At 70.9% G+C, this 448,891-nt stretch carries 413 protein-coding genes, 6 tRNA genes, 5 pseudogenes and 1 riboswitch (2 of these 425 only partly in view); of the genes and pseudogenes, 240 read left to right on the top strand and 184 right to left on the bottom strand.

Annotation, left to right across the window (positions count from 1 at the left end; all coding sequences use genetic code 11):
* The 3 genes in view from ACIBN2_RS27700 to ACIBN2_RS27690 are tightly spaced (at most 4 nt apart) and all read right to left on the bottom strand, a layout consistent with a single transcriptional unit that may run on beyond the window.
* Positions 1 to 126: the beginning of a beta-ketoacyl synthase N-terminal-like domain-containing protein gene (locus ACIBN2_RS27700; RefSeq protein ID WP_399138179.1), read on the bottom strand. It extends 1,044 nt beyond the left edge of the window; 126 of the gene's 1,170 nt are visible here — the first part of the coding sequence; its start codon is at positions 124 to 126; the stop codon falls past the left edge of the window.
* Entirely contained in the window at positions 123 to 1,328 is a 1,206-nt protein-coding gene (locus tag ACIBN2_RS27695; protein WP_399138177.1) for a beta-ketoacyl-[acyl-carrier-protein] synthase family protein, read from the bottom strand. The genes ACIBN2_RS27700 and ACIBN2_RS27695 overlap by 4 nt, the downstream gene beginning before the upstream one ends.
* A 4-nt stretch (positions 1,329 to 1,332) precedes the next feature.
* Positions 1,333 to 1,593 (bottom strand): acyl carrier protein, encoded by a 261-nt coding sequence (locus ACIBN2_RS27690; protein ID WP_399138176.1) that lies wholly within the window; start codon positions 1,591 to 1,593, stop codon positions 1,333 to 1,335.
* A gap of 236 nt (positions 1,594 to 1,829) precedes the next feature.
* On the opposite strand from ACIBN2_RS27690, the gene ACIBN2_RS27685 reads away from it, so the two are divergent.
* The gene (locus tag ACIBN2_RS27685) at positions 1,830 to 2,621 is read left to right on the top strand and encodes a 4'-phosphopantetheinyl transferase family protein (RefSeq protein ID WP_399138174.1); all 792 of its coding nucleotides are present in this window, start codon (positions 1,830 to 1,832) and stop codon (positions 2,619 to 2,621) included.
* On the opposite strand, the gene ACIBN2_RS27680 is transcribed toward ACIBN2_RS27685, so the two are convergent.
* Complete coding sequence (locus ACIBN2_RS27680) at positions 2,608 to 3,045, bottom strand: ATP-binding protein (protein WP_399138172.1); 438 nt, start codon at positions 3,043 to 3,045, stop codon at positions 2,608 to 2,610. The two genes, ACIBN2_RS27685 and ACIBN2_RS27680, sit on opposite strands and share 14 nt — an antisense overlap.
* Before the next feature lie 224 nt (positions 3,046 to 3,269).
* On the opposite strand from ACIBN2_RS27680, the gene ACIBN2_RS27675 reads away from it, so the two are divergent.
* The 9 genes from ACIBN2_RS27675 (at position 3,270) to ACIBN2_RS27635 (ending at position 13,210) form a co-directional block, all read left to right on the top strand.
* A complete protein-coding gene (locus ACIBN2_RS27675; protein ID WP_399138170.1) occupies positions 3,270 to 4,172 on the top strand; it encodes a hypothetical protein in 903 nt (300 codons plus the stop codon).
* A gap of 135 nt (positions 4,173 to 4,307) precedes the next feature.
* Positions 4,308 to 5,042 carry a YcnI family protein gene (locus ACIBN2_RS27670; protein ID WP_399138168.1) on the top strand — a complete coding sequence of 245 codons (735 nt, stop codon included), beginning with the start codon at positions 4,308 to 4,310 and terminating at the stop codon, positions 5,040 to 5,042.
* A gap of 86 nt (positions 5,043 to 5,128) precedes the next feature.
* Positions 5,129 to 5,782 (top strand): SCO family protein, encoded by a 654-nt coding sequence (locus tag ACIBN2_RS27665; RefSeq protein WP_399138166.1) that lies wholly within the window; start codon positions 5,129 to 5,131, stop codon positions 5,780 to 5,782.
* Complete coding sequence (locus tag ACIBN2_RS27660; RefSeq protein ID WP_399138164.1) at positions 5,779 to 6,252, top strand: copper chaperone PCu(A)C; 474 nt, start codon at positions 5,779 to 5,781, stop codon at positions 6,250 to 6,252. Before ACIBN2_RS27665 ends, ACIBN2_RS27660 begins: the two co-directional genes overlap by 4 nt.
* 13 nt (positions 6,253 to 6,265) lie before the next feature.
* Positions 6,266 to 8,254 (top strand): copper resistance CopC/CopD family protein, encoded by a 1,989-nt coding sequence (locus tag ACIBN2_RS27655; protein ID WP_399138163.1) that lies wholly within the window; start codon positions 6,266 to 6,268, stop codon positions 8,252 to 8,254.
* A gap of 8 nt (positions 8,255 to 8,262) precedes the next feature.
* Positions 8,263 to 9,552 (top strand): iron uptake transporter deferrochelatase/peroxidase subunit, encoded by a 1,290-nt coding sequence (efeB, locus tag ACIBN2_RS27650; RefSeq protein WP_399138161.1) that lies wholly within the window; start codon positions 8,263 to 8,265, stop codon positions 9,550 to 9,552.
* 81 nt (positions 9,553 to 9,633) lie between these two features.
* A complete protein-coding gene (pheA, locus tag ACIBN2_RS27645) occupies positions 9,634 to 10,566 on the top strand; it encodes a prephenate dehydratase (protein WP_399138159.1) in 933 nt (310 codons plus the stop codon).
* Positions 10,567 to 11,117: 551 nt separating this feature from the next.
* Positions 11,118 to 12,395, top strand: coding sequence for a serine--tRNA ligase (serS, locus tag ACIBN2_RS27640; protein WP_399138157.1), 1,278 nt, complete (start codon positions 11,118 to 11,120; stop codon positions 12,393 to 12,395).
* Positions 12,392 to 13,210 (top strand): HAD family hydrolase, encoded by an 819-nt coding sequence (locus ACIBN2_RS27635; protein WP_399138155.1) that lies wholly within the window; start codon positions 12,392 to 12,394, stop codon positions 13,208 to 13,210. The genes serS and ACIBN2_RS27635 overlap by 4 nt, the downstream gene beginning before the upstream one ends.
* A 362-nt stretch (positions 13,211 to 13,572) precedes the next feature.
* Here ACIBN2_RS27635 and ACIBN2_RS27630 read toward each other — a convergent pair whose 3' ends face one another.
* From ACIBN2_RS27630 to ACIBN2_RS27610, 5 genes are all read right to left on the bottom strand, one after another.
* The gene (locus ACIBN2_RS27630; protein WP_399138154.1) at positions 13,573 to 13,773 is read right to left on the bottom strand and encodes a hypothetical protein; all 201 of its coding nucleotides are present in this window, start codon (positions 13,771 to 13,773) and stop codon (positions 13,573 to 13,575) included.
* A gap of 111 nt (positions 13,774 to 13,884) precedes the next feature.
* Positions 13,885 to 14,604, bottom strand: a complete 720-nt coding sequence (locus tag ACIBN2_RS27625; RefSeq protein ID WP_399138152.1) for an ABC transporter permease subunit — start codon at positions 14,602 to 14,604, stop codon at positions 13,885 to 13,887.
* A 10-nt stretch (positions 14,605 to 14,614) separates the two neighbouring features.
* Positions 14,615 to 15,526, bottom strand: coding sequence for an ABC transporter ATP-binding protein (locus tag ACIBN2_RS27620; RefSeq protein ID WP_399138150.1), 912 nt, complete (start codon positions 15,524 to 15,526; stop codon positions 14,615 to 14,617).
* Positions 15,523 to 16,440, bottom strand: coding sequence for an ABC transporter permease (locus ACIBN2_RS27615; protein WP_399138148.1), 918 nt, complete (start codon positions 16,438 to 16,440; stop codon positions 15,523 to 15,525). Before ACIBN2_RS27615 ends, ACIBN2_RS27620 begins: the two co-directional genes overlap by 4 nt.
* Complete coding sequence (locus ACIBN2_RS27610; protein ID WP_399138246.1) at positions 16,430 to 17,404, bottom strand: ABC transporter ATP-binding protein; 975 nt, start codon at positions 17,402 to 17,404, stop codon at positions 16,430 to 16,432. The genes ACIBN2_RS27615 and ACIBN2_RS27610 overlap by 11 nt, the downstream gene beginning before the upstream one ends.
* Before the next feature lie 258 nt (positions 17,405 to 17,662).
* Here ACIBN2_RS27610 and ACIBN2_RS27605 point away from each other — a divergent pair, with 258 nt between their 5' ends.
* From ACIBN2_RS27605 to ACIBN2_RS27580, 6 genes are all read left to right on the top strand, one after another.
* Positions 17,663 to 18,505, top strand: coding sequence for a M24 family metallopeptidase (locus tag ACIBN2_RS27605; RefSeq protein WP_399138147.1), 843 nt, complete (start codon positions 17,663 to 17,665; stop codon positions 18,503 to 18,505).
* Positions 18,502 to 20,262: an SDR family oxidoreductase gene (locus ACIBN2_RS27600; RefSeq protein WP_399138146.1), complete on the top strand. Its 1,761-nt coding sequence runs from the start codon at positions 18,502 to 18,504 to the stop codon at positions 20,260 to 20,262. Before ACIBN2_RS27605 ends, ACIBN2_RS27600 begins: the two co-directional genes overlap by 4 nt.
* Before the next feature lie 108 nt (positions 20,263 to 20,370).
* On the top strand, positions 20,371 to 21,303 hold the full coding sequence (locus ACIBN2_RS27595) for a MerR family transcriptional regulator (RefSeq protein WP_399138144.1): 933 nt from the start codon (positions 20,371 to 20,373) through the stop codon (positions 21,301 to 21,303).
* A 123-nt stretch (positions 21,304 to 21,426) separates the two neighbouring features.
* Positions 21,427 to 21,975, top strand: a complete 549-nt coding sequence (locus ACIBN2_RS27590; protein WP_399138142.1) for an RNA 2'-phosphotransferase — start codon at positions 21,427 to 21,429, stop codon at positions 21,973 to 21,975.
* Positions 21,976 to 22,056: 81 nt separating this feature from the next.
* Positions 22,057 to 22,977, top strand: coding sequence for an LLM class flavin-dependent oxidoreductase (locus tag ACIBN2_RS27585; RefSeq protein WP_399138140.1), 921 nt, complete (start codon positions 22,057 to 22,059; stop codon positions 22,975 to 22,977).
* A 61-nt stretch (positions 22,978 to 23,038) separates the two neighbouring features.
* Positions 23,039 to 23,926, top strand: coding sequence for a Cof-type HAD-IIB family hydrolase (locus tag ACIBN2_RS27580; RefSeq protein ID WP_399138138.1), 888 nt, complete (start codon positions 23,039 to 23,041; stop codon positions 23,924 to 23,926).
* Between the two features lie 37 nt (positions 23,927 to 23,963).
* Here ACIBN2_RS27580 and ACIBN2_RS27575 read toward each other — a convergent pair whose 3' ends face one another.
* The 4 genes from ACIBN2_RS27575 to ACIBN2_RS27560 form a co-directional block, all read right to left on the bottom strand.
* On the bottom strand, positions 23,964 to 25,559 hold the full coding sequence (locus ACIBN2_RS27575; protein WP_399138245.1) for a GAF domain-containing sensor histidine kinase: 1,596 nt from the start codon (positions 25,557 to 25,559) through the stop codon (positions 23,964 to 23,966).
* A gap of 182 nt (positions 25,560 to 25,741) precedes the next feature.
* On the bottom strand, positions 25,742 to 29,233 hold the full coding sequence (cydD, locus tag ACIBN2_RS27570; RefSeq protein ID WP_399138137.1) for a thiol reductant ABC exporter subunit CydD: 3,492 nt from the start codon (positions 29,231 to 29,233) through the stop codon (positions 25,742 to 25,744).
* Between the two features lie 12 nt (positions 29,234 to 29,245).
* The gene (gene cydB, locus ACIBN2_RS27565) at positions 29,246 to 30,250 is read right to left on the bottom strand and encodes a cytochrome d ubiquinol oxidase subunit II (protein WP_399138135.1); all 1,005 of its coding nucleotides are present in this window, start codon (positions 30,248 to 30,250) and stop codon (positions 29,246 to 29,248) included.
* A gap of 18 nt (positions 30,251 to 30,268) precedes the next feature.
* A complete protein-coding gene (locus ACIBN2_RS27560; RefSeq protein ID WP_399138134.1) occupies positions 30,269 to 31,777 on the bottom strand; it encodes a cytochrome ubiquinol oxidase subunit I in 1,509 nt (502 codons plus the stop codon).
* Between the two features lie 150 nt (positions 31,778 to 31,927).
* Between ACIBN2_RS27560 and ACIBN2_RS27555 the strand changes: the two genes are divergently transcribed.
* Positions 31,928 to 32,302, top strand: a complete 375-nt coding sequence (locus tag ACIBN2_RS27555) for a cyclophilin-like fold protein (protein WP_399138132.1) — start codon at positions 31,928 to 31,930, stop codon at positions 32,300 to 32,302.
* A 16-nt stretch (positions 32,303 to 32,318) separates the two neighbouring features.
* Here the strand turns inward: ACIBN2_RS27555 and hisC are convergent, their stop codons facing one another.
* Complete coding sequence (gene hisC / locus ACIBN2_RS27550; RefSeq protein WP_399138131.1) at positions 32,319 to 33,398, bottom strand: histidinol-phosphate transaminase; 1,080 nt, start codon at positions 33,396 to 33,398, stop codon at positions 32,319 to 32,321.
* A gap of 399 nt (positions 33,399 to 33,797) precedes the next feature.
* Between hisC and ACIBN2_RS27545 the strand changes: the two genes are divergently transcribed.
* From ACIBN2_RS27545 to ACIBN2_RS27535, 3 genes are all read left to right on the top strand, one after another.
* Positions 33,798 to 34,910, top strand: a complete 1,113-nt coding sequence (locus ACIBN2_RS27545) for a LacI family DNA-binding transcriptional regulator (RefSeq protein WP_399138129.1) — start codon at positions 33,798 to 33,800, stop codon at positions 34,908 to 34,910.
* 201 nt (positions 34,911 to 35,111) lie between these two features.
* Positions 35,112 to 36,188 (top strand): metallophosphoesterase, encoded by a 1,077-nt coding sequence (locus ACIBN2_RS27540; protein ID WP_399138127.1) that lies wholly within the window; start codon positions 35,112 to 35,114, stop codon positions 36,186 to 36,188.
* A gap of 194 nt (positions 36,189 to 36,382) precedes the next feature.
* Positions 36,383 to 37,243 carry a hypothetical protein gene (locus ACIBN2_RS27535; protein ID WP_399138126.1) on the top strand — a complete coding sequence of 287 codons (861 nt, stop codon included), beginning with the start codon at positions 36,383 to 36,385 and terminating at the stop codon, positions 37,241 to 37,243.
* A gap of 182 nt (positions 37,244 to 37,425) precedes the next feature.
* Here the strand turns inward: ACIBN2_RS27535 and ACIBN2_RS27530 are convergent, their stop codons facing one another.
* The 3 genes from ACIBN2_RS27530 to thiC all read right to left on the bottom strand — a co-directional run bounded on the left by ACIBN2_RS27530 (position 37,426) and on the right by thiC (position 40,986).
* Entirely contained in the window at positions 37,426 to 38,124 is a 699-nt protein-coding gene (locus ACIBN2_RS27530) for a GAF and ANTAR domain-containing protein (protein WP_399138124.1), read from the bottom strand.
* Positions 38,125 to 38,194: 70 nt separating this feature from the next.
* Positions 38,195 to 38,953 carry a GAF and ANTAR domain-containing protein gene (locus ACIBN2_RS27525; protein WP_399138123.1) on the bottom strand — a complete coding sequence of 253 codons (759 nt, stop codon included), beginning with the start codon at positions 38,951 to 38,953 and terminating at the stop codon, positions 38,195 to 38,197.
* Between the two features lie 200 nt (positions 38,954 to 39,153).
* Positions 39,154 to 40,986 carry a phosphomethylpyrimidine synthase ThiC gene (gene thiC / locus ACIBN2_RS27520; RefSeq protein WP_399138121.1) on the bottom strand — a complete coding sequence of 611 codons (1,833 nt, stop codon included), beginning with the start codon at positions 40,984 to 40,986 and terminating at the stop codon, positions 39,154 to 39,156.
* Positions 40,979 to 41,168, bottom strand: a riboswitch (TPP riboswitch). Its footprint overlaps the gene before it by 8 nt.
* A gap of 70 nt (positions 41,169 to 41,238) precedes the next feature.
* On the opposite strand from thiC, the gene ACIBN2_RS27515 reads away from it, so the two are divergent.
* On the top strand, positions 41,239 to 42,759 hold the full coding sequence (locus ACIBN2_RS27515; protein ID WP_399138120.1) for a YibE/F family protein: 1,521 nt from the start codon (positions 41,239 to 41,241) through the stop codon (positions 42,757 to 42,759).
* A 103-nt stretch (positions 42,760 to 42,862) separates the two neighbouring features.
* On the opposite strand, the gene ACIBN2_RS27510 is transcribed toward ACIBN2_RS27515, so the two are convergent.
* The 4 genes from ACIBN2_RS27510 to ACIBN2_RS27495 form a co-directional block, all read right to left on the bottom strand.
* On the bottom strand, positions 42,863 to 43,300 hold the full coding sequence (locus ACIBN2_RS27510) for an SsgA family sporulation/cell division regulator (protein WP_399138118.1): 438 nt from the start codon (positions 43,298 to 43,300) through the stop codon (positions 42,863 to 42,865).
* Between the two features lie 98 nt (positions 43,301 to 43,398).
* Positions 43,399 to 44,223, bottom strand: coding sequence for an IclR family transcriptional regulator (locus ACIBN2_RS27505; RefSeq protein WP_399138117.1), 825 nt, complete (start codon positions 44,221 to 44,223; stop codon positions 43,399 to 43,401).
* A 404-nt stretch (positions 44,224 to 44,627) separates the two neighbouring features.
* Positions 44,628 to 44,840 (bottom strand): DUF5326 family protein, encoded by a 213-nt coding sequence (locus tag ACIBN2_RS27500; RefSeq protein ID WP_384259212.1) that lies wholly within the window; start codon positions 44,838 to 44,840, stop codon positions 44,628 to 44,630.
* 150 nt (positions 44,841 to 44,990) lie between these two features.
* Positions 44,991 to 45,308 carry a cupin domain-containing protein gene (locus ACIBN2_RS27495; RefSeq protein WP_399138115.1) on the bottom strand — a complete coding sequence of 106 codons (318 nt, stop codon included), beginning with the start codon at positions 45,306 to 45,308 and terminating at the stop codon, positions 44,991 to 44,993.
* Between the two features lie 59 nt (positions 45,309 to 45,367).
* On the opposite strand from ACIBN2_RS27495, the gene ACIBN2_RS27490 reads away from it, so the two are divergent.
* The 5 genes from ACIBN2_RS27490 (at position 45,368) to ACIBN2_RS27470 (ending at position 49,144) form a co-directional block, all read left to right on the top strand.
* On the top strand, positions 45,368 to 45,745 hold the full coding sequence (locus ACIBN2_RS27490) for a phage holin family protein (RefSeq protein ID WP_399138114.1): 378 nt from the start codon (positions 45,368 to 45,370) through the stop codon (positions 45,743 to 45,745).
* Positions 45,746 to 45,752: 7 nt separating this feature from the next.
* Positions 45,753 to 46,244: a low molecular weight protein-tyrosine-phosphatase gene (locus tag ACIBN2_RS27485; RefSeq protein WP_399138112.1), complete on the top strand. Its 492-nt coding sequence runs from the start codon at positions 45,753 to 45,755 to the stop codon at positions 46,242 to 46,244.
* Entirely contained in the window at positions 46,241 to 47,392 is a 1,152-nt protein-coding gene (locus tag ACIBN2_RS27480; RefSeq protein WP_399138110.1) for a cystathionine gamma-lyase, read from the top strand. Before ACIBN2_RS27485 ends, ACIBN2_RS27480 begins: the two co-directional genes overlap by 4 nt.
* Before the next feature lie 275 nt (positions 47,393 to 47,667).
* Positions 47,668 to 48,573, top strand: a complete 906-nt coding sequence (locus tag ACIBN2_RS27475) for a LysR family transcriptional regulator (RefSeq protein WP_399138109.1) — start codon at positions 47,668 to 47,670, stop codon at positions 48,571 to 48,573.
* A gap of 88 nt (positions 48,574 to 48,661) precedes the next feature.
* Positions 48,662 to 49,144 carry an NUDIX domain-containing protein gene (locus tag ACIBN2_RS27470; protein WP_393866387.1) on the top strand — a complete coding sequence of 161 codons (483 nt, stop codon included), beginning with the start codon at positions 48,662 to 48,664 and terminating at the stop codon, positions 49,142 to 49,144.
* 13 nt (positions 49,145 to 49,157) lie between these two features.
* Here the strand turns inward: ACIBN2_RS27470 and ACIBN2_RS27465 are convergent, their stop codons facing one another.
* Positions 49,158 to 50,408, bottom strand: a complete 1,251-nt coding sequence (locus ACIBN2_RS27465; protein WP_399138107.1) for a globin domain-containing protein — start codon at positions 50,406 to 50,408, stop codon at positions 49,158 to 49,160.
* 303 nt (positions 50,409 to 50,711) lie between these two features.
* Here ACIBN2_RS27465 and ACIBN2_RS27460 point away from each other — a divergent pair, with 303 nt between their 5' ends.
* Together ACIBN2_RS27460 and ACIBN2_RS27455 are read left to right on the top strand one after the other, a co-directional pair.
* A complete protein-coding gene (locus ACIBN2_RS27460) occupies positions 50,712 to 51,578 on the top strand; it encodes a GNAT family N-acetyltransferase (RefSeq protein ID WP_399138105.1) in 867 nt (288 codons plus the stop codon).
* Between the two features lie 38 nt (positions 51,579 to 51,616).
* On the top strand, positions 51,617 to 52,069 hold the full coding sequence (locus ACIBN2_RS27455) for a GNAT family N-acetyltransferase (RefSeq protein ID WP_399138104.1): 453 nt from the start codon (positions 51,617 to 51,619) through the stop codon (positions 52,067 to 52,069).
* A 140-nt stretch (positions 52,070 to 52,209) separates the two neighbouring features.
* On the opposite strand, the gene ACIBN2_RS27450 is transcribed toward ACIBN2_RS27455, so the two are convergent.
* Both ACIBN2_RS27450 and dnaB read right to left on the bottom strand, forming a co-directional pair.
* Positions 52,210 to 53,595, bottom strand: a complete 1,386-nt coding sequence (locus ACIBN2_RS27450) for a serine hydrolase domain-containing protein (RefSeq protein WP_399138103.1) — start codon at positions 53,593 to 53,595, stop codon at positions 52,210 to 52,212.
* Positions 53,596 to 53,686: 91 nt separating this feature from the next.
* Entirely contained in the window at positions 53,687 to 55,165 is a 1,479-nt protein-coding gene (gene dnaB / locus ACIBN2_RS27445; RefSeq protein WP_399138102.1) for a replicative DNA helicase, read from the bottom strand.
* A gap of 461 nt (positions 55,166 to 55,626) precedes the next feature.
* Here dnaB and ACIBN2_RS27440 point away from each other — a divergent pair, with 461 nt between their 5' ends.
* Positions 55,627 to 56,964, top strand: a complete 1,338-nt coding sequence (locus ACIBN2_RS27440) for an MATE family efflux transporter (protein ID WP_399138100.1) — start codon at positions 55,627 to 55,629, stop codon at positions 56,962 to 56,964.
* A 123-nt stretch (positions 56,965 to 57,087) separates the two neighbouring features.
* Here ACIBN2_RS27440 and rplI read toward each other — a convergent pair whose 3' ends face one another.
* The 4 genes from rplI to rpsF form a co-directional block, all read right to left on the bottom strand.
* Entirely contained in the window at positions 57,088 to 57,534 is a 447-nt protein-coding gene (rplI, locus tag ACIBN2_RS27435; RefSeq protein ID WP_399138099.1) for a 50S ribosomal protein L9, read from the bottom strand.
* 18 nt (positions 57,535 to 57,552) lie between these two features.
* Positions 57,553 to 57,789, bottom strand: a complete 237-nt coding sequence (gene rpsR, locus ACIBN2_RS27430; protein WP_003949403.1) for a 30S ribosomal protein S18 — start codon at positions 57,787 to 57,789, stop codon at positions 57,553 to 57,555.
* A 57-nt stretch (positions 57,790 to 57,846) separates the two neighbouring features.
* Positions 57,847 to 58,440, bottom strand: a complete 594-nt coding sequence (locus ACIBN2_RS27425; protein ID WP_399138098.1) for a single-stranded DNA-binding protein — start codon at positions 58,438 to 58,440, stop codon at positions 57,847 to 57,849.
* Positions 58,441 to 58,515: 75 nt separating this feature from the next.
* Positions 58,516 to 58,806: a 30S ribosomal protein S6 gene (gene rpsF / locus ACIBN2_RS27420; protein WP_006604399.1), complete on the bottom strand. Its 291-nt coding sequence runs from the start codon at positions 58,804 to 58,806 to the stop codon at positions 58,516 to 58,518.
* Positions 58,807 to 59,092: 286 nt separating this feature from the next.
* Here rpsF and ACIBN2_RS27415 point away from each other — a divergent pair, with 286 nt between their 5' ends.
* The 3 genes from ACIBN2_RS27415 (at position 59,093) to ACIBN2_RS27405 (ending at position 61,838) form a co-directional block, all read left to right on the top strand.
* The gene (locus ACIBN2_RS27415; RefSeq protein ID WP_399138096.1) at positions 59,093 to 59,404 is read left to right on the top strand and encodes a hypothetical protein; all 312 of its coding nucleotides are present in this window, start codon (positions 59,093 to 59,095) and stop codon (positions 59,402 to 59,404) included.
* A 179-nt stretch (positions 59,405 to 59,583) separates the two neighbouring features.
* Complete coding sequence (gene femX, locus ACIBN2_RS27410; protein ID WP_399138094.1) at positions 59,584 to 60,705, top strand: peptidoglycan bridge formation glycyltransferase FemX; 1,122 nt, start codon at positions 59,584 to 59,586, stop codon at positions 60,703 to 60,705.
* Positions 60,706 to 60,806: 101 nt separating this feature from the next.
* Entirely contained in the window at positions 60,807 to 61,838 is a 1,032-nt protein-coding gene (locus ACIBN2_RS27405; RefSeq protein ID WP_399138093.1) for an alanine racemase, read from the top strand.
* 113 nt (positions 61,839 to 61,951) lie between these two features.
* Here the strand turns inward: ACIBN2_RS27405 and ACIBN2_RS27400 are convergent, their stop codons facing one another.
* Positions 61,952 to 63,460: a glycosyltransferase family 87 protein gene (locus tag ACIBN2_RS27400; protein WP_399138092.1), complete on the bottom strand. Its 1,509-nt coding sequence runs from the start codon at positions 63,458 to 63,460 to the stop codon at positions 61,952 to 61,954.
* Between the two features lie 147 nt (positions 63,461 to 63,607).
* Entirely contained in the window at positions 63,608 to 66,265 is a 2,658-nt protein-coding gene (locus ACIBN2_RS27395) for a transglycosylase domain-containing protein (RefSeq protein WP_399138090.1), read from the bottom strand.
* A 353-nt stretch (positions 66,266 to 66,618) separates the two neighbouring features.
* Between ACIBN2_RS27395 and ACIBN2_RS27390 the strand changes: the two genes are divergently transcribed.
* The 4 genes from ACIBN2_RS27390 to ACIBN2_RS27375 all read left to right on the top strand — a co-directional run bounded on the left by ACIBN2_RS27390 (position 66,619) and on the right by ACIBN2_RS27375 (position 70,392).
* Positions 66,619 to 67,302, top strand: a complete 684-nt coding sequence (locus tag ACIBN2_RS27390; RefSeq protein WP_399138088.1) for a helix-turn-helix transcriptional regulator — start codon at positions 66,619 to 66,621, stop codon at positions 67,300 to 67,302.
* A gap of 44 nt (positions 67,303 to 67,346) precedes the next feature.
* Positions 67,347 to 68,429, top strand: coding sequence for an inositol-3-phosphate synthase (locus ACIBN2_RS27385; RefSeq protein ID WP_399138086.1), 1,083 nt, complete (start codon positions 67,347 to 67,349; stop codon positions 68,427 to 68,429).
* A gap of 95 nt (positions 68,430 to 68,524) precedes the next feature.
* A complete protein-coding gene (locus ACIBN2_RS27380; RefSeq protein WP_399138085.1) occupies positions 68,525 to 69,787 on the top strand; it encodes an MFS transporter in 1,263 nt (420 codons plus the stop codon).
* Positions 69,788 to 69,912: 125 nt separating this feature from the next.
* Positions 69,913 to 70,392, top strand: a complete 480-nt coding sequence (locus ACIBN2_RS27375) for a hypothetical protein (protein ID WP_399138083.1) — start codon at positions 69,913 to 69,915, stop codon at positions 70,390 to 70,392.
* Between the two features lie 138 nt (positions 70,393 to 70,530).
* On the opposite strand, the gene ACIBN2_RS27370 is transcribed toward ACIBN2_RS27375, so the two are convergent.
* On the bottom strand, positions 70,531 to 71,973 hold the full coding sequence (locus tag ACIBN2_RS27370) for a CCA tRNA nucleotidyltransferase (RefSeq protein ID WP_399138081.1): 1,443 nt from the start codon (positions 71,971 to 71,973) through the stop codon (positions 70,531 to 70,533).
* Positions 71,974 to 72,230: 257 nt separating this feature from the next.
* Here ACIBN2_RS27370 and ACIBN2_RS27365 point away from each other — a divergent pair, with 257 nt between their 5' ends.
* The 7 genes from ACIBN2_RS27365 (at position 72,231) to trxA (ending at position 81,989) form a co-directional block, all read left to right on the top strand.
* A complete protein-coding gene (locus ACIBN2_RS27365) occupies positions 72,231 to 74,621 on the top strand; it encodes a DUF6049 family protein (RefSeq protein WP_399138080.1) in 2,391 nt (796 codons plus the stop codon).
* Between the two features lie 43 nt (positions 74,622 to 74,664).
* The gene (gene murJ / locus ACIBN2_RS27360; protein ID WP_399138078.1) at positions 74,665 to 76,941 is read left to right on the top strand and encodes a murein biosynthesis integral membrane protein MurJ; all 2,277 of its coding nucleotides are present in this window, start codon (positions 74,665 to 74,667) and stop codon (positions 76,939 to 76,941) included.
* 138 nt (positions 76,942 to 77,079) lie between these two features.
* Entirely contained in the window at positions 77,080 to 78,795 is a 1,716-nt protein-coding gene (locus tag ACIBN2_RS27355; protein WP_399138077.1) for a serine/threonine protein kinase, read from the top strand.
* A gap of 31 nt (positions 78,796 to 78,826) precedes the next feature.
* Entirely contained in the window at positions 78,827 to 79,552 is a 726-nt protein-coding gene (gene sigM / locus ACIBN2_RS27350; protein ID WP_399138076.1) for an RNA polymerase sigma factor SigM, read from the top strand.
* Positions 79,549 to 80,469, top strand: coding sequence for an anti-sigma factor family protein (locus ACIBN2_RS27345; protein WP_399138074.1), 921 nt, complete (start codon positions 79,549 to 79,551; stop codon positions 80,467 to 80,469). The genes sigM and ACIBN2_RS27345 overlap by 4 nt, the downstream gene beginning before the upstream one ends.
* 168 nt (positions 80,470 to 80,637) lie before the next feature.
* The gene (trxB, locus tag ACIBN2_RS27340) at positions 80,638 to 81,606 is read left to right on the top strand and encodes a thioredoxin-disulfide reductase (RefSeq protein WP_399138073.1); all 969 of its coding nucleotides are present in this window, start codon (positions 80,638 to 80,640) and stop codon (positions 81,604 to 81,606) included.
* A 50-nt stretch (positions 81,607 to 81,656) separates the two neighbouring features.
* Positions 81,657 to 81,989 carry a thioredoxin gene (gene trxA / locus ACIBN2_RS27335; protein WP_399138071.1) on the top strand — a complete coding sequence of 111 codons (333 nt, stop codon included), beginning with the start codon at positions 81,657 to 81,659 and terminating at the stop codon, positions 81,987 to 81,989.
* Between the two features lie 93 nt (positions 81,990 to 82,082).
* Here trxA and ACIBN2_RS27330 read toward each other — a convergent pair whose 3' ends face one another.
* The 9 genes from ACIBN2_RS27330 to rpmH form a co-directional block, all read right to left on the bottom strand.
* Positions 82,083 to 82,700, bottom strand: a complete 618-nt coding sequence (locus ACIBN2_RS27330; RefSeq protein ID WP_399138070.1) for a GNAT family N-acetyltransferase — start codon at positions 82,698 to 82,700, stop codon at positions 82,083 to 82,085.
* A gap of 329 nt (positions 82,701 to 83,029) precedes the next feature.
* Positions 83,030 to 84,130: a ParB/RepB/Spo0J family partition protein gene (locus ACIBN2_RS27325; protein ID WP_399138068.1), complete on the bottom strand. Its 1,101-nt coding sequence runs from the start codon at positions 84,128 to 84,130 to the stop codon at positions 83,030 to 83,032.
* The gene (locus ACIBN2_RS27320; RefSeq protein WP_399138243.1) at positions 84,127 to 85,200 is read right to left on the bottom strand and encodes an AAA family ATPase; all 1,074 of its coding nucleotides are present in this window, start codon (positions 85,198 to 85,200) and stop codon (positions 84,127 to 84,129) included. Before ACIBN2_RS27320 ends, ACIBN2_RS27325 begins: the two co-directional genes overlap by 4 nt.
* Positions 85,201 to 85,498: 298 nt before the next feature.
* Positions 85,499 to 86,215 carry a 16S rRNA (guanine(527)-N(7))-methyltransferase RsmG gene (gene rsmG, locus ACIBN2_RS27315; RefSeq protein ID WP_399138066.1) on the bottom strand — a complete coding sequence of 239 codons (717 nt, stop codon included), beginning with the start codon at positions 86,213 to 86,215 and terminating at the stop codon, positions 85,499 to 85,501.
* A 116-nt stretch (positions 86,216 to 86,331) separates the two neighbouring features.
* The gene (locus ACIBN2_RS27310; RefSeq protein WP_399138064.1) at positions 86,332 to 86,844 is read right to left on the bottom strand and encodes a protein jag; all 513 of its coding nucleotides are present in this window, start codon (positions 86,842 to 86,844) and stop codon (positions 86,332 to 86,334) included.
* 15 nt (positions 86,845 to 86,859) lie between these two features.
* A complete protein-coding gene (gene yidC / locus ACIBN2_RS27305; protein WP_399138062.1) occupies positions 86,860 to 88,143 on the bottom strand; it encodes a membrane protein insertase YidC in 1,284 nt (427 codons plus the stop codon).
* A gap of 3 nt (positions 88,144 to 88,146) precedes the next feature.
* Positions 88,147 to 88,500, bottom strand: a complete 354-nt coding sequence (gene yidD, locus ACIBN2_RS27300; protein ID WP_399138060.1) for a membrane protein insertion efficiency factor YidD — start codon at positions 88,498 to 88,500, stop codon at positions 88,147 to 88,149.
* Entirely contained in the window at positions 88,497 to 88,868 is a 372-nt protein-coding gene (gene rnpA / locus ACIBN2_RS27295; RefSeq protein ID WP_393866357.1) for a ribonuclease P protein component, read from the bottom strand. Before rnpA ends, yidD begins: the two co-directional genes overlap by 4 nt.
* Before the next feature lie 21 nt (positions 88,869 to 88,889).
* Positions 88,890 to 89,027, bottom strand: a complete 138-nt coding sequence (rpmH, locus tag ACIBN2_RS27290) for a 50S ribosomal protein L34 (protein ID WP_015659252.1) — start codon at positions 89,025 to 89,027, stop codon at positions 88,890 to 88,892.
* Between the two features lie 384 nt (positions 89,028 to 89,411).
* Here rpmH and dnaA point away from each other — a divergent pair, with 384 nt between their 5' ends.
* The 9 genes from dnaA to ACIBN2_RS27245 all read left to right on the top strand — a co-directional run bounded on the left by dnaA (position 89,412) and on the right by ACIBN2_RS27245 (position 102,330).
* On the top strand, positions 89,412 to 91,358 hold the full coding sequence (gene dnaA, locus ACIBN2_RS27285; protein ID WP_399138058.1) for a chromosomal replication initiator protein DnaA: 1,947 nt from the start codon (positions 89,412 to 89,414) through the stop codon (positions 91,356 to 91,358).
* Positions 91,359 to 92,281: 923 nt separating this feature from the next.
* Positions 92,282 to 93,412, top strand: a complete 1,131-nt coding sequence (gene dnaN, locus ACIBN2_RS27280) for a DNA polymerase III subunit beta (RefSeq protein WP_399138056.1) — start codon at positions 92,282 to 92,284, stop codon at positions 93,410 to 93,412.
* 178 nt (positions 93,413 to 93,590) lie between these two features.
* Entirely contained in the window at positions 93,591 to 94,466 is an 876-nt protein-coding gene (gene gnd / locus ACIBN2_RS27275; protein ID WP_399138055.1) for a phosphogluconate dehydrogenase (NAD(+)-dependent, decarboxylating), read from the top strand.
* Between the two features lie 99 nt (positions 94,467 to 94,565).
* Complete coding sequence (recF, locus tag ACIBN2_RS27270; protein ID WP_399138054.1) at positions 94,566 to 95,687, top strand: DNA replication/repair protein RecF; 1,122 nt, start codon at positions 94,566 to 94,568, stop codon at positions 95,685 to 95,687.
* Positions 95,684 to 96,235, top strand: a complete 552-nt coding sequence (locus ACIBN2_RS27265; RefSeq protein WP_399138052.1) for a DUF721 domain-containing protein — start codon at positions 95,684 to 95,686, stop codon at positions 96,233 to 96,235. The genes recF and ACIBN2_RS27265 overlap by 4 nt, the downstream gene beginning before the upstream one ends.
* Before the next feature lie 374 nt (positions 96,236 to 96,609).
* Positions 96,610 to 98,694, top strand: a complete 2,085-nt coding sequence (gene gyrB, locus ACIBN2_RS27260; RefSeq protein WP_399138050.1) for a DNA topoisomerase (ATP-hydrolyzing) subunit B — start codon at positions 96,610 to 96,612, stop codon at positions 98,692 to 98,694.
* A gap of 42 nt (positions 98,695 to 98,736) precedes the next feature.
* Positions 98,737 to 101,328 (top strand): DNA gyrase subunit A, encoded by a 2,592-nt coding sequence (gyrA, locus tag ACIBN2_RS27255; protein ID WP_399138048.1) that lies wholly within the window; start codon positions 98,737 to 98,739, stop codon positions 101,326 to 101,328.
* An 18-nt stretch (positions 101,329 to 101,346) separates the two neighbouring features.
* Positions 101,347 to 102,129, top strand: coding sequence for a DUF3566 domain-containing protein (locus ACIBN2_RS27250; RefSeq protein WP_399138046.1), 783 nt, complete (start codon positions 101,347 to 101,349; stop codon positions 102,127 to 102,129).
* A 124-nt stretch (positions 102,130 to 102,253) separates the two neighbouring features.
* A tRNA-Ile gene (locus ACIBN2_RS27245) sits at positions 102,254 to 102,330 on the top strand.
* A 100-nt stretch (positions 102,331 to 102,430) separates the two neighbouring features.
* Here ACIBN2_RS27245 and ACIBN2_RS27240 read toward each other — a convergent pair.
* Both ACIBN2_RS27240 and ACIBN2_RS27235 read right to left on the bottom strand, forming a co-directional pair.
* Entirely contained in the window at positions 102,431 to 103,120 is a 690-nt protein-coding gene (locus ACIBN2_RS27240) for a GAF and ANTAR domain-containing protein (RefSeq protein ID WP_399138044.1), read from the bottom strand.
* A gap of 172 nt (positions 103,121 to 103,292) precedes the next feature.
* The gene (locus tag ACIBN2_RS27235) at positions 103,293 to 103,655 is read right to left on the bottom strand and encodes a DUF6344 domain-containing protein (RefSeq protein WP_399138042.1); all 363 of its coding nucleotides are present in this window, start codon (positions 103,653 to 103,655) and stop codon (positions 103,293 to 103,295) included.
* Between the two features lie 328 nt (positions 103,656 to 103,983).
* On the opposite strand from ACIBN2_RS27235, the gene ACIBN2_RS27230 reads away from it, so the two are divergent.
* Both ACIBN2_RS27230 and ACIBN2_RS27225 read left to right on the top strand, forming a co-directional pair.
* Complete coding sequence (locus ACIBN2_RS27230; RefSeq protein ID WP_003999697.1) at positions 103,984 to 104,112, top strand: DLW-39 family protein; 129 nt, start codon at positions 103,984 to 103,986, stop codon at positions 104,110 to 104,112.
* Positions 104,113 to 104,277: 165 nt separating this feature from the next.
* Entirely contained in the window at positions 104,278 to 105,627 is a 1,350-nt protein-coding gene (locus ACIBN2_RS27225; RefSeq protein ID WP_399138040.1) for a hypothetical protein, read from the top strand.
* A gap of 40 nt (positions 105,628 to 105,667) precedes the next feature.
* On the opposite strand, the gene ACIBN2_RS27220 is transcribed toward ACIBN2_RS27225, so the two are convergent.
* Together ACIBN2_RS27220 and ACIBN2_RS27215 are read right to left on the bottom strand one after the other, a co-directional pair.
* Complete coding sequence (locus tag ACIBN2_RS27220; protein WP_399138038.1) at positions 105,668 to 107,218, bottom strand: protein kinase; 1,551 nt, start codon at positions 107,216 to 107,218, stop codon at positions 105,668 to 105,670.
* Between the two features lie 182 nt (positions 107,219 to 107,400).
* On the bottom strand, positions 107,401 to 107,949 hold the full coding sequence (locus tag ACIBN2_RS27215; RefSeq protein ID WP_384269150.1) for a helix-turn-helix domain-containing protein: 549 nt from the start codon (positions 107,947 to 107,949) through the stop codon (positions 107,401 to 107,403).
* A gap of 181 nt (positions 107,950 to 108,130) precedes the next feature.
* On the opposite strand from ACIBN2_RS27215, the gene ACIBN2_RS27210 reads away from it, so the two are divergent.
* Positions 108,131 to 108,203, top strand: a tRNA-Ala gene (locus tag ACIBN2_RS27210).
* Positions 108,204 to 108,290: 87 nt separating this feature from the next.
* Here the strand turns inward: ACIBN2_RS27210 and ACIBN2_RS27205 are convergent.
* Together ACIBN2_RS27205 and ACIBN2_RS27200 are read right to left on the bottom strand one after the other, a co-directional pair.
* On the bottom strand, positions 108,291 to 109,004 hold the full coding sequence (locus ACIBN2_RS27205; protein ID WP_399138036.1) for a ScbR family autoregulator-binding transcription factor: 714 nt from the start codon (positions 109,002 to 109,004) through the stop codon (positions 108,291 to 108,293).
* 347 nt (positions 109,005 to 109,351) lie between these two features.
* Positions 109,352 to 110,053, bottom strand: coding sequence for a DUF5324 family protein (locus ACIBN2_RS27200; protein WP_399138034.1), 702 nt, complete (start codon positions 110,051 to 110,053; stop codon positions 109,352 to 109,354).
* Between the two features lie 375 nt (positions 110,054 to 110,428).
* Here ACIBN2_RS27200 and ACIBN2_RS27195 point away from each other — a divergent pair, with 375 nt between their 5' ends.
* Both ACIBN2_RS27195 and ACIBN2_RS27190 read left to right on the top strand, forming a co-directional pair.
* Entirely contained in the window at positions 110,429 to 110,962 is a 534-nt protein-coding gene (locus tag ACIBN2_RS27195; protein ID WP_399138032.1) for a peptidylprolyl isomerase, read from the top strand.
* 99 nt (positions 110,963 to 111,061) lie between these two features.
* Positions 111,062 to 111,973 carry a rhomboid family intramembrane serine protease gene (locus ACIBN2_RS27190; protein ID WP_399138031.1) on the top strand — a complete coding sequence of 304 codons (912 nt, stop codon included), beginning with the start codon at positions 111,062 to 111,064 and terminating at the stop codon, positions 111,971 to 111,973.
* Between the two features lie 281 nt (positions 111,974 to 112,254).
* Here ACIBN2_RS27190 and crgA read toward each other — a convergent pair whose 3' ends face one another.
* Positions 112,255 to 112,509 carry a cell division protein CrgA gene (gene crgA, locus ACIBN2_RS27185; protein WP_399138030.1) on the bottom strand — a complete coding sequence of 85 codons (255 nt, stop codon included), beginning with the start codon at positions 112,507 to 112,509 and terminating at the stop codon, positions 112,255 to 112,257.
* Between the two features lie 141 nt (positions 112,510 to 112,650).
* Between crgA and ACIBN2_RS27180 the strand changes: the two genes are divergently transcribed.
* From ACIBN2_RS27180 to ACIBN2_RS27155, 6 genes are read left to right on the top strand one after another with little or no spacing between them, the layout of a single operon-like run.
* The gene (locus ACIBN2_RS27180; RefSeq protein WP_399138028.1) at positions 112,651 to 113,430 is read left to right on the top strand and encodes a DUF881 domain-containing protein; all 780 of its coding nucleotides are present in this window, start codon (positions 112,651 to 112,653) and stop codon (positions 113,428 to 113,430) included.
* Positions 113,431 to 113,454: 24 nt separating this feature from the next.
* A complete protein-coding gene (locus ACIBN2_RS27175; protein WP_399138026.1) occupies positions 113,455 to 114,147 on the top strand; it encodes a class E sortase in 693 nt (230 codons plus the stop codon).
* Positions 114,148 to 114,200: 53 nt separating this feature from the next.
* Positions 114,201 to 114,362 carry a hypothetical protein gene (locus ACIBN2_RS27170; protein WP_399138024.1) on the top strand — a complete coding sequence of 54 codons (162 nt, stop codon included), beginning with the start codon at positions 114,201 to 114,203 and terminating at the stop codon, positions 114,360 to 114,362.
* Entirely contained in the window at positions 114,359 to 114,997 is a 639-nt protein-coding gene (locus ACIBN2_RS27165; protein ID WP_399138022.1) for an aminodeoxychorismate/anthranilate synthase component II, read from the top strand. The genes ACIBN2_RS27170 and ACIBN2_RS27165 overlap by 4 nt, the downstream gene beginning before the upstream one ends.
* Positions 114,994 to 116,082 carry a class E sortase gene (locus ACIBN2_RS27160; protein WP_399138020.1) on the top strand — a complete coding sequence of 363 codons (1,089 nt, stop codon included), beginning with the start codon at positions 114,994 to 114,996 and terminating at the stop codon, positions 116,080 to 116,082. The genes ACIBN2_RS27165 and ACIBN2_RS27160 overlap by 4 nt, the downstream gene beginning before the upstream one ends.
* A gap of 12 nt (positions 116,083 to 116,094) precedes the next feature.
* Entirely contained in the window at positions 116,095 to 116,844 is a 750-nt protein-coding gene (locus ACIBN2_RS27155) for a class E sortase (RefSeq protein ID WP_399138019.1), read from the top strand.
* 91 nt (positions 116,845 to 116,935) lie between these two features.
* On the opposite strand, the gene ACIBN2_RS27150 is transcribed toward ACIBN2_RS27155, so the two are convergent.
* The 7 genes from ACIBN2_RS27150 to ACIBN2_RS27120 all read right to left on the bottom strand — a co-directional run bounded on the left by ACIBN2_RS27150 (position 116,936) and on the right by ACIBN2_RS27120 (position 125,702).
* Complete coding sequence (locus ACIBN2_RS27150; RefSeq protein WP_399138017.1) at positions 116,936 to 117,163, bottom strand: hypothetical protein; 228 nt, start codon at positions 117,161 to 117,163, stop codon at positions 116,936 to 116,938.
* Between the two features lie 375 nt (positions 117,164 to 117,538).
* Positions 117,539 to 119,533, bottom strand: a complete 1,995-nt coding sequence (gene pknB, locus ACIBN2_RS27145; RefSeq protein ID WP_399138016.1) for a Stk1 family PASTA domain-containing Ser/Thr kinase — start codon at positions 119,531 to 119,533, stop codon at positions 117,539 to 117,541.
* 169 nt (positions 119,534 to 119,702) lie between these two features.
* On the bottom strand, positions 119,703 to 121,190 hold the full coding sequence (locus ACIBN2_RS27140; protein ID WP_399138015.1) for a peptidoglycan D,D-transpeptidase FtsI family protein: 1,488 nt from the start codon (positions 121,188 to 121,190) through the stop codon (positions 119,703 to 119,705).
* Positions 121,187 to 122,632, bottom strand: a complete 1,446-nt coding sequence (locus ACIBN2_RS27135) for an FtsW/RodA/SpoVE family cell cycle protein (protein WP_399138013.1) — start codon at positions 122,630 to 122,632, stop codon at positions 121,187 to 121,189. The genes ACIBN2_RS27140 and ACIBN2_RS27135 overlap by 4 nt, the downstream gene beginning before the upstream one ends.
* 27 nt (positions 122,633 to 122,659) lie before the next feature.
* A complete protein-coding gene (locus tag ACIBN2_RS27130; protein ID WP_399138241.1) occupies positions 122,660 to 124,216 on the bottom strand; it encodes a Stp1/IreP family PP2C-type Ser/Thr phosphatase in 1,557 nt (518 codons plus the stop codon).
* Between the two features lie 90 nt (positions 124,217 to 124,306).
* Positions 124,307 to 124,828, bottom strand: coding sequence for an FHA domain-containing protein (locus tag ACIBN2_RS27125; RefSeq protein WP_399138011.1), 522 nt, complete (start codon positions 124,826 to 124,828; stop codon positions 124,307 to 124,309).
* Between the two features lie 10 nt (positions 124,829 to 124,838).
* Entirely contained in the window at positions 124,839 to 125,702 is an 864-nt protein-coding gene (locus tag ACIBN2_RS27120) for an FhaA domain-containing protein (protein WP_399138009.1), read from the bottom strand.
* A 501-nt stretch (positions 125,703 to 126,203) separates the two neighbouring features.
* Here ACIBN2_RS27120 and ACIBN2_RS27115 point away from each other — a divergent pair.
* The 5 genes from ACIBN2_RS27115 (at position 126,204) to ACIBN2_RS27095 (ending at position 129,868) form a co-directional block, all read left to right on the top strand.
* Positions 126,204 to 126,290, top strand: a tRNA-Leu gene (locus ACIBN2_RS27115).
* A gap of 187 nt (positions 126,291 to 126,477) precedes the next feature.
* Positions 126,478 to 127,956 carry a DUF2252 domain-containing protein gene (locus tag ACIBN2_RS27110; RefSeq protein WP_399138240.1) on the top strand — a complete coding sequence of 493 codons (1,479 nt, stop codon included), beginning with the start codon at positions 126,478 to 126,480 and terminating at the stop codon, positions 127,954 to 127,956.
* 25 nt (positions 127,957 to 127,981) lie between these two features.
* A complete protein-coding gene (locus ACIBN2_RS27105) occupies positions 127,982 to 128,467 on the top strand; it encodes a hypothetical protein (protein WP_399138007.1) in 486 nt (161 codons plus the stop codon).
* Between the two features lie 184 nt (positions 128,468 to 128,651).
* On the top strand, positions 128,652 to 129,494 hold the full coding sequence (locus ACIBN2_RS27100) for a hypothetical protein (protein WP_399138006.1): 843 nt from the start codon (positions 128,652 to 128,654) through the stop codon (positions 129,492 to 129,494).
* Between the two features lie 44 nt (positions 129,495 to 129,538).
* Positions 129,539 to 129,868 carry a rhodanese-like domain-containing protein gene (locus ACIBN2_RS27095; RefSeq protein ID WP_399138238.1) on the top strand — a complete coding sequence of 110 codons (330 nt, stop codon included), beginning with the start codon at positions 129,539 to 129,541 and terminating at the stop codon, positions 129,866 to 129,868.
* A 76-nt stretch (positions 129,869 to 129,944) separates the two neighbouring features.
* Here the strand turns inward: ACIBN2_RS27095 and ACIBN2_RS27090 are convergent, their stop codons facing one another.
* On the bottom strand, positions 129,945 to 131,078 hold the full coding sequence (locus ACIBN2_RS27090; RefSeq protein ID WP_399138004.1) for an acyl-CoA dehydrogenase family protein: 1,134 nt from the start codon (positions 131,076 to 131,078) through the stop codon (positions 129,945 to 129,947).
* A 358-nt stretch (positions 131,079 to 131,436) separates the two neighbouring features.
* On the opposite strand from ACIBN2_RS27090, the gene ACIBN2_RS27085 reads away from it, so the two are divergent.
* From ACIBN2_RS27085 to ACIBN2_RS27075, 3 genes are all read left to right on the top strand, one after another.
* Complete coding sequence (locus ACIBN2_RS27085; RefSeq protein ID WP_399138002.1) at positions 131,437 to 132,357, top strand: DUF5819 family protein; 921 nt, start codon at positions 131,437 to 131,439, stop codon at positions 132,355 to 132,357.
* Entirely contained in the window at positions 132,354 to 133,568 is a 1,215-nt protein-coding gene (locus ACIBN2_RS27080; protein WP_399138000.1) for an HTTM domain-containing protein, read from the top strand. Before ACIBN2_RS27085 ends, ACIBN2_RS27080 begins: the two co-directional genes overlap by 4 nt.
* 99 nt (positions 133,569 to 133,667) lie before the next feature.
* On the top strand, positions 133,668 to 134,426 hold the full coding sequence (locus ACIBN2_RS27075; protein WP_399137999.1) for a TrmH family RNA methyltransferase: 759 nt from the start codon (positions 133,668 to 133,670) through the stop codon (positions 134,424 to 134,426).
* On the opposite strand, the gene paaN is transcribed toward ACIBN2_RS27075, so the two are convergent.
* A complete protein-coding gene (paaN, locus tag ACIBN2_RS27070) occupies positions 134,423 to 136,126 on the bottom strand; it encodes a phenylacetic acid degradation protein PaaN (RefSeq protein ID WP_399137997.1) in 1,704 nt (567 codons plus the stop codon). The genes ACIBN2_RS27075 and paaN overlap by 4 nt on opposite strands.
* A gap of 160 nt (positions 136,127 to 136,286) precedes the next feature.
* Here paaN and ACIBN2_RS27065 point away from each other — a divergent pair, with 160 nt between their 5' ends.
* Positions 136,287 to 137,804 (top strand): 3-hydroxyacyl-CoA dehydrogenase, encoded by a 1,518-nt coding sequence (locus ACIBN2_RS27065; RefSeq protein ID WP_399137996.1) that lies wholly within the window; start codon positions 136,287 to 136,289, stop codon positions 137,802 to 137,804.
* Positions 137,801 to 138,391, top strand: coding sequence for a TetR/AcrR family transcriptional regulator (locus ACIBN2_RS27060; protein WP_399137994.1), 591 nt, complete (start codon positions 137,801 to 137,803; stop codon positions 138,389 to 138,391). The genes ACIBN2_RS27065 and ACIBN2_RS27060 overlap by 4 nt, the downstream gene beginning before the upstream one ends.
* An 11-nt stretch (positions 138,392 to 138,402) precedes the next feature.
* On the opposite strand, the gene ACIBN2_RS27055 is transcribed toward ACIBN2_RS27060, so the two are convergent.
* A complete protein-coding gene (locus tag ACIBN2_RS27055; protein WP_399137992.1) occupies positions 138,403 to 138,903 on the bottom strand; it encodes an Lrp/AsnC family transcriptional regulator in 501 nt (166 codons plus the stop codon).
* Between the two features lie 176 nt (positions 138,904 to 139,079).
* On the opposite strand from ACIBN2_RS27055, the gene pdhA (ACIBN2_RS27050) reads away from it, so the two are divergent.
* The 7 genes from pdhA (ACIBN2_RS27050) to ACIBN2_RS27020 all read left to right on the top strand — a co-directional run bounded on the left by pdhA (ACIBN2_RS27050) (position 139,080) and on the right by ACIBN2_RS27020 (position 147,017).
* Positions 139,080 to 140,213 carry a pyruvate dehydrogenase (acetyl-transferring) E1 component subunit alpha gene (gene pdhA / locus ACIBN2_RS27050; RefSeq protein WP_399137990.1) on the top strand — a complete coding sequence of 378 codons (1,134 nt, stop codon included), beginning with the start codon at positions 139,080 to 139,082 and terminating at the stop codon, positions 140,211 to 140,213.
* Positions 140,213 to 141,217, top strand: a complete 1,005-nt coding sequence (locus tag ACIBN2_RS27045) for an alpha-ketoacid dehydrogenase subunit beta (protein WP_399137988.1) — start codon at positions 140,213 to 140,215, stop codon at positions 141,215 to 141,217. The genes pdhA (ACIBN2_RS27050) and ACIBN2_RS27045 overlap by 1 nt, the downstream gene beginning before the upstream one ends.
* Entirely contained in the window at positions 141,217 to 142,536 is a 1,320-nt protein-coding gene (locus ACIBN2_RS27040) for a dihydrolipoamide acetyltransferase family protein (RefSeq protein ID WP_399137986.1), read from the top strand. The genes ACIBN2_RS27045 and ACIBN2_RS27040 overlap by 1 nt, the downstream gene beginning before the upstream one ends.
* Before the next feature lie 54 nt (positions 142,537 to 142,590).
* Positions 142,591 to 143,514 (top strand): NTP transferase domain-containing protein, encoded by a 924-nt coding sequence (locus ACIBN2_RS27035; protein ID WP_399137984.1) that lies wholly within the window; start codon positions 142,591 to 142,593, stop codon positions 143,512 to 143,514.
* Complete coding sequence (locus ACIBN2_RS27030; protein WP_399137983.1) at positions 143,511 to 144,878, top strand: molybdopterin molybdotransferase MoeA; 1,368 nt, start codon at positions 143,511 to 143,513, stop codon at positions 144,876 to 144,878. Before ACIBN2_RS27035 ends, ACIBN2_RS27030 begins: the two co-directional genes overlap by 4 nt.
* Positions 144,875 to 145,972: a potassium channel family protein gene (locus ACIBN2_RS27025; protein ID WP_399137981.1), complete on the top strand. Its 1,098-nt coding sequence runs from the start codon at positions 144,875 to 144,877 to the stop codon at positions 145,970 to 145,972. The genes ACIBN2_RS27030 and ACIBN2_RS27025 overlap by 4 nt, the downstream gene beginning before the upstream one ends.
* Before the next feature lie 64 nt (positions 145,973 to 146,036).
* Positions 146,037 to 147,017 carry an NAD(P)H-quinone oxidoreductase gene (locus ACIBN2_RS27020; RefSeq protein WP_399137979.1) on the top strand — a complete coding sequence of 327 codons (981 nt, stop codon included), beginning with the start codon at positions 146,037 to 146,039 and terminating at the stop codon, positions 147,015 to 147,017.
* A gap of 22 nt (positions 147,018 to 147,039) precedes the next feature.
* On the opposite strand, the gene ACIBN2_RS27015 is transcribed toward ACIBN2_RS27020, so the two are convergent.
* Positions 147,040 to 147,912, bottom strand: coding sequence for a hypothetical protein (locus tag ACIBN2_RS27015; RefSeq protein ID WP_399137977.1), 873 nt, complete (start codon positions 147,910 to 147,912; stop codon positions 147,040 to 147,042).
* Between the two features lie 78 nt (positions 147,913 to 147,990).
* Here ACIBN2_RS27015 and ACIBN2_RS27010 point away from each other — a divergent pair, with 78 nt between their 5' ends.
* Both ACIBN2_RS27010 and ACIBN2_RS27005 read left to right on the top strand, forming a co-directional pair.
* Positions 147,991 to 148,539, top strand: coding sequence for a PadR family transcriptional regulator (locus ACIBN2_RS27010; RefSeq protein WP_399137975.1), 549 nt, complete (start codon positions 147,991 to 147,993; stop codon positions 148,537 to 148,539).
* 66 nt (positions 148,540 to 148,605) lie between these two features.
* Positions 148,606 to 149,145, top strand: coding sequence for a bacterial proteasome activator family protein (locus ACIBN2_RS27005; protein WP_399137974.1), 540 nt, complete (start codon positions 148,606 to 148,608; stop codon positions 149,143 to 149,145).
* 123 nt (positions 149,146 to 149,268) lie between these two features.
* Here ACIBN2_RS27005 and ACIBN2_RS27000 read toward each other — a convergent pair whose 3' ends face one another.
* The gene (locus ACIBN2_RS27000) at positions 149,269 to 150,885 is read right to left on the bottom strand and encodes a protein kinase (RefSeq protein WP_399137972.1); all 1,617 of its coding nucleotides are present in this window, start codon (positions 150,883 to 150,885) and stop codon (positions 149,269 to 149,271) included.
* Between the two features lie 334 nt (positions 150,886 to 151,219).
* On the opposite strand from ACIBN2_RS27000, the gene ACIBN2_RS26995 reads away from it, so the two are divergent.
* Positions 151,220 to 152,797 (top strand): protein kinase, encoded by a 1,578-nt coding sequence (locus tag ACIBN2_RS26995; protein WP_399137970.1) that lies wholly within the window; start codon positions 151,220 to 151,222, stop codon positions 152,795 to 152,797.
* Between the two features lie 4 nt (positions 152,798 to 152,801).
* On the opposite strand, the gene ACIBN2_RS26990 is transcribed toward ACIBN2_RS26995, so the two are convergent.
* From ACIBN2_RS26990 to ACIBN2_RS26980, 3 genes are all read right to left on the bottom strand, one after another.
* Positions 152,802 to 153,803: a phosphotransferase gene (locus ACIBN2_RS26990; RefSeq protein ID WP_399138236.1), complete on the bottom strand. Its 1,002-nt coding sequence runs from the start codon at positions 153,801 to 153,803 to the stop codon at positions 152,802 to 152,804.
* Positions 153,804 to 153,895: 92 nt separating this feature from the next.
* Entirely contained in the window at positions 153,896 to 154,318 is a 423-nt protein-coding gene (locus tag ACIBN2_RS26985; RefSeq protein ID WP_399137968.1) for a pyridoxamine 5'-phosphate oxidase family protein, read from the bottom strand.
* 73 nt (positions 154,319 to 154,391) lie between these two features.
* Positions 154,392 to 155,051, bottom strand: coding sequence for a response regulator (locus ACIBN2_RS26980; RefSeq protein WP_399137966.1), 660 nt, complete (start codon positions 155,049 to 155,051; stop codon positions 154,392 to 154,394).
* A 377-nt stretch (positions 155,052 to 155,428) separates the two neighbouring features.
* Here ACIBN2_RS26980 and pdhA (ACIBN2_RS26975) point away from each other — a divergent pair, with 377 nt between their 5' ends.
* The 3 genes from pdhA (ACIBN2_RS26975) to ACIBN2_RS26965 are packed head-to-tail and all read left to right on the top strand — an operon-like array spanning position 155,429 to position 159,058.
* A complete protein-coding gene (gene pdhA, locus ACIBN2_RS26975; protein WP_399137965.1) occupies positions 155,429 to 156,607 on the top strand; it encodes a pyruvate dehydrogenase (acetyl-transferring) E1 component subunit alpha in 1,179 nt (392 codons plus the stop codon).
* 2 nt (positions 156,608 to 156,609) lie between these two features.
* On the top strand, positions 156,610 to 157,605 hold the full coding sequence (locus tag ACIBN2_RS26970) for an alpha-ketoacid dehydrogenase subunit beta (protein WP_399137963.1): 996 nt from the start codon (positions 156,610 to 156,612) through the stop codon (positions 157,603 to 157,605).
* A gap of 10 nt (positions 157,606 to 157,615) precedes the next feature.
* On the top strand, positions 157,616 to 159,058 hold the full coding sequence (locus ACIBN2_RS26965; protein ID WP_399137961.1) for a dihydrolipoamide acetyltransferase family protein: 1,443 nt from the start codon (positions 157,616 to 157,618) through the stop codon (positions 159,056 to 159,058).
* 86 nt (positions 159,059 to 159,144) lie between these two features.
* On the opposite strand, the gene ACIBN2_RS26960 is transcribed toward ACIBN2_RS26965, so the two are convergent.
* Positions 159,145 to 160,032, bottom strand: a complete 888-nt coding sequence (locus ACIBN2_RS26960; RefSeq protein ID WP_399137959.1) for a D-alanyl-D-alanine carboxypeptidase family protein — start codon at positions 160,030 to 160,032, stop codon at positions 159,145 to 159,147.
* Between the two features lie 217 nt (positions 160,033 to 160,249).
* Here ACIBN2_RS26960 and ACIBN2_RS26955 point away from each other — a divergent pair, with 217 nt between their 5' ends.
* From ACIBN2_RS26955 to ACIBN2_RS26945, 3 genes are all read left to right on the top strand, one after another.
* Complete coding sequence (locus ACIBN2_RS26955) at positions 160,250 to 160,912, top strand: GntR family transcriptional regulator (RefSeq protein WP_399137957.1); 663 nt, start codon at positions 160,250 to 160,252, stop codon at positions 160,910 to 160,912.
* Positions 160,909 to 162,225 (top strand): nitrate/nitrite transporter, encoded by a 1,317-nt coding sequence (locus tag ACIBN2_RS26950; protein WP_399137955.1) that lies wholly within the window; start codon positions 160,909 to 160,911, stop codon positions 162,223 to 162,225. The genes ACIBN2_RS26955 and ACIBN2_RS26950 overlap by 4 nt, the downstream gene beginning before the upstream one ends.
* 159 nt (positions 162,226 to 162,384) lie before the next feature.
* The gene (locus ACIBN2_RS26945) at positions 162,385 to 163,185 is read left to right on the top strand and encodes a hypothetical protein (RefSeq protein WP_399137953.1); all 801 of its coding nucleotides are present in this window, start codon (positions 162,385 to 162,387) and stop codon (positions 163,183 to 163,185) included.
* Between the two features lie 13 nt (positions 163,186 to 163,198).
* On the opposite strand, the gene ACIBN2_RS26940 is transcribed toward ACIBN2_RS26945, so the two are convergent.
* The gene (locus ACIBN2_RS26940) at positions 163,199 to 164,023 is read right to left on the bottom strand and encodes a maleylpyruvate isomerase family mycothiol-dependent enzyme (protein WP_399137952.1); all 825 of its coding nucleotides are present in this window, start codon (positions 164,021 to 164,023) and stop codon (positions 163,199 to 163,201) included.
* Positions 164,024 to 164,242: 219 nt separating this feature from the next.
* On the opposite strand from ACIBN2_RS26940, the gene ACIBN2_RS26935 reads away from it, so the two are divergent.
* Positions 164,243 to 165,040, top strand: coding sequence for a carbon-nitrogen family hydrolase (locus ACIBN2_RS26935; RefSeq protein WP_399137950.1), 798 nt, complete (start codon positions 164,243 to 164,245; stop codon positions 165,038 to 165,040).
* A 72-nt stretch (positions 165,041 to 165,112) separates the two neighbouring features.
* Here ACIBN2_RS26935 and ACIBN2_RS26930 read toward each other — a convergent pair whose 3' ends face one another.
* Both ACIBN2_RS26930 and ACIBN2_RS26925 read right to left on the bottom strand, forming a co-directional pair.
* The gene (locus tag ACIBN2_RS26930; RefSeq protein WP_399137948.1) at positions 165,113 to 165,604 is read right to left on the bottom strand and encodes an LURP-one-related/scramblase family protein; all 492 of its coding nucleotides are present in this window, start codon (positions 165,602 to 165,604) and stop codon (positions 165,113 to 165,115) included.
* The gene (locus ACIBN2_RS26925; protein ID WP_399137947.1) at positions 165,601 to 166,638 is read right to left on the bottom strand and encodes a GlxA family transcriptional regulator; all 1,038 of its coding nucleotides are present in this window, start codon (positions 166,636 to 166,638) and stop codon (positions 165,601 to 165,603) included. The genes ACIBN2_RS26930 and ACIBN2_RS26925 overlap by 4 nt, the downstream gene beginning before the upstream one ends.
* A 53-nt stretch (positions 166,639 to 166,691) precedes the next feature.
* Here ACIBN2_RS26925 and ACIBN2_RS26920 point away from each other — a divergent pair, with 53 nt between their 5' ends.
* The 4 genes from ACIBN2_RS26920 (at position 166,692) to ACIBN2_RS26905 (ending at position 171,307) form a co-directional block, all read left to right on the top strand.
* Entirely contained in the window at positions 166,692 to 167,084 is a 393-nt protein-coding gene (locus ACIBN2_RS26920; protein ID WP_399137946.1) for a cupin domain-containing protein, read from the top strand.
* 146 nt (positions 167,085 to 167,230) lie between these two features.
* Positions 167,231 to 168,091 (top strand): calcium-binding protein, encoded by an 861-nt coding sequence (locus ACIBN2_RS26915; RefSeq protein WP_399137944.1) that lies wholly within the window; start codon positions 167,231 to 167,233, stop codon positions 168,089 to 168,091.
* Between the two features lie 115 nt (positions 168,092 to 168,206).
* A complete protein-coding gene (locus tag ACIBN2_RS26910; protein ID WP_399137942.1) occupies positions 168,207 to 169,463 on the top strand; it encodes a recombinase family protein in 1,257 nt (418 codons plus the stop codon).
* A gap of 29 nt (positions 169,464 to 169,492) precedes the next feature.
* Entirely contained in the window at positions 169,493 to 171,307 is a 1,815-nt protein-coding gene (locus ACIBN2_RS26905) for an NHL domain-containing thioredoxin family protein (protein WP_399137941.1), read from the top strand.
* Here the strand turns inward: ACIBN2_RS26905 and ACIBN2_RS26900 are convergent.
* The 3 genes from ACIBN2_RS26900 to ACIBN2_RS26890 form a co-directional block, all read right to left on the bottom strand.
* Positions 171,295 to 171,549, bottom strand: a complete 255-nt coding sequence (locus ACIBN2_RS26900; RefSeq protein WP_399137939.1) for a DUF6458 family protein — start codon at positions 171,547 to 171,549, stop codon at positions 171,295 to 171,297. The genes ACIBN2_RS26905 and ACIBN2_RS26900 overlap by 13 nt on opposite strands.
* Positions 171,550 to 171,666: 117 nt before the next feature.
* Positions 171,667 to 172,983 carry a M18 family aminopeptidase gene (locus ACIBN2_RS26895; RefSeq protein WP_399137937.1) on the bottom strand — a complete coding sequence of 439 codons (1,317 nt, stop codon included), beginning with the start codon at positions 172,981 to 172,983 and terminating at the stop codon, positions 171,667 to 171,669.
* Positions 172,984 to 173,102: 119 nt separating this feature from the next.
* Entirely contained in the window at positions 173,103 to 174,929 is a 1,827-nt protein-coding gene (locus tag ACIBN2_RS26890) for an acyl-CoA dehydrogenase (protein WP_399137936.1), read from the bottom strand.
* 156 nt (positions 174,930 to 175,085) lie between these two features.
* On the opposite strand from ACIBN2_RS26890, the gene ACIBN2_RS26885 reads away from it, so the two are divergent.
* The 3 genes from ACIBN2_RS26885 (at position 175,086) to ACIBN2_RS26875 (ending at position 177,825) form a co-directional block, all read left to right on the top strand.
* Positions 175,086 to 175,553, top strand: a complete 468-nt coding sequence (locus ACIBN2_RS26885) for an SseB family protein (protein ID WP_399137934.1) — start codon at positions 175,086 to 175,088, stop codon at positions 175,551 to 175,553.
* Positions 175,554 to 175,661: 108 nt separating this feature from the next.
* The gene (locus ACIBN2_RS26880; protein ID WP_399137933.1) at positions 175,662 to 176,633 is read left to right on the top strand and encodes a pirin family protein; all 972 of its coding nucleotides are present in this window, start codon (positions 175,662 to 175,664) and stop codon (positions 176,631 to 176,633) included.
* A 97-nt stretch (positions 176,634 to 176,730) separates the two neighbouring features.
* Complete coding sequence (locus tag ACIBN2_RS26875; protein ID WP_399137931.1) at positions 176,731 to 177,825, top strand: AI-2E family transporter; 1,095 nt, start codon at positions 176,731 to 176,733, stop codon at positions 177,823 to 177,825.
* Here the strand turns inward: ACIBN2_RS26875 and ACIBN2_RS26870 are convergent.
* Positions 177,780 to 179,942, bottom strand: a complete 2,163-nt coding sequence (locus ACIBN2_RS26870) for a SpoIIE family protein phosphatase (protein WP_399137930.1) — start codon at positions 179,940 to 179,942, stop codon at positions 177,780 to 177,782. The two genes, ACIBN2_RS26875 and ACIBN2_RS26870, sit on opposite strands and share 46 nt — an antisense overlap.
* A 143-nt stretch (positions 179,943 to 180,085) precedes the next feature.
* On the opposite strand from ACIBN2_RS26870, the gene aspS reads away from it, so the two are divergent.
* From aspS to ACIBN2_RS26855, 3 genes are all read left to right on the top strand, one after another.
* The gene (aspS, locus tag ACIBN2_RS26865; RefSeq protein ID WP_399137928.1) at positions 180,086 to 181,849 is read left to right on the top strand and encodes an aspartate--tRNA ligase; all 1,764 of its coding nucleotides are present in this window, start codon (positions 180,086 to 180,088) and stop codon (positions 181,847 to 181,849) included.
* 164 nt (positions 181,850 to 182,013) lie between these two features.
* Entirely contained in the window at positions 182,014 to 182,448 is a 435-nt protein-coding gene (locus tag ACIBN2_RS26860) for a hypothetical protein (protein WP_399137927.1), read from the top strand.
* 27 nt (positions 182,449 to 182,475) lie between these two features.
* Positions 182,476 to 183,405, top strand: a complete 930-nt coding sequence (locus ACIBN2_RS26855; RefSeq protein ID WP_399137925.1) for an intradiol ring-cleavage dioxygenase — start codon at positions 182,476 to 182,478, stop codon at positions 183,403 to 183,405.
* Positions 183,406 to 183,442: 37 nt separating this feature from the next.
* Here ACIBN2_RS26855 and ACIBN2_RS26850 read toward each other — a convergent pair whose 3' ends face one another.
* From ACIBN2_RS26850 to ACIBN2_RS26835, 4 genes are all read right to left on the bottom strand, one after another.
* Positions 183,443 to 183,919, bottom strand: a complete 477-nt coding sequence (locus tag ACIBN2_RS26850) for a hypothetical protein (protein WP_399137924.1) — start codon at positions 183,917 to 183,919, stop codon at positions 183,443 to 183,445.
* A gap of 65 nt (positions 183,920 to 183,984) precedes the next feature.
* The gene (metG, locus tag ACIBN2_RS26845; protein ID WP_399137923.1) at positions 183,985 to 185,700 is read right to left on the bottom strand and encodes a methionine--tRNA ligase; all 1,716 of its coding nucleotides are present in this window, start codon (positions 185,698 to 185,700) and stop codon (positions 183,985 to 183,987) included.
* Positions 185,701 to 185,835: 135 nt separating this feature from the next.
* A complete protein-coding gene (locus ACIBN2_RS26840; RefSeq protein ID WP_399137921.1) occupies positions 185,836 to 187,380 on the bottom strand; it encodes a VWA domain-containing protein in 1,545 nt (514 codons plus the stop codon).
* Between the two features lie 119 nt (positions 187,381 to 187,499).
* Positions 187,500 to 188,438: a LysR family transcriptional regulator gene (locus ACIBN2_RS26835; RefSeq protein WP_399137919.1), complete on the bottom strand. Its 939-nt coding sequence runs from the start codon at positions 188,436 to 188,438 to the stop codon at positions 187,500 to 187,502.
* Between the two features lie 187 nt (positions 188,439 to 188,625).
* Here ACIBN2_RS26835 and snpA point away from each other — a divergent pair, with 187 nt between their 5' ends.
* Positions 188,626 to 189,327, top strand: a complete 702-nt coding sequence (snpA, locus tag ACIBN2_RS26830) for a snapalysin (protein WP_399137917.1) — start codon at positions 188,626 to 188,628, stop codon at positions 189,325 to 189,327.
* A gap of 91 nt (positions 189,328 to 189,418) precedes the next feature.
* Here snpA and ACIBN2_RS26825 read toward each other — a convergent pair whose 3' ends face one another.
* Together ACIBN2_RS26825 and ACIBN2_RS26820 are read right to left on the bottom strand one after the other, a co-directional pair.
* A complete protein-coding gene (locus ACIBN2_RS26825; protein ID WP_399137915.1) occupies positions 189,419 to 190,417 on the bottom strand; it encodes an endonuclease/exonuclease/phosphatase family protein in 999 nt (332 codons plus the stop codon).
* A gap of 35 nt (positions 190,418 to 190,452) precedes the next feature.
* Positions 190,453 to 191,241: an alpha/beta fold hydrolase gene (locus ACIBN2_RS26820; RefSeq protein ID WP_399137913.1), complete on the bottom strand. Its 789-nt coding sequence runs from the start codon at positions 191,239 to 191,241 to the stop codon at positions 190,453 to 190,455.
* 77 nt (positions 191,242 to 191,318) lie between these two features.
* On the opposite strand from ACIBN2_RS26820, the gene ACIBN2_RS26815 reads away from it, so the two are divergent.
* Entirely contained in the window at positions 191,319 to 192,647 is a 1,329-nt protein-coding gene (locus ACIBN2_RS26815; RefSeq protein WP_399137911.1) for a PLP-dependent aminotransferase family protein, read from the top strand.
* Between the two features lie 31 nt (positions 192,648 to 192,678).
* Here ACIBN2_RS26815 and ACIBN2_RS26810 read toward each other — a convergent pair whose 3' ends face one another.
* The gene (locus ACIBN2_RS26810) at positions 192,679 to 193,593 is read right to left on the bottom strand and encodes a hypothetical protein (protein WP_399137909.1); all 915 of its coding nucleotides are present in this window, start codon (positions 193,591 to 193,593) and stop codon (positions 192,679 to 192,681) included.
* Between the two features lie 78 nt (positions 193,594 to 193,671).
* On the bottom strand, positions 193,672 to 194,139 hold the full coding sequence (locus tag ACIBN2_RS26805; RefSeq protein ID WP_399137908.1) for a hypothetical protein: 468 nt from the start codon (positions 194,137 to 194,139) through the stop codon (positions 193,672 to 193,674).
* Positions 194,140 to 194,256: 117 nt separating this feature from the next.
* On the opposite strand from ACIBN2_RS26805, the pseudogene ACIBN2_RS26800 reads away from it, so the two are divergent.
* Together ACIBN2_RS26800 and ACIBN2_RS26795 are read left to right on the top strand one after the other, a co-directional pair.
* Positions 194,257 to 194,969, top strand: a pseudogene (locus tag ACIBN2_RS26800) (PP2C family protein-serine/threonine phosphatase).
* A gap of 68 nt (positions 194,970 to 195,037) precedes the next feature.
* Positions 195,038 to 196,231, top strand: a complete 1,194-nt coding sequence (locus ACIBN2_RS26795) for a hypothetical protein (protein WP_399137907.1) — start codon at positions 195,038 to 195,040, stop codon at positions 196,229 to 196,231.
* Here ACIBN2_RS26795 and ACIBN2_RS26790 read toward each other — a convergent pair.
* Both ACIBN2_RS26790 and ACIBN2_RS26785 read right to left on the bottom strand, forming a co-directional pair.
* Positions 196,228 to 197,463 (bottom strand): amidohydrolase, encoded by a 1,236-nt coding sequence (locus ACIBN2_RS26790; protein WP_399137905.1) that lies wholly within the window; start codon positions 197,461 to 197,463, stop codon positions 196,228 to 196,230. The two genes, ACIBN2_RS26795 and ACIBN2_RS26790, sit on opposite strands and share 4 nt — an antisense overlap.
* Before the next feature lie 54 nt (positions 197,464 to 197,517).
* A complete protein-coding gene (locus ACIBN2_RS26785; protein WP_384256234.1) occupies positions 197,518 to 197,670 on the bottom strand; it encodes a hypothetical protein in 153 nt (50 codons plus the stop codon).
* A gap of 97 nt (positions 197,671 to 197,767) precedes the next feature.
* Here ACIBN2_RS26785 and ACIBN2_RS26780 point away from each other — a divergent pair, with 97 nt between their 5' ends.
* The 3 genes from ACIBN2_RS26780 to ACIBN2_RS26770 all read left to right on the top strand — a co-directional run bounded on the left by ACIBN2_RS26780 (position 197,768) and on the right by ACIBN2_RS26770 (position 200,388).
* The gene (locus ACIBN2_RS26780) at positions 197,768 to 199,111 is read left to right on the top strand and encodes a helix-turn-helix domain-containing protein (RefSeq protein ID WP_399137903.1); all 1,344 of its coding nucleotides are present in this window, start codon (positions 197,768 to 197,770) and stop codon (positions 199,109 to 199,111) included.
* Positions 199,112 to 199,277: 166 nt separating this feature from the next.
* On the top strand, positions 199,278 to 200,081 hold the full coding sequence (locus ACIBN2_RS26775) for a GAF and ANTAR domain-containing protein (RefSeq protein ID WP_399137901.1): 804 nt from the start codon (positions 199,278 to 199,280) through the stop codon (positions 200,079 to 200,081).
* Positions 200,082 to 200,100: 19 nt separating this feature from the next.
* Positions 200,101 to 200,388: a ribosomal protein L7/L12 gene (locus ACIBN2_RS26770; protein WP_399137899.1), complete on the top strand. Its 288-nt coding sequence runs from the start codon at positions 200,101 to 200,103 to the stop codon at positions 200,386 to 200,388.
* Between the two features lie 30 nt (positions 200,389 to 200,418).
* On the opposite strand, the gene ACIBN2_RS26765 is transcribed toward ACIBN2_RS26770, so the two are convergent.
* Positions 200,419 to 201,192, bottom strand: a complete 774-nt coding sequence (locus ACIBN2_RS26765; protein ID WP_399137897.1) for a hypothetical protein — start codon at positions 201,190 to 201,192, stop codon at positions 200,419 to 200,421.
* Positions 201,193 to 201,527: 335 nt separating this feature from the next.
* Between ACIBN2_RS26765 and thrS the strand changes: the two genes are divergently transcribed.
* Complete coding sequence (gene thrS / locus ACIBN2_RS26760) at positions 201,528 to 202,748, top strand: threonine--tRNA ligase (RefSeq protein ID WP_399137895.1); 1,221 nt, start codon at positions 201,528 to 201,530, stop codon at positions 202,746 to 202,748.
* A gap of 37 nt (positions 202,749 to 202,785) precedes the next feature.
* Positions 202,786 to 203,751 (top strand): nucleoside hydrolase, encoded by a 966-nt coding sequence (locus tag ACIBN2_RS26755; RefSeq protein ID WP_399137893.1) that lies wholly within the window; start codon positions 202,786 to 202,788, stop codon positions 203,749 to 203,751.
* 70 nt (positions 203,752 to 203,821) lie between these two features.
* Here ACIBN2_RS26755 and ACIBN2_RS26750 read toward each other — a convergent pair whose 3' ends face one another.
* Entirely contained in the window at positions 203,822 to 203,974 is a 153-nt protein-coding gene (locus tag ACIBN2_RS26750; protein ID WP_399137892.1) for a hypothetical protein, read from the bottom strand.
* A 250-nt stretch (positions 203,975 to 204,224) separates the two neighbouring features.
* Positions 204,225 to 204,971: a DUF4142 domain-containing protein gene (locus ACIBN2_RS26745; RefSeq protein ID WP_399137890.1), complete on the bottom strand. Its 747-nt coding sequence runs from the start codon at positions 204,969 to 204,971 to the stop codon at positions 204,225 to 204,227.
* A 264-nt stretch (positions 204,972 to 205,235) separates the two neighbouring features.
* Between ACIBN2_RS26745 and ACIBN2_RS26740 the strand changes: the two genes are divergently transcribed.
* A complete protein-coding gene (locus ACIBN2_RS26740) occupies positions 205,236 to 205,946 on the top strand; it encodes a DUF6445 family protein (RefSeq protein ID WP_399137888.1) in 711 nt (236 codons plus the stop codon).
* Between the two features lie 12 nt (positions 205,947 to 205,958).
* Here ACIBN2_RS26740 and ACIBN2_RS26735 read toward each other — a convergent pair whose 3' ends face one another.
* Positions 205,959 to 206,327: a DUF6479 family protein gene (locus tag ACIBN2_RS26735; RefSeq protein WP_399137886.1), complete on the bottom strand. Its 369-nt coding sequence runs from the start codon at positions 206,325 to 206,327 to the stop codon at positions 205,959 to 205,961.
* Positions 206,328 to 206,528: 201 nt separating this feature from the next.
* On the opposite strand from ACIBN2_RS26735, the gene ACIBN2_RS26730 reads away from it, so the two are divergent.
* Positions 206,529 to 206,933, top strand: a complete 405-nt coding sequence (locus ACIBN2_RS26730) for a luciferase family protein (protein WP_399137884.1) — start codon at positions 206,529 to 206,531, stop codon at positions 206,931 to 206,933.
* A 63-nt stretch (positions 206,934 to 206,996) separates the two neighbouring features.
* Here ACIBN2_RS26730 and ACIBN2_RS26725 read toward each other — a convergent pair whose 3' ends face one another.
* Both ACIBN2_RS26725 and ACIBN2_RS26720 read right to left on the bottom strand, forming a co-directional pair.
* A complete protein-coding gene (locus tag ACIBN2_RS26725) occupies positions 206,997 to 207,839 on the bottom strand; it encodes a hypothetical protein (protein ID WP_399137882.1) in 843 nt (280 codons plus the stop codon).
* Positions 207,840 to 208,040: 201 nt separating this feature from the next.
* On the bottom strand, positions 208,041 to 209,111 hold the full coding sequence (locus ACIBN2_RS26720; protein ID WP_399137880.1) for a chitinase: 1,071 nt from the start codon (positions 209,109 to 209,111) through the stop codon (positions 208,041 to 208,043).
* 262 nt (positions 209,112 to 209,373) lie between these two features.
* Here ACIBN2_RS26720 and ACIBN2_RS26715 point away from each other — a divergent pair, with 262 nt between their 5' ends.
* From ACIBN2_RS26715 to ACIBN2_RS26705, 3 genes are all read left to right on the top strand, one after another.
* Positions 209,374 to 210,531, top strand: coding sequence for a sugar ABC transporter substrate-binding protein (locus ACIBN2_RS26715; RefSeq protein WP_399137879.1), 1,158 nt, complete (start codon positions 209,374 to 209,376; stop codon positions 210,529 to 210,531).
* A gap of 65 nt (positions 210,532 to 210,596) precedes the next feature.
* Entirely contained in the window at positions 210,597 to 210,971 is a 375-nt protein-coding gene (locus ACIBN2_RS26710; protein ID WP_399137878.1) for a DUF952 domain-containing protein, read from the top strand.
* A 55-nt stretch (positions 210,972 to 211,026) separates the two neighbouring features.
* The gene (locus ACIBN2_RS26705; RefSeq protein WP_399137876.1) at positions 211,027 to 211,416 is read left to right on the top strand and encodes a VOC family protein; all 390 of its coding nucleotides are present in this window, start codon (positions 211,027 to 211,029) and stop codon (positions 211,414 to 211,416) included.
* A 139-nt stretch (positions 211,417 to 211,555) separates the two neighbouring features.
* Here the strand turns inward: ACIBN2_RS26705 and narJ are convergent, their stop codons facing one another.
* The 3 genes from narJ to ACIBN2_RS26690 all read right to left on the bottom strand — a co-directional run bounded on the left by narJ (position 211,556) and on the right by ACIBN2_RS26690 (position 213,604).
* Positions 211,556 to 212,071 (bottom strand): nitrate reductase molybdenum cofactor assembly chaperone, encoded by a 516-nt coding sequence (gene narJ, locus ACIBN2_RS26700; protein ID WP_399137874.1) that lies wholly within the window; start codon positions 212,069 to 212,071, stop codon positions 211,556 to 211,558.
* A gap of 602 nt (positions 212,072 to 212,673) precedes the next feature.
* Positions 212,674 to 213,084: a CBS domain-containing protein gene (locus ACIBN2_RS26695; RefSeq protein ID WP_399137872.1), complete on the bottom strand. Its 411-nt coding sequence runs from the start codon at positions 213,082 to 213,084 to the stop codon at positions 212,674 to 212,676.
* 271 nt (positions 213,085 to 213,355) lie between these two features.
* Positions 213,356 to 213,604 carry a hypothetical protein gene (locus ACIBN2_RS26690; RefSeq protein WP_399137870.1) on the bottom strand — a complete coding sequence of 83 codons (249 nt, stop codon included), beginning with the start codon at positions 213,602 to 213,604 and terminating at the stop codon, positions 213,356 to 213,358.
* 143 nt (positions 213,605 to 213,747) lie between these two features.
* On the opposite strand from ACIBN2_RS26690, the gene ACIBN2_RS26685 reads away from it, so the two are divergent.
* Together ACIBN2_RS26685 and ACIBN2_RS26680 are read left to right on the top strand one after the other, a co-directional pair.
* Complete coding sequence (locus tag ACIBN2_RS26685; protein ID WP_399137868.1) at positions 213,748 to 214,317, top strand: MarR family winged helix-turn-helix transcriptional regulator; 570 nt, start codon at positions 213,748 to 213,750, stop codon at positions 214,315 to 214,317.
* A gap of 100 nt (positions 214,318 to 214,417) precedes the next feature.
* Entirely contained in the window at positions 214,418 to 215,260 is an 843-nt protein-coding gene (locus ACIBN2_RS26680; protein ID WP_399137866.1) for an inositol monophosphatase family protein, read from the top strand.
* Positions 215,261 to 215,385: 125 nt separating this feature from the next.
* Here ACIBN2_RS26680 and ACIBN2_RS26675 read toward each other — a convergent pair whose 3' ends face one another.
* Positions 215,386 to 216,009 carry a TetR/AcrR family transcriptional regulator gene (locus ACIBN2_RS26675; RefSeq protein WP_399137864.1) on the bottom strand — a complete coding sequence of 208 codons (624 nt, stop codon included), beginning with the start codon at positions 216,007 to 216,009 and terminating at the stop codon, positions 215,386 to 215,388.
* A gap of 163 nt (positions 216,010 to 216,172) precedes the next feature.
* Between ACIBN2_RS26675 and ACIBN2_RS26670 the strand changes: the two genes are divergently transcribed.
* Positions 216,173 to 216,943 carry an SDR family NAD(P)-dependent oxidoreductase gene (locus ACIBN2_RS26670; protein ID WP_399137862.1) on the top strand — a complete coding sequence of 257 codons (771 nt, stop codon included), beginning with the start codon at positions 216,173 to 216,175 and terminating at the stop codon, positions 216,941 to 216,943.
* A gap of 48 nt (positions 216,944 to 216,991) precedes the next feature.
* On the opposite strand, the gene ACIBN2_RS26665 is transcribed toward ACIBN2_RS26670, so the two are convergent.
* Together ACIBN2_RS26665 and ACIBN2_RS26660 are read right to left on the bottom strand one after the other, a co-directional pair.
* On the bottom strand, positions 216,992 to 217,933 hold the full coding sequence (locus ACIBN2_RS26665; protein ID WP_399137860.1) for a M56 family metallopeptidase: 942 nt from the start codon (positions 217,931 to 217,933) through the stop codon (positions 216,992 to 216,994).
* A 21-nt stretch (positions 217,934 to 217,954) separates the two neighbouring features.
* Positions 217,955 to 218,362: a BlaI/MecI/CopY family transcriptional regulator gene (locus tag ACIBN2_RS26660; protein WP_399137858.1), complete on the bottom strand. Its 408-nt coding sequence runs from the start codon at positions 218,360 to 218,362 to the stop codon at positions 217,955 to 217,957.
* 98 nt (positions 218,363 to 218,460) lie between these two features.
* Here ACIBN2_RS26660 and ACIBN2_RS26655 point away from each other — a divergent pair, with 98 nt between their 5' ends.
* From ACIBN2_RS26655 to ACIBN2_RS26635, 5 genes are all read left to right on the top strand, one after another.
* On the top strand, positions 218,461 to 219,297 hold the full coding sequence (locus tag ACIBN2_RS26655; RefSeq protein WP_399137857.1) for an undecaprenyl-diphosphate phosphatase: 837 nt from the start codon (positions 218,461 to 218,463) through the stop codon (positions 219,295 to 219,297).
* Between the two features lie 50 nt (positions 219,298 to 219,347).
* The gene (locus tag ACIBN2_RS26650) at positions 219,348 to 219,938 is read left to right on the top strand and encodes a Chromate resistance protein ChrB (RefSeq protein ID WP_399137855.1); all 591 of its coding nucleotides are present in this window, start codon (positions 219,348 to 219,350) and stop codon (positions 219,936 to 219,938) included.
* 38 nt (positions 219,939 to 219,976) lie between these two features.
* The gene (locus ACIBN2_RS26645; RefSeq protein ID WP_399138234.1) at positions 219,977 to 221,134 is read left to right on the top strand and encodes an MFS transporter; all 1,158 of its coding nucleotides are present in this window, start codon (positions 219,977 to 219,979) and stop codon (positions 221,132 to 221,134) included.
* A gap of 166 nt (positions 221,135 to 221,300) precedes the next feature.
* Positions 221,301 to 222,230: an MBL fold metallo-hydrolase gene (locus ACIBN2_RS26640; RefSeq protein WP_399137854.1), complete on the top strand. Its 930-nt coding sequence runs from the start codon at positions 221,301 to 221,303 to the stop codon at positions 222,228 to 222,230.
* Positions 222,231 to 222,460: 230 nt separating this feature from the next.
* Positions 222,461 to 223,291, top strand: a complete 831-nt coding sequence (locus ACIBN2_RS26635; RefSeq protein ID WP_399137852.1) for an alpha/beta fold hydrolase — start codon at positions 222,461 to 222,463, stop codon at positions 223,289 to 223,291.
* 16 nt (positions 223,292 to 223,307) lie between these two features.
* Here ACIBN2_RS26635 and ACIBN2_RS26630 read toward each other — a convergent pair whose 3' ends face one another.
* The 8 genes from ACIBN2_RS26630 to ACIBN2_RS26595 all read right to left on the bottom strand — a co-directional run bounded on the left by ACIBN2_RS26630 (position 223,308) and on the right by ACIBN2_RS26595 (position 229,169).
* Positions 223,308 to 223,640 (bottom strand): putative quinol monooxygenase, encoded by a 333-nt coding sequence (locus ACIBN2_RS26630; protein ID WP_399137850.1) that lies wholly within the window; start codon positions 223,638 to 223,640, stop codon positions 223,308 to 223,310.
* Positions 223,641 to 223,727: 87 nt separating this feature from the next.
* Positions 223,728 to 224,081 carry a MerR family transcriptional regulator gene (locus tag ACIBN2_RS26625; protein ID WP_399137848.1) on the bottom strand — a complete coding sequence of 118 codons (354 nt, stop codon included), beginning with the start codon at positions 224,079 to 224,081 and terminating at the stop codon, positions 223,728 to 223,730.
* Positions 224,082 to 224,493: 412 nt separating this feature from the next.
* A complete protein-coding gene (locus ACIBN2_RS26620) occupies positions 224,494 to 224,805 on the bottom strand; it encodes an SCO5918 family protein (RefSeq protein WP_399137846.1) in 312 nt (103 codons plus the stop codon).
* The gene (locus ACIBN2_RS26615; protein WP_399138232.1) at positions 224,769 to 225,053 is read right to left on the bottom strand and encodes a hypothetical protein; all 285 of its coding nucleotides are present in this window, start codon (positions 225,051 to 225,053) and stop codon (positions 224,769 to 224,771) included. The genes ACIBN2_RS26620 and ACIBN2_RS26615 overlap by 37 nt, the downstream gene beginning before the upstream one ends.
* Before the next feature lie 115 nt (positions 225,054 to 225,168).
* The gene (locus ACIBN2_RS26610) at positions 225,169 to 226,662 is read right to left on the bottom strand and encodes a DEAD/DEAH box helicase (RefSeq protein ID WP_399137844.1); all 1,494 of its coding nucleotides are present in this window, start codon (positions 226,660 to 226,662) and stop codon (positions 225,169 to 225,171) included.
* A gap of 234 nt (positions 226,663 to 226,896) precedes the next feature.
* The gene (locus tag ACIBN2_RS26605) at positions 226,897 to 227,100 is read right to left on the bottom strand and encodes a cold-shock protein (protein WP_004986771.1); all 204 of its coding nucleotides are present in this window, start codon (positions 227,098 to 227,100) and stop codon (positions 226,897 to 226,899) included.
* Positions 227,101 to 227,484: 384 nt separating this feature from the next.
* Positions 227,485 to 227,952 carry a DUF5990 family protein gene (locus tag ACIBN2_RS26600; protein WP_399137842.1) on the bottom strand — a complete coding sequence of 156 codons (468 nt, stop codon included), beginning with the start codon at positions 227,950 to 227,952 and terminating at the stop codon, positions 227,485 to 227,487.
* A gap of 158 nt (positions 227,953 to 228,110) precedes the next feature.
* Positions 228,111 to 229,169, bottom strand: a complete 1,059-nt coding sequence (locus ACIBN2_RS26595) for a PucR family transcriptional regulator (protein WP_399137840.1) — start codon at positions 229,167 to 229,169, stop codon at positions 228,111 to 228,113.
* A 282-nt stretch (positions 229,170 to 229,451) separates the two neighbouring features.
* On the opposite strand from ACIBN2_RS26595, the gene ACIBN2_RS26590 reads away from it, so the two are divergent.
* The 3 genes from ACIBN2_RS26590 (at position 229,452) to ACIBN2_RS26580 (ending at position 236,715) form a co-directional block, all read left to right on the top strand.
* Entirely contained in the window at positions 229,452 to 229,583 is a 132-nt protein-coding gene (locus ACIBN2_RS26590; RefSeq protein WP_399137838.1) for a hypothetical protein, read from the top strand.
* An 82-nt stretch (positions 229,584 to 229,665) separates the two neighbouring features.
* Positions 229,666 to 231,699: a flotillin family protein gene (locus ACIBN2_RS26585; RefSeq protein ID WP_399137837.1), complete on the top strand. Its 2,034-nt coding sequence runs from the start codon at positions 229,666 to 229,668 to the stop codon at positions 231,697 to 231,699.
* Between the two features lie 117 nt (positions 231,700 to 231,816).
* A complete protein-coding gene (locus ACIBN2_RS26580; RefSeq protein WP_399137835.1) occupies positions 231,817 to 236,715 on the top strand; it encodes a DNA repair ATPase in 4,899 nt (1,632 codons plus the stop codon).
* 719 nt (positions 236,716 to 237,434) lie between these two features.
* Here ACIBN2_RS26580 and ACIBN2_RS26575 read toward each other — a convergent pair.
* The gene (locus ACIBN2_RS26575) at positions 237,435 to 237,701 is read right to left on the bottom strand and encodes a hypothetical protein (protein WP_399137834.1); all 267 of its coding nucleotides are present in this window, start codon (positions 237,699 to 237,701) and stop codon (positions 237,435 to 237,437) included.
* Positions 237,702 to 237,997: 296 nt separating this feature from the next.
* Between ACIBN2_RS26575 and putP the strand changes: the two genes are divergently transcribed.
* Entirely contained in the window at positions 237,998 to 241,597 is a 3,600-nt protein-coding gene (gene putP / locus ACIBN2_RS26570) for a sodium/proline symporter PutP (RefSeq protein ID WP_399137832.1), read from the top strand.
* 435 nt (positions 241,598 to 242,032) lie between these two features.
* On the opposite strand, the gene ACIBN2_RS26565 is transcribed toward putP, so the two are convergent.
* Positions 242,033 to 242,106: transfer RNA gene (locus ACIBN2_RS26565), tRNA-Gly, on the bottom strand.
* Positions 242,107 to 242,616: 510 nt separating this feature from the next.
* On the opposite strand from ACIBN2_RS26565, the gene dcd reads away from it, so the two are divergent.
* Positions 242,617 to 243,192, top strand: coding sequence for a dCTP deaminase (gene dcd / locus ACIBN2_RS26560; RefSeq protein WP_393871599.1), 576 nt, complete (start codon positions 242,617 to 242,619; stop codon positions 243,190 to 243,192).
* A gap of 10 nt (positions 243,193 to 243,202) precedes the next feature.
* The gene (locus tag ACIBN2_RS26555) at positions 243,203 to 243,700 is read left to right on the top strand and encodes a phosphoribosyltransferase (protein ID WP_399137829.1); all 498 of its coding nucleotides are present in this window, start codon (positions 243,203 to 243,205) and stop codon (positions 243,698 to 243,700) included.
* Between the two features lie 79 nt (positions 243,701 to 243,779).
* Here the strand turns inward: ACIBN2_RS26555 and ACIBN2_RS26550 are convergent, their stop codons facing one another.
* The 3 genes from ACIBN2_RS26550 to ACIBN2_RS26540 all read right to left on the bottom strand — a co-directional run bounded on the left by ACIBN2_RS26550 (position 243,780) and on the right by ACIBN2_RS26540 (position 247,795).
* Positions 243,780 to 244,742, bottom strand: a complete 963-nt coding sequence (locus ACIBN2_RS26550; RefSeq protein ID WP_399137828.1) for a Yip1 family protein — start codon at positions 244,740 to 244,742, stop codon at positions 243,780 to 243,782.
* Positions 244,743 to 244,861: 119 nt separating this feature from the next.
* A complete protein-coding gene (locus ACIBN2_RS26545) occupies positions 244,862 to 246,343 on the bottom strand; it encodes a VCBS repeat-containing protein (protein WP_399137826.1) in 1,482 nt (493 codons plus the stop codon).
* 189 nt (positions 246,344 to 246,532) lie between these two features.
* Positions 246,533 to 247,795 carry an FG-GAP repeat domain-containing protein gene (locus ACIBN2_RS26540; RefSeq protein WP_399137825.1) on the bottom strand — a complete coding sequence of 421 codons (1,263 nt, stop codon included), beginning with the start codon at positions 247,793 to 247,795 and terminating at the stop codon, positions 246,533 to 246,535.
* Positions 247,796 to 247,965: 170 nt separating this feature from the next.
* Between ACIBN2_RS26540 and ACIBN2_RS26535 the strand changes: the two genes are divergently transcribed.
* On the top strand, positions 247,966 to 248,292 hold the full coding sequence (locus tag ACIBN2_RS26535) for an antibiotic biosynthesis monooxygenase family protein (protein ID WP_399137823.1): 327 nt from the start codon (positions 247,966 to 247,968) through the stop codon (positions 248,290 to 248,292).
* Between the two features lie 31 nt (positions 248,293 to 248,323).
* Here ACIBN2_RS26535 and ACIBN2_RS26530 read toward each other — a convergent pair whose 3' ends face one another.
* Positions 248,324 to 248,584 carry a GntR family transcriptional regulator gene (locus tag ACIBN2_RS26530; RefSeq protein ID WP_399137821.1) on the bottom strand — a complete coding sequence of 87 codons (261 nt, stop codon included), beginning with the start codon at positions 248,582 to 248,584 and terminating at the stop codon, positions 248,324 to 248,326.
* A gap of 443 nt (positions 248,585 to 249,027) precedes the next feature.
* Here ACIBN2_RS26530 and ACIBN2_RS26525 point away from each other — a divergent pair, with 443 nt between their 5' ends.
* Positions 249,028 to 249,309 carry a hypothetical protein gene (locus ACIBN2_RS26525; protein WP_399137820.1) on the top strand — a complete coding sequence of 94 codons (282 nt, stop codon included), beginning with the start codon at positions 249,028 to 249,030 and terminating at the stop codon, positions 249,307 to 249,309.
* 77 nt (positions 249,310 to 249,386) lie between these two features.
* Here the strand turns inward: ACIBN2_RS26525 and ACIBN2_RS26520 are convergent, their stop codons facing one another.
* Entirely contained in the window at positions 249,387 to 251,669 is a 2,283-nt protein-coding gene (locus ACIBN2_RS26520; protein WP_399137818.1) for a (Fe-S)-binding protein, read from the bottom strand.
* Positions 251,670 to 251,885: 216 nt separating this feature from the next.
* Here ACIBN2_RS26520 and ACIBN2_RS26515 point away from each other — a divergent pair, with 216 nt between their 5' ends.
* The 7 genes from ACIBN2_RS26515 to ACIBN2_RS26485 all read left to right on the top strand — a co-directional run bounded on the left by ACIBN2_RS26515 (position 251,886) and on the right by ACIBN2_RS26485 (position 260,003).
* Complete coding sequence (locus ACIBN2_RS26515; RefSeq protein ID WP_399137816.1) at positions 251,886 to 253,046, top strand: undecaprenyl/decaprenyl-phosphate alpha-N-acetylglucosaminyl 1-phosphate transferase; 1,161 nt, start codon at positions 251,886 to 251,888, stop codon at positions 253,044 to 253,046.
* Between the two features lie 95 nt (positions 253,047 to 253,141).
* On the top strand, positions 253,142 to 254,989 hold the full coding sequence (gene dnaK, locus ACIBN2_RS26510) for a molecular chaperone DnaK (RefSeq protein ID WP_399137814.1): 1,848 nt from the start codon (positions 253,142 to 253,144) through the stop codon (positions 254,987 to 254,989).
* Positions 254,986 to 255,651: a nucleotide exchange factor GrpE gene (gene grpE, locus ACIBN2_RS26505; RefSeq protein WP_399137812.1), complete on the top strand. Its 666-nt coding sequence runs from the start codon at positions 254,986 to 254,988 to the stop codon at positions 255,649 to 255,651. Before dnaK ends, grpE begins: the two co-directional genes overlap by 4 nt.
* A 33-nt stretch (positions 255,652 to 255,684) precedes the next feature.
* Positions 255,685 to 256,863 (top strand): molecular chaperone DnaJ, encoded by a 1,179-nt coding sequence (dnaJ, locus tag ACIBN2_RS26500; protein WP_399137810.1) that lies wholly within the window; start codon positions 255,685 to 255,687, stop codon positions 256,861 to 256,863.
* A 5-nt stretch (positions 256,864 to 256,868) separates the two neighbouring features.
* Entirely contained in the window at positions 256,869 to 257,318 is a 450-nt protein-coding gene (locus ACIBN2_RS26495; RefSeq protein WP_399137808.1) for a heat shock protein transcriptional repressor HspR, read from the top strand.
* A gap of 207 nt (positions 257,319 to 257,525) precedes the next feature.
* The gene (locus ACIBN2_RS26490; protein WP_399137807.1) at positions 257,526 to 258,644 is read left to right on the top strand and encodes a substrate-binding domain-containing protein; all 1,119 of its coding nucleotides are present in this window, start codon (positions 257,526 to 257,528) and stop codon (positions 258,642 to 258,644) included.
* A gap of 309 nt (positions 258,645 to 258,953) precedes the next feature.
* The gene (locus tag ACIBN2_RS26485; protein ID WP_399137805.1) at positions 258,954 to 260,003 is read left to right on the top strand and encodes a LuxR C-terminal-related transcriptional regulator; all 1,050 of its coding nucleotides are present in this window, start codon (positions 258,954 to 258,956) and stop codon (positions 260,001 to 260,003) included.
* On the opposite strand, the pseudogene ACIBN2_RS26480 reads toward ACIBN2_RS26485, so the two are convergent.
* Both ACIBN2_RS26480 and ACIBN2_RS26475 read right to left on the bottom strand, forming a co-directional pair.
* Positions 259,966 to 260,989: pseudogene (locus tag ACIBN2_RS26480) on the bottom strand (helix-turn-helix transcriptional regulator). The gene ACIBN2_RS26485 and the pseudogene ACIBN2_RS26480 overlap by 38 nt on opposite strands.
* Positions 260,990 to 261,009: 20 nt before the next feature.
* Positions 261,010 to 261,954: a helix-turn-helix transcriptional regulator gene (locus ACIBN2_RS26475; RefSeq protein WP_399137803.1), complete on the bottom strand. Its 945-nt coding sequence runs from the start codon at positions 261,952 to 261,954 to the stop codon at positions 261,010 to 261,012.
* A gap of 403 nt (positions 261,955 to 262,357) precedes the next feature.
* Between ACIBN2_RS26475 and ACIBN2_RS26470 the strand changes: the two genes are divergently transcribed.
* Entirely contained in the window at positions 262,358 to 262,693 is a 336-nt protein-coding gene (locus ACIBN2_RS26470; protein ID WP_016437222.1) for a hypothetical protein, read from the top strand.
* A 148-nt stretch (positions 262,694 to 262,841) separates the two neighbouring features.
* Here ACIBN2_RS26470 and ACIBN2_RS26465 read toward each other — a convergent pair whose 3' ends face one another.
* On the bottom strand, positions 262,842 to 263,255 hold the full coding sequence (locus ACIBN2_RS26465) for a pyridoxamine 5'-phosphate oxidase family protein (protein WP_399137801.1): 414 nt from the start codon (positions 263,253 to 263,255) through the stop codon (positions 262,842 to 262,844).
* A 115-nt stretch (positions 263,256 to 263,370) separates the two neighbouring features.
* Between ACIBN2_RS26465 and clpB the strand changes: the two genes are divergently transcribed.
* Together clpB and ACIBN2_RS26455 are read left to right on the top strand one after the other, a co-directional pair.
* Positions 263,371 to 265,968, top strand: coding sequence for an ATP-dependent chaperone ClpB (gene clpB / locus ACIBN2_RS26460; RefSeq protein WP_399137800.1), 2,598 nt, complete (start codon positions 263,371 to 263,373; stop codon positions 265,966 to 265,968).
* A gap of 75 nt (positions 265,969 to 266,043) precedes the next feature.
* Complete coding sequence (locus ACIBN2_RS26455; protein WP_399137799.1) at positions 266,044 to 266,577, top strand: YbjN domain-containing protein; 534 nt, start codon at positions 266,044 to 266,046, stop codon at positions 266,575 to 266,577.
* Between the two features lie 16 nt (positions 266,578 to 266,593).
* On the opposite strand, the gene ACIBN2_RS26450 is transcribed toward ACIBN2_RS26455, so the two are convergent.
* Together ACIBN2_RS26450 and ACIBN2_RS26445 are read right to left on the bottom strand one after the other, a co-directional pair.
* Positions 266,594 to 267,799 carry a hypothetical protein gene (locus ACIBN2_RS26450; RefSeq protein ID WP_399137798.1) on the bottom strand — a complete coding sequence of 402 codons (1,206 nt, stop codon included), beginning with the start codon at positions 267,797 to 267,799 and terminating at the stop codon, positions 266,594 to 266,596.
* A gap of 153 nt (positions 267,800 to 267,952) precedes the next feature.
* Complete coding sequence (locus ACIBN2_RS26445; protein WP_399137796.1) at positions 267,953 to 269,134, bottom strand: pyridoxal phosphate-dependent aminotransferase; 1,182 nt, start codon at positions 269,132 to 269,134, stop codon at positions 267,953 to 267,955.
* A 117-nt stretch (positions 269,135 to 269,251) separates the two neighbouring features.
* Between ACIBN2_RS26445 and ACIBN2_RS26440 the strand changes: the two genes are divergently transcribed.
* The 16 genes from ACIBN2_RS26440 to ACIBN2_RS26365 all read left to right on the top strand — a co-directional run bounded on the left by ACIBN2_RS26440 (position 269,252) and on the right by ACIBN2_RS26365 (position 285,160).
* The gene (locus tag ACIBN2_RS26440; RefSeq protein WP_399137795.1) at positions 269,252 to 269,758 is read left to right on the top strand and encodes a hypothetical protein; all 507 of its coding nucleotides are present in this window, start codon (positions 269,252 to 269,254) and stop codon (positions 269,756 to 269,758) included.
* Positions 269,759 to 269,882: 124 nt separating this feature from the next.
* Positions 269,883 to 270,173, top strand: a complete 291-nt coding sequence (locus ACIBN2_RS26435; protein ID WP_393867374.1) for a hypothetical protein — start codon at positions 269,883 to 269,885, stop codon at positions 270,171 to 270,173.
* 388 nt (positions 270,174 to 270,561) lie between these two features.
* Complete coding sequence (locus ACIBN2_RS26430) at positions 270,562 to 271,098, top strand: DUF2617 family protein (RefSeq protein ID WP_399137793.1); 537 nt, start codon at positions 270,562 to 270,564, stop codon at positions 271,096 to 271,098.
* A 99-nt stretch (positions 271,099 to 271,197) separates the two neighbouring features.
* Positions 271,198 to 272,829, top strand: a complete 1,632-nt coding sequence (locus ACIBN2_RS26425) for a polyamine aminopropyltransferase (RefSeq protein ID WP_399137791.1) — start codon at positions 271,198 to 271,200, stop codon at positions 272,827 to 272,829.
* 102 nt (positions 272,830 to 272,931) lie between these two features.
* Positions 272,932 to 273,846 (top strand): SRPBCC domain-containing protein, encoded by a 915-nt coding sequence (locus ACIBN2_RS26420; RefSeq protein ID WP_399137789.1) that lies wholly within the window; start codon positions 272,932 to 272,934, stop codon positions 273,844 to 273,846.
* A gap of 61 nt (positions 273,847 to 273,907) precedes the next feature.
* Positions 273,908 to 274,714 carry an aldose 1-epimerase gene (locus ACIBN2_RS26415; RefSeq protein ID WP_399137787.1) on the top strand — a complete coding sequence of 269 codons (807 nt, stop codon included), beginning with the start codon at positions 273,908 to 273,910 and terminating at the stop codon, positions 274,712 to 274,714.
* 10 nt (positions 274,715 to 274,724) lie between these two features.
* Positions 274,725 to 275,297, top strand: a complete 573-nt coding sequence (gene pyrE, locus ACIBN2_RS26410) for an orotate phosphoribosyltransferase (RefSeq protein WP_399137785.1) — start codon at positions 274,725 to 274,727, stop codon at positions 275,295 to 275,297.
* 161 nt (positions 275,298 to 275,458) lie between these two features.
* A complete protein-coding gene (gene fbaA / locus ACIBN2_RS26405; RefSeq protein WP_399137783.1) occupies positions 275,459 to 276,481 on the top strand; it encodes a class II fructose-bisphosphate aldolase in 1,023 nt (340 codons plus the stop codon).
* Positions 276,482 to 276,554: 73 nt separating this feature from the next.
* Positions 276,555 to 278,048 carry an MFS transporter gene (locus ACIBN2_RS26400; RefSeq protein ID WP_399137781.1) on the top strand — a complete coding sequence of 498 codons (1,494 nt, stop codon included), beginning with the start codon at positions 276,555 to 276,557 and terminating at the stop codon, positions 278,046 to 278,048.
* 18 nt (positions 278,049 to 278,066) lie between these two features.
* The gene (locus tag ACIBN2_RS26395; RefSeq protein WP_399137780.1) at positions 278,067 to 278,480 is read left to right on the top strand and encodes a DUF3151 domain-containing protein; all 414 of its coding nucleotides are present in this window, start codon (positions 278,067 to 278,069) and stop codon (positions 278,478 to 278,480) included.
* A 150-nt stretch (positions 278,481 to 278,630) separates the two neighbouring features.
* On the top strand, positions 278,631 to 279,461 hold the full coding sequence (locus ACIBN2_RS26390; RefSeq protein WP_399137778.1) for a tryptophan 2,3-dioxygenase family protein: 831 nt from the start codon (positions 278,631 to 278,633) through the stop codon (positions 279,459 to 279,461).
* Entirely contained in the window at positions 279,454 to 280,659 is a 1,206-nt protein-coding gene (gene kynU / locus ACIBN2_RS26385; protein ID WP_399137777.1) for a kynureninase, read from the top strand. The genes ACIBN2_RS26390 and kynU overlap by 8 nt, the downstream gene beginning before the upstream one ends.
* A 189-nt stretch (positions 280,660 to 280,848) precedes the next feature.
* Positions 280,849 to 281,733 (top strand): alpha/beta hydrolase family protein, encoded by an 885-nt coding sequence (locus ACIBN2_RS26380; RefSeq protein WP_399137775.1) that lies wholly within the window; start codon positions 280,849 to 280,851, stop codon positions 281,731 to 281,733.
* Between the two features lie 117 nt (positions 281,734 to 281,850).
* Positions 281,851 to 283,218 carry a histidine kinase gene (locus ACIBN2_RS26375; RefSeq protein ID WP_399137773.1) on the top strand — a complete coding sequence of 456 codons (1,368 nt, stop codon included), beginning with the start codon at positions 281,851 to 281,853 and terminating at the stop codon, positions 283,216 to 283,218.
* Entirely contained in the window at positions 283,215 to 283,880 is a 666-nt protein-coding gene (locus tag ACIBN2_RS26370; RefSeq protein ID WP_399137771.1) for a response regulator, read from the top strand. Before ACIBN2_RS26375 ends, ACIBN2_RS26370 begins: the two co-directional genes overlap by 4 nt.
* Before the next feature lie 77 nt (positions 283,881 to 283,957).
* Positions 283,958 to 285,160, top strand: coding sequence for a cytochrome P450 (locus ACIBN2_RS26365; RefSeq protein WP_399137769.1), 1,203 nt, complete (start codon positions 283,958 to 283,960; stop codon positions 285,158 to 285,160).
* 46 nt (positions 285,161 to 285,206) lie between these two features.
* Here the strand turns inward: ACIBN2_RS26365 and ACIBN2_RS26360 are convergent, their stop codons facing one another.
* Positions 285,207 to 286,811, bottom strand: coding sequence for an ABC transporter permease (locus tag ACIBN2_RS26360; RefSeq protein ID WP_399137767.1), 1,605 nt, complete (start codon positions 286,809 to 286,811; stop codon positions 285,207 to 285,209).
* On the bottom strand, positions 286,808 to 287,731 hold the full coding sequence (locus ACIBN2_RS26355) for an ATP-binding cassette domain-containing protein (protein ID WP_399137765.1): 924 nt from the start codon (positions 287,729 to 287,731) through the stop codon (positions 286,808 to 286,810). The genes ACIBN2_RS26360 and ACIBN2_RS26355 overlap by 4 nt, the downstream gene beginning before the upstream one ends.
* A gap of 74 nt (positions 287,732 to 287,805) precedes the next feature.
* Here ACIBN2_RS26355 and ACIBN2_RS26350 point away from each other — a divergent pair, with 74 nt between their 5' ends.
* Positions 287,806 to 288,294, top strand: coding sequence for a GbsR/MarR family transcriptional regulator (locus ACIBN2_RS26350; RefSeq protein WP_399137764.1), 489 nt, complete (start codon positions 287,806 to 287,808; stop codon positions 288,292 to 288,294).
* 81 nt (positions 288,295 to 288,375) lie between these two features.
* Here ACIBN2_RS26350 and ACIBN2_RS26345 read toward each other — a convergent pair whose 3' ends face one another.
* A complete protein-coding gene (locus ACIBN2_RS26345) occupies positions 288,376 to 289,206 on the bottom strand; it encodes a diacylglycerol kinase family protein (RefSeq protein WP_399137762.1) in 831 nt (276 codons plus the stop codon).
* 195 nt (positions 289,207 to 289,401) lie between these two features.
* Here ACIBN2_RS26345 and ACIBN2_RS26340 point away from each other — a divergent pair, with 195 nt between their 5' ends.
* A complete protein-coding gene (locus ACIBN2_RS26340) occupies positions 289,402 to 290,685 on the top strand; it encodes an adenylosuccinate synthase (RefSeq protein ID WP_399137761.1) in 1,284 nt (427 codons plus the stop codon).
* A 120-nt stretch (positions 290,686 to 290,805) separates the two neighbouring features.
* Here the strand turns inward: ACIBN2_RS26340 and ACIBN2_RS26335 are convergent, their stop codons facing one another.
* Entirely contained in the window at positions 290,806 to 291,075 is a 270-nt protein-coding gene (locus ACIBN2_RS26335; RefSeq protein WP_399137759.1) for a winged helix-turn-helix domain-containing protein, read from the bottom strand.
* A gap of 182 nt (positions 291,076 to 291,257) precedes the next feature.
* Here ACIBN2_RS26335 and ACIBN2_RS26330 point away from each other — a divergent pair, with 182 nt between their 5' ends.
* The 5 genes from ACIBN2_RS26330 (at position 291,258) to ACIBN2_RS26310 (ending at position 294,999) form a co-directional block, all read left to right on the top strand.
* Positions 291,258 to 291,602, top strand: a complete 345-nt coding sequence (locus ACIBN2_RS26330) for a hypothetical protein (RefSeq protein ID WP_399137757.1) — start codon at positions 291,258 to 291,260, stop codon at positions 291,600 to 291,602.
* Positions 291,602 to 291,910, top strand: a complete 309-nt coding sequence (locus tag ACIBN2_RS26325) for a hypothetical protein (RefSeq protein WP_399137756.1) — start codon at positions 291,602 to 291,604, stop codon at positions 291,908 to 291,910. The genes ACIBN2_RS26330 and ACIBN2_RS26325 overlap by 1 nt, the downstream gene beginning before the upstream one ends.
* Positions 291,911 to 291,958: 48 nt before the next feature.
* Positions 291,959 to 292,174 carry a hypothetical protein gene (locus tag ACIBN2_RS26320; protein ID WP_399137755.1) on the top strand — a complete coding sequence of 72 codons (216 nt, stop codon included), beginning with the start codon at positions 291,959 to 291,961 and terminating at the stop codon, positions 292,172 to 292,174.
* Positions 292,175 to 292,299: 125 nt separating this feature from the next.
* Complete coding sequence (locus ACIBN2_RS26315; RefSeq protein ID WP_399137754.1) at positions 292,300 to 294,117, top strand: bifunctional metallophosphatase/5'-nucleotidase; 1,818 nt, start codon at positions 292,300 to 292,302, stop codon at positions 294,115 to 294,117.
* A gap of 24 nt (positions 294,118 to 294,141) precedes the next feature.
* Positions 294,142 to 294,999, top strand: a complete 858-nt coding sequence (locus tag ACIBN2_RS26310; protein ID WP_399138230.1) for a sigma-70 family RNA polymerase sigma factor — start codon at positions 294,142 to 294,144, stop codon at positions 294,997 to 294,999.
* On the opposite strand, the gene ACIBN2_RS26305 is transcribed toward ACIBN2_RS26310, so the two are convergent.
* Entirely contained in the window at positions 294,996 to 295,853 is an 858-nt protein-coding gene (locus ACIBN2_RS26305; protein WP_399137752.1) for an NAD(P)H-binding protein, read from the bottom strand. The two genes, ACIBN2_RS26310 and ACIBN2_RS26305, sit on opposite strands and share 4 nt — an antisense overlap.
* A gap of 183 nt (positions 295,854 to 296,036) precedes the next feature.
* Here ACIBN2_RS26305 and ACIBN2_RS26300 point away from each other — a divergent pair, with 183 nt between their 5' ends.
* The gene (locus ACIBN2_RS26300) at positions 296,037 to 296,330 is read left to right on the top strand and encodes a hypothetical protein (protein ID WP_393867347.1); all 294 of its coding nucleotides are present in this window, start codon (positions 296,037 to 296,039) and stop codon (positions 296,328 to 296,330) included.
* A gap of 3 nt (positions 296,331 to 296,333) precedes the next feature.
* On the opposite strand, the gene ACIBN2_RS26295 is transcribed toward ACIBN2_RS26300, so the two are convergent.
* The 4 genes from ACIBN2_RS26295 to ACIBN2_RS26280 form a co-directional block, all read right to left on the bottom strand.
* Positions 296,334 to 296,984 (bottom strand): hypothetical protein, encoded by a 651-nt coding sequence (locus tag ACIBN2_RS26295; protein WP_399137750.1) that lies wholly within the window; start codon positions 296,982 to 296,984, stop codon positions 296,334 to 296,336.
* Positions 296,985 to 297,072: 88 nt separating this feature from the next.
* Positions 297,073 to 299,499, bottom strand: coding sequence for a dolichyl-phosphate beta-glucosyltransferase (locus ACIBN2_RS26290; RefSeq protein WP_399137748.1), 2,427 nt, complete (start codon positions 299,497 to 299,499; stop codon positions 297,073 to 297,075).
* Positions 299,496 to 300,197 carry a GntR family transcriptional regulator gene (locus ACIBN2_RS26285; protein WP_399137746.1) on the bottom strand — a complete coding sequence of 234 codons (702 nt, stop codon included), beginning with the start codon at positions 300,195 to 300,197 and terminating at the stop codon, positions 299,496 to 299,498. Before ACIBN2_RS26285 ends, ACIBN2_RS26290 begins: the two co-directional genes overlap by 4 nt.
* Positions 300,198 to 300,335: 138 nt before the next feature.
* Complete coding sequence (locus ACIBN2_RS26280; RefSeq protein ID WP_399137745.1) at positions 300,336 to 301,691, bottom strand: aspartate aminotransferase family protein; 1,356 nt, start codon at positions 301,689 to 301,691, stop codon at positions 300,336 to 300,338.
* A 148-nt stretch (positions 301,692 to 301,839) separates the two neighbouring features.
* Here ACIBN2_RS26280 and ACIBN2_RS26275 point away from each other — a divergent pair, with 148 nt between their 5' ends.
* The 4 genes from ACIBN2_RS26275 (at position 301,840) to ACIBN2_RS26260 (ending at position 306,380) form a co-directional block, all read left to right on the top strand.
* The gene (locus tag ACIBN2_RS26275; protein WP_399137744.1) at positions 301,840 to 302,445 is read left to right on the top strand and encodes a type 1 glutamine amidotransferase family protein; all 606 of its coding nucleotides are present in this window, start codon (positions 301,840 to 301,842) and stop codon (positions 302,443 to 302,445) included.
* Positions 302,442 to 302,900, top strand: a complete 459-nt coding sequence (locus ACIBN2_RS26270) for a MarR family winged helix-turn-helix transcriptional regulator (RefSeq protein WP_399137742.1) — start codon at positions 302,442 to 302,444, stop codon at positions 302,898 to 302,900. The genes ACIBN2_RS26275 and ACIBN2_RS26270 overlap by 4 nt, the downstream gene beginning before the upstream one ends.
* Positions 302,901 to 302,986: 86 nt before the next feature.
* Positions 302,987 to 304,867, top strand: a complete 1,881-nt coding sequence (locus ACIBN2_RS26265) for a protein kinase (RefSeq protein ID WP_399137741.1) — start codon at positions 302,987 to 302,989, stop codon at positions 304,865 to 304,867.
* Positions 304,868 to 304,985: 118 nt separating this feature from the next.
* Positions 304,986 to 306,380 carry a M20/M25/M40 family metallo-hydrolase gene (locus tag ACIBN2_RS26260; RefSeq protein WP_399137739.1) on the top strand — a complete coding sequence of 465 codons (1,395 nt, stop codon included), beginning with the start codon at positions 304,986 to 304,988 and terminating at the stop codon, positions 306,378 to 306,380.
* Between the two features lie 19 nt (positions 306,381 to 306,399).
* Here the strand turns inward: ACIBN2_RS26260 and ACIBN2_RS26255 are convergent, their stop codons facing one another.
* A complete protein-coding gene (locus tag ACIBN2_RS26255) occupies positions 306,400 to 307,149 on the bottom strand; it encodes an SLATT domain-containing protein (protein ID WP_399137737.1) in 750 nt (249 codons plus the stop codon).
* Positions 307,150 to 307,404: 255 nt separating this feature from the next.
* On the opposite strand from ACIBN2_RS26255, the gene ACIBN2_RS26250 reads away from it, so the two are divergent.
* The 3 genes from ACIBN2_RS26250 to ACIBN2_RS26240 are packed head-to-tail and all read left to right on the top strand — an operon-like array spanning position 307,405 to position 309,060.
* Positions 307,405 to 307,749: a YbaB/EbfC family nucleoid-associated protein gene (locus ACIBN2_RS26250; protein ID WP_393867336.1), complete on the top strand. Its 345-nt coding sequence runs from the start codon at positions 307,405 to 307,407 to the stop codon at positions 307,747 to 307,749.
* Positions 307,750 to 307,808: 59 nt separating this feature from the next.
* Positions 307,809 to 308,408, top strand: a complete 600-nt coding sequence (gene recR, locus ACIBN2_RS26245; RefSeq protein WP_383831218.1) for a recombination mediator RecR — start codon at positions 307,809 to 307,811, stop codon at positions 308,406 to 308,408.
* Positions 308,401 to 309,060, top strand: coding sequence for a DUF5063 domain-containing protein (locus ACIBN2_RS26240; RefSeq protein WP_399137736.1), 660 nt, complete (start codon positions 308,401 to 308,403; stop codon positions 309,058 to 309,060). Before recR ends, ACIBN2_RS26240 begins: the two co-directional genes overlap by 8 nt.
* A 37-nt stretch (positions 309,061 to 309,097) precedes the next feature.
* Here the strand turns inward: ACIBN2_RS26240 and ACIBN2_RS26235 are convergent, their stop codons facing one another.
* Positions 309,098 to 309,814, bottom strand: coding sequence for a sulfite exporter TauE/SafE family protein (locus ACIBN2_RS26235; RefSeq protein ID WP_399137734.1), 717 nt, complete (start codon positions 309,812 to 309,814; stop codon positions 309,098 to 309,100).
* Positions 309,815 to 310,030: 216 nt separating this feature from the next.
* Here ACIBN2_RS26235 and ACIBN2_RS26230 point away from each other — a divergent pair, with 216 nt between their 5' ends.
* The 4 genes from ACIBN2_RS26230 (at position 310,031) to ACIBN2_RS26215 (ending at position 314,657) form a co-directional block, all read left to right on the top strand.
* Positions 310,031 to 311,323 carry an aspartate kinase gene (locus ACIBN2_RS26230; protein ID WP_399137732.1) on the top strand — a complete coding sequence of 431 codons (1,293 nt, stop codon included), beginning with the start codon at positions 310,031 to 310,033 and terminating at the stop codon, positions 311,321 to 311,323.
* Complete coding sequence (locus ACIBN2_RS26225) at positions 311,323 to 312,387, top strand: aspartate-semialdehyde dehydrogenase (RefSeq protein ID WP_399137730.1); 1,065 nt, start codon at positions 311,323 to 311,325, stop codon at positions 312,385 to 312,387. Before ACIBN2_RS26230 ends, ACIBN2_RS26225 begins: the two co-directional genes overlap by 1 nt.
* A gap of 537 nt (positions 312,388 to 312,924) precedes the next feature.
* A complete protein-coding gene (locus ACIBN2_RS26220; protein ID WP_384256550.1) occupies positions 312,925 to 313,500 on the top strand; it encodes a SigE family RNA polymerase sigma factor in 576 nt (191 codons plus the stop codon).
* 113 nt (positions 313,501 to 313,613) lie between these two features.
* Complete coding sequence (locus tag ACIBN2_RS26215; RefSeq protein ID WP_399137728.1) at positions 313,614 to 314,657, top strand: hypothetical protein; 1,044 nt, start codon at positions 313,614 to 313,616, stop codon at positions 314,655 to 314,657.
* A 59-nt stretch (positions 314,658 to 314,716) separates the two neighbouring features.
* Here the strand turns inward: ACIBN2_RS26215 and ACIBN2_RS26210 are convergent, their stop codons facing one another.
* Positions 314,717 to 315,499, bottom strand: coding sequence for an SURF1 family protein (locus ACIBN2_RS26210; protein ID WP_399137726.1), 783 nt, complete (start codon positions 315,497 to 315,499; stop codon positions 314,717 to 314,719).
* A gap of 44 nt (positions 315,500 to 315,543) precedes the next feature.
* A complete protein-coding gene (locus ACIBN2_RS26205; protein ID WP_399137724.1) occupies positions 315,544 to 315,912 on the bottom strand; it encodes a nuclear transport factor 2 family protein in 369 nt (122 codons plus the stop codon).
* A gap of 173 nt (positions 315,913 to 316,085) precedes the next feature.
* Here ACIBN2_RS26205 and ACIBN2_RS26200 point away from each other — a divergent pair, with 173 nt between their 5' ends.
* Positions 316,086 to 317,900, top strand: a complete 1,815-nt coding sequence (locus tag ACIBN2_RS26200) for a prolyl oligopeptidase family serine peptidase (protein ID WP_399137723.1) — start codon at positions 316,086 to 316,088, stop codon at positions 317,898 to 317,900.
* 50 nt (positions 317,901 to 317,950) lie between these two features.
* Here the strand turns inward: ACIBN2_RS26200 and ACIBN2_RS26195 are convergent, their stop codons facing one another.
* Positions 317,951 to 319,819 carry an NAD-binding protein gene (locus ACIBN2_RS26195; protein ID WP_399138227.1) on the bottom strand — a complete coding sequence of 623 codons (1,869 nt, stop codon included), beginning with the start codon at positions 319,817 to 319,819 and terminating at the stop codon, positions 317,951 to 317,953.
* Positions 319,820 to 319,993: 174 nt separating this feature from the next.
* Here ACIBN2_RS26195 and ACIBN2_RS26190 point away from each other — a divergent pair, with 174 nt between their 5' ends.
* Entirely contained in the window at positions 319,994 to 321,079 is a 1,086-nt protein-coding gene (locus tag ACIBN2_RS26190; RefSeq protein WP_399137721.1) for a permease, read from the top strand.
* Complete coding sequence (locus ACIBN2_RS26185) at positions 321,076 to 321,849, top strand: TIGR03943 family putative permease subunit (RefSeq protein ID WP_399137720.1); 774 nt, start codon at positions 321,076 to 321,078, stop codon at positions 321,847 to 321,849. The genes ACIBN2_RS26190 and ACIBN2_RS26185 overlap by 4 nt, the downstream gene beginning before the upstream one ends.
* Here the strand turns inward: ACIBN2_RS26185 and ACIBN2_RS26180 are convergent.
* Complete coding sequence (locus ACIBN2_RS26180; protein ID WP_399137718.1) at positions 321,788 to 322,303, bottom strand: hypothetical protein; 516 nt, start codon at positions 322,301 to 322,303, stop codon at positions 321,788 to 321,790. The genes ACIBN2_RS26185 and ACIBN2_RS26180 overlap by 62 nt on opposite strands.
* Before the next feature lie 98 nt (positions 322,304 to 322,401).
* Here ACIBN2_RS26180 and ACIBN2_RS26175 point away from each other — a divergent pair, with 98 nt between their 5' ends.
* Positions 322,402 to 322,890, top strand: coding sequence for a hypothetical protein (locus ACIBN2_RS26175; protein ID WP_399137717.1), 489 nt, complete (start codon positions 322,402 to 322,404; stop codon positions 322,888 to 322,890).
* On the opposite strand, the gene ACIBN2_RS26170 is transcribed toward ACIBN2_RS26175, so the two are convergent.
* The 3 genes from ACIBN2_RS26170 to ACIBN2_RS26160 all read right to left on the bottom strand — a co-directional run bounded on the left by ACIBN2_RS26170 (position 322,880) and on the right by ACIBN2_RS26160 (position 328,879).
* Positions 322,880 to 323,650: a glycosyltransferase family 2 protein gene (locus ACIBN2_RS26170; RefSeq protein ID WP_399137715.1), complete on the bottom strand. Its 771-nt coding sequence runs from the start codon at positions 323,648 to 323,650 to the stop codon at positions 322,880 to 322,882. The genes ACIBN2_RS26175 and ACIBN2_RS26170 overlap by 11 nt on opposite strands.
* A gap of 199 nt (positions 323,651 to 323,849) precedes the next feature.
* Complete coding sequence (locus ACIBN2_RS26165) at positions 323,850 to 327,860, bottom strand: AAA family ATPase (RefSeq protein WP_399137713.1); 4,011 nt, start codon at positions 327,858 to 327,860, stop codon at positions 323,850 to 323,852.
* Positions 327,861 to 328,225: 365 nt separating this feature from the next.
* On the bottom strand, positions 328,226 to 328,879 hold the full coding sequence (locus ACIBN2_RS26160; protein ID WP_399137712.1) for a DUF4232 domain-containing protein: 654 nt from the start codon (positions 328,877 to 328,879) through the stop codon (positions 328,226 to 328,228).
* Positions 328,880 to 329,544: 665 nt separating this feature from the next.
* On the opposite strand from ACIBN2_RS26160, the gene ACIBN2_RS26155 reads away from it, so the two are divergent.
* Positions 329,545 to 330,027, top strand: coding sequence for a DUF5994 family protein (locus tag ACIBN2_RS26155; RefSeq protein ID WP_399137710.1), 483 nt, complete (start codon positions 329,545 to 329,547; stop codon positions 330,025 to 330,027).
* Positions 330,028 to 330,224: 197 nt separating this feature from the next.
* Here the strand turns inward: ACIBN2_RS26155 and ACIBN2_RS26150 are convergent, their stop codons facing one another.
* From ACIBN2_RS26150 to ACIBN2_RS26115, 8 genes and pseudogenes are all read right to left on the bottom strand, one after another.
* Positions 330,225 to 330,359 (bottom strand): hypothetical protein, encoded by a 135-nt coding sequence (locus tag ACIBN2_RS26150; protein ID WP_399137709.1) that lies wholly within the window; start codon positions 330,357 to 330,359, stop codon positions 330,225 to 330,227.
* 4 nt (positions 330,360 to 330,363) lie between these two features.
* Positions 330,364 to 331,605, bottom strand: coding sequence for a PP2C family protein-serine/threonine phosphatase (locus ACIBN2_RS26145; RefSeq protein ID WP_399138225.1), 1,242 nt, complete (start codon positions 331,603 to 331,605; stop codon positions 330,364 to 330,366).
* 165 nt (positions 331,606 to 331,770) lie between these two features.
* Positions 331,771 to 332,634 (bottom strand): slipin family protein, encoded by an 864-nt coding sequence (locus tag ACIBN2_RS26140; protein ID WP_399137707.1) that lies wholly within the window; start codon positions 332,632 to 332,634, stop codon positions 331,771 to 331,773.
* Entirely contained in the window at positions 332,622 to 333,245 is a 624-nt protein-coding gene (locus ACIBN2_RS26135; protein ID WP_399137706.1) for a hypothetical protein, read from the bottom strand. Before ACIBN2_RS26135 ends, ACIBN2_RS26140 begins: the two co-directional genes overlap by 13 nt.
* Positions 333,246 to 333,322: 77 nt before the next feature.
* Positions 333,323 to 333,634: an STAS domain-containing protein gene (locus tag ACIBN2_RS26130; protein WP_399137705.1), complete on the bottom strand. Its 312-nt coding sequence runs from the start codon at positions 333,632 to 333,634 to the stop codon at positions 333,323 to 333,325.
* 67 nt (positions 333,635 to 333,701) lie between these two features.
* Positions 333,702 to 333,977, bottom strand: a complete 276-nt coding sequence (locus ACIBN2_RS26125) for a hypothetical protein (RefSeq protein ID WP_399137703.1) — start codon at positions 333,975 to 333,977, stop codon at positions 333,702 to 333,704.
* Positions 333,978 to 333,987: 10 nt separating this feature from the next.
* A pseudogene (locus tag ACIBN2_RS26120) lies at positions 333,988 to 334,720 on the bottom strand (DUF5994 family protein).
* Between the two features lie 16 nt (positions 334,721 to 334,736).
* Positions 334,737 to 335,084: a hypothetical protein gene (locus ACIBN2_RS26115; RefSeq protein ID WP_399137701.1), complete on the bottom strand. Its 348-nt coding sequence runs from the start codon at positions 335,082 to 335,084 to the stop codon at positions 334,737 to 334,739.
* Between the two features lie 502 nt (positions 335,085 to 335,586).
* Between ACIBN2_RS26115 and ACIBN2_RS26110 the strand changes: the two genes are divergently transcribed.
* The 3 genes and pseudogenes from ACIBN2_RS26110 to ACIBN2_RS26100 all read left to right on the top strand — a co-directional run bounded on the left by ACIBN2_RS26110 (position 335,587) and on the right by ACIBN2_RS26100 (position 337,487).
* Positions 335,587 to 336,588, top strand: a complete 1,002-nt coding sequence (locus ACIBN2_RS26110; RefSeq protein WP_399137700.1) for an acyl-CoA desaturase — start codon at positions 335,587 to 335,589, stop codon at positions 336,586 to 336,588.
* Between the two features lie 42 nt (positions 336,589 to 336,630).
* Entirely contained in the window at positions 336,631 to 337,029 is a 399-nt protein-coding gene (locus ACIBN2_RS26105; protein ID WP_399137698.1) for a DUF5994 family protein, read from the top strand.
* 80 nt (positions 337,030 to 337,109) lie between these two features.
* Positions 337,110 to 337,487 (top strand): annotated as a pseudogene (locus tag ACIBN2_RS26100) (DUF5994 family protein).
* A 6-nt stretch (positions 337,488 to 337,493) separates the two neighbouring features.
* On the opposite strand, the gene ACIBN2_RS26095 reads toward ACIBN2_RS26100, so the two are convergent.
* The 6 genes from ACIBN2_RS26095 to ACIBN2_RS26070 form a co-directional block, all read right to left on the bottom strand.
* Positions 337,494 to 338,255, bottom strand: a complete 762-nt coding sequence (locus tag ACIBN2_RS26095) for a GAF domain-containing protein (RefSeq protein WP_399137696.1) — start codon at positions 338,253 to 338,255, stop codon at positions 337,494 to 337,496.
* Positions 338,252 to 339,001, bottom strand: a complete 750-nt coding sequence (locus tag ACIBN2_RS26090; protein WP_399137695.1) for a GAF and ANTAR domain-containing protein — start codon at positions 338,999 to 339,001, stop codon at positions 338,252 to 338,254. The genes ACIBN2_RS26095 and ACIBN2_RS26090 overlap by 4 nt, the downstream gene beginning before the upstream one ends.
* A 64-nt stretch (positions 339,002 to 339,065) precedes the next feature.
* Entirely contained in the window at positions 339,066 to 339,434 is a 369-nt protein-coding gene (locus tag ACIBN2_RS26085; RefSeq protein WP_399137693.1) for an STAS domain-containing protein, read from the bottom strand.
* 359 nt (positions 339,435 to 339,793) lie between these two features.
* Positions 339,794 to 339,867 (bottom strand) — tRNA-Pro (locus ACIBN2_RS26080).
* Between the two features lie 34 nt (positions 339,868 to 339,901).
* Complete coding sequence (locus tag ACIBN2_RS26075) at positions 339,902 to 340,687, bottom strand: Pr6Pr family membrane protein (protein WP_399137691.1); 786 nt, start codon at positions 340,685 to 340,687, stop codon at positions 339,902 to 339,904.
* A gap of 157 nt (positions 340,688 to 340,844) precedes the next feature.
* Positions 340,845 to 341,771, bottom strand: a complete 927-nt coding sequence (locus tag ACIBN2_RS26070; RefSeq protein WP_399137689.1) for a metallophosphoesterase — start codon at positions 341,769 to 341,771, stop codon at positions 340,845 to 340,847.
* Positions 341,772 to 341,865: 94 nt separating this feature from the next.
* Here ACIBN2_RS26070 and ACIBN2_RS26065 point away from each other — a divergent pair, with 94 nt between their 5' ends.
* Positions 341,866 to 342,333, top strand: a complete 468-nt coding sequence (locus tag ACIBN2_RS26065; RefSeq protein WP_399137687.1) for a GatB/YqeY domain-containing protein — start codon at positions 341,866 to 341,868, stop codon at positions 342,331 to 342,333.
* Between the two features lie 156 nt (positions 342,334 to 342,489).
* On the opposite strand, the gene ACIBN2_RS26060 is transcribed toward ACIBN2_RS26065, so the two are convergent.
* Entirely contained in the window at positions 342,490 to 344,772 is a 2,283-nt protein-coding gene (locus ACIBN2_RS26060; RefSeq protein WP_399137685.1) for a transglycosylase domain-containing protein, read from the bottom strand.
* 408 nt (positions 344,773 to 345,180) lie between these two features.
* Between ACIBN2_RS26060 and wblA the strand changes: the two genes are divergently transcribed.
* Positions 345,181 to 345,519 (top strand): transcriptional regulator WblA, encoded by a 339-nt coding sequence (gene wblA, locus ACIBN2_RS26055; RefSeq protein WP_399138223.1) that lies wholly within the window; start codon positions 345,181 to 345,183, stop codon positions 345,517 to 345,519.
* Positions 345,520 to 345,533: 14 nt separating this feature from the next.
* Here the strand turns inward: wblA and ACIBN2_RS26050 are convergent, their stop codons facing one another.
* From ACIBN2_RS26050 to ACIBN2_RS26040, 3 genes are all read right to left on the bottom strand, one after another.
* A complete protein-coding gene (locus tag ACIBN2_RS26050; RefSeq protein ID WP_399137684.1) occupies positions 345,534 to 346,901 on the bottom strand; it encodes an ArsA family ATPase in 1,368 nt (455 codons plus the stop codon).
* Positions 346,898 to 347,953, bottom strand: coding sequence for an ArsA-related P-loop ATPase (locus ACIBN2_RS26045; protein WP_399138222.1), 1,056 nt, complete (start codon positions 347,951 to 347,953; stop codon positions 346,898 to 346,900). Before ACIBN2_RS26045 ends, ACIBN2_RS26050 begins: the two co-directional genes overlap by 4 nt.
* Before the next feature lie 325 nt (positions 347,954 to 348,278).
* Complete coding sequence (locus ACIBN2_RS26040; RefSeq protein ID WP_399137682.1) at positions 348,279 to 349,964, bottom strand: recombinase family protein; 1,686 nt, start codon at positions 349,962 to 349,964, stop codon at positions 348,279 to 348,281.
* On the opposite strand from ACIBN2_RS26040, the gene ACIBN2_RS26035 reads away from it, so the two are divergent.
* The 4 genes from ACIBN2_RS26035 (at position 349,963) to ACIBN2_RS26020 (ending at position 352,427) form a co-directional block, all read left to right on the top strand.
* Positions 349,963 to 350,136: a DUF4177 domain-containing protein gene (locus tag ACIBN2_RS26035; RefSeq protein ID WP_399137680.1), complete on the top strand. Its 174-nt coding sequence runs from the start codon at positions 349,963 to 349,965 to the stop codon at positions 350,134 to 350,136. The genes ACIBN2_RS26040 and ACIBN2_RS26035 overlap by 2 nt on opposite strands.
* Positions 350,133 to 350,600: a RidA family protein gene (locus ACIBN2_RS26030; protein ID WP_399137678.1), complete on the top strand. Its 468-nt coding sequence runs from the start codon at positions 350,133 to 350,135 to the stop codon at positions 350,598 to 350,600. Before ACIBN2_RS26035 ends, ACIBN2_RS26030 begins: the two co-directional genes overlap by 4 nt.
* A gap of 118 nt (positions 350,601 to 350,718) precedes the next feature.
* Positions 350,719 to 351,594, top strand: coding sequence for an NUDIX hydrolase (locus tag ACIBN2_RS26025; protein WP_399137677.1), 876 nt, complete (start codon positions 350,719 to 350,721; stop codon positions 351,592 to 351,594).
* A 2-nt stretch (positions 351,595 to 351,596) separates the two neighbouring features.
* On the top strand, positions 351,597 to 352,427 hold the full coding sequence (locus tag ACIBN2_RS26020; protein WP_399137676.1) for an MBL fold metallo-hydrolase: 831 nt from the start codon (positions 351,597 to 351,599) through the stop codon (positions 352,425 to 352,427).
* Here ACIBN2_RS26020 and ACIBN2_RS26015 read toward each other — a convergent pair.
* Together ACIBN2_RS26015 and ACIBN2_RS26010 are read right to left on the bottom strand one after the other, a co-directional pair.
* Positions 352,424 to 353,242, bottom strand: a complete 819-nt coding sequence (locus tag ACIBN2_RS26015; protein ID WP_399137674.1) for a nucleotidyltransferase domain-containing protein — start codon at positions 353,240 to 353,242, stop codon at positions 352,424 to 352,426. The genes ACIBN2_RS26020 and ACIBN2_RS26015 overlap by 4 nt on opposite strands.
* A 60-nt stretch (positions 353,243 to 353,302) precedes the next feature.
* Positions 353,303 to 353,977, bottom strand: a complete 675-nt coding sequence (locus ACIBN2_RS26010) for a Crp/Fnr family transcriptional regulator (RefSeq protein ID WP_030942386.1) — start codon at positions 353,975 to 353,977, stop codon at positions 353,303 to 353,305.
* Positions 353,978 to 354,253: 276 nt separating this feature from the next.
* Here ACIBN2_RS26010 and nth point away from each other — a divergent pair, with 276 nt between their 5' ends.
* The 3 genes from nth (at position 354,254) to ACIBN2_RS25995 (ending at position 357,280) form a co-directional block, all read left to right on the top strand.
* On the top strand, positions 354,254 to 355,174 hold the full coding sequence (gene nth / locus ACIBN2_RS26005) for an endonuclease III (protein ID WP_399137672.1): 921 nt from the start codon (positions 354,254 to 354,256) through the stop codon (positions 355,172 to 355,174).
* A gap of 91 nt (positions 355,175 to 355,265) precedes the next feature.
* Complete coding sequence (locus ACIBN2_RS26000; protein ID WP_399137670.1) at positions 355,266 to 355,961, top strand: NUDIX hydrolase; 696 nt, start codon at positions 355,266 to 355,268, stop codon at positions 355,959 to 355,961.
* Positions 355,962 to 356,080: 119 nt separating this feature from the next.
* Positions 356,081 to 357,280, top strand: a complete 1,200-nt coding sequence (locus tag ACIBN2_RS25995) for a MarP family serine protease (RefSeq protein ID WP_393867269.1) — start codon at positions 356,081 to 356,083, stop codon at positions 357,278 to 357,280.
* Between the two features lie 21 nt (positions 357,281 to 357,301).
* Here the strand turns inward: ACIBN2_RS25995 and ACIBN2_RS25990 are convergent, their stop codons facing one another.
* The 6 genes from ACIBN2_RS25990 to ACIBN2_RS25965 form a co-directional block, all read right to left on the bottom strand.
* Positions 357,302 to 357,484, bottom strand: a complete 183-nt coding sequence (locus ACIBN2_RS25990) for a hypothetical protein (RefSeq protein WP_399137668.1) — start codon at positions 357,482 to 357,484, stop codon at positions 357,302 to 357,304.
* Between the two features lie 127 nt (positions 357,485 to 357,611).
* A complete protein-coding gene (locus ACIBN2_RS25985) occupies positions 357,612 to 358,565 on the bottom strand; it encodes an alpha/beta fold hydrolase (protein ID WP_399137666.1) in 954 nt (317 codons plus the stop codon).
* Positions 358,562 to 359,077, bottom strand: coding sequence for a phage holin family protein (locus ACIBN2_RS25980; RefSeq protein ID WP_399137664.1), 516 nt, complete (start codon positions 359,075 to 359,077; stop codon positions 358,562 to 358,564). Before ACIBN2_RS25980 ends, ACIBN2_RS25985 begins: the two co-directional genes overlap by 4 nt.
* Positions 359,078 to 359,137: 60 nt before the next feature.
* Complete coding sequence (gene nhaA, locus ACIBN2_RS25975) at positions 359,138 to 360,574, bottom strand: Na+/H+ antiporter NhaA (RefSeq protein ID WP_399137663.1); 1,437 nt, start codon at positions 360,572 to 360,574, stop codon at positions 359,138 to 359,140.
* A 223-nt stretch (positions 360,575 to 360,797) separates the two neighbouring features.
* Positions 360,798 to 362,753, bottom strand: a complete 1,956-nt coding sequence (gene acs / locus ACIBN2_RS25970) for an acetate--CoA ligase (RefSeq protein ID WP_399137662.1) — start codon at positions 362,751 to 362,753, stop codon at positions 360,798 to 360,800.
* Between the two features lie 213 nt (positions 362,754 to 362,966).
* Positions 362,967 to 365,450, bottom strand: a complete 2,484-nt coding sequence (locus tag ACIBN2_RS25965) for a SulP family inorganic anion transporter (protein ID WP_399137660.1) — start codon at positions 365,448 to 365,450, stop codon at positions 362,967 to 362,969.
* A 339-nt stretch (positions 365,451 to 365,789) separates the two neighbouring features.
* Here ACIBN2_RS25965 and ACIBN2_RS25960 point away from each other — a divergent pair, with 339 nt between their 5' ends.
* Positions 365,790 to 367,061 carry a hypothetical protein gene (locus ACIBN2_RS25960; protein ID WP_399137659.1) on the top strand — a complete coding sequence of 424 codons (1,272 nt, stop codon included), beginning with the start codon at positions 365,790 to 365,792 and terminating at the stop codon, positions 367,059 to 367,061.
* A 7-nt stretch (positions 367,062 to 367,068) separates the two neighbouring features.
* Here ACIBN2_RS25960 and ACIBN2_RS25955 read toward each other — a convergent pair whose 3' ends face one another.
* Positions 367,069 to 368,049 carry an ATP-binding protein gene (locus ACIBN2_RS25955; RefSeq protein WP_399137658.1) on the bottom strand — a complete coding sequence of 327 codons (981 nt, stop codon included), beginning with the start codon at positions 368,047 to 368,049 and terminating at the stop codon, positions 367,069 to 367,071.
* A 101-nt stretch (positions 368,050 to 368,150) separates the two neighbouring features.
* Between ACIBN2_RS25955 and ACIBN2_RS25950 the strand changes: the two genes are divergently transcribed.
* Entirely contained in the window at positions 368,151 to 368,975 is an 825-nt protein-coding gene (locus ACIBN2_RS25950; RefSeq protein ID WP_399137656.1) for an oxidoreductase, read from the top strand.
* A gap of 389 nt (positions 368,976 to 369,364) precedes the next feature.
* On the opposite strand, the gene ACIBN2_RS25945 is transcribed toward ACIBN2_RS25950, so the two are convergent.
* Positions 369,365 to 370,210 (bottom strand): HAD family hydrolase, encoded by an 846-nt coding sequence (locus ACIBN2_RS25945; RefSeq protein WP_399137654.1) that lies wholly within the window; start codon positions 370,208 to 370,210, stop codon positions 369,365 to 369,367.
* 562 nt (positions 370,211 to 370,772) lie between these two features.
* Here ACIBN2_RS25945 and ssd point away from each other — a divergent pair.
* The 7 genes from ssd to ACIBN2_RS25910 all read left to right on the top strand — a co-directional run bounded on the left by ssd (position 370,773) and on the right by ACIBN2_RS25910 (position 375,775).
* Entirely contained in the window at positions 370,773 to 371,885 is a 1,113-nt protein-coding gene (gene ssd / locus ACIBN2_RS25940; RefSeq protein ID WP_399137652.1) for a septum site-determining protein Ssd, read from the top strand.
* A gap of 71 nt (positions 371,886 to 371,956) precedes the next feature.
* Positions 371,957 to 373,111 (top strand): TadA family conjugal transfer-associated ATPase, encoded by a 1,155-nt coding sequence (locus ACIBN2_RS25935; RefSeq protein WP_399137651.1) that lies wholly within the window; start codon positions 371,957 to 371,959, stop codon positions 373,109 to 373,111.
* The gene (locus ACIBN2_RS25930) at positions 373,108 to 373,977 is read left to right on the top strand and encodes a type II secretion system F family protein (RefSeq protein WP_399137649.1); all 870 of its coding nucleotides are present in this window, start codon (positions 373,108 to 373,110) and stop codon (positions 373,975 to 373,977) included. The genes ACIBN2_RS25935 and ACIBN2_RS25930 overlap by 4 nt, the downstream gene beginning before the upstream one ends.
* On the top strand, positions 373,974 to 374,762 hold the full coding sequence (locus ACIBN2_RS25925; RefSeq protein WP_399137647.1) for a type II secretion system F family protein: 789 nt from the start codon (positions 373,974 to 373,976) through the stop codon (positions 374,760 to 374,762). Before ACIBN2_RS25930 ends, ACIBN2_RS25925 begins: the two co-directional genes overlap by 4 nt.
* A gap of 65 nt (positions 374,763 to 374,827) precedes the next feature.
* A complete protein-coding gene (locus tag ACIBN2_RS25920) occupies positions 374,828 to 375,025 on the top strand; it encodes a DUF4244 domain-containing protein (protein WP_399137645.1) in 198 nt (65 codons plus the stop codon).
* Positions 375,012 to 375,389 (top strand): TadE family type IV pilus minor pilin, encoded by a 378-nt coding sequence (locus ACIBN2_RS25915; protein ID WP_399137643.1) that lies wholly within the window; start codon positions 375,012 to 375,014, stop codon positions 375,387 to 375,389. The genes ACIBN2_RS25920 and ACIBN2_RS25915 overlap by 14 nt, the downstream gene beginning before the upstream one ends.
* A complete protein-coding gene (locus ACIBN2_RS25910; RefSeq protein WP_399137642.1) occupies positions 375,386 to 375,775 on the top strand; it encodes an Rv3654c family TadE-like protein in 390 nt (129 codons plus the stop codon). Before ACIBN2_RS25915 ends, ACIBN2_RS25910 begins: the two co-directional genes overlap by 4 nt.
* Positions 375,776 to 375,807: 32 nt before the next feature.
* Here ACIBN2_RS25910 and ACIBN2_RS25905 read toward each other — a convergent pair whose 3' ends face one another.
* Complete coding sequence (locus ACIBN2_RS25905) at positions 375,808 to 378,411, bottom strand: DEAD/DEAH box helicase (RefSeq protein WP_399137641.1); 2,604 nt, start codon at positions 378,409 to 378,411, stop codon at positions 375,808 to 375,810.
* Positions 378,412 to 378,492: 81 nt separating this feature from the next.
* On the opposite strand from ACIBN2_RS25905, the gene bldG reads away from it, so the two are divergent.
* The 12 genes from bldG to ACIBN2_RS25845 all read left to right on the top strand — a co-directional run bounded on the left by bldG (position 378,493) and on the right by ACIBN2_RS25845 (position 396,893).
* On the top strand, positions 378,493 to 378,834 hold the full coding sequence (gene bldG, locus ACIBN2_RS25900; RefSeq protein WP_003975386.1) for an anti-sigma factor antagonist BldG: 342 nt from the start codon (positions 378,493 to 378,495) through the stop codon (positions 378,832 to 378,834).
* Between the two features lie 121 nt (positions 378,835 to 378,955).
* Positions 378,956 to 379,387: an ATP-binding protein gene (locus ACIBN2_RS25895; RefSeq protein WP_399137639.1), complete on the top strand. Its 432-nt coding sequence runs from the start codon at positions 378,956 to 378,958 to the stop codon at positions 379,385 to 379,387.
* A gap of 298 nt (positions 379,388 to 379,685) precedes the next feature.
* Positions 379,686 to 382,091: a sodium-translocating pyrophosphatase gene (locus ACIBN2_RS25890; protein WP_399137638.1), complete on the top strand. Its 2,406-nt coding sequence runs from the start codon at positions 379,686 to 379,688 to the stop codon at positions 382,089 to 382,091.
* A gap of 192 nt (positions 382,092 to 382,283) precedes the next feature.
* Positions 382,284 to 382,874, top strand: a complete 591-nt coding sequence (locus ACIBN2_RS25885) for a small secreted protein (protein WP_399137636.1) — start codon at positions 382,284 to 382,286, stop codon at positions 382,872 to 382,874.
* 49 nt (positions 382,875 to 382,923) lie between these two features.
* Positions 382,924 to 384,450 (top strand): methyltransferase, encoded by a 1,527-nt coding sequence (locus ACIBN2_RS25880; protein WP_399137635.1) that lies wholly within the window; start codon positions 382,924 to 382,926, stop codon positions 384,448 to 384,450.
* 175 nt (positions 384,451 to 384,625) lie between these two features.
* On the top strand, positions 384,626 to 386,917 hold the full coding sequence (locus ACIBN2_RS25875; RefSeq protein WP_399137633.1) for a serine/threonine-protein kinase: 2,292 nt from the start codon (positions 384,626 to 384,628) through the stop codon (positions 386,915 to 386,917).
* 179 nt (positions 386,918 to 387,096) lie between these two features.
* On the top strand, positions 387,097 to 387,294 hold the full coding sequence (locus tag ACIBN2_RS25870; RefSeq protein WP_399137631.1) for a hypothetical protein: 198 nt from the start codon (positions 387,097 to 387,099) through the stop codon (positions 387,292 to 387,294).
* Positions 387,295 to 387,541: 247 nt separating this feature from the next.
* Positions 387,542 to 390,370, top strand: a complete 2,829-nt coding sequence (topA, locus tag ACIBN2_RS25865; protein ID WP_399137629.1) for a type I DNA topoisomerase — start codon at positions 387,542 to 387,544, stop codon at positions 390,368 to 390,370.
* 124 nt (positions 390,371 to 390,494) lie between these two features.
* Positions 390,495 to 393,722, top strand: coding sequence for a dTMP kinase (tmk, locus tag ACIBN2_RS25860; protein WP_399137626.1), 3,228 nt, complete (start codon positions 390,495 to 390,497; stop codon positions 393,720 to 393,722).
* A gap of 94 nt (positions 393,723 to 393,816) precedes the next feature.
* On the top strand, positions 393,817 to 395,022 hold the full coding sequence (locus ACIBN2_RS25855; protein ID WP_399137625.1) for a DNA polymerase III subunit delta': 1,206 nt from the start codon (positions 393,817 to 393,819) through the stop codon (positions 395,020 to 395,022).
* Between the two features lie 97 nt (positions 395,023 to 395,119).
* Positions 395,120 to 396,709 (top strand): alpha/beta hydrolase, encoded by a 1,590-nt coding sequence (locus ACIBN2_RS25850; protein ID WP_399137624.1) that lies wholly within the window; start codon positions 395,120 to 395,122, stop codon positions 396,707 to 396,709.
* Between the two features lie 107 nt (positions 396,710 to 396,816).
* Positions 396,817 to 396,893: transfer RNA gene (locus tag ACIBN2_RS25845), tRNA-Thr, on the top strand.
* A gap of 125 nt (positions 396,894 to 397,018) precedes the next feature.
* On the opposite strand, the gene ACIBN2_RS25840 is transcribed toward ACIBN2_RS25845, so the two are convergent.
* The 3 genes from ACIBN2_RS25840 to ACIBN2_RS25830 are packed head-to-tail and all read right to left on the bottom strand — an operon-like array spanning position 397,019 to position 399,640.
* Complete coding sequence (locus ACIBN2_RS25840) at positions 397,019 to 398,263, bottom strand: ABC transporter permease (RefSeq protein WP_399137623.1); 1,245 nt, start codon at positions 398,261 to 398,263, stop codon at positions 397,019 to 397,021.
* The gene (locus ACIBN2_RS25835) at positions 398,260 to 399,189 is read right to left on the bottom strand and encodes an ABC transporter ATP-binding protein (RefSeq protein WP_399137621.1); all 930 of its coding nucleotides are present in this window, start codon (positions 399,187 to 399,189) and stop codon (positions 398,260 to 398,262) included. The genes ACIBN2_RS25840 and ACIBN2_RS25835 overlap by 4 nt, the downstream gene beginning before the upstream one ends.
* A 52-nt stretch (positions 399,190 to 399,241) precedes the next feature.
* A complete protein-coding gene (locus ACIBN2_RS25830) occupies positions 399,242 to 399,640 on the bottom strand; it encodes a transposase (protein ID WP_399137619.1) in 399 nt (132 codons plus the stop codon).
* 431 nt (positions 399,641 to 400,071) lie between these two features.
* Between ACIBN2_RS25830 and ACIBN2_RS25825 the strand changes: the two genes are divergently transcribed.
* Complete coding sequence (locus tag ACIBN2_RS25825) at positions 400,072 to 400,515, top strand: hypothetical protein (RefSeq protein WP_399137617.1); 444 nt, start codon at positions 400,072 to 400,074, stop codon at positions 400,513 to 400,515.
* A complete protein-coding gene (locus tag ACIBN2_RS25820) occupies positions 400,512 to 400,862 on the top strand; it encodes a winged helix-turn-helix domain-containing protein (RefSeq protein ID WP_399137616.1) in 351 nt (116 codons plus the stop codon). The genes ACIBN2_RS25825 and ACIBN2_RS25820 overlap by 4 nt, the downstream gene beginning before the upstream one ends.
* A 154-nt stretch (positions 400,863 to 401,016) precedes the next feature.
* Here the strand turns inward: ACIBN2_RS25820 and ACIBN2_RS25815 are convergent, their stop codons facing one another.
* The 5 genes from ACIBN2_RS25815 to lxmK form a co-directional block, all read right to left on the bottom strand.
* A complete protein-coding gene (locus ACIBN2_RS25815) occupies positions 401,017 to 401,217 on the bottom strand; it encodes an LxmA leader domain family RiPP (RefSeq protein WP_306186810.1) in 201 nt (66 codons plus the stop codon).
* Positions 401,218 to 401,350: 133 nt separating this feature from the next.
* The gene (locus ACIBN2_RS25810) at positions 401,351 to 401,551 is read right to left on the bottom strand and encodes an LxmA leader domain family RiPP (RefSeq protein WP_306186812.1); all 201 of its coding nucleotides are present in this window, start codon (positions 401,549 to 401,551) and stop codon (positions 401,351 to 401,353) included.
* Positions 401,552 to 401,727: 176 nt separating this feature from the next.
* Positions 401,728 to 402,054 (bottom strand): hypothetical protein, encoded by a 327-nt coding sequence (locus ACIBN2_RS25805; protein ID WP_399137614.1) that lies wholly within the window; start codon positions 402,052 to 402,054, stop codon positions 401,728 to 401,730.
* A gap of 5 nt (positions 402,055 to 402,059) precedes the next feature.
* Positions 402,060 to 403,043 (bottom strand): T3SS effector HopA1 family protein, encoded by a 984-nt coding sequence (locus ACIBN2_RS25800; protein ID WP_399137612.1) that lies wholly within the window; start codon positions 403,041 to 403,043, stop codon positions 402,060 to 402,062.
* The gene (gene lxmK / locus ACIBN2_RS25795) at positions 403,040 to 404,230 is read right to left on the bottom strand and encodes a class V lanthionine synthetase subunit LxmK (RefSeq protein ID WP_399137610.1); all 1,191 of its coding nucleotides are present in this window, start codon (positions 404,228 to 404,230) and stop codon (positions 403,040 to 403,042) included. Before lxmK ends, ACIBN2_RS25800 begins: the two co-directional genes overlap by 4 nt.
* A 166-nt stretch (positions 404,231 to 404,396) precedes the next feature.
* On the opposite strand from lxmK, the gene ACIBN2_RS25790 reads away from it, so the two are divergent.
* The 9 genes from ACIBN2_RS25790 to ACIBN2_RS25750 all read left to right on the top strand — a co-directional run bounded on the left by ACIBN2_RS25790 (position 404,397) and on the right by ACIBN2_RS25750 (position 416,211).
* Positions 404,397 to 405,689 (top strand): M16 family metallopeptidase, encoded by a 1,293-nt coding sequence (locus ACIBN2_RS25790; protein ID WP_399137608.1) that lies wholly within the window; start codon positions 404,397 to 404,399, stop codon positions 405,687 to 405,689.
* A complete protein-coding gene (locus ACIBN2_RS25785) occupies positions 405,686 to 407,020 on the top strand; it encodes a M16 family metallopeptidase (protein ID WP_399137606.1) in 1,335 nt (444 codons plus the stop codon). The genes ACIBN2_RS25790 and ACIBN2_RS25785 overlap by 4 nt, the downstream gene beginning before the upstream one ends.
* Positions 407,017 to 408,009, top strand: a complete 993-nt coding sequence (locus tag ACIBN2_RS25780) for an LLM class flavin-dependent oxidoreductase (RefSeq protein WP_399137604.1) — start codon at positions 407,017 to 407,019, stop codon at positions 408,007 to 408,009. The genes ACIBN2_RS25785 and ACIBN2_RS25780 overlap by 4 nt, the downstream gene beginning before the upstream one ends.
* Entirely contained in the window at positions 408,002 to 408,628 is a 627-nt protein-coding gene (locus ACIBN2_RS25775) for a flavoprotein (protein WP_399137602.1), read from the top strand. The genes ACIBN2_RS25780 and ACIBN2_RS25775 overlap by 8 nt, the downstream gene beginning before the upstream one ends.
* Positions 408,625 to 409,611 (top strand): hypothetical protein, encoded by a 987-nt coding sequence (locus ACIBN2_RS25770; protein WP_399137601.1) that lies wholly within the window; start codon positions 408,625 to 408,627, stop codon positions 409,609 to 409,611. The genes ACIBN2_RS25775 and ACIBN2_RS25770 overlap by 4 nt, the downstream gene beginning before the upstream one ends.
* 33 nt (positions 409,612 to 409,644) lie before the next feature.
* A complete protein-coding gene (locus ACIBN2_RS25765) occupies positions 409,645 to 409,956 on the top strand; it encodes a hypothetical protein (RefSeq protein WP_399137600.1) in 312 nt (103 codons plus the stop codon).
* A gap of 1 nt (position 409,957) precedes the next feature.
* Positions 409,958 to 411,760, top strand: a complete 1,803-nt coding sequence (locus ACIBN2_RS25760; RefSeq protein ID WP_399137598.1) for an ABC transporter ATP-binding protein — start codon at positions 409,958 to 409,960, stop codon at positions 411,758 to 411,760.
* 107 nt (positions 411,761 to 411,867) lie between these two features.
* Complete coding sequence (locus ACIBN2_RS25755) at positions 411,868 to 412,761, top strand: glycosyltransferase family 2 protein (RefSeq protein WP_399138221.1); 894 nt, start codon at positions 411,868 to 411,870, stop codon at positions 412,759 to 412,761.
* Between the two features lie 246 nt (positions 412,762 to 413,007).
* On the top strand, positions 413,008 to 416,211 hold the full coding sequence (locus ACIBN2_RS25750) for a BTAD domain-containing putative transcriptional regulator (RefSeq protein ID WP_399138219.1): 3,204 nt from the start codon (positions 413,008 to 413,010) through the stop codon (positions 416,209 to 416,211).
* A gap of 30 nt (positions 416,212 to 416,241) precedes the next feature.
* On the opposite strand, the gene ACIBN2_RS25745 is transcribed toward ACIBN2_RS25750, so the two are convergent.
* The 3 genes from ACIBN2_RS25745 to ACIBN2_RS25735 all read right to left on the bottom strand — a co-directional run bounded on the left by ACIBN2_RS25745 (position 416,242) and on the right by ACIBN2_RS25735 (position 419,398).
* Positions 416,242 to 417,930 (bottom strand): bifunctional 3'-5' exonuclease/DNA polymerase, encoded by a 1,689-nt coding sequence (locus ACIBN2_RS25745; RefSeq protein ID WP_399137596.1) that lies wholly within the window; start codon positions 417,928 to 417,930, stop codon positions 416,242 to 416,244.
* A 34-nt stretch (positions 417,931 to 417,964) separates the two neighbouring features.
* Positions 417,965 to 418,696, bottom strand: a complete 732-nt coding sequence (locus ACIBN2_RS25740) for a Clp protease N-terminal domain-containing protein (protein WP_399137594.1) — start codon at positions 418,694 to 418,696, stop codon at positions 417,965 to 417,967.
* 75 nt (positions 418,697 to 418,771) lie between these two features.
* Positions 418,772 to 419,398 carry a LysE family translocator gene (locus tag ACIBN2_RS25735; RefSeq protein WP_399137593.1) on the bottom strand — a complete coding sequence of 209 codons (627 nt, stop codon included), beginning with the start codon at positions 419,396 to 419,398 and terminating at the stop codon, positions 418,772 to 418,774.
* Positions 419,399 to 419,404: 6 nt separating this feature from the next.
* On the opposite strand from ACIBN2_RS25735, the gene ACIBN2_RS25730 reads away from it, so the two are divergent.
* Positions 419,405 to 420,700: a DUF2786 domain-containing protein gene (locus tag ACIBN2_RS25730; protein WP_399137590.1), complete on the top strand. Its 1,296-nt coding sequence runs from the start codon at positions 419,405 to 419,407 to the stop codon at positions 420,698 to 420,700.
* Positions 420,701 to 420,721: 21 nt separating this feature from the next.
* On the opposite strand, the gene ACIBN2_RS25725 is transcribed toward ACIBN2_RS25730, so the two are convergent.
* Together ACIBN2_RS25725 and ACIBN2_RS25720 are read right to left on the bottom strand one after the other, a co-directional pair.
* Positions 420,722 to 421,252 (bottom strand): DUF4232 domain-containing protein, encoded by a 531-nt coding sequence (locus tag ACIBN2_RS25725; protein WP_399137589.1) that lies wholly within the window; start codon positions 421,250 to 421,252, stop codon positions 420,722 to 420,724.
* 93 nt (positions 421,253 to 421,345) lie between these two features.
* On the bottom strand, positions 421,346 to 421,873 hold the full coding sequence (locus ACIBN2_RS25720) for a hypothetical protein (protein WP_399137587.1): 528 nt from the start codon (positions 421,871 to 421,873) through the stop codon (positions 421,346 to 421,348).
* Between the two features lie 481 nt (positions 421,874 to 422,354).
* Here ACIBN2_RS25720 and ACIBN2_RS25715 point away from each other — a divergent pair, with 481 nt between their 5' ends.
* Positions 422,355 to 422,573 (top strand): DUF397 domain-containing protein, encoded by a 219-nt coding sequence (locus ACIBN2_RS25715; protein WP_393867406.1) that lies wholly within the window; start codon positions 422,355 to 422,357, stop codon positions 422,571 to 422,573.
* A gap of 92 nt (positions 422,574 to 422,665) precedes the next feature.
* On the opposite strand, the gene ACIBN2_RS25710 is transcribed toward ACIBN2_RS25715, so the two are convergent.
* The gene (locus tag ACIBN2_RS25710) at positions 422,666 to 423,181 is read right to left on the bottom strand and encodes an ATP-binding protein (protein ID WP_399137586.1); all 516 of its coding nucleotides are present in this window, start codon (positions 423,179 to 423,181) and stop codon (positions 422,666 to 422,668) included.
* Between the two features lie 333 nt (positions 423,182 to 423,514).
* On the opposite strand from ACIBN2_RS25710, the gene ACIBN2_RS25705 reads away from it, so the two are divergent.
* From ACIBN2_RS25705 to ACIBN2_RS25690, 4 genes are all read left to right on the top strand, one after another.
* Positions 423,515 to 424,339, top strand: a complete 825-nt coding sequence (locus ACIBN2_RS25705; RefSeq protein ID WP_399138217.1) for a helix-turn-helix domain-containing protein — start codon at positions 423,515 to 423,517, stop codon at positions 424,337 to 424,339.
* Between the two features lie 112 nt (positions 424,340 to 424,451).
* Positions 424,452 to 425,912 carry an aldehyde dehydrogenase family protein gene (locus ACIBN2_RS25700; protein ID WP_399137584.1) on the top strand — a complete coding sequence of 487 codons (1,461 nt, stop codon included), beginning with the start codon at positions 424,452 to 424,454 and terminating at the stop codon, positions 425,910 to 425,912.
* Positions 425,913 to 426,026: 114 nt separating this feature from the next.
* Positions 426,027 to 426,575: a DinB family protein gene (locus ACIBN2_RS25695; RefSeq protein WP_399137583.1), complete on the top strand. Its 549-nt coding sequence runs from the start codon at positions 426,027 to 426,029 to the stop codon at positions 426,573 to 426,575.
* Positions 426,576 to 426,599: 24 nt separating this feature from the next.
* Complete coding sequence (locus tag ACIBN2_RS25690; RefSeq protein WP_399137581.1) at positions 426,600 to 427,241, top strand: PadR family transcriptional regulator; 642 nt, start codon at positions 426,600 to 426,602, stop codon at positions 427,239 to 427,241.
* A 64-nt stretch (positions 427,242 to 427,305) separates the two neighbouring features.
* On the opposite strand, the gene ACIBN2_RS25685 is transcribed toward ACIBN2_RS25690, so the two are convergent.
* Positions 427,306 to 428,706: a glutamate decarboxylase gene (locus ACIBN2_RS25685; protein WP_399137579.1), complete on the bottom strand. Its 1,401-nt coding sequence runs from the start codon at positions 428,704 to 428,706 to the stop codon at positions 427,306 to 427,308.
* Positions 428,707 to 428,724: 18 nt separating this feature from the next.
* Positions 428,725 to 428,967, bottom strand: a pseudogene (locus ACIBN2_RS25680) (ion channel protein); the annotation flags it as partial.
* 209 nt (positions 428,968 to 429,176) lie between these two features.
* Between ACIBN2_RS25680 and ACIBN2_RS25675 the strand changes: the two are divergent.
* Positions 429,177 to 429,938 carry a MerR family transcriptional regulator gene (locus tag ACIBN2_RS25675; protein WP_399137577.1) on the top strand — a complete coding sequence of 254 codons (762 nt, stop codon included), beginning with the start codon at positions 429,177 to 429,179 and terminating at the stop codon, positions 429,936 to 429,938.
* An 18-nt stretch (positions 429,939 to 429,956) separates the two neighbouring features.
* On the opposite strand, the gene ACIBN2_RS25670 is transcribed toward ACIBN2_RS25675, so the two are convergent.
* On the bottom strand, positions 429,957 to 430,322 hold the full coding sequence (locus tag ACIBN2_RS25670) for a YbjQ family protein (RefSeq protein WP_399137575.1): 366 nt from the start codon (positions 430,320 to 430,322) through the stop codon (positions 429,957 to 429,959).
* A 142-nt stretch (positions 430,323 to 430,464) separates the two neighbouring features.
* Between ACIBN2_RS25670 and ACIBN2_RS25665 the strand changes: the two genes are divergently transcribed.
* Positions 430,465 to 431,460 carry a VTT domain-containing protein gene (locus tag ACIBN2_RS25665; RefSeq protein WP_399137573.1) on the top strand — a complete coding sequence of 332 codons (996 nt, stop codon included), beginning with the start codon at positions 430,465 to 430,467 and terminating at the stop codon, positions 431,458 to 431,460.
* Here ACIBN2_RS25665 and ACIBN2_RS25660 read toward each other — a convergent pair.
* Both ACIBN2_RS25660 and ACIBN2_RS25655 read right to left on the bottom strand, forming a co-directional pair.
* On the bottom strand, positions 431,457 to 433,127 hold the full coding sequence (locus ACIBN2_RS25660) for a threonine/serine exporter ThrE family protein (protein ID WP_399137571.1): 1,671 nt from the start codon (positions 433,125 to 433,127) through the stop codon (positions 431,457 to 431,459). The genes ACIBN2_RS25665 and ACIBN2_RS25660 overlap by 4 nt on opposite strands.
* A 105-nt stretch (positions 433,128 to 433,232) precedes the next feature.
* Entirely contained in the window at positions 433,233 to 433,724 is a 492-nt protein-coding gene (locus tag ACIBN2_RS25655) for an inorganic diphosphatase (protein WP_010044289.1), read from the bottom strand.
* A gap of 79 nt (positions 433,725 to 433,803) precedes the next feature.
* Here ACIBN2_RS25655 and dacB point away from each other — a divergent pair, with 79 nt between their 5' ends.
* From dacB to folE, 6 genes are all read left to right on the top strand, one after another.
* Entirely contained in the window at positions 433,804 to 435,465 is a 1,662-nt protein-coding gene (dacB, locus tag ACIBN2_RS25650; protein WP_399137570.1) for a D-alanyl-D-alanine carboxypeptidase/D-alanyl-D-alanine-endopeptidase, read from the top strand.
* A 74-nt stretch (positions 435,466 to 435,539) separates the two neighbouring features.
* Complete coding sequence (locus ACIBN2_RS25645; protein WP_399137568.1) at positions 435,540 to 436,664, top strand: zinc-dependent metalloprotease; 1,125 nt, start codon at positions 435,540 to 435,542, stop codon at positions 436,662 to 436,664.
* A 191-nt stretch (positions 436,665 to 436,855) separates the two neighbouring features.
* A complete protein-coding gene (gene tilS, locus ACIBN2_RS25640) occupies positions 436,856 to 437,899 on the top strand; it encodes a tRNA lysidine(34) synthetase TilS (RefSeq protein ID WP_399137566.1) in 1,044 nt (347 codons plus the stop codon).
* A 53-nt stretch (positions 437,900 to 437,952) separates the two neighbouring features.
* Positions 437,953 to 438,513, top strand: coding sequence for a hypoxanthine phosphoribosyltransferase (gene hpt / locus ACIBN2_RS25635; protein ID WP_399138215.1), 561 nt, complete (start codon positions 437,953 to 437,955; stop codon positions 438,511 to 438,513).
* A gap of 183 nt (positions 438,514 to 438,696) precedes the next feature.
* Positions 438,697 to 440,736 (top strand): ATP-dependent zinc metalloprotease FtsH, encoded by a 2,040-nt coding sequence (gene ftsH, locus ACIBN2_RS25630; protein ID WP_399137564.1) that lies wholly within the window; start codon positions 438,697 to 438,699, stop codon positions 440,734 to 440,736.
* A gap of 145 nt (positions 440,737 to 440,881) precedes the next feature.
* Positions 440,882 to 441,487, top strand: a complete 606-nt coding sequence (gene folE, locus ACIBN2_RS25625) for a GTP cyclohydrolase I FolE (protein ID WP_399137563.1) — start codon at positions 440,882 to 440,884, stop codon at positions 441,485 to 441,487.
* 19 nt (positions 441,488 to 441,506) lie between these two features.
* Here folE and ACIBN2_RS25620 read toward each other — a convergent pair whose 3' ends face one another.
* From ACIBN2_RS25620 to ACIBN2_RS25595, 6 genes are all read right to left on the bottom strand, one after another.
* The gene (locus ACIBN2_RS25620; protein WP_399137562.1) at positions 441,507 to 441,995 is read right to left on the bottom strand and encodes a DUF3180 domain-containing protein; all 489 of its coding nucleotides are present in this window, start codon (positions 441,993 to 441,995) and stop codon (positions 441,507 to 441,509) included.
* Between the two features lie 69 nt (positions 441,996 to 442,064).
* Positions 442,065 to 442,676, bottom strand: coding sequence for a 2-amino-4-hydroxy-6-hydroxymethyldihydropteridine diphosphokinase (gene folK / locus ACIBN2_RS25615; protein ID WP_399137560.1), 612 nt, complete (start codon positions 442,674 to 442,676; stop codon positions 442,065 to 442,067).
* Positions 442,673 to 443,032: a dihydroneopterin aldolase gene (folB, locus tag ACIBN2_RS25610; protein ID WP_399137558.1), complete on the bottom strand. Its 360-nt coding sequence runs from the start codon at positions 443,030 to 443,032 to the stop codon at positions 442,673 to 442,675. The genes folK and folB overlap by 4 nt, the downstream gene beginning before the upstream one ends.
* A 247-nt stretch (positions 443,033 to 443,279) precedes the next feature.
* A complete protein-coding gene (locus ACIBN2_RS25605) occupies positions 443,280 to 443,783 on the bottom strand; it encodes a nuclear transport factor 2 family protein (RefSeq protein WP_399137556.1) in 504 nt (167 codons plus the stop codon).
* A complete protein-coding gene (gene folP, locus ACIBN2_RS25600) occupies positions 443,780 to 444,685 on the bottom strand; it encodes a dihydropteroate synthase (RefSeq protein ID WP_399137555.1) in 906 nt (301 codons plus the stop codon). Before folP ends, ACIBN2_RS25605 begins: the two co-directional genes overlap by 4 nt.
* Positions 444,686 to 444,808: 123 nt before the next feature.
* Positions 444,809 to 446,626: a phosphatidylglycerol lysyltransferase domain-containing protein gene (locus ACIBN2_RS25595; RefSeq protein WP_399137553.1), complete on the bottom strand. Its 1,818-nt coding sequence runs from the start codon at positions 446,624 to 446,626 to the stop codon at positions 444,809 to 444,811.
* Between the two features lie 234 nt (positions 446,627 to 446,860).
* Between ACIBN2_RS25595 and ACIBN2_RS25590 the strand changes: the two genes are divergently transcribed.
* Both ACIBN2_RS25590 and ACIBN2_RS25585 read left to right on the top strand, forming a co-directional pair.
* A complete protein-coding gene (locus ACIBN2_RS25590; protein ID WP_399137552.1) occupies positions 446,861 to 447,988 on the top strand; it encodes an alpha/beta hydrolase in 1,128 nt (375 codons plus the stop codon).
* Positions 447,989 to 448,123: 135 nt separating this feature from the next.
* Positions 448,124 to 448,891: the 5' end (the start) of a hypothetical protein gene (locus tag ACIBN2_RS25585; protein WP_399137551.1), read on the top strand. Its footprint extends 780 nt past the window's final position; 768 of the gene's 1,548 nt are visible here — the first part of the coding sequence; it begins with the start codon at positions 448,124 to 448,126; the stop codon falls past the right edge of the window.

The following is a 448,891-nucleotide window of genomic DNA, read 5'->3' as shown; positions in this document are numbered from 1 at the left end:
GAGCGCGCCCGCGAGTGCCTCGATGCCGGTCCCGGCGCCGGAGAGCACACCGAACCCGGTGACCGCGAGGGCGAGCGGGGCTGTGGACGGGGCGGGGGCGGACAGCTGTGCGGCTGTCGCCGTCATGAGTACCTCCCGAGCATGACGATGGCGTTGTTGCCGCCGAACGCGAACCCGTTGACCTGGGCGATCGCCACGTCGGCGTGGCGCGCCTCGTTCGGTACGGGGTCGATCAGGGGCATCTCGGGGTCGGGGGTGCTGTAGTTGATCGTGGGCGGCAGGAACGACCCGGTGATGCCGAGCACCGACGCGATCGCGCCGAGCCCGCTCGCGGCGCCCATGGTGTGGCCGAGCATCGACTTGGTGGAGCTGATCGGCGGCGGGTTCTCGCCGAAGACGTCGACCACCGCCCCGGCCTCCACCTGGTCGTTGGCCGGCGTGCCGGTGCCGTGCGCGCAGATGTAGTCCACGTCCTTCGCCTCGACGCCCGCGTTGCGGTGGGCGAGGCGCATACAGGCGGCGATGGACTCCCGCAGCGGCGCGACCATGTGGTTGGCGTCGCAGTTGACGCCGTAGCCGAGCACCTCGGCGTGGATGCGGGCGCCGCGGGCGAGGGCCGAGTCGAGGCTCTCCAGGAACAGGGCGGCGCCGCCCTCGCCGGTGATGATCCCGGCCCGGTTCTTGTCGAAGGGCGAGCACGCCTTCTCGGTGAGCGCGCCCAGCCGGTAGAAGCCGGCGTGCGACCAGCGGCCGACGGAGTCCGCGCCGCCCGCGATCATGTAGTCGGCCTCGCCCGTCCTGATCAGGTCGTAGGCGTAGCCGAGCGCGTAGTTGCTGGCGGAGCAGGCGGTGGAGAGCGTGACGGCCTCGCCGGTCAGGCCGAGCTCCCGGTTCACCGCCTGCGAGAGGCGGGCGCTGGAGACCTGGCGGACCAGGCCGGCGTCGAGCCGGTGGACGCCCTTGTCCAGCGCGTCGCCCGTCAGGCGCTCCAGCACCTGCGACTCGCCGCCGGTCGTGCCCATGCTCGACCCGGCGCGGGAGGCGGCCAGTTCCTCCTCGTCGATCCCGGCGTCCGCCACCGCGAGGCGGGCCGCGGAGGCCGCGAAAAGACTGGTGCGGCCCCATTCGTCGACGGACAGTCGCCGCACCAATTCCGTCGGCCGGAATTCGTGCACTTCACCGGCCATGAAGTAGGGAAAGCCAGTCGAGTCGAAACAGGCGATAGGAGAAACTCCGTTCACGCCCGAACGCAGCGCCTCGTCATAGGCGGACGCCCCAATACCGATGCTCGACACGGGTCCGAGTCCCGTGATGACTACCCGTCGCATACGGTCAGTCCTGCCAGCCGGCGTGCTGGCCGAGTATCCGGTGCACCTCGGTCAGGTTGACCATCTTCGGCAGTTCCGACTGCGGGATCTCGACCTTGTACTTCTTCTCGAGACGGGCCAGGATCTCGATCGCCCGCAGCGAGTCCGCCTCGTGGTCCTCGACGAACAGGCTGGTCTCGGTGATCTCCTCCGGCTCCAGCTCGAGCACCTCGGCGACAATCTCGCGAATTTCGTCGAGCTGCTGCTGCTTGCTTTCGTCAGACATGTGAAGCCCTTCTCATGGATATTTCGCCGACCGATTCGGTGAGTCCGACATTAGCCAGCGGCGAGACGGCGGAGCCAGCATCCATGGGCGTTCACAATTAACCGGGATATTCCCTTTAACCGGGGCCCCGGAAAGGAGGCAAACATTTCTGCAGGAAGTTGCCACGAGGGCGGCCGTATGACCGGTTGCTGACAGCGCGGCCGGGAACCGCGCGGGCACGCCTACGGTGGGTTCACATGTCCCAGGTGTTTCCCGCGTCCCCGGCACGGGTGTGGTGGTGGCGACTGCCGCTCACGTACACGCCCGCCGATCTGGCGCTGCTGAGCCCCGCCGAGCGGGACCGCGTCGACCGCACCCGCAGCACGCGCGCGAAGGCGTCCGTCGTCGTCACGCGCGCGCGTGCCCGCCGCATCCTGGGCGAACTGCTCGGCGTCCCGCCCCGCCGGATCCTCCTGGGCCGCGCCCCCTGTCCCTGCTGCGGCGCCCCGGACCAAGGCCCGCCCGTCGTCCTGCACCCCGGCGGCGCCCCGCGGATCAGCCTCTCCCACACCACGGGCTGCGCGGCGCTGGCGGTCTGCGAGGGCCCGGTGGGCGTGGACGTGGAGGAGCAACGCCCGCTCCCGACGGGAACGTTGACCGTGTCGACGCTGACCCCCTCCGAGGCGGAACACCTGGCCGGCGTGCCCGCCGGCCCCACCCGCGACGCCGCCTATCTCCGCTGCTGGACCCGCAAGGAAGCCGTACTCAAGGCGGTGGGCACGGGCATCACGTCAGACCTGTCGCTCCTGGAGACCTTCCCGGCCACCCCCGGCCCGGTCCGCGTCGAGGCGGGCGAACACCCCGCCGCGGCCCGCCCGTGGACGGTGACGGACCTCTCCCTGCCCCTCCCCTGGACCGCCTCCCTGGCGACACCGCACGGGACCCCGGGACCGCCGGTCGTCACGTACCACGGGGATTCGGCGTTCGGGCCCTACGACGCCGCCCACGACGGCACCTCCGGCACGACGGTGCGCCTCACACCGCCATGAGCGGTGCGTCGTCCCGCCACTTGAGGATCTTGTCGAAGCTGACGATCGTGCCGTCGCGGCCGGGCTTGACGGCGATCTGGACGTGGTCGGCGAGTTCGCGGATCAGACAGAGGCCCCGTCCGTGCTCGGAGTCGGCGCGGACGGGGCGGGGGGCCGGGGAGGGGGTGAAGCCCGGTCCCGAGTCGGTGACCTCGATGCGGCACTTCTCGCCGTCGAGGTAGGCGGTGACCCGGTACGCCTCCGAGGGCACCGTTCCCCCACCGTGCTCGACGGCGTTCGCGCAGGCCTCGCTGAGGGCCACGGAGAGGTCGTAGGAGATGTCGGGGTCGACGCCCGCCGACTCCATCGTGCCGAGCAGCAGCCGTCTGGCGAGCGGAACGCTCGCAGCTTCCCGCCGCAAGTGGAGTGACCACCAGATGCTCATGCTCCAGCCTCCAGGCAGCGGCTCGACATACTGTTTCTTATTGCCGTGAGTACACCGGTGTAAGCACAGAGTTGACGTGATGCAGCCCATATGGGCGATGCGTCCCGAACGGAATCGGTGTATGTGCGGGCGGCCCGTGCCAGAAAGTGACCTTCCGGCCTCTACGTGAACCTTGCGGACCTGCCGTACGGCGCCCTTGGCGCCAGTGCGATGATTGGCCCGCCATGACTGCCCCCCACCAGCGCGCGGCGCGCTCCGGAAAAGGTCTCCGGATGTTCAGGGCCTCGGTGTTCGCCGCGGTCTGCGTCGTGCTGGCCGCGGGAGGCCACACCCTCGCCTCCTGCGCCACGGTCCCGCTGTGGACGCTGGGCGCGGGATTCCTGGCGACCGTCCTGGCCGTGGTGCCGCTCGCCGGACGCGCCCGCTCGCTCCCCGGCATCGTGACGCTGCTCGCGGCCGGACAGACCGTGCTGCACACGCTGTTCGGCCTGGGGCAGCACACGGCAGCCGCGGCATCGGCATCCTCCATGGCCTCGATGCCGTCGATGCCGTCGATGCCGTCGATGTCCTCGATGCCGTCCATGGCGACGCACACGACGGCCGACGCCACCCTCGTCGAGCGCGCGGCGCGCCTCGTCTGCGGCACCACCGCCGCGGCGATCAGCCCCGCCCAGGCCCGCAGGATCCTCGCCGACGCCCGCCTGTCCCCGGACACCGCCACGGGCATGGGTACGGGCACGGGCTCCATGCACCACCCGGCGGACGCCCTGTCCACCTCCGGCTCCCTGGCCTCGCTGCTGCCGTCCCTGCCGATGCTGCTCGCCCACGTGCTCGCGGCGATCGCCGCCGGCTGGCTGCTGCGCCGCGGGGACCTGGCCCTGCTGCGGCTCACCGAACTGTCCGCGCTGTCGGCCCAAGCGGTCGCCGAGGGCGCGCTCGTACGCTCCCTGCGCGGGGCGCTCGCGCTGGTGCGCGCCCTGCGTGCCGGGCTCCCGGCCGTGCCCGGGACGGGCCCGCACCCGCCGCGCACCGCCCTGCTCGCGCCATCCAAGCCCCGTACCACCGCACTTCAGCACACGGTGATCAGGCGCGGCCCGCCGGCCGCCGCACTCGCCCTCGCCGCCTGACACGACGACACCGCCACTCCGCCGAGACCGGGAGAGGGGCCGCCGTCGTGCGGCACACGCGCGTGCCCGTGCATCCGCGCCGCGCGCCCTCGTCACCGAACCTCACTCGAATCTCGAAGTGGAGTGCATCCGTTCATGAAGGCTTCCCGCCTCGCCGCCACCGGCGCCCTCGCCGCCTCGGCCGTCGTCGTCCTGTCCTCGCCCGCCTTCGCGCACGTCAGCGTGCAGCCCGAGGGCACGGCCGCCAAGGGCGGTTACGCGGTCATCGACTTCAAGGTCCCCAACGAGCGCGACGACGCCTCGACCACCAGGCTCGAGGTCACCTTCCCCTCCGACCACCCGCTGGCCTCCGCCATGCCGCAGCCGATGGACGGCTGGGACATCAAGGTCACCAAGTCCAAGCTGGCCAAGCCGATCGAGATGCACGGCGAGAAGATCGACGAGGCCGTCTCCAAGATCACCTGGACGGCCAAGGACGGCGGCGTCGGGCCCGGCTTCTTCCAGAAGTTCCCGGTCTCCGTCGGCACCCTGCCCGAGGACACCGACCAGCTCGCCTTCAAGGCGCTGCAGACGTACTCCGACAAGGAGGTCGTCCGCTGGATCGAGGTGCAGCAGAAGGGCCAGGAGGAGCCGGAGAACCCGGCCCCGGTGCTCACCCTGTCCGCCGCCGAGGACGGCCACGCGCACGGTTCGACCGCCGAGGACGCGTCCGACAACTCCAAGAACGCCGAGAACACGGCCGCCGACACCTCCGCGGGCTCCGACGGCAGTGACACCACCGCGCGCGTGCTGGGCGTCGTGGGCATCGTCGTCGGCGCGCTGGGCGTGGCGTACGGCGTACTCGCCGGCCGTCGCCGCAGCGACGCCTGAGGCCCGTCCGTCGGTGTGTCCGGGGGCGCGTGCCCGAGCACGGCCCCCGGTGCACACCGGAGCTCTCACATCTGGGACATTTTTCTATGCGCAAGAAGACGTTCGCCGCGGCCGCGCTGCTCGCCGCCGCCTCCCTGACCCTCTCCGCCTGCGGCAGCGGTGACGACGGCAAGTCGCCCGTGTCGGTGGTCTCCGAGGACACCTCGCAGAAGGCCGCGTACATCCTCGACAAGCCCTTCGAGAAGCCGGACATGGTCCTGACCGACACCCAGGGCAAGAAGTACGACTTCCGCAAGGAGACGGCCGGCCGCCCGACGCTGATCTACTTCGGCTACACCCACTGCCCCGACATCTGCCCGCTGACGATGAACAACGTCGCGGTGGCGAAGAAGGCGCTGCCCAAGGCCGAACAGGACAAGCTCCGGGTCGTGTTCGTCACCACCGACCCGGGCCGCGACACCCCGTCCGAGCTCGGCAAGTGGCTCAAGGGCATCGACCCGCAGTTCGTGGGCCTGACCGGCGACTTCGCCACCATCCAGGCCGGCGCCCGCACCCTGGGCATCTCCATCGAGCCGACGCACAAGGACAAGAAGACCGGCAAGACCGTCTCGGTGCACGGCACCCAGGTCATGGCGTTCTCCCCGAAGACGAACGGGGGTTACCTCCTCTACGACGACAAGGCCACCGTCGACGACTACACCAAGGACCTCCCCAAGATCATCAAGGGGGAGAACCCGTGAGGCACCTCGCCGTGCCCGCCACGGTGATAGCCGGAGCCCTGGCCCTGGCGGCCTGCGGCGGCTCCGGCTCTGGCTCCGGCTCCGGCTCCGGCGACGCGAAGGCCGACCTGTCCGTCAGCTCCTCGTACATGCCGCAGCCGGTCTCCGACATGGCCGCGGGCTTCCTCACGATCGCCAACGAGGGCGGCGCGAAGGACGAACTGACCTCCGTCACCAGCGACGCCGCGGGCAGCGTCACCGTCCACCGGACGGTGGGGCAGTCCATGGAGGAGGTAACGTCGCTCGACGTCCCCGCCCACGGCCGGCTCGTCTTCAAGAGCGGCGGCAACCACCTGATGTTCGAGAACCTGAAGCGGAAGCCGAAGCAGGGCGAGAAGGTGACGGTCGAGCTCCACTTCGCCGACTCCGGTCCGATCAAGGTTGAGATGCCGGTGAAGTCCGCCACGTACAACCCCGCGAACGGACACTGAGGGAGGGACCACCGTGACGCAGACCATCACCCCGCGCCGAATGCGGACCCTGGTGCTGCTGTGCCTGACCGTCATCGGCGTCCTCCTCGCCGGTGCCGGGCCGGCCTCCGCGCACGCCGCGCTGACCGGCAGCGACCCCGCGCAGGGGGTGGTGGTCGACAAGGCGCCCAGCCAGGTCACGCTGACCTTCTCCGAGAAGGTCGCCACGTCCGACGACTCGCTGCGCGTGCTCGACCCCAAGGGCAAGCGCGTCGACGCCGCGAAGCCGTCCAACGTCAGCGGCACCTCGTACGCCGTGCAGCTCAAGAGCGGCCTGCCCGACGGCACCTACACGGTGTCCTGGCAGGTCGTGTCCGCGGACAGCCACCCCGTCGCGGGCGCCTTCACCTTCTCCATCGGCGCCCCGTCCACGACCTCGGTCAAGGTGGTCGGCCAGGAGGTCGGCGGCGGGGTGGTCGGCTGGCTGTACGGCTTCGGCCGCTACATGTCGTACGCCGGCTTCATCGTCATGGTCGGCGGCGCCGCCTTCGTCCTCGCCTGCTGGCAGCGCGGTTCGGGGGTACGGCCGCTGCAGCGGCTCGTCGTCTCCGGATGGCTGTCGCTCACCGCCGCGACCCTGCTGCTTCTGCTCCTGCGCGGCTCCTACACCAGTTCCGGGAAAGCCGGCGACATCTTCGACCTGGGGCTGCTCGGGCAGGTGCTGCAGACCAAGACGGGCGCGGCACTGGTGTCCCGGCTGCTGCTGCTCGCCGCGGCGGCACTCTTCATCGCCGTGCTCTTCGGTGCCTATGACAAGCGGGAGGACGAGGAGAAGCGGGATCTGACCTTCGGGCTCGCGATCGGCGGGTTCGTCGTGTCGGCCGGTCTCGCGGCGAGCTGGGCCATGGCCGAGCACGCCTCCACCGGGCTCCAGCCCGGCATCGCCATGCCGGTCGACGTCGTCCATCTGCTGGCTGTCGCGGCCTGGCTGGGCGGACTGTGCGCACTCCTGGTCGCGCTGTACCGCTCGCCGACCCCGATCGAGTCCGGCGCGGTACGGCGCTTCTCCCAGGTCGCCTTCGGCAGCGTCCTCGCGCTCGTCGCGACCGGCATCTACCAGTCGTGGCGCCAGCTCGGCTCCTGGTCGGCCTTCACCGACACGTCGTACGGCCAGCTGCTGCTCGTCAAGATCGGCCTGGTGTGCGTGCTGGTCGGCATCGCCTGGATGTCCCGGCGCTGGACGGCTCAGCTGGCGGACACGGCGCCCGCCGAGACACGTCAGCGGGAGAAGGCGCACGTCGGCACCGCCTCCACCACGGCCGAGGACACCACGGCCGAGGACACCACGGCCAACGGCTCCGCTGAGGGTGAGGAGACCGCCGCAGGCGGTTCCGAGGCGTCCGGCGACCCCGAGCGCGCCGCCCAGCTCGCCCGCCAGCAGGCCGCCGTGGCCACCGCGGAGAAGAAGCGGCTGCGCGACGCGGACCCGCACCGCTTCGGGCTGCGGCGCTCGGTGCTCGCCGAGGCGGGTGTCGCCGTCGCGCTGCTCGCCGTCACCACCGTGCTGACGCAGACGGAGCCGGGCCGCACTGAGCAGGACGCCAAGGCGGCCACCGCCTCGTCGTCCTCCTCGTCCTCCTCGTCGTCCTCCTCGTCGTCCTCCTCGTCCGACGCGTCGTCCGGCGCTCTGACGCTGACGATGCCGTTCGACACGGGCGGCACGGACGGCAAGGGCGTCGTGTCGGTGGACTTCGACCCCGCGCGCGTGGGCGGCAACGAGCTGCACGTCTACGTCACCCGGCCCAACGGCCGCGCCTTCGACGTCCCCGAGGTGAAGCTCGCCCTCACGCTCGAGGCCAAGAAGATCGGGCCGCTGCCCATCACCCCCGACCGCGTCACCACCGGACACTGGACGGCGACCAACGTGCAGATCCCCATGGCCGGCGACTGGAAGGTCGCCGTGACCGTGCGCAGCTCCGACATCGACCAGGTGACCGTCTCCAAGAACGCGCAGATCGGCTGAACCGCACCATGGCTGACCAGTCCACCCCGCAGGCCCCCGCCCCCGTGGACACGGGTGCCCCGCCCGGGGCCCCCGCCGCGCGGGGCGTCTCGCGGCGCACCCTGCTCGGCACCGCCGGCGCCACCGGGATCGTCCTCGGCGCGGCCGGCGGCGCCGTGGGATACGCGGCCGCGCCCTCCGCGGCCACCCCGCTGACCTCCGTCGGCTCCGGCCGGGCGATGTTTCACGGGAAACATCAGCCCGGCATCACCGAGGGCCTCCAGGCCAAGGGCCACCTCGTCGCCTTCGACCTGGCGGCGGGCGCGGGCCGCCGGGAGGCGGCCGCGCTGCTGCGCCGCTGGTCGGCCACGGCCGAGCGGCTGATGGCGGGCGAGCCCGCGGCGCAGGGCGACACGGGCGTGGCCCGGGACGCGGGGCCGTCGTCGCTGACGATCACCTTCGGTTTCGGGCACAGCTTCTTCTCCCGCACCGGCCTGGAGAAGCGGCGCCCGGCCTCCCTCGACCCGCTGCCCGACTTCTCCTCCGACCACCTCGACAAGGCCCGCAGCAACGGCGATCTGTGGGTCCAGATCGGCGCCGACGACGCCCTCGTGGCCTTCCACGCGCTGCGCGCGATCCAGAAGGACGCGGGGAGCGCCGCCCGGGTGCGCTGGCAGATGAACGGCTTCAACCGCACACCGGGCGCCACCGCCCACCCCATGACGGCACGCAACCTGATGGGCCAGATCGACGGCACACGCAATCCGAAGCCGGCCGACTCCGACTTCGACAAGCGGATCTTCGTGCCCGCGTCCGGCTCGGCCGACCCGTCCTGGATGGCGAACGGCTCCTACGCCGTCGTACGCCGCATCCGCATGCTCCTCGACGACTGGGAGGGGCTGACGCTCGAGGCCCAGGAGAACGTCATCGGGCGCCGCAAGGCCGACGGGGCGCCCCTGTCCGGCGGCTCCGAGACCACCGCGATGAACCTCGACAAGACCGACGCCAAGGGCGAGTACGCCGTCCCCATCAACGCCCACGCGCGCATCACCCGCCCCGACCAGAACGGCGGTTCGGCGATCCTGCGTCGCCCGTTCTCATACCACGACGGCATCGACGCGGACGGGGTGCCCGACGCGGGACTGCTCTTCGTCTGCTGGCAGGCCGACCCGCTGCGCGGCTTCGTCCCCCTCCAGCGCAAGCTCGACCGCGGCGACGCCCTGTCGAAGTACATCCGCCACGAGGCGAGCGGTCTGTTCGCGGTGCCGGGCGGGACGGCGCAGGGGGAGTACGTGGGGCAGCGGCTGCTGGAGGGATGAGGAACCCCCCGGATTCACCCGCCCGAGGGGCCTGGGTGAGACGTGTGAGCCGCGTCCCCGTGAGGCCATTAGGGTGAAGGCATGCCAGCGAGCTACGCGTATCTCGGTCCCGAGGGCACCTTCACCGAAGCCGCCCTGCGCACCCTTCCCGAGACGGCCACCCGGGAGCTGATCCCCTACGTGTCCGTCCAGTCCGCGCTGGACGCGGTCCGCGTCGGCGAGGCCGAGGCCGCCTTCGTGCCGATCGAGAACTCCGTCGAGGGCGGCATCACCACCACGCTCGACGAACTGGTCGCGGGCGCACCGCTGATGATCTACCGCGAGGTGCTGCTGTCGATCACCTTCGCGCTGCTGGTGAGGCCGGGCACCCAGCTCTCCGACATCAAGACGGTCTCCGCGCACCCGGCCGCCCAGCCGCAGGTGCGCAACTGGCTCAGGAACAACCTCCCGGATGCCCACTGGGAGTCGGCCGCCTCGAACGCGGACGCCGCCCGCCTGGTCCAGGAGGGCCAGTACGACGCCGCCTTCGCGGGCGAGTTCGCCGCCGCGCTGTACGGCCTTCAGGCGCTGGAGACCGGGATCCACGACGCCGAGAACGCGCAGACCCGCTTCGTGCTGGTCGGCAGGCCCGCCCGGCCCGCGGCGCCGACCGGCGCCGACAAGACCTCCGTCGTGCTGTGGCAGCGCGACGACCACCCCGGCGGTCTGCGCGACCTGCTCGGCGAGTTCGCCACCCGCGGCATCAACCTGATGCTGCTGCAGTCCCGGCCCACCGGCGCCGGCATCGGCAACTACTGCTTCTGCATCGACGCCGAGGGCCACATCTCCGACCGCCGGGTGGCCGAGGCCCTGATGGGGCTGAAGCGGATCTGCCTGGAGGTGCGGTTCCTCGGTTCGTACCCGCGTGCGGACCTCGGCGTCGAGGACGTGAGCGCCCCGCGGAAGGGGACCTCCGACCGGGAGTTCGTGGCGGCGGCGGACTGGGTGGCCCGCTGCCAGGACGGCCGTTTCTAGCCAGTCGCGCCCACGTGCTCGCCAGTCCTACCTGCAGATTTTCGTTGTCCACAGGAGTTATCCACAGGCGAGCTTCTCGACCTGGGGACAAGTCGACAGCGAGGCGTCAGTCAGTCGACAAATCGCCCTACGGGCCTCCGCGGCGTCCACTCGGGCGCATGTCACCGTTCGTCCACTCGTTTCCTATAGGCAATCCTTTGGGGCGACTGCTTTCCACCGAAAGTGGTGGTAAAAGCTGGTTTGCGCGGGGAATCCGCACGGTGACGCGACGGTTTCGGAGTGATCAATTCCGAAATCCACAGACCCCCCGCACACCCTGTGGATAACTTTTCGAGGGTTGTGGATCGCTGTGGACAAACGACCCCCCAAGTCCCGCTCCGCACAAGGAAATCGAGTCAACCCGGCGCTGACCACCCCTCCCCGTCCAGGGAGTGAGACACTTTTTGTTGACACTGTGCGCAATTCGCTCATGACAGAACGTAAGCCGCAATTCACGACTCCCGGCAATGACGTGTCGTGGGCCGTATCCCCGCACCGGTAGCCTTGACCGCGTGATTGACCTTCGCCTGCTCCGTGAGGACCCCGACCGTGTGCGCGCGTCCCAGCGCGCCCGTGGAGAGGACGTCGCGCTCGTCGACGCTCTCCTGTCTGCCGACGAGCGGCGCAGGTCGTCCGGCGTCCGCTTCGACGAGCTGCGCGCCGAGCAGAAGCAGCTCGGCAAGCTCATCCCCAAGGCATCCGGCGACGAGAAGGCCGAGCTGCTGAAGAAGGCCGGCCAGCTCGCCGCCGACGTCAAGGCCGCCGACGCCGAGCGCGACGCGGCCGACGCCGAGACCCAGGAGCTGCTGCTCCGGCTCGGCAACCTCGTCCACCCGGACGTGCCGGTCGGTGGCGAGGAGGACTTCGTCACCCTCGAGACGCACGGCACGATCCGCGACTTCGGTGCCGAGGGCTTCGAGCCCAAGGACCACCTGGAGCTCGGCACGCTCCTCGGCGCGATCGACGTCGAGCGCGGCGCGAAGGTCTCCGGCTCCCGTTTCTACTTCCTCACCGGTGTCGGCGCCCTGCTGGAGCTCGCCCTCGTCAACGCGGCGATCGCCCAGGCGACGGCGGCCGGCTTCACGCCGATGCTGACGCCCGCCCTGGTCCGCCCCCAGTCGATGGCGGGCACGGGCTTCCTCGGCCAGGCGGCCCAGGACGTCTACCACCTCGACAAGGACGACCTCTACCTCGTCGGCACCTCCGAGGTCCCCCTCGCCGCTTACCACATGGACGAGATCCTGGACGCCGACAAGCTGCCCCTGCGCTACGCCGGCTTCTCGCCCTGCTTCCGCCGCGAGGCCGGCTCGCACGGCAAGGACACCCGGGGCATCTTCCGCGTCCACCAGTTCGACAAGGTGGAGATGTTCTCCTACGTCGCCCCCGAGGACTCGGAGGCGGAGCACCAGCGCCTGCTGGGCTGGGAGAAGCAGTGGCTGACGTCGCTTGAGCTGCCGTTCCGCGTCATCGACGTGGCCACCGGCGACCTCGGCTCCTCGGCCGCCCGCAAGTTCGACTGCGAGGCGTGGATCCCGACCCAGCGCAAGTACCGCGAGCTGACCTCGACCTCGGACTGCACCGAGTTCCAGTCCCGGCGCCTGTCCATCCGCGTCCGTGACGGCAAGCAGGTCAAGCCGCTCGCGACGCTGAACGGCACGCTGTGCGCCGTACCGCGCACGATCGTGGCGATCCTCGAGAACCACCAGCAGGCCGACGGTTCGGTGTACGTGCCCAAGGTGCTGCGTCCGTTCCTCGGCGGCCGGGAGGTCCTGGAACCGGTCGCCAAGTGAGCGAGCCGTCACCCGCCGGGGGTTTCCCGTACCAGCTGATCGCGACCGACCTCGACGGAACGCTCCTGCGCTCCGACGAGTCGGTCTCCCCGCGCACCCGTGAAGCGCTCGCCGCGGCCACCGCGGCGGGCGCCGCGCACATCGTCGTCACCGGCCGCGCGGTCCCCTGGACCCGGCACATCCTCGACGACCTCGGCTACCAGGGCCTCGCGGTCTGCGGCCAGGGCGCCCAGGTCTACGACGCCGGGGCGCACCGCCTGCTGACGTCCGTGACCCTGGACCGGCAGCTGGCGGGCGTGGCACTGGCCAAGATCGAGGCGGAGGTCGGGCCGCTGCATCTCGCGGCGAGCCGTGACGGCCTGTCGGGCGAGGTGCTGGTCGGCCCTGGCTACGCGGTCACCGGCGCGCTCCCGTCCACACCCTTCACGGACGCGTCCGACCTCTGGGCGGCCCCGCTGAACAAGATCTACATACAGCACCCGGACCTGACCGACGACGAGCTCGCGGAGGCCGCCCACCGGGCCGCCGGCGGCTTCGTCACGGTCGCGATGGCGGGCGAGGGCATCGTCGAACTGCTGCCGCTGGGCCTGTCGAAGGCGACCGGCCTGTCACTGGCGGCGCGCCGGCTCGGCCTGAAGGCGGCCGGCACGATCGCCTTCGGCGACATGCCGAACGACATCCCCATGTTCGCCTGGGCGTCCCACGGCGTGGCCATGGCCAACGCCCACGAGCAACTCAAGGCGGTGGCACAGGAGATGACGTCCTCCAACGAGGAGGACGGGATCGCCCTGGTGCTGGAGCGGTTGCTGCCGTAGCAACCGGCAGTCGTGCCGCTGGGACGGCTCCCGGCCCGCGACCGGTCAGCCGTCCCAGCGGAGGATGCCCCCTGGCCAAGGGGGCGACGGGGGAAGGCGGCCCACGCAGGCGCAGCGCGCCGCGTGCTCGAAGCGGCCGCCCCGGGCAGCTCCGGATGCGGAGCGGGCTCCACGGTGGGGTAACTACACCGGAACCCGCCGCGGGCTGCCCTGAAGGGAGCGGGACGTACTGTCGTGCATGGACATCGTCCGGCTCCTCTCCCAGAAAGTGGCGCCGGGCTCACCGTCCGGCGTCGTGGACACAACCACTGTGCCTGTCCGGCGAGTTGGACGCCACCGAATAAATCGGACGTACGGCCGGGCTAGCGGCGCCGCCACTTGCGGCGCCGGCCCTTGCTGAAGAACCACCCCGCGGGCGGCTCGTCGGAGCGCCACGGCTGCGGCTCCGGTCCCTCGTCACGCCAGCGCGCGGCGAGCATGCGGGCGCGGGCAGACGGCTCGGAGGTGTCGGCGGACCGTATGAAGTCCTCGTCCAGGACCAGGTCGTCCCAGTCGTCTGCCATTCCCGCGCCTCCTGACCGTCCGTCCCGTTTTGCCCAGTGTGCCCGGACAGAGGTGAAGCCTCCGTCAAGACGATGCCCCGTCAAGGCAGGGCACCGTCGGGACAAGCGCCGTCACTCCTCCCCGGCGAGCGTCAGCGACCGCAGCTTCTGGCCCGCGTACCAGGTGGCCAGCACGGTCACCACGATCAGCAGCACCGTCGCCGTCGTCAGCCCGACGTCCGAGGTCACCAGGTCCCCGCCGGCCACCTTGTGGGCGACGGCCAGCGACCACTGCTGGACGCTCAGCGTGCGCGCACCGGGCACCAGGGAGCCGAACAGGGCCTCCCAGACCAGCGCGTAGACGAGCCCGAAGACCACGGCGTGCCGGGAGACCGTGCCGAGCAGCAGGAAGAGTGCCGCGTAGGTGATGGACGAGACGAGGGCGGCCACCGTGTAGGCCACGGCGATCTGCTGGCCGTTGCCGTTCAGGATGAAGCCCGCGACGAGCGTGGGCAGCGCCGAGAACACCATCGTGACCGCGATCGCCACGATCAGCTTGGTGAAGATGATCGTCGGCCGCTTCAGCGGCTTGGACAGGAGGTACACCACCGAGCCGTCGTCGATCTCCGGCCCGATCGCGCCCGTGCCGGCGATGACGCCGATGATCGGCACCATGGTGGCGAGTGCGAGCCCGCCCAGCAGGTCGGAGGCCGTCTGGTCGTCGGCGCCCGCCAGGGCGCGCACGACGACGGAGATCGCGATCAGCAGCAGGGGCAGCGCCCCCAGGATGAGGGCCCGGCGGCGGCCGAGCAGAGCCCGATACGTGAGCCGGGCGACTGTGGGGTCGTACATCTTCGGCCTCCTACGCCGCGACCAGATACGAGAACACGGACTCGAGGGACTCGTCGGACGGCGAGACCGTGAGCAGCCGGATGCCGTTGTCCCTGGCCACCCGCGGCAGCAGCGCCGTGAAGCGGCCGAAGTCGACGGCCTGGACGCGCAACGCGCCCTCGGCCAGGTCGACTTCGATGCCGGACGTCGACGGGTCGGCGATCAGCGCGGCCGCGAGGGCGCGGTCGTCGCTGGAACGCACCAGGTAGCGGTGCGGCCGGTCGGTCATCAGGCGGCGGATCTTGCGGAAGTCGCCGCTCGCCGCGTGCCGTCCGGCGACGACGACCTCGATGTGCCAGGCGAGTTGCTCGACCTCTTCGAGGATGTGCGACGAGAACAGCACCGTGCGGCCCTCGTCGCCCATGCGCCGCAGCAGGTCCATCAGCTGCATGCGCTGGCGCGGGTCCATGCCGTTGAAGGGCTCGTCCAGCAGCAGCAGCGAGGGGTCGTGCACCAGGGCGGACGCCATCTTCACGCGCTGGCGCATGCCCTTGGAGTACGTGGAGATCTTGCGGTCCTGCGCGTACTCCATCTCGACCGTGGCGAGGGCCCGCTGGGCGGCCTTGGCGCCGAGACCGTGCAACTCGGCGTTGGCCATGACGAATTCGCGCCCGGTGAGGAAGTCGTACATCGCCTCGCGCTCGGGGACGATGCCGATGTGCTTGTAGATCGCCTCGGTGCGCCACACCTGCTGGCCGTCGAGGGTGACGGTGCCGGTGGAGGGGGCCAGGAAGCCGCCCATCATGTTGATGAGGGTGGACTTTCCGGCGCCGTTGGGACCCAGCAGGCCGGTGACGCCGGGGCCGATGGTCATGGTGATGTCGTTGACGGCGACCACGTTGCCGAACCAGCGGGAGACGTGGTCGATGCTGAGCGTGGTCACAGTCCGACCTTTCGGTAGCGGCGCATCAGGAGGCCGTAACTGGCGGCGATGAGGCCGAGGACGACGAGGACGTAGACGACGCCCTGGCCGCTGCTGGGGCCGACCTCACCGGGGAAGGCCGACTTCGCGCCCAGGAACGCGGTCTGCACACCGTCGACCAGCGTGATCGGTGAGAACAGGCCGATCCAGGGGATGGCCCCCGAGCTGTTCTGCGCGTCCGCGATCGCCTGGAGCGTGGAGACCGCGCCGTAGGAGATGGTCATGACGGCGATGACGGCCGCGATGCCGAAGCCGCGGCGCGGGGTCACCGAGGCGATGACCAGGCCGATGCCGGCGAAGAGCAGTGAGAGCAGAGCCACGGAGACCAGTCCCTGTGCGAAACCCTTCGTCTGGTCGGCGAAGTCGAGCTTGGCCAGCAGGGCGCCCACGTAGAGCACGAGCAGGGGGGCCGCGGTGAGGACGAACATCGCGGAGGCCAGGGCCGCGTACTTCGCCCGCACGTAGTCGGCGGTCTCGATCGGCCGCGAGAAGTACAGCGGCACGGTCTTGAAGCGCAGGTCGCGCGAGACGGACTGCGGTGCCTGCGAGGCGAGGAACAGGCTGATGACGGCCTGCATGATGACCGCGTAGCGCGTGTACTCGACCGGCAGGTCCTTGAGCTTCGTGGCGACCGTGACGGCCACCATGATGGCGGCGGGCACGCACATCACCACGAACAGCAGCATCGGCAGCACCTTGGACTTGATGGAGCGTCCGAGGCCGTAGGCGCCGCGCAGGGACTGCGAGTAGAGCGAGCGGGTGGCGTAGGAGCGGCCGAGGCGGGGGCCGTCGTAGTTGCGGTAGCCGATGTTGTGGATGCGGGTCTGGTCGCCCGGCGCACCGGCCGCCGTCTGCATGGGCTGCTCAACTGCCATGGACAGCCGCCTCCTTCGTCACGTCCCGGTCCTCGGCGTCCGCGTGGAAGACCTCCGAGATGTGGTGCCTGCGCTGTTCCATGCGCACGAGGCCCAGGCCGAGGTCGGCGACGACGTCGCGCACGAGGTCGTAGGTCTCCTCGCCCTGCGCGGTGAGCAGCAGGATGTGTCCGGCGCCCGGCAGGCCGTTGCTGCCGTCGAGGACCTCCACCCCGCGCGCGTGCAGCACCTCGCGCACCGCGCGCGTGCCGTCCGGGTGGTCGTCGGTGTCGGTGACCTCGATCGCCAGCGTCGTGGTGGTCTGGGTGAAGTCCGTGGTGGAGCTGGACCGCAGCAGCTTGCCGCCGTCGATGATCACCACGTGGTCGCAGGTGCGCTCCAGCTCGCCCAGCAGGTGCGAGGTGACCAGGACCGAGATGCCGAAGTCGGTGTGGATACGGCGGATGAGGCCGAGCATCTCGTCGCGGCCGACCGGGTCGAGGCCGTTGGTCGGCTCGTCCAGGAAGACCAGCTGCGGGTCGTGCACCAGGGCCTGCGCGAGCTTGACGCGCTGCTTCATGCCGGTCGAGTAGCCGCCGATCGGGCGGTAGCGCTCCTCGTACAGACCGACGTGGCGCAGCGTGTCCGCGGTGCGCTCGCGCGCGGCCGTGGGCGGCAGGCCGGACATGCGTGCCATGTGGACGACGAACTCGGTCGCCGAGACGTCCGGCGGCAGGCAGTCGTGCTCGGGCATGTAGCCGACCCGCTCCCGGATGGCGGCGCCCTTGGTCGCGACGTCGAGGCCGAGCACTTCTGCGCGGCCCTCGGAGGCGGGGGACAGACCCAGCAGGATCTTGATCAACGTGGACTTGCCGGCTCCGTTTGCTCCGACGAGGCCGGTCACACCGGCCCCGACGTCGACGGAGAGCCGGTCAAGCGCGGTCACCCGGGGGAACCGCTTGCTCAGGCTTTCAGTCGCGATCACAGTCACGTCCACGACGATAGTGACGCGCACCACGCCGGTCGTCAGACCGCAGAGCTGTCTTGGCCTCAGACTCCAGATGTACGGGTCCGTAGGGGTGCCCCCTACCTGAGAGTTACGGAGCGTGGTCCGCCGCCCCGGCCACGCGGTTTTCCACAGCCCCGACCCTCCTATTGACGCGACCTCTAACAACTGTCACATTCATCAGTGTCAAGTTACGGACGCGTACCGCAGTCGGCACGGGCGAGGTTGGGCGGTGGCATGACGACGGCAGTGGCAGGTGAACTCTCCGCGCGGCTCGCGGGGTTCAGGCGGGTGCAGCGCCTCGCCTACGAGTGCGCGGAGGCGGTCGCCGCGCAGCTCCAGCCCGGAGTGACCGAGCGCAAGGCGGCCCGCATGCAGCGGGAGTGGCTGCGCGAGCGGGGCGTGCGGGACTGGTTCCATCTGCCCTTCGCCTGGTTCGGCGACCGCACGGCCTTCGTGAACTTCCGCATCCCGCTCCAGTTCTTCCCCACCGACCGGCGGCTGGAGCCGGGGATGCCGTTCATCCTCGACATGGCCCCGGTGTACGACGGCTTCACGGCCGACATCGGCTACTCGGGATCGCTCGGCATCAACCCCGTGCAGGACCGGCTCATGGCCGACCTGGAGGCGCACCGCGAGCTGATCCTTCGCGAGGTGCGCGAGCGGCGCCCGCTGCGCACGATCTACGAGGACGTCGACCGCCTCATGGTCCGCCAGGGCTACGCCAACCGGCACCGCGCGTATCCCTTCGGCGTGATCGCGCACAAGGTGGACCGGGTGAAGGAGCGCCGCTGGTCGCCGCACCTGTTCGGGTTCGGCACGCAGTCCCTGAAGGGGCTCGCCTCCGACGCGCTGCACGGCCACCGCGACGGCTGGTCCCCGCTGTGGTCGCCCTACCGCTTCTCCGACCACCCGCCGCAGCCGGGCCTGTGGGCGGTCGAACCCCACCTCGGATTCCGGGGCACGGGCGCGAAGTTCGAGGAGATCCTGGTCGTCACCGACTCCCAGGACCCCGAGGAGAGCGCCTTCTGGCTGGACGACGATCTGCCGCACGTGCGGCGCTGGGCGGAGGACAAGTGACGTTGCTGACGGGCGCACGGGAGCGCCGGATCCGGACCGGCGGCGTCGAGCTGCAGGTGGCCGAACTGGGAGACGCCGCACAGCCGACGGTCGTCCTCGTCCACGGCTACCCGGACAGCATGGAGGTGTGGTCGGAGGTCGCCACCCGGCTCGCGGAGCGCTTCCACGTCGTGCTGTACGACGTCCGGGGACACGGCCGGTCGACGGCGCCGAAGCCGCTGCGCGGCGGCTTCACCCTGGAGAAGCTGACCGACGACTTCCTGGCCGTGACCGACGCGGTCAGCCCCGGCCGGCCGGTGCACGTGGTCGGGCACGACTGGGGCTCGGTGCAGTCCTGGGAGTTCGTCACCGTCCGGCGCACCGAGGGGCGCATCGCCTCCTTCACCTCCATGTCCGGACCGTCCCTCGACCACTTCGGCCACTGGATCAACCAGCGGCTGAAGCGGCCCACCCCGGGCCGGATCGGCCAGCTCCTCGGCCAGGGCGCCAAGTCCTGGTACGTGTATCTGCTGCACACGCCCGTGCTGCCCGAACTGGCCTGGCGCGGCCCCCTGGGCAAGCGCTGGCCCGGCATCCTGCGCCGGGTGGAGAAGATCCCCGCCGGCGACTACCCGACCGCCTCGCTGCCCTCGGACGCGGCCCACGGCGCCTGGCTGTACCGCGACAACGTGCGCCCCCGGCTGCGCAGGCCCCGCACCGACGCTTACGCACACGCGCCCGTGCAGCTCATCACGCCCCTCGGGGACGCGTTCCTGTCGGAGCGCCTCTACGACGATCTGGAGCACTGGGTTCCGCAGCTGACCCGCCGCACGCTGCCGGCCAAGCACTGGGTCCCGCGCACGCGTCCCGACCAACTGTCCTCCTGGATCACCGAGTTCATCACCTCCGTCGAAGGCGGCAGGCCCGAGACGGCGCAGCCCACCGGCAAGTACGCCGAACGCTTCGGCGGGCAGCTCGTCCTGGTCACCGGCGCGGGCAGCGGCATCGGACGGGCCACGGCGTTCGCCTTCGCCGAGGCGGGCGCGCGCGTGGTGGCCGTCGACCGGGACGCCGAGGCCGCCGTCCGCACCGCCGAGCTGTCCCGCCTGGTCGGCGCCCCCGAGGCATGGGCGGAGACCGTCGACGTCTCCGACGAGCAGGCCATGGAGAAACTCGCCGACAAGGTCGCCGCCGAGTACGGCGTGGTGGACGTCCTGGTGAACAACGCCGGTATCGGACTGGGTGGTTCCTTCTTCGACACCACCCCCGAGGACTGGAAGAAGGTCCTCGACGTCAACCTGTGGGGCGTGATCCACGGCTGCCACCTGTTCGGGAAGCAGATGGCCGAGCGCGGACAGGGCGGCCACATCGTCAACACCGCCTCGGCGGCGGCGTATCAGCCCTCCAAGGCGCTGCCCGCCTACAGCACCTCCAAGGCGGCCGTGCTGATGCTCAGCGAGTGCCTGCGCGCGGAACTGGCAAGCCAGGGGATAGGCGTGAGCGCGATCTGCCCCGGCTTCGTCAACACCAACATCACCTCCACCGCACGCTTCGCGGGCGTGGACGCCGACGAGGAGAAACGGCGCCAGAAGAGGACGGCGCGCCTGTACGGCCTCAGGAACTACCCGCCGGAGAAGGTCGCCGACGCCATCCTGCGCGCGGTCGTGCGCAACGACGCCGTCGTGCCGGTCACCCCGGAGGCCCGGGGCGCCCACCTCATGTCCCGGTTCGCCCCGCGCGCGCTGCGGGCGATCGCCCGGATGGAACCACCGCTGTGAGCGCGCCGGCCGGGTCACGCGCGGCCGGGACGTGGCCAGACCTGCGGCCGGTGCGCAGTGAGACCTGAGAACGGGACATAGCCGGACCTGGGGAAGGAGGAAACGGGCATGCGGACGCCGTACCGCATCGAGGACCTGGCGCACGTCAGCGGCGCCTCGGTCCGCACCATCCGCGCCTACCAGGACCGCGGTCTGCTCCCCCGGCCCGAGCGCAGCGGCCGCGCCAACCTCTACTCAGACGCGCACCTGGCCCGGCTGCGCCAGATCGCCGAACTCCTGGACCGCGGCTACACGCTGGCCTCCATCAAGGAGCTCCTGGAGGCGTGGGACGCGGGCCGCGGCCTGGGCGGGGTGCTCGGTCTGGTCGCCGAGATCGACCGGCCGTGGACCGACGAGGAGGCGGTACGGATCTCCCGTGCCGACCTCGACGAGCGCTTCGGCGGCTCCCCCGACGACGCGGCCGTCGCCGAGGCCGTCGAACTCGGCGTGCTGGAACCCGTCCCGGGCGACGACGGCTCCTTCCTCGTGCCGAGCCCCCAAGAGCTCGCCGTGGCAGTGGAGTTGCACGCGGCGGGCGTACCGCTGTCCGCGATATCCGCCCATCTGCGGGAGTTGAGGGTCCAGGTCGAGCACATCGCCGCCCGTTTCCTGGAGTTCACCACCGAGCACGTCTTCGCCCGCTACCTCGACGGACCGCACCGCCCGACCGACGCGGACGCGACGGAAGCGGCCTCACTCGTACGCCGCCTGCGACCGCTCGCGCAGCAGACGGTGGACGCGGAACTGGCGCGGGCCATGCGGGCGCTGGCGGTGCGTCAGCTGCGTCAGCAGCTGGGGGAGGACGGTCCGGAGGAGGCCCGTCCGGTGTCACGCTCCGTGTCGTTGCCGGAGGAGACAATGCGGGCGGTGGAGAGCCTGGTTGGGGCGGGGAGTGCGGCGGAGTTCGTGACGCTGGCGGCTGAACGGGAGGTGCGGGCACGGGCGTTGGACGCGCTCACGTCAAGGGGAGGGCCCCCAGACGATCTTGACGAACAGGGCTGACATGTCGGGGAGTTGTCCACAGATCCGCCAACTAGCCTGTGGATAACTACAGTTGGTTGTGGATCAAACCTCTGCGGCGAAAATAATCTGCGTGATCCGCGTCTCTCCCGTCATGCTGAGCGGATGGACGAAAGACGCACCGTGAAGGTGTCGAAGTACCTCTCGAAACACCTGCGCCACCAGCCCGAGCGGATCGGGCTCACCCTTGACGAGGCCGGCTGGGTCGAGATCGACGAGCTGATGGCGGCGGCCGCCGCCCACGGCTTCCGCTTCACCCGCGACGAGCTGGACCACGTCGTCGCCGAGAACGACAAGAAGCGCTTCGCGGTCGACGGCACCAGGATCCGCGCCAGCCAGGGCCACAGCGTCGAGGTCGACCTCGGGCTGCCCCCGGCGACCCCGCCCGCGTACCTCTACCACGGCACCGTGGCCGGCAACCTGGACGCGATCCGCACCGAGGGGCTGCGCCCCATGAACCGCCACGACGTGCACCTCTCGCCCGACCGCGAGACGGCCACCCGCGTCGGCGCCCGCCGCGGCCGGCCGGTGGTCCTGCCGGTCGACGCCGGCGCGATGCACCGCGACGGGCACGTCTTCCACGTCAGCGCGAACGGCGTGTGGCTGACGCAGGCCGTACCCCCGCGCTACCTGCGCTTTCCCGAGGCGCACTGACGCGGCCTCGGTGCGTGGCCGAGCGCACGCGTACGGTGACCGTTTCGTCCGCCGTCGGTACGGGCCCGTAGGCTCGAACGCATGAGTCTGCGTCTGAGCACCGTGATCCTCCCGTACCGCCGCTGGCGCGAAGGCGGCCGTTCGGCATGGCTGCGGGCCGAGCAGCTCGGATTCCACACCGCCTACACCTACGACCACCTGTCCTGGCGCGTGCCGTTCCGCGACGGGCCCTGGTTCGGCGCCGTGCCGACCCTGACCGCCGCCGCGGCCGCCACCGAGCAACTGCGCCTGGGCACCCTGGTGACCTCGCCGAACTTCAGGCACCCGGTGACCCTCGCCAAGGAACTGATCTCCCTCGACGACATCTCCGGCGGCCGCGTCACCCTCGGCATCGGCGCGGGCGGCACCGGCTTCGACTCCACCGCGCTCGGCCAGGAGCCCTGGACCCCGCGGGAGCGGGCCGACCGGTTCGCGGAGTTCGTACCGCTGCTCGACCGGCTGCTCACCGAGGACACCGTCTCCTACGAAGGCGACTTCTACTCGGCGCACGGCGCGCAGAACATCCCGGGCTGCGTGCAGCGGCCCCGGCTGCCCTTCGCGGTGGCCGCCACCGGGCCGCGCGGACTGCGGCTCGCCGCACGCCACGGACAGGCGTGGGTGACCACCGGCGACCCGAAGCTGTACGAGAACGGCACTTCTGAACAGTCGATTCAAGCCATTCGCGGACAGGTCGCGAAACTGGCCGACGCCTGCGCAGCGATCGGCCGGAACGTGGCCGAAATGGACAAGATCCTGCTCACCGGGTTCACCCCCGACCGCGCCCGCCCGCTGGAGTCGCTCGACGCGTTCGTGGACTTCGCGGGCCGCCACCGCGAGCTGGGCTTCACCGAGATCGTGATCCACTGGCCCGTCCCCGGCACCCACTTCGCCGCCGACCAGAAGGTCTTCGAGCAGATCGCCATGGAGGCCCCGGCGCAGCTCGGCTGGGTCGACGGAGGGTGACGGTGCTGGAGAGGACGGTAACCACTCAGATGTGCGGAGTCCCGCACGGCCGTGCAGGCATATGCGGGAGAATGAACCGGTGACCTCAGCGACTCGACAGCCCGAGACCGCGGCCCCCGCCGTCCCGCCGCGACTCATAGCCACCGATCTCGACGGCACGCTCCTGCGGGACGACAAGTCGGTCTCCCCGCGCACGGTCGCCGCGCTCGCGGCCGCCGAACAGGCGGGCATCGAGGTCTTCTTCGTCACCGGCCGCCCGGCCCGCTGGATGGACGTCGTCAGCGACCACGTGCACGGCCACGGCCTGGCGATCTGCGGCAACGGCGCGGCCGTGGTCGACCTGCACGGCGGCCCCGGTGCCCACCGGTTCGTGAAGGTGCGCGAGCTGGCCCGGGACAACGCGCTGGACGCCGTACGGCTGCTGCGCGACGCGGCACCCGGCACGATGTACGCGGTGGAGCAGACCTACGGCTTCCACCAGGAGCCGGAGTATCCGAAGCTGCACATGGAGCTGCCGGACCACCTCGCGCCGGCCGAGGAACTGCTGGCGCCGGACGGCCCCGGCGGCGCCGAGCCGGTGCTGAAGATCCTCGCCTACCACCCGTCCCTCGACCCGGACGCCTTCCTCACCACCGCCCGGCTCGCCATCGGCGAGCGGGCCAGTGTCACCCGCTCCAGCCCCAGCGCCCTGCTGGAGATCAGCGGCCCCGGCGTCTCCAAGGCCAGCACGCTGGCGCTGTGCTGCGCCGAGCGCGGCATCTCGCACGAGGAGGTCGTCGCCTTCGGGGACATGCCGAACGACGTCGAGATGCTCACCTGGGCGGGCCGGTCGTTCGCGATGGGCAACGCGCACCCGGACGTCGTCGCCGCGGCCTCCGGCCGCACGGTCGCCAACAACGACGACGGTGTGGCGGTCGTGATCGAGCGGATGCTCGCCGGGCGGCCGTAGCGCCTCCCGGTCCAACGGGGCTCCTGCCGCGGGCGGTTCAGTGCGGCGCCTGCCACACCACCGTCGTACCGCCGCCGTTCTCGCCGAGCCCCGGACCGTGGCTGCTGTCGCCGCCCAGGGCCTCCGCACGCCGCTTCAGGTTGCTCAGGCCGCTGCGCCGGCCGCCCTCGGGGATGCCGACGCCGTCGTCCGCGACGCTCAGGCGTACGCCGGGGCGGCCGTCCGGGAGGGTCACGGTCGCGTCGACGACGACGTCGATCCGTGAGGCGCCCGCGTGCCGGAAGGCGTTGGAGAGCGCCTCGCGCAGGGCGGCGACGAGGTTCTTGCCGGTCAGGTCGCCGACCAGAGTGTCGACCGGGCCGACGAGGCGGTGCGAGGGCCGGAAGCCGAGCGGTACGGCGGCCATGCCGATCTCCCGGAGCACGCGCGTGCGCAGCCCGGAGGGCACCTCGGCGGGCCCCTGCTGGAGGGCGAAGATCGCGCTCCGGATCTCCTGGATGGTGACGTCGAGTTCGCCGACGGCCTTGCCGACCCCGTCCCGCACCTCGGGCACGACCGAACCGCGCTGCGCGTTCTCCAGCAGCATCCCGGTGGCGAACAGCCGCTGGATCACCAGGTCGTGCAGGTCACGGGCGATGCGGTCGCGGTCCTCGAACACCGCGAGCCGTTCCCGGTCGCGCTGCGTCTCGGCCATCTTCAGCGCGAGCGCGGCCTGCGCGGCGAACTGGACCGCGAGGGTGCGCTCCGCCTCGGTGAAGGCGTGCTCCCCCGGCGCGCGTGGCATGACGAGACTCCCGAGCACCCGGCCGTCGCTGTGCAGGGGCAGCATCATGGCGGGCCCGTAGCGACGGGTGAGCCCGGCGGCCATGCGCCGGTCGGTGGCCGCGTCGTCGGTGAACACGGCCTGTCCGGCGAGGAGTTCGGCGACGACCTCGCTCTCCGGCGGGACGACCGTGCCGAGCAGGCCCGACGGCCGGTCGGCGGCCACGGCGACGATCTCGAGACCGCCCTCGTCGGCGGGCAGCAGCACGATCCCGGCCGCGGCCCCGGACAGCCGGCGGGCCTGTTCGGCGACGACCTGGAGGGCGTCGTCGGCGTCGCCGCCGGACAGCAGGGCGGTGGTGACGGCGACCGACCCGTCGATCCAGCGCTCCCGCTGCTGGGCCGCCTCGTACAGCCGGGCGTTGCCGACGGCGATACCGGCCTCGGTGGCGAGCACCCGGACCATGTCGAGGTCCTCGTCGTCGAACGGCTCGCCGCCGTGCTTCTCCGCCAGATACAGGTTCCCGAAGACCTCGCCCTGCACCCGGATCGGCAGACCGAGGAAAGTGCGCATCGGCGGGTGGTGCGCGGGAAAGCCCCGGGAGCGCGGGTCCGCCGTCAGATCTGCGAGCCGGACCGGCTCAGGATCGCGGATGAGCGCGCCGAGCAGCCCCCCGTGCCCGTCGGGCAGCCGCCCGATCCTGCGGGCGGTCGCCTCGTCGACGCCCTGGTGGACGAAGTCGGCGAGGCCGTCCCCGCGTTCGTCGACGACGCCGATGGCCGCGTACCGGGCGCCGGTCAGGGCGGCCGCGGTCTCGCAGATCCGCTCCAGCGTGGAGTGCAGCTCCAGCCCGCGGCCGACGGTCCGCATGGCCTCCAGCAGCCGGGGCACGCGGGCGTCCGGGTCGGCCCGGAGTCCTGGGGCCGGCTGCTCGGGGCCGGGGAGCGGTACGTCGGGGCCGGGGGGCGGTGCGACGGGCATGTCCCGAGCGTAATAAGTCCCGTTTGCTGCAGAAAGTCGGGAGCGGTGGTGCGTGACGGTACGCGCCGCCGCTACGCCGCCGTGAGCAGCGACTCCGCCTCCGCCTCCCGCTCCGCCATCCGCCGCAACGGCCCTGGAACGGCGGCCAGTTCGGCATACGACCCGCGCTGCACCACACGCCCTTCGTCCAGGACGACGACCTCGTCGACCGCCGTCAGGCCGGCCAGCCGGTGCGTGATGAGCAGGGTCGTACGGCCCTCGGTCGCCGCCAGAAGGTCGGCGGTGAGGGCGTCGGCCGTCGGCAGGTCGAGGTGTTCGGCGGGCTCGTCGAGGACGAGGACCGGGAAGTCGGCGAGCAGCGCGCGGGCCAGCGCCAGCCGCTGCCGCTGCCCGCCCGACAGCTTGGCCCCGTGCTCGCCGACCAGCGTGTCGAGGCCGTCGGGCAGGCGGTCGGCCCACTCCAGCAGCCGGGCCCGCCCGAGCGCGTCACGCAGCTCGTCCTCGGTGGCGTCCTTCTTGGCCAGCAGCAGGTTCTCGCGCACCGAGCTGTCGAAGAGGTGCGCATCCTGCGCGCACAGCCCGACGAACCGTCGTACGACGTCGCCGTCGAGCGCGTACGCGTCCACGCCGGCCAGCGTGTAGGAACCCGTGCTCGCGTCCAGGAAGCGCAGCAGCACCTGCGCCAGCGTCGTCTTGCCGGCGCCGGACGCCCCGACCACGGCGATCCGGCGCCCCTGGCCGAGGGTCAGGTCAAGGCCGTCGAGCGCGTCGCGCTTCTGTCCCTCGTGCCGGGCGGTCAGGCCCTTGAGGGCCACCGGGAAGGGCGAGGCGGGCGCCTGCCGGGGCCGCTCGGGCTCCCGTACGGGCTCGGGCGCGTCCAGGACCTCGTACACGCGCTCCGCGCTCCTGCGCACCCGCTGCCGGTACTGCGCGGCGAGAGGGAGCCCCATGACGGCCTCGAAGGCGGCCAGCGGGGTGAGGACGACGACGGCCATCGTCACGCCGTCCAGCCGCCCCGCGGCGACCGCCTGGGCGCCCACGAGAGCGGCGGCGGTGACGGTCAGACCGGAGAGCAGCGAGGTGAGTCCGTCGCCGAGCGCGGTGGCGGTGGCGGCGCGCGAGGCGATCCGGGTGAGCGTGCCGTCCGCGCGCCGGGCCTCGGCGCTGCGGGCGGGCAGGGCGCCGGCGACCGTCAACTCCGCGGTGCCGGTGAGCAGATCGGTCACACGCGTCGCCAGTGCCCCACGGGCGGGGGCCAGCCTGCGGTCGGCGCGCCGGGCCACGGCGCCGGTGACCAGCGGGACGCCGACTCCGGCCGCCACCAGACCGGCGGCGAGCGCCAGACCGGCCTCGGGCAGCAGCCACGCCGTGAAGGCCACGGCCGCGGCGGACACGATCGCCGCGGAGCCGGCCGGCAGCAGCCAGCGCAGCCAGTAGTCCTGCAGGGCGTCCACGTCGGCGACCAGGCGCGAGAGCAGGTCGCCCCGCCGGGTGCGGCGCAGCCCGGCGGGGGCCAGCCGCTCCAGGCGCCGGTAGACGGCGACCCTGGTGTCGGCGAGCATGCGCAGCACCGCGTCGTGCGACACGAGCCGCTCGGCGTACCGGAAGACGGCCCGCCCGATGCCGAAGGCGCGCGTCGCCGTGACGGCCACCATCAGATACAGCACGGGCGGCTGCTGCGAGGCCCGCGAGATGAGCCACCCGGAGGTGGCCATGAGCCCGACGGCACTGCCCAGCGCGAGGCTGCCGAGCAGCAGGGCGAGAGCGAGCCGGCCGCGCCGGGGGCCGGACATGGCACGGACGCGGGCCAGCACACCGGCCCTGCTCACGGCGGACGCGGCGGCTCCCGGCTCGAGCGGTGCCGAGCTCTCGTACGTCTCCTGTGTGGCCGGGCGCGTCTCCGGCAGCCGGCGCTCCACGGGCGCGGGACCGGCCGGAGCGGTCAGGCGCACCACGCGGTCCGCCGGTCCGAGCAGGGCGGGCCGGTGCACCACCAGCAGGACCGTGCGCCCCGCCGACAGCCGCCGTACCGCCTCCACGACCTCCGCCTCGGTGGCGCCGTCCAGCGCGGCCGTCGGCTCGTCGAGCAGCAGCACGGGCCGGTCCGCGAGGAACGCCCGGGCCAGCGCGAGCCGCTGCCGCTGCCCGGCGGAGATCCCAACACCGTCCTCGCCGAGCAGGGTGTCCGCGCCGTCGGGCAGCGCCTGAACGAACTCCAGCGCTCCGGCGTCCGCCAGCGCCCGCCGTACGGCGGTGTCGTCGGCGTCGGGACGCGCGAGGCGTACGTTCTCGGCGACGGTCCCGGCGAACAGGTGGGGCCGCTGCGGCACCCAGGCGATCCGCGAGCGCCACCGCTCCAGGTCGGCCTCGCAGAGATCGACTCCCCCGATCCGCACCCGCCCCTCGGTCGGCCGCACAAAGCCCAGCAGGACGTTCAGCAGCGTCGACTTGCCGACGCCGCTCGGGCCGACGAGGGCGACCGTCTCCCCGGGCTCGACGGTGAAGGAGACCTCCGACACCGCGTCCTCGGACCGCCCGGGATACCGGACCCTCACACCCTCGAAGGCGATGGCGCCCGCCGGCACGTCCGTCGTGCCCGACGCCGGCACGGGCGTCTCCAGGACGGTGAAGATCTCCTCGGCCGCGGCGAGCCCCTCGGCCGCCGCGTGGTACTGCGCCCCGACCTGGCGCAGCGGCAGATACGCCTCCGGCGCGAGGACGAGGACGACCAGGCCGACGTACAGGTCCATCTCCCCGTGCACGAGCCGCATGCCGATCGTCACGGCCACCAGGGCCACGGACAGCGTGGACAGCAGCTCCAGCGCGAAGGACGAGATGAAGGCGATCCGCAGCGTGCGCATCGTCGCCTGCCGGTATTCGCCGGTGATACGGCGGATCGACTCGGCCTGCGCCTTGGCCCGCCCGAACACCTTCAGCGTCGGCAGTCCCGCGACGACGTCCAGGAAGTGCCCGGACAGCCGGGACAGCATCCGCCACTGACGGTCCATCCGGGACTGCGTGGCCCAGCCGATCAGCATCATGAAGACCGGGATGAGCGGCAGGGTGGCGACGATGATCGCCGCCGACACCCAGTCCTCGGTGACGACCCGGGCCAGCACCGCGACCGGCACGACCACCGCGAGCCCCAGCTGCGGCAGGTAGCGCGAGAAGTAGTCGTCGAGGGCGTCGACTCCCCGGGTGGCCAGGGCGACCAGGGAGCCCGTCCGCTGCCCGCCCAGCCACCCGGGACCGAGCGCGACCGCCCGCTCCAGCAGCCGGCCGCGCAGCTCCGACTTCACCGCCGCGCTCGCCCGGTGGGCGGCGAGCTCGGTCAGCCAGGAGACCAGCGCACGGCCGCAGGCGACGGCGGCCAGCAGCAGCAGGGGCGTGCCGAGTCCGGACACCGTCATCCGGTGCTGGAACGCGCCCACCACCACCTCGGCGATGAGCATCGCCTGCGCGATGACCAGGCCCGCTCCGACAGCACCCAGGCAGACGACCGCCACCATGAACAGGCGGGTGGCGCGGGCGTACCGGAGCAGTCGCGGATCGATCGGTTTCACGTGAAACACACCTCAGTGCATGGTCTCAGCGATGTGCTGCGTTCCGATGCGCTTGCGGAACACCCAGTAGGTCCACCCCTGGTAGAGCAGGACGATCGGGGTGGCGATACCGGCACACCAGGTCATGATCTTCAGGGTGTACGGGCTCGACGAGGCGTTGGTGACGGTGAGACTCCACTGCTCGTTGAGCGACGACGGCATGACGTTCGGGAACAGCGTCAGGAAGAGCATCGCGACCGCGGCCACGATGGTCACGCCGGACAGTGCGAACGACCAGCCCTCCCGGCCTCGCTGGTTGGCCACCAGCGCCGCCACGAGCGCGGCCACCGCCACCGTCATGGCCACCAGGCTCCTGCCGTTCCCCTTGTCGATCTGGGTCCACAGCAGGAAGACCAGCGCCGCCACGGCCGTCACGAGGCCGACGTACAGGGCCGTGCTGCGCGCCCGCTCCCGGATGTCCCCGACCGTCTTGAGCGCGGTGAAGACCGCCCCGTGGAAGGTGAACAGCGACAAGGTCACCACTCCACCGAGCAGGGCGTACGGGTTGAGCAGGTCCCAGAGGTTCCCGACGTACTCGAAGTTCCTGTCGATCTTCACGCCGCGCACGATGTTGCCGAAGGCGACGCCCCACAGGAACGCCGGGATCAGCGAGGTCCAGAAGATCGCGGTCTCCCAGTTGCGCTGCCAGTTCTCCTCGGGCCGCTTGGCGCGGTACTCGAAGGCGACGCCCCGCACGATCAGGCAGACCAGGATGACCAGCAGGGGCAGGTAGAAGCCGGAGAAGAGCGTGGCGTACCAGTCGGGGAAGGCGGCGAAGGTGGCGCCGCCCGCCGTGAGCAGCCACACCTCGTTGCCGTCCCAGACCGGGCCGATCGTGTTGATCAGCACCCGCCTCTCGGCCCGGTTCCGGGCCAGCAGCCTGGTGAGCACGCCGACCCCGAAGTCGAAGCCCTCCAGGAAGAAGTAGCCGGTCCACAGGACGGCGATCAGGACGAACCAGACGTCGTGCAGTTCCATGACTCGATCTCCCTCGGCCTAGTACGAGAAGGCCATCGGCTTGTCGGCGTCACGGGTGTCGCCGCCGATCTTCGTGGGCGGGTTGAGGTCGGCCTCGGTGAGCTCGGGCGGGCCCGCCTTGACGTACTTCACCAGCAGCTTGACCTCGACGACGGCGAGGACGGCGTACAGCGCGGTGAAGGTCAGCATCGAGGTGAGCACTTCGGCCTGGGAGACACCGGGGGAGACCGCGTGCCGGGTCTGCAGGACGCCGTAGACGACCCACGGCTGGCGGCCCATCTCGGTGAAGATCCAGCCCCACGAGTTGGCGATCAGCGGGAAGCCCAGGGTCCAGATGGTCACCAGCCAGTAGAGCCTGCTGAGCTTGGGGCTCAGGGCCTTGTTGCGGAACAGGACCAGATGCGGCACCTCGTCCTCGCCGACCCGCAGGTGCTGCGGCAGCATGAACTTCTTGCGGGTCAGCCAGAGGCCGGCCAGGCCGATGGCGAAGGACGTCATGCCGAAGCCGATCATCCAGCGGAACGCCCAGAAGGTCACCGGGATGATGGGCCGGTAGTCGCCCGGGCCGTACTTCTTCTGCTCGGCCTTGTTGGTGTCGTTGATGCCGGGGACGTACGAGTTGAAGTTGTCGTCGGCGAGGAAGGACAGCACGCCGGGGACGGACAGCTCGACGGTGTTGTGGCCCTTGCTCACGTCGCCGTATGCGAAGACCGAGAACGGCGCGGACTCCTGGCCGTCCCACAGGGCCTCGGCAGCCGCCATCTTCATCGGCTGCTGCTTGAACATGACCTTGCCGAGCGTGTCACCGCTGATCGCGGTGAGCAGGCCGGCGATGACGACGGTGATCAGGCCCAGCCGCAGCGAGGTCTTCATCACCGGGACGTGCTTCTTGCGGAACAGGTGGAAGGCCGCGATGCCGACCATGAACGCGCCGCCGGTCAGGAAGCACGCCGCGAGCGTGTGGAACGCCTGGGCGAGCGCGGTGTTCTGGGTCAGCACCTGCCAGAAGTCGGTGAGTTCGGCACGCCCTCTGGCCTTGTTGATCCTGTAGCCGACGGGATGCTGCATCCAGGAGTTGGCCGCGAGGATGAAGTACGCCGACAGGACCGTGCCGATCGAGACCATCCAGATGCAGGCCAGGTGGATCCGCTTCGGCAGCTTGTCCCAGCCGAAGATCCACAGGCCGATGAAGGTCGACTCGAAGAAGAACGCGATCAGCGCCTCGAAGGCGAGCGGGGCACCGAAGATGTCACCGACGAAGCGCGAGTAGTCGGACCAGTTCATGCCGAACTGGAACTCCTGCACGATGCCGGTGACCACACCCATCGCGATGTTGATCAGGAAGAGCTTGCCCCAGAACTTGGTCGCCCTGAGGTACTTCTCCTTCTCCGTGCGCACCCAGGCGGTCTGCAGCCCGGCCGTCAGAGCGGCCAGGGAGATCGTCAGGGGGACGAACAGAAAGTGGTAGACGGTGGTGATGCCGAACTGCCATCGCGCCAGGGTCTCCGGCGCCAGAGCCAGGTCCACGTCGCCGCTCCTTACATTACGCTTGTGAAAGCGTTCACATTCACAAGCAATTATGACGCACGGATTTTCGGCCGAACGCAGGGGGGTCCTGTCTTGTCCGTCACGTCAACCCCTTGGCAGTAACTTCAACATCTTGTTGAATCTCATGCCGTGCAGATACGGATATCGTGGCCCGCCGGCCACCTCACCGCGACTCTCGACGACACCCCGACCGCCCGGTCCCTGGGCACGGCACTCCCCATGGCCTCCACCGCCCGTACCTGGGGCGAGGAGGTCTACTTCGACACGGGCGTCCGTGTTCCACGTGAAACGACGGCCCAGGAGGTCGTGGAGGCGGGCACCGTCGCCTTCTGGACCGACGGCGACGCGCTCGCCCTCCCCTACGGGCCCACACCGATCTCGCGGGGCGACGAATGCCGCCTCGCGAGTGCCTGCAATGTCCTGGGCCGCCTCGACGGCGACCCCCGCCTCCTCGCCACGGTCCGCGACGGCGACCCCGTACGCGTGGAACTCGTGGCCGGCTGAGGCCGGTCGCCGAGTCTCAGAGCTCCCTGCGGAACGCTTCCGCCACCTTCAGGAAGATGTCGTTCGCCTCGGTCTCGCCGACCGTCACCCGCACACCCTCGCCGGTGAACGGCCGGACCACCACGCCGTGCTGCTCGCACGCCTGGGCGAACGCCACCGTGTGCTCCCCCAGCCGCAGCCACACGAAGTTGGCCTGGGTCTCGGGCACCGTCCAGCCCTGGGCGCGCAGCGCGTCGACCACGCGGTTGCGCTCGCACACCAGGGAGCCCACCCGGCCGAGCAGTTCGTCCTCGGCCCGCAGGGAGGCGATGGCCGCCTCCTGCGCGACCTGGCTCACCCCGAACGGCACCGCCGTCTTGCGCAGCGCCGCCGCCACCGGCTCATGGGCGATGGCGAAGCCGACCCGCAGTCCCGCGAGGCCGTACGCCTTGGAGAACGTCCGCAGCACGCAGACGTTCGGCCGCCGGCGGTAGAGCTCCACACCGTCGGGCACCTCGGGGTCGCGGATGAACTCGCGGTACGCCTCGTCCAGCACCACCAGCACGTCGCTCGGCACCCGGTCGAGGAACCGCTCCAGCTCCTCCCGCCGCACGACCGTGCCGGTCGGGTTGTTGGGGTTGCAGACGAAGATCAGGCGCGTCCGGTCGGTGATCGCGTCCGCCATCGCGTCCAGGTCGTGCACATCGCCCGGGGTCAGCGGCACCTGCACCGACCTCGCGCCGCTGATCTGCGTGATGATCGGGTACGCCTCGAAGGACCGCCAGGCGTAGATGACCTCGTCGCCGGGGCCGCTGGTGGCCTGGATCAGCTGCTGGGCGACGCCGACCGAGCCGGTGCCGGTGGCCAGGTGGGAGAGGGGTACCCCGAAACGATCGGAGAGCTCGCTCATCAGGCCCGAGCAGGCCATGTCCGGGTAGCGGTTGAAGGAGGAGACCGCGGCCGTCACCGTCTCCATCACACCGGGCAGCGGCGGATAGGGGTTCTCGTTGGAGGACAGCTTGTAGGCCACCGGCCCACCGGCCGCGGCAGGCTTGCCCGGCTTGTAGGTGGGGATACCCTCCAGCTCGGCGCGCAGCTTGGGGCTCGTCTCGCTCACCGCAGTCCTCCTCATGACCACCACCGGCTTTCAATACTGCTTACCTTATGAGGATTCGGCGCCCGCGCGTACAGCTGGGCCAGACCTCCTCCGTCACAGCCGCATCAGGGGCAACACCACCCTTAGGCAGACGAATCGAGGGGCGCTCTCACATATATCTACGCGCCGGTGGCTCACGCCGTGGTGCGCATCCCCCGTACAGGTGAGTTGAGACCTCTTCGAGACATCCGCGGCTTGGCAGGCCCATGCGTACAGACGAGTCACGTAGTGCCATTGGATCGTTCAACTGACTTGTTTTCAAAGGCAGTTGACGTGAGATGACCTTGCAGAAACGTGCCTGTCAACGCGTGCATATGCGTCCGCCCTACCCCACTGCATGAGCCCTACTATCGGCTCGCCATGACAGCAGCAGGGAAGCACCAGGTGAGCCGCGCGGAAACCTCACGCCGAGGCAGCCGGCCGGGCCGGGCGGGCATCAGGGACGTTGCCGCCGCCGCCGGAGTCTCCATCACGACCGTCTCCGACGCCCTCAACGGCAAGGGCCGGCTCCCAGATGCCACCCGACGCCATGTCCGCGAGGTCGCAGACCGGCTGGGCTACCGCCCGTCGGCAGCGGCCCGAACCCTCCGTACCGGCAAGTCGGGCCTCATCGGCCTGACCGTGACGACGTACGGGGATGAACCTTTCACCTTCACCGAGTTCGCGTACTTCGCCGAGATGGCGCGCGCCGCCACGTCGGCCGCCCTGGCCCGCGGATACGCGCTGGTCATCCTGCCCGCGACCTCGCGCCACGACGTGTGGTCGAACGTCGCGCTGGACGGCACGGTCGTCATCGACCCCTCCGACCAGGACCCGGTCGTCAGCGAGCTGGTCCGGCAGGGTTTACCGGTCGTCTCCGACGGCCGCCCGGCCGGCTCGCTCCCGGTCACCGCGTGGGTCGACAACGACCACGAGGCAGCCGTCCTCGGCATCCTCGACCACCTGGCCGCCGCCGGCGCCCGCCGCATCGGCCTGCTGACCGGGACGACGACGGACACGTACACGCGTCTGTCGACGACGGCCTACCTGCGCTGGTGCGAACGCGTCGGGCAGGACCCGGTGTACGAGGCCTACCCGGCGCACGACCCGTGTGCGGGCGCCGTCGCCGCAGACCGGCTGCTCGCCCGCCCGGACCGGCCCGACGCCGTCTACGGCCTGTTCGACCCGAACGGCACCGACCTGCTCGCCGCGGCCCGCCGCTACGGCCTGCGCGTACCGGAGGACCTGCTTCTGGTCTGCTGCAGCGAATCCACCGTGTACGCCAACACCGAGCCGCCGATCACCACGCTCTCGCTGAAGCCGCGGCGCATCGGCACGGCGGTGGTGCAGCTCCTCATCGACGCGATCGAGGGGGTCGATGAGGATCAACCGGTCGAGCAGGTGATACCGACGGAGCTGATCGTGCGCACCTCGTCACAGCGGCGCCCGCCGCGGACGACGGTCAGTGCGCCGCGGTCGCCCGAGGAGGAGTAGAGCAGAAGCCGTCAGCCTGCGGTCCAAGCCCTGCCCAATCGGGGCGAAAGCCGCGGTGAACTGGACTCTTACTCCGATTCACCACCCCTGGGTCATCACATGGCGCGATCGGCATTCCTATGATGGGCCCACGACACCGCGGGCCGCTGCGACCAGGCAGTCCGAAGCGGTGCAGATGCGGCGCGATGGTGGAGGGGTCTGATGACTCAGGGGGCCGGTCAGGGACCCGAAGCGGAACGGACGGCGACGTTGCGCGACTTCCGGGTACCGGCGTATGTCCACGAGACCGGTCCGTACGGCCACAACGCACATCCCGGTGATGTCGTCCCGCCCGAGGAGAGCGCGCTCCCGGAGGGGTACACGCCGACCGAGCGCGACCTGCCTGTCATCAACCGCGGCGACACGCTCCAGGTGCCCGTCGCCCCCGCCTCCCTGGCCGCCCCGGAGGAGACGGACGGCGCCGGCCCGCTCTACGTCGTCGGCGACGTGCACGGCTATCTGGACGAGCTGCTCGCAGCCCTGCGGGAGCAGGGCCTCGTCGACGCCGCGGGGCAGTGGTGCGCCGGCACCTCACGGCTGTGGTTCCTCGGCGACTTCACCGACCGCGGTCCCGACGGCATCGGCGTCATCGAGCTCGTGATGCGCCTGTCGGCGGAGGCGGCGGCGGCAGGAGGCTACTGCAAGGCGCTCATGGGCAACCACGAGCTGCTGCTGCTCGGCGCCAAGCGGTTCGGCGACACCCCCGTCAACTCCGGTGCGGGCACGGCCACTTTCCAGGCCGCCTGGCTGCTCAACGGCGGCCAGAAGACGGACATGGACCGCCTCCAGGACCACCATCTGCAGTGGATGGCCCGCCTGGACGCCATGGAGTCCGTCGACGGCTATCTCCTCGTCCACTCGGACACCACGGCCTATCTCGACTACGGCGACTCGATCGAGGCGGTCAACGACACCGTCCGCGAGACGCTCACGCGCAACGACGCCGACGAGTGCTGGGATCTGTTCCGCAAGCTCACCAAGCGGTTCTCCTTCCGCGACGAAGGTGGTGCAGACGCCGTCCGTTCCCTGCTGGATACGTACGGCGGCACACGGATCGTTCACGGCCACAGCCCCATTCCGTACCTGCTGGGCGAGGTCGGGTCCGAGGAGGGCGACGACAGCGCGGGGCCGGTGGTCGAGGGACCGCACGTCTACGCCGGCGGTCTGGCCATCGCGATGGACGGCGGAGTGACCATGGCCGGAAAGCTACTCGTGCAACAACTTCCTCTGGATATCTGAACGTTCACAGGGCAGGCGACCCCCGTCGGGAGGAATCACGACGAACGGTGCAGGCCAGAGCCCAATTTCTGGAAACCCCCTGTCACCACGTGCCGTGACCGCTCTACCATCGGCTTATCCGTAGCAGGCTCCCCTCCGTTTCTGCCCGACGGCTCGTTGGCATGCGAGCCCCAAGCCCTACGGAGCATCGGGGGATGCACATGAACAGCGTTCCGCAGCACCTGCTGAGCGAGGACCGCCAGGAGTACGAGCGGGTCCTCGACGAGGCGCTGCGCTCCGCCCCACACCGCCCGGAACTGGCCGCTGTCGGACAGCGGCTCAACGCCGAACAGCTGCGCACCATGGCGCTCAACGCCTCCGCACTCATCACGGCGGCCGCGGCGACCGAGTACCAGCACTACGTGAAGGTTCGCGAGGAACTGCGCCAGCCGGCGCCGTCCACCCCCTCGTCCACCGGCGAATCCGGCTCCGCGGAGCCGGGCCCGGCGACGATGGGGCTCGCCACCACCCTCGGCGAGGCCGCCGAGACGGCCGGCGCGGGCGCCGTCGCCGCCGTCCTCACGCCCGTCCTTGCCGGAACAGCAGCGGTGATCTTCCTGGTCGTCGGCTACGTCATCAAGTCGTTCGCCCCCAAACAGGGGTTCGGCAGGACCATGATCACCGCCGGCTGGGTGTTCGGCGCCCTGACCGCGGCCGCGATCCTGGTCGCCGCCGTCGGCCTGCTGCTCACCGCTCTGCGCAACCGGCCGTCGCTCGAGACCGGGCCGTACGGTGAACCGGGCGGGGACGTGGCCCTGGCCAGGGAAGCCTGGCGCGAGGCACTTCTGGAGCGCGGCGTCATGCCGTTCCTCAGGGAGGCACTCGCCGACCCGGGCGCCGCGGCGGCACTGCACAGCACCACACCGCGGACGCCGACCAGCCGTATGCCGAATCTGGGCTACGGCCGCCCCGGCTTCAGCAGCCCGGACGAGGGCTCCACCGGCCCGCGCCCGAGCTTCTCGAGCCCGGACTACACCAGCCCGGACTTCGGAGGCCCGGAACACCAGCCGGAGTGACCACCGGCTTGCGCCCTCCACAACGGAGCGACCCGTCGGGGCCGGCCGGGGGAGCGCAAGCCGAACGCCCCGTCCACCGAACCGAGTTCGTCGGTCCGCGATCGGCAGACACACCCTGTTCCCCGCGGCCGCGAACTCCTTCGGCCTCTCCGTCCTGTCCGCCTCGGTCGCCTCCCGGTTCGTCAGCCCGGTGGACCGTTCAGGTCGGCCCGGTGGTGAACGACGTCGTCTGCGACGTCCAGGAGAGGAAGGTTGTGGGTGAAGGCGTAGGCGCGCAGGCGCGCGAGGGCCTGGTCGAGGGGGATGTCGAGCATGACGGTCAGGGCGCCGGTTGCCTGGTGGATGAGGGCTCGGTGCAGGGGCAGCGGGTTGCTGCTGCTCATGTCGTGGATGCCGTGAGGTGTGGTGAGGATCGTGGTGGCGCCTTCGGCGAGCGCGAGGAGTTGGCTCATCTGAGGGCGGGTCAGCGAGCGGGTCGTGTCGCGGTGGCCGGTGAGAACGCCCAGCCGGGCCGCACCCAGATTCAGGGGAACGGCGTAAGCGGCGTGTGGGGATTTCCGGTGGGTGGCGGCCAGCAGGGCGGGCCATCGGCGTTCGGGCACGGTGTACAGGTCGGGGACGAGTACGGGTTCACCGGTGCGGGCGGCGTCCACGGTGGGGCCCTCGCCGAGGGTGTACTGCAAGTCTTCGAAGGCCACCCCCGCGGTGTCCGCCGGGTCGTACCAGACGAGTTCGAGGCCGGCGTGGTCGATCAGGCAGATGGTGAGGCTGTCGAGGCCGAGTGTGACCGCGCACGAACTGGGGTCGAGTGCGGTCAGACCGTGGCCGGCCTGGGTGGCGGCGGCCACGAGGCCGGGGATGTCGGGGGCATCTGCGGGCACCGCGGGTACTCCTTGGCTGAGTGCGGTGGGGCGCTGGTGGCGCGGGCAGCAGAACGGCATGAAATCAGCGTCACGGGCGGCGCGTCCGGTCCTGGGTTGCGGCGAACGTCCCGGCGGACACGCCGCCCTCGACGACGAGTTGGCACAGGTGGGTCAATGACGTCCGGTTGTTGCGGGCATGGGCGCGCAGGCGCTCGAAGGCGGTCTCGGGTGGGATGTTCAGGCGGGCCCCGAGGGCGCCTTTTGCCTGTTCGATGATGATCCGGCTGTTGAGCGCGATGTGCAGTTGCCCGACCCGTTCGGCCTGGTCCTGGGACAGGCGCTGGTGCAGGATGCCGATGGTCGCCGCGTCCGCGAGGGCCTGTCCCAGGCGCAGACTCGCCGGGTGAAGGCCGGCAGGACGGCCGTGGAAGATGTTCACCGCGCCGATCACCTCCTCGCGCAGGCGCAGCGGCATGGCGGCCACGACGGCGAATCCGGCCGTGCGGGCTGCTTTGGTGAAGCGTGGCCAGCGTTCGGCGGTGGCGGGGTCGTTCAGGTCCACCGGGCCGACCTGTACATGCTGGCTGCAGCAGTCCTTGGCGGGGCCCTCGTCGAACTCGACCTGGTTCTCATCCAGTTGGTGTGCGGTGTCGGTGGACGCGGTCACGTCCACCAACCGCCTCTGGGCGTCGACCATGATGACCCCGATCGCCGTCACGTCCAGCAACGCGAGCATGTGATCGGTCAGCACATGCAGGAAATCGACCAGGTGGAAGTCCTCCACCAGGGTGTCGGCCAGCTCCAGGAAGGCTTTCGCGAGTCGTTCGTCCCGCTCCCACTGCGCCATCGCGCATTCCTCCTCCGCCCCTTGCCTCAAACCGCCAAGGGACGATCCAGCCGGGGATGTGGGCCCGGTGCCATTGTCCCGCCCAACGCCCCCACCGGGAACGGAACTGCCGCATACGTGTCACAGGTCCGTCGAACTCGACTGCCCGCAGGCGCCGGAGCCTGCCTCGCAGAGCTCCGGCGCACTTCCCGGGTCCGTCGTCAATCGGCGATCGGCAGATACACCCGGTTCCCGCTCGCCGCGAACTCCTTCGACTTCTGCAGCATCCCGTCCGCGACCTCCTCCGGTGACGCCCCCTCTGCCGCCGCACCACCGAACCGCTCCGTGATGCTGTGGCTGATCTTCATCGAGCAGAACTTCGGCCCGCACATCGAGCAGAAGTGGGCGGTCTTGGCCGGCTCGGCCGGGAGGGTCTCGTCGTGGAACTCCCGTGCCGTGTCCGGGTCCAGAGCGAGGTTGAACTGGTCCTCCCACCGGAACTCGAAGCGGGCGTCGGACAGCGCGTCGTCCCAATCCTGGGCGCCGGGGTGCCCCTTGGCGAGGTCGGCCGCATGGGCGGCGATCTTGTAGGTGATGACGCCGGTCTTGACGTCGTCACGGTTGGGCAGGCCCAGGTGCTCCTTGGGCGTCACGTAGCAGAGCATGGCCGTGCCCCACCAGGCGATCATCGCGGCACCGATACCGGAGGTGATGTGGTCGTACGCCGGCGCGACGTCCGTGGTCAGCGGGCCGAGCGTATAGAACGGAGCTTCATCGCAGATCTCCTGCTGAAGGTCGATGTTCTCCTTGATCTTGTGCATCGGGACGTGTCCCGGGCCCTCGATCATGGTCTGTACGTTGAAACGCTTGGCGATCGTGTTGAGTTCCCCGAGCGTGCGCAACTCGGCGAACTGCGCCTCGTCGTTGGCGTCCGCGATCGAACCCGGCCGTAGGCCGTCGCCCAGCGAGTACGTGACGTCGTAGGCGGCGAGGATCTCGCAGAGCTCCTCGAAGTTCTCGTACAGGAACGACTCCTTGTGGTGCGCGAGGCACCACGCGGCCATGATCGAGCCGCCGCGCGAGACGATGCCGGTCTTGCGGTTCGCGGTGAGCGGGACGTACGGCAGACGGACGCCCGCGTGGACCGTCATGTAGTCCACGCCCTGCTCGGCCTGCTCGATGACGGTGTCCCTGTAGATCTCCCAAGTGAGCTCCTCGGCCCGGCCGTCGACCTTCTCCAGGGCCTGGTAGAGCGGCACCGTGCCGATGGGCACGGGGGAGTTGCGCAGCACCCATTCACGGGTCGTGTGGATGTTGCGGCCGGTGGAGAGGTCCATGACCGTGTCGGCGCCCCAGCGGGTCGCCCAGGTCATCTTCTCGACCTCCTCCTCGATGGAGGACGTCACCGCGGAGTTGCCGATGTTGGCGTTGACCTTCACCAGGAACCGCTTGCCTATGATCATCGGCTCGATCTCCGGGTGGTTGACGTTGGCCGGCAGCACCGCGCGGCCCGCCGCGATCTCTTCGCGGACCACCTCGGGCGCCACGTTCTCCCGCAGTGCCACGAACTCCATCTCGGGCGTGATCTCACCCTGGCGCGCGTACGCGAGCTGGGTCACCGCCGTACCCTCGCGTCCGCGCCGCGGCTGGCGTGGACGTCCGGGAAAGACCGCGTCGAGGTTGCGCAGCCCGCCGCGCGGCGAGGTGTGCTTGATGCCGTCGTCCTCCGGGCGGACGGGGCGGCCCGCGTACTCCTCGGTGTCGCCGCGGGCGACGATCCAGTTCTCCCGCAGCGGGGGGAGCCCCCTGCGGACGTCGGTTGGGGTGGACGGATCGGTGTACGGGCCGGATGTGTCGTACAGCGTGACCGACTGCCCGTTGGTGAGGTGCACCTGACGGACCGGCACCCGCAGATCGGGGCGCGAGCCCTCGACATACGCCTTGTGCCAGCCGATGGACTTCCCGGCCTCCGCGGACTGCTCACCGGACTGTTCGCCCTGAAGGGGCAGTTCGTCCTGGTTGGAGGCAGGCGTGCGTGCGTCCTTGTTGGTCATGAGACCTACTCCCTACGCCGGCATTACCCGGTAACAGGTTCGGCGGTCGACGCAGCGATATCCGTCTGTCGACGTCTCGTGGGGAACATCACCCGACTTCGGTGATGTTCCACGTGAAACATCGCAGGGACGGAGGTCAGCGCCCTCTCAGCCCGGTGCTCCGAGCTCCCGCGTGTGCAAAGGTGCCTCCACGCTAGCGTCAATTCCGGCGAGCTGAACAGGGGGCCCCGGCGTTCTTGCGATGATCGGGCGGTGACCACGACACGCCAGCACCCCTATCCATCCCCGGAGCCGCCTCATGGGCACGGCTCCCACGGCGGCCATGGAGACGGTCCTTCTGCCGGTGCTGGTCCTGGCGGCGGTCCCGGCGCTTATGCCGGTGCCGGCCCTGGTGGTGGGCACGAGCACCATGCTGAGCCCGGCCATGGCCCCGGCTCCGATGCCGGCCGCGGTCATGGTGGCGGCCACGGTCACTCGCACAGCCACGGTCCGGCGGCGCCCGTCTCCAAGCACCTGCGCAAGGTCATCGCGGCGGTCCTCATCCCGTTCACCGCGGCCGTGGTGGTCGGGCTCGTGGTGCTGTGGCCCGGCGGTGCCCCGGCCCACCAGCGCACCGGCGTGGGCTTCGACCGGCAGACGCAGCAGGCGACGGTCACCAAGGTCGTGGACGTGAGCTGCAAGTCGGCGAACGCCTCCGGCCAGGCCCCGGCCGGCGACGCCTCCGGCACCGCCGGCTCCTCCGGCCAGCAGCAGGAGAAGGGCACCTGCAAGAAGGCGACGATCCGCGTCGACACCGGCAAGGACAAGGGCCGTACGTTCACCGAGATCGTGCAGCCGGACCAGCCGCGGCAGTTGCACGGGGGCGAGAAGGTCGTGGCTGCCTACGAGCCTTCCGCCCCCAAGGCCCTGCAGTACTCGGTCACCGATGTGAACCGCCGGTTCCCCATGGCGCTGCTCGCCGGCATCTTCGCGCTCGCCGTCGTGGTGGTGGGCCGGATGCGCGGTCTCATGGCGCTGGTCGCGCTGGCCGTCAGCTTCATGGTGCTGACCTTCTTCATCCTGCCCGCGATCCTCCAGGGCTCGAACCCGCTGCTCGTGGCGGTGATCGGGTCGAGCGCCATCATGCTGCTCGCCCTCTACATGTGCCACGGCCTGTCCGCCCGTACATCCGTGGCGGTGCTCGGCACGCTGCTCTCGCTCGTGCTGATCGGTGTGCTCGGCTCCGGGTTCATCGGCTGGGCCGCGCTCACCGGCAACACGGACGACAGCACCGGCCTCATCCACGGCCTGTATCCGTCGATCGACATGAGCGGCCTGCTGCTCGCGGGCGTCATCATCGGCTCGCTCGGCGTCCTCGACGATGTGACGGTCACCCAGACCTCGGCGGTCTGGGAGCTGCACGAGGCCAACCCCTCGATGGGCTGGCGAGGGCTGTACCGGGCCGGCATCCGCATCGGCCGGGACCACATCGCGTCCGTCGTCAACACCCTCGTCCTCGCCTACGCGGGCGCCGCACTGCCGTTGCTGCTGCTCTTCTCCATCGCACAGAGCGGCGTGGGGACGGTCGCCAACAGCGAGCTGGTGGCGGAGGAGATCGTGCGCACGCTGGTGGGCTCGATCGGCCTCGTCGCCTCGGTCCCGGTCACAACGCTGCTCGCGGCGCTGGTGGTCGCGGCCGACCGTCCGGGGGCGGAGCCGGCCGTGGGGAGGGTGCCGGGCGCCGCAGCGCCCGCTGCGGCCCGATCGGGGAGAGGCCGGCGCCGCAAGCACTGAGCCGGCGGCGGCCGCGCCTGGCGTGGGCGCACCCACGAAGAAGCGTTCCTGCAACCCTCCGCCGCACGCAGAAGCGTTACGGCCCGTTCCCGCCGCCAGCCCGTCAGCCCGCGCTCTGCTCCTCCGCCAGAATCCGGTCCAGCGCCTCGTCGAGATGGGCGTCGAAGTCCGCGAGCGAGCCCTCCTGGCCGAGCGGCACGAGCTTGTCGGTGCGGTCGAGGAAGGCGATCAACGGCACCGTGGACGAGCGGAACAGCGCCTGGTCACACCCCACCTGAAGACGGATCAGGACCTCGGTCAGCGAGTCGGGTTCGACGGGTGAGACCCGCACATCCCCCTCCCCGCACGGCCGGCCCACCCCGTCGATGAGCAGCTCACGGCCGAACGCCCAGGTCACCGGAGCATCACCGGGCAAGTGGAAGGTCAGCCGTACGGCATACGGATCAGAGGTCTCGTACCGCAGTTCCACAGGAATGCGGAACGAGAGCTCCTCGGACACGAGAAAGCTCATCATGACCTCTGCCTGTACGGACTCGCGCATCGCCTACCCCGTCTTGTGAAGCCGAACGGCTGGGAATCGTCCCCAGACGCTGGTGGCATCTTGCTGAAAGTACACAGCAGATCACAAGGAGTGAGTTTTCAGATACTGATAGAGAGCGCCAGTGACCCCAGCAGCTGCCCGATCTCGCGCTGCAGTTGCTCGACCGCGGACACCAGCCGATCAGCCTGGTGAGCAGGCAAGGAGATGGCCATCGTCGCGGCCGCGGTGCCCACGGTGATCGGGATCGCCGCGCAGACCGTCCCCAGCGCGTACTCCTGCCGCTCAGTCACCGGTTCCAGCCGAGTCGCCCGTTCGAGTCGCCTCAGCAGCGCTTGGTTGTCACGCACCGTGTACGGGGTGATGGACTGCACGGGATAGCGGTCGAGGTGGTCGCGGCGGGCCGCCTCGTCCAGCTGCGAGAGCAGGCACTGCCCGATCGCATGCGCGTGCGCGGTCTCTCGGAAGTCGGCCCACTCCTCGACCGCCGGATTGCCCGGGGTGTCGGAGACGCACATGACCTCGATCTCGCCCTCCTGGTACACCGCGTAGTACACGGGCACACCGATCGCATCCCGCCAGCGGGCGAGCGCGTCGGCGATCGTGCTGCGACGTTTCTGCTGGGCGGCGTCGCTGCTCAGCCGTACGGCCGCGTCACCGAGGAAGAACAGGCCCTTGTCCCGGCACAGGTAGCCCTCGTGGACCAGGGTGCGCAGCAGGTGGTACGCCGTGGGCAGCGCCAGCCCCGTCTCGCGGGCCAGCTGTTTGGCGGGAGCGCCGTTCTCGTGCCCGGCGACGCACTCCAGCAGGCGCATCGCGCGCTGGACGGATCCGATGAGCGTCGCGGACTGCGACGGGGTGGAAGAGCCTTCGGCGCACTGCGAGGGGGCGGAAGGGCCGTCGGCGGACGGCTCGGCCGGGGGCACCGTCGGGCGCGACGGCGGAGGTGAGGCCGGACGCGAGGGCGTCGGTGGCGGCGGTGACGGTGGCGGCGTCGGACGCGACCGGGAAGGCGGCGCCGTGGCGCGGTCCTGCGTCGAGGGCCCCGGCTGTTCGGGAGGCCTGATGCGGTGTCGCGGGAGTGGAGCCGGAGGTGCGTGGGGGTCCGTGAGGGCGGTGTCTGCCGTGACCAAGGATTACTCCCGTAGCGCGAGGGGGCAGCCCGTGCCGGGGAACACGGGTGGGAAGGTACGCCGCTCGCGGGGTCTTCCCCGCGTCGATTTCCGGACTCTAATAGCCGGTCGCCGCCTTGAGACCGCCTGTCCGGAAAACTTCCCTCGCGCGAGGGAACCGGTGATTCCCGTTACCGGTCACCGGTGTCCCAGGGGTCTCACCAGTCGCTTCGTGACGACGAGCTCGACATGAACTTCCGCACGACGTAGATCAGTCCGCCGACCAGTGCCACGAAGACCAGCAGCTTGAAGAGCAGCCCGATGACGAAGCCGACCACGCTGGCTATCAGCCCGCCGAACACGACCAGGGCGATGACCGGCACCGCGACCCACTTCACCCACCACGGCAGTCCGCCGAAAATCTCTCCCATTGCCCTCAGTCCTTACCTCTCCGCCCGGCTGCTGTGCAGGGCACCGTTGATGTCCTGCACTCGATGCTAGGGCCGGCAGGGGTGCCGGCGGGGGCCTCGCATCCCTTGTCCTCCCCTGACTGAACCCCTAGGGAACCCCGAGAGGCCGCCTCAGCTTTCGGGCGGAGAGAACATCACGAGGACCCGCAGGTCCTCGCTGATGTGGTGGAACTTGTGGGAGACGCCGGCCGGCACGTACACCACGCTGCCGCGCGCCACCTCGGTGGTCTCCAGGCCGACGGAGATCGAGGCACGGCCGCTCACAACGAAGTAGACCTCGTCCTGGTTGTGCGGCTTCTGTGGATCATGTTCGCCGGCGTTGAGTGCGTACAGCCCGACGGACATGTTCCGCTCACGAAGAAACTGCAGGTAGGCGCCCTCGTTGGCGGCACGTTCCGCCTCAAGTTCGTCCAGCCGGAATGCCTTCATCGCTGTTGCCGCCCTCGCACCACTGCTCGTAACCGATCTCGTCTGCCACGATCAGACACATGAAGAATTTCGTAGTCAAGACGATCGCCAACGCGGGCGCCCTGGCGGTCGCCGTATGGCTGCTCGACAAGATCACCCTGACCGGTGACAGCACGGGCAAGAAGGCCGCCACCCTGATCATCGTCGCGTTGATCTTCGGCTTTGTGAATTTCCTGGTCAAGCATCTTGTGAAGCTCCTGAGCCTGCCGCTGATGATCCTGACCCTGGGGCTGTTCACCCTGGTCGTCAACGCCCTGATGCTGCTGCTCACGTCGTGGCTGGCCGGCAAGTTCGACCTGAGTTTCCACGTCGAGGGCTTCTGGACCGCGGTGCTGGGCGGCCTGATCATCTCCATCGTCGCGTGGGCGCTGCACGTCATATTGCCCGACGAGGACTGAGACCGCGATGAGCTACCGCGTCTGCTTCGTCTGCACGGGCAACATCTGCCGCTCCCCGATGGCCGAGTCCGTGTTCCGCGCCCGCGTCGCGGAGGCCGGGCTCGACGGCCGGGTCGAGGTCGACAGCGCCGGCACCGGCGGCTGGCACGAGGGCGACGGCGCCGACCCGCGCACCGTCTCCGTCCTTGAGGAGAGCGGCTACGAGACCGGCCACAGGGCGCGCCGGTTCGAGCCCTCGTGGTTCGCGCGCCTCGACCTCGTCGTCGCCCTCGACTCCGGCCACCTCAAGGCACTGCGCCGCCTCGCGCCCACCCAGGAGGACGCGGCCAAGGTGCGGCTGCTGCGCTCCTACGACCCGGCGGCCGGCGACGACCTCGACGTACCGGACCCGTACTACGGGGGCCTGGACGGGTTCGAGGAGTGCCTTGAGATGGTGGAAGCAGCGAGCGAGGGCCTCCTCGCCGCGGTACGCGAGCACGTGGAGGGACGGGCGGCATGAGTGACTCCGCTACGGGCAGGCCTTCGGGCGACGGTGACGGCACGCGCGCGGTGCGGGCGGGCCTGCCCGAAGCGGTCAAGAACGAACCGACCCTGCCCGGACCGGTGTTCGCCGCCCACTTCCACCTGCCGGGCGAGGTCGGCGGCCCATACACCTACGGCCGCGACGAGAACCCCACCTGGACGCTGCTGGAGCGGGCGATCGGCGAGCTGGAGGCGCCCGGGCAGGACGGCGTGCAGACGCTCGCCTTCGCGTCCGGCATGGCCGCCATCTCGTCCGTGCTGTTCTCCCAATTGCGCGCCGGGGACGCGGTCGTGCTGCCCAGCGACGGCTACCAGGCACTGCCTCTGGTGCGCGCGCAGCTGGAGGCGTACGGCATCGAGGTGCGCACGGCGCCGACCGGTCAGGACGCCCAGCTCGATGTCCTCGACGGCGCCAAGCTGCTGTGGCTCGAGACGCCCTCGAATCCCGGGCTCGACGTGTGCGACGTCCGCCGCCTCGCCGAGGCGGCACACGCGCGTGGCGCGCTCGTCGCCGTCGACAACACGCTCGCCACACCGCTGGGGCAGCGCCCGCTGGAGCTCGGCGCGGACTTCGCCGTGGCCAGTGGCACCAAGCAGCTCACCGGGCACGGGGACGTCCTGCTCGGCTACGTCGTCGGCCGCGACGCCGAGACCATGGCCGCCGTGCGCCGCTGGCGCAAGATCGTAGGCGCGATTCCGGGGCCCATGGAGGCCTGGCTCGCGCACCGTTCGATCGCCACCCTCCAGCTGCGGGTCGACCGGCAGTGCGCGACGGCGCTCACGCTTGCGGAGGCGCTGCGGGCGCGACCCGAGGTGACCGGGCTGCGGTATCCGGGGCTGCCCGACGACCCCTCGCACAAGATCGCCTCTCAGCAGATGCGCCGCCATGGGTGCGTGGTGTCCTTCACGCTGCCCACGCGCGCGCGTGCCGAGCGTTTTCTGGACGCGCTGCAGCTCGTGGACGACGCGACGAGCTTCGGCGGGGTGCGGTCCACGGCCGAACGGCGGGGCCGCTGGGGCGGGGACGCGGTGCCGGAGGGCTTCATCCGCTTCTCCGTTGGCGCCGAGGATCCCGAGGACCTGGTGGCCGATGTGTTCCGCGCGCTGGACGAGTCGGCGCGATGACCTCGTCGGAGCCTGTTTCAGCGATCGTCGGAGCCACGTCGGAGCCCGTTTCAGTGATCCCCGGGCGGTGCCCGGCTACGTACAACGGACGGTCCGAGCCTCCCCCCTCGTGGCTCGGACCGTCCTCGGTCCTGCGCGCGAAGAACCGCGCGACCAAGGCTAGTTGACTCTGTGTCAGTGTCCAATCACAGTAGCGACAGAGACCTATCGACTTATTTATAGTTGGGCCCTGCCTGGGGGCCGGGAGAAGGGCAGGGAACTGGGGAGGGCGAACGATGGATCTGGCCTTGCTGCGCACTTTCGTGACCGTGCACCGGGCCGGCTCCTTCACTCGCGCCGCCGCCCTGCTCGGCCTGTCGCAACCGGCCGTGACCTCACAGATCCGCACGCTGGAGCGGCAACTGGGCCGCCCTCTGTTCTTACGGCAGGCCCGTGGCGTCACTCCGACGAGCATCGGGGACGAGCTCGCGCACAAGGCGGCCCCGCATCTGGACGCCCTGGTGGAGATCGCCGAGACCGGCGTCGACGACGAGTCGTCCTTACGGACGCTGCATCTCGCCGGTCCCCCCGAGTTCACCGCCGAGCGGGCGCTGCCCGCCCTCACGGCGCTGACCGGTGAGGAAGGCCAGGGCTTCGCCCTGCGCGCCTCCTTCGGCAACGCCGACGAAACCCTGGAAGGGCTGGCCGCCGGGCATCACGATCTGGCCATCAGCACGGCCCGTCCGCGCGGCGCCCTGCTGACGGCGACTGCACTGTGCGACGAGGAGCACGTCCTCGTCGCCACCCCGCAGCGGGCCGAGCAGATCGGCTCCGACAAGCCGGATCTCAAGGGTGCCCCGGCCCTGGAGGACGTCCCGGTGATCGAGGTCCACGAATCACTGCCCTTCGTCTCCCGTTACTGGGCCTCAGTCTTCGACTCCCGCCCCGGCGCCTCGGGCACCGTCATCGTTCCCGATCTGCGCGCGGTCCTCGCCTGCGCCGTCGCGGGCGCGGGGCTCGCGGTCCTACCCCGCTATCTGTGCCGCTGCGCCTTGGAGCGCGGCGAGATCGTCGCCCTGCACGAACCCGCGGTGCCTCCGCTGCGGACCTACTTCCTGGTGGTGCGCACCGGCACACTCGCGATGCCGCATATCGCGCGGGCTCACGAATGGCTGCTGCGCGCCGCGACCGACTGGTGCTGACCTGCACTTTTCCAGCCGTCACAGGACGATCCCGGCCGGTCACGCCCCGCGATGTTTCACGTGGAACCAGCCGGGCCACATTTCACCCATGACCGTCCGACCCGTGGTCAAGCGCACCGCCCGTGCCGTTCTGCTGGACGGCGACAATCTGATCCTGATCAAGCGCACCAAGCCCGGTGTCGATCCCTACTGGGTCACCCCCGGTGGCGGCGTCGAACCCGAGGACTCGACCGTCGTCGACGCCCTGCACCGCGAGGTGTACGAGGAGCTCGGCGCCAAGATCACCGATGTGGTGCCCTGCTTCGTGGACACCGTGGAGCACATCGGCGAGGACGGCGGCGCGACCGGCGTGAAGGTGCAACACTTCTTCGTCTGCCATCTGGAGTCCATGGACACATCCCTGCGGCACGGCCCCGAAGTGGACGAGCCCGCCGGCGAGTACGAGATCGTTCGGATCCCGTTCACCCGCGTCGGGATCGCCTCGGTGCATCTCGTGCCGTTGTCCCTGCGGCACTACCTCGACGGAAACATCGAGGGCGTACGCGCCATGCACGCACCGGACCTCGGCTGACACCGGCGGCGGGTCAGTCCCACGCGGCTACGAGGTCCTCCACCGAGTCGTGCCGTATGCGCTCCGACGGGATGCCGGCGTACCTCAGGGCGTCCACGCTGCTGCGGATCATGCCGGGTGGGCCCGACAGGTAGGCGTCGTACCCGTTCCACGGCCCGTGCTCGCGTATGGCGTCCGGGAGCTGGAGCCGCGTCTGCCGGTCGACGATCGCACGGACCGAAAGCCAGGGATGGGACTGCTGGAGCCTGAGCATCGTCTCGATGTCGTACAGGTCGTGGCCGGTACGGGCGCCGTAGAACACCTCGACCGTCCGACGTTCGCCGTGCTCGGCCACGTCCTCGACCAGGGCCTTGATGGGCGCGATGCCGGTGCCGCCGCCCAGACAGAGCAGCCCGCTGTCGGTGGTGTGGTCGACGGTCATCGAACCGGCCGGCGGTCCCAGACGGATGACGTCACCGCGGCTGGCACGGTGCACCAGGGCGGTCGAGACCCAGCCCGTGGGGACGGCCTTCACATGGAACGTCAGCAGGCCGTCGGAACGCGGCGTCGAGGCGAAGGAGTAGTGCCGCCAGATCCTTGGCCACCACGGCGTCTCCAGGCTCGTGTACTGCCCGGCGAGGAACGGGTACGGCTGGTCGGGGCGGACGGTCACGACCGCCACGTCCGAGGTCCTGAGTTCGTGCGCCACGATCTCGGCGTGCCACCAGGCCGGCGCGCGCCGCTCGTCCGCCGCCGCGCTGTCGATCATGATCTGCGAGATCGTCGTGTACGCCCGGATCCAGGCCGCCTCGGTCTCCGCGTTCCAGCCGGAGGCGTACCTGCTCAGCGCACCGATGAGGCATTCACCGACGGCCGGGTAGTGCTCGGCCCTGGTGCCGTACTTACGGTGACCGCGGCCGAGGCTCTGCAGTTGGGCGACGAGGGCCTCGGTGTCGTCCATGTGCTCGGCCGCGCTGAGCAGGGCCCGGAACAGCCGATCCCGCTGCATGTCCATCGCCGCCGGGAACAGTGCCCGCAGATCAGGGTGACGGACGAAGAGCATCGCGTAGAAGTACGAGGTGACCTGGTCGGCGATCGGGGTCACCTCGGTCATGGTCCGGCGGATGAGCAGGGCGTCCGCTGACCCGCTTCCGGCCCGGGCCGGGACGAGGAATCGGCCGGTCTGCGCGGCGTCCTCCGCCGGCTGACCGGACGGCGTGAACCAGCCGCCGCCCCCGGCGCCCGTAATACCGCTGTCGCCCGACGGGGTGGTCGGAGCGTCCATGGTCTGCCTCGCCTCGAACATCTTTCAGTCGGTCTGCGCACTCCCGCAGCGTCCCATCGCGCCAGGGCACCCCCTTCGCATAACCGCGTATACGGGTCTTCGATCTCCCCATGCCCTTAAACTGCGGTCACCTTTATCCCGTTCACACGGGATTGAATTCGCTCGGTTTCAGCCCTCGTTTCACGTGAAACGTCCCACAACTTGCCCACCCGCTATGCGCTTGGCCACGACATGGCCAAAAGCTCCTGCTTCTCACGGGAAACAGGTGGACGGCGAGGGCGCCTTTCATACAGCCTGACCTGCGTGCCGACTGACTCCCTCTCTCCTCTCCCCATCCGGCGTCTGACGCTTCGGGATCTCGCCGCCTGCGCCGACTTGTCCGAGAACCGGGGGTGGCCGCGCGAGGAGCACAAGTGGGGCTTCCTCCTCACGGCCGGAAAGGGATACGGCATCGACGACCCTGACGGGGGCCTGGTCAGCGCCTGTGTCGTCACCGAGTACGGACCGCAGCACCGTCCTTCTCTCGGAGCCATCGGCATGGTCCTGGTCGCCGAACGGCACGCCCGTCGGGGCGTCGGACGCCACCTGATGCGGCACGTCGTCTCGGCGATGGGCACCACCCCGCTGACCCTCCACTCGACTCCGTACGGTCGCCCGCTCTATGAGGAGCTCGGCTTCAAGGTCACCGGGCGGGCCGAGATGCTCAGAGGTCACTTCACACCGGGCGGTCCGGCGCCCGAGGTCGTCACGCGTGCGGCCACCGCCGAGGACCTCCCCGCGATCCTCCGCCTCGACGAAGAGGTGTTCGGCGCCGACCGCACGCCCGTCATCACACGGTTGCCGGCCTTCGCCGACCGCATGCGGGTCGCAGAGGAGAGCGGCCGGCTGATCGGCTACGCGGCCGCCTGGCCCAACATGGACACGCATGTCGTGGGCCCGCTGATCGCCCGCGACACGGAGACGGCCAAGGCGCTCATCGGCACTCTCGCCGCCCACACCGACCGTCCCCTGCGCACAGACATCGACGTTCGGCACGAAGAGCTGCTGGTGTGGGCGAAGGAGCGTGGGCTGGCGACCGTCGCGTTCAACTCGGTGATGACGTACGGGATCTCGGAACTGCCCGGCGACTGGACCAGGCGGTTCGCTCCCCTGACGGTGGCAGCGGGCTGAGCCCTGCCCACAAGCTCGGCTGTGCGTAAGGTGCGGGCATGGGAGATCTTGAGATACGACCCGCCACGGCGGACGACGTGGCCGCGATCGTCGCGATGCTCGCCGACGACCCCCTGGGAGCGCAGCGCGAGTCACCGGACGATCTGACGCCCTACCTGACCGCGTTGCAGCGTCTTACGTCGGACCCGAACCAGCACCTGGTCGTCGCAGTGCGTGAGGGCCGCGTCGTCGGCACGCTGCAGCTCACAGTCGTTCCCGGCCTGTCGCGCCGCGGCGCCACCAGGTCGATCATCGAGGCTGTCCGCATCCACGCCGACGAGCGCGGCAGCGGCCTGGGTACGCGGCTCATCGAGTGGGCGATCGACGAATCCCGGCGCCAGGGCTGCCAGTTGGTCCAGCTGACCTCCGACAGCTCCCGGACCGACGCCCATCGCTTCTACGAGCGACTCGGCTTCACGGCCTCACACGTGGGCTTCAAGCTCCCGTTGTGAGGCCGTGCACTGAGGCCCCGCGGATGAGGCCCGGCAATGAGGCGCCGTGCTGTGAGGCGGTGCAATGAGGCATCAGGTGGTGGGCCATGAGGTGAGGCGTCATGTTTCACGTGAAACAGGCACCTTGCCGGTCATTGCCGTCAGCCGATCCCCCGCCACCCCTCCGGGTCCACCCCACCCGGCACAGGAGCCTCCTCGTCGTACGGCTGGCGCGTGAACACGAACGATCCGAGGTCCAGGTGGCTCACGGTCCCGTCCGGGCGCCGTACGGCCTTCAGGAGCTCTCCGGCGTAGTAACCCTCGAGGCCGGTCCAGGTCCCGTCGCCGTTCGCCTTGAAGCGCGAGCGGCGGCCACTGCCGGACAGCGGCTCCAGCGAGACACCCTCACCGGCAGACACCCGCAGGGCGAACGCATACGTTCCCCAGTACCACGGTCCGGCCAACTCCAGTGCGGACAGGTCGACTTCAGACAGTGGCCGCCATGGTTCAGGAATGCGCGGCTCGGCCTCGGCAACGATCCGTACGAGGTCGGCACCGACGTCGGACAGCAACGGGCCGGACGTGCAGTTCGCCAGCACCACCGCAGCGACGTCGTCCTCGACACTGATGCTGAGGTTGGCCAGAAAGCCCGGCAGCGACCCGGAGTGCCCCACGAGCAACCGGCCGTCCCGGCGCCGGATCTGCAGCCCCAGCCCGTACGCCGCACCGTCCAGCACATCGGTCGCTTCGGCAGGCGCCGCGGGTGTCCGCATCTCCCTCACGGTCTCGGCGCTGAGCACCCTGTCGTCGCCCCGGGCCAGGAAGACGGCGAAGCGCGCCAGGTCACCCGTCGTTGACCAGAGCTGGCCGGCGGGAGCCATCCGCCCCAGGTCCTCGGTGGGCTCGGGCAGCAGGACGTCGGCCCAGGGGTGCACGGCCCAGCCGCCCGCGTGAGGCGCCTGCGGGTGAGCGCTCGTGCGGTCGAGGCCCAGGGGTTCGAGCACTTCACGCCGAAGTACCTCCTCCCACGGCTCCCCGCGCAGCTTCTCCACGAGCGCGCCCAACACGGTGTAACCAGGGTTGGAGTAGTGGAAACGACGGCCCACAGGATGCAGAAGGGGTTGGTCGCCCAGGACATCGGCGACTTCAGGGCGCAAAGATCCCGGAGTGCGCTCCCACCACGGGGCCGGCGACTCCGCCGCCAGTCCGCTCGTGTGGGCGAGGAGATCGGCGATAGTCACCTCCCCCGCGCCGGTTCCCGGAAGATGCTTCTCCAGCGGATCACCGAGGTCGAGGGCGCCCTCGGCCCGCAGCCGCAGCACGAGGACCGCCGTGAACGTCTTGGTGATCGAGCCGATGCGGTACTGCACGCTCTCGTCCGGACCGTGCCCCTCCACCGAGGTCCGCGCACCGTGCCAGACCGCGCGGCCGTCCCTTACGACCGCCGCGACCAGTGACGGCGCACGCCCTTCGGCCTGGGCCACGGCGATCCGGTGCAGCAAGGCCCGACGCGTGCCGGGGAGCAACTCTTCCTGAGGTGTCGTCATGCGCACAGTCCATCCCGCGGGGCGCTCGAGCGTCGAGTGCATTTGTGCGGGTCAGGGATCGGCAGCATGGATTTTGCCCGCCCCGGACGGATCAGGTCTGTGCCATGTCCACGAACCGCGAGTAGTGGCCCTGGAAGGCCACCGTGATCGTCGCCGTCGGGCCGTTACGGTGCTTGGCCACGATCAGGTCGGCCTCGCCCGCACGCGGCGACTCCTTCTCATAGGCGTCCTCGCGGTGCAGCAGGATCACCATGTCGGCGTCCTGCTCGATGGAACCGGATTCACGCAGGTCGGAAACCATCGGCTTCTTGTCGGTGCGCTGCTCGGGACCACGGTTCAGCTGCGACAGCGCGATGACCGGGATCTCCAGCTCCTTGGCGAGGAGCTTGAGGTTACGGGACATGTCCGAGACCTCCTGCTGACGGTTCTCGGCACGCTTGGAGCCGCCGGACTGCATCAGCTGGAGATAGTCGATGACGACCAGCCTGATGTCGTTGCGCTGCTTGAGGCGGCGGCACTTGGCGCGGATCTCCATCATCGACAGGTTCGGTGAGTCGTCGATGAACAGCGGCGCGGCCGACACGTCCGGCATCCGGCGGGCCAGACGCGTCCAGTCCTCGTCGGTCATGGTGCCGGAGCGCATGTGGTGCAGCGCCACGCGGGCCTCGGCGGACAGCAGACGCATCGCGATCTCGTTGCGCCCCATCTCGAGGGAGAAGATGACGCTCGGGAGGTTGTGCTTGATCGACGCGGCCCGGGCGAAGTCCAGCGCGAGCGTGGACTTACCCATCGCGGGACGGGCGGCGATGACGACCATCTGGCCCGGGTGCAGACCGTTGGTGAGCGAGTCGAAGTCGGTGAAACCCGTCGGCACACCGGTCATCTCGCCGGAGCGGGAGCCGATCGCCTCGATCTCGTCGAGCGCGCCCTCCATGATGTCGCCGAGGGGCAGGTAGTCCTCGCTGGTGCGCTGCTCGGTGACCGCGTAGATCTCGGCCTGGGCGCGGTTGACGATCTCGTCGACGTCGTCGTCGGCCGCGTAACCCATCTGCGTGATGCGGGTGCCGGCCTCGACCAGGCGGCGCAGGACCGCGCGCTCGTGCACGATCTCCGCGTAGTACTCGGCGTTGGCCGCCGTCGGCACTGTCTGGACGAGAGTGTGCAGATACGACGCCCCGCCGACCTTGTTGATCTCGCCGCGCTTGGTGAGCTCGGCGGCGATGGTGATGGGGTCGGCCGGCTCTCCCTTGGCGTAGACGTCGAGGATCGCGACGAAGATCGTCTCGTGCGCGGGCTTGTAGAAGTCGTGGCCCTTGAGAATCTCCACGACGTCGGCGATGGCGTCCTTGGACAGGAGCATGCCACCAAGGACGGACTGCTCGGCGTCGAGGTCCTGGGGCGGCACACGCTCGAAGGAGGTGCCACCGCTCTCCCACTCGCCGCTGTCGCTGCCTCGGTCGTGCTGCTCGTCGCGACCGCGTCCCCCGTCGCCGCGGCGCCGGGAGGCGGGCAGACGATCACTGGGACCGCTGCCGGCCCACGGGTCGTCCAAGGGCTCGGAAATACTCACCGAGCCACCTCCTCCCGTCCGCCCCCGAGCGGACCTAGCCATGCCCCTATTTCTACGGCACGGCACTGACAAATGAGAGGCCCAACTCCGGTTGATGGACGTCGGTTTTGGGCTGGTCTCCCTGTCGACGAACGGAGCGGGCGCCGGACCACGGTAGGCCTGTTGGCGACGTCAGCCAATCTGGTTATCCACAGGCCATGTGGACGACGGCCCCGATGCTGTGGAGAACTCCGCAAAACCTGTGCACGACCCGGTGGACAGCCCTGTGAACAAGCACGGACGTCACCCATGAAACCTCCACTGACCTGCGACTTTCCCATCCACCGGCTGTGCAGAAGAAAAACTTCCCCAGTCGGACCAAGATCTCTTCGAACGATGCCCGAAAGAGCAACCGACATGTGATGAGGTAAGGGTCAGATAGGCGTTGCATCTCTTACCTGTGGACGATTACATTGGTGCACATGACACAGGCTCCCGCGACCCCCAAGGCCACCCGGCGACAGCACGATCGAGAGATCGTCGCGCTGGCCGTCCCGGCCTTCGGTGCACTCGTCGCCGAGCCCCTGTTCGTGATGGCCGACAGCGCGATCGTCGGCCACCTCGGCACCGCACAACTCGCCGGTCTCGGCGTCGCCTCCGCTCTCCTTACGACAGCGGTCAGCGTCTTCGTCTTCCTCGCGTACGCCACCACGGCGGCCGTCGCCCGACGGGTCGGCGCCGGCGACCTCCAGGCCGCCATCCGCCAGGGCATGGACGGCATCTGGCTGGCACTCCTGCTCGGCGCAGCCGTCATCGCCGTCGTCCTCCCCGCGGCACCTTTCCTGGTGGAACTCTTCGGGGCCTCGGACACCGCGGCACCCTACGCAACCACCTACCTCCGCATCTCGGCCCTCGGCATCCCGGCCATGCTCGTCGTCCTCGCCTCGACCGGCGTCCTCCGCGGCCTGCAGGACACGAAGACACCGCTCTACGTCGCCGTCGGGGGCTTCGTCGCCAACGCCGCCCTCAACGCAGGTCTGGTCTACGGCGCCGGCCTCGGCATCGCAGGTTCCGCCTGGGGCACCGTCATCGCCCAGTGCGGCATGGCCCTCGTCTACCTCACGGTGGTCGTCCGCGGAGCACGCCGGCACGGAGCCTCGCTGCGCCCCGATGCCGCCGGGATCCGGGCCTCGGCCCAGGCCGGTGCGCCGCTGCTGGTCCGCACGCTGTCGCTGCGGGCAATCCTGATGATCGCCACCGCCGTCGCCGCCCGCCTCGGGGATTCCGACATCGCGGCCCACCAAATCGTCCTGTCCCTGTGGAGCCTGCTCGCCTTCGCACTCGACGCCATCGCCATCGCCGGGCAGGCCATCATCGGACGCTATCTCGGCGCCGGAGACGCCCAGGGCGCCCGGGACGCCTGCCGCCGAATGGTCGAGTGGGGCATCGCGGTCGGTGTCGTACTCGGCGTCCTGGTGGTCGTGGCACGTCCTGTGTTCGTGTCCCTGTTCACCAGTGACTCCACGGTCAAGGACACGGCCCTGCCCGCTCTGGTGATCGTGGCGCTCTCCCAGCCGATCAGCGGCGTGGTCTTCGTCCTAGACGGCGTCCTGATGGGCGCGGGCGACGGCCCCTACCTTGCCTGGGCCATGGTCATCACCCTGGCCGTCTTCAGTCCGGTGGCTTTCCTGATCCCGGCCCTCGGCGGCGGACTCACAGCACTGTGGGGAGCGATGACGCTGATGATGACGGTCCGCCTGATCACTCTCTGGCTGCGAGCCCGCTCGGGGCGCTGGATCGTCACCGGCGCGACGCGCTGAGCCGTTTCACGTGAAACATCGCGGGCTGCCACGTTTCACGTGAAACGAGCGCCACAACACGCAAAAGGGGTCGCACCTCTGAGGTGCGACCCCTCTCACAACTGCTTAGGCAGACCGCAGCTGTCAGGCCGCGACGACCTCGATGTTGACCTTCGCGGCAACCTCGGGGTGCAGACGCACGGACGTCTCGTGAGCGCCCAGCGTCTTGATCGGCGAGCCCAGCTCGATGCGGCGCTTGTCGACCTCGGGACCACCGGAGGCCTTGATCGCGGAAGCGATGTCGGCCGGGGTGACGGAACCGAAGAGACGACCGGCGTCGCCGGAGCGGACGGCCAGGCGGACCTTGACGCCCTCGAGCTGGGCCTTCACCTGGTTGGCCTGCTCGATGGTCTGGATCTCGTGGATCTTGCGAGCACGACGGATCTGCTCGACGTCCTTCTCGCCACCCTTGGTCCAGCGGATAGCGAAGCTCCGCGGGATCAGGTAGTTGCGAGCGTAACCGTCCTTGACGTCCACGACGTCGCCGGCGGCACCGAGGCCAGAGACCTCATGGGTGAGGATGATCTTCATGAGTCGGTCACCCTTCCCTTAGCGCGCGGTGGACGTGTAGGGCAGCAGCGCCATCTCACGGCTGTTCTTCACGGCCGTGGCGACGTCACGCTGGTGCTGCGTGCAGTTGCCGGTCACGCGGCGGGCACGGATCTTGCCGCGGTCGGAAATGAACTTCCGCAGCATGTTCGTGTCCTTGTAGTCCACGTACGTGACCTTGTCCTTACAGAAAGCGCAGACCTTCTTCTTCGGCTTGCGCACAGGCGGCTTCGCCATGGTGTTTCTCCTGTGTGATCAAGAAGTTTGGGTACGACCCACCCTTCGGCCTGAGGCCTAGAAGGGGGGCTCGTCCGAGTAGCCGCCGCCACCGCCGCCGCCGGAGTTTCCACCCCAGCCGCCACCGCCGCCGCCCTGGTTGCCACCGGCGGGAGTGCCGGTCGCCCACGGGTCCTCGGCGGGAGCGCTACCGCCCTGCTGACCGCCACCGGAGCCACCGCCCCAGCCGCCGCCACCCTGGCCGCCGCCGCCACCGCCGCCGTTGTAACCGCCCTGACCACCGCGGCCGCTGGTCTTGGTGACCTTGGCCGTGGCGTTGCGAAGGCTGGCGCCGACCTCGTCGACGTCCAGCTCGTAGACCGTGCGCTTGACGCCCTCACGGTCCTCGTAGGACCGCTGCTTCAGCCGGCCCTGCACGATGACGCGCATGCCTCGCTGGAGCGACTCAGCGACGTTCTCCGCCGCTTGACGCCAGACCGAGCAGGTCAGGAACAGGCTCTCGCCGTCCTTCCACTCGTTCGTCTGACGGTCGAAGGTACGGGGAGTGGACGCGACACGGAACTTCGCGACCGCCGCACCGGAAGGGGTGAAGCGCAGCTCGGGATCGTCGACAAGATTGCCGACGACCGTGATGACGGTCTCGCCTGCCATGGGGGAACCTCTCGGCGGGTTTGCTGCTGGCTGCTTGTGCTGCTACTCGAATCCCGGGATCGACTGAGCGAGAGCTCAGTGGGTCTCGGGACGGAGGACCTTGGTCCGGAGGACCGACTCGTTCAGGTTCATCTGGCGGTCGAGCTCCTTGACGACCGCAGGCTCGGCCTGCAGGTCGATGACCGAGTAGATGCCCTCGGGCTTCTTCTTGATCTCGTACGAGAGACGACGACGGCCCCAGGTGTCGACCTTCTCGACCTTTCCGTTGCCCTCACGGACGACGGAGAGGAAGTTCTCGATCAGCGGGGAGACAGCGCGCTCCTCGAGATCGGGGTCGAGGATGACCATCACCTCGTAGTGACGCATGTGGAACCCACCTCCTTTGGACTCAGCGGCCACGGTCGTTCCGTGGCAGGAGGGTTGTGATGCGTACGCAACGGTATCGGCCGCCACTGACAATCGGGGGCCGTCGAGCGGCTTCCCGGTATGGACTGGGCGGTTTCCCTGGCTCTGCCTGGGCAGACACCGGTGCAGACCGTACAGAGTACCCGCACACCGGCTTCCGGTTGAAATCCGACCGCCAGGGCCGTCAGTCTGTACACATCGGGTGTGCATGGCGCTACGATGCGCCGTCTTCCGCAGGAGGTGCCCTATGGCACAAGCATTGCGACCCAATACCGTCGGAGGTCTCTTCGCCACGGACGGAAAGCCCCACCCACTCCAGGACACGCTGCTCGCGGTGACCCTGGTGCTCGGCCTGGTGGCGTTCGTGACAGGCTTCTTCCACAACCTGCACCTGCTGAGCTCCTGGGCCGGCCTGGTGGGGATCCTCACCGGCGCGTACGGCCAGTGGATCTCCGAGACGACCCGCGAGCGGTTCGGGCTGATCCTGGGTCTCGGCGCCTCGGGTGTCGGCTTCTTCCTCGGCATGGCGCACGGCGGCCTCTTCGGCGGGGTCATCTGACGCCAAGGACACCGGCTCCCCAACCCCCCACAAAAAGCCACGGAACGCCTCGGCAGCCCATGAGCCGGGGTGCGGGTTTCGTACGCCCACTCGGGGCGCTCACAAGGCGCAGTAGGCTTCGGCGCGAGAGCCGGAGCCCCTGAACCCATGGGGACACACCAGCCCGAGGAGCGCCCCGAATGAGCCTGACCCTGAGGACGATCAGCCGCGAGCAGCATCTGGCGTACATCCAGAGCCTGCCGTCGGCGAGCCACATGCAGGTTCCGGCCTGGGCGGACGTCAAGGCGGAGTGGCGCTCCGAGAACCTCGGCTGGTTCGACGACCGCACCGGCGAGATGGTCGGCGCGGGCCTCGTCCTCTACCGTCAGCTGCCCAAGATCAAGCGCTACCTCGCCTATCTCCCCGAGGGGCCGGTCATCAACTGGTTCGCGCCGAACCTGACCGAGTGGCTGGAACCGATGCTCGCCCACCTCAAGCAGCAGGGCGCCTTCTCCGTGAAGATGGGCCCGCCGGTGATCATCCGCCGCTGGGAGGCCGGCTCCATCAAGCAGGGCATCCAGAATCCGGACGTGAAGCGGCTGCGCGACATCGAGGCCGACTTCATCGAGCCGCGCGCCTTCGAGGTCGCCGACAAGCTGCGCCGGATGGGCTGGCAGCAGGGCGAGGACGGCGGGGCCGGCTTCGGCGACGTCCAGCCGCGCTATGTCTTCCAGGTGCCGCTGGCCAACCGCTCCCTGGAAGAGGTCCACAAGAACTTCAACCAGCTGTGGCGCCGCAACATCAAGAAGGCCGAGAAGGCCGGTGTGGAGGTCGTCCAGGGCGGCTACCAGGACCTCGAGGAATGGCAGCGGCTGTACGAGATCACGGCTGTGCGCGACCACTTCCGGCCCCGCCCGCTGTCGTACTTCCAGCGCATGTGGTCGGCCCTCAACTCCGAGGACCCCAACCGCATGCGGCTGTACTTCGCCCGGCACAACGGCGTGAACCTGTCGGCGGCGACCATGCTGATCGTCGGCGGGCACGTCTGGTACTCCTACGGCGCCTCCGACAACATCGGCCGTGAGGTCCGGCCCTCGAACGCGATGCAGTGGCGGATGCTGCGGGACGCCTACGCGCTCGGCGCGACCGTCTACGACCTGCGCGGCATCTCCGACTCGCTGGACGAGACCGACCACCTCTTCGGCCTCATCCAGTTCAAGGTGGGCACGGGCGGCCAGGCCGCCGAGTACCTCGGCGAGTGGGACTTCCCGCTCAACAAGCTGCTCCACAAGGCGCTCGACATCTACATGTCGCGCCGCTGAGCCCCATCGGTCCCGGACGTTTGCTTCGATAAGCCCGACAGCTTCGTTCGCTTCCATACCTCTGATACACCGCAGCCACCAGAAAGGTTCCAGGTCCGGCCATGGCGCTCACGCTCTACGTCGACACCGCGCGCTGGCGGGCGCATCACAAGCACGTGCAGGAGCAGTTCCCAGGGCTCGTCCCGGTCTGCAAGGGCAACGGCTACGGCTTCGGGCACGAGCGGCTGGCGGAGGAGGCCACGCGACTGGGCTCGGACGTCCTCGCCGTGGGCACGACGTACGAGGCCGCACGCATCAAGGACTTCTTCGGCGGGGACCTGCTGGTGCTGACGCCGTACCGGCGCGGCGAGGAGCCCGTTCCGCTGCCCGACCGCGTCATCCGTTCCGTGTCCTCGGTGGACGGCGTGTACGGCCTCGTGGGCGCCCGCGTGGTCATCGAGGTCATGTCCTCGATGAAGCGGCACGGCATCACCGCGCAGGAACTGCCGCAGCTGCACGCCGCCATAGAGAACGTCCGCCTCGAAGGCTTCGCCATCCACCTCCCGCTGGACCGCACCGACGGCTCGGACGCCGTCGAGGAGGTCATCGGCTGGATGGACCACCTGCGCGCGGCCCGTCTTCCGCTGCACACGATGTTCGTCAGCCACCTCAAGGCCGAGGAACTGCACCGGCTTCAGCAGCAGTTCCCGCAGACCCGTTTCCGCGCCCGCATCGGCACGCGGCTGTGGCTGGGGGACCACGACGCCACCGAGTACCGCGGGGCGGTCCTGGACGTCACGCGGGTCGCCAAGGGCGACCGCTTCGGCTACCGCCAGCAGAAGGCGGCCTCCGACGGCTTCCTCGTGGTCGTGGCGGGCGGGACGTCCCACGGGGTGGGCCTGGAGGCCCCGAAGGCGCTGCACGGCGTCATGCCGCGCGCCAAGGGCGTCGCACGGGCCGGGCTCGCCACGGTGAACCGGAACCTTTCTCCGTTCGTCTGGGGAGGCAAGCAGCGCTGGTTCGCAGAGCCGCCGCACATGCAGGTCTCCATCCTGTTCGTGCCCTCGGACGCTCCCGAGCCGCACGTCGGCGACGAGCTGGTGGCCCATCTGCGGCACACCACCACGCAGTTCGACCGCCTCATGGACCGCTGAGCGGGACGACAAACAGCCGAAAGGCCGTACACGGGCTTTCCCGCGTACGGCCTTTCCCTTTGCTCACCTTGGCTTGTGGCGGGGGCGTCGTCCGCCCGCCCGGGCCTGTTCGCTCAGAGCGAACCCTCCGCGGAGGGCGCCGTTCCGCGGCTTCCCCACTCCACCTGCGGCCCGTCGAAGTGGGCGGCGTGCCGCGGCGGATGGGCCGCAGATCCCAGGGCGAAGACATCCTCCGCGCCGTCCAGCACGCCCCCTGACGGGTCGTCGTCGCCGGCCCGACGCACCGGGTCCCGCTCGGGCATGACGATGTCGCGCACGATGACGGCGCACAGGTACAGCGTCCCCAGCAGGTGCACCCCGATGGCCCAGTAGTAGCCGTCCTCCGGCAGTCCCTTGTGAGCGTCACCGCTGGTCGTATACGCGAGGTACAGCCAGATGCCCAGGAAGTACGCGACCTCGGCCGCCTGCCAGATGAGGAAGTCCCGCCACTTCGGCCGGGCCAGCGCGGCCAGCGGGACCAGCCACAGCACGTACTGCGGCGAGTAGACCTTGTTGGTGAGGATGAACGCCGCGACGATCAGGAACGCGAGCTGGGCGAAGCGCGGGCGGCGCGGAGCCGTCATCGTGAGTACCGCGATGCCCACGCAGCACAGCACCATCAGCGCCGTGGCCAGGTTGTTGACGGTGTCGGTGGTCAGCGGGTTGGCCGACTTCCGGGCCAGGATCAGCCAGAAGGACCCGAAGTCCACGCCCCGGTCGTGGCTGAACCGGTAGAACTGCGACCAGCCATCCCAGGCGAAGAACATCACCGGCAGGTTCACCACGACCCAGGCGATGACCGCTCCCGCCAGAGCTTTGCCGAAGTCCCGCCACTTCCCCGCGCGCCAGCACAGCAGGAGCAGCGGACCGAGCAGCAGGACGGGATAGAGCTTGGCGGCCGTGGCGAGCCCCAGGAGGACACCGAAGGCGAGGGAGCGTCCCCGGGACCACATCAGCATCGCCGCGGCCGTCAGAGCGACGGCCAGCAGGTCCCAGTTGATGGTGGCGGTCAGCGCGAAGGCGGGCGCCAGAGCGACCAACAGGCCGTCCCAGGGGCGCCGGGCGTGCGTCCGTGCCACGCAGACCGCGATGACGGCCGCGCACACCATCAGCAGGCCGGCGTTGACCATCCAGTACCACTGCTCCTGGTCCTGGATGCTGCCGCTGCCGGGCGTGAGCCAGGCGGCCACCTCCATGAACACACCGGTCAGCACCGGGTACTCGAGGTACGGCATGTCTCCGGTGAGCTTGTCGAAGTACGGCACGAGCCCGTCCGCGAAACCGCGCCCCTGATAAAGGTGCGGGATGTCGGAGTAGCACGCCTTCGTGTACTGCGAGCTGGCACCGAAGAACCAGGCTCCGTGGTAACAGGGGAACTTCTGGACCAGTCCGAGGGCGAACATGCCGATCGCCACCAGCGCGACGACCCGGACGGGAGTCCACCAGGACGTCCCGAGCAGGGCACGCCGCCCGAGGGGGCCTCCGATCAGCTCGCTGCCGACCGCGGCGACCTCGTCCTCCTTGGTCGGCCGCACCGGGTCCGGTTCGTGCACGCTCGCTTGCGTCGATTCTGCGCTGGGCATGCCGCACATCCTGCCGTACGTGTCTAGGTATACGCCGAGGGTCTGGTTATACGCCGAGGGCCGCCGCACCGATCGGTGCGGCGGCCCTCGTTTCACGTGAAACATCGACCTGTTTCACGTGAAACACCCGTGCCGGGCTTTTCGGCGCTAACCGTTCCCTCCGAAGAGGCCTCCATTGCCGTTGCCTCTGCTGTTGCCGGTCCCGCTCGTATCCGTGACCGTCGGTGTCGGGCTGACACCGCCGTTCGTGCCACCTGTGGTCGTGCCGCCGGTATTCGTGCACTGCCAGTTGAACCGGCAGGAATCCGTCGGCGACGGCGTCGGACTCGTCAGCGTCTCGCTGGGGGACGGCGTCGGGGTCGGAGTGGCTTGCTGCGTGTCACTCACTGTCGGGCTGGGACTCGGGCTCGGTACGTCGTTGACAACCTCACCGAACGGCACCGGGACCGGGAAGTCCTTCGCCGGCTCGTTCTTGAGCGCCTCCGCCATGTAGTCGTGCCAGATCTCCGCCGGGAACGAGGCACCGTGGATCTTCTTCTGGCCGCCCGTCCCGTACATCTCGAGGAACTCGCGCTTCTTGTTCTTCTCGTTGTCGTCCAGGCGGAACATCGTGATGGCTGTGGACAGCTGCGGGGTGTAGCCCACGAACCAGGCGGATTTGTTGCCGTCGGTGGTACCGGTCTTGCCGGCCACGTCGCGGCCGGGCAGCTTGGCGCTGGTACCCGTGCCCTTGTCGACCACCGTCTTCAACACATCGGTGACGTTGTCGGCCACCTGCGAAGTGAAAGCCTGCTTGGCCTTGTCCTCATGGGTGAAGACCGTGCCGTCCTTGCTCGTGACCCTCTTGACGGAGAACGGGTCACGCTGCTCGCCACTGGACGCGAACGTGCCGTACGCACCCGCCATTCGGATCGCGCTCGGGTCGGAGATACCGATGGAGAACGACGGGTAGCTGGTGCCGGCGAGGCTGGTCTTCAGGATGCCGGCGTCGATCGCGGACTCCTGGACCTTGTCCAGGCCGACGTCCATACCCAGCTGGACGTAGGCGGAGTTCACCGAGAACTGCATCGCCTGACGAAGATCGATCTGGTAGTTCGGCGGATTGCCCACCGACTCGTTGCCGTCGTTCGTCTGCAGCCACTCCTTGCCCTTGTCGTCCGTCCAGACGTCCCCGTTGTACTCCTTGATCTTGAGCTTGTTCTTGCCGCTGTACAGGCTCTTGGGTGAGATCTGGGTGCGCTCGTCCTGTGCCTGCTCGGATCCGAGCTTGGGATCACGCACTCCCCACTTCATGGCCGCTGCAAGCACGAACGGCTTGAACGTCGAACCCACCTGGGCACCGGTCGCGTCGGCGTTGTCCGTGAAGTGCTTGGTCGCGTCCTCACCGCCGTAGATGGCCTTGATGGCGCCGCTCGTCGGGTCCACCGAAGCTCCGCCGAACTGGACGTGGGTGTCCGTCTTCGGGCGCTCCTTGGGGTTTATGTTCCTCTTCTGGACGTTCGACACCGACGCCTCGAGCTCCTTGACCTTCTTCTTGTCGAAGGTCGTGTAGATCGAGTAACCGCCCCGCTGCAGGTCGTTGGCGGAGATGTTGGTGTTGTTGATCAGGTAGCTCTTGGCCAGGTCGACGAGATAGCCGGTCTGGCCGCTGAGAGCGGTGTTCGAGCGCGGGTTCTTCACCGCCGGGAGCTGGGTGTACTTGGCCCGCTCCGTCTGGCTCAGGTGACCGTACTCGACCATCTTGTCGAGGGTGTTCTGCATCTGGCTCAGGGCACGCCTCTGGTTGGCCTGAGGATTGGCGGCCGGGTCGATGGAGGTCGCGCCGGCGGGATCGTAGTACGTGGCGCCCTTGAGCATCGCCGCAAGGAACGCGCACTGGCCCGGGTTCAGCTTCACGGCGTCCTTGTTGAAGTACGCCCGTGCCGCCGCCTGGATGCCGTAGGCGTTGCGTCCGTAGTAGGCGGAGTTGAGGTAGCCCTCCATGATCTGATCCTTGGGGATCGTGGCGCCCACCTTGATGGAGATGAAGATCTCCTTGAACTTGCGCGTGACCGTCTGCGACTGGTCGTCGAGGCGCGCGTTCTTGACGTACTGCTGGGTGATGGTGGAGCCACCCTGCGTCGCACCGCCGCTGGCCATGTTGAAGACCGCGCGGGCGATGCCCTTCGGGTCGATGCCGCTGTCGGTGTAGAAGGTCTTGTTCTCCTGGGAGACGACGGCGTACTGCATCGCCTTGGGGATCTGCGAGAGGTTGACGGCCTGGCGGTTCGTCTCGCCACCCGTGGCGACCATCTCGCTGCCGTCGTTCCAGTAGAAGACGTTGTTCTGCGCCTTCGCGGCCAGTGCCACGTTCGGGACGCTCACCATGGCGTAGCCGATGCCCGCGACTGCCACGAGGCTGCCGACGAAGCCGATGAACAGGCCTGTCACCAGCTTCCACGACGGCATCCATCGCGCCACGCCGTACTTGCCCGCGCGCGGATAATCAATGAAGCGCTTCTTGGCAGGGACCGCAGAGCGTCCCCTTCCGGGCCCCGCGGGACCGCCGGGTGCGCCGCGTCGACCTCCGCGGCCCGGCTCGGCCGCCCTTCGGCGGCCACCTCCGGTTCTCTGGGCCGCGCGGCGGGCCTCGGCGCGGCCACTGTAGGACCGCTCCTCGTCTCCCGACCCATATGCGTCGGAGGGAGATCCGGTGGCGCCTCGCGGTGCCGCACGGCGGCCGGAGGACGAGCCGGACGGGCCGCGTCGTGCCGCGGCGCGCCCTCCTCCCTGCGGCTGCGGCGGTTTGCGACGGTGCTCGCTCATCGAACGACTACTCCTCGGGCAGGCGCACCCTTGTGCGCCTGGAGACGGCAGCTGGTTTCCGGTCCCCCCGAAATACGGATGTGGTCGATCCCGCATTCATCCGTACGGCACCTAGGACGAGGACGCCCCCTTGCGTCACTCGGTTCCCGCTGATGTGCATGGCGCACAGACTACGCACCGTCAAAACCCGCCGAGCCCCGAAGTTCACCCCAAACCGGACAACTTGCCTCGGATGAATAAGTGGTGTGATCCCGTTCACCGTCTCCCCACTTGTCCCATCCGGAAGGCCGTTCTATCGTCTTGATGTATCGAGTCGATACATCGGAGCGAGATAAGGACGAGGAGGCGAGGGGATGAGCCGGAGGTCCGGGATCCTCGAGTTCGCCGTACTCGGCCTGCTCCGCGAGTCCCCGATGCACGGCTACGAGCTGCGGAAGCGGCTCAACACGTCACTGGGTGTGTTCCGTGCGTTCAGTTACGGGACGCTCTACCCCTGCCTCAAGACGCTGGTCGCCAACGGCTGGTTGATCGAGGAGTCGGGACACGCTCCTGAGGACGCCCTCGCCGCAACACTCGCAGGGCGTCGCGCCAAGATCGTCTACCGGTTGACGGCGGAAGGTAAGGAGCACTTCGAGGAACTGCTCTCGCAGACGGGTCCGGACGCGTACGAGGACGAGCACTTCGCCGCCCGTTTCGCGTTCTTCGGGCAGACGTCACGCGACGTACGCGTGCGCGTGCTCGAGGGCCGCCGGAGCAGGCTGGAGGAGCGTCTGGAGAAGATGCGCGCCTCCTTCACCCGCACCCGGGAGCGCCTCGACGACTACACGCTTGAGCTCCAGCGCCACGGAATGGAGTCCGTGGAGCGCGAAGTGCGCTGGCTGAACGAGCTCATCGAGAGCGAGCGGGCCGGACGGGACCTGAAGGGTCCTGCCTCCGGGGGGTCCGCTCAGCAGGACAACATCACTGGATCGACGGGCGGCCTGCCCCGTCCCGGGGACACCCCCAGGACGGATACGCCCGGCGACACCGCCACGTGAGAGCCCGGTCAGGGCCTCACTCGTACACACAGGGAGCAACCGGAATGGGTTCGGTTCGCGTAGCCGTCGTCGGCGTGGGCAACTGCGCCGCGTCGCTGGTGCAGGGAGTCGAGTACTACAAGGACGCCGACCCGGCGTCGAGGGTCCCCGGCCTGATGCATGTGCAGTTCGGTGACTACCACGTGCGTGACGTGGAGTTCGTCGCCGCGTTCGACGTCGACGCGAAGAAGGTCGGCCTCGACCTGGCGGACGCGATCGGCGCCTCCGAGAACAACACCATCAAGATCTGCGACGTGCCCTCCACCGGCGTCACGGTGCAGCGCGGCCACACCCTCGACGGTCTCGGCAAGTACTACCGCGAGACCATCGAGGAGTCCGAGGCCGAGCCGGTCGACGTCGTCAAGGTCCTCAAGGACAAGCAGGTCGACGTCCTGGTCTGCTACCTGCCGGTGGGTTCCGAGGACGCGGCGAAGTTCTACGCCCAGTGCGCCATCGACGCCAAGGTCGCCTTCGTCAACGCCCTTCCGGTCTTCATCGCCGGCACCAAGGAGTGGGCGGACAAGTTCACCGAGGCGGGCGTCCCGATCGTCGGTGACGACATCAAGTCGCAGGTCGGCGCCACCATCACGCACCGCGTCATGGCGAAGCTGTTCGAGGACCGGGGTGTCATCCTCGACCGCACGATGCAGCTGAACGTCGGCGGCAACATGGACTTCAAGAACATGCTCGAGCGCGAGCGCCTGGAGTCCAAGAAGATCTCCAAGACGCAGGCGGTCACCTCGCAGATCCGCGACCGCGAGCTCGGCGAGGGCAACGTCCACATCGGCCCGTCCGACTGGGTGGCCTGGCTCGACGACCGCAAGTGGGCGTACGTCCGCCTCGAGGGCCGCGCCTTCGGCGACGTCCCGCTGAACCTGGAGTACAAGCTCGAGGTCTGGGACTCCCCGAACTCCGCCGGTGTCATCATCGACGCCGTGCGCGCCGCGAAGATCGCCAAGGACCGCGGCATCGCCGGTCCGATCCTGTCGGCGTCCTCGTACTTCATGAAGTCCCCGCCGGTCCAGTACTTCGACGACGAGGCCCGCGAGAACGTCGAGAAGTTCATCAAGGGAGAGGTCGAGCGCTAAAACGCGCTCCCCCAGCTCAAAACGCTCCTGCCAGGGCTCTGAGGGTCCCCGGGTCACCCGACCCGGGGACCTCCCCATATGTGAAGCTGTGCCTCATGGCCGTCGTCCGTGACCTGCGCGTCCTCCTGCGCTTCGCGAACTTCCGGCGCCTGCTCGCCGTCCGCCTGCTCTCCCAGGGCGCCGACGGCGTGTACCAGGTCGCTCTCGCCGCCTACGTCGTCTTCTCGCCGGAGAAGCAGACCTCGGCCGCCGCGATCGCCTCCGCGATGGCCGTCCTGCTGCTCCCGTACTCGCTCGTGGGCCCCTTCGCCGGCGTCCTCCTGGACCGCTGGCGCCGCCGCCAGGTCTTCCTCTACGGCAACCTGCTGCGCGCCGTGATGGCCTCGGGGACGGCCCTTCTGATCCTCAGCCACGTCCCGGACTGGCTCTTCTACGCCTCGGCGCTGTGTGTCACCGCCGTCAACCGCTTCGTCCTCGCGGGGCTGTCCGCCGCGCTGCCACGCGTCGTGGACACCGAGCGCCTCGTGATGGCCAACTCCCTGTCTCCGACGGCCGGTACCCTCGCGGCGGCCGCGGGCGGCGGCCTCGCCTTCGTCGTACGACTGGTGGTCGCGGACTCCGACGCGGCGGTGGTACTGCTGGGCGCGATCCTCTACCTGTGCGCGGCCCTGGCGTCCCTGCGCCTCAAGCCGGAACAGCTGGGCCCGGACCAGGGGTTGGTTCAGCCGCACCTGGCGGCAGCCCTCACCGGCACGGCCCGCGACCTGGCGGCAGCGGTACGGCATCTCGCCGCGCCACCCCGACGGGAGGCCGCCTGGTCGCTTCTCGCGATGACCCTGATGAGGTTCTGCTACGGCGCCCTGCTGGTCATGCTGCTGATGCTCTGCCGGTACTCCTTCACCTCGAACACGGACGCGGGGCTGCGGCTGCTGGGGACCGCTCTGGGTACGTCGGCGGCCGGCTTCTTCGCGGCAGCCGTGGTGACGCCCTGGGCCGCGGGGCAGCTCGGCCCGGGCCGCTGGATCGCCGTGTGCGCCGCCGCGGCCGCGATCCTGGAGCCGTCCCTCGGTCTCCCGTTCGCCGTCGGCCCCATGCTCGTCGCGACGTTCGTCCTGGGGCTGACGACCCAGGGCGCGAAGATCGCGACGGACACGATCGTCCAGTCCTCCGTGGAGGACGGCTTCCGCGGCCGGATCTTCTCCGTCTACGACGTGCTGTTCAACGTCGCCTTCGTCGGCGCCGCCGCGGTGGCCGCGCTGATGCTGCCGCCGGACGGCCGTTCTGTACCGCTGGTGGTCACAGTCGCCGTTGTCTACGGGGCAGTTGCGGCGGCTATGGCCCGCTTTGAACGTCGGTAAGTGTCACATCAAAGCCACAGAGTCCCCCTCAACTTCAGAACTGTCAGTGGGGCCCGGTAACTTACGTGCGTCTTACGCGCCTCTTATGTGCGCACGCTCACCAACTCATCTAGGGGGACCCCTAAGTGTCGACTCCGCCGCCCCAGGGCCAAAACCCGTTCGCACAGGGCCAGCAGCAGCCTTACGGCCAGCCTCAGGCCCAGGCCCCGTACCCGCCCCAGGGCGGCAACCCCTTCGGCCAGGGCGGGGTGCCCACCGCTCCGGTGCCTCCGGCGCCGCCCACCCGGCGTTTCAACAAGAAGGTGCTTCGCATCGTCGGGATCATCGTGCTCGCGATAATCATCGGCGTGGTCAAGTGGCAGCTCGGCAAGACCGACGCCGAGACCACTTCCAAGGGCAGCTGCATGCACAACACGGGCACCCAGTCCGACCCGAAGCTCAAGACGGTCGACTGCTCCTCGAGCGACGCCCAGTACAAGGTCGTGGAGAAGTTCGACAACACCAGCGACGACAGCAAGTGCAAGACTGTCGCGGACGCGGAGATCGCCTACTACCAGACGGGCGACAGTCACGACGTCGTCCTCTGCCTGAAGACGGTCAAGTAGGACGAGAGCAGCAAGCGCTAGGCGATGTTTCACGTGAAACATCGCCACCAGAGCCCTGAGAACGCCGCATCGGACACACCCGGTGCGGCGTTCGTGTGCGGGCATGTTTCACGTGAAACATGCCCGCCCTCTGCCGCATCAGCTCTGCTCGGCCCACCACTGCTTGAGCGCCGCCACCGCCGCGTCGTGCTCCATCGGCCCGTTCTCCAGTCGCAGTTCCAGCATCTGCTGGTACGCGCGGCCGATCACCGGACCGGGGCCGACCCCCAGGATCTCCATGATCTGGTTGCCGTCGAGGTCCGGCCGGATCGCGTCCAGCTCTTCCTGCTCCTGGAGTTGAGCGATGCGCTCCTCCAGACCGTCGTACGCGCGCGACAGGGCCGCCGCCTTGCGCTTGTTGCGGGTCGTGCAGTCCGAGCGGGTCAGCTTGTGGAGGGGCTCGAGGAGCGGGCCGGCGTCACGGACGTAGCGACGGACCGCCGAGTCCGTCCACTCGCCGGTGCCGTAGCCGTGAAAGCGCAGGTGGAGCTCGACCAGGCGTGAGACGTCCTTCACGAGCTCGTTGGAGTACTTGAGCGCCGTCATGCGCTTCTTCGTCATCTTCGCGCCGACCACCTCGTGGTGGTGGAAGGAGACCCGGCCGTCCTTCTCGAACCGGCGCGTGCGCGGCTTTCCGATGTCGTGCAGCAGAGCCGCCAGCCGCAGCGTCAGGTCGGGACCGTTCTTCTCCAGCGCGATCGCCTGCTCCAGGACGATCAGCGTGTGCTCGTAGACGTCCTTGTGACGGTGGTGCTCGTCGCTCTCCAGACGCAGCGCCGGCAGCTCGGGCAGGACGTAGTCGGCGAGGCCGGTATCGACGAGCAACGTCAGCCCCTTGCGCGGGTGCGCGGAAAGGATCAGCTTGTTCAGCTCCTCCCGCACCCGCTCCGCCGAGACGATCTCGATCCGCCCGGCCATCTCCTTCATCGCCGCCACGACCTCGGGAGCCACCTCGAAGTCGAGCTGCGCGGCGAAGCGCGCCGCGCGCATCATCCGCAGCGGGTCGTCGGAGAAGGACGCCTCGGGAGTGCCAGGGGTGCGCAGCACACGCGCGGCCAGGTCGGCCTGTCCGTCGTGCGGATCGATGAACTTCCTCTCGGGGAGCGCGACCGCCATCGCGTTGACCGTGAAGTCGCGGCGGACGAGGTCTTCCTCGATGGAGTCGCCGTACGACACCTCGGGCTTGCGCGAGGTCCGGTCGTAGGCCTCCGAACGGAAGGTCGTCACCTCGATCTGGTAGCCGTCCTTCTGCGCACCGACCGTGCCGAAGGCGATGCCGACCTCCCACAGAGCGTCCGCCCACGGCCGGACGATCTTGAGGACGTCCTCAGGGCGGGCGTCGGTCGTGAAGTCGAGGTCGTTGCCGAGCCGGCCGAGCAGCGCGTCCCTGACCGAACCGCCGACGAGGGCGAGTGAAAATCCCGCCTCCTGGAAACGGCGGGCGAGGTCGTCGGCGACAGGGGCAACCCGCAGTGATTCGCTCGGCACGCGGTGCGACTCCTGGCTCGGGGCGCTGAGGTGGGCTTCGTTGGCGTTCGGCACAACAGAAGAGGGTACGTGGCCCGGGCGGGCGCAAGCGCCTCCATTAAGAGGGGACGAACATCTCCCTGGATACGGGTACAGGACCCGCCCCCCGCGCGTACGGTGACGCTCTGCTTATACAGGAAGATAAGGGGTGAACTGACTCGGTCCCCCGATCTTGTGGGACGGTCCGCGGCACTTCCCCTCAGCGCGCATCGTTACGATGCGTGGACGCACATTCCGACGACCACTGACGACGACGAGGGACGGGCGAGCGCGTGGCCGAGGCGGCAGACTTCCAGGGGACGACTCCCTCACCTGCCCGCCGCTGGCTGCGGCGCACCGGGGCGCTGCTCGCCGCGGCGCCTCTTCTGGCCGGTCTTCTCCAACTGCACTCCGCGACTTCCGCGGAAGCGGCTGGTCAGACGTCCGTGAAGGACGCCTCCGGCTCGGGCTCGGTGGCCGTCGCCGTCGACTCGCTCACCCCCAACCTGCCCACGGAAGGCGACACGCTGACCGTGTCGGGCACGGTGACCAACAACGGCAGGCAGACCGTCACCGGCGCGCATGTGGGCCTGCGCCTGGGCCCCAAGCTGGCCACGCGCTCGGCCGTCGACGACGCCGCCGGCGGCGGTGACAGCCTCCGGGGCGCGACCGGCACGGAGGTCGGCGGCAAGTACGTCGAGAAGTTCGCCAAGCTCACTCCAGGGGTCGCCCAGCAATTCAGCATCTCCGTGCCGGTCGACAAGCTGGACCTCGGAAGCGACGGGATCTACCAGTTCGCCGTGTCGCTGAACGGCCAGACGTCCGCGGAACCCTGGGACCAGGTCCTCGGCATCCAGCGGACCTTCCTGCCGTGGCAGCCCCAAGAGGCCGACACGAAGACGAAGACGACATTCCTGTGGCCGCTCATCTCCACGGTCCACATGACCGCGGAGACGGGCTCGAACGAGCAGCAGACGCCGGTCTTCCTCAACGACGACCTCGCCAAGGAGATCTCCCCGGGCGGACGCCTCGACGAGATGCTGTCCCTGGGCAAGGACCTCGACGTCACCTGGGTGATCGACCCGGACCTGCTCGCCTCCGTCGACGCGATGACCCGCAGCTACCGGGTGCGGACCGGCGACAACACCACCGCGGTGGGAACCCACCAGGCGGTCGCCAAGCAGTGGCTGGCCGATCTGCAGACGGCGGTGGCGGACAAGGAGGTCGTCGCGCTGCCCTTCGCCGACCCGGACGTGGCCTCCCTCGCGCACAACGGCACGAGCGTCACCGGATCGCTGAGCCACCTCAAGGACGCCACCGACGTCGTCGCCAACACGGTCGAGCCGATCCTCCACGTGAAGCCGGCCACCGACTTCGCTTGGCCGGTGGACGGCGCGGTCGACCCTTCCATCGTCAAGGTCGCCACCTCCGCGGGTGCCGATCAGGTGATCGCGCGCAGCGACAGCCTCCAGGAGACCGGCGGTCTGCCCTACACGCCGTCCGCCGCCCGCCCGATCGGCGGCGGAACGACGGCGGTGGTCGCGGACGCCCGCCTGTCGACGGCCTTCCAGGGCGACCTCACGAAGGCGTCCGCCGGCACGCTCGCCGTGCAGCGGTTCCTCGCCCAGAGCCTCGCGCTCGACCTCCAGTCGGACAAGCAGCGCAGCATCGTCGTCGCCCCGCAGCGCATGCCCACGACGGGCCAGGCCCAGGCGATGGCCGCCGCGATCACCGCCCTCGAGGGCGGCACCTGGTCCGACGCCCAGCAGCTCACGTCGGCCGCCAAGGCCAAGCCGGACCCGGGCGCCACGACGAAGGTGCCGTCGACCACCGCGTACCCCTCCTCGCTGCGCAGGCAGGAGCTGCCGCGCTCGGCCTTCGAAGCGATCGCCGCCACCCAGGACAAGCTCGACAACTTCACGGTGGTCCTCTCCGACGAGTCCCGGGTGGTGACCCCCTTCGGGCGGGCGACGAACCGCGGGATGTCCACGTCATGGCGCGGCCGCCCGGAAGCGGCGCAGAGCTTCCGCACCAACGTGGAAGACCACCTCAACGTTCTGGCGGACCAGGTCAAGCTGATCGACAAGTCCCCCACCAAGCTGTCAGGACGCAGCGCCACGATCCCCGTGACCGTCCAGAACAACCTGGTGCAGGGCGTCGGCCACCTGGTGCTGCGCCTCACCTCGACGAACCCCACCCGCCTCCAGGTCGGCGGCCACGCCTACGACGAGCAGCAGGTGACGGTCTCCGGAGGGCACGCCCAGACGGTGAAGTTCACCACGTCGGCCAAGGCCAACGGACAGGCGACGCTGGTCGCCCAGCTGTACACGGAGGACGGCCAGGAGTACGGCCAGCCCGTCACCTTCGACGTCAAGGTCACCGAGTTCACGGCCACGGTGATGCTGGTCATCGGCGGCGGCTTCCTCCTGCTGGTCCTCGCCGGCTTCCGCATGTACACGCAGCGCAAGCGGGCGGCCGCCCGTGAGGCCGAGGAAGACGGCCCCGACGAGGCGGGCGACGCCGCTGACGGGCCCGAGAACCCCGAGGGCCCGGACGACCGTCTCACCGAGGAGTCCGGCACCGACGCCCGGGCGGACGAGCCTGAGCAGCCGAGTGACCCGACACCGGACACCGCATCCGAAAGCGCCGACCCGTCCGCCACGGGTGAGAGAGTGGACCGTTGAGGACGCGTGGCCAGTGGGCCCGGGACGATGAGGTGGGGTAACCATGAACGCGCCGTACGACGGTGACCGCGGCCGGTCCGCGGGCGACTCGGGTCCACCCGAGGGTCCGCAGCCCGAGCACGGCCAGGCGCAGCAGCAGCCTCCCGCCGACATGTACCTCCAGGACGCCTACGACCAGGACCCCTACCGGGCACAGGACCTCGCCGCGCAGGACCCGGTCGCCGAGGCCCTCTACGACCGCGCCGCGCACCCTCCGCCGCCCCCGGGCACCTACCAGCCGCAGCAGCCGCTGTACTCCCAGCCGCAGCAGTCCCAGTACTCACCCGACCCGCGGGTGTGGGCCCAGCCGCCCGCGCCGGAGCCGGACGGCCCCACCCAGTACCTGCCCTACGGCGACGATCCCCGGAGAACCCAGTTCGTGGGCGTCGACGACCTGGTCACCCAGGCCGGCGAGGAGCACCACGAGCCGGACGCCTTCGCGCACCTCTTCCGGGACCAGCAGCAGGGCAACGGCTACCTGCCGTCGGACACCCCGTCGGTGCCGGGTCCCGCACCTGCCCCGGGCGTGCCGTCACCTGCGCCGCAGTACCCGGCGCCGGGCGCCCCCGCACCGGGGGCCGACCAGACCCTGAACCTCGGCGCCACGCCCGTCGCTCCTCCCGCTCCCGCGTCCGTCCCGGCGCAGAAGGGCGGGAAGGCCGGCGGCCTGCTCAAGTCGAGCGCGGTGATGGCGGCGGGCACGATGGTCTCCCGCCTCACTGGCTTCATCCGCTCCGCCCTGATCGTCTCGGCACTCGGCGTCGGCCTGCTCGGTGACACCTTCCAGGTCGCCTACCAGCTGCCGACCATGATCTACATCCTCACCGTCGGCGGCGGCCTCAACTCCGTCTTCGTACCCCAGCTGGTGCGCGCGATGAAGGAGGACGAGGACGGCGGCGAGGCCTACGCCAACCGGCTGCTGACCCTGGTCATGGTCGCCCTGGGCGCCCTCACGGTGCTGGCGGTCCTCGGCGCCCCGCTCCTGATCCGCCTGCTGTCCGACTCGGTCGCCGGCGATCCGGCGGCCAACGAGGTCGGCGTCACCTTCGTCCGCTACTTCCTGCCCTCGATCTTCTTCATGGGCGTCCACGTGGTGATGGGGCAGGTCCTCAACGCACGCGGGAAGTTCGGCGCGATGATGTGGACGCCGGTCCTCAACAACATCGTCATCATCGTGACGCTCGGCATGTTCATCTGGGTGTACGGCACCGCGGCCGACTCCGGCATGAAGGTCACGACCATCCCGCCGGAGGGCCAGCGGCTCCTCGGCATCGGTGTCCTGCTCGGCCTCGCCGTCCAGGCGCTGGCGATGATCCCGTACCTGAGCGAGACCGGGTTCCGGCTGCGACTGCGGTTCGACTGGAGGGGCCACGGCCTCGGCAAGGCCGTCACGCTCGCCAAGTGGACCGTCCTGTTCGTCCTCGCCAACCAGGCCGGCGCCATCGTCGTCTCGCAGCTGTCGACCGCGGCGGGCAAGAAGTCGCCCGTCGACGGCACCGGCTTCGCCGCCTACGCCAACGCCCAGCTGATCTGGGGCCTGCCGCAGGCGATCATCACGGTCTCCCTGATGGCGGCTCTGCTGCCGCGCATCTCGCGCTCCGCGGCCGAGAGCGACAGCGGCGCCGTACGTGACGACATCTCGCAGGGCCTGCGCACCACGGCTGTCGCCATCGTGCCGATCGCCTTCGGTTTCCTCGCCCTCGGCATCCCGATGTGCACGCTGATCTTCGGCTCCTCGGGTACCAGCGAGGCCACCAACATGGGGTTCATGCTGATGGCCTTCGCCCTCGGCCTGATCCCGTACTCCGTTCAGTACGTCGTCCTGCGCGCTTTCTACGCCTACGAGGACACCCGGACGCCCTTCTACAACACGGTCATCGTGGCCGCCGTCAACGCGGGCGCCTCGGTGCTCTGCTACGTGGCGCTGCCGCCGCGCTGGGCCGTGGCCGGCATGGCCGCCTCGTACGGCCTCGCCTACGCGATCGGCGTCGGTGTCGCCTGGAACCGGCTGCGCAAGCGGCTGGGCGGCGACCTGGACGGCGCCCGCGTCCTGCGGACGTACGCACGACTGGCCATCGCCTCGGTGCCGGCGGCGCTGCTCAGCGGCTTGGCCTGCTACGAAATCGGCCACACGCTCGGCCAGGGCGTCGTCGGATCCTTCGCCTCGCTGCTGGTCGGCGGGGCGGTTCTGCTCGGGATCTTCTTCGTCGCCGCACGAAAGATGCGCATCGAGGAACTTAACTCGCTGGTCGGCATGGTGCGCGGACGTCTGGGGCGCTGAGGCAGGGGTACGCGCACAACCATCGTCCGCCACCGTGTGTCGTGCATAGCGGCGGACTGTGGGCACAATTGGTTTCGGCGTCGGACGGCGCGCACGGAAGTCGGTCGGCGCGCAAGGAATGGGGAGGCAGGAACGACGGTGGCGGAACGGAGCACGGCTGCCGTCGACGTGGCAGACAACAGCGGTGACGAGCCGCTGACCGCAGAGGCGGACCAGTCCACGGCCGACGGGGTGGCCCAGAACCGGGAGCGGGACACGGAGATCGACGAGGCACAGGGGAGCGGCGGGACCGAGGGTCCTGAGAAGGCCTCACCACTCGAGCTGCACAGCGGCCACAAACTTGCCAGACGGTACCGGCTCGAGGAGTGCGTCACCCGTCTGGACGGATTCAGCAGCTGGCGTGCTGTGGACGAGAAACTTCGCCGTGCCGTCGGCGTCCATCTCCTGCCCGCGGACCATTCGCGGGCGCGTTCGGTACTGGCCGCGGCCCGTTCCGCGGCGCTGCTCGGCGACCCTCGCTTCGTCCAGGTGCTGGACGCCGTCGAGGAGAACGAACTCGTCTACGTCGTCCACGAGTGGCTGCCCGACGCCGTCGAGCTGACCACCCTGCTCGCCACCGGCCCCATGGAGCCGCACGACGCCTACCAGATGGTCAGCCAGATCGGCTCCGCGATGGCCGCCGCTCATCGCGAGGGTCTGGCCCATCTGCGGCTGAACCCCAACGCCGTGCTGCGCACCTCCAGCGGCCAGTGGCGCATCCGTGGCCTCGCCGTGAGCGCCGCGCTGCGCGGCATCAGTTCCGCCACACCCCAGCGCACCGACACGGAATCCGTCGGCGCCCTCCTGTACGCGGGTCTCACCCAGCGCTGGCCGTACGAGAGCGACGCCTACGGCCTGTCGGGGCTGCCCAAGGACGTCGGGCTGATCGCACCCGACCAGGTGCGGGCCAACGTCCACCGCGGTCTGTCCGAGCTCTCCATGCGCGCGCTCGCCAACGACGGGGCGACCGCCTCCCGGCACGAGTCGCCGTGCACGACGCCTGAGGAGCTGGTGAAGGCGATCGGCGAGATGCCCCGCATCCGCCCGCCGGAGCCCACCTTCACGGCGCCGCCGGAGTATCAGCGCACCACGTACCAGCAGGGCACGTACGGCCGTCCCGCAGCGCACCCCGGCGCCACCCGGCCGGTGCCGGCGCCTCCGGCCCCGCTGCAGAGCCGTACCGGCAAGGCCCTGAAGTGGGCCGTCTCGGCCCTGCTGATCGCCGCCCTGGGTCTGGGCAGCTGGCAGCTCGCGGATGCCCTCATGGACAACAGCGGCAAGTCCGACGACACCAACAAGACCCAGACGACCGGCGGCAACAAGGGCGGCGGCAAGAACGCCCCGGTCACGCTGCTCAAGATCGACAACGCGCAGGAGTACGCCGCCGAGGGGTCCCTCCAGGCGCCCGGGGACGCCAGGCTGACGTACGACGGCAGCAGCTCCACCTACTGGCGGACCAAGAGCTACAACTCCGGTCCCAAGCTCGCGCCGTACAAGCCAGGAGTGGGCATCGTCTACCAGCTCAGCGCTGCGCAGACGATCTCGACGGCGACGATAGGGCTGCGATACCCGGGTGACCACACGACGGTCCACCTGTACGCCACCGACTCTCTGTCCCCCTCGACGTCGGTCGACGGGATGAAGGAGATCGGAACCGCCACCACGAGTGGCACCTCTCTCACGGTGAAGGCTTCGAACAAGCTCAAGACCCAGTACGTGCTGCTGTGGATCACGGACGTGCCGAAGGCACCCCAGGACAGCTACAGCAGCGCCGGCTACAAGCAGGCCGTCACGGACGTGAAGTTCACCGGCTGATCAGGTACCGCATCCCAGGGGAGGGGGTCCGATGGCAGATGACACCGCATACGGCGACGCAAGCGATCAGGACCTCCTGGCCCGCCATGTGAAAGGCGACCCGGACGCCTTCGGTGAGCTTGTGCGGCGCCATCGCGACCGCCTGTGGGCCGTGGCCCTGCGGACGCTGGGGGACCGGGAGGAGGCCGCTGACGCCGTTCAGGACGCCCTCGTGTCCGCCTACCGGGCCGCCCACACCTTCCGGGGGCAATCGGCCGTCACGACATGGCTGCACCGGATCACGGTGAACGCCTGCCTCGACCGCGCGCGGAAGGCGGCCTCCCGCAAGACCTCCCCGGTCGACGACACCGAGCGGCTGGAACAGCTGCTGGAGCCTCACGAGGAGGCGTCGGCACCCGCCGAGCGCAACGATCTGCACCGTCAGCTGCTGGCGGCCCTCGGCACCCTCCCGCCCGACCAGCGTGCCGCCCTCGTCCTCGTGGACATGCAGGGGTATCCGGTCGCCGAGGCCGCCCGCCTGCTCGATGTGCCGACCGGCACGGTGAAGAGCCGCTGCGCCCGTGGCAGAGCCAGGCTGCTGCCGCTGCTCACCCATCTGCGACCGCAGAACGCCGGCGAGGGAAAGGAACGGGGTGAGGGGCGGAACCGGACCCAGGGGACATCCGTCCCACCGGCAGCGGGACCGCCGACCCACGGTCCACGCGATACCGGACCGAGCGATTCAGCCGCAGTGAAGGGCGGAGGTGGGCGAGCGTGACATCCACGACGGACATGGCCGGGCACCCGGACGTCACCGAGATCTCCGACCTCACCGAAGGACTGCTCGAGCCGTCCCGGACCGCCGACATAAGGCAGCACCTGGACGAGTGCGAGCTCTGCGCCGATGTCTACGCGTCGCTGGAGGAGATCCGGGGACTGCTTGGTGCTGTTCCGGGCCCGGCACGCATGCCCGCCGATGTCGCCGAGCGGATCGATGCCGCCCTCGCGGCCGAGGCATTCCTAAGTGCGACGGCGCCCGGTGACATGGACGTTCCGGCGCTCGTCGACGTGTCCCCTTCCATGGACGACGCAGGCGACGACGCGCATGTTTCACGTGAAACATCGACGGCGGACCGTCCGGCAGGGCACGCCCGCACCTCCACAACCGGTCCGGGCCGCAAGCGCAACGAGCGCAGGTGGAGCGGACGTCGCAGGATCGCCGTCCTGGGCACCGTCTTCACGGTCGCCGCGCTGGGACTCGGCTCCGTGCTGCTGTCGTCGCTGGACGACGGCAATCCCCCTTCGTCCCAGGCTCAGGGCCGGCAGTCCGCCACCGCGGACACCTTCTTGGAGGCCAAGCTGGGGAACCAGGTCGCCGGTCTCCTCAAGGACCAGGGCTCGGGGAGCGGTTCTCATGCCCCTCACAGCCTGGGCGTGGAGGGCGGCACCAACCAGCCCAAGGTCTTCAAGGAGCCCACGGTCCCGGCCTGTGTCCAGAAGGGCATCGGACGGACCGATCCGGCGCTCGCCACCCAGCAGGGCACCTACAAGGGGACGGACACTCTCCTGGTGGTCATGCCCGACCCCTCCGTCGGCACGCGGGTGACCGCATACCTCGTCGACGCGACGTGTGTGACCCATCCGTCCTCCGCCAAGGCGAAGGTACTCCTGAAGCACTCCTACACCCGTCCCTGAGCGGACACGCTTGGACTTCCCTCTGCGTGGTATCTCGTACGGTGTGGCGACCCCGTGTGCCCGGACACAGTGGGAATGCACGCCCCTTAGGATCCGTTGGGTGGGGTGAGAGCTCGAGAGGGGCTCCCTCCGGTCCGACGACGCAGTCCAGAGACGAGGAACCAAGCCGTGAGCGACGTCCGTAACGTGATCATCATCGGCTCCGGGCCCGCCGGCTACACGGCGGCGCTCTACACCGCGCGCGCGTCGCTGAAGCCGCTGGTGTTCGAGGGCGCCGTCACCGCCGGTGGCGCCCTGATGAACACCACCGACGTGGAGAACTTCCCGGGCTTCCGGGACGGCATCATGGGTCCCGAGCTCATGGACAACATGCGCGCCCAGGCCGAGCGCTTCGGCGCCGAGCTCATCCCGGACGACATCGTCGCGGTCGACCTGACCGGTGAGATCAAGACCGTCACCGACACCTCGGGCACCGTGCACAAGGCGAAGGCCGTCATCGTCACCACCGGCTCCCAGCACCGCAAGCTCGGCCTGCCGAACGAGGACGCGCTCTCCGGGCGCGGTGTCTCCTGGTGCGCCACCTGTGACGGCTTCTTCTTCAAGGACCAGGACATCGCCGTGATCGGCGGCGGTGACACCGCGATGGAGGAGGCCACCTTCCTCTCCCGCTTCGCCAAGTCCGTGACCATCGTCCACCGCCGGGACACCCTGCGCGCCTCCAAGGCGATGCAGGAGCGCGCCTTCGCCGACCCGAAGATCAAGTTCGTATGGGACAGCGAGGTCGCCGAGATCCAGGGCGAGCCGAAGCTCTCCGGTCTGAAGCTGCGCAACATCAAGACCGGCGAACTGTCGGACCTGGCGGTCACCGGGCTGTTCATCGCCATCGGCCACGACCCGCGCACCGAGCTCTTCAAGGGCCAGCTCGACCTCGACGCGGAGGGCTACCTCAAGGTCGCCGCTCCCTCGACCCGCACCAACCTGACGGGTGTCTTCGCCGCCGGTGACGTGGTCGACCACACCTACCGCCAGGCGATCACCGCGGCCGGCACCGGCTGTTCCTCCGCTCTCGACGCCGAGCGCTTCCTCGCCGCACTCGCGGACGAGGAGCAGGCCGAGCCCGAGAAGACCTCTGTCTGACCCTCACCATCCTCTTCCGCCTCAAGCAACAACCAGTTAAGGAGCCCGCCGTGGCCGGCACCCTGAAGAACGTGACCGACGACTCCTTCGATCAGGACGTCCTCAAGAGCGACAAGCCCGTCCTGGTGGACTTCTGGGCCGCCTGGTGCGGCCCGTGCCGCCAGATCGCGCCGTCCCTCGAGGCGATCGCCGCCGAGTACGGCGACAAGATCGAGGTCGTCAAGCTCAACATCGACGAGAACCCGGGTACGGCCGCCAAGTACGGCGTCATGTCCATCCCGACGCTGAACGTCTACCAGGGCGGCGAGGTCGCCAAGACCATCGTCGGTGCGAAGCCCAAGGCCGCGATCGTCCGCGACCTCGAGGCATTCATCGCCGAGTAGCCGGCGAAGCCGTCGAGCCGACGGCGTTGTTTCACGTGAAACACGAATGGGCCAACCCCGAGGGGTTGGCCCATTCGCTTGTCCGGGTGCTTTTCACAGCGGCCTCAGCACCGGCTCCTTCTGAACTGCCCCCAGCAGCCGGTCGAGAGCCATCTCCACGTCTTCCTTCCAGGAGAGGGTCGTCCGCAGTTCCAGCCTCAGGCGAGGGTGCTTCGGGTGCGGGCGGACCGTCTTGAAGCCCACGGCCAGAAGATGGTCGGCCGGCAACATACATGCGGGCTCTTTCCACCGGGCGTCCCCGAAGGCCTCGATGGCCTTGAACCCGCGTCGCAGCAGATCCTTGGCGACCGTCTGGACCATGACTCTCCCGAGCCCTTGCCCCTGGTAGCCCGGCATGATGAAGGCGGTCATGAGCTGTACCGCGTCCGGTGAGACGGGGCTCGTGGGGAACGCGGTCGAACGGGGCACATAGGCCGGAGGGGCGTAGAGCACGAAGCCGACCGGTACATCGTCGACGTAGACGACACGGCCGCAGGATCCCCAGTCCAGCAGGACCGCCGAGATCCACGCTTCCTTCTCCAGGGCGGGCCTGCCCGCTTTTACCGCGGCTTCACCGCTGACTGGGTCCAACTCCCAGAAGACACACGCCCGGCAGCGATTGGGGAGGTCCTGAAGGTTGTCCAGCGTGAGCGGTACGAGCCGACGCCCCATGAAGCCTGTTCCTCGCTTCCCTCGCCCGCAGCGTCGCGAGCGGCTGTCAGAGCGTTCCGTTCTCTGAGGAGGCTGCCGACGAAGCCGCCGACCGCGCCCAGCCCCAGGCCCGCGCTCACCAGTCCGGTGCGGCTCATCGTTCGCATGGCCCCTGCCTCCCTCTCACAGGTACTGCCAGGTGGGATGCGCCATACCCGAACGCATCGTATCCACCAGGGGATTGCATCGATAGCGCCTGAAAGCAAAGAGCAGGCCGTGTTCCGGTACACACCGGACACGGCCCGCTCTACCGGGCGGCCGAGTACCACACCCCGCCGACCACAGGCTTCCTACTCCTCGGTCTCCTCGGACTCGCCGTCCAGGAGGCTCTTCTGCAGAACCGGTCCCTCGCCGGGAGCGAGACTGCTGAGGATCCGCTCGAGGTCCTCCATGGAGGCGAACTCGACCGTGATCTTGCCCTTCTTCTGCCCCAGGTCGACCTTCACCCGCGTCTCGAAACGGTCCGAGAGACGGGTCGCGAGGTCCGTCAGCGCCGGGGAGACCCGGGCGCCGGCCCGGGGGCCCTTCGAGCGCTGCGTGGTCTGCGGCCGCGAACCCATCAGGGTCACGATCTCCTCAACGGCTCGCACCGACAGCCCCTCGGCGACGATCCGATGGGCCAGCCGGTCCTGCTCCTCCGAGTCGTCGACGGAGAGCAGCGCCCTCGCATGACCGGCGGAGAGAACACCGGCGGCCACGCGCCGCTGGACGGCGGGCGAGAGCTTCAGCAGACGCAGGGTGTTGGAGACCTGCGGACGGGAACGCCCGATGCGGTCGGCCAGCTGGTCGTGCGTGCAGTTGAAGTCCTTCAGAAGCTGGTCATAGGCGGCCGCCTCTTCCAGCGGGTTCAGCTGCGCCCGGTGCAGGTTCTCCAGGAGGGCGTCCAGGAGGAGCTTCTCGTCGTCCGTGGCCCGCACGATCGCCGGGATCGCCTCAAGACCGGCCTCACGGCAGGCCCGCCAGCGCCGCTCGCCCATGATGAGCTCGTAGCGGTCGGAGCTCAGCTGCCGGACGACGACGGGCTGGAGGAGACCGACCTCCTTGATGGAGGTGACCAGTTCCTGCAGCGCGTCCTCGTCGAAGACCTCACGCGGCTGGCGCGGGTTCGGCGTGATGGAGTCGAGGGGGATCTCCGCGAAGTGGGCGCCCATGGGAGGGGCGGGAGTCTCGGCGAAGCCGTTGACCGACAGTTCCTCGGTTTCATGTGAAACAGGCGGCAACGTGGCCACCTTCGCCGCGGCCACCCCTCGGTCGCTCGTCAGCACCGGCACCGATGACGGGGACGCGGAACCAACGCCGCCCGTCGCAGCCGGGGTCGGCGTCTTCTCCGTCGGTGCAGCAGGGATGAGTGCGCCGAGACCACGGCCCAAACCCCTCCGTCGCTCGCTCACTGAATGCCCTCCACCATGCTTGGATCGCCCTGGGCGCCGATGTGGGCGTGCGGCGCCTCATACGCCACGCCGACACCCTTCAACGCGATTTCTCGTGCTGCCTCAAGGTAGGACAGCGCACCGCTCGAACCCGGATCGTAGGTCAGCACGGTCTGTCCGTAACTCGGCGCCTCGGAGATACGAACCGAGCGGGGAATGCTCGTCCGCAGCACCTCTTCACCGAAGTGGCTGCGCACCTCGTCCGCGACCTGGGACGCGAGACGCGTCCGGCCGTCGTACATGGTGAGCAGGATCGTCGATACATGCAGGTTGGGGTTGAGGTGCCCCCGCACCAGGTCGACGTTCCGCAGCAGCTGTCCCAGGCCCTCCAGCGCGTAGTACTCGCACTGGATCGGGATGAGTACCTCCGCGCCTGCCACCAGCGCGTTGACCGTCAGCAGGCCGAGCGACGGAGGGCAGTCGATCAGGATGTAGTCCAGAGGCTGCTCATAGGCCTGGATGGCCCGCTCCAGCCGGCTCTCCCGTGCCACCAGGGACACCAGCTCGATCTCCGCACCGGCGAGATCGATCGTGGCGGGGGCGCAGAACAGACCCTCGACATCCGGGACCGGCTGGACGACCTCCGCGAGAGGCCGGCTCTCGACCAGGACGTCGTAGATGGACGGAACTTCGGCGTGGTGGTCGATCCCCAGCGCGGTGGATGCGTTGCCCTGTGGGTCGAGGTCGATCACCAGGACACGGCCGCCATGCAGGGCCAGGGAGGCGGCAAGGTTGACGGTCGTCGTCGTTTTGCCCACGCCACCCTTCTGGTTGGCGACGACCATGACGCGTGTCTGCTCAGGCCGTGGCAGGCCCTCGCCGGCACGGCCCAGAGCCTCCACTGCCAATTGGGCAGCACGACCGATCGGGGTGTCGTCCATCGGGGGCGGTGTTTCACGTGAAACATCCTCCCCGAGCGACTCGGTACGGGGACCAGGGACCGGATCGGTCATCGGTCCCGCGATGTTGGCGTCGGACCGCAAGGATTCACTCTCCTCGACTTCAGGCTCGCAATGAACAGAGCCTCCCATGCCTTCGGGGTCGCGAACCAGTGAGGCCTGTTCTTCTGTGGAGAAATCCACCTCTGTGGACAACTCCGTGCCCCTCGCGGGGGCCCGAGCGCCACCGGTGGGCGCTTCTTGTAGTGACCCGAGAGGCTTGCGGTCGCGGGGTTCGGCCGCGGCGCGGCCGCGACTGATGATGCCGTGCAGCAGTGAGCGACGTTTCACGTGAAACACGATGCACAGCAGCGGTGGCCGAACTGTCGCGACACTCCGGCGTGTGTAGGTTTGGCAGCTTGTGTGGAGTACGTCTCGTCGTCAGGCCGGATCAGCGGCGCCGACGAACTCGCCCGGCGCGAGCGGCCTTCGCCTTCTTCGCGGCGAAGCGCACACCGCCCGGGCTCTCCCCGACTTCGACCCGCACCACCGTGGACAGCGGATCCACCACGCCTTCGCCCACATGGAGGATCGACGTCTGCACGGCACCGAGCTTGCTGAGTGCCGTGGCCGCACTCTTCAGCTCTTCCTCGGCCGTGTCGCCCTTGAGCGCCAGCATCTCGCCGTACGGCCGCAGCAGCGGAACACCCCACGTGGCCAGACGGTCCAGCGGCGCCACGGCCCGTGCCGTCACGACATGGACCGGGGGAATCTTGCCCATGACCTCCTCGGCACGGCCACGCACCACCGTCACATGGTCCAGGCCCAGCAGCTCCACGACCTCGGTGAGGAAGTTCGTACGCCGCAGCAGGGGCTCCAGCAGCGTGATCTTCAGGTCCTCGCGAACGAGCGCCAAAGGGATTCCCGGCAGGCCGGCGCCCGAGCCGACGTCGCACACGGTCACGCCCTCGGGCACGACCTCGGACAGCACCGCGCAGTTCAGCAGGTGCCGCTCCCACAGGCGGGGCACCTCACGCGGGCCGATCAGGCCGCGCTTCACACCCGCCTCAGCGAGCAGCTCCGCATAGCGGACCGCGTCCGCGAAGCGATCGCCGAACACCTCACGCGCCTGCTCGGGCGCGGGGGGAAGCTCCGCTGCCTCCGTCACGGGGACCGTCCTTCCGTACCGCATCGGCGCGCTCGGCGCCGACCACCAGAACTATCAGGCTGACAAAGTTCGGCCCCGTCTGCGCTACAGACGGGGCCGGAGTACGTACGAACCGATCAGGCGGGCAGCACGACGACGAAGCGCTGCGGCTCCTCGCCCTCGGACTCGCTGCGCAGCCCCGCGGCCTTGACCGCGTCGTGCACGACCTTGCGTTCGAACGGCGTCATCGGCTTCAGCTTCACCGGCTCGCCGGTGTTCTTGACGTCGGCGGCCGCCTTGGAGCCCAGCTCGGAGAGCTCGGCGCGCTTCTTGGCGCGGTAACCCGCGATGTCCAGCATCAGCCGGCTACGGTCGCCGGTCTCCCGGTGCACGGCCAGGCGCGTGAGCTCCTGGAGTGCCTCCAGCACCTCGCCGTCACGGCCGACCAGCTTCTGCAGGTCTCGGCCGCCCGCGTCGCTGATGATCGAGACAGCGGCGCGGTCGGCCTCGACGTCCATGTCGATGTCGCCGTCGAGATCGGCGATGTCCAGCAGACCCTCGAGGTAGTCCGCCGCGATCTCGCCCTCCTGCTCCAGGCGGGACAGGGTGTCTGCACCCTCGGCAGCAGCGGAGGTGGTGCCTTCCGTCACGGGATGGGCTCCTTCTTACTTCTTGGACGGGGACTTGGGGCGCTGCGGGCCCTTGCGCTGCCCGGACTGGGCCTTGCTGCGGGAACCGCTGCCGGGCTGCGAAGTGGTCTTCTTGGCAGCGGATTCCGGCTTGGCGTCCTCGGGCTCGTCGGACTTGCTCAGCGAGGTCGGAGTTCCGGAGCCGGCCGGCTTCGCGGTGCCGGACTGACGCTGGGACTTCGACTGGCGCTTGGGCTGCTGGCGCTTGGGGGCGGCGGCGCCGGTCGTCGGCGTACCGTCCTCGGCCACGGTCTGGGCAGCGGCGGCGTTGTCGCTCTGCACCACGGTGCCGTCGGTCTGAGCCGCGAGGCCCGCCTTGTTCAGGGCGTTGATGAACTTGCGCTCGAACTCGTTGCGGTCACGGCCCTTGGTGACGATCGCCTTGATGATCGTGCGTTCGCTGCGCCGGCGGGTCTTGCCGTGGTGCGTGACGTGCTTGGTCAGGCGCTCCAGGTAGGCGGCCTGGGCCTTGGAACCCGGGGTCGGGTTGTTGTGGATGACGTACATCTGCTGGCCCATGGTCCACACGTTGGTGGTCAGCCAGTAGACGAGAACACCGACCGGGAAGTTGATGCCGAAGACGGCGAACATGACCGGGAAGACGTACATCAGCATCTTCTGCTGCTGCATGAACGGCGTCTTCACCGTGGTGTCGACGTTCTTCGTCATCAGCTGGCGCTGCGTGTAGAACTGCGACGCCGACATCATGACGATCATGATGGCCGTGACGACCCGGACATCCGTCAGCGTGGCGCCGAGCTGGGCGACCTTGTCCGCGCTGTCCGTGAACTTCGCGGCAAGCGGGGCGCCGAAGATGTGCGCCTTACGGGCACTGGCGAGCAGCTGATCGTCGATGACGCCGATCGTCTTGCCCGTCGCGATGCCGTTGAGCACGTGGTAGAGGGCGAAGAAGAACGGCGACTGCGCCAGGATGGGAAGGCACGAGGAGAGCGGGTTGGTACCCGTCTCCTTGTACAGCTTCATCATCTCTTCGGACTGGCGCTGCTTGTCGCTCTTGTAGCGCTCCTGGATCTTCTTCATCTCGGGCTGCAGCGTCTGCATGGCCCGGGTCGCCTTGATCTGCTTCACGAAGAGCGGGATCAGGCAGATACGAATCAGAATCACCAGGGACACGATGGACAGGCCCCAGGCCCAGCCCGTGTCGGGACCGAAGATCTTCCCGTACACCGAGTGGAACTGGACGATGACCCATGAAACGGGTGTCGTGATGAAGCTGAAGAGGCTGGCAATCGTGTCCACTAATCATGCTCCTTGGACATGGGACGAGGTCTCTGCGGCCGGGCTCGAAGGACCGTTGCCTTCGGTGGCCGATTCGGCGGCGGAGGACCCGCCCTTGCGTGCACGCCAGGTGTTGCGCAGCATTTCGTGCCACCGCGGGCGCTTACGCGGCGGGACATGGTCCACGCCACCCAGCGACCACGGATTGCACCGAAGGATGCGCCAGGCGGTCAGTGCCGTGCCCTTGATCGCACCATGCCGGTCGATGGCCGTGTAGCCGTAGTGGGAACACGACGGGTAGTACTTGCAGACGGGCCCCAGCAGCGGACTGATCGTCCACTGGTACAGCTTGATCAGAGCCAGCAGCGGGTACTTCATCGCGCGCCCCCTCCCAGCAGCCGCTCGATGGCGGCATCCAGGTCTCGGGCCAGTTGTGCATGGTCGGCGTCGCCCGCACCGGGCAGCGCTCGTACGACTACCAGGCTACCGGGGGGCAACTGGGCCACTCGGTCCCGCATCAGATGACGCAGTCTGCGCTTGACCTTGTTGCGTACGACCGCTCCGCCCACAGCTTTGCTCACGACGAAACCCGCACGCGTCGGGGGAGCGCTCTCCCCAGGCGCGTGCGGGTCCGTGGCACCGCTACGAAGGTGGACGACGAGGGACGGGCGGCCTGCCCGGCGCCCTCGTCGTACTGCGGTCGCGAAGTCCTCGCGCCGCCTCAGCCGGTTCTCGGTGGGCAGCACGACGGCATGACCTGACCGGGATCAGGCGGACAGGCTGGCGCGACCCTTGGCACGACGGTTCGCGAGAATCGCGCGGCCGGCACGGGTGCGCATCCGCAGGCGGAAGCCGTGGGTCTTCGCGCGACGACGGTTGTTCGGCTGGAAGGTGCGCTTGCTCACTCGGGGGCTCCAGAAATCAAATCGGTGGTTGCGGGTGCCGTCCTGGCTGTCACCGTGCGCCCACGAGTAGCTCGCAGTTACGCCCGATTGCACCGCTTCCCGATCACCTGACGCGATCTGTGCCCATCGGAGGCAGGCGGCAGCAGCCATCGACAACTCGACCTGGTTACGGTACGCGGGGCTACGCCATCCGGTCAAACCAACGGTCACCGAGAGACACTATCCACAGGCTGGGGACAACAACTTGAACCGCACCGGTCGCCCTGACTACCGTGGCTGAACTCCGATTCGTTCCTTTGACTCCTCTGTTTGGGCGCCAGCCCATTTCAATCCCGACCCGTCCCACAACCACACGTTCGTGGGACCCGTGAGAGAGCGTGCCCTGTGGCTGACGTACCTGCCGATCTTGCCGCAGTGTGGCCACGAGTACTCGAGCAACTTCTCGGTGAGGGCCGCGGGCAGGGGGTCGAGACCAAGGACGAGCACTGGATCCGCCGCTGCCAGCCGCTCGCGCTGGTCGCCGACACCGCGCTGCTCGCCGTGCCGAACGAATTCGCGAAGGGCGTGCTCGAGGGCCGCCTCGCCCCGATCGTCAGCGAGTCGCTGAGCCGCGAGTGCGGCCGGCCGATCCGCATCGCGATCACGGTCGACGACTCCGCGGGCGAGCCCCCGCCCCCGCCTGGGCCGGTCCGTCCCCAGCCGCGTTACGACGAGCCCGAGCTCCCCTCCGGGCAGTACGAGGGCTACGGCCGCCACCGTGCCGACGAGCACCGGCCCGGCCGCCCCGAGCAGCTCCCCGACGACCAGCTGCCCTCTCCCCGCGGTGACCAGCTCCCCACCGCGCGCCCGGCGTACCCCTCGGAGTACCAGCGCCCCGAGCCCGGCTCCTGGCCGCGCCCGTCGCAGGACGAGTACAGCTGGCAGCAGCAGCGTCTCGGCTTCCCCGAGCGGGACCCCTACGCGTCGCCGCGGCAGGACTCCTACGGGGCCTCCGCACAGGACTCGTACGGCTCCTCGGCCCAGGACTCCTACGGACCCCCGTCCCAGGACTACCGCCCGCAGTCGATGGAGCGCCCGCCCTACGACCACCAGCGCCCCGACTACGAGAAGCAGCGCCCGGACTACGACCAGCCGCGACCGGACTACGACCAGCGCGACGCGCGCCGGGAGCTGCCCGAGCAGCGGAGCGGCACCGGGCATGTGCACCGGGGCGGGCCGGTCGGACCCAACCTGCCCGCCAGCGGCGCGCCGGGCCCGCTGGCCGCTCAGCCCGCGCCGGCGCCCGGCCCGGGTGAGCCCACGGCACGGCTGAACCCGAAGTACCTCTTCGACACGTTCGTCATCGGCGCCTCCAACCGCTTCGCGCACGCCGCCGCGGTGGCCGTCGCCGAGGCGCCCGCCAAGGCGTACAACCCCCTGTTCATCTACGGTGAGTCGGGGCTCGGCAAGACGCACCTGCTGCACGCGATCGGGCACTACGCGCGCAGCCTCTACCCGGGCACGCGCGTGCGGTACGTGAGCTCGGAGGAGTTCACCAACGAGTTCATCAACTCCATCCGCGACGGCAAGGGCGACAGCTTCCGCAAGCGCTACCGCGAGATGGACATCCTGCTCGTCGACGACATCCAGTTCCTGGCGGACAAGGAGTCGACGCAGGAGGAGTTCTTCCACACCTTCAACACGCTCCACAACGCCAACAAGCAGATCGTGCTCTCCAGCGACCGGCCGCCCAAGCAGCTGGTGACGCTGGAGGACCGGCTGCGGAACCGTTTCGAGTGGGGTCTGATCACCGACGTCCAGCCGCCCGAGCTGGAGACGCGTATCGCGATCCTCCGCAAGAAGGCTGTGCAGGAACAGCTCAACGCCCCTCCGGAGGTACTGGAGTTCATCGCCTCCCGCATCTCGCGCAACATCCGAGAGCTGGAGGGCGCGCTGATCCGGGTGACGGCGTTCGCGTCGCTCAACCGGCAGCCGGTGGACCTGGGCCTGACCGAGATCGTCCTGAAGGACCTGATCCCCGGCGGCGAGGACTCGGCCCCCGAGATCACCTCGACCGCCATCATGAGCGCGACCGCCGACTACTTCGGCCTCACCGTCGAGGACCTGTGCGGAACCTCGCGCGGCCGCGCGCTCGTGACGGCACGCCAGATCGCCATGTACCTGTGCCGGGAACTGACGGACCTCTCCCTGCCGAAGATCGGCGCGCTCTTCGGCGGCCGCGACCACACCACGGTGATGCACGCGGACCGCAAGATCCGCAATCTGATGGCCGAGCGGCGCTCCATCTACAACCAGGTGACGGAGCTGACCAACCGCATCAAGAACGGCTGAGAGCCGCAGGGACACGTTCCACAGACGCCGCCAGGGCGCCTCCGGAGGACATCCGGAGGCGCCCTTCTTCGTGCCGGCGTCGTCCGCGGCGACGTCCACGGCGTCGGGTCCGAGTCGTGTCTGAGTCGTGTCGGCGTTGCCGTTGTTCGATTACCTGCCGGGTTACGGCCTCTCTCCACAGATCGCGGTACTTTTTCCCGTCCACATCCTGGGGACTGCGAAGTTGTCCAGATCTCAATCCACAGGACACCTGTTGAAGAACCATCAACCCAGGTCAGGTGGTTGTGGATTCGTGGACGAAAGATCTCCACAGACTGTGGACAGCCGTGTGATCCACAAGCTGTGCACGAAGTTGTCCACCGGCAACCCACAGGAAGAGGCCGGTTGTCCCCAGAGATCAGCACCTTCTCCACATCGCTGTCCACTGTTCGGCAACGTGACGCGCCTGATCACCGTGTCGAGTGAAAGGCGTCACATGAAGGTGCCGGGTCGGGCTGTGGGAAAGGTGGGGAAAGCTGGGGACGGCGCTGGGGAGAAGTCGCCTCAGGCTGTGCACGGGATGTGCAGAACTTCCTGTTCTCCACAGAAACCCGGAGTTGTCCACCGCCTCCGCCCACAGGGTCGGTGGACAAAATCTTGCCTCTGAGCTGGGAAAACGAGGTTATCCACGGTTTCCACAGCCCCTACTACTACTCCCAACTAGAGAGAGGGAGAAGTTCGCTTCGAAGAGGGGGCTGTGCACAACTCGCTGTTCGGTGCCCGGCTGCCCCTCGTCACGACTTGACCCCGAGAGGCACCTACTGTCAGTGCGGTGCGTCAGACTGGTCCCCGGTGTTCTTCCCCTCACAGGGACCGACGACACCGAGACAGACGACGGAGCCAGGCAGGGCGAGCAGCGCCGGCAACAGCAGGAGGCGGCAACAGTGAAGATCCGGGTGGAACGCGACGTACTCGCGGAGGCAGTGGCCTGGGTGGCACGCAGCCTCCCGGCCCGTCCGCCGGCGCCTGTCCTCGCCGGCCTCCTGCTGAAGGCCGAGGACGGCGCTCTCAGCCTCTCCAGCTTCGACTACGAGGTCTCGGCGCGCGTGTCCGTGGAGGCGGAGGTCGAGGAGGAGGGCACCGTCCTCGTCTCCGGCCGGCTGCTCGCGGACATCTGCCGTGCCCTCCCCAACCGCCCGGTGGAGATTTCCACAGACGGTGTACGGGCGACCGTGGTCTGCGGCTCCTCGCGGTTCACACTCCACACCCTGCCTGTGGAGGAGTACCCGGCACTGCCGCAGATGCCGACCGCGACCGGCACCGTCCCCGGTGAGGTCTTCGCCTCGGCCGCCGCACAGGTCGCCATCGCCGCCGGCCGCGACGACACGCTGCCGGTGCTGACCGGTGTGCGCATCGAGATCGAGGGCGACACCGTCACCCTGGCGTCCACCGACCGCTACCGCTTCGCGGTCCGCGAGTTCCTGTGGAAGCCGGAGAACCCCGAGACGTCCGCGGTCGCCCTGGTGCCCGCCAAGACGCTCCTGGACACCGCCAAGGCGCTCACGAGCGGCGACAGCGTCACCCTGGCGCTCTCCGGCTCGGGCGCGGGCGAGGGCCTGATCGGCTTCGAGGGCGCGGGTCGTCGTACGACCACCCGCCTTCTCGAGGGCGACCTCCCGAAGTACCGCTCGCTGTTCCCGACGGAGTTCAACTCCGTCGCCGTGATCGAGACCGCCCCCTTCGTGGAGGCCGTCAAGCGTGTGGCCCTGGTCGCCGAGCGCAACACCCCGGTGCGGCTGAGCTTCGAGCAGGGCGTGCTGATCCTGGAGGCCGGCTCCAGCGACGACGCACAGGCTGTGGAGAGGGTCGACGCCCAGTTGGAGGGCGACGACGTCTCGATCGCCTTCAACCCGACCTTCCTGCTGGACGGCCTGAGCGCCATCGACTCCCCGGTGGCCCAGCTGTCCTTCACGACGTCCACCAAGCCCGCGCTGCTGAGCGGCAGGCCGGCCCTGGACGCCGAGGCGGACGAGGCCTACAAGTACCTGATCATGCCGGTGCGACTGAGCGGCTGAGGCGCCGGGAAGCTGTCCACAGGCCGTGGAGGAAACTCCACGGCGCTGGGGAAACCCGCAGGTGGGGACCGTTCGTTTGAGCGTGTATGCCCACAGCTGTGCGCGAGGGTCCGGGTTTAGGCTCGGACACAGGTACGAACGTGCCCCACACGCCACACAGCAACCTAAGGAACAACTGATGGAGCTCGGTCTCGTCGGCCTCGGCAAGATGGGCGGCAACATGCGCGAGCGGATCCGCCGCGCGGGCCACACCGTCGTCGGATACGACCGCAACCCGGACCTTGCCGATGTCCACAGCCTCGCCGACCTTGTGGGCAAGCTCGGCGGCCCCCGTGTGGTCTGGGTGATGGTCCCGGCCGGTGCGCCCACCCAGTCCACGATCGACGAGCTGGCCGAGCTCCTGGAGCCGGGTGACGTCGTCGTGGACGGCGGCAACTCCCGCTGGACGGACGACGAGAAGCACGCGGAGGAGCTGGCCGCCAAGGGCATCGGCTTCGTCGACTGCGGCGTCTCGGGCGGCGTCTGGGGCCTGGAGAACGGCTATGCGCTGATGTACGGCGGCGACGCGGAGGACGTCGCCAAGGTGCAGCCGGTGTTCGACGCCCTCAAGCCCGAGGGGACGTTCGGCGCGGTACACGCCGGCAAGGTCGGCGCGGGCCACTTCGCGAAGATGGTCCACAACGGCATCGAGTACGCGATGATGCAGGCCTACGCCGAGGGCTGGGAGCTGCTGGAGAAGGTCGACTCCGTCACGGACGTGCGCGAGGTCTTCCGCTCCTGGCAGGAGGGCACCGTCATCCGCTCCTGGCTGCTGGACCTCGCGGTGAACGCTCTGGACGAGGACGAGCACCTCGACAGGCTGAAGGGTTTTGCACAGGACTCCGGTGAGGGACGCTGGACTGTGGAAGCCGCGATCGACAACGCCGTACCGCTGCCGGCGATCACGGCCTCGCTCTTCGCGCGGTTCTCCTCGCGGCAGGAGGACTCGCCCCAGATGAAGATGGTCGCGGCGCTGCGCAACCAGTTCGGCGGCCACGCGGTCACCACCAAGTGATCCGCAGTACGAAGTAATCCACAGGACGACAAGAAATCCACAGATCCGCCGGCCGCCCGGCCGCGGATCCGGAGCGCAGGGGGAGGTCGGCGAACGACCATGCACGTCACGCATCTGTCGCTGGCCGACTTCCGCTCGTACGCCCGGGTCGAAGTTCCGCTCGACCCGGGCGTCACCGCGTTCGTCGGCCCCAACGGCCAGGGCAAGACGAACCTCGTCGAGGCCGTCGGCTATCTCGCCACCCTCGGCAGCCACCGCGTGGCCTCCGACGCCCCCTTGGTGCGCATGGGGGCCGACCGTGCCGTCATCCGGGCGCAGGTCAGGCAGGGCGAGCGGCAGCAGCTCGTCGAGCTGGAGCTGAACCCCGGCAAGGCCAACCGGGCCCGTATCAACAGGTCCTCGCAGGTCAGACCCCGTGACGTGCTGGGCATCGTACGGACCGTCCTGTTCGCGCCCGAGGACCTGTCCCTGGTCAAGGGCGATCCCGGGGAGCGGCGCCGCTTCCTCGACGAGCTGGTCACCGCCCGTTCCCCGCGCATGGCCGGCGTGCGCTCCGACTACGAGCGTGTCCTCAAGCAGCGCAACACGCTGCTGAAGTCGGCCGCGCTGGCCCGCCGGCACGGCGGCCGCTCCATGGACCTGTCCACACTCGACGTCTGGGACCAGCACCTCGCGCGCGTGGGCTCCGAGTTGCTCGCCCAGCGCCTCGACCTGGTCGCCGCGATCCAGCCGCTGGCCGACAAGGCGTACGAGCAACTGGCCCCGGGCGGCGGCCCGGTGGCCCTGGAGTACAAGCCGTCCGCCCCCGGCGAGGCGCACACGCGCGAGGACCTCTACGAGCAGTTGACGGCCGCGCTCGCCGAGGCGCGCAAGCAGGAGATCGAGCGGGGCGTCACCCTCGTAGGACCCCACCGGGACGATCTGGTGCTCAAACTCGGCCAGTTGCCCGCCAAGGGGTACGCCTCCCACGGGGAGTCCTGGTCGTACGCGCTGGCGCTGCGCCTGGCCTCCTACGACCTGCTGCGGGCCGAGGGCAACGAACCGGTACTCGTCCTCGACGACGTCTTCGCCGAGCTCGACACCCGCCGCCGCGAGCGCCTCGCGGAGCTGGTCGCCCCGGGTGAGCAGGTGCTGGTGACGGCCGCGGTCGACGACGACGTACCGCACGTACTGACCGGGACGCGGTACTCCGTGGCGGACGGGACGGTGGAGCGCGTATGACGGACGAGGACCCGGCACCAAAGAAGGCCGCCGAACCGGCCAAGGCCGCCGAACCCTCCGGCGTCGACCTCGCGCGCGTGGCGCTCAGGGCGGCGAAGGAACAGGCACGCGCGCGCGGGGACGCGGCGCAGCAGAAGAAGCAGGCCCGGCGCGGCGGCCTGCGCTCCGGCGCGCGCGCCGACGGGCGCGACCCCATGGCGCTGGGCGCTGCGATCAACCGGCTCCTCACCGAGCGCGGCTGGGAGACCCCGGCGGCGGTGGGCGGAGTGATGGGCCGCTGGCCGCAGATCGTCGGCGAGGACGTGGCCAAGCACTGCGAGCCGGAGAAGTACGACGAGGAGGAGCGCGTGCTCGTCGTGCGCTGCGACTCCACGGCCTGGGCGACGAATCTGCGCCTGCTCGCCCCGACGCTCGTCGCCCGCCTCAACGAGGACCTCGGGCACGGCGCGGTCAAGATGATCAAGGTGAACGGCCCCGCCGGCCCCGCCCGTCGCTACGGTCCCCTGCGCGCCCCCGGCAGCACGGGACCCGGCGACACGTATGGGTGACAGACCTCACATCCACAGGCCGTCGGCGCTCTCCACAGGGCGCCGGCGGCCGCTTCGTTGCACCCCCGCGTGCGGGTGCGAATCACTACCTGACTCCCAAGTAGCCATGGGTTGACAGTCGGAAGCGCTGAGTGCCGCTGTGAGCCTCTTGGAGCCCTGCTCCGTATATGGGGACCCGGAAGACGCCGGTTCAGGGCGGCACATGAGGACTCAGGTACCGGCAAACCCCCATCACTGTCGGCGCTACCGGTAGACTGGAAGCCAATCCCGCCCCACTCGTGGGGACCGTCCGGGAAACGCTGAGCAACGCTGAACAAGGCTTACCAACGCAACATGCCGCAGCCGCTCCGGCAACCTGCCGACGAGCCTGGCTGGTGCTGTGCCAGAAAGGGCGCTTCGTGGCCGATTCCGGCAACCCCAACGAGAACATCCCGTCCACCGACGCCGGCGAGAACAGCGCGGTGACCTCGTCGAACGGCGAGGTCACCGCCTCGTACGACGCCAGCGCCATCACTGTCCTCGAAGGCCTGGACGCGGTCCGCAAGCGCCCTGGTATGTACATCGGCTCCACCGGTGAGCGCGGGCTGCACCACCTCGTGTACGAGGTGGTCGACAACTCCGTCGACGAGGCGCTGGCCGGCTACGCGGACACCATCGACGTGACGATCCTCGCCGACGGCGGCGTCCGCGTCATCGACAACGGCCGCGGCATCCCGGTGGGCATCGTCGCCTCGGAGGGCAAGCCGGCCCTCGAGGTCGTGCTGACCGTGCTGCACGCGGGCGGCAAGTTCGGCGGCGGCGGTTACGCGGTCTCCGGTGGTCTGCACGGCGTGGGCGTGTCCGTCGTCAACGCGCTGTCGGCGAAGGTCGCCGTCGAGGTCAAGACCGACGGTCACCGCTGGACGCAGGACTACAAGATGGGCGTCCCCACGGCGCCGCTCGTCAAGCACGAGGCCACCGAGGTGACCGGCACGTCGGTCACCTTCTGGGCCGACCCGGACATCTTCGAGACCACCGAGTACTCCTTCGAGACGCTCTCCCGGCGCTTCCAGGAGATGGCGTTCCTCAACAAGGGCCTGACGATCAAACTCACCGACGAGCGCGAGTCGGCGAAGGCGACCGCCGGCGCGGACGAGGCGGGTGCGGACGAGAAGGACGAGGTCAAGACCGTCACCTACCACTACGAAGGCGGCATCGTCGACTTCGTGAAGTACCTCAACTCCCGCAAGGGAGACGTGGTCCACAACACCGTCATCGATCTCGAGGCCGAGGACAAGGACAAGAGCCTGTCCCTCGAGGTCGCGATGCAGTGGAACAGCGGTTACAGCGAGGGCGTGTACTCCTTCGCCAACATCATCCACACGCACGAGGGCGGTACGCACGAGGAGGGCTTCCGCGCGGCCCTGACCTCGCTGATCAACAAGTACGCGCGCGACAAGAAGCTGCTGCGCGAGAAGGACGACAACCTCACCGGTGACGACATCCGTGAGGGTCTGACCGCGATCATCTCGGTCAAGCTGAGCGAGCCGCAGTTCGAGGGCCAGACGAAGACCAAGCTGGGCAACACGGAGGCCAAGACCTTCGTGCAGAGGGCGGTCTACGAGCACCTCAACGACTGGCTGGACCGCAACCCCGTCGAGGCCGCGGACATCATCCGCAAGGGCATCCAGGCGGCCACCGCGCGCGTGGCGGCCCGCAAGGCCCGCGACCTGACCCGCCGCAAGGGCCTGCTGGAGTCGGCGTCGCTGCCGGGCAAGCTGTCGGACTGCCAGTCCAACGACCCGACCAAGTGCGAGATCTTCATCGTCGAGGGTGACTCCGCCGGCGGCTCGGCCAAGTCCGGCCGCAACCCGCAGTACCAGGCGATCCTCCCGATCCGCGGCAAGATCCTGAACGTGGAGAAGGCCAGGATCGACAAGATCCTGCAGAACCAGGAGATCCAGGCGCTCATCTCCGCCTTCGGCACCGGTGTGCACGAGGACTTCGACATCGAGAAGCTCCGCTATCACAAGATTATCCTGATGGCGGACGCCGACGTCGACGGCCAGCACATCAACACCCTGCTGCTGACCTTCCTGTTCCGCTTCATGCGGCCGCTGGTCGAGGCCGGGCACGTCTTCCTGTCCCGTCCGCCGCTCTACAAGATCAAGTGGGGCCGGGACGAGGTCGAGTACGCCTACTCCGACCGCGAGCGCGACGCGCTGCTGGAGATGGGCCGCCAGCGCGGCAAGCGCGTCCGCGAGGACTCGATCCAGCGCTTCAAGGGCCTCGGCGAGATGAACGCCGAGGAGCTGCGCGTGACCACCATGGACCAGGAGCACCGCGTCCTCGGCCAGGTCACCCTCGATGACGCCGCCCAGGCCGACGACCTGTTCTCGGTCCTGATGGGCGAGGACGTCGAGGCCCGGCGCCAGTTCATCCAGCGCAACGCCAAGGACGTCCGGTTCCTCGACATCTGAGTCGGTCTCAGCTGACCGCACCAGAAAGGATCTTCACCAGCAATGGCCGACGAGAACACTCCCGTCACCCCTGAAGAGGGCGGCGACATCGTGATGCGCATCGAGCCCGTCGGGCTCGAGACGGAGATGCAGCGCTCGTACCTCGACTACGCGATGTCCGTCATCGTCTCGCGTGCGCTGCCCGACGTCCGGGACGGTCTCAAGCCCGTCCACCGCCGCGTCCTGTACGCCATGTACGACGGCGGCTACCGCCCCGAGCGCGGCTTCTACAAGTGCGCCCGTGTCGTCGGCGACGTCATGGGCAACTACCACCCGCACGGCGACAGTTCGATCTACGACGCGCTGGTCCGCCTCGCGCAGCCGTGGTCGATGCGGATGCCGCTGGTGGACTCCAACGGCAACTTCGGCTCTCCGGGCAACGACCCGGCGGCGGCCATGCGCTACACCGAGTGCAAGATGGCGCCGCTGTCGATGGAGATGGTCCGCGACATCGACGAGGACACCGTCGACTTCACGGACAACTACGACGGCCGCTCCCAGGAGCCGACCGTCCTGCCCGCTCGCTTCCCGAACCTGCTGATCAACGGCTCGGCCGGTATCGCGGTCGGCATGGCGACCAACATCCCGCCGCACAACCTGCGCGAGGTGGCGGCCGGCGCCCAGTGGTACCTGGAGAACCCGGAGGCCTCGCACGAGGAGCTCCTGGACGCGCTCATCGAGCGCATCAAGGGCCCGGACTTCCCGACCGGCGCCCTCGTGGTCGGCCGCAAGGGCATCGAGGAGGCGTACCGCACGGGCCGCGGCTCGATCACCATGCGCGCGGTCGTCGCGGTCGAGGAGATCCAGAACCGCCAGTGCCTGGTGGTCACGGAGCTGCCCTACCAGGTCAACCCCGACAACCTCGCGCAGAAGATCGCCGACCTGGTGAAGGACGGCAAGGTCGGCGGCATCGCGGACGTGCGCGACGAGACCTCCTCGCGCACCGGCCAGCGCCTGGTCATCGTGCTCAAGCGGGACGCGGTCGCCAAGGTCGTCCTGAACAACCTCTACAAGCACACGGACCTGCAGACGAACTTCGGCGCCAACATGCTGGCGCTCGTCGACGGCGTCCCGCGCACCCTCTCGCTCGACGCGTTCATCCGCCACTGGGTGACGCACCAGATCGAGGTCATCGTCCGCCGTACGCGCTTCCGGCTGCGCAAGGCCGAGGAGCGCGCGCACATCCTGCGCGGCCTGCTGAAGGCCCTGGACGCCATCGACGAGGTCATCGCGCTGATCCGGCGCAGTGACACCGTCGAGATCGCGCGCACGGGCCTGATGGACCTCCTGGAGATCGACGAGATCCAGGCGAACGCCATCCTCGAGATGCAGCTGCGCCGACTGGCCGCCCTGGAGCGCCAGAAGATCGTCCAGGAGCACGACGAACTCCAGGCGAAGATCACCGAGTACAACGCGATCCTGGCCTCCCCGGTCCGTCAGCGCGGCATCGTCAGCGCCGAGCTCGCCGCGATCGTCGAGAAGTACGGCGACGACCGCAAGACGATGCTGGTGCCCTTCGACGGCGACATGTCCATCGAGGACCTGATCGCCGAGGAGGACATCGTCGTCACCGTCTCGCGCGGTGGCTACGTCAAGCGCACCAAGACCGTCGACTACCGGGCGCAGAAGCGCGGCGGCAAGGGCGTGCGCGGCACGAAGCTGAAGGAAGACGACATCGTCGACCACTTCTTCGTCTCGACCACCCACCACTGGCTGCTGTTCTTCACCAACAAGGGCCGGGTGTACCGCGCGAAGGCGTACGAGCTGCCCGACGCCGGCCGGGACGCCCGCGGCCAGCACGTCGCCAACCTGCTGGCCTTCCAGCCCGACGAGGCGATCGCGGAGATCCTCGCCATCCGCGACTACGAGGCGGTGCCGTACCTGGTCCTGGCCACGAAGGGCGGCCTGGTCAAGAAGACGCCTCTGAAGGATTACGATTCGCCGCGTTCCGGCGGTGTCATCGCGATCAACCTCCGCGAGATGGAGGATGGTTCCGACGACGAACTGATCGGAGCCGAGCTCGTTTCGGCCGATGACGATCTGCTTCTGATCAGCAAGAAGGCTCAGTCGATCAGGTTCACCGCCACGGACGACAGCCTCCGGCCCATGGGCCGGGCCACCTCGGGTGTCAAGGGCATGAGTTTCCGTGAGGGCGACGAACTTTTGTCGATGAATGTTGTTCGACCCGGTACGTTCGTGTTCACTGCCACAGACGGCGGGTACGCGAAGCGGACCGCCGTCGACGAGTACCGCGTCCAGGGTCGCGGCGGCCTCGGCATCAAGGCTGCCAAGATCGTGGAGGACCGCGGGTCGCTCGTCGGCGCGCTGGTGGTCGAGGAGGCCGACGAGATCCTCGCCATCACGCTGTCGGGCGGTGTGATTCGTACGCGAGTCAACGAGGTCAGGGAGACGGGCCGTGACACCATGGGCGTCCAACTGATCAACCTGGGCAAGCGCGATGCCGTGGTCGGCATCGCTCGTAACGCCGAGGCGGGACGCGAGGCGGAGGAGGTCGACGGCGATGCCGTGGACGAGACCGCCGAGGGTGCCGCGGACACCGGCACGGACGAGGGTGAGGTGCCCTCGGCCGAGTAGCACGAGGAGTGAGTCATCGTGAGCGGAGCCACGGGCGCCGGATCTGCCGGTACCTCCACTGGTACGGACGCGGACGGCGGCGGCCGTGGCTCCGCCGCGCGTGCGGCGGATCCGCACACCACCCAGCTGCGCAAGATCGACGCCGACGCGGCCGACTCGCCCTCGCCCGACTCTCATGGAACCCAGGGGGGAACTGTGACGGACTCCCGCGGCCCGCAGACCCAGCAGCACGAGGCTGGAGCGGGCCCGGCCGCGCCGGGCGCCCAGCCCCGGCCCGCGGCGCAGCAGACGGCCTCTCCGCTCCCCGGGGAGCGGCAGCCGCAGCAGCCCGCCGGGCCCTACCACCCGCCGCAGGCCTACCAGAACCAGCAGGCTCCGGCCCCGGCCGGCGCCGTACGGCGGCCGCGTACCGGCGCGCGCACCACGCCCCGTATCCGCAAGGCACGTCTGCGCGTGGCGAAGGCCGACCCGTGGTCGGTCATGAAGGTCAGCTTCCTGCTCTCCATCGCGCTGGGCATCTGCACGATCGTCGCGTCCGCCGTGCTGTGGATGGTGATGGACGCCATGGGCGTCTTCTCGACGGTCGGCGGCACGATCTCCGAGGCGACCGGCTCCAACGAGTCGAACGGCTTCGACCTGCAGTCCTTCCTGTCGCTTCCGCATGTCCTGACGTTCACGTCGATCATCGCGGTCATCGACGTCGTCCTCGCGACGGCTCTCGCGACCCTCGGCGCGTTCATCTACAACCTGTCCGCGGGCTTCGTCGGCGGCGTCGAGCTGACGCTCGCGGAGGACGAGTGACCTTCACCCCGAAGGTCCCTTGAAACCTCCTCCGCCGGCCCTGGGACAACCGATTTTGGGACTGCGCACGTCGTGCGCTAATCTTCAGGGGTCAGCGCGCGGGACATACACCGCAGAGCGCGGCGGGGCTATAGCTCAGTTGGTTAGAGCGCATCCCTGATAAGGATGAGGCCACAGGTTCAAATCCTGTTAGCCCCACCAGCACGAAGACCCCCGGTCCGAATGGGCCGGGGGTCTTCGGCGTCTGCGGCCGACATCAGCCGATGAATCGATCCTGCGCTACGGATGAGAAGTGCCCTCTTCAGACGCTGCCCTGTTCGCAGATCCGGCGGGCGACTTCGCGGAGCTTCACGTTCTGCTCCTGTGAGTAGTGGCGCAGGACGTCGAAGGCCTGCTCTTCGGTGACGTGGCGGGCGCCCATGAGGATGCCCATGGCCTCCCCGATCGTGTGGCGGGTGGAGACGGCCTGTTCCATCTGGGCGTGAGTGCGGGCGGCGGAAAAGGCGACTGCGGCGTGGGAGGCCAGCAGCCAGCCGGACAGTTCGCTGACCTCGGTGAATGCGCCGGTCTTACGGGAGTACAGGTTCAGCGCGCCGAAGTCCTCGTCGTCGGTGAACAGCAGGAAACCCATCATGCTGCCGACGCCGAGCGCATGGGCCTGGGGCGCGTAGACGGGCCAGCGCTGCGCCTCACCCGTGAGGTCGGCGATGCGGAAGACCCGCTCCCCCCGCGAACTGCGGGCGGCGTCGAAGCACGGGCCTTGCCCCAGCTGTTCCTGGAGCCGGTCGCTGTCGACGACCATCTGGTCGGTGGGTGCGAGGGTCTCCACCCCCTTGCCGTGCAGCATGAGGATTCCTGCAGCGTCGCAACCGTCGACCAGCTCGGTGGCCGAAGCGGTGATCCGCTCCAGCGTGGCGTCCACCGAGTCCCGCGCCAGCAGATCACGCGCCAAGGACGCCATCTCCTGCGCGAACCGATCCCAGTCCACCATGCCCTCCATCCTGCGTCTCGCCTGGCATAACCCCTGATACCCCGTCTTTCGCTCAAGCTGCACCACGGCGCCTGTGAACAGCGGAAGACCCCCACCGGCCACCGGTGGGGGTCTTCCTGTCGCGGATTGAGTACGCAAACTCGCCGCTGGGTCGGAGATGCGGGGCGGGCCCTCAGAGTTGGAGTGGAGTGCCTTGCTTAGGGACGGTGACGAACGCGTCCGTCGGCAGGTCGATCTCCATGCTCACCGTTCCCGCGCACTCGTCCGTGTCCGCCTGTGGGCGGAGGCGGCAACTGGGGGCCTTTCCGTGGGCCTCGGCGTGGATGCGCTGTTTCATCGTGGGGGGCAGGGCGCCGGCGCTGGACCAGGACCACTGGGGGACCGGTGTCGTCACGGGAGGCGTGCTGTTGCCGGTCGGCTCGGTGTGCGCTACCGCCGCGGTGGCGGTCGTCGTGATGAGTCCGAGCGCCGTGCACAGCGCGAGGAAGGCGGTGACGATGGCGGTCCACAGCTTCATGACCTGGTTCTGGGCCATGGCCCCTCACTTTCGGGTCTGGGCGATTTGCGTACTTTCCTCATGATGTGTATGTGGGCCGCGAAGTGTTGGACCTACGCCCGCGCCGTGTCGAAGTTCGGATGAACACCACTCGGATGGGCGTAAACAGCAAGAAAGGATAAGAATCGGGTGCAAAGTCACCGCGCGTGAGGGTGTGATCACCCTCAGATCGGAACGCCGTCCTCCCGTTCTACGGCGTTGTGCCGGACGGGAGTTGGGGGCCCACGCAGGTCACCGATCGGTATCGGCCGGTGTGTATAGTCGGGCGCCAGAGGTCCCCTACGTCAAGGAAAGACGAGGTCGCGCGGTGAAGAAGCTTCTCCTGGTCGCACTGGCCGCCATCGGCGGGCTCCTCGTGTACCGCCAGATCCAGGCGGATCGCGCCGAGCAGGATCTGTGGACGGAGGCGACTGACTCCGTGCCCACGGGTTCGTGAGTATCGACAACGGATTCTGAGCAGACCCCGGCCGTCCTTGCGGTCGGGGTTTTGTGTTGCGCGGATGAGGTGCGGCCCGGCGGGGCAGGATGGGCCACGGTCCGGCTGACGCCCGGCCGCTGCGGTCCGGGTGGCCGCCGGGGGGACGACGAGGGGTGGCGCGTGATGGGGCGGCGTACGGCGTGGTGGCGCGCGGGGGTTCGGCGCGGGCGTCCGTCCGCACGCGTGCGCGTGGCGGCCGCGGCGGCGGTGCTGTATACGGTGGCGATACCGGCGTCCTGGTCCGCCGAGGCGGCCCCTGCCGCGGGCGCCCCGAGGGCCTCCGCCCCCTCCGCCGCCTCCTACGCCTTCGCGGCGAGCGCCCAGAACGTCGACGGGGCGACGGGGACGACGGACGCCCCCCGCCTCCAGGTCGGCAAGACGTACCGGAGCTCCCTCTCGAAGGGCGCCAAGGTCTACTACAGCTTCGACCTCGACGCCGACTCGAACACCTACGTCTCCGCCACGGCCGTCCCCGGCAAGGGCGCCAAGCTCTCCGTGACCGACGGCATCAGGGTGTCGGTGCAGAACACCGACAGCAACTCCTGCTCGTACCAGAGCGCGAGTTTCGGCGCCGCCAGGAGCCCGCACCCCGTCACGGCCTGGGGCGCCCGTACGACCTCCCCGGCCAACCCGGTGTGCAAGGGCGCCGGCGCGTACTACGTGGTCGTCGAGCGCGTCGGTATGGCGGACTCCTCACCCGGCCCCTGGGACCTGGAGCTCACGGCCGTGTCCGAACCGCCGGTGAACAAGGCCGGTTCGACCAGCGCTCCCAAGGTGTGGGACTCCGCCTCGCCCACGCCCGTCACGGGCGCGCCCAAAGCCAGCCAGGGCGGCGCGGGGTACTCCCGGGCGACCGCCGTGGGACAGGGCGTCTGGCGTGCCGACATCTCGCCCGGGCAGACGCTCTTCTACAAGGTCCCGGTCGACTGGGGCCGGCAGCTGTCCGCCACCGCCGAACTCGGCACCGCGAGCGGCGGCGGCCACGGGTATGCGGTCGACGCGCTGGACCTGACGCTCTACAACCCCGTGCGCGCCCATGTCGAGGACACGAGCGTCGGCTACGACGGACAGCAGCAGTCGGCCTCCCTCGCACCGGTGCCGCCCGTCGAGTACGCCAATCGCTACGCCGTCGGAGACCAGCTGAGCGGAATGCGCTTCGCCGGCTCGTACTACCTCGTGCTGCACCTCTCCAAGGGCGTGGCCGACGAGTTCGGCCACGGGCCGTTCGGGCTGACGCTGCGCGTACGGCTCGGGGGCACGGCGCAGGACGGTCCCGGGTACGCGGGGCCGTCGGTGCCGCGGAACGTCTTCGAGATCACGGACGAGGACCGGGAGAACGCGGCGGCAGGGGGAGCCGTCGGCGGGAACGCCGCGATGACGGCCGTCGCCGTCGGCGGGATCGGCGCGGGCACGGTGGTGCTGGCCGTGCTCGGGGTGTGGACGGTCACGGCACGGCGGCGAGCGGGAGCCTGAGCAGCGCGGGTCGGCGGCGGGCCGGCAGTCGGCGACCGGCTCAGATCCGGGTCAGCGCCCAGAACCCCACGGCGTAGCAGGCCAGCGCGAGCAGCAGGAGCGGGATCGCCACCTTGGCGGGTGGGCCGGGACGGCGTGCGGGGCGGGCGCGGCGGGCGCGGTGGTTGCGGCGCGTGGGCTCCTGCGAAATCTCCTGGCCTGGAGGCGGAACCTGGGGGACCTGGGCGGTGTACGAAGCAGTAGAGGCATCGGCGCGGTGGTGCGGCGCCGGATTCAGGGCCTGAGCGGAGTACGGCGGTGCGTGCGACTGGGGGGAGGGCAGCACATGCGTGGGATCGTGCGGGGAGACGTAGGCGGGCTGCTGGTGGCCGCCTTGATGGGGCTGTGTCTGGGACGCCGGTGCGTGGGGTGGTGTCGGCGTCTGTGGAGCCGGAGTCCGGCCGGAGGAGACGGTCGCCTGCGGGGGCGGCAGGTGGAAGCTGCCGGTGTCCGACATGGAGGGCGGCCCCGTGGGGACGGACGACTCGGACGCGGGCCCGGTGCCTTGACGGGGGTCACGCCGCGATGGACCACCCGTGGACGATACGGCGCCCTCGTCCGACGTGGACGGCGCGGCGGCCCCATCGGCCTCAACGGGCCACGAAGAAGCCTCACTTGTGCCGGTCCCGGAGGTGTCTGCCGCCCTCCTGGCCGCGACGCCGGGTGCCGGCTTGAGGGGCCCGGCCGGACCGAACCCGGGCGGCAGCGGCCCGAGTTGGTCGAAGATCTCGATCAACTCGTCGTCCGGGCCGGGGTCCGGAAGCAGTTCGGCGGCGGTGGCGAGCGCCTTGCGCGCCCCCGTGGCCGTACGGAACCGGGTCTGCGGATCGGGCTGGAGCAGCGTCGCCACGACCTCCCACAGAGGCTCGGGGATGCCCTTGGGGGCGTTCGGCGTCCCGTGCGCGGCGAAGTACTGCACGAGCGCCTTGGCGTCCGGCTTGGCACCCTCCAGCAGGTACAGCGCGACCAGCCCCACGGCGAACAGGTCGGCGGGGAAGTCCGGTTCCGCGCCCATCATCTGCTCGGGCGCGAGATAGCCCGGCGTGCCGACGACAAGGTTGGTCTCCGTCAGACGCGGCTCACCCAGGCGCATGGCGATGCCGAAGTCGGACAGCCGCAGCCGCGGCCGGCCCGTGCCCGTGGCCTCCAGCAGCACGTTGGCGGGCTTGATGTCGCGGTGCATGACGCCTTCCCCGTGCACCGCGGACAGCCCCGACAGGAGCTGGTCGATCAGGACGCAGACATAGCCAGGGGGCAGAGGGCCGTAGTCCCCGATCAGATGGACCAGGGAGCCACCGGCGACGAGGTCCATGGTGAACAGGACCTTGTCGTCGTCGGCGGCCCAGCTGGCGGGCGCGAGCACATGGGGGTGATCGATCCGCAGGGCCTGCTCGCGGACGAAGCGCAGCAGGGAGTGCGCGTCGCTCTGCTGGAGCACCTTGGCGGCCACATAGCGGCGGCGACGATGGTCCCAGGCGCGCCAGACGGCGCCGACCCCTCCGCGTCCGATCGGGTCGACCAGTTCGTACCGGCCGGCGAAGACCTCACCCATGGCTGTGCGTCGCTCCTCCCCCTGCGGCTACCCCCCTTGCTTGCCCCTCGACGAGCGATACGACTCCCCCTTGCGCCCCCTTGCGTCGTTTCTCGACGAGCGTGACGAGTGATACGGACCCCGGCTTCTCCTCGGCCGTCGGCCCGGCTGCCGAACCCCCTTCGGCGACCGGGCTCTCGGGCTCAGCTCTGGTGCGCCTGGTAGTGCGTGACCGCGTCCGAGGTGCGGCCGGCCCCGTACACCCGGAGGAACTCTGCCAGCTCCGGGTGGCTCGGGGCGAGGGTGTCCGCGGCGTCGATGATGTCGCCCGCGGCGGCCACCGAGCGCAGCAGCGACTGGATCTCGCGGACCACCCGCTTCACCGTGGGTGCGCCCGAACTGCTGGTCGTGGTCGTGGTGTTGCTGAGCACCGATCCCCCCTGCGACTTCTTGATCTCTTCCATGCGCTCGGTGGCCTCGGCCGCGCTCACGCTGCCGTCCGCGACCTGCCCCGCCAGGTCCTGCAGCAGCTGCACCCGCTGTACGACGGCCGGGTTGCCGATCTTCGCCCGCTGGCCGCTCATCAGCTGTGACAGCATCGGCGCCGACAGGCCCAGTACCCCCGCGAGCCGGGCCTGGTTGAGGCCGAGGTCTTCTATGAGCTTACGGAAGAGCGCCCCCAGCGGCTCCCCGTACCAGTTCCGCTGCAGTTCCCGCGCTCTTGCGGTCGCTTCCTGCTGTGCGGCGTCCATTGCGTCTCCCCATCGCTTCCCCAAGTACTGTGGTTCGCTGTAGCGAACCACGCCGAGCATCTTACGAAGCGTGGTGGTTCACGGGGACCCCCAATCTTTTTGCGAGATCCCGGGGATGACCCGGTACTCTGGTCTGCGGCGCCCACCGGTACGCGGTTTTTCCGGGGGATGCTCCCATTCCGGGGCCTTAGCTCAGTTGGTAGAGCGCTGTCTTTGCATGGCAGATGTCAGGGGTTCGACTCCCCTAGGCTCCACCGCGAAAAGCCCCTCCACCTGCGGAAACGCAGGGGGAGGGGCTTTTGCGCAGCTGGATGCGTCCCACGTGGTTCCGGCTGATCGCCTCAGCCGGTGCCGGCTCCGACCTCGGCCCCCGCTTCGGCCCCTGCTTCGGCGTCCGCCCCGTTCTCCGCCTCGCTCCGGGCGCCGTCCCGTGCGGTCGCGGTCATCGTCGCCGGATCGGTGACGCCCTCCGGGCGCAGCCGGGCGATGGTGGCGGGGTGCGCGACGGACGGCAGGATGTGACGCCACATCACGGCGACCCGTCCGCGCAGATCGGCCCTGCGGTTGATGGCCTCGGACACCAGCTGGACGCCGGTGAAGGTGGCGACGATGAACTCCGCGGTCTCCCTGGGGACGACCTGGGGCAGCACCTCGCCCTGGTCCCGCCCCTCGGTCAGCAGCCGGGTGGTGAGGTCGAACCAGTCGCCCCACGGGTGTGTGCCGTGGAAGAAGACGCCCTCGATGCACAGCCGCGTGCCGGCCCGGGCGATGGCATCGTGGCGCAGGCCATGGGCGAACTGGTGCGTGATGTCGATGATCGACTGCAGGGGGGAGAGCCCGGGCTCCGCGCTCACCAGGCCGGACTGCCCGTCCATGATCGCCTGGGCGAGCGACTCCTTGGAGGGGAAGTGGAAGTACATCGCGCCCTTGGTGACCTTCGCCCGGCGCAGGATCTCCGAGGTGACCGCACGTTCGTAGCCGTACTCGGCGAACACGCTCGCTGCGGCTTCCACGATCGAGCGCCGTGTCTGCAGCGCACGAGCCTGCTTGGCCATTTCTTTCCCTCCGGCCCCATGGTTTTGCGCCAACTCTACCCGACCAGACGGTCTGTTTCCGGTAGTCGTTCTTCGAGGTCAGGGAGGGGTTATATGCCGTCCCCTGACGGCCCGTCTGATCTGCTGAAGGGCTGATCCGCAGAGTCTGTGGCGTAGTTCTGCAGCGAGAAGAGACTGCCGGGTCTGTTTCGGGCTCGATGGAGTCGCGCCGTCAGTTATGACGGGGACAGGTGCTGGAGGTGTCCGAGGCCCGTATGGCCGGGCACCCATGTTTCACGTGAAACACAGCCGTGGGACGGGAGACCCTCAAGTCTCCCGTCCCACGGGGAAGTTCGGAACGCGGAAGATCAACGGCCGTCGTCGTGCTTCGCGGCCTCCTCCTCGGCTTCCTTGGCCTGCACCTCAGGGTCCAGCACCGACTTGCCGCTGCCGTCCACCGACGAGAGCCGGCTCGACTCCGGAACCTCGGTCGCCGCGGGCGGCTCGACCAGCCAGTCCGGGTTGGCCTGCTTGTCCCACCACTTCCAGGCGGCGAACGCACCGCCCGCGAGCGCGCCGACCACCAGCAGGAACTTCGCGGCACGGCCGGCCCTCGCGCGCCGTTCGTGCTTGCGGACGAGCTTCTGGATCTCCTTGGACGTCACCTGGCCGCGCAGTGCGGCCAGCGCGGCGGCACCGCGTGCGGCGGCCTCGTCCCTGGCGGGCCCGGCGGCGGCGACGGCCTGCTCGAGCCTGGGCCGGGAATAGTCGGCGGCCTGCCGCGCGGCCAGCCGGGTGCGGACGGCGGCCTCATGGGCGGCCTGGTCGACCTTCGGCGGCACATACGTCATGGCCTGCTCAAGGCGTGGCGCGACATGGGCGTCGTACTGGACGCGGGCCTGATCGGCGGCCTGCGACACCTTCGGCGCGAGCCGTACGCGTGCCTCGTGTGCGTAGTGCGCAGCCCTGTCCTTGGCCGTGTCGGCGTAGGGCGCCACCACTTCCGCGGCGTGCAGCACGCTGTCCTTCGCCGAACCGGTCGCGGCGCGCACGCTGTCGATGCGGGTCACGGGTTCCTCCTCCTCGGTGGCGTACGGTATTTCGACTTTCCACCCTTTTACGGATCATGCCTTCCAACAGACCCCGGGGCATGTGAGGGCGGGCATCCGGGTCATGCATACCGACTCCGGACCAACTCCGATCAAGAGCCGATCTAGAGCCGATCTAGAGCCGAGTGAGTCCAATAGAGGATGAATACGGGGCAACAGGCGCTTGTCGTCGACAATGCCACGGATCCCCGCCGAGCGCTCCCGGCCCGGACGGACTCGACTGTTTTTACTGCAACCGACTTCCCCATATCCGCATCTGTAGACGGCCGTCAGGCCACGAGTGCCATGGGCCGTGCGAGGATCAGGGCAGCACAGGAAGACAACGGAAGGCACATCGTGGCCGAGCAGCTCTACGCCACCCTGAAGACCAACAGTGGCGACATCGAAGTCCGGCTTCTGCCGAACCACGCGCCCAAGACGGTCCGCAACTTCGTCGAGCTCGCCACGGGTGAGCGGGAGTGGGTCAACCCGTCCACGGGTCAGAAGTCCTCGGACAAGCTGTACGACGGCACGGTCTTCCACCGGGTGATCAGCGGGTTCATGATCCAGGGCGGCGACCCGCTGGGCAACGGCACCGGCGGCCCCGGGTACCAGTTCGAGGACGAGTTCCACCCCGACCTCTCGTTCAACAAGCCCTACCTGCTGGCCATGGCCAACGCCGGCCCGGGCACCAACGGCTCGCAGTTCTTCATCACGGTCTCCCCCTCGACGTGGCTGAACCGCAAGCACACCATCTTCGGCGAGGTCACCGACCCCGCCAGCCAGAAGGTCGTCGACGCGATCGCCACCACGCAGACCAACCCGCGCACCGACCGCCCGCTCCACGACGTCGTCATCGAGTCTGTCGTGGTGGAGACCCGCCAGGGCTGACTCGCCGCAGGGCAGGAACCAAACGCCCCGCTCATCCGTAAAGATGGGCGGGGCGGTGCTTTTTGTGCACAGCGCACCAACGACGACGTAGGGGAACTCATGGACCAGGCGCCAGGCAGCCCGCAGGGCCCGGGGGATCAGGGGCCCCAGCACGCCCAGAGCCTGCCCTGCTGCTACCGACACCCCGACCGCGAGACCGGCGTCCGCTGCACCCGCTGCGAGCGCCCGATCTGCCCCGAGTGCATGGTCGACGCCTCCGTGGGCTTCCAGTGCCCCGAGTGCGCCCGCGGCGACTCCGGCACCGGTCACTCCCCGGCCGCGTCCCGTCCCCGCACGCTCGCCGGTGGCAGCGTGGCCACCGATCCGCGGCTGGTCACCAAGGTGCTGATCGGCATCAACCTGGCCGCGTTCCTGGTCCAGATGTCCGTCGGGGACCGCTTCACCAACCGGTTCGAGCTGATCGGCCAGGCCTACGTGCCCCTCCTCGGCGGCGTCGAGGGCATCGCGCACGGTCAGTACTACCGGATGCTGACCGCGATGTTCCTGCACGGCAGCTACATCCACATCCTGTTCAACATGCTCAGCCTGTGGTGGATCGGCGGTCCCCTGGAAGCGGCGCTCGGCCGGGCCCGCTACGTGACCCTCTACTTCGTCTCCGGACTGGCCGGCAGCGCGCTCACCTACCTGATCGCCGCCCCCAACCAGCCCTCCCTCGGGGCCTCCGGCGCGATCTTCGGTCTCTTCGGTGCGACCGCGATCCTGATGCGCCGGCTCAGGTACGACATGCGGCCGGTCATCGCGCTGCTGGTGATCAACCTGATCTTCACCTTCGGCTGGAGCAACATCGCCTGGCAGGCCCACATCGGCGGCCTGGTCGCCGGCGTGATCACCGGCTACGCGATGGTGCACGCCCCGCGTGAGCATCGCGCCCTCGTGCAGTACGGCACCTGTGCTGTTGTCCTGGTCGTCGTCGTGGTCATGACCCTGGTCAGGACCACTCAGCTCACCTGATGTGCCTGGTTGTCCACAGCGGGTGGCCAATCTTGTGCATAGCGCGCAGGAACAGCTGTGCCCCCTGTCACTGACCGTGTTTGCGCAGGTCAGGCAGGGGGCGAACAAGCTTGCGAAGAGCCTTGTGATGGTCGTACCGGCGTCAACGCCCGATGAGTTATCCACAGATGGTCGTTCTTTATCCCCAGGGGTTCTGTGGATTTTTCTGCAGGCTGTGGATAACTCAGCGGATAGCCCTGGGCAGAGCTATGTTCACCGGGTCGTGGCCGTGGCTTCGGCTGCTACTTCCACTGCGTGGAGACGCCGAATCCGGCGGCGATGAAGCCGAAGCCCACGACGATGTTCCAGTTGTCCAGCTGGTCGATGGGCAGTGAGCCGTCGCTGACGTAGAAGACGACGATCCAGGCGAGCCCGATGATGAACATGGCCAGCATCACGGGAGCGACCCAGGCACGGCTGTTCAGCTTGATGCTGGTCGTCTGCTTCGCCGGCGGCGGCGTGTAATCGGCCTTCTTGCGGATACGTGACTTCGGCACGAGGGTCTCTCCTGTCGATGCGCTGCGTGGCCGCGCAGGGAACTGTGGCTGGCTCCGGGGCAGCGTACAAGGGGACTCTTGGGCTCCCCCGGGCGTCCGTTAGCGTAGTGCTTCCGCGGCGCCGAAGGAGATAAGGGTACGTTGAGCAATTCTGCCGACTCCCCCCAGGCCGGATCCAGCCCTGAACCCAAGCGGGGTTTCCGGCCCGTGCGCGTGCTCACGGTGGCCGTCTTCGCCCTCGCCGGACTCATTTTCTTCACCAGCTTCAATACGGCCAAGGGCACCAATATCCGCACGGACACGTCCTTGCTGAAGCTTTCCGACCTCATCCAGGAGCGCAGCCGCAAGAACGGCGGACTGGACGACTCCAACGCCCGCCTGCGCCACGAGGTGGAGTCCTTCGCCGAGCGTGACGACGGCAGCAGCAAGGCGCAGGACGAGAAGCTCGCGAGTCTGGAGAAGGGCGCGGGGACACAGAAGGTGAAGGGCACGGCGATCACCGTCACCCTCAACGACGCCCCGCCGGACGCCACCGCCAAGCTCCCCGGCTACCCCGAGCCGCAGCCCGACTACCTGGTCATCCACCAGCAGGACCTGCAGGCCGTGGTGAACGCGCTGTGGCAGGGCGGGGCCAAGGGCATCAAGGTGATGGACCAGCGGCTGATCTCCACCAGCGCCGTGCGCTGCGTGGGCAACACCTTGATCCTTCAGGGCCGCGTCTACTCGCCGCCGTACAAGATCACGGCGATCGGCGACCCCGGCAAGCTGAACAAGGCGCTCTCGGCGTCCACGGCGATCCAGAACTACATGGTCTACGTGAATGTCTACGGCCTCGGCTGGAAAGTCACCCAGGACGGGACGGTGACTCTGCCCGGCTACTCGGGCACAGTGGATCTGCATTACGCCCAGCCCGTGGAGTGAACCGAACCGTCTCGGGAGCTGCCGGTGCGTCTCGTCATCAGGACCGTCAGCGAGCTGTGCATCACGGTGGGCGCGCTGATCGTCCTGTTCGTCGCCTACATCCTGTTCTGGACCGGTGTGAGCGCGAACGGCGCGATGAACCACCAGATCGACGTCCTGCACAACCAGTGGTCCAGACAGACCGCGCATCCCACGGCGACCGCGGCGGCCGGCAGCTCGGCGAGTCCCCCGGAGCCGGCGCCGTACGTGGCGGGAAAGCCCTTCGCGATCATGTACATCCCGCGGCTTGGTTTCACGTGGAACAAGCCCGTGCTGGAGAACACTGAAGTGAGCACCCTGAAGAAGGGCCTCGGGCACTACGCGAACACCTCCCAGCTCGGCCAGGAGGGCAACTTCGCGGTCGCCGGGCACCGGCGCACGTACGGCGATCCGTTCGTGGACTTCCCCAAGCTGCGTCCCGGTGACGCGGTCGTGCTGACCGACGGGACCACCTGGTTCACGTATCGGATCGACAAAGGCCCCTACAAAACCGTGCCCACGGACGTTGAGGTGATCGACCCTGTGCCACGTAAGTCGGGGTATACACGCGAGGGCCGCTATCTCACGCTGACCACATGCGATCCGGAGTGGGGACACAGTCATCGCCTGATCGTGTGGGCGCACCTGGATTCCACACAGCCTGTGGAGGCCGGGAAACCAGCGGCCCTGCGCCGTTAGTCTGGTGCGGGTACGGCGTGCATCTGGTGCCGTGACGGAACGGAAGGGACGGCATGTACGGCTGGATCTGGCGGCATCTGCCGGGGAACGCGTGGTTGAAGGCGCTGATCTCCCTCGCGCTGGTCCTGCTGATTGTCTACGTCCTCTTCCAGTACGTCTTCCCGTGGGCCGAGCCGCTGCTGCCCTTCAACGATGTGACGGTGAACAACCAGTGAGCGCTCGGATTCTCGTCGTCGACAACTACGACAGCTTCGTCTTCAACCTCGTCCAGTACCTGTACCAGCTGGGTGCCGAGTGCGAGGTCGTGCGCAACGACGAGGTGTCGACGGCGCACGCACAGGACGGCTTCGACGGGGTGCTGCTGTCGCCGGGTCCGGGCAAGCCGGAGGAGGCGGGCGTCTGCATCGAGATGGTGCGGCACTGCGCGAAGACCGGTGTGCCGGTCTTCGGCGTGTGCCTGGGCATGCAGTCGATGCAGGTGGCGTACGGCGGTGTGGTGGACCGTGCGCCGGAGCTGCTGCACGGCAAGACCTCGCTGGTCGAGCACGGGGGCAAGGGCGTCTTCGCCGGCCTGCCGACGCCCTTCACCGCGACCCGCTACCACTCCCTCGCCGCCGAGCCGCAGACGGTGCCGGCCGAGCTGGAGGTCACGGCCCGCACGCACGACGGGATCGTCATGGGCCTCAGGCACCGTGAACTCCCGGTCGAGGGCGTGCAGTTCCACCCGGAGTCGGTGCTGACCGAGCACGGCCACCGGATGCTGGCCAACTGGCTGGTGGAGTGCGGCCACCAGGACGCGGTGGCGAGGTCGGCGGGGCTCGCCCCGGTGGTGGGCAGGGCCACGGCGTGACCGCGCTGCGCCCCGAGCGCGAGTCCAGCGCCTCGTACGGGCAGGAGCCGTACGAGGCGTCCGGTGCGTTCGAGGACTGGTCCGTCGGGCAGCAGGCGTATCAGCCGCCGGTCGACGAGACCGCATATCTGCCGCCCGTCGACGACGAGACGGTGGCGCTGCGGATACCGGAACCGCCCCCCAGTGGGTTCATATCGGCGTCTGACGCCTCAACAACCCCATCCGGCACGGGAATCGCCACGGGTGGCCGTGCGGCCCGCAGAAAGGCCGCCAAGCGCCGTCATGGGCGTCACGGGGGCCACGCGGCAGGTGCATCGGCATCGACGTCGGCTTCGGCTTCGGACGCCGGCGAGGCGACCTCGCGGGCGCCGCTCTCGCGCGTCGAGGCGCGGCGGCAGGCCCGCGCCCGTAAGCCCGGCCCGGCCGTCGTCGCGAGCAGGGCGGTGGGCGAGCTGTTCATCACCACCGGCGTGCTGATGCTGCTCTTCGTCAGCTACCAGCTGTGGTGGACGAACATCCGGGCGCATGCGGCGGCGGACAAGGAGACCAGCAGCCTGCAGAACGACTGGGCGAGCGGCAAGCGCGCGCCGGGCACGTTCGAGCCAGGGCAGGGCTTCGCGATCCTCCACATTCCCGAGCTGGACGTGGTCGTACCGATCGCCGAGGGCGTCAGCAACAAGAAGGTGCTCGACAAGGGCATGGTCGGCCACTACAGCGAGGGCAAGCTGAAGACGGCGATGCCGTCCGCCAAGACCGGCAACTTCGCGCTCGCGGGCCACCGCAACACCCACGGCGAACCCTTCCGGTACATCAACCGGTTGAAGAAGGGCGACGAGGTCGTCGTCGAGACGCAGGACGAGTACTACGTCTACAAGATGACGTCGACGCTGCCGGTGACGTCGCCGAGCAACACGAGCGTGATCGCGCCCGTGCCGCCGCAGTCGGGCTTCACAGAGCCGGGGCGGTACATCACGCTGACGACCTGTACTCCGGAGTTCACCAGCAAGTACCGGTTGATCGTCTGGGGCAAGATGGTCGAGGAACGGCCGCGCAGCAAGGGCAAGCCGGATGCGCTCGTCGAGTAGGGACAGATGAACGTGGCAGCGACCACCGACGGCACTCAAGAGGACACCGACGCGCCCGCGGCGCCACCGGCACGGCGCCGGCGACCCGGCCCCATCGCGACAGCGGTGAGCGTCTTCGGTGAACTCCTCATCACGGCGGGCCTGATCCTGGGCCTCTTCGTCGTCTACTCCCTGTGGTGGACGAACGTCGTCGCCGACCGCGCGGCGAACAAGCAGGCCGACAAGGTGCGCGACACCTGGGCCCACGAGAAGGACAGCGGTCCCGGTGCCCTGAACACCAAGAACGGCATCGGCTTCCTGCACGTCCCCGCCATGAAGAACGGCGAGGTCCTGGTCGAGAAGGGCACGTCCACGAACGTCCTCAACGAAGGCGTCGCCGGCTACTACACCGACCCCGTCAAGGCCGCCCTCCCGATGACCGGCAAGAAGGGCAACTTCACGCTCGCCGCCCACCGCGACGGTCACGGCGCGAAGTTCCACAACATCGACAAGCTCCGCAAGGGCGACCCGATCGTCTTCGAGACGCGCGACAAGTGGTACGTCTACAAGGTCTACGACATCCTCGACGAGACCTCGAAGTACAACGTCAAGGTCCTCTCGCAGGTCCCGAAGGAGTCGGGGAGGAACAAGGCCGGCGACTACATCACGCTGACGACGTGCACGCCGGTGTACACCTCGCGCTACCGGTACGTGGTCTGGGGGGAGTTGGTGCGGGTGGAGAAGGTGGACAGTAAGAGGACTCCGCCGAAGGAACTGCACTGACGTGACCTGCTGTCGCCCGTCGGCCGTGAGCCCGATGACATCGACGCCCCGGTCTCCATGACCGCCCTGTACGACGACGTTGGTGCATCCGTCACGGATCAGCAGTTTGGCTACGTGGCGCTCGAAGGCGCTGCACTCCGGTCCGGAGCGCGATCAGCTCCTTGCGGTGTTCGCCCGAGGTTTCGATCAGGGCGTTGAACATTGGTACGACCGTCTTGCCGAGGATGTGGGTGATGCGTTGGTCGATGCGGTCGTCGAGGGAGACGGTGTCCCTGTGGATGGAGTTATCCACAGGCTGCGTGCGCGGCAGGTACTCCATGTCCAGGAGGTCGGCGGGAGAAGAGGGCGAGCGACCTCGTGCGTGACTGGGTCCCACTGAGGTTCTTGAAGGACCTCAGTTCTTCGCCGGTCAACAGGCTATAGCCGTTAGCTTCCAGCTCCGTTCGGTGGTCTTTGACGAGCGACTTGATGGCTTCGAGCCCTACCTCGAAGTACGCGGCCACCATCGCCGTCGTCACATGCATCCCGTCCGGCAGCAGCCCACTGGATCAACGAGTTGTCACATATGAAGACACGATCGGTGGACGTACTGGTGTGCGTCGTGCAGCCGACGTGCACGCCGGTCGCTACGACGCCGAGAGCCCCGGCCCCCTGCGAACAGGGAGCCGGGGCTCTGTCGTAGCTGCCGGAGGAACTATCCGGTGGTACCGCCGAAGAAGTTGGTACCGCCGTTGTTTCCGCCGTTGTTGCCCCCGCCCCCGGCGGTGACCAGGTTCACCGCTGTGCCCTGGTTGACCGTGCTGCCCGGAGCCGGGTCCGAGGTGAGGACGATGGCGTTGTCGTCCTGCGAGCCCTGGATGTTGCCCACCTGCAGGCCCGCCTGCTGGAGGGCGTTCTTGACGTCCTTGAGCTTCTGGCCCTGGAGGTTCGCGGGGACCTGGACCTGCTGGTTCTGCTGGGCCTTGCCGATCTGGATGTTCACCGAGGAGTTCTTCTTGACCTGGGTGCCCGCCTGCGGGTCGGTGCTGACGACCTTGCCGACCAGGTTGGGGTCCTGGGTGTCGACCTCGGTGCAGTTGCCCGTCAGGTTGTTGGCCGTCATCTGCGCCTTGGCATCGTCACAGCTCTTGCCGGAGACGTCGGGCACCGGGACCGTTTCCGCGGCCTTGGCGATGGTGAGGGTGATCGTTGAACCCTTCTCCCGCTCCTTGCCGCCGATCGGGTTCTGGTCGAGAACCTGGTTCGCAGGCTCCGAGGACTCACGGGTCTTCGTCTCGACATTGAACTGGTAGTCGTTGCCCTCGAGCTTCTGCTTGGCTGCGTCGAGTTGCAGGCCGATCACGCTCGGGACCTGGACCTTCGGAGCGCCCGTCGACACCACGATGTTGACGGTGGAGTTCTTCTTGACCTCGGTCCCCTTCGCGGGGTCCGAGGAGCAGACGTTGCCCTTGGTCTGGGACTCGCAGGGCTGTTTCTTGACCGTGCCCAACTTGAGGTCGCTGTTGGTGAGCTGACTCTCGGCGTCGGACTGGCTCAGGCTGACGAGGTTCGGCACCTTCACTGTGTCGTTGCCGACACCGCCGTTGCCGCTGAACGCCCACTTGCCGATCAGGATCGCGCCCACCAGCACCAGGATGCCCGCCAGTATCAGCAGGATCGTGGAGGTGTTGGACTTCTTCTGTCGGCGGCGGTCCGGGCGGTCGTCGTAGCCGTAGCCGCCGTCGTCCGGGTTCATCGGCGGCAGCATCGACGTGGCGCCGCCGTCCGTGGCGCGCAGGGCCGTGGTCGGCTGGTCGTCGCCGTAGCCGCCGTAGCCGACCGAACCCATGGCCGCCGTGGCCGCGACCGGCTGGCCGTCGAGGCAGGCCTCGATGTCCATGCGCATCTCGTCGGCGGACTGGTAGCGGTAGTTGGGGTCCTTGACCAGGGCCTTGAGGACGATCGCGTCCATCTCGGGCGTGATCTCGGGGTCGAAGACGGACGGCGCCTGCGGCTCCTCACGGACGTGCTGGTAGGCGACCGCGACCGGGGAGTCCCCGACGAACGGGGGCCGCACGGTGAGCAGTTCGTAGAGCAGGCAGCCCGTGGAGTACAGGTCGGAACGCGCGTCGACCTGCTCGCCCTTGGCCTGCTCGGGCGAGAGGTACTGCGCGGTGCCGATGACCGCCGCGGTCTGCGTCATGGTCATGCCGGAGTCGCCCATGGCGCGGGCGATGCCGAAGTCCATGACCTTGACCTGGCCGTTGCGGGTCAGCATGACGTTGGCCGGCTTGATGTCGCGGTGGACGATGCCGGCACGGTGCGAGTACTCCAGGGCCTGGAGGATGCCGATGGTCATCTCCAGGGTGCGCTCGGGCAGGAGCTTGCGGCCGGAGTGCAGGAGCTCGCGGAGCGTGGAGCCGTCCACGTACTCCATCACGATGTACGGGATCGAGACCCCGTCGATGTAGTCCTCGCCCGTGTCGTAGACCGCGACGATCGCGGGATGGTTGAGCGAGGCGGCCGACTGGGCCTCCCGGCGGAACCGGGCCTGGAATGACGGGTCGCGTGCGAGGTCCGCCCGCAGCGTCTTCACCGCCACCTGGCGCCCGAGGCGGGTGTCATGCGCGAGGTATACCTCCGCCATGCCACCACGACCGAGCACCTGGCCCAGTTCGTACCGGCCGCCGAGGCGACGCGGCTCTTCCATAGCTACCTACCAGCCCTCTCCGTCGGTCCCGACCGTCACTCGTGTGCGGCCGGAGGCTGCCGTCCGGGCCTACCGTACCCGGATCGCATTGTGTGACCTGGCCAAGCCCGTCACCCGATACAGGACCGGTATCGCAACGTGCACCGATGTGAAGGGGACGTGAGCGGGGTCACTTCTTGGAGTTGATGACCGCCTCCATCACGCTCTTGGCGATGGGCGCCGCGAGACCGCCGCCGGAGATGTCGTCACGGTTGGCGTGGTCGTCCTCGATGACCGTGGCCACGGCCACCGGCGAGCTGCCGTCGGGGAGCTTGGCGTAGGAGATGAACCAGGCGTACGGGTTCTTGCTGTTGGCGACGCCGTGCTGCGCGGTACCGGTCTTGCCGCCGACGGTGACGCCGGGGATCTGCGCGTTGGTACCCGTGCCCTCCTTGACGACCGTCTCCATCATCGACTGCAGGATCTGCGCGTTCTTCGACGACAGGGGCTGGCTCATCTCCTGCGGGTCGGTCTGCGCGATGGTGTCGAGGTTCGACGACTGGAGCTTGTCGACCATGTACGGCTTCATCAGCTTGCCGTCGTTGGCGACCGCGGAGGCGACCATGGCCATCTGCAGCGGCGTCGCGGCGGTGTTGTACTGGCCGATCGAGGAGAGCGCGGTCTGCGAGGAGTTCATGTTGTCGGAGAACACCGAGGCCGCGGAGCGCGTCGGCGTGAACTGCTCCTGGTCGAAGCCGAACTTCTTCGCCTCCGAGAGCATCTTGTCGTTGCCGAGGTCGGCACCGATCTTGCCGAACACGGTGTTGCAGGACACCTTGAGAGCGGTCCGCAGCGTCGCGTTCTTGCAGGGGATGTTGCCCTCGTTCTTCAGCTCGGTCGTGGTGCCCTTCATGATGTAGGGCAGCGGCGAGTTCGTGGCCGAGTCGGCCGAGTTGTACAGGCCGTTCTCCAGCGCGGCCGCGGCCGTGACCACCTTGAAGGTGGAGCCGGGCGGGTAGGTCTCGCGCAGCGCCCGGTTGAGCATCGGGTCCGCGGAGTTGTTCTTCTTCTGAAGCTTGGTCCAGTTCTTGGAGTCCGTGTCGGTCGAGTTGCCGGCGAAGGACGAGGGGTCGTACGACGGGTAGGAGGCCAGCGCCAGGATCTTGCCCGTGGACGGGTCGATCGCGGCGACGGCGCCCTTGCCGCCCTGGGACTTCAGACCGTCGTAGGCGGCCTTCTGCGCGGCCGCGTTGAGCGTGGTGACGACGTTGCCGCCCTGCTTCTGCTTGCCCGTGATCATGTCGAGGGTGTTGCGGAAGAAGAGCCGGTCGTCGGTGCCGGTGAGGATGCCGTCCTCGATGGACTCCAGCTGGTTGGCGCCGAAGGCCTGCGAGGCGTACCCCGTGACCGGCGCCCACATCGCGCCGTCCTTGTAGGTGCGCTTGTACTCGAGGTCGTTCAGGCCGCTCTTGCTGGTCTTGGTGGAGCCGGTGATCGGGTCGCCGTTGACGATGATGTCGCCGCGCGGCGTGGAGTAGCGCGCGATGGTGACGCGGCGGTTCTCGGGGGCGTCCTTGAGGCTGTCGGCCTTGACGTACTGGAGCCAGTTGTCGCGCAGCAGCAGCGTGAGGACCAGCAGGCCGCAGAAGATCGCGATCCGGCGCAGGGGCTTGTTCATGACGGGCGGACCACCTGGGTCATCTCGGCGTCGGGGTTGCCGACGGGCGCGGGCGCCGGGCGGCGGGCGGTGTCGCTGATACGGATCAGGATGCCGATCAGGGCCCAGTTGGCGATGACGGAGGAACCTCCGTACGCCAGGAACGGCATCGTCATACCGGTCAGCGGGATCAGGCCCATGACGCCGCCGGAGACCACGAAGACCTGGAGGGCGAAGGCGCCGGAGAGACCGACGGCCAGCAGCTTGCCGAAGGGGTCGCGGGCGGCGAGGGCGGTGCGCACGCCGCGCTCCACGATCAGCCCGTAGATCAGCAGGATCGCCATGATGCCGGCCAGGCCCAGTTCCTCGCCGAAGGTGGCGAGGATGAAGTCGGAGTTGGCGGCGAAGCGGATGAGGTCGGAATGCCCCTGGCCCCAGCCGGTGCCGAGGGTGCCGCCGGAGCCGAACGCCCACAGGGCCTGCATCGCCTGCTCGGAGTGGATGCCGGTGACGCCGGGGGTGCGGCTCAGCTTGTACTCGCGCATCGGGTTTAGCCAGGCCTCGACGCGGGTCTGGATGTGCGGCTCGAAGCTCGCGACGCCGACCGCGCCCACCGCTGACATCAGCAGACCGAAGACGATCCAGCTGGTCCGCTCGGTGGCGACGTACAGCATGATGACGAACATTCCGAAGAACAGCAGCGACGTGCCGAGGTCGGTCTCGAAGACGAGGATGAGGATCGAGATGAGCCAGACGACGATGATCGGGCCGAGGTCGCGGCCGCGCGGAAGGTATAGGCCCATGAAGCGACGGCTGGCGAGGGCCAGCGCGTCCCTCTTCACCATCAGGTAGCCGGCGAAGAACACCGCCAGCACGATCTTCGCGAACTCACCGGGCTGGATGGTGAATCCGCCGATCGAGATCCAGATCTTGGCGCCGTAGACGTTGAGGCCGAGGCCCGGGACCAGCGGGAGCAGCAGCAGCGCGAGAGCGACCACCATGGAGATGTAGGTGTAGCGCTGCAGGACGCGGTGGTCCTTGAGGAAGATCAGCACGACGACGAACAGGGCGATGCCCATCGCGGTGTACAGCAGCTGGTTGGTCGCCTTGCCGCCGGCCACGTGGATGGACTGCAGCAGCTTGGACTGGTCAAGCCGCCAGATCGCGACGAGCCCGAGGCCGTTCAGCAGCGTCGCCAGGGGCAGCAGCAGCGGGTCCGCGTACGGGGCGAACTTCCGCACCACGAGATGTCCGACGCCCGCGAGCAGACCGAGCCCGAGCCCGTAGCTCAGCAGGCCGGCCGGCACCTTGTCGTCGATGGCCAGGCCCACGTTGGCGTACGCGAACACGGGGATGGCCACCGCGAACACCAGGAGCGCGAGCTCGGTGTTGCGCCGGCTCGGTGCGCCGATCGCGCCGATCGTGGACGTGTGATGCGTCGATGTGTTGGTAGTACTGCTCATCGTGTGACAGGGCCTCTCACGGCTTGCCTACTGCTTACCGCACAGCGAGACGACCTTCTGCTCATCCTCCGAGAGGCTGGGGCCGGGGCTGGGGGTGGGAGCGGTCGCTGATTTGGACGGGGTCGGTGAGGTCGAGGGGCTCGGTGATGCCTTGGACGTGAGGGAGGTCTTTGTGGTTCCCGTGGTGCCGCCCGCCTGGCCCGTGCCGGTCTTCGAGTTGTTCTCGCTCTCGGCCGCCTGCCGCTCGGACTCCTTCTTGCACGCGGAGGCCTGCACGGCCAGCTCGTTGATCTTCGACCGGGCGTCGGTCAGACCGCCCTCGGCGATCGTGTTCTTGACCTGCTTCTGCTGGTACGGCGGCAGGTACTTGAGTTCGATCTCGGGGTGGTCCTTCTCCACCTTGGACAGCGAGACCCAGGCCAGGTCCTGGCTGATGCCCCGGTAGAGCGCGACGTGCTCGGCCTTGGTGCCGACGTAGTACTGCGTCTGCGTCCAGCGCCAGCCGCCGTACAGGCCGCCGCCGATGACGGCGAGCGCGAGCACGATGTAGAAGGATCTCTTCGCCCACCTGCGGCCCTTGCTGGGCTTGACGAAGTCGTCGTCGGTGTAGTCGCCGAAGCTGCCCGCCGGGACGTAGCCGGTGGTGTCGCCGGAGCCGGGCGGACCGAACTCGCCGCCCCCGCCCTGCCCCGGGACCTGGCGGCCGAGGCCGGAGGCGCGGCCCGCGGGCGTCTGCATGATGCCGTTGTCGTGCAGCTGGTGCTGGTTCTCGGCGACCGCGCCGACCACGACAGGGGTGTCGGAGAGCTGCCCGGCGAGGGTGTCCGAGGTGTCCAGGTCCAGTACGTCGGCGATGATGACCGTGATGTTGTCGGGGCCGCCGCCGCGCAGCGCGAGCTGGATCAGCTCCTGCACGGTCTCCTGCGGGCCCTGGTAGCTGGCGAGGGTGTCCTCGAGCGTCTGGTGCGAGACCACGCCCGACAGGCCGTCGGAGCAGATCAAGTAGCGGTCGCCGGCGCGTACTTCACGGATCGACAGATCGGGCTCGACGTGCTCGCCGCTGCCCAACGCCCGCATCAGCAGGGAGCGCTGGGGGTGGGTGGTGGCCTCTTCCTCGGTGATGCGGCCCTCGTCGACCAGCCGCTGCACCCAGGTGTGGTCCTGCGTGATCTGGGTGAGGACGCCGTCGCGCAGCAGGTACGCGCGCGAGTCGCCGACGTGCACGAGGCCGAGCCGCTGGCCGGTCCACAGCAGGGCGGTGAGCGTCGTGCCCATGCCCTCCAGCTGCGGGTCCTCCTCGACCATCGCGCGCAACTGGTCGTTGGCACGCTGCACGGCGGTGCCGAGGGAGGTGAGGATGTCGGAGCCCGGCACGTCGTCGTCGAGCGCGACGATGGTGGAGATGGCCTCGGAGGAGGCGACCTCGCCGGCCGCGGCGCCGCCCATGCCGTCGGCGATCGCGAGCAGGCGCGGACCGGCGTATCCGGAGTCCTCGTTGCCCTCCCGGATCATGCCTTTGTGCGATCCGGCGGCGAAGCGCAGTGACAGACTCATGCGCACCTCGCCCGTCGGCTCCGGGTACATCCGCACGGTGCCCACCCTCCGGTCGGGAGCGCGCCGAGGCCCCTGGTGGGGGCCGCCGCTGCGTGCTCGCTCCGCTCGCTCATTGTCGTACTACTTCCGCAGCTCGATGACTGTCTTGCCGATGCGGATCGGCGCGCCCAGCGGAATCGGCGTGGGGGTCGTCAGCCGGCTCCGGTCGAGGTACGTGCCGTTGGTGGATCCCAGGTCCTCGACGATCCAGTTGCCGTCGCGGTCCGGGTAGATCCTGGCATGGCGGCTGGAGGCGTAGTCGTCGTCCAGCACGATCGTGCTGTCGTGCGCCCGGCCGAGGGTGATGGTCTGGCCCTGCAGCGCGACGGTCGTGCCGGTGAGGGTGCCCTCGGACACCACCAGCTTGGTGGGGGCGTTGCGGCGCTGGCGGCCACCACCGCCGCCGCCCTGCTGACGCTGCTGCGGAGGCGCGGCCTGCTGCCGGGCGGCCTGCTGCGGCCGCCCGCTCTCGCGCCGGGACCCGCGCTGAGTGACGCGCGTTCCGAACAGGTCGCTGCGGATGACCTGCACGGCCACGATCACGAACAGCCACAGAACGGCCAGGAAACCCAGCCGCATGACCGTGAGGGTCAGCTCTGACATTGCCCCCGCTTCACCCTTCGGCTTGCCGGTAAATGATGGTGGTGCTGCCCACGACGATCCGCGAGCCGTCGCGGAGCGTAGCGCGGGTGGTGTGCTGCCCGTCCACCACGATGCCGTTGGTGGACCCGAGATCCTGGATCGTCGAGGGCGTTCCGGTCCGGATCTCACAGTGCCGGCGCGAGACGCCGGGATCGTCGATCCGCACGTCGGCCTCGGTGCTGCGGCCCAGCACCAGAGTCGCGCGGGAGATCTGGTGGCGGGTGCCGTTGATCTCGACCCAGTGGCGGGTGCGGCCGCCTGCCGCAGGGGCGGCAGGAGGCCGCTGGCCGCCGGCGGGCTGCGGGTAGCCGTAGCCGCCGGGGCGCGCGCCGGGAGGCGGCGCGGCCGGCATGGGCGGGGCGCCCGCGGGCGCGGCGGCCGGCGGATAGCCGTACCCTCCGCCGGGACGGCCCGCGGCCGGTGCCGGCGGCGCGGTGGGCCCGCCCGCCTGCTGGTTCGTGGTGGAGGCGAGCGTACGGCTGCGCACCCGGTACAGGCCGGTGTCGAGGTCGTCCGCCTTCTCGAGGTGGACCTTGATGGGGCCCATGAAGGTGTAGCGCTGCTGCTTGGCGTAGTCGCGCACCATGCCGGCGAGCTCGTCGCCGAGCTGGCCGGAGTAGGGGCTGAGCCGCTCGAAGTCCGGCGTGCTCAGCTCCACGATGAAGTCGTTGGGGACGACGGTCCGGTCGCGGTTCCAGATCGTCGCGTTGTTGTCGCACTCGCGCTGGAGCGCGCCGGCGATCTCCACGGGCTGGACCTCTGACTTGAACACCTTCGCGAAGGTGCCGTTGACCAGACCTTCGAGACGCTGCTCGAACTTCTTCAGGACTCCCACGGGGCACCTCCTCCGATGTCGCTGCCGTCCTGCGTCCCGCCTGTCGGGACCTGCCTTACCTGGTACTGCTTACTGATCGTATCCACGCGCGGGTGAATCGGCTGGTTCCCCCTGTCGGCCTGGTCGACGGGTGTCGACGCTGGACGAAGTCCGCTTCGGAAGTTCCCTCCGAAGCCGTCCTTCGAACTCCTCCCACGCACTCCTTCTGCCCAGGATCGTAGAGGTGGCCGCAGACAAGTGTCCCGCACCTGACTGTGGACTCTGCCCGGCTCCTGGGGAGACGGACAGGACCGGTACGAGGTTGATACGTGAACCGGCATCCGTCGATACGGAACGCGGACCCCGGACGATCGATCACTTCCCGGACCGGATCGGGAGACGTGCCTGGTGGGCGGCTGCCCCAGGGAAAGGGATGTGAACCCACCCCTGCCAGCGTGCTAATGTTCTGCGTGTCGGAAGGCGCCAGGCCCCAAGGGGCGGAGGCCGGAAGACACACCCAATGCGCGGGTGGCGGAATAGGCAGACGCGCTGGATTCAGGTTCCAGTGCCCGCAAGGGCGTGGGGGTTCAACTCCCCCCTCGCGCACCAGCTGGAAGCCCCCAGGTCCCAGACCTGGGGGCTTCCGCGTTCTCCGGAGCGGTGTGAGGCTCATTACCCCGTGAGGACAATCACAACCCCGCTCCACGCGATCGCGGAGCGGGGTTATCCACAGGCGTGTACTTCTCCACAGGGTCTGACGCACTCCGGTCACCGGCTGTACGGTCTCCACGAGTTGATGTTCGTGCGGGTGCGGGGGAGGCGGTTCGGCGTGACCGGAATCGGTGAGGCACAAACCGGAATCGGTGCGGCACAAACGGCGGAGTCGCCGGTACGTCGGCTTCCGCAGGTGCGCGGGTTCGCCACCTGGCCGCCCGAGGGGTCGCCCAGGGCCGAGGGCAAGGCGCTGCGCAGGAGCGTGCCGCGCCGTGCGCACTCCGCGCTCGACCTCGACGGCGCCCGGCCGCACGCGGTCGCCGCGCTGGAGGAGTCCCACCGCGGCCGGATCCCCGAGCTCACCCCGATAAGGGCGGGCCGGATGGCCGCCACGCCCTTCGCCTTCCTGCGCGGCTCGGCGGGCCTCATGGCGTACGACCTCGCGCGCACGCCCATGACCCGCATCCGCGCACAGATCTGCGGCGACGCCCACGCGGCGAACTTCGGTCTCTACGGCGACCCACGCGGCGGTCTGGTCATCGACCTGAACGACTTCGACGAGACGGTCCACGGCCCGTGGGAGTGGGACCTCAAGCGGCTGGCCGCCTCCCTCGTGCTCGCCGGCCGGGAGGCGGGCGCGGACGAAGACCACTGCCGCAAGGCGGCCTACGACGCGACCGGCGCCTACCGCCGCACCATGCGCCTGCTCGCCAAGCTCCCGGTGCTGGACGCGTGGAACGCCATCGCGGACGAGGAGCTCGTCTCGCACACCGACGCCCACGACCTGCTCGGCACGCTGGAGCGGGTCTCCGAGAAGGCGCGGGCCAACACCAGCGGGCGCTTCGCGGCGAAGTCGACGGAGCAGGCCGAGGGGGGCGGGCGCCGCTTCGTGGAGTCCCTTCCGGTGCTGCGGCGGGTGCCGGACGAGGAGGCCGTGGCGGTGGCGACGGCCCTCGAGGAGTACGTGACGACGCTCGCCGAGGACCGGCTCCCGCTGCTGGCCCGGCACGCGGTGCACGACGTCGCCTTCCGGGTCGTCGGCACGGGCAGCGTGGGCACGCGGTCGTACGTCGTGCTGCTCCTGGACCACCGGGGGGAGCCCCTCGTCCTCCAGGTGAAGGAGTCCCGTCCCTCGGTCCTGGTGCCGCACCTGATGACCGCGGGCTTCGAGGTGCCGGAGGTGGCGCACGAGGGCCGCCGCGTGGTGCTCGGGCAGAAGCGCATGCAGGTCGTCAGCGACATCCTGCTGGGCTGGACGTCGGTGGACGGACGGCCGTTCCAGGTACGGCAGTTCCGCAACCGCAAGGGCAGCGTCGACCCCGCGGCCCTGGCCGCCGACCAGATAGACGACTACGGCCGCATGACCGGCGCCCTGCTCGCCCGGGCCCACTCGCACAGCGCGGACCCGCGGCTGATCGCCGGGTACTGCGGCAAGAACGAGGAGCTGGACGAGGCGATCGCGGACTTCGCCGTCGCGTACGCCGACCGCACGGAGGCCGACCACGCCGATCTCACCGCCGCGGTGCGGTCGGGGAAGGTCGCGGCGGAACTCGGGGTGTGAGCAGCAGGGCCGGGAGGGGCGCCGGATGAAGTACGTCGACCTCGACGGACGGGACGGTGAGGTGACGGGGATCATCGACCCGCGCCCCTACCTCGCGCGGCTTCCGGTGCTGGCACGGCAACTGCCGCCGGGGGCGCGGGCGTTCGCCACGGAGCCGGGGCATTACGACTTCTCCGGCAAGCGGTGCGTGAAGGACCTCGTGCCGCAGGGGGTCCGCCGGACCGGGGACGACGAGATCGAGATCCGCTTCGGCCACAACTGCTTCAAGCACGACGAGGACCTCCTCGTCCGGTACACCGGGGTCTCCCGCTTCCAGGTGGACGTCCTGGACATCTGCGACGTGACCGCCCTGGGCGACGTGATCCTCGACGAGGTCCTCCCGCACGACGGCGGCTGCACGCACGAGATCGCGTGCCGGCCGGGGACGATGGTGGTGGCGTGCCGGGATCTGGCGGCGGAGTGGGTGGACGCGGACTGTCCCGAGGCGCGGGAGCGGGAGCGGGGGCGGTGAGCCGCAGCCGGACCGGTGCGGGCGTCGCCGTCAGGACGAGGTCGGGCGTCGTCAGGACGAGGTCGGGCGTCGTCGTCAGGACGGTGCGGGCTTGCCGTCCGGGCCCTGCGGGCGTCGTCGCTGGTCGGGGGCGTTGCCGTTGGTGCGGCGGAGGGCCCGGCGGACCGTGGCCTAGGCTGGTCGCGTGACGAGCCCGGATGCTGAGCAGGGTGGTGTCGCCGGTGAGACGCAGGCGACGCCCGAGGACGGTGCGCCGCGCCCCGAGGAGCGCCTGGAGCGGGCCGTGCGGGCCGCCGAGCAGGCGCTGATCGAGTACGAGATCGCGGTGGAGACCTTCCGGGTGGAGGTCGAGAACTTCTCCCGGCTGCACCACCAGAAGCTCGGCCCGATGTACGCCCGCCTCGACGAGCTGGACGCGCAGATCGCGGAGGCGCGTGCCGCGCGCACCGGCGATCCGGAGGACCGGCGCAAGGCGGAGGAGGCACGCGCCCGGGTGATGCCGATGCCCGGCGTGGAGGAGCTGTTCCACGGCTGGATGGACGGCGACGGGCTCTTCCCCGAGGCCGCGGCGATGCTCACGGAGCAGCCCGTGCGGCCTCCGCAGCGGGTGCGACCGAGCGACGAGGCCCGCAAGCTCTACCGCGAGCTGGCCCGCAAGGCCCACCCCGACCTGGCGCAGGAGGACGGCGAGCGGGCGCGGCGCGAGGAGTTCATCACCCGGGTCAACGCCGCCTACGCGCGCGGCGACGAGCCCCTGCTGCGGGAGCTGGCCGAGGAGTGGGCGAAGGGGCCGGTGCCGGCGGAGCGCCGCCCCAGCGAGAGCGAGGAGCTCTACGCCCGCCTCGAGTGGCTCGCCCAGCGCAAGGAGATGCTGACGCTGGTCGCAAAGGATCTGGAGGAGAGCGCGATCGGCTCGATGCTCCGGATGGCGCCGGACGATCCCGACCAGCTCCTGGACGAGATCGCCGAGAAGCTTCTGGCGGACGTCTCCCGGCGCGAGGAGGAGCTGGCCGAGCTGCTGGGCTAGGCGGGGCGTCGGGTAGCGTCTCAGGCATGCATTTCGGAGCTGGTGTGCCCACGGTGGAGGTCTCGGACCTCAAGGACGGCGACTTCCTGCTGGACGTCCGCGAGGACGACGAGTGGCAGGCGGGCCACGCCGAGGGGGCACTGCACATCCCCATCAGCGAGTTCGTGGCCCGCTACGGCGAGCTGACCGAGGCCGCCCCGCAGGACGGCCGCGTCAACGTCATCTGCCGCTCCGGCGGACGCTCGGCGCAGGTCGCGATGTACCTCGTCCAGCAGGGCGTCGACGCCGTGAACGTCGACGGCGGCATGCAGGTGTGGGCGGCGGCGGGCCGGCCCGTCGTGACGAACGACGGTCAGCCCGGATTCGTCCTGTAGATCTCCCCGACGTCCCGGACCTCCCGGATCTCCCGGACCTTCGGGACCTTCGGGATCTGCTGGTTCGCCCGGCCGGTCAGCCGAGTGGGTGGGCCGCCAGCAGGTCGCCCAGGGCCTCCTCGTGCGCCGCCGCCGGGCCGAGCTGGAGTTCCAGGTGCTTGGCCCAGGCGTGGTACCGGTGCAGGGGGTATTCGACGTCCGCGCCGAATCCGCCGTGCAGATGCTGTGCCGTCTGCACGACCCGTCGTACGCCCTCGGAGGCCCAGATCTTGGCGACCGCGAGGTCGCCGGAGGCGGGCAGCACGCCGGGCGCCCCCGAGGCGATGCGCCACGCGGCCTGCCACAGGGTGACCTCCATCGCGCGCAGGTCGATGAAGCGGTCGGCGGCCTGTACGGCGACGGCCTGGAAGGTGGCGACGGGGAAGCCGAACTGCTCCCGCTTGCCGGTGTATTCACTCGTCATGGCGAGGACCCGTTCGCCCAGGCCGAGGGCCAGCGCGCAGGTGCCGCAGGTCAGCAGGGAGCGCAGCCAGTCCCAGGCGCCGTCGGCGTCGATGACGTCGTGGGCCGCGATCCGTGCCGACTCCAGGCGCAGTTCGCCGAGCCGCTCGCCGGCGGTGGAGATCTGCTCGCCGAGGCCGGTGCCAGGGTGCGTCCGCGGGATCACGGCGAGGAGGGTGCGATCGGTGGCCGTGCGGGCCGGTACGACGAGGAAGTCGGCGGTGTGGGCCCACGGCACCGCCGTCTGCACGCCGTCCAGAATCCACGCGTCGCCGTCCTGCCGCGCGGTGACGGCGAGTTCGGCCGGGTCGTGGCCGCTGCGGCCGTTCGCGGCGACGGTCAGCACCACCTCGCCCCGCCCGGCCCGGGCGAGCAGCGCCGACTTCAACTCCTCGCCGCCGTAAGCCTGTACGGCCGCCACGGCCGCGACGGACTCCAGCAGCGGCACGCGCGCCAGCACCTTGGCCGACTCCCGCAGCACCAGGCAGAGGGCGATGGCGTCCAGGCCCGCGCCGCCGTGCTCCGGGTCGAGCAGCAGGCTGAGCAGGTCCGCCTCGGCGAGCTTCGCCCACAGCGTGCGGTCGAAGTCGTCGGCGACGGTGCCCGCGACGAGCGAGGGACTGGGCACCGTGTCCGGCGCGACCGGGGCGAACACCCCGCGCGCCGCCTCGGCCGCCGCCTGCTGCTCCTCGGTGAAGGTGAAGTCCACGGTCCTGTCCTTCCGGCGGTCCGTTGATCTGACGGGTCGTCAAGATAGAACAGGTTCTAGAAGAAGGGAACGGGGCGTCGGGGTTCGGGCTCGCTCCAGACCGACCGTTCGGTTATGTGGCCCGGCACTGGGCCGAACGCCGTAAGGTGTCAACCGCCGTGGATGACCCGCGCGCGTGGCCTGTGGACAACTGGGGGCGGCCTCGTGTGCGCCGCGGCGAGGTCGACCGACCGGGCTGCGCCGAGCGGGCGGGCCTGAGTACGGTGCCCTGCGAGTGCGGTGGTGCGGTGCGGACGGGCGGTACGGCGCTCCGCGGCCGGCGGCCGGAAGACAGACCGGGATCGAAAGACGGGCGGCAATGGACGCGTACGGCACAGACTCCGACGCCCGGCACGGGCCGGACGGTCCTGGCACCACGCCCGAGCCGGAGGGGCCGCCCGAACCGTCCGACCGGCCGGACCAGCCCTCTGACCAGGACGACGGGCCGGACCAGTCCTCTGACCAGGACGACGGGCTGGACCAGCTCTCTGACCAGGATCATCGGCCGGACCAGTCCTCTGACCCGGATCGTCACCCCGAGCTGATCGTCCCGCCCCGGCCGGACGCCCCGGACGCCCCGTACGCCGAGACCCGCACCGGTGTCGCCGCGCTCTCCCCCCGCTACCAGATAGGGGCCGCGCTGGCGCTGGCGGTCGTCGCCGTCGCCGTCTGCGTGCATCTCGGCATGGTCTTCCTGCACGTCGCGCCGTCGAACACGCTGACCAAGGCGCACGGCAAGGCGATCGACGAGTGGGTCTACCCGGAGTTCGAGCAGAACTGGAAGCTCTTCGCGCCCAACCCGCTCCAGCAGAACATCGCCGTCCAGGTCCGCGCCGAGGTGCAGGCGAAGGACGGCGGAGTGCGCACCACCGGCTGGTACGACCTGTCCGCCGAGGACGGCCGGGCCATCGACGGCAATCTGGTGCCCAGCCACACCCAGCAGAACGAGTTGCGCCGGGCCTGGGACTTCTTCGTCGCCACGCACGACAGCGACAACCGCCCCTCGGGTGTGCGCGGCGCCCTGTCCGAGAACTACCTGCGGCGCATCGTGGCGCTGCGCCTGGAGCGCGACGACGCAGCCGGGAAGGGCGGCGTGGTCGACCGGGTCCAGGTCCGTTCCAGCACCACCAACGTGGCCCCGCCCAGGTGGAGCGCGGAGAGGATCTCGGACAAGCCCATGTACCGTGTGCTGCCCTGGTGGCCGGTCACGACCGCCGACACCGACGGAGGCGCCGAGTGAACCGCTTCGCCCTGTCGGTCTCCTCCGCCATCGCCCGTGTCACCGAGTCGGCCCTCGGCCCGTACCAGACGGCCGTCATCCGCATCGGCTTCAGCGCGACCTGGCTGCTGTTCCTGCTGCGCGAGTTCCCCCACCGCGAGGAGCTCTACGGTCCCGGCGGCCCGTGGAGCTGGGACGACGCCCAGCAGTTGATCGCGGTCAACCATGCCTTCACGGCCCTGATGTGGTCGGACGGCCGCGCCTGGTTCGAGATCGTCTACGTGCTCGCCGTGCTGGCCGGCGCGCTGCTGCTGCTCGGCTGGCGCACCCGCACCATGTCGGTGCTGTTCATGATCGGCGTGCTCTCTCTGCAGAACCGCAGCGTCTTCGTCGGGGACGGCGGCGACAACGTCCTGCACCTGATGTCGGTCTACCTCGTGTTCACGCGCTGCGGGCAGGTCTGGTCGCTGGACGCGCGGCGGGCCCGGCGCGCGTCCGAGGCACGCGCGCGTGGGGAGCGTGTGCCGGACCGGCTCGGTCCGGCGCTGTGGGCCGTGCTCGGGTTCGCGCTGGTCGCGGTGACCGCTGGCGGCAGGTTCGACGGCGTCGACGCGACCGTGCCGGTGATCGTGTGGGCGGTGTGGGCCGCGCTCGCCGTGCGCTGGGTCGTCGGGCGCCGTGCGAAGACCGCGGAGCCCCGGATACTGCTGGACGTCGTCGGCAACATCGTGCACAACGGCGCCCTCCTCGTGATCATGGCCGAGGCCTGTCTGATCTACGCGACGGCCGGCTGGTACAAGATCCAGGGCACCCGCTGGCAGGACGGCACGGCGGTCTACTACCCCCTCCACCTCGACTACTTCTCGCCCTGGCCCGCGCTCGCCGACCTGCTGTCGTCCAGCGGCACGATGGTGATGCTCGTGACGTACGGGACCGTCATCGTGCAGGTCGCCTTCCCCTTCACGCTGTTCAACCGGCGGGTGAAGAACGTCCTGCTGGCGGTCATGATGACCGAGCACGCCGTGATCGCCGTGGTCCTCGGCCTGCCGTTCTTCTCGCTCGCGATGATCACGGCGGACTCCGTCTTCCTGCCGACGTCGTTCCTGCACCGGCTCGGCGGCTGGGTGGCACGCGCGCGTGGCCGCGTCTTCGCCCGCGGCGGCCGGGTGACACTGCCCGGGCCACGCGTGCCGGAGAACCCCGAGCCCACGCACGCGAGCTCCACGGCGTGAGCCCGCGGCGCACGCGCGCGTGAACCCGGATGCGCGTGTGTGAACCCTGGATGCGCTCGCAGGTGAGCCCCGAGCGCACGCGCACGTAGGCTGCCCACCATGACCGACCCCACCGCCGACACCGTGAGCGCCTGGCGCCGGCTGGCCGGCGCCTGCGTGCTGCTCGACGGTTTCCACGCCCTCAAGCACGCCCTGCGCTTCGCGGCCGAGGTCCCGGTGGCGGTCACCGCCGACCGGCGGGCGGCCCTGACGCTCGCCGACGAGCTGGCTCCCGATGTACGGGAGAGGCTGGCCGGGCTCCTCACCGAGGTGCCGGAGCGGACGTACCGGAGCCTGGTCCCGCGCCCGCATCCCACCGCCGTGGCGGCGCTGGCCGTACGGCCCTCCCGCGCGGCCGGCCTCGAGAAGCTGGCGCACGCCCCCCGCAGCGCGCCCGTGGTGGTCCTCGACAACCCGCGCAACCTCGGCAACGCGGGTGCCGTGATCCGGCTGGCCGCCGGGTTCGGCGCGACCGGCGTGGTCACCACCGGCACGCTCGACCCCTGGCACCCCACGGTCGTGCGCGGCGGGGCGGGGCTGCACTTCGCGACCGTGGTGGAGCGGCTGGCCGCCGACGAGCTGCCGGCGGGCCCGCTGTTCGCCCTCGACCCGGAGGGCGACGACATCCGGGGCGTGAAGCTCCCGGACGACGCCGTCCTCGCCTTCGGCTCCGAGCGCAGCGGCCTGTCCTCCGAACTGCGCGCGCGTACCGACCACTTGCTGTCGCTGCCGATGCGTCCCCAGGTCTCCAGCTACAACCTCGCGACGAGCGTGGCCATGACGCTGTACCACTGGAGCGCCACCGGGTACGGCTCCTAGGCCTGGCCCTCGGCCTCCCGGCGCACCTCGACCACCCGGAACCGGTTCGCCACGAACGCCCCGTCGCACAGCGCCGCGTTGGCCGCCGGGTTGCCGCCCGAGCCGTGGAAGTCGGAGAACGCGGCCGTCTGGTTGACGTACACCCCGCCCGTGAGGTTCAGCGACAACTGCGCCGCCTCCTCCAGGCAGACCTCCTGGATCGCGCCCTCGACCTCGCCGTCGCTCGTGTACGCGCCGACCGTCATCGCGCCCTTCTCGCGGATCGTGCGCCCCAGCAGCTCCACGCCGTCCGCCGTCGAGTCGACCGCGACGGCGAAGGAGACGGGGCCGAAGCACTCGCTCATGTACGCGGCCTCGTCGTCCGGCTTGGCGCCGTCCAGCTTCACGATCACCGGCGTGCGCACCACCGCGTCCGGGAACTCGGGGTTGCTGATCTCCCGTGAGGCCAGGGCGACTTCGCCGAGCCCGGCCGCGGCCTCCAGGCGGGCCTTCACGTCCGGGTTGACGATCGCGCCGAGCAGCGCGTTCGCGCGCGCGTCGTCGCCGAGCAGGCCGTCGACCGCGCGGGCGAGGTCGGCGACCACCTCGTCGAAGGTCTTCGGGCCCTCATCGGTGCGGATGCCGTCCCGGGGGATCAGCAGGTTCTGCGGGGTGGTGCACATCTGGCCGCTGTACAGGGACAGCGAGAAGGCCAGGTTGGAGAGCATGCCCTTGTAGTCGGCCGCCGAGTCCACCAGCACGGTGTTGACGCCGGCCTTCTCCGTGTAGACCTGCGCCTGCCGGGCGTTGGCCTCCAGCCAGTCGCCGAACTCCGTCGAGCCCGTGTAGTCGATGATCCGGATCTCCGGGCGCGTGGCGAGTGTCTTCGCGATGCCCTCGCCGGGGCGCTCGGCCGCCAGCGCCACCAGGTTCGGGTCGAAGCCCGCCTCGGCGAGCACCTCGCGCGCCACCTGCACGGTGAGCGCGAGCGGCAGCACCGCGCGCGGGTGGGGCTTGACCAGGACCGCGTTGCCGGTGGCCAGGGAGGCGAACAGGCCCGGGTAGCCGTTCCACGTCGGGAAGGTGTTGCAGCCGATCATCAGCGAGACGCCGCGGGGGACCGGGGTGAACTGCTTGGTGAGGGCGAGCGGGTCGCGCTTGCCCTGCGGCTTGGTCCACTCCGCGGTGTCGGGCGTGCGGACCTGCTCCACGTACGCGTACGCCACCGCTTCCAGCCCGCGGTCCTGCGCGTGCGGCCCACCGGCCTGGAACGCCATCATGAACGCCTGGCCGGAGGTGTGCATGACCGCGTGCGCGAACTCGTGCGTCCGGTCGCTGATCCGCTTGAGGGTCTCCAGGCACACCACCGCGCGCATCTCCGCGCCCGCGTCGCGCCACGCGCGCTGTCCGGCCTTCATGGCGGGCAGCAGCTCGTCGAGGTCCGCGTGCGGGTAGGTCACGCCCAGCTCGATGCCGTACGGCGACGTCTCACCGCCCACCCAGTCGTCCGTGCCGGGCTGGCCGAAGTCGAGGCGGGTGCCGAGCAGGGCGTCGAAGGCGGCCTTGCCGGCCGCCATGTCCAGGCTGCCGTTCTCGCCGTAGGCCTTGGGGTGTTCGGGGTGCGGGGACCAGTACGCGCGTGTGCGGATCGCTTCCAGCGCCTGATCGAGGGTGGGCCGGTGCTTGGCGATCAGCGCGTGCGTGGTCAGTTCGGCGGCCATGCGGGACCAACTCCTCGTCTTGTGAACTCTCCGTCGAGCTCATGACCTGGGCAGAAACATGGGCAGGAACAGCCGGTCAGAGTTAGAGTAACCGAACGATCGGTCGGGACAAGGGGGTCCGCCGCATCTGTGGAAAACCCCGTGCGGGAGGATCGCGCGCATGACAGCACTGGACCTCAGCAGCCCCGTGGCCGTCGTCGGCACCGGCACCATGGGCCAGGGCATCGCCCAGGTCGCGCTGGTCGCGGGCCATCGGGTACGGCTGTACGACGCCGTCCCGGGGCGCGCCCAGGAAGCGGCCGCGGCGACCCGTGCCCGCCTCGACCGGCTCGTGGAGAAGGACCGGCTCACCACGGCCGACCGGGACGCCGCGCACGACCGGCTGCTGCCCGCCGCGGACCTCGCCGAGCTCGCGGACTGCTCCCTGGTCGTCGAGGCCGTCCTGGAGCGGCTCGACGCCAAGCAGGAGCTGTTCCGGGCGCTGGAGGACGTCGTCGGCGAGGACTGTCTGCTCGCCACCAACACCTCCTCCCTGTCCGTCACGGCCATCGGCGGCGCGCTGCGCAGTCCCGGCCGCTTCGTCGGCCTGCACTTCTTCAACCCGGCGCCGCTGCTGCCCCTGGTCGAGGTCGTCTCCGGGTTCGCCACCGACGTCTCGTCGGCCACGCGCGCGTACGAGATGGCGCGCGCCTGGGGCAAGACTCCGGTCGCCTGCGCGGACACCCCCGGCTTCATCGTCAACCGCCTCGCCCGGCCCTTCTACGCCGAGGCCTTCGCGGTCTACGAGGCCCAGGGCGCCGACCCGGCCACCATCGACGCGGTGCTGCGCGAGTCGGGCGGCTTCCGGATGGGCGCGTTCGAACTGACCGACCTCATCGGGCAGGACGTCAACGAGTCGGTCACGCACTCCGTGTGGCAGAGCTTCTTCCAGGACGTGCGCTTCACGCCCTCGCTCGCCCAGCGCCGGCTGGTCGAGTCGGGCCGCCTCGGCCGCAAGAGCGGGCAGGGCTGGTACGAGTACGGCGACGACGCCGAACCGGCCGAACCGCACACCGCGGAGAAGGCGCGGCCGCCCGCCTACGTCGTCGCGGAGGGCGACCTGGGCCCCGCCTCAGACCTGCTCGCGCTGATCCGCGAGGCGGGCATCGTGGTGCGCGAGGAGGACGAGGACCACGGCACCCGCCTGGTGCTGCCGAGCGGCGGCCAGCTGGCGCTCGCCGACGGCCAGACCTCGGTGGAGTTCCGCGACGTCGTCTACTTCGACCTCGCCCTCGACTACCGCAGGGCCACCCGCATCGCCCTGTCCGCCTCCCAGGACACCGCGCAGCAGACGCTCGCCGAGGCCGTCGGCCTCTTCCAGGCGCTCGGCAAGGACGTCAGCCTGATCGGCGACGTCCCCGGCATGATCGTCGCCCGCACGGTCGCCCGCATCGTCGACCTCGCGCACGACGCCGTCGCCAAGGGCGTGGCCACCGAGGAGGACATCGACACCGCGATGCGCCAGGGCGTCAACTACCCGCTCGGCCCCTTCGAGTGGAGCCGCAGGCTCGGCCGCAACTGGGCGTACGCCCTCCTCGACGATTTGCACCTGCGCGATCCCTCCGGGCGCTATGCGCCCTCTCTCGCGCTGTACCGCCACGCGTACGCCTCCGACAAGCGGGAGGGCAGCACCTCATGACCACCGCCAAGCGCGACACGTACACCCCGGAGACGCTGCTGTCGGTGGCCGTCCAGGTCTTCAACGACCGCGGCTACGACGGCACGTCGATGGAGCACCTGTCCAGGGCGGCCGGCATCTCCAAGTCGTCGATATACCACCACGTGGCGGGCAAGGAGGAGCTGCTGCGCCGGGCCGTCAGCCGGGCGATCGACGGCCTCTTCGGCATCCTCGACGAGGAGCGCGCGCGCGTGGGGAGCGCCGCCGGGCGCCTGGAGTACGTGGTGCGGCGCATGGTCGAGGTGCTGATCGGCGAGCTGCCGTACGTGACGCTGCTGCTGCGGGTGCGCGGCAACACCGGCACCGAGCGCTGGGCCCTGGAGCGGCGCCGCGACTTCGACCACCGGGTGGCCGAGCTGCTGAAGGCGGCGGCCGCCGAGGGGGACGTGCGCGCGGACGTGGAGGTGCGGCTCGCGACGCGCCTGGTCTTCGGGATGATCAACTCGATCGTCGAGTGGTACCGGCCGGACGGCCGCGGCATGGACGAGCGCGAGGTGGCCGACGCGGTCGTGCGGCTGGTCTTCGGCGGGCTGCGGAAGGAAGGCTGAACGGCCGGGGTTCAGCCCTGCGGCTCCAGGTCCTCCTCCTCGAACACCAGCAGCGTGCGCGTGCTGAGCACCTCGGGCATCGCCTGGAGCCGGGTGAGCACCAGCTCGCGCAGCGCCCGGTTGTCCGAGGTGTGCACCAGCAGCAGTACGTCGAAGTCGCCGCCCACCAGGGCGATGTGGGACGCCCCGGGCAGCTGTCTGAGCTGCTCGCGCACCGTCCGCCAGGAGTTCTGGATGATCTTCAGGGTGATATACGCCGAAGTGCCCTGACCTGCGCGTTCGTGGTTGACGCGGGCGCCGAACCCGCGGATGACACCGTCGTCGATGAGGCGGTTGATGCGCGCGTAGGCGTTGGCACGTGAGACATGCACCCGTTCCGCGACCGACCGTATCGACGCGCGGCCGTCCGCCTGGAGCATCTGGAGGATGTCCAGATCGATGGCGTCGAGGGCACGGGCGGGCGGCACGGCACCGGTTCCCTCAGGCCCCTCGGCCATTTGTTCAGGTGCCATGTCCCCCCGCCTCCATGCCATGGACGTACTGCTTTCATTCCAGGTTGTGGAGAACCGTTTGTCCACAGCGTGAAGCCGCCTGTAGCCAAAATGTGTCGGCGACCGAACAATCGGTAGGTGAGGCGCGCCACACTGCCGTGGCGTGCCGCAAGCCGCTCCCACGAGGAGGTGCCGTCATGACGGTCATGGAGCAGCGGGGCGCTTATCGGCCATCCCCGCCGCCCGCCTGGCAGCCCCGCACGGACCCCGCGCCGCTGCTGCCCGACGCGGAGCCCGTCCGCGTCCTGGGCACGGAGGCGGCCGCGAAGGCCGACCCGGCCCTGCTGCGCCGCCTGTACGCGGAACTGGTCCGCGGCCGCAGGTACAACGCGCAGGCCACCGCGCTCACCAAGCAGGGCCGTCTTGCCGTCTACCCCTCCAGCACCGGCCAGGAGGCCTGCGAGGTCGCCGCCGCGCTGGCCCTGGAGGACCGGGACTGGCTCTTCCCCAGCTACCGCGACACGCTCGCCGCCGTCGCCCGGGGCCTCGACCCCGTCCAGGCGCTCACGCTGCTGCGCGGCGACTGGCACACCGGCTACGACCCGCACGAGCACCGCGTGGCCCCCCTGTCCACACCGCTCGCCACCCAGCTCCCGCACGCCGTCGGCCTCGCGCACGCCGCCCGCCTCAAGGGCGACGACGTGGTGGCGCTCGCCATGGTCGGCGACGGCGGCACCAGCGAGGGCGACTTCCACGAGGCGCTGAACTTCGCCGCCGTCTGGCAGGCGCCGGTCGTCTTCCTGGTCCAGAACAACGGCTTCGCCATCTCCGTCCCGCTCGCCAAGCAGACCGCGGCGCCGTCGCTGGCCCACAAGGCCGTCGGCTACGGCATGCCCGGCCGCCTGGTCGACGGCAACGACGCGGCCGCCGTGCACGAGGTGCTCGGCGCCGCCGTGCGCCGCGCGCGTGAGGGCGGCGGCCCCACCCTGGTCGAGGCGATCACGTACCGCATCGAGGCCCACACCAACGCCGACGACGCGACCCGCTACCGCGGCGACACCGAGGTGGACGCCTGGCGCGCGCACGACCCGATCGCCCTTCTGGAGCACGAGCTGACCGAGCGCGGCCTGATCGACGAGGACGGCATACGGGCCGCCCGCGACGCCGCCGAGACCATGGCCGCCGACCTGCGCGAGCGCATGAACCAGGACCCGGCCCTCGACCCCATGGACCTCTTCGCCCACGTCTACGCCGAGCCCACTCCGCAACTGCGCGAACAGCAGGCCCAGTTGCAGGCGGAGCTGCACGCGGAGCAGGAAGGCGGCCACTGATGACCACCGTCGCCGTCAAGCCGGCCACCATGGCGCAGGCCCTCACGCGCGCGCTGCGCGACGCCATGGCCGCGGACCCCGCCGTGCACGTCATGGGCGAGGACGTCGGCACCCTCGGCGGTGTCTTCCGGGTCACCGACGGACTCGCCAAGGAGTTCGGCGAGGACCGCTGCACGGACACCCCGCTGGCCGAGGCCGGCATCCTCGGCACGGCCGTGGGCATGGCGATGTACGGCCTCAGGCCGGTCGTGGAGATGCAGTTCGACGCCTTCGCCTACCCGGCGTTCGAGCAGTTGATCAGCCACGTGGCCCGCATGCGCAACCGCACCCGCGGCGCCATGCCCCTGCCGATCACCATCCGCGTGCCCTACGGCGGCGGCATCGGCGGTGTCGAGCACCACAGCGACTCCTCCGAGGCGTACTACATGGCGACTCCGGGGCTCCATGTCGTCACGCCCGCCACGGTCGCCGACGCCTACGGACTGCTGCGCGCCGCGATCGCCTCCGACGACCCGGTCGTCTTCCTCGAGCCCAAGCGCCTGTACTGGTCCAAGGACTCCTGGAACCCCGAGCATCCGACCGACGTTGAACCGATAGGCCGCGCGGTGGTGCGGCGCTCCGGCCGGAGCGCCTCGCTCATCACCTACGGGCCGTCGGTGCCCGTCTGCCTCGAAGCCGCCGAGGCCGCGGCCGCCGAGGGCTGGGACCTCGAAGTCGTCGACCTGCGCTCCCTGGTGCCGTTCGACGACGAGACGGTCTGCGCCTCGGTGCGGCGGACCGGGCGCGCGGTCGTCGTGCACGAGTCGGGCTCCTACGGCGGCCCGGGAGGCGAGATCGCGGCCCGCGTCATGGAGCGCTGCTTCCACCACCTGGAGGCGCCGGTGCTGCGCGTCGCCGGGTTCGACATCCCCTACCCGCCGCCGATGCTGGAGCGTCACCACCTGCCCGGCGTCGACCGGATCCTGGACGCCGTGGCGCGTCTGCAGTGGGAGGCCGAGAGCTGATGGCACAGGTGTTGGAGTTCAAGCTTCCCGATCTCGGGGAGGGCCTCACCGAGGCGGAGATCGTCCGCTGGCTGGTGGAGGTCGGCGACGTCGTCAAGATCGACCAGCCGGTCGTCGAGGTCGAGACGGCCAAGGCGATGGTCGAGGTGCCCTGCCCCTACGGCGGCGTGGTCACCGCCCGCTTCGGCGAGGAGGGCGCGGAACTGCCCGTCGGCGCACCGCTGATCACGGTCGCGGTGGGCGCGCCGGCCCCCGGCGCCGCCGAGACCGAGGGCTCGGGCAACGTCCTGGTGGGATACGGCACTTCGGAGGCCCCCGCGCGACGGCGCAGGGTGAAGCCCGGCCGGACGGCGGCCGCCGCGCCGCCCAGCGAGGCGAACGGGCATGCCGGCGCCCCCGGACCGGCCGACGGCCCCGTCCCCGTGATCTCGCCCCTGGTGCGCAGGCTCGCCCGGCAGAACGGCCTGGACCTGCGGGACATGACCGGCTCCGGCCCCGACGGGCTGATCCTGCGGGCGGACGTTGAGTACGCGCTGCGTGCCGCCGGGACGCAGACGGGCATGACCGAGCCCCCGGTCGAGGCCCCCGCGCGCGTGACGTCCGCACCGGCCCCCGTCCCGACCGCCGGGACCGAGCTGCGCGTCCCCCTCAAGGGCGTGCGGGGCGCCGTCGCCGACAAGCTCTCCCGCAGCCGTCGCGAGATCCCGGACGCGACCTGCTGGGTGGACGCCGACGCGACCGAACTCATGCGCGCGCGTGCCGCGATGAACGCGGCCGGCGGGCCGAAGATCTCCCTCCTCGCCGTGCTGGCCCGCATCTGCACCGCGGCCCTGGCCCGCTTCCCCGAGCTCAACTCCACGGTCGACATGGAGGCGAGGGAGGTCGTCCAGCTCGACCATGTGCACCTCGGCTTCGCCGCACAGACCGAGCGGGGCCTCGTCGTCCCAGTCGTACGGGACGCGCACGCCCGGGACGCGGAGGCGCTGAGCGCGGAGTTCGCCCGGCTGACCGAGTCGGCCCGGACGGGACGCCTCACGCCCGGCGACCTCACCGGCGGCACGTTCACGCTGAACAACTACGGCGTCTTCGGGGTCGACGGCTCCACGCCGATCATCAACCACCCCGAGGCCGCCATGCTCGGCGTCGGCCGTATCGTGCCCAAGCCGTGGGTGCACGAGGGCGAGCTGGCGGTGCGTCAGGTCGTCCAGCTCTCGCTCACCTTCGACCACCGGGTGTGCGACGGCGGCACCGCGGGCGGCTTCCTGCGATACGTGGCGGACTGCGTGGAACAACCGGCGGTCCTGCTGCGCACGCTGTGATTGCGCGGACCCCCGCACGTTCCCTGTGATCGCCACGGCACGCATACTCGGGGGGTGACCTCGCACGAGCCCTCCGGCGACCGCGCCGCCGTCCCGCCGTACGACGCCGTCGTGCTCGCGGGCGGCGCCGCCCGGCGGCTCGGCGGTGCGGACAAGCCCGGCGTCCGCGTGGGCGGCCGGGCGCTGCTCGACCGCGTCCTGACCGCCTGCGCCGACGCGCGCACGACCGTCGTCGTGGCCGACGCCCGGCCCACCGCCCGGCCCGTGCTGTGGGCCCGCGAGGACCCGCCCGGCGCGGGACCCCTCGCCGCGCTCGGCGCCGGGCTGTGCCAGACCACGGCCGACGAGCTCCTCGTCCTCTCCGCCGACCTGCCGTTCCTCGGGGCGGCCACGGTACGGCGGCTGCTGACCGCGCTGTGCGCGGGCGACGCCGACGGCGTCCTGCTCACCGACGCGGACGGCCGCGACCAGCCCCTCGTGGCCGCCTACCGCGCACCGGCGCTGCGCCGCGGGCTGGCCGCGCTGGCCACCGAGCACGGCGGCCTCACCGGCCTGCCGCTGCGCCGGCTGACCGGCGCCCTCGACCTCACCCGTGTCCCGGACCCCGTCGCGTCCTTCGACTGCGACACCTGGGACGACATCGCCGCCGCCAGGGCACGTATCAGGGAGCATGGGCACGTGTTGGATGAATGGATTTCCGCAGCCAAGGACGAGCTGGGCATCGACCTCGACGTCGACATGCGCCTTCTGCTCGACCTCGCCCGCGACGCCGCCCACGGTGTGGCCCGGCCCGCGGCACCCCTGACCACCTTCCTCGTCGGCTACGCGGCCGGCCGGGCGGGCGGCGGCCCCGAAGCCGTTGCCGAGGCCTCCCGCAAGGCCGCCGCCCTCGCCCGGCGCTGGGCGGACGAGGCCGCTGCCGCCAAGGCCGACGCGGCGCCGGACGCCACGCCCGACAGCCGTCCGGACGCCGGATGACCGCCCGCTCCGCCCGCACCGGCGAGGACGCCGAGGACCTGGACGTCGAGGAGGTGCTCGCCCTGGTGAACGACCACGACGGCCGCACCGCGGGCGGCAGCGTGCCCGCGCCCGCCGCGTCCGGCCACCACCACGGCGCGCCGCACAAGCCCGACGCCCGCCACCGGGCCACCTCCTGGCCCGAGGCCCGGGAGATCGCCGCACGCGCCGCCCGGTCCGGCGCCCGCCGCGCCCTCGTCTCGGTCCCCCTCGACGCCTCCCTCGGGCTCACCCTCGCCGCCCCGCTCACCGCCCTCACCGACCTGCCCTCCTTCGACACCTCCGCGATGGACGGCTGGGCGGTCGCGGGGCCCGGTCCCTGGGACGTACGCGACGAGGGCATCCTGGCCGGGCACGCCGAGCCCGAGGCCCTCACCGACGGCGAGGCCGTCCGTATCGCCACCGGCGCCCGTATCCCGCTCGACACCACCGCCGTGATCCGTACCGAGCACGGCCGCACCGACGACAAGGGCCGGCTGCACGCCACCCGCGACATGCACCACGGGCAGGACATCCGCCCGCGCGGCCAGGAGTGCCGCTCGGGCGACCAGCTCCTGCCTGTCGGCGCGCTCGTGACCCCGGCCGTGCTCGGTCTCGCCGCGGCCGCCGGCTACGACATCGTCACCGCGGTCCCCCGCCCCCGCGTCCAGGTCCTCGTGCTGGGCGACGAGTTGCTCACCGAAGGCACCCCGCACGACGGGCTGATCAGGGACGCCCTCGGCCCGATGCTGCCGCCCTGGCTGCGCGCGCTGGGCGCCGACGTCACCTCCGTACGACGGCTCGGCGACGACGAGAAGGCCCTGCGCAAGGCGGTCACCGGCTCGGACGCCGACCTGATCGTCACCACCGGGGGCACCGCCTCCGGCCCCGTCGACCATGTCCACCCCACCCTGCGCCGTATCGGCGCCGAACTCCTCGTGGACGGCGTGAAGGTGCGGCCCGGCCACCCCATGCTGCTGGCCCGCACCAAGGACGACCAGCATCTGGTGGGCCTGCCCGGCAACCCCCTCGCCGCCGTCTCCGGCCTGCTCACCCTCGCCGAGCCCCTGCTGCGCACGCTCGCCGCGCGCCCGGCCCCGGAGCCGTACACCCTGCCGATCCAGGAAGCGGCCCACGGGCATCCGCACGACACCCGGCTCATCCCCGTCGTGCTGCGGGGCGACCGTGCCGTGCCGCTGCACTACAACGGCCCGGCCATGCTGCGCGGCATCGCGGCGGCCGACGCCCTCGCCGTCGTGCCACCGGGCGGCGCAGGCTCCGGCCAGGAGCTGGAACTCCTCGATCTGCCCTGGGCCTCCGCCGGAATCGGAGTGTGTTTCACGTGAAACTGCCGGGCCATGACGCGATCGCCCGCCAGGCGGGCGAACATCTCGTGACCCACCGGGTGGAACTCCCGAGGAAAGTGGTGGAGCGCCCGATCCGGCAGGTGGGCAGACGCCTGCTGGTGGCGCTGCTGGTGCTGGTCGCGACCGCCCTGATCGTCTACGCCGACCGTGAGGGCTACAACGACACCTCCGACCAGTCGGTCGACCTGCTCGACGCCTTCTACTACGCGACCGTCACCCTCTCCACCACCGGATACGGCGACATCACCCCGGTCAGCGATGCGGCCCGGTTCACCAACATCTTCGTCATCACACCGCTGAGGGTGCTCTTCCTGATCATTCTGGTCGGCACCACGCTCGAGGTCCTCACCGAACGCACCCGTGACGAATGGCGACTCAACCGCTGGAGGTCCACCTTGCGCGAGCACACCGTCGTCGTCGGCTTCGGGACGAAGGGGCGCTCGGCGGTCCAGACCGTGTGTGCGACGGGCCTGAAGAAGGAGCAGGTCGTCGTGGTCGACCCGAGCTCCAAGGTGATCGACGCCGCGACGGCCGAGGGCTTCGCCGGGGTGATCGGCGACGCGACGCGCAGCGATGTGCTCAAGCGGGCCGAGGTGCACCGGGCGCGCCAGATCATCATCGCCACCCAGCGCGACGACACCGCCGTGCTGGTCACGCTGACGGCCCGGCAGCTCAACCGCGCGGCGAAGATCGTGGCCGCGGTGCGCGAGGAGGAGAACGCGCCGCTGCTGAAGCAGTCCGGCGCCGATGCCGTCATCACCAGCGCGAGCGCGGCCGGCCGCCTGCTCGGCCTGTCCGTGCTCAGCCCCGTGGCCGGCATGGTGCTGGAGGACCTCATCCAGCAGGGCACCGGTCTCGACATGGTCGAACGGCCGGTCGTGAAGGCCGAGGCGGGCCGGAGCCCGCGGGAGACGGAGGACCTGGTGGTGAGCGTCATACGCGGGCACAGGGTGCTCGGCTACGACGATCCGGCCATCGGGACCCTGCAGTTGACGGACCGTCTGATCACGATCGTCCGGGCGACGCCGGGCGCGCAGCTCACGCCCGAGGTCAGGCCCATGTCCCAGGAGTGATCACTTGCCGTGGCAGAGGCCCGCAGCCTGAGTCGGCCGGGCGGCTGGGGGTAGCGTCCCCCTCATGCATGCGATCACGATTCCCGAACCTGGTGGGCCCGAGGCGCTGGTGTGGGACGAGGTCCCGGATCCGGTGGCCGGTGAGGGCGAGGTGCTGGTCGAGGTGGTGGCCAGCGCCGTCAACCGCGCCGACATCCTGCAACGGCAGGGCTTCTACGATCCGCCGCCAGGATCGTCCCCCTACCCCGGCCTGGAATGCTCCGGCCGTATCGCCGAGGTCGGCCCCGGCGTCTCCGGCTGGGCCGTCGGCGACGAGGTGTGCGCGCTGCTCGCGGGCGGCGGTTACGCCGAGAAGGTCGCGATCCCGGCCGGCCAGCTGCTGCCCCTGCCCAAGGACATCGATCTCAAGCGGGCCGCGGCGCTGCCCGAGGTGGTCTGCACCGTCTGGTCGAACGTCTTCATGATCGCCCACCTGCGTCCCGGCGAGACGCTGTTGGTGCACGGCGGCTCCAGCGGGATCGGCACCATGGCGATCCAGCTGGCCAAGGCGGTCGGCGCCAAGGTCGCCGTCACGGCGGGCACCAGGGAGAAGCTGGAGCGGTGCGCCGAGCTGGGCGCGGACATCCTGATCAACTACAAGGAGCAGGACTTCGTCGCGGAGGTCAAGAAGGCCACCGACGGCGCGGGCGCCGACGTCATCCTCGACAACATGGGCGCCAAGTACCTGGACCGCAACCTCCAGGCCCTCGCCGTCAGCGGCCGCCTCGCCATCATCGGCATGCAGGGCGGCATCAAGGGCGAGCTGAACATCGCCATGCTGCTGAACAAGCGGGCCGCGATCAGTGCGACCTCGCTGCGCGCCCGCCCGCTCGGCGAGAAGGCGGCGATCGTCGCGGCCGTACGTGAGCACGTGTGGCCCCTGCTCGACGGCGGCCATGTCCGCCCGGTCGTCGACCGCGAAATCCCGATGAACGACGCAGCCACGGCCCACCGGGTCGTGGAGGAGAGCGGTCACGTGGGCAAGGTGCTGCTGGTCGTGCCCTGAGGTCCCGTAGCCGCCGGGCTTCCTAGGCCCGGCGCAGCCGCAGGCCGATGAAGGCGAGCCCCAGACCGAGCCCGATCAGGACCAGTCCGCTGCCCAGCGGCAGGATCCGCAGGACGGGCTCGGCCGGGGTCGCGGCCTGCTGAGCGGGGCGCTGCGCCGGCGAGGAGGGCACCAGTCCCGCCTCCGCGGGCGGCGTCGCGCTCGCGTCACCCGTCCCGTCCCCTTCGTCCTGCTCCGGCGGGTACGCCGTGTCCCCGCCCTCGTCCTCCTGGTCCGAGGAGTCGCCCGCTTCCTCGTCCGGCGGCGTCTCCCGCCGCCCGGGCCGTTCCCGCCCCTGACCCGCCACACTCCCGGCACGCGACGGCTCGGGCGTGGCCTTGGGGGAGCCGGACCGGCGGGGTGCGGCCTCCGGGGTGCCGGCGTCGTGCGTGTGCCTGCCGTGGGACCCCGTACCGGTCTCGTCGCCCGATCCGGCCTCGTCCCCGCTGCCGGCCTCGTCCCCAGAGTCGCCCTCGTCCCCCGGTCCGGCTTCGTCCGACAGGGCGGGTTCGTGCGTCGGACCGGGCTTGTGCGTCGATCCGGGCGCGTGTGTCGCGGCGGGCCCGTACGCGGAGAGAACCGCATCAGCCGGTACGGCCGCGTACGGCGAAACGGCGCGGTACGGCGAGACGCCGCGGTCCGACGAAACGCGACCGTACGACGAGACGCTCCCGTCCGACGAGACGCCACGGTCCGACGGAACGCTTCCGTACGACGAAACGCTTCCGTACGACGCGAAAGCCCCGTGGGTCTCGGCCCCGTACGCCACCCCGCCCCCGCAGGGGAACACGAGCACGCTCGCCCCCGCCCCCGCCACCAGTCCGGCCCCTTGCAAAGCACGCAGCCATGGAGTCACGCCTCAAGGCTCACACCGGCCCGCACTTCCGGCATTCTGTGTTCCGCCAAAAATCCGAAACAGCTGCACAATCCGGGTATGTCGATACGTCACGGACTGCTGGCGCTCCTCGAGCAGGGCCCCCGCTACGGCTCACGGCTGCGCACCGAGTTCGAGGCGCGCACCGGCGGTACCTGGCCGCTGAACATCGGGCAGGTCTACACCACTCTCGGCCGGCTTGAGCGGGACGGGATGGTCGTCCACGACGGCGAGGACGAGGGCGGGCGGGCGCTGTACGCGCTGACAGGGGCGGGCCGGACCGAGCTGGCGGCCTGGTTCGCGCGCCCCGTGGAGCGGGCCGGCCCGCCGCGCGACGAGCTGGCGATCAAGCTGGCGCTGGCGGTCGGCGCGCCCGGCGTCGACGTACGCGCGGTCGTCGAGGCGCAGCGCCGGCATGTGACGGAGGCGCTGCACGAGTACGTGCGGCAGCGGGCGCAGGCGCTCGCGCAATCGCCCGGGCATCCGGTCGAGGTGGCCCGGCTGCTGGTCCTGGAGCAGATCATTTGTCACGCGGAGGCCGAGATCCGCTGGCTGGAGCACTGCGAGGCCCGGCTGCTGCGGCTGCGGACCGAAACTTCCACACCGTAAACGGTGGATCACCGCGTACGGGGGGCACCACGGTGATGAGATGCACGGGTGCGAGAGAATGGCGGCATGGAGATGCCGAGGAACGACAGGTCACCGGAGAATCCCCAGATCCTGGTCGTGGGCCAGGACGGTATGGCGATCGGCGGCGGCACGGACGACGACTCCCGCGAGATCCCGGTGACGGAGCAGGTCGAGCAGCCGGCCAAGGTGATGCGGATCGGCAGCATGATCAAACAGCTCCTGGAGGAGGTGCGCGCGGCTCCCCTGGACGAGGCGAGCCGGGCGCGGCTCAAAGACATCCACCGCAGCTCGGTGAAGGAGCTGGAGGACGGGCTGGCGCCGGAGCTGGTGGAGGAGCTGGAGCGGCTCTCCCTGCCCTTCAGGGACGACGGCACGCCGAGCGACGCCGAACTGCGCATCGCGCAGGCCCAGTTGGTGGGCTGGCTGGAGGGCCTCTTCCACGGCATCCAGACCACGCTGTTCGCCCAGCAGATGGCCGCGCGGGCGCAGTTGGAGCAGATGCGGCGCGCGCTGCCACCGGGCGTCGGCCCCGACGGGACCGAGGACCGCCATGCCGGCGGCCACTCGGGCGGGCCGTACCTCTAGAAGAAGCAGGGACCTCTGGAAGAAGCCGAGACCTCTGGAAGAACCCGAGACCTCTGGAAGAACCCGAACCGCAGAAAGGGCCCGGCAGCCTCGGCTGCCGGGCCCTTCCACGTCTGGCGCGGGTCAGGACGGCGGGTTGCCCGACGAGACGTTGAGCTCGATCTGCGGCATGTTCTTCGGGTCGAGGTCCGTCTGGGCGGAGGGGAACTGGTCGATGACCGTGCCCTCGCCGTACGTGTTCTCGTCGACCTTCTTGATCTTCAGCTGCCAACCCGCGGCCTGCAGGCACTCCTTGACCGACCCGATGTACTTGAACCGGAAGTCGGGCAGCTGGATCTTCTTGGGGTCGTTGTACGACTCCTGCGGCTCCGAGCATTCGGTGGAGTCGATCTTCTTCGACGTGTCCGGCCCGCGGTAGCCCGCCGCCTTCGTCGTCGACGCGCTCGCGCTGCCGCCGCCGCCCTTGCCCTCGTTGCTGCCGCTGCCGCTGTTGAACATCAGCGCGGCGACCAGACCGCCCACCGCGACGATCGAGACGACGATCGAGCCGATGATCACCGGTTTGTTGTTCTTGCCTCCACCCGCGGGGGCCGTGGCGGGCTGGGGCGTGATGTTGTACGGCGGCGGGGTCGACGGCTGTCCGTACGGCGAGGGCGTCTGGTAGCCGCCCTGCTGCGGGTAGCCGTAGGCCGGGGACGGCGCGGACGGGGCGCCGTACGGGTGCGGGGTCGGCTGGTACGGCGTCTGCACGGGGCCCGTCGGCACCGGGGCCGACTGGTCGACCGGCGGGAAGACGGCGGAGCCGACGCCGGAGCCGGCCTGGGCGGGCGCGCCCGGCACGATGCTCGGCGGGGCGGCCTGGAAGGACGCGGCCACGCGCAGGCACTCGTCACGCATGGACTCGGAGCTCGGGAAACGCTCGTTGGGGTTCTTCTTCAGGGCGCGGGCGACCAGCGCGTCCACCGCGGGCGGCAGCGCCCGGTTGATCGACGAGGGAGCGACCGGCTCCTCCTGCACGTGCGCGTAGGCGATCGCGAGCGGTGAGTCGGCGTCGAACGGCAGCCGCCCGGTGACCAGTTGGAACAGCATGATGCCGACCGAGTAGAGGTCGGACCGGGCGTCCACGCCCCGCCCCAGCGCCTGCTCCGGCGAGAGGTACTGGGGGGTGCCCACGACCATGCCGGTCTGCGTCATCGACGTCACACCGGACTGCATGGCGCGCGCGATGCCGAAGTCCATGACCTTGACCACGCCGCGCTTGGTCATCATGACGTTGCCCGGCTTGATGTCCCGGTGGACCAGGCCCATCTCGTGGCTGATCTCCAGCGCAGCGAGGACGTCCGCGGTGATCTTCAGCGCCTTGTCGGCGGGCATCGCGCCGAACTGCCGTACGTCCTCGTCGAGCACCGAACCCAGCGGGCGGCCCTCGATGTACTCCATGACGATGTACGGCGTCGTCATGCCGTCGAGGTTGTCCTCGCCGGTGTCGAAGACCGAGACGATGTTGGTGTGCGTGAGCTTGGCCACGGCCTGGGCCTCGCGGCGGAAGCGCTCGCGGAAGGCCTGTTCCCGCCCCAGGTCGGTGTGGAGCGTCTTGATCGCGACCTGGCGGTCGAGCACGCTGTCGTACGCGAGGTGGACCGAGGCCATGCCGCCTTCGCCGAGCAGGTCGCGCAGCTGGTAGCGGCCACCGGCCAACGCCCGCCCCTGATACCGGTCCTGTGCGCCGTCCTGGCTCATGTTCCGCTTCCCCCGTGGGCCTTCAGGCGCCGTTGACTGTCGATGATCCAAGGTGCTATTCCCGGCCAAGTCTGCCCCAGGGCAGTGACACGTCAAGTTCGGTGCCCGATCCGTGACCGTACGCGAAACAAGCGTCGCGCGAGCGTTACAGACGCTGTACGGGCGGTACACACAATTTGCACGGGAGTGGCTGATGACGGTTTGATGGCCGGTCCGTCCCGATCCGGTTCCGGCCCTCTTCTCGGGCCGGCGGGTTGCGCTGAGGCTGTAGCGTGGCCGACGGAGACCGTAACAACACCGCGCGCACCGCGGGCAGAAACGACGGCGAGGACTGATGGCACAGCAGCAGCGCGCTCAGGGCCCGTCCGACCCCGAGGCGACTGGCGGCGGTATGTCAGATGCGCCGGAGATGTGGGGTAACGGCGGGCTGGTCGGGGACGGCCGGTACCGGCTGACCCGCAGACTCGGCCGCGGCGGCATGGCAGAGGTGTTCGCCGCCGAGGACGTGCGCCTCGGGCGCACCGTCGCGGTCAAGCTGCTGCGCGCCGACCTCGCCGAGGACCCGGTCTCCAAGGCCCGGTTCACGCGTGAGGCCCAGTCCGTGGCCGGCCTCAACCACCACGCGATCGTCGCCGTGTACGACTCCGGCGAGGACTACGTGGGCGGCCAGGCGGTCCCGTACATCGTGATGGAGATCGTCGAAGGCCGCACCATCCGCGACCTGCTGCTCAACGCCGAGGCGCCGGGCCCCGAGCAGGCCCTGATCATCGTCTCCGGGGTCCTGGAGGCGCTCGCCTACTCGCACCAGCACGGCATCGTGCACCGCGACATCAAGCCGGCGAACGTCATCATCACCGACACCGGCGCCGTCAAGGTGATGGACTTCGGCATCGCCCGCGCCCTGCACGGCGCGTCCACGACGATGACGCAGACCGGCATGGTCATGGGCACCCCCCAGTACCTCTCCCCGGAGCAGGCGCTCGGCAAGGCCGTCGACCACCGCTCCGACCTGTACGCGACGGGCTGCCTGCTCTACGAACTCCTCGCGCTGCGACCCCCGTTCGTCGGTGAGACGCCGCTGTCGGTGGTCTACCAGCACGTCCAGGACGTGCCCGTGCCGCCCTCGCAGACCTCGGACGGCGCGTGCCCGCCGGAGCTCGACGGCCTTGTCATGCGCTCGCTGGCGAAGGAACCGGACGACCGCTTCCAGACCGCCGAGGAGATGCGCGGGCTCGTCCAGTACGGGCTCCAGATGCTCTACGAGCAGGGCGGCCACACCGGCACCTGGAACACCGGCCCGGTCGCCGTGCACGAGGGCCGGCACACCCCGGCGGCGGGCTTCGCCGGCACCCAGGTGCTGCCGCACCCCGGTGACGCCCCCGGGACCACGCAGATCCCGCAGCAGGGCGTGCCCGGCGGCTACGGCGGCCGGGACGACGGCGGCTTCGAGGGCCACGGCAACAGGGGCGGCGGCCGCGGCAAGCTGTGGATCCTCGCCGTGCTCGCGGTGATCGCCATCGCGGCGGGCGTCGCGCTGGCGCTGAACAAGGGCGGCGGCGGGAGCGCCGACCCGGGCACCACCAAGTCGCCCAGCGCCACGCACTCCACCAAGGACGACTCGGCCAGCCGGACGCCCAGCTCCGAGCCGACCGACCGGTCGACGGACACCTCCACGGACAACAACTCCACGAGCGGCGGCTCGGGGAACTGGACCCCCTCGTCCACGCCGTCGTACACGCCGTCCCCGAGCGCCACGAACCAGCCCACCGACCAGCCGACGGACCAGCCGACGTCCTCGAAGCCGACGGCGCAGCCGACGCAGACCCAGACCGACCCGACGGACCAGCCGACGGACCCGGTGACGGACGGCGGTGCCAACAACGGCGGTGTGACCCAGGGCATCGGCGGCTGACGGATCAGTCCACGAACGCCCCGCACACCGCGTCGTACTCCCGCGTCCACCACACCGCCAGGGCGGAGGCGGCCGGGAACTGGGGGTCGGCGCGGGTGTCGCCGCGTTCGTAGTGCCAGCGCAGCATCCAGAAGTCGTTGAGGCGTTCCCACCACACGCGGTGCACGGCCGCCGCGAGCTCGGAGGGCGTGGCGCCGGCCGCCCGCCGGTACGCGCGCGCGTAGGCGCGCACCTTGGGCATGTCGAGGGCCCCGGCGGGCCGTACGAAGAAGATCGCGGCGGCGCGCACGGCCTCCTCCGCGCGCGGGCGGAGGCCCAGCCGGTCCCAGTCGACGATCGCGGCGGGCGCGTCCCCCCGGTAGAGCAGGTTGAACGGGTGGAAGTCGCCGTGCACCCAGCCCACCGAGCTCCCGCACGGGGGACGCCGGTCGGCGTGCTGTTCCAGCAGCGTGCGGCGCTCCAGCAGGCGGTGGCGGGCCAGTTCGTCGAAGGAGTCGGCCGGGCGGTGCCGGCGTACGCGGCCCAGCAGGTCGTCGATGAGGGTGAACGTGTCGCAGGGGTCGGCGGCCGCGGGCGCGGTGCGGGCACGCGCGTGTGCCGGCATCACGCGCTCCAGGCTCGCGTGCACCACCCCCAGCAGCGCACCGAGCCGGCCGCACTGCACGGTGGTGAGCTGCCCGCCGTGCCGGTGCCGTCCCTCGACCCAGGGGTGCAGCGCGTACGCGTGCCCGCCGACGACGGCGACCGTACGGCCGTCCCGGCCGGGCAGCGGGGGCGCGACCGGCACGCCCAGGTCGGCCAGGCGCTGGGTGGCCCGGTGCTGGCGGGCGATGGCGGCCGGATCGGCGGTCTCGGGGTCGAAGTGGTGCTTGAGGAAGTACCGGCCGCGCGTCGTGCACAGCCGGTAGCCCCGGTTGAGCAGGCCCTGGTCGACCGGCTCGCAGGCGACGGCGGAACCGGCGGTGTACTGGCGCAGCAGGGCGCCCAGCGGGGGCGCGTGAGGCACGGGGGGTGGTACGGAGGAGCGCGGCACGCGCCAGATGGTAGGGCACGAGCCAGGCCCGTGAGCTGGGCGTTGTCACAGGCAGTCGCAATCGGTCACAGCATGTGCGCGAAGTGGCGTTCCAGGCTGTCCCCGGCCGAGTGCACCGTCCCGAACTGCGGCTCGATGCGCAGGTGGACGGGCTCGTACGGCACTCCGTCGACCAGGCGGGGAGCCGTCCCGAACCGCTCGGCCTCGGCCGCCGTCGGCTCGTGGACCGTGCACTCGCCGACGATCTGGACGGACCACAGGTTCTCGCCCGGCCCCACCGAGTTCAGGTTGTCGGAGCCGTACGCGACGACGCTGCCGATGCATGCCCGGTGGTAGCCGCAGCTGCGGGGCAGGCGCAGCAGCACCCGGCCGTCCTCGACGATGTGCCGGGCGAAGGCCAGGAAGGGCAGCGCGCGCATGCTGGTCGCCACGCGGCCGTAGTCGGTGCGGGCGAGCAGGTCGACGGCGAGCCGTGCGTCGGAGTGCATGTACTCACTGTGCGTGCGGGAGAGGAGTGGCAACAGGGACGTAAGTCCTCAATTGCTCGTTTCCCGAACACTCTCAGTGCTTTTCCGTCTGCATGCGGGCCACATACGCGGCCGCCTGGGAGCGCCGCTGCATGCCGAGCTTGGACAGCAGGCTCGACACGTAGTTCTTGATCGTCTTCTCGGCCAGGTGCAGGTGCTCGCCGATCTGGCGGTTGGTGAGGCCCTCGCCGACGAGGTCGAGAATCCTGCGCTCCTGGTCGGTGAGGTGTGCGAGCCGGTCGTCCTGCTTGGGGGCGCCCCCGTCGCGCAGCCGCGCCAGCACGCGCGCGGTGGCCACCGGGTCGAGCAGGGACTTGCCCGCCGCCACGTCCCGCACGGCCGTCAGCAGCTCGGTGCCCCGGATGGCCTTGAGGACATAGCCGGAGGCGCCCGCCATGATCGCGTCGAACAGGGCCTCGTCGTCGGCGTACGAGGTGAGCATCAGGCACTGCACGGACTCGTCCCGGGAGCGGACGTCCCGGCACACCTCGACGCCGCTTCCGTCCGGGAGCCGTACGTCGAGCACCGCGACGTCGGGCCGGGTGGCCGGAATCCGTACCAGCGCCTCGGCGGCCGTGCCCGCCTCGCCGACCACCTCGATGTCGTCCTCGACCGACAGGAGTTCGTGCACGCCGCGCCGGACCACCTCGTGATCGTCGAGGAGGAATACCCGGATTTTTCCTTCTTCGCGCACGTACGCAGTTTCACACAGGGGCAGGAGTACCGCCCGAGGTGGACTCTTCCCGTGAGCTGGGTCACCGGGATAACGTGCCGTTGTTCCGGCCCCCTGCAAGGCTGTGACCAGGAGTTGTTCCGGGCTTTCGCGATTTACTTGGAAATCCAAGCAAAAACGCAGGTCAGGAGGGGTTTCACAGAATTGTGGAGCACTGGGTAACGTGCCTTCTGCAGGGCGCTCGCCGGGGCACCTGTCACGCCTGCTCCCGACCGGGCCGCACCCACCCTGTGCGCCCGCAGGGCTGCAGGTGAGCCTCTCCCAGGCTCCTGAACGGAGCTGGGGGGACCCCCAGGCTCCCGGCGAACCCGGGTAGCCGGACCGACGGAGGAGCACACGTGAGCGTGGAGAGCACTGCCGCGCGCAAGCCGCGACGCAGCGCCGGAACCAAGAGCACGGCCGGCAAGCGCACGACCGCAAAGAACGCGCCGGGCACCGACCCCGAGCTCGTCCAGCTGCTGACGCCCGAGGGCGAGCGGCTGAAGAACGCCGAGTACGACAAGTACGTCGCCGGCATCACCCCCGATGAGCTCCGCGGCCTGTACCGCGACATGGTGCTCACCCGCCGCTTCGACGCCGAGGCCACCGCGCTGCAGCGCCAGGGCGAGCTGGGCCTGTGGGCCTCGCTGCTGGGCCAGGAGGCCGCCCAGATCGGCTCCGGCCGGGCCACCCGCGAGGACGACTACGTCTTCCCGACCTACCGCGAGCACGGTGTCGCCTGGTGCCGCGGGGTCGACCCCACCAACCTGCTGGGCATGTTCCGCGGCGTGAACAACGGCGGCTGGGACCCCAACAGCAACAACTTCCACCTCTACACCATCGTCATCGGCTCCCAGACGCTGCACGCGACGGGCTATGCGATGGGCGTGGCCATGGACGGCGCGGACAGCGCGGTGATCGCCTACTTCGGCGACGGCGCCTCCAGCCAGGGCGACGTCGCGGAGTCCTTCACCTTCTCCGCGGTCTACAACGCCCCGGTGGTCTTCTTCTGCCAGAACAACCAGTGGGCGATCTCCGAGCCGACCGAGAAGCAGACCCGCGTCCCGCTCTACCAGCGCGCGCAGGGCTACGGCTTCCCGGGCGTGCGGGTGGACGGCAACGACGTGCTGGCCTGCCTCGCGGTCACCCGGTGGGCGCTGGAGCGGGCGCGCAGCGGCGAGGGCCCGACGCTCGTCGAGGCGTACACCTACCGCATGGGCGCGCACACCACCTCCGACGACCCGTCGAAGTACCGGGCCGACGAGGAGCGCGAGGCCTGGGAGGCGAAGGACCCGATCCTGCGCCTGCGCCGGTACCTGGAGGCCGCAAACCACGCGGAGGAGGGATTCTTCGCGGAACTCGAGGCCGAGAGCGAAGCGTTGGGCAAGCGAGTGCGTGAGGCGGTCCGCGCCATGCCGGACCCGGACCACTTCGCCATCTTCGAGAACGTGTACGCGGACGGGCACGCGCTCGTCGACGAGGAGCGAGCCCAGTTCGCCGCCTACCAGGCGTCGTTCACGGATGCAGAGGGGGTCTGACCATGGCAGCGGAGACCGTGACATCCAAAAACATGGCCCTGGCCAAGGCGATCAACGAGTCGCTGCGGCGCGCCCTGGAGGCCGACCCCAAGGTCCTCGTCATGGGCGAGGACGTCGGCAAGCTCGGCGGCGTCTTCCGGGTGACGGACGGCCTGCAGAAGGACTTCGGCGAGAGCCGGGTGATCGACACCCCGCTGGCCGAGTCCGGCATCGTCGGCACCGCGATCGGCCTGGCCCTGCGCGGCTACCGCCCGGTCGTGGAGATCCAGTTCGACGGCTTCGTCTTCCCGGCGTACGACCAGATCGTCACCCAGCTCGCGAAGATGCACGCGCGCTCGCTGGGCAAGGTGAAGCTCCCGGTCGTCGTCCGCATCCCCTACGGCGGCGGCATCGGCGCGGTCGAGCACCACTCCGAGTCCCCGGAGGCGCTGTTCGCGCACGTCTCGGGCCTGAAGGTCGTCTCGCCGTCCAACGCCTCGGACGCCTACTGGATGATGCAGCAGGCCATCCAGAGCGACGACCCGGTGATCTTCTTCGAGCCGAAGCGGCGTTACTGGGACAAGGCCGAGGTCAACACCGAGGCCATCCCGGGACCGCTGCACAAGGCGCAGGTCGTCCGCCCCGGCACCGACCTCACCCTCGCCGCGTACGGCCCGATGGTGAAGCTCTGCCAGGAGGTGGCCGACGCGGCCGCCGAGGAGGGCAAGTCCCTGGAGGTCCTGGACCTGCGCTCGGTGTCCCCGCTGGACTTCGACTCCATCCAGACCTCGGTGGAGAAGACGCGCCGCCTGGTCGTGGTCCACGAGGCGCCGGTGTTCTTCGGCTCGGGCGCGGAGATCGCCGCCCGCATCACGGAGCGCTGCTTCTACCACCTGGAGGCCCCGGTGCTCCGGGTCGGCGGCTACCACGCCCCGTACCCGCCGGCCCGCCTGGAGGATGAGTACCTGCCGGGCCTGGACCGGGTGCTCGACGCCGTCGACCGCGCCCTGGCGTACTGAGGAGAGGGTCGTGACGACGATGACGGAAGCGTCCGTACGCGAGTTCAAGATGCCGGACGTGGGCGAGGGCCTCACCGAGGCCGAGATCCTCAAGTGGTACGTCCAGCCCGGCGACACGGTCACCGACGGCCAGGTGGTGTGCGAGGTCGAGACCGCGAAGGCCGCGGTCGAGCTGCCCATCCCGTACGACGGGGTGGTCCGCGATCTGCACTTCCCCGAGGGCACCACGGTGGACGTGGGCACGGTGATCATCGCGGTGGACGTGTCCGGCGGCGCGGCCGCCCCCGCGCCGGAGCCCGGGGAGACGGCCCCGGAGGTCTCGGACACCCCGGACGCCCCGGAGGCTTCGGAGGAGAAGAAGCCCGAGGGCTCGGGCCGGCAGCCGGTCCTGGTGGGTTACGGCGTGGCGGCGTCCTCCACCAAGCGGCGCCCGCGCAAGGGTCCCGAGGTCGCGGTCCCCCAGGCCGCCACGGCCCTGCACACGGAGCTGAACGGCCACGGCCCGGCCGCCGCCGCCCCGGCGCCCTCCGCAGGGACGGCCGAGATGCCGCGCCCCCTCGCCAAGCCGCCGGTGCGCAAGCTGGCGAAGGACCTGGGCGTCGACCTGGCGACGGTCACCCCGTCCGGCCCGGACGGCATCATCACGCGCGAGGACGTGCACGCCGCGACGGTGCCGGCCCAGGCCCCGCAGCCGGCGGTGGAGGCCCCCGCGGCCCCCGCCCCTGTCGCCGCCGCGCCGGCGTACGACGCGGCCCGTGAGACCCGTATCCCGATCAAGGGGGTGCGCAAGGCCACGGCCCAGGCCATGATCGGCTCGGCGTTCACGGCGCCGCACGTCACGGAGTTCGTGACGGTGGACGTGACCCGCACGATGAAGCTGGTCGAGGAGCTCAAGCAGGACAAGGAGTTCGCGGGCCTGCGGGTGAACCCGCTCCTGCTGATCGCCAAGGCCCTGCTGGTCGCGATCCGGCGCAACCCGGACGTCAACGCCTCGTGGGACGAGGCGGCCCAGGAGATCGTGGTCAAGCACTACGTCAACCTGGGCATCGCGGCGGCCACCCCGCGCGGCCTGATCGTCCCCAACATCAAGGACGCGCACGCCAGGACCCTGCCGCAACTGGCCGAGTCGCTGGGCGAGTTGGTGTCCACCGCGCGCGAGGGCAAGACGTCCCCGGGCGCGATGCAGGGCGGCACGGTGACCATCACGAACGTCGGCGTCTTCGGCGTCGACACCGGTACGCCCATCCTCAACCCCGGCGAGTCCGCGATCCTCGCGGTCGGCGCGATCAAGCTCCAGCCGTGGGTCCACAAGGGCAAGGTGAAGCCCCGTCAGGTCACCACCCTGGCACTGAGCTTCGACCACCGCATGGTGGACGGCGAGCTCGGCTCCAAGGTCCTGGCGGACGTGGCCGCGATCCTGGAGCAGCCGAAGAGGCTGATGACCTGGTCGTGACGGCCCGGTACGGCACCGGCTGAGACGAAAGGGCCCCGTCACCGATGGCGACGGGGCCCTTCGTGGTCATACGCGCCGTGCGGGCGTCAGATCTTGGCGAAGCCGTAGGTCATGAGCTTCTTCGCGTCCGACTCGCGCTGGGCGATGGAGGTGGAGGCGAGGACGGTGCCGATGACCGTCTTGCCGCCGCGGGTGGCGGCGAAGACGAGGCAGTACTTGGCCTCGGGGCCGGAGCCCGTCTTCACGCCGATCGTGCCGCTGTAGCTGCTGAGCAGACCGTTGGTGTTCGTCCACGCGGCCATCGTGCGGGTGCTGCCCGTCTTGGTGACGGTCTTCGCCGTGTACGACTTCGTCTTGACGATCGTGCGGAACATGGAGTTCTTCATCGCACTGCTGGCGATCTTCGTCAGGTCGCGCGGCGTCGAGTAGTTGGACCCATTCCCTATGCCGTCGAACGAGTCGAAGTGGGTGTTCGTCAGGCCCAGGTTCTTGGCGGCGGTGTTCATCTTGCCGATGAACGACTTCACCCGGGTGGCCCGCGTCGAGCCCGAACCGAACTTGTCCGCGAGCGCGTAGGCGGCGTCGCAGCCGGACGGCAGCATCAGGCCGTACAGCAGCTGGCGGACCGTCACCTTGTCGCCGACGATCAGGTGCGCCTGGGAGGCGTTGTTGGCGACGACGTAGTCGCTGTACGCCTTCTGGATCGTCACCTTGGAGTCGAGGTTCAGGTTCGACGCCGCGAGCACGACCTTCGCGGTCATGATCTTGGTGGTGGAACCGGTGGAGCGCTTGGTGTCCGCGGCCTTGGTGTACAGCGTCTTGGCGTTGGAGTTGTTCATGACGTAGCCGCCCTTGGCCACGATGGAGGGCGTCGTGACCGCCTGCGCGGGCGCGGCGGCCAGGGCTCCGGTCGCGAGCATCGCGCCTGCGGTGACGCTGACCGCGGCGGCTCTGCGCAGCCGACGACCCTTCATGCCGATGTTGGCACTAATCAACTGATATACCCCGATTACGTTGAATGCCCCTGATGTGCGGCCGAGTTGGAGGGGAAAGAAGGTAGGGCCGCACGTGTGTGACACGTAAGTAGCACAGAAGGTTGTGTTCCTGCTGGGGCGGATTATCTCCGACGGAGGGCCGTCCGCATGATGGAACGGATCTTTCATGCGTACCTGTTGTATCTATGCTGTTCACATGAGCACCTCGGGGACCCTGACCACCAAGCAACCACCCGCCGCCGATCGCGTGTACACCCACGTCAAGCAGGGTGTCCTGGAACGGCGTTACGAGGGCGGCACCCTGCTGACCGAGGGCGAGCTCGCCGAGGCCGTGGGGGTGTCGCGCACGCCGGTGCGCGAGGCGCTGCTGCGGCTGGAGGTGGAAGGGCTGATCAGGCTCTACCCGAAGAAGGGAGCCCTGGTCCTGCCCGTGTCCGCGCAGGAGATCGCGGACGTGGTGGAGACCCGGCTGCTGGTCGAGGAGCACGCCGCACGCAAGGCCGTGCCCGCGCCCGCGGGACTGGTGGTGCGGCTCGAGGAACTGCTCGCGAAGCAGCGGGAGCAGGTCGCCGCGGGCGACCTCGCCGCGGCCGCCGTGACCGACCGCTGCTTCCACGCCGAGATCGTCCGCAGCGGCGGCAACGAGATCCTCTCCCGGCTCTACGACCAGTTGCGCGACCGCCAGTTGCGGATGGGCGTCGCCGTCATGCACTCCCACCCCGACCGGGTCGCCAAGACCCTCGCCGAGCACGCGGAGATCCTCCAGGCGCTGCGCTCGGGGGACGTGGAGGCGGCGGTCGACGTCGTCCACCGGCACGTCAGCTGGTTCTCGCACCTGGCGCGGGGTGAGGTCCGATGAGCTCGGCCTCCTCCTCGTCCTCCTCGGTCGTGCTGCCGGGTGATCCGCCGGGCGGCCGCCGCGCGATGGCCGTGTGGGGCATCGGCGTCTCCGTCTACTTCGTCGCCGTGATCTTCCGAACGTCCCTCGGGGTCGCCGGCCTGGACGCCGCCGACCGCTTCCACGTCAACGCCTCGGCGCTGTCCACCTTCTCGATCCTCCAGCTGCTGGTCTACGCCGGCATGCAGATACCCGTCGGCCTGCTGGTGGACCGGCTCGGCACCAAGAAGGTGCTGACCATCGGGGTGGTGCTGTTCACGGCGGGGCAGCTGGGCTTCGCCTTCTCCCCCTCCTACGGCACGGCCCTCGCCTCGCGCGCGCTGCTCGGCTGCGGTGACGCGCTGACGTTCATCAGCGTGCTGCGGCTCGGCACCCGCTGGTTCCCGGCCCGCCGCGGACCGATGATCGCGCAGCTCGCGGGCCTCGTCGGCATGGCGGGCAACCTGGTCTCGACGCTGGTGCTGTCCCGGCTGCTGCACGGCGTGGGATGGACGGCCGCCTTCGCGGGCAGCGCGCTCGCCGGCGTCGTCGTCCTCGTCCTGCTCCTGCTGTTCCTCAAGGACCACCCCGAGGGCCACGAGCCGGAGCCGCTGCCGCACCAGGGTGCCGCGTACGTACGGCGGCAGATCGCGGCCTCGTGGCGGGAGCCGGGGACCCGGCTCGGGCTGTGGGTGCACTTCACGACCCAGTTCCCGGCGATGGTGTTCCTGCTGCTGTGGGGCATGCCGTTCCTGGTCCAGGCGCAGGGACTGTCCCGCGCCACGGCCGGCGAACTGCTGACGCTGGTCGTCCTGTCGAACATGGTCGTGGGACTCGTCTACGGCCAGATCATCGCCCGGCACCACGCGGCGCGGCTGCCGCTCGCGCTCGGGACCGTGGCGGCGACGGCGACGGTGTGGGCGGTGACGGTCGCCTACCCGGCCGACACGGCGCCGATGTGGCTGCTGGTCGTGCTGTGCACGGTGCTCGGCGCGTGCGGTCCGGCGTCGATGATCGGCTTCGACTTCGCGCGGCCCGCCAACCCGGCCGAGCGTCAGGGGACGGCCTCCGGGATCACCAACATGGGTGGTTTCGTCGCGTCGATGACCACCCTGTTCGCGATCGGCGTGCTGCTCGACGCCACCGGCGACGACTACGCCATCGCCTTCTCCGCGGTGTTCGTGCTCCAGGCGCTCGGGATCAGCCAGATCCTGCGGCTGCGCGGGCGGGTCGCCCGGCGCGAGCGGGAGCGGCTGGTGGCGAGCCGGGTGGAGACGGTGCACGTGCCCGTGTGAGGCGGGGCGGTTCACCGCGACCGGCTTTCACAGCGCGGGTGTTGCTCTGTCCCAGGCGTGTGACAGCGATGTCGTGAAGCGAGGACGGACGTGACCCGAGGGACCGGTGGGCCCTCATAGTCGAGGAACGCAGTCCTCGCCTCCGAAGGGAACCCGTCGATGAACCGCCACGTCCGCAAGGCCGCCCTCGTCACCGCCGCGATCACGGCCGGCCTGCTGATGACGGCTTGTCAGAACGGCTCCGCGTCCAGCGGCTCGTCGGGCGACGGCGCCAAGAACGGCAGCGGCTCCCAGCACCGGTCCGCGTCGAAGACGTCCGGGCACGGGACGTCCGCGGGTTCCTCCGCCAAGCGGGGTTCCGCCGCGGCCGCGCGGAACGCGTCCAGCACCGGGCACGGCGTCACGGGCGCCTTCACCGGAGGCACGGTCAGCTACCTCGCCCCCGGCAAGTACCTCGTGCACGCGCCCGGAAAGACCGCCCAGGAGTTCTTCGTCGCCGACGACACCGCGGTCTACGGCGCCGGCAAGGTCTGCGGCAGCCCGCGCTCCGAGGCCCGCCCGCGCTGCACCCTCGACCAGCTGGAGACGGCCACCGAGAAGGCGGCCGTCACCGCCGACGTGACGCTGAAGAACGGCATCGCCACCGTCGTACGCGAGCGCCACGACGTCGAGAACGGCTCGGGTACCGGCGCGACGGGCGTGAACGGCACCTGGCTCGGAAATGTGAGCTACCTCGCGCCGGGCAAGTACACGGTCTCCGACATGAAGGGCGTGGAGCAGGCGTTCTACGTCGCCGAGGACACCGCCGTCCGGGGCGCCGGCACCATCTGCGGCAGCCCGATGTCCCAGTCGATGTACACGTGCACGCTCGACCAGCTCGAGGCCGCCGCCAAGAAGGGTGTGTCGGCCAAGGTCGTGATCGCCGACGGCGTCGCCACGTCGGTGACCGAGGACCGCTGAGCCGGCTCGCGCCCTACAGCGTCACCGTGAAGTTCCGCAGTATCGCCGACGTCAGCTCCGGGTCGCCCTCCGCCTTCACCCGGTCCGCCACGGCCTCCGGCGTCACCCGGCCGCAGGCCAGGCGGACGAAGGTCTCCCAGTCGAGGGTGAGGGTGGCGGCGGGGCCGAGCGCGGGAGCGGTCTCGAGGGTGCCGCGGCCCTGGATGTCGACGCGGATGGTGCGCAGGAACTCGATCGGGCCGTGCACGTCGAAGACGATCGCCGAACTGCGCGGCGCGGACGCCATGTCGGCGACGACCTCCGGCAGCTTGGCGAGGAGCACGTCCCGGGCGATGTGGGCGCCGGGGGAGTCGAGGTTGCCCGGGCGTCCGAGGGCGGCGCGCAGGTCCTGCTCGTGCACCCACACGTCGAAGGCGTGCTTGCGCATGGACTCTTCGAGCGTGGTCTCGGCGCCGAGCGGGCCGCGCACCTTGGTGCCGGGGTCCCGGTTCTCGTTCCGCAGCTGGCGGTTGCGGCGGATGATCACGTACTCCAGCTCGGAGGTCATCTCCGGTGCCGTGTGGTGGCGGCGGACGTCGACCTGGATCTCCGTGTAGCGCTGCTGGTCGTTGGTGACGTGGTACAGGTCGCGCGGCAGCGTGTGGATGGGGCGCGGGTCGCCGAGCATCTCGCAGTCGAGGCCGATGACATGGGAGACCACGTCACGGACGGACCAGCCCGGGCACGGAGTTCGCCTGTTCCACTCTCCCTCCACAAGCGGCCCCACCAGTTCGGATATCGCTTCGATGGAGTGGGTCCAGGCGTCGGCGTAGGGCTGGAGGGTGGGATGCAGACTCACGGAACGGGACCCCTCGGCGGTCGGTACACGGGCGGTTGGTGGCAGCGTTGCCAGCGGGAGGTGGCTGCACTCGGCGAGTGTCTTGGAACTCCCCCAGTCCTCGACTGGGCTCGAACCGGGGGGACCCCCAAGCTACGCTGCTGTGAGGCACCCCGGCAGTGCTTTCGTGTGACGATCGTAGGCCCGTGTGGACGGCTCGAATGCCAGGACGGTGGTACTGTGCGCGCCTCTGTGCTCCAGATCGACGTGAACGAGGGCGAATCGGTCGAATCCCGCCGACGGCGGGTGGCGTCGCTGGTCAGCGATCAGGCCGGAGCCGATCTGGTGGTCCTGCCGGAGCTGTGGACCACGGGCGCCTTCGCCTACCAGGCGTTCGCCGACGAGGCCGAACCGCTACAGGGCCCGACCTTCGAAGCCATGGCGAAGGCCGCGAGCGACGCGGGCGTGTGGCTGCACGCGGGCTCGATCCCCGAACGCGACCCTGAAGGTCCCCTCTACAACACCTCCCTCCTCTTCTCCCCCTCCGGCGACCTCGCCGCCGCCTACCGCAAGATCCACAGGTTCGGCTTCGACAAGGGCGAGGCCGTGCTGATGGGCGCGGGCCAGGACCTGGTGACGGTCCCTCTGCCGGAGACCACCCTCGGCCTCGCGACCTGCTACGACCTCCGCTTCCCCGAGCTCTTCCGCTCTCTCGTCGACGCCGGCGCCGAGACCCTTGTCGTCCCGGCGGGCTGGCCGGAGCGCCGCCGGTCGCACTGGACGCTGCTGGCCCAGGCGCGGGCGGTCGAGAACCAGGCGTTCGTGCTCGCCTGTGGAACGGCCGGGACACACGCGGGAGTTCCGCAGGCGGGTCACTCGATCGTGGTGGATCCGTGGGGCGAGGTGCTCGCGGAGGCGGGCGCCGGCGAAGAGGCCCTCTCGGTGGAGTTCGACCCTGGGAAGGTCGCGACGACCCGGGAGCAGTTCCCGGCCCTCAAGGACCGCATGCTCGGCCTGGAGCCGCCGCGCCGCCCCTAGCGGCGTCCCGGCCCCTGGCCCCGCTCTCCACGGTCGCGCGCCGCTCCCGGCGCGCGCTCCCGGCCCCGCTGCTCAGTCCTCCCGTTCCTTCTCCGCCAGGTGGATCACGCACACCGCCACGGCGATCAGCAGCGCCGGGTCCGCGTCGTCGCGCACCACGTCGACGCCGTAGGTCTCCCGCACGTGCAGCCAGCGCCGGGAGATCACGGCCAGCAGTTCGCCGTCGTACTCCACGGCGAACTCCCGGTCGAGGATCTTGCCGCTGACGTCGAGCTCGGTGCCGTCGACCAGGGCGACCCGGTAGTGGTTGCGCAGCAGGGACAGGCGCTTGCGCCTGATGGTGGCCAGGGCGTCGCCCTCGCGCTCGATCACCATCGTGTCGCGCAGGGCGAACATCTTCTGGTGGATGTCGATCAGGACGCGCCCGTGCGTGTCCTTGATCTCGAAGGTGTCCCTGAGGCGCATGGCCTTGCCGTCGACGAGGAACACCTTGTTGCCGTGCTCGTCCTCGATCCAGTAGTCGTCACCGAAGCCGAGGAGCCGGTCGCGTACGAGGAATCTCATACCGTCACCGCTTCCCCGGCGGCCGGTCCGAAACGCCGCCGGTAGGCCGACGGGCTGAGTCCGGTCCCGGCCCGCACGCGCGCGCGGAGGTTCGCCGCGGTCCCCAGACCGCTCCTCGCCGCCACCACGTCCAGCCGCTCCTCCCCGCGCTCGATCAGCCGGCAGGCGAGCGCCACCCGCTCCCCCGTCAGCCAGGCCAGCGGTGTCGTGCCGAGCTCGGCACGGAAGCGCCGGTGCAGGGTCGCGGGGGAGACGGCCGCGCGGGCCGCGAGGTCCGCCACCGTCAGCGGTTCGCCCAGCCGCTCCTGCGCCCACGCCAGCAGGGGGGCGAGCGAGTCCTCGGGCACCGCGGGCACCGGCCGCTCCACGAACTGCCGCTGCCCGCCGTCCCGGTGGGCGGCGAAGACCAGGCGCCGGGACACGGCGTTGGCGATCTCCGCGCCGTGGTCCTGCCGTACGACGTGCAGACCGAGGTCGAGCGCGGCCGCGCTGCCCGCGGCGGTCAGGATGCGGCCCTCGTCGACGAAGAGCACGTCCGGCTCCAGCAGGACCTTCGGATGCAGCTCGCGGAAGGCGCCGGCCCACATCCAGTGGGTGGTGGCCCGCCGTCCGTCGAGCAGCCCGGCCTCGGCGAGCGCGAAGCTGCCGGTGCACAGGCTCATGACGCGCGCCCCGCGCGCGTGGGTGCGCCGGATCGCCGCCAGGACGGCTTCGCCGCGCGGTACGACGTTGTCCGGCCGGCCGGGTACGACGAGGGTGTCCGCGTCGTCCACGGCGTCCAGCCCCGCCACCCCGGTGAGCGTGAAGAAGCCGTGGTTCATGCGCACCACGGGCGCGGGCGCGCACAGTGTCACCTCGTACAGCGGTGAGGGAAGGCGGAGTTCGGGGCGCGGCAGCCCGAAGAGCTCGGTGGCGACGCCCACCTCGAACGGGTTGGTGCCCTCGTCGACGATCACGGCGACCCGGTGCGGCCGTCCTGGGTCCGTACTGGTCCGCTGCGTGCGCGTCCGTGCGTGCGAGGATCCTTGCGGCATGTGCGATTTCTAGCACTCGTGCCCGGATCGGGCCACCGCCGACGATGAGATGCATGACCGACGAACCCGTCCTGCTGACCGATGCCCTCGCCTCCTTCACCGACCGGTGGAGCCCCCGCATCGTCACCACCGTCAACGACTACGACGTCCGTGTCGCCAAGGTCGAGGGCGAGCACCTCTGGCACGTGCACGACCACACCGACGAGTTCTTCCTGGTGCTCTCGGGCGAGCTGCACATCTCCCTGCGCGAGCCGGCCGGTGAGCGCACGGTCGTCCTTGCGCGCGGTGCGGTCTTCACCGTCCCCCGGGGCACCGAGCACAAGCCGTACGCGCGCGTGCCCACCGAGATCCTCATGCTCGAACCGACCGGCACTTTGACGGTCGGCGACCGGCACGACGAGGTTCCCGGGCACGTGGACGCGACCACCGGACACGCCCTGCGCTGACCGGGCCCCGGAATCCACCGGGCCACAAGGTGTCGCGGAGTTGAACTTCCCGTGCATGCACGGGAGTTGGCCAACCAATCGGGCAGGGCCCGAGTCGGACGTTACGCAAGCCGCACGGCTGCTCACGTTCCTCTCGGAGGTCTTTCATGCGCTTTCGTCCCGCCCGCCGCTGGCTGATACGCGCCGTCCCGGCGATGACGCTGGCCCTCGGCGCGGCTGTCGCCGTCCCGCTCGGCGTGGCCGGTCCCGCCGCCGCCGCGCCGGCGCCGGCCACCGCCGCGGTCAACGACTACGACTGGCAGCTCACCTACAAGGCGGCCCCCGGCCAGGCCAACACGGCCATGGTCACCGCGTCGTACACCGCGGACCGCACCGGCATCACCTACGTGATCGACGACGTCGTCCCGATCAGCCCGGGCCACGACTGCGCGTACCTCGACGGCTCGGACCGTACGAAGGTCTCGTGCACCGTCACGAACGTCGACAGCCAGGACCCGTACGCAGCCCTGGTCATGGATCTCGGTGACGGCAACGACAAGGCCGCGTACAACAACGCGACCGACCAGATCTACTCCTACGCCGAGATCTCGCTGGGCGCGGGCGACGACAAGGCGATCGACACCGGCCGCCTCGACGGCGCCTACGTCTCCGGCGACGCGGGCGACGACACCATCACCGTGGGCGCCGGGGGCCTGGCCTGGGGCGGCGTCGGCAAGGACACGATCTTCGCGAGCGGCGGCGACAACATCGTCCAGGGCGGCGCGGGCGACGACGTGCTGCACGGCGGCGACGGCGCCCAGTACCTGTCCGGCGACGACGGCAACGACGGCATCTACGGCGGCACCGGCGACGACACGCTCTACGGCGGCAAGGGCAACGATGTCCTGTACGGCAACAGCGGCAACGACAAGCTCTACGGCAACAGCGGCAACGACCGGCTCTACGGCGGCCCCGGCACCGACACGCTCTCGGGCGGCCCGGGCAGCAATGTGATCCACCAGGACTGAGGGGGCATCGGGAACGGGGGCTCCCGGGCGGGGCCCGGATCCCGGAAGGCCTGTGCGAGTTCATTACCTTCGACCCCGCTGTTCGTTCACAGAGTGAGCAACTCTGGGAGGGGAAATGCGGCAGGAGGATGCGCAAGCCGATCTCTACCTGCGGATCTCGCTGGAACGTGACGGCAAGACAGCCATCGAGCGCCAGGAGGCCGACTGCCGGACCTGGGCGGTTCGGCACGGTCTCGTGGTCCGCCGGGTGCATGTCGACCGCGGCAAGTCCGGCTACAAGGTTGTCGTCCGAAAGGGCTTCGACGCGGCCACGGAGTCCGTCGTGTCGGGCGCCGTGCGGACCCTGATCGTGTGGAAACTAGATCGGCTCAGCCGGAAGGGAACGGCTGAAGTCGGGCCGCTCCTGGAGCAGTTCGCCAGGGTTGGTGGACGACTCGTTTCCGTCATGGACGGACTGGATTCGAGTCTGCCCGGGGACGGACTCGCCATGGCTTCCCTGTCCGAGTGGGCCCGGGCCGAGGCGGAGGCGCAAGGTGAGCGCGTGCGCCATGCCAAGCGATTCCTGCGCGGTCGAGGACGATGGATCGGCGGGCAGCCGCCGTACGGCCTTCGCGTCGATGCCGAATCAGGCAGCCTGGAGCCGGACCCCGAGACGGCGGCGTATGCCCGCCTGATTGCGGACGAGGCGCTTGCGGGAAAGCCGCTGGTGAAAATCGCCAGGCTGCTCAACGAGTACGAGATCCCTGCGCCCAGAGGCGGCTTGTGGCAGGTCGGCTCACTGTCGCAATTGCTCAAGGCGCCGGCCTTCGCAGGACTTCTTCCGGAGACGGAGGTCGTCTGGGACGAGGAACGAGGCCGCCACAAGTACACCGGAGTCGTCCATCCCTACCTGGACCCGGATACGGGAAGCTCCGTGACGGTCGGAGTGGGAATCATCACCGTGGAGGAGCAGCAACTGATCATCGCAGCGCTCGCGTCCAGGACCAGGGTTCGAGGCGATGGCACGCGTCGGCCGGTCCGTGGGCCGGCCCACCTGCTGACCGGGCTGCTCCGCTGCGGTGCCGAGGGTTGCGGAGCGCGCATGAGCAGGAACGGCACGTCGTACGTGTGTCAGGGCGTGCGCCTCGGGCACACCTGCCCGGGCGCGCGAGCGATGGCAACCCGTGTGGAAGAGGCCGTGGTCTCCGCCTACCTGGGCCGGCATCCGACGCTGCTGGACCAGTGGGGAAGGAGCGGCCTGGAGGAAAGGCGGGCGCTCCTGTCCGCGGCCGTGGAGCGGGTCTGGGTGGCCAGGGCTGTCGGCCGAGGACATCGGTTCGATCCTGCCAAACGGCTTCGGATCGTCTGGGTGGGCGACGGCCATGAGGCATAGACCACGTGCGCCTGTGGTTGGCTTGAAGGATGGCAAAGCGCGTACGGGTCCGTGCTCCCGAGCTGATCGGCAAGGGCGGTTGGATCAACACAGATGACAAGGACCTCGGGCTCACTCGGCTTCGAGGACGCATCGTAATTGTTGATTTTTGGACATTTTGCTGCATCAACTGCCTGCACGTCCTGGACGAGCTGCGTGAGCTGGAGGAGAAGCACGCGGACACCGTCGTGGTGATCGGCGTGCACTCGCCGAAGTTCGTCCACGAGGCGGAGCACGCGGCGGTGGCCGACGCCGTGGAGCGGTACGGGGTGGCGCACCCGGTGCTCGACGACCCGGAGCTCGCGACCTGGAAGCAGTACGCGGTGCGCGCGTGGCCGACACTCGTGGTGATCGACCCCGAGGGGTACGTCGTCGCGCAGCACGCCGGTGAGGGCCATGTGCACGCCATCGAGCGCCTGGTGACGGAGCTGGAGGCCGAGCATGCGGCGAAGGGGACGCTGCGGCGCGGGGACGGGCCGTACGTCGCGCCGGAGCCGGAGCCGACCGCCCTGCGCTTCCCGGGCAAGGCGCTCGTGCTGCCGTCCGGGAACTTCCTGGTGAGCGACACCACCCGGCATCAGCTGGTGGAGCTGGCGGCGGACGGGGAGACGGTCGTGCGCCGGATCGGATCCGGCACGCGCGGGTTCTCCGACGGCCCGGCCGGGGCGGCCGCCTTCAGCGAGCCGCAGGGACTCGCCCTGCTCGACGAGGGCTCGGTCGTCGTCGCCGACACCGTCAACCACGCCCTGCGGCGGCTCGATCTCGCCTCCGGTGAGGTCACCACCCTGGCGGGCACGGGCCGGCAGTGGTGGCAGGGCTCACCCACCTCGGGCCCGGCCCGTGAGATCGACCTGTCCTCGCCGTGGGACGTGGCCCTCTTCGGCGGCAAGGTCTGGATCGCCATGGCGGGCGTGCACCAGCTGTGGGCCTACGACCCGGCGGCGCGGACGGTCGCCGTCACGGCGGGTACGACGAACGAGGGGCTCGTGGACGGACCCGGGCCCGAGGCCTGGTTCGCGCAGCCCTCCGGGCTCGCCGCGACCGCCGACCGCCTCTGGCTCGCCGACTCCGAGACGTCCGCCCTGCGCTGGGTGGACCTGGACGGCGGTGTGCACACGGCTGTCGGCACCGGGCTGTTCGACTTCGGGCATCGCGACGGCTCCGCGGAACAGGCCCTGTTCCAGCATCCGCTGGGCGTCACCGCGCTGCCGGACGGCTCCGTCGCGGTCAGCGACACCTACAACCACGCCCTGCGCCGCTTCGACCCCGCGACCGGCGAGGTCACCACCCTGGCCACGGACCTGCGGGAGCCGAGCGACGCGGTCCTCGCCGGCGACGACATCGTGGTGGTCGAGTCGGCCCGGCACCGGCTGACCCGGCTGCGCCTGCCGGAGGAGGCCGTGCAGGTCGCCTCGGTGGCCCACCGCACCCAGCGTGCAGCCACCGAAGTCGCCCCCGGCGGGCTGGAGTTGGACGTGATCTTCCAGGCCCCGGCGGGCCAGAAGCTCGACACGCGGTACGGCCCCTCGACCCGTCTGCTGGTCTCCGCCACCCCGCCCGAGCTGCTGCTCGTGGGGGAGGGCGCCGACACGGACCTGACCCGCGCCCTGGAGCTGAACCCGAAGATCGCGGAGGGCGTTCTGCACGTCTCCGCGATGGCCGCGTCGTGCGACGACGACCCGTCCAACGCGTACCCGGCCTGCCATGTGCACCAGCAGGACTGGGGCGTACCGGTCCGCCCCACCGAGGGTGGGGCGGACCGGCTGCCGCTGGTGCTGGCCGGCATGGACGATCAGACGCCGTAGCCGTCGCTGTAGCCGTCCCGGTGATGGTGGTGGTGGCCCTCGTCCTCCACGACCGGGGTCGTGGGCGGCACCACCACGCGCCGGCGGCGCGCGATGCTGCTGAAGGTGGTGACGCCGATCAGTCCGACGACCATGAGGATGATGCCGACCAGGTCGAGGTTGACCCCCTTCATGTGCCAGTCGGTCGCGAACGTGAGAATTGCTCCCGCGGCGATGAGGATGATGCATCCGCCGAGGCTCATGAGTGTCGCCTCCCTGTCCGGTCCGGTTGCTTCCGGACTTCCGGTCAACTCCGTGTACCCGGAGGTCCGCTGGTCATGCGGAGGCGACGGCTCGAGTGCTGGGCGTGGGCCGGGGGGCTAGCCCTCCAGGAATGCCACCAGCGCGTTCGCCAGCAGATGCGGGTCGTCCGCCCCGCACAGTTCGCGGGCGCTGTGCATCGAGAGGATCGCCACCCCGATGTCGACGGTCCTGATGCCGTGCCGGGCCGCGGTGATCGGGCCGATCGTGGTGCCGCACGGCATGGAGTTGTTGGAGACGAAGGACTGGAAGGGGACGTTCGCCCGCTCGCAGGCGGCGGCGAAGACCGCGCGGCCCGAACCGTCGGTGGCGTAGCGGTTGTTGACGTTGACCTTGAGGATCGGCCCGCCGTTGACCCGCGGGTGGTGCGTCGGGTCGTGCCGCTCCGCGTAGTTGGGGTGGACCGCGTGGCCGGTGTCCGACGACAGGCAGACCGTTCCCGCGAACGCTCTCGCCCGGTCTTCGAAGGTCCCTCCGCGCGCGAACACCGAACGCTCCAGCACGCTGCCGAGCAGCGGCCCGTCCGCGCCGGTGTCCGACTGCGAGCCGTTCTCCTCGTGGTCGAAGGCGGCGAGCACGGGGATGTACGGCAGGTCGTGCCCGGCGACCCCCGCCAGCGCGGCCACGCCCGCGTGGACCGACAGCAGGTTGTCCATGCGCGGCCCCGCGACCAGCTCCTTGTCCCGGCCCAGATAGGACGGCGGCTCCACGGAGTGCGTCATCAGGTCCCAGCCGGTGACCTGGCCCGCGCCGAGCCCCGCCTCCTCCTCCAGGAAGGCGATCAGATCGCCCTCGCGCACGTCGTCGGCCAGCCCCCAGATCGGCAGCATGTGGCGCTGCTTGTCGAGCTTGAGGCCCTCCGCCGACACCGAGCGGTCCAGGTGGATGGCGAGCTGAGGGACCCTCAGCAGCGGCCGGTCGACGTTGACCAGGCGCGTCGAGCCGTCCCGCAGGGTGAGCCGGCCCGCGAGGCCCAGGTCGCGGTCGAGCCAGGAGTTCAGCAGCGGCCCGCCGTAGATCTCCACCGCCATCTGGCGCCAGCCGTGCGCACCGGTGTCCGGCTGCGGCTTGACCCGCAGGTTCGGGGAGTCGGTGTGCGCGCCGACGATACGGAACGGCGTGTGGGGCGCCGCGCCCTCGGGGACGTACCAGGCCACGATCGCGCCGCCGCGCAGCACGTACCTGCCGCCGCTGCCCGAGGCGGAGACCGCCGATGCGTCCGAGTCCCAGGCGTCCGTCTCCGCGACCTGCCGGAACCCGGCCTTCTCCAGCCGCTCGGCGGCACTGGCCACCGCGTGGTACGGCGACGGGCTCGCCGCGAGGAAGGACATCAGGTCGTCGGTGTGGCCGCGGTCGAAGCGGTGGGGTTCGCTCATGGGGTTCACCTTAACGACGGACGAGGGCCCGCTCCTCGTCCTGGGAGCGGGCCCTCGTGAGGGCGATATGGATTTCTGGCTACCCAGAACCCGGGCTTCCGGAACCCGGGCCGGGTGGGCTAGAACGCGGCCTCGTCCAGCTCCATCAGGTCCAGCTCGACGCCCTCGGCGAGCTTGCGCGCGCCGGTGACGCCGGGCAGGACGTTCGCCGCGAAGAACTTCGCCGCCGCGATCTTGCCCTGGTAGAACGCCTGGTCCTTGCCGGCCGCCGTCGGAAGCTTCTCGGCGGCGATCGCGGCACCCTTCAGCAGCAGGTAGCCGACGACCACGTCACCGGAGGCCATGAGCAGGCGGGTGGTGTTCAGGCCCACCTTGTAGATGTTCTTGACGTCCTGCTCGGTGGCAGCGAGGTCGGTCAGCATCAGGCCGACGATGGCCTCCAGCTCGACGGCGGCCTTCGCCAGGTGCTCGCGGGCCCCCGCCAGCTCCTCGCCGCCCTCGCCGAGCGCCAGGAACTTCTTGATGTCCTCGGCGAGCGAGTTCAGCGCGGCGCCCTGGTTGCGGACGATCTTCCGGAAGAAGAAGTCCTGGCCCTGGATCGCGGTGGTGCCCTCGTAGAGGGTGTCGATCTTGGCGTCGCGGATGTACTGCTCGATCGGGTACTCCTGCAGGAAGCCGGAGCCGCCGAAGGTCTGCAGCGACTGGGCCAGCTGCTCGTAGCCCTTCTCGGAGCCGTAGCCCTTCACGATCGGCAGGAGCAGGTCGTTGAGCGCGTGCTCGGCCTTGGCGTCCTCGCCGTTCGCCTCCTTGACCTGGATGGCGTCCTGGATCGAGGCGGTGTACATGACCAGGGCGCGCATGCCCTCGGCGTACGCCTTCTGCGTCATCAGCGAGCGGCGCACGTCGGGGTGGTGCGTGACGGTGACCTTCGGCGCGGACTTGTCCATGAAGTTCGCCAGGTCGGGGCCCTGGACGCGCTCCTTGGCGTACTCGAGCGCGTTCAGGTAGCCGGTCGACAGCGTCGAGATCGCCTTCGTGCCGACCATCATGCGGGCGAACTCGATGATGCGGAACATCTGGCGGATGCCGTCGTGCTTGTCGCCGATCAGCCAGCCCTTGGCGGGGTGCTGGTCGCCGAACGTCATCTCGCAGGTGTTGGAGGCCTTCAGGCCCATCTTGTGCTCGACGTTCGTCGCGTACACGCCGTTGCGCTCGCCCAGCTCGCCGGTCTCGAAGTCGAAGAGGTACTTCGGGACGAGAAAGAGCGACAGGCCCTTGGTGCCGGGGCCGGCACCCTCGGGACGGGCGAGGACGTAGTGGAGGATGTTCTCCTCCATGTCGTGCTCACCTGAGGTGATGAAGCGCTTCACGCCTTCTATGTGCCAGGAGCCGTCCTCCTGCTGGACCGCCTTGGTGCGGCCGGCGCCGACGTCGGAGCCCGCGTCGGGCTCGGTCAGCACCATGGTGGAGCCCCAGGTCTTCTCCACGGCGATCTTCGCGATGTGCTTCTGGACGTCGTTGCCCTCGTCGAAGAGGATGCCGGCGAAGGCCGGGCCGGAGGCGTACATCCACACGGCCGGGTTCGAGCCGAGCACGAGTTCCGCGTACGCCCAGATCAGGGAGCGCGGGGAGGTGGTGCCGCCGATCTCCTCGGGCAGGCCCAGGCGCCAGTACTCCGAGTCCATGAAGGCCTTGTAGCTCTTCTTGAACGTGTCCGGGACGGGCGCGGTGTTCGTCTCCGGGTCGAAGACCGGCGGGTTGCGGTCGGCGTCCGCGAAGGATTCGGCCAGCTCGTTCTCCGCGAGACGGGTCAGCTCCCCGAGGATGCTCTTCGCGGTCTCGGCGTCCATCTCGGCGAACGGTCCGTTGCCGTACACCTTGTCCCGTCCGAGGACTTCGAACAGGTTGAACTCGATGTCGCGGAGATTCGACTTGTAGTGCCCCATGGCGACGGCTCCGTTGAGAGATATCGGCGAGGCACTGGTTGTGGACCCTCGCGCTGCTTCTAGTTCACGTACCAACAAGTAGCTACGATGATGCTACCCGTCGGTAATAAGAAGCAACCCCGCATGGGTCATCTGTGACTCAGTACTCTTGCGCTCATGTACGGCTACGACCAGAACGTGGGTGCGGGTACTCAGCAGCAGTACGCCCAGGCGACGCCGGGTTCGGGCGGTTACGGGCAGCAGCCACCGCTGTATCCCGAGCCGTCCCCGCCGTCGCTCGCCGACGCGGTGCGGGCCTTCACCACCGGACAGCTGTCCGCGGAGGACTTCCAGCAGGTCTTCGCCACGTCGAAGGTCTACTGCCCGCGCGGCGACAACCCCGGATTCCTTGCGCTGCACAACACCCAGCAGCCGGTGATCCCGATGTTCACCTCGCTCAAGGAGCTGCGCCGGTACGCCGGCAAGGAGTCCAAGTACTTCGTGATCACCGGGGCCGAGGTCATCGACCTGCTGCCCACCGGCTACGGCTTCGTCGTCGACATGGAGGGCGAGCACCGGATGGTCTTCGACGCGAAGGCCGTGGAGCAGATGGTCGAGTTCGCGATGCGCAGGATGTACGGCTGACATCCGCCCTGTGGGAGCCCGGAGGGAATGCCCTCCGGGCTCCTTCTGTTGTGGGTGGCAGAAAGTTCAATGCTCAACTAAAGTGGTCGCACACAAGGAGGTACCGACATGCCTGCAGTGACCGTCGAGAACCCGCTGACGTTGCCGCGCGTGACCGCGTCGGCCGATGCCGTGGCACGTCCCGTACTCGCCGTCACGACCGCGCCGAGCGGTTTCGAGGGTGAGGGATTCCCGGTGCGCCGGGCGTTCGCCGGGATCAACTACAAGTACCTCGACCCGTTCATCATGATGGATCAGATGGGCGAGGTGGAGTACGCGCCGGGCGAGCCCAAGGGCACCCCCTGGCACCCGCACCGCGGATTCGAGACCGTCACCTACATCATCGACGGGATCTTCGACCACCAGGACTCCAACGGTGGCGGTGGCACCATCACCAACGGTGACACGCAGTGGATGACCGCGGGCTCGGGCCTCCTGCACATCGAGGCCCCGCCGGAGGCGCTCGTCATGTCCGGCGGGCTCTTCCACGGTCTGCAGCTGTGGGTGAACCTCCCGGCCAAGGACAAGATGATGCCCCCGCGCTACCAGGACATCCGCGGCGGCAGCGTGCAGCTGCTGTCGACCCCGGACGGCGGAGCGCTGCTGCGGGTGATCGCCGGTGAGCTGGACGGCCACCAGGGCCCCGGCATCACGCACACGCCGATCACGATGCTCCACGCGACGGTGGCGCCGGGTGCGGAGGTCACCCTGCCGTGGCGCGAGGACTTCAACGGTCTCGCCTACGTCCTCGCCGGCCGGGGCTCCGTCGGCACCGACCGACGCCCGGTCCGCATGGGGCAGACGGCCGTCTTCGGCGACGGCGGCTCCCTGACCGTCCGCGCGGACGAGACGCAGGACTCGAACACCCCGGACCTGGAGGTCGTGCTCCTGGGCGGGCAGCCGATCCGTGAGCCGATGGCCCACTACGGCCCCTTCGTCATGAACACCCGTGACGAACTCCAGCAGGCCTTCGAGGACTTCCAGAAGGGCCGTCTGGGGACCGTCCCCGCGGTGCACGGGATGACCGAGGGCGGCCTGTAGACCCCGGCCGCACAAACCTTTCCGCGCCGGGACCGCCGGACCTCTCGTTCGGCGGTCCCGGCGCGACACCGCATCTGACGTATGGCCAGATGAGAGGGTGCCCGCTCCGCAACCGCTGCTCCCCGGTCCCGTCCGGCGGCTCGGTGCCTGGTGCGCCGTCATCCTGCTGGTGGCGGGCGTCGGCTGGGTCGGCATCCGGCTCTGCGCGGAGCTCAGGACCGCGGTCACGCCGGTGCTGCTCGCACTGCTCGGCACCGCTCTCCTCAGGCCGCTGCACCGGCGGCTCGTGAGGGCGAAGGTCAACCGGTCGATCGCGGCCGGGCTGACGTGCGTGGCCGTCGTGGCCGTCGTCGGCGGGGCCGTGTACGTCGTGGTCGCCGCGCTCATCGACACCGGGGACCAGATCATCGCCTCGCTGAAGGACGCCGGCCGGGGGGTCGCCGATCACTTCGGGGCGGCCGGGACCTCGCTGGACGATGTCGCCTCCAACGCGAAGGACCTGCTGGGCAGGTTCGGCGGTACGGCCGCCTCCAACGTCATCAGCGGGGTCAGCGTCGTCGGCGAGGGCATCGCCATGGCGGTGCTGGCCCTGTTGCTCGTCTTCTTCTTCCTGAGGGACTCGCACCGGGCCGCCGGCCTGATCCGGGGCCTGGCTCCGGGCCGGAGCGGCGACACCCTCGAGGCCATGGCCCGGCGGGCCTACGAGGCCGTCGAGGGGTTCATGCGCGGCACCACCCTGATCGCGCTCATCGACGCCGTCTGCATCACGGTGGCACTGCTGGTCCTGAGCGTGCCCGGTGCCGTCGGACTCGGCGCGCTCGTCTTCGTCGGCGCCTTCATCCCCTACCTCGGCGCCTTCCTCTCCGGCGCCGTGGCCGTCCTGGTCGCACTCGCCGACCGCGGCTTCGTGATCGCGCTGTGGACCCTCGGTGCCGTCGTCGCCGTGCAGGTGCTGGAGGGCCATGTCCTCCAGCCGATGATCCAGAGCCGCACGGTGCAGATGCACCCGGCGGTGGTGATGGTCGCGATCACGGCGGGGGCGTCGGTGGCCGGCATCCTCGGCATGCTGCTGGCCGTCCCGCTCACCGCGGCGGCCTTCGGGATCGTCGGTGAACTGCGGGCGCGCCACGCCGGGTCCGAGCCGGGCTACTCGGCGAACGAGCCCTCCGCGGCCGAGCCGTCGGACTCGTAGAGCTCGAACCAGATGCTCTTGCCCTCGCCCTGGGGATCCACGCCCCAGGCGTCGGCGAGGAGTTCCATGAGGACCAGGCCGCGGCCGGAGGAGGCCAGTTCGCCGGGGCGACGCTTGTGCGGGAGGGCGTCGCTGGTGTCGGTGACCTGGACGCGCATCCGGCGGCTGCCGGACTCGCCGCGCACCTCGGCCAGCAGCAGCGCGTCGGCGTCGGTGTGCACCAGGACGTTGGTGAGCATCTCCGAGACCAGCAGCACCGCCGAGTCGACCTGGTCGGGCGAGGGCCAGTCGTGCAGCAGCTCGCGCAGCTGCTGGCGGGCCACCGCCACCCGCTCCGGTTCGGCCTGCGCGACGGACAGCATGGTGCGGCGCACGGGCGGCGGCACGAACAGCGTCCCGCCGCTGCTCTCCTCCGGCCGGTGCAGCAGCAGTACGGCTATGTCGTCCTCGCGCCGGTCGGCGAACGGGCCCGTGGTGTGGTGCGAGGAGGGGCCGTGCACGCCCTGCACCAAGGCGTCCGCCAGCTCCTCCAGATCGCCCTTGTGCTCCTCGAGGATCGTGCGCAGCCGCTGCCAGCCGCTCTCCAGGTCGTGCCCGCCGGTCTCGATCAGGCCGTCGGTGCAGATCAGCATGGTCTCGCCGGGTTCGAGGGTGATCCGGGTGGTCGGGTAGTCGGCGTCCGGGTCGATGCCGAGCGGCAGGCCGCCCGCCGTCGGCCGGGCCAGCACCGTGCCGTCCACCATCCGGATCGCCGGGTCGGGGTGCCCGGCGCGGGCGATGTGGAGGGTGCCGGTCGCCGGGTCGGCCTCCACGTACAGGCAGGTCGCGAAGCGCATGTCGGTGAGCGCGTCGTCCTCGGTGCCGCCGTCGGTCATGCCGTGCAGGAAGCGGGAGGCGCGGGAGAGCACCGCGTCGGGCCGGTGGCCCTCGGAGGCGTAGGCCCGCAGGGCGATCCGCAGCTGGCCCATCAGGCCGGCCGCCCGGACGTCGTGGCCCTGGACGTCGCCGATGACCAGGGCGATCCGCCCCGCTCCGGTGGAGGGACCCCCCGGCAGCGGGATCATGTCGTACCAGTCGCCGCCGACCTGGAGGCCGCCGCCGGTGGGTACGTAGCGGGCGGCGACGCTCATCCCCGGTATCTGCGGGCCGAGCGTCGGCAGCATCGAGCGCTGGAGGCCGTCGGTCAGCGCGCGCTCGGTCTCGGCGGTGCCCGCCCGGGACAGCGCCTGGGCGAGCATGCGGGCAACCGTCGTCAGCACGGACCGCTCGTCCGGATTGAAGGTGACGGGGTAGGCGAAGGCCGCCATCCAGGCGCCCATCGTGCGCCCGGCCACGGTGAGCGGCAGAAATGCCCAGGAATGGCGGTTGAAGGACGAGGCAAGGGGCCAGGTGACCGGATAGCGGGCCTTGTACTGATCGGGGGTCGAGATGTAGACGGCACGGCCGGTGCGGACCACCTCGGCGGCCGGGTAGTCCGTGTCCAGGGACATGTGCGAGAAGGGGCTGTCGTCGCCGGGCTGGTGCCCGTGGTGGCCGATGATCGTCAGCCGGTCGCCCTCGACGCCGAAGACCGCGAGCCCGTCGGGGGTGAACCCCGGCATCGACAGGCCCGCCGCGACCCGCAGCACCTCCGCGGTCGACCGCGCCTCGGCCAGCGCACGGCCCGCGTCCAGCAGGAACGCCTCCCGGGAGCGCCGCCAGTCGCCGGTGACGGCGCTGCGCCCGGCCGGTGTGCCGGGCGTCGGTTCGGTGACCTCCTGCAGGGTGCCGATCAGCTGGAAGGCCCGCTTCACGGGGTCGAACGACGGTTTGGAGCGGGAGCGGACGACACGGATCACCCGGCCGTGCTCGTCCATGATCCGGATGCGTACCTCGGCCAGCGTGCCCTCGGCGACGGCCAGGCCGACCACGGCCGTGATCTCGTTCCAGTCGACCGGATGGAGACGGGCCCTGGCCTGGGCCTCCGTGAGAGTGGTCTCCTCGGCGGGCAGGCCGAGCAGCCGAGCGGCCTCGGCGTCGACCGTGACCTTTTCGGTGGCGGTGTCCCAGTGCCACAGGCCGGTCGCGAGGGCGGCGAGAACCTCCCCCACGGCGGGCAGAGGCTCACCAGTGCGCATTGCCCCACTTTATGGAGAGGAGATCCTGGAGTGCCACCGATCGACGCCCCTTAATGGTGGGGAGCCGATCTTGGGGTGGCCGGTACGCTGGGGGTGTTTCACGTGAAACGTGCCCCCGATCCGCGAAGACTGGATGAACGACGATGCATCGGTACAGGTCCCACACCTGCGGCCAGCTCCGCTCCTCTGACGTCGGCACCGACGTCCGGCTGAGTGGCTGGCTGCACAATCGGCGCGACCTGGGCGGCATCCTCTTCATCGATCTGCGCGACCACTACGGCATCACGCAGCTCGTCGCGCGTCCCGGCACCGCCGCCTACGAGGCCCTCGACAAGGTCACGAAGGAGTCCACGGTCCGCGTCGACGGCACGGTCGTCTCCCGCGGCGCCGAGAACGTCAACCCGGACCTGCCCACCGGTGAGATCGAGGTCGAGGTGGGCGAGGTCGAGCTGCTCGGCGCCGCCGCCCCGCTCCCCTTCACGATCAACACCGAGGACGGGGTCAACGAGGAGCGGCGCCTGGAGTACCGCTTCCTGGACCTGCGCCGCGAGCGCATGCACCGCAACATCCTGCTGCGTACGTCGGTCATCTCGGCGATCCGCCACAAGATGACCGCGCTGGGCTTCAACGAGATGGCGACGCCGATCCTGTCCGCCACCTCCCCCGAGGGCGCCCGCGACTTCGTCGTGCCCTCGCGCCTGAACCCCGGCAAGTTCTACGCGCTGCCGCAGGCCCCGCAGCAGTTCAAGCAGCTGCTGATGATCTCCGGCTTCGACCGCTACTTCCAGATCGCGCCCTGCTTCCGGGACGAGGACGCGCGTGCGGACCGCTCGCCGGGCGAGTTCTACCAGCTCGACATCGAGATGTCCTTCGTCGAGCAGGAGGACGTCTTCCAGCCGGTCGAGAAGCTGATGACCGAGCTCTTCGAGGAGTTCGGGAACGGCCGGCACGTCACCTCGCCCTTCCCGCGCATCCCGTTCCGCGAGGCGATGCTCAAGTACGGCTCCGACAAGCCGGACCTGCGGGCCAAGCTGGAGCTCGTCGACATCACCGACGTCTTCGAGGGTTCGGAGTTCAAGGCGTTCGCGGGCAAGCACGTGCGCGCGCTGCCCGTCCCGGCGGTCCAGGACCAGCCGCGGAAGTTCTTCGACCAGCTGGGTGACTTCGCGGTCTCCCAGGGTGCGAAGGGTCTGGCCTGGGTGCGGGTCGCCGAGGACGGTTCGCTGACCGGCCCGATCGCCAAGTTCCTCACCGAGGAGAACGTCGCCGAGCTGACCAAGCGGCTCCAGCTCGCCGCCGGTCATGCCGTCTTCTTCGGCGCGGGCGAGTTCGACGAGGTCTCCAAGATCATGGGTGCGGTGCGGGTCGAGGCCGCCAAGCGCGCCGGGCAGTTCGAGGACGGCGTCTTCCGCTTCTGCTGGATCGTCGACTTCCCGATGTACGAGAAGGACGAGGACACCGGCGCGATCGACTTCTCGCACAACCCCTTCTCGATGCCGCAGGGCGGCCTGGAGGCCCTGGAGACCCAGGACCCGCTGGACATCCTCGGCTGGCAGTACGACATCGTCTGCAACGGCGTGGAGCTGTCCTCCGGCGCGATCCGGAACCACGAGCCGGACATCATGCTGAAGGCCTTCGAGATCGCGGGCTACGACCGCGAGACCGTCGAGGAGAAGTTCGCGGGCATGCTGCGCGCCTTCCGCTTCGGCGCCCCGCCGCACGGCGGCATCGCGCCCGGTGTCGACCGCATCGTGATGCTGCTGGCCGACGAGCCGAACATCCGCGAGACCATCGCCTTCCCGCTCAACGGCAACGCCCAGGACCTGATGATGGGCGCGCCGACGGAGCTGGAGGAGGCGCGGCTGAAGGAGCTGCACCTGTCGGTGCGCAAGCCGCAGCCGAAGTAACCGCAGCGGACTGAAGGGCCCGGGACCGGCGACGGTTTCGGGCCCTTTCGCGTGCGGGGCCCCGCGGCCGGGACGGGCTCACCGGAGGCCCACAGCAGGCCCGGGGAGGGCGCACAGCGGCCTGTCGTGTCATGGGGGAGGGACACGGACACGGGAGGTGAGCCATGGGATACGCGATCGCGCTCGCGGCGCTGCTGATCGCAGGGGCGGTGTGCACGGCCGTGCGCCGGGCGCGGGGCGCACGGGGTGCGTCCCGGCTGGACACGGAGGCCGAGGCCCACCGCCTGCTGCTCCGGCTGGACGCCGGCCTGGCCCCGCCGGACGCGGCGAGCTGGGCCGGCGCCGACGCCTCGGCGGGGCGGGCGCTGACGGAGGCCGCGGAGTGCCGTCGCACGGCCCGGGTCCTGCTGGCGGACGCCCGTACGACGGCGGAGTACGAGCGGGCCACGCGCCTCGCGCAGGAGGGCCTCCGGCACGTCCGAGCGGCGCGTGAGGCGCTGGGACACGGTGCCCTGCCGGAGGATGGCGCGAATCCGACGGTGGCTGCGGGCGAGCCCCGGGGATTCGTGGGTCTCCACAGCGCTTTCCCACGCTCCTGACAGGCGCCACTCCTACCTTCGCCGTCCATGACGGGAAAGCAGACGGCCGAAGAGCCGAAACACAAGAAGGACCTGACACGCCGGAAGGTCGTCGCCGTGGGCGCGGGCGCCGCGGCGGCCGTGGGCCTCAGAGGAGGCTTCGCCCTGAACGCCTCCGCGGACGAGTCGGCCACCGGCGCCTCGGCGGGCGGCAGCAGTGCCGAGACCTGCTACAGGCTCACCTCCGAGACCACCGAGGGGCCGTACTACATCGACGCGGACAAGATCCGCCGGGACATCACCGAGGACAAGGAGGGCATCCCGCTCACGCTCAGCCTCAAGGTGATCGACTCCGAGACCTGCGCGCCGGTCCGGAACGCGGCCGTGGACATCTGGCACTGCGACGCGCTGGGCATCTACTCCGGCTACGAGAGCCTGTCGACCGGCGGCGGCAGCGCCCCGACCGGCACTCCGACGGGCGCGCCGCCGTCCGGCGGCACCGGCGGTGGCGGCCACGAGGAGCCGACGGACGACAAGCGCTACCTGCGCGGCACCTGGAAGACCGACCGGCACGGCCGGGTGACCTTCAGGACGATCTTCCCTGGCTGGTACCGGGGCCGCTGCGTCCACATCCACGCCAAGGTGCATGTGGACGGCACATGGACGGACGCCGACTACGAGGGCGGCCACACCTGCCACACCGGCCAGTTCTTCTTCGCCGAGGAGGCGGTCCTCGCCGCGGCGAAGGTCGAGCCCTACTCCACCAGCACCACCGAGCGCACCACGCTCACCGAGGACACGATCTACGACCAGAGCGGCACCACGGGCGGCCTGCTCAGGCTGGCGTACGACAGGAGGCACATCGCGAAGGGCGTGCACGCGTCGATCACGGTCGGCGTCGACCCCGACGAGACCCACGACGGCACGGACGACGGCGGGCAGCCGGGCCCCTCGGCGTCGGCCTCGGCATCGTCGTAGGCGACGAGTCCGCGCGCGGCCGGGGCCGGAGTCCCGGTCACGTGTCGTAGGTGCCGTCCCACGGTTCGCCGAAGCCGAGGTGGTCCGGGTACAGCTCGGCCCACGGCTCGCCGTCGTCCTCGCCGGTCAGCAGGCCGAACAGGACGCCGTCCACGGTGACGCGGAAGGGGCGGACGGCGATGTCCGTGTAGGAGCGGCGCGGGAGGCTGCGCAGCAGCTTGGCCAGGTGGACCCGGGCGCGGGCGAGCACGGAGTCGTCCCCGTCCGGGTCGCGCTGCTGCTCGGCCCAGGTGCCGGCGCACCAGATCTCGGAGTCGCGGTAGTGGCCCTCGGCGTCGAAGAGATGGAGCACGGTGTAGAGGCGTTTGTGCTCTTCCCAGCCGTCGTCGGGGCGGAACCCTTCGGGAAACGCATAGGTGACCGACGCCAGGAACTGACCGTCTGCGTACCGTCCGATGCTCTCGGTACGGTGCCTCGGCGCGTAGGCGATCGGAATGACCTCTGGGACTGCCATGGCGGAAACCATAAGGGTGAGCTGCAACACTCCGGAACCGGGGGCCCGTTGACTACGGCAACGAATTACGCGGGCTCGCCGCCGAAGCGCTCCTTGTAGGCCTGAAGGTCCTCGTCCGTCAGCTTTGCGAACAGCACCGGCGGGACGGTGAACGGGGTGCCGGCGGGCACCGCGGTGAGGGCCTTCGCCTCCTCCGGGGTCACCCAGGTCGCCGTGTCGTCCGCGAGGGCGAAGGACTGGCGCATGGCGGCCGACGTCGTCGGGATGAAGGGCTCCGAGACCACCGCGTAGAGGTGGATCAGGTTCATCGCCGTGCGCAGGGTGAGGGCCGCGCCGTCCTTGTCCGTCTTGATCTCCAGCCAGGGGGCCTTCTCCTCGAGGTAGGAGTTGCCGGCCGACCACAGGGCGCGCAGCGCGGCCGCCGCCTTGCGGAACTGGAGGGACTCCATCTGCGCCTCGTACTCGGCGAGGAGCTCGGCGATCTGCCCGCCCAGCTTCGCCTCAGCCTCGCCGGGTTCGCCGCCCGCCGGGACCTCCTCGCCGAAGCGCTTCCTGGAGAAGGACAGGACGCGGTTGACGAAGTTGCCGAGGGTGTCGGCGAGGTCCTTGTTGACCGTCGCCGTGAAGTGCTCCCAGGTGAAGGACGAGTCGTCCGACTCGGGGGCGTTGGCGATGAGGAAGTACCGCCAGTAGTCCGCCGGCAGGATCTCCAGCGCCTGGTCGGTGAAGACGCCCCGCTTCTGGCTGGTGGAGAACTTCCCGCCGTAGTACGTCAGCCAGTTGAAGGCCTTGACGTAGTCGACCTTCTTCCACGGCTCGCGCACGCCGAGCTCGGTGGCGGGGAACATCACCGTGTGGAACGGGACGTTGTCCTTCGCCATGAACTCGGTGTAGCGGACGGTGGTGTCGACGTCGTACCACCAGGACTTCCAGTCACGGTTCTCCGGGTCCTTGTCGGACCACTCCTTCGTCGCGGCGATGTACTCGATCGGTGCGTCGAACCAGACGTAGAAGACCTTGCCCTCGGCGGCCAGCTCCGGCCAGGTGTCGGCCGGGACCGGGACGCCCCAGTCCAGGTCGCGGGTGATCGCCCGGTCGTGCAGGCCCTCGTTCAGCCACTTGCGGGCGATCGAGGAGGCGAGCTGCGGCCAGTCGTGCTCGTGGCGGGAGACCCACTCCTCGACCTCGTGCTGGAGCTTCGACTGGAGGAGGAAGAGGTGCTTGGTCTCGCGGACCTCCAGGTCGGTGGAGCCGGAGATCGCCGAGCGGGGGTTGATCAGGTCGGTCGGGTCCAGGACGCGGGTGCAGTTCTCGCACTGGTCGCCGCGGGCCTTGTCGTAGCCGCAGTGCGGGCAGGTGCCCTCGACGTAGCGGTCCGGGAGGAAGCGGCCGTCGGCCGGGCTGTAGACCTGGCGGATCGCCCGCTCCTCGATGAAGCCGTTCTCGTTGAGGCGGCGGGCGAAGTGCTGGGTGATCTCGACGTTCTGCGGGCTCGAGCTGCGGCCGAAGTAGTCGAAGGCGAGCGCGAAGCCGTCGTAGACCGCCTTCTGGGCGTCGTGGGCCTGGGCGCAGAACTCGTCGACCGGCAGGCCCTGCTCCTTCGCGGCCAGCTCGGCCGGGGTGCCGTGCTCGTCCGTCGCGCAGATGTACAGGACGTCGTGGTCGCGCTGGCGCAGGTACCGGGAGTACACGTCCGCCGGGAGCATGGACCCCACCATGTTGCCCAGGTGCTTGATTCCGTTGATGTACGGAAGGGCGCTGGTGATGAGGTGTCGAGCCATCGGGGGCTGCTCCCAGGTCGGATGTGCTGCTGCTTTTGCGAACCTTGAAATCGTAGCCGACATGGGTGGGCCGCCCGCTTCCCGTTTTCGCACGGTGGGAAGGGGGCGGCCCGGGGTGATCGCGGGGGTGCGCCGCTACGGGCGCCAGTCGATCAGTACGCCGTCGTAGAGCTCCGCGTCCGTGAGCTCCTTGGGGGTCGGGCCCGCGTGGAAGAAGGCCGTGTTGCCGGTCTTCAGCTTGCGCAGGTAGTCGAAGGCCTTGTTGTCGTGGTCGCCGAACGCGACGAAGGAGAAGAACACCGAGGGGTGGGTCTTCGCGGCGTCGGTGAGGGACTTCGTGGCCGGGGTCTTGGCGTCCGGGGCGCCGTCGGTCTGGAAGACGACGAGGGCGGGGGTGCCGGGGGTGGCGTGCTGGTCGTAGTGCGCGAGGACCGCTTCGACGGCGGCGTGGTAGCTGGTACGGCCCATGCGGCCGAGGCCGGCGTGCGCGTCGTCGATCGCGGTCTCGGAGGAGGCCGGGGTGAGGTCGGCGGTGCCGTCGAGTTCGGTGGAGAAGAAGACGACGTGGACGGTGGTGTCCGGGGCGTCGGGGTCCAGGTGCTCGGCGAGGGCGAGGGTCTGGTCGGCGAGGGCCTGGGCGGAGCCGTCCTTGTAGTACGCGCGCATGCTCGCGGAGCGGTCGAGGACGAGGTAGGTCTTTGCGCGGGTGCCGGTGAGGTTGGCTTTGGTGAGGGCTGCGGCGGCGGGGTTTTCGGCGTCCGTCACGGCCTCGGCTTCGCCTTCGCCCGCCGTGTTCCCACCCGCACCACCCGTACCACTCTCGTGGTCGGGTGCCGGTGGCCCCTGTGGGGCCTCCTCGCCGTCGGCGGCCTCGGGTTCGTCCCCGGCCGCGGCGACCGGCTCCGGCGTCTGCTCCGGTTCCTCGGCCTCGACCTCGACCTCGACCTCGGCCTCGACGTCGGCGACGGGCTCGGCCTCGACCCCGGCGACGGCCTCGGGCTCGGTCTCAGCGACCGGCTCGGGCTGGGGCTCCGGGGTGGCCGCGGGCTCCGGCTCAGGCTCGGCTGCCGCGACCGGCTCCGGGGCGCTCGCGGCCTCGGGCTCGGTCTCAGCGATCGGCTCGGGCTTCGGCTCCTCGGCGGCAGGCGTCGGCTCCGCCTCCGGCTCGGGGGAGACCTCCGTGGCTGATTCCCGCCGCTCCTCGGCGGCAGGCTCCGGCTCCGCCTCGGCCACCGGCTCCTCGGCCACCGGCTCCTCGGCCACCGGCTCCTCGGCCACCGGCTCCTCGGCCTCCGGCTCCTCGGCTACCGGCTCCGGCTCCTCCGCCTCGGCGGCAGGCTCCGGCTCCGCCTCGGCCACCGGCGTCGGCTCCTCCGCCTCGGCCACCGGCGCCGGCTCCGCCGGACCCGGCGTCGGCTCGTTGTCCAGTGGTTCCGATGGTCTCGGGACCGTCACGTTGTCGAAGGCCGCCGAGACCAGATCGTGCTGGTCGTCGGTCTCCGTGGTCGACGAGCGGGGCTCGGGGACCTGGGCCGTGGTGGGGGGCTGAGGTTCGGGGGACGGGGAGGGGACCGTCGGCTCCGGGGAGCGCGAAGGAGTTAGGTCCGCACCCTCTGCCTCGGCGGCACGCCCTTTGCGTGACCTGCCGAACGCATTCCGCAGGAGAGTGAGAATGCCCATGTGCGCAACCCTTCGCGTGAGTTGATGCCCGTTTAATCCCTGGCCAGGACGGACACGTAAGGTTAGCGGCCCCGGATGGCGATCTTGGGGAGGGGCAAGGGACAGTGCGGCCACTTGTGTCAAGCACGCCTCAACAGCCGCTCGGCTGAACCGCGTTCCAGCCACTCCCGGTACGTCGGTGCCTGACGGGCAGATTCCCAGTACGCCTCCTCCAGCGCGGGCAGGGCGCCGTCCAGGTCCGTCTCGGTGCGGGCGGCCAGCAGCAGGCGGACGCCGAGCGGGTCGCCCCGCAGGCGGCGTACCACCATGTCGGAGTGGGAGACGGCGGTCGGCTGGCAGATGGTGACCACCTCGCCGGTCGCGACCAGGGCGGCGGCCGTGTGGTAGTCGCCGTGCAGGACGTGCGGATGGATCTCCGCCCGGCGGAACATGTGCTGCACGGCGTCCCACTCGCCGTCCACCGTCGGGTCGATCATCCAGCGGTCGGCGGCGAGGTCGCGGACGTCGACCGCCGGGTGCGCGGCCGCCGGGTGGTCGGCCGGCAGGTACACGAACTGCGGCTCGCGCTCGACCAGGACGCGCAGCCGCAGCCCCTCGGGGATGCGCAGCCGGCTGCCCTCGACCTCGTGCACGAAGGCGACGTCCAGCTGGCCGTCGGCGACCATGCGCAGCAGGGCGTTCGGGGAGACGTTCATGTGCAGGGTGGGGTCCTGGCCGCGGGCCCGCAGCCGGCGCAGCCAGCCCGCGAGGGCCTTGCTCGCGGTGGAGCCGACGCGCAGCTCGGGGCCGCCCGTCGCGGCGGCCCGCGCCTCGCTCACCAGGGAGCGCATTTCGGCCACCAGCGGGCGGGCGCGGCTCAGCACCAGGCTGCCCAGCGGGGTGGGCCGGCACCCGGTGCGCGCGCGGACGAACAGCGCGCCGCCCAGCTCCTGCTCGATACGGCGCAGCTGTGTGCTCAACGACGGCTGGGCGACGCCCAGTTGACGCGCGGCGCGGTGCAGGCTGCCGGTGTCCGCTATGGCGCACAGCGCGCGGAGGTGTCGCACCTCGAGGTCCATGCCCTCGGAGCGTAAAGCGGAATCAAAGCTTTCACCAGACGCACAAACACCGGCAGGAACACGCGAATCGGGTCGTCCGGCGAACCGCGATAGGGCCGCGCTATCGGCGGTTGGCATCATCACAGCGCTCGCACAGGCGCACACACTCACCGGTGACGACTGACTCACCCCCACCTAGGAGTCATCGATGCACCAGCGCACTCCCCTGCCCATGTCCCGGTCCAAGGCCGCGCGTACGGCGTTCGTGGCCGGTGTCGGCCTCGCGGTGATCGGCCTCGGCACGGCGGTTCCGGCCGCCGCGTCCCCGGCCCCGGCACCGTACTCCGGCTACACCGGCTCGGCCGCCGAGGCCAAGGCGAACCAGGCGTTCTTCCAGGCGGTCCTGAAGTCCGTCGCCGAGAAGCGCGCCGCGCACCCGAACAGCGCCGCCGCCGTCACGGTCACCTACGACCCCTCCGGGGCGCCGACGTTCAGCGCCCAGATAGCCCGCGCCGCCCAGATATGGAACGGCGCCGAGTCGAACGTGAAGCTCCAGGCCGGTTCGTCGGGCGCCGACTTCAGCTACCGCGAGGGCAACGACTCGCGCGGCTCGTACGCCTCGACCGACGGTCACGGCAGTGGCTACGTCTTCCTCGACTACGCGCAGAACCAGCAGTACGACTCCACGCGCGTGGCCGCCCACGAGACCGGCCACGTCCTCGGTCTGCCCGACCACTACGAGGGCCCGTGCAGCGAGCTGATGTCCGGGGGCGGGCCCGGCCCGTCCTGCACCAACCCCAATCCGGACGCCAACGAGCGGGCCCGCGTGGACCAGCTGTGGGCCAACGGCTTCGCCGCCGCCCTCGACAAGGCGATGAGCGAGAAGTCCCTGCACAAGTCCGGCCGCTAGGTCCCCGCGGCGCCACCCCCCACACCACGGTGCGGGCCGTCCTCCTGCACAGGGCGGCCCGCACCGGCCTGTCCGGGGGCCCGGCTCAGGGTCATCCGCGCCGGTGGAGCGTGATGTCCACGAGGAGGGCGCGGTGGTCGGTGCCGGCCGGCCGCAGGAAGCGCGCGCTGCTCGCGGAGAAGTCCCGGGAGAGCAGCACGTGGTCGATCTGCGCGCCGAACCCCGGGGTCAGCCGCGCGGGCCAGCTCGGCGTACGGGCGTGCCCGGTGAGCGCGGCCGCGTCGCTCAGGCCCGTGTCGAGGATGCGGCGGAAGGCGGCGTGGTCCTGCGAGGAGTTGAAGTCGCCGGCCAGGACGAGCGGGGTGCGCGTGGCGGCGGCCGTGTCCCGCAACCGCCCGAGCTCGCGGCGCCAGAGGCCGACCTGTCCCGGCAACGGCGGCATCGGATGCGCGAGTTGGAGCCGCACCTCGTGCCCGCGCACATCGGCGACGGCACCGGGCATCCCCATGGTGCCGCGCACCCCGCCCGTGCCCCTCAGCGGAAAGCGGCTGAGGATGAGCGACCCCTTGGACCCCTCGGCCGCGACGGCCTGCCGGTACGGATACGCGGTCCCGAACTCCCGCCGCAGCGTGTCCTGGCAGCCGTACTCGCACTCCTCGACGAACACGATGTCGGGCCGGTGCCGCCGGATCTCCGGCACGAGCGAACCGGTGCCGCGCCCGAACTCGACGTTCGAGGTCAGCACCTGGAACTCGGCGACCGGCGTACCACCGGCGTCGTCCGTCCTGCCGTACGGCTCGATGTACCAGGCCAGCAGCCCCAGCACGACGAGCGCCCACAGCATGCCGAGCCGCCACCGCGCGAGCAGCGTGAGCAGGAGCGCCAGCCCGGCGGGCACGAGGAGCCAGGGCAGGAAGGCGAGGAGCTGGGGCACCGGGGTGATGCCGTCCGTGTCGGCGACACGGCAGCCGACGACAGCGCTCACGGCGACGAGGAGCAGACCGGCGCACCAGGCTGCGAGGCGTCGGCCTGGGCGTCGTATGGGTCGGCCCTCGCTCGCGGCGGTCCACTCGGCGGTGGCAGTGTCCACGTCCCGGCCTTCCGCTCGCGAGTGAGATGCCCGAATCATCCCCCAGCCGGGTCGACTCGCGCCAGGAACTTCCCCAGCACGCCGTTGAACTCCTCGGGGCTCTCCAGGTTCGGCATGTGGGCCGTGTTCCCGATGACGTGGAGGGCCGAGTCGGGCAGGGCCGCATGCATGGCCGCCGCGTCGGAGACCGGGGTGTAGGTGTCGTCCGAGCCCACGACCACCAGGGCCGGGACGGTGACCCGGGTCAGCAGGGGGCGGTAGTCGGGGCGGGCGGCCCGGGCCCGGAGGGCCGCCGCGGCGGACGCGGGGCGGGTGGCCGTCATCATGGCGTGGACGTGGGCCTTGACCTGCGGGGCGGCGTACGGAGCGACCATCTTCCCCAGTACCTCGTCGGCGTATCCGCGCATGCCCTCGCGCAGCAGCCGGTCCGCCATGGCGTGCCGGGTGCGCACGCCCTCCGGGGTCTCGGGTGCGGGGAAGGTGTCGGCGAGGACGAGTCCGCGGACGCGGTGGGGAAACTGACGGACCAGGTCCATCGCGATCTGGCCGCCCATGGACAGGCCCGCGAGCACGCAGCCGTCCACCTCCAGGTCGTCCAGCAGGGCCGTGATGTCCTGGGCGAACTCCTCGAAGCGGGTGACCTCGGGGGTTGCGGGGGAGGCGCCGTACCCGCGCAGGTCCGGGGCGATGACGCGGCGGCCGGCCGAGAAGGTCTCCAGCTGGGGCGTCCACATGGTGCGGTCGAAGGGGTGGCCGTGGACGAGGACGAGGGGGAGCCGGGTGGGATCCTCCCCTTTGTCCTCGTATGCGAGGAAGGGTGCCATGTGGACGACCCTAGGACGCCTCAACTTCTCGGTGCAATAAGATCTTTGCCCTCGGTGCAATGTCAGCAGGGGGGCTCATGGACGCGTACCGGCGTATCGCCGACCGGATAGCGGACGACATCGCCGCCGGACGGCTCCGGCCGGGCGAACGGCTGCCCGCGCAACGGCGGTTCGCCCGGCGGCACGGGATCGCGGCCTCCACGGCGGAACGGGCCTACGGCGAACTGGTGCGGCGGGGGCTGGTCGTCGGCGAGGTCGGCCGCGGCACCTTCGTGCGGGCCGCGGCGGAGGGGCCGGCCGGGCGGGCGCTCATCGAGCCGGCGACCACGGCGCCGGTGAATCTGGAGCTCAACTACCCTTCCGCGCCGGGCCAGTCGGAGCTGCTGGCGCCCGCCCTGGCCCCGCTCCTGCGCCCGGACGTCCTGGCCGAGGCCCTGCGTCCGGGCCCCGCCACCGGCACCGCGGCGGCCCGCGCGGCGGTGGCCGGCCTGCTCGCCACGCCCGGCTGGCGCCCGGACCCCGAACGGCTGCTCTTCACCGGCAACGCCCGCCAGGCGATCGCCGCCGCCCTTGCCTCCCTGGTCCGGCCCGGTGGCCGTGTCGGGGTCGAGGAGCTGACGTATCCGCTGGTCAAGGAGATCGCGGTCCGGCTGGGCATTCGGCTGGTGCCGCTGGCCACGGACGCGGAGGGACTGCGTCCGGAGGCGGTCGCGGCCGCACACCGCACCGCTCCCCTGTCCGCGCTCTACGTCCAGCCGACGCTGCACAACCCCACGTCGGTGACGTCGGGCCCGGAGCGGCGACGCCAACTCGCCCATGCCGTGACCGAGTTGCACATCCCCGTCGTGGAGGACCGCATCTGGTCCTTCCTGGCTGACCCGGCCGAACCCCTCGCCGCCCACGCCCCCGACCTCACCCATGTCGTCGACGGCCTCTCCAAGCGGGTGGCGCCGGGGCTCACGGCCGGCTTCCTCGCCGTACCGGCGCACCGGGTGCAGGCCGTCGCGGACGCGGTGCGGTCCGGCGGGTGGAGCGCGGGGCGGTTCGCGCTGGAGGCGGGCGTGCGGTGGATCGAGGACGGGACCGTGGCACGGCTGGTGGCGGCGAAACGGGAGGAGGCGGCGCGCAGACAGCGGCTGGTCGCCGGACACCTCGCCGGCTTCCGCGTACGGTCCGACCCGCGGGCCTGCTTCGCGTGGTGGGAACTGCCCGCACCCTGGCGCGCGGACACCTTCACCGCGGCGGCCGCCGCCCACGGCATCGCCGTCACACCCGGCCCCGCCTTCTCCGTCGCCCCCGGCCGCACCCAGGACGCGGTCCGGCTCGGCCTCGCGTCGGCCGTCGGCGCGGACCTGGAGCGGGCGTTGGGGACGCTGGCCGTCCTGGCGCGGGACGGTGGGGGGTGAGCCCGCTTCGGCCGGCCTTACCGGGGGCGCGTCAGATGCGGACCCTGGCCGGTCGCTCCGCCGGGTCCGGCGCGGGGCTCGACGGGCCTCGCGGGCGGCGCAGGCGGGTGGTGAGCCAGGTGGCCAGGGCGACCGTCAGGCCCAGGGCGACCAGCAGCCAGGATGCCTGGCGGAGGGTGGCGGTGAGGGCGTCGTAGACCGCGCCCGCGGCCGGCTGGTGGGCCTCCTCGGGCAGGTCGGCCAGGGTGAGGCGGCGGCCGATCGTCACGGCGAGGGCGAGCAGCGCGCCGCCGAGCGCCGTGCCGAGCGCGGTCGCGGTGACGGCGCGGCGGCGGCAGGTGGCGACGGCGATCCCGGCGACGGCGAGGACGACGGCTGTGACGGGCAGCCAGAAACCGGCGACTTCCAGCACGTGGAATCCTTTCCGGAACCGGTCCAGTTCCTGGACCGGCAGAACCGACACCTCGGTGTGCTCGACCGGGATGCGGTTCGCGAACGGGACGTGGTCCACGGCAAGTTGACGCTTGACCTGGGCGGTGACGGGGGCGAGGTCCACCGTGACGTCGTGCTCGCTCTCGTCGTGCAGGGCGCGCAGCACGGCGTCGTGCACGGCACGGTTCGCGGCGTCCCAGGCCAGGCGGAAGGCCTCGGTGCGGGTGAAGGAGTGAACCGCGTCGTGCACATAGGGGCGCACGGCGCCCCGCAGCGGACGCACGTCCACCCGCGCGTCGACCTCGTCCATGATCCCGGCGCCCACGGTGTCCGCGATCGCGTTCCGCACGGCCGGATCCGCGGCCAGCGGCGCCATGGTCGTGACGTAGCGCCCCGTGTCGGCGAGGTCGTAGGCCGCCCAGGCCGCCAGCGCGCCGCACGGGGCGAGCAGACAGGCGAGGGCGATCAGTGCCGCCGACAGGGCGCTCCGCAGGCGCGCAGGACGTGGGACCACCCCTCAAGGCAACGGCCCGGGGGCGCCGCGCGCGAGCGCTGCGGCGCCGAACGGGTTACCGCGCGCCGCCCGGCACGGTCAGCGGAGGCGGTTGCCCACGGCGTCCTCACGCGTGTAGTAGCGGTAGAAGAACACCAGGAAGACGGCCGCCGTGACGATGACGCCGACCGCCACCGACCGGTAGATCGACTCGCCGGTCTGGCTGTAGAGGAAGCCGACCGCGGCACCGGCGAAGGCGGACTTCACCAGCGAGTGCAACTCGCGCTTCAGCAGCGGCGCGAACGTCGCGACGGCGACGCACAGCACGATGAACACGGCCGCGGTGACGAAGCCGAACAGGATGTTCCAGCCGGTGATCTCGCCGCCGCCGCGCCGGTTGGCGGCCGCCCAGTAGCCGTAGACGAGCCCGAGGGCCACGGGGATGCCGTACCGGCCCACGGTGTGGACCCGGTCGTCGAACAGATCGGGTGTCCGGGTGGGCCGTGCCGCCCGGTTCGCCCTGACCCGTCCCATCATGCCGCCGGACGTGGGTGCCGCTTGAGCCATGAGAGCACTCCTCTCTCGCCTCGCCCCCGACTACCAGAGCACACCTGCGAGCAGGCCCTGGCAAGTCGGTCGACGACCCGGATGCGTGCGGGACGGGGACATGTTTCGCTGAGGCCCATGACGAAGGTGCTCGACCGGGTTGCCACGGTCCGGGCACCTCGACGCTTCCCAGCGGCACCGGATGCTGCGGGTGCGGGACCGCAGCGTCGCCTGGGTGCCGCCCGCGCTGCTGCTCGTCACCTACGTCCTCGCGGACCACGCCTGGCCGCACCAGTACCAGACCGGACTGCCCGACTTCATCCTGGTCGCCCTCGGCGGCGTGCTGCGCCCCCTGCCGCCCGGCTGGAACGGCCTCGAGCACGCGGCCGTCTATCTCGCCGCCGACAGCGAGGCCCGCGTCGGCGGCGACTTCTACGACATCCAGCCCGGCCCGCACGGCACCCGCGTCCTCGTCGGCGACGTCCAGGGCAAGGGCCTCGGCGCGGTCGAGGCGGCGGCCGCGCTGCTCGGCACGTTCCGCGAGGCCGGCTACCACGAGGCCGGCCTCGCGACGGTCGCCGAGCGCCTGGAGGCGCGGATGGTCCGCCACCGCGGGCACACCGCCGCGCTCGGCCGGCGCGACGGCGACCACTTCGCCACCGCGGTGCTGCTCGACTTCCTCGCCGACGACCCCGGCGCGGTGGACGTGGTGCTGTTCGGCCACGACCCCCCGCCGCCTGGTCACCTACGTACGCGACGGCACGCTGCGGCACTGCGGCGACCGCCTGGCCGACGACACGACGGTCTTCGCCGTACGGCGATCGCAGTCCTGCGGCCCACCTCCGTCCTGAGGTCCACCTTTGCAGCCGCAGCGGTTACGGTTTGCCGTACGTGATCGACGGGGGATGGGGAGGGAACGATGCCCGGGACCGTGCTGTTGCTCGCCGCATCCCCGGCGGGCAAGGGATGCCTGGTGGACGCGGCGTCCGTGCTCCCCGTCCTCGCGGCCGTCGCGCCCGCCGTCCTGTCCGGCACGGACACCGCGAACGTCGTCGAACTCGCCGACCCGCTGGAGCCGCAGGCCGTCCTCACCCGGCTGCGCGCCGCCGCGGCGGCCCCCGGACCGCTCACCGTGTTCGTCACCGGGCAGCTGCAACTCGACCGGCGCCAGCGGCTGCCGCACCTTGCACTGGCCCGCACGACACCCTCGACGGTGCGGTACACCGGGCTGCCCTGGCACTGGGTCCGGGAGGAACTCCGGCTGCGTGCGGCCGGTTCCACCACGCTCGTCCTCGATCTGCACGCCGACGCGGAGACGTGGGAGTGGCTGCGCTCCCGTCCGCTCGACTGCGGGCGCAACGTCGCCGTCTACGGCCGTGTCGCGCCGCCTCCGCCGTCGCGGCGGGCGCTGGCGGTGCCGGCGTACATGAAGGCGGTGGCGACGATTCTGCGCAGCGGGTGGCGGCCGCCGGTTTCGCAGTTGCATGAGCAGGCGCTGGCTCGGGTGGGGGTCGGGGGTTATGCGGATCTCGTGCTGGCCTCGGGTGGTGGAGTGGCCGGTGTCCCTGGGGGCTACGTCCCCAGACCCCCGTATCGGCCCGAAGGGCCTCGTCCTCAATCTCCCCCAGAGGGGGCACCCCCAGACGGGCTGATGGAAGCGGACCGGCGTGAAGATCGTGAGGCCGGCGACGGCGACCCGCACAGTGCCATCTCCGCCGCCGTTCAGTCCGGCCGGCACCCCGACGCCGACGCCCTTGCCGCCCGTCACGAGCAGGCCGCCGTGGAGGCGCACGGGGCCGGGTCGCAGGAGGCGTTGCACTGGGCCGAAGTGCGGGCGGATCTGGCGATGTTCGCCGGGGATCCGGTGCGCAGCTGCCGGACGTGGCTGGGGGTGGCCGCCGCGCGGCTGGCGGCTGGGCAGGCGGCGGACGCGCCGGCCGTGGAGGCGGCCGTGGACCGGGCGCACCATCAGTGGGGGCAGGTGCGGGACGCGGTGGCGGCGCGCGAGCTCGGCGCCTCGCTCGCCGATCTGCGCTCGCGGGTACCGGGACGCCGGGAGGGCGCACTGGACCATGTCCGGCGCCAGTTGCGGCAGTTGCAGACCCAGGGTTAGGCGAGGTGGGCGAGCGCGGCCGAGACCAGTGTGCGTACGCCCGGGGTGATCGTCGAGAGGTCGGGGGCGAAGTGCGGGCTGTGGTTGCTGGGGACGGCGAGGAACTTCTCCATCAGGTCCGTGCCGGGTGCCGCGTCCCAGACGTCGGCCGAGGTGGTCGTGACGAACCAGTAGGAGTACGGGATGCCGCCCTCGGCCAGGTGGGGGAAGTCCTCGCTGCCCATCACGGGGCCGAAGTCCAGCACCGTCCCTGCGCCGAGCACCTCCTCGTGCACGGCGGCGGTCAGGCGGTCGGCGTCCGCGTCGTTGACGGTCGCCGGGAAGGCCGCGCCCAGCGTGACCTCCGGCTCGCGCGGGCAGCCGGCGGCGAGCGCCTCGCCCGCCGCGATGCGCCGGATCGCGGCGATCATCCGGTCGCGGACCTCGTCGGACTGGGTGCGCAGGTTGAGGGAGATGCGCGCCTCGGACGGGATGATGTTGTGCCGGGTGCCCGCCTCGATCCGGCCGACGGTCAGCACCGCGGAATCGCGGGCGGCGATCTCCCGGGAGACCACGGTCTGCAGCCGGGTCACGAGGTAGGCGGCCGCGACGACGGGGTCGACGGTCGTCTCCGGCCGGGAGCCGTGCCCGCCGCGCCCGTGGACGACGATGTCGAGGTCCGTCGAGGCCGACAGGATCAGGCCCGCCGAGTGGGCGTAGAAGCCGACCGGGCCGGGGCCCGCGTGCTGGCCGAGCAGCACGTCGGGGCGGGCGAAGCGCTCGTACAGGCCGTCCTCGATCATCGCCAGCGCGCCCTGTCCGGTCTCCTCGGCGGGCTGGCCGATCACGAGCAGGGTGCCCGACCAGGCGTCCCGGCCGGCGGCCAGCGCCTCGGCCGCGCCCGCCAGCCAGGTCACATGCAGGTCGTGCCCGCAGGCGTGCATCACCCCGGGCACCTCGGAGGCGTACGGCAGCCCGGTCTCCTCCGGCACCGGCAGCGCGTCCATGTCGGCGCGCAGCAGGACGGTCGGGCCGTCGCCGTTGCGCAGCAGCCCGGCGACGCCCGTGCCGCCGACGCCCTCGGCGGTCTCGAACCCGGCCCCGGCCAGGCGCCCGGCGAGCTTGGCGGCCGTGCGGTGCTCCTGGAGGGAGAGCTCGGGATGGCGGTGCAGATCCTGGTAGAAGTCCGTCAGGTCGCCGACCGGGAGCCGGGCGGTGAGGTCCAGCGCGGTGCGGGCAGCGGGAGTGGTCACGGGAGCAGGGTAACGGGGGCCGCCGTACGAAAGCCCTGGAAGCCGCCCGCTGCGCTAGCCGGCGTGATGGACTTGCTGCACCTGACCGACCTGTCCGGTGTCCGCCGCCCGCGCCGGGCCCGCGTTGGCGGCCAGGACCAGGGCGGCCACTGCGATCAGGGCGGCACCGAAACCTCGGGCATAACGCTCGGAGATGTGTCGGAGCACGGCAACCTCTCAACAGCGTTGTATTAAACGCGCTTAAGACGCCGTTTAACCTAGGGGCATTCGTGGTGCAACAGCAAGAGGCACAGGGGGAGTTGGCGTGTCCGAGCGTGACGATCCGGTGACCATAGGCCGCAGAGTCCAGCAGTTGCGGGCCGACCGTGGTCTGACCCAGAAACAGCTGGCCGAGCCCGCCTACACCCCCGCCTACGTCTCCACGCTGGAGGCCGGCCGGGTGCGGCCCTCCGACGGCGCGCTCAGGCACATCGCCGAGCGGCTCGGGGTCGCCTACGAGGAGCTGGTCACCGGACGTCCGGCGCACCTCGCCACCGACCTGCGGCTGAGGCTGACCGAGGCGCAGCGCACCCTGGCCTCCGGGGAGGCGGAGGAGGCCGCGGAGCAGTACACGGCGCTGCTCGCCGAGGCCGAGGAGCACGGGCTGGCCGACGTACAGGCCGTCGCGCTGCTGGGCCTGGGCGAGTGCGCTCTGGACACCGGTGAACTGTCCGTCGCCCGCGGGTACTTCGAGCGGTCCGAGCAGGTACTCGCCGACGCACCGCTGCCGGCCCGCGTGCCCGCCCTGCGCGGCCGCGCCGTCTCGCACTATCTGGCGGGCGAACTCCGGTACGCCGTCTATCTGCTGGAGTCCACCCTCGACGAGCTCAACCGCGGCGGACTGCACGACCCGGACGCCCTGCTGCTGCTCTACGCCAGCGCCATAGGCCCCTACATGGACATGGGCGCCCACGCCCGCGCCGCCCAGGCCGCCGAGTTCGCCCTCGCCCTCGCCCCGCAGTCCGGCGACCCCGCGCTCGTCGCCCGTATGCACCGCTCGGTCGCCCGCACCCTGCTCGCCGAGGGCCGTACGGCCGAGGCCGACGCCTCGCTGGCCAAGGCCGCCGAGCTCTACCGCACGCTCCAGATCCGCACCGAACTCGCCAACTGCCACTGGATGCGCGGCTACGTATACGCCCAGAACGGCGAACTGGGGCGCGCCGAGACCGAGTTGCGGCAGGCCCTCGACATGCTCTCCGCCAAGCGCGCCGCCCTCTACAGCAGCCAGGTCGCCGTGGAGCTCGCCGACGTGCTGCACCGCCGCGGCAAGTCCGGCGAGGCCGCGGCCCTGCTGCACGACGTGCTCAGCGACCTCAGTTCCGAACGCGGCGCGCTGCACTCCGCCGCCGCCCACCGCCTGCTCGGCATCATCGCCGACGACGCCCGCGACACGGAGGCGGCGGAGGAGCACTACGTCCGCGCCCTGAGCCTGCTGGAGCGGGCCGGCGCCGTCGGCGACCTGGCCGACCTGTGCCGGCTGCTCGGCGATCTGCTGCGCCGCACCGGCCGGGTGGAGGCGGCGCTGGACGCGTACCGGACGGGCCTCGGGCACCGTACGGCCCCCGGCACCACCACCCTGGGACCCGCACCCGCACAGCCTCCGCTCTGAGCTGCCCGCGCCCTGGGGCGAAAGGTGTTTCGCCCCAGGGGCCAGGGGTAGTCGGGCAGAAATCCGGAGCGGGCGTGCCGTCGGCTCGACCCCTCCCGATGGCAGGCCCGCCTCGGGTGCCGGCGGACGGCGCCGGCACCCGAGGCCGGTGAAGGAGGCGGTAGCCGTGCGTCCCCCGCACGACCGCTGCGGCTTCCCCGGCGGCGATCCCCGTCCAGGCGGCGACGGGTCCCGGCCGGGCGGTCCGCAGGGCCCGACCGGGCACGACCCGGACCGGGCCGGTGCCGCTGAGATGATCGCCGAAGGGGTGCGTGACGCCCGGCCGGGTGAGATCCCGGAGCGGCTGTGCAGAGTCGCGGTACGGCTGCTGGCGGTGGCCGGCGCGAGCGTGTCGCTGTGCGGCGAGGCGATGCCCGTGCGGCTCGGCGCGAGCGGCGAGGAGGCCGCGCAGCTCGCGGAGATCCAGGCGACCGTCGGCGACGGGCCCTGCTTCGACGCCGTCCGGGAGGGCATCCCCGTGCTCGCCCCCGATCTGACGGGCCGGGACGCGCGCCGCTGGCCGGTGTTCGCGTTCGCGGCGACGGCGGCCGGGGCGCGGGCGATGTACTCGCTGCCGCTGGGCGACAGCAGGGTGACCGTCGGAACGCTCGATCTGCACCGGGCCACCCCGGGCGGGCTGACCGGGCGGGACCTGCGCCGCGCCCAGCTCGTGGCCGGTGTCATGGCCCGGGCCGTCACGGCGCTGCCGCACGAGGAGTACGCCGACGGCAGGGACGAGTCCTGGCTGAGCGGGCTGACCGCCGAACACGACCTGGTCTACCAGGCCGTCGGGATGACCATGGCGCGGCTCGGGATCGACGCCGACGAGGCGCTGGCGCGGCTGCGCGGGCACGCCTTCGCACAGGGCCGCACCGCACTGGAGCTGGCGCGGGACGTGGTGGCGCACCGGGAGGAGCTGGAAGGCGGCTGACGGGGCCTACGATCCCGTCATGGACATACTCGGGCTCTCCCTGATCATCCTGCTCGTGCTGTTCGGCATCGGCAGCATCGAGAACCGGATCTCCCGTCAGGACAAGCGTGTTGCGCGCGTGGAGCACAAACTCGACCTGATCCTGGACCACTTGGGGCTGCGTGAGCCGGAACCGTGGTCGGACGAGGTGGGCGCCCTGCTGCGCGACGGCCGGAAGATCGAGGCGATCAAGGTGTACCGGGAGGCGACGGGGGCGGGCCTGAAGGAGGCCAAGGAGGCCGTGGAGAAGATCGACCCGGCGAGCTGAGCCGGCCGGACTCCCCCGGGCGAGACGCCGTCAGACCCGCAGCCGTGCCTGCTTCCTGACGTCGGCCAGCCGCGCCACACCCACCTGCACGAAGGCCTTCGTGGCGTCGGCCGACACGAAGCCGGGGCCGCCGTGGGTGAGGGCGATCGTGGCGTCGCCGACCCGGACCACGGCCACGTCCAGGGTGAGCACCGTCTGCTCGCCGTCGCCCGTCTCGCTGGTGAACGTCACCCGCAGGCCCTGCCGGGCGTCCCCGACGTCCGGCAGCTCGGCCGCGCTGACCAGGACCTCTTCGCGCGCGCCGTGGTCGGTCGTCGCCGTGAACCTGGCACAGGTCTGCGGCAGCGACCCCAGCCAGGCGAGGGTCCGGTCGACGCCCGCGGGGTCGAGGGTCAGCACCTGGTAGCGCAGCTGCGCCTGGTCCATGGCGTCGTCGAGCCCGGTCACGGCCCGTGTCCCGCCCTCCGTCCCGAACAGGTCGTCGGTGTAGAGCGCGTCGAGCAGCCGCCGGCAGTCCGGCGCCTCGGCGGTCGCCTTGAGCACCCCGTCCCGCCAGGTCGCGGCCCCCTGCGTCGCCGCCCAGGGCTCCCCCAGGTCGCCCTCGGTCACCAGCGCGGCCCGCGCCTGCGCCTCGGTGAGCGGGACGGGCGACGGCGGCGCGGCCGGGGACGGCCGGGCGCTGTGCGAAGGCGCGGTGGGCGCCTGGGCCCTGACCTGCGCGAGGGCACCGCACGCGCTCGCGCTCGCCAGTGCCCCCAGGGACAGCACGGAGGCGACGACGACACGGGACGGAATGCGGATCATCGGGGACCTCCAGCCCACTGAGGATCGGTGACGTCTCCAAGGGATCATCCAGCACCCCGCCCGACCAGCGCTCCGGGCCGTCCGGGTTACGGGACGCACGGCCGCGGCCACCCCCGTCGAGGCCGGCCGCCCGTCCGCGCCGCCCCGGAAAACCCGTCGCCTCCGGCTCTGCCACCGCGCTACCGTCCGCCCATGAAGCGCGCCCACTCGTTGTCCACGACGACGCCGGAGAGTGTCCCGGCGCGCTGAGTTCTGGACTGGATGTCCGAAGCCCCGGGCGAGTGGCCCGGGGCTTCGTCGTCGGCCGCTCGTCTGTCATCACGAGGAGAGTGACCATGTACGACCACCGCAGGCTCGGCCGTGAACTCGAGCTGTTCGGCACCGATCCGCTGATGGGCGCGGGGCTGCCGTACTGGCTGCCCGACGGGGCCGTCGTGCGCCACGCGCTCGAGGAGTACATCCGCGACCAGGAACGCGCGGCCGGCTATCGGCACGTGTACTCGCCGGTCCTCGGCAAGCGCGAGCTGTACGAGATCTCGGGGCACTGGGACCACTACAGCGACGACATGTTCCCGCCGATGGAACTGGGCGGCGAGGAAGTGGTGCTGCGGCCCAGCCTGTGCCCGCACCATGCCCTCATCTACCGGTCGCGCTCCCACAGCTACCGTGAACTGCCGTTGCGCATGGCCGAGTTGGGCGGCATGTACCGCTCCGAGCCGTCCGGCGTGCTCGGCGGGCTGACCCGCGTACGGGCCATCCAGCTCAACGACGCCCACATCTTCTGCACCCTGGACCAGGCGGTCGACGAGGCCCGCGCGGCCCTGGAGCTGATCGCCCGCGCCTATGCCGACCTCGGCATCCGCGCCGTCCGCCATCGGCTGTCGCTGCCGGGCGAGGGCGGCAAGTACGTCGCCGACCCGGAGCTGTGGCAGCGGGCCACCGGCCTGCTGAAGGAGGTGCTGGCGGGCGCCGGAGTCCCCTACGAGGCCGTGGAGGGCGAGGCCGCCTTCTACGGCCCCAAGATCGACGTCCAGATCGCCGACGCCGCGGGACGCGAGTCCACCCTGTCCACCGTCCAGATCGACTTCCACCAGCCCGAACGCTTCGACCTGCACTACATCGGCACCGACGGCTCCAGGCACCGCCCGGTCATGGTGCACCGCAGCGTCATCGGCAGCGTGGAGCGCGCCGTGGCCCAGCTGATCGAGGTCCACGGCGGCGCCTTCCCGGTGTGGCTCGCCCCCGTGCAGCTGGTCGTGCTGCCGGTGTCCGACGCCCAGGAGGAGCGGGCCCTGGACGTCGTCCGGCGGGCCGTGGCCCGCGGTCTGCGCGCGGAGTACGCGGGGTGCGGGCAGGGCAGCCTCGGTGCCCGCATCCGGGCGGCGCGCCTCGTGCCGTACCAGGCCGTGATCGGCGAGAAGGAGGCCGGCGGCGACCTGGCGGCCGTACGGCTGCGGGACGGGCGGCGTCCGGGGACCGTGGAGGTGGAGGATCTGCTGGAGCGGGCCGGCGCGTGTGCGCGGGCCCGGGACGGCGAGCTGTGGGCGGCTGCATAGGGTCGTTCGCACAGCTCTCAGAGAGAGGAGCGCGGCCGTGACCGGTCAGCCCATCCCGGTGATCATCGACTGCGACACCGGCGTCGACGACGCCCTCGCCCTGCTGTTCGCCGTACGCCATCCCGCGATCGACCTGCGCGCCGTCACCTGCGTCGCCGGGAACACGGACGTCGACGGCGTCGTCCGCAACACCCTCACCGTGCTGGAGCAGGCCGGCGCCCCCGACATCCCGGTGGGCCGGGGCGCCGAGCGCCCGCTGCTCGAACCGGCGCGCTCGGCGCGGCACGTGCACGGCTCCGACGGCATGGGCGACCTGGGACTGCCCGCGCCCGCCCGCACCGCCGCCGACGTGGACGCGGTCACCCTGCTGCGCCGCGAGATCCTCGCCGCCCCGCGCCCGGTCACGCTGGTGCCCACCGCGCCGCTGACGAACATCGCCCTGCTCCTGCGCACGCACCCGGACGTGGTGCGGGGCATCGAGCGGATCGTGTTCATGGGTGGCGCGGTGGCCACCGGGAACGCCACCGCCGTCGCCGAGTTCAACGTCTGGCACGACCCGGAGGCGGCCGCCGTCCTGCTCACGGCCGGAGTGCCGATCACGATGTACGGCCTGGACGTCTTCACCCAGGTCGTCGTCCCCGGCGCCGACGTGCACCGGCTCCGTGCCAGTGCGGAGCCCGGCACCCGGCTGGCCGGCGAACTCCTCGCCCACCGCCCGGCCCACCCGGGCGAGGCGCCGGAGGCCGAGGAGGCGGGCGGCCTCGGCGACGCGGGCGCGGTGTGCACGGTCGTCGACCCGGCGGGCATCACCACCCGGCTCCTCCCGGTCGAGGTCTCCCTCGCCCCCGGCCCGTCCCGCGGCCAGACCGTGGTCGACCGCCGCCCGCGCCCGGGGGAGTCCGAGATCCACGAGGGCGTACGCGAACAGCCGCTCGTGGACGTCGCGCTGGACGTGGACGTGGAGCGGTTCGTGAAGCTGTACCTGGAGACCGTCGAGCGGTAGCCGGGCAGGACGAACGCCCCGGAGCGGGGGTCTCCGGGGCGTTCGTATAGGGGAGTGGTCTGCTGGTGGTTCAGCGGGCCGTACGGCGGCGCCCGGTCACGACGACGATCGCCGCACCGGCCGCGAGGGCGCGGCCTGCGACGACGGTGGCGGCGCACAGGGCGAGCGGCGCGGCGCCCGTTTCGAGGACGCGGCGCGCGGTGACACGTCTCGCTGTCGACATGCGGGATCCCCCCTTCGGCATGTGCGACCCGGGCACGGCGGCGCAGGGCAGCATGCGGCAGCCGGCCGTACCGGGGTGAATGGTCGAGTAACACCGGGCTCATTGGTCACGTGAGCCCCAGTGCGATCACATGGTGGATCTCGCGGCCGAACGCTGTCAACCTGCGGTGACGCGTGGGTAGTTCAACGATGCATCACAATTTCGCGACATACGGAAAGGGCGGCTCCGCTCTCGCGGGGCCGCCCTGATCTCACCTCACCGTCGGGCTCGGAGTGGCCGCCTGGCCGGACGGCTCGCCCGGCAGTACGGGCGGCCGGGTGGTGCTGTCGACCGGCGGGGTGAGCACGACCTGTGGCTGACCGCCGACCGGGGGCGGCGGGGTCAGGTCCTTGGCGGGCAGCTTCGGCGGCGTCGTCTCCTGGAAGAGCACCTGGTCGAAGTTGACCAGCCCGGTCTGCTCCATGACCGTGATGTGGTCGAGGACGGTCGCGTTGGCCTGGTCGGCGAGCGCCCGCACCACCGTGTTCTTGGTCTGCGAGCGGATCTTGGCGATCGCGTTGAAGATCGAACCGTGCGTCACCCGGAGGATGTTGGCGAAGTCCGTGTCGAACTGCTTGCCCTGGTCCGCGGCGAGCGTGTTCACGAAGCCCTGCTGCTGCGGGCTCGCCTGGTTCGGGATCGTGATGTTGAGCATCGTGCTGATCTTGCGGCAGCTGGCGTCCAGCGCCGCGTGTCCGTCGATCAGGTGCTTGCTCGCGATGAGGACCGCCTTGCTCTGCCCCTTCTTCAGGCCCATCTGGCCGACCGGGTACTCCCACAGCCCGGCCGCGCGCACCTTGACCACGAAGTCCCGGTCCTGCTCCGTCAGCGGTCCCCACTGGGTCTGCGCGATGACCAGCGACCCCGAACTCGACGTGGTGTTGACTCCGAGCATCGCGGGATACGCGAGCGCGGCCAGTGTCACGCTGAGGGCACCGCCCACGAAGAGAGTTCCCATCGCATTCCGCGAAAAGCGCACCGTGCCTCCTGCCTTGTCGGGGACCCGCCGAAGATGGACGGGCTCGGACGGAGGTGAGTACGGATCGGTGGCACCGCGGAACCTTTTGATTTGGTAAAGAACCCCGGGTGTGAGGCATGTCTCCCGCCCGGCTCGCAACCGCCCGCGGCCTCACGGCCGTTGACGAAACGTTGACCGTTTCCCGGGAGAGACCAGACGGAGACGAGGGAGAGTCGAAACGAGGCCCGGACCTAGATTCGCCCCATGCCCCCACAGCTCCCACGGTCCCCCCGGCCCGGCCGGGGCCAGGCGGCCCCAGCCGCCCTGCCCGTACTGCCCTACCGCAAGCCCACCAAGGGCCGCGACTACTGGGTCTTCGACGACGTCCTGCCCGACGTGGACGCCGTACGGGAACGCTGTCTGGCCAAGGACGACTGGGTCAAGGGATACCCGTACACCTCGGAGTCCTGGCCGGGCCTGCGCACCATGCCGGGTCTGGAGCCCGCCGAACTCGCCCGCGTGGAACGGCTGGTGAAGAACGCGACCGGCGCCAGGGAACTCTGGGTGCAGCAGGCCCCCGGCGGCGGCACCCTCAACCACAACTGCGTCCAGGTCGTCGGCGAGGGCGAGAGCGAGCCGCGCCCGCACACCGACTCCCGCGCGCTGTGCCGGTATGCGGCGGTGCTGTACCTCAACCCCGGCGTCCCCAAGGACTGCGGGACCGCGTTCTACCGCCAGTCGCTGCCCGGCGGGCGGCTCGGCGGCAATGTCGTCCAGGCGCCGCACACCAACCTCGTCGAGGCGCTCGGCACGCGGTTCGTCGCGCCGGACGCCTTCGAGGAGGACGTGCGCGTCCCGCACCGGTACAACCGGCTGCTGCTGTACAACGCCAACCTCGTGCACAGCGCGACGGGTTACTCCGGCCGCACGCTGGAGGAGAAGCGCATGACGGCGGTCTTCTTCTGGATGGCGTGAGGGCCTGACGGGTCAGTAACGCCCTGCGCCGCCGCTGCCGAAGGAGCCGCTGGAGCCGGGCACCCAGCGCCGGCGGTGCTGATCCTTTCCTGTCCTCGTTCCGGAGGAGTGGAGTTCGTAGGGCATCAGCCGATCCCCGTTCTCCGCGTGCGGCACCTCGTCGGGTTCCCGCATCTCACGCGACTCCCGGACGGGTCCGGTGTCGGGAAGGTGGGGCTGCTCGTCCGCCTTGGGCCGCGGGGACTCATGGTCCATCTGGCCCATGCCCATCCGCACGGCCCAGACCAGCGCGCCGACGATGATCAGGCCACCGACAAAAGCGGCAACCACGTTGAGTACGTCGCTCGACGTGGCCGCTACAACAAACGTCGCGGTACTCATGTCCCCATTATCGCCCAACGGGGCCGTTTGCGGAGTTCTGGGTTTTGTTGCAGGTCAGAGCGGGCGCCGGGGACTGGTGAAGGGCATATCGGCGGGTACGACCGCTTCTGATGACTTTTGTGTGAAGTGGACAACGTCTCCTGCGGGTTACGGATGCCGCAATCCCTGGTGTCCGCGCGGTGAGCACCGCACCATGGGCCCATGACACCGGCCCAAAGAGCCATGAACCAGCTGGCGGAGTGGCCCGACCTCAGTCCGTGCGAGGCCGGCTGCGGTACGGGCCGGGCGCTGCGCTCCGCGCGGGACGAGATCGTGCACTTCCACTCCGGCCGCGACGTGGACCTGCACCTCACCGCCGGCGCGATCCAGCGTCTGCACTACGACTTCGCGGAGTCCACCGCCATCCGCCTGGTGCCGGGCTCGCGTTGGGTCACCGTCCACCTCGACTGCGACGCCGACGTCGACCTGCTGATCAGCCTGGTCAGCGTCGCCCTCAAGGCGCACCAGAACGGGCCGCTGCCCGCAGGGTCGCCCACGGCCGTCTGCAACTTCCACCGGGTGACGGTGCTCGAACGCGACGCGGACCGCGAGACGCACGAGAGCTGACGGCGGGCAGGCGTCTGCCGCGAATCTCCGCACACCCGAAATCCTCGCCTCGGGCCGGGCCCGTCAGCTCAGGCAGAGCAGCCCGAGCACGCACACCTGCGACGGCGACGTCGTCGCGGGGGCGGTGCCCGGCTGCGACGTGTTCGAGCCGGAGGAGGTCGAGCCGGAGGAGGTCGAGCCCGACGTACCCGACGGGGACGAGCCGGAGGAGGACGTGCCGCCGTCACTCGGTGTGGCGGAGGGCGACGGCGTCGTGCTGCCGGAGCCGCTCGACGTTCCCGAGGTGCCGGACGCCGTGCCGGTGACGGTGTGGGTCGTGGTCCGGGGCTGCGTCTGCGCGGTGTGCGGCGCGGTGTAGGGCTGCGTGCGCTCCGACGTGGTGTGGGGCGCGTCGGGCGTGGCGGTGGACCGCTGCTGGGTGCCCGCGGCCGCCGGGCCGCTCGTGGCCTCGGGCTTGCGGTGCTTTCCGGTGCCCGGCCGGGTGGCCGTCGGCTCGGCGTACTGCTGGGCCGGCAGGTCCTGGTTGCCCGTGGTGGCGAGGTCCGGGGCCGTGGCGGCCTCGGCCCGGTGGTCGGAGCCCTGGTCCAGCGTGGACAGGGCCAGCCCGCCGCCGACGAGCGCGACGGTGGTCGCGAGCACGGCCTTGCGCCGGCTCTTCTTCCACCGCGCCCGCTGCCGGCGCCGTGCCGCCCGACCGTCGCCCGAGGGGAGGACGGCCTCGGCGGCCGGGGTCTCCTCGAGGGGCTCGAACGGCTGCGGCTCCGGCCCGGACGGCCGCTTCGCGGCGAAGGCGTCGAAGCCGCCGCCTTGGTGGGTCACCGGTGCGATGTCCGGGGCGTAGGCACCGCAACCGGGGCACACCAGGGCGCCGTTGAGGTGCCGGCGGCACGAGGAGCAGTAGTCCATTCCGCTGTATTCCTGACAGTCGCACGGGCAAGGTCGAACGGCGAGAACGGTAACGGCGGTTTCGAAAGACTGTGTGACCCCTGTGTGGTGCTCCTGCGCGGGTTCTCTGCACACCGCGTGCCCGGCCCGCGAACCTCCAGGTCAGGGCCGGGCTTTCGGGTGACTCAGGGGACCGTGGCGTTGCTCACGGTCATCGGGACGTCAGCGGCGGGTGAACGGCGCGAAGGTGTGGCTGAAGTACCAGGTGTCCTGGGCGATCCCGGAGCAGGAGTTGGCCCCGGCGGTCCCCACGCAGCCGCCGTTGTCGCGCTGGAGCGCCCAGAACGACAGGGTGTTGATGCCCCTGTCCCGGGCCCACTTCTCGACCTTCACGGCGTCCTGGGCGGTGAAGGTCTCCTGGGGGCCGAAGTCGTCGATGCCGGGCATCTCGGTCACGCCGATCATGCGCCAGAGCCTCTCCGGCCGCTGCTTCGGGTACAGCGCGGCGAGTTGGGCCTGCAGCCCGGCCGCCGCCGTCTGCGTGTCGGCGGCCATGTCGTGCGTGGCGCCGTCCCAGTAGTCGAACGTCATGATGTTCACGACGTCCACACGCGCCCCGTTGGTGACGGCGTTCTGCAGCAGGGCCACGCCGTTGGGGGCGAGCCCGGTGGTGGTCGTGGGCAGGGTGTACGAGAACTGCACGTGCCGGCCGCTGCGTTCCGCCCAGCGCTGCACCTTGACGATGGCCTTGTTGCGCCGGTCGATCCCGGCGGCGTTGTTGATGGAGTCGGCCTCGATGTCGAGGTCGATCCGCGAGATCCCGTACGTCGTCACGAGGCTCTCGTAGACCTTGGCGATGGCGTCGACGCTGGTGCAGCTGTCGGCGAGCTCGGTGTTGGTGGTGTCGGCGCCGTAGCCGCCGAAGGACGGGATGACGTTGCCGCCGCGGGCCTGGATCTGCGAAATGTCCTTGCCGAAGGCCGACTTGGCGATGGGCAGCGTCTTGTCGCCGTTCCAGTAGGCGGTGCACGACCCCGGTGCGTCGGTCTGCAGGAACGCCATGGTCAGGTACTTGTTGCCGGAGGCGGCGGCGAGGGCGGCCGGGCTCTCGCCCGTCCATGCCTCGAAGTAGGGCGCCGCCACATGGCCGGGCATGGCGTGCGCCCGGTGGGAGGCCGGTGCCGCGTCCGCGGCGAGCGCCCCGCCCGTGCCCAGGGCGACGAGCGCGGCGGACAGGCCGGTGACGGTGACACAGGAGAGCAAGGCGCGAAGTACCGGACGAGGTCGTCTCATTGACGCTCCCAGAAGGGCCGGAGGAAGGGGGGTGGGGCGAGCGCCGACCATCTTTGGCCTAGACCAATTCACTGTCAAGGTTCTTTACAGTTCCCTGACCGTGCATCAGGAGCGTGAATGCGGACATAAGGCGGTCGCGGGGCACGCGACACTCGTCGGATGGGGAGATTCCGTAGGGAGTTCGGGGGAGGACAACCGGATGTCTTGACGTGCTCTCCACGGGCCCGTTGGCTCTTCGTTTCACCCGTGGCCCGCTCCCCCCATGCCCGGAAGGCACCAGCACGTGAACCTTCACACCCCCCGCAGAACCGGCGTGCCCCGTCACGCCATACCCCTGATCACCTCCGCCGCGGCGCTGCTGCTCGCCGGCTGCGGTGCCATCGACAGCGTCGGTGGGAGCGGGAGCTCCGCGAGCCCCGAGAAGGGGGACGACATCACGGTGGGGCTCCTGCTGCCGGACACGGACACGGCGCGTTTCGAGAAGTTCGACCGTCCCCTCATCGCGAAGCGGGTCGCCTCCCTCACCCACGGCAAGGGCAAGGTGCGGTACGCCAACGCCGGGTCCAGCGCGGCCACGCAGAGCCGGCAGTTCGCGCAGATGATCTCCGCCCGGGCGGACGTGATCCTGGTGGACGCGGTGGACTCCAAGGCCATCGCGCCCGAGGTGCAGAAGGCCAAGGACGCCGGGATCCCGGTCATCGCCTACGACCGGCTCGCCGAGGGCCCGATCGACGGCTACGTCTCGCACGACAACGAGCTCGTCGGCGAGGTGCAGGGCCGCGCGATCGTCGACGCGCTCGGCGAGAAGGCCGGCACCAGCAAGATCGTGATGGTGAACGGCTCGCCCGCCGACCCCAACACGGCCCGCTTCCACGAGGGCGCCATCAGCGAGCTGAAGGGCCGCGTGGTCGTCGCCAAGTCGTACTACACCAAGGAGTGGCTGCCCCAGGTCGCCAAGGCGAACATGCAGAAGGCCATCCAGGCCGTCGGGCTGAACAACATCGCCGCCGTCTACTCGGCCAACGACGGCATGGCGGGCGCCGTCATCGACGCGCTCAAGGAAGCCGGCGTCCACAAGATGCCGCCCGTGACCGGGCAGGACGCCGATCTCGCGGCGGTGCAGCGGATCGTGGCGGGCGAGCAGCGGATGTCCGTGTACAAGTCGTTCCTGCTGGAGGCGACCGGCGCCGCGGACATGGCGGTCGCCAAGGTGCAGGGCAAGGCGATCGAGTTCGACGCACTGGCCCAGGACTCCGTCGACAGCCCCACCCAGAAGGCGATCCCGGCGCAGCTGGTCCCGGTCGTGGCGCTCACGAAGGAGAACATCAAGGCCACGGTGATCAAGGACGGCGTCTACACCGTGAAGGACATCTGCACCGCGAAGTACGCCGCCGACTGCGCGGCGATCGGCCTGAAGTAGCGCCGCGGGCACGGCGGGTGGCGGTCCGGCCCGCCACCCGCCGTGCCTCGGCTATAACCGGGGGCATGATCTATCACGTCGTGCCGGCCGCCGAGTGGTCGGCGGCTCCCGGCCAGCCGTACGCCCCCGCCTCCCTCGCGGCGGAGGGTTTCGTCCACTGCTCCCCCGACGAGGCGACGACGCTGGCCGTCGTCGGCGCCTTCTACCGCGACGCTCCCCGGCCGCTGCTCGCCCTGCTGATCGACGAGGCCCGGCTCACCGCGCCCTGCGTGTGGGAGGCGGCGGCCCCCGCACCCCCGCCGGGAGTCCCCGAAGGCACCCTGTTCCCGCATGTGTTCGGCCCCCTCGACCGCGCGGCCGTGGAGCGCGTCCTGGTGGTGAGCTGGGACGAGGAGGGCCGGGCGACAGGGCTGGCGGAGGACGCGCGGGACGGCGGCTGACTACCCTGCTGGAAGGGGCACAGCCGGACATCCCGCCACTCCTGGGAGGCGCGCCATGGCCACGGTTCGCTACATCGTCGACGACGTCGATGCCGCCATCGCCTTCTACTGCGGGCAGCTCGGCTTCCGTGAGGTCATGCACCCCGCGCCCGCGTTCGCGATGATCGTCCGGGACGATCTCCGGCTCGCGCTGAGCAGCCCCGGGGGCGGGCCCGGCGGCGGTCAGGCCATGCCGGACGGCACGCTGCCCCGCCCCGGCGGCTGGAACCGGATCTCGCTCCAGGTAGCCGACCTCGACGCCGACGTCCGCCGTCTGAAGCAGGCGGGAGTGCCCTTCCGCAACGAGCCGATCACCGGCGTCGGCGGCAGGCAGGTGATCGTGGACGATCCGTCCGGCAATCCCGTCGAGCTGTTCGAGCCGATCCTGCCCGGGGCGCGGGAGTGAGCGGGGCTCACGCCCTCCCCCGCGACCACCGGCCGGCGGCTCCCGCCGCGGGAGCGGTGGCGGCTGAACGGCCACGGGGCAAACAGGGCCAGGGCGAGCTCGGGCAGGACGCCCCGCACTGCGAGCCGCAGGTGCGGCGTCACAGGCGTACGCCCTCGTCGAGGGTCGCCCGCACCGCGCGGATCACGTCGAGGTAGGGGCTGCCCTCGGCGGCGAGGCCCGCGGCGAGCAGGGCGAGGGCGCCGCGGTGCTCGTGCAGCACGGCGCGGCCCGCGGCCGGGCAGCGCGCCGCGAACTCCAGGACGGCCGGGAGGTGGTCGGGCGGTTCACCGCCGGACGGCTCCCAGCCGTACTGCCGGTAGCGGGCCCTGAGCGCGGCGAGCGAGGCGCCCCCGTTACGGGTGTCGCCGTCGGTGTAGTGCGTCAGGTGCAGGGTGCGCCGGCGGCTGCGGTCGAAGGTGGTGACGTACTGGGCCGCGAGGTCGAGCAGCGGGACGTCGGCCGTCCGGCGGCAGAACCGCCGCAGCGACTCGGTCGCCGGTCCGGACAGCCCGCCGATCGACTCCAGCACCAGGGCGCGGTGGGCGGGCCACCGCTGGTCTGGGTAGTTCAGGAGCAGGGACGCCGCCTGGTGGACGGCTCGGTGCTGGTTCATCGCGGCCCTTCGGCCTTCCGGTCGGGGAACGGCCCGCGGGGCCGGCCGAGCCCGTTCCGGTTGAACAGGTCGAGGCGCCCGCGCGGGGTGTGGCGCGCCCAGGCGTCGGAGACTGCGGGCGCGGGCGCCCCTGCCCCGCGCCGACCGGTGCGCCGTGGCCTCCCGGGGCCGCCGGTGACCTCGGCCCACGCCGCCACGGGATCGCCGGGCCGGGCGCGGGCCGCGCGGTACAACTCCACCGGGACGCTTCGCACCTGCGGATGGCGCACGCGCGTCGGCGAGTACGGGCACCAGGAGGCGCCCGTGCGGTTGACGCCGTGTGGAGCGGACGACCTGCGGGCCCAACTCTCCCGGTAGGGAGGGTCGTTGACGCCCCGATCGGTGTGCGGGACCGCCCTGGGACCGGACGTGGCCGGGGTCCGGCGCAGTCTTCCGCCCGCTCTCGGCGGACGCGCGGCGGCCAGACCCGCCACTCGTTCCGCTTCCCGCCGGGCTCCGCGCCGTCCCACCGAATCCACTCCCTGCGCCTGGCGATTCCACTGCCGCCAGCGTCGGGCATCGTGACGCCACGAAGTCGTACGACTACTCTTGGTTGGTTTTCTCTATACGGAGATTTTCTTGGCCTTTGCAATAGTTGTGCCCGGCATGCGTATCGCGCCCCGGGTGCGCAGGGTGAGGACGCGCTCGGCGTGATGCTCCTCGTGGTGGTCGATCCGCCGCGCGGTCAGCAGATCGCGGAGGCTGATGATGCCCTCCACCCGGTCCTCCTCGCGGCCCACCACGAGCAGGCGGGTCACCTCGTGGTGGGCCATGCGGTTGGCCAGGGTCCGCAGGGTCTCGTCGGGGTGGGCGGTGACCGGTACGGCCGCCGGCTCGCCGAGCGGGGTGCGGTCGGCGGGGTCGGGTTCCGCGGACGCCGCCGCGGGTCCCGCGGTCTGTGCGGGCGGGTGGTCGGTGGCGTGGTCGGAGGCGGACGTACGGGACCGGGATCCTGCGGACAGGGAGGAGGACATGACGCTCCGGAGGGTGCGGAGGCGGACAGGGGAAGCAGACGGGGGGAGCAGGCCGTCCCGGTTCCGGGCGGTCGCACGGGGGCCCGGAGCGGATGCGGACGGCGGGAACAGTGGGGACGGCGGGAACGGTGGGGGACGGCGGGCGTCGTTGCCCGTGCGGAACACGGGGTGAGAAGGCGGCGGGGGCCGAGGCCGGGACCGGTCATGACCCGCGCGCACGGGACGGACGCGCATCCTCGCGCGTCCGCCGCAGGTCAGCGGTGAAGAGGTGTCACATGGGTGCGGGGCGGACCGAGCGGACCCGCCCGGAGCGCAGGATGCGGATCGTGCGCCCCATGCACACCCGGCAGGTGTTGTCCGTGAGCGGGGACGGCACCTTGCGGCCGTCCCGCAGGTGGTACTCGACCCGGAGGCGTCCCGCGCCGTCGCGGATGTGCCGGATCTCGTAGGCGCCCTCCCAGGCGTGCCCGCAGCGCAGGCACACGAAGGAATAGGCTTCGTTCGTCGGTTCGGTTCTCATGGTCATCACCCTTGGCGCCGGAGCCCTCGCGCCCGCACGGCCCCGGTCTACTCGGCCAACCCACCATTGCAGTCTGCAATGGTCACCCCGGGTGGCGAGGGGAACCCGGGTCGTTCGGTGGAAAACGGCGGATCGAGGACTTCATGACGCAGCAGGGCAACGGCCGCGAGGACCCTTCCGCGGGCGGCGCCTCCGACGAGGTGCTGGACCGCGAGGCGGAGGAGGTCACCCTCGCCGTGATGGCCGCCTCCCGGCTGATCGTCTCGCTCTCCGCCCGTGCCCTGGCCTCGGCCGACGTACCGCTGACGCTGCCCCAGCTGCGCTCCCTGGTCGCGCTGCACGGCTGCGGCCCGATCAAGCTCGTCACCATGGCGGCCACCCTCGGCGTCAGCCCCTCCACGGCCCTGCGCATGGTCGAGCGGCTGGAGTCCTTCACCCTCATCGACCGCCGGGTCAACCCGGACAACCGGCGCGAGGTCGTGCTGCGGCTGACCCCCGCGGGCGAGGACCTGGTCGAGAGCGTGCTCGCGCACCGGCGGGCGGAGATCCGCAGCCTGGTCGAGCGCCTGCCCGCGCCTGCCCGCACCGGCCTCGTCCCCGCGCTCCGGGCCCTGACCGCGGCCGCCGACGACCTGGACCTCGGCCTCGACCCGGCCGACGAGGCGGGACGCCTGGCCGGCGTGGTCGACGATCCACTCAACCCGGCGCCGTAGCGTGCGCGTTCGCCCGCGACCGTTCACCTGCGCCTGACACGATCACGACGTGCGGCTACGACGCGGAAGGGCGTGGTGAGGAGCAGTGCCGGAGCATGACGTGAACACGAACGCGAACGTGAACGTGAACCGGAACGTGGGTGTGGACCTGGACCGGGCGCTGGAGGTGGCGACCGGGCTGGCGGCCTGGGCCGTGGAGGCGATCCGGCGTCCGCGCTCCCCCGCCACGGCGACCGACGTGCGGGAGAAGGACAGCCCCGCGGACATCGTGACCGACACGGACGAGGCCGTGGAGGCGCACGTCCGCGAGACGCTCGGCCGTGCCTTCCCCGGGCACGGGATCGTGGGCGAGGAGTACGGCAGGACGGACGGCACCCCGGGTGCCCCGCACTGGCTGATCGACCCGGTCGACGGCACCACCAACTACGCCCACGGCATCGGCTGGTGCTCCTTCTCCCTGGGTCTCGCGGCGCCCGACGGCACCCCGCTGCTCGGCCTGGTCGCGGACCCGTGGCGGGGCGAGACGTTCACGGCGGTCCGCGGCGGGGGAGCGTTCCTCAACGGCGCTCCCGTCCGCGCGGCGGACCACACCACCCTCACCGGCCACGTCTTCATGACCGAATGGGCGGCCCACGCCCACTGGCCCGGTATGGACGCGCTCATGGCCCGCCTCGCGGACCGCCACTGCACGGTCCGCGTGATGGGCTCCACGGCGCTGTCCCTGGCCCAGGTGGCGGCGGGCCGCGCCACCGCCGCCGCGATCGGCGGCTTCCACCACGTCGACGGCCTCCCGGCACTGCTGATCGCCCAGGAGGCGGGCGCCGTCGCCCTGCCCGAACTACCGGCCTACAACGAGCCGTTGCTGCTCACGGCCCCGGGCGCGGCGCAGGAGGCGTCCGCCCTGTGGACGCGGTCACGCGAGGCGGCCCGCCGGGACCGCTGATCGGCCGGAGGGCCGGCCCGGGCGTCGGGCGTGTGCAGGGGGCGGGCGGCGTGTGCAGGGGGTGGCGGCCGCCGTGTGCCCGTGCCGGGGCGGTCCCGCCCCATGAGGCGGCCACCCCGAACAGGTCAGGCCCGTACCGCCGTCTCCGGGGTCGTCCCCGTCGCCCGCAGGTGCTCGATACCCGTGTCGAGTGCCGCCTTCAGATGGGTCGAGTCGCCCGTGGACATCATGATGGTGACGCCTCCCTGGATGCCGGCCAGCAGTGCGGCGGCCGTGCGGTCCGCGTCCAGGGCGGGGGACACGAGGCCGTTCGCGCCGAGGGCGCGGATGCCGTCGGCGAGTTGCCGCTGCCACTGGCGCATCAGCTCCGTCACGATCGCCCGTGCGCCGGGGCGGGAGCGTCCGACCTGGAGGAACAGGGAGCCCAAGGGGCAGTGGTCGCCCTGGCGTTCGTAGCGCTCGACGACCACGTCCCGCCACCGCTGCCAGGACTCCCACGAGTCCAGCCGCCCGAGGTGCGGCTGCTGGTCCTCCAGGACGCGGTCCGCCTCGAACTGCGCCACCGCCAGCAGCAGTTCGTCCTTTCCGCCGGGGAAGTAGTGGAACAGCTGGCTCTTGCTCGTGCCGGTGCGGCCGCGGATGTCGTCGAGCGTCGCGAAGGCGACCCCCTGCTCGCGCAGCACCTCGGCCGCCCCGGCGACGATACGGGCCCGGGTGGCCCGGCCCTTCGCCGTCAGTGCCTCCGCCATGAAGCCTCCCGGCAGGTCGGTGGACCGGCGGGACCAGCCTAATCCCCTCCCGCCCTCTTCTGGACTTGCCGGTCCATTTTCCGCGGCGCACAGTGGCCCGCATCGTCCCGGCACCGCGGAACGGACAGGGAACGGACAGGGAACGGACAAGGGAGATCACGTCATGAGTGAACGACTGCGGAACAAGACGGCGCTGGTCACAGGGTCGACCAGCAACATCGGTCAGGCGATCGCCGAGGTGTTCGCCGCCGAGGGGGCCCACGTCGTCGTGTCCGGGCGCAACCGGGAACGGGGTGCGCGGGTCGTCGAGGGAATCCGGGCGGCCGGCGGGCGGGCCGACTTCCTCGTCGCCGACCTCGACGGCAGCGAGGAGGCGTCCCGGTACCTGGCCGAGCGGGCCCGCCAGACGCTGGGCGGGCGGATCGACATCCTGGTGAACAACGCCGGCATCTACCCGGCCCCCGGCACCACCGCCACCGACGGGAAGACCTTCGACCAGGTCTACGGCGTCAACGTCAAGGCACCCTTCTTCCTCACCGCGGCCGTCGTCCCGGCCATGGCGGAGGCGGGCGGCGGCGTGGTCGTCAACCTCGGCTCCTGGATCGCGCGCCTCGGCGTTCCGCTCGGCGCGCTCTACAGCTCCACGAAGGGTGCCATGGAGACGCTCACGCGTGCCTGGGCGGCGGAGTTCGGCCCGATGGGCGTGCGCGTGAACGCCGTCTCGCCGGGCGTGATCCTGCCCCCGGCCCCGGAGGGCTCCGAGCCCCACCCCGGCGAGGTCATGATGAAGGGCACCCCGGCCGGCGAGGTCGGCACCCCGGACGCCGTCGCCCACGCCGTGCTCTGGCTCGCCAGCGAGGAGGCGGCCTTCGTGCACGGCACCGTGGTGGACGTCGACGGCGGCAGGACGGGCGTCGCCGTCATCGCCGCGTAGCGCGCGGACCCCGGCGCGCCCGCCGGACCGCCCGGCCGCGCTGCGGTGTCACCAGGCCCCGACACCCGCCAGCAGGACGTGCAGGTCGTGCGCCGCCTCGGCGGTGGCCAGGGTCGCCGCGGCCAGGACGGCGGCGGTGGCGGCGGCGAGGACGGTGTGGTGCCGCAGCGGAGGAGCGAGCAGGGCGGCGACGCGGCGCGGTACCGGGCCCGCCGTCGCCAGGGGGTTGCGGCGCCCGAGGATGCCCAGGGCGGCGCTCGTGACGCGGGCCCGCACCGGGGTGCGCCGGGCCGCCAGGGCGGCCTTGCCGACGGTGCGGGCGACCTGTTTGCGGTCGCCGGAGGCGGTCGCCGCCCGCTCGTCGGCCCAGCGCTCGATCGTGTACGTGACGGCGCCGGCCACCGGCCGCATCAGCGGGTTCGCGGCGGCGCCGAGCTGTGCCAGGGCCACGAAGGCGTAGTGGTGACAGGCCAGATGGGCCCGCTCGTGCGCGAGCAGGATGCCGTGCTCGGTCTCGTCCAGGGTGTGCAGCATGCCGGTGGAGACGACGATCCGGCCGGGCAGGCCGGGGAGCGCGTAGGCGTCGGGGGCCTCGTCCTCCACCACGACCAGGCCGTTCCGCTCGGGCATGCAGGCGGCGTCCACGGCCGCGGCGGCCAGCGTGCGGGCGCGGCGCCAGAGCATACGGGCGGCCGCGAGCACCGCGCCGCCGAGCAGCAGCCCCGCGGCGAGGGCGATCGACAGCTCGGTCGGGTTGTCGCGCTGCGCGCTCTGGGCCGACCAGTGGCCGAGGCCGGCGATCAGCGGGAAGCGGATCAGGCCGGTGACGGCCAGCAGCCCCAGGGAGATCGTGCTCGCCGCGCCCAGGACCAGCGACGAGACGGTGAGCAGCCAGGTCGCCAGGCGGGGCTCGCAGCGCTCGGACAGCGGCCGTGCGCCGAGCGGGGCGAGCAGCGAGAGCAGCAGCGGCACGTAGACGGCGATGCGCATCCGGCGGGCCCTTCCTGATGTCTACTGTCCGGACTGCTTGTGGTGTCCGGGGTGCTGGCCGGAGTCGAGCAGCTGGCGCAGCAGGTCGGCGTCGCGGTCGGACAGCTCGTCCGCGAACCGGGCGAGGACGGCCTCCCGGTCGGGCCTCTCCTCGAGAACTGTACGCATACGCCGGGCGGCGAACCCGGCATCGTCGGTGACGGGGGCGTAGGCGTACGCCCGTCCGCGCGCGGCGCGCCTGAGCACGCCCTTGGTGTGCATGCGGGTGAGGATCGTCACCACGCTGCTGTACGTCAGCTCGCCGCCGAGGAGTTCGGTCACCTCGCCGGGGGTCAGCGCGGCATCCGCCTGCTGAAGCAGGCCGAGGATCTGGCTCTCGCGGACCCCGTTTGCCCTTTTCGGGCCCCGTCCGTGTGTGTCGGCCGACATGGGATTTTGTGGTTCTCCGGTCTGTCTTCTACAGTCGTGTAGAAGTTCTACGATCGTGTAAAAGCTCCCGCCTCCCCGAGTGTGCCATTGGATCGCCCATGAGTGCCATCAGCATCGGTCAAGCCGTCGTCCTCGGTGTCGTCGAGGGGGTGACCGAGTTCCTGCCCGTCTCCTCCACCGGACATCTGAAGATCACCGAGGGACTGATGGGCATCCAGGTCGACGACACCTCCGTGGTCGGCTTCACCGCCGTCATCCAGGTCGGCGCGATCGCCGCCGTGCTCGTGTACTTCTTCAAGGACATCGTGCGGATCTGCGCCGCCTGGGGGCGTGGCATCGCCAACAAGGAGGAGCGCTACCACCACGACTACAAGTTCGCCTGGTGGGTCATCTACGCCACGATCCCGATCGTGATCGTGGGCCTGGCGGCCAAGCCGCTCATCGAGGGCCCGCTGGCCTCGCTGTGGGTGGTCGCGGCCTCGCTGATCGTCGGGTCGGGTGTGATGTGGGCGGCGGACCAGATGGGCCGGCACAAGCGCGGTGAGGACGACACCACCTTCAAGGACGCCATGCTGGTGGGCTCCTCGCAGATCCTCGCCCTGCTCTTCCCGGGCTTCTCGCGCTCCGGCGCGACGATGTCCACCGCGCTGATCCTGGACCTGGACCGGGTGGCCGCCACCCGCCTGTCGTTCTTCCTGGGCATCCCGGCCCTGACCGGCGCCGGCCTGTACGAGCTCAAGGACGCCGTGGGCGCGGGAGTGGGCGCCGCGCCGCTCGCCGTGGGCACGGCGGTCTCGTTCGTGGTCGCCTACGCCTCGATCGCCTGGCTGCTGAAGTACGTCGCGCGGCACTCGTTCAACGCCTTCGTGGTCTACCGGGTCGTCGTGGGAGTGGCGCTGCTGGGGCTTCTGGCGACGGGTGCGCTCAACGCCTGACGCGCCGCTCGGGCCGGTCGGTGGATGTAACGCCTGCTACATTCGCTGATGTGCCGAACACTGAACCGGTGATCCGATGGGTCGTCCTCGTGGTCAAGGTCGCCGCGGAGCCCTCCCGGCACCGCGTCGCCGTCTGGCGGGAGCTGCGCAAGATCGGTGCGCTCTCGCTCGGACAGGGCGTGTGGGCCGTACCGGACGTGCCGGTCTTCGCGGACGGCGTCTCCAGGGCGATCGTCCTGACCGAGCAGGCCGGCGGTCAGGCCGTCGCCCTGAGCGCGACCGGACGCAGCGCCGAGGACGCGTCCCGCTTCCAGGCGCTGTTCACGGCCGCGCGGTCCGAGGACTGGACGGAGTTCCTCGCCGACTGCGGGAAGTTCGAGGAGGAGCTGGCGAAGGAGATACGCATCGCCAAGTTCACCCTCGCCGAACTCGAGGAAGAGGAGCAGTCGCTGGAGCGGCTGCGGCGCTGGCACCGCGACCTCACGGCGCGCGACGTCTTCGGCGCGCCGGAGGCCGCCGAGGCCGACCGGCGGCTCAGGGAGTGCGCCGCGGCATGTGAGGACTACGCGGAGCGGGTGTTCGCGGCGCTGCACGGGCCGTCGGGGGACGACCGGTCCGCGCTGCCGGGGGACGGCCGATGAGCCGGGACGCCACCGCGCAGTCGGCCCCGCCCCGGCAGATGTGGCCGCTCTACGCCGCCGGGTTCACCACCGCCTTCGGCGCGCACGGCATCGCCGCGAGCCTCGGCGCACACGCCGAGGGCGCCGTCACCTCGCTGCTCGTGCTCGGCGGACTGCTCGCCCTCTACGACGGCGCCGAAGTGCTCCTCAAGCCGGTCTTCGGCACCCTCGCCGACCGTGTCGGCGCCCGACCCGTCCTGCTCGGCGGGCTCGCCGCGTTCGCCGCGGCGTCCGCGCTCTACGTTCTCGCCGACAGCCCGGGCTGGCTGTGGGCCGCCCGCCTCGGCCAGGGCGCCGCGGCCTCCGCGTTCTCGCCCTCGGCCTCGGCGCTGGTGGCCCGGCTCAACCCGGCCGCCAAGCACGGCCGCGCGTTCGGCAGTTACGGCTTCTACAAGTCCATCGGCTACACGCTGGGCCCGCTGCTCGGCGGCGTCCTGGTGTGGGCCGGCGGCCTGCGCCTGCTGTTCGCCGTCCTCACGGTGCTCGGCGCCGCCGTCGCCGTCTGGGCCGCGCTCGCCGTGCCCGTCGTACCCCCACTGCCCAAGGCCCGGCAGACGGTGCTCGACCTCGCCCGGCGCCTTGCCGACCCGGTGTTCCTCGCCCCGACGGCCGCGCTCGCGGCGGCCACCGCCGCGCTGTCGGTCGGGGTGGGCTTCCTGCCGGTCTCCGGCCGCACCGCCGGGCTCGGCACGGTCGCGACCGGCGCGGCGGTGTCACTGCTCGCGGCCTGCGCGGCCGTGGTCCAGCCGCGGGCGGGCCGGGCGCTGGACGCCGGGCGTCTCGCCACGCGTTCCGGCCTGACCGCGGGCCTGCTGATCACGTCGGCGGGCCTGGCCTGCGCCATGCTGCCCGGCCTGACCGGCATCCTCGTCGGCGCCGTCCTCATCGGTGTCGGCACGGGCCTGATCACCCCCCTCGGCTTCGCCGCCCTGGCCTCCTCCACTCCGCAGGAACGCCTGGGCCAGACGATGGGCGCCGCCGAACTGGGCCGCGAACTCGGCGACGCGGGCGGCCCGCTGCTGGTCGCCGCCGTGGCGACCCTGACCACGCTCACCCACGGGTACGCGGCCCTGGCCGCCCTCATCGCCGTCGGCCCGCTGGCGGGCCTGCTTCACCGACGCCTCAACTCACGCGGGGCGTCGGCCGGTTCGGCGTAGCAAGGCCATCGGGGATGCGGGCGGCCCCGCCCGCTGCTCATCGCCGCCGACCGGTTGGCGGGGCCGAAGGGACAGTCCGCCGGCGGGGCCGAGGGGACGGCGTTTCAACCCGCCCGGGAACCGGCCCAGTTCGGCGTAGGGAGGGCAGCTGAGGAGAATCAGTTGCATGCCCAGCTCCCCCACCCCCACCTGGACCGTCGGCGGCAGCACCGTCCACCGCATCGACGAGACGCCCCTGCCGCCCGAGACCGGCCCCTGGCTGCTGCCCGGTGCCACCGCCGACGTGGTGACCCGGCACGCCTGGCTGCGCCCCGACTTCGCCGACCACGCCGGCACCCTGCGCCTCGACAGCCACAGCTTCGCCTTCGAGGCGGGCGGTCTGCGGGTCCTCGTCGACACCGGCATCGGCAACGGCAAGACCCGGGCCAACCCGGCCTGGCACGACCTGCGGACCGGCTACGTCGATCACCTCACCGCCGCCGGATTCCCCCCGGACGCCGTGGACCTGGTGATCCTGACCCACCTGCACACCGACCACGTCGGCTGGAACACCCGCGAGGTGGACGGCGCCTGGGTCCCCACCTTCCCCAACGCCCGCTACGTCACCTCCCGTACCGAGCGCGACTTCTGGGCGGGCCACGCCATGGACGCGCCACGGCGGCAGATGTTCGACGACTCGGTGGTCCCCATCGAGGAGGCGGGACTGCTGGACCTCGTGGACGTGGCGCCCAAGGGCACCGAACTGACCCCCGGCGTACGCCTGTTGCCGACCCCCGGCCACACCCCGGGCCACATCGCCGTGGAACTGACCGGCGGCGACGGCCGAACGGCGCTGATCACCGGCGACTGCATCCACCACCCCGTCCAGTTCGCGCACCCCGGCATCGGTTCCTGCGTGGACATCGACCCGGAACAGTCCGAACGATCGCGCCGCGCACTGCTCGGCTCGCTGGCCGGCACGGACACCCTCGTACTGGGCACCCACTTCCCGCCGCCCACGGCCGGCCACGTGATCACGGACGGAGACACCTACCGCCTGCTGCCGCACGGAGCCACGCACCGAGTCGATCAAGAAGACGGTAAGAACCAGGCGTAGTCGTCGTCCTCGACCATCACGCCCGCACCCTCCCGACGTGGGCCGAGCCCGGCCTGAAGGCCGGCTTCCCCTTCCGGCTCCACATCGACGTCTGCGGATGTGCCCCGCACGCCCCGCGCGTAATCTGGTCCGGGTACTTCAGGCCGCGCCTCAGGGCGTCAATTCGTCAGTCCCGTGTGCCCCCGCACTCCCGTCGCCGGGGCATGTCCGGGCGAAGCGGAGGATCAGCGATGGGTACAGTCACCACCGACGACGGCACCAGTATCTTCTACAAGGACTGGGGGCCGCGCGACGGCAGGCCCGTCGTCTTCCACCACGGATGGCCGCTGAGCGCCGACGACTGGGACAACCAGATGTTGTTCTTCCTGGCGCACGGCTACCGCGTCATCGCCCACGACCGCCGTGGGCACGGCCGCTCCAGCCAGTCCGCCACCGGCCACGACATGGACACGTACGCCGCCGACGTCATCGCGCTCACGGACGCGCTCGACCTCCGGGACGCGTGCCACATCGGCCACTCCACCGGCGGCGGCGAGGTCGCCCGCTACGTCGCCCGCGCCAAGCCGGGCCGCGTCGCGAAGGCGGTGCTGGTGGGCGCCGTACCGCCCGTCATGGTCAAGTCGGAGTCCAACCCGGGCGGTCTGCCCCTCGAGACCTTCGACGCCTTCCGCGAGGCCCTCGCCGCCAACCGGGCCCAGTTCTACGTCGACGTCCCCTCGGGACCGTTCTACGGCTTCAACCGCCCCGGCGCGAACGTCTCGCAGGGCCTGATCGACAACTGGTGGCGCCAGGGCATGATGGGCGCGGCCAACGCCCACTACGAATGCATCAAGGCGTTCTCCGAGACCGATTTCACCGAGGACCTCAAGCGGATCGACGTGCCGGTGCTCGTCTGCCACGGAACCGACGACCAGGTCGTCCCGTACGAGGACTCGGCACCCCTGACCGCCGAACTCCTCAAGAACGCCACCCTCAAGACCTACGAGGGCCTCCCCCACGGCATGCTCTCCACCCACCCGGACGTCCTCAACCCGGACATCCTGGCGTTCCTGCGGTCCTGAGAGGCGCCGTGCCGGGTCAGCCCTGCTCCGGCACGGCCATCTCCCCCAGCTCCGACCAGCCCTCCTGCTCGATCGTCGTGTTGACGATGCGCGGGGTCTCCGCGAGGTAGGGGGGCAGGGTCCGGCGGGCGGTTCCGAAGTGGTCGGACCGGACGTGGGCGGCGCCCGCCTCGTCGTCGCGGAACGCCTCCACGAGGACGTACTCGGACGGGTCGTCCAGGCTGCGGGACCAGTCGAACCAGAGACAGCCGGGTTCCGCGCGGGTGGCCTCGGTGAAGGCGGCGGAGATCTCCGGCCATTGGTCCGCGTGCTCGGGACGGACGCGGAACTTCGCGGTGATGAAGATCATCTGAGGGCTCCTCGGTGGGTCTCGTCCGGTCCGGTCAGGGGACCAGGATCGCGTGTCCGCGGACCCGGCCGGCGCGCGCCCACGTGATCAGCCGGAAGCGGGGGAGGAAGCGTCGGGCGCGCCCTGCTCGGCACGCCTGCGGTACTCGGCGTTGATGCGCTGAGCCTCCTCGAGCTGGTCCTCGAGGATGACGATGCGGCAAGCAGCCTCGATCGGGGTGCCCTTGTCGACGAGCTCACGGGCGCGCGCCGCGATCCGCAGTTGGTAGCGGGAGTACCGGCGGTGTCCGCCGTCCGAGCGCAGCGGAGTGATCAGACGGGCCTCGCCGATGGCGCGCAGGAAAGCCGGGGTGGTGCCGAGCATCTCGGCGGCCCGCCCCATGGTGTATGCGGGGTAGTCGTCGTCGTCCAGACGATCACTGAGGGGGATATCTGCTGTCATGTCACCTCGTTGTGCCAACGCGTCGAGGGGCCCTGGTGCCGTACGGCACCAGGGCCCCGAGGGAAATTCAACACCATCCGTCGGCCCTCATGCTGTGCCGACCTTCTGTTTCCGCCGTCCGCCCCGCGGAAGGGGGTACGGGGATCGCGGGGTGCGTGACCGGGGTCCACCCTCCAAGTTTCGCTCGAACTGTATCGACGAGAAAAAGGCTAACCGTGTCGGAACTCAATGTCTACTCTGGCGAGAGTAGATTTCACCTACCCGAGGAAATAGATACCGTGTGACCTGCGGCAATGGGCGCCGGGCAGCCGTCGGTGGGCGGCGAGAAGGACGGCGGGACGGCCGTGAGGGCCCCGCCGACGTGTGTCGGCGGGGCCCTCACGGGATCCTGATGGCGGTGTGCCGCCCGTCCTCATCCGTCCTGGGAGGCGGCGCCGAGCAGTGCCGACGCGGTCCGCAGCGCAGCGGAGACCGGTACGGGCGCGGCGTCGGGGCGTGCATGGCAGGTGAAGCCGAGGTGGGTCATGGCCCGGATGACTTCGCCGCCGGTGAAGTCACGGCGGTCCTGCCGGGTGATGACCTGGCCCACCTGCTTGACGGGGTAGCGACGGCGGCCGATGGTCACGGACTCACCCGTGACGATCTCGGGCCTGACGCCCTTCATCGAGGCCAGCACTCCGCTCTTGCTCAGGTCGAACGGGTACCGGGCGATGACGAAACGCATGATGCCCTCACAAGGAGTCGAGAGAAAACGGGCGAGGCGAACGGCTCGGCGAGGACGTCCCGCAGGCGGAGCCGGTCCGTGTACGTGGAACTGCCGCGGTGAACGGCGAGTTCGGCCCGGGTGATCGAGCGCGTGCACTGATCGTCCCCGTCGCACAGGAGGAGGTACTCGACACCGGCACCGGCCATGAGGGACAGGGCGACCTCGACGGTCATGTCGTCCCGGACCCGGGGCCCGGCCGCGTCCATGTCGCCGGCTGCGCTCACGGTGGAGAGAACCGACGGCTGGCGCTGCGTCTGAACCGGTGTCAAAGCTGCCTCCACGGAGAGCGGTGAGGGACGGGTGAGCTTCAGGTCGATGCCTCTAGGCAGCCCGGTCGAAGGCGGGCCGCTGCGCCCTGCGCCGCCCGGGTCGTCCGGTGGAGCTCCCCTGAGCGGGGCGGTCGCGGCGGCTCCGGGACGAGGAGGCCGCGGACGTCGCGGCGCGGCGGGGGCGTTCCGCGACGGGCGCGGCGATGACGACGGGAACGCCGGAGGGGGCCTGGGCGCCGGTGATACGGCTCAGTTCGGCCTCACCCGAACGTACCGGGGTGATCCGGGGGTTGATGCCGGCCGCGGCCATCAGCCGGCTCATGCTGCGGCGCTGGCTGAGGGTCACCAGGGTGACGACGCTGCCGGACTCTCCGGCGCGGGCGGTACGGCCGCCGCGGTGCAGGTAGTCCTTGTGGTCGGTGGGCGGATCGACGTTGACGACCAGGTCGAGGTTGTCGACGTGGATGCCGCGCGCCGCGACGTTGGTCGCCACCAGTACCGTCACATGCCCGGTCTTGAACTGGGCGAGGGTCCGCGTGCGCTGCGGCTGGGACTTGCCGCCGTGCAGGGACGCCGCGCGGACGCCGCTGTTCAGCAGGTGCTTGGTGAGCCGGTCCACGGCGTGCTTGGTGTCCAGGAACATGATCACCCGGCCGTCCCGTGCCGCGATCTCGGTGGTCGTCCGGTCCTTGTCCGCCTCGTGCACGTGGAACACGTGGTGCTCCATCGTGGTGACCGCTCCCGCGGAGGGGTCGACGGAGTGGACCACCGGGTCGCTCAGGTAGCGGCGGACGAGCAGGTCGACGTTGCGGTCCAGGGTGGCGGAGAAGAGCATCCGCTGCCCTTCGGGGCGCACCTGGTCGAGCAGGGCGGTGACCTGCGGCATGAAGCCCATGTCGGCCATCTGGTCGGCCTCGTCGAGGACGGTGATGGCGACGTCGTCCAGCCGGCAGTCGCCACGGCCGATGAGGTCCTTGAGCCGCCCCGGCGTCGCGACGACGACCTCCGCGCCGGCCCGCAGCGCACCGGCCTGCCTGCCGATGGACATCCCGCCGACCACGGTCGCCAGGCGCAGCCGCACGGCGCGGGCGTACGGGGTGAGCGCGTCGGTCACCTGCTGGGCGAGCTCGCGGGTGGGGACCAGGACCAGGGCGAGCGGCTGCCGCGGCTCCGCGCGTCGGCCCGCCGTACGGGCCAGCACCGCGAGGCCGAAGGCCAGGGTCTTGCCCGACCCGGTACGCCCGCGGCCGAGCACGTCACGTCCGGCGAGGGAGTTCGGCAGGGTCGCTCCCTGGATGGGGAACGGTACGGACACGCCCTCGTGACCGAGCGCGGCCAGCAACGGTGCCGGCAGAGCGAGGTCGGCGAACGACTCGACGGCGGGCAGCGCGGGCGTCACGGTCACCGGCAGCGCGAACTCGCCCTGGGGCGTGGCCGGTCGCCGTCCGTAGTCCTTGGTACGCCGCGGAGCCCTCGAGCGCTCGGCGGCGGAACCCCGGGAGCGGTCGTGGGTACGGGTCGTGCGGGCAGTGCGTGCGTGGGTCAAGCGGAACCTTCCTCGAGTGGGCACGTACCAAGGAATTTCCGCAACGCAATGGAAGGCGCACAGAATCGCTAGAACGAGCCGGAGACGATGGGCGTCGGGTCGGGCCGGCGGGGAATTCGTCACCCGCTCGGTGATGTGGTGGAGCCTTCCCGTCACACGCCCTGAAATGCAGCGAGCTGGGGCCCGCACCCCAAGGTGCGGGCCCCAGCTACGAAGTATGCGTTGCTGCCGGTGTCAGGCGGGAACGATGTTCTCGGCCGTCGGGCCCTTCTGGCCCTGCGCGATGTCGAAGGACACCTTCTGGCCTTCCAGCAGCTCACGGAAGCCCTGGGCGGCGATGTTCGAGTAGTGGGCGAAGACGTCGGCGCCGCCGCCGTCCTGCTCGATGAAGCCGAAGCCCTTTTCCGCGTTGAACCACTTCACGGTGCCAGTAGCCATGTCATTTCTCCTTCGGAGACGAAGCCCGGAATCCGCCCTGTGCGGATTCCGCGTCGCCGTGCTGATTGGACCGTCGGGAAATGAACCTTCTGGCAACCACACCTGCAACTGAGAACGACGTTAGCACGGCGCGAGCGGCCATGTTCGGTCAGTAATTCCGCTCGGCCCGGCGGTCGAGGAATACTCGCCGTGTACCGTGCCTATTTCTCACTTCACGGATACAGATATTGATTCGCGCGGATGAAGTCTTCCTGCCGGACGTTTCCGGCGACAGCGCCATGACCTCCCCCGATGCACCCTGTGCCGCTGCCGTCGTCATCGACGGACGGGGGAAGGCCGTCCCGCCGAGATGCCACTTCCGCGATGAACGTCACATCGCCACTCCTAGCCGGCGCGTGCCGCGGTCCAGGTGATGTGAGGGGGCTCGACGCGTGCGCACAGGGGACCGCCCTGCGCGTCGGTCAGGCCGAGGCGTCCGACCAGCAGCCCGTCGCGTGCGGCTGCGGCGAGTACGTCGTCGGGGATGACGTCGAGCATGAGCTTGGCGCGGCGGAACATCGTGAAGGTGCCCGACTCGTCGACCGTGCCCCACGACAGGTAGATGAACCGCCGGCCCAGACGGTCCTGCACATAGGGGCCTCGGACCTCGGTCCCGGTCGCCGAGGCGCTCGCGGTGCACTCCAGGGTCCAGGTCGCGGACGGTCCGTCGCCGGGCTGCGGCTCAAGGACTTCGGCCGGACGGTCGCGGCGCTGCACGCCGACGTGGAGCTTGCCGTGGGCGGGAACCTCCCCGTCGGCGAGGGCGGGGCGGGTGGGACCGGGCAGATCGACGGCGTCGATGCGGATGCGCATGGCGGCCATCATCCCGCCATCGCCCGTGCACGTAACCCGATCGAGGTGCGCGAACGCGACATGAGGGAGAACGACGGGGCCGTGTCGTCATGCCGGAGATCACGGAGGCCCACCTGGGCGCCGCCCATCTTCCCGACGACCTCCCGCTCTGGCGCAGGTCAGAGTTCCACGGCCGGCCAGTCCAGCAGCCGGGCCCCGATGACGGCGGTCTGGAGCATGTAGCGGTGGGCCGGGTCGGCCGGGTTGGCGCCGGTGAGCTGGTGGATGCGGTCCAGGCGGTACGTCATCGCCCGCACGCTCAGCGAGAGCCGGCGGGCGGCCTCGGCGGCGACGCAGCCGGAGTCGAAGTAGACGGTGAGGGTGTCCAGGAGGGGATGGGCGCCGCCGCGGGCGGTGGTGAGCGGGCCCAGCGTGTGCGCCACGAGGTCGGCCATGGCCTGCCGGTCCCGGGTGAGGACGGGGTAGACCAGCAGGTCGGTGGCGCGCAGCACCGGGTCGTCGAGACCGAGGCGTTCGGCCATCTCCAGCGCGCTCAGGGCTTCTTCGTACGACTGGACGACCCCGCCGGGGCCCGCCTGCGGGCGGCCGATGACGACCCGGCCGCCGTCGGTGGCGGCGTGCGCCTGCTTGGCGAAGTAGGGCAGGACCTCGTGCTCGTGGCCGGGGGCGATGCACAGCAGCCGGCCGTCCTTGGTGGTGAGCAGGACGTCGCGGTCGCCGAAGCGGGCGATCAGGGCCTGCTCCACCTGCCGGGGGACCGCGCTGGCTTCGTCGTAGGCTGCCGGGCCCTGCGCGACGGCGACGGCGTGGGCGTGGGAGAGGCGCAGACCGAAGCGCTCGGCGCGTTCGGCGAGGCGGCCCAGGTCGCTGCGGCCGTAGAGGAGATCGTCGATGAACTCCCGCCGCGCGGCCTCCTCCTGACGTACCGCCAGGCGTTGGGCGCCTTCGTAGCCCTCGGCGAAGGCGTCGACGACCTGCTGTACGGCGGCGAGCGTGCTGTCGGCCGATCCGGGGACGTCCGGCCATGCGGCGCGGGCCGCGGCGAGGTGCGCGCCGACCAGGTCGCGCAGGCCGTGGCCGGCGTCCGCGGCCCGTTCGCCCAGGGTGCGCCGGGACTCGATCTCCTCGCGGGTGAGACGGCGGCCCGTGGCCGAGACCTCGGCCAGGATGCGGGCATAGCCGTCGAGATACTGCTCGGGTATCGCCCGCTCCGTCACGCCGTCCCCCGGAATCCTGATGCCCCGGTGACGGTTTCTTAGCGGCTCACCGGCATGAAGACCCTAATGAACACTGCCGGAAACCGGCAATGCGCGGGCGCACGCCGGCCGTGCATCATGCCGTGCGGGGAGCACTGCGGATGGTTCCGGTGCCGGGCACCGGCAGGTGCCGGGCGCCGGAACCGAGCGCAGGCAGGTGGCGTCCATCGGCGCCGGAGGCGGGAAGGGGGGTCGGAAGATGCGGACGCTCGTCGAGGCCGCCACCGGCTTTCCCGTGATCCTGTGCACCCCGCCCTGATCGTGGTCGCGTTCTTCCGGCTGCCGGTCGCCGCCGGCTCGACCCTGGTGCGCACGCTGCTCGCACCGACGGGAGCCGTGGCCGCCCGCCGCACGGCACACGACGGAGCCCCCTGATTCCCGGATCGCCTCCGCCGGGGCACCGCCCTGTGCCCTCCCGCGACTTCCTCATTCCTGAAGGACCTGAAGGACCTATGCCATGAATGCCATGACCGTGGGCATCGGCGCGCTCGTCGCCGTCTGCCTGTTCGCCGTACTCGTCGTGTCCCTGCTCTTCCGCAAGGTGGAGCAGGGCAAGGCGCTCATCGTCTCCAAGCTGCGCAAGGTCGACGTGACCTTCACCGGACAGGTCGTGCTGCCGGTGCTGCACAAGGCCGAGGTCATGGACATCTCGGTGAAGGCCATCGAGATCACCCGGACCGGACGGGACGGGCTGATCTGCAAGGACAACATCCGCGCCGACATCCGGATCTCGTTCTTCGTCAAGGTCAACAAGACCGTGCAGGACGTCATCAAGGTCGCCCAGGCCGTCGGTACGGCTCGGGCCAGCGACCAGAAGACGCTTCAGGAGCTGTTCCACGCGAAGTTCTCCGAGGCGCTGAAGACCGTCGGCAAGCAACTCGACTTCACCGACCTCTACACCAAGCGCGAGGAGCTGCGGTACCGGATCATCGAGGTCATCGGCGTCGACCTCAGCGGCTACCACCTGGAGGACGCGGCGATCGACTACCTGGAGCAGACGCCGGTCACCCAGCTCGATCCGGCCAACGTCCTCGACGCCCAGGGCATCCGGAAGATCACCGAGCTGACGGCCGTGGAGCACGTGCGCACCAACGAGGCGCAGCGCACGGAGGAGAAGGAGATCACCCGGCAGAACGTCGACGCCCGCGAGGCCATCCTGGAGCTGGAGCGCCGCCAGACGGATGCCGAGATCAAGCAGCGGCGGGAGATCGAGACCGTACGGGCCCGCGAGGAGGCCGAGACCGCGCGGGTGGTGGAGGAGGAGCGGCTGCGGGCGCAGGGCGCGTTCCTCAGGACCGAGGAACAGCTCGGCGTGCAGCGCGAGAACCAGGCCCGCGAGATCGCCGTCGCCGCGAAGAACCGCGAGCGGGTCATCGCCGTCGAGAACGAGCGCATCGAGAAGGACCGGCAGCTCGAAGTCATCGCCCGGGAGCGGGAGACCCAGCTGACGCAGATCGCCGCGTCGAAGGAGGTCGAGGCGGAGAAGCGGGAGATCGCCGAGGTCATCCGGGAGCGGGTCGCGGTGGACCGTACGGTCGCCGAGCAGGAGGAGTCCATCAAGAAGCTGCGCGCGGTGGAGCAGGCGGAGCGCGAGCGGCAGGCCGTCGTCATCGCCGCCGAGGCCGAGGCGCAGGAGAAGCTGGTCAAGGACATCAAGGCCGCGGAGGCGGCCGAGCAGGCCGCCACCCACCGCGCGGCCGAGGAACTCACCCTGGCCGACGCCCGGTTGAAGTGCGCAGACCTGGACGCGCAGGCCAAGCTGCGGCTCGCCGAAGGTGTCCAGGCGGAGGCCGCCGCGGAGGGACTGGCCGCCGTCAAGGTCCGCGACAAGGAGGCCGAGGTCACCGAGAAGGCCGGCCGCGCGGAGGCCGAGGCGACTCAGGCGCGGATGCGGGCCGAGGCCGAGGGTGCCAGGGCGAAGGCGCTCGCCGAGGCCGAGGGCATCGGCGAGAAGCTGAAGGCCGAGGCGGCCGGACTGACCGAGAAGGCGGCCGCGATGGCCGCCCTGGACGACGCCTCGCGCGGTCACGAGGAGTACCGGCTGCGGCTGCAGGCGGAGAAGGAAGTACGGCTGGCGGGCCTGGACGTGCAGCGCCAGGTCGCCGAGGCACAGGCCACGGTGCTCGCCACCGGGCTGGAGAACGCCGACATCAACATCGTCGGAGGCGAGTCGGTCTTCCTCGACCGGCTGGTCGGGGCGGTCGCACTCGGCAAGGGCGTCGACGGGTTCGTACAGCACTCGCAGACCGCGCAGGCACTCGCGGCGCCCTGGCTGGACGGCAGCGCCAGTTTCACCGACGACCTCGGCCGGATCCTCGGCTCGGTCTCCACGGCCGACGTGCAGAACCTGACCGTGTCCGCGCTGCTGATGAAGCTGATGAAGACCGGCGGTGCGAACGCCGGACAGCTTCAGCAACTGCTGGACAGGGCCGGCGAACTGGGCCTCGCGGACACTCCGCTCGCCGCGGTCAACGGCACCGCCAGGCTCTGAAGGCCCACGACCGGGAGCTGCCGCACAGGGGACGGCAGCTCCCGGCCGTGCCATCCCACTTCCCGACTCCCGACTCCCGCTTGCTGCTACCCGCTTCCTGCTTCCTGAGAGGGACCCATGACCACCGGCCTGGACACCGGCACCTACGAGGTGCTGCGCGACCGCCTCACCGCGCAGGCCGCCGAGCTCGCCCGCCGCGCCGAGACCCTCAACACCCGCCGCACCGAGGAGTTCGGCTCCACCCGGCTGGAGCTGACCGGCACCGGGACACTGCGCACCGAGCACAACTGCGTGCCCCGCGACATCGTCTCCGTGGGTGGCACCCTGCTCTTCGGCCACAACGTCTTCCCCGGCCTGAAGCCCGGGACAGCCCCGGCAGTCGTGGGCGACGTCTTCGCGCTGTACGACCGCGACCTGCGCCGGCTGCCCGACGACGCCGTGCCCGGCCTGCTCGACGACCCCGCCTTCGTCCGCGAGTTCACCGCCCTCCACCGCTACTACCGCGAGGCGCACCTCCTCCAGCTCCGCCGTGTCGACGGCAAGGTGCTGGCCGTCTTCCAGACCGGAGACAAGGCCGGCGACATCCGCGTCCTGCGCTGGGCCGTCTCCGACCACGGCCGGGCGGCCTTTCTCGACGCGCGCGGCGACCGCGACCACGTCCTCCCGCCCTCCCACGACTTCGCGTGGACGCGCACGACCCGCGAGGACCACGTCCTGGGCCGTCATCCCCACGTCTCCATCGAGGGCGAGGTCTTCGTCGAGACCGTCGGCGGCACCCTCACCGTCAAGGTCGAGAACGACACCGAGACCGGCGAGGGCATCCACACCGAGCCCGTCGCCGAGCCGCTCCAGTCCCTCGCCGACGCGGACATCGCCTACGCGCGCGTGGGCGCCCTGATCCTGCTGCGGATCCGCCCCTACAAGGAGGACACCGACCGCTACCTGGTCTTCAACACCCTCACCCTGACCGTCGCCCGCCTCGACGGCATCGGACAGGCGTGCCGCCGCCTGCCCGAGGACCAGGGCATCGTCTTCCCCGGCGGCTACTGCCTGGCCGCCGGACCGCACAAGACGTACGAACTCGACACGGCAGACCTCGAGTTCGAGCGCGAGGTGCGCTCACCCAACGGCGAGGACGTGCTGTACGCCTTCCACGCGCGCGTGAAAGGCCGCAGCCTGCTGCTGCCGTACAACATGATCCGCAAGGAGGTCGTCACCCCGCTGTCCTGCCACGGCTGGGCCCTGTTCGACGACGGCACGCTCATCGTCCTGCGGGCGGGCAGCGACGAACCGCAGCGCGTGCACCCCGTGCAGCTGTGGAAGTCCCCGTACGTCTCCGACACCCACGCCGCCGCCCAGCCCGTCGGCACCGGCCCGCTGGCCCGCGTCGGCAACGCCGACCTCGTGCGCGGCATCTCGGACTGCCTGTCCCTCACGCGCGCGGTCGCCGAGACGACGCCGACGAGCGAGGTGTACGAGGCGCTCACCTCCGCCTGCGTCCGGGTCGCCGACTCCCACCACTGGCTGGGCCAGCCGGAACTCGGTGACCTGCGCGAGCCGCTCACGCGGCTGCGGGTCACCGCCGAGCAGGTGCTGTCCGAGTTCGAGACCGTCCAGGCCCTCACCCGCCGGGCCGCCGACGCGCTCGCCGAGGCCGCCGCGCGCGTCACCGCGGTGGTACGACGCCTGCGCGGCGAGGCGCCCCGCGGCGCCGCCGCCTGGGTCACCGGTCTGACCGAACTCCGGCACGCCCAGGGCCACTTGCTCACCCTCAAGGACATGCGGTATGCCGACACCGGCCGTATCGACGCACTCGCCGCCGACGTCGAGGCCGACCTGGCCACCTTCGGGCAGCGGGCCGTCGCCCACCTGGCCCGGGAGGACGCCTTCGCCGGCCACCAGGCCGACATCGAGCAGCTCGTCGCCGACGCCGGGGCGATCACCACCGTCGCCGGTGCCGCTCCCCTCACCGCCCGCCTGGACGAACTCGCCGACGGGCTGCGCACGATGACCGAGGTCGTCGCCGGGCTCGACATCGGCGACGCCACCGTCCGCACCGCCGTACTGGAACGGATCGCCGAGGTCCTCGGCGGCGTCAACCGCGCCCGCGCCACCCTCGACGGCCGCCGGAGCGCACTCCGCGACTCCGAGGGGCGGGCCGAGTTCGCCGCCGAGTTCGCCCTGCTCGGCCAAGCGGTCACCGGCGCGCTCGCCGCGGCCGACAGCCCGGACGCCTGCGACGAGCAACTCGCCCGCCTGCTCGTCCAGATGGAGAACCTGGAGGCGCGGTTCTCGGAGTCTGCCGGGTTCGACGGCTTCCTCGGCGCCCTCGCTGACAAACGCGACGAGATCCACGAGGCGTTCTCCGCCCGCAAGCAGACCCTCGCCGACGCCCGCGCCCGCCGCTGCGAACGCCTCGCCGACTCGGCGCTCCGCGTGCTGCGGACGGTAGCCCGCCGCGCCGTCACGCTCACCGACGCGGACGCCGTCGCCACCTACTTCACCTCCGACCCGATGCCCGCCAAGGTCCGCCGCATCGCGGGCGAACTGCGTGAAGTCGGCGACCAGGTCCGGGCGGAGGAGCTCGACGGCCGTCTGAAGTCCGCCCGCCAGGAGGCCCTGCGCGCCCTGCGCGACCGCACCGACCTGTACTCGGACGACGGACGCACCATCCGCCTGGGCAGCCACCGCTTCGCGGTCAACACCCAGCCACTGGACCTCACGCTGGTCCCGCACGGCGACGGTCTCGCTCTCGCCCTGACCGGTACCGACTACCGGTCGCCGGTCACCGACCCGGACTTCGCCGCCACCCGCCCCTACTGGGACCGTCCGCTGCCGTCGGAGTCGCCCGAGGTCTACCGGGCCGAACACCTCGCCGCCCGGCTCCTGGACGAACACGGCCCGGCGGCGCTCGCGGACGCCGACCTGCCCGCCCTGGTCCGGCAGGCCGCGGAGGCGGCGTACGACGAGGGCTACGAGCGCGGCGTCCACGACCACGACGCGGTGCTGATCCTCACCGCGCTTCTGCAGCTGCACGAGGGCGCGGGCCCGCTCCGCCACGAGCCCGCCGCCCGCGCCGCCGCCCAGCTCTTCTGGGCCCACGGCACGTCCGCCGACGCGCGACGGGACTGGCGGCGGCGCGCGGTCTCGCTGGCCCGCGCGCGCGACACGTTCGGCCTCGCCCCCGCGATCGAGGACCTGCGGCGGGAGCTGGCGGAGGCGATCGGAGGCGAGGTGGCGCAAGCCGCCGCCGCCTACCTCTTCGAGGAGCTGACCTGTGGCCCCGACGGCTTCGTCATCAGCGCGGGCGCTCGCACGCTGCTCGACAAGTTCCGCCGCACGGTGGGCACTTCGGCGTACGACGACGACCTCGCCGCGCTCGACGACCCGGCCGCGCGGCGCCAGCTCGTCGAGGCGTGGCTGACCTCGTACACCGCCTCGACCGGCACGGACATCCCGCCCGGCGACCTGGCCGAGGCGGTGGCCGCCGAGCTCTGCCCCGACCTGGCCCGCTACGACTCCGACGCGCCCCTGACCGGGACGGCCGAAGGGCTGCTGGGCGTCCACCCCCGCATCACCGACCGGTCGCTGTCCCTGCGGATCGACGAGTTCCTCGCCCGCACACGCACCTTCCGCGCGCACGACGTCCCCGGACACCGCGCCTACCAGCGCCGCCGTACGGAGCTGGTGGCCGCCGAACGCGCCCGGCTCCGCCTGGACGACTTCCGGCCCGGGACCATGTCGGCGTTCGTCCGCAGCAGGCTGATCGACGAGGTGTACCTCCCTCTCGTCGGCGACAGCCTCGCCAAGCAGCTCGGCACCACCGGCGAGGCGAAACGCACCGACACCGGCGGCCTGCTCCTGCTCGTCTCCCCGCCCGGCTACGGCAAGACGACGCTGATGGAGTACGTCGCCGACCGCCTCGGCCTGATCCTGGTGAAGGTGAGCGGCCCGGCGCTCGGCCACGCCGTCACCTCCCTCGATCCGGCCGAGGCCCCGAACGCCACGGCCCGCCGGGAGGTCGAGAAGATCAACTTCGCGCTGGAGGCGGGCACCAACACCCTCCTCCACCTCGACGACATCCAGCACACCTCGCCCGAGCTGCTGCAGAAGTTCATCCCGCTGTGCGACGCCACCCGTCGCATCGAGGGCGTACGGGACGGCCGGGCGCGCACCTACGACCTGCGGGGCAAGCGCTTCGCCGTCTGCATGGCCGGCAACCCCTACACCGAGTCCGGCAGCCGCTTCCGGGTGCCCGACATGCTCGCCAACCGCGCCGACGTGTGGAACCTGGGCGACGTCCTGACCGGCAAGGAGGACGCCTTCGCGGTCAGCTTCGTCGAGAACGCGCTCACCGCCAACCCGGTGCTCGCCCCGCTCGCCGGCCGCGACCGCACCGACCTCGACCTGCTCGTCCGCCTCGCCGCGGGCGACCCGGGTGCCCGGGCCGACCGCCTGACGCACCCGTACGCTCCCGCCGAGCTGGAACGGACCCTGGCCGTCCTGCGCCACCTGCTCGCGGCCCGCGAGACGGTCCTGGCGGTCAACGCCGCCTACATCGCCTCCGCCGCCCAGTCCGACGCCACCCGAACCGAGCCGCCCTTCCAGCTCCAGGGCTCCTACCGCAACATGAACAAGATCGCCCAGCGCATCCAGCCGGTCATGAACGACGCCGAACTGGCCGTGCTGATCGACGACCACTACACGGCCGAGGCCCAGACCCTCACCACCGGCGCCGAGGCCAACCTGCTGAAACTCGCCGACCTCCGAGGCGGCGCCACGGCCGAACAGGTCCGGCGCTGGGCCGAGTTGAAGGCCGCGTACGTCCGCACCCAGACCCTCGGCGGCCCGGACGGCGACCCCCTCACCCGCGCGGTCGCGGGTCTCGGCCTGCTCGCCGACCGGATCGCCGCCGTCGAGACGGCGATCACCCGCGCCACCGACCCACGCCACCTCGCGGAGACCCCGGCCCCCCGGCATGCGGCCCGACCTGACCCGGGGCCGGGAGACGAGTGAGATGAGCTGCGGGAACGGAAGCGGTGGCGAGGCGCAGAGGTGCCCGGTAACGGTCCTGGACCACCCGCTCGTTCTGAACACCGCGAGCACCACCGCCGGGGGCACGCGTTCCGCTGTGCCTCGCCATACGGGCCGGCGGACATCGCGTGACCGCCGTGGACAGTGGCCTCAGCGCACGAGGAGCACTCGCCCGCCGCCGGGTGAGCACCGGCCGTCCGGTCGCCGACCCGCTGCCGTGGCACCCCTCGAACAGGGCGCCCGGCATTCTCCGGAGCCAGGGCACGCTGCGGTGCGGCATGCCGGTGGTGGAGTCTCTGGGCCGACGGATCGACGGCGAGGCGTACCGGATCCGCGACCGGCGGGGGCTCGGCCTTGCTGGAGAGACAGTCGCCCACGCGGCGGCCCACCAGCGCCGCGCACAGCTGGTCGGCGTGTTTTTCGTCTACGACCGCGGCCAGCGTCGGGTCCTCGATCACATTGGCGGGCACCAGCACCCTGACCATCTGGGAGGCGGGCAGGATCGCCTTCGGCTCCCCCCGTTCGTCCTGTACGAGCAGGCCCGGCAGTCGGTGCTCGGCCACATAGCCTTGCGGCAGGGGCCGCCGCCGTCCACCGCGGCGAGGTTGTCGACGTGGACGTCGCCTGACGGGAGTTGTCGGGTCGTAGGGACTCGTGCCGCGCCTTCCGCGAGCTGACGTCGCCAGGTGGACGGACGGCGATCAGCTCTGGGCGTCGGGCGTGGAGTGCCACGCCTGCACGCCCGCTCGGGACGCCTCCTTGGCCTGCTGCCACTTCATGGCCGCCTGCTGGGCCGGGGGCACGTCCATCTCGCGGATCATGCGTCGGCCTGCCGCGAACACGGCGGAGGCCGCGATGGCCATACCGGTGCACGCCACCGCGGCACCGGCCGCGGTGAGCACGGCACCGGTCGTCACAAGCCGGGTGTTGATGTCGATCGTCCGTTGGGACCGGTGGTGATGGTTCATGACTCCACCATCCAACGGGGGGAACCGCATCGCATCCCGGCCAACGGCTCAGGGCACCGGTGCGGGGCCCGAAGGCACCGGGTGATAGGCGCAGCCGGTCGCCCAGGTCCGGTCAGGAATCTGTGGCCACGTGGTCGCCGTGCTCGAACTCGCCACCTGAACCCCGCATGGTGGGCGCACGGACGTGAGGTCGCTCCCTTACGACCGGGATCTGTACATTTATACGCCAGGGCATACAGACTGCCAGGCGTGCCGACGGCCGCACCTGTCTTGTGAACCTCGCAGGCGAGGACCCTATGTTTGATTTGAGTGCGCCGATCCTCACCACGTTCCTCATATACGTGGCTGCCATGATCGGAACAGGCGTCTGGGCGTACACCCGCACTCACACCTTCGCCGACTTCGCCCTGGGCGGCCGCAGGCTCAGCTCGTTCGTCGCCGCCCTGTCCGCCGGGGCCAGTGACATGTCCGGCTGGCTGTTCCTCGCGCTTCCCGGAGCGGTGTACGCGGCCGGCCTCGGCGCCAGCTGGATCGCTGTCGGCCTGGTGATCGGCACCTACCTCAACTGGCTGTTCGTCGCCCCCCGGCTGCGCACCTACACCGAGCGCGCCGAGAACGCCGTGAGCCTGTCGGCATACCTGGAGGAGCGGTTCGAGGACCGCACCCGGATGCTCCGGGTGGTGTCGGCTGCGGTCACCCTCGTGTTCTTCACCGTCTACGTGGCCAGTGGCCTGGTGGCCGGCGGGCTGCTGTTCAAGCAGGTCTTCGACATCCGTTTCGGGGTCGGGGTGACTCTGACCGCTTTGGTGATCCTCATCTACGCGTGCCTGGGCGGCTTCCTCGCCGTGAGCCTGACGCACGTCATGCAGGGCACCCTGATGTTCCTCGCCCTGCTCGTGGTCCCCCTGACCGGTGTCGCGGCTCTCGGCGGCTTCGGCGCACTGCGCCACGGCCTCGACGGCAAGGCGCCGCACCTGCTGGACATGGGGGCCAGGGTCGACTTCGCGGACGGCCGCTGGTCGGCAGGCGGGTCGCTCGGCGCCGTGGCGACGGTCTCGCTGCTCGCCTGGGGCCTCGGCTACTTCGGCCAGCCGCACATCCTGGCCCGCTTCATGGGCATCCGCAGCATCCGTGCCATCCCCGCGGCCCGCCGTATAGGAACGGGATGGGTCATCGTCGTGCTCGCCGGCGCCACGCTCGTCGGCCTGGCGGGCATCGGGCGGCTCGGCACGCCGCTCCGCGAGCCGGACACGGTGTACATCGCCCTGACCCAGACCCTGCTCACGCCCTGGATCGCCGGCGTGATGCTGATCGCCGTACTGGCCGCGATCATGTCGACCGCGGACAGCCAGCTTCTCGTGTCGTCCGTCGCCCTCACCGAGGACTTCTACCGCGCGCTTCTCCACCGGCATGCCGGGGACAAGGCGCTGGTGTGGGTCGGTCGCGGCGCAGTCGTCGTGGTGATCCTGGTGGCCTATGGGATCGCGCTCAGGGGCGGCGGGCTGCTGGACATCGTCGCGTACGCCTGGGCGGGCTTCGGAGCCGCCTTCGGACCGGTCGTCCTCCTCTCGCTGTACTGGCCGCGCATGACGTGGGCGGGGGCCATGGCCGGGATCGTGTCGGGCGCGGCCACGGTCCTGCTCTGGAAGAAGATCAATCCACTGCTCGGACCACTCGAGTCGGGCATCTACGAGATGGTCCCGGGCGTACTGGTCGCCACGGTCGCCGCACTGGTCTTCGGCAGGTTCGTCGGCCGACCACCGAAACGGGCCTTCTGGCGGATGCCGGGCGGAGGGACGAGCCAGCTGATGGGCACACCCTTTCTCACCCACGCACCGGTCGGCATGGCCGTCCTGGACACGGATCTGCGCTACGTCTGGGTGAACGAGCCACTGGACCGTCTCATCCCTCTCGAGCAACGACTGGGGCGGCACGTGAGGGAGGTACTGCCGAGGCCGGAGGCGGAGGTGTTCGAGGAGCAGATGCGCAAGGTCCTCGAGAACGGGACCCCGGTGCTGGACCACGAGTACCGCGGTCCCAGTTACACCGACCCCGACCGCATGCGCGCGTGCTCCGCCTCCTTCTTCGGCATGAAGGACCGCAAGGGCCGGTACGTCGGTATCTCGTACATGGTCGTCGACGTCACCGAGCGCTGGCGGGCCCAGGAACGCCTGGCCCTGCTGAACGACGCGGGCGCGCGTATCGGCAGCACGCTGGAAGTGACGCGGACCGCGCAGGAACTGGCGGACGAGGCGGTCCCGTTCGTCGCCGAGTTCGTCGCCGTCGACCTGCTGGACGCGGTCATGAGGGGCGAGGAGCCGGCCCCCGGACCGGTGGGCATGACGCCCGTCATACGCCGCGCGGGCCAGCAGTCGGTGCGGGAGGGCTGCCCGGAGGCGAGCCTGGCCGTGGGCGAATCGGTCCGGCGTGCTCCCTTGTCGCCGGTTACCCGGTGCCTGCTGGAGAGCAGAACCCTGGTGGAACGAATCCTGGACCTCTCCACCAGCACCTGGGTGACCGAGGACGAGCCACTGGGCGCATCCCTCCGCGATTTCGACTTCCGCTCGCTGCTGGTGGTTCCGGTACGGGCGCGCGGTGTCACTCTGGGAGTGGCGACGTTCGCCCGCTCCGGGCGTACGGGCCCCTTCGAGGACGACGACGTGCGTCTCGCCGAGGAACTCGTCTCCCGCGCGGCCGTGTGCGTCGACAACGCGCGCCGCTACACCCGCGAGCGCACCGCGGCCCGCTCCATGCAGCGTTACCTGCTCCCTCAGGAGCTGACCGGAGGCTCCGCCCTGGAAGTGGCGTCCTGGTACCTGCCCGCGGATGCCCCCAGCGGTGTGGGCGGCGACTGGTTCGACGTGATTCCGCTCTCCGGAGCCCGCGTCGCACTGGTCGTCGGGGACGTCGTCGGACACGGCATGAACGCGGCGGCGACCATGGGGCGCCTGCGCACCGCGGTACGGACGCTCGCCGACCTGGACCTCCCCCCGGACGAACTGCTGGCCCATCTGGACGACCTGGTCATCGGCCACATGGGGGAGCAGGGCGGCGAGGAGTCGGCGGCGGCCGACGACGAGACCGCCGGCGCCGCATTCCTGGGGGCCACCTGCCTGTACGCCGTGTACGACCCCGTCAGCAGACGGTGCGCGCTGGCCCGCGCCGGCCACCTCCCACCCGTGATCGTCGGCCCCGACGGCACCGCCGACGTCCTCGACATGCCCGCCGGACCACCCCTCGGGCTCGGGTACCTCCCCTTCGAGTCCATCGAGGTGGAGCTGGCCGAGGGCAGCCTCATCGCCCTCTACACGGACGGCCTCATCGAGACGTTCGACCGGGACATCGACGTAGGGCTCTCCCGGCTGGGCGACACCCTCGCGGTGTGCGGGAAGGCGCTGGAGGAGATCGGCATGGGCGCGGTCGACGCCCTGCTGACGGGTCCGCCGTCCGACGACGTGGCCCTGCTCCTCGCCCGGACCCACGTCCTGGCCCCGGACCAGGCGGTCTCATGGCACCTGCCCAGCGATCCGGCCGCCGTCGCGGACGCCCGCGGCCTCGCCGTCCGGCAGTTGTCGGAGTGGGGCATGCTCGATCTGGCCTTCACCACGGAGCTCATCGTCAGCGAGCTGGTCACCAACGCCATCCGCCATGCGACCGGACCGGTCTCCCTCCGCCTGATCCGGGACCGCGGCCTGATCTGCGAGGTCTCCGACGCCAGCAGCACGTCACCGCGCCTGCGCCACGCCCGAACCACCGACGAGGGAGGACGGGGCCTGCTGATCGTGGCCCAGCTCGCACAGCGATGGGGCACGCGGTACACGGCGACCGGCAAGATCATCTGGACGGAGCAGGTCATACCCGCCGATGCGGTTGCCCAGCCTGGTCCTACGGCGTGAGCTTGGCGTCAGCCCAGTTGGGCGGTCACATCAACGAGCTTTTCGACACCGACCAGTTCGCCGAAGCGGCGACCGGCGAGAACGCCAACGCCGGCGCGAAGTCGCAGCCGGACTCGACGACATGGTCCGGTGGCACCCGTTTCCCGGAGATCTCGCACTCCGCTCCCGGGACTGCCGGGCCCATGTGTGAGGATCCCCGGCCGACGAGGTCGGCTCAGACCAAAATACCGGGGGAACTGCTTTGCGTGGAGCGAGAGTTAGAAACCTGACTCTCGTTGGTGGGGCGGCGGCGTGGTCCGCGCCGAAGGCGAGAAGCACCACAAGGAGGAGCCCACGGGAACGTAGTCGCGCCCCCATGGTGCGGTTATGGTGCGCGCTGTGCTCACTGGTCTAGACAACAAACAACCCCCGGGCCAATGACCTGGGGGTTCGTATTGGAGCGGGTGACGAGAATCGAACTCGCGCTCTCAGCTTGGGAAGCTGATGTTCTACCATTAAACTACACCCGCGCAGGACGCCGGTCGAAGCCGGTGTCTGAATGCAACGTCACCTTACCCCATCCCCGGTCCCCGGCGCTGAAGCCGTGGGGCCGGTGTGCGTTGCGTGCGGCGATGCTGCTGCGGGGGGCGGGAGTTGGGGCGTACCGTGGAGGAGTGGGAGAGGGTCCGGGCGTGGCCGGAGTGCCGCCTGGAGGGTCGTTCCTTTAATCCCGTAATGTGGCATTTGGCGTCAGGCGAGCAGTAGCCGGACGCGCCTCTTGGGGAAGGGACTCTTGGACTTGATGGAGCGCACCCTCGTCCGCTGTGCCGATGGGCACGTGTTCAGCACCGCTTCGTTCCCGATGCAGCAGGCCGATCGACTCGGCCCCCACCGGCTCGTCCGGTGTCCACGCTGCGCCCGGCTCCGCAGTGTGGTGCCGGTGAGTCTCGAGAAGCATTAGAGGCGTCGGGAACACAGCATGAGCGGGCGCGCGGGCGGGCGATTGTGGCCGGTCCGCGCGCCTTGCGTATCCTCGGGGCGTGCTTCTCTCAGACAAGGACATCCGGGCCGAGATCGACGCCGGGCGAGTGGTGATCGATCCCTACGACGAATCCATGGTTCAGCCGTCGAGTGTCGACGTGCGCCTGGACCGGTACTTCCGGGTCTTCGAGAACCACAAGTACCCCCACATCGACCCGTCCGTGGAGCAGGCGGACCTCACGCGGTGCGTGGAGCCCGAGGGCGACGAGCCCTTCATCCTGCATCCCGGGGAGTTCGTCCTCGCCAGCACGTACGAGGTCATCACGCTTCCCGACGACCTCGCCTCCCGTCTCGAGGGCAAGAGCTCTCTCGGGCGGCTCGGACTCGTCACCCACTCCACCGCCGGGTTCATCGACCCGGGCTTCTCCGGGCACGTCACGCTGGAGCTCTCCAACCTCGCCACGCTGCCCATCAAGCTCTGGCCCGGCATGAAGATCGGGCAGCTGTGCATGTTCCGGCTCAGCTCGCCGGCCGAGTTCCCCTACGGCAGCGAGCGGTACGGCTCGCGGTACCAGGGGCAGCGCGGGCCCACCGCCTCCCGCTCCTACCTGAACTTCCACCGGACCCAGGTGTGAGGGCGGCGGAATGAGTGACGTACGGGAGAACCTGACCTACGAGGTGTTCGGCACCGCCGTGCGCGAGCTCGCGCAGACGATCGCCGACGACGGGTACGAGCCGGACATAGTGCTCACCATCGCCCGCGGCGGCGTCTTCGTCGCCGGCGGCCTCGCCTACGCCCTCGACTGCAAGAACATCCACCTGGTGAACGTCGAGTTCTACACCGGCGTGGGGACCACCCTCGAGATGCCCGTCATGCTCGCCCCCGTCCCCAACGTCATCGACTTCTCCGACAAGAAGGTGCTCGTCACCGACGACGTCGCCGACACGGGCAAGACCCTGAAACTGGTACGGGACTTCTGCCTCGACACCGTCGCCGAGGTGCGCTCCGCCGTCATCTACGAGAAGTCGCAGTCGCTGGTGAAGTGCGACTACGTGTGGAAGCGGACGGACGAGTGGATCAACTTCCCGTGGAGCGTTCTGCCTCCCGTGATCGACCGGGCCGGGCAGGTTCTCGACGCCTGACGGTCGGGGTGGCGGCATGAAAAGAGGGGCTTCCGGCGTATCGCCGGGAGCCCCTTCTCGTCGTGGGTGTCAGTGGGTGTCAGAACGTGCCCAGCTTCACGATCGACAGCAGTGCGATCAGCTGGATCGCCGAGGCGCCCAGGGCCTTCGGCCAGGGCAGGTCGTGGGAGCGGCTGACCATCAGGGTCAGCAGGGCGCCTGCGGCCACCCAGGTCGCCCAGCCCAGGCCCTGGACGAAGGTCGCGTCGCCGCCGAAGAACATGGCGAAGACCAGGCGCGGGGCGTCGGTGAGGGACGTGATCAGCATGGAGAGGCCGACCGTGGGCTGCCAGGCGCCGTCGCCGCCGAGCTGGCGGGCCAGGGTGTGGGTGACCACGCCCAGGACGAAGGCCGACAGCACCATCGCGACGGCCGTCGTCAGCACGATCGGGACCGCGTTCGAGAGGGTCGCGTCGATCGCGTCCTTGCGGGCGCCGTCGAAGCCGAAGACCGCGAGCAGGCCGTAGAGGAACGTCACGATGAGGGCCGGGCCCCACATCGTGTAGTCGCGCATCTGGAGGAAGGTCTGGGTGGGGGACAGGATGATGCCCCTCAGCAGGTCCTTCCAGTGCAGGCGCGGGCCCACGGGGCCGGCCGGGGCCGAGCCCGCGCGGTAGGTGCCGCCCTGGCTGTAGGGGTCCTCGCCGACCGAGAACGCCTGGGTGTGGCCGGGGTTGTTGGCGGCGTACGGATCGTGGCCGCCCTGCGGGCCGTACCCGCCCTGGCCGCCGAAGTACTCCGGCTCGTCGTACCCGCCGTTGCCCTGCTGCCACTGGCCGCCGCCGTTGCGGTACGGCTGCTGCGCAGACGGTTGGCCGTACGACGGGCTCCGCGGAGCCTGCTGTCCGTACGGGGGTTGTTGCGGTCGCCTCGGCGGAGCTCCGTTGTTGCGGGCGCCGCGTCCGATCCTGAATCCAGCCACGCCTTCGAACGTAACTGATCCCGCAGAGTGACGTGGCTGGCCCGGCGGTTCGGGCCCGGGTTTGCGGCCGAGCTGTGACATCCCCTAAGGGAACGTCAAGGTGCCCCCTAGGGAAGGGGACACGGAGGAAGAGGAGGAGCCGGGCCCGAGGGTGAGGGTCCGGCTCCTCGTACAGGGGCGGATGACCGGCTACGGGCCGGTCAGTCCGCGAAGTTGGCGCCGAAGTACGGCGAGCCCGTGGTGGAGACGCCCGAGGTGCTCGGGGCGATCGCGCGCGAGCCGGTCGTGACGATCTTCGTGCCGTCCGAGGGCAGGTAGGTCACGCCGCCGTTGCCGGCGTTCTCCCGCGAGCCGACGATCAGGTCGGCCTTGCCGTCGCCGGTGACGTCGTCGAGCTTGACGTCCGTGCCGAAGTAGTCGTTGTCCTCGTCGTTGCCGGGCACGCCCGCCGTGGACTGCGCGAAGGACTGGGCGCCGGAGGTGGTGTTCAGGCCGCTCGCGGTGCCGTAGAGGACGGTGACGGCGCCGGTGTTCGTGGCGCTGCCGATGTTCTCGCCCGCCACGCCGATCGCGAGGTCCAGGAAGCCGTCGCCGTTGACGTCGCCCAGGTCGAGCTCGTAGCCGAAGAAGTCGTTGCCCTCGGCGGTGCCGGGGACGTTGCCGGTGTCCTGGGTGATGCCGGTGGCGTTGGTGGTGATCGGGCCGCCGTCGGAGCCGTAGGTGACCCAGACCTTGCCGCCCTTTCCGGAGTCGGGGATGGTCGTGCCGTCGCTCGTGGTGGTGTTCCAGTAGGCGCCCGAGACGATGTCGCCGTAGCCGTCCTGGTCGATGTCGCCGATGGCGGTGATCACGCCGGGCTTGAGCACCTCCGAGGCGCCCATGTTCAGGCCGTTCGGGGTGCCGGGGATGTAGTAGTTCTTGTTCCAGCCGTAGTCGGTCTGGGTCTCGTAGCCGTCGACGACCAGGTCCGTCTCCTTGCCGCCGTTGATGTTGCCGGCGGTCAGGTTGAGCGGGCCGTCGGCGTCGGTGCCGACGATCGGGGGCTTGATCGTGTACGTGCCGCCGGGCTTGCCGGTGGCGCTGATGCCGCCCTTGAGCACGTAGATGGTGGCGTTGGAGCTGCCGACCGCGAGGTCTGCAGTGCCGTCGCCGTCGAAGTCGCCGGCGGCGAGGTTCTTGCCCCAGTAGTCGTGGCTCGTGGGGGCCGGGTCGGCGATCGAGACGCCCTTGCCGGTGATGCCGGAGGGCGAGCCCCACAGGATGGCGAGGCCGCCGCCGTCCTTGTCGGTGCCGACGTCCTCGCCCCAGGAGCCGACCGCGATGTCGTCGTAGCCGTCGCCGTTGAAGTCGGCGTAGGCGGTCTCGCTGCCGAAGTGGTCGCCGGCCTCGGCGGTGCCGGGGTTGCCGGCGGTGTCCTGGCTGATCGTGGAGCGCTTGGCGGACGAGACGCCGCCGGGCTTGGTCCCGTAGAGGACGACCAGCTGTCCCGCGCCGTTCCTGCCGTTCACGTAGGCGCCGTCGGCGGAGAAGGCCGTGTCGCCGATCCCGTCGCCGTTGAAGTCGGCCTGGGCGACGGTGGTGGAGTCCGCGGCCGTCGCGGTGACGGCCGAGAACGTGAGCAGACCGCCCGTCAGCGCGGCCGCGGTGGCCGTCGCGAGAGCGAGTCGCAAAGGTGTGTGCATGCGGGTTTTCTCCTGCGGCATGCGGGGGACGCCTGGCGGGCGTCCACAGTCGATGGGGTGCGCGCCGAACGGCGTTGGCCGGGAGTTGACCTGGCGTTAACCGTTCGGTCGGCGATCAGGAGACCCGCGATGGGAGGCAAGGGTTGTACGTGAGTTCGGTAATTTTTTGCGGCCGCTGTGAGGGGTGGTTCAGCCCGCCAGGAACTCCGAGCTGGAGAAGGTGACCGACGGCTCGGCCGCCACCAGACGCTTCTTCACCCCGGGGTAGACCGCGACGGTGTCCTTCGTCTCGCCCCGGTAGGTGCGCACCGCCAGGTCGGCCCGGCCGTCGCCGTCGAAGTCGCCCACCGCCAGCACCCTGGTCGTGCCCCGCGCGGGCGGCGCGACGGTGACCATGCCGGCTGTGGTCAGGCCTGTCGTACGGCCGCGGAAGATCCGCAGCCGTGAGCCGCTGGAGACGAGGTCGCTGAGGCCGTCGCCGTCGAAGTCGGCGGCGTCGAGCATGGAGCCGGGGGAGGCGAGGGTGGCGCGGGTCGGGGCCGGGAGGTCGTAGCGCAGGGACGTTTCACCCATCGCGCCGACCGCGGCGTCCAGGGCCGCGCCCCTGCCGAAGCGGCCGAGGGCGATGTCGATGCCCTCGGGCAGGGCGGTTCCGGTGCGGGTCGGGCCCGTGGGTCCGCCGAGGACGACGTACGCCTTGCTCGTGCCGTCCGCCGTGCGGACCACCAGGTCGTCGTAGCCGTCGCGGTTCACGTCGGCCGCCGGGCCCGTGGGGACCTCGCCGGGCGAGGGGACGGCGGCGCCGGCCGCGCGAGGAGCGCCCTTGCCGCTGAACGGGCCGCGCAGATACGTGAGTCGCTGTCCCGACGCGTGCAGGACGAGGTCCTCGGCGCCGTCGCCGTCGAAGTCGCCGCACACCGGCTGGTCGGGCCAGTCGTTGCCGAAGCGGGCGGCGGTGGGGACGGCGAGGGTGACCGCGCGGGTCAGGCCGCCGGGGGAGCCGAAGAGGACCTGGAGGGGGACCGGGGGCATGCCCTGGCCGTCGTAGGGCGGGTCGGTCGAGACGATCAGGTCGGTGAAGCCGTCCTTGTCCAGGTCGCAGCTCGCCTCCGCGTCGAAGACGGCGGGGAGCCGGCCCTTGGTGCGGGCGGCGTACTTCGCGGGGCTGAGCAACTGCCGTGCGCCCGGGGTGAGTCCGTGCGCGCCGCCGTAGACGATGCCGATGCCCGCGTCGTCCTCGTGGCTCCGGGCCTTCACGAGGGCGTCGAGGACGAGGTCGCGGTGTCCGTCGCCGTTGAAGTCGTCAGGAGCCCTGCTGCCCTTGCCGTGCGGGACGGGCAGCCTGGCGGGGGCGTCCGCGATCCGTACGGGGCTGGGGCGGGCGGCTCCGGCGTCCGCACCGGGGCCGCAGGCGGCGAGCAGAAGGGCGGTGCAGAGGACCGCCGTACACATCCCGCCTCTTCGCACGCGCACCGCTCACCTCGTCAGCCCCGTCGACAACGCCTGGGCAATGATGCACGGGCGAGAGACGCGGCGACAGCCCCGGGTTCGGCCGGCCCGTGACCCTCCGCCGGGTGCGGATGCGGACGCCGTTGTCCACCCGGGTGCGTCAGGATGGCTGCATGAGCGTAGTCAAGATCAACGTACTGACCGTGCCGGCCGAGCAGCGCGAGGTCCTGGAGAAGCGGTTCGCCGCGCGGGCCTCCGCCGTGGAGGGCTCCGACGGCTTCGAGTGGTTCGAGCTGCTGCGGCCGGTCGAGGGAACCGACCAGTACCTGGTGTACACGCGCTGGCGTGACGAGGAGTCCTTCCAGGCGTGGCTGCAGGGGCCGATGCGGGCGGCGCACCAGGGCGGCGGCGAGGGCGGCGAGCGACCGAAGCCGGCGGCCACCGGCTCGACGCTGTGGTCTTTCGAGGTGGTCCAGCAGGCTGAGCCCAAGGGGGCGTAGCGCTAGGGCGCGCCCCGCCGCGGGACTGTCCCTATGCGGGCGGCTCGGGTTCTTCGGCGGGGCGCTTGGCGACGAAGGAACCTAGACCGACCTCGGCTCGGATGAGTCCTTCGGACTTGAGGTGGGCCAACGCTTTCTGCGCGGTCGAGGCCGCGATGCCGAAGTCGTTGGACAGTTCGACGACGGACGGCACGCGCGCGCCCACCGGGTATTCGCCGCTGGCGATACGGGTTTCGATAGCGGCGGCGACCTGGCGCCAGACGGGGCGGGTGCGGTCGAGCTCGGGACTCATGCGGTTGACGCTAAAACTCTGCGGTAGACCGCGCGACCGCAGTAGACTTCGGTAGACCGCGAAGATGAGTGTGCGACATAGAGGACCCCCGCGACGGGTGGAGCCGTCCGGGGGCGTGGCCACCAGCCTGAGCTGACTGGAGCTGATGACGTGACCGACCTTATCCACCGTCTCCTCGTCCGGATGGGCCTCCTGCACATCCCGCGCCGAGTCGAACCCGCACCCCGGCCCCCTGCCCCACCCCTCGCCCCCCGCCCCCACTCCCTCCCGGCCCACCGCAGCCCGTACGGCCTCCACACTCCACTCGATGGCGCGGCAACCGTTGCGGTCCGCCCCTACCTCACCGCCCACGAACAGCGTCACCGGCGTCGCGAACTCGTCCTGGCTGCCCTGGGGTTGGACATGCCGGGCCCGTACTGGATCCATGGGACGGAGGTTGCCTGATGAAGCCGGAGTCACCGCGCCTGCTGCCCTGGGCCGGCCCCGAGGGCAAGCCCTGCTACCTCATCACCGACGACCTCGGCGGACCCGTCTCGCGTCTCGCCGACTCCACCGAATCCATCCAGCTCGGCATGGGCGCAGAACTCCTCGCCCACGCGCGGGCCCTGCTCCCCGACCTGCCCTCCGGTGAACTCCGTTTCCTCGCCGAGTGTTTGACCGAGGCCCTCCAGGACGCCCTGCGCGTCGCCGAGAGCCGCGGCCTGAGGCTGAGCCACCTGAACTGACCGTCCCTGAGCGGGAAAACGCCGACGCCCCCACGTCCACGCAGGACATGGGGGCGTCGAAACAGCCGTAGGGCGACCTACTTCACCGGCTCCGGCTCCGGCGCGCTCTCCGACTCCGGCTCGCCCGCCGGGTCCACCGGTGTCCTGACCGACTCCAGCAGGAGCTGGGCGACGTCGACGACCTGGATGGACTCCTTGGCCTTGCCGTCGTTCTTCTTGCCGTTCACGGAGTCCGTGAGCATGACCAGGCAGAACGGGCAGGCGGTGGAGACGATGTCCGGGTTGACGGAGAGGGCCTCGTCGACGCGCTCGTTGTTGATGCGCTTGCCGATCCGCTCCTCCATCCACATGCGCGCGCCGCCGGCGCCGCAGCAGAAGCCGCGCTCCTTGTGGCGGTGCATCTCCTCGTTCCGCAGGCCCGGAACGTTGGCGATGATCTCGCGCGGAGGCGTGTAGATCTTGTTGTGGCGGCCCAGGTAGCAGGGGTCGTGGTAGGTGATGATGCCCTCGACCGGGGTGACCGGGGTGAGCTTGCCCTCGTCCACCAGGTGCTGCAGCAGCTGGGTGTGGTGGATGACCTCGTAGTCGCCGCCGAGCTGCGGGTACTCGTTGCCGATCGTGTTCAAGCAGTGGGGGCACGTCGCGACGATCTTCTTCGCCGACTTCGGCTTGGCGGACTCCGGGACGACCTTGCCGTCGTCGTCCAGCTCCTCGCCGAACGCCATGTTCAGCGCCATGACGTTCTCCATGCCGAGCTCCTGGAACAGGGGCTCGTTGCCCAGGCGGCGGGCGGAGTCACCGGTGCACTTCTCGTCGCCGCCCATGATCGCGAACTTGACGCCCGCGATGTGGAGGAGCTCGGCGAAGGCCTTCGTCGTCTTCTTGGCGCGGTCCTCCAGGGAGCCCGCGCAGCCGACCCAGTACAGGTACTCGACCTCGGTGAGGTCCTCGATGTCCTGGCCGACGACCGGGACCTCGAACTCGACCTCCTTGAGCCACTCCAGGCGCTGCTTCTTGGCCAGGCCCCAGGGGTTGCCCTTCTTCTCCAGGTTCTTGAGCATCGTGCCCGCCTCGGACGGGAACGCGGACTCGATCATCACCTGGTAGCGGCGCATGTCGACGATGTGGTCGATGTGCTCGATGTCGACCGGGCACTGCTCGACGCAGGCGCCGCAGGTGGTGCAGGACCACAGCACGTCCGGGTCGATGACGCCGTTCTCTTCCGCGGTGCCGATCAGCGGCCGCTCGGCCTCCGCGAGCGCGGCGGCGGGCACGTCCTTGAGCTGCTCCTCGGAGGCCTTCTCCTCGCCCTCCATGGACTTGCCGCCACCCGCCAGCAGGTAGGGGGCCTTGGCGTGCGCGTGGTCGCGCAGCGACATGATCAGCAGCTTCGGGGAGAGCGGCTTGCCGGTGTTCCAGGCGGGGCACTGCGACTGGCAGCGGCCGCACTCGGTGCAGGTGGAGAAGTCCAGCAGGCCCTTCCAGGAGAACTGCTCGACCTGGGAGACGCCGAAGACGTCGTCCTCGCCCGGGTCGGTGAAGTCGATCGGCTGCCCGCCCGAGGTCATCGGCTGCAGCGCGCCCAGCGCGGTGGCACCTTCGGCGTTGCGCTTGAACCAGATGTTCGGGAAGGCCAGGAAGCGGTGCCAGGCCACACCCATGTTGGTGTTCAGCGACACCACGATCATCCAGATGAACGACGTCCCGATCTTGACCATGGCGGTCAGGTAGACCAGGTTCTGCAGCGCCGTCACGCTCAGGCCCTTGAACGCCAGCACCAGCGGGTACGAGGCGAAGTACCCGGCCTCGTAGCCCTCGACGTGGTGCAGCGCGCCCTCCAGGCCGCGCAGCACGTAGATCGCCAGGCCGATGGTGAGGATGACGTACTCGACGAAGTACGCCTGGCCCGCCTTGGAGCCCGCGAAGCGGGACTTGCGGCCCGGCCGCGAGGGCAGGCTCAGCAGCCGGATCGTCATCAGTACGACGATGCCGAGCACCGTCATCACGCCGATGAACTCGGTGTACATCTCGAACGGCAGCCAGTCGCCGATCACCGGCAGCATCCAGTCGGCCTTGAAGAGCTGGCCGAACGCCTGCGCCAGGGTCGGCGGCAGCGTCAAAAAGCCGATGGCCACGAACCAGTGGGCGAAGCCCACGATGCCCCAGCGGTTCATCCGGGTGTGACCGAGGAACTCACGCACCAGCGTCACGCTGCGCGCATACGGGTTGTCGGTCCGGCTGCCGGCGGGTACGGGCTGGCCCAGTTTGAAGTACCGGACGAACTGGCCGATGGCGCGTGCGAGCAGCGCCACACCGACCACGGTCAGGACCAGCGACACGATGATCGCGGCGAGTTGCATTTGGGGGCTCCTCGGGCCTGCGAGGTTTCGTACGAGGGAGAGCCTCGACATTACTAAGCGGTAACTTATGCAGTCCGTCCGAGACTACCTCCATCTTCTGTCGCACTGTAGCCAGCGGCTCGGTGATCTGCGTCGCTGAGGGTTGCCTTAAAGGTCTGTGACGATGCGATCGTGTTATTCATGCCAAATTGGTACATTCGCGCCTAACTTAGATCCGTGCTCTACGGGATCGCCGCCGCCACCACCGCCCTGCTCCTCGCAGCCGTGCTCACCGCACTGCTACGGGTGCCCGCGCTGCGCCTCGGAATCGTCGACCGGAGACGACGGCAGCGGCCCGTGCCGCTGGCCGGGGGCGTTGCCGTCGTGCTCGCCACCGGCGCGGTGGTGGTGGCCGGGGAACGGACAGGTGTGGCACCGCTCGGGGAAGGCGTGGGCCGGCTGCTGCTCGCCGGGGGCGCCGTCGCCCTGCTCGGGCTGATCGCGGACCTGCGGCGGGTCAAGGCGCGGGTCCTCGTCGCCGGTACGGCCGTGGCGGCGGCCTGTGTCGTGCCGTACGAGGAGACCGGGGTGCCCGCGGGGCTGCTCGCCGTGGGCTGGATCGTGTTCGTCGCCGTCGCCTTCAAGGCGCTCGACCACGCCGACGCGCTCGCCGGGACCGTGGGGGTCGTCACCGCCTTCGGGGTGGGTGCCTGCGCCGCGGCCGAGGTGATGGACGGGCTCGCGGTGCTGCTGAGCGTGCTGGCCGCCGCGCTGACCGGGTTCCTCATGCACAACTGGCCGCCCGCGCGCGTAGGCCTCGGTGCGTGCGGATCGCTGTTCACCGGGTTCGTGCTCGCCGCGGCGGCAGTGTGCACCAGGGCCGGCTACGGGCTCGCGGACAGCGCGGGCGTGCTGTTCCCGATCACCGCGGTGGCGACCGCCGACGTGCTCCTGGTGATCCTCTCGCGGCGGCTGGCCGGACGGCCGCTGCTGCGGGGCGGACCCGACCATCTCGCCCACCGGCTGCGGCGGTTGGGGCTCACCCCGCAGGGGGCGACCGTCCTGCCGGGCATCGGGGCGTTCTCCGGGGTGCTCGTCGGGATGCTCACGCACATCGGCTGGACCGCCCGGTCCGCGGTGTTCTGGGTGGCGGCCGGGGCACTCGTCGTCGTACTGCTGCTGCTTCGGGTGCCGGTGTACGTGCGCCGGCCCGTGCCCACGCAGGCCGGCCGGCCGTTGTCCACGCAGGCCGGTCGACCCGTGACGACCCAGGCCGGCCGACCCGTGTCCACCCAGGCCGGCAGGCCCGTCTCCACGCAGGTCCGGTCGGTGTCCACTCAGGCGGGCAGACCTGTATCCTCCCAGGTCAGCGGGCACTTGCGTGTAAGGAACGGATAAGAGTTGAGCCCCCCGGACTCAGGTCTGTTGACCCATAGCCGGGTGTCGTGCACACTTGAGTCCGTTCCACTCAAGTCAGCTGGAGGAAGATCACCATGGCACGTGCGGTCGGCATCGACCTGGGCACGACTAACTCCGTCGTCAGCGTTCTGGAGGGCGGCGAGCCCACCGTCATCACCAACGCCGAGGGTGCCAGGACCACGCCGTCCGTCGTCGCCTTCGCGAAGAACGGTGAGGTGCTCGTCGGCGAGGTCGCCAAGCGCCAGGCGGTCACCAACGTGGACCGGACCATCCGCTCCGTGAAGCGCCACATGGGCACGGACTGGAAGATCGAGCTCGACGGGAAGCCCTTCAACCCGCAGCAGATCTCCGCGTTCATCCTGCAGAAGCTGAAGCGCGACGCCGAGTCCTACCTGGGCGAGAAGGTGACCGACGCGGTCATCACCGTCCCGGCGTACTTCAACGACTCCGAGCGCCAGGCGACGAAGGAGGCCGGCGAGATCGCCGGTCTGAACGTCCTTCGCATCGTCAACGAGCCCACCGCGGCCGCGCTCGCCTACGGCCTCGACAAGGACGACCAGACGATCCTCGTCTTCGACCTCGGTGGCGGCACCTTCGACGTGTCCCTCCTGGAGATCGGTGACGGCGTCGTCGAGGTGAAGGCCACCAACGGTGACAACCACCTCGGTGGTGACGACTGGGACCAGCGCATCGTCGACTACCTGGTCAAGCAGTTCGCGTCCGGTCACGGCGTGGACCTCGGCAAGGACAAGATGGCGCTGCAGCGTCTGCGCGAGGCCGCCGAGAAGGCGAAGATCGAGCTGTCCTCGTCCACCGAGACCTCGATCAACCTGCCCTACATCACCGCGTCCGCCGAGGGCCCGCTGCACCTGGACGAGAAGCTCACCCGGGCTCAGTTCCAGCAGCTGACCGCGGACCTGCTGGAGCGCTGCAAGACGCCGTTCCACAACGTCATCAAGGACGCGGGCATCTCCATCAACGAGATCGACCACGTCGTCCTCGTCGGCGGTTCCACCCGTATGCCCGCCGTCGCCGAGCTCGTCCGCGAGCTGACCGGCGGCAAGGACGCCAACAAGGGCGTCAACCCGGACGAGGTCGTGGCCATCGGCGCCGCCCTCCAGGCCGGTGTCCTCAAGGGTGAGGTCAAGGACGTCCTGCTCCTCGACGTGACCCCGCTGTCCCTCGGCATCGAGACCAAGGGCGGCATCATGACCAAGCTGATCGAGCGGAACACGACGATCCCGACCAAGCGGTCCGAGATCTTCACCACCGCCGAGGACAACCAGCCCTCCGTGCAGATCCAGGTCTACCAGGGCGAGCGCGAGATCGCGGCGTACAACAAGAAGCTCGGGATGTTCGAGCTGACCGGTCTGCCGCCGGCCCCGCGCGGTGTCCCGCAGATCGAGGTCGCCTTCGACATCGACGCCAACGGCATCATGCACGTGACCGCGAAGGACCTGGGCACGGGCAAGGAGCAGAAGATGACCGTCACCGGCGGCTCCTCGCTGCCGAAGGACGAGGTCGACCGGATGCGCCAGGAGGCCGAGAAGTACGCGGAGGAGGACCACGCCCGCCGCGAGGCCGCCGAGAGCCGTAACCAGGGCGAGCAGCTCGTCTACCAGACGGAGAAGTTCCTCAAGGACAACGAGGACAAGGTCCCGGGCGAGATCAAGACCGAGGTCGAGGCGTCCGTCGAGGAGCTGAAGGCCGCGCTCAAGGGCGAGGACACCGCCGAGATCCGCACCGCCACCGAGAAGGTCGCGGCCGTCTCGCAGAAGCTGGGTCAGGCCATGTACGCCGACGCCCAGGCCTCGCAGGCCGCCGGTGGCGGCGAGTCCGCCGGCGCCGAGGCCCCGAAGGCCGACGACGACGTCGTGGACGCCGAGATCGTGGACGACGAGCGCAAGGACGGTGCCGCGTGACGGAGGAGACCCCGGGCTTCGACGAGAAGCCCGACGTCCCCTCCGGCGCCACATCTGACGACGCCGAACCGAAGGCCGCCTCTCCCTCCTCCGCGGAGGGGGCGGCCCCGGCCGGGGACGCAGCAGCACAGATCGCCGGTCTGACGGCCCAGCTGGACCAGGCACGCACGGCGCTCGGTGAGCGCACGGCGGACCTCCAGCGGCTCCAGGCCGAGTTCCAGAACTACCGCCGCCGCGTGGAGCGGGACCGGATCACGGTCAAGGAGATCGCCATCGCGAATCTTCTGACCGAGCTCCTGCCCGTGCTCGACGACATCGGCCGCGCGCGGGAACACGGCGAACTCGTCGGCGGATTCAAGTCCGTGGCGGAGTCGCTGGAGACCGTGGCGGCGAAGATGGGTCTGCAGCAGTTCGGCAAGGAGGGCGAGCCCTTCGACCCGACGATCCACGAGGCCCTGATGCACAGCTACGCACCGGACGTCACCGAGACGACGTGCGTGGCGATTCTGCAGCCCGGGTATCGCATCGGCGAGCGCACCATCCGCCCCGCGCGGGTGGCCGTGGCCGAGCCTCAGCCGGGGGCGCAGACCGTCAAGCCGGAGTCCCAGGACTCCGCCGAGGCGGCCGACGACAAGGAGAGCGGTGGCCCGGACGAGGGCTGAGCTTGAACCGATGAGAAAGGAGGGGCGTCGAGGATGAGCACCAAGGACTTCATCGAGAAGGACTACTACAAGGTCCTCGGCGTCCCCAAGGACGCCACCGAGGCCGAGATCAAGAAGGCGTACCGGAAGCTCGCCCGCGAGTTCCACCCGGACGCCAACAAGGGCAACGCCAAGGCCGAGGAGCGCTTCAAGGAGATCTCCGAGGCGAACGACGTTCTCGGCGACCCCAAGAAGCGCAAGGAGTACGACGAGGCGCGCGCCCTGTTCGGCAACGGCGGCTTCCGCCCGGGGCCGGGCGGCAGCGGCGGCTCGTTCAACTTCGACCTGGGCGACCTCTTCGGAGGCGGCACCCAGGGCGGGGGCGGCTCCGGAGGCTTCGGCGGCGGAATCGGTGACGTCTTCGGGGGCCTGTTCAACCGCGGCAGCTCCGGCACCACCCGGGTGCAGCCCCGGCGCGGTCAGGACATCGACACCGAGGTCAGCCTCAGCTTCACCGAGGCGATCGAGGGGGCGACGGTCCCGCTGCGGATGTCCTCGCAGGCGCCCTGCAAGGCCTGTTCCGGCACCGGCGACGCCAACGGCAACCCCCGGGTCTGCCCGACGTGCGTCGGCACCGGACAGGTGGCGCGGGGCTCCGGCGGAGGGTTCTCCCTCACCGACCCCTGCCCGGACTGCAAGGGCCGCGGTCTGATCGCGGAGAACCCCTGCGAGGTCTGCAAGGGCTCGGGCCGCGCCAAGTCGTCCCGGACCATGCAGGTCCGCATCCCGGCCGGGGTGCAGGACGGCCAGCGCATCCGGCTGCGCGGCAAGGGCACGCCGGGTGAACGGGGCGGGCCGGCGGGCGACTTGTACGTCACGGTCCATGTGTCCGCGCACCCGGTGTTCGGCCGCAAGGGCGACAACCTGACCGTGACCGTCCCGGTGACGTTCGCCGAGGCGGCCCTCGGCGGCGAGGTCAGAGTGCCCACCCTGGGCGGCCCTCCCGTCACCCTGAAGCTGCCGCCGGGTACGCCCAACGGCCGCACCATGCGCGCCCGGGGCAAGGGCGCGGTCCGCAAGGACGGCACCCGCGGCGACCTCCTGGTCACCGTCGAGGTGAGTGTCCCCACGGACGTGACGGGGAAGGCTCGTGACGCGCTCGAGGCGTATCGCGAGGCAACCGCGGGTGAGAACCCGCGGGCGGAGCTGTTCCAGGCCGCGAAGGGAGCTTGAGAGAGATGGACGGCCGTCGACGCAATCCGTACGAACTGACCGAGGAAACCCCGGTCTACGTCATTTCGGTGGCGGCCCAGCTCTCCGGCCTGCACCCGCAGACCCTGCGTCAGTACGACCGCCTCGGCCTGGTCTCGCCCGACCGCACCCCCGGCCGCGGCCGTCGTTACTCGGCCCGCGACATCGAACTGCTGCGCACCGTCCAGCAGTTGTCGCAGGACGAGGGCATCAACCTGGCCGGCATCAAGCGGATCATCGAGCTGGAGAACCAGGTCGCCGCGCTCCAGCAGCGCGTCGTCGAACTCCAGACGGCGGTCGAGGGCGCGGCGGCGGCCATGCAGCAGCGCGAGGCGGCGGTGCACGCGTCGTACCGCCGCGACCTGGTGCCGTACCAGGAGGTGCAGCAGACCAGCGCGCTGGTGGTCTGGCGGCCGAAGCGGCAGCAGTCCGACTGACGCGTCCCGTCACGTCACGGCAGGGGCCCGGAGACATTCCGGGCCCCTGCCGCGTATGCACGAACCGGTCGCCTTCCGTCAGGAGGGCGAGCGAACTCTAACGTTGACGTCTCATTACCTGGTTATTCCTTGACGATCGTGTGAAGAAAGCGTTGGCTTCCTTCACCTGGGACGCCTTAAGCACCCTTGTTCGGAAGGTCAACAGCAGTGAACACCCGCATCCGTCGTACCGCCCTGTGCGTGGCAGTAGCCGCGACAAGCCTGTCACTTGCCTCCTGCGGCGTGCTGAACGTCTCGGGTGACAGCAGTTCGGCGAGCCCCACCAAGGGCAACGACGTCACGATCGGTCTGCTGCTGCCGGAGACGGCCAACACCAGGTACGAGGACTTCGACTACCCCATCATCAAGCAGCAGGTCTCCTCCCTGACCAAGGACCGGGGCCACGTCGCCTACGCCAACGCGGGGCAGAACGCGGACAAGCAGGCGACCCAGATGCAGAAGATGATCGACGACAAGGTCGACATCATCCTGCTGGACGCGGTGGACTCGCACGCCATCGCCGGCGAGGTGAAGAAGGCGAAGGACGCCGGTATCCCGGTCATCGCCTACGACCGGCTGGCCGAGGGCCCGATCGACGCGTACATCTCCTTCGACAACGAGCTCGTCGGCGAGGTGCAGGGCCGCTCGCTGCTGGACGCGCTGGGCAGCGACGTCAGCACCTCCGACAAGATCGTGATGATGAACGGCTCGCCCACCGACCCGAACGCCAAGCAGTTCAAGGCGGGCGCGCTGTCCGAGCTCAAGGGCAAGGTGACGATCGCCCAGTCCTTCGACACCAAGGACTGGGACCCGAAGAACGCCGAGTCCAACATGTCCGACGCGATCAAGGCGATCGGCAAGGGCGACATCGCGGGCGTCTACTCCGCCAACGACGGCATGGCGGGCGGCATCGTCAAGGCCATGGAGGGCGCGGGCATGTCCCACCTGCCGCCGCTCACCGGGCAGGACGCGGAGCTGGCCGGCGTGCAGCGGATCGTCTCGGGCGAGCAGTACATGAGCGTCTACAAGTCCTACCCGCAGGAGGCCCAGGCGGCCGCGCAGATGGCCGTCGCCAAGGTGCAGGGCAAGGACATCGAGTTCGACGCGCTCACCCAGGACACGGTCGACAGCCCGACGGACAAGCAGATTCCGGCGCAGCTCGTCACCGTCACCGCGCTGACGCGCAAGAACATCAAGTCGACGGTCGTCGCCGACGGCATCTACAAGGTCTCGCAGATCTGCACCTCGAAGTACGCCTCGGAATGCGCGGCGATCGGTCTGAAGTAAGAGACCGCGCAAGACGTTCCGCCTTTGCGGGTGCGATCGTTGCAGGGGCCGCCGTGAAGGCTCACGGCGGCCCCTGACCGCACCCCGGGCCTGGACGTGATCCGGCCGCCACCGGCCCGGAACCCCTCCCGCGTACCGCCCTGCCTCCCAGACCGTCAGCTTGTTGCAATGCGGCAGGAGGAGGACCGTACATATCGGGAGTTACCCGCGTTTAGCGACCGTGACGTCGTGTCGAGCCGTGTTGCGGAGCCGGTCCCGTCCGCGCATAGTTGCGCTGCGAAGGCGGCGAAACCGGGGGTGGGATGGGCGATGGCCGGGCACGGGACGGAGGAGCATCCACACGGTGCTGACCGACTGTGCGAGGCCGGGGAGCGCGTCTACTCCCGGGCCGTACGGCGGGGCCGCGTGCCGCGCCGGGACGCCGGGCCGGTGCCGTGCCTGCTGGACCTCGCCCTGCTGCACCCGGACCCCGACGACATGGACTGGCTTGTCCCGACGTCCCCGCAGGAGGTCATGACACGGCTGCTGCGCGGCGTCTACGACGATGTCAGCGCCAGTCAGCTGCGGGTGGGCGCGGCGGTCGCCGCGGTCGAGCGGTACGCCGGTCTGGGCCCCGAGACGGAGGCGGCGCCGGGTTCCGGCTCCGCGGAGGGAGCCGCGATCCGCGTCCTGGACGGGCTGTCCCGCATCCAGGCCGCGATGGACGCGGCGACCGAGGCGTGCACGACGGAGGTCCTCACCGTCCAGCCCGGCGGCATCCGGCCCGAGGACGAGCTGACGGAGGGCCTGCACCGGGCGCTCACGCTGCGCGGGCGGGGCGTGCGGATGCGCGACCTGTACACGCATGTGGCCCGGCACGGCCAGGGCCTGCTCAACTACCTGGAGCTGATGGGCGGTTCGGTCGAGGCGCGCACCCTGGACGAGGTGATCGACCGGCTGATCCTGTTCGACCGCACGGTGGCGTTCATCCCGGCCAACGCGGACCGCACCCTGGCCCTGGAGCTGCGCCACCCGGCCCTGGTCGGATACCTGGTCACGGTCTTCGAGCGGCTCTGGCGCCTCGCGATCCCGCTGACGGCGCCGCTGCCCGACACCGGCATCGAGGGCATCTCCCACCGCGAGCAGTCCATCGCGGCGCTGTTGGCGGAGGGCCACCAGGACGCGGTGATCGCGGAGCGGCTCGGCATAAGCGTCCGTACGTGCCGCGCCCACATCGCCCGGCTCTCCGAGACCCTCGGCGCGGCCAGCCGCACCCAACTCGGCGTCCGCATCGCCCAGGTGGGCCTCGACGGCCACCGTCACCCCACCGACTCCGGCCCGATCACCCTTCCCGGTCAAGAATCCCCGACCGCCCGATGAGGTAGCCGAGTTGGGCCCGGCTCTCACTGCCCAGCGTGGCCGCGAGCTTGGCGGTGGGGGCACCTCCCGCGCGAGCGAATTCGAGCGTGGGGGAGGACGCGGGCGGTGCGGACGTTCATCCCGAGCCGCTCGGCGATGTCGGTGTCGGTGTGGCCCTCCACGAGGAGGGCGGCGATGGCGTGTTGGCGGGGGGTGAAGCCCGCTGGGGTGGGCGGTTGGGCGGCCTGGGGGTACATGGGCGTGGCCAGCCGCCAGAGGCGGTCGAAGGCGGTGGCGAGGAAGCCGGCGATGACCGGGTGCCGGATCTCCAGGGCGAGCGTGCGGTCCGGGTGGGCGGGGATGAAGGCGATCGTGCGGTCCACCACGAGGAGACGGTCGGTGATCTCGTCGAGCGTGCGGGCCTCCGCGTCCCCGCTCAGCTGCTCGTAGCGGGCGAGGACCGACGGCGCGTGCCGGAGCGTGTGCTGGTAGAGCGTGCGGATACGGCCGCCGCGGGTGAGGAACTCCTGGTCGCGGGCGAGGGCGTCGGCGCGCGCCTTCAGCGGTGTCCGGGTGTGGCTGATGTGCGGCTGGATGGCGAGCAGTTCGTCGCGGCCGGCGGCCATGGCGTCGGTGATGGCCCGCCCGATGCGGTCGGACCCGCTCAGCACCCCGACGGCCGAGGAGCCGCCGGTTCCCGTTCGCGCGCCGCCGAGCCGCATGAGGGGTTCGAACAGGTCGGCCAGCCGGGCCTCGCGGCGCCGCTCCCGCGCGATGCGGTCCTCCGACGTGCTCAGCAGGCGGTGCAGGGCGACGGCGGGCGCGACGGGCTCCAGGCGGGCCTCCTCCTCGATCGAGGGATGCAGCAGGCCGAAGTCGACCAGACAGGGCGCCCCGGCGGCCTCACGGGCCGGCAAGTGGCCTTCGCGCAGCGCGCGTTCGTACAGCCCGGTTCCCTCGCAACACAGCTCTTCCGGTCCGTGGTCCGGATGTGCCGCCGAGTCCATCGTGTCCCTCCCCCGCGGACTCAGGCGTCCTGCTCCAGGATCCCCGACTGCGCTATGAGAAAGCCGAGTTGTGCCCGGCTGCCGCTGCCCAGAGCCATCGCGAGCTTGGCGATGTGAGCGCGGCAGGTGCGCACGTTCATGCCCAGCCGCCGTGCGATCGCCTCGTCGACATGGCCCTCGACCAGGAGCTTGGCGATGGAGTGCTGGATCTCGGTGATCCCGTCGGGGGCGGTCTCGTAGGGGGCGCCTGCGCTCAGCGGGACCGCGCGCGTCCACATGAACTCGAAGACCTTGATCAGGTAGCGGACGAGTCCCGGATGCCGGAGTTCGAGCGCGATCTCGCCGTCGTCGCGGGTCGGGATGAAGGCCACGGTCTCGTCGCAGATGATGAGCCGCTCGACCAGCTCGTCGATGGTGCGGTACTCCACCTTGCCGTCGGCGAACTGGGCTACGTACGCGAGGGTTTCGGGGCTGTAGCGGGCCGGGTGCTGGTACAGCGTCCGGATGCGGCAGCCCCGCTCGATCAGCGGCCGGTCGCGTTCCAGGGCCTTGGTGAGGGTGTGTTCCAGGCGGCGTCGGCTCGGCTGGACGGTGAGCATCTCCGTGTGGCACTGGGACGTGGCAATATCGAGCGCCGCGTTGATCCGGTCGAGTCCCTCCAGCACGGTGATCGAGTGTGTGCTCGCCGTCGACTGGGCGCTGAGGGTCATGAACGGCTCGAAAGCGTCGGCGAGTTCGATGGACAGGCGCCGGCGCTGGGTGATCTCGTTCTCGATCGGTGTGAGCCTCTGGGCAAGCGCGACCGAAGGCGGTACGGGACGCAGCCAGTTGGGGTCGTCAGGATCAGGATGAAGCAGGGCGAATTCCATCAAGCACGGCGCAGGCTCGACATCCGAACGGGCTATGCGTCCCGTCCGGAGAGCGTTGCCGTAGAGGCGGCGTCCGTCCTCGCACAGGTCGGTCAACCCATGGGGATGTGTCCGCTTAGTCTCATTTATCACCAGATCTCCACCCCCCAGGGTCCTGAACGTGCAGGAACATGATGCATCGTTTGTGTGGCCATGACGTGCCGGAATGGGCCATCGTCGTATTCAGACGGGGGAGAGGTGACCTTCAAATGAGGACGAAGCCGACTATGCATAAGAGAATGCTTCGCTCGGCGCTTGTCGCCGCCTTCTCCGCCGTGGTGGCCCTCGGAGCGCTGAGTGGCATCGCGGGGACGAAGAGTGATGTCGCGGGGGACAGCAGCTGGAGCACCACCGCCGTCGCTGCCGCCCCTCCCGGTGACAGCAGTTGGGTCGTGGCGACAAGCGTCCCCGGGGACAGCTCATGGGTTGCCCCCGCCGACAGCAGCTGGGCCGTTTCGTCATGACCACTCCACCCGACGACCGCTCCTTCCGCCGCGAAATGGCCACGGCCTACCGATCGGGCTGGCACTTCATCGACCTTGTCACCGCGATCCCCCACTCCGGTGACTCGCTGATGGTGACCGTCTTCGGTGAGCCGGTCGTCGTCACGCGGGACGAGGACGAGGACGTACGGGCGTACCGGTGTCTGCGGCGGCCTCGGGGGGCGCCGCAGCCCGTGCGATGTGCCATCCGGTACGGAATGATCTTTGTGAATCTGGACCAGCGAGACCACCGGCTGGTGGAACCGGAAACCCCCGATGTTCGGACCATCTCAGCCACCCCCCGCAGTGCCTGACGCGAATCCCCCGTCGTAACAGTTCGCTCAGGTGCTTCCCCCCGCAGCGGCGTCACCGTGACCTGAACACGGTGACGCCGCTGCAGCTTTGGCGGACATGTCCCGCTATCGACCGGATGGTGCCGCGCGCGTCCATGGCCGAAAATCATCAGGCGTTGCCCATGGCCCTGGTGAGCTCGATCTCGATCACCACGCGTGACGGGTTCGGCGACGGCGTCCGGTCGTAGCGCTCGGCGTAGCGCCGCTCGGCCTCCGCGACCCGCTCCGGCTCGCTCCGCACGACGGCCCGGCCCTCCAGGGTCGCCCACCGCCGCCCTGCCACCTGGCACACCGCGACCCGGGCGCCCTCGGACCCGGTGGCCAGCACATTGGCCACTTTCCGGCTCGACTTGTTCGCGATCACCCGAGCGAGCCGGGCCTCCGGATCGTATGTGACCCCGACGGGTACGACATGCGGGCTGCCGTCCGGGCGCGGGGTGGTCAGTGTGCACAGATGCCGCTCCCGCCAGAAGGTGAGATACGAGGCGCCAGGGGCACCGGGGTCCTGGGTGTACGAAGCCATGTTCTGGAAGGTAGCCGGAAGTGGCCGGTCTCGCCCTTGAGTGGAATAGACTCAACTTTGTGTACGCTGCTCAAGTCAGGTGGATGACTGCTGACGCCAGGAGGAGAACGCGAACGTGGACGCCGAGCTGACCAACCGGAGCCGGGACGCCATCAACGCCGCCGGCAACCGGGCCGTGACCGAGGGACACCCCGACCTCACGCCCGCACACCTGCTCCTCGCTCTGCTCCAGGGGCAGGACAACGAGAACATCGTCGATCTTCTGTCCTCCGTGAACGCCGACCAGGCCGCCGTCCGCGCCGGCGCGGAGAAGGCGCTCGCCTCGCTGCCCAGCGTGACCGGCTCGACCGTGGCGCCCCCGCAGCCCAACCGGGACCTCCTCGCCGTCATCGCGGACGCGCAGAAGCGCGCCAAGGACCTCGGCGACGAGTTCCTCTCCACCGAGCACCTGCTCATCGGGATCGCCGCGAAGGGCGGCGCCGCCGGTGACGTACTGTCCGGACAGGGGGCCACGGCGAAGAAGCTGCAGGAGGCCTTCCAGCAGGCGAGGGGAGGACGCCGGGTGACCACACCCGATCCGGAGGGCCAGTACAAGGCCCTGGAGAAGTTCGGCACGGACTTCACGGCCGCGGCGCGAGAGGGCCGGCTCGACCCGGTGATCGGCCGCGACCAGGAGATCCGCCGCGTCGTGCAGGTGCTCTCGCGCCGTACGAAGAACAACCCGGTCCTCATCGGCGAGCCGGGCGTCGGCAAGACCGCCGTCGTAGAGGGGCTCGCCCAGCGGATCGTCAAGGGCGACGTGCCGGAGTCCCTGCGGGACAAGCGGCTGGTCGCGCTGGACCTCGGCGCGATGGTCGCGGGTGCGAAGTACCGCGGCGAGTTCGAGGAGCGGCTGAAGACGGTCCTGGCGGAGATCAAGGACTCCGACGGCCAGATCATCACCTTCATCGACGAGCTGCACACGGTCGTGGGCGCGGGCGCCGGCGGCGACTCCGCCATGGACGCCGGCAACATGCTGAAGCCCATGCTGGCCCGTGGCGAGCTGCGCATGGTCGGTGCGACGACGCTGGACGAGTACCGCGAGCGGATCGAGAAGGACCCGGCGCTGGAGCGCCGCTTCCAGCAGGTGCTGGTGGCGGAGCCGTCGGTCGAGGACACGATCGCGATCCTGCGCGGGCTCAAGGGCCGTTACGAGGCCCACCACAAGGTGCAGATCGCGGACAGCGCGCTGGTGGCGGCCGCGTCCCTCTCCGACCGGTACATCACCTCCCGCTTCCTGCCGGACAAGGCCATCGACCTGGTCGACGAGGCGGCCTCCCGCCTCCGCATGGAGATCGACTCCTCGCCCGTGGAGATCGACGAACTCCAGCGCATCGTCGACCGGTTCAGGATGGAGGAGCTGGCGCTGGAGAAGGAGACCGACCCGGCCTCCCGCGAGCGCCTGGAGAAGCTGCGCCGCGACCGCGCCGACAAGGAGGAGGAGCTGCGGGGCCTGACCGCACGCTGGGAGAAGGAGAAGCAGTCCCTCAACCGCGTCGGTGAACTGAAGGAGAAGCTCGACGAGTTGCGCGGGACGGCCGAACGGGCCCAGCGCGAGGGCGACTTCGACACCGCCTCCAAGCTGCTCTACGGCGAGATCCCCACCCTGGAAAGGGACTTGGAGGAAGCCAGCGAGGCCGAGGAGGAGGTCTCCAAGGACACCATGGTCAAGGAGGAGGTCGGCTCCGACGACATCGCGGACGTCGTCGCCGCCTGGACCGGCATCCCCGCCGGGCGCCTCCTGGAGGGCGAGACGCAGAAGCTGCTGCGCATGGAGGAGGAGCTCGGCAGGCGCCTGATCGGCCAGCAGGAGGCCGTGCAGGCGGTGTCCGACGCGGTGCGGCGCAGCCGGGCCGGCATCGCCGACCCCGACCGCCCGACCGGCTCCTTCCTCTTCCTCGGCCCGACCGGCGTCGGCAAGACCGAACTGGCCAAGGCGCTCGCCGACTTCCTCTTCGACGACGAGCGGGCGATGGTCCGCATCGACATGTCGGAGTACGGCGAGAAGCACAGCGTGGCCCGGCTGGTCGGCGCCCCGCCCGGATACGTCGGCTACGAGGAGGGCGGCCAGCTCACCGAGGCGGTGCGCAGGCGCCCGTACAGCGTCGTGCTGCTCGACGAGGTGGAGAAGGCCCACCCCGAGGTCTTCGACGTGCTGCTCCAGGTGCTGGACGACGGCCGTCTGACGGACGGTCAGGGCCGTACGGTCGACTTCCGCAACACCATCCTGGTGCTGACGTCCAACCTCGGCAGCCAGTTCCTGGTCGACCCGCTGACCGGCGAGGAGGAGAAGAAGGAGCAGGTCCTCGAGGTGGTCCGGACGTCCTTCAAGCCGGAGTTCCTCAACCGCCTCGACGACCTGGTGGTCTTCTCGGCGCTGAACAAGGAGGAGCTGAGGCGGATCGCCCGTCTTCAGCTCGACCTGCTGGCCAAGCGCCTCGCGGACCGCCGCCTCACCCTGGAGGTCACCGACGACGCCCTGGCCTGGCTCGCCGACGAGGGGAACGACCCGGCCTACGGTGCCCGGCCGCTGCGCCGGCTGGTGCAGACCGCCATCGGCGACCGCCTCGCCAAGGAGATCCTCGCGGGTGAGGTCAAGGACGGCGACACGGTCCGCGTGGACGCGTTCGGGGAGGGCCTGATCGTGGGACCCGTCACTGGTAAGACCCTGTAACGGAGGGTGCCGGGGTTGCCACCCCCCTCCCCGCATGGGGGAGGATGGCGGCATCCGTACGAAGGGAAAATCACGGTGACCATCGACCCGTCCTCGATTCCGAACTTCGGGGGCCAGCCCGAGCCGCAGCAAGGACCGGCGGGCCCCGTCGTCCCGGATCAGGACCTCGTGAAGCAGCTCCTCGACCAGATGGAGCTCAAGTACGTCGTCGACGAAGAGGGTGACCTAGCGGCGCCGTGGGAGCAGTTCCGTACGTACTTCATGTTCCGTGGTGAGGACGACCAGCAGGTCTTCTCGGTGCGGACGTTCTACGACCGGCCCCACCAGATCGACGAGAAGCCCCAGCTGCTGGAGTCCATCGACGACTGGAACCGGCGGACCCTGTGGCCCAAGGTCTACAGCCACACCCACGACGACGGCACCGTCCGCCTGATCGGCGAGGCGCAGATGCTGATCGGCACCGGCGTCAGCCTGGAGCACTTCGTCTCCTCCACGGTCAGCTGGGTGCGCGCCGCCATCGAGTTCGACCGGTGGCTCGTCGAGCAGCTCGGCCTCGAGCAGGAGGTCAACGAGACTGACGAGAAGCCCGAGGGCGACGAAGAGGAGTAGGCCCTCTCCCACAGCCTCACAGCGGCATATGGGCGAGCACGACCAGATACGCCCCGTAGCCGAACGAGAGCCCGGCCAGGGCACCGACCACCACGGTCGCGTGCCGGGGCCGGGCTCGCGCCGTACGGGCCAGGGCCCGGGCGAGCGGCAGCAGCAGCGGGAAGGCCGGGAGCAGGAAGCGGGGCTTGGACTCGAAGTAGCCGGACCCGCCGAGGACGATCAGCAGCAGCACGCCGCTGTACACGAGCAGGAGCAGCGGGGCGCGGTCGGCGATCAGCAGCGCGTAGAGCACGACGGCCGCCGCGACGATCACCATGGTCATCGGGAAGACCAGCCGGTCGCCCTGGAGCAGCAGATGGCGGACGAACTTCAGCGCCCCCTCGCCGAAGTCGAACCGCGAGCCCCACAGCCGCTGCACCTGGAAGTACCCGCCGAACAGGTTCCCGGTGCGGTGGCCGACCCACAGCACGTAGGCCGCCCATCCGGCCGGCGCGAGCGCGGCGCCCGTCCACAGCCTGTGGGAAACCCGGCGGCGCTCACGCAGGCACCTGCCCATCTCGTACGCCGCCGCCGCGAGCACCGCCGCGGCCACCGCGACGCCGTTGGGCCGGGCCAGCCCCGCGAGGGCCGCTAGGGTGCCCGCCCACAGCCAGCGGCCGGTGAGCACCGCGTACAGCGACCAGGCGGCGAAGGCGGTGAGCACCGGTTCCGTGTACGCCATCGACAGCACCACGGAGTGCGGCAGCAGGCCCCAGAGCAGGACCAGGGCGACCGCGACGGCCCGTCCGTGCAGCCGGGCGCCGACCGCGTAGATGCCGCAGGCGGCGACGGCGGCCGCGGTCCAGGACACGAGCAGTCCCGCCGCGCCCCCGCCGAGCGGCGTGAGGGTGTGCACGGCGCGCACGAGCGCCGGGTACAGCGGGAAGAACGCCAGGTCGCTGAAGACGCCGGGCCGCAGGTGCGGGGTCGGGACGTACCCGTGGGCGGCGATCCCCAGGTACCACAGGGAGTCCCAGGAGCGCCCGAGCAGACCGAACGGGTTGCGTCCGGTGGTCGCCCGGGCGACCAGCGCGACGGCGGCGGCGCTCAGCAGCCGGGCGGCGAGGAACAGCCCGAGGGCGGCGGCCATCCCGGCCGCCGGAGGTGACTGTGCGTGGTCCTGGGCGGCGGAGTCCGGCTCGGCGGCGGTGGACGGGCGTGCGAGGGTGCTGGCATGCGTCACACCGGCACATTGCGTGCCGAACCGGGCGGCGCGCGAGTGCTGGGGGCCCGAGTGGGTGCGGTCGCGGGTGCTCGGGCGTGTCTGCGTGACACGAGGGCCGAAGGCTGTTCAAGCCGTCCCGGGCGCCGGCCCGGTCGTCCCGGCCCCGCGCGCTCACATCGCCCGCAGCCTCTTGACGGCCTCTTCCAGCACCGCGGTCTGCTTGCAGAACGCGAACCGCACGAAGGGCGCGCCCTCCTCGCGGTGGTCGTAGAAGACGGCGTTCGGGATGGCGACCACGCCCGCCCGCTCGGGCAGGGCGCGGCAGAAGGCGAAGCCGTCCCTCTCGCCGAGGGGGCGGATGTCGGTGGTGACGAAGTACGTGCCGGCGGGCCGGAAGACTCCGAAGCCGGCCTCCGCCAGGCCCGCCGCCAGCAGGTCGCGCTTGGCCAGCATGTCCTCGCGGAAGGCGGTGAAGTACGTGTCGGGCAGCGCCAGCGCCTCGGCCACGGCGTACTGGAACGGCCCGGCCGAGACGTAGGTCAGGAACTGCTTCGCCGAGCGCACCGCCGTGACCAGCGCCGGTGCCGCGGTGATCCAGCCCACCTTCCAGCCGGTGAAGGAGAAGGTCTTGCCCGCCGAACCGATCGTGACCGTGCGCTCCCGCATGCCCGGGAAGCAGGCGAGCGGCAGGTGCTCGCCCTCGAAGACCAGGTGCTCGTAGACCTCGTCGGTGACGACGAGCAGGTCCCGCTCGACGGCCAGCTCGGCGATCGCGGCGAGCTCGGCGCGGGTGAGGACCGTGCCGGTGGGGTTGTGCGGGGTGTTGAGGAGCAGCAGCCGGGTGCGGCCGCTCACCGCGGCGTGCAGTTCGTCGAGGTCCAGGCGGAAGGCGCCCTCGTGCGGATGCAGGGTGACCGGCACCCGGGTGCCGCCCGCCATCGCGATGCTCGCGGCGTAGGAGTCGTAGTACGGCTCCAGGGCGATCACCTCGTCGCCGGGCTCCAGCAGGGCCAGCAGGGACGCGGCGACGGCCTCCGTCGCGCCGGCGGTGACGAGGACCTCCGTGCCGGGGTCGTACGACAGGCCGTACCACCGCTCCTGGTGCGCGGCGATCGCGGTGCGCAGCTCGGGGATGCCGGGGCCCGGCGGGTACTGGTTGCCGCGTCCGTCGCGCAGCGCACGGACCGCCGCCTCCCGGACCTCCTCGGGGCCGTCCGTGTCGGGAAAGCCCTGGCCCAGGTTGATCGCGCCGGTCTGCACGGCCAGGGCCGACATCTCGGCGAAGATCGTGGTCCCGAACTCGGCGAGGCGGCGGTTGAGGAGCGGACGGCTGCTGGAGGTCATGCCGGCCATCCTGCGCCGAAGGTCCGGGGTTCCTCAACTCAACCTCGCACCGCCGGTGCTGCGGCCCTGCGCACGGGGGGCGTCTCCATCTGGTCGCCCTGTCGCCCCAACTCCTATGCTCCGACGATGGATTGGGGCACTGTGGTGGGCACCGTGACGGGAGCGGTCATCGGGGTGGGCGCGACCTCCTTGTCCGACCGGTCCAGGTGGCGGCGAGAGCAGTCCGAGCGTCGTACGGCCGTCAAGCGCGAGCTGTACGCGGCGTACCTCGCGGCCGTCGCGCGCACCTGGAGCGAGATCCGCGCGGTGGTCATCAACGGCACCGAACCCTGGCCCGAGCGCGCGCACCGTGCCGGCGAGGTCTACCGGAACGGACGCGTCTACGAGCTGCGCTACCAGATCTCCATCACCGCCCCGCCGGACATCGTCGCCCTGGCCGACGAGGTCGTGCACGGGTTACGGGACCTCGTCGAGGATCTCGCGGCCGGGGAGACCTACAGCGACTGGGCCGATCTGAGACGTGCCAACCTCGGCTGGTTCGACGCGTTCGACACCATGCGGGCCAGGATGCGCCTCGACCTTCACGACGCGTCGCACCCGCTGCCGCGCCCCAGCCCTGAGCCGACCGTCTAGACGTCCCTCAGAAGTTGCTCAACTCTGCTTTGGCCGGAGAGCGGGCCGGGCATCCCTCGTGCACGCAGGAAACAGAGGCGCCCACGGGGGGCTGCTTCGGTTCAACCGAAAGGACGGTGACGCCATGACCGGCTTCATCGTGGCGGCGGTCGTGATCGTGTTCGTGGCGATCGTCGTGTCGGCAGTGCGCAAGGGCGGCTCGAAGCGGTACGGCTCCGCGGGCCGGCGCGGGTCGTACGCCGCCGGGAGCGGCGGCAGCTGGTGGGCGGGCGACGGCGGCTCGTCGGGCGGGCACGGAGGACACCACGGGGGCCACCACTCCTGCGGGGGCGGCCACTCCTCCTGCGGTGGAGGGTCGTCCTGTGGTGGCGGGTCCTCCTGCGGCGGCGGGGGCGGATGCGGCGGAGGCAGCTGACACGGGGCAGCCGAGCTCTGTCAGGGGGAGCCGCATCCCCTCCCGTCATGTCCTGTCACACCAGTCGAACACCCGCCGGAGCCCACGCCCTGGCGGGTGTCCGTACGCTCCGGCGTACGCATGGCCGCCCTGGCGTACGCCATGGTTGAACAGTTGAGCAGGGGAGCCCTCTGAGGGATGGAAACCCAACGAAGTTGGGTAAAAAGGCTGTGACGGCGCCACCGTTCATGATTCCCTCTAAATCACCGACGCAGCCCCCTCGGACGTCCCGCGAAGACCTTCTGACCTCCTGACTGGGCTGACCCGGCCGATTCCCCGGGAGTCGCCGTGGTGTGCCGGACCCCCACACCTTCCCCCCTTTTTCTTTGCGTGCCAGCGGAGCCGACCCATGCTCACGACCCTGAACACCTCATACACCGACACGCGCGCGGCCGACCTCGCCTGGGCCCTCGGGCGTGAGCCGCTCGACGCGCTGGCCACCCTCGACCTCGAACTGGCCGGGGCGAAGATGCAGTTGAGACTGCTGGGCGCGTCCCACCAGGTGCTGCTCGAAGAGGAACGGGGCCGCTGTTCGGAGACGGTGGCGTGCATCGCCGGCAGCAGCACCCCGCTGCCGCTGGGCGTCGCCAAGCGGGTGGGCGACTGGGAGTACGAGTTCGCGGCCCGCGTGGAAGTGCTGTCCCCCGGCTCGTTCGCGGGGCGCGCGCAGGAGTTGCTCGCGCTGGTGGCCGACCATCCGCACGGTCTGGCGGGCGTGTTCCCCGGCAGTCCGCACGCCTTCACCGCGCTGCTGGCCCAGTGGCACGAGGGCCAGGTCCACTGGCGGACCTGGCACGCGTACCCGCAGGACGGGCAGTTGGTGGCGACGCGGACCCGCGTGGGAGTCCGGGTGCCGACGGCGCAGCTCAGTCCGGCGGACGCCTGACCCGGACGCGTGCCCTCAAACACCGGACGCCCAACTGACCGACAGTTCCACACGTGTGGGTGACGAAGCGTGACTCTGCAGTGACGTAACGTCGCAGTCGTGATCGAACCGCACGCCCCGGCACCGCCCGGCTCGCCGCCTGACTGGGCGGGCCCGGCGCGGCTGCCCGTGCAGCCGGACACCGGACGGCTCCTCGTGCTCGCGTGCGTGTTCGTCTGCGCGGCCTGCGGACTCGTGTACGAACTCGAACTGGTCGCCCTGGCCTCGTATTTGATCGGCGACTCGGTCACCCAGGCCTCGGTCGTCCTGTCCGTCATGGTCTTCGCCATGGGCATCGGCTCGCTCGGCGCGAAGCGCCTGCGCTGGCGGGCCGCGGCCGGCTTCGGCGCGATCGAGGCGATCCTCGCGCTGGTCGGCGGCTCCAGCGCGATGGCCCTGTACGCCGTCTTCGCGTGGACCGGCGGCTGGGGCGGACTGTGGGGCCCGCGCTGGCTCCTGGTCGCCTTCTCGCTGACCATCGGCCTGCTGATCGGCGCCGAGGTCCCGCTCCTGATGGAGCTGATCCAGCGCATCCGGCGCCAGGACGCGGGCGGCGTGGTCGCCGACCTGTTCGCGGCGGACTACGTCGGCGCACTGGTCGGCGGGCTCGCCTTCCCGTTCCTTCTCCTGCCGCTGCTGGGGCAGTTGACGGGCGCCCTGATCACCGGGGCCGTCAACGCGATCGCGGGCGGCACCCTCGTCCTCGGCCTGTTCCGCCGGGACCTGACGCCCCGGGCGCGCCGGCTGCTGCTGGTCGCCAACCTCACCGTCCTCGGCATCCTCGCCTCCGCGGCCGCCCTGGTCGGCGACTTCGAACGGGCCGCGCGGCACGCGGTCTACGGCGGGGACGTCCGGGTCGCGCTCCAGACCGGCGTCCAGGAGGTCGTCCTCACCGGCGGCACCCACGGCCGCCCCCTCGACCTCTTCCTCGACGGCCGCCTCAGGGTCAGCGGCCGCGACGAACTCCGTTACCACGAGGCCCTGGTGCACCCCGTGATGGACGGCCCCCACGCGCGCGTGCTCATCCTCGGCGGCGGAGACGGCCTGGCCGCGCGCGAAGTGCTGCGCCACGTAGGGGTGCGCCGCGTGGGCGTCGTCGAACTCGACCCGGAAGTCGTCCGGTTGGCCCGCCACGATCCGGCACTGTCGCGGCTCAACGGCCACGCCCTCGACGACCCGCGCGTGCACGTGACGACGCAGGACGCCTTCTGCTGGCTGCGCACGGCGCCGGCCTCGTCGTACGACGTGGTCGTCGCCGACCTCCCCGACCCGGGCATCACCGCCAGCACGAAGCTCTACTCGCAGGAGTTCTACGGCCTCGCCCGGCGCGTCCTCGCGCCCGGTGGCCGTCTGGTGGTGCACGCGGGCCCGGTCGCCACCCGGCCGCGCGCGTTCTGGACGGTGGACGCGACCCTGCACGCCGCAGGTCTGCACACCGTCCCCTACCGCGTGTCCGGCAGGGACGCCGGCTTCGCGGCCGGGCCCGACCGCTCCGTCGGCGCGTCCCGCGCCCCACGCGACTGGGGCTTCCTCCTGGCGTCCGTGGACGGCCGCCCGCGCCTGGACCTGGACCCGAACCAGCCACCCCCGCGCACCCTCACCGAGTCCGGCCTGAGGGCGGACGCCAGGGCGGCGGCGGCCACACGCATCGGCGGTCTGCCGGCCTCGACGCTGGTGCATCCGCGGTACTGAGCGCGCGGGCGGCGGCGGCCGAAGCACCGTCACGACCCGCCGCACGGTCACTTTCGACCAACGGGGGTGCAGGATCCGGCCTCCTGGGTAGGCTCGCGTGACATGGAGCATGAGGTGTTCGTTCCGGTTCCGGTCCAGCGGCTGCAGGAGACCCTCGCCGACCCGGCGAAGGTCGCCCGCGCGGTCCCCGGCCTCCAGCAGGACGCGGGCGCGGAGCCCGTCACGGGGCGGCTGAAAGTGCGCGTCGGCAGCCACTCCGTCACCTACCGGGGCACCGTCCGTGTCACCCCGCGGGACGACGGTTCGTACACCGCCGAGGGCGACGGCACCGAGGCCCGCGGCACCGGCTCCGTCAAGCTCGCGCTCACCCTTCGTGTCGAGGAGGCCGAGGGCGGCTCCCGGCTGACCTTCGGTGGGACGGCCTCCGCTCAGGGCCGCATCACCGAACTCCCGTCCGAGCAGGTGGCGTCGGCGGCCGTACGGCTGCTGAACCGCTTCGCGGAGAACCTCGCGGGGCAGGCGGGGCAGGTGGGGCAGGCGGCGCAGCGGCCCGCCGGCTCCGGCGCGTCCGAGGGCCCCGAGCCGAGTGCCGAGACCTCCTCGGTCTTCGACACCGAGGTCCCCCCGCCGTCCCTGGACCCGCAGGCGGAGGAGGACGGGACGGTGGAGCACGAGACCGGCGAGGACAACACCGGCGAGGACAACACCGGCGAGGACAAGACCGGGGAGGACGGGACCGAGGGGGACGACTCCGCCGCGCCCCCCGTCTCCGGTGCCCGCCCCGACGACTTCACGGGCGCCTCCGAACCTCCCGCCGAAGCGGCCCACGCCCGGCGCACGATGATCGGCCGCAGCGCGGAGGAGGTCGACCACGCGCCGCCCCGCGGCCGCTACGCCCCCGTCCCCGCCCCGCAGACGGTCTCCGGGGGCTCCCCGCTGCGCTGGGCGGCCCCGGCCGCGGCCGTCGTGATCGCGTCGGCGATCGTCGTCGGCCGGGTGCTGCGCAAGCGGCGCTGAACGTGCGGCGCCAGGGCGCCGCGGGAGGCGGCGGTCTTGATCGCCCCAGTAGGGTCGTCCCGTGAGTGACGAAGACATCACGCTGACCGCGGGCGACGCGGAGGTGACCGTGCGGCCGGGCAACGGCGGCCGGGTTGCGGGAGTGCGCGTCGGTGGCACCGAACTGCTGCGCCAGGGAGAGCGCTTCGGCTGCTTCCCGATGGCTCCCTGGTGCGGGCGGATCAGGGACGGCCGCTTCCGGGACGGCGCGACCGTCCACCAGATGCCCCTGAACTCCCCGCCGCACGCCATCCACGGCACCGCCCGCGACGGCGCCTGGAGCGTCGTGCGCACGCACGACGACGAGGCGGTCATCTCCTACGAGCTGGTCGAGCCCTGGCCCTACCCGGGCCTTGTCACGCAGCAGTTCGCCCTCACGCCGGATTCCCTGACGCTGACGTTGTCCGTGGAGACGCACCGCCTCTCCTTCCCGGCCCAGGTCGGCTGGCACCCCTGGTTCAACCGCGCCCTCGTGCGCGAGGACGGTGCCGTCGGTGAGGACGTACGCCTCGATTTCACTCCGGCCTGGCAGGAGGAGCGCGGCGCGGACCACCTGCCCACCGGAGACCGCGTCGAGCCGAAGCCCGGCCCCTGGGACGACTGCTTCGGCACCCCCGGCGGCGTCGACGTCACCCTGACCTGGCCGGGGCAGCTGGAGCTGAAGGTGACCAGCCGCGAGGAGTGGGTCGTCGTCTACGACGAGCAGCGGGAGGCCGTGTGCGTGGAGCCGCAGACCGGCCCGCCCGACGGTCTGAACACCCTGCCCCGCCAGATCACGCTGCTGGAGCCCCTGGAAGCGACGATGACCTGGGCTTGGCGCCGCCTTTAAGCTGACTGGCATGACGGACGTCAACGAAGTAATGCCGCCAGGCACACGTGGCGAGCTGCTGCAGCAGATCAAGGACAAGGCCGTGGTGCACGGCAAGGTGACCCTGTCATCGGGCAAGGAAGCCGACTACTACATCGACCTTCGCCGGATCACCCTGGACGGCGCGGCGGCACCCCTGGTCGGTCAGGTCATGCTCGACCTGACCGCCGACATCGACTACGAGGCCGTCGGCGGGCTGACCCTGGGGGCCGACCCCGTGGCGACCTCGATGCTGCACGCCTCGGCCGCGCGCGGGAAGGTGCTCGACGCCTTCGTCGTGCGCAAGGCGGGCAAGGCGCACGGCCTGCAGCGCCGGATCGAGGGCACCGAGGTCAAGGGGCGCCGGGTGCTGGCCGTCGAGGACACCTCGACCACGGGCGGCTCGGTGCTGACCGCGGTCGAGGCGCTGCGTGAGGCCGGCGCGGAGGTCGTCGCGGTGGCCACGATCGTGGACCGTGCCACCGGCGCCGCCGAGGCGATCGCGGAGCAGGCGGGCGTACCGTACGTCTTCGCCTACTCCAAGGACGACCTGGGCCTCGACTGAGGTCTCGCCGGGCTGCCCGCGGGCCGTTGTCCACAGGCCGGACAGGGGCGGAGCACCGGGCCGAGTCTGGAAAGATGGGGCCGACGATGACGTCATCCCCAAGGTCTAGGTCAGGGCCGTAGTACGCAGATCGCCAACCGCACATACCAAGGAGCCGACAGATGCCCATCGCAACTCCCGAGGTCTACAACGAGATGCTGGACCGGGCGAAGGCAGGCAAGTTCGCCTACCCGGCCATCAACGTGACCTCGAGCCAGACCCTGCACGCGGCGCTGCGCGGTTTCGCCGAGGCGGAGAGCGACGGCATCGTCCAGATCTCCACGGGCGGCGCCGAGTTCCTGGGCGGCCAGTACAGCAAGGAAATGGTCACCGGCGCGGTGGCCCTGGCCGAGTTCGCGCACATCGTCGCCGAGAAGTACCCGGTCACGGTCGCCCTGCACACGGACCACTGCCCGAAGGACAAGCTCGACGGGTACGTACGCCCGCTGCTGACGGTCTCCGAGGAGCGCGTCAAGGCGGGCCGCAACCCGCTCTTCCAGTCGCACATGTGGGACGGCTCGGCGGAGACCCTCGCCGACAACCTGTCCATCGCGCAGGAGCTGCTGGAGCGCGCCCGCGCCGCCAAGATCATCCTCGAGGTCGAGATCACCCCGACCGGTGGCGAGGAGGACGGCGTCTCGCACGAGATCAACGACTCGCTGTACACCACGGTCGACGACGCCATCCGCACCGCCGAGGCCCTGGGCCTGGGCGAGAAGGGCCGCTACCTGCTGGCCGCGTCCTTCGGCAACGTCCACGGCGTCTACAAGCCGGGCAACGTCGTGCTGCGCCCGGAGCTCCTGAAGGAGCTGAACGAGGGCGTGGGCGCGAAGTACGGCAAGCAGTCCCCGTTCGACTTCGTCTTCCACGGCGGCTCCGGCTCCACCGAGCAGGAGATCCGCACCGCGCTGGAGAACGGCGTGGTCAAGATGAACATCGACACGGACACGCAGTACGCCTTCACGCGTCCCGTCGCCGACCACATGCTGAAGAACTACGACGGCGTGCTGAAGGTCGACGGCGAGGTCGGCTCCAAGAAGCTCTACGACCCGCGCACCTGGGGCAAGCTGGCCGAGGCGAGCATGGCCGCGCGCGTGACGGAGGCCTGCGGCAACCTGCGCTCGACCGGCACGAGGATCAAGTAACCGGAGGCGGCCCCGGCCGCCTTCTTCCGCGAGCCCGGTGCTACGGCACCGGGCTCGCTGTATACCTGGGGTCATGCCCGACGTCCGGATCTCCTCCCCGCAGGGCAAGTGGATCCTGCTCACCACCGTCCTCGGCTCCAGCATGGCCATGCTGGACTCCACCGTCGTCAACGTCGCCCTGCCGCGCATCGGCAGCGACCTGCACACCAACCTCGCCGCGCTCCAGTGGACGGTCAACGCGTACATGCTGACGCTGGCCGGCCTGATCCTGCTCGGCGGCTCCCTCGGCGACCACTACGGCCGCCGCAAGATCTTCGTCCTCGGCGTCGTCTGGTTCGCCGCGGCGTCCCTGCTGTGCGGTCTCGCCCCGAGCTCCGGCGTCCTCATCGCCGCCCGCGCCCTGCAGGGGGTCGGCGGCGCGCTCCTCACACCGGGTTCCCTCGCCCTGATCCAGGCGTCGTTCCACCCCGACGACCGCGGCAGGGCGGTCGGCCTGTGGTCCGGCTTCGGCGGCATCGGCGCGGCCGTCGGCCCGTTCCTGGGCGGCTGGCTGGTGGACGGCCCCGGCTGGCGCTGGGTCTTCCTGATCAACGTCCCTGTGGCCCTGGTGTGCGCCCCGATCGCCGTGCGCCACGTCCCCGAGTCGTCGGACGGCCGCTCCCACGGCCGCTTCGACGTCCTCGGCGCGGTCCTCGCCGCCCTCGCCCTGGGCCTGGTCACCTACGCCCTGATCGAGGCCCGCCAGGGCTCGCTGGTCGTCGCCGTGACCGCGGTGGCCGGAGTGGCCGCGGGCGTCGCGTTCGTGCAGGTCGAGCGGCGCAGCCCGGACCCGATGATGCCGCTGGACATCTTCGCCTCGCGCCAGTTCACGTCCGTCAACCTGGTCACCCTGTGCGTGTACGCGGCGTTCGGCGGCTTCTTCTTCCTCACCGCCCTCCAGCTCCAGGTCGCCGTCGGCTGGACGCCCCTCGGCGCCGGTACGGCCCTGCTGCCGACCACCGTCCTGATGCTGCTGTTCTCGGCCCGCTCCGGCGCCCTGGCGGACCGCATCGGCCCCCGCATCCCGCTCACCGTCGGCCCCCTGCTGTGCGCGGCCGGGATGCTGCTGATGCTGCGGGTCGGGCCCGGCGCCTCGTACGTGCGCGACGTCCTGCCCGCCGTCCTGGTCCTGGGCGTGGGCATGGTCACGCTGGTCGCCCCGCTGACCGCGACCGTCCTGGGCTCGGTGGACACCGCGCGGGCGGGCCTGGCCAGCGGCATCAACAACGCCGCGGCCCGCGCGGCCGGCCTGATCGCGGTGGCCGCGCTGCCGCTGCTCGCCGGCATGGGCCCGGAGGCATACCGCTCGGCCGCCGCCTTCAACGACGCCTTCCACCAGGCGATGATCATCTGCGCCGGCGTGCTGGTCGTCGGCTCGGCGGTGGCCTTCGCGACCGTGCGCTCCCTGCCCGCGGGCTGCCGCCACCCGGAGTGCCGTACGCACGGGTCGGTCACGGCACCGCCGCTGGAGGGGCAGCGGGCCGCGAAGCTGCCGGCGACGGCGGAGCGGACGCCCCGCGGCGGTTGATGCCGCAGACTTGGACGCATGTCGATTCACGAGAACCTCCTCGGGGGCCCGCCCCCGGCCCACCTCCCCGACGACCCCGCGCCCCGCGAGCTGCTGGCGAGCGGCACCGCGCCGGCGGACGTCGCCGCCAAGTACCCGACGTCGTCGCTGGCCTGGGCCCAGCTGGCCGACGAGGCGTTCGAGCGTGGCAGCGTCGTGGAGTCGTACGCCTACGCCCGTACGGGCTACCACCGCGGCCTGGACGCCCTGCGCCGCAGCGGCTGGAAGGGCCACGGCCCGGTGCCCTGGGAGCACGAGCCGAACCGCGGCTTCCTGCGCGCCCTGCACGCCCTCGCCCGCGCCGCGCAGTCGATCGGCGAGCAGGACGAGTACGAGCGCTGCTCGCAGTTCCTGAAGGACTCCTCGCCGACGGCGGCCCAGACGCTGGGCTAGAGCCGGCTACGTCCGCGGGTCCGCCCGGTGTGACAGGGCGGACCTTGCGGCACCCGGAGTGATTGCGGAGGATGCCGGTGGGGACCGGGGCCCCCGTGCCGGTAACGGCAGGGGCGGACCGCTACCCGTAGCACACATCAGGAGACAGCGATGTCCCACGAGGCTTCCGAGCCCGAGACCCCGCATCTCGATTTCCAGGGCACGACGCCCTACGAGGACTACGTCCAGGCGGACGTGCTCACCCACCTCCAGCACACCCTCTCCGACGATCCCGGAGAGATGGTCTTCCTGGTCACGACCCAGGTGATGGAGCTGTGGTTCACCGTGATCGTCCACGAGTGGGAGACCGCCGCGCGGTCCCTTCGTGAGGACCGGGTGCGGGTGGCGGTCGACGCGCTCAAGCGCTCGGTGAGAGAGCTGGAGGCGCTGAACGCCTCCTGGAAGCCCCTCGGGCAGCTCACACCGGCCCAGTTCAACTCCTACCGTTCCGCCCTCGGCGAGGGCTCCGGCTTCCAGTCGGCGATGTACCGGCGGATGGAGTTCCTGCTCGGCGAGAAGTCCGCGTCCATGCTCGTCCCCCACCGCGGCGCCCCGCGCGTCCACGCCGAGCTGGAGAAGGCGCTGCACGAGCCGAGCCTGTACGACGAGGTGCTGCGCCTGCTCGCCCGGCGCGGCCACCCGGTCCCCGGCTCGGTCCTGCGGCGCGACGTCTCGCAGCGCTACGAGCCGTCGGAGGCGGTGGAGGCCGTGTGGACCGACATCTACTCCGGTGACGAGCACGCCGAACTCGCCCGCCTGGGCGAGGCGTTGACCGATGTCGCCGAGCTGGTGTGGCGCTGGCGCAACGACCACCTGGTGGCCACCCGCCGCGCGATGGGCGCCAAGGCCGGCACGGGCGGCTCCGCGGGCGTCGCCTGGCTGGAGAAGCGCGCGCAGAAGAACGTGTTCCCCGAGCTGTGGACGGCGAGGTCCCATGTCTGAGACGACCGAACCCGCCTCCAGGGCAGGCAAGCTGGACGCCGCCGACGAACTGGCCGCGGTGCGGCGGAAGTTCGTCCTCGACGAGACCGTGTACCTCGACGGCAACTCCCTCGGCGCCCTGCCGGCGGCCGTCCCGGGCCGGGTGGAGGACGTCGTACGGCGCCAGTGGGGCGAGCTGCGCATCCGGTCCTGGGACGAGAGCGGCTGGTGGACGGCGCCCGAGCGGATCGGCGACCGGATCGCGCCGCTGGTCGGGGCGGCACCCGGGCAGATCGTCGTGGGCGACTCGACAAGTGTCAATGTCTTCAAGGCACTCGTGGGCGCGGTACGGCTCGCGCAGCTCACCGGCGGCGGCCGGGACGAGATCCTGGTCGACGCGACGACCTTCCCCACGGACGGGTACATCGCAGAGTCCGCGGCCCGGATGACGGGGTGCGCGCTGCGTCCGCTGGAGCCGGCCGAGATGCCGGGCGCGCTGTCCGGCCGCACGGCCGCCGTCCTGCTGAACCACGTCGACTACCGCACCGGCCGCCTGCACGACCTGCCCGGTCTGACGGCCGCGGTCCACGCGGCGGGCGCGGTGGCCGTCTGGGACCTGTGCCACAGCGCGGGCGCGCTGCCGGTCGGGCTGGACGAGCACGGCGTCGGCCTCGCCGTCGGCTGCACGTACAAGTACCTCAACGGCGGCCCGGGTTCACCCGCGTACCTCTATGTGCGCGGCGATCTCCAGGACCGCTTCGACTCCCCGCTGCCGGGCTGGAACTCCCATGCGGAGCCCTTCGGCATGCGGTCCGCGTACGAGCCCGCGTCCGGCGCGCTGCGCGGCCGGGTCGGCACCCCGGACATCCTCTCCATGCTCGCCCTGGAGGCGGCGCTCGAGGTCTGGGACGGCGTCACGGTCGAGGCGGTGCGGGCCAAGTCCCTCGCGCTGACGGACTTCTTCCTGGAGTGCGTGCGGGAGTACGTACCGGCGGGCCGCGTGGAGTCGCTGACCCCGGAGGCCCACGCGGAGCGCGGCAGCCAGGTGGCCCTCCGATGTGCGGACGCCGGGGACGTCATGAAGCGGCTGATCGGGCGGGGCGTGGTCGGGGACTTCCGGCATCCGGACGTCCTCCGGTTCGGCTTCACCCCCCTCTACGTCGGCTTCGGCGACGTGGAGCGGGCGGCCCGGGTGCTGGCCGAGACGCTCGCCGGATAGCCTCCGCGCTCGCCGCGCGGCCGGGCGGTCCCTCGGAACTGCCCGGCTTGCGCGGTTACAGAACCGTTTCCCCCTCACCGAGCGTGACATCCCCGTATCCCCGCACGTCACGGGCCTGATACCGTCCCCGCCAACGGCCGATTTCTCATTTGGTCCGCCAAATACGTTACGTCGCTGAGAGGTTGGAGCATGCCGGACGACGCCGCAGCAGCCCGGGCCGCCGCCGAAGAGGAGTCGGCGTTCGCGCACCCGGCGGTCGACCCCGACTCCACCGTCTCGTACGGGGACCACCCCGACCAGCTGATCGACTTCTACGTCCCGCGCGTGGAGACGGTCCCGGGCAGCCTCGCCCCGCTCGTCGTCGTGCTGCACGGCGGCGCCTGGCGGGCGGCGTACGACCGCAGGCACATCTCCCCGTTCGCGGACTTCCTCGCCCGGCGCGGGTTCGCCGTGGCCAGCGTGGAGTACCGGCGGGGGAGCGCGATCCCGGCGCAGGGCGGGAGCGGTCCCGTCGCGGGGCGGTGGCCGGAGACCTTCGACGACGTCGCGGCCGCGCTGGACGCCTTGCCCGGCCTGGTGCGCGAGAGCCTGGTGCAGGCCGATCCGCGCCGCATGGTGATCACCGGGCACTCGGCCGGCGGCCATCTCGCGCTGTGGGCGGCGGCCCGCCATCTGCTGCCCGACGACGCACCCTGGCGCATCGGCCGGCCCGCGCCCCTGCGCGGGGTCGTCGCCCTCGCCCCGATCGGCGACTTCGAGGTCGCCGACAAGCTCGACGTGTGCGGCGGGGCCGCGCGTCAACTGCTGGGCGGCGACGAGAAGTTCGCCGAGCGCCGGCCGTACGCCGACCCGTCCCTCCTGCTCCCCACCGGCATCGCGACCACCCTCGTCCAGGGCCGCGGCGACCTCACCGTCCCGCAGGCGGTCGCCGAGTCCTACGCGGACGCGGCCGCGAAGGCCGGCGAGGTCGTGGGCCTCACCCTCCTCGAAGAGGTCGGCCACTTCCCCCTGATCGACCCGGCGGCGGACGCGTGCGCGGTGGTCGCGGAGGAGATCGCCCAACTGGCCTGGTGACGCTCTCCGCGGCGCCCTTGCGGATCGCCTTCGGCCGCCGTAGTACCTGAGAGGGAGGCCGGAGGACCATTCTCACTGGTGACGCCCGGGACCCCGGCCTGCGCCTACCGTTTTCCCGTGACCGACACCAGCCAGACGCAGTCGACGCCGCCGGAGCCGCCGGAGGGCGCGTTCGAGCCGTACAAGCCGCGCAGCCCGGAGTTCCGGGCGGCCATGGACGCCCTGGGCGGGCTGCGGCAGGACCTGTTCCACGACGCCTTCGCCTACCGCCCGCTGCCCCGGGCGAGCGCCGAGGGCAGGCTCGCCCGGCGGCTGCCCGGCCGGATGCGCGAGTACGCGACCTGGGCGCCGCACATCCTGATCACGGCGGCCGGCCTGCTCGCGATGCTCATCGCCACGAGCGGCTTCCGCGGCGCGGGCGTCAATCTGGCCCTCGGCCTGCTGGCGCTGGTCCCGGTCCTGCTGACCATGGTCCGGCCGGTCGGCGCGTTCTGGCTGTCGATGCTCGCGACCCCCGTCGCCGCGGTGCTCGACGGCAACTGGGACGGTCAGTGGCCCTGGCCGCCCGGCAGCTTCGCCTGCCAGCTGTTCGTCCTCACGATCGTGGCCATACGCACCAGACCGCGCACCGCCGCCTGGATGTGGGCGCTGACAGGGGTCTACGGATTCGTGGTCGGGAGCCTCCTCGAAGGTGGCCACTACTTCGGCCCGAACACGATGGAGCTGCTGTTCGTCTCGGCCGTCGTCCTGCTTGCCGTCACCGTCTGGCACATCCGGCGCGACGCGAGGCAGGAGGTGAGCGCGCAGCAGACGGTGACCGCGCACGAGCGGTCCCGCCGCACGCTCCTGGAGGAACGCACGACGATCGCCCGTGAGCTGCACGACGTGGTCGCGCACCACATGTCCGTCGTCGCCATCCAGGCGGAGGCCGCCCCCTACCGGGTGGAGAACCCGCCGCCGGAGCTGGAGCGCGCCTTCGCCACCATCCGGGAGAACGCGGTGGCCGCGCTCACCGAGCTGCGCCGCGTCCTCGGCGTCGTCCGCGCCGAGGACTACGAGGCCCCGGACGCCCCCCAGCCCACCCTCGCCGACCTGGACGCGCTGCTCGCGAACGTGCGCGAGGCGGGCCTGAGCGTCGACAAGACGGTGACCGGAGCGGTGCGTGAACTCCCGCAGGGCGTCGAGCTGTCGGCGTACCGCATCGTCCAGGAGGCGCTGAGCAACAGCCTGCGGCACGCGCCGGGCGCGGGCGCGCGCGTCGAGATCGGCTACGTCCTCGGCGGCCTGGGTCTGCGCGTCGTCAACGGCCCGCCGCCCGAGCCGAGCCTGGTGAAACCCTCGCCGGGCGCCGGTCACGGCATCACCGGCATGCGCGAGCGCGTGTCCATGCTCAGCGGCGAGATGACGGCGGGCCGGACCGGCGAGGGAGGCTACGAGGTGACGGTGTTCCTGCCGGTCGCCGACACCAGGGACGGTGACGCATGACCATCCGTGTCCTGATCGCGGACGACCAGATGATGGTGCGCGAGGGCTTCTCGGTCCTGCTGAACGCGATGCCGGACATCGAGGTGGTCGGCGAGGCGGTCAACGGGCGCGAGGCCGTCGACCGCGTGCGTGAACTGGCCCCCGACGTCGTCCTGATGGACATCCGCATGCCCGAGCTCAACGGCATCGACGCGACGAGGGAGATCGTCGCGGCCGACACCACGGCCAAGGTCCTGGTTCTCACGACCTTCGACCTCGACGAGTACGTGTACCAGGCGCTGCGCGCGGGCGCCTCCGGCTTCCTGCTCAAGGACGCCTCGGCCCGCCAACTCGCCGACGGCGTCAGGGTGGTGGCCGCGGGCGAGGCGCTCCTCGCGCCCACCGTGACGAAGCGGCTGATCACCGAGTTCTCCAAGCTGTCGGAAGCACCGCGCCACCTGGCGGCCGCCCAGGCGGCCTACGGCGACCTGACCGAACGCGAGACGGAGGTCCTGATCCTCATCGCCCAGGGCCTGTCGAACTCGGAGATCGCCGGGCGGCTGGTGGTCGCCGAGTCGACGATCAAGACCCATGTCAGCCGCATCCTGGTGAAGCTGGGCCTCAGGGACCGCACACAGGCGGCGGTGTTCGCGTACGAGGCGCGGCTGGTGACACCGGGATGATCACAAAGGTCGCCGGCGGCGGCACCCGGCCGAGGCCCCCCTGGTCACAGCCGGGTACCCCGGGCTAGCGTCCCCGCATGGCAGCCTTCGATCCCTGGGACCCGGACTTCCTGGCCGACCCCTACCCCGCCTACGCCGAGCTGCGTGCCAAGGGCCGGGTGCACTACTACGAGCCGACCGACCAGTGGCTCGTCCCGCGGCACGCCGACGTGTCGGCCCTGCTCAGGGAACGCCGGCTCGGGCGGACGTATCAGCACCGCTTCTCGCACGAGGACTTCGGGCGGACCGCGCCGCCGGCGGAGCACGAGCCGTTCCACACCCTCAACGACCACGGGATGCTCGACCTGGAACCGCCGGACCACACCCGGATCCGGCGGCTCGTCTCGAAGGCGTTCACGCCGCGGACCGTCGAGCAGCTCAAGCCGTACGTGGTGGAGCTGGCGGGGCGACTCGTGGACCGGCTCGTCGAGGCCGGCGGCGGTGATCTGCTCACCGACGTCGCCGAGCCGCTGCCCGTGGCCGTCATCGCCGAGATGCTGGGCATCCCCGAGGCCGACCGGGCACCGCTGCGGCCCTGGTCGGCGGACATCTGCGGGATGTACGAGCTGAACCCCCCGCAGGAGACGGCGCGCAAGGCCGTGCGGGCCTCGGCCGAGTTCTCCGACTACCTCCGCGAACTGATCGCCGAGCGGCGCAAGGAGCCGGGAGAGGACCTCGTCTCCGGGCTCATCGCCGCCCACGACGAGGGTGACCGGCTCACCGAGCAGGAGATGATCTCCACCTGCGTGCTGCTGCTGAACGCCGGCCACGAGGCGACGGTGAACGCCACCGTCAACGGCTGGTGGGCCCTGTTCCGCAACCCCGCCCAGCTGTCCGCCCTGCGCGCCGACCACTCCCTCATCCCCTCCGCCGTCGAGGAGTTGATGCGTTACGACACCCCGCTGCAGCTCTTCGAGCGCTGGGTGCTGGACGAGATCGAGATCGACGGCACGACGATCCCGAGGGGCGCGGAGATCGCGATGCTCTTCGGCTCCGCGAACCACGACCCCGAGGTCTTCGCGGACCCCGAGGCCCTCGACCTCACCCGCAAGGACAACCCCCACATCTCCTTCAGCGCCGGCATCCACTACTGCATCGGTGCCCCACTGGCCCGTATCGAACTGGCGGCCTCCATGACGGCCCTCCTCGACCGGGCCCCCGCCCTGAGCCTTGCGGAAGAGCCGACGAGGAAGCCGAACTTCGTGATCCGGGGGCTGGAGGGCCTCGCCGTCACTGCCTGAGGCGTCGTCCGAGGCAGCGGACCGAGGCCCGGGCGGCCCCGCGCCCTCAGGTGGTCATGTCCCGGCGCCGCAGCCCCGCCAGCCCCGCCCCCACCAGGACCACCGACAGCCCGAGCAGGATCAGCACCGGAGTCCACTCCAGCTGCCCGCCCGGCAGCTTCGGCAGATGGCCGAAGGGGGAGAGGTTCAGGACCGCCTGGGGGGCGTTCAGCGCGGGGCCGACCCAGCCGATCAGGAGGACCGCGCCCGCGACACCCCAGGCCGCCGTCGCCGCCCGGGGCAGCACCCCGTACAGCAGCACCGCCAGCCCGCCGATGACCCAGATCGCCGGGAGCTGGACGAGGCACGCCCCCAGAATGGCGCCGGCCTCCTTGCCGTAGCCGACGATGAAGCCGAGGCCGGTCAGGAGCATGATGAGGACGGAGCCGCCGAACGCGATGACCAGGTGGCCCGCGGCCCAGCGCAGCCGGCCCACCGCGTTCGCCAGGACCGGTTCCGCGCGGCCGGACGTCTCCTCGCCGTTCAGCCGCAGCACCGAACCGACCACGTACAGCGCCGCGATCAGGCCCATCATGCCGACCATCGAGGCCAGGAAGGCGTCCGTCAGACCGCTCTGGCCGCCCATCCGCTCGAAGATCTGCCGGGCGTTCTCGTTGTCGCCGACCAGATCGGTCACGCCGTCCGTGAGGCCGCCGTAGACGATGCCGACGACGAGGAACGAGATGCCCCAGCCGAACACGCTGCCCCGCTGCAGCCGCCAGGCCAGCGCGCCCGCGGTGCCGAGGCGGCCGGTCGCCGGTCCGGGGCGGGTGGGCAGGAAGCTCATGCCCACGTCCCGGCGGCCCGCCAGCTCGTAGGCCACCGCGGCCTGGATCGCGACGGCCGCCACGAACAGCAGCAGCACCCACCAGCGTTCGCCGGCGTACGGCCGCAGGTTCTCCAGCCAGCCGATCGGGGACAGCCAGGTCAGGACCGACGAGCCGTCGTCGCTCGCCGAGTCGCCCGCCGCGCGCAGCACGAAGGCCGCGCCGAGCACCGCGGAAATCAGCCCCCGGGCCAGGCGCGCGCTCTCCGTGAGCTGGGCGACGATCGCCGCCGTCGTCGCGAAGACCATGCCCACGGCCGCGAGGCCCAGGCCCAGGGCGAGGGCCCCCGTGCCGCCTTGGCCCGCCAGACCGGCCGTGACCAGCAGCGCCAGCACGGCGTTGGCGACCCCTGCCGCCAGCAGCGCCGCGGTGAGGGAGGCCCTGCGTCCCACCATCCCGGAGGCCACCAGTTCCTGCCGGCCGCTCTCCTCCTCGTCCCGGGTGTGCCGTACGACGACGAGGAGGCTCGTCACCGCGGCCAGCACGCCCGCGTAGACGCCGACGCGCCAGGCGGTGAGCGCGCCGATCGAGGTGTCGAAGACGGGGCCGATCAGGGCGCGGAAGGAGGCGTTGGTGGCCACCTGGTGGATCAGGTCGGTGCGTTCGGCCGGGGTGCCGTACAGGCCCTTCAGCGTGTTCGGCATGGACAGCACCATGAGCGTGTTGACCGCGACCCAGACCGGGATCAGCACCCGGTCGCGGCGCAGGGCGAACCGCAACAGGATCCCGGTGCCCGCCAGTTGGCGCGTGCCCCCGCTCCGTACCGCGAACGATGTGGCGGTCATCGCGACGCCACCTCCGCCCCTGCCGGCTCGTCCTCCTGGTAGTGCCGCAGGAACAGCTCCTCCAGGGTCGGCGGCGTCGAGGTGAGCGACCGTACGCCGGACTCGCTCAACTGCCGTAGTACGGCGTCGAGTTTGTCCGTCTCGACCTGGAGCCGCACCCGTCTGCCCTGGACGTCGAGGTCGTGCACGCCCGGCAGATGCGCCAACCCGTTGGGCGCGCCCACCAGTTCGGCGCTCACGCTGGTCCGGGTCAGATGGCGCAGGTCGGCCAGCGAGCCGCTCTCCACCGTCCGGCCCTTGCGGATGATGCTCACCCGGTCGCAGAGCTCCTCGACCTCGCTGAGGATGTGCGAGGAGAGCAGGACGGTCCGGCCGCGCTCGCGCTCCTCCTCCACGCAGCGCTGGAAGACCCCCTCCATCAGCGGGTCCAGCCCCGATGTGGGTTCGTCCAGGATCAGCAGGTCCACGTCCGAGGCGAACGCGGCGACCAGGGCGACCTTCTGCCGGTTGCCCTTGGAGTAGGTGCGGCCCTTCTTGGCGGGGTCCAGCTCGAAGCGCTCGGTCAGCTCGGCGCGGCGCCCCGCGTCGAGACCTCCGCGCAGGCGGCCGTAGAGGTCGATGACCTCGCCGCCGGAGAGGTTGCGCCACAGGGTCACGTCTCCGGGGACGTACGCGATCCGGCGGTGCACCTCGACCGCGTCCTGCCACGGGTCGCGCCCGAGCACCCGCGCGGCGCCGGCGTCCGCGCTCAGCAGGCCCAGCAGGACGCGGATGGTGGTGGACTTGCCGGAGCCGTTCGGGCCGAGGAAGCCGTGCACCTCGCCGGTCTCGACCTCCAGATCGAGGCCGTCCAGGGCGTGTGTCCTGCCGAACGACTTGTGCAGGCCGGATACCTCGATGGCGGGGTTTGCCTTCGTCATGGTTCAGAACGTACGCTTCTTTCAGAAATTTGTGAAGTTAAGGAAGCGTATGAAATCCGGTTAGGGTGGTGGCCATGACGGATGCCGCGGGGAGGGACCCGGAGGCGGTCTCGAAGTTCGTGGAGAGTTTCGCCGCGCAGCTCCTCGAGGCCGGGATGCAGCGCATGCCCGCCCGGGTGTTCGCCGCGCTGCTCTCCTCCGACGAGGGCGTGCTGACCTCCGCCGAGCTGAGCGACCAGCTGCGGATCAGCCCCGCAGCGGTGTCCGGCGCGGTGCGCTATCTGACCATGACGCACATGGTCTCGCGCGAGCGGGAACCGGGCTCGCGCCGGGAGCGCTACCGGGTGCACGGCGACCAGTGGTACGAGGCCCTGACCAACCGCGAGGCCATCATCAAGCGCTGGGAGGGCGCCCTGCGCGAAGGGGTGGCCAGCCTCGGTCCCGACTCGCCTGCCGGACGCCGTATGGCCGAGACACTCGCCTTCTTCGAGTTCGTCGAGGGGGAGGTCGCGGCCATGATGGAGCGCTGGCGGGAGCACCGCCGGGAGCTGTTCGGCGGCTAGGAAACGAGCCGCCGGGAGCTGTTCGTCGGCCAGGAGCCGGGCCTGTTCTCATCCCGGCTCCGGCGAGCACCTGGCTCGCCCTCACCCCGGATCCGGCACCGTGAGCCCCCAGGCCCCTTCCAGCACCGTCCACGTCCGCCGTCGTACCGGCCCGCACACGCCCGCGTCCGCCCGGTAGCGGAAGTCCGCTCCGGACACGCTCACGGTCCGGCCCTTCGCCCGCAGGATCGCGGCCTGCGCCCCCACGGAGGCCGGCCGCACCTCCACCTCGGCCAGGCCCGTGGCGCCCGGCGTCAGCGACACCGCGTCCACCGGCTGGTCCAGGTCCACCAGCAGCACCCCGTCGACCTCCACCCTGAGACGCGTGGGCCGGAGCGCGGGCACCGGGGCCTCACGGGCGGGCACCAGGGTGCGGACGAGGGACTGGGCCGTACGCAGCCACGGACGGCCCGCCTCCGGCGCCGGGAGCCGCCGGGCGGGCGGCGGGATGCGCAGCGCGCCGAGCACCACGCCGTCGCTGTCGTCCACCAGCAGATCCAGGCGCCGCTCGACCCCGTCGAGGACCGCCCGCGCCGCCGCCACCGCTCCCGTCGGCACCCCGAGGGCATGGGCCATGGAGAGCACGCTGCCCACCGGCACCACCGACAGCGCACATCCGGCCAGCTCCCGCTGCCGGTGCAGCAGGGAGACGGCGCGCACCAGGGCGCGATCGTCGCCCACCACCACCGGCCGGCGCGAGCCGCGCCGGGCCAGTGCCCGGGCGAACTCCTCGGGCCCCTCCGGCAGACAGACCTTCGTGTGCGCACCCGCGCTGAGCACGTCTTTCGCGATGCGTACCGACTCCCCGTCCGTCCGTCGGGCCACCGGATCGATGACCACCAGCAGCTGTTCGGAAGTCGGAGAAGTCGCCACCTCGGTCCTGCCTCGCTTCCTCGGGTAGCATCTTTGTGCAAGAGCCCCTTGCGCTATTGCGCCAGGGGCTTCGTCTATTCCGGGGCATCCGGTCCGACGGTTTGCGGCCAACGACGGCCGCGGTGCACGCGGCGGTGAACCCTACGCGTACGCCCCTGACCTTGGACATGCCCCGCCCGGAAGGGGTGTACGCGCGTGCCCGCACTTGTGCTGCTCGGTGCTCAGTGGGGTGACGAAGGCAAGGGAAAGGCGACGGACCTGCTAGGCGGATCCGTCGACTATGTGGTGCGCTACCAAGGCGGCAACAACGCCGGCCACACGGTAGTCGTGGGCGATCAGAAGTACGCCCTTCACCTGCTCCCTTCCGGAATCCTGTCCCCGGGGTGCACCCCGGTCATCGGCAACGGAGTCGTCGTCGACCCGTCGGTCCTGTTCTCCGAGCTGAACGGGCTGAACGAGCGTGGCGTCGACACGTCCAAGCTCCTGATCAGCGGTAACGCTCACATCATCACGCCGTACAACGTCACGGTGGACAAGGTGACGGAACGCTTCCTCGGGAAGCGGAAGATCGGGACCACCGGCCGCGGCATCGGGCCGACCTACGCGGACAAGATCAACCGCGTCGGCATCCGGGTGCAGGACCTCTACGACGAGTCGATCCTCACCCAGAAGGTCGAGGCGGCCCTCGACGTCAAGAACCAGATGCTCACCAAGCTCTACAACCGCCGCGCGATCGCGGTCGACCAGGTGGTCGAGGAACTGCTGGGCTACGCGGACCGGCTGCAGCCGTACGTCGCGGACACGGTCCTGGTCCTCAACCAGGCGCTGGAGCAGGACAAGGTGGTGCTGTTCGAGGGCGGCCAGGGCACGCTCCTCGACATCGACCACGGCACGTATCCGTTCGTGACCTCGTCGAACCCCACCGCGGGCGGTGCCTGCACCGGCGCCGGCGTCGGCCCGACGAAGATCAGCCGGGTCATCGGCATCCTGAAGGCGTACACGACCCGCGTCGGCTCGGGCCCCTTCCCGACCGAGCTCTTCGACGAGGACGGCGAGGCGCTGCGCCGCATCGGCGGCGAACGGGGCGTGACGACCGGCCGTGACCGCCGCTGCGGCTGGTTCGACGCGGTGATCGCCCGCTACGCGACCCGGGTCAACGGCCTGACCGACTTCTTCCTCACCAAGCTCGACGTCCTGACCGGCTGGGAGCAGATCCCGGTCTGCGTGGCGTACGAGATCGACGGCAGGCGCGTCGAGGAACTGCCGTACTCGCAGACGGACTTCCACCACGCGAAGCCGGTCTACGAGACCCTGCCGGGCTGGTCCGAGGACATCACCAAGGCGAAGTCCTTCTCCGACCTGCCGAAGAACGCCCAGAGCTACGTCAAGGCGCTGGAGGAGATGTCCGGCGCCCCGATCTCCGCGATCGGCGTGGGCCCGGGCCGGGACGAGACGATCGAGGTCAACTCGTTCCTCTGACAGAACGACCAGCGGGAGCCGGCCTTTCAGCGTGAAGGCCGAGCCTCCTCACTGCGGAGCCGCCCCACTTGGGGCGGCCCCGCAGGGCTGCGCAGTGAAAGGCCGGGCCAGGTTCGGCCTTCAGGCTTTCGGTTCGCTCTCCTCAGAGGAGTCCTCGGGCGCCTCCGGCATCCCGATGACGTACGTGCCCTTGGCCGGCAGGGTGGCGACGAGTCCTCGCTTGCGGAGTTCTACGACGGCGCGACGCACGGTGCCGATGCTGACGCGGTACAGGTCGGTCATGGCGCGTTCGCCGGGCAGGGCGGCCCCCTGCGGCAACTTGCCGGACGCGATGTCCGCCTCGATGGTGTCGGCGAGTTTCACGTACTCGTAGCGCGGAAGCTCGGTCATGTCTTCACCGTGCCGCAGTCCCACGCACACGGCAGGGCTGGAACGCGTTCCGACGCGGTGAGACGCAGAAATACTCAGTGGGGTGCAGGGGGACGCAGTTAGCGGTATGGTCGAAATGACAGGACCCCGGCGAGGTGGCTAGACCTCCCGGGGCACGGCCAACGCTTACCAGGAGCGTCGACATGACCGACCTTATCCCGCGCGCCCTCCAGTGGCTGCGCCTCCTTCTCGCCCCCGGCACCGGGCAACGCCGTAAGCCGCGATCCCGCCGGAGCCCGTTCCCCCGGCTCCACCTCACCCCCATTCACCCCACCGTCTCCCTCCCGCGCCCCCGCTCCCCCTACGGCCTCCACGCCCCCCTCGACGGCACCGACTCCGTCCTCGTCCGCCCCTACGTCGCCGCCCACGAACGGGAGGCCGAGCAAGCCGCTCTCCAGCAGCGCCGTCGTCTCGCCCTCGTGCTCGCCGCCGACTTCGGGATCGACCTGGACCGGCACCTGGTCGGCACGCAGGAGGTGGCCGCCTGATGGAGCCCGTCAGCGGCACACCCGAGCCCGCCCTCTCCCCCCGGCTTCTGCCCTGGCCCTCCCCGGAGGGCAAGCCCTGCTACCTGGTCACCGACCAGGCCGGCCGCTACCTCTCTCGGCTCGCCGACGACCTGGAGGTCGCCCAACTCGCCACCGGCACCGACGTGCTCGGTCTCGCCGGCGCCGTGCTGGACGACCCGGTCTCCCCGTACACCGAGGTCCGCTACGCCGGTCTCCGCCTTGCCGAGTGCCTGGCCGACGCGCTGCGCGTCGCCGAGTCCCGGGGTCTGCGGCTGTCCGACTCGTAGAGGACTCGCAGAGGAACAGCCGGCGGCGTCCCGGTGGACACTGGAGGTATGAGTGTCCACCGGAACGCACGGTGCCGGGGGCCCTACGGCGGTGAAGGCGACCTGGCCGGCGAAACGGACTGTTCCGACCCCGCGGTTTTCGAGGTCGTCCGGCATCATCTGCCGCCGCTGCTGGTGTGCCCGGTGCACCTCGGACCTGCCCTGCTGATGGCGAACGGGGTGCTGTGGCCGCCCGAGATCAGGCTCATCGGCGTGGTCGGTTGACTCATCCTTGACCTGGACATGGTCATTCCCTGGTTCACCGGTGCTGTCAAGCGCGAGCACGATCTACGCGGGTAGCCGCCGCTCCCACGTCCGTCTTGCCGCCTCTCCAGCACCAGGAGATCCGTATGCCCGTCAGTCCCATGAACCGCCGGGAGTTCGTGAAGAAGTCGGCCGTCACCGGCGCGGCGGTCGCCGCGGCGGGAGCGGTCGGCGCCGGTACCGCCGAGGCCGCCGACCGCAAGCCCGGGAAGGCCCCCAAGACCTGGACGTTCTCCATCCTGGGCACCACCGACCTGCACAGCCACGTCTTCGACTGGGACTACTACAAGGACGCGGCCTACTCCGACAGCAAGGGCAACTCCGTCGGGGTCGCGCGCGTCGCCACCCTCGTCAAGCAGCAGCGCGAGGCGAAGGGCGAGGAGCACGTCCTGCTCGTCGACGCCGGCGACATCATCCAAGGGACCTCGCTGGCCTACTACTTCGCGCGCGTCGACCCGATCACCGGCAAGGACGGCAAGAAGGGGCCCAAGCACCCCATGGCCGTCGCCATGAACCACATGCGCTACGACGCCGCCGCGCTCGGCAACCACGAGTTCAACTACGGCATCGAGGTGCTCAGGAAGTTCGAGAGCCAGTGCCGCTTCCCGCTGCTCGGTGCCAACGCGCTGGACGCGAAGACGCTGCGGCCCGCATTCCACCCGTACACCGTGAAGCGGATCTGTGTGCCGGGCGCGCCCGACATCAAGGTCGGCATCCTCGGGCTCACCAACCCCGGTATCGCCCTGTGGGACAAGGACAACGTCAGCGGGAAGATGGTCTTCCCCGGGCTGGTCGAGCAGGCGAAGAAGTACGTGCCGCGGCTGCGCGCGCTCGGCTGTGACGTCGTCTTCCTGACCGACCACTCCGGCCTCGACGGCTCCTCCTCCTACGGCGACGCGCTGCCGTACGTGGAGAACGCCTCCAACCTCGTCGCCGAGCAGGTGCCCGGCATCGACGCGATCCTGGTCGGCCACACGCACGTCGAGGTGCCCTCGTACACCGTGAAGAACGCGGAGAGCGGCGAGGACGTCCTGCTCTCCGAGCCGTACTGCTGGGGCTACCGGCTCAGCGTCTTCGACTTCGAGCTCGAACTGCACCACGGGCGCTGGAAGGTGACCAAGAAGACGGCGCAGACCCTCAACCCGAACACCGTGGACGAGGACCCGGAGATCAAGAAGCTCCTGGAGGCCGACCACGAGCTGGTGGTGAAGTACGTCAACACGCCCGTGGGCACCTGCACCGAGGACCTCTCGGCGGCGGAGTCCTGCTGGAAGGACGTGCCGATCATGGACTTCATCCACCAGGTCCAGATGGACACGGTGAAGGCCGGGCTCTCGGCGTCCGACGCCGCGCTGCCGCTGATCTCGGTCGCCGCGCCCTTCAGCCGCACCGCCGACATCCCGGCCGGAAGCGTCACCATCAAGGACATCGCCGGTCTCTACATCTACGACAACACCCTGTACGGCAAGAAGCTGACGGGTGCCCAGCTCAAGGACTACCTGGAGTACGGGGCGAAGTACTACCACCAGGTCCCGGCGGGCACGAAGGTCGACACCGCGACGCTGACCAACGCCAACAACTTCTGGGACTACATGTACGACACCGCGGCCGGGGTCTCGTACGACATCGACATCGCGCAGGCCGAGGGGTCGCGGATCAAGAACCTCACCTACAACGGCGCGGCGGTGGCGGACGACCAGGTCTTCGTCGTGGCGGTCAACAACTACCGGGCGAACGGCGGTTCGGGCTACCCGCACATCGCCACCGCCGACAGCGCCTACAGCTCCACCAACGAGATCCGCCAGCTGATGATCGACTACGTGACGGCCAAGGGCGCCCTGAACCCGGCCGACTTCGCGGTCACCAACTGGAAGCTGACCCAGGCCGGGACGCCCGTGTTCTAGGACAGGCCCTACTCTGGCCCGGTGATGGGGGAGATCTTCGAGGAGCATCGTCCGCGGCTGCGGGCGGTGGCGTACCGCATGCTCGGTTCGCTCGCCGAGGCCGACGACGCGTTGCAGGAAGCCTGGTTGAGGGTCGACCGGGCCGACACGGCCGACGTCGGCAACCCGGCGGGCTGGCTGACGACGGTGGTCGCGCGCGTGTGCCTGAACATGCTGCGCTCGCGCGAGCACCGGCGCGAGGAGCCGCTGGAGGAGGGCGGGGCCGCGGAAGCGGTCCCCGCCGCCGCGGTCGACCCCGAGGAGGAGGCCCTCCTCGGGGACCAGGTCGGCCTCGCGCTGCTCGTCGTGCTCGACACGCTCTCGCCGGCCGAGAGGGTCGCGTTCGTGCTGCACGACAGTTTCGGCGTGCCCTTCGACGAGATCGCCCCGCTGCTGGACAAGAACCCGGCGGCGGTGCGGCAGCTGGCCAGCCGCGCCCGCCGCCGGGTGCGCGGCGCCCCGCTCCCGCAGGCCGATGCGGTACGCCAACGCCAGGTGGTGGGCGCCTACTTGGCCGCCACGCGCGGCGGCGACCTCGACGCCCTGGTCGCGCTCCTCCACCCCGACGTGGTCCTCCGCGCCGACCGCGCGGTCGTCCCCACCCCCGAACCGATCCTCGTCACCGGCTCCCGCCCGGTCGCCGAGGGCGCGATGGCCTCCATGGGCCGGGCGCGGTTCGCGGACGTCGTGCTGGTCGACGGGCAGGTGGGCATGGCGATGCTGGAGCGGGGCCGGGTGCGGGTGGTGCTCCGCTTCACCTTCGATGCCGGCCTCATCACCGGGATCGACGTGATCGCGGAACCGGAACGGCTGCGGGGGCTGGAGCTGGCGGCCTGGAGCTAGCCGGCGAACTCCGCCCGGTGCGCCCTCGCCCAGTCCTCGAAGGTCCGCGCCGGGTGGCCCAGCAGCTTCGGCAGGGTCGGCAGGACCTCGGCGCCGCGGTCGGATTCCAGGGTGCGCCGCATGATCGCGTCCACGACTTCCGGGGGGAAGCCGTACCGGGACATGCCCGCTCGGGCGGCTTCGGAGGGGACCGGGCGGAGGCGCAGGTCGCGGTCCAGGACCTCGCCGAGGATCGCGAGTTCCCCGGCCGGGGTCAGTGACTGCGGGCCGCTCAGCTCATACGTCGCGCCCGCGTGTTCGTCCGTCGTCAGGGCCCGGGCCGCGAGTTCGGCCAGGTCCGCCGGGTCGACGCTTGCCGCCGGGCGGTCCGCGAAGGGGACGGCGACCTCGTCGCCCGCACGGAGCTGCCCCGCCCACTGCAGGGCGTTCGACATGAAGCGGCCGGGGCGGAGCAGGGTCCACGCCCAGTCCCGTGACGGGTCCGTCACCGCCGACTCCGCCTCGGCGTGCCAGCGGGCGATCACGTCGGTGCCCGCCCCCGCGTCCAGCACCGACAGCTTCACCAGCCGCCGTACCCCCGCCTCCGCCGCCGCCCGCGCGAGCGCGATGTCGTGGGTGGGGCCGGGCGCCGTGCCGACCCCCTGCGCCGACATCAGGAACGCCCCGGCCGCCCCCGCGAACGCCGCCGTCAGGCTCGCCGGGTCGTCCGCGTCCCCGTACACCGCCTCCGCCCCCTCGGGCAGCCGCGCCTCGGCCGGGCGGCGGGTCATCGCCCGCACCGGCGCACCCGCGGCCGTCAGCCGTCGCACCAGCTCGCCGCCCACGTGCCCCGTGGCCCCGGTCACCAGGATCATCGCCCTCTCCTCACCTCGGTGCTCCCAGCCTGCGCGCGCCGGTCGTACGGCGCGTCGCACCGGTGGAGGCACCCCGTCTCCTCCCCGGGGAGTAGCTGCGTCTCACAACAGGGCAATGCGTGCATGGCGGGCATACCGTGAACTTGTACTCGTATGTGCAGCGACCAGGAGAAGGTGAGTGCGATGCGCGTACTGCTCAAGGTGTCCATGGACACGAGGAAGGCGAACGAGGCCATCCACAACGGCACGCTGACGAAACTGATCGAGGAGTCGATGGAGCAGATCAAGCCCGAGGCGGCCTACTTCACCGCCGAGCACGGTCGGCGCACCGCCTTCATCTTCTTCGACATGCAGGACAGCTCCCAGATGCCCGTCCTCAGCGAGCCGTTCTTCCAGAACCTGGACGCCGAGATCACGTACACCCCGGTGATGAACATGGAGGACGTGCAGAAGGGCCTGTCGCAGCTGGGCCGCTGACCCTCAGCTGAAGACGATCATCGACCCCTGTGCCAGGCTCCGCGTCGCCGCCGCGTGCAGCCCGAGCCACACGTGACGCTCGCGGGCGAAGGGGCTGGGATCGTACGGGGCGGGCACCGCCGGCTCCTCCAACTCCGTCGGGGCGCGCGGAGGTTCGGGCGCCGCCGGGGGGTTTGCGGGGTCGATGCCGATCGACGGGGCCATGTACTCCAGCTCGCGCAGCAGTGCCTGCGCGGAGCCCAGCGGACCGCCGCCGGCCAGGAGCTCGTCGTTCGCCAGCGGCTGCGGGAAGTCGACCGGGACGTAGGCACCCGCGTGGTCGTAGTGCCAGACGAGGTGCGACTGCTGCGCCGTCGACTCGAACATCTCCAGCAACTGCTCGTAGTCGCCGCCCAGTTCGTCGACCGGCGTCACCGGCAGCCCGCACATCTGGAGCAGATAGACGCGGCGCAGGAAGTGGAGCGCGTCGTAGTCGAAGCCGGCCACCGGCGCGACCTCGCCGGACAGGCCCGGCATGTACTGGTACACCGGCACCGGCGGCAGCCCGGCGGCGGCGAGCACGCTGTTGTACTGCGCGAGTTCCTCGGCGAACGGATTGTCGGGGGTGTGGCACAACACGTCGACGAGTGGGACCAGCCACAGGTCACAGGCCAAAGAGGGCTCCTCACACAGCGGAATACGGCGCCAGGGGCGTCAGGGCAGAGTAGTCGGTACGGCGTCGGACGGCCCCCCTCCGAACAGGTCAGGAGCCCTGGTGCAGGTCCCATACCCACACGCCGTGCACCCACTTCCCGTCACGGCCGACAAGTTCGGTGACGGCCTTGCGCAGGGCGTCGTCGTGCGGCTGCGGCGTCACCACCAGCGCTCCTGCCCGCCAGTAGGCGAAGTCCCGCTTCGCCTGCGCCCGCCAGTTCGCGCCGATCGTGGGGATCACGCCGGTGTAGCGGACATCACGCAGCAGCTGCGAGGTGTAGCGGGGTGAGGCGCCGTAGATGCCGATGCGCTTCTTGCCCCAGGGGCCGTTGAAGTAGCCGCCGGGGAGCTTGAAGCCGAGCCCGGCCTCCTGCTGCCAGTGCAGGGCCTCCGCGCTGCCGGGGTCGGGCAGCGGCACCGGTACCAGGGACTCGCCGTCGCGGACGTACGGCTTCCAGGCCCCGTCGGTGAAGAAGGCCGGAGTCGCGGGGCGTTCGACCGCCTTCAGCGGGGCCGGGATCAGCGGGAGCAGGGCGAGGCAGACACCGAGCAGGCCCAGGTACTGGGCGCCCAGGCTGCTGGTGGCCGTCAGCCGCTCCATGGCCACGGCGAGCAGCATGCCGAGCGCGGGGGCGCAGATCATCGCCACCCGGCCCTCGATGACCGACTCGAACAGCGGCAGCTTGGCGAGCGGGGCCCAGGGGCCCGGGTAGACCTGGTCCGTCATCGGGATGCGGAACCTCGGGCCCAGGGAGAGCAGCGCCGCTCCGGCCGCGGTGACCGCCAGCGCCTTCACCAGGGCCTGTTCCCACAACCGTACGGCGATGCCGAAGGCGAGCAGGACCAGCGGCCAGCCGTAGAACGCGTTCTGCTCGGTGGGGTTGAGGGAGAGGGAGTTCGCCCGGTGCGCGTCGCCCGCGATCAGGGAGCGCTCCGCGAAGGAGAGCAGGGCGAGCGGGCTGTTGCCCGCGTCGTCGCCGTGCAGCACGCTCCCGTAGCTCCGGGGGCCGGCGAACTGCCAGGCCAGCGCCCCCACCACGAGCGGGAGGCAGACGGCCGCAGCGATCGCCAGGCCGTTCAGCAGCGGCCGCCAGGACTGCCGGGCCACATCCCTGCGCACGGCGCCGTAGGCGGCCGCGAACAGCACCATGCCGATCATCGCGAGCAGCAGCGGCTCCTCGCCGAGGAAGACCTGGTACGCCGCCATGAGGCCGAGCACGATCCCGTCGCGCACGACGCGGGCACCCGTGCACAGGCGCAGGGCGCGGTCGACGATCAGCGGGATCATGAACAGGATCACGAAGTTGGGGTGCGCGTTGGCATGGCTGACCATGGGCGGCGCGAACGCGGCCAGCGAGGCGCCGGCGAAGGCCGGTCCCCGCCTGGACACGACCCGCTTCACGATCAGCCAGTACCAGGCGGCCGCGGTGGCGGCGAGGCCCAGCGTCATCACGACGGCGAGGGAGACGGCCGGGCCGGCGAGCAGGGTGAGCGGGGCGAAGGGGACGGACAGGCCGAGCATGACCGTGTTGGCCATGAGGTTCACGCCGTCGGGGAAGCCCTGCAGGTCGGAGAAGAGCGGGTTGCGCAGGTGCGCGACGTTGTCGGCGGTGACCGCGAAGAACCACTCCCACTGGTTCTGGTCCTGGAGGGAGTCGGCGAGGTAGCGGTGGTCCGGGTCGAACAGCCGGCCCGAGTAGAGAGCCGCCGCCATCAGCAGGAACATGACGACGGCGACGAGGTCGGCGGGGCGCGCCGCGCGGACGCGCAGCCAGGTGAGGTCCGCGAGGACGCGGACGTAGTCGAGCGACCGTATCTTCGAGCCCGGCCGGTGGGACCAGCGGACCGGGACCTCGGCGACCTGCCACTCGGCGCGGTGGAAGTGGCGCAGCACCTCGACGTCTATGCCGTAGCCGTCGATCCTCGAGGCGGCGAACGCCTCGCGGGCGCGGTCGCCCTCGAAGAGCTTGAAGCCGCACTGGGTGTCGCGTATCCCCGGCACGGCGATCCGGCGTATGAGCAGGTTCCCGGCGCGGCCCAGCAGTTCGCGCAGCGGGTGCTGGCGGTCCCCGATGGTCGCGCCGGGCAGGGCGCGTGAGCCGACGGCCGCCGCGTTCCCCTCGCTGAGCGCCTTGTCGAGCCGCTCCAGCTCCTCGATCGGGGAGGCGAGGTCGGCGTCCGTGACCAGCACGCGCCGGCCGCGGGAGGCGGCGACGCCGAGGCGCAGGGCGCTGCCCTTGCCGCGGTTGCGGGGGCTGGTGACGAGCCGGAGCCGGGGGTCCCGGCGGTCCGTGACCAGTGCGCGGGTGCCGTCCGTCGAACCGTCGTCGGCGACGACGATCTCCCACTCGCCCCAGCGGCCCTCGCTCTCGCCCAGATAGCCGGTGACGGCGTCGAGGGTGGGTCCGAGCCGCTGCTCCTCGTCGAAGGCGGGGATGACGACGGACAGGTCCACGGCCGGGGCCGGGGCGGTCATCCCTCCGCCAGCCGTTCGACGAGGTCCAGCGAGTGGGCGTTGTACTGGGCGACGATCGACCGCGCCGTCTTCGTGTCCCGCTCGGCCAGGGCGTCGACCAGATCGGTGTGGCCGGACCACAGGGCGCCGCGCAGGTCGGTCAGCCGGCGCAGATGCTGCACCGCGCACACCCAGGACTGCACGCGCAGCCGGTGCAGGAAGTCGGCGAGGTAGGGGTTGCCGAACAGGTTGCCGAGCTCGTGCCAGTAGCGCAGGTCGTAGCCGATCAGCACGGTGAGGTCGCCGGCGAGCGAGGCCCGCTGCGCCTCCTCGCCGCGGCGGCGCACCCCGGCGAGCGCGGCGACGGTCCGCGCGTCGTCGACCCGCCGGAAGCGCTGCTGGCCGTCCTCGAGCGCGTGGAACATGCCGTCGGTGACCAGGCTGCGGGCCTCGATGATGCCCCGGTAGTCGGCGACCGAGTACTCGTGGACGTGGAAGCCGCGGTGCTGGTCCGCGTCGAGCAGGCCCTGCGCCGAGAGGTCGACGAGCGCCTCGCGCACGGGGGTCGCGGAGACGCCGTACTGCTCGGCGATCTCCTTGACCGTGAACTCCTGCCCTGGTTGCAGCCGTCCCGCCAGCACCTCGTCACGGAGGGCGTCGGCGATCTGCTGCCGCAGGGTGCTGCGGGTGACGGCGCCGTTTCCGCTGCTGCCGGGCATGGGTCGGGCGTCTCCTCGTCGCGTTCGGTTGGCGTGCACGTCCTTATCTACGAGCACGCCACCTTACGCGTTCGGGTTCCGCCTGTTGACCCGCGTAGCTGTGCGCGGTCCCGGCGGCACCTGAGCGGCCGCAAGCGGCTACCGGGTGTACTCGTCCGCGACGCCCAGCGCCGCGTCGAGCGCCGCCAGTCCCTCCTTCAACTCCGCCTCGCTCACGTTGCACGGGGGCACGACGTGGGTGCGGTTCATGTTGATGAAGGGCCACAGGCCGTGCCGCTTGGCGGCGGCGCCGAAGGCGGCCATCGGGGCGTTCGCCTCGCCGCTCGCGTTGTACGGCACCAGCGGCTCGCGGGTCTCCCTGTTCCGCACCAGCTCCAGCGCCCAGAACATGCCGACGCCGCGCACCTCGCCGATGCTCGGGTGCCGCTCGGCGAGCTCGCGCAGCGCGGGTCCGACCACGCTCTCGCCGAGCCGCCTCGCCTGGCCGACGACGTCCTCCTCCGCCATGACCTGGATCGTCGCGACGGCGGCGGCGCAGGCGAGCGGGTGCCCGGAGTAGGTGAGCCCGCCCGGGTAGGGCCGCCGGGCGAAGGTCTCGGCGATCTCGCCGCTGATGGCGACACCGCCCAGCGGCACGTATCCGCTGTTGACGCCCTTGGCGAAGGTCATCAGGTCCGGTACGACGCCGGACAGGCCGGCCGCGAACCACTCACCGGTCCGCCCGAACCCGGCCATGACCTCGTCCAGCACGAAGACGATCCCGTACTTGTCGCAGATCTCCCGGACCCCGGCGAGATAGCCCGGCGGCGGGACCATGATCCCGGCGGTCCCCGGGATCGTCTCCAGGACGATCGCGGCGACGGTGCCGGGACCCTCGAAGGCGATCGTCGTCTCCAGGTGCTCCAGCGCCCGCGCGCACTCCTGCTCCTCGGTCTCGGCGTAGAACCGGGAGCGGTACAGGAACGGCGCCCAGAAGTGCACGACACCGGCCGCGGCGGAGTCGGAGGCCCAGCGCCGGGGATCGCCGGTGAGGTTGATCGCCTGCTGGGTGCCGCCGTGGTACGAGCGGTAGGCCGACAGCACCTTGGGCCGCCCGGTGTGCAGCCGCGCCATCCGCACCGCGTGCTCGACGGCGTCCGCGCCGCCGTTGGTGAAGAAGATCTTGTCCAGGTCGCCGGGCGTGCGCTCGGCGATCAGCCGGGCCGCCTCCGAGCGCGCCTCGATCGCGAAGGCGGGCGCGAACGTCGTCAGGTGTGCGGCCTGCTCCTGTATCGCGGCGACGACCTTCGGGTGCTGGTAGCCGATGTTGGTGTAGACGAGCCCGCTGGTGAAGTCCAGGTACCGCTTGCCGTCGTAGTCCCAGAAGTACGACCCCTCCGCGCCGGCGACGGCGAGCGGGTCGATGAGCTCCTGCGCGGACCAGGAGTGGAACACATGAGCACGGTCCGCGGCCTTCACGGCGGCGCCGACCTCGGGATTCGGATGAGGGGTCATGGTCGCGAGCCTAGGAGCGGGCGGTGCGGCGGGGATATCGGCTTCCTGTCTGCGGTGCGGGGGTTTCCGCGACAGGTTGTCTACAGCGGGGCCGGCCGGCGCATCTCATCACATTGACAGCATTCTGTCGAAGTGACAACATGCTGTCATGAACGCCAAACCTGTTCATCTCGCTGTGTACGACACCCTCGCCGACTGGGAGACGGGCCACGCGACGGCGTATCTCGCCCGGGGCGGGTACGCGATCCGGACGGTCGGTGCGGGCCGGGAGCCCGTCCGCTCCATCGGCGGCCTGAGCGTGCGGCCCGATCTCGCGCTCGACGAGCTGCGCCCCGAGGACAGCTCCCTGCTGATCCTCCCGGGCGCCGACCTGTGGGACGCGGGCGACGATCTCGCGCCGTTCGCCCGCACGGCGCGGGAGTTCCTCGACGCCGGGGTGCCCGTCGCCGCGATCTGCGGCGCCACCGCCGGGCTCGCCCGCGAGGGGCTGCTCGACGACCGCAGGCACACCAGCGCCGTCTCCTTCTACCTGGCGGCGACCGGGTACAAGGGCGGTGAGCTGTACGTCGACGCGGACGCCGTGACCGACGGGACGCTGGTGACCGCCGGGCCCACCGAGCCCGTCGCCTTCGCCCGGGAGGTGCTGGGGCTCCTCGGGGTGTACGAGGGGGAGGTGCTGGACGCCTGGTACCGGCTGTACCACGACTCCGACCCGGCGGCCTACGCCGTGCTCCAGCAGTCCGGCGCCCGGTGAGCCGTCAGCGCCAGGACCTGCTCAGCCGCAGCGCCCTCGGGGTCTTCCGGCTCAACGGCCAATTCCTGGCGGTCGCGGAGGAGTTGGCCAAGCCGGCCGGGCTCACCGCCGCCTGGTGGCAGGTGCTCGGCGCGGTGCTCGCCGAGCCGCTGTCCGTCGCCGGGATCGCCCGTGCCATGGGGATCACCCGGCAGAGCGTGCAGCGCATCGCCGACCTGCTGGTGGAGCGCGGGCTCGCCGAGTACCGGCCCAACCCCGCCCACCGCCGCGCCAAGCTCCTCGCGCCGACCGAGGAGGGGCGCGCGGCGAACCACCGCATCAATCCCGGTCACGCGGCCTTCGCCGACCGGCTCGCGGAGGCGTTCGGCGAGGCCGAACTCAGCGAGGCGGTACAGGCGCTGGAACGGCTGTCGAAGGTGCTGGACGAGCTGGGTCCCCCTGTTACGGAACCGTAGACACCGCTCCGTCCACCTCGCCCCGGCCCCCGCACTATCGTTGGCATGTTGCACAGGGCGTATCGGGGGATTTCGGGGGGCCTGCGATGGAGAAGCTCGGGGCGGGGGATCCGCAGCGGATCGGCGCGTACCGGCTGCTGGCGCGGCTCGGTGCGGGCGGGATGGGCAACGTCTATCTCGCCCGGTCGGAGCGCGGCCGCACGGTCGCGGTCAAGCTGGTGCGCGAGGAACTGGCGGCGCAGGAGGAGTTCCGCGCCCGGTTCCGGCAGGAGGTGCAGGCCGCGCGGCAGGTCGGCGGGCACTGGACGGCGCCCGTCCTCGACGCCGACACCGAGGCCGCCGTGCCCTGGGTCGCCACCGGGTACGTCGCCGGGCCGAGCCTGCAGCAGGTGGTCGGGCACGACCACGGGGCGCTGCCCGAGCGGTCGGTGCGCATCCTCGCGGCCGGGCTCTCGCACGCGCTGAAGGACATCCATGCCGCCGGGATCATCCACCGCGACCTCAAGCCGTCCAACGTGCTCGTCACCATCGACGGGCCGCGGGTCATCGACTTCGGCATCGCGCGCGCCCTGGAGACCGTGACGGACGGCGGGCTGACGCGGACGGGCGCGCTCGTCGGCTCGCCCGGGTTCATGGCGCCCGAGCAGGTGCGGGGCGACCGGATCACGCCCGCGTGCGACATCTTCTGCCTGGGCTCGGTGCTGGCCTACGCGGCGACCGGCGCCCTCCCCTTCGGCACCGCCAACAGCGGTGTGCACGCGCTGATGTTCCGCATCGCCCAGGAGGACCCCGATCTGGAGGGGGTGCCCGAGGGCATCGCCGACCTCGTACGGGACTGCCTGAAGAAGGACCCGGCGGCCCGCCCGACGCTGAACCAGGTGCTGGAGCGCACGGGCGCCGAGGACACCGTGCTGGGCGGGCGGTCGAAGGACCCGTGGCTGCCCAGCGCGCTGGTCGCCCAACTCGGGCGGCACGCCGTGCAGTTGCTGGACACGGAGAACCCCGAGCAGTCGGGCGAGATCTCCCTGCAGAAGCCGGCGCCCGCGGCCACCCCGGAGCACGCCCCCGCCGCCGACGCCTCGCCGCAGCCGGGCCTGGACACGCCCGCCACGCCGCCGCCACCGGGACAGCCCACGGGCGGGGCGCCGCTGAACCACCTGCCGACGATGGTCCCGGGCACCCAGCCGCCCGCCCCCGCCCAGACGCCCCCGGCCGGCCACCCGGTCTACGGATATCCGCAGCACCATCCCCCGCAGCAGCCCGGCTACGGCTACCCCCAGCAGCCCGGCGCCTACGGGTATCCCCAGCAGGCGGGCCAGTACGGCGCTCTCGGTTCCACCCCGCCCTACGGCCCGCCGTACTCCGGCCCGACGGCGCCCGCCCCTCCGGAGCCGCCGCGCAGGAGCACCCGCTCCACCGCGCTGCTGGTCGGCGTCGCCCTGATCGTCGCCCTCGGTGCCGGCGGCTCGGTCTACGCCCTCATGAGCGGCGGTGGCGACAAGGCCGACAACAAGCCGAGCCCGGGTCCGTCCACCAGCGCGCCCCGGACGTCCGGGCCGACGACTTCCGGGCCGGACCCGACGAGCGCGCAGCCCACCACCGCCGCGCCCTCGGGCGGCGTGATACCGGCCGGCTACCTCGGCACCTGGAGCACCACCATCACCAACGCCGACGGTGACAACACCCGCCAACTCACCATCCAGCAGGGCGGGGTGGGTGACACCGTCATGTCCCTCGTCGCCGACGGGCCCACCAGCAGCGGCAGTTACCACTGCGTCTTCCAGGCCCAGCTGACCGGCGCGCCGGGCAGCGGCGGCGCCCTGGAGGTCGGCCCGTCCACCGTGATGAGCGGCGACCCGGGCTACTGCAAGCCGGGCGGTGCCACCGAGATCACCCTGCAGCCGGACGGCAGCCTCCAGCGCGAGACCGTCAGCAACGGCGAGAAGCTGACGTACACCAGGCAGTGACCTCGGCGGCCGGTTCCGTCCACCGCGCTCACCACGGCCGGCGGTCGCCTCCCTTGTGCCTCAGTGGCGTGTCCATGACCATGGGGAAGCGTCGGTATCGGCAGCCAGGGGAGGGCACATGCGTCCCACCAGGAGAACGGTCCTGACCGCGACGGCGGCGGCGAGCGCGGCGGCACTGGGGCCGGCGGGCCCCGCCGAAGCGGCCGCGCAGGGCGGCAGGCCACCGGCCACGGCGCAGCATCCTTCGCGCGAACTCCGTGCGCTGCTCAAGGAGTTGGACCCCGCCCGGATCGAGGCGACCGTCCGCAGACTCGTCTCCTTCGGCACCCGTCACACCCTCTCCGTCCAGGACGATCCCGAGCGCGGGATCGGTGCGGCCCGCGACTGGCTCCTCGCCGAGCTGCGTTCCTGCGCCGCCGTCTCGGGCGGCCGGATGACGGCCGAACTCCAGTCGTACGTCCAGGAACCGGCCTCCCGCATCCCGGTCGCCACGAAGATCACCAACGTGGTCGCGACCCTCCGCGGCTCGGTGACGCCGGAGCGGGTGTACGTCGTCTCCGGGCACTACGACTCCCGGGTCACCGACGTCATGAACGCCACCTCCGACGCACCGGGCGCGGACGACGACGCCTCCGGGGTGGCCGTCGTACTGGAGCTGGCGCGGGTGATGGCGCGACGCCGCCCGGCCTCCACGATCGTGTTCGCGGCGGTGGCGGGCGAGGAGCAGGGACTGTACGGATCGACCTACCTGGCCCAGCAGTTGAAGGCCGCGGGGACGGACGTCCAGGGCATGTTCACCAACGACATCGTCGGCAGCTCCACCGCCGACGACGGCACGAAGGACCGGTACACGATCCGTCTGTTCGCGGAGGGCGTGCCCACCTCGGAGACCCCCGAACAGGCCGCGATCCGCAGGTCTGTGGGCGGCGAGAACGACTCCGTGACCCGCCAACTGGCCCGTTTCGTCAGGGACGTGGCCGACAACGACGCCACCGGCATGCACGTCCGCGTGATCTACCGCCGCGACCGCTACCTCCGCGGCGGCGACCACATCCCCTTCCTGGAACGCGCCTACCCGGCCGCCCGCTTCACCGAGCCGGCCGAGGACTTCGCCCACCAGCACCAGGACGTCCGCGTCGAGGACGGCAAGCAGTACGGCGACCTGCCGCAGTTCTGCGACTTCGGCTTCGTCGCCCGGGTGGCGAGGGTGAACGCCGCCGCCCTGTGGACCCTGGCGCAGGCGCCGGGCACGCCGAAGGGCGTGAAGATCGTGACCTCCGCCCTGACCAACTCCACGCAGCTGGTGTGGCCCCGGGGCACGGAGCCGGACCTCGCGGGCTACGAGGTCGTGTGGCGCGAGACGACCGCGCCGGAGTGGACCCATGTGATCCCGGCGGGCGACGTCACCACCTTCGAGGCGGACCTGTCGAAGGACAACGTGTTCTTCGGCGTGCGGGCGGTGAACGCCCAGGGCCTGCGCAGCCCGGTCGCCTTCCCGGCCCCGCAGTCGTAGCCGCCGGCCGATCCGTCCGTCACCTCGGCTCGGGCGGGCGCTGGCGGGGCATGTTCGGGCGGGCGGCCGTCCCCGGCGGCAGCGGGAAGCGGCCGTGTGCGCCGCCGATCTCCTGGCGGCCTGCGCCGCCGCCCGCGGACTGGATGCCCATGGGCGCCGAGCCCGTGCGGAACTCCACCATCCAGTCGGCCGTCTCCGTGCGGACCAGCTCGGTCACGTCCTCGGAGAAGCGCCGCAGGATTCCCAGGCACCGCTCGGCGGCCTCGCTCGCCGTCCCCTCCGCGGGGCCCAGCACCTCACGCACGCTCTCCGAGGCCCAGTCGAACTGGAGCACCTGGAGCCGGCGCTGCACGGCCTGCGCGGTCGCCACGTCCCTTATCCAGCCGGAGGTCACGCCGAAGTAGCGGTCGACGGCCACGCAGGTCACCGCGAGCAGCAGCGCCAGATACCCCCACGTGGCGAGCCCGGCGGCCGCCCCGGTCAGATCCAGCAGCGGCAGCGCGGCCCCGGCGGCGGCGCCCAGCGCGGCCCCCGTGCGCAGCACCCGGGCACCCCGCCGCTTCCACCCCCGGTCCGCGAGATACCAGGCGGCCGTCTCGAGCGCCCCGTGCTCCACCCACCGGTACAGCTCGTGCAGCCGCTCGGCCGGCTCGCCCCAGTCGCCGAGCGGGAACGCGCGCCCGGTCAGATCGCCCGGCCGGAGCCCGGCGGCACCCTCGCCCCGCCCGTCCTGAGGCGGACCCTCGGGCTGCATCTCCGGCTGACCCACCCGCACTCCTTCTGATCACGACCGATCACGTAGCGTGACACCTGATGCTGATGTGCCCGACCCTTCCTACCGCCCAATGGGTGGCGAAGCCCATGGATTCACCTCTTTTCCGCCCGGAAGTGTGCCTTGATCAGGTATAGGACTCGGCTCGGGCTCACTCGAAAGAGTGCCGGGGCGATGGCTGCCCGGACCACGTAGGCTCGTGCCAGGCGGGAAAACCTCGCCGACGAAGCCGTACGAAACCAGGAGCTGATCGTGATTCCCGGTGGTGGCCAGCCCAATATGCAGCAGCTGCTCCAGCAGGCCCAGAAGATGCAGCAGGACCTGCAGAGGGCACAGGAGGAGCTGGCGCAGACGGAGGTCGACGGACAGGCGGGCGGCGGCCTGGTGCGGGCTACCGTCACCGGCTCCGGCGAGCTGCGCGCACTGAAGATCGACCCCAAGGCGGTCGACCCCGAGGACACCGACACCCTCGCGGACCTGATCGTCGCGGCGGTCCAGGCGGCGAACGAGAACGCCCAGACCCTGCAGCAGCAGAAGCTCGGCCCGCTCGCCCAGGGCATGGGCGGCGGCAGCGGTATCCCGGGTCTGCCTTTCTAAGACGGGTCCCGGCCAACTACCGTACGTACTGAAGGAACCCCAGGAAGGGCGGCACTCCGTTGTACGAAGGCGTGGTCCAGGACCTCATCGACGAACTGGGGCGGCTGCCCGGCGTCGGTCCCAAGAGCGCGCAGCGGATCGCCTTCCACATCCTCCAGGCGGAACCGACGGACGTACGGCGGCTCGCGCAGGCCCTGATGGAGGTCAAGGCGAAGGTCAGGTTCTGCGCGACCTGCGGCAACGTCGCGCAGGAGGAGCTGTGCAACATCTGCCGCGACACGCGTCGCGACCCCGCCGTCATCTGTGTGGTGGAGGAGCCGAAGGACGTGGTCGCCGTCGAGCGCACCCGTGAGTTCCGGGGCCGCTACCACGTCCTGGGCGGAGCGATCAGCCCGATCGAGGGTGTCGGACCGGACGACCTGCGTATACGAGAACTTCTCGCGCGGTTGGCCGACGGTACGGTCACGGAACTGATCCTGGCCACGGACCCGAATCTGGAGGGCGAGGCCACCGCGACCTACCTCGCCCGGATGATCAAACCCATGGGCCTCAAGGTCACCCGCCTGGCCAGCGGCCTCCCGGTGGGCGGTGACCTGGAATACGCGGACGAGGTGACCCTCGGCCGCGCCTTCGAGGGGAGACGACTCCTAGATGTCTGACGCCAAGCTGCACGCCACGTCCCCGGACCCGGACGACTTCGCGGTTCAGATCGCGGACCAGGTGGAGAGCTTTCTCGTAGCCGTGCGGGAGGTGGCCAAGGGCGACGAACCCGACTCGGCCGTCCCCTTCCTCCTCCTGGAGGTCTCCCAGCTGCTGCTGGCCGGCGGCCGCCTCGGCGCGCACGAGGACATCCTTCCCGACGAGCGCTACGAGCCGGACACGGGTCCCGACGCCGACGTCGACGAGCTCCGCGAGAACCTCGCCCGGCTGCTGGACCCGGTCGACGTCTACTCGGAGGTCTTCGACCCCTACGAGCCGCGCACGGCCCCGGTCCCGGCGCGCATCTCCGACGACCTCACCGACGTCATCACCGACCTGCGCCACGGCATGGCCCACTACCGCGCGGGCCGCACCACGGAGGCCCTGTGGTGGTGGCAGTTCTCCTACTTCTCCAACTGGGGCTCGACGGCCTCGGCGACCCTGCGCGCCCTGCAGTCGGTGGTCGCCCACGTCCGCCTCAACCAGCCCCTGGAGGAACTGGACGGCCTGGACACCGACCAGGGCATGGGCGACGAGACGCTGGAGTTCGAGGCCGGCAGGGTGATGCAGGAGGAGATCGGGGGGCCGCTGGGGATGCGGACGGGCCAGTGAGCCCGATGCCTTCCCCGGGGTTCGGGGACGGCCTCGGTCACAGCCCCCACACGCCCTTCCCGAGCGCCGTGACACCGCCTGTCAGGGCCAGCGTCAGCACCAGCAGGCGGGCCTGCTTCTCGGGGATGCGCTCGGCGAGCGCCCGGCCGGCCACCGCGCCCACCGTCATCGCGGCGACGACCCAGCCCCAGCGGGCGCCGGTCAGCTGCGGCAGGCCGTTCGCGGCCAGCGAGAAGGCGTTGACGACGACGCCGTAGAACTGCGCGTTGGGTACGAACTCCCGTACCGTCCAGCCCGCGTTGAGGGCGTAGAGCGAGATCGGCGGGCCGCCCACGCCCGCCGCCGAGTTCATGAAGCCGCCCACCGCGCCCGCCGCGACCGCCCCCCTGGTGCCGCGCAGCGCGGGTACCCGGGCACCCCGCAGGACCAGCAGCACGGCGACCGTCACCAGTGCGCCCATCACCAGCAGCAGTACGGGCTGGGGGAGTTGGCGGGTCAGCCAGGCTCCCGCCGGCACCGTGCACGCCGCCGCCAGGCACAGCGGCACCATCGCGCCGGGGCGGACCCGCCGCCAGCCGCCGGCCAGACCGACGACGCAGATGGCCCCCGACACGCAGTTGGCGAGCACGACGGCCCCGGCCGGTCCGAGCAGCAGCATGAGCGCGGGCACGGTGACCAGCGCGAAGCCCATGCCGGTCAGCCACTGCACGCAGGAGCCGAGCAGGACGATCCCCGTCAGCAGTACGTCCGTCATGGCGCGACCTTAGGTCAGCGCGCGGTCACGCAGAGCCCCAAAGGGTGACCTGGCCCACTTTGCGGACTGTTCACGGGCTACGGGGGCAGGGACCGTGCTGGAGCGCCGGATCTCACCATGTGGTTCCGGCAAGGTCGATTTCGGGCGCTCGATAGACTGAGCCGACCGCAGTACATATGCGTATCTGCGGACAAAGAGACGGAACGAGGAGCGCACGTGGGCCTTGTCGTGCAGAAGTACGGAGGCTCCTCCGTAGCCGATGCCGAGGGCATCAAGCGCGTCGCCAAGCGGATCGTGGAAGCGAAGAAGAACGGCCACCAGGTGGTCGTGGTCGTTTCCGCGATGGGCGACACTACGGACGAGCTGATCGATCTCGCCGAGCAGGTATCCCCGATGCCGGCCGGCCGTGAGTTCGACATGCTGCTGACCGCCGGAGAGCGGATCTCCATGGCGCTGCTGGCCATGGCGATCAAGAACCTGGGCCACGAGGCCCAGTCGTTCACCGGCAGCCAGGCAGGCGTCATCACCGACTCGGTCCACAACAAAGCCCGGATCATCGACGTCACGCCCGGCCGGATCCGTGACTCGGTGGACGCGGGCAACATCGCCATCGTCGCCGGCTTCCAGGGCGTCAGCCAGGACAAGAAGGACATCACGACCCTCGGTCGCGGTGGCTCGGACACCACCGCCGTCGCGCTGGCCGCCGCCCTCGACGCCGAGGTGTGCGAGATCTACACCGACGTGGACGGCGTGTTCACCGCCGACCCGCGCGTGGTGAAGAAGGCGCAGAAGATCGACTGGATCGCCTTCGAGGACATGCTGGAGCTCGCCGCCTCCGGCTCCAAGGTGCTGCTCCACCGCTGTGTGGAGTACGCCCGCCGTTACAACATCCCGATCCACGTGCGCTCGTCCTTCTCCGGGCTGCAGGGCACCTGGGTCAGCAGCACGCCACCCGTTCAGAAGTCACAGCAGCAAGGGGAACAGAAGGTGGAGCAGGCCATCATCTCCGGTGTCGCTCACGACACCTCCGAGGCCAAGGTGACGGTCGTCGGCGTTCCGGACAAGCCGGGCGAGGCCGCCTCGATCTTCCGCGCCATCGCGGACGCGGAGATCAACATCGACATGGTCGTGCAGAACGTGTCCGCCGCCTCCACCGGGCTGACGGACATCTCCTTCACCCTCCCCAAGACCGAGGGCCGCAAGGCCATCGACGCCCTGGAGCGGGCGAAGACGGCCATCGGCTTCGACTCGCTGCGCTACGACGACCAGATCGGCAAGATCTCGCTCGTCGGCGCCGGCATGAAGACCAACCCGGGTGTCACCGCGTCCTTCTTCGAGGCGCTCAGCGACGCCGGCGTGAACATCGAGCTGATCTCGACCTCCGAGATCCGCATCTCGGTCGTCACCCGCGCCGACGACGTGCCCGAGGCCGTCCGCGCCGTGCACTCCGCCTTCGGCCTCGACTCCGACACCGCCGAGGCGGTCGTCTACGGAGGCACAGGACGCTGATGGCGGGACAGGGATCCGTGCGACCGACGCTGGCGGTCGTGGGCGCGACCGGGGCCGTCGGCACGGTCATGCTCCAGATCCTGTCCCAGCACGCGGACATCTGGGGCGAGATCCGTCTGATCGCCTCGCCGCGCTCGGCCGGCCGCAAGCTGGCCGTGCGCGGCGAGGAGGTCGAGGTCGTGGCCCTGACGGAGGAGGCCCTCGACGGGGTCGACGTCGCCATGTTCGACGTGCCCGACGAGGTCTCCGCGCACTGGGCACCCGTCGCCGCCGCCAAGGGCGCGGTGGTGGTGGACAACTCGGGCGCCTTCCGGATGGACCCGGAGGTGCCGCTCGTGGTGCCCGAGGTCAATCCGCACAAGGCGCGTCTGCGGCCCCGCGGGATCATCGCCAACCCCAACTGCACGACCCTCTCCATGATCGTGGCCATGGGCGCGCTGCACGCCGAGTTCGGGCTGCGCGAGCTGGTGGTCTCCTCGTACCAGGCGGTGAGCGGGGCGGGGCGCGCCGGGGTCGAGACGCTGCGCCGGCAGCTGTCGCTGGTCGCCGGCACGGAGCTCGGGACCCATCCCGGTGACGTACGGCGGGCCGTGGGCGACGACACCGGGCCCTTCCCGGAGCCGGTCGCGCTGAACGTCGTGCCGTGGGCCGGCTCGCTGCGTGAGGACGGCTGGTCCTCGGAGGAGATGAAGGTCCGGGACGAGTCCCGCAAGATCCTCGGCCTGCCCGACCTCCCCGTGGCGGTCACCTGCGTACGGGTGCCGGTGGTCACCACGCACTCCCTCACCGTCCACGCCCGCTTCCAGGGCGAGGTCACCGTCGACGGCGCCCGCGAGATCCTCGCCACGGCCCCCGGTGTCGTCCTGTGCGACGACCCGGCCGCCGGCGAGTTCCCCACACCCGCCGACGTGGTGGGCACCGACCCCACCTGGGTGGGCCGGGTGCGGCGCGCGCTCGACGACCCGACGGCCCTCGAGCTCTTCGTCTGCGGCGACAACCTGCGCAAGGGCGCCGCCCTCAACACCGCCCAGATCGCGGAGCTGGTGGCCACCGAGTTCGTGTGACACTCGAGGCGGTGGGCGCGCTCCCATGGTGTGACGTGTTACGTGCAACACATCCCGGAGCGAGGGTCTGCCGGCGGAAAAGCCCTGGCAGTGGCCGGTTTGCTTTGTAGGATTTATGGGCTGCCCGAGCGCTGGGGAAATGGTCCGTACCACTTGCCCCGGAGCCCTGTGGCATCCGAAGATTTTCCTCCCCGCCCTCCGCAACCGCGCGGAGGGCGGGGAGCGTCTTTGCGAACGCCCTTCAGGGGTGCGGGGATGCGCGACGGGACGTGGGGACGTCTCGAACATTCAGGACACAGGGGAAGAGCGGGTAGGCATGAGGGCGTTTGACGCACGGTCGGGGGTGCTGCCTGACGCGAGACAGCCGGTGGCGCCATGTGACGCAGAAGTGATGCCCGGCACGTACAACCCTGACGGGGGTGAGCGTGTCCAACTGGCGTGGCTGAGGTACTCGACTTCTCTGCGGCGACGCGCGGCACGGCCCTGCGGCCGCCCCGTCCGTCCCTACGACCCCGCATGCCCGGCGCGCCCGGCGGCATGCCGGTGATCGCGCCCATGCCCGCAGCGCGGCCCACCCGCATCCCGAATCAGCGCGAAGGCGCCGAGGACGTCGCGGCGGCCGGTACCACCGTCGACCACCTCACCGAGACCTACCGCGCGCACTACCGCTCGCTGCTGGGACTCGCCGCCCTCCTGCTCGACGACACCGCCTCCTGCGAGGACGTCGTCCAGGAGGCCTTCATCCGCGTGCACTCGGCACGCAAACGCGTCCGCGACCCCGAGAAGACGCTCGCGTACCTGCGTCAGACGGTCGTCAATCTTTCCCGCTCCGCCTTGCGCCGCCGCATCCTGGGCCTGAAGCTGCTCTCCAAGCCGATGCCCGACATGGCGAGCGCCGAGGAGGGGGCCTACGACCAGCTGGAGCGCGACTCCCTCATCAAGGCCATGAAGGGACTGCAGCGCCGTCAGCGCGAGGTCCTGGTGCTGCGCTACTTCGCGGACATGACCGAGGCGCAGGTCGCCGAGTCGCTCGGGATATCGCTGGGTTCGGTGAAGGCGTACGGCTCCCGCGGCATCGCGGCCCTCCGGATCGCGATGGAGGCGCCGGCATGAACAAGGACGCCGAGGGGCCCGACTCCCATGACCGACACGAACCTTTCGCCTGGCATGAGCCGACAACAACGCACGAGCAAGAGCACTCGCCATCGCACGCTGGGAACGGAACTGTGAACCACGGCCGCGACGACCAGAGCCTCGAGGACGGGCTCGACTCGGACGAACAGGCCCTGCGCAGGATGTTGCAGCAGGCGGTGCAGACGGTCGAGCCGCGTGACGGCACCCTGGACCATCTGCGGCGGGCGGTGCCCGCACGGCGGGCCCGCAAGCGGCAGGCCGCCGTCGGCATGGCGGCAGCCGCGCTGTTCATCGGCACGGCCGTCCCGGCCCTGCTGCACGTCTCGGGCGCCACGGGCTCCGACGTCAACCCGTCCGTCGCCGGCCAGGCCTCGCAGGCCCAGGGCGGCGCGAGCCAGGGAAAAGCCGACGGCAGTGAGAGCACTGCCGGAGGCAGCTCCGGCAAGTCGCAGGACAAGGGCAAGGGCACCTCGAAGGGCGACGGCAAGGGCAAGGGCAGCACGCCCGGCACGGGCAGCGGCGCGGGGACCGGCCCGGCGGCCACCAGTGCGGCGGGCACCCCGGTGTGCACCGCGGAACAGCTCGGCTCGGCCACCCAGTCCATGGACGCCCCCGACTCCGCGGGCACGGTCTACGGCACCTTCCGCGTCGTCAACATCTCCACCTCCGCGTGCAGCGTGGGCGGGGCCGGAAGCGTCAGCGTGCTCGCGCAGGGCGCCGCGGACGCCACCAAGATCGGCGCGCAGCGGCACGTGGCCGGGGACGCGGCGGCCGGCCTGCCCGACCCCTCCACCGAGGTCACCGGGCTGCTGCTGCAGCCGGGCGCGGCCTACGAGGAGAAGTTCGCCTTCGTCCCCTCTGCGGCCTGCCCCAGCACGGGCGGCAGCGGTGGTACCACCGACGGCGGTCCCAGCGCCACGCCGACCCCGACCGGCGACACCGGCAGCACCGCCGGCACCGCCGGCACCGGCACCGACAGCGGCGTCACCACGCAGATGATGCGGGAGGACGGCACGGCGGACGGCAGTGTGATCGTGTCCCACACGACCGAGGCGGGCTCGCCCACGGTCTCGGCGAACGTGACCAACGCGTGCGCGGGGACGGTCTACTTCACCGGGGTGCTGGCGGGGGCGTGAGCCGGCAGGCGTGGCCGGGGGGCTGCCTCCGGCCGGGGGCCCGCGCCCCCCCACCGGCGTCAGACGGTCACGCTCTCGTCTTCCTCCGCCACCAGACCCATCTCCGCGTCCCGTGCGAACTCGACCTCGCGACGCAGCAGCCGGAACCACATGAACACCACGAAACCGGCGAAGACGAACCACTCGCCGGTGTAGCCGAGGTTCTGGAACGCCTTCAGGTCGAGGCCGGAGTCCGTGGGCGCCTTGGCCGGCACGGCGGTCATCCCGCTGTCGGCCTTGTCCAGCGTGATCCAGGCGTCGTAGACGTCGTACGGCACGAGGTTCACCAGCGCCGCCGAGCTGATCGCCCCGGTCTGCCCGGCCGGCAGACCGCCCTGGGCGCTGACCCCGTCGTCCCCGGGCGTCTCGGACGCCTGGAGCGCGCCGGTGACGGTGACTTCTCCGGTGGGCGCGGCGGGCGCCTTCGCGGTGCCGGCGGAACCCGGCAGCCAGCCCCGCACCACGGGCAGGGCCTTGCCGCCGTCGGTGCGCAGCAGCGTCAGGACGTAGTAGCCGCGCTTGCCGTCGAGGTCGCGGTCCGGGACCAGCAGCTGCTTGCCGTACCGCCCGGTCGCGGTGGCCTGTCTGCCGGACGTCGCCTTGTCCACGGGCAGCAGCTCCCGCAGCGGGCGGGCCGCTTCGTGCCGGTCCGTGGTGACCCGCTGGGTCGCGTCGCGGTGGTCCTGCACGCGGCCCTCGAACCGGCTCAGCTGCCAGGACCCCATGAAGATGCAGAAGGGGATGGCGAGCAGCACGAAGACGTTGATCCCCCACCAGCGGGACGTCAGCAGAAACCGGTACACGCCTTCAAAGGTACGGCGCCGACGAACGGGGGCCCGCCGCGGGGTCAGTACCGCTCGGTGAGGTGGTCCCGGCCGGCCGGGGGTTCGTACGGCTCCGGCCAGAAGTCGGTTATGGACGTGATCCGGTCCGCACCGGTGAAGAACGAGATCCCGTACATCTCCTCCAGCCCGACCGTGAAGTGGATCCAGCTCACCACCTGGCCGGGCTCGGCGACGATGCGCTCGATCCTCAGGCGCCAGTCGCCCGGATACTCGCGGTTGAACTCCACGTACCGCTGCCTGCCGGTGATCCGCTCACGCGTCTGCGGCAGGGTGTAGACGACGTCCTCGGCCAGGGTGTCCGCGAAGGCGCTCCAGTCCCGGGCCGCGGCGGCGGCCCAGAACCTCTCGACTGTCTTGCGCAGATCGGTCATGCCGAGAAGTCTGCACCCCGCCACTGACAATCGGATCTGAGCTGGGCAAACACCCTGATCGGGGATGGTTCGCGGGCGCGGCCGGAAGGGGCCGGGTAAGGGAGCGGTAGAAGTTGTCCACAGGCTGAGGATCCCGCCCGCACAGGGTCACCGGGAGCAGGCAGTATGGGGACATGACTGAGAGCAACGGGTCCGCCGCGCCGGAGCGGAAAGAGGACATGCCGGACTGGGAGAAGCGCTTCCGGGCGCCGCGGGTGTCGCTGCCCGACTGGGCGGAGGACGCACCGGACCGCTCACTGTTCGTGTCGAACGCGACGGGGACGTACGAGCTGTACGCCTGGGACCGGTCGACGGGCGAGCGCCGCCAGGTGACCGACCGGCCGAACGGCACGACGGACGGTGTGCTCACCCCGGACGGCGCATGGATCTGGTGGTTCGACGACAAGGATGGCGACGAGTTCGGCGTCTGGCGCCGGCAGCCGTTCACCGGCGGGGAGAACGAGCTCGCGGCGCAGGGCCTCGAGGCCTCCTACCCGGCCGGCCTGGCCCTCGCCCGGGACGGCCGTACGGCGGTCGTCGGCCGCTCCACCGACGAGGACGGCACGACGATCCACCTCTCGCGCACGGGCGAGGACCCGGTGGAGATCTACCGCCACCGCGAGTCGGCGGGCGTCGGCGACCTCTCCCACGACGGCGAGCTGATCGCGATCGAGCACACGGAGCACGGCGACGCGATGCACTCCGCCCTGCGCGTCGTGCGCCTCGACGGCACCGCGGTCGCCGAGCTGGACGACACCGAGGGCGGCAAGGAGGAGCTGGGCCTGGAGGTCCTGGGCTTCGCACCCGTCGACGGCGACACCCGTCTGCTCGTCGGCCACCAGCGCCGCGGCCGCTGGGAGCCGATGGTGTGGGACACGGCCACCGGCGAGGAGACCGACCTGGGCCTGGACCTGCCCGGCGACGTGAGCGCCGAGTGGTACCCGGACGGCACCGGCCTGCTCATCGTGCACAGCTTCGAGGCCCGCAGCGAGATGTTCCGCTACGACCTGGCCGGCGGGACCCTGGAGAAGGTCCCCACCCCGCCCGGCTCGGTCTCCGGCGCGACGGCACGCCCCGACGGCAGCGTGGAGTACCTGTGGTCCTCGGCCGCCGAGCCGTCGGCGGTCCGCTCGACGACGGGCAAGGTCGTCCTCGACCCGCCGGGCATGAAGTCGCCGGGCTCGGTGCCCGTGGAGGACGTCTGGGTGGAGGGCCCCGGCGGCCGCATCCACGCCCTGGTGCAGAAGCCGGCGGGCGCCACCGGCCCGCTGCCCACCGTCTTCGACATCCACGGCGGCCCGACCTGGCACGACAGCGACGCCTTCGCCGCGGGCCCGGCGGCCTGGATCGACCACGGGTACGCGGTGATCCGCGTCAACTACCGCGGCTCCACGGGCTACGGCCGGGCCTGGACCGACGCGCTCAAGCACCGCGTCGGCCTCATCGAACTCGAGGACATCGCGGCGGTCCGCGAGTGGGCGGTGGGCTCGGGTCTCGCCGACCCCGCCCGACTGATCCTGACCGGCGGTTCCTGGGGCGGCTACCTCACCCTCCTCGGCATCGGCGCCCAGCCGGACGCCTGGACCCTGGGCATCGCCGCGGTCCCGGTCGCCGACTACGTCACGGCGTACCACGACGAGATGGAAGCCCTGAAGGCCATGGACCGCACCCTGATGGGCGGCACCCCGGAGGAGGTCCCCGACCGCTTCGAGGCGTCCTCCCCGCTGACCTACGTCGACGAGGTCAGGGCCCCGGTCTACATCTCGGCGGGCGTCAACGACCCGCGCTGCCCCATCCGCCAGATCGAGAACTACGTCAAGCGCCTGGAGGCCCGCGGGGCGGTCCACGAGGTCTACCGCTACGACGCCGGCCACGGCTCACTGGTCGTGGACGAGCGGATCAAGCAGGTACGGCTTGAACTGGAGTTCGCGGAGCGGCACCTGGGGTGACATCCCCGCGCCGGGCGGGCGGTTCCTCAGCCCGTCCGGCGCCGGGCCCGTCAGGCCCCGGCGCGGTCCCGCGGACGCCGCCCCAGCAGCTCGGCCAGCCCCGTCCGGGTGGCCGCCAGCACCACCCTGTCCGATCCCCGCAGCACATACGAGTCGGGCAGATCCCACACCAGCCCCGACCCCGGCAGATCCTCGTACGCCTCCTCCACGGCCGGCTCCCCCCGCCGGCCGCCGGAGACACCCGTGTCGAGGGCCAGCACCCGCCAGGCCCCCGGCCGGAACGCCTCCGCGACCGTCTTCCCCTCCAGCTGCGCGTGCCCGCCCACGTTCACCGCGGCGAACAGCAACACCCGCCGCTCCACCGGGATGGCGCCCAGGATCTGGCGCCCCATCATCGCCCCGGCGAACGCGGGCGCCGCCAGATGGGACACGCTGCGGCTCCGGGTGGAGGCCCGCGGGTGGGCGGCGCGCAGGGTCCGGTACACGGCGGTCGCGAAGTCGTCGTCGTACAGCCGCAGGACGACCCGCAGATCCGGCCGCACGGACCGGGCGTAGAGCGCGGCTTCGAGGTTGGTGGTGTCCGCGCTGGTCACCGCGAGCAGCGCGTGCGCCCGGTGGATCTTGGCCGCCTCCAGGACGCCTTCCTGGGTGACGTCCCCGAGCACCACCGGCACCCGCAGCCGCCGCGCGGTCGCCAGGCCCCGTGCCTCGGGGTCGGACTCGACGCACACCACGGGGATGCGCAGTTCGCGCAGCCGCGTCAGCACGCGCGTGCCGATCTTGCCGAGGCCGAGGAGCACCACATGCCCGCCCAGCCCCCGCGGGGGCTTGCGCAGCGCGGACGTGGTGCGGAAGGTGCCCAGCGCCTCCAGCACCGCGGCCAGCAGGACCGGCAGCAGCAGCAACCCCGTGAGCCCGGACAGGAGTTGCAGGATCTGCCGCCCGACGGAGGCGCCGATCGCGGGGTCGTCGATGGCGAACAGGTCGAGCAGCGTCAGATAGAAGGCGTGCAGCGGATGCATCCCCGTCACCACCCACAGGGCCACCGCGAGCGCGAGCACGCAGCCCACGAGGCCGGCCAGCGACCAGCGCAGCCGGCGCGAGAACAGCGACGCGAACGCCACGCCCCCGCGGGCGGGCGGCAGTTCGGGACCGGCGTAGGAGACCTGCTCGAGGACGACGGTCCCGCGGCCGGTCGCGGCCCGCACCGCCGCCCCGTCGGGCAGCAGATCCGGGCCCTGCTCCGCGCCGTTCTCGGCGCTGTCCGCGGACAGCAGCGCGAGCGTGGCCAGTCCCGGCTGGGCCAACTGCCCGACCATCGGCGTCCGTTCCACCGCCCGCAGCAGCAGCCCGTCGGTCTGGACGACCTTGCTGGTGCCCGCGACGGCGGTGGCGACGAGCGCCGGCGCGGCCGTGTCGGCGTCGGACAGCACGGTCGTGGAGGCGTCGGAGCCGGAGCCGTCGCCGTTGCCCGTGGCCAACGCGGCGGCCTGGTCGAGGAGTTCCTCGATGTGCTGGCCGAGCCTCCGGTTGTAGAGCCGCAGGACCAGCCGCAGCCTGGGGTTGAGCCGGCGGGCGGTGAGGGCGGCGCGGATGTTGGTCTCGTCGTCGTCGTACACGAGCGCCAGTGCGGTGGCCCGCTCCACGCCCGCCGCGCCGAGCGCCTCCTCGGTCGGCTCGGCGGCCGCCATGAGCTGGGCGGTTCCCACGGGTTCGGCGGTGGCGCCGCTCGCGCGGTTGACGGTCGCGTTCACCACCCGGTCGAGCAGCGCCGCCGTCGTCGCCCGGGCCCGCCCGACCACCGGCGTGCGCACACCGCGCTCGGAGGGCGGTACGACGAGGGTGACCTGTTCGCCGTAGACACCCCGCAGTTCGGCGGCGAGTCTGTGCGCCAGCCCGTCGTCGCCGCACACGACCATGTGCGCGGACCCGTCATCGCCCGGCTGCCCTTGATTCGGAACGCTCGCCACGAGGGGAAAGACTGCCCCAAAGAGACGGGTGGTTCCAGAAGCGACTGAACAACGGTCTCTCTTCCGGCGTACTGGAGGGGAGGGAAACCAGCACCCTTCCGTACCACCGGAGGTACCTCGCACGTGGCCATCACCAAAGCAGCCCCGCCGACGGCGGACAGCCACGAACCGGTGGCCGGCAGCCCGGACACACGATCACCCGGCACCGGGCCCGCCGCTACTGCCGACACCACCGCCGACACGAAGTCAGCCGAGTCGAAGTCCGCCGACACCAAGTCCCTCGCCCTGATCGTGCTGCTCCTGGTGCTGGTGGTGCTCCAGGGCCCCATCCGCGGCGCGCTCTCCGCGCCCGTCATGCAGAGCTGGATGACGGTGTTCGTGGCCGTGCTCGTCCAGGCGCTGCCCTTCCTCGTGCTCGGCGTGCTGCTCTCCGCGGCCATCGCCGTGTTCGTGCCGGCGTCGTTCTTCGCCCGCGCGCTGCCGAAGCGGCCCGCGCTGGCGGTCCCGGTCGCCGGAGTGGCGGGCGCGATCCTGCCGGGCTGCGAGTGCGCGTCCGTGCCGGTCGCCGGGGCGCTGGTCCGGCGGGGCGTCACCCCGGCCGCGGCGCTGGCCTTCCTCCTCTCCGCCCCGGCGATCAACCCGATCGTGCTGACGGCGACCGCGGTCGCCTTCCCCCGTAACCCGGAGATGGTCCTCGCCCGCTTCGTCGCGAGCCTGCTGGTGGCCTGTGTGATGGGCTGGCTGTGGCAGCGCCTGGGCCGCACCGACTGGCTGCGCCCGCCGGAGCGCCCGCACCACGAGGGCCAGGGCAAGGGCGCCGCGTTCTGGGGCTCGGTACGCCACGACGTGATGCACGCGGGCGGCTTCCTGGTCATCGGCGCGATGGCCGCGGCGACCCTGAAGGCGGTCGCCCCGGCGAGCTGGCTGCGCACGGCGGCGGACAACCCGCTGGTCGCGATCCTGGCCCTGGCCGTCCTCGCCGTACTGCTGTCGATCTGCTCGGAGGCGGACGCGTTCGTGGCGGCGTCACTCACCCAGTTCTCGCTCACGGCCAAGCTGGCGTTCCTGGTCGTCGGCCCGATGATCGACCTGAAGCTGTTCGCGATGCAGACGGGCACGTTCGGCCGCGGCTTCGCCCTGCGGTTCGCGCCCGCCACCTTCGTCCTCGCGATCGCGGGCGCGGTCCTGACCGGGGCGGTGCTCCTGTGAACCGCCAGGCACAGGCGGCGGTCCTGTTCCTGCTCGGCGCGGCCCTGCTGCACGCGGGCTTCACCAACCTCTATCTGCGCTACGTGAAGGCAGGACTGCAGCCGCTGCTGCTGCTGTCGGGCGCGGTGCTGATCGCGGCGGCGCTGGCGACGGTCTGGTACGAGTGGCGGGGCCGCGCCAGGACCGGCCACGGAGAAGGACACGTGGACGACGGTCACGGTCACGGAGAAGGGCACGAGGACGACGGTCACGGTCACGCCCACCGCGAACCCCGCGTCGCGTGGCTTCTCGCCCTCCCCCTCCTCGCCCTCATCCTGGTCGCCCCGCCGGCCCTCGGCTCGTACAGCGCGATGCGCACCGGTACGGCGCTGCAAAAGCCGTTCGGCTACAACGCCCTGCCCGCCTCGAACCCGCTGCCCCTCAACGTGGTCGACTACGCGACCCGCGCGGTCTACGACCACGGCCGTTCCATCGGGGGCCGCCAGGTCGAGGTCACCGGTTTCGTCGCCCTGGACCAGGCGGGCCACCCCTACCTGGTGCGGATGGCCCTCAACTGCTGTGCCGCGGACGCCCAGCCGGTGAAGATCGCCCTGACGGGCACGATCCCCCCGGTGCTCCAGCCGGACAAGTGGCTCCAGGTGAAGGGGAGCTACACCGCCCGGCAGACCAAGGACCCCGTGAACGGCGGCCCGATCCCGTATCTCCGCGTCACGTCGTCGAAGCCGGTCCCGACCCCGAAGGACCCGTACGACGAGTCCTGGAACAACTGACGCCCCATCCCGCCTCGTGCGCCGCGGCGACCGCGCGCTCCTCGGCGTCGTCGGCGGCGGCGTTCAGGGACGCGTCCCGTCCCGCCGCGGACCCACCTGCCGCCGCCGCGGCCGCCTGCGAGGCGGTGAGGGCCGCGCGCAGGGCCCGGTGACCGGCCTCGCGGCCGTCGTTCGCGTCGGCCACCTGCGCGGCAAGTGCCGCGGTGGCGGCGGCGTTCCGCGCGCAGCGGGCGTCGGCCGCCGGGTCGGGGGTGCCCGTGGCGAGCGCGTCGAGGGAGCGCGCGGACAGGCGCAGGGCGCCCGCGGCGCGCCCGGCGGGAGTCGTCGGCACCAGTTCGGCGGCGGCCGGGTCCACGCCGGCGTACCCGCACGTCGCCACGGCGCGGTCGTAGGCACTGTGCGCGCGAGCCGCATGGCCCTTCCTGAGCGCCCCCGCGTCCTCGAGCCCGGTCATCCCGACCTCCTCGACCCTGCTTCTGGATATCTGACGGACCGTCAGTTATCGTCCCCTGCTGTCCGGCTTCCAAACGGGTGAGTGAAGGGCGATGCGCAGTGGCGACGACGACACCTCCCCCCAGTCCGCAGCCGACCGGGGACCCCCGCTGGGTCGCGCTGTTCCACGGGTCCTCCTCGGGTTCCTGGCAGGTCTGCGCCGAGTCGCCCCACCGCGGGCCCGTGCAGTACGCGCTCGGCGAGATGGCGCACACCGTGCGGGCGCGCGGCGGCACCCTCGTGGTGAGCCTGTGGGGTCCCAAGGACGGCGGATGGCAGCGCTTCGACGTGTCGGCCGCGCCCGCCGCCGCACCGGCGCCGCAGCCGTCCGCGGGCCCCGAGGAGCCGAGCAGGCTGTCGGAGCGCATGGACGCCCGCAAGCGGCAGGTGCTCATGGCCGGCCTGAACAAGGCGGGCCGCTACGACCTCACGTCCGACGACCACACGGCCGTACAGGCGCTCGTGGAGCGGCTCGACGAGACCACGGTGCGCCAGGTGGCCCGGTGGCTGGCCGCGGCCGGCGGCGAGGGCGGGGCGGTCAGTCCGTGAGCGGAGGGCGCAGGCGGAAGTCCGCGAGGGCTCTCGCCCGCGCCTCCACCACGGCCATGCGCGCCTCGCGCTCGGCCGGGTCCACGTGCGCCGCCTGGCCCGTCACCTGCCCCTCCCACTTGCGGTAGAGCAGGCCCACCTCGCGGGAGAACCAGCCCCGGCTCACGGCGTTCAGTGCGAGCAGCAGGCCGGTGTCCTCGGAGGCCGGCAGGGCCATCCACCCGCCGAGGGCCAGCAGCAGGTCCCGGCGGACGCAGAGCGTGGCCGGGTGCACCTGGGCACGGTGGTCGTTCGCCGTCCAGAAGTCGAGCACGGCGCCCCGCTCGATCGGGCCCTCGTCCGGGTCGCCCGGGAAGCCGGCCGTCGAGCCGTCCGGCAGCAGGTCCAGCGCCCGCGACGTCGTCCACCCGATCTCCGGATCGCCTTCCAGCACCGCCAGATCGCGGGCCAGCGCGCCGGCCGGAAGCAGGTCGTCGGCGTCGAGGATCTTCACGTACGGGCCCTCGGCACGGGCGAGCGCCATCGTGCGGGCGACACCGGGGCCGCCCGGCCGGCCCTGCCGGAAGGTCACGCGAGCGTCGTCGGGGACCTGGCCGCGGACCTCGTCCGTCGCGCCGTCCTCCTGGATCACCCAGTGCCACGACCAGCCCGGCAACAGCTCCTGCGCGCAAAGGGACTTGTACGCCTCGGCGAGGAATCCGGCCGACGGGGCGTGCACGGCGGTGACGACGGCGATGCGCCGGTCCACGGCGGCGGTCACCACCCTTCCGGGGCATGTGGGGGGACATGCGAAGACCCGGTCGCTGGCGACGGGGGATGCACCAGCGACCGGGCTGGGGCCCAGCCTAACAAGGCCGCACGCGCGGCGGGAGTCGACGGCCCGGCTCCGGCCCGTGGCTGTGGCCGGAATCACGAGTTCCCGTCAACCAACTCACCATATTTGTAACGGAGTTGATGTCCTAGTCGCCGCACGGAGGCTTGTACGGAAGCCGCGGCAGGTACTCGTGCCACTTCTGCGCCGTCAGGACGCCGTGCGTGGCCGAGCAGATGCGCCGGACGGCGTCGTCGGGCTCCAGGCTCCACAGCCGTACGGTGTCGGCGCCGCTGGAGACGCCGAGCATGTGGCTCCGCGGGCTGAACGCGAGGAAGTTGCCGGTCTTGGCGTTGGGGCTCATCGACTGGCCGATCGGGCCGGCGCCGGAGGGGTCGGTCACGTTCCAGAGGCGGACGGTGTTGTCGTTGCCGCCGCTGGCCAGCGTGTGACCGTCCGGGCTGTACGTCAGCGACACGACCGCCTCGCTGTGACCGGTGAGCGGGGCGCCCAGCCGGGTCGTCCTGGCCGGGTCGGTGCTGTTCCACAGCCGGACCGTGTCGTCGTCACCGCCGCTCGCGAGGGTGTGTCCGTCGGGGCTGTAGGTGAGCACGTTGACGGGTCCCGAATGCCAGGTGAGCGGTGTGCCGACCGGCCTCGGGCGCGCCGGGTCGCCGACGTTCCACATGCGGATGGTGCCGTCGGCGCTGCCGCTGGCGAGAGTGTGTCCGTCCGGGCTGAAGTCGAGGGCGTTGATGTAGCCCTTGTGGCCGGTGAGCGGGGCGCCGTAGGCGACGACGTGCGCCGGGTCGCCGACGTTCCACAGCTGGAAGGTGTGGTCGGTGTAGGCGGTGGCCAGGGTGCGCCCGTCCGGGCTGAACGCCAGCGCGTCGGGGCCCATGAACCGGGTCTGCAGCTCGACGGGCCGCGCGTAGGGGACCGGCCGGGCCGGGTCGGCGACGTTCCACAGGTGCACCTTGCGGTTCGCCGTGAGCACGGCGAGGGTGCGGCCGTCGGGGGAGAAGACCATCTCCTCGCCGCCGTCCGCGTGCTTGAACGGCCTGCTCAGCGCCACCGGCCGGCCGGGCTTCTGCACGTTCCACAGCCGGACCGCGCCGTCGCGCCCCACCGTGGCGAGCACCTTCCCGTCCGGGCGGAACTCCCCGGTCCGGCCGATCATGTCGGACGTCGGGATCGACCACAGGCGGACCTTGCCGTCACCGCTTCCCGTCGCGAGGGTCCGGCCGTCGGGGCTGAAGCCCAGGGCGTACATCTCGCCGCTGCTGCCCGCCAGCGGCTCGCCGACCTGCGAGGGGTAGGCCGGATCGCTCACGTTCCACAGGCTCGCCGTGCTGTCCGCGCTCGCGGCGGCCAGCTGCTCACCGTCCGGGCTGAAGGCCACGGACCAGATGGGACCGGTGTGGCCGGTCAGGGGCGAGCCGATCCGTGTGGCGTGCGCCCGGTCGCTCACGTTCCACAGCCGTACGGTGTCGTCGGCGCTGCCGCTGGCCAGGGTGTCGCCGTCCGGGCTGAAGGCCACGGAGTGGACCAGGTCGGTGTGGCCGGTCAGGGGTGAGCCGATCTGTGTGGCGTGCGCCCGGTCGCTCACGTTCCACAGCCGTACGGTGTCGTCGTCGCCGCCCGTCGCCAGCGTCCGTCCGTCGGGGCTGAACGCGACGGAGCGCACGGCGGCGGTGTGGCCCTTCAGAGGCGAGCCGATCGGCGCGGCGTGCGCCGGGTCGGACACGTCCCACAGCCGCGCGGTGCGGTCCTCGCCGACGGATGCCAGCGTGTGCCCGTCCGGGCTGAAGGTGATCAGGTAGATGGTGCCCTTGTGGCCGGTCAGGGGCGCACCGAGGCGAACGGGATGCGCGGGGTCCCGTACGTCCCACAGCCGGATCGTCCCGTCGTCGCCCGCGCTGGCGAGGGTGTGGCCGTCCGGGCTGAAGACCGCGCTGCTCACCCAGCTGGTGTGGCCGGTGAGGGGAGCGCCGAGCGGCTTGGGGTGGCTGCGGTCGCGCACGTCCCACAGCCGGACCGTCCGGTCGTAGCCGGCGGTGGCCAGGACCTTCCCGTCCGGGCTGAACGAGGTGAGGTAGACGGCGCCGTCGTGGCCGGTCAGCGGGGTGGCCAGCGGGGCGTTCACGATCGAGACCAGCCGGCTGTTGGCGTCCTGGTCGCCCGGCCGCAGCCGGTGGGCCACCAGGTCGAGCTGGGCGGAGAGGGAGGGATCGGTGTACTGGACGCGGTCGGCCTCGGCGACCACCTGCTCGAAGAGGGCGTCGTTGCGCTGCTGCCAGGCGACGACCGCGGCACCCACGGCCACCAGCGCGAGCACGACCAGGGCGGAGACCGCGCTCCGGCTGATCCACACCGTGCGCCGGCGCAGCCTGACCGAGGCGGCCAGGAACTCCACCGCGCTGCGGGTGAGGAAGGTGGCGCCGCCGTCCTTGGCGGACTTGGCCCAGGTGTGGGCCTGCTCCAGCCGTGAACCCCGGTAGAGCAGCGACGAGTCGCGGTCCGAGCCCTCCCAGGCCCGGCCGTCCTCCTCCAGCCGCTGCCGCAGCAGATTGCCGTTGCGGTCCTCGTCGATCCAGCCGCGCAGCCGCGGCCAGGCGTGCAGCAGCGCCTCGTGGGTGATCTCCACGGTCTCCGCGTCGAGCGTCACCAGCCGGGCGCGGACCAGCGCCTCGAGCGACTCCTCCGTCTTGCCGGGGTCGGTCGACTCGTCCGCCAGCTGGCGCCGCGTGCCCCTGCGGCGGGTGGCCTGGGTGTCCTCGCCCAGCCGGACCAGCCGCAGCAGCAGCAACCGCGCGGCCGTACGGGCGGGCGGGTCGAGGCTGGACCAGGCCCGCTCGGCGGTCGCGGCCACGGCGCCCTGGATGCCGCCCGCGGCGCGGTAGCCGGCGAGCGTAAGCCGCCCCGCCTTGCGCCGCTGCCAGGTGGCGAGGAGCGCGTGCGACAGCAGCGGCAGCACGCCGGCGTGGTGCGCGCCGCGCGGCCCGTCGGCGCTCACCTCGCGCAGGATCAGCTCCGCGAGACCCGGTTCGAGCTCCAGCCCGACGGCCTTGGCCGGCCCGTTCACCGCGTCACGCAGCTCCGCCGTGGTCAGCGGGCCGAGCACCATGTGGCGGTGCTGGAGGGCGTCGGCCAGCTCGGGATGGGCCAGGCACTGCTCGTAGAAGTCGGCGCGGATACCGAGGACCACCAGCACCGGGGCCGCCTCGTCGGGGGCCGCGGGCGTGCACGCGGCGTGCAGGATGCGGACGAACAGCCGCCTGCCCGCCTCGTCCGGGCAGAGGGTGAACGCCTCCTCGAACTGGTCCACGATGACCACGGGACGGCCCTCGGACGGCGCCTCACGGCGGGCCCACCGGGCGAAGGCGTCCCGCACGGCGCCTTCGTCCCAGTTCTCGGCACTGTCCGCGTTCCCGGCGTCCGCCTCCAGGACGGGGGCGAGCTCGGGAACCCTCCGGGTCAGCTCCCCGACGGGATCCGCTCCCGGTACGAGCTGCAGCACGCCCCTCGGCTTGCCGCCGGTGTCCAGCGCGCCGCTCTTCACCGCCGTCGCCAGGCCCGCGTGCAGCAGCGAGGACTTCCCCGCGCCCGAGGCGCCGACGAGCATGACCAGGCCGCCCGTCGCCTCCGCCGTGAGCAGCTGGTCGACGAGCGCGCCGGTGCTCCGGTCCCGGCCGAAGAACCAGCGCGCGTCCTCCTGCCGATAGGAGGCCAGTCCCCGGTACGGACACACGCCGGGGACGGCCGGGGCCTCGGCGGTGGCGTCCTCGGGGTCCGCGGCCGCCGCGGGGCGGTCGCCGGCCGGGTCGGCCACGGCACGCTCCCACAGGCGCTGCCAGTGGCCCATGTCGTAGAGGCCGGCGGAGACCGGAGTGGGCCGGGAGCGCCGGGCCTGGGGGATGAGGACGTGCAGCACCGCGGCGAGGGCGGCGAACTGCGCCGGCACGTTCTTGGCCCGCCGCCAGTCGCTGATTCGCTGGGCGGAGACCCGTACGGGCCGCCCCCGCTCGTCCACCCGCTGAAGGTGTACGACCGCCTCGGCCACGCGCGCGAGGGGAGGGTTGCCCGCCTCCTTGTACAGCAGCGCGAGCCGCTCCGCGAAGGCCGTACGTGCCCCCGAAACGGAACTCACGGCCTCCACTCCCTACTTCCCTCGCGCTTGTCCATCCGGACCGGAAAACTCACTTTATACGGCTGACCTGCGACTTAAGTGTCCGGACCGGAGCCGGAATCTCCTCAGCGGGAGTCCCGGCTGGCAGGATCACGACGCAGGGCGAACCGCCGCCGCGCCGTCCGTGCAGGCCATCAGCTCAGCGCCCGGAGACACAGCCCAGGACGCCGAAGGTTCTCGGTCAGCTTCAGCCCGTGGGTGCCGAAGCTGCACAGGAGAGGGCGTCGGCCCCACCGCTGATCTCTTCGCTCGAGTCCGAAGGCCGCCCGCACCGTTCGGCGCCGGTCCCCACGAGGGGAGGGACCGGAGCCGGACGACGCGGCCCGCGGACGGTGTCAGGCGCCGTTGCCCGCCCGGAAGACCGTCAGGTTCGCGGCGTCGGAGACGGGCACGGCTCCGCCCGTCCAGTCCACCTTCACCGGCTCCTTCTCGTCCGGCGGCGTGATCAGGATCCCGGTGGGCGTGGCCGTCTTCGCCCCGCTGATCTCAGGATTGCCGAAACTCAGCCCGGCCCAGGCGCTCGAGCCCGGCGCCAGCGTGATCTTCACCGGACTCCCCTCGGCCCGCCTGGGGTCCGGCCCCACCTGCTTGCCCGAACCGTCCACGAAGGCGGCGCCCGGGTATCCGTCGAGGGTGCAGGTGGTCCCGGAGAAGTTGGTCACGACAAGCGGAAAATTCTCCTGCCCCGCCCCGGGGTCGTTCCGCCCCACATGCCCACGCAACTGGGACGCACGACAACGACTGCTGCCGCTTCCGCCGCTCTTGGAGTCGGAGGTGCCCTGCGTGCCCTGCGTGCCTTGAGGTGAAGCGGCGCCGGAGGAGCCGGAGGAGGCGGGCGGGGCGGTTTGGGACGCCGTAGCCGAAGTGTCGCCGCTGCTGTCGCCACCGCCGCCGGTGGCGCCGCCCGAACCGTCACCGCATGCGGTGAGCAGCCCCAGAGCGGCGACCGCCCCCACCGTGACAACCACCCGCCGTGCCCTCAGAAACATGTACATGCGCTCCTCAACCTCGCCGCCCGACAGGGACGTGTGCGTGCACGGGCCCGTATTGAACCCGCTGTCCCTGTCCGATGCGAGCCGAGGCGAAAGAGTTCGCACGAGTTTCCTGGGCGACGTGCGGGCCGAGCGCACCGGCTCCACCCCGCAGCACACACGACGAAGAGCGCTCCTTACCCGTGGGTCACGCGATCGACGCCCGGCGGAAGGGGAGCGGCGCAACAGGCTGGTCGGGGCCGGGGTGTGCCCTGTCGGCCCTACGGGGAAGAGGGCCCGACGGCGTAAACATGACATAGACCCCAGCGGTGCTCGGCAGGAGCTCGGGACGCTCTCAGAAGCACCCGACCCGTTGGACGCCCCGGGCACGGTCCCGGGGCGGCAGCGCCGTCTTTGGGGAGACAGGTGCCTGTGTGTCCCTGGTCAGGCGTTCACAGGGCCTGACCAGGGGCATTCCAGCGTCCGTGGTTCCCCGATCCGTACAGGGCGGCCGGGGCGGCCATGTGTGTGTTCGTGCCGTGGAAGCCAGGCGATGGCGAGTCCCGTGGGGAGTACGCTTCAGTTACCGAGGGCATTGCGTGTGCCGGTGGCCATGCCGGCTCCGTTCTCGGTGACAGACAATGCCAGGCCGGTGCGACCGCGCCTGGAGGCAGGTTCACGACATGGAACCGACTGCCGACCATTCCGTGACCACCGCGATGCGCACCTCCCCACCACCGCAGGTCCGGCTTTCGCTGGCGCCGTACGGGGCCGTCCCGGGCAGGCTCGACGGCGCTTGGTGGCCGTACTCCCACGATCTCATCGGTGAACTGCCTCTTCTGATGGAAGCGATGGGTGGGGCCGGCACCTTTACCAGGGTCACTTTGGGGATCGAGGTGTGGCCCGACGTCCCGCACCGGGTCGCCGTGGGCGAGAACTTCGTGACCGTGGGGTGGTTCGTATCCGGTCACGAGCAGAACGTGATCTTGCTCTGCTCCTATCTCAAGGGGTTTCGCACCTTGCTCGTCATTCCTCCCGCGACGGAGGCCGACACTGCCGCCTGGCTGATGAACACCCCCGCTCCGGTCAATGGCAGCAACGCCGCCACCGAACTGCTGGCGATAGCGAAGACACGGTTCACAGCGCTGGAGGTTCGCGATGGCTGAGCCGGCGGCGCGCCGCGAGCGAGGCCGAGAACAAGTACCGGCGCGGCGACCGGCGTGACCCGACCCCTGGTCAGGAGACCTTCGGCGAAGCTGTGAAGCGGTGGTACGAGGCTCAGGACCTGGCCGCATCGAGGACGAGGCGCTCGTCGGCATCCTGCGCACGGACGTCGACGCGTGGGGAAGAAGGAGCGGGCCGTCTACGCGGCTTCCAGCGTCAAGGCCTGGCGCTCGACGCTCCACCTGATCTTCGAGGCCGCGATCATGACCAGGGTCAGGCGCCTGGTGGCCGGGCTCACCGAGGTCGCCGCAGAGGTCCGCGAGAACGTGATCACCGGATCAGTCCAGGACCGCGAGGTGGTCGGCGGCGCCGCCGCGCCATTCGATCAGGAAGAGGGTCGCGTCGTCGCTGGTTCGGCCGCCCCGTTCCTGCTTCAGCGTGTGGGAGAGCGAGCGCACCATCGCTCGTACTCCCTTCGCCGTGTGTTCGATGCGGTTGACCCATTGGATGAGTTGCTCTTCGCCGAACTGGTCTTCACCGGCTTCGTGCTCCTCGATCAGGCCGTCGGTGAAGCACAGCACCCGGTCGCCGCGCTGGAGCGTCTGCTCGCTGATCCGGGGCTTTTCACCGCCGAAGCCGACCGGCAAGGTGGTCGGTCCTGTCAGTTGCCGCACAACCTGGTGGTTGCGGATCAGGAGCGGTGCGGGGTGGCCCGCATTGACCCACTGCAGGTGGCCCGTTGCGATGTTCAGGCGCATCATCTGGGCGGTGACGAAGTGGTCGGGCCCGAACTGCTCGGCGATGGCCCGGTCCATGAAGGCGTAGATCTCGGACAGGCCGATGTCGGAACGTCTGGCGTGCCGGTAGGCCCCGACGGCGACGGTCGCCATCGTGGCGGCGTCCAGGCCGTGGCCCATCGCGTCGACCATGGCCACGTGCAGGATGTCCTCGTTGAGGGCGTAGTCGAAGCTGTCGCCTGCGACGCTGTAGGCGGGCTCCAGGATGCCCGCCACCGCGACCTGCGGGACGGACATCGCCAGCGGCGGCAGCAGGGACCACTGGATCTCCGCGGCCACGCTCATCGGTTCGCGGCGCCTGGCGAGGAAGAACTGATCGGTGTAGCTGTGCTTGGTGACCAGCATGTCGGCGACCAGGCCCGCGAGCCTGCGCAGCAGCCGCCGGTCGTCGCCGTCGAGGGTGTCCAGGGTGAGGGCCATGACGCCCACCTGGTCGCTGCCGTCCAGCAAGGGCAGGTACATCCGGACGCCGTCGGACCGCGGCACCTCGACAGTGGTCGCCTGCAGGAAGGCCGTGCCGGCGGGAGAGTCGTCGATCGGCTCGGGCTCGCCGACGGTCAGCTGCCGACCCGGCAGCGGCACCAGCTCCAGCTGGCCGTAGTCCTGCAGCAGGATCGAGACGTCGCGGCCACCGACCCTCGCCACCTCTTCCGCGATCAGCGGTGCGATCAGCTGCGGCGGCATCTCGTGTGCCCGGTCCAGCAGCACCCCCAGCAGCCGCTCACCGAATCCTTCCGACCGGTCCAGCGTGCCCTTGTCGGGCCGCCGCCCACCATCCGCCATAACCGACCCGCTCACGTGATCTGTACGCACGAGCTGCTGACACGACCGCGATCAACCCGCACAGAGTGACGCGGCCGACCACCCCGAACAGCCCATTACGCCAGACGTGGCATGTCACACGCGGTCAGGACCGATGCCTACGGGCGATGCCCGGTGCGGCACCCGTCATGCTGCCGTGCCGGGCGCCTCGGTGGCCGGCCACAGTGTCTTGTCCGTCCGGTCGGGTACGGACGGCGGCGGCGTCTTGGCGGAGGCGGCGGCCGCGGTTTCCCGGGCGAGGAAGGAGCCCAGTTCGCCGATGGTGCTCATGAGGGGGGCGGGGAAGACGACGGTGGTGTTCTTGTCGACGCCGATCTCCACCAGGCTCTGCAGATTGCGCAGTTGGAGGGCGAGCGGGTGGGCCATCATCGTGTCCGAGGCGTCGCCGAGCGCGGCGGCCGCCAGCGACTCGCCCTCGGCGTTGATGATCTTCGCTCGCTTCTCCCGCTCGGCCTCGGCCTGGCGGGCCATGGCGCGCTTCATGGTGTCGGGCAGCTGGATGTCCTTCAGTTCGACCAGCGTGACCTGCACGCCCCATTCGACGGTGGTGACGTCCAGGATCTCGCGGATGTCCAGGTTGATGCGGTCGGTCTCCGACAGGGTCTCGTCCAGGGTGTGCTGTCCGACGACTTTGCGCAGGGTGGTCTGGGCGATCTGGTTGATCGCCGCGTGGACGTTCTCGACGGCGACGACCGACTTCACCGCGTCGACCACGCGGAAGTAGGCGACCGCGGACACGTCGACGCTCACGTTGTCCCGGGTGATGATGCCCTGGGACTGGATGGGCATGGTGACGACCCGGAGCGACACCCGGTGCAGGACGTCGACGACTGGGATGATGAACCGCAGTCCCGCGTCGCGGATTCCGACGAGCCGACCGAAGCGGAACAGCACGCCCTTCTCGTACTGCTTGACGACCTTCACGGACAGGGCCAGGCCGAGGAGGGCCAGAACGCCGATCACGATGGCGAGAACGATCAGGGCTTGCATGGGAAGCTCCTCGGGACGAGGGTCGGGGAGTGCGGGGAGTTCCCGGCATCCGTTCGGTCCGGTGTGCTGTGCGCCGGGGAATCCGGCCGCGGCACCCCTGCCACGGGCAGGACCAGCACCCGCAGTGCGACCGGCCCGGGCAGCCGCATGATCGCGCCGATCTCCAGCCACCCCCAGGACTGGAACGCGGTGCGGGCGGCCCGGTCGTAGGGAGGGACCAGGGTGACCCCGAGTGAGGCGTCGAGGTCCGCGAGCAGGCGTTCCTGCAGCCGGTCGCCGATGTCGCGGTTCTGCTCGTGCGGGTGGGCCACGACCTGGGTGAGGGCGAAGACCCGTCCGGCGGCGGTGAGCTGCTCGATGCTCCACGGCAGTGGGCCGGCAAAGCCCCGCCACCAGGAGCCGTCGCGGCCGACCGGGAAGCCGAAGGCGCAGCCGGCCAGGGTCGTCGTCTCCGCGACCAGCAGGGCGAAGCCCGGACGCCGGATGTCACCCGCCAGACGGCGGAGGAACCCTTCCCGGTCGCGGTACTTCCCGCCGCCCGCTCCGATGGCGGACTTCACGTACAGGTCGGCAAAGTTCTCCCGCAGGGCCTCGGCCTGCCCTCGGTTCAACCGGCGCAGCCGGATCGCGTTCGGGAGGACGGGCTCATCTACTCCCCTCCTGCGCACCGCTGTCCCGGCCCCGTTCATCACAGGAGCACTCGATCGGAGCCGGTGTCCGCGAGGAGCCGTGCGGTCTGTGGGCACGGGTAGTGCAGGCGCAGGGACGCGTGGGTCTCGGCGGCGTGCCGCGACGCGTCGAGGAAGACGCCCAGGCCGCTGGTGTCGCAGAGGCCGACGGTGGTCAGGTCGACATCGATGGTGGTCATACCGTCCAGCAGGCACCGCTCCAGAGCCGTGCGCACCAGGGGCGCGGTGACCGGGACGATCTCGCCGGCCAGGGTGATCAGTGCCCGCGTGCCCCGGTCGTGCCGGTAGATGTTGAGCTGCGGAAGAGTCATGACTCCTCGGTTCATGGGCCCGGCTGCTCCTTGCGCAGTCGATGGCCCGGTGACGGAAACCGGCTGGTCACCTGTGGTGAGTGGTACGGCTGCGTCGGCGGCGCGGTGGGAAGCGGCCGCGGCCCCCGTCGCGGTGGTCCCGTCGCTCGCCGGAGGTCGGGGACTCGGACCGACCGGGTTCCACCGGAAGCTGCGGCGTGCCGCGTCCGCGGCGGCCGGGCCGGGCGGCGCTGTATCGGTGCACGGCGATTCTGTCGGCGTGCTCGATGTTGAGCCGGTGGATCACGTATGCCGCCGCTGCGATGAGGACGATGAAGGCCGCGACCGTCAGGAAGGCGTTCATGGCGGCCGCCTCACATGCCGGCGATCGGGCGACCGGGCTGGTGCGGGACGGCCGCGGACATCGCGGAGGCGCCGCCCTCGTACTCCCATGCCTCGTCCGGGTCCAGTGGGTCGCCGGTCGCGGCGACGCCGTGCCGGGCCTCGTCCGCTGCGATGAGCGCGCTCGCGGTCAGGGGCGGGCCGTCGTATTCGGACGCGGCAGCCATCAGCCGGGCCGCCGACTCCGCCCCGGTCTCCGGCGGGATGATCAGCAGGTCCCAGCGTCCGGTGCCGTAGGAGAGCAGCAGTAGCTTGTGCGGGTCGATTTCCGGGGTGAACCAGCCGACCTTGACGATGTGGCCGTTCACGGGAACCTGGCGGGGGATGACCGGCCAGTACCTCGGGTTGACGGCGATACGCGTGATGCGGCCCCACAAGGGGTCCAACACGTCGGTCAGAAGGGGCAGCTCGCTCAGCAGGTCCCGGGAGCGGGGCCACCAGGCACCGTCCACGAGTCCACGGGAGGGGCCGTCGGTCTTCAGGGTGAGACGCGCGGCCGGAGCTGCGACGGGCTCGGGTTGCGGCAGGGTGTGGAGCAAGGTCGCCGACATGATGCGGACCCGTCTCCGGGCCGCCTCTTGCAGCGGCCCGGGTTTCATCTCTCGCCGAGAACGACCCGGCGTGGAAGCCGGTGTGCGAAATGCCCTCGGTAACCTCAACACTACTCCGCGCTCCGCCACGACGCGGAGTAGTGGCTGGCTGGATGTGGAGTAGTGGCCGCCTAGATGTGGAGCAGTCGCTGGGTGATCTCCCGGTACTGCCTCACTGCGTGCCGGAGTTGGTCCGACCGGGTGTCGGGGTCCTGGTCCTGCCAGCCGGCGCGAAGAAGACGCCGTCGTTCCGCGAGGGCGTTCACGAGCTGGGCGGTGGCTTCGTCGTAGGCGCTCTCGGCCTCTTCCAGCGCCTTGAGTGGGGTGTCGGCGAAGGTGTTGAGGGCGTGCCGGAGGCGCTGGACGATCTTGTCCTGTTGGTCCGACGGGAGCAGTGGCTCCGGGCCCGGGGTACGGCGCTCGGCAGGGCCCGGGGGTTGGTCCGTGGACTGCCGGGCGCGTGTCTGGTCGTACATCATCGGGGGCCGCTTCCGTTCCGCCTGAAGGCGCCGCTGGCTTTCGCGACGGCCTGCTTCAGGCTTCCGGAAACCCGGTCGGCCCTGCCCCGGCGCTGCAGTCGCCTGTTGCGGGTGACCCGGCCGAGCTCTTCCGTGATCCTGCCCTTCATCGTCTGCGCCTGATTCCTGATGGCCCGTGAAACGGTCATGGCCCGCCTCGCTGTTGTCCGGTAGGTGGGTTCCCGCGGGGTCTGGGCGAGGCGCGTAGGCGGAATGCGTCGCCGTGGGTTCCGGAGTGGCATGGCCCTGCACCGCGCTGCCAGTCAACGTCCGGCGACGGTCGGTGTCAACGCGGTGGCCATGCTGTCCGGCCCGCCTCGTTCCGGAGCACACGGGAGTACGGTGAAGGAAGCGAGGGCCCTTCGTTGCCGGCGTCCGAACCGGCCCTGTCCTCGCGTCTCCCGTCACAGGGGCAGCCCCTGACCCCGGCCGCGCCACCCGCGCCGAGGCCGAGGAGCCCCGAATGTCACTCGATTCCGCCAGGTCCACGACGGCGATTCCGCCGGACACCGCTTCGCCGTCCCAGGTCTACGACGGGACGTCGCCCTTCCCGCCGGACGGTCCGGTGCCCGCGCGCGACGGCGGGGAGCGGCTGTACGTGATGGTGACGGCGGTGATCGTCGTCCTGCCGTTCGTGGCCCTTGGGCTGGTCGGCTGGCTGCTGTGGGGGCGGCTCATCCACCCCGCCGATGTCGTGCTTGCCGCCGTCCTCTACACGGTCACCGGCCTCGGCGTCACGGTCGGCTTCCACCGCGGTCTCACGCACGGCGGCTACCGGGCCGTCCGTCCCGTGCGGATCGCGTTCGCGGTGGCCGGATCGATGAGTTTCCAGGGCGATGTCATCGGCTGGGTGGCCACCCACCGCCGCCACCACGCGTTCACGGACCGGCCGGGAGACCCGCACTCGCCGTACCGCTACGGCACCCATCTGCGCGGCCAGTTGCGCGGGCTCCTGCACGCGCACGTCGGCTGGCTGTTCCGCAACGACCTCACGCCGGCGGAGCGTTACGCCCCCGACCTCCTCGCCGACCGCGACATTCGTGCCGTCGCCCGCGCCTTCCCGGCGCTGTGCGTCCTCACGCTCGCGCTGCCGTTCGGGCTGGGCTGGGCGATCGGCGGCACCTGGCTGTACGGCGTAACAGCCCTCCTGTGGGCGGGACTTGTCCGCATCGCCCTGCTCCACCACGTCACCTGGAGTGTGAACTCCCTGTGCCACGTGATCGGTGAGCGGCCGTTCCGCACCCGGCGTCACGACCGGGCCACCAACCTGTGGCCGCTGGCCCTGCTCTCGTTCGGCGAGAGCTGGCACAACCTCCACCACGCCGACCCCACCAGCGCCCGGCACGGCGTCGACCGCGGTCAGCTCGACCCGTCGGCCGCTGTCATCCGCCTCCTCGAACGCCTCGGCTGGGTGCACGACGTGCGCTGGCCGAGTCCGGCCCGCGTCGACGCCCGTCGCGCCTGACGTCAACCACGCATCCACGTACGGCAGTTGGCAGGAGCCCTCATGACCACCGTACTGCAGCCCCCGCTTCCCTCCCATCCTGTCCTCCGTCTGCGCCTGGCGCCCCGTGGAAACCTGCCGCGGGCCATCGATGGCGCGTGGTGGCCCCGTTCGTACGACTTGCTGACCGAACTCCCGCGACTGCTGGGCGGGTTGCCGCGCGAGTGGGGCCACATCACCAGTGTCACGGTCAACGGGACGACGTGGTCAGCGGTGCCCGGCCGGATGCTCGTCTCCAACCAGGTCGTACGACTGCACAGGACCCGCACGGCGTCCGCACCGCGCACCATCGTCCTGCTCGCGCCCGGCCGTGGGCGCTGGGACCTGCTGGTCGTGCCTCCGGACACGACCGAGCAGGCGGCCGAATCGCTCATGGCGGCCGCCGCGGGCGGTCACGTCTGAGCCAGTGGCGGGGCGGTGACGGTGACGTCACCGCCCCGGCCGTCAGTGCTCCGGTGATGCGCCGGGCAATGCGCGACAGGCTGTCCGGCTCCGGCTCCTCGCGGGTGACCAGGCTCCTGCCGGACGCCTTCCACCAGGTGGTGAAGCCCGGGACGGCCGTCCTACGGCTGGATAGCGTGGTGGCCGCGTTCCCGTGACATCACAGCCGAGCTTCCCGGCCTGATCTCCGCACCGGCCGAGTACCTCGGGCCGATCATGCGCGTCGGACTGGACGCTGCCGCCTGGGAGGGGCTGCCGACGCGGATGACCATCGAAGGCCGCGTCGTTCACGTCCCGCCGCCGCGATGCCCGACGCCGCGCGCGCCGCCATGGCCGAGGCCGTCCGCGTCGACAACGTCACGCAGGCCGGACAGATCCTCATCGACACCGGCACCGGTCGGGTGGTGCCGGAGGCGTGACGTCGGTCAGTCGGAGCTGTCGCCGGGCCGGGCCGGCGCGGGGATGGTGGTGGTGTCGAAGTCGCCCGAGATGATCTGCGTGGCCAGGTCTGACAGGCGCAGCCGGCGGGAGCGGGCGTACGACCGGAAGGCGGCGAAGGCGTCGTCGACGGAGGAGTTCCAGCGTTCCGCCAGGACGCCTTTGACCTGTTCGATCAGGATGCGGCTGGTCAGGGCGGTCTCCAGCTGGCTGTTCTCGAGGTGCGACTGTTCCAGGGTGCGCTGCTGGAGGATCGCGATGGTGGCGACGTCGGCGAGGGCCTGGGCGAGCGCGATGTCGTCGTCGCCCAGGCGGTGCGGCGTTTTCTGGAAGAGGTTGAGGGTGCCGACGATCCGGTTGCGCAGGCGCAGCGGGATGGCGTGGGTGGCCGCGTACCCCGTCTCGCGGGCCCGTGCGGCGAAGCGCGGCCAGCCGGCGGTGGCCTCCGCCCGCGCCAGGTCGACGTTGGTCCGGGCGGTGCCGGTGCGGTAGCACTCGACGCACGGGCCCTGGTCGTGCTGGAGCGCGAAGAGTTCCAGCAGGCGTGTGTGCTCGTCGGAGGCGGCGATGATCTGCAGTTCACCGTGCGCGTCGGCGAGCAGGATCCCGGCGGCCGACACGTCGAGCAGTTCGACGCAGCGCGTGGACAGCCGCTGCAGCAGGTCGATGACGTCGAAGTCCTCGACGAGGGAGTCCGCCACCTCCACGAAGATCTCGGCCAGACGTCGTTCGCGGGCCATGCCGATCATCCCTTTCCACCGTCGGGCGAATACGGCCCGCTCATATCGTCGTCGAAGTCGTTGCCGAAGCGCAGCCTGCGGGCGACCACGTCCGCCGCGACCTCGCCGAGGGGGCGCTCGCCGCTGTACGCGTGGGCGCGCAGGCGCAGCAGCGCCTCTTCCATGGACACGTCCAGCTGGACGCTGATCATTCCCGTGGCCTGGTGCACGACCGCGCGGCGCAGCACCGAGGGAGGTTCCAGGTCCATGCCGAGCCCGGGAACGCCCCCGTCCCCGTTGCGTCGGTCGCCGTTCAGGAGAGCGCTGGTCAGCGCGGCTGTCAGTGCCGTGGCGTCCGTGTACTGCTGCTGGTTCAGCCGCCTGTCGCCGTCGCACAGCACGGTCAGCACGCCGATCCGGATGGCCCCGATGCCCAGCGGGAAGCAGCACACACCGTGTACGCCCAGCTCGCGCGCGGCGGGCAGCAGCGCGGGCCACCTCTCGGGGCGCACCCGGGCCAGGTCCGGTTCCACGACGGGCGCCCCGGTGCGGACCGCGTCCGATGCCGGGCCCTCGCCCAGCGTGAACTGCAGTTCTTCGAACCGCGCGCTCAGCTCGGAATGGCACCACAGCGGCTCGGTAGACCGCCTGGCACCGACCAACAGCGACAGCGCGACCCCCTCGGCGCCCAACGCCCGCGTGCACGCCTGTGCCGCGTCGTCGGCACCGCCTCGGTGCAGCGACCGCAGAACCTCGGCCATGCCGTCGCTGATCACCGTTCTCCGCTCCCTGGCGGCCGGGGCACTTCGGGGTGAGACGCCGTCCGACTTGCGCTGTACATTACGTTCCCCGGCCCGCCGCCGCACGGTCCGCGGGTATGCCCTGCCAGGCGTCCTGGGCGCTCGCATACCGCGGGAAGTGCTCCAGCAGACCCGCGGCCCGGAACACGGGACTTGCGCCTGTCCGGTTGTGCGGGACCCGCACCGTTCCGAGCCGCTCATGACAGTCCTCCCACGCCGCGCACGGCGGGTCCAGGACGCTGCCGTCCATGAAGCTGACGCCGACCAGATCGACGATCAGGAACAGCCGCCCGCTGTCGTGCCGGGCGTCCTCCAGACCACGCGTGAAGGCCGGCACGGTCGACACGTCCAACTCGCCGCCCGCGGTGACCACACGCAACTCGTCGAACAGGTAGGGATGCGGGCACATGCGCCCCATCTCCTCTGTCACCGGGGTGGCTCTCGCCATGCGCAGGGCCTCTGTTGCGCGGAACGACACTTCACGGAGAGGGCCGGGGTCACGGGCAGCCGTGTGACGAGAGTACCGCCGTGAAGGGATCGACCGATCGCCCCTTCTCCAGGTATCCAGGAGGGTGGTCGAAAGTGTCGCCCCTGGTTGGTTCCCGACGGGGTCGAGGGCGAAGATGCAAGAGAGTGGTGCGGGCGAAGGCCGTTGCCCGGGAGCCGGATTCCGCACTCGGCTCCCAGATGTCTCCCGAATGGCCCCCAGAACCACTCAGGGACCCGACCCGCGATGCGGATCAGGCCCCTGACTTGGTGTTTCAGCTGTCGGGGTGGCGGGATTTGAACCCACGACCTCTTCGTCCCGAACGAAGCGCGCTGCCAAGCTGCGCTACACCCCGATCGTCGCCGCTGCTCGCGGCGACGTCGTTTACTTTAGCCCACGGGTGGCTGGAGACGAAATCCGGTTTTGCGGCGGGGGCGGACCGGGTTGGGGCGGGCGTGGTCGAGGGCGACGAGGAGGACCGCCAGGCCGTAGAAGGCGAGGCCGAGGAGGAGGGCGTTGGCGAGGACGTTCTTGTAGCTGTGGAGATCGACGTCCAGGAAGGGGTAGAGGTAGCGGCCCGGTGTCTTGGGCGGGATCAGCTCGCCCCTCGCGAAGGAGAACAGCAGGTAGGCCAGCGGGTAGAGCAGCCACGTCGCGGCCTGGCGGAGGTGGAGGCGGCCGCGGGGCGTCAGCAGCAGCCAGTCCAGCAGGGCCGCGAGCGGGACCGCCGTGTGCAGGATCTGGTTGCTGATCCACTGCCAGCCGGTCAGGGCCGTGGTGGTGCCCGTCATGGTGAACGCGGGTGAGGCGTCGGCCAGGAGCAGGTGGTACACCAGCGCGGTGATGGTGATGTAGAGCAGCGTCGCGCCGGTCCACGCCGAGGGGAGCGGGCGGCGGGCCGCCCAGGCGCGGCGGGCCGAGAGGGCGAAGACCACGGCCAGGAGGATGTTGCTCTGGATCGTGAAGTAGCTCAGGACCCGGACGGGGCTGCCGAGGAGCAGGTCGATGGTGACGCCGGCCGCTGCCGCCAGGGCGACCAGGAGGCGGTACACGGCGGCGAGGGGGCGGCGTACGGGAGTCACCACTGCGGCGGCGGGGACAGCGGAGGGCAGCAGCGTGGGCATGCCGGGGAGGGCGGGGAGGTCCGGGATGTCCCTGGGTATCGGGGCGGTCATGCCCTCAAGTTAGACAAAAGGGTCATATGTGGCGAGGTGAGTGGGCCGCGCGGGTTACCCTCCCCGGCCCACGGCGTCAGCCCCGCTCACCGGCGTCAGCCTGCCCCCGGCATCCACCCCCGGCGTCAGCCCCCGGCATCCGCCCCGCCCCCGGACGTCAGTCCCGGCTCACCAGCGTCAGCAGCGACGCCTCCGGCGGGCAAGCGAACCGGACCGGCGTGTAGCGGTTCGTGCCGCAGCCGGCCGACACGTGGAGATAGGACGTGCGGCCCTCCGCCGAGTGCGTCGACAGGCCCTTCACCCGTTCCGTGTCCAGGTCGCAGTTGGTGACCAGGGCGCCGTAGAAGGGGAGGCAGAGCTGCCCGCCGTGCGTGTGGCCCGCGAGGATCAGCGGGTACGCGTCCGCCGCGAAGGAGTCCAGCACGCGCAGGTACGGCGCGTGCACCACGCCCATCGAGAAGTCGGCCGCGCCGGAGGGACCGCCGGCCACCTGGAGGTAGCGGTCGCGTTTGATGTGCGGGTCGTCCAGGCCCGTGAGCTCCACCGAGACGCCCTCGACCTTGAGCGTGCCGCGCGTGTTCGTCAGGTTCAGCCAGCCCGCCGCGTCGAAGCCGTCCCGCAGGTCCTCCCACGGGTTGTGGATCGCGCCGACCACCGGCGGGTTGCCGTTCAGGCCGTGGCGCCGCTGGGCCTTCTCCATCAGGTAGCGGGCCGGGTTGCGGAACCTGGGGCCGTAGTAGTCGTTCGAGCCGAAGACGTACGCCCCGGGGAACTCCATCAGCGGGCCCAGCGCGTCCAGGACCTCCGGCACGCCCTCCGGGTCGGACAGGTTGTCACCGGTGTTGATCACGAAGTCGGGGCGCAGGCCGGCCAGCGACCGCAGCCAGCGCTGCTTCTTGCGCTGCCCGCCGACCATGTGGATGTCGGAGACCTGGAGGATGCGCAGAGGCTGCATTCCCGCCGGCAGAACGGGGACCGTCACCCGTCGCAGCCGGAAGGAGCGGGCCTCGAAACCCGCCGCGTACACCACACCGGCGGCGCCGGCCGCCGCGATTCCCAGAGGTACTCCGTATCGAGCGCGCATACGTCCATCGTGTCAGACCCGGAGACCCTCCTGAGCCTCACCGCCCCTTAAATCAACGGGCATCGGGCGTTGCGCACCTGCGACAATCGGTGCCATGACCACCACGCTCAAGTCGAAGCTGCACGAAGACCTCAACGCCGCGATCAAGGAGCGCGACGAGCTGCGCTCCTCGACGCTCCGGCTGACGCTCGCCGCGATCACCAAGGAGGAGGTCGCGGGCAAGGAGAAGCGCGAGCTCTCCGACGACGAGGTGCTGAAGGTGATCACCAAGGAGGCGAAGAAGCGCCGGGAGGCGGCCGACGCCTTCGCGGAGGGTGGGCGGCCGGAGAGCGCCGAGCGGGAGAAGGCGGAGGGCGAGGTGCTCGCCGCGTACCTGCCCAAGCAACTCGGTGACGAGGAGCTGAACCGGATCGTCGCCCAGGCCGTCGAGGAGGCCAGGGCGGCCGGCGCCGAGGGCCCCCGCGCGATGGGTGCCGTCATGAAGATCGTGAACCCGAAGGTGGCGGGCCAGGCCGAGGGCGGCCGTGTCGCCGCGGCGGTGAAGAAGCTGCTGGCCGGCTGATCCGCCGGGGGAGCCGTACGGGAGACGGCCCCTGACCGTCGTACGAGAGTGATCTCGCTACGACGGTCAGGGGCCGTCCCTGTCTCAGCTCACCGTCCGGCTCGCGGCGGGCCCGTTCGCGGCGGGTGGCCGGGTCCGGCGGGCCGCATCACGGCATCAGCCGCGCCGCCCTCCGTTGCCGTTGCCTCCGGTGCCGTTCTGGCCCTGGAACAGGTTGGACGGGATGGAGAAGGTGGGCGTCGGGAAGGTGCCGCCGTTCGTGTTGCCTCCGTCGGTGCCGCCGTTGGTCAGGCCGCCGATGAGACCGCCGTCGGTGTTGCCGCCGTTGCCGCCGTTCTTCCCGTCGCCGTGGCCGTGGCCCTTGTTGCCGTCCGGGATGTCGACGAGGTTGAAGTCCTCCACCGGCTTGCCGTCCAGGGCGCCGCTCATCATGTCCCGCCAGATCGGGCCGGGGACCTGACCGCCGTAGACCTTGGCGTTCCAGGTGCCGCCGATGCTGATGTTGACCATCCGGCGCTTGTGGGTGGGGTCGCCGACCCAGACCGCGCCCGCCATGTTCGGCGTGTAGCCGACGAACCAGGCCGCGTAGCGGTTGTCCGTCGTACCGGTCTTGCCCGCGCTCGGGCGGCTGCCGAGGCCCGCCTGCTGACCCGTACCGTCCTCGACCACGCCCTTCAGGAGCGTGCTCACCGTGTCGGCGGTCTTCTCCGACATGGCGCGCGAGCAGGTCGACTTCGGCACCGCCAGCGACTTCTTCTGGCTGCCGACGGTCTGGGTGATGGACTCGATGGCGACCGGCGTGCAGTACATGCCGCGCGAGGCGAAGGTCGCGTACGCGTTCGCCATCGTCAGCGGGGACATCTCCTGGGTGCCGAGCGCGATGGAGGGCGCCTGCTGCATCTTGCCGCCGTCCGCCCGCGCCACGCCCATCTTCTGGGCCATGTCGACGACCGGGCAGATACCGATGTCGCTGATCAGCTGCACGTAGTAGGTGTTGACCGACTTCGCGGTCGCCTCCTTCATGCTGTACGGACCGTGCTCCTCGGTGTTCTCGTTCGTCAGCTTGGCCGGGTTGTTCGGGTCGGTGCGCCACTCCTTGCCGTCACAGATCGACACCGGGCTCGGATACGCCATCGCGTACGGCGAGGAGTACGACTGTGTCGCCGGCGTGCCGCCCTCCAGCGCCGCCGCGGCCACGATCGGCTTGAACGTCGAACCGGTCTGGTAGCCCGCGCCGCCGCCCGCGCTCTGGTCCACGGAGAGGTTGATCTGCGTCTCGTGCTTGCGGAAGCCGTAGGGCCGGGACTGGCCCATCGCGAGGATCCTGCCGGTGCCGGGCTCGACGATGGTGGCGGCGGTGGCCACGTCGTCGCTCTTGTAGACGTGGTCCTTGATCGACGCCTGGGCCGACTCCTGGGCCTGCGGGTCCATCGTCGTACGGATCGTCAGACCGCCCTGGTTCCAGACCTTCGCCCGGGCCTCCTTGGTCTTGCCGAAGACCGGGTCGTTCAGGAACACCTCGCGCACGTAGTCGCAGAAGAAGCCGGCGCCCTTGACCGCGGTGATGCAGCCGTTCTTGGGCTTGCTGGGATTGAGGCCCAGCGGCGTCCTCCCGGCCTTGTCGGCCTCCGCCTGCGAGATGTCGCCCATGTCGGCCATGCGCTGGAGCACGGTGTTGCGGCGCTTGGTGGCCTCCGCCTCGTCGTTGACCGGGTCGTACCGGGTGGGCGACTGGACGATGCCCGCGAGAAGCGCCGACTCCTGGACGTTGAGGTCCTTGGCGTGCTTGGAGAAGTAGCGCTCGGCGGCCGCCTCGACGCCGTAGGCCTGCTCACCGAAGAACGTGATGTTCAGGTAGTTCTCGAGGATCTTCTTCTTGCCGAGCTCCTCCTCGACCTGGATCGCGTACTTCAGCTCCTTGATCTTGCGGCCGAGGGTCTGCTGGGTGGCCTGGGCGACCTTCGTCGGGTCGTCGCCGGCCTCCTCCACGAAGACGTTCTTCACGTACTGCTGGGTGAGAGTGGAGGCGCCCTGGGAGACTCCGCCGCTCTGCGCGTTCTTGTTCAGCGCGCGCAGGATGCCCTTGAGGTCGACGGCGCCGTGCTGGTAGTAGCGCGAGTCCTCGATCGCCACGATCGCCTTCTGCATGTACGGCGAGATGTCCTTGAGGTTCACCACCGTGCGGTCACGCGAGTAGACGGTGGCGATCTGGCCGCCTTCGGCGTCGAGGATGGAGGTGCGCTGACTCAGCGGCGGCGTCTTGAGGTTGGCCGGCAGCTCGTCGAAGCTCTCCACCGATCCCTTGGCGGTCAGTCCGAGCGCGCCTACGGCGGGCAGCGCGATGCCCGCCAGTACGGCTCCGGCGAGCACACTGACACCGAGGAACTTGGCGGCCTGCTGCGTTGGCGACAGACCACCGCCCGAGCGCTTCTTTGGCATGAGGGCAGCCTACGTTCTCATTCGCCGGACACGCGTATATGCCTTGGCCTAAGCTGCTCCCAACTGTCACAGCAGTAGGGCCACGTATCAATACGTCCGGCGACCCCGAATCGTTCCGGAGGTTCCCCGACTTTTTTGGTGGGGACGTGCCCGAATCCGCCTCGTGTGTCAGTTGACGCCCGTTGTGACCCAACAGAACTGTCCCGGTTTGCCGGGAAGGTCACGTATGTCACCAGCTCACTCCCCCGGGTGATCTGCCGCTTACGCATAGTCCGTTCGGGCCATTCAAGATTGGGCCCGCTGGGGGTGTTGCGCTGTGCCCACCTTCCGTAACGTCCTCAACTGGCGGCGGTGAATATGCCGCTGCCGCCGTGGGGGAGCCTCGATTCGGGAGAGGACGGCGCCGGTATGGGCTGGGTAACCGACTGGAGTGCGCAGGCCGCCTGCCGCACTACCGATCCGGATGAACTGTTCGTGCAGGGAGCAGCGCAGAACAGGGCCAAGGCGGTGTGCACCGGATGTCCGGTACGCACCGAATGCCTGGCCGATGCGCTGGACAACCGCGTCGAGTTCGGCGTGTGGGGAGGCATGACGGAGCGTGAGCGCCGCGCACTGCTGCGCAGGCGGCCCACGGTGACCTCCTGGCGTCGGCTCCTCGAGACGGCTCGCCTGGAGTACGAGCGCGGAGTGGGCATCCTGCCGCTCGACGACGACCAGGTGTACGAGAACTTCGCGGCGGTGAGCTGAGGGCACCCCTCGGCTTAGTCCACGGCAGTCTCGGGCAGCTCCGGCCGATTGGCCGCGAGCCGGTCCCCGATGTCCCGCAGTCCCGCGAGATCGTGCACATCGCCGGGCAGCGCGGCCACTTCGGCCACCGCCACCTCGGGGTGGCGCGCGGTGAAGCGGTCACGCGTGCGCTGCTCACGGGAGAGCACCTGCATACGCTCGGCATGCAGCCTCAGCAGGCCTGCGGTGAGCCGCTCGACGCCCTGGTCCTCCTGATCCGGACCGGGGGAGCCGGGCTCGGACGGGGACGACTCGACGGGCGCGGATGCGGAAGATTCTGAACTGCCGTACGGGTCGGGAGAGTTACGAAGTCCAGCTTTCCCGCCGTCCTGATCGACAATGCGGGGCTCCACAAGATTTTCCGCGGCGGCGAGCGCACGCTCGGCCGACAGCCGGGCGGCGCCGCTGCCGTGGACGCGGTTGAGCACCAGACCCGCGAGCGGCATCTGCTCGGCCGCCAGCCGCTCCACGAAGTACGCCGCCTCACGCAGCGCGTCCCGCTCCGGCGCCGCCACCACCAGGAACGCGGTCCCGGGCGCCTGCAGCAGCTTGTACGTCGCGTCCGCGCGGGTGCGGAAGCCGCCGAAGGTCGTGTCCATCGCGGCCACGAACGTCTGGACGTCCTTGAGGAGTTGGCCGCCCAGCAGCTTGCCGAGCGTGCCGGTCATCATCGACATCCCGACGTTCAGGAACTTCATCCCGGCGCGGCCGCCCAGCTTGGCCGGCGCGGTCAGCAGCCGGATCAGCCGCCCGTCCAGGAACGAGCCCAGGCGCTTCGGCGCGTCCAGGAAGTCGAGCGCCGAGCGGGACGGCGGGGTGTCGACGATGATCAGGTCCCACTCGTCACGCGCCCGCAACTGCCCGAGCTTCTCCATCGCCATGTACTCCTGCGTGCCGGCGAAGCCGGCGGAGAGCGACTGGTAGAAGGGGTTCGACAGGATCGTGGCGGCCCGCTCGGGGTCCGCGTGCGCCTCGACGATCTCGTCGAAGGTGCGCTTCATGTCGAGCATCATCGCGTGCAGTTCGCCCGCGCCATCCACGTCCTTCACCCTGCGCGGGGTGTTGTCCAGCGAGTCGATGCCCATGGACTGGGCGAGCCGGCGCGCCGGGTCGATGGTCAGCACGACCACCTTGCGCCCGCGCTCGGCGGCCCGAAGGCCCAGGGCCGCAGCGGTGGTCGTCTTGCCGACGCCGCCCGAGCCGCAGCAGACCACGATCCGGGTCTGCGGGTCGTCGAGCAGCGGGTCGACGTCGAGCACGCGCGCGGGGGGGAGGTGGTGACGGCCGCTCTCCTGGTCTGCTGCCCGGGTGCTGTGCCCATCCGTTGCCGGGTCCGGACTCATGACATCCCCTGCTTCCGCAGCTCGGTGGCCAGCTCGTACAGCCCGGCCAGGTCCATGCCCTCGGTGAGCAGCGGCAGTTCGTGCAGCGGCAGGCCGAGCTCGCCGAGCACCGCGCGCTGCTCGTGCTCCAGCGCATAACGCTCGCCGTACTCCTCGGCCTGCTGCAGCAGGGGGGCCACCAGCTTCTCGGCGTTCCCACCCCGGCGGGCGCCGCCGAGTCCCGCCGAGGACAGTGCCTTTGCCACCGAGGAACGGGACATGCCGCGTACGAGTTCCAGTTCTGCCGCGTCCAACACCTCGGGGCGCACCATGTTCACCATGATCCGGCCCACCGGCAGCTTCGCGGCCCGCAGTTCGGAGATGCCGTCGGCGGTCTCCTGGACAGGCATCTCCTCGAGGAGCGTGACCAAGTGCACGGCCGTCTCCTTCGACTTCAGCACCCGCATCACGGCCTGCGCCTGATTGTGTATCGGGCCGATCTTCGCCAGGCCCGCCACCTCGTCGTTCACGTTCAGAAAGCGTGTGATGCGGCCGGTGGGCGGTGCGTCCATCACGACGTAGTCGTAGGTGAACCGGCCGCTCCTGTCCTTGCGGCGCACCGCCTCGCACGCCTTGCCGGTCAGGAGCACGTCCCTGAGGCCCGGTGCGATGGTGGTGGCGAAGTCGATCGCGCCGAGTTTCTTCAGGGCTCTGCCGGCACCTCCGAGCTTGTAGAACATCTGGAGGTAGTCCAGAAGGGCCAGTTCGGGGTCGATGGCGAGGGCGTACACCTCCCCGCCACCTGGAGCGACGGCGATCTTCCGCTCCTCGTAGGGCAGCGCTTCCGTCTCGAAGAGCTGCGCGATGCCCTGGCGCCCCTCGACCTCGACGAGAAGCGTCCGCTTCCCCTCGGTCGCGAGGGCCAGCGCTAGTGCGGCGGCGACCGTCGTCTTTCCGGTCCCGCCCTTGCCGCTGACGACCTGGAGCCTGCTCACGTCTTCGAGCCTAACCAGTCCGTGCACCAACCACGCGACAGCCTGTGGACAACTCGACCACGGGCGGTGGGCGGGCAGCGGCTAGAGGCGGCAAATGACCAAGGGGGAATACTAGAGTGTGTAGACACGCACGATGGCATACGAACCAGGGGTCTGACCAGTGACTGTGCAGCAGGAAGTGCTGGACCCGTCCCTCAGCGGGCAGTTGGGCCGCGCCTCAGGCGCGTTCGCTCACGAAGTAGCCACGGCCACTCACCACGTACACGAGGCCATCAGCGCGCAGGCTGGACACCGTGTGTAGCAACAAACAAAACGCCCCGCTCCGCTGGGTCTAGCAGCAGGAACGGAGCTGACCGGAAGGTTGGTCCGGCTGACGGAAAGACTAAAGATCTCCAGATGCGGGCTAAACCCATTCGATAGTCACGCGGCCATCGATCACAGCGCGCGCCTTGTTGCCCCGGCTCTTTTCGCTGGACAGTGCCTTGCGCACAACGATCCGCTTGATGAACAGCGCGACAAAGCTGCGGCGCTCAGCAAGAGTTGCCGACTCCCACCAGGAACCAGGGCCCATCGGATCGCCGTTGTCTGACTCGGTCCATCTGCTGATCGGCAGCACCATGGACCCTGTCTGGCCCAGTTCCTCAAGCCGGTTGTCCGCAGCGCGTAGCCGTTCCTGCTGGGTTTGGATGTCTTCCTGCCAGCGAGCACGGCCGATCGGGTCGCCCTCGAAAAGCTTCCCGTCCTCGTACAGCTGGTTGAGGGCACGCAGCGCATCAGCCCTATCCTGCAGCACGGTTTGCCGTTCCTGCCCTGTCTCGGGCGTTTCGTTGACCTCTGCGTAGTGCGCTGAGACCCGCTCAAGGACGCTGCGCGACTGCTCGTCCCACTCAGCAGCAGAGGTCAGCGCAAAGATACTGCGGACCACGTGATCGTCAAGCGCTGTGCGGCTGATGTAGCTGCGTCCCTCATGGTCGCCAGGCGTCCGCGTCAGCGGCTTGCCTGCCGGCCGGTTACAGAAGTAGCTGGGGCGGTCAGCGTTGTTGGCACTCATTGAGCAGCCGCAGGCGCAGATCATGATCCCCTGCGACGACAGCAGCGCCGTAGTCCTGTGTTCGTTCATGCGGGTTGGTCGCGCGTCTAGCCAGTCCTGTAGCGCGAACCAGTCAGCCTCGCTGAGAATCGGGTCCCAGGCTCGTAACGGCTTGCCCTCGGCGTCACGGTGGACACGATGGCCAGTCACGCGTCCCTGTGCGCTGTAGACCGCCTCAGCGTCGAATCCCGCGAGGTGCGGGTGACGCAGCATGCGAATCAGCGTCTTTGGGTGCCAGGCGCTGTCCGCTGTGCGCTTCCCGCGTGAGGCGCCCAGGGTCGGGACGGCTTCAGCGTTCAGCGTGGCGCACATGGAATGGACAGAGTCCTTGCCCGCCAGCAACTGCTTCGCAACGCGCTGGATGACCTCTGCTTCCGCAGGCTCTGTGACGAGCAACTGCACAGCTACAGGCTTGCCGTTGGGCGCGCTTCGCGTTTCCTGGCGCAGTCGCCGGCCGTACGGTGCCTTGCCTCCCACATATCCACCCAGGGAGCGAGCCAGCGTGGCAGCGTCCCGTACCGCCGTGCTTTTGTTCTTTGACTCCTGGTAGGCGGCATCCAGCCGGAAGATCAGGTGAATCAGGTCCATGAGCTCACCTGGGCGGAAGACACCTTCAGCGACCGAGACGATCGTTACACCCAGGGACATCAGCTCATTGACGATCGGGATGGCGTCCCGAGGTTCAAGACGAGACAGGCGAGCGATGTTGTAGACAACCAGGACGTTGATTCGGCCCAGTCGGCAGTGACGCAGCAGGCGTTCAAAGTCTGGCCGCTCAGTGCCGCTGTAGGCAGAGATGCCAACGTCTTCGTAGTGGCCGTGCCAGGTGGCTTCCCGCCCCTGCCTGGCAGTCTCAGCGGCGAATGACTCGAACCGTGCCGCGTTTGCCTCACGCTGGCTCGCTGGGCTGGCTTCGCTCCCGTTGACACGCCCGTAGGACTGCCGCGTATAGCCTGCAACGTGAAGATTCAAGCCGCTAACCACCTGGGGTGTTGTCATGGCTGATGCTAGCCATCGTTCTTGGGAATACGCAACTGTGCCGCTGCTCGTCCATGCTACGAAGCAGATTCTGGACACCTGGGGCGAGGACGGCTGGGAGCTCGTCCAGGTCGTGCCCGGGCCGAACAACCCCGAGCAGCTCGTCGCGTACCTGAAGCGGGAGAAGGCATGAGTGCCGTAGAGGCGAAGCTGACCGAACTCGGCCTGACCCTGCCGGAGGTCGTCCCGCCGCTGGCCGCGTACCAGCCGGCCGTGCAGTCGGGCGTCTACGTCTACACCGCCGGCCAGCTCCCCATGGTCGAGGGCAAGCTGCCCGTCACCGGCAAGGTGGGCGCGGAGGTCACGGCCGAGGAGGCCAAGGAACTGGCCCGCACCTGTGCCCTGAACGCGCTGGCCGCCGTCAAGTCCGTGACCGGTGACCTGGACCGCATCGCGCGCGTGGTGAAGGTCGTGGGCTTCGTCGCCTCGGCCGCCGACTTCACCGGCCAGCCGGGCGTGGTCAACGGCGCGAGCGAGCTGCTCGCCGAGGTCCTCGGCGAAAAGGGCGTGCACGCGCGCAGTGCGGTCGGTGTGGCGGTGCTGCCGCTGGACGCACCGGTCGAGGTCGAGATCCAGGTGGAGCTCACCGGGGCGTAGGCCCCGCTGTCGCGGAGCGGACCGGCGGCGCGGGCGCACGCGCCCGGCCACCGCTCTGACCTCGGGTCCGACCTGGGGGGCTCTCGAACATTCGCGCGCCACGGGATAGCCTCCGCCCATGGCGAATGGGCAGTGGTTTCCGCAGGACTGGCCGGAACGCATCCGTGCGCTCTCGGACGGCACGCTGACTCCGGTCGTCCCCAAGCGCGCCGCGACCGTCATGCTCCTGAAGGACACCGGCCGCGGCCCCGCGGTGCACATGCTGCGCAGACGCGCCTCCATGGCCTTCGCCGGAGGCGCGTACGCGTATCCGGGCGGCGGCGTCGACCCGCGCGACGACGAGCACCACGTCCGCTGGGCGGGCCCCACGCGCGCGTGGTGGGCGAACCGGCTCGGCGTGGACGAGGCGGCCGCCCAGGCGATCGTCTGCGCGGCCGTACGCGAGACGTACGAGGAGGCGGGCGTCCTGCTGGCCGGGCCGTCCGCCTCCTCCGTGGTCGGCGACACCACGGGCGAGGACTGGGAGGCGGACCGCGCGGCCCTGGTCGCCCGCGACTTCTCCTTCGCCGAGTTCCTGGACCGCCGCGGCCTGGTGCTGCGCTCGGACCTCCTCGGGGCCTGGACCCGCTGGATCACCCCGGAGTTCGAGTCGAGGCGCTACGACACCTGGTTCTTCGTGGCGGCCCTTCCGGACGGCCAGCGCACCCGCAACGCCTCCACGGAGGCGGACCGCACGGTGTGGATCCGGCCTCCCGAGGCCGCCGAGGGCTATGACAAGGGCGAGCTGCTGATGATGCCGCCGACCGTCGCGACCCTGCGCCAGCTGCTCCCGTACGGCACGGCCGCCGAGGCGCTCGCCGCGGCCCCCGGCAGGGACATGACCGCTGTACTGGCACGGGCCCGGCTGGAGGGCGGCGAGATCGTGCTGTCCTGGCCGGGGCACGACGAGTTCACCAAGCACATCCCGACCGACCTGCCGACCGGTGGAGCCTGAGCATGACGGACGCAGCAGCTCTTCCCGGTCAGCCGCGGGGCGGGGTTCTCACCGGCCCCGCCACCTCCCGGGCCGTCAACGTCCTGGCGCCCAACGCATCGGCGATGACCCTCGACGGCACCAACACCTGGATCCTGGGCGAGCCGGACTCCGGCCTGGCCGTGGTCGTCGACCCCGGCCCGCTGGACGAGGGCCATCTGCGCAACGTCGTGGACACGGCCGAGAAGGCCGGCCGGCGCATCGCGCTCACGCTGCTGACCCACGGCCACCCGGACCACGCGGAGGGCGCCGCACGCTTCGCAGAGCTGACCGGCACCAACGTGCGCGCCCTGGACCCGGCGCTGCGGCTGGGCGACGAGGGGCTGGCCGCCGGGGACGTGGTCACGGTCGGCGGCCTGGAGCTGGCCGTCGTGCCGACCCCGGGCCACACCTCGGACTCCCTCTGCTTCCATCTCCCGGCCGACCAGGCGGTCCTGACGGGCGACACGGTGCTGGGCCGCGGCACGACGGTCGTGGCGCACCCCGACGGCCGTCTGGGCGACTACCTGGACTCGCTGCGGCGGCTGCGGTCGCTCACCGTCGACGACGGCGTCCACACCGTGCTTCCCGGCCACGGCCCCGTCCTGGAGGACGCCCAGGGGGCCGTCGAGTTCTACCTCGCCCACCGTGCCCACCGCCTCGCCCAGGTCGAGACGGCGGTCGAGAACGGCTACGGGACCCCGTCCCAGGTCGTCGCACACGTCTACGCGGACGTGGACCGCTCCCTGTGGCCGGCGGCCGAGCTGTCGGTGCGGGCGCAGCTGGACTATCTGCGGGAGCACGGGCTCATCTAGCCCCTGGGGCTCTTCACGCCGTGCACGCGCGCGTACTCCTGCGCGAGCCACGGACCCAGATCCTCGACGTAGGAGCGCAGTACGGCGGCGTCACCGGTCGGCTCCCGGCCCCGTGCGGCCGCGGCGCGCATCTGCTCCGCGCGCTCGGGGTAGTACGCGCCGAACGCCTCGGCCATCTCCGTGAGATCGCTGGTCCAGCCGTTCCAGCGGGGCATGACGAGCGTGAATCCGGTGCGCACCAGATGCCGGGACATGAACCGCACGAGCGGCCGCCGGGCCGTCTCGGTGTCCTCGGCCTCCGCGATCCGCCGCCGCCAGCGTGGCAGCAGCAGGGCGAGGTCCCCGTTGGTCTCGCGGGCGAGCCGGGAGTCGGGCCGGTAGCGGGGCAGGTACTCGGCGAGGTCCTCCCCGAGCAGCGGGGTGCACATACAGGCCACGAACCAGCCCAGGTCGTACGTCTCCGCCGCGCTCAGCAGCCGCGCCCGGCCGTACAGCAGCGTGCCGACACCGTCGATCTGCGGGTGCTCCTTGGCGACGGCCTCCTCGAGGGTCCGCAGGCCGGCCCGGTCGGCGTCCGACGGCTCCTCCTGCAGCGCGACGAGCAGATCCAGATCGCTGCGTCCCACGCGCGCGGTGCCGCGCGGGATCGACCCGTAGAGATACGCGCTGTGCAGCCGCGCCCCGAACGCCTCCAGCAGCCGGTCCCGCGCGGAGGCGACGACTGGCCGGAAGACGCGCGGGATGCGGCCGAGAGAGCCTTCGCGCTCGATGTAGCCCTGGGGATCGAGACCCTTGGCGGTCGCGTTTTCGGCCATGGGCTCACTAAAGCAGCCTGTCCGGGGGCCGGGCCCCCGGAACACAGACGGGAGTGAACGTCAGCGGGACCGCTTGGCGAGCCGCTCGACGTCCAGCAGGATCACGGCTCGCGCCTCCAGGCGGAGCCAGCCGCGCTGGGCGAAGTCCGCCAGCGCCTTGTTGACCGTCTCGCGGGACGCGCCGACCAGCTGGGCCAGCTCCTCCTGCGTCAGGTCGTGGACGACGTGGATGCCCTCCTCGGACTGCACGCCGAAGCGGCGGGAGAGGTCCAGCAGGGCGCGCGCGACACGGCCGGGGACGTCGGAGAAGACCAGGTCGGACATCGCGTCGTTGGTCTTGCGCAGCCGGCGGGCGACGGCGCGCAGCAGGGCGCCGGCCACCTCGGGGCGGGCGCTCAGCCATGGCTGCAGGTCGCCGTGGCCCAGACCGAGCATCTTGACCTCGGTCAGCGCGGTGGCCGTGGCGGTCCGCGGGCCCGGGTCGAAGAGCGACAGCTCGCCGATCAGCTCGCTGGGGCCGACGACGGCGAGCATGTTCTCGCGGCCGTCGGGGGAGGTGCGGTGAAGCTTCACCTTGCCCTCGGTGACCACGTAGAGCCGGTCTCCGGGGTCGCCCTCGTGGAAGAGCGCGTCGCCGCGCGCGAGGGTCACCTCGCTCATGGAGGCGCGAAGCTCCGCGGCCTGCTCGTCGTCGAGCGCCGCGAAGAGCGGGTTGCGCCGCAGAACGTCGTCCACGAGTACTCTCCTTGTCGACCTGCTCAGGGGATCTTGCTCCCCCTTGGTACCAGGGGAGCGTGTTCCCCATCTTGCCGGACGGTCCAAACAGTGTGATCTGTCACAAGGATGCCGCACACCTGTCCCGGGGTAAGCGGCAGGGGTCCAATTGGGGGCCGGTCCCCCGGGTCCGGGGCGGATGTCAGTGCCGGGCTCTAGGCTGGCCGGGTGTCCAAAACGCCGGTGAGAGCACAGGCCAAGGGGGCTGGGCGGGTGGTTGTACGTCGTGATTCCGCTGTGGGCGAACAGAACCCCGGCGGTGGAAGAAAACCGGCGAAGGTGACGAAAAGCGCTCCGGCGAAGAAGCCCGCCGTTGCGCCCAGGAAGGCGGCGGCCGCGGTCCAGGACGCCCCTCCCGCCAAGGCGGCCGGCAAGCCGCCGAAGGAGGAGTCGCGCACCGCGCTGGTCCGCCGCGCCCGCCGGATCAACCGCGAGCTCGCCGAGGTGTATCCGTACGCCCACCCGGAGCTGGACTTCGACAGCCCCTTCCAGCTCGTGATCGCCACGGTCCTGTCGGCGCAGACCACCGACCTCAGGGTCAACCAGACGACGCCGGCCCTTTTCGCCAAGTACCCGACCCCCGAGGACCTGGCCGCGGCCAACCCCGAGGAGGTCGAGGAGATCCTCCGCCCGACCGGCTTCTTCCGGGCCAAGACCAAGTCCGTCATGGGGCTGTCCAAGGCGCTGGTGGAGCAGTTCGGCGGTGAGGTCCCCGGCCGGCTCGAGGACCTGGTCAAACTGCCCGGCGTGGGCCGCAAGACCGCCTTCGTCGTGCTCGGGAACGCCTTCGGGCGGCCCGGCATCACCGTGGACACGCACTTCCAGCGGCTGGTGCGGCGCTGGCAGTGGACGGACCAGACCGACCCGGACAAGATCGAGGCCGCCGTCGGCGCGCTCTTCCCCAAGAGCGACTGGACCGACCTCTCGCACCATGTGATCTGGCACGGCCGCCGCATCTGCCACGCCCGCAAGCCCGCCTGCGGCGCCTGCCCCATCGCCCCGCTCTGCCCCGCGTACGGCGAGGGCGAGACGGACCCGGAGAAGGCGAAGAAGCTCCTCAAGTACGAGAAGGGCGGCTTCCCGGGCCAGCGCCTCAGGCCCCCGCAGTCCTACCTCGACGCGGGCGGGAAGCCGGCCCCGCCGCTGGGGGCCGGATGACGGGCGCCATGACGCGCCGGGCCACCGGTCGGGCGGCTCAGGAACGATCTCGGGCACCCGGGACGTTGGACACGGCAGGACGGGGGTGGCGATGACGCGCGCGAGCGAGACGCAGGGTGGGCCGGTGACGCTCAGCACCGAGGGGCTGCCCGAGTGGCTGGAGCCGGTGGTCCGGGTCGTGGAGACGGTGCAGCCGCTCCAGCTGAGCCGCTTCCTGCCGCCGAAGGACGGGGCGGGACGGCAGTCCGCCGTGCTGATCCTCTTCGGTGAGGGCGAGCGCGGCCCCGAACTGCTGCTCATGGAGCGGGCGAGCTCCCTGAGATCGCATGCCGGGCAGCCCTCCTTCCCGGGCGGCGCCCTCGACCCCGAGGACGGCGACCCGAAGGCGGACGGGCCCCTCCGGGCCGCTCTGCGCGAGGCCGAGGAGGAGACCGGGCTCGACCCGGCCGGCGTCCAGCCCTTCGGTGTCCTGCCCAGGCTGTACATCCCGGTCAGCGGCTTCGTGGTGACCCCCGTGCTGGGCTGGTGGCGGGAGCCGACCCCGGTCGGGGTCGTCGACCCGAACGAGACGGCGCGGGTGTTCACGGTCCCCGTGGCGGATCTCACGCACCCCGACAACCGCGCCACCACGGTGCACCCCAGCGGCCACCGAGGTCCGGCATTTCTGGTCGAATCCGCCCTGGTGTGGGGCTTCACGGCCGGAATCATCGACAGAGTGCTGCACTACGCCGGCTGGGAGCGCCCCTGGGACCGCGACAAGCAGGTCCCGCTCGACTGGCGGTCATGACAGGGTGTCTGCCGTGCTGTGTCTTCCCGGGGGACGCCGTATCGGATCGCCGCTGCGCGGCGGGCCGGCCCCCGGCCGACCTGAGGTGACCGCAGAGTGATGAGGCGAGGCTCGAACCGGTGAACGTGCTGGACATCCTGTTGCTGGTCGCCGCCGTGTGGTTCGCGATCGTGGGCTACCGGCAGGGCTTCGTCGTCGGCATCCTGTCGGTGATCGGCTTCCTGGGCGGCGGTCTCGTCGCCGTCTACACCCTGCCCGTCATCTGGGACGCGCTGACCGACAACTCCGAGGTGAGCACGACCGCCGCCGTCGTCGCGGTCGTGGTCGTCATCGTCTGCGCCTCGGTCGGCCAGGCACTGACCACCCACCTGGGCAACAAGCTGCGCCGGTACATCACCTGGTCGCCGGCCCGCGCCCTGGACGCGACCGGCGGCGCCCTCGTCAACGTCGTCGCGATGCTCCTGGTCGCGTGGCTGATCGGCTCGGCCCTCGCGGGCACCACGCTGCCCACCCTCGGCAAGGAGGTCCGCAGCTCCAAGGTGCTCCTCGGGGTCTCCCGGGCTCTGCCCAACCAGGCCGACACCTGGTTCGCCGACTTCTCCTCGGTGCTCGCGCAGAACGGCTTCCCGCAGGTCTTCAGCCCGTTCGCGAACGAGCCGATCACCGACGTCCGGCCCCCGGACCCGGCCCTCGCGAACAGCCCCGTCGCCACGCGCGCCAAGCGCTCCATCGTCAAGGTCATGGGCACCGCGCAGAGTTGCGGCAAGGTCCTGGAGGGCAGCGGCTTCGTCTTCGGCGACCGCCGCGTCATGACCAACGCGCACGTCGTGGGCGGCGTCGACGAGCCCACCGTCCAGATAGGCGGCGAGGGCAGGAAGTACGACGCGAAGGTCGTCCTCTACGACTGGCACCGCGACATCGCCGTGCTCGACGTACCCGATCTCAAGGCGCCGGCCCTGAAGTTCACGGCCACGGACGCCCGCAGCGGCGACAGCGCGATCATCGCGGGCTTCCCGGAGAACGGCTCGTACGACGTCCGGGCGGCCCGCGTGCGGGGCCGCCTCCCGGCCAACGGCCCGGACATCTACCACCGGGGCACCGTCCGCCGGGACGTCTACTCGCTGTACACGACCGTCCGCCAGGGCAACTCCGGCGGCCCGCTGCTCACGCCCGAGGGCGGGGTCTACGGCGTGGTCTTCGCCAAGTCCCTGGACGACGCCGACACCGGGTACGCGCTCACCGCGGACGAGATCCAGGAGGACATCGTCAAGGGGCGTACGGCGAACCAGCAGGTGGACAGCGACAGCTGCGCCCTCTGAGGCTTCGCGGGAGAGGGGGCGTCAGCCCCGGGTGTGACGCAGGCGTACGGAGACCCAGCGTGCCCTGCGGCGCAGGATGCGCGGGATGCCCACCCGGAGGTCCGTGCCCGCTGTCTGCGGGGCGGCGCCCCGCTGGTGGGAGCTCAGGCCGCCGGCCGAGCGTCGGGTGCGTGCCGCGTCACTGTAGTCGTGCGTCCAGCCCATACCCCGACGTCTGCCCCTGCCCCAAGGTCGATAACCGCTCCCAGGACGCCCAATTGGCCTATGCGCCAGGCAATTGGCTGTTCGTCGGACACGCGTTCCGGTCCGGATACCGGGCGCGTCCGATCGGTCACCTATCGGGTTCGGGATCCTTCAGCCAATTGACCAGTTCTGTGGTGAAAGCGACCGGATCCTCCTCGTGCGGGAAATGGCCCAGTCCGTCGAACAGCCGCCAGCGGTACGGCGCTTCGACGTACTCGCCGGAACCGGCCGCGCTCCGCGTGCGCATCACGGGGTCGAGCGAGCCGTGCAGATGGAGGGTCGGCACCCGCAGCGGCCGCTTCATCCGCCGGTTGAACTGGATGCCGTCCGGGCGGGCCATCGAGCGGACCATCCAGCGGTACGGCTCGATCGAGCAGTGGGCCGTGGAGGGAATGCACATCGCGCGCCGGTAGGTCTCCAGCGCCTTGTCGTCGGCCAGGTTCGGCCCGGACCACTCGCGGATCAGCTCCCCGACGAGCGCGCCGTCGTCCGCGATCAGCTGCCGTTCGGGGATCCAGGGGCGCTGGAACCCCCAGATGTAGGAGCCCGCGCGCGTCTGCTTGACGTCCGAGAGCATCGCCGAGCGCCAGCGCCGGGGATGCGGCATCGAGGCGACCGCGAGCCGCCGTACGAGCTTCGGCCGCATCACGGCCGCCGTCCACGCCAGATAGCCGCCAAGGTCGTGACCGACCAGCGCGGCGTCCGGCTCGCCCAGGGAACGGATCACGCCGGTGATGTCGAGCGCGAGGTTCGCGGGGTCGTAGCCGCGCGGGGTGCGGTCGCTGCCGCCGACGCCGCGCAGGTCCATGGCGACGGCCCGGAAGCCCTCGTCGGCGAGCGCGGTCAGCTGGTGCCGCCAGGTCCACCAGAACTGGGGGAAGCCGTGCAGCAGCAGGACGAGCGGCCCGTCGCCGACCTCGGCGATGTGGAAGCGCGCGCCGTTGGCGGCGACGTCGCGATGCGTCAGCTTCGTCCCGTCGGGGAGGACGCCGGGCCGTACGACCGAGGCCGGCTGCGCCGAAGGTGTGGCGGGATCCGTCATGAGGATGAGCGTGCCACAGCCTCGATGGCCTCGGGGGCCCGCTCCTCGAGAGCGGGGGGCTCGGGACGCGGGTGCGGCTTGGCCTTCTGCAGCACGTTCGCCGTCTCCTTCATGGACGCGGCGACCTTCTGCGGGCCTTGGCCCTTCTTCGCCTTCTTCGCGAAGACGACGCCGACCAGCGCGAGGACGCCGGCGATGAGGACGTTGGCCGCGAAGGAGAGCAGGAAGCACCAGCCGAGGTTCCAGCCGCCCTGGCCGTTGTGCCCGCCGGTCCAGGCGTGAATGCCGTACGCCAGCGCGAAGTTGAGCATCGGCAGCGAGAACACGAGGATGGCGGCGGCCACCGTGAACGAGCCTCCGCTCGTCGCGCCGCGCTTGACGTCCTGCTTGAGCTGCGCCTTGGCCAGGGCGATCTCGTCGTGCACCAGCGCCGACATCTCGGCCGTCGCCGAGGCGAACAGCTGGCCGATGCTGCGTTCGGCGCCGACCGGGCTGCCGTCGGGTGCGCTCATCGCGGTCTCCCTCTTCTGCCGTACTGCTTTCGAGCGGTCCTTTTGTACCGTCCCGTCAGATCATGCCGGACGGTGGTTGTCCTCGCCTGCCCCGCCCGGTACTTCGGCAAGCGCGCGTCGCTCGGCGGCCTTCAGTTCGGCGAGCCTGCGGTGCTCCGCGGCCTTGCTCTCGAAGATCGCGGCCATCCGCAGGTGGTAGGCCGGATCGTCCTGTTCGTAGATGTCCGGGACGCCGTCGAGGTCGTCGTCGCGCTCCTCGTCCTCGCACAGCCTGCGGTACCTGGCGTTGCGTATCTTCAGCAGCACCGTCGCGAACAGGGCCGCGATCAGCGACCCCGTGAGAACGGCGGCCTTGACCTCGTCCGTCAGTACGGCGTCCCCGGCGAAGGCGAGTTCGCCGATCAGCAGCGACACGGTGAAGCCGATGCCGGCCAGCGTCGCCACGGCGAACACGTCGGCCCAGGCGAGGTCCTCGCTCAGCGAGGCCCTGGTGAAGCGGGCCGTCAGCCACGTACCGCCGAAGATCCCGGCCGCCTTGCCCACGACGAGCCCGAGGACGACGCCCAGCGTCTCCGGCTTGGTGAACACGTCCCCGAGCGCCCCGCCGGACACCACGACGCCGGCGCTGAACAGGGCGAACAGCGGCACGGCGAGACCTGCCGACAGCGGCCGTACGAGATGCTCGACGTGCTCGCCGGGGGAGTGCGCCTCGCCTTCACGGCGGTGGCAGCGCAGCATCAGGCCCATGGCGACGCCCGCGATGGTGGCGTGCACGCCGCTGTTGTACATCAGTCCCCAGATGACGAGGGCGAGCGGGACGTACACGTACCAGCCGCGCACGCCCTTTCGCAGCAGCAGCCAGAAGACCGCGAGGCCCACGACGGCGCCGCCGAGCGCGGCGAAGTCGATGGTGCTGGTGAAGAACACCGCGATGATCAGGATCGCGAAGAGGTCGTCGACGACGGCGAGGGTGAGCAGGAAGGCGCGCAGGGCGCTCGGCAGGGACGTGCCGATGACGGCGAGGACCGCCAGCGCGAAGGCGATGTCGGTGGCGGTGGGCACCGCCCAGCCACTGAGCGAGCCGTGGCCGGTGAGGTTGGTGAGGGCGTAGACGAGTGCCGGTACGGCCATCCCGCACAGGGCCGCGACGACCGGCAGGGCGGCCGCCTTGGGGTCGCGGAGATCACCGGCGACCAGTTCGCGCTTGAGCTCGATGCCGGCGACGAAGAAGAAGACCGCGAGCAGCCCGTCGGCGGCCCAGTGCGCGACCGAGAGGTTCAGGCCGAGGGCCGCGGGGCCGAAGTGGAAGTGGCTGACGCTCTCGTAACTGCCGTGCAGCGCGGGTACGTTCGCCCAGATCAGCGCGGTGACGGCGGCCACGAGCAGCAGCACACCACCGACCGTCTCGGTGCGCAGCGCGTCCGCGACGAAGGTCCGCTCGGGCAGGGAAAGACGGCCGAGAACCTTGCGGGCGGGGTTGGTGCGGGACGCGGCCACGGTGGGGACCTCCGGTCGGTGGGCAGCACGAACTCCTTGCCGACCAGACTTCCCGGCGCACCTTTGCTTAGTTTACCTAAGGTGCAGACGGAGGAATCCGGCGATCCCTACGTTAGGCGCGAAAAGGGCACCCGGCGCGCCTGTCGCCGGGTGCCCTTCCCTGCCGTACTCGGTCCTCGCCGGACTCCTAGACGTACTCCTCGACGGACTCCTCGCCGGGCGGTCAGTCCTCGCTCGGCGCCGAAGGCAGCTTGGTCTGGATGAGGTCCATGACCGTGGAGTCCGTCAGCGTCGTCACGTCGCCGAGCTGGCGGTTCTCGGCGACGTCGCGCAGCAGGCGCCGCATGATCTTGCCGGAGCGGGTCTTGGGCAGCTCCGCGACCGGCAGAATCCGCTTGGGCTTGGCGATCGGGCCGAGCGTGTTGCCGACGTGGTTGCGCAGCTCGGCGACCAGGTCCTCCGTCTCGGAGGCCGTGCCGCGCAGGATCACGAAGGCGACGATGGCCTGCCCGGTGGTCTCGTCCGTCGCGCCGACGACGGCCGCCTCGGCGACCGACGGGTGCGACACCAGCGCGGACTCGACCTCGGTGGTGGAGATGTTGTGGCCGGACACGAGCATCACGTCGTCGACACGGCCCAGCAGCCAGATGTCGCCGTCGTCGTCCTTCTTCGCTCCGTCACCGGCGAAGTACTTGCCCTCGAAGCGCGACCAGTAGGTGTCGATGAACCGCTGGTCGTCGCCCCAGATGGTGCGCAGCATCGACGGCCACGGCTCGGTGAGCACCAGGTAACCGCCGCCGCCGTTGGGCACCTCGTTCGCCTCGTCGTCCACGACGGTGGCCGAGATGCCGGGCAGCGGGGTCTGCGCGGAGCCGGGCTTGGCCGCGGTGACGCCCGGCAGGGGCGAGATCATCATCGCGCCGGTCTCGGTCTGCCACCAGGTGTCGACGACCGGCGTGGTGTCGGCGCCGATGTTCTTCCGGTACCAGATCCAGGCCTCGGGGTTGATCGGCTCACCGACCGAGCCCAGGACACGGAGGCTGGACAGGTCGAACTTCGCGGGGATGTCGTCGCCCCACTTCATGAACGTACGGATCGCGGTCGGCGCCGTGTACAGGATCGTCACCCCGTACTTCTGCACGATCTCCCAGAAGCGGCCCTGGTGCGGGGTGTCCGGGGTGCCCTCGTACATGACCTGGGTCGCGCCGTTCGCCAGCGGCCCGTAGACGATGTACGAATGCCCGGTGACCCAGCCGACGTCGGCCGTGCACCAGTACACGTCGGTCTCCGGCTTGAGGTCGAAGACGGCGTGGTGCGTGTACGCGGTCTGCGTGAGGTAGCCGCCGGAGGTGTGCAGGATGCCCTTGGGCTTCCCCGTCGTGCCGGACGTGTACAGGATGAACAGCGGGTGCTCGGCGTCGAACGCCTCCGGCGTGTGCTCGGCCGGCTGGCGGTCCACCACCTCGTGCCACCACACGTCCCGGCCCTCGGTCCAGGCGACCTCCTGGCCGGTACGGCGGACCACGAGCACGTGGTCGACGTTGTCCACACGCGCGACGGCCTCGTCGACGGCCGGCTTGAGCGCGGACGGCTTGCCGCGCCGGTAGCCGCCGTCCGAGGTGATGACCACCTTGGCGTCGGCGTCCTGGATGCGGGTGGCGAGCGCGTCGGCGGAGAAGCCGCCGAAGACGACGGAGTGCGCGGCGCCGATCCGGGCGCACGCCAGCATCGCGACCGCCGTCTCCGGGATCATCGGCATGTAGACGGCGACCCGGTCGCCCTTCTGTACGCCCAGCTCCAGCAGGGCGTTGGCGGCCCTGCTCACCTCGTCCTTGAGCTCGGCGTAGGTGATGGCGCGGCTGTCGCCGGGCTCGCCCTCGAAGTGGATGGCGACGCGGTCGCCGTGCCCGGCCTCGACATGGCGGTCGACGCAGTTGTACGCGACGTTGAGCTCGCCGTCCTCGAACCACTTGGCGAACGGCGGGTTCGACCAGTTGAGCGTCTGCGTGGGCTCCTTGGCCCAGGTCAGCCGACGTGCCTGCTCGGCCCAGAAGCCGAGCCTGTCAGCCTTGGCCTGTTCGTACGCCTCCGCCGTGACGTTGGCGTGCGCGGCCAGGTCGGCCGGCGGCGCGAAGCGTCGCTCCTCCTTCAAGAGGTTGGCCAGGCTTTCGTTGCTCACGACATCTCCCTTTCTCAGGGTGTCCGTTGTGTCCTGGGCCACAGCTCATCAGACCCGGGGGGCCGATGACAAGGGCAGACGGGAAAGTGGTTTAGACCTTTCGGCGGGTTCTGCGGCTCGCGTCGTCATCCGTACCCACGGACCCCGGAGAGAGGGAGTTCAGCCTTTGTAACGCCTCTCACATCCCGATCCACCGGCACCGCACAAAGACGGTCACATCTTTCCCGGTCCGGGCGGGTCGGACAGGCCGGCCGCCTCCACATGGCCGAACACCTCGTCACCGTCCGCCCCCGTGAGCAGATACGCCTGCGCCTCACCCACCTGGAAGTACATCCCGTGCAGCTCCAACGCGCCGGCCCGCAGGGCCCGGGCCACCGACTCGTGGGCGCGCAGGTGGTCCAGCTGCTGGACCACGTTGGTCAGGCAGAGCCGCTCGACCGCGTCGGACGGAGCCCGGCCCGCGAGCCGGGCCCACGGCCGGTCGTCGTCGGCCATCCGCTCCAGGCTCGGCAGCCCGTGCCGCAGCCACCGCCTGAGCGGTGTCGCGGCGCCGGTGGGTTCGGCGGTGAGCAGCGCCTGCATGGCTCCGCAGCCGGAGTGCCCGCACACCGTGATGGACCGCACCTTCAGCACGTCGACCGCGTACTCGATCGCCGCCGCCACCGAGTCGTCGCCGCCCTCCTCGCCCGGCAGCGGGACGAGGTTGCCCACGTTGCGCACCACGAACAGGTCACCGGGTCCACTGGAGGTGATCATCGAGGTGACGACCCGGGAGTCGGCGCAGGTGAGGAAGAGCTGGGACGGCCGCTGCCCCTCCCGGGCCAGACGGGCCAGCTCACCGCGCACCAGCGGTGCGGTGTTGCGCTGGAACGCGCTGATGCCGCGCGCCAGTTGGCGTCCGCCGGGGCTGCGGGTGCCTGTGCCTGCGCCGGTGCTTGTGCCGGTGCCGCGGTGCGGTCTGTCCCGCTCGCCGAGCGCACCGGGGGTGCCGGCGGGCCGCGTGGACCCGGGCCGCTCGCACCGGTGGTTGCGCCATGGCGTCCAGGGGCGGCATCGGCAGCCGACGGACTCGCCCTGGAGCCTTCCGGTCTGGGCCTCGGTCTCGGTCTGGGCCTCGGTCTCGGCTTCGGCGCGAGGCGTGGGCTCGTCGGTGCGCGTACCGGTTCTGCGGCCCGCCACCTCGGCGGTGCCGCCACGTGCGGTGTGCGTGTTCTGCCAGTCCTGCAGTGATTCGTACGCCGCGTGGTCCATGAACGACCCGTCCAACTCCACGACGGCGTGGACGCCTTGGGGTACGAGATGCAGGGCCCGGCTGAGCCGCGGCACCGCGAGGAACGTCAACTGGCCCCGGACTTCGACGTGATGGACCCCTTTCCTCTCCTCGTGCGTGATGCGGGTGCGGGCGAGGCGGTGCATGGCGACGGCGACGGCCACGGCGATCCCCAGGGCCACACCCTGCAGCACGCCCATAAGCACGACGCCGAGGGTGGTGACGGCGTACACCAGCACCTCGCGGTGGCGGGTCACCGTGCGGATGTGGTGCAGGGACACCATCTGGATGCCGACGGCCATCACCAGGGCGGCGAGTGCGGCGAGCGGGATGCACTCCAGGAGCGGGACCATCAGCAGCGCGGCGGTCACTACGAGAACGCCGTGCAGCATCGTGGAGTTCCGGCTCACGGCACCGGCCTTCACATTCGCCGAACTCCGCACCGCCACGCCGGCGACCGGCAGTCCGCCGAGCGCGCCGGAGACTACGTTGGCGGCGCCCTGCCCGAGCAGTTCGCGATCGAGGTCGGCGCGGCGGACGCGGGCGGTCAGGCCGGGCCGCGCCGCCACCAGCTTGTCCACGGCGACCGCCCCGAGCAACGACTGCACGCTGCACACGAGGGTGGTGGTGAGCACGGCCGCGGTCAGGCCGAGCACCGGGCCCTCGGGTAGTCCGGCCAGGGCGTGGCTGCTCCAGGACGGCAGGTCGACCCTGGGCAGGCTCAGCCCGGCGAGGGTGGCGGCCACGGTGGCGCCGGCCACGGAGACGAGCGCCGCCGGGATCCTGCGCAGTGCACGACCCGCCCGGCCCGGGATTCGCGGCCAGAGCAGCAGCAGCGTCAGGGTCAGCGCGCTGACGGCCACGGCTGCGGGGTGCAGGTGCGCCAACTGGGCGGGCAGGGCCCGGAGGTTGGCGAGCACGGAGCTCTGCGGAGTCCCGCCGAGGACGATGTGCACCTGGGCGACGGCGATGGTGACGCCGATGCCGGCGAGCATGCCGTGCACGATGGCGGGGCTGACGGCGAGTGCGGAGCGCGCCACGCGCAGGCAGCCCAGGCCGAGCTGGGCGAGGCCGGCGAGCACGGTGATGGCACAGGTCGTACGCCAGCCGTACTGGTGGATGAGGTCGGCCGTGACCACCGTGAGTCCTGCGGCGGGTCCGCTGACCTGGAGCGGGCAGCCGCCGATCCACCCGGCGACGAGCCCGCCGACCGCGGCGGCGACGAGACCGGCCTGGAGCGGGGCGCCGGTGGCGAGGGCGATGCCCAGGGACAGGGGCAGGGCGATCAGGAAGACCGCGATCGAGGCCGACAGGTCGGCTCCCGCGACGCGGAAGCGGCGGTGCGGGGCCTGCGGCGGGCTGTGGGGCTGGTGGACGTGCTCGGTCCGGGTCTCGTCGGTGGCGTGGGTGGGGGCACAGGCTGACATGGTTCCCGTCTCCTCCGGGGCAGCGCGGTCGCGGATCTGGTCGTCCCCGTCGATGGGCGGGGGTGTCGGTCGCGGCCGTGGGTCACGGCGTGCAGCGGCGGGATGCATCAACGCTCGGTAAACAGATCGTAATTCAGAGTAAAGGCCAGGCATAGACTTTCCTGGCAAATGGGTTATCAACTCATTCCAATGAGTGAAGCGGGCATTTCATCGGCTTGTCGTACTAATTCCTTCTCGGCCCCGTGCGACCTTGGCGGCGCTGTCGGGCCTTTCCCGGCAAAACACCAGAAAACGCCCTCATCGGCGTTGGCCTGAGAGAAGGAAGAAGGTGAGCGGAACATGGCCGCCACCCACAGGATCACCGCGGGTGCCATGATCGCCGCGGCCTGTGCCGCATCCGTCGCCGGCTGTGCGCTCGGCTCCAACGGCCACAAGGACGGTGCGCCCGGTCCGCAGAAGGCCAAGCCGGCCCGGGCGCCGGGGAACGTCGTCCGGTTGATCGGCGACGGCTCCACCGCCTACACCGGAGCCCAGCCGCACCTGCCGAGACCACAGCGTCTCAAGCCCGGCCAGAAGCCCCCGCAGTTCGTCGTCTTCTCCTGGGACGGCTCGGGCGAGGACAGCCAGAAGCTGTTCTCCCACTTCCGCAAGGTCGCCAAGGCCAACAACGCGACGATGACGTTCTTCCTCAGCGGCGTGTACATGCTGCCGGAGGAGAAGCGCGACCTCTACGAGCCGCCGCAGCACTCGCCGGGCCGTTCCGACATCGGCTTCAACGACGAGAAGGGCATCTCCGACACCGTGAAGCAGTTGCGCCTGGCGTGGCTGGAGGGCAACGAGATCGGCACCCACTTCAACGGCCATTTCTGCGGCAAGGACGGCGGGGTCGGCGAGTGGTCGGTCGATGAGTGGAAGAGCGAGATCTCGCAGGCCAAGCAGTTCGTGAAGACCTGGAAGACCAACACCGGAATGAAGAAGGCGGCCCCGCTGCCCTTCGACTACGACAAGGAGCTGATCGGCGCGCGCACGCCCTGCCTGGAGGGCCAGAAGAACTTCATGCGGGCCGCGAGCCAGATGGGCTTCCGCTACGACACCAGTGGCGTCAACGAACAGCTCTGGCCGAAGAAGAAGGACAGCCTGTGGGACCTGTCGATGCAGCTCGTGCCCTTCCCCGGGCACTCCTACGAGCAGCTCACCATGGACTACAACTTCATGGTCAACCAGTCCGGCACCCAGACCCAGGGTGACCCCGACAAGTACGACTACTGGGGCGACCAGATGCGCGACGGCCTGCTGGCGGGCTTCCGCCGCGCCTACGACGGCAACCGCGCGCCCCTGATCATCGGCAACCACTTCGAGTCCTGGAACGGCGGCACCTACATGCGGGCCCTCGACGAGGTCGTCGCGAAGGTCTGCAACAAGCCCGAGGTGCGCTGCGTGTCCTTCCACCAGCTCGCCGACTGGCTGGACGCCCAGGACCCGAAGGTCCTGGCGAAGCTGCGCGGCCTGAACGTCGGCGAGGCCCCGAAGCAGGGCTGGGCCCGCTACCTGTCGGGCAGCCCGGCCCCGGCTCCGAAGGGTGCGCCGGGGGCGCCGCCGGCCAAGGGGTAACCCCTGGTCACGCGGGGGTGGTGACGCCCTCGCCCAGCACGAACCCGGGGTCGACCTGCGCCGCCAGGTCGGCCCCCGTGCGTGCGTTGCCCCACGCGTCCGCGTTCTTCAGGTGGAAGTGCACCATCTGGCTCATGTAGCGCTCCGCGTCGCGCAGTTCGTACGTCGCGTCCGCGGCGATCCGCAGGGCGCGCAGGGCGCTGTGGTTGGCGTCCTCGAGGAGCTCGAACCGGGGCGGGCGGCCCTTCTCCATGGCGCGCACCCAGTCCGAGTGCCCGACCGTCACCAGCAGGTCGTCGCCGACCTCGGCGCGCAGGAAGTCGACGTCGTCCCGGCCCTGCACCTTGTTGCCGACGACCTTGAGCACGACGCCGAAGTCACGGGCGTACTCCTTGTACTGGCGGTAGACGGAGACCCCCTTCCGGGTCGGCTCGGCGACGAGGAACGTGATGTCGAAGCGAGTGAACATGCCGGAGGCGAAGGAGTCCGAGCCGGCCGTCATGTCCACCACGACGTACTCGCCGCGGCCGTCCACGAGGTGGTTCAGGCACAGCTCCACCGCTCCCGTCTTGGAGTGGTAGCAGGCGACCCCCAGGTCGGCGTCGGTGAAGGGGCCGGTGACCATCAAACGGACGGCGCCGCCGTCGAGTTCCACCGGCCGGGCGCAGGCGTCGTAGACCGGGTTGTCCTCGCGCACGCGCAGCAGCCGCGAGCCCTCGCCGGGCGGCGTGGTCTTGATCATCGTCTCGGCGGAGGCGATGCGCGGGTTGGAGCCGCGCAGGTACTCCTTGATCAGCGGCAGCCGGTCGCCCATCGCGGGCAGCGCGGCGGCCTCCGTCTCATCGAGGCCGAGCGCGGCGCCCAGGTGCTGGTTGATGTCCGCGTCCACCGCGACGACCGGCGCTGCGGTGGCCGCGAGATGGCGGACGAACAGGGAGGACAGGGTCGTCTTGCCGCTGCCGCCCTTCCCGACGAAAGCAATTTTCATGTTCACGAAGAGTAGTCGGTCGGTAGCTGTACGTGGCAGATGGGCGTGAAGAAGACCACTCAATCGTGGGGGGCGCCTCCGGTGTGGCTAGTGTCGTACTCATGAGTACGACAGGCGCGACCGCCGATCCGCTCGCAGCCCTGGGCTCGCTGCCCGGCGTGGCCGAGTCCGTGGAGTCCGTGCGCAAGGCAGTGGACCGGGTCTACGGGCACCGGGTGATGCGGCGCCGCAGCAACGAGATCACCTCCGAGGCGGCGCTGCGTGGCGCCCGTGGTTCCGCGGCGCTCTCGGGCGCCGACTGGGAGCTGGAAGAGGTGCGCCGGCGCAGCGACTTCAGCGGTGACGACGACGCGCGCGTGGTGGGCGCCGCGCTGCGGCTGACCGCGGAGGCGGGCCAGCTGCTGTCCATCTGGCGGCAGTCGCCCCTGCGGGTGCTGGCCCGGCTGCACCTGGTGGCCGCCGCGGCCAACGGCGACGAGGTCGGCCGGCCGCGGCAGGCGGGCGAGCCGGTCGACGAGCCGCTGATCGAGCTGGACCTGCCGGACGCCGACGAGGTGCAGGGCCGGCTGGATGGCCTGTCCGAGCTGATCATCGCGGGCAGTTCCGCCCCGGCCCTGGTCATGGCAGCCGTCGTCCACGGCGAGCTGCTCGCGCTGCGTCCCTTCACGTCACGCAACGGTCTGATCGCGCGCACCGCCGAGCGCATCGTCCTGGTGGGCAGCGGCCTGGACCCGAAGTCGGTCTGCCCGGCGGAGGTGGGCCACGCCGAACTGGGCCGCGCGGCCTATCTCGCCGCGCTCGACGGATATGTCTCCGGGACACCCGAGGGCATGGCCGCCTGGATCGCCCACTGCGGCAGGGCGGTCGGGCTGGGCGCGCGTGAATCGACGGCCGTATGTGAGGCGTTGCAGCGCGGGGCGGCGTAGGGGGAGCCCGAAAAGAGATGCGGCGGTACGAGAATTCGTACCGCCGCTGGCATGCCCACCGGGGTACCAAGCGTCCTCGATATGTTGCCCATCAGGTCGGGACTTTGCCCGTCACCTGGTGCGGCTGGCCCGTAATCGACGGGTCGACGTCGCGTGGGTGCTCGGTGTTCATGCTCGGTCCGTGGGGCCAAATGCGTTTCTAAGGTGATCCTTTCGGATGTCCTTGGTCTCGCGGGCCGTTAACCCCTTTGTACTCCAGGACCGAAGCAAGCGGAAGCCCTGGCCGCACTTCTTTACTTTTGGTCTCAAATAGGTTGCAAACGGGCGCCGGCATGTCGAACGAAGCGTGAATGTCGCGGATTCAACAGGTTGTACCGTGATTTCGCGGCTCAAAGAGGCATTGCCCGGCGGCGGTTGGCGTACCAGACGAGACCCGCGGTCGCGGCAGCGGCACCTATCGCGGCGGCCGCGACGAGAGCCGGACGGGGCGGTACGGAGAACCCCGGGATCCGCTGCTTGAGCCGGACCGGACGGTGGAAATCGAGGATCTGCCACCCGCGCGCGAGTGCCTCGCGGCGCAGTGTGCGGTCGGGGTTGACGGCGTGCGGATGACCGACCGCCTGGAGCATCGGGAGGTCGGTCACCGAGTCGCTGTAGGCGTAGCAGCGATCGAGGTCGTACCCCTCCGACACGGCCAGTTCCTTGATGGCCTCGGCCTTCGTCGGGCCGTAGGCGTAGTACTCCACCTCTCCGGTGAAGCAGCCGTCCTCGCCCACGACCATCCGCGTCGCCACCACGCGGTCCGCGCCGAGCAGCTCGCCGATCGGCTCCACCACCTCCGCGCCGGACGTCGACACGATCACGACGTCGCGGCCGGCCATGTGGTGCTCCTCGATCAAGGAGGCGGCCTCGTCGTAGATGATCGGGTCGATCAGGTCGTGCAGGGTCTCGGCGACGATCTCCTTGACCTGCTGGACGTTCCAGCCGCGGCACATGGCGGAGATCTGCTCGCGCATACGCTCCATCTGGGCATGATCGGCGCCGCCCAGGAGGAAGACGAACTGGGCATATGCGGTACGCAAGGCGGTCCTGCGGTTGATCAGACCGCCTTGGTAGAACGACTTGCTGAACGTGAGCGTGCTCGACTTCGCAATGACCGTCTTGTCCAGGTCAAAGAAGGCCGCTGTGCGGGGCAAGGAGTGGTTTTCCACGCCCCGAGCATAGGCGCAGCCCATTCGGCGTAAGGTGTGGCGCGTGGGTTTGCCTGAGAGGGCTCTCGGGTACACCATGGAAGTCACGGATCGTTCGCGACCGTGCTAACCCGGTCCGGCTCCTCCCCCCCCGAGTCGGCCGTGGAGACGACCCCCACTCTCCCCCCCGGTGGGGGTCGTCGCATGTCCGGGTGGGTTTTTCCTTTTTTCATGCGGTTGTACGGCCGCTGTCCGGCGGTCACGGCCGCCTCGTCGTCATGCCCTTGATCCGTCACTGTATGTAGCCGTCGGGCTGCTCTGCGGCAGTCGCGCGAGGGCCTGTGCGGGGCCCACCGGTAAGCGTGACGGCGATATTCACAACCACCGAGTTGTCCACAGTTATCGACCAAGATCCACACGATTTCCGGGACCGCTGCACGGTGATTCAAACGCGCCTCGCCCGGGCCGAGTTCATGGCCGGTTCCGGTTTGTCGGGCGGGTTTGGCCGGTTCGTATCGGCCGTTCATATGAAGGCCGGTCGCCGGTTCTTCGGATGTCTGGGAATCGCGTGGCCGCAGGGGCTGCGCGAGAGATGCAGCGAAGGGGGATGGAAACCGTGACCGGAGCCGTCACGCACGAACCACCGTCCGCCGCCTCGGGGCGGCAGGCCGGACCACTGATCGTCACGGAGGACGTCGAACTGCTCGACGACCTCTTGCGCCTGTGTGCCGCTGCGGGCGCGACACCCGAGGTCCACCCCTCGTTCCCGGAGCGCGCCGGCAGCTGGGAGGCCGCGCCGCTCGTCCTGGTCGGCGACGACGCCGCGCGGCGGGTGCGCGGGGCCGCGCGGCGGCGAGGGGTGGTGCTGGTCGGCCGCGACCAGGACGATTCGGGGGTCTGGCGCCGCGCCGTCGAGATCGGCGCCGACCACGTCCTGATGCTGCCCGACGGCGAACAGTGGCTGGTCGACCGCATCGCGGACGTGGCCGAGGGGGTGGGCCGGCCCGCGCTCACGGTGGGCGTCATCGGTGGGCGCGGCGGAGCCGGGGCGTCCACGCTCGCGTGCGCCCTCGCCGTCACCTCCGCGCGGGAGGGACTGCGCACGCTGCTCGTGGACGCCGATCCGCTGGGCGGCGGACTGGATGTCCTCCTCGGCGGCGAGAGCGCCGAGGGGCTGCGCTGGCCCGCCTTCGCCGCCTCCCGCGGCCGGGTCGGCGGCGGCGCCCTGGAGGAGTCCCTGCCGGAGCTCCACTCCCTGCGCGTGCTCAGCTGGGACCGCGGCGACCGCATTGCCGTCCCGCCCCAGGCCGTCCGGGCGGTGCTGGCCGCGGCCCGGCGGCGCGGCGGCACGGTGGTCGTCGACCTGCCGCGCCGTGTCGACGACGGCGTCGCCGAGGCGCTCGCCCAGCTCGACCTCGGGCTCCTGGTGGTCCCCGGCGAGCTGCGCGCAGTGGCGGCGTCCGGGCGGGTGGCATCCGCCGTCGGCATGGTCCTGCGCGACCTGCGGATCGCGGTACGGGGTCCGTACGCGCCCGGACTCGACGACCGCGAGGTGGCCCGGCTGCTCAAACTGCCCCTGGCCGGCGAGCTGCCCGTGGAGTCGGCGCTGTTGCGCCCCGGGGAGGGCAAGGCGCCGCCCGCGGCCGGTGGCCGGGGCCCCCTCGCGCGCTTCTGCAGGGAGTTCTGGGAGAGGTCCCTGGCGGAAGCGGGTGCCGCATGAGCACGGGAGCGAAGGCGCCGCGGGCGCTGTGGCGGCCGGGTCGCGCGGCGGTTTCCACAGAGGGGGCGGACATGCCGCCCGGGCTCCTGGACGGCGTACGGCAGTGGCTGGTCGAGAGCGGGGCCGAGCCGACACCCGCGCGCGTGGCGCAGGCACTGCGGGAGCAGGGGCGGGTGCTCGGGGATGCCGAAGTCCTGGGTGCGGCCACCCAGTTGCGGTCCGAACTGGTCGGCAGTGGGCCATTGGAAGCGCTGCTCGCCGATCCGTCGGTGACCGACGTGCTGGTGACGGACCCGGACCGGGTCTGGGTGGACCGGGGCGGCGGACTGGAGCTGACCCCGGTCTCCTTCCCTGACGCGGCGGCGGTACGACGGCTCGCCCAGCGGCTGGCCACGGTGGCCGGCCGGCGGCTCGACGACGCGCGGCCGTGGGTCGACGCCCGGCTGCCCGACGGGACGCGCCTGCATGCGGTGCTGCCGCCGGTGGCGGTGGGTTGCACCTGCCTGTCGCTGCGGGTGGTGCGACCGCGTGCGTTCACGCTCGACGAACTGGTCGCGGCGGGCACGGTGCCGCCGGGCGGGGAGCGCGTCCTTCGGGCGCTGATCGAGGCACGGCTGTCCTTCCTGATCAGCGGCGGGACCGGCAGTGGCAAGACGACTCTGCTGAGCGCGTTGCTGGGGCTGGTCGGACGCGGCGAGCGGATCGTGCTCGCGGAGGACTCGGCGGAGCTGCGCCCGGACCATCCGCACGTCGTCCGCCTCGAGACCAGACCCGCCAACCAGGAGGGCGCGGGACGCGTCACGCTCCAGGACCTCGTACGGCAGGCGCTGCGGATGCGTCCGGACCGGCTGGTCGTGGGCGAGGTGCGGGGGCCCGAAGTGGTGCATCTGCTGGCGGCGTTGAACACCGGTCATGAAGGCGGCTGCGGCACGTTGCACGCGAACGCGGCCGCCGACGTGCCGGCCCGGCTGGAGGCGCTCGGCACGGCGGCCGGGCTCGACCGGCCCGCGCTGCACAGCCAGTTGGCGGCGGCGTTGTCGGTCGTCCTGCATCTCGTGCGGGACCGGTCCGGGCGACGGCGGATCGCCGAGGTGCACGTGCTGGAGCGGGATCGGTCGGGGCTGGTGCGGACGGTACCGGCGCTGCGATGGCGCCCGGAGGCGTTCGCGTACGAGCGGGGCTGGGAGCGGCTGCGGGGGCTGCTGCGGAACGAGGGGGAGCGATGACGGCGATGAGCGGGACGGCCACGGGCGCCGCCGTGATGTGTGCCGGTGCGGCGGCCCTGCTGATGAGCGGGTGGCACTCCGGGGCGCGGCGGGCCCATCTGCTGCTGGCGGGTGGCGGGGCGGCGGCGAGCGGGCCGCCGGCCCGCCGGGACGTGGCCGGGGGACTGCGGCGGGTTCGCGGGCGGCTGCGGGCCGAGTGGTGGGCCCTGGCCGCCGGGGTACTGCTGGCGGTGCTGGGCACATCGGTGCTGCCGGTCGTCGCGGGGGCGGCCGGGGTGCCGTTGCTACGACGGCTGCGGCTGGCCGCGCAGGCGCGGCGGGCGCGGGAGCGTCGCCGGGAGGGGGTGATCGCGCTGTGCGGGGCCCTCGCCGGGGAGGTGCGGGCAGGGCGGCAGCCGGGTGAGGCGCTGCTGAGCGCGGCGCGGGACTCCGGCGGGGTCGGGGGCGCGCAGGCCGCGGTGCTGGCGGCCGCGCGGTTCGGCGGTGACGTGCCGGGTGCGCTCGCGGTGGCGGCACGGCAACCGGGCGCCGAGGGGTTGCTGGGTCTCGCCGCGTGCTGGCGCGTGGCCGTGGACCAGGGCGCGGGCCTCGCGGCCGGGCTCGACCGGCTCGAAGGGGCGTTGCGCGCGGAGCGGGATCAACGCGCCGATCTGCGGGCGCAGTTGGCGGGGCCGCGGTCCACGGCGGTGATGCTCGCGGGACTGCCCGTCGTGGGCCTCGCCCTGGGTGCCGCACTCGGGGCCGATCCGCTGCATGTCCTGCTGCACACCGGGGCCGGGCTGGGCTGCCTGTGTATCGGCGGTGTGCTGGAGGGCCTGGGGTTGTGGTGGGCGATGTGGATCGTGCGGCGGGCGGAGGCGGCATGAGCGCGGAAGTTGTCCACAGGCTGGGGGCGAGTGTGGGGGTGTTGCTCGCCCTCGGGTGGCTGCTGCGCCGGCTGGAGGCGGTACGGCGGGAGCGGAGGGTGGCCCGGCGGCTGGCCGCATTGGTGGCGGACGCCGAGGAGATGCGCCGCGGGCCTCGTTTCGAGGTGCGGGACACCTTGCGACGGTGGCTGCCCGCGGCGGGGGTCGTGTGCGGAGGGTGGGTTCTGGTCGGCGGCCTCGCCGGTGTCGTCCTCGGGCTGGCTGCCGCGGGCGCTCTGTGGCGGTGGCGCGGGAGGCAGGCGGCGGCGTGCGGTGAGGAGGCTGACGATCCGGCAGAGGCGGCCCGTCAACTGCCGCTCTCCGCCGATCTGGTGGCCGCCTGCATCGCCGCCGGGGCGGGGCCCGTGCCCGCGGCGCGGGCCGTGGGCGAGGCCCTGGGCGGGCCCGTCGGGGACGCGCTTGCGCGAGGCGCGGCCGAGGTGCGGCTCGGCGGCGAACCGGCCGAGGCCTGGCGGAGGCTGGCCGCGCTGCCCGGCGCGGAACCGCTGGCACGGATGCTGGAGCGGGCCGACGTCTCCGGGCTGCCGGCCGCCACGCCCGTCGCGCGGCTCGCGGCGGACATCCGCGCCGACTGGGCCCGCACCGCGACGGCACGGGCACGGCGGGCGTCCGTCATGGTCACCGCACCGGTGGGGCTGTGCTTCCTGCCCGCCTTCATCGCGGTCGGCGTCCTGCCCGTGGTGATCGGGCTCGCGGGCGGGGTGCTGGGAGGGGGTGGTGGATGACGGAAGCGGGGCGGTCGGTGTCGGACGGCAGATGATCAACAGGACTGAACCTGACGGGGGTTGAGATGAGCAAGGCAGTACGGGCGCTGGTGCGCAGGGCAGAGGCGGCTCGGCGGGATGCCGGGATGGTCACCTCGGAGTACGCGATGGGGATCGTCGCAGCGGTGGCCTTCGCGGTGGTCCTCTACAAGGTGGTGACGAGCGGTCAGGTCAGCGCGGAGCTGCAGGGCATCGTGGAGCGGGCGCTCGATGGGCGGATGTGAGCGGCGACGGGAGCAGGGCACGGACAGGGGGTTCGTGACGGCGGAGTCGGCCGTCGTGCTGCCCGTGCTGGTGATGTTCACGACGGCTCTGGTGTGGGGGCTGCTGTTGGTGGCCGCGCAGATCCAGTGCGTGGACGCGGCGCGGACGGGGGCGCGTGCGGCGGCCCGGCAGGATCCGGCCGACTCCGTGGTCGAGCTGACCCGCGCGGCGGCCCCGCACGGAGCGCGGGTCACGATCGGCCGGGAGGGGGACCAGGTCCGGGTGGTCGTGGTGGCGAGGCCGCCGGTGCTGCGCGGTCTGCCCTTCGACGTACGGGAGGAGGCCGTGGCTCAGGCGGAGGAGACGGTGGGGGTGGGAACGTGAAGCGCGGTCGCGGGAGCCTCTGGTGGGCCTACGGGCGGGGCGGTGACCGTGGTTCCGCCACCGTCTGGAGCGTCGGCGCGGTCGCCGTGCTGTGCGTGGTGTTCGGCGTCGTGCTCGCCCTGGGGCAGGCCGTCGTGGTCCGGCACCGCGCGGCCGGCGCCGCGGACCTCGCGGCGCTCGCCGCGGCGGACCACTGGGCCGACGGCGGTCCGGCGGCCTGCGCCAGGGCCGGGCGGCTGGCCCGGGCCCAGAGCTCCCGGCTGGTGCGGTGCGTGGTCGTGGGCGAGATCTCGGACGTGACGGCGGCGTCGGGACGGGGGCCGTTCGCGGCGGAGGTCAGGGCACGGGCGGGGCCTGCGGGGCCGGCGCCGCGGACGCCTCCGTGACGGGCTCAGGGCCGGCTGTCCCCTCCGGTACTTCAGCCACCGGCTCTGTCTCGGCTCGGTCTCGGTGCACCCGCCGCGGGCTCCCTCTCGGCTCGGTCCTCCACTGCTTCCGCCACAGGCCCCGCCACGGCTCGATAAGCCGGTCCGTCCGGCGCCTCCGGCGCAGCACCAGCGTCGGCCGGCTTCTCCTCCGGTGCCCCTCGCAGCAGCACCGTGAGCAGCCGTACCGCCCCCCTCTTGTGCAGCGGGTCGTTGCCGTTGCCGCACTTGGGGGACTGGATGCAGGACGGGCAGCCGGCCTCGCACTCGCAGGAGGCGATGGCCTGGCGGGTGGCGGTGAGCCAGGCGCGGGCGGTGTGGAAGGCGCGCTCGGCGAATCCCGCGCCACCCGGATGGCCGTCATAGACGAAGACCGTGGGCAGGAGCGTGTCGGGGTGCAGCGGGACGGAGACGCCGCCGATGTCCCAGCGGTCGCAGGTCGCGAAGAGCGGCAGCATGCCGATGGAGGCGTGCTCGGCGGCGTGCAGGGCGCCGCCGAGGATCTCCGGGTTGATCCGGGCCTCGTCGAGCTGGTCCTCGGTGACCGTCCACCACACCGCGCGGGTGCGCAGCGTACGAGGAGGGAGGTCGAGTTTCGTCTCGCCCAGGACTTCGCCGGTGATGAGCCGGCGGCGCAGGAAGGAGACCACCTGGTTGGTGACCTCGACGGAGCCGTAGCAGAGGCGGCCGGAGCCCCAGGGGATCTCGGTGTCCGTCTCCAGGACGGCGATGGACGTCGTGTCGCGGGCGACGGTGGAGTACGACGGGGCGGCCTGCTCGACCAGGGCGACGGAGTCGTCCAGGTCGAGTGAGCGGACCAGGTACGTACGGCCCTGGTGGAGGTGGACCGCGCCCTCGTGGACGGCCGTGTGCGCGGCGCCCTCGTCGACCGTGCCGAGCAGCCGGCCCGTGCCGGACTCGACGACCTGGACCGGCCGGCCGCCCCCGCCGCGGATGTCGGTGAGGTCCGCGGCCCGTTCCCGGCGCGTCCAGTGCCAGGCGCTCGTCCGGCGGCGGAGCAGCTTCGCGGCCTCCAGCTGGGGGAGCAGGTCCTCGCAGGCGGGGCCGAAGAGCGCGAAGTCCTCGTCGGTGAGCGGCAGTTCCGCGGCGGCCGCGCACAGGTGCGGGGCCAGGACGTAGGGGTTGTCGGGGTCGAGGACCGTGGACTCCACGGGCTGGTCGAACAGGGCCTCGGGGTGGTGCACGAGGAAGGTGTCCAGCGGGTCGTCGCGGGCGACCAGGACGGCGAGCGCACCCTGCCCGGAGCGTCCGGCGCGGCCCGCCTGCTGCCACAGGGAGGCGCGCGTGCCCGGGTAGCCGGCGATCACCACGGCGTCCAGGCCCGAGACGTCGATGCCGAGCTCGAGGGCGGTGGTCGCGGCGAGGCCGAGGAGTTCGCCCGAGTGCAGGGCCTGTTCGAGGGCGCGGCGCTCCTCGGGGAGGTAGCCGCCGCGGTAGGCCGCCACGCGGCGGGCGAGGGAGCGGTCGATCTCGGCCAGGCGTTCCTGGGCGATCACGGAGATCAGCTCGGCGCCGCGCCGCGAGCGTACGAAGGCGACCGAGCGGACGCCCTGCACGGCGAGGTCGGTGAGCAGGTCGGCCGTCTCCGCGGTGGCGGTGCGGCGGACCGGGGCTCCCTTCTCGCCCTGCATCTCCGTGAGCGGGGGCTCCCAGAGGGCGAAGACCAGCTCACCGCGCGGGGAGGCGTCGTCGGCCACCTCGACCACCGGGAGGCCGGTCAGGCGGCGGGCGGCCACCGAGGGCTCCGCGGCCGTCGCGGAGGCCAGCAGGAAGACCGGGGAGGCGCCGTAGCGGGCGCACAAGCGACGCAGCCGGCGCAGCACCTGGGCGACATGGGAGCCGAAGACGCCCCGGTAGGTGTGGCACTCGTCGATGACGACGTACTTCAGCGACTTCAGGAAGGAGGACCAGCGGGGGTGGGACGGGAGTATGCCGCGGTGCAGCATGTCCGGGTTGGTGAGGACGTAGTTGGCGTACTGGCGGACCCACTCGCGTTCCTCGAACGGGGTGTCTCCGTCGTACACCGCGGGTCGGACGGCATTTCCCAGAGATTGTGAAAGTTCCTTCACCGATCGGCACTGATCGGCCGCAAGAGCTTTCGTCGGGGCCAGGTAGAGCGCGGTGGTGCCGCGCCCGTTCGGGGCCTCTGAGCCGTCCAGGAGTGTCGAGAGCACCGGGACCAGATAGGCGAGGGACTTGCCGGACGCCGTGCCCGTGGCGACCACGACCGAGTCGCCGTCCAGTGCGTGCTCGGCGGCGCGTGCCTGGTGGGTCCAGGGGTGTTCGATGCCGCACGCCTGCACCGCGGCGACGACCTCCGAACGAATCCGGTCAGGCCAGACGGCATGACGGCCCACGCGCGGGGGCAAGTGCTCCGTATGAGTGATGCGCGAAGCCCGGCTCGGCCCGGAGGCGAGCCGGCCCAGGATGGTGCCTGGTTCCGGCCGGGATTCGGGCCCCGTCGGGGATCGATCGGATCGGTGATTCTTGGCCATCGGCACCGAGTGTGTCACCGGCGTGACGGACAATGGGACCAAGGCGTCGTGCACGCCTGCCGTTAAGTGATTGAATGCCATCGCGGCTGGCGAACCGTTCCGGGGGCTGAAGCCCAGATGTCCCAAGGGGCGACCGCTCGATAGCAAGGTGCTGGAGGATCCGTGGACCTGTCTCTGTCGACCCGTACCGTCGGCGATCGTACGGTCGTCGAGGTCGGTGGCGAAATCGACGTATATACCGCGCCCAAGCTGCGCGAGCAGCTGGTCGAGCTGGTGAACGACGGGAGTTTCCACCTCGTCGTCGACATGGAGGGCGTGGACTTCCTCGACTCCACCGGGCTCGGCGTACTGGTCGGCGGACTGAAGCGCGTGCGTGCCCATGAGGGCTCGCTGCGCCTGGTCTGCAACCAGGAGCGCATTTTGAAGATCTTCCGCATCACTGGTCTCACCAAGGTGTTCCCGATCCACACCTCGGTCGAGGAAGCGGTGGCGGCGACCGACTGACCACCACCGCCCCACGGAGCGGGAATGGACCGCTCCAGGGACGGAAGCAGCTTCATGGGGGGTCCGGGCTTTCGGTAGCCCGGTCCCCCCGACAGCACGCCCGTAGTTCTGAGGGGGATGCATGGCCACCGTTGAACTCCGCTTCAGCGCGCTGCCCGAGCACGTCAGGACCGCCCGGTTGGTGGCGGCAGCGGTGGCGCGCAGGGCCGGAGTGGACGAGGCCGTCCTCGACGAGGTCAGGCTCGCCGTCGGCGAGGCGTGCACCCGTGCCGTCGGACTGCACCAGAGCGCCGGGATCACCACGCCGGTGAAGGTGCAGCTGGTCGAGGAGGAGAAGCAGTTCTCCATCGAGGTCGGCGACGAGGCGCCACGCACGGCCCCGGGAGACCGGGCGCCCGGCTCTCACGGTGACGACATCGAGAGCGACGAGGACGAGATGGGCCTCGCGGTCATCAGCGGTCTGGTGGACGACGTCGAGGTCACCGCCGGCGAGCACGGCGGGCAGATCCGTATGACCTGGCCGACCACGCCGCCCACCGCGGTGCTCCCCTGACCGCACCCTCGTAGAATGTCCCAGGGCCCTGCTGAGCAGGGCCCTCGCTGTTTTTCCGGGTGTTCCCCGCGAATTCGTGAAGGAATTCACGATCAATCAGCCGATCATTTGATCAAGCGCCAATCTGAGCGTCAATGCTTTTGAGGCATTACCTCTTTCGGGTTCTGTGGCCTGATGTCGATCATTTGCTGTAGAGCATGTGAAGGCTAATTCCGTTTACCGTGGTCTGTTTTGATCAGGTCGAGGTACCTAGAATCCGTCCACATCTTGAGCTCAGCCCAAGCGTCAAGGAGGACGAATGGCGGGGCTTTCTACCCCTCAGCAGTTTGATCACCCCACTAACCTCGCAGCCGCCGTACTGACGGACGACAACCGGATCATCGTGATGATCATCGGTGTCGTCGCGCTGGCCGCACTCGTGGTCGCGGGAGTCCTGGTGCGCCAGGTGCTCGCGGCGGGCGAGGGCACCGACAGCATGAAGAAGATCGCGGCAGCGGTCCAGGAAGGCGCGAACGCCTATCTGGCCCGGCAGCTGCGCACGCTCGGCGTATTCGCCGTCGTCGTGTTCTTCCTGCTCATGCTGTTGCCTGCGGACGACTGGAATCAGCGCGCCGGGCGATCGATCTTCTTTCTGATCGGCGCGGCGTTCTCGGCGGCCACCGGCTATACCGGCATGTGGCTCGCCGTGCGCAGTAATGTCCGCGTCGCCGCGGCGGCCCGGGAAGCGACTCCCGCGGAAGGTGAGCCGGAAAAGGATCTCACCGCCGTCTCGCACAAAGCCATGAAGATCGCTTTCCGCACGGGCGGCGTCGTCGGCATGTTCACAGTGGGGCTCGGTCTGCTGGGCGCCTCCTGCGTGGTGCTGGTGTACGCGGCCAACGCGCCGAAAGTGCTCGAAGGCTTCGGCCTTGGGGCCGCCTTGATCGCCATGTTCATGCGTGTCGGTGGCGGCATCTTCACCAAGGCCGCCGACGTCGGCGCCGACCTGGTCGGCAAGGTCGAGAAGGGCATTCCGGAGGACGACCCGCGCAATGCCGCGACCATCGCCGACAACGTGGGCGACAACGTCGGCGACTGTGCGGGCATGGCGGCCGACCTCTTCGAGTCGTACGCCGTGACCCTGGTCGCCGCGCTGATCCTCGGCAAGGTGGCCTTCGGCGACTCGGGACTCGCGTTCCCCCTGCTCGTGCCCGCGATCGGCGTGCTCACGGCGATGATCGGCATCTTCGCCGTGGCCCCGCGCCGCTCGGACCGCAGCGGCATGACCGCGATCAACCGTGGCTTCTTCATCTCCGCGGCGATCTCGCTCGTGCTGGTGGCCGCGGCGGTCTACGCCTATCTGCCGGCGAAGTACTCGGACCTCAAGGGCGTCACCGACGCCGCGATCCAGGCCAAGGACGGTGACCCGCGCATCCTCGCGCTCGTCGCGGTGGCGATCGGCATCCTGCTGGCCGCCGTCATCCAGCAGCTGACCGGCTACTTCACCGAGACCAACCGCCGCCCCGTCATGGACATCGGCAAGACCTCGCTCACGGGTCCGGCCACCGTGATCCTCGCCGGTATCTCGCTCGGTCTCGAGTCGGCCGTCTACACCGCTCTGCTGATCGGCCTCAGTGTGTACGGGGCCTTCCTGCTCGGCGGCACGTCGATCATGCTCGCACTGTTCGCGGTGGCGCTGGCCGGCACCGGCCTGCTCACCACGGTCGGCGTGATCGTCGCGATGGACACCTTCGGACCGGTCTCGGACAACGCGCAGGGCATCGCCGAGATGTCCGGCGACGTCACCGGCGCGGGCGCGCAGGTGCTCACCAACCTCGACGCGGTCGGCAACACCACCAAGGCGATCACGAAGGGCATCGCCATCGCCACCGCCGTCCTGGCGGCGTCGGCGCTCTTCGGGTCGTACCGCGACGCGATCACCACCGGCGCGCATGACGTGGGCGAGAAGCTGTCCGGGGCAGGCGCGCCGCTGAACCTGATGATGGACATCTCGCAGCCCAACAACCTCGTCGGGCTCATCGCGGGCGCGGCGGTCGTCTTCCTCTTCTCGGGGCTGGCGATCAACGCGGTGTCGCGGTCGGCGGGTTCCGTGGTGTACGAGGTGCGGCGGCAGTTCCGCGAGCATCCCGGGATCATGGACTACACCGAGAAGCCCGAGTACGGCCGCGTAGTCGACATCTGCACCAAGGACGCGCTACGGGAGCTCACGACGCCGGGTCTGCTGGCGGTCATGGCGCCCATCGCCATCGGGTTCACGCTCGGTGTCGGCGCGCTCGGGTCGTTCCTGGCCGGTGCGATCGGCACGGGCACCCTGATGGCGGTGTTCCTGGCCAACTCCGGTGGCGCCTGGGACAACGCCAAGAAGCTCGTGGAGGACGGCCACCACGGCGGCAAGGGCAGTGAGGCCCACGCCGCCACGGTGATCGGCGACACGGTCGGCGACCCCTTCAAGGACACCGCGGGGCCCGCGATCAACCCGCTGCTGAAGGTGATGAACCTGGTGTCGCTGCTCATCGCACCCGCGGTGATCAAATTCAGTTACGGCGACGACAAGAACCTCGGCATCCGGATCACGATCGCGATCCTCGCCCTGCTCGTCATCGTCGGCGCGGTCTACGTCTCCAAGCGGCGCGGTATCGCCGTGGGCGACGAGCCCGGTGCCGAGCGGGTGGCCAACTCGGCGGATCCCGCGGTGGTTTCGTAGGCGGTCCTACGAGGCCCGGCTCAAGGGGCGGGCGGGAGGCGCGTATTGACGCGTCTCCCGCCCGTCTCGTGTGTTCACACCCTCACCGTGAGCCTTCTCTCGCCTGGTGCAAAAAGCATGAAAAGTGACTGAACCGGACGCTCGGCGTGCGGTTGCCGCGTGGGTGCCGTGTATGTTCCGGGGCCGAGAGCCATGGAAGGGACCGATCCGGTGAACAAGAAGCTCGCGGCCGCACTGTCCGGCGGTGCGGTACTGGTACTGGCGCTGTCGGGATGCAGCAGTGACAAGGGCAACGACAAGCTGGACGCCTGGGCCAAGCAGGTCTGCGACGCGGTACAGCCGCAGGCCAAGAAGGTCGAGGCCGCCAACGCCGCGATCCAGAAGGAGACCTCGGACAACAGCACGCCCGAGGAGGTCCAGAAGACCGACGCGCAGGCCTTCCAGGACATGTCCGACGCCTACAAAGCGATCGGCGCGGCCGTGCAGAAGGCCGGCGTGCCGGACGTGGACAACGGCGAGAAGAAGCAGAAGAACGCGGTCAAGGAGCTCGACCAGATCTCCGCGTCGTACGCCTCGCTGAAGACGCAGGTCGACAAGCTCGACACCAAGGACCAGGCGAAGTTCGCCGACGGCCTCAAGGACATCGCAACCTCGCTGGACAAGCTCAGCAAGAGCGGGAACGACGCGCTGAAGACCCTCGAGGAGGGCGACGTCGGCAAGGCGATGGCGAAGCAGGAGAGCTGCAAGGCCGCGTCCACCTCGGCTCCGGCGACGGCGAGCTGACGCCGGACAGGTGCTGCAGGCGGCCGCCTCTCCCCGCCACAATGGGGGCGTGAGTACCTCAGGCCTGCCCTCTCTGCCCGCCGTCCCCGCCTCCGGCCGTCCCGGCGTCGCAGCCCCGCTGCGGGACGCCCTGCTCGCGGCGTCCTTCACCGCCGACGGGCTGCTCGAGCTGCTCGGCGCCCCCGCGTACGCGGCGCTGGCGCGCAGCGAGATCGTGCCCGCCCTCAGGGCGACCCGCGGGGACACCCCGCTGGAGATCCTCGTCCGGCTCTTCCTGCTCCAGCAGCCGGTGCCGCACGCGCGCGTGGAGGCCGTGCTGCCCCTCGAGGCGTGCCTGGAGAGCGGGTGGCTGGTGGCGGCCGGCGGGGACGAGGTCGCGGCGACCGTGGACGTGCGGCCCTACGGCGGGCCCGACGGCGAGGACTGGTTCATCGTCTCCGACCTCGGGTGCGCCGTCGGCGGCGCCGGCGGGATCGGCAGCCGCGAGGAAGGCGTCGTGCTCGGCGTCGGCGGGGCGTCCACGACCCTGGCGGGCATCACCGTCCGCAGGCCCGTCGCCGCGGCCCTCGACCTCGGCACCGGCTCCGGCATCCAGGCGCTGCACGCCGCGCAGCACGCCACGCGCGTGACGGCGACCGATCTCAACCCGCGCGCGCTGCACATCACCGCCCTCACCCTGGCCCTCTCCGGCGCCCCCGCGGCCGACCTGCGCGAGGGCTCGCTCTTCGAGCCGCTGCGCGACGACGAGAAGTACGACCTGATCGTCTCGAACCCTCCCTTCGTGATCTCCCCAGGCGCACGGCTGACCTACCGCGACGGCGGGATGGGCGGGGACGATCTGTGCCGCTCGATCGTTCAGGGAGCGGGGGAGCGGCTGAACGAGGGCGGGTTCGCGCAGTTCCTCGCCAACTGGCAGCACGTCGAGGGGGAGGACTGGCAGGACCGGGTCAGGTCGTGGGTGCCGCGCGGGTGCGACGCCTGGATCGTGCAGCGCGAGGTGCAGGACATCACGCAGTACGCCGAGCTGTGGCTCAGGGACGCCGGTGACCACCGGGGCGACCCGGCCGAGTACCAGGCGCGCTACGACGCATGGCTGGACGAGTTCGAGGCGCGCAAGGTGAGGGCCGTCGGGTTCGGCTGGATCACCCTGCGGCGCACGGGCGCTGTCGTGCCCTCGGTCACCGTCGAGGAGTGGCCGCACCCGGTCGAGCAGCCGCTGGGCGAGACGGTACGGGCCCACTTCGAGCGCCTCGACTATCTGCGGGCGCACGACGACGCGGCCCTGCTGACGGGGCACTTCAGGCTCGTCACCGAGGTGGTCCAGGAGCAGGTCGGGCTGCCGGGCGCCGAGGACCCGGAGCACGTGGTGCTGCGGCAGAACCGCGGCATGCGCCGGGCCACCAAGGTGGACACGGTCGGCGCGGGCTTCGCCGGTGTCTGCGACGGCACGCTCAGCGCGAGCCGCATCCTGGACGCGATCGCCCAACTGGTCGGCGAGGACCCGGTGTTGCTGCGCGACCGCACGCCGGCGCAGATCAGGCTGCTGGTGGAGCAGGGGTTCATCGAGCCGGCGTGAGCCGCGAGCGACGGCTGAGACGGGCCCGCCCACCTGGCACCCCTTGATACCCATGTGTCCGCTCTGACGGGATTGATCCCGAAAAAGCCTCCTGTCAGTGGCGGGTGCGAAGCTACCTTCGAGAGACAGGCTCCACGCGTCCTCGGGGGAGGCGCGCTGTCTCGGGGGAGGCACGATGACGGGGGACACGCCGGAACAGGGCGAAGGCAGGGTGATCCACGGCCGGTACCGGCTGCTGCGGACGCTGGGCGCGGGCGGCATGGGCCGGGTCTGGCTCGCCTACGACGACGAGCTGGCCTGCGAAGTCGCGCTGAAGGAGATCGCGCTTCCGGACATGCCGGTGGACGAGCCCGCCCAGCGCATCGCCCGCGCCCGCAGCGAGGCCCGGCACGCGGCCCGTCTGCGCGGGCACCCGCATGTGGCGACGGTGCACGACGTGGTGATGCACGAGGGCCTGCCCTGGATCGTCATGGAGTACGTGCCGGACGCCGTCGATCTCCAGGCGGTCGTACGGCGTTCCGGCCCGCTGCCGCCCGCCCAGGTGGCCCGTATCGGGCTCGCCGTCCTCGACGCGCTCACCGCGGGACACCGCATCGGCATCCTCCACAGGGATGTGAAACCGGCCAACATCCTTCTGGCGCCCGACGCTTCGGGCGATCCCTACGCGCGCGTGCTGCTCACCGACTACGGCATCGCCCTCCAGCCCGAGTCCCGCGAGCCCCGGCTCACCGCCACGGCCGGCATCCTCGGCACACCCGGCTATCTCGCCCCCGAGCGGGCACGGGGCGAGCCGCCCACCCCGGCCGCCGACCTGTTCTCGCTGGGCGCCACGCTCTACGCCGCCGTCGAGGGCCGGGGCCCCTTCGACCGGCACGGCGACTACGCCACCCTGACGGCCCTCCTCGGCGAGGAGCCCACGGCGCCCGTCCGCGCGGGCGAACTGGCGCCGGTGCTCCAGGGGTTACTGGTCAAGGACCCCATGCGCCGGTCCTCGCCGGAGACGGTCGCGCGCGGCCTGCAGCGGGTGGTGCAGCAGGCGGCGAGCGCCGGGTCCGGGGCCGCGACGCCGGGCTGGGGCGCATCCTCGGCGGGGGGTCTCGGCCCGGCACCGGGGGCGGACGCGTCGGCGGCGCCGCAGGGCTACGGCTTCCCGCCGCCCGGGTTCGGGCCGCCACCCGAGGGGTTCGGTGCGGCGGCGGCCGCCGAGGGCCATGGCGGACAGCCCGGGGGTCCCGGTACTCCGCACACGCCCGGTGCGCCGCCCCACACACCGCACACGCCGCACACCCCGCCGGGCGGCCCCGACACCCCGGGAGCCCGCGCCGCCGGTCCGGCCGCACTCGCGGGAGCGCCCGGCGGACCGCCGTACAGCACGTGGCGGCAGCCCGGCCCGCAGAACCCCGCCGATCCGGCCAACCCGTACGCGCAGGGCCCCGCCTCGCCCTACGCGCAGCCCCCGTCGCCGTACGCGGGCGGCACCCCGGGTGGCTACGGGAACGCGATCGCGCCGACCGCGCCCGGCACGGGCGGTCCGGTGCCTGGGCCGCGTGGACCGGAGCCCCGCAGGAAAAGGACGCTCGCGATCGTCGCCCTGGTCGTGGGCGCCGTCCTCGTCGTCGCCGGTGGCACCTGGGGGCTCGTCGCCCTGGCCGGCGGGCACGGCGGGGGCGGGAAGAACAGCGCGGTGGCCAAGAAGAAGCCCTCGGCGAGCACGTCGACGAAGTCCCCGCCGCCGACGGGGCCCGTGCTGCCGTACGGCGCAGTGGTCGGGCTCAGCAAGCCGCTGGAGACCGGGGACTGCGTGAAGGCGGTCTGGTCGGGGACGCCGTTCAGGTCGGTGCCCAACCTCGGTGTGGTCGACTGCGCCGGCGACTGGCCGGACGGCCAGGTCGTGGCGGTCGACACGGCCGACGACTACGGCCAGGCCCGCGCACAGAGCGCGAAGCGCTGCGCGAGTCAGAGCAAGGAGGTCGTCGGCGAGCTGCCGGACGCGGAGGCCTACGCCGTCCTGCCGACCAGGGAGGGGTTCGCCGCGGCCGGCAGCGGTACGCCATGTCTCGTACTCGGCCGGCATGCCGCGATAGGCGGCGAGGTGGGCCGTTTCCGGGACGAGGGCTCGAATTTGTGGGTCGGTCAGATGAGCGTCGGTGACTGCTGGGACTACAAGGAAGTCCAGGACGGTTACAAGGCGCCGCTCACCGACTGCGCCAAACCCCACACCGAGCAGGTCATCGGGTCCGTTCCGGCCCCCGGCGAAATGAGCTACAAGAACGGCATCGACAACGCGAACAAGCTGTGCAGCAACAAATTCGAGTCGACCTGGGCGCCGGGATCCGAGCGCGTCGTCTACGGCTGGGTGGCCGACCAGAACGACTGGGACCGCGGCTTCACCAAGGCGGTGTGCACGGTGAGTCAGGCCGACAACTCGAAGACGACCGGAAAGATACCCGCGCCCGGTGCGGTCTGAGCCCGGCCGCGGGACCGGCTGCGCTCCGGCCGCGGGGCCGGGGTCGGGCCCGGGCCGTGGGGTGACCGCACAGGTCCCTCGGCTCCCCGTTCACCCCGGGTTCGCCTGTGCGCCGCCCGCGCGTGTCAGTCTCGCGGGACCGGGCACTCGCGAACGGGAGAAAAGGGGCACGGGGAGCCATGGAGAGCGGACCGGCGATCTTCGCCGGAGTGGTGTTCGCCCTGTTCGGAGGGGCGCTTCTGGTGTGGACCGTGGCCCGGGTGCGGCACGGCGAGCCCGTTGCGCACGGTGTGAGCCCTGTCGCATCGGTGACTCTCGCGAGTGTCGCCTCGGTGATCGCGCTCGTTCTCGGAACCTGGTGCTTCACCCGGGTCTGAAAGCCGCCCCGGAGCTGCGGCTCCGATAATTGAGAGGTGATCCTCCGGACCGGCTCGAAAAGGCCGGTGGGTACGCCGGGCGGCAGGAATGGCGGAAGTCGGGTTACCGTTCGAGTGGCCGTTGCGGGCTTTTCCCGTTTGACACGGGGGCGGGATGTACCGTCACACTCCGCAGCGTCACCACGACCCGCCCCCGGGACGAACACCCCCGGGGAGGCCCCAGCGTCGACCGGAGAGAAGAGCGAAGTTGTCCCCGACCAGCGAGACCGCGCACGGCGGCCGCCGACTCGTCATCGTCGAGTCGCCTGCCAAGGCGAAGACGATCAAGGGCTATCTCGGCCCCGGCTACATCGTCGAGGCCAGCGTCGGGCACATCCGTGACCTTCCCAACGGCGCCGCGGAGGTGCCCGAGAAGTACACCGGCGAGGTCCGCCGCCTCGGTGTGGACGTCGAACACGACTTCCAGCCCATCTATGTGGTCAACGCCGACAAGCGCGCCCAGGTCAAGAAGCTCAAGGACCTGCTGAAGGACTCCGACGAACTCTTCCTCGCCACCGATGAGGACCGCGAGGGCGAGGCCATCGCGTGGCACCTCCTTGAGGTGCTGAAGCCCAAGGTCCCGGTCAAGCGCATGGTGTTCCACGAGATCACCAAGGACGCCATCCGGGCCGCCGTCGCCAACCCGCGCGATCTCAACCAGCGCATGGTCGACGCCCAGGAGACCCGCCGCATCCTCGACCGCCTCTACGGCTACGAGGTCTCGCCGGTCCTGTGGAAGAAGGTCATGCCGCGCCTGTCGGCCGGCCGTGTCCAGTCCGTCGCCACCCGGCTCGTGGTGGAGCGGGAGCGCGAGCGCATCGCCTTCCGCTCGGCCGAGTACTGGGACCTGACGGGCACCTTCGCGACCGGCCGCGCGGGAGACCCGTCGGACCCGTCGTCGCTGGTCGCCCGCCTGCAGACCGTCGACGGCAGGCGGGTCGCGCAGGGCCGCGACTTCGACTCCCTGGGCCAGATCAAGAGCCCGAACACCCTGCACCTCGACGAGGCGAACGCCCGCGCGCTCGCCGCCGCCCTGGAGAACACCCGGTTCTCGGTTCGGTCCGTCGAGTCGAAGCCGTACCGCCGCTCGCCGTACGCCCCGTTCCGTACGACGACGCTGCAGCAGGAGGCGAGCCGCAAGCTCGGCTTCGGCGCGAAGGCCACCATGCAGGTCGCGCAGAAGCTGTACGAGAACGGCTACATCACCTACATGCGTACGGACTCCACGACGCTCAGCGACACCGCCGTGAACGCCGCCCGCGCCCAGGTGACCCAGCTCTACGGGGCCGACTACCTCCCGCCGCAGCCGCGGACGTACGCCGGAAAGGTCAAGAACGCACAGGAGGCGCACGAGGCGATCCGCCCCTCCGGTGATCGTTTCCGTACGCCCGCCGAGACCGGCCTGACCGGCGACCAGTTCAAGCTCTACGAGCTGATCTGGAAGCGCACGGTCGCCTCGCAGATGAAGGACGCGACCGGTAACTCGGTCACGGTGAAGATCGGCGGCGCCGCGGCCGACGGCCGGGACGTCGAGTTCAGCGCCTCCGGCAAGACGATCACCTTCCACGGCTTCCTGAAGGCCTACGTCGAGGGCGCCGACGACCCGAACGCCGAGCTGGACGACCGCGAGCGCAGGCTGCCGCAGGTCGCCGAGGGCGACGCCCTCACGGCCGAGGAGCTCACCGTCGACGGCCACGCGACCAAACCGCCGGCCCGCTACACCGAGGCCAGCCTGGTCAAGGAGCTCGAGGAGCGCGAGATCGGCCGCCCGTCGACGTACGCGTCGATCATCGGCACGATCCTCGACCGCGGCTACGTCTTCAAGAAGGGCACGGCACTCGTCCCGTCCTTCCTGTCCTTCGCCGTGGTCAACCTCCTCGAGAAGCACTTCGGGCGGCTCGTCGACTACGACTTCACCGCCAAGATGGAGGACGACCTCGACCGCATCGCCCGCGGCGAGGCGCAGGCCGTGCCGTGGCTGAAGCGGTTCTACTTCGGCGAGACGGTGCCGGGCCACAACGGCACCGCGGCCGAGGCGGGCAACGGCGACGGGGACCACCTCGGCGGCCTCAAGGAGCTGGTGACCGACCTGGGCGCGATCGACGCGCGCGAGGTCTCGACGTTCCCGGTGGGCAACGGCATCGTGCTCCGGGTCGGGCGCTACGGCCCCTACATCGAGCGCGGCGAGAAGGACTCCGAGAACCACCAGCGGGCGGACGTGCCCGAGGACCTCGCGCCGGACGAGCTCAGCGTGGAGTTCGCGGAGGAACTCCTCGCCAAGCCGAGCGGCGACTTCGAGCTCGGCGCCGACCCGGCGTCGGGCCACCAGATCATCGCCCGGGACGGCCGTTACGGCCCGTACGTCACCGAGGTGCTCCCCGAGGGCACCCCGAAGACCGGCAAGAACGCCGTCAAGCCGCGTACGGCCTCGCTGTTCAAGTCGATGTCGCTCGACACGGTGACGCTCGAGGACGCGCTGAAGCTGATGTCGCTGCCCCGTGTCGTCGGCACCGACGCCGAGGGCCAGGAGATCACCGCGCAGAACGGCCGCTACGGCCCGTACCTGAAGAAGGGCACGGACTCGCGCTCGCTCACCTCCGAGGACCAGCTCTTCACGATCACCCTCGAAGAGGCGCTGCAGATCTACTCCCAGCCCAAGCAGCGCGGCCGGGCCGCCGCCAAGCCGCCGCTGAAGGAGCTGGGCACCGACCCGGTCAGCGAGAAGCCGGTGGTCGTCAAGGACGGTCGCTTCGGGCCGTACGTCACCGACGGGGAGACCAACGCGACCCTGCGCTCCGGCGACAGCGTCGAGACGATCACCCCGGAGCGCGGCTTCGAACTCCTCGCGGAGAAGCGGGCGAAGGGGCCCGCCAAGAAGACCGTGAAGAAGGCGGCCGCGAAGAAGGCCCCGGCCAAGAAGGCGACGGCCGCCAAGAAGACCGCCGCGAAGAAGACGACCACGGCCGCGAAGAAGACGACCGCGAAGAAGACCGCCACCAAGAAGACGGCGGCTTCGAAGACGGCGTCGGACGACTGAGCCGAGACGCCTTCCTCCACGGAGACTTCGCAAAACGCACGCCCCGATATCGCTTTGGTGTCGGGGCGTGCGCACGTTCGGGCGCGCCCCACGGGCTGTCAGCAGGTCCCGATAGGCTGAACGCATGACGCGAGCCGAGCAGCCAACGGCCCACCACCCGGCCCCCGACGACGCCCTTGCGGCGGATTCCCGCGAGCGCGCCGTCCGCTCCCTGCTGCGCCGGCCGCAGATGCGGAGGTTGTGGAGCGCGCAGCTCGTGGGCGGCATCGGTGACACCCTCGCCCTCCTCGTGCTGGTGCTCCTCGCCCTCCAGGCGGCGATCAGCCAGGGCTCGTTCGGCGGCGGTTATCGCGGCGTGGCGTTCGCAGTGGCGACCGTTTTCGCGGCGCGCATCCTGGCGACGCTGCTCTTCGGCGCCGTGCTCCTCGGGCCGCTGACCTCACTGACCTCGCAGGAGGGCCCGCTCGACCGCCGCTGGACCATGGTCGGCGCCGACGGCCTGCGCGCCGCGGTGCTCATCGTCGCCCCGCTGTGGATCGACTGGACTCCGGAGAACGCACTGGCCTTCCTTCTGGTCAGCGCCTTCGTGACCGGAGTCGCCGAGCGCTTCTGGACGGTCTGCCGCGAGAGCGCGGCGCCCGCGCTGCTGCCCGCCCCGCCCCCGGAGGGCGCGACGGTACGGCCGCTGCCGGACCACATGGACGCGCTGCGCCGGCTGTCGCTGCGCACGAGTTTCGTGGCGATCCCCGCCGCGGCCGCCGCGCTGGTAGTCGCGGGACTGCTCAACAACCTGCTGGGCGCCGGGATCGACTGGTTCGAGCAGCACCAGGCGGCGCTCGCCTCGTACGTCGCGGCCGGGCTGTTCGCCGCGTCCCTGTCCGTGGTGACCTACCTGGAGCTGCCCGGCACGCGCACGCCCCGCGCGCGCTCCCCGCTGGAGGGGCTGCGCCGCCCGAAGACGGGCACCGGCGTGGACAAGGGCCGTACGGGCGCCATCCCGCTGCTGGTGCTCGCCTGCGCCGCCGTCGCGGGCGCGATCTCCGCGGCCGTCGCGGTCTGCGTGCTGCACGCCAAGGACCTGGGCGGCGGCCCGGTGATGTACGGGCTGCTGGTGTTCGCGCTGACCGGCGGCGTCGTCGTCGGCATCCGTACGGCGCCCTCCCTGCTGCCCGCCCTGTCGCGGCGCCGGCTGCTGGCGCTGGCGATCGCCTTCACGGGCGTGGCGCTGCTCGCCGCCGGGCTCGTCCCGGACGTCACCAGCGTGCTGCTGATCGTCGCGCTCGCCGGCATCGGCGCGGGCGTGGCCGCCAACACCGGCCACACACTCCTCGACCAGGAGGCCGAGGACTTCCGGCGCACGCGCACGACCGAGCACCTGCACGCGGTCGTCCGCGTGTGCGTGGCGCTCGGCGCGGTGATCGCGCCCGTGGTGGCGGCGGGGATCGGCCCGCACCGCCTGGAGAACGGCAAGTTCGTTTTCGCGCACGGCGGCGCCGCTTTCACGCTGATGCTCGTCGGCGCGCTGCTGCTGCCGGTGGCCGCGCTCGTCCTGGCCAAGGTCGACGACCGCTCGGGCGTGCCGCTGCGGCACGACCTGCGGGACGCGCTGCTCGGCGGCGACGACCCGCTGACGGAGCCCACCACGAACGGCTTCTTCATCGCCCTGGAGGGCGGCGACGGAGCGGGCAAGTCCACCCAGGCCGAGGCGCTCGCCGAGTGGATAAGGGGCAAGGGCCACGAGGTCGTGCTGACGCGTGAGCCGGGCGCGACGCCGGTCGGCAAGCGGCTGCGTTCGATCCTGCTGGACGTGTCGAGCGCGGGGCTCTCCCACCGCGCGGAGGCGCTGCTGTACGCCGCGGACCGCGCCGAGCACGTGGACACGGTGGTCCGGCCCGCGCTGGAGCGCGGCGCGGTCGTCATCACCGACCGCTACGTCGACTCCTCGGTGGCCTACCAGGGAGCGGGCCGGGACCTGTCCCCGACCGAGATCGCCCGCATCAACCGCTGGGCGACGAACGGCCTCGTACCGCATCTGACCGTGCTGCTGGACGTGTCGCCGGAGGTCGCGCGCGAGCGGTTCACCGAGGCGCCGGACCGCCTGGAGTCGGAGCCGGCCGAGTTCCACGCGCGCGTGCGCTCCGGCTTCCTGACGCTGGCCGCGGCCGACCCCGGGCGTTATCTGGTGGTCGACGCCGGCCAGGAGCCTGAGGCCGTCACCACCGTCGTACGGCACCGGCTCGACCTGATGCTGCCGCTGTCCGAGGCCGAGGTGAAGGCCCAGGAGGAGGCGCGCAAGAAGGCCGAGGAAGAGGCGCGCAGGAAGGCCGAGGAAGAGGCCGCGCGCAAGGCCGAGGAGGAGCGGCTGGAGCGCGAGCGCAAGGAACAGCTCGAGCGGCTGCGCGCCGAGGAGGAGGAGCGCAAGCGGCGCGAGCTGGAGGAGGCGCAGCGCCGCGAGGCCGAGCGGCAGGCCGAGGAGGCCCGGCTGCGGGCCGAGGAGGCGCGCAAGCGTGCCGAGGAGGAGCAGGCACGGCTCCTCGCTGAGGAGAAGGCGCGCGCCGAGCAGGAGGCCCTCCGCACGGCCGAGGAGGCCCGTCGCCGCAAGCAGGCAGAGGAGGAGGCCCGGCTGCACGCCGAGGCCGAGGCACGGCGCCTGGAGAAGCAGCGCAAGGCCGAGGAGGCGCTGCTGCGGGCGGAGGAGGCCCGGCGGCTCGCCGAAGAGGCCGCCGCCGCCGCGGAGGCGGGACCCCGGCAGCCCAAGGCGCCCGCGGTTCCGCCGGAGGCGACGACGGTGCCGACGCCGGTGGTGACGCCGACGAACGCGTCGGGTGGGCCCGTCGAAGAGACGGCGGTGCTGCGGCCGGTGCGCGACGGCAAGCGGGCCGGCGCGAAGAACGCCAGGCGCCCGGCCGCGGAGTCCGAGTCCGAGGTCACGGCGAAGCTGCCGAAGCCGCCGGCTCCCGAGGACGCCGCCGAGGAGACGGCGGTGCTGCCGCCCGTCGTGCCGGGTGCCGCCGACGAGACGGCCGTGCTGCCGCCGGTCACCCCCGGGCCCGAGGAGGAGACCGCCGTGCTGCCGCCCGTGCGGGACGACGACCCCGCGCACCGGGTGCCGCCCGGGTACTTCCGCGACGATCCCGCCCAGGCGCGGCCGGACGAGGCCGAGGACCGTACGCGCGAGATGCCGCAGATCGGTGCCGAGGAGGAGCCGCGGCGGCGGGCCCGGCCGGACTGGGCCGAGGAGACCCCGCTGGACGACCTGCCGACGCTGGCGGACGAACTGCTCGGCCCGCGGGACGACGAGCACGACGAGGACCAGGGCCGGGGCAGGCGCGGCCGGGGGCGCCGGGGCTGAGAGCCGGGCGCGCCCTCTGGTGCGCCCGTTGTCAGTGCCGCCCCGCACAATGGATCTCGCAACGTGACATGTGACGAAGGGGCGGGGTGACCTCATGAGCGTCTGGGACGACCTCGTCGGCCAGGAGAAGGTGGCCGGGCAGCTCGAAGCCGCTGCCCGGGACGCCGACGCGCTGGTCACCGCGACCGCCGGCGGCACGCCGCCGCCCGAGGCGTCGAAGATGACCCATGCCTGGCTGTTCACGGGGCCGCCGGGTGCGGGGCGGACGCAGACGGCGCGGGCGTTCGCCGCCGCGCTCCAGTGCGTGAGCCCCGACCGCGCGCTCGGCGGGACCCCGGGCTGCGGCTTCTGCGACGGCTGCCACACCGCCCTCGTCGGCACGCACGCGGACGTCACCACCGTCGCCGCCGTCGGCTCGCAGATCCTCGCCGAGGACATGCGCGACACCGTCCGCAAGTCGTACACCTCGCCGGCGACCGGCCGCTGGCAGGTCATCCTCGTCGAGGACGCCGAGCGGCTGAACGAGAAGTCGGCCAACGCCGTCCTGAAGGCGGTGGAGGAGCCCGCCCCACGCACGGTCTGGATGCTGTGCGCGCCCTCCGTCGAGGACGTCCTGCCCACCATCCGCTCCCGCTGCCGTCACCTCAATCTGCTGACGCCCTCGGTGGACGCCGTCGCCGACATGCTCGTACGGCGCGAAGGCGTCGAACCGGCCGTCGCCGCCGCGGCGGCCCGCGCCACGCAGGGGCACATCGACCGGGCCCGCCGCCTGGCCACCGACCCGGCGGCCCGTGAGCGCCGCGCCACCGTGCTCAAGCTGCCCCTGCGGGTGGAGGAGATCGGCAGCGCGCTCAAGGCCGCCCAGGAACTCGTCGACGCGGCCGCAGAGGACGCCAGGCAGCTTGCCGAGGACCGGGACGGCAAGGAGTCCGAGGAGCTGAAGGCGGCGCTGGGAGCCTCCCAGGGCGGCCGGCTGCCCCGGGGCACGGCGGGCGTGATGAAGGACCTGGAGGACAAGCAGAAGCGCCGCAGAACGCGCACGCAGCGCGACAGCCTGGACGTGGCCCTGACCGACCTCACCGGCTTCTACCGCGACGTCCTCGCCCTCCAGCTCGGCTCCCGCGTCGCCATCGCCAACGCGGACGCCGAGGACACCCTGCAGCGCCTCGCCCGCGGCAGCTCCCCGGAGGCGACCCTCCGCCGTATCGAGGCGATCGCCGCCTGCCGCGACGCCCTCGACCGCAATGTGGCCCCGCTGCTGGCGGTGGAGGCGATGACGATGGCGCTCAGAGCGGGCTGACGCCGCGGGTGGGCAATGCGTGTTGACGTTGTCATTCGTACGAGCCACGACCTGCACGCACGGCATTCGGGCGGCTGCGCAGAGTTACGCTCGCCAGATGTACCTCAGGCGCAGCTCCCGTCCCTGCCGGCCCCGCACCGCCGCCGTCCTGCTCACAGCCGCCGCACTGCTCGTCTCCGCCTGCTCCTCCGGCGGCAGCGCCGACACCGCAACCGGTGACCATGCGGCACAGGCGGCACTGGCCGCACTGCCGCAGTCGACGCCGTCCGCCCTGACGCCGTACTACGGACAGAAGCTGAGCTGGCGCAGCTGCGGAGTCCCCGGCTTCCAGTGCGCCACGATGAAGGCGCCGCTGGACTACGCCAGGCCGGGCGCCGGCGACGTGCGGCTCGCCGTGGCCCGAAAGAAGGCCACGGGCAAGGGCAAACCGCTCGGTTCGCTGCTCGTGAACCCCGGCGGGCCGGGCGGCTCGGCGGTCGGATACCTCCAGCAGTACGCCGGCATCGGCTACCCGGCGAGCGTCCGCGCCCGCTACGACATGGTCGCGGTCGATCCGCGCGGCGTGGCCCGCAGCGAGCCCGTCGAATGCCTCGACGGCCGCCAGATGGACGCGTACACGGAGACGGACAACACACCCGACGACCGCAAAGAGACCGGCCAACTCGTCGCCGCGGACAAGAAGTTCGCCAACGGCTGCGGGAGGCGCTCGGGCAAGCTGCTGCAACACGTCTCCACCGTCGAGGCGGCCCGTGACATGGACATCCTGCGCTCGGCGCTGGGCGACGCGAAGCTGACGTATGTGGGGGCGTCGTACGGGACGTTCCTCGGCGCGACGTACGCGGGGCTCTTCCCGGACCGGGTGGGGCGCATGGTCCTGGACGGCGCGATGGACCCCACCCTGACCTCGCGCCAAATGAACCTGGACCAGACGGCGGGGTTCGAGACGGCGTTCCAGTCCTTCGCGAAGGACTGTGTGCGGCAGCCGGACTGCCCGCTCGGCCACAAGGGCACCTCGCCCGCGCAGGTCGGCAGGAACCTCAGCGCGTTCTTCAGGAAGCTGGACGCGCACCCCATCCCCGCCGGCGACGCCGACGGCCGCAAGCTCGGCGAGGCGCTCGCCACCACCGGCGTGATCGCGGCGATGTACGACGAGAGCTCGTGGGGGCAGCTCCGTGAGGGGCTGACGTCGGCGATGAAGGAGCACGACGGCGCCGGCCTGCTCGTCCTCTCCGACAGCTACTACGAGCGCGAGGCCGGCGCCCGCTACTCGAACCTGATGTTCGCCAACGCCGCCGTGAACTGCCTGGATCTTCCAGGCGCCTTCACCGGTCCCGGCGATGTGCAGAAGGCGCTCCCGGCCTTCGAGAAGGCGTCCCCGGTCTTCGGCGAGGGCCTCGCCTGGGCCGCCCTGAACTGCGCCTACTGGCCGGTGAAGCCCACCGGCGCGCCGCACCGCATCGAGGCGAAGGGCGCCGCCCCGATCGTCGTGGTCGGCACCACCCGGGACCCGGCGACGCCGTACCGCTGGGCCCAGTCCCTGTCCCGCCAGCTCACCTCGGCCCGGCTCCTCACCTACGTCGGCGACGGACACACCGCCTACGGCCGGGGCAGCAACTGCATCGACTCCGCGATCGACACCTACCTGCTCCACGGCACCCCTCCCACCAAGGGAAAGCGCTGCTCATAACCCCACCCCCGGCCCCGCGGCCGCCCGGCCCGGGGCCGGTACGGAGCACCCCCCGAAACTGTGTAGACTTACCGACGTTGCTGATCGCACCATAGTGCGGACAGCGCGCCGCCTTAGCTCAGATGGCCAGAGCAACGCACTCGTAATGCGTAGGTCTCGGGTTCGAATCCCGAAGGCGGCTCCACCAGAACCCCAGGCCGGAATCACTCCGGCCTGGGGTTCTTGCGTTCGGCGCCGGTGGGGGCGGCGTCGGGTCGGGCCGGGTGGTGCGGGCCGGCCCTCGAGCGCCCCGCTACCACCCGTGACCCCTCACGCCGGCGTCATCGCCTCGCGCCAGCGCACCGCTGTGCCCATGCGCAGGATCGAGCGCCGGTAGACGCGTGCGGACAGGACCGCGAGGCCGGCCGCCGCGGCCGTCATCAGGAGGGCCGCCGCGAGGTTGGGCACCCAGCCCGCCTCGTGGACGCTGACCTGAAGCGGCATGATCAGCATCGAGAACGGCGGGATGTACTGCACGACATGGACCCAGGTCGCGTCCAGGTCCTGTGCGGCGGCGACGGCCACGCCGAAGGGGAGCAGGGTGCTCATGAGGACCGGCATGACCGCCGAGGACACGTCCTCCGCGCGGGAGACCAGGGAGCCCGCCGCGGCGAAGACGAAGGCGAAGAAGGCGAAGCCCAGGACGAACCAGGCCAGTGCGGCGAGCGTCGCGGGCGTGGCCGGGAACTGGGCGGGGAGCACGTGGCCGAACCGTACGGCCACCACGGCCGCCACCCCGAACACGGCGGTCTGGAGCACCGCGGCCACACCGATGCCGGCGACCTTGCCGATCATCAGCCGCAGCGGGGTGAGGGTGGCCAGCAGCACCTCGACGACACGGGTGGACTTCTCCTCCACCACTCCCTGGGCGACCATCATCCCGTAGCCGAAGAGCTGGAAGAACAGGATCGTCACGATGCCGACCGCGGCGCCCAGGCCCGCGCCGTGGCCGGCTCCGGTGTGCGAGGGCCCGCCGACCGTCTCGGTGCGGGGCAGGGCGGCGGTGACCGTGCGTTGCAGGCGGTCCATGTCGACGTTCTGGTCGTGCAGGGCACGGGCCGTCGCCCACTGGCGTACGGAGGCCACGACCGTGGCGCGGACCTGCGGCGGGGTGCCGGCCCTGACCAGCATCGTCACCCGTGATCCGTGGACCAGCAGGGCGGCGTCGGCCTTCTTGCCGGTGACCTGGTCGCGTGCGGCCTGCGTGCTGCCGGCCGCGCGCCATCGGGTGGCGCCCGCCCCGGACGCCCCGGTGGGCTGCGGGGCGACCGCGTTGACGGGTACGCCGGCGACGGAGACGGTCGCGGTGGTGCGGTGTTCGCCGGACGGGGAGGGTGCGAAGAAGTACAGCAGGCCGAGGATCACCGCGACGTTCAGCAACGTACCGATGACGTAGGCGCGGTTGGCGACCCGGGCGGCCGTCTCGCGCCTCAGCACGAGCCATACGGCCGCCCTTGCGGACGCGCCGGTCCCGGCGCTCGGCGACGGGGACGCGGGCTTGGCGAGAAGGCTCATGCGGCGGCCTCCGTGGACCCGTCGGCATCGGTCATGTACGTGCGGAACAGCTCGGTGAGCGTGGCCTGTTGGCGCCGGAAGGTGCGCAGTCTGCCCAAGGAGGCGACGTACCGCAGGAGTTCGCTCTCGTCGCAGTCGTCCGCGACCCGGACCACGGTGCCGTGCCCCTGGTCGCGGTAGGAGTCGACGCCGCGCAGTGTCCGGGCCCAGTCGCGCGGTGCGCCCTCGATCTCGATGTACAGGTCCTCGCCACCGCCGGCGCGCAGTTCGCCGGCCGATCCGCAGGCCACCATCGAGCCGGCCCGGACGATGCCGATGCGGTCGCACAGCCGCTCCACCAGGTCGAGTTGGTGGCTGGAGAAGAGGACCGGGGCGCCCTGCTCGGCGCGCTCGCGCAGTACGGCGCTCATGGTGTCCACGGCCAGCGGGTCCAGGCCGGAGAACGGCTCGTCCAGCAGCAGCACCCGCGGGTCGTGCACGAGCGCGGCGGCCAGCTGCACGCGCTGCTGGTTGCCGAGGCTGAGGGAGTCCACCTGGCGGTCGCGGTAGCGGGCCACGTCGAGCCGCTCGGTCCAGGTGCGCATGGCGTCGGCGGCGTCCGTGCGGGAGAGGCCGTGCAGCCGTGCCAGATAGACGAGTTGTCTCGCCACGGTCATCTTCGGATACAGCCCGCGCTCCTCCGGCATGTAGCCGAAGCGGGCGCGGGAGGCGGCGTCCACGGGCCTGCCCCCGAAGTGCACCTCGCCGCCGTCGCTTTCCAGGACGCCGACCGCGATGCGCATCGTGGTGGTCTTGCCCGCGCCGTTGCTGCCGACGAAGCCGAAGACCTCTCCCGGTCTCACCTCGAAGGACATCTGGTCGAGGGCCCGGTGGTCCCCGTAGCGCTTCGTCAGGGCCCGTACGGCGAGGCCCGAAGTGTCGTGCATGTTCCGCTCTCCGCAGGTGTCGTGTGCCGCGTGCCTCAGCCGTCCCGGGACGTCAGTCGACGCGCGTAAGTGCTTCGCGGTATCCCGAGGAGGCCGCAGAACCTCGAAACGCTGAGCCCGCACTCACGCCGTACGGTTTCGAGGTCTGTGAAGGGACCGCGTGAAAGTCCACCGTCTGCCGCCGGGCGCGGAGTTGCACATAGACCTCGCCGAGCGCCGTCTTGAGCTCGGTGATCTGGGCGCGGAGTTTGCGCTCCCGCTCGCTGCTGAGCCGGTCACCGCCCTCCAGGCCCTGGCTGCCTGCCGCGATGAACTGGCGTTTCCAGTTGCCGATGGCCTGTTCGGAGACACCGGCCTCACGGGCGGCCTGGGAGACCGTGAGTCTTCCCGAGAGAACACCGAGGACGAGCTTGGCTTTTTCTTCTGGAGGCATGACGGGCGGGCGCGCCACGATTCTGATTCCCTTCGGACGGAATTTCAGAAGTTCCGGTCACTCGACCTTGGTCGCAGTCGGTCTGCGAAAGGAAGAGAGTTGAGGAAGATGTGAGGTAAGAGAAAGGCGTGAGAAGTGCGCCATGGAATTCTTTTCGGGCAGCACTTTTTTGCGTGACGGCAATTAGCGGTCACGCAAAGAACGCGTCAAGAAGTCGGCTCAGTCCCGCTGCGGCGGTGACGGCATGACGAAATAAATGATGAACCCCCGTTCATTGGGCCCTGACGGGCTGGACGAGCCCCTCGAAAGGGCCCGGTGATGTGCATATGGGCTCGGCTGGTCAGGCCGCGGCCGGATCTCAGCCTATGGAGATCGGTCAGGGTTGACAAGCGAGCCCCAGCGTCGCGCAAGTACTTGCCAACAAGGAAAGTAGATGCCAGGGTGTCACCATGACCGATCCACTCTCGCCCACCGGGGCGGACGCCGCTCTCACCGCCGCACGCAGCGCGTTCTCGGCCGCTCGTGCCGCACGCCGCGTGCCCGTGTGGCATCCGCCCGCCGCCGGGCTGCTGTTCGCCGCCGGGTTCGGCGGCCTCGCCCGGTTCGACGCACACCCCGGCGCCTGGGGATACCTCGTGGCCGGATTCGGCTGTCTGCTCGCCTTCCTCGTGCTGAACGTGGCGTCCAGCCGGGCGGGCGGCGTGGCCCTGTGGCCGGCCGGGGACACCCGGGCCCGCGCGCTACGTCAGTCGATGCTGCTGATCCCCCTGGCGGCCGCGGGTGCGGCCGCCGTGTTCCTCGGCTTTCCCGGGTTCCTCGCCGTGTTCGGCATCGGCCTCGGCGCACTCACCTGGATCCAGCTCGCGCAGGCCCGTACGGGGCAGCGGGCATGACCGTCCGGGACGTCGCGCCGCTGCTGGACGCCGCCATCCAGCATCCGACCCGGCTGGCCGTCGTCGCGTTCCTGTCCGGGTGCGCGGAAGCCGACTTCAAGACGGTGCGCGACGGTCTGGAGATGTCGGACTCCGCCCTCAGCAAGACCGTCTCCGCGCTGGAGGCCGCCGAGTACGTCAAGGCCCGCAAGGGCTTCGTCGGCAAGCGGCCGCGCACCTGGCTCTCGCTCACCGCCGACGGCCGCGCCCGGCTCGCCGCCCACCTCAAGGCGCTCCAGCAGATCGCCGACCAGGCGCAGAGCCAGGGGGCCGCGCAGAGCCAGGGAGCCGCCGGGAGCCGGCCCTGAAGGGTGGGCCGGAACGCGCGAAGCCGCCGTACGGCCATGGACCCGGGGGACATCCATGGGCGTACGGCGGCCGTGAGGCCCGCACGACGCGTGGGGTGCTGCCGCATGCCCGGCGGCAGCACCCCACGTCCGGCGAACCGGTACGGCGGCGAGGTCAGCAGCCCGCGCCGTGCGTGATCGAGACGCTGGTCAGGACGCCGCTGGCGGCGCTGATGGTGAACGCGCCGCACTCGGGCGAGGACGCGGTGATGATCGACGGCGTGGTCGCCGGGGCCTCGCCCGCGGCGGTGGCGCCGAAGTCGGCGGCGTCGGTGTAGGCGGTGTAGCCGGCGATCAGCTGGTCGGCGGTGTTCATGGAAGGTCCTTCCGGGAGTTCGGTCGATGAGATGAAGGGTCGGGACGCCGGTCAGGAGTCCCGGGCGCGGGGCGCCGGTCGGCTGTGAGCAAGCCCCTGGTTCAGCGGCCCCTGGTGCGCGGTGAAGCCGAGGTCAGCAGCCCCAGTGCGCGGTGAAGCCGACGGACGCGGCGGAGACGGCGCTCACGGCGCCGCCGCACGCGGCGCTCGACTCGGCGACGACGCTGAGGATCGACGGCGTGGTGGCCGGGGCCTGGCCGCCCGCGGTGGCGCCGAAGTCGGCGGCGTCGGTGTAGGCGGTGTAGCCGGCGATCAGCTGGTCGGCGGTGTTCATGTGAGTTCCCCTCTCGGTACGGGCCGGACAGACCGTTCGGGGTGAACCCCCGCCCCTCGTCCGGCAGTTCGATTCCAGCACGGCCCTCCCGTCCAAGGGGGGCCGAAAATTACCGTCAACTTTCTGGTGTGTGGCCTGTGACCTGCGCAGATGCCAACGGGGGCAAAGAAAAGACGTCACCGGTCGCGCGGCTCGGAGACGGCGGCCAGCCGTTCCCACAGCTCCCACTCCTCCCGGGCCTCGCGCAGGACCCTGCGCAACTCCGCGACGTCCTCGGCCAGTACGTCCGCGGCGCCGCCGCCCGTCGCACCGCCCGCGAGGGCGCGCACGCCGTGGGCGAGGAACGTGGCGCACCAGTCGTCGAGGCAGCCGGGGCACACCCGCAGCCGCCGGCAGAGCGTCAGGGCCGGCTGCGCTCCCTCGAGGAGCAGCAGGACCGCCCGGGTGCGGACGCCAACAGGCGGCGTACAGCGGTGTGTTGTGCCGTCTTCCGGGAGTACCACGGTGGTTACAGCGGCAGCCCGGCACCCGGCAGGGGCGGGGAGCCGAGGTTGCGGGCGGGGGCCAGGGGATCGATGCCCGCGTTCATGAGGGCCTCCTCGACGGTGGCGGACAGGCTGACGCCGTCGGTGCGCACCGCGTGCTTGACCAGCGCCTCGGCCAGCGCGCCGCTGCGGTGCTCACCGAAGCTGAGCGACCGCATGCCGGGGCGCCCGTCGTCCGGCTCCCAGGCCAGGGCGACGCCGGGCGCCAGCCGGTGGGCGAAGGGCGAGACGTCGGTGCCGAGGCCGGGCAGCCCGGTCGCGTGGGCGGCGAGTCCGGCCACCGCGTGCCGGCCCTGCGGGCCGAGGTAGACCACGAGCGCGTCCCGGCGCGGGAAGAGCCGCGGCGAGGAGGTGATCTTGGCGCGGTACGGCACCCCGGCCTCCTCCAGGTACGTCAGGACCGCGTGCCACACCCCGGGGGCCGCCTCGGGCCCGGTGACGTGCACGTACACGCGCAGCGTCTGCGGGCCGGAGCCCACGCCGGTTCCCGCGGAGCCGTCGGCCAGGAAGAACCCGGTGGACAGCGCGGGCCGCGCGGCCGGGAGCCGTACCGCGACCTGGGCGGGCAGGACGTCGGGGACGGGACCGGCCGGCGTGTCCGCGGGCAGCAGCACCCGTACGCCCTCGACGACGGCCAGCAGTGTGCCGTCCGCCGCCCGTTCGTGCACGACCGCCCGCGCGGTGGTGACCGTGTGCGGCATGGCCTCGGTCAGCGCGCGGTCGAACTCGGCGTCGCGCAGGGTGCGCGGGCGGCTCGTCTCCAGGTTGCCGCGGCCCACGTGGACCATCTGGTAGACGGCGGAGCCGAGTTGCTGGGCGAGCTTGTGCGGCGAGTCGGCCTCGAGGTGCTCCGCGCCGAGCGTGGCGGACAGCCCGTCGGGGGCGACCTCGATGTCCCGGACCGCCTGCGCCAGGGCCGGCGGAAGGGTGTCGGCGACGGTGATCAATGCATCTCTCCAGGTCCGGGGGTTGCGGCGGCCGGGGTGGCCCTGTGCTCGGTCAGCCCGAGGGTGTCGGTGAAGCCGTCCGGGGACAGCAGCACGGTGCGGCCGATGCCGGCGCAGGCGCGGTCGGCGGCCTGCACCCGTCCGCCGACCATGGCGGTGGCGAACATCCGGTCGAACATGTGCCAGCCGGCGAAGGCGGCGGCCCGTGCGCGCAGGCCCTCGTCGACGGTGGCGCGGACGCTGCGGTAGCCGTCCCAGAAAGCGGCCATGCGGGGCCGCAGCCGGTCGAGTTCGCGGACGCCGACGGCCAGGACCTCGTCGTGCGTGGTCTCGTGGTCGAAGGTGAAGTCCGGCTCGCTGCCGATCGCCTTCGGGATGCCCCGTACGGCGAAGTAGAGCCACTCCCCGACGAACGCGCCGACGTCGCGTGCCGGGTCGCCGAGGCGGAACTCCTCCCAGTCGGTGAGGTGCAGCCGCTCGGGCGTCCACAGGAACTGGTCCAGGCGCAGGTCGCCGTGGATCGGGCGCCGGTCCGCCAGCGCCTGCTCGTGCCGCCTCAACCGGGCCAGCGCCTCCAGCAGTTCGCCGTCGGCCTGCAGCAGCCGCCAGGTCTCCAGCTCGCCGAAGGTGGCGCCGGTGAACGCGGGCAGCGGCAGGGCGCGCAGCTTGTCGGTGGCCGGCAGCGGGTGCGGTGTGGCGTCCAGCAGCCCGGCGTCCGCGGGCAGTTCGTGCAGGGCGCCGGTGATGCGGCCGGCGACGCGGCACAGCTCGTCGTCGAAGGCGTCGTCGGCGGCGAGTTCGGCGCCGGAGCGGGCTTCGTCGAGCAGTTCGAAGGCGACGAGCAGCTCCTCGTCGTCGTGGCCGAGGAACCGCGGCCCGCGCAGCACGCCCTCGGCGGCGTGGGCGGCGAGGGTCTCGAAGGCGAGCAGCCGCGAGAAGCGGCGGCGGTTGTCGGCCGGGGACGGTCCGCCGAGGCGCTTGACGAAGACGCGGGCGCCGGTGGTGGTCGGGCCGGACCAGTTGTCGTTGCGGCCGACGTGGGAAGTGATGCCGTCGGGGTCGAAGGCTCCGAGGCCGAGCGAGGCGAGCAGCGCCGCCACGCCGGGCTCGTTGTCCAGGGCGGGCGGATCGTAGCGCGCCCGCGTCTGCCGGGATTCCTCGACTTCGGGTCCATATTTATCTGTCACACGGCGGAATGCTAAATAGGCGGACTCCCGGTCACCAGAAACAAACAATTCAAGTTTCTTCGTTGCTTTCCGTGGTGGCGCGCTGAGCAGCGGCCCGGCGGCCGCAGGGAAAGAAACCAGAATCCCGGGTTTCTTTAGTCATGGAAACGGGGCCTACGTTGACCGCATGTCCCGACCCTCGCTGTACCGCTCGACGCTGCCCAATGGCCTTCGCCTGGTGGTGCAGCCGCTGGCCGGTGCTCCGTCCGTCGGCGTCGCCGTCCACTACGACGTCGGTTTCCGGTCCGAGCCGCCCGGCCGCACGGGGTTCGCCCATCTCTTCGAGCACGTCATGTTCCAGGGAAGCGAACACGTCGGCCCCGCCGACCACTTCCGGCTCGTGCAGGCGTCGGGCGGCACCGCCAACGGCTCGACCCACCAGGACCACACGGACTACTACCAGGTGGTGCCCGTCCAGGCCCTGGAACGCGTGCTGTTCCTGGAGGCCGACCGGATGCGGGCGCTCAGCATCACCGAGGAGACGCTGCGCACCCAGACGGCCGTGGTCAAGGAGGAGATCCGCCAGACGGTCACGGACCGGCCCTACGGCGGCTTCCCCTGGACCGTGCTGCCCGCGGTTCTTTACCGGACCCATCCCAACGCCCACAACGGCTACGGCGCGTTCGAGGACCTCGAGGCGGCGACCGTCGAGGAGTGCCAGGCGTTCTTCGACACCTACTACGCCCCCGGCAACGCGGTGCTGACCATCTGCGGGGACGTGGACCCGGACCGCGCCGCGGACCTGGTGGCGCGTCACTTCGGCCCCGTGCCCGCCCGCCCGGTGCCACCGCCGGTGGCCCTGTCCGAGCCGGTGCCGGACGGCCCGCGCCACGCCACGCACCACGACCCGCACGCCGCCCTCGCGGCCACCGCGATCGGCCATCGCATGCCGGACGCCGAGACCCGGCTGCCGGGCTACCTCGCGCACATGGTGCTGGCCGAACTCCTCACGGGCCGTGACACCTCCCGGCTCAAGCGCCGGCTGGTGCACGGCGACACGGCGGCCCCGGTGTCCGATGTCAGCGCGAGCTGCGGCCTGTTCGGGCCGCTGCGCGCCCGGAACCCGGAGACCTTCCTCCTGGTGGCGACCCACCCGAGGACGACGGACACCGACCGGCTGCTGGCGGAGGTCGACGCCGAGCTGGCCGGCCTGGCCTCGGCCGGCCCCCGCGAGGACGAACTCGCCCGCTCGCGCGCCCTGATCACCTCGGCCACCTGGCGGGGCTTCGACAACCTCGTCGCCCGCACGCGCGCCCTCGGCACCTGTGAACTGCTGTACGGCACCCCCGATCTCGTCGACGACCTCGGCGACCGCCTCGCGGCCGTAGGGGCCGAGGACGTGGCGGCCGCCGCGGCGGCCCTGCGCCCGCGCGAGCGCGCGGTGCTGTCCCTGATACCGGGCGGAGGCGACCCCCGATGATCCATGCCGCGCTGCTGCCCCCCGTCGGCCCCGTGCCGGAGCTGGTGCTGCCGCCGACGGCGGACGTACGGCTGCCGAGCGGGCTCCGTGTCGTCGCGCTGCGCCACGCGTCCATCCCGATGGCCGAACTGCGCCTGGCCGTACCGCTGGACGCGGTCAGTTTCCGTACGGCGGCCGTGCACGAACTGCTCGCCGCAACACTGCTGCACGGCACGGCGCGGCACGACCGGGAGTCGATCACGGACGGGCTGGCCAGGGACGGCGCCGTCCTGTCGGCCTCCCGCAGCTCCCGCTGGCTCGGCGTCTCCGGTTCGGGTCCGGCCGCCGCGCTGCCGGCCCTGCTCCGGGTGCTCGGCGAGTGCCTGGCCGGGGCCCGGCACGCGGACCCGGAGGTGCGGGCGGCGCGGGAACGTGCCGTGCGGCAGGTCGCCACCACCCGCCGGCAGCCGCACCTGCTCGCCTCCGAGGCGCTCATCGGCCACCTCTACGGCCCGATGCCGCGCATGACCGACGTCCCGCACGCGGCGGACCTCGCCGCCGTCACCGCCGAGGAGGTCCGCGCCGCGCACCGAGACGCCGTACGCCCCGACCGCGCGGTCCTCGTCCTCGTCGGCGACCTCGATCCGGTGCACGCGGCCGCCCTGGCCGCGCGGGCGCTGGGGGAGTGGCCCGCCGGGGGCTCCCTGCCTCCCCTCCCGCACGCGCCGGAGATCCCGCACATCCCGCACACGCCGGAGATCGGGCGCCCGGGTGTCGCGCGGATCCATCGCCCCGGCGCGGTCCAGTCGCAGATCCGGCTGGTACGGCCCGCGCTCGACCGCAACCATCCCGGATTCGCGGCGCTGACCCTGGCCAACATCGTCTTCGGCGGCTACTTCTCCTCCCGGCTCGTCGCCGACGTGCGCGAGCGGCACGGCCTCGCCTACCGCTGCGAGAGCGCCTTCCACGACCACCTCGACCGGCTGGTGATCTCGCTGGAGGCCGACACCGCCACCGCGTCGGCGGCCGGCACCCTGCGCCGGATGCGGCACGTGCTGCGCGGCATGGCCGAACGGCCGCCGAGCGAGGCCGAGACCGAGGCGGCCCGGCGCTACGTCACCGGCATGACCGCGCTGGCCACCTCCTCCCAGCAGGCCTGGGCGAGCACCCTGCTGCTGTCGATGACGCTCGGTCAGGAGCCGGACCGCATCGCGCACTTCCTCGACGAACTCGCCACCGTCACCACCGCCGACGTCGCGGCGGCGGCCGCACGGTTCTACGACCCGACCGACTACCACGGTGTCGTCCTCGGCGACACCGCACACCTCACGGAGACGGACACAGCCCTGTGAACCGGCAGCTGAACTCCCCGCACACCACGAGCGTCGTGTACCCGCTCCAGGCCTCCCAGGTCGGTCATGTCATGCCCTTCGCACGGCTGCTGGAGCGCCGTGGCAGCGGACGGCTGTGGCTGGGCCAGTCGCTGGGCGTCGAGACGCACCACGTGTTCGCCGCGCTCGCCGGGGCGGGCGTCCACATCCCGTTCGGCTCCTCGGTGGCCCTGTCGCCGCTGCGTCATCCCTACGACGCCGCCGTGCAGGCCCGTTCGATCGCGCAGCTGTCCGGGCTGCCGTTCGTGGCCGGCATCGGGCCGGGGTCGAAGGAGTTCCAGTCCGCGGTCCGGCCCGCCCCGCTGGCCAAGCCCGTCACGGCCGCCCGTGAGTACGTGCGGACCATGCGCGCCCTGATCGACGGCGAGACGGTGCACCAGGACTCCTGCGAGCACAGCACCCACGCCGTGTTCCCGGTCATGGACGCCCCGCCCGTCGAGTACGGCCTGGGCGTGCTGCGCCCCGCCATGGCCCGCGCCGCCGGAGAGGTCGCCGACGTCGCCATCACCTGGCTGACCCCGCCGCCGTACATCCGCGACGTGCTCGTCCCCGCCATGAAGGAGGGCGCCGCCCGCTCCGGGCGGCCGGTGCCCCGGGTGGCGACGGTGGTGCACGCGGCCGTGGACCGGCCCGGCCGCGACATCCCCGCCGTCGCGCTCGCGGCGGCCCGCGCCCACCTCAGTGCCGACCACTACACCGACATGCTGCGGCGGGCCGGCATCCCGGCGTACCCCTCGGACCCCGGGACCGGCGCCCGCCTGCTGGTGGAGTCCGGGACGTTCGTCGCCGGGACGCCGCAGGAGATCGCGGACGGCCTCGACCGGTACCGCGAGCACGGGGTCGACGAGGTCATCGTCAACGTCTGCGGCGTCCTCAACGCGCACGGACTCGGCGCCGCCGTCACCGATCTCACCCAGATCCTCACCGCCGTGGACGGCCGCCGTGCATGACGCCGCCTCCGCGCTGCCGTCCGCGGCACCGCCGTTCACCGGCCGCCGTCTCCTCTACGTCGGCACCGGCGCCCTGGGCGTGATGTTCATGCCGATGTGGCTGCACTGGCTGCGCACCTCCTACCCGGAGGTGGAGATACGGACCGTCGTCACCCGCTCCGCCACCCGCTTCGTGACCCCGACGACCCTGTCGGTGTTCGGCGGCCGGCCGCCCCAACTGGACGTGTGGGGCGAGGAACCGGAGACCACGGCGCCGCACGTCGAGCTTGCGCACTGGGCCGACACGGTCGTCGTGCACCCGGCCACCTTCCACTTCACCGGCCGCCTCGCCCTGGGCGTCGCCGACACCCCCACCCTGCTCGCCCTCCAGTGCACGGCCGCGCCCATCGTCCTGGCCCCGGCCCTTCCCCCGGGCGCGCTGACCTCCCCGGCCTGGCGGCAGCACGCCCGCACCCTCGCCGAACGCGCCAACGTCACGGTCGTGCCGCCCCACCAGGGCATCAGCATGACCACGGGCGAGCCCGGCGCCATGACCGCCGCGACCCTCACCGAGGTGATCCCGGCCGTCGAGGCACTGCGCGCCCGGCTCGCCGGACACCCCGGCGGGGAGCGGGCATGACGGCGGGCCCGTCCGCCGGCTTCCCGGCCGGCCTGACCGGCGCCCGCCTCGTGGACTCCTTCGCCACCGGCTACCAGCGCACCGCCGTGCACCGGCCCGCGGACGGCTCGTACCTGTGGGTGCGCAGCGCCGGCGCCGACCGGCCGGTACCGCTCACCGGCCCCGGAGCGTGGGCGCGGCGCCGGGTGGCCGCGCCGCGCGCGGAAGGCATCCGGGTCGCCCTGCCCGACGAACTCCCCGGCGCCCTCCTCTACACCGCGTACGGAGCGGAGTCGGCGGCCAAGCTGCTGTGGACCGAGCTCCCGCCCGCGCGCCGCGACCGGCTCACCGCCGCCCTGCACGCCACCGGGCGACTGCTGCGCACCCTGCACGACGTCTCGTCCGACGCGCCGCCCGCCGAGATCACCGGCCGGACCGGTCCTCCGGGACCCGCCCGGCTCGCCGCCTGGATGGACACCGGCACCGGCCCGCGCGCCGCGGCGCGGCTGCACGGCTTGCTGCGCGAACGCTTCGGCCCGCGCCGCTGGGCGGCCGTACGGTCCTGGTGCGCCGAACTGGCCGAGCGGGCGCCCGGGGACGTACTGCTGCACGGGGCGCCGAGCACCGGGTCCGTGATCGTCGCCGACCAGCGGCTCGTGTCCGCCGACGCCGTACTGCTGGCCGGCGAGGACCTCGCTCCCGGCCCGGCCGCCTTCGATGCCGGGTGGCTGCTCGGCGAGTTCCTGGAACTGCGGATGACGGACACCCGCAAGGGTGCCCGGCCCCGGCCCCTGCTGACCGACTTGCCGGCGGCCTTCCTCGACGGGTACGGCGACGTCGGCGACCCGGTGGCCGCCGGCCGCGCCGCCGTCCTGCGCATCGTCACGCACGCCCACGACTTCGCCGCCTACATGGGCTGGCACCCCGAACTCGGGCTCTACGCCGACGCGTTGCCCGCGTACGTCGACGGCGAGGGAACCGCCGCCCTCAACGGCACCTCCTGACCCCCGACGACACCACCGACGAAAGGATCCGTCATGCGCACCACCCGCCACCTCAACCTCGTGGTCCTGCACGACCTCGACGACGCCCGCACCGCCGTCGAGGAGGCCCTGGCGCAGGCGGACGCCACCGAGGCGCCCGGACTCAGGAAGGCGCTGACCCTGATCGACGCCGCCGCCCGCGGCGACGAGGACATGAAGATCCGCTGGGCCCGCCAGGCCCTGGAGCGGGCCGGGGTGGCCGCGGGGGACACCTCCACCCGGGCGATCAAGGAGCTGCGCCGGGCGGCCCCGCAACTCGGTCTCGCCGAGGCCGTCGAGCTGGTCACGCTGGCGGCGAAGCACTGACATGGCCCGACGCGACGCCCCGCCCGCCCCCGCCGCCCAGGCCGTCCGCCTCGGCGCCGACATCGTGCACGGAAACCGGCTCCAGCTCGCCGTGGCCCTGCTGCTCGCCCTCGCCTCGACCGCGGGCACGCTGGGAGTGCCACTGATCATGAAGGACGTGATCGACGCCTTCGCCCGCGACGAGTCGATCACCGTCCCGGCGCTGGAGCTGGCGGGAGTGGCGCTGGGCGCCGCGCTGGCCTCCGCCGGATCGGGCTATCTGCTCGCCAGGATCGGCGAGTTCATGCTGCTGCGGCTGCGCCGGCGGGTCATGGCCCACACCCTCGCCCTGCCCCTGGGCACCGTACGGATCCAGGGCGCCGGAAACCTGGTCGCGCGGGTCACCTCCGACGCACTGCTGCTGCGCGCCGTCATCGACGTCGGCCTGGTCCAACTGCCGCTCGCCGTACTGACGGTGGCGTCCACCCTGGCCATCATGGCCGTCCTCGACTGGATGCTGGTGCTGGTCGCCGTGGCGGCGTTCGCCGTCGCCGGAGCGGCGATCGGGTTCGTGGTCGTCCGCGTCAAGCGCAACGTGGTCGACCAGCAGGAGGCCATCGGCGGCCTCGCCCAGCGCTTCACCGCCCATCTCGCCGCCCTCGCGACCATCAAGGCGTACCGCTCGGAGGGGAAGTCGGCCGAGCGGCTCGGCGAGGACGCGGCGCAGCTGACCGGCACCTCGCTGACCGGGGCCCGGCTCCAGTCCCTGATCGGGCCCGTGATGGGGCTCGGCCAGCAGATCGCCCTGGTGTCCGTGATCGTCGGCGGCGGCGCGCGCATGGCGCACGGCCACCTGACCGCACCGGACTTCGCGGCGTTCCTGCTCTATCTGCTCCAGCTCGTCACACCGGTCACCATGGTCGCCACCGGCATCGGCCGCCTCCAGGCCGGACTCGCCGCCAAGGCGCGCTTCGGCGAACTGCTCGCGCTGCCCCGGGAGAACGACGACGACACGGCGAGCGGGGCGCCGGTCCCCGAGCCCGTGCCCGGCCGCCCCGCGGTCGCCTTCCACGAGGTGGGCTTCTCCTACGCCGGGTCACTCGCACCCCCCGTCCTGACCGGACTGAGCTTCACCGCGCCCCGCACCGGCCTGACCGCACTCGTCGGCCCCTCCGGCGCCGGCAAGTCCACCGCCCTGACCCTGATCGACCGGTTCGCGCCCGCCGGCACCGGCCGCATCGAGGTGCTCGGGCACGACGTCCGGGCCTGGCCGCTGCCCGAGCTGCGCCGTCGCGTCACCTACGTGGACCAGCAGTTCACGCTGCTGGAGGGGTCCGTACGGGACAACCTGCAGCTCGGCCGGTACCGGCCGCCCGCCGAGGAGGAGCTGACGGCGGCCCTGGACGCGGTGGGCCTGCGCGAGGACGTCGCGGCGCTGCCGGACGGACTCGACACCGTGCTCGGTCGCGAGAACGACCTGTCCGGCGGCCAGCGCCAGCGGCTCGCCCTGGCCAGGGCGCTGCTCACCGACGCGGAGATCGTCCTGCTCGACGAGCCCACCTCGCAGCTGGACAGCATCAACGAACTCCGCTTCCGGCACGTGGTGGAGGAGCTGTCGGCCACCCGGGCGGTTCTGGTCGTCGCCCATCGCCTGTCCACCGTGCGTCACGCCGACCACGTGGTGATGCTCGACTCCGGCACCGTGCTCGACGCCGCCACCCACCCCGAACTCATGGCCCGCTGCGCCCCGTACCGCGAACTGGTCACCACCCAGGCCCTCGCCTCCGACGACTCCCCGGCCGCGGCACCCGCAGGGACGGCCTGAGATCGATTTGGTCCACGAACCGGCGTCCTCAAGAAGTCCTTACCGTTAACGGCTAGCATCGCGGCCGGAGTTGCCGGCGGCCAGGATGGGGTGAGGGCATGGGGGACCTGCGAGCGCCGAGGATCGCCGTCGCGGTGGTGACCATGGGAAACCGGCCCGACGAGGTCGACGCCCTGCTGGAGTCCGTGGCCAAGCAGGATGTCGCCCCCACGCGGATCGTGGTCGTCGGGAACGGCTGCCCGCTGCCCGACCTCGCCGAGCGGCTGTCGCTGCCGGGCGAGGTCACCCTCCTCGAACTCGACGAGAACCTCGGCTGCCCGGGCGGACGCAACCAAGCGCTGTCCCAGCTCAGGGAGTTCGGGGACGTCGACGTCGTCGTGGAGCTGGACGACGACGGCCTTCTCGTCGACGCCGACGTACTGCGCCGGGTACGGGACCTGTTCGCGGCCGACCCGAAACTCGGCATCGTCGGCTTCCGCATCGCGGACGAGCACGGCGAGACCCAGCAGCGGCACGTGCCGAGGCTCGGCGCCTCCGACCCCATGCGGGGCGGCTACGTCACCGGCTTCCTCGGCGGCGGCCACGCCCTCAGGACGGCCATGCTCGACGAGATCGGCGACTGGCCCGCCCGGTTCTTCTTCGCCCACGAGGAGACCGACCTGGCCTGGCGCGCCGCCGACGCCGGCTGGCGCATCCTGTACGCGCCGGAACTCCTGCTGCAGCACCCGAAGACCTCACCCGCCCGGCACGCCATCTACTACCGCGTGACCGCCCGGAACCGGGTCTGGCTGGTCCGCCGACGCCTCCCGCTCCCGCTCATCCCCGTCCACCTGGGCGTCTGGACGCTGCTCACCCTGGTGCGGACCCGCTCGCGCGCGGGGCTGCGGGCCTGGCTCGGCGGTTTCGTGGAGGGCCTGCGGGAGCCGGCCGGCGAACGGCGGCCGATGCGATGGCGGACGGTGTGGCGGCTGTCGCGGCTGGGGCGCCCGCCGGTGGTCTGACGCCGACAGGGCGAGGGAGCGGACTGGGGTCCCGGTCGTTCACCTCCGCCGACCGGGACCCTTTGACGTCCCCGGATCCGGCCGCGGCGGCGTCACTCCCCCGAGTTGCGCGTCGTACGCGCGCACCCCCGGGCCAGATCCGATGAAGTGATCACATCAGGCCGCACCAACGGATCGCTAACATGTGGCCAACGGTTCTCCCTTCAAGCGGAAATCCGCCAGGGACAAGGGAAGGCAGTGGACGGCGTGAGGCGGTACGAGCCGCGGTTCGGACTGCTGGGGCCACCCGTTCTCTACGACGTTCCCGACGCCGCCGAGAGCGATGGCGCCGGTGACGGCAGCGACGGCAGCGACGGCAGCGACGGCAGTGAGGTCGGCGGGGACGGCCGGGCCGACGCGGCCCGGCCGGGAAGCGCCGTGGTGCGAACCGTCGGCAGTCCCAAGGTCCGCACCCTGCTGGCGGCCCTGCTCCTCGAAGCCGGCCGCGTCGTCTCCGTCGAGTCGCTCAAGGACGCGCTCTGGACCGGGGCGCCGCCCGCGTCCGCGCACGCCTCGCTGCACAACCACGTGGCCCGTCTGCGCAGGCTGCTCGACGATCCGGACCGGCTGCGGGCGGTGCCGCCCGGCTATGTGCTGCGGGTCGAGCAGGGCGAGCTGGACGTGCACGTCTTCGAACGCCATCTCGCCGCGGCCCGCGGCGCCCGCGCCGCCCGCAACCGGGAGCGCGTCGTCCGGGAGTGCACGTCCGCGCTGGCACTCTGGCGGGGCACCCCGCTCAGCGGCCTTCCCCCGGAGTTCGGCGGCCACGCGTTCACGCAGCGCCTGAAGGAGGCCCGCCTCCTTCTCCTGGAATGGCGCTACGACGCGGAACTGGCCATGGACGACGCCCGGCTGGACGCCATCGTCCCCGAACTGTCCGCCCTGACCGCCGAACACCCCCTGCGCGAGGCTTACCACCGCCAGCTGATGCTCGCCCTCCACCGCACCGGCCGCCAGGCGGAGGCCCTGGCGGTCCACCGGGACCTACGCGCCCGTCTGCGGGAAGAACTCGGTGTGGAACCGGGCCAGTCGGTGAGACGGGCACACGCGGAGGTACTGAAGGAAACCGAGCCTCAGGTCGATCAACGCGCGGCCGCCGACGGCGAGAACCCCCCACAGCGGCCACCCGCACCCGGCACCGACACCCGCACAGGTGGTGCGGGTGGGAACCCCGACCCGGCCGAAGGCCGGGTGCCCACCCAAACCACCCCCGCTCCCGCTCAACTCCCCCCACCCCCACCGAACTTCACCGGCAGAACAACAGAACAACCCACCCTGCAGCACACCCTCCTCACCCGCCGGAACCACGTAGTGATCAGCGGTATGGCGGGCGTGGGCAAAAGCGCCCTCGCCCTGCACACCGCACACCAGATCCGCGCCCGCTTCCCCGACGGCCAGCTCTACCTCAACCTCCACGGCGCCACCCCCGGCATGACCCCCCTCACCGCCGCCCAGTCCCTCACCGCGCTGCTGAGAGACCTGGGCACGGAGCCCCGCCACATCCCCGAACACCCCGACGCGGCAGCCGCGTTGCTGCGCAGCAAGCTCGCCCCCACCCGCACCCTTCTGCTCCTCGACGACGCCGCGAACGCCGCCCAGGTACGCCCCCTGCTGCCGGCCGGTCCCGGATGCGCCGTGATCATCACGAGCCGCTCGCCCCTGACCACCCTCGACGGTGCTCGCCGCTTCCCGCTCACCCCGCTGAGCGACGAGGAGAGCGCCGCCCTGCTGAGAGCGGCCTCCGGCCGCGACACCCTGCACGCCGCCCACCCTCTCGTCGCCCTGACCGGCCGCCTCCCTCTCGCCCTGCGCATCGTCGCCGCCCGCCTCGCCGCCCGGCACGCGCTCACCCCGGACGTACTCGCCCACCAACTGGCCGCCACCGGTGGCCGGTTGCACCACCTCGAATACGACGACCTGAGCGTCCGCCGCTCCCTGGCCGTCGCCCACGACGCACTCGCCGCCTCGGAACGCGAGGCCGACCGCGACGCAGCCCTCGTCCTGCGCGGCATCGGCGCCCTCGACCTGCCCGCCTACGGCGCCCCCTTGCTCGCCCACCTCGTCGGCATCGACGCGCGCCGCGCCGAGGCCGCGCTGGACCGGCTCGTCGACGTGGCCCTCCTGGAGGAGACCGCGTACGGCCGTTACGCCCCTCACGATCTGGTCCGCGACTTCGCCCGCGAACTCGCCGCGGGAGCCGGCGACGATGATGCCGCGTTGCCCTGGTACGCCGCCGTCGCCGAACTCGTCCTCACCTCGATCGTGGAACCCGGCCTCGACCACGACGACCGCCGCCGCCCGACCGCGGCCCAGCCCCCGGACCACGCGAGGCTCGTCGCCGCCCTCCCCGCCTTCGACTGCCCTGAACAGGCCTTCGCCTGGGGCGACATGGAGCTCCCGAACGTCATCACCCTGGTCGAGCGCCACGTGGACGACATGGATGAGGCGGCCGACGTGGACGAGACAGAGGCCAGGGACGGCGCAGACGGCGGGGACGACGCAGACGGCACCGGCACCCGCAGTGCCGCCCGCATCTCCACACTGATCCGCCTCTTCTTCCCGTACGTGCAGCGCAGCGGCCGCGTCGCCGAGATGGAGGTGCTCGGCCGGGCCGCCCTTCGCGTGGCACGGCGCCTCGGTGACGAGGCCGCCGAGGCGTACGCGCTGGGCGACCTCGCCGGCCTGCACTTCCTGACCGGACAGCAGAGCGAGGCCCTCGCCCTCAACGACCGGGCGCTCACGATCTGGCGCCGGCTCGGCCACGTCTCCCGGCTGCGCCGCTGCCTCAACAACCGCGGCCTGCTGCTCGAAGGACTCGGCCGTTACGAGGAGTCGGGGCGGGCCCTGCGCCAGAGCCTGGAGTATTCGCGGCAGTTGAACGACCCCCAGGGCGAGGCCGTGACCCACAGCCACCTCGGCAACCTGTACGAGCACACCGACCCGCGGGCCGCGATCGAGCAGCACCGGCGCTCGCTCGCGATCGGTGACGAGATCGGCGCCGTGATCGTGCAGCACTCCGCGCACTGCAACATCGGCTACGCCCACCTCACCCTCGGTGAACCGGCCGCCGCCGTACCCCACTTCGAGGAGAGCCTGCGCATCCTCGGGGGTCACGGCGACTGGCACGGTGAGTCGCAGACCCGGCTCGGCCTGGTGCGGGCGCTGCGGCTGCTCGGCCGTACGGAGCGGGCCGGCGAGGAGTGCGCGGAGCTGCTCCGCCGCGCGGACGCACGGGCCGACCGCTACACCGGCGGTCTCGCCCGCCACCAGCGCGGACTCCTGCTGCGGGAGCGGGGATGCGGCGAGGAGGCGTACGCGGAATGGCGCGGCGCCCTCGACGCGCTGGACGGGACGGACGAGAAGACGGTGGTGGCGGAGCTGAAGGAGCTGCTGGCCACGGCGGACGTCTGAGCGCCACCTCCAACTCGACGCCGTCGTACGTCACTTCGCGTCGGCATAGCACTCCACCACCGCGGTCGTGAACGGAAAGCGCACCGGCGTCTGCCCGAACGTCAGCCGGCCCGCCAGCTCCGCAGCCTCCCGGATGGCCTTCACCACGGCCTCCGACTCTTCCTCGGGGCAGTGCACGATCACCTCGTCGTGCTGGAAGAAGACCAGCTCGGCCGTCATGTCCGCGCAGGTCTGCCGCAGCGCGGCGAGCAGCAGCAGGGCCCAGTCGGCCGCGCTGCCCTGGACGACGAAGTTGCGCGCGAAGCGGCCGCGGGCGCGGGTGTTCGTCGAGGCGTAACCCGGCACCCACTCGTCACCGGCGGGCGTCCGGTCCGGGTCGTCCTGCGGGATGCCGGCCTCCTCGACGGCGTCGCCCGACCCGGCCGCCGGCGGGCATGTCCGCCCCAGCCAGGTCCGCACGAGCCGCCCCTCCTCGCCCGCGCGCGCCGCGTCGTCGACGTACGCCACCGCCTTGGGGAAGCGTCGTCTGAGCGCGGCGAGGTTCTTCAGGCCGTCGCCCGAGGTCTGGCCGTAGACCGCGCCGAGCACGGCGAGCTTGGCCTGCGCGCGGTCGCCGGAGAAGGCCCGGTCGGAGACGGACTGGTAGAGGTCGGTCTCGCGGCCGGCGACCTCCATCAGCCCCGGGTCGCGGGAGATGGCCGCCAGCACGCGCGGCTCCATCTGGTCGGCGTCCGCGACGACGAGCCGCCAGCCGGGGTCGGCGACCACCGCGCGCCGGATGACCTTGGGGATCTGCAGGGCGCCCCCGCCGTTGGTGACCCAGCGCCCCGTCACGGTCCCGTGCGCGAGGAACTCGGGCCTGAACCGCCCGTCCCGCACCCAGTCCTGCAGCCAGGACCAGCCGTGGGCGACCCAGATGCGGTACAGCTTCTTGTACTCCAGCAGCGGCTTCACGGCCGGGTGGTCGAGGGACTCGATCTCCCAGCGCCGGGTCGACCTGACCTTGATCCCGGCCTGCGTGAACGCCTTGACGACGTCCGCGGGCAGATCCGGCCGCACCCGCCGGCCGAAGGCGGCGGACACCTCGTCCGCCAGCTCTGCGAGGCGCCGGGGTTCGCCACCGCCCGCGTACCGCTCGCCGAGCAGTTCGTGCAGCACCCGGCGGTGCACCTCGGCGCTCCACGGCAGCCCCGCGCGGTTCATCTCGGCGGCGACCAGCATGCCCGCCGACTCGGCCGCGGTCAGCAGCCGCATCCGGTCGGGGTGCTCGGCCGCGTCGTGCCGTCGCTGCTGCCCGGCGTAGACGTCGACGAGGTCGGGCAGCGGGAGGTGCACGGCCTGCGGCTCGAAGAGGGAGGACTGCGCGCCGGGCTCGGCGGCACGCAGGGGCGGGTCGGGCGGCACGGGGCCGCCGCGCAGCCGGGCCAGGGCGGCGGCCGCCGAGCGGGGCTCGCCGTACCGCCCCTCGTGGCCGAGCAGGAGGGTCTCGGCGTCCTCGACGTCGTAACACCGCTCGACCCGCACCCCCGTGGCGAGCAGACGCGGATACACCTCGGCCGTGGACCGCCACACCCAGCGCGCGACGTCCGGCCGTGCCCGCACGGCCGTCGCGAGGTCGGGCTCCCACCGGACCGGTCCGGCGAGCAGCCCGTCCGGGCCGAGGGGGGCGATCTCCACGCCACCGTCCTCGGCCGGAGCGAGCGCCCAGCGGTCGGTCATGCTGCGAGTGTCGCAGGGGGGTCTGACAACGGCGTCAGCCCTGCGTGGGCGGGGGCTGCAGATACCCCTCCAGCGCCTTGGCGAGCTCGGCCTCGACCGCCTGCTTCGCCAGGCCGAGGCCGGCCAGCACTCCCGAGCCGTGCTCGAACTCCAGCAGGGCCAGCAGGATGTGCTCGGTGCCGACGTAGTTGTGACCGAGGCGCAGCGCCTCCCGGAAGGTGAGCTCCAGGACCTTCTTGGCGTCGGAGGAGTACGGGACCAGTTCGGGGGCCTCGTCGGCGCCCGGCGGGAGCGCGGTGGTCGCGGCCTCGCGCACGGCGTCGAGGGTGACGCCCTGCAGGACGATCGCCTTGGCGGCCAGTCCCTCCGGTTCGGCGAGCAGGCCGATGACCAGGTGGGCCGGGGCGACCTCGGTGTTACGGACTTCCTTGGCCTCGTTGTGCGCGGTCATCACCACGTTGCGGGCGCGCGGCGTGTAGCGGCCGAAGCCCTGGTTCGGGTCGAGACCCGACTCCTTGGGCACGAAGCGCTTCTGCGCCGCCTGCCGGGTGACGCCCATGCTCTGGCCGATGTCCGTCCAGGACGCTCCGGAGCGCCGGGCCTGGTCCACGAAGTGGCCGATCAGGTGGTCGGCCACCTCACCGAGGTGGTCGGCGGCGATGACCGCGTCCTGGAGCTGGTCGAGGGGTTCGGAGTGAACCTTCTTGATGGCCGCGATGAGGTCGTCGAGGCGTACGGATGACGTGATGCCGGGGTTGGTCGTCATGTGTCAACCGTAGGTTGACAGATGCTCACTGTCAACCGGCAGTTGACAGTGGATCGCCTCCACGCACGCGTGCCGTCACTTCGGCGAGGCCGCCAGCCGCACCGCCAGCCCCGTGAAGACCGTCCCGCTGAAGACGTTCAGCCCGCGCGCCACCCGCCGGCTGCGGCGCAGCAGCGCGGAGAGCCGCCCGGAGAGCAGGCCGATCGAGCCGTCCACGCCGAACCCCATGACCGTGATCGTCAGCCCGAAGACCAGGAACTGCTCGCGAACATGGCCAAGAGAGGGGTCCACGAACTGCGGCAGGAAGGAGACGTTGAAGAGGATCACCTTCGGGTTGAGCAGATTGGTGACGGCCCCCTGCCAGAAGGCGCGCCGTCGCCCGGGCCCCGCCGGCGGCCCCTCCTCCACCGGCACCGCACGGTCCCGGAAGGCCTTGACCGCGAGATACAGGAGATAGGCCGCGCCCGCCCAGCGCAGCACGTGGTACAGCGTCGGCAGCGCCAGGAACAGCGCCGACAGACCGAGCGCGGCGGCGACCGTGTGCACGAACATCGCGCAGGCCACGCCGAACGCGGCCAGCACTCCGGTCCTGGGCCCGCCCCGTCCGCCCATCGCCACGATGAACATCATGTCGGGGCCGGGAGTGATGCAGAGCGCGAAGGCGGCGACGAGGAAGGCCGCGTACGAAGACATGTCCACCATGCGCCCATGCTGGAACCGGCCGTGCGCGGTGGCGACCGAATTTCGGGGAGTGGGACGAGGCCGGGAAACCCGTGTGAGGCCCGGCCGCCCGGTCCCGTTGTCGGTGCCGCGTGGCACGATCGACGGGTGAGCAGCACTGCGCCCAGCATCGTCGACAGCGCCTTCGGGGCCGCCCTGTACGCCGAGACAGACACCGCCCTCGACACGGGCGCCTCCCTGCTGGCCGCGGACCCGTCGGCCGACGCCGAACTCGCCCGACGCGGGCGGGAGTTCGTGGCGACGGCCTGGCAGCGCGGCTGGCAGCCCGCCGACGTCGTACGGATCGTGCGGCGCGAGCTGGACGACGTGCACGTACGGCTGGCGGCGGCACTGATCCACGCGCAGGCGCCGTACGACGGCCCGCGCGGCCCCCGCTGGCAGGCGCAGCTGGACGACCTCACCGCCGAAGCCGAGGCGCCCGGGGCCGCCGCGACCTCCGAGAGCACCGGGGCCGTCGCCGCCCCACCCGGCACCGACCGCTTCTCGCACGCGACCACCGTGCTGGAGCTGTACCGCCTGCTGCTGCGCCTGCCGGCGCTCGAATCCCTCGACGAGCCCACGCACCGGCCCGGTCCCGCGTCCGGCCGCGGTACCGAGTCCCGCATGCTCACCCGCATCCGCGCGCTGCTCGCCAAGGCGGAGGCGACCGGTTTCCCGGAGGAGGCGGAGGCGCTGTCCGCCAAGGCCCAGGAGCTGATGGCCCGGCACAGCATCGACGAGGCGCTGCTCGCGGCCCGGGCGCCGTCCGCGTCGGCACCCGGCGCCTGCCGCATCGGCGTCGAGGCGCCGTACGAACAGGCCAAGGCGGTGCTGCTGGACGCGGTCGCCACCGCCAATCACTGCCGCGCGGTGTGGAACGAACCGCTGGGCTTCTCCACCGTCGTCGGCTTCGAGGCCGACCTGGAGGCGGTCGAGCTGCTCCACACCTCACTCCTGGTGCAGGCCACGGCCGCCATGACGAAGGCGGAGGCGGCCCAGCGCGCGGGCGGCCGCAAACGCACCAAGACCTTCCGGCAGTCCTTCCTCGCGGCCTACGCCCACCGGATAGGCACGCGCCTGGCGGCGGCCGCCGAGACGCAGGTGACCGACGATCTGCTCCCGGTGCTGGCCTCCCGCGAGGTCGCGGTCACCGACCGCACGGACCGCCTGTTCCCGCACACGACCACGAGCCGCCTGCGCGGGGTGAACGACACGGCGGGCTGGACCGAGGGCGCGCAGGCCGCGGACCGGGCCCGGGTCGGGACCCGGCCGCGGCTCCCCTGAGCCGGGTGGGACGGGCGCGCGTCAGTCGCCGGCCTGCTGGAAGGCGGTCACCGAGGCGTTCGGCCGGTCCGCGCCGCCCTTGAGGGCCACATCGCCGTACGACCATGTGATGCCGTGCGCGGCGGAGGAGCCGGGCAGGCTGAACTTGGCCGTCTTGACCGCGAGGCTCTGCTTGCCGCCCGCCTCGCCGCGGACGTAGGTGATCGTGAAGGAGGCGGTCGCGTTCTTGGCGAGGGTCAGCTTCTGGGCCTTGGCGGCCTTGTCGGACGGGACGGTGCTCGTGGTGTCGCCCGCCTGCAGACGGACGGCCGGGAAGCCGTTCAGGGTGCACTTCGAGCCGTTGTTGGTGATCGTGACGGTGACGTCGCCGGAGTCGCCGGCGGTGGGGGCGGCGCTCGCCCCGACCTGCACGCCGACGCCGTCGAGCGTGCAGGCGTCGCCGGTCTTGGCGGCCTTGCCGTTGCTGCCGTCGTCACCGCCGTTGCCGTTGTCGCAGGCGGAGAGAAGGAGGGCCGCGGCGAGAGCGGCGACGGCGATGGGGGTGGCGCGCATAAGGGTCCTCTGGTGCTCTGCGGCGTGACGCCGGTGATCGCGTGCACCGATCATCACGCACGCGCGCGTGGGGCGCTCGCGCGCCCCCGGCGGCTACTGCCCGAGGCTCGCCGTCGGCAGGCCCGTCGGCAGCGTGCCGCCCTTCGACCGGGTGTACGTCTCCTTGCCGACACTGCCCGACCAGGTGATCTGCATCGCGCTCTTCGACACGGAGTCGACCATCCCCGTGGCCCGGCCCTTGTCGCCGTCCGCGCAGGTCAGGTGGATCATCCGCATACCGGACTGCTTGCCGGCGCTACCGCTGCACACGGTGCCGCCCGTGGAGAAGAGCCCGGCCTGCTTGCCGTTGATCACCAGCGCGACGGCCTTCCCGCCGGTCGTGGCGAGCCAGCTGCCCTGAAGGTCGTCGGACGCGCCGGCGGTCCCGCCGGTGTTCCCACCCGTGTCCGCGGTCGTGGTCGAAGAGGCGGAGGGGCTGGACGAGGAGTCGTCCTTGGAGCCGCCACCGCCGCTGCACGCGCTCAGTACGAGCGTGCCCACCAGCCCCGCGGCCGCCGCCGCGATCCGCACCTGCCGACGCGACACCCTGCGAGAGGAACGCGTGAACATCGCCGAAGTCACTGAAAGCTCCCAAGCTGTTGCAGGCGGTGGCCGAACGCTCCGGCCCGCGACCGAAACGTGCGCAGCAAGCTACCAGCAGCACCCACCGGCCCCATGGGGAGCGCCTGTGAGGTTTGGCGGGAGGACTTGCGTGCGCCGAGGAGGACGGCAGTTGAACATTGGAACAGGAACGGCGCCGTACGCGTCTGTCTTTAATGCACGAGGGATTCGGCCCGGACGACCCGGCGCAACTGACGGCGCGCAGGATCATGGGTGGCGGCCTGCGGTCGCATGCCCTGCAGGCATCGGGGCAGACGCTGAAGAGGCCAGGTAAAGCGCTCGCCAAAGCTGTAACCGCAGGACCACCCCGCGTGCACGTGCATCTGCTCATGCATCTGCACGTGAACACGGCTATGATCCGGACAGTTGACCTCTGCATCAATGGCCACATGGCCACCGCACCACCGGGGAGCGACCTGTGGACCGCGACGCGTACAACGGCATGACAGCCACGGAGCTGAACGGGGTGGCCTGGCAGAAGAGCCGGCACAGCAACTCGCAGGGTTCCTGCGTGGAGTTCGCGAGACTGCCCGGCGGCGAGGTGGCCGTGCGCAACTCGCGGTTCCCCGACGGTCCGGCGCTCGTCTACACGCGCGCGGAGATCGAAGCGATGCTCCTGGGCATCAAGGACGGCGAGTTCGACCACCTGATAGCAGGCTGACCGCCGCGTACCCACGGGGCAACTCGGGGCAACCGGCTCTTTACGGACTGTGACGCGCGTAGAACCCGGGCGTCGAACGACGCCCGGGTGCACTATTCGGCGGACTGCGGCCGGGTCGCGTGCGGTAGCCGGAACAGCGCCCAGACGACCTTGCCGCCCAGCGTGCCCGCCATCGGATGCCAGCCCCAGCCGTCGGCGAAGGAGTCGACCAGGAAGAGCCCGCGGCCCGACTCCGCCGAGAAGTCGTCCGCCTCGCGGGCGACCGGGCTGGCCTCGCTCGGGTCGCGCACCGCGCACACCAGCCGCTCGGTCCACCGCATCAGGTGCAGTCGTACCGGCGGGCTCTGGTCCGCGCCGCACAGGGTGCCGGCCGGCAGGCCGTGCCGCAGGGAGTTGGTGACGAGCTCGGAGACGACCAGGCACACGTCGTCGAAGCGCTCGCCTATGTCCCACTGGTCGAGGGTTCTGCGGGTGAAGCGCCTCGCCTCACGCACCGCCTCGTACCGGGCGGGAAGGGCGCAGGATGCGGCGTTGGACACGGCCGTGAGGTCAAGCGGCGGAAGGCCCTGCCGTAACGGCTCGAGCATGGTCGATCCATTCGTCCCCATGCGAGGCACTCCCGGGAATTCGCGGTCGTTGCGATGCAGCGGTGGCGCGAGACCATGGTTTCGGATGCGCGGTGCAGATGCAAGGTGCAGATGCACGTGCACGTGACCGAATTGGACGTGCCCGTACCGCTTGTTGGCCATTTTTTCCGCCATCTTCTCTCCCTCTGGTTGCCATCTCCTTCCCTTCTCCTGTGCGGAATCTTTGACTTCTTTCCTTCTCTGTAATCGGACGAGTACTGCTCGAAGTGTTTTAGTGGCAGACTCTGGCCCCTGAAGCGGTTGGGGAGGCTGGCGAACGTGAGCGTGGGAGAGCCCGGATCGGTGGTGCGGCGCATGCTGCTCGGCTCGCAACTCAGGCGGCTGCGCGAGGCGCGCGGGATCACCCGCGAGGCAGCGGGTTACTCGATCCGCGCCTCCGAATCCAAGATCAGCCGGATGGAACTGGGCCGCGTGAGCTTCAAGACGCGTGACGTGGAAGACCTGTTGACGCTCTACGGCATCACGGACGAGCAGGAGCGCGCCCAGCTCGTCTCCCTCGCCCGCGAGGCCAACGTCACGGGCTGGTGGCACAGTTACTCCGACGTCCTGCCGACCTGGTTCCCCACCTATGTGGGCCTGGAGGGCGCGGCGCACCTGATCCGCGCCTACGAGGTGCAGTTCGTGCACGGCCTGCTGCAGACCGAGGCGTACGCGCGCGCGGTCGTGAGGCGGGGCATGAAGGGCGCGAGCGGCGCCGACATCGAGAAGCGCGTGGCGCTGCGCCTCGAGCGGCAGAAGCACCTCGTCTCCGAGCACGCCCCCGAGTTCCACGTCGTCCTGGACGAGGCCGCCCTGCGCCGGCCCTACGGCGACCGCGAGGTGATGCGCGGCCAGCTCCAGCACCTGATCGAGATCTCGGAACGGCCCAACGTACGGCTGCAGGTCATGCCGTTCGGCTTCGGCGGCCACTCGGGCGAGAGCGGCGCGTTCACGCTGCTCAGCTTCCCCGAGTCCGACCTGTCGGACGTCGTGTACCTGGAGCAACTCACCAGCGCGCTCTACCTGGACAAACACGAGGACGTCGTCCAGTACGAGAAGGCGCTCAAGGAGCTCCAGCAGGACAGTCCCGGACCGGACGAGAGCCGCGATCTGCTCCGGGGTCTCCTCCAGCTCTCCTAGAGTTCTCCCCAGAAGATTGCGGAGCGTCCCCAACTCACCTGTGTCACCAGTACGATGACGTGTGATCAGACCGTGACGTCGCTCGTCTGTCTGCTAGTGATTTGGGGATCACATGTCGTCCTACTTCACCGACCTGGCCCAGCAGTACATCGACGGTGAGTGGCGCCCGGGTACCGGCTCCTGGGACATCATCGACTTCAACCCGTACAACGGCGAGAAGCTGGCGTCGATCACCATAGCCACGGTCGACGAGGTCGACGAGGCGTACACCGCGGCCGCCCGCGCCCAGAAGGAGTGGGCGAGGACCAATCCGTACGCGCGCCGGGCGGTCCTGGAGAAGGCCCTCAGACTGATCGAGGAGCGCGAGCAGGAGATCGCCGAGGTGATCATCGCCGAGCTCGGCGGCACCCGGCTGAAGGCCGGCTTCGAACTCCACCTGGCCAAGGAGTTCCTGCGCGAGTCGATCCAGTGGGCGCTGCGCCCCGAGGGCAAGATCCTCCCGTCGCCGGTGGACGGCAAGGAGAACCGCCTCTACCGCGTGCCGGTGGGGGTCGTGGGCGTCATCAGCCCCTTCAACTTCCCCTTCCTGCTGTCCCTCAAGTCGGTCGCCCCGGCCCTCGCGCTCGGCAACGGCGTGGCGCTGAAGCCGCACCAGAACACCCCGATCACCGGCGGCTCCCTGGTCGCGAAGATCTTCGAGGACGCGGGTCTGCCGGGCGGTCTGCTGAACGTCGTCATCACCGACATCGCCGAGATCGGCGACGCCTTCATCGAGCACCCGGTCCCGAAGGTCATCTCCTTCACCGGCTCCGACAAGGTCGGCCGCCATGTGGCCACCGTCTGCGCCTCGCACTTCAAGCGCTCGGTCCTCGAACTCGGCGGCAACAGCGCGATCGTGGTCCTCGACGACGCCGACATCGACTACGCGGTCGACGCCGCGGTCTTCAGCCGGTACGTCCACCAGGGTCAGGTCTGCATGGCCGCCAACCGCGTGCTCGTGGACCGCAGCATCGCCGAGGAGTTCACCGAGAAGTTCGTCGCCAAGGTCAGGACGCTCAAGGCCGGCGACCCGAGCGACCCGCAGACCGTCATCGGCCCGGTCATCAACTCCTCGCAGGCGGACGCCATTTCGGCCACCGTCGAGCAGGCGATCGCCGAGGGAGCGACGGCCCTGGTGCACGGCACGACCACCGAGAACCTGGTCGAGCCCTCCGTCCTGACCGGCGTCCCCGCCGACTCGGCCCTGCTCCGGCAGGAGGTTTTCGGCCCGGTCGCCTTCCTCATCCCCTTCGACGGCGAGGAGGAGGCGGTCGGCCTCGTCAACGACACGCCGTACGGCCTGAGCGGCGCCGTCCACACGGGCGACGTCGAGCGCGGCGTCGCCTTCGCCAAGCGGATCGACACCGGGATGTTCCACGTCAACGACGGCACCGTCCACGACGAGCCGCTCGTTCCCTTCGGCGGCGAGAAGAGCTCGGGTGTGGGCCGGCTGAACGGCGAGTCGACCGTCGAGTGCTTCACCACGCTGAAGTGGATCTCGGTGCAGCACGGCCGGAGCGGATTCCCCTTCTAGTCCGCTTCCGGTCCCGCGGCTTCTAGGACGGCACCTGTCCTAAACGACCCGTAGCTTCGTCGGTGTCAGGGGGAGCACCCAGCCCCCGCAGCACCCGACGAAAGGCGGCCGGTCATGGTCACTCACGTTTCCGCGGAAGCTCAGGGCGACGAGCGCGGAGCGCTGCTCGCGTTCATCGAGGAGCAGCGCGGCGGTATCCGGCGCGCCCTGCTCGGGCTGACCGAGGAGCAGGCCGCGAGCAGGCCCAGCGCGAGCGAGCTGTCCCTGTCCGGCCTGCTCAAGCATGTGGCCGAGGTCGAGCAGGGCTGGATCGCGCGGGCCAGGCAGGAGCCGCCGGCGATCCGGCGGGACGCGTCCAACTGGCACGAGACGTTCCAGCTCGTCGACGGCGAGACCGTGGAGTCGCAGCTCGCGTACTGGGAGAAGGTCACCGCCGAGACCGAGGCGTACATCCGCTCCGTGCCGAGCCTCGACGACACCTTCCCGCTGCCGGACGAGCCCTGGTTCCCGCCGGAGGGCCGCGTCTCCGTGCGCTGGCTCTGCCTGCACCTGATCCGCGAGACCGCGCGGCACGCCGGACACGCCGACATCATCCGCGAGTCCCTGGACGGCGCCACCGCCTTCGAGCTGGTGGCCAGGGAGCAGGGCACGGGCCGGGGCTGACCTCCCGGGTCCTACGCTGGCTGCATGTCAGCGATCCGTCTCCTGGTGCTCGGCGCGGTTCGCCAGCACGGGCGGGCCCACGGTTACCAGGTGCGCAACGACCTGGAGTACTGGGGCGCGCACGAGTGGTCCAACGCCAAGCCCGGTTCGATCTACCACGCGCTCAAGCAGATGGCCAGGCAAGGGCTGCTGCACGCGCACGAGATCGCGCCGTCCACGGCCGGCGGCCCGCCGCGCACCGAGTACGAGCTCACCGACCACGGCACCGAGGAGTACTTTCGGCTGCTGCGTGAGGCGCTGACCTCGTACGACCAGAGGACGGACGTCAAGTCGGCGGCCATCGGCTTCATGGTCGACCTGCCCCGGGCCGAGGCGGTGACGCTGCTCAAGGAGCGGATCCGGCGCACCGAGGCGTGGCGCTCCTCGGTCACCGAGCACTACGTCCCCGAGGACGGCCCCGAACAGCTCGGCCACATCGGCGAGATCATGAACCTCTGGATCCACACGGCCGACGCCGAGGCCGAGTGGACCCGGAGACTGATCGGGCGGATCGAGGGCGGGGCGTACACGTTCGCGGGAGAGGGCGACCCGTTCGTGGGCGTTCTGGCGGACGACGAGGAGAACCCGTACGCGACGGGGGAGCGGCACCCGGAGGACGACCACTGACCGAGCCGGTGGTCGACTTCGGCCGGACGGCGTCGGCCGGTTGCCGCTCGTCCCGCTCGCCTCGTCAGTGATGGAAACCGGTGGCCGCCCCCTTGTCCTTGGGCGACGGGTGCGGCTGCTTGCGCAGTTCGGGCAGCAGCCGGGACAGGTCCTCCACGAACAGGTCGGCGAGGTCGTTCGAGAAGCCGTTGCGGCACACCACCCGGAGCACGGACAGGTCCTCGCGGTTCGGCGGGAAGGTGTACGCGGGCAGCAGCCAGCTGCGCTCCCGCATCCGCCGGGACACGTCGAAGACGTCGTACGCGTCCACGCCGTCCGCGGTCGTGAACGCGAAGACGGGCAGCTCGTCGCCCCTCGTCAGCAGCCGGAAGTCGCCGAGCGCCTCGATGCGTTCGGCGAGGGACATGGCCACGTCCCGGGTCGTCTGCTGCACGGCGCGGAAGCCTTCGCGGCCCAGCCGCAGGAACGTGTAGTACTGCGCGACCACCTGGGCGCCGGGCCGGGAGAAGTTGAGGGCGAAGGTCGGCATGTCGCCGCCCAGGTAGTTGACGCGGAAGACCAGCTCCTCGGGCAGCGCCTCCTTGTCGCGCCACAGGGCCCAGCCGACGCCCGGGTAGACGAGGCCGTACTTGTGTCCCGAGGTGTTGATGGACGCCACGCGCGGGAGGCGGAAGTCCCACACCACGTCCTCGTCGAGGAAGGGCGCGACCATGGCGCCGGACGCGCCGTCGACGTGCACGGGGATGTCCAGGCCGGTGCGCTCCTGGAGGGCGTCGAGGGCCGCGCACAGGTCGGCGATGGGCTCGTAGGAGCCGTCGAAGGTGGAACCGAGGATGCCGACGACCCCGATGGTGTTCTCGTCGCACAGCTCGGCGGCGGCCTGCGGGTCGAGGTGGAAGCGCTCGCCCTCCATGGGCACCAGGCGCGGCTCGACCTCCCAGAAGTTGCAGAACTTGTCCCAGCACACCTGGACGTTGACGCCCATGACCAGGTTGGGCCGCGCCCCGGGGGTGGAGTTGCGCTTGCTCCAGCGCCGCTTCAGCGCCATTCCGGCGAGCATGCACGCCTCGCTCGATCCGGTCGTGGAACAGCCCACGGCGGCCGCCGGGTCCGGTGCGTTCCACAGGTCGGCGAGCATCGCCACGCAGCGCCGCTCCAGTTCGGCGGTGCGCGGGTACTCGTCCTTGTCGATCATGTTCTTGTCCCGGCACTCCGCCATCAGGACGCCGGCCTGCGGTTCCATCCAGGTGGTGACGAACGTGGCGAGGTTCAGCCGGGAGTTGCCGTCCAGCATCAGCTCGTCGTGCACCAGCTGATACGCCGTCATCGGCGTCAGCGGGCCGTCCGGGAGCCGGTGCCTGGGCGGAGCATCGGTCATGCCGGCGACCGGATTGGCCTCCCCGAAGAAGGGGTTGACCGAGACCGGGCGCTCGTCGTGCTTCTGCGGACCTTTGTGGAGGGCCATGGCCTTGTCTCCCTTGTGTCAATCGAAGAACGGCTGTCGGTGGACCGGAGTTCCGTCGTCCCGCAACTGCATCTGGGGCCGGCCGGTCACCGGCAGCCAGGCGGGCAGCGAGGCGAAGCAGAGCAGGGCGATGATCGCGGGCTCGGGCACCGGCACCGCGGCCGTGAACAGGCTCACCCAGCCCTGGCGGGTGACGGCGAGGAGCATGCCCAGGCCCCCCGCGGCGACACCGGGCGCCGGGTGAACGGCCGGTAAGAGGGCGCGCGTGCCGGTGTCGCGAGGGCCGCGGGCGCCCGCTGGGCGAGGTCATGGGCCACGGGCTCACCATAACCGGCCAAAGGCGTGAAACATTTGCCAAAGGTATGAAACATCTGAAAGGGGAACAGTCGGCATCCGAACACGAACCGACTTGCACCTCACGTCGCGTGAGGGCTCAGCGTGGAGTGCGTACCGAGAAGGGAGCGGACGAAGTGAGCTACTCCGTGGGACAGGTCGCGGGCTTCGCCGGCGTCACGGTGCGCACCTTGCACCACTACGACGACATCGGCCTGCTCGCCCCGAGCGAGCGCAGCCGTGCGGGCCACCGGCGCTACAGCGACGCCGACCTCGACCGGCTGCAGCAGATCCTGTTCTACCGGGAGCTCGGCTTCCCGCTCGACGAGGTCGCCGCCCTGCTCGACGACCCGGCCGCGGACCCGCGCGCGCACCTGCGCCGTCAGCACGAGCTGCTGACCGCCCGGATCGAGAGGCTCCAGAAGATGGCGGCGGCCGTCGAACACGCCATGGAGGCACGCAAGATGGGGATCAACCTCACACCCGAGGAGCGGTTCGAGGTCTTCGGGGACAACGACCCCGCGCAGTACGCCGAGGAGGCCGAGCAGCGCTGGGGGAACACCGAGGCGTACGCCGAGTCGCAGCGCCGCGCGGCCGCCTACACCAAGGAGGACTGGAAGCGCCTGCAGGCCGAGGCCGACGCCTGGGCCGAGCGCTACGCCGCCCTGGTGGCCGCCGGTGAGCCGGCGGCCGGGGACGCGGCGACGGACCTGGCCGAGGAGCACCGGCAGCACATCAGCAGGTGGTTCTACGAGTGCCCGTACGAGATGCACCGGTGTCTCGCCGAGATGTACGTCTCCGACGAGCGCTTCAAGGCGTTCTACGACGCCATGCGTCCCGGTCTCGCCGAGCACCTGAAGGCCGCGATCCTGGCGAACGCCGACCGCCGCACCGCATAGCGGTCCTGGTCCGGGGGCTCACTCCCGGGCCAGGACCACCGCGGTCCCGTAGGCGCACACCTCCGTGCCCACGTCCGCCGCCTCCGTCACGTCGAAGCGGAACATCAGCACGGCGTTCGCACCGCGCGCGCGTGCCTGCTCGACGAGCCGTTCCATGGCCTGGTTCCTGGTCTGCACGAGCGTCTTGGTGAGCCCCCTGAGCTCACCGCCGATCATCGACTTCAGCCCGGCGCCGATCTGGCTCCCCAGGTGCCGGGAGCGGACCGTCAGCCCGAAGACCTCGCCGAGGACCTCCTGGACCCGGTGTCCGGGTACGTCGTTGGTCGTCACCACCAGTACGTCCGGCCGGGGCTCCTGGCCGCCGCCGTATTCGTCTATGCCCATGGCTCACAGCTTTGTGCCAGTCCGCGCACAGTGCATCCTGGAGACCCCGGTGGAACCTGGGGCGGACACCTTTCGTTGATAGCTTTGTGCGCCCGCAGAAGGACGCCGCACTTCTTCTCACCCCCTCAGGGAGCCCGGAACCGTGACGACGCTTGCCCTCGGCCCGAGCTGGCTGGATCCGAACCATCTGCTCGACACGTTCGGCATCTGGGGCCTGCTCCTGATCGTCTTCGCCGAGTCGGGCCTGCTCATCGGCTTCTTCCTGCCGGGTGACTCGCTGCTGTTCACCTGCGGCCTGCTGATCACCGCGGGCACCATGGACTTCCCGCTGTGGGGGGCCATCCTGCTGATCTGCCTCGCCGCGATCCTCGGCGACCAGGCGGGCTACCTCTTCGGCAAGAAGGTCGGCCCCTCGCTCTTCACCCGCCCGGACTCCCGCCTGTTCAAGCAGGAGAACGTGGTCAAGGCGCACGAGTTCTTCGAGAAGTACGGCCCCAAGTCCCTGGTCCTGGCCCGCTTCGTGCCCATCGTGCGCACGTTCACGCCGATCATCGCGGGCGTCAGCGGCATGCGGTACCGCTCCTTCATCACGTTCAACGTCATCGGCGGCGTCCTGTGGGGCGCGGGCGTGACCCTGCTGGGCTCCTGGCTCGGCAACGTGGACTTCGTCCACAAGAACATCGAGGCGATCCTCATCCTGATCGTCCTGGTCTCGGTGGTCCCGATCGCCATCGAGTTCCTGCGCGCCCGCAGCAAGGCCAGGAAGAACCCCGGGGCCCCGGCTCCCGCGCCGGCGCAGCAGCAGCCCCCGGCCATGGACGACGCGACGACCCAGCTGCGCCGCGTCCCGGCGGCGGACGGCCAGGACCACCACCGGCCTCAGCAGCAGTACCCGCCGCAGCATCAGTACCCGCAGCAGCAGTACCCGGCGCAGCAGCAGCCGTACGACCCGAACCAGTCCTACGGCCCGAACGAGCCGTACAACCCCGGACAGCAGCCGTACGACCCCAACCAGCAGCCGTACGACCCCAACCAGCAGTCCTACGACCCGAACTGGCAGTACGCCCAGCAGTATCCGTACCCGCAGCAGGACGACGGCCGGCAGAACGGGCAGTACCCGCACGGCCAGGGCTACTAGAACCCCCTGGTCCGCTTGGCGGCTCGGCGGCCCGCCGCGCTGGCCGCGCCCGGCACGCGCAGGAACAGCCGCGAGATCTCGGAGCCGAGGTTGACCCCGATGGCGATGGCCATGGCCAGGGAGACCGCCGTGGCCAGGGAGACCAGTCCCTTGTCGACCTTGTTCTGGGCGATCGCCAGCAGCCCGAAGTAGGTGGCGGAGCCCGGCAGCAGGGGCCCGATCGCCGCCGTCGTGTAGGGCAGGGCCGACGCGAAGCGGTAACGCGACAGCAGCTGCCCGAACAGGCCCACCAGCCCCGCCGCCACGGCGGTGGAGGCGACGGGGGAGAGGCCGCCGGGGTAGTGCAGCGCGCCGTACACCACCCAGGCGACGCCGCCGTTCAGGGTCACCCACAGCACGGTGGCCCGCTCCTGCTGGAGCAGCACGGCGAAGGTCAGGGACAGCAGCATCGACGCACAGATCTGCAGGACGGGCCGCGTGGAGTTGCCCAGGGCCGCGTCGGGGTTGAGCTTGGCGTCCAGGTTCACCCCGAAGTACAGGACGATCAGAACGCCCACGACGATGCCGACGAAGAGGTACATGACCTCCAGCAGGCGCGCCGACGCGGTGATGTAGAAGCCGGTCAGGCCGTCCTGCACGGCCGCCACCAGCGCCCGTCCCGGCAGCAGCGCGAACAGACCACCGGTGATGACCGCGGACGCCTTGACGTCGACGTGCGCGACGGTGAGCGCGACCCCGAGGGCGGCCGGCGGCATCGCGGCAACCGTGAACTGGTAGAACTCCGGCAGCCCGCGCCCGGCGCACAGCCACGCCAGCCGGTCGCCGAGCATCGCGCCCAGCGCGGCCGCCACGAACACGAAGAGGTCACCGCCGACGAGCACGGAGGCCGCGCCCGCCAGCAGGCCGCTCGCCCCGGTCAGCACCCACCCCGGGTAGGGGTGCCGGTTGCGCCGTATCTCGGCGAGCCGCCGGTAGGCCTCCTCCAGGGAGAGGTGGGACTCCGGGTCGCTGAGATCGTCCACCAGCTGGAACACGGCGGCCAGCCGCGTGTAGTCGACGGCCCGGCGCCGCACCGTCCGCGAGGCCGTCACCGGGTCCTCGACCAGGGACGGCTGGTACGAGATCGACAGCAGGGTGAAGGTGACGTTCGGCTCGCAGCGGTCGAGGCCGTAGGAGCGGCAGACCGCGAACATCGCGGCCTCCACGTCCTCGGCGCCCTCGCCGCCGGCCAGCAGCAACTCGCCGATACGCAGGGTCAGGTCGAGCACGCGCGGGACGGCGGGACCGCCCTCCTCCGCCTTCGGCCCCGGTTCCGGCGCGGGCCGCTCGGCGACCGGCATCCGCAGCATCGTGCGCATCCGGTCCTGCCAGGGCACGTCCTTGGTCAGGCTGACCACGGGGACGCCGGTCGCCGGGGTGAAGGCGACAGGGGCGTGCTTGGCGTTGTACGTGCGCGGAGTGCTGAACGCCGATCCCTCGGGCTCGGGGCCGTGCGGCTGAGGGACGTCCAGGCCGTCGGGGACCTCGAACTCCGAGGTGGTCTCCGGCTCGACGACACCCGTGGGGGCGGCGAAGCCCGCGGGGATGGCGAACTCGGATGTGATCTCCGGGTCGAACGTGCCCCTGGCCTCGTCCGACTGCGGCTTGCGGTCCTCCGCCTCCGTCACGTGAGTAACGCTCCCTGTACGACGCGTGCAGCAACGCCCAGTATGCGCACAGAAAACCGGACGGGCCGCACGCGCATGCGTGCGGCCCGTCGGAAGACTCAGGCCTCAGTGGCCACCCTGCTCCTTGAACCGCTTGTAGGAGCGCTCGATCTCGATCTCGGCGTCCGTGCGGCCCACCCAGTTGGCGCCCTCGACGGACTTGCCGGGCTCCAGGTCCTTGTAGACCTCGAAGAAGTGCTGGATCTCCAGGCGGTCGAACTCCGAAACGTGGTGGATGTCACGCAGGTGCTCCACACGCGGGTCCGTGGCGGGCACGCACAGCAGCTTGTCGTCGCCGCCGGCCTCGTCCGTCATCCGGAACATGCCGATCGCGCGGCACTTGATCAGGCAACCCGGGAAGGTCGGCTCGTCCAGGATGACCAGCGCGTCCAGCGGGTCGCCGTCCTCGCCGAGGGTGTTCTCGACGAATCCGTAGTCGGTCGGGTAGGCGGTCGAGGTGAAGAGCCGACGGTCCAGACGGATCCGACCGGTCTCGTGGTCCACCTCGTACTTGTTCCGCGAACCCTTCGGGATCTCGATCGTGACGTCGAACTCCACCGGTGGCTCCTCCATGATCAGCACATAGTTCTGGTGGTTAAGTGTCCCTCACGCAGGTGTGTGATCGCGAAAGGGGCTGGTGGTCGTGCCCGAGCTGAGGCCTTGGCGGGCCGCGAGACCGCATGTGACGCGGGTCGCGAACGCCGTACGACCGCGTCTGGCACGGGCCGCCGGTAGCGTACGCCCGCATCTCGAACGAGCCGCCGACGCAGTGCGACCGGGCCTTCGACGGGCCACGGCCGCTGCGAAACCGCAGCTCGCGCGCGTGCGGACCGTTCGGTTCACGCGGCCGAAGTCCGTCGGCACATGGCGGTTCACCGCGGGCGCCGCAGTCGCCGGTCTGGCGCTGGCGGTCACCGTGGCCACCGCCGCCGGTCCCTGGGACTCCTCCGGTCAGCGTACGGCCGAGGAGGACCGCGCAGTCGCCCTGGAACGCACGGGTGGCACAGATCACGGCCGTAATTCAGGTACGTCCGGTTCGTCCGGTACGGCGGCCGGGGCGCCCCGGCCCGCTCCCAGCGCCGCGTCCGTCCTGGTCGGCCTGGGCCGCGCCACGACCGCCGTGCAGCCGTCCCCGACCGGCACGGCCCTCTCCGGCGTCCTGGACCCCCTGCTGAAGGACGCGGCGCTCGGCGCCCGCCACAGCGCCGTCGTCGTCGACGTCGCCACGGGCAGGCGGCTGTACGGCACCGGCGCCGACGACGCGCTGACACCCGCCTCCACGACGAAGATCGCCACCGCCGTCGCCGCCCTGTCGGCGATGGGCGCCGACCACCGCCTGACCACCCGCACGGCCCTGGAGCCCGGCACCAAGGAGCTCGTCCTGGTCGGCGGCGGCGACCCGACCCTGACCGCCCGCGCGCGGGCGGAGGGCTGGGCGAGCCTCAAGGTGCTGGCCGGCAGGACGGCGAAGGCGCTGAAGAAGCGCGGCCTCCAGGACGTGACCCTGTCCTACGACGAGAGCCTGTACGCCGGCCCCGCGCTGCACCGCATCGGCGTCAACGTCAACCTCGCGCCCGTGAGCGCCCTGGCGGCCGACGAGGGCCGCACGGACGACTCGACGAGCGGACCGGTGACGCGCGTGCCGGACCCGGCGGCGGACGCGGCCCGCAAGTTCGCGGCGTTCCTGAAGGGCTACGGCATCAGGGCCACGTCCCCCGGCCCGTCCAAGGCGACCGGCCGGGCCGAGAACCTCGCCGCCGTCTCCTCGCCCCCGCTCTCCGCCCTGGTCGAGCGCATGCTGACCAACAGCGACAACGACATCGCCGAGGCCCTGGCCCGCCAGACGGCCGCCGCGACGGGGAAGCGGGCGAGCTTCGACGGCGGCGCGGCCGCCATCGCCGCCCAGCTCGAGAAGCTGCAACTCCCGCTCAGGGGAGCCCGGTTCCACGACGGCAGCGGACTCGACCGGAACGACCGGCTGACGGCCGACCTGCTCACGTCCCTGCTCGTCGAGGCGGGCGACCCGGCCCACCCCGAACTCCGCCCGGTCCTCACCGGCCTGCCGGTGGCCGGATTCACCGGAACCCTGACCAGCCGTTACAACGGCGGAGCGGCAGGGGTCGTACGGGCGAAGACCGGCACCCTGACCGGCGTGAACACCCTGGCGGGCACGGTGGTCGACCAGGACGGCCGTCTGCTGGCCTTCGCGTTCCTCGCCTCCGACACGACCAGTCCGGCGGCGGCCCAGTCGGCCCTGGACCGTACGGCGACGGCCCTGGCGGCGTGCGGCTGCCACTGACGCCGCACCGGCCTCCGCGCACCGGCCTGCCGCGCGGCCTGCCCCAAGTGGTAACGCTCACGTACCGTTGACGCATGACGAGCATCGGTGGTGCCGAGATGGTCGACTGGAATCTCGCGGTGGCGACCGCGACCCGGCTCGTACGGCCGGGCCCCGACGTGAGCCGCGACGAGGCCCGGGAGGTCGTCGCGGAACTGCGCCGGCATGCCAAGGCCTCGGAGGAGCACGTCCGGGGATTCACCCGGATGGGCACGGAGGAGGTCCACGACACCCCCGTCCTCGTCGTCGACCGCCCCGGCTGGGTCCGGGCGAACGTCGCCGGCTTCCGGGAGATCCTCAAGCCGCTCCTGGACAAGATGCAGGAGCGGCGCGGCAGCAGCCCCGGCGGCGCGGTCCTGGGCGCCGTCGGCGGCAAGGTCACCGGCGTCGAGCTGGGCATGCTGCTGTCGTTCCTGGCCTCCCGCGTCCTCGGCCAGTACGAGACGTTCGCCCCGGCGACGCGCGAGCTCCCGGCCGGGGAGAGCGGCGGCGGCCGGCTGCTCCTCGTCGCCCCGAACATCGTGCACGTGGAGCGTGAACTCGACGTACAGCCCCACGACTTCCGCCTGTGGGTCTGCCTGCACGAGGAGACGCACCGCACGCAGTTCAGCGCCGTGCACTGGCTGCGCGACCACCTCGAGGGTGAAATCCAGTCTTTCTTGGGGGAGACCGACGTCGACCCCATGACGGTCCTGGAGCGCATCCGCGAGGCCGCCCAGTCCCTCGCGGGCGGGCGCCCCGAGGGCGAGGAGGAGGACGGCGGGCGGTCCTTCGTCGAGATCGTGCAGACGCCGGCGCAGCGGGAGATCCTCGGGCGCCTCACCGCCGTGATGTCCCTCCTGGAGGGTCACGCCGACTTCGTGATGGACGGGGTCGGCCCGCAGGTCGTGCCTTCCGTGTCGGAGATCCGCGAGAAGTTCCAGCAGCGCCGGGCGAAGGGCGCCTCCCGGCTGGACATGGCCCTGCGCAAGCTGCTGGGCCTGGACGCCAAGCTCCGGCAGTACCGCGACGGCGAACGGTTCGTGCGGGCCGTCGTCGAGCAGGTCGGCATGGACGGCTTCAACCGCGTGTGGACGTCCCCCAACACCCTCCCGACCAAGGCGGAGATCGCCAAACCGGCGGACTGGGTCGCGCGGGTGCACCGCAAGAGCGAGTCGTGAACGCCGTGGAGGGTCGTGAAAGGAATCCGGCCGACGGCAGGCGAACGCCCCTCCAATCACCCGTCCGAGGGACCGTGAGCCATGGGTAGGCGTGCGATGCTCGGGGAACGGCCCGGTTCTGTCACCATCTACACACTCTGAGTGACCAACCCGGGCTCAACCCCCCGAAAACTTCATGAAGGGAACCGGACATGGGTCCCCATCCAGCGGTCGCGGCGATACGCCTGGCGGTCCGCCACGTCCTCCACGACATCCTCAACGACCACCAGACCGCCTCCAAGGGCCCACGGCTCTTCGAGCAGTCCTCGCACGAGCGCCGGTCGTCGCCGCTCGTGCTCGTGGCATGCTCCGGCGGCGCCGACTCCATGGCCCTCGCCTCCGCCCTCGCCTTCGAGGCCCCCAAACTCGGCATCCGCGCCGGTGCCGTCACCGTCGACCACGGCCTGCAGCCCGGGTCCGACCTGCGCGCCGAGGAAGTCGCCCTGCGCCTGCGCGAACTGGGCCTCGACCCGGTCGACTCGGTGGCCGTGACCGTCGGCCGCGAAGGCGGGCCCGAAGCCGCCGCCCGCGACGCGCGCTACGCCGCCCTCGACGCCGCGGCCCTGCACCACGGAGCCACCGCGATCCTGCTCGGCCACACCCGCGACGACCAGGCCGAGACCGTCCTGCTGGGACTCGCCCGCGGCTCCGGCATCCGCTCCCTGTCCGGAATGGCCGCGGTCTCGGGGGCCGACGGCCGTTACCGGCGCCCCTTCCTGCAGGTCGACCGGCAGACCGCCCGCAAGGCCTGCATGGTCCAGTCCCTCCCCGTCTGGGACGACCCGCACAACGCCGACCCGGCGTACACCCGCTCCCGGCTGCGCCACGAGGGTCTGCCGGCCCTGGAGAAGGCGCTCGGCAAGGGCGTCGTCGAGGCACTGGCCCGCACCGCCCAGCTCTCCCGGGACGACGCCGACGCCCTCGACGCCTGGGCCAGCCAGGCCGAGACCTCCGTACGCGACGCGACCGGTCTCCTGGAGTGCGCCAAGCTCTACGTCCTGCCGCCCGCCGTGCGCCGCCGCATCCTGCGCAGGGCCGCCATCGAGGCCGGGGCGCCCGCGGGTTCGCTGTTCGCCCGCCACATCGAGGAAGTCGACCGGCTGATCACCGGCTGGCGCGGCCAGGGAGTCATCAATCTCCCGGGCAAAGTCGTCGCCCAGCGCCAGGGTGGCAGACTGGTGATTCGGCAAGGCTGAAACCTTGCCCCCCTTTGGGGGGTGATGGGCGGCCTGTGGGACGACCGAAAGTGATGCGGGTGGACGCGAAAGACATGGGTGCCGACCTCAAGCAGGTACTCATCACCAAAGAAGAGATCGACGCGAAGCTGGCTGAGCTGGCTGCGAAGATCGACGCGGAGTACGCGGGCAAGGATCTGCTCATCGTCGGAGTCCTCAAGGGCGCGGTGATGGTCATGGCGGACCTCGCCCGGTCGCTGTCCACCCCCGTCACCATGGACTGGATGGCCGTGTCCTCATACGGCGCGGGCACCCAGTCCTCCGGCGTGGTGCGGATTCTCAAGGACCTCGACACCGACATCAAGGGCAGGCACGTCCTGATCGTCGAGGACATCATCGACTCCGGGCTGACCCTGTCCTGGCTGCTGTCCAACCTCGGCTCCCGCGAGCCCGAGTCGCTCAAGGTGTGCACGCTGCTGCGCAAGCCGGACGCCGCCAAGGTCGCCATCGACGTGGAGTGGGTCGGCTTCGACATTCCCAACGAGTTCGTCGTGGGATACGGCCTCGACTACGCCGAGAAGTACCGCAATCTCCCGTTCGTGGGTACGCTCGCGCCCCATGTCTACGGCGGCTGACTCAGCGAGTCCGTCCAAGTAGGACGATCGGGAACCCCAGCGGGTTTCGCGCCGTTGGAGCATGCAGACGGGTTTGCCAGCCGTCCCGTGCGGCTTCGCGCGACAAAGCTGGGGTACCGTCAGAAGAACTGTCTTATCAAACTCACTATGGCAGGAGGGACGGGGCGACACCGCTCCGTATGGATGGACGTGAAGCGATACTTCCGTGGGCCGGTCATGTGGATCGTGCTGGCCGTCCTTGCCGTGGTCGTGTTGATGCAGGTCGTCGGCTCGTCCGGCGGCTACAAGACGGTGGACACCGGCCAGGTCGTGGCAGCGATCAACAACGACAAGGTGCAGTCGGCCAAGCTGACCACCGGTGACGAGCAGACCGTCAAGGTCCAGCTCAAGGACGGCGACAAGGTCGAGGGCAGCTCGAAGATCCAGGCGAGCTACATCGGCGACCAGGGCGTGGCCATCGCCAACACGCTGCAGACCAAGTACCAGAACAAGCAGATCCCGGACGGCTACACGGTTTCGCCGTCCAAGCAGAACCCCTTCCTGGGCATCCTGCTCTCCCTGCTGCCCTTCGTTCTGATCGTGGTCGTCTTCCTGTTCCTGATGAATCAGATGCAGGGCGGCGGCTCCCGGGTCATGAACTTCGGGAAGTCCAAGGCCAAGCTCATCACCAAGGACACCCCGAAGACGACCTTCTCCGACGTCGCGGGCTGTGACGAGGCCGTCGAGGAACTCCACGAGATCAAGGAGTTCCTGCAGGAGCCGGCCAAGTTCCAGGCCGTCGGCGCCAAGATCCCCAAGGGCGTGCTGCTCTACGGCCGTCCCGGTACCGGCAAGACGCTCCTCGCGCGTGCCGTGGCCGGCGAGGCCGGGGTGCCCTTCTACTCGATCTCCGGTTCCGACTTCGTCGAGATGTTCGTCGGTGTCGGTGCCTCCCGGGTCCGTGACCTGTTCGAGCAGGCCAAAGCCAACGCCCCGGCGATCGTCTTCGTCGACGAGATCGACGCGGTCGGCCGCCACCGCGGCGCCGGCCTCGGCGGCGGTCACGACGAGCGCGAGCAGACGCTGAACCAGCTGCTCGTCGAGATGGACGGGTTCGACGTCAAGGGCGGTGTGATTCTCATCGCCGCCACGAACCGCCCGGACATCCTCGACCCGGCGCTGCTGCGCCCGGGCCGCTTCGACCGCCAGATCGCGGTCGACCCGCCGGACCTCCAGGGTCGCCTGGAGATCCTCAAGGTCCACCAGAAGGGCAAGCCGGTCGCCCCGGACGTCGACCTCGCGGCCGTCGCCCGCCGCACGCCGGGCTTCACCGGTGCCGACCTGAGCAACGTCCTCAACGAGGCGGCGCTCCTGACGGCCCGCAGCGACAAGAAGCTGATCGACAACTTCATGCTGGACGAGGCGATCGACCGCGTGGTGGCGGGCCCGCAGAAGCGGACCCGGATCATGTCGGACAAGGAGAAGAAGATCACCGCGTACCACGAGGGCGGTCACGCCCTGGTCGCGGCGGCGTCTCCCAACTCCGACCCGGTCCACAAGATCACGATCCTGTCGAGAGGCCGGGCCCTCGGCTACACGATGGTGCTGCCGGACGAGGACAAGTACTCCACGACCCGCAACGAGATGCTGGACCAGCTGGCCTACATGCTGGGCGGCCGCGCGGCCGAGGAGCTCGTCTTCCACGACCCGACCACGGGCGCTGCGAACGACATCGAGAAGGCCACCACGACGGCCCGCGCGATGGTCACGCAGTACGGCATGACCGAGCGGCTGGGCGCCATCAAGTTCGGTGGCGACAACTCCGAGCCGTTCCTCGGACGTGAGATGGCTCACCAGCGCGACTACTCGGAAGAGGTCGCCGCGCTGGTGGACGAGGAAGTCAAGAAGCTCATCGAGAACGCGCACAACGAGGCCTGGGAGATCCTGGTCGAGAACCGCGACGTCCTCGACAACCTCGTCCTTCAGCTGCTGGAGAGGGAGACGCTGGGCAAGGAGGAGATCGCCGAGATCTTCGCCTCCATCGTCAAGCGGCCGCCGCGCCCCGCGTGGACGGGTTCCTCCCGGCGCACGCCGTCCACCCGTCCGCCGGTGCTCTCCCCGAAGGAGCTCGCACTGACGAACGGCGCCAACGGCGCGACCCCGGCGATCTCCACCGCCAAGGCCACCGCCACGGAGTCGGCCCCGGTGGCCGAGCCCGCTCCTGAGGACCGCCCGGAGAGCTGATCACCGCTCCTCCGGCGGCCGCGACAGGCCCGGAATGAATGCCGCGCCCCCCAGGTTTTAGCCTGGGGGGCGCGGCATTCAGCCATGTCCGCAGTGAGGCGCGTGGTCCGCACGCGTGACCCCGCAAAGGAACGAGGCACCACTCATGACCGACCCCGTGACGCTGGACGGCGAGGGCACGATCGGCGAGTTCGACGAGAAGCGCGCCGAGAACGCCGTACGCGAACTGCTGATCGCGGTCGGAGAGGACCCTGACCGGGAAGGGCTCAGGGAGACGCCGGCGCGGGTCGCGCGGGCGTACCGGGAGATCTTCGCGGGGCTGTGGCAGAAGCCCGAGGACGTACTGACGACGACCTTCGACCTGGGCCATGACGAGATGGTGCTCGTGAAGGACATCGAGGTGCTGAGCTCCTGCGAGCATCACCTGGTGCCCTTCGTCGGCGTCGCCCACGTCGGGTACATCCCGTCCACCGACGGCAAGATCACGGGTCTGTCGAAGCTGGCCCGGCTCGTGGACGTCTTCGCCCGGCGGCCGCAGGTGCAGGAACGACTCACCACGCAGATCGCCGACTCGCTGATGCAGATCCTCGAACCGCGCGGCGTGATCGTCGTCGTCGAGTGCGAGCACATGTGCATGTCGATGCGCGGCGTCCGCAAGCCCGGGGCGAAGACCATAACGTCGGCCGTGCGCGGTCAGCTGCGCGACCCGGCCACCCGCAACGAGGCCATGAGCCTGATCATCGCGCACTGACGCCTGGCGGCACCCGCCTTCAGGCGGGTGACGCCGCGCCGTTGTTGTCGTTCTCGTCGTCCTCCGGGAGCCGGCACACGCGCTCCAGGAAGATGGCCGACACTATGACGGCGATGCCCGCCACGACCGAGAAGCCGGCGTAGATGGCCTGGTCGCGGCGGGCGGGGATGTCGAGGAGCTCCAGCAGGAACACGCCCGTGCCGCCGTACATCCCGGCGACGAGAGCGGCCACGAGGGCGCTGGCCTGGCCGAAGACGACCGCGCGGGCCGCCATCAGGGGATCGACGCCCTTGGCCTCGGGGCGGCGCTCACGCTGGGCCTTGAAGCGGGCCCGCAGGGACAGCGCCGTGGCCAGCAGGACCACCGCGATCAGGGCGAGGACGATGGGGGCGGCCAGGGGGACGCTGGGGAGGGTCCCGATCGCGTTCCAGAGGCGGGCGCCCGCCCAGGACAGGATCGCGGCCACGACGAACACGCCGACCAGCACCCTGATGCGCAGCTCTCTCACGGTGTCCCTTCAACTCCCCCGGGTCCTGGCGGACCGTCCCGCAGACAGTGGTCGTCCTGACCTTAACGACTACTCGGGCAGGTGGAGTTCCAGGTCCTCGCGAGGTGTCACGCCCGCGTGCGTGACGGCGCCCAGGAGGTCGGCGACCGCCCCGCGGCCGGGCAGCAGGGCGTCGGGGTCGACGTCGTGCCAGGGGGCGAGGACGAAGGCCCGCTCGTGGGCCCGGGGGTGGGGCAGCGTGAGGTGCGGGTCGTCGTCGACGAGGTCGGCGTACGCGACGATGTCGACGTCGAGGGTGCGGGCGCCCCAGCGCTCGTCCCGGACCCGGTGGAACGCCTCCTCGACCGCGTGGGCCCGCTCCAGGAGCGAGGACGGCGGGAGGGTGGTCTTCAGGACGACGACCGCGTTGAAGTACGACGGCTGGCTGCCGGGCTCGACGCCCCACGGCTCCGTCTCGTACACCGGCGACACGCCCTTGATGCGGACGCCCGGGGTGTCCTCCAGCGCGTCGATGGCGCCCTGGAGGGTCTCCAGGCGGTTGCCGAGGTTCGAGCCGAGGGAGATCACCGCCCGTTTCGGGTTGTGCAGCGTCGTGTCGGCGGCGTCCACCTGTGCCACGACGGAGGCGGGTACCGGCTGTACGGTCGGGTCGCTGTGACCCTCGGTGAAGGACGCGGTCATACTCGGCTCCGGGTGATGGTGACGGTCACGTCGTCGAAGGGGACCGTGATCGGTGCGTCCGGCTTGTGGACGCAGACCTCGACCTCCTGGACCCCTTCGTGCTTCAGACAGGCCTGGGCGATGCGCTCGGCGAGCGTCTCGACGAGGTCGACGGGCTCGCCCTGGACCACGGCCACGACCTCCTCCGCCACGATGCCGTAGTGCACGGTCTTCGCCAGGTCGTCGTCGGCGGCGGCCGGACGGGTGTCCAGGCCGAGAACGAGGTCCACGATGAAGGTCTGGCCCTCCTCGCGCTCCCTGGGGAACACGCCGTGGTACCCGCGGGCCTTCAGGCCGCGCAACGCGACACGATCCACGCGAATCACTCCTGCAATCGTCGGTAACGACCGGTCCGTACCGTGTGCGGGCGGCACACCGGCCTCGAACGAATCTACCTGCGGGCACTGACAGGACCGGGCCACGGGGGCACGGCCTGAGCCGGAACCAGGAGGTTTCATCGCGTGTTTCCCCTGGGGAACCCGGCGGCTCACGGGCTGGTAGCCGCCCCTACCCAAGGGGTCGTGATTCCAACCACTTCTTGGTCCCGACGGGGCGCCTACCCACTCAGGTGGGGGTCTCGTCCTCCTCGGCCTCGTCGTTTTCGGACATGACCGGCGAGGCGTGGTGGGACCAGAGCTTCCAGCCCTCGGGGGTGCGGCAGAAGAGGTTCGAGGCGACCACCAGCTGGCCGACGAGCGGGCCGAGCTCCTCGCCGCCCTCGGGCGCGGGGCCGCCGCTGAGGATGTTCTCGGTGCAGGTCACCAGGGCGGTGTCGCCGGTGACGGAGACGTGCACATCGGTGAGGAAGAACTGGATGTAGTCGGTGTTCGCCATGATCAGCGCGTACGACCGCAGGACCTCGCCGCGGCCGGTCAGCACGGGCCAGCCGGGGTGCACGCAGGAGACCACGCCGACGTCGGCCGGGTCGTGGAACTCCTCGTCGACTCCCAGGTCGGCAGGGGCGAGCCAGAGCGCGGAGAGCGCTTCGAAGTCACCGCGCTCCATGGCCTCGTAGAAGGCGGTGTTGGCGGCTTCGACCTGCTCGACGTCGGTGTGGGGGGCGCTCACCGGACTCCTTCTGCTCCGGGTGCGCCCGGCGCGTGCCCTGCTGTGCGCGCTCCTTCCACAGCGCGTGCCACCCGTACGGCGTCCGCCGTCGCGCGCACCTGGTGAACGCGCACCGCCCACGCGCCCGCCTGCGCCGCGAGCGCGGACACGGCGGCCGTGGCGGCGTCGCGCTCGCGCGCGGGCGGCGGCGCGCCCTCGGCCCCGGCGAGCACCCGCCCGAGGAACCGCTTGCGGGAGGCCGCGACGAGCAGGGGGTGGCCGAGGGCGAGGAGGCGCTCGAGGTGGGCGAGCAGCACCAGGTCGTGCTCGGCGTCCTTCGAGAAGCCGAGGCCCGGGTCGACCACGATGCGATCGGGGGCGATGCCGCCGGCCAGGACGGCCTCCACGCGTGCGTGCAGTTCGTCGACGACCTCGGCGACGACGTCGGCGTAGACGCCCTTGACGTTGCCGCCCTCCAGGAAGCCGCGCCAGTGCATGACGACGAAGGGGGCGCCCGTCTCCGCCACCACCGGGATCATCGCGGGGTCGGCGAGGCCGCCGCTGACGTCGTTGACGAGGGAGGCGCCGGCCGCGAGGGACTGCTCGGCGACACAGGCGCGCATGGTGTCGACCGAGACCGTGACGCCCTCGGAGACGAGCCCGCGGACGACCGGGATGACGCGCCTGAGTTCCTCGGCCTCGTCGACGCGGGTGGCGCCGGGCCGGGTGGACTCGCCGCCGACGTCGACCAGGTCCGCGCCCTCGGCGACCAGTCCGAGTCCGTGCTTGACGGCCGCCGTGGTGTCGAAGAAGCGGCCGCCGTCGGAGAAGGAGTCGGGTGTGACGTTCACGACCCCCATGACCGCGCAGCGGTCCCATTCCGGAAGGCCCGCGACGCGCCCGCGTCCGTTCTGCTTGCTCATACGTTCAGCCTAGGCCCCGGATGCGGCCGCAAGACGCCGCGGCCCGGGCGGAAGCCCCCCGGGCTGGAGGGGCGCGGCTTCCGTCCGGGCCTGTCCCTGGCGGCGTGCGGCCAGGGGCGTCGGTCACGCGGCGCGTGCGTCGTGCTCCGCGAGGGCGTGGGTGTGCGGGCACGCGCGCGGGGCGGGCTTGCGGCGGCGCAGGAAGCGCGGCAGCGCCAGGGCGAGGTCGACGAAGCCCTCCGCCTGCATGGCGGCGAAGCCGATCCGCGGCAGGTCGGCGGAGGCGCGGTAGACGACGAAGCGCGGTTCCCAGCGCGGCCGGAACTTGGCGTTGAACTTGTACAGGGACTCGATCTGGAACCAGCGGGAGAGGAACACCAGCAGTCCGCGCCAGGCGCGCAGCACCGGTCCCGCGCCGATCTTCTCGCCCCGCGCGAGCGCCGAGCGGAACATCGCGAAGTTGAGCGACACGCGCGTGATGCCGAACTTCGGCGCCGCCTCCAGCGCCGCGACGATGAGGAGCTCGTTCATGCCGGGGTCGGCCGAACGGTCGCGGCGCATCAGGTCCAGGGAGGCGCCGTCGCTGCCCCACGGGACGAAGTGCAGGATCGCCTTGAGGTCGCCGTACGCTCCCGGCTCCTCGTCGGCCTTGTGGGCGGTGGCGATCAGGCAGTCGCCGTCGGAGGGGTCGCCGATGCGGCCCAGCGCCATGGAGAAGCCGCGTTCGGTGTCGGTGCCGCGCCAGTCCTCGGCGGCCTGGCGGATCCGCTCCAGTTCGGCGTCGCCGAGGTCACGGACACGACGTACCCGGGTTTCGTAACCGGCGCGCTCGATGCGCTTGACCATCTGGCGCACGTTGCGCATCGCGCGGCCGGTGAGGGAGAAATCCGCCACGTCCACCACCGCCTCGTCGCCCAGTTCGAGGGCGTCGAGGCCGGTTTCGCGGGTCCACACCTCGCCGCCCGTCTCGGAGCAGCCCATGACCGCGGGCGTCCAGGAGTGGGCCTTGGCGATGTCCATGAAGTGCTCGATGGCGCCCGGCCATGCCTCGACGTCGCCGATGGGGTCGCCGCTGGCGAGCATCACACCGGACACGACGCGGTACGTCACCGCCGCCTTACCGCTGGGCGAGAAGACCACGGCCTTGTCGCGGCGCAGCGCGAAGTGGCCCAGGGAGTCGCGGCGGCCGTGCTTCTCCAGAAGCGCCCGGAGGTGTGCCTCGTCGTCCTCCGTCAGGCGCGCCGCCGGGTGTTCGGGCCGGAAGGCGAGGTAAATGGTGGTCACGGCCGTGATCAGCCCGAGGGCGCCCAGTGAGAAGGCGACCGTCCAGGAGGTGTTGCCCTGATAGTTCACCGGGCCCTCGAAGCCGAACAGGCCGTAGAGCACGTGTGTGATGCGATCGGCCAGGCTCGGATCGCCGACCATGCGGTTCGGGTGGACGCTGACGATGATCAGTCCGAGCACGAGGGAACCGGCGCCCATGAGCACGAAGTTGGCGAGCGCGCGCCAGCGGCTGCGCGGGTCGGGCAGCGCCGCGAACTGGTCGCGATGGCGCAGCAGTGGCGCGAGCAGTGCCAGCGAGATGATCACGCCGACGACGGAGTGCCGGTATGTGAACTGCGCCACGGCGCCGGCCGGCAGCAGCGCCACCGCGGCGCGCCAGGCCCGGCGTTTGCCACGCCTGAGGCCGTGCGCGAGCAGCAGCAGGAGCATGCCGGCGCTCAGCGACAGCGCGGCCGCGAACGGGCCGAACGAGCCGGGCAGCACCTCGGCGAGCGTGTGCATACGGCTGTGCCGGAAGCGCGGGAAGACACCCGCCGCGACGTCCAGCAGACCGACGACGGCGCACGCCCTGGCAACCAGGACGGGAACGGCCTCGGGGCGCGGACCACGGAATACGCGCCGCGCGCTGCGTGATCGGGTGGGAACCCCACCCGACATTTCCTCATCTGTCCTGACAGACATCGCATCCCGTAGTTCTGCGAGAGACCTTGGATCCGGTGCCGATTCGGGCATCCGGCGACATTGCGCCCTCTAGGACGGTGTCACGGGAGGAGAGGTTCACTCCGCTTCTCAAAGCCGTCTCAAAGCCGTCTCAAAGCCCGAGGAAAGTCCCGGACAAGCCCTTGCGAAGGTGCGGGGGAGCCGGGTGAAACCGCAGGCAGGAAGCTGGTCATGGGTCTTACGAGCAACAAAGTGCTCTGTGTGGCGATGGCGTGCGCCGTGCTGCTGTTCATCGGCACTGTGTGGCTGTGGCCGCGCCTCGCGCGCCGCAACTGGCGGGCCGTCAGCGGGCGCGTCGGCCTGCTGCTCGGCACGCAGGTGGCCCTCTTCGCGTCGGTGGGCCTCGCCGCCAACCAGGCCTTCGGCTTCTATGCCAGCTGGGCGGACCTGTTCGGCCAGGAGAAGGACCAGGGCGTCGTCGTCAACCACACGGCACTCGGCGGCTCGGGCGGCCCGCTGGAGGTGCTCGACACTGCGGGTGTGCGCGGAGCCGGCGGTTCCGCGCCCGCGGCCGGCGGTGAGATCCAGAAGGTCGACATCGTCGGGCGTACGACACACATCGCCACACCCGCGTATGTGTATTTGCCGCCGGAGTACTTCCAGGCGCGCTACCGCGCGCGTACTTTTCCGGCCACTGTCGTACTCACCGGATATCCGGGCACCGCCGAGGCGCTCGTGAGCAAACTGCACTATCCGCGCACCGCCCAGCAACTCACCAAGGACGGACGTATGCAGCCGATGATCCTGGTGATGCTGCGTCCCACGGTGGCGCCGCCGCGGGACACGGAGTGCGTGGACGTTCCGGGCGGTCCGCAGACGGAGACATTCTTCGCCAAAGACCTGCCCGACGCCCTGGTCGCGCACTACAGAGTGGGCAAGAAACCGGGCAGCTGGGGCATCATCGGCGACTCCACGGGCGGTTACTGCGCGCTGAAGCTAGCCATGCACCACCCCAGGGCGTACGCCGCGGCGGCGGGCCTGTCGCCGTACTACAAGGCGCCGATCGACCCCACCACGGGCGATCTCTTCCGTGGGAACAAGGGACTGCGCAATCGGGCCGATCTGTGGTGGTGCCTCAACCACCTGCCCGCGCCCGACACTTCACTGCTCGTCACCAGCAGCCGGATCGGGGAATCCAACTACAAGGCGACGCTGAAGTTCATACAGCGTGCGCAGGCCACGAAGCTGACGCGGATCTCGTCGATCATCCTTGAAAGCGGCGGTCACAACTTCAACACCTGGCGCCGGGAGATTCCCGCGACGCTGCAGTGGATCAGTGGGCGGCTGAGCGACAGGTGACAGGGGTTTCGCACGATGTTGATCTTGCCGAATTCGACGACGGTCAATTCCTGATGCCGTGTGAACGTTTCGGTATGGCTGTGTTTTTGCGGGGCGGGGCACCAAGGGTCGCCTACGCGCGGTAAGTTTCTGGCCATGCCACGTGGACGTCACCGCCATTCCCCGCCCCTGCACAGGCTGCTTCCCCCGTCGGCGATCGCAGGCGTCTCCTTCGTCTGCGCCTTCGGTCCCTGGGTCTTCACGCAGCAGGCCGCGCTCCGTGTCGTCGCCGCGGCCGCCGCGGCGACGGCGATCGTCGGTGCGGCCGTCATGCGCCGCTGGGACACCCAGGCGGGCAAACAGGTCGCCGACCTTACGCGCGCGCGTGCGAGCGACGAGTGGCGGCACGAGGAGCGGGTCGCCGAGCTGGAGACCGACCTCGAGGAGTCGCGCGAGCTCCGCGCCAAGCTGGAGCAGCGGCTGCGGGCCAAGCGTGCCGAACTGGCGGGCCTGCGCAACGAGCACGCGGCGCTGCTACGGCGGTACGCCACCGCCGAGACCGAGCGCGCGAGCGCCCTGGAGGGCCGCCGTCTGCTCGAGATAGAGGCGGGCGCGCCGACCCGTGCGCTGCCGCCCGTGCCGACGCAGGACACGGCGGACACGGACCTGGACGCGGACATCGAGGCCGCCGAGTCCGAGGCCGCCGAGTCCGAGGCCGCGGAGACCGAGGCTGTGGCTGCCTCGGCGGACGCGGAACAGACGGCGGACGCGGAGGACGACGAGGACGCGGAGGACGACGGGGCGCCGGCGGAGGGCCGCACGGTCTTCTCCCCGGAGGGGTCGCATCTGTTCCTGCGGGCGAAGGCGGCGCTGAAGCGGTTCGACGAGGACGAGGACGGCTCCACGGAGGCTGCTTCTGCCGAG

Origin of the sequence: Streptomyces sp. NPDC050534 (genome assembly GCF_044457745.1) — a bacterium.
Taxonomy (GTDB): Bacteria; Actinomycetota; Actinomycetes; order Streptomycetales; family Streptomycetaceae; genus Streptomyces.
This window is presented reverse-complemented; position numbering and strand designations above follow the sequence as displayed.

What these genes read in the sequence shown, in the direction of transcription:
- ACIBN2_RS27695 (WP_399138177.1), bottom strand. Translation starts at nt 1,328, where the DNA reads ATGCGACGGGTAGTCATCACGGGACTCGGACCCGTGTCGAGCATCGGT.
- ACIBN2_RS27690 (WP_399138176.1), bottom strand. Translation starts at nt 1,593, where the DNA reads ATGTCTGACGAAAGCAAGCAGCAGCAGCTCGACGAAATTCGCGAGATT.
- ACIBN2_RS27685 (WP_399138174.1), top strand. Translation starts at nt 1,830, where the DNA reads ATGTCCCAGGTGTTTCCCGCGTCCCCGGCACGGGTGTGGTGGTGGCGA.
- ACIBN2_RS27680 (WP_399138172.1), bottom strand. Translation starts at nt 3,045, where the DNA reads ATGAGCATCTGGTGGTCACTCCACTTGCGGCGGGAAGCTGCGAGCGTT.
- ACIBN2_RS27675 (WP_399138170.1), top strand. Translation starts at nt 3,270, where the DNA reads ATGACTGCCCCCCACCAGCGCGCGGCGCGCTCCGGAAAAGGTCTCCGG.
- ACIBN2_RS27670 (WP_399138168.1), top strand. Translation starts at nt 4,308, where the DNA reads ATGAAGGCTTCCCGCCTCGCCGCCACCGGCGCCCTCGCCGCCTCGGCC.
- ACIBN2_RS27665 (WP_399138166.1), top strand. Translation starts at nt 5,129, where the DNA reads ATGCGCAAGAAGACGTTCGCCGCGGCCGCGCTGCTCGCCGCCGCCTCC.
- efeB (WP_399138161.1), top strand. Translation starts at nt 8,263, where the DNA reads ATGGCTGACCAGTCCACCCCGCAGGCCCCCGCCCCCGTGGACACGGGT.
- pheA (WP_399138159.1), top strand. Translation starts at nt 9,634, where the DNA reads ATGCCAGCGAGCTACGCGTATCTCGGTCCCGAGGGCACCTTCACCGAA.
- ACIBN2_RS27630 (WP_399138154.1), bottom strand. Translation starts at nt 13,773, where the DNA reads ATGGCAGACGACTGGGACGACCTGGTCCTGGACGAGGACTTCATACGG.
- ACIBN2_RS27625 (WP_399138152.1), bottom strand. Translation starts at nt 14,604, where the DNA reads ATGTACGACCCCACAGTCGCCCGGCTCACGTATCGGGCTCTGCTCGGC.
- ACIBN2_RS27615 (WP_399138148.1), bottom strand. Translation starts at nt 16,440, where the DNA reads ATGGCAGTTGAGCAGCCCATGCAGACGGCGGCCGGTGCGCCGGGCGAC.
- ACIBN2_RS27605 (WP_399138147.1), top strand. Translation starts at nt 17,663, where the DNA reads ATGACGACGGCAGTGGCAGGTGAACTCTCCGCGCGGCTCGCGGGGTTC.
- ACIBN2_RS27595 (WP_399138144.1), top strand. Translation starts at nt 20,371, where the DNA reads ATGCGGACGCCGTACCGCATCGAGGACCTGGCGCACGTCAGCGGCGCC.
- ACIBN2_RS27590 (WP_399138142.1), top strand. Translation starts at nt 21,427, where the DNA reads ATGGACGAAAGACGCACCGTGAAGGTGTCGAAGTACCTCTCGAAACAC.
- ACIBN2_RS27585 (WP_399138140.1), top strand. Translation starts at nt 22,057, where the DNA reads ATGAGTCTGCGTCTGAGCACCGTGATCCTCCCGTACCGCCGCTGGCGC.
- ACIBN2_RS27580 (WP_399138138.1), top strand. Translation starts at nt 23,039, where the DNA reads ATGCGGGAGAATGAACCGGTGACCTCAGCGACTCGACAGCCCGAGACC.
- ACIBN2_RS27575 (WP_399138245.1), bottom strand. Translation starts at nt 25,559, where the DNA reads ATGCGGACCGTCGGCCGCGGGCTGGAGCTGCACTCCACGCTGGAGCGG.
- cydB (WP_399138135.1), bottom strand. Translation starts at nt 30,250, where the DNA reads ATGGAACTGCACGACGTCTGGTTCGTCCTGATCGCCGTCCTGTGGACC.
- ACIBN2_RS27545 (WP_399138129.1), top strand. Translation starts at nt 33,798, where the DNA reads ATGACAGCAGCAGGGAAGCACCAGGTGAGCCGCGCGGAAACCTCACGC.
- ACIBN2_RS27540 (WP_399138127.1), top strand. Translation starts at nt 35,112, where the DNA reads ATGACTCAGGGGGCCGGTCAGGGACCCGAAGCGGAACGGACGGCGACG.
- ACIBN2_RS27535 (WP_399138126.1), top strand. Translation starts at nt 36,383, where the DNA reads ATGCACATGAACAGCGTTCCGCAGCACCTGCTGAGCGAGGACCGCCAG.
- ACIBN2_RS27525 (WP_399138123.1), bottom strand. Translation starts at nt 38,953, where the DNA reads ATGGCGCAGTGGGAGCGGGACGAACGACTCGCGAAAGCCTTCCTGGAG.
- thiC (WP_399138121.1), bottom strand. Translation starts at nt 40,986, where the DNA reads ATGACCAACAAGGACGCACGCACGCCTGCCTCCAACCAGGACGAACTG.
- ACIBN2_RS27510 (WP_399138118.1), bottom strand. Translation starts at nt 43,300, where the DNA reads ATGCGCGAGTCCGTACAGGCAGAGGTCATGATGAGCTTTCTCGTGTCC.
- ACIBN2_RS27500 (WP_384259212.1), bottom strand. Translation starts at nt 44,840, where the DNA reads ATGGGAGAGATTTTCGGCGGACTGCCGTGGTGGGTGAAGTGGGTCGCG.
- ACIBN2_RS27495 (WP_399138115.1), bottom strand. Translation starts at nt 45,308, where the DNA reads ATGAAGGCATTCCGGCTGGACGAACTTGAGGCGGAACGTGCCGCCAAC.
- ACIBN2_RS27490 (WP_399138114.1), top strand. Translation starts at nt 45,368, where the DNA reads ATGAAGAATTTCGTAGTCAAGACGATCGCCAACGCGGGCGCCCTGGCG.
- ACIBN2_RS27485 (WP_399138112.1), top strand. Translation starts at nt 45,753, where the DNA reads ATGAGCTACCGCGTCTGCTTCGTCTGCACGGGCAACATCTGCCGCTCC.
- ACIBN2_RS27480 (WP_399138110.1), top strand. Translation starts at nt 46,241, where the DNA reads ATGAGTGACTCCGCTACGGGCAGGCCTTCGGGCGACGGTGACGGCACG.
- ACIBN2_RS27475 (WP_399138109.1), top strand. Translation starts at nt 47,668, where the DNA reads ATGGATCTGGCCTTGCTGCGCACTTTCGTGACCGTGCACCGGGCCGGC.
- ACIBN2_RS27470 (WP_393866387.1), top strand. Translation starts at nt 48,662, where the DNA reads ATGACCGTCCGACCCGTGGTCAAGCGCACCGCCCGTGCCGTTCTGCTG.
- ACIBN2_RS27465 (WP_399138107.1), bottom strand. Translation starts at nt 50,408, where the DNA reads ATGGACGCTCCGACCACCCCGTCGGGCGACAGCGGTATTACGGGCGCC.
- ACIBN2_RS27455 (WP_399138104.1), top strand. Translation starts at nt 51,617, where the DNA reads ATGGGAGATCTTGAGATACGACCCGCCACGGCGGACGACGTGGCCGCG.
- ACIBN2_RS27450 (WP_399138103.1), bottom strand. Translation starts at nt 53,595, where the DNA reads ATGACGACACCTCAGGAAGAGTTGCTCCCCGGCACGCGTCGGGCCTTG.
- ACIBN2_RS27440 (WP_399138100.1), top strand. Translation starts at nt 55,627, where the DNA reads ATGACACAGGCTCCCGCGACCCCCAAGGCCACCCGGCGACAGCACGAT.
- rplI (WP_399138099.1), bottom strand. Translation starts at nt 57,534, where the DNA reads ATGAAGATCATCCTCACCCATGAGGTCTCTGGCCTCGGTGCCGCCGGC.
- rpsR (WP_003949403.1), bottom strand. Translation starts at nt 57,789, where the DNA reads ATGGCGAAGCCGCCTGTGCGCAAGCCGAAGAAGAAGGTCTGCGCTTTC.
- ACIBN2_RS27425 (WP_399138098.1), bottom strand. Translation starts at nt 58,440, where the DNA reads ATGGCAGGCGAGACCGTCATCACGGTCGTCGGCAATCTTGTCGACGAT.
- rpsF (WP_006604399.1), bottom strand. Translation starts at nt 58,806, where the DNA reads ATGCGTCACTACGAGGTGATGGTCATCCTCGACCCCGATCTCGAGGAG.
- ACIBN2_RS27415 (WP_399138096.1), top strand. Translation starts at nt 59,093, where the DNA reads ATGGCACAAGCATTGCGACCCAATACCGTCGGAGGTCTCTTCGCCACG.
- femX (WP_399138094.1), top strand. Translation starts at nt 59,584, where the DNA reads ATGAGCCTGACCCTGAGGACGATCAGCCGCGAGCAGCATCTGGCGTAC.
- ACIBN2_RS27405 (WP_399138093.1), top strand. Translation starts at nt 60,807, where the DNA reads ATGGCGCTCACGCTCTACGTCGACACCGCGCGCTGGCGGGCGCATCAC.
- ACIBN2_RS27400 (WP_399138092.1), bottom strand. Translation starts at nt 63,460, where the DNA reads ATGCCCAGCGCAGAATCGACGCAAGCGAGCGTGCACGAACCGGACCCG.
- ACIBN2_RS27395 (WP_399138090.1), bottom strand. Translation starts at nt 66,265, where the DNA reads ATGAGCGAGCACCGTCGCAAACCGCCGCAGCCGCAGGGAGGAGGGCGC.
- ACIBN2_RS27390 (WP_399138088.1), top strand. Translation starts at nt 66,619, where the DNA reads ATGAGCCGGAGGTCCGGGATCCTCGAGTTCGCCGTACTCGGCCTGCTC.
- ACIBN2_RS27385 (WP_399138086.1), top strand. Translation starts at nt 67,347, where the DNA reads ATGGGTTCGGTTCGCGTAGCCGTCGTCGGCGTGGGCAACTGCGCCGCG.
- ACIBN2_RS27380 (WP_399138085.1), top strand. Translation starts at nt 68,525, where the DNA reads ATGGCCGTCGTCCGTGACCTGCGCGTCCTCCTGCGCTTCGCGAACTTC.
- murJ (WP_399138078.1), top strand. Translation starts at nt 74,665, where the DNA reads ATGAACGCGCCGTACGACGGTGACCGCGGCCGGTCCGCGGGCGACTCG.
- sigM (WP_399138076.1), top strand. Translation starts at nt 78,827, where the DNA reads ATGGCAGATGACACCGCATACGGCGACGCAAGCGATCAGGACCTCCTG.
- ACIBN2_RS27330 (WP_399138070.1), bottom strand. Translation starts at nt 82,700, where the DNA reads ATGGGGCGTCGGCTCGTACCGCTCACGCTGGACAACCTTCAGGACCTC.
- ACIBN2_RS27320 (WP_399138243.1), bottom strand. Translation starts at nt 85,200, where the DNA reads ATGGGAGGCTCTGTTCATTGCGAGCCTGAAGTCGAGGAGAGTGAATCC.
- yidD (WP_399138060.1), bottom strand. Translation starts at nt 88,500, where the DNA reads ATGAAGTACCCGCTGCTGGCTCTGATCAAGCTGTACCAGTGGACGATC.
- gnd (WP_399138055.1), top strand. Translation starts at nt 93,591, where the DNA reads ATGGAGCTCGGTCTCGTCGGCCTCGGCAAGATGGGCGGCAACATGCGC.
- recF (WP_399138054.1), top strand. Translation starts at nt 94,566, where the DNA reads ATGCACGTCACGCATCTGTCGCTGGCCGACTTCCGCTCGTACGCCCGG.
- ACIBN2_RS27265 (WP_399138052.1), top strand. Translation starts at nt 95,684, where the DNA reads ATGACGGACGAGGACCCGGCACCAAAGAAGGCCGCCGAACCGGCCAAG.
- gyrA (WP_399138048.1), top strand. Translation starts at nt 98,737, where the DNA reads ATGGCCGACGAGAACACTCCCGTCACCCCTGAAGAGGGCGGCGACATC.
- ACIBN2_RS27240 (WP_399138044.1), bottom strand. Translation starts at nt 103,120, where the DNA reads ATGGTGGACTGGGATCGGTTCGCGCAGGAGATGGCGTCCTTGGCGCGT.
- ACIBN2_RS27235 (WP_399138042.1), bottom strand. Translation starts at nt 103,655, where the DNA reads ATGGCCCAGAACCAGGTCATGAAGCTGTGGACCGCCATCGTCACCGCC.
- ACIBN2_RS27225 (WP_399138040.1), top strand. Translation starts at nt 104,278, where the DNA reads ATGGGGCGGCGTACGGCGTGGTGGCGCGCGGGGGTTCGGCGCGGGCGT.
- ACIBN2_RS27220 (WP_399138038.1), bottom strand. Translation starts at nt 107,218, where the DNA reads ATGGGTGAGGTCTTCGCCGGCCGGTACGAACTGGTCGACCCGATCGGA.
- ACIBN2_RS27215 (WP_384269150.1), bottom strand. Translation starts at nt 107,949, where the DNA reads ATGGACGCCGCACAGCAGGAAGCGACCGCAAGAGCGCGGGAACTGCAG.
- ACIBN2_RS27205 (WP_399138036.1), bottom strand. Translation starts at nt 109,004, where the DNA reads ATGGCCAAGCAGGCTCGTGCGCTGCAGACACGGCGCTCGATCGTGGAA.
- ACIBN2_RS27190 (WP_399138031.1), top strand. Translation starts at nt 111,062, where the DNA reads ATGGACCAGGCGCCAGGCAGCCCGCAGGGCCCGGGGGATCAGGGGCCC.
- ACIBN2_RS27170 (WP_399138024.1), top strand. Translation starts at nt 114,201, where the DNA reads ATGTACGGCTGGATCTGGCGGCATCTGCCGGGGAACGCGTGGTTGAAG.
- ACIBN2_RS27150 (WP_399138017.1), bottom strand. Translation starts at nt 117,163, where the DNA reads ATGGAGTACCTGCCGCGCACGCAGCCTGTGGATAACTCCATCCACAGG.
- pknB (WP_399138016.1), bottom strand. Translation starts at nt 119,533, where the DNA reads ATGGAAGAGCCGCGTCGCCTCGGCGGCCGGTACGAACTGGGCCAGGTG.
- ACIBN2_RS27140 (WP_399138015.1), bottom strand. Translation starts at nt 121,190, where the DNA reads ATGAACAAGCCCCTGCGCCGGATCGCGATCTTCTGCGGCCTGCTGGTC.
- ACIBN2_RS27135 (WP_399138013.1), bottom strand. Translation starts at nt 122,632, where the DNA reads ATGAGCAGTACTACCAACACATCGACGCATCACACGTCCACGATCGGC.
- ACIBN2_RS27130 (WP_399138241.1), bottom strand. Translation starts at nt 124,216, where the DNA reads ATGTACCCGGAGCCGACGGGCGAGGTGCGCATGAGTCTGTCACTGCGC.
- ACIBN2_RS27125 (WP_399138011.1), bottom strand. Translation starts at nt 124,828, where the DNA reads ATGTCAGAGCTGACCCTCACGGTCATGCGGCTGGGTTTCCTGGCCGTT.
- ACIBN2_RS27110 (WP_399138240.1), top strand. Translation starts at nt 126,478, where the DNA reads ATGTTCGTGCGGGTGCGGGGGAGGCGGTTCGGCGTGACCGGAATCGGT.
- ACIBN2_RS27105 (WP_399138007.1), top strand. Translation starts at nt 127,982, where the DNA reads ATGAAGTACGTCGACCTCGACGGACGGGACGGTGAGGTGACGGGGATC.
- ACIBN2_RS27085 (WP_399138002.1), top strand. Translation starts at nt 131,437, where the DNA reads ATGGACGCGTACGGCACAGACTCCGACGCCCGGCACGGGCCGGACGGT.
- ACIBN2_RS27075 (WP_399137999.1), top strand. Translation starts at nt 133,668, where the DNA reads ATGACCGACCCCACCGCCGACACCGTGAGCGCCTGGCGCCGGCTGGCC.
- paaN (WP_399137997.1), bottom strand. Translation starts at nt 136,126, where the DNA reads ATGGCCGCCGAACTGACCACGCACGCGCTGATCGCCAAGCACCGGCCC.
- ACIBN2_RS27065 (WP_399137996.1), top strand. Translation starts at nt 136,287, where the DNA reads ATGACAGCACTGGACCTCAGCAGCCCCGTGGCCGTCGTCGGCACCGGC.
- ACIBN2_RS27060 (WP_399137994.1), top strand. Translation starts at nt 137,801, where the DNA reads ATGACCACCGCCAAGCGCGACACGTACACCCCGGAGACGCTGCTGTCG.
- ACIBN2_RS27055 (WP_399137992.1), bottom strand. Translation starts at nt 138,903, where the DNA reads ATGGCACCTGAACAAATGGCCGAGGGGCCTGAGGGAACCGGTGCCGTG.
- pdhA (WP_399137990.1), top strand. Translation starts at nt 139,080, where the DNA reads ATGACGGTCATGGAGCAGCGGGGCGCTTATCGGCCATCCCCGCCGCCC.
- ACIBN2_RS27045 (WP_399137988.1), top strand. Translation starts at nt 140,213, where the DNA reads ATGACCACCGTCGCCGTCAAGCCGGCCACCATGGCGCAGGCCCTCACG.
- ACIBN2_RS27040 (WP_399137986.1), top strand. Translation starts at nt 141,217, where the DNA reads ATGGCACAGGTGTTGGAGTTCAAGCTTCCCGATCTCGGGGAGGGCCTC.
- ACIBN2_RS27030 (WP_399137983.1), top strand. Translation starts at nt 143,511, where the DNA reads ATGACCGCCCGCTCCGCCCGCACCGGCGAGGACGCCGAGGACCTGGAC.
- ACIBN2_RS27020 (WP_399137979.1), top strand. Translation starts at nt 146,037, where the DNA reads ATGCATGCGATCACGATTCCCGAACCTGGTGGGCCCGAGGCGCTGGTG.
- ACIBN2_RS27010 (WP_399137975.1), top strand. Translation starts at nt 147,991, where the DNA reads ATGTCGATACGTCACGGACTGCTGGCGCTCCTCGAGCAGGGCCCCCGC.
- ACIBN2_RS27005 (WP_399137974.1), top strand. Translation starts at nt 148,606, where the DNA reads ATGGAGATGCCGAGGAACGACAGGTCACCGGAGAATCCCCAGATCCTG.
- ACIBN2_RS27000 (WP_399137972.1), bottom strand. Translation starts at nt 150,885, where the DNA reads ATGAGCCAGGACGGCGCACAGGACCGGTATCAGGGGCGGGCGTTGGCC.
- ACIBN2_RS26995 (WP_399137970.1), top strand. Translation starts at nt 151,220, where the DNA reads ATGGCACAGCAGCAGCGCGCTCAGGGCCCGTCCGACCCCGAGGCGACT.
- ACIBN2_RS26985 (WP_399137968.1), bottom strand. Translation starts at nt 154,318, where the DNA reads ATGCACTCCGACGCACGGCTCGCCGTCGACCTGCTCGCCCGCACCGAC.
- ACIBN2_RS26970 (WP_399137963.1), top strand. Translation starts at nt 156,610, where the DNA reads ATGGCAGCGGAGACCGTGACATCCAAAAACATGGCCCTGGCCAAGGCG.
- ACIBN2_RS26960 (WP_399137959.1), bottom strand. Translation starts at nt 160,032, where the DNA reads ATGAAGGGTCGTCGGCTGCGCAGAGCCGCCGCGGTCAGCGTCACCGCA.
- ACIBN2_RS26955 (WP_399137957.1), top strand. Translation starts at nt 160,250, where the DNA reads ATGAGCACCTCGGGGACCCTGACCACCAAGCAACCACCCGCCGCCGAT.
- ACIBN2_RS26950 (WP_399137955.1), top strand. Translation starts at nt 160,909, where the DNA reads ATGAGCTCGGCCTCCTCCTCGTCCTCCTCGGTCGTGCTGCCGGGTGAT.
- ACIBN2_RS26945 (WP_399137953.1), top strand. Translation starts at nt 162,385, where the DNA reads ATGAACCGCCACGTCCGCAAGGCCGCCCTCGTCACCGCCGCGATCACG.
- ACIBN2_RS26930 (WP_399137948.1), bottom strand. Translation starts at nt 165,604, where the DNA reads ATGAGATTCCTCGTACGCGACCGGCTCCTCGGCTTCGGTGACGACTAC.
- ACIBN2_RS26925 (WP_399137947.1), bottom strand. Translation starts at nt 166,638, where the DNA reads ATGCCGCAAGGATCCTCGCACGCACGGACGCGCACGCAGCGGACCAGT.
- ACIBN2_RS26920 (WP_399137946.1), top strand. Translation starts at nt 166,692, where the DNA reads ATGACCGACGAACCCGTCCTGCTGACCGATGCCCTCGCCTCCTTCACC.
- ACIBN2_RS26915 (WP_399137944.1), top strand. Translation starts at nt 167,231, where the DNA reads ATGCGCTTTCGTCCCGCCCGCCGCTGGCTGATACGCGCCGTCCCGGCG.
- ACIBN2_RS26910 (WP_399137942.1), top strand. Translation starts at nt 168,207, where the DNA reads ATGCGGCAGGAGGATGCGCAAGCCGATCTCTACCTGCGGATCTCGCTG.
- ACIBN2_RS26905 (WP_399137941.1), top strand. Translation starts at nt 169,493, where the DNA reads ATGGCAAAGCGCGTACGGGTCCGTGCTCCCGAGCTGATCGGCAAGGGC.
- ACIBN2_RS26900 (WP_399137939.1), bottom strand. Translation starts at nt 171,549, where the DNA reads ATGAGCCTCGGCGGATGCATCATCCTCATCGCCGCGGGAGCAATTCTC.
- ACIBN2_RS26895 (WP_399137937.1), bottom strand. Translation starts at nt 172,983, where the DNA reads ATGAGCGAACCCCACCGCTTCGACCGCGGCCACACCGACGACCTGATG.
- ACIBN2_RS26890 (WP_399137936.1), bottom strand. Translation starts at nt 174,929, where the DNA reads ATGGGGCACTACAAGTCGAATCTCCGCGACATCGAGTTCAACCTGTTC.
- ACIBN2_RS26885 (WP_399137934.1), top strand. Translation starts at nt 175,086, where the DNA reads ATGTACGGCTACGACCAGAACGTGGGTGCGGGTACTCAGCAGCAGTAC.
- ACIBN2_RS26880 (WP_399137933.1), top strand. Translation starts at nt 175,662, where the DNA reads ATGCCTGCAGTGACCGTCGAGAACCCGCTGACGTTGCCGCGCGTGACC.
- ACIBN2_RS26870 (WP_399137930.1), bottom strand. Translation starts at nt 179,942, where the DNA reads ATGCGCACTGGTGAGCCTCTGCCCGCCGTGGGGGAGGTTCTCGCCGCC.
- aspS (WP_399137928.1), top strand. Translation starts at nt 180,086, where the DNA reads ATGCATCGGTACAGGTCCCACACCTGCGGCCAGCTCCGCTCCTCTGAC.
- ACIBN2_RS26860 (WP_399137927.1), top strand. Translation starts at nt 182,014, where the DNA reads ATGGGATACGCGATCGCGCTCGCGGCGCTGCTGATCGCAGGGGCGGTG.
- ACIBN2_RS26855 (WP_399137925.1), top strand. Translation starts at nt 182,476, where the DNA reads ATGACGGGAAAGCAGACGGCCGAAGAGCCGAAACACAAGAAGGACCTG.
- ACIBN2_RS26850 (WP_399137924.1), bottom strand. Translation starts at nt 183,919, where the DNA reads ATGGCAGTCCCAGAGGTCATTCCGATCGCCTACGCGCCGAGGCACCGT.
- metG (WP_399137923.1), bottom strand. Translation starts at nt 185,700, where the DNA reads ATGGCTCGACACCTCATCACCAGCGCCCTTCCGTACATCAACGGAATC.
- ACIBN2_RS26840 (WP_399137921.1), bottom strand. Translation starts at nt 187,380, where the DNA reads ATGGGCATTCTCACTCTCCTGCGGAATGCGTTCGGCAGGTCACGCAAA.
- ACIBN2_RS26835 (WP_399137919.1), bottom strand. Translation starts at nt 188,438, where the DNA reads ATGGACCTCGAGGTGCGACACCTCCGCGCGCTGTGCGCCATAGCGGAC.
- snpA (WP_399137917.1), top strand. Translation starts at nt 188,626, where the DNA reads ATGCACCAGCGCACTCCCCTGCCCATGTCCCGGTCCAAGGCCGCGCGT.
- ACIBN2_RS26820 (WP_399137913.1), bottom strand. Translation starts at nt 191,241, where the DNA reads ATGGCACCCTTCCTCGCATACGAGGACAAAGGGGAGGATCCCACCCGG.
- ACIBN2_RS26815 (WP_399137911.1), top strand. Translation starts at nt 191,319, where the DNA reads ATGGACGCGTACCGGCGTATCGCCGACCGGATAGCGGACGACATCGCC.
- ACIBN2_RS26805 (WP_399137908.1), bottom strand. Translation starts at nt 194,139, where the DNA reads ATGGCTCAAGCGGCACCCACGTCCGGCGGCATGATGGGACGGGTCAGG.
- ACIBN2_RS26795 (WP_399137907.1), top strand. Translation starts at nt 195,038, where the DNA reads ATGCCCGGGACCGTGCTGTTGCTCGCCGCATCCCCGGCGGGCAAGGGA.
- ACIBN2_RS26770 (WP_399137899.1), top strand. Translation starts at nt 200,101, where the DNA reads ATGGACATACTCGGGCTCTCCCTGATCATCCTGCTCGTGCTGTTCGGC.
- ACIBN2_RS26765 (WP_399137897.1), bottom strand. Translation starts at nt 201,192, where the DNA reads ATGATCCGCATTCCGTCCCGTGTCGTCGTCGCCTCCGTGCTGTCCCTG.
- thrS (WP_399137895.1), top strand. Translation starts at nt 201,528, where the DNA reads ATGTACGACCACCGCAGGCTCGGCCGTGAACTCGAGCTGTTCGGCACC.
- ACIBN2_RS26750 (WP_399137892.1), bottom strand. Translation starts at nt 203,974, where the DNA reads ATGTCGACAGCGAGACGTGTCACCGCGCGCCGCGTCCTCGAAACGGGC.
- ACIBN2_RS26745 (WP_399137890.1), bottom strand. Translation starts at nt 204,971, where the DNA reads ATGGGAACTCTCTTCGTGGGCGGTGCCCTCAGCGTGACACTGGCCGCG.
- ACIBN2_RS26740 (WP_399137888.1), top strand. Translation starts at nt 205,236, where the DNA reads ATGCCCCCACAGCTCCCACGGTCCCCCCGGCCCGGCCGGGGCCAGGCG.
- ACIBN2_RS26735 (WP_399137886.1), bottom strand. Translation starts at nt 206,327, where the DNA reads ATGAGTACCGCGACGTTTGTTGTAGCGGCCACGTCGAGCGACGTACTC.
- ACIBN2_RS26730 (WP_399137884.1), top strand. Translation starts at nt 206,529, where the DNA reads ATGACACCGGCCCAAAGAGCCATGAACCAGCTGGCGGAGTGGCCCGAC.
- ACIBN2_RS26725 (WP_399137882.1), bottom strand. Translation starts at nt 207,839, where the DNA reads ATGGACTACTGCTCCTCGTGCCGCCGGCACCTCAACGGCGCCCTGGTG.
- ACIBN2_RS26720 (WP_399137880.1), bottom strand. Translation starts at nt 209,111, where the DNA reads ATGAGACGACCTCGTCCGGTACTTCGCGCCTTGCTCTCCTGTGTCACC.
- ACIBN2_RS26715 (WP_399137879.1), top strand. Translation starts at nt 209,374, where the DNA reads ATGCCCGGAAGGCACCAGCACGTGAACCTTCACACCCCCCGCAGAACC.
- ACIBN2_RS26710 (WP_399137878.1), top strand. Translation starts at nt 210,597, where the DNA reads ATGATCTATCACGTCGTGCCGGCCGCCGAGTGGTCGGCGGCTCCCGGC.
- ACIBN2_RS26705 (WP_399137876.1), top strand. Translation starts at nt 211,027, where the DNA reads ATGGCCACGGTTCGCTACATCGTCGACGACGTCGATGCCGCCATCGCC.
- narJ (WP_399137874.1), bottom strand. Translation starts at nt 212,071, where the DNA reads ATGAACCAGCACCGAGCCGTCCACCAGGCGGCGTCCCTGCTCCTGAAC.
- ACIBN2_RS26695 (WP_399137872.1), bottom strand. Translation starts at nt 213,084, where the DNA reads ATGTCCTCCTCCCTGTCCGCAGGATCCCGGTCCCGTACGTCCGCCTCC.
- ACIBN2_RS26690 (WP_399137870.1), bottom strand. Translation starts at nt 213,604, where the DNA reads ATGAGAACCGAACCGACGAACGAAGCCTATTCCTTCGTGTGCCTGCGC.
- ACIBN2_RS26685 (WP_399137868.1), top strand. Translation starts at nt 213,748, where the DNA reads ATGACGCAGCAGGGCAACGGCCGCGAGGACCCTTCCGCGGGCGGCGCC.
- ACIBN2_RS26675 (WP_399137864.1), bottom strand. Translation starts at nt 216,009, where the DNA reads ATGGCGGAGGCACTGACGGCGAAGGGCCGGGCCACCCGGGCCCGTATC.
- ACIBN2_RS26670 (WP_399137862.1), top strand. Translation starts at nt 216,173, where the DNA reads ATGAGTGAACGACTGCGGAACAAGACGGCGCTGGTCACAGGGTCGACC.
- ACIBN2_RS26665 (WP_399137860.1), bottom strand. Translation starts at nt 217,933, where the DNA reads ATGCGCATCGCCGTCTACGTGCCGCTGCTGCTCTCGCTGCTCGCCCCG.
- ACIBN2_RS26660 (WP_399137858.1), bottom strand. Translation starts at nt 218,362, where the DNA reads ATGTCGGCCGACACACACGGACGGGGCCCGAAAAGGGCAAACGGGGTC.
- ACIBN2_RS26655 (WP_399137857.1), top strand. Translation starts at nt 218,461, where the DNA reads ATGAGTGCCATCAGCATCGGTCAAGCCGTCGTCCTCGGTGTCGTCGAG.
- ACIBN2_RS26645 (WP_399138234.1), top strand. Translation starts at nt 219,977, where the DNA reads ATGTGGCCGCTCTACGCCGCCGGGTTCACCACCGCCTTCGGCGCGCAC.
- ACIBN2_RS26640 (WP_399137854.1), top strand. Translation starts at nt 221,301, where the DNA reads ATGCCCAGCTCCCCCACCCCCACCTGGACCGTCGGCGGCAGCACCGTC.
- ACIBN2_RS26635 (WP_399137852.1), top strand. Translation starts at nt 222,461, where the DNA reads ATGGGTACAGTCACCACCGACGACGGCACCAGTATCTTCTACAAGGAC.
- ACIBN2_RS26630 (WP_399137850.1), bottom strand. Translation starts at nt 223,640, where the DNA reads ATGATCTTCATCACCGCGAAGTTCCGCGTCCGTCCCGAGCACGCGGAC.
- ACIBN2_RS26625 (WP_399137848.1), bottom strand. Translation starts at nt 224,081, where the DNA reads ATGACAGCAGATATCCCCCTCAGTGATCGTCTGGACGACGACGACTAC.
- ACIBN2_RS26620 (WP_399137846.1), bottom strand. Translation starts at nt 224,805, where the DNA reads ATGCGTTTCGTCATCGCCCGGTACCCGTTCGACCTGAGCAAGAGCGGA.
- ACIBN2_RS26615 (WP_399138232.1), bottom strand. Translation starts at nt 225,053, where the DNA reads ATGGACGCGGCCGGGCCCCGGGTCCGGGACGACATGACCGTCGAGGTC.
- ACIBN2_RS26605 (WP_004986771.1), bottom strand. Translation starts at nt 227,100, where the DNA reads ATGGCTACTGGCACCGTGAAGTGGTTCAACGCGGAAAAGGGCTTCGGC.
- ACIBN2_RS26600 (WP_399137842.1), bottom strand. Translation starts at nt 227,952, where the DNA reads ATGCGCATCCGCATCGACGCCGTCGATCTGCCCGGTCCCACCCGCCCC.
- ACIBN2_RS26585 (WP_399137837.1), top strand. Translation starts at nt 229,666, where the DNA reads ATGAATGCCATGACCGTGGGCATCGGCGCGCTCGTCGCCGTCTGCCTG.
- ACIBN2_RS26580 (WP_399137835.1), top strand. Translation starts at nt 231,817, where the DNA reads ATGACCACCGGCCTGGACACCGGCACCTACGAGGTGCTGCGCGACCGC.
- ACIBN2_RS26575 (WP_399137834.1), bottom strand. Translation starts at nt 237,701, where the DNA reads ATGAACCATCACCACCGGTCCCAACGGACGATCGACATCAACACCCGG.
- putP (WP_399137832.1), top strand. Translation starts at nt 237,998, where the DNA reads ATGTTTGATTTGAGTGCGCCGATCCTCACCACGTTCCTCATATACGTG.
- ACIBN2_RS26555 (WP_399137829.1), top strand. Translation starts at nt 243,203, where the DNA reads ATGAGTGACGTACGGGAGAACCTGACCTACGAGGTGTTCGGCACCGCC.
- ACIBN2_RS26550 (WP_399137828.1), bottom strand. Translation starts at nt 244,742, where the DNA reads ATGTCACAGCTCGGCCGCAAACCCGGGCCCGAACCGCCGGGCCAGCCA.
- ACIBN2_RS26545 (WP_399137826.1), bottom strand. Translation starts at nt 246,343, where the DNA reads ATGCACACACCTTTGCGACTCGCTCTCGCGACGGCCACCGCGGCCGCG.
- ACIBN2_RS26540 (WP_399137825.1), bottom strand. Translation starts at nt 247,795, where the DNA reads ATGTGTACGGCGGTCCTCTGCACCGCCCTTCTGCTCGCCGCCTGCGGC.
- ACIBN2_RS26535 (WP_399137823.1), top strand. Translation starts at nt 247,966, where the DNA reads ATGAGCGTAGTCAAGATCAACGTACTGACCGTGCCGGCCGAGCAGCGC.
- ACIBN2_RS26530 (WP_399137821.1), bottom strand. Translation starts at nt 248,584, where the DNA reads ATGAGTCCCGAGCTCGACCGCACCCGCCCCGTCTGGCGCCAGGTCGCC.
- ACIBN2_RS26525 (WP_399137820.1), top strand. Translation starts at nt 249,028, where the DNA reads ATGAAGCCGGAGTCACCGCGCCTGCTGCCCTGGGCCGGCCCCGAGGGC.
- ACIBN2_RS26520 (WP_399137818.1), bottom strand. Translation starts at nt 251,669, where the DNA reads ATGCAACTCGCCGCGATCATCGTGTCGCTGGTCCTGACCGTGGTCGGT.
- dnaK (WP_399137814.1), top strand. Translation starts at nt 253,142, where the DNA reads ATGGCACGTGCGGTCGGCATCGACCTGGGCACGACTAACTCCGTCGTC.
- dnaJ (WP_399137810.1), top strand. Translation starts at nt 255,685, where the DNA reads ATGAGCACCAAGGACTTCATCGAGAAGGACTACTACAAGGTCCTCGGC.
- ACIBN2_RS26495 (WP_399137808.1), top strand. Translation starts at nt 256,869, where the DNA reads ATGGACGGCCGTCGACGCAATCCGTACGAACTGACCGAGGAAACCCCG.
- ACIBN2_RS26485 (WP_399137805.1), top strand. Translation starts at nt 258,954, where the DNA reads ATGGCCGGGCACGGGACGGAGGAGCATCCACACGGTGCTGACCGACTG.
- ACIBN2_RS26470 (WP_016437222.1), top strand. Translation starts at nt 262,358, where the DNA reads ATGACCACTCCACCCGACGACCGCTCCTTCCGCCGCGAAATGGCCACG.
- ACIBN2_RS26465 (WP_399137801.1), bottom strand. Translation starts at nt 263,255, where the DNA reads ATGGCTTCGTACACCCAGGACCCCGGTGCCCCTGGCGCCTCGTATCTC.
- ACIBN2_RS26445 (WP_399137796.1), bottom strand. Translation starts at nt 269,134, where the DNA reads ATGGCCGGCATGACCTCCAGCAGCCGTCCGCTCCTCAACCGCCGCCTC.
- ACIBN2_RS26440 (WP_399137795.1), top strand. Translation starts at nt 269,252, where the DNA reads ATGGATTGGGGCACTGTGGTGGGCACCGTGACGGGAGCGGTCATCGGG.
- ACIBN2_RS26435 (WP_393867374.1), top strand. Translation starts at nt 269,883, where the DNA reads ATGACCGGCTTCATCGTGGCGGCGGTCGTGATCGTGTTCGTGGCGATC.
- ACIBN2_RS26430 (WP_399137793.1), top strand. Translation starts at nt 270,562, where the DNA reads ATGCTCACGACCCTGAACACCTCATACACCGACACGCGCGCGGCCGAC.
- ACIBN2_RS26420 (WP_399137789.1), top strand. Translation starts at nt 272,932, where the DNA reads ATGGAGCATGAGGTGTTCGTTCCGGTTCCGGTCCAGCGGCTGCAGGAG.
- pyrE (WP_399137785.1), top strand. Translation starts at nt 274,725, where the DNA reads ATGACGGACGTCAACGAAGTAATGCCGCCAGGCACACGTGGCGAGCTG.
- fbaA (WP_399137783.1), top strand. Translation starts at nt 275,459, where the DNA reads ATGCCCATCGCAACTCCCGAGGTCTACAACGAGATGCTGGACCGGGCG.
- ACIBN2_RS26400 (WP_399137781.1), top strand. Translation starts at nt 276,555, where the DNA reads ATGCCCGACGTCCGGATCTCCTCCCCGCAGGGCAAGTGGATCCTGCTC.
- ACIBN2_RS26395 (WP_399137780.1), top strand. Translation starts at nt 278,067, where the DNA reads ATGTCGATTCACGAGAACCTCCTCGGGGGCCCGCCCCCGGCCCACCTC.
- ACIBN2_RS26390 (WP_399137778.1), top strand. Translation starts at nt 278,631, where the DNA reads ATGTCCCACGAGGCTTCCGAGCCCGAGACCCCGCATCTCGATTTCCAG.
- kynU (WP_399137777.1), top strand. Translation starts at nt 279,454, where the DNA reads ATGTCTGAGACGACCGAACCCGCCTCCAGGGCAGGCAAGCTGGACGCC.
- ACIBN2_RS26380 (WP_399137775.1), top strand. Translation starts at nt 280,849, where the DNA reads ATGCCGGACGACGCCGCAGCAGCCCGGGCCGCCGCCGAAGAGGAGTCG.
- ACIBN2_RS26370 (WP_399137771.1), top strand. Translation starts at nt 283,215, where the DNA reads ATGACCATCCGTGTCCTGATCGCGGACGACCAGATGATGGTGCGCGAG.
- ACIBN2_RS26365 (WP_399137769.1), top strand. Translation starts at nt 283,958, where the DNA reads ATGGCAGCCTTCGATCCCTGGGACCCGGACTTCCTGGCCGACCCCTAC.
- ACIBN2_RS26360 (WP_399137767.1), bottom strand. Translation starts at nt 286,811, where the DNA reads ATGACCGCCACATCGTTCGCGGTACGGAGCGGGGGCACGCGCCAACTG.
- ACIBN2_RS26355 (WP_399137765.1), bottom strand. Translation starts at nt 287,731, where the DNA reads ATGACGAAGGCAAACCCCGCCATCGAGGTATCCGGCCTGCACAAGTCG.
- ACIBN2_RS26350 (WP_399137764.1), top strand. Translation starts at nt 287,806, where the DNA reads ATGACGGATGCCGCGGGGAGGGACCCGGAGGCGGTCTCGAAGTTCGTG.
- ACIBN2_RS26335 (WP_399137759.1), bottom strand. Translation starts at nt 291,075, where the DNA reads ATGACCGAGCTTCCGCGCTACGAGTACGTGAAACTCGCCGACACCATC.
- ACIBN2_RS26330 (WP_399137757.1), top strand. Translation starts at nt 291,258, where the DNA reads ATGACCGACCTTATCCCGCGCGCCCTCCAGTGGCTGCGCCTCCTTCTC.
- ACIBN2_RS26325 (WP_399137756.1), top strand. Translation starts at nt 291,602, where the DNA reads ATGGAGCCCGTCAGCGGCACACCCGAGCCCGCCCTCTCCCCCCGGCTT.
- ACIBN2_RS26320 (WP_399137755.1), top strand. Translation starts at nt 291,959, where the DNA reads ATGAGTGTCCACCGGAACGCACGGTGCCGGGGGCCCTACGGCGGTGAA.
- ACIBN2_RS26315 (WP_399137754.1), top strand. Translation starts at nt 292,300, where the DNA reads ATGCCCGTCAGTCCCATGAACCGCCGGGAGTTCGTGAAGAAGTCGGCC.
- ACIBN2_RS26310 (WP_399138230.1), top strand. Translation starts at nt 294,142, where the DNA reads ATGGGGGAGATCTTCGAGGAGCATCGTCCGCGGCTGCGGGCGGTGGCG.
- ACIBN2_RS26305 (WP_399137752.1), bottom strand. Translation starts at nt 295,853, where the DNA reads ATGATCCTGGTGACCGGGGCCACGGGGCACGTGGGCGGCGAGCTGGTG.
- ACIBN2_RS26300 (WP_393867347.1), top strand. Translation starts at nt 296,037, where the DNA reads ATGCGCGTACTGCTCAAGGTGTCCATGGACACGAGGAAGGCGAACGAG.
- ACIBN2_RS26290 (WP_399137748.1), bottom strand. Translation starts at nt 299,499, where the DNA reads ATGACCGCCCCGGCCCCGGCCGTGGACCTGTCCGTCGTCATCCCCGCC.
- ACIBN2_RS26285 (WP_399137746.1), bottom strand. Translation starts at nt 300,197, where the DNA reads ATGCCCGGCAGCAGCGGAAACGGCGCCGTCACCCGCAGCACCCTGCGG.
- ACIBN2_RS26280 (WP_399137745.1), bottom strand. Translation starts at nt 301,691, where the DNA reads ATGACCCCTCATCCGAATCCCGAGGTCGGCGCCGCCGTGAAGGCCGCG.
- ACIBN2_RS26275 (WP_399137744.1), top strand. Translation starts at nt 301,840, where the DNA reads ATGAACGCCAAACCTGTTCATCTCGCTGTGTACGACACCCTCGCCGAC.
- ACIBN2_RS26265 (WP_399137741.1), top strand. Translation starts at nt 302,987, where the DNA reads ATGGAGAAGCTCGGGGCGGGGGATCCGCAGCGGATCGGCGCGTACCGG.
- ACIBN2_RS26260 (WP_399137739.1), top strand. Translation starts at nt 304,986, where the DNA reads ATGCGTCCCACCAGGAGAACGGTCCTGACCGCGACGGCGGCGGCGAGC.
- ACIBN2_RS26240 (WP_399137736.1), top strand. Translation starts at nt 308,401, where the DNA reads ATGTCTGACGCCAAGCTGCACGCCACGTCCCCGGACCCGGACGACTTC.
- ACIBN2_RS26235 (WP_399137734.1), bottom strand. Translation starts at nt 309,814, where the DNA reads ATGACGGACGTACTGCTGACGGGGATCGTCCTGCTCGGCTCCTGCGTG.
- ACIBN2_RS26225 (WP_399137730.1), top strand. Translation starts at nt 311,323, where the DNA reads ATGGCGGGACAGGGATCCGTGCGACCGACGCTGGCGGTCGTGGGCGCG.
- ACIBN2_RS26220 (WP_384256550.1), top strand. Translation starts at nt 312,925, where the DNA reads ATGCCGGTGATCGCGCCCATGCCCGCAGCGCGGCCCACCCGCATCCCG.
- ACIBN2_RS26205 (WP_399137724.1), bottom strand. Translation starts at nt 315,912, where the DNA reads ATGACCGATCTGCGCAAGACAGTCGAGAGGTTCTGGGCCGCCGCCGCG.
- ACIBN2_RS26200 (WP_399137723.1), top strand. Translation starts at nt 316,086, where the DNA reads ATGACTGAGAGCAACGGGTCCGCCGCGCCGGAGCGGAAAGAGGACATG.
- ACIBN2_RS26195 (WP_399138227.1), bottom strand. Translation starts at nt 319,819, where the DNA reads ATGGTCGTGTGCGGCGACGACGGGCTGGCGCACAGACTCGCCGCCGAA.
- ACIBN2_RS26180 (WP_399137718.1), bottom strand. Translation starts at nt 322,303, where the DNA reads ATGACCGGGCTCGAGGACGCGGGGGCGCTCAGGAAGGGCCATGCGGCT.
- ACIBN2_RS26160 (WP_399137712.1), bottom strand. Translation starts at nt 328,879, where the DNA reads ATGTTTCTGAGGGCACGGCGGGTGGTTGTCACGGTGGGGGCGGTCGCC.
- ACIBN2_RS26155 (WP_399137710.1), top strand. Translation starts at nt 329,545, where the DNA reads ATGGAACCGACTGCCGACCATTCCGTGACCACCGCGATGCGCACCTCC.
- ACIBN2_RS26145 (WP_399138225.1), bottom strand. Translation starts at nt 331,605, where the DNA reads ATGGCGGATGGTGGGCGGCGGCCCGACAAGGGCACGCTGGACCGGTCG.
- ACIBN2_RS26140 (WP_399137707.1), bottom strand. Translation starts at nt 332,634, where the DNA reads ATGCAAGCCCTGATCGTTCTCGCCATCGTGATCGGCGTTCTGGCCCTC.
- ACIBN2_RS26130 (WP_399137705.1), bottom strand. Translation starts at nt 333,634, where the DNA reads ATGACTCTTCCGCAGCTCAACATCTACCGGCACGACCGGGGCACGCGG.
- ACIBN2_RS26125 (WP_399137703.1), bottom strand. Translation starts at nt 333,977, where the DNA reads ATGAACGCCTTCCTGACGGTCGCGGCCTTCATCGTCCTCATCGCAGCG.
- ACIBN2_RS26115 (WP_399137701.1), bottom strand. Translation starts at nt 335,084, where the DNA reads ATGATGTACGACCAGACACGCGCCCGGCAGTCCACGGACCAACCCCCG.
- ACIBN2_RS26110 (WP_399137700.1), top strand. Translation starts at nt 335,587, where the DNA reads ATGTCACTCGATTCCGCCAGGTCCACGACGGCGATTCCGCCGGACACC.
- ACIBN2_RS26105 (WP_399137698.1), top strand. Translation starts at nt 336,631, where the DNA reads ATGACCACCGTACTGCAGCCCCCGCTTCCCTCCCATCCTGTCCTCCGT.
- ACIBN2_RS26095 (WP_399137696.1), bottom strand. Translation starts at nt 338,255, where the DNA reads ATGATCGGCATGGCCCGCGAACGACGTCTGGCCGAGATCTTCGTGGAG.
- ACIBN2_RS26085 (WP_399137693.1), bottom strand. Translation starts at nt 339,434, where the DNA reads ATGTGCCCGCATCCCTACCTGTTCGACGAGTTGCGTGTGGTCACCGCG.
- ACIBN2_RS26075 (WP_399137691.1), bottom strand. Translation starts at nt 340,687, where the DNA reads ATGACCGCCCCGATACCCAGGGACATCCCGGACCTCCCCGCCCTCCCC.
- ACIBN2_RS26070 (WP_399137689.1), bottom strand. Translation starts at nt 341,771, where the DNA reads ATGCGCGCTCGATACGGAGTACCTCTGGGAATCGCGGCGGCCGGCGCC.
- ACIBN2_RS26065 (WP_399137687.1), top strand. Translation starts at nt 341,866, where the DNA reads ATGACCACCACGCTCAAGTCGAAGCTGCACGAAGACCTCAACGCCGCG.
- ACIBN2_RS26060 (WP_399137685.1), bottom strand. Translation starts at nt 344,772, where the DNA reads ATGCCAAAGAAGCGCTCGGGCGGTGGTCTGTCGCCAACGCAGCAGGCC.
- wblA (WP_399138223.1), top strand. Translation starts at nt 345,181, where the DNA reads ATGGGCTGGGTAACCGACTGGAGTGCGCAGGCCGCCTGCCGCACTACC.
- ACIBN2_RS26050 (WP_399137684.1), bottom strand. Translation starts at nt 346,901, where the DNA reads ATGAGTCCGGACCCGGCAACGGATGGGCACAGCACCCGGGCAGCAGAC.
- ACIBN2_RS26035 (WP_399137680.1), top strand. Translation starts at nt 349,963, where the DNA reads ATGGCTGATGCTAGCCATCGTTCTTGGGAATACGCAACTGTGCCGCTG.
- ACIBN2_RS26040 (WP_399137682.1), bottom strand. Translation starts at nt 349,964, where the DNA reads ATGACAACACCCCAGGTGGTTAGCGGCTTGAATCTTCACGTTGCAGGC.
- ACIBN2_RS26030 (WP_399137678.1), top strand. Translation starts at nt 350,133, where the DNA reads ATGAGTGCCGTAGAGGCGAAGCTGACCGAACTCGGCCTGACCCTGCCG.
- ACIBN2_RS26025 (WP_399137677.1), top strand. Translation starts at nt 350,719, where the DNA reads ATGGCGAATGGGCAGTGGTTTCCGCAGGACTGGCCGGAACGCATCCGT.
- ACIBN2_RS26020 (WP_399137676.1), top strand. Translation starts at nt 351,597, where the DNA reads ATGACGGACGCAGCAGCTCTTCCCGGTCAGCCGCGGGGCGGGGTTCTC.
- ACIBN2_RS26015 (WP_399137674.1), bottom strand. Translation starts at nt 353,242, where the DNA reads ATGGCCGAAAACGCGACCGCCAAGGGTCTCGATCCCCAGGGCTACATC.
- ACIBN2_RS26000 (WP_399137670.1), top strand. Translation starts at nt 355,266, where the DNA reads ATGACGCGCGCGAGCGAGACGCAGGGTGGGCCGGTGACGCTCAGCACC.
- ACIBN2_RS25990 (WP_399137668.1), bottom strand. Translation starts at nt 357,484, where the DNA reads ATGGGCTGGACGCACGACTACAGTGACGCGGCACGCACCCGACGCTCG.
- ACIBN2_RS25985 (WP_399137666.1), bottom strand. Translation starts at nt 358,565, where the DNA reads ATGACGGATCCCGCCACACCTTCGGCGCAGCCGGCCTCGGTCGTACGG.
- ACIBN2_RS25980 (WP_399137664.1), bottom strand. Translation starts at nt 359,077, where the DNA reads ATGAGCGCACCCGACGGCAGCCCGGTCGGCGCCGAACGCAGCATCGGC.
- ACIBN2_RS25965 (WP_399137660.1), bottom strand. Translation starts at nt 365,450, where the DNA reads ATGTCAGCCTGTGCCCCCACCCACGCCACCGACGAGACCCGGACCGAG.
- ACIBN2_RS25960 (WP_399137659.1), top strand. Translation starts at nt 365,790, where the DNA reads ATGGCCGCCACCCACAGGATCACCGCGGGTGCCATGATCGCCGCGGCC.
- ACIBN2_RS25955 (WP_399137658.1), bottom strand. Translation starts at nt 368,049, where the DNA reads ATGAAAATTGCTTTCGTCGGGAAGGGCGGCAGCGGCAAGACGACCCTG.
- ACIBN2_RS25950 (WP_399137656.1), top strand. Translation starts at nt 368,151, where the DNA reads ATGAGTACGACAGGCGCGACCGCCGATCCGCTCGCAGCCCTGGGCTCG.
- ACIBN2_RS25945 (WP_399137654.1), bottom strand. Translation starts at nt 370,210, where the DNA reads ATGGGCTGCGCCTATGCTCGGGGCGTGGAAAACCACTCCTTGCCCCGC.
- ssd (WP_399137652.1), top strand. Translation starts at nt 370,773, where the DNA reads ATGGAAACCGTGACCGGAGCCGTCACGCACGAACCACCGTCCGCCGCC.
- ACIBN2_RS25935 (WP_399137651.1), top strand. Translation starts at nt 371,957, where the DNA reads ATGCCGCCCGGGCTCCTGGACGGCGTACGGCAGTGGCTGGTCGAGAGC.
- ACIBN2_RS25930 (WP_399137649.1), top strand. Translation starts at nt 373,108, where the DNA reads ATGACGGCGATGAGCGGGACGGCCACGGGCGCCGCCGTGATGTGTGCC.
- ACIBN2_RS25925 (WP_399137647.1), top strand. Translation starts at nt 373,974, where the DNA reads ATGAGCGCGGAAGTTGTCCACAGGCTGGGGGCGAGTGTGGGGGTGTTG.
- ACIBN2_RS25920 (WP_399137645.1), top strand. Translation starts at nt 374,828, where the DNA reads ATGAGCAAGGCAGTACGGGCGCTGGTGCGCAGGGCAGAGGCGGCTCGG.
- ACIBN2_RS25915 (WP_399137643.1), top strand. Translation starts at nt 375,012, where the DNA reads ATGGGCGGATGTGAGCGGCGACGGGAGCAGGGCACGGACAGGGGGTTC.
- ACIBN2_RS25905 (WP_399137641.1), bottom strand. Translation starts at nt 378,411, where the DNA reads ATGGCATTCAATCACTTAACGGCAGGCGTGCACGACGCCTTGGTCCCA.
- ACIBN2_RS25895 (WP_399137639.1), top strand. Translation starts at nt 378,956, where the DNA reads ATGGCCACCGTTGAACTCCGCTTCAGCGCGCTGCCCGAGCACGTCAGG.
- ACIBN2_RS25890 (WP_399137638.1), top strand. Translation starts at nt 379,686, where the DNA reads ATGGCGGGGCTTTCTACCCCTCAGCAGTTTGATCACCCCACTAACCTC.
- ACIBN2_RS25885 (WP_399137636.1), top strand. Translation starts at nt 382,284, where the DNA reads ATGGAAGGGACCGATCCGGTGAACAAGAAGCTCGCGGCCGCACTGTCC.
- ACIBN2_RS25875 (WP_399137633.1), top strand. Translation starts at nt 384,626, where the DNA reads ATGACGGGGGACACGCCGGAACAGGGCGAAGGCAGGGTGATCCACGGC.
- ACIBN2_RS25870 (WP_399137631.1), top strand. Translation starts at nt 387,097, where the DNA reads ATGGAGAGCGGACCGGCGATCTTCGCCGGAGTGGTGTTCGCCCTGTTC.
- tmk (WP_399137626.1), top strand. Translation starts at nt 390,495, where the DNA reads ATGACGCGAGCCGAGCAGCCAACGGCCCACCACCCGGCCCCCGACGAC.
- ACIBN2_RS25855 (WP_399137625.1), top strand. Translation starts at nt 393,817, where the DNA reads ATGAGCGTCTGGGACGACCTCGTCGGCCAGGAGAAGGTGGCCGGGCAG.
- ACIBN2_RS25850 (WP_399137624.1), top strand. Translation starts at nt 395,120, where the DNA reads ATGTACCTCAGGCGCAGCTCCCGTCCCTGCCGGCCCCGCACCGCCGCC.
- ACIBN2_RS25840 (WP_399137623.1), bottom strand. Translation starts at nt 398,263, where the DNA reads ATGAGCCTTCTCGCCAAGCCCGCGTCCCCGTCGCCGAGCGCCGGGACC.
- ACIBN2_RS25835 (WP_399137621.1), bottom strand. Translation starts at nt 399,189, where the DNA reads ATGCACGACACTTCGGGCCTCGCCGTACGGGCCCTGACGAAGCGCTAC.
- ACIBN2_RS25825 (WP_399137617.1), top strand. Translation starts at nt 400,072, where the DNA reads ATGACCGATCCACTCTCGCCCACCGGGGCGGACGCCGCTCTCACCGCC.
- ACIBN2_RS25820 (WP_399137616.1), top strand. Translation starts at nt 400,512, where the DNA reads ATGACCGTCCGGGACGTCGCGCCGCTGCTGGACGCCGCCATCCAGCAT.
- ACIBN2_RS25815 (WP_306186810.1), bottom strand. Translation starts at nt 401,217, where the DNA reads ATGAACACCGCCGACCAGCTGATCGCCGGCTACACCGCCTACACCGAC.
- ACIBN2_RS25810 (WP_306186812.1), bottom strand. Translation starts at nt 401,551, where the DNA reads ATGAACACCGCCGACCAGCTGATCGCCGGCTACACCGCCTACACCGAC.
- ACIBN2_RS25790 (WP_399137608.1), top strand. Translation starts at nt 404,397, where the DNA reads ATGTCCCGACCCTCGCTGTACCGCTCGACGCTGCCCAATGGCCTTCGC.
- ACIBN2_RS25785 (WP_399137606.1), top strand. Translation starts at nt 405,686, where the DNA reads ATGATCCATGCCGCGCTGCTGCCCCCCGTCGGCCCCGTGCCGGAGCTG.
- ACIBN2_RS25770 (WP_399137601.1), top strand. Translation starts at nt 408,625, where the DNA reads ATGACGGCGGGCCCGTCCGCCGGCTTCCCGGCCGGCCTGACCGGCGCC.
- ACIBN2_RS25765 (WP_399137600.1), top strand. Translation starts at nt 409,645, where the DNA reads ATGCGCACCACCCGCCACCTCAACCTCGTGGTCCTGCACGACCTCGAC.
- ACIBN2_RS25760 (WP_399137598.1), top strand. Translation starts at nt 409,958, where the DNA reads ATGGCCCGACGCGACGCCCCGCCCGCCCCCGCCGCCCAGGCCGTCCGC.
- ACIBN2_RS25745 (WP_399137596.1), bottom strand. Translation starts at nt 417,930, where the DNA reads ATGACCGACCGCTGGGCGCTCGCTCCGGCCGAGGACGGTGGCGTGGAG.
- ACIBN2_RS25740 (WP_399137594.1), bottom strand. Translation starts at nt 418,696, where the DNA reads ATGACGACCAACCCCGGCATCACGTCATCCGTACGCCTCGACGACCTC.
- ACIBN2_RS25735 (WP_399137593.1), bottom strand. Translation starts at nt 419,398, where the DNA reads ATGGTGGACATGTCTTCGTACGCGGCCTTCCTCGTCGCCGCCTTCGCG.
- ACIBN2_RS25730 (WP_399137590.1), top strand. Translation starts at nt 419,405, where the DNA reads ATGCTGGAACCGGCCGTGCGCGGTGGCGACCGAATTTCGGGGAGTGGG.
- ACIBN2_RS25725 (WP_399137589.1), bottom strand. Translation starts at nt 421,252, where the DNA reads ATGCGCGCCACCCCCATCGCCGTCGCCGCTCTCGCCGCGGCCCTCCTT.
- ACIBN2_RS25715 (WP_393867406.1), top strand. Translation starts at nt 422,355, where the DNA reads ATGACAGCCACGGAGCTGAACGGGGTGGCCTGGCAGAAGAGCCGGCAC.
- ACIBN2_RS25710 (WP_399137586.1), bottom strand. Translation starts at nt 423,181, where the DNA reads ATGGGGACGAATGGATCGACCATGCTCGAGCCGTTACGGCAGGGCCTT.
- ACIBN2_RS25705 (WP_399138217.1), top strand. Translation starts at nt 423,515, where the DNA reads ATGCTGCTCGGCTCGCAACTCAGGCGGCTGCGCGAGGCGCGCGGGATC.
- ACIBN2_RS25700 (WP_399137584.1), top strand. Translation starts at nt 424,452, where the DNA reads ATGTCGTCCTACTTCACCGACCTGGCCCAGCAGTACATCGACGGTGAG.
- ACIBN2_RS25695 (WP_399137583.1), top strand. Translation starts at nt 426,027, where the DNA reads ATGGTCACTCACGTTTCCGCGGAAGCTCAGGGCGACGAGCGCGGAGCG.
- ACIBN2_RS25690 (WP_399137581.1), top strand. Translation starts at nt 426,600, where the DNA reads ATGTCAGCGATCCGTCTCCTGGTGCTCGGCGCGGTTCGCCAGCACGGG.
- ACIBN2_RS25685 (WP_399137579.1), bottom strand. Translation starts at nt 428,706, where the DNA reads ATGGCCCTCCACAAAGGTCCGCAGAAGCACGACGAGCGCCCGGTCTCG.
- ACIBN2_RS25670 (WP_399137575.1), bottom strand. Translation starts at nt 430,322, where the DNA reads ATGGGCATAGACGAATACGGCGGCGGCCAGGAGCCCCGGCCGGACGTA.
- ACIBN2_RS25645 (WP_399137568.1), top strand. Translation starts at nt 435,540, where the DNA reads ATGACGAGCATCGGTGGTGCCGAGATGGTCGACTGGAATCTCGCGGTG.
- tilS (WP_399137566.1), top strand. Translation starts at nt 436,856, where the DNA reads ATGGGTCCCCATCCAGCGGTCGCGGCGATACGCCTGGCGGTCCGCCAC.
- hpt (WP_399138215.1), top strand. Translation starts at nt 437,953, where the DNA reads ATGCGGGTGGACGCGAAAGACATGGGTGCCGACCTCAAGCAGGTACTC.
- ftsH (WP_399137564.1), top strand. Translation starts at nt 438,697, where the DNA reads ATGGACGTGAAGCGATACTTCCGTGGGCCGGTCATGTGGATCGTGCTG.
- folE (WP_399137563.1), top strand. Translation starts at nt 440,882, where the DNA reads ATGACCGACCCCGTGACGCTGGACGGCGAGGGCACGATCGGCGAGTTC.
- folK (WP_399137560.1), bottom strand. Translation starts at nt 442,676, where the DNA reads ATGACCGCGTCCTTCACCGAGGGTCACAGCGACCCGACCGTACAGCCG.
- folP (WP_399137555.1), bottom strand. Translation starts at nt 444,685, where the DNA reads ATGAGCAAGCAGAACGGACGCGGGCGCGTCGCGGGCCTTCCGGAATGG.
- ACIBN2_RS25595 (WP_399137553.1), bottom strand. Translation starts at nt 446,626, where the DNA reads ATGTCGGGTGGGGTTCCCACCCGATCACGCAGCGCGCGGCGCGTATTC.
- ACIBN2_RS25590 (WP_399137552.1), top strand. Translation starts at nt 446,861, where the DNA reads ATGGGTCTTACGAGCAACAAAGTGCTCTGTGTGGCGATGGCGTGCGCC.